Below are 451,651 nucleotides of genomic sequence, written 5' to 3' on the forward strand. Positions count from 1 at the left end.
CGCTCGGCGAGCTCGGCGTGCACACGCACAACCCGCACCAGTGGTTCGTCGACGTCCGCGTCGAGGAGACCAGGGCGCGCAAGGCGGTGACCGACCCGGCGGGCATCCTGAACCCCGGCAAGCTGCCCGAGGCGGATGCCGCGACGAACCCGCTCATGTACGGCAAGGCGTCGGCGTGAGCCGTCGTCTCGACGAGCGCAGCGGCCCGTGGGTCGCCGAGCACCTCACCGCCGATTCCATGGTCGTCGTGCCGACCGGCGCGATCGAGCACCACGGGCCGCACCTGCCGCTCGCGACCGACCGCATCATGGCCGAGGCGGTCGCGGCCGCCGCGGTCGAGCGCGCCGCGGCGGCGGGCGTCGACGCGTGGCTGCTGCCGTCGCTGGCGTACACGAAGTCCGACGAGCACGCCTGGGCCGCGGGCACGATGTGGCTGTCGGCCGAGACGTTCCACGCCACGCTCGTCGACCTCGGCCGCTCGATCGCGGCGACGCCCGCGCGGCGCGTGGTGTTCCTCAACGGCCACGGCGGCAACGTGGCCCCGCTCGGCGTCGCGCTGCGCGAGCTGCGTCGGCGGTTCGGGCTGCAGACGTTCCTCACCGGCATCCGAGTGCCCCCGGCGACGGCGACGAGGGCGGCGACGAGCTCGGCATGGGCATCCACGGCGGGCACGGCGAGACCTCGCTCCTGCTGCACCTGCGGCCCGATCTGGTCGACCTGTCGGCTGCGGAACGCGCCGTGCCCGAGCACCTGCTCGACACCCCGATGATCGGGTTCGCTGGTACCCCGGTCACGTTCGGCTGGTTGAGCGACGACTTCGGCACGGGCGGCGTGATCGGCGACCCGACCCGGGCCAACGCGGCGCACGGCGCGGCGCTGTTCGAGGCATCCCTCGACCAGGCCGCCCGCGCACTCGGCGAGGTGGCGCGCTTCCGCGCCGCCCGGTAGGAGAGGAACCATGCACCACGACGACCCGGCGTTGCCGCCCGTCATCATCACGAGCACCAACCGCTTCGGTCACGACCAGGAGCACCCCGACGAGGTGCTCGCCGACCCGATGGAGCTGCTCGCCGCGTGGCTGCCCGCCAACGACGACGAGCTGCGCCCCCTGATGACGCTCACGACCATCGGTGCCGACGGCTACCCGGACTCGCGCAGCGTGCTGCTCAGCGACCACGACGAGCGCGGCATCACGTTCCACACCGACGCGCGCACCCGCAAGGCGCGCGAGCTCGCGGCCGACGGGCGGGTCTCGATCGTGGTCGCCTGGGTCGAGCACGCCCGACAGCTCACGATCGCGGGCGACGCCGTGCAGGTGCCGGCCGAGGAGGCCGCCGCCGTGTTCCGCGCCCGATCGCGGTACCTCCAGCTGCTCGCGTGGATGAACTCGTCCGAGCTCGCGCAGCTGCCGCGTGCCGAGCGCGTCGCACGCTGGGAGGCGTTCGCGGCCGAGCACCCCGACGGCGAGCTCGACCCGCCGCCGCACTGGGTCGGCTACCGGGTGCGCCCGCACCGCCTCACGTTCTGGCGCGGCGACCTCGAGGGCCCGAGCAATCGGGTCGAGTACACGCGGGACGCCTCCGGTGGGTGGACGGCGGCACGACTGCCGGGCTGAGCGGATGCCGCTGGGCGAGCGCGGCGCTCAGGCCGCGACGCCCGTGATGCCGTCGGCCACCTCGGCGACCGCCTCCGCGAACGCCAGCTCGCCGCCCGGGCCCGAGCCACCCGACAGGTCGATGCCGTCGACCCCGTCGATCTCGAGCAGTTCCTCGGCGAGCGCGATCGCGGCGTCGATGCCCGCTCGACGCGGGTCGGGCGCGCCGGCGATGCCCTGCATGAATCCTGCCGGCAGCACGAGGCCCGGGAAGGCGTCGAGCGCACTCGCGCTCTCGACGTCGAAGACGACCGGCACGCACGCGATGAAGCGCAACTCCGAACCGGCGTCCTGCGCGGCGCGCACGAACCGGCGCACGGGGCGGTGCCGCCGCAGTGGTCGATGAAGCAGACATCCGCGCCCGCCGCCTCCTTGACGCGCAAGCGCGCGACCCGATCGCCGACGGGCGGCGCCGCCGGCGCCTCGGCCACCGACACGAGGTGGCCCGCGCCGCGCGCCACCGCCGCCAGCTCGACCCCGTCGAGGTCGAACACGGGCATGGCGTCGGGGCGGTGCCCGGCGCTCGTGTGATCGCCCGTCACGCAGTGCACCGCGGCGGCGCCCGCGACCGCGAGCCCCGCGACCTCGCCCTCCAGCGCGACCCGGTTGCGATCGCGGCAGTTCACGCCCGACCACACCGCGATGCCCTGCCGGCCGAGCAGCACGGCGCGCAGGCTCGGCGGGTACTGCACGCGCGCGTCCGGCGAGTCGCCCGCGAGCACCGCGTCGACGCGGCCCGACAGGATCGACGCGCACGCGGCGAGTGCGTGCTCGTCGGCCGCCCGCGCGGGCAGGTCGGCCACCACGAGCCGGCCCGCCGCGAGCCGTTGCATCGTCGCCTCCGCGGCCGACGTGCGCGGCCCGGGCGGCACCGGGTGCACGCCGTCGACGCCCTCCCACGGCCGCGTCTCCCGGTCGAGGAAGGCGCACGGGAACGACCCCGCCTCGCAGCTCCCGTCGGCTCCCACCCCGCCGCACGGGCCGTACTCCATCAGCTTCGGACACCCCACGAGTCCGAAGGCTAGCCGGGGGTCGTGTCCATCGTGTTTCGCGCGTCCGCGGCCAGGTCGGGGTGGTCGGCGAAGACCCCGTCGACGCCCGTCTCGAGGACGCGCGTGAACGCGCCGAGCCAGTCGCCCCAGGCCGACTTCGCGCTCCCGCGCCGGAACCCCTGCGGCAGGAACCGGTTCTCGGGTCGCAGGGTCCAGGCGAACACGTCGAGCCCGTGGCCGTGCGCGGCGTCCACGAGCCCGGCCCCGGCGAGCGGTGCGCCGGGCGAGGCATCCGCCCCCTGCCCCCGGCCCACGAGCCGGCCGGTGTCGACGCTCACGCCGTGCACGCGGCCGGCGAGCCCGGCGAGCCCGTCGTGCGTGGCGAACACATCGAAGCGCGGCGCCGCCTGCCCGAGCGCGCGCACGAGGTCGGCGGGGGCTCCGGATGCCTCGAGCAGGAAGACCCGCCGGCCCGCGACGCCCCGGCGGGTCAGCCGGTCGAGCACGTCCAGCTCGAAGGCCTCGCAGACGAGGCCGCCGCGGTCGGCCCAGCCGGCGTCGCCGAGCTCGTCGGCGAACAGCTCGTCGAGCGGGAGCCCGGCCTCGGCGAAGTGGCTCGCGTGCTTGAACTCGGCGACCAGCCCGACCTCGCGGCCGAAGCGCTCGGACTCGTGATCGAGCAGCGCGAGCAGGTCGCGCAGGCGCAGCAGCGGGAACCGGCCGTCGAAGCTCGCGCCCTGCGGACGCGTCTTCGGCATCCGCTCGCGGGCGCGGAGCGTGGCGAGCTCGGCCCAGGTGAAGTCCTCGGTGAACCAGCCCGCGACCCGACGACCGTCGATCTCGCGCGTGGTGCGTCGAGCGGCGAACTCGGGCCGGCTCGCGACATCCGTGGTGCCCGAGATCTCGTTCTCGTGCCGCACGACGAGCACGCCGTCGCGGGTCGCGACCAGGTCGGGCTCGACCGCGTCGGCGCCGAGGGCGACCGCCAGCGCGTACGCGGCTGCCGTGTGCTCGGGTCGGTACCCGCTCGCGCCACGGTGACCGATCACGAGCGGGGCCGAGCCGTGACCTGACGCCATGCGAGCAAGCGTAGGCGCGCGCGGCCGCGACGGGAACGCGCACGGGCTCCGCCCGCGGCGAACATCCCGTGAATCCGCCGGATTCGGGGTGCTCCCCCGCCCGTCGGACACCGCTCTCCGGTAGATTCGATGGTCAGGGACGTCCGCGACGACGGCCCGCCCCCTTCCCCAGCGAACGCAGAGGACACCAGACCTGATGGCGATGAACAACCCGGCCTTCCGCAACGAGGCCTTCACGACCGGGCAGGGCCAGCTCGCGGCGGCGCAGAACGCCTCCGCACAGGACCTGCACGAGATGTACAACCGCCCGTCGGCCCCCGTCGAGGAGCCGATGACCATGGAGGACACGATCGCGAAGTCCTCGGTCGCGTTCGGCGTGCTGCTGGTCGGCGCGGCAGTCGGCTGGCTCACGGTCGACACCATCCCGTTCCTCTGGATCGGCGCCGGCATCGTCGGCTTCGTGCTCGCCCTCGTCAACATCTTCAAGAAGCAGCCCTCGGGCGGCCTCGTGCTCGCCTACTCGGCCGCGCAGGGCGTGTTCGTCGGCGGCATCTCCGCGTTCTACGAGGCGATGTACCCGGGCATCGTCGCGCAGGCCGTCATCGCGACCCTCGCGGTCGTGGGCGTCACGCTCGCGCTGTTCGCATCGGGCAAGATCCGCGCCTCGAAGCGCGCGACCAAGGTCTTCCTCGTCGCGATGATCGGCTACGTGCTCTTCTCGCTGATCAACGTCGGCCTCATGATCTTCGGCGTCTCCGACGACCCCTGGGGCCTGCGCAGCGGCGTGGAGATCTTCGGCATCCCGCTGGGCCTCGTGCTCGCACCGCTCATCGTCATCATGGCGGGCTACTCGCTCGTGCTCGACTTCGACTTCATCCAGCGCGGCGTGCGCAACCGCGCCCCCAAGGCCTTCGCCTGGTCGGGCGCCTTCGGCATCATGGTCACGGTCATCTGGCTATACCTCGAGCTGCTGCGCATCTTCGCCATCGCACGCGACTAGCGAGCGGATGCCGCGAGGCTGATCGATCTCGAACGGGCCGTCCTCCGGGGCGGCCCGTTCGTCGTCTCAGGCGGTGACCGCGTCCGCCGCCTTGCGCTCGAGCACCGCGCGTTCGCGCTCGTTGCCGCAGCGCGCGGCCGCGTCGAGGAACTCGGCCCGCGCCTCGTCGCCCCGACCGAGCCGCGCGAGCAACTCGCCGCGCACGCTCGGCAGCAGGTGCGTGGTGCGCAGGGCACCGGATGCCGCGAGGGCGTCGACCATCCGCAGCGCCGTCGCGGGCCCCTCCGCCATCGACACCGCGACCGCCCGGTTCAGCTCGACGATCGGCGACGGGGCGATGCGGCCGAGCGCCTCGTAGAGCAGCACGATGCGCGCCCAGTCGGTGTCGTCGACCGACGCCGCGACGTCGTGGCACTCGGCGATCGCGGCCTGCAGCCCGTACGCGCCGCGGCCGCGGCCGGTCGCGTCGGCGCGCGCCAGCGCGGCGCGTCCGCGTGCGATCGCGCCGTGGTCCCACCGGCTCCGGTCCTGGTCGGCGAGCAGCACAGGCGTGCCGTCGGCCGCCACGCGCGCCGGGAACCGGGCGGCGGTGAACTCCATCAGCGCGACGAGCCCGTGCGCCTCGGGCTCCGCGGGCACGAGCTCGGCGACCATGCGGGCGAGACGAAGCGCCTCCCGGCCGAGCTCCGGCCGCAGCAGCTCCTCGCCCGAGCTCGCCGAATGCCCCTCGTTGAAGATCAGGTACAGCACGCCGAGCACCGACCCGAGCCGCTCCGCGAACTCGTCGCGCTCGGGCACCGCGAACGGCACGTGCGCGGCACCGAGCGTCTTCTTGGCGCGCACGATGCGCTGCTGCACGGTCGCGACCGGCACCACGAACGCCCGCGCGATCTCCTCGGTCGTGAGGCCGCCGACCACCCGGAGCGTGAGCGCGACGCGCGCCTCGCGCGAGAGCACCGGGTGGCACGCGGTGAACACGAGCCGCAGCACGTCGTCGTCGATGCGGTCGGGGTCGTAGCCCGGGGCATCCGTCGCCTGCTCGAGGTCGCGGGCGAGCGCCCGGTACCGCTCGTCGAGCCGCTCGCGCCGGCGCCAGGTGTCGATCAGGCGCCGCTTCGCGGTCGTCGTGAGCCACGCCCCGCCGTTGCGCGGCACTCCGGTGCGCGGCCACTGCTCGAGCGCCTCGACGAGCGCCTCCTGCGCCATCTCCTCGGCGAGGTCGAAGTCGCCCGACATGCGCGTGAGCGTCGCGACGACATGCGCCGATTCGATGCGCCAGACCGCGGCGACGGCCCGACGCGCCGCCGCCTCGTCGGGCGGGCGGCGCGTCGTCGCATCCGTCATGGCCGTGCTCGCTCGGGCCCGGTCACTTCGTGCCGAGCTCCTCGCGCCAGCCCTCTTCCTTCCGGATCCACTCGTTGTCGGCCGGGAAGTCCTCTGGCCCGGTCACGCGGCGCACCTCGAGCTTCGACCCGGGGCCGAGCGGGCAGCGCTTCGCCCACTCCGCGGCCTCCTCCTTGGAAGACACCTCGAGGATCCAGAACCCGTTGAACAGCTCCTTCACCTCGCCGTACGGGCCGTCGGTCACGAGCGGCTCCTCGCCGTCGAAGTCGACCACGAACCCCTCGTCCGCCTCGGAGAGGCCCTCGCCGCCGACCATCACGCCGGCCTTCATGAGCTGCTCGTTGTAGGCGCCCATGCGCGCGATCACCTCGTCGAACGGCATGTCCTGGTACGCCTCGACCGCACGCTCGTCGGCCCGCATGATCAGCATGTACTTCATCGTTCTACCTCCGTGTCAGGGGTCGCGTTCTCGACCCTCTCACTCCAGACGTCGAACGGGAAGCCGCCGGATCGACATCGCGGCGCGGAAATCTGACGATCTCCCACGCGCACACAGCGATGTGGATGAGCGTTCCTCGCTTCCGAACCGGACGCATAGGATCGATTCTCCTCCCGCCGTCGCTGTCCGGTCGGACCGCCACTGCGCAGGGGGTGACGCCGCTTCGGCTCGGAGTGGCCGACGGTGCAACCGAACGGAATCCCCATGCCGTCGAGAACGACGACCTTCGCCTTGGCAGCAGTGCTCGCCCTCGGGGCCCTCGCCGCCCCACCGGTCGTGGCGGAGGAGGTCGATCCCGTCATGGTCGACATCGTCGGAACGGTCTCGCAGGCCGACGGGGCACCCGTGGCCGACATGATGGTGGTGCGATACGGGGTCCGTTCGTCGACCGGAAGTCTCTACCGATACTCGGAGACGTACACGGACGCATCCGGTCAGTTCCGATTCACCGCCCAGGCCGGGACCTCGGTGACGTTCGAGTTCCGGTGCACCGGCACCTGGTGCGCCGAGCCGTATGTCACCGAGTGGCTCGGTGACGCGCGGACTGCGGATGAAGCGACCATCCTCGAGATCCCCGAGAGTGGAGAGGTCCTGCTCGACGTGGAGGTGTCGACCGGCGCCTCGATCTCGGGAGTCGTCACGAACATCGACGGAGAGGGCATCCCCGGCGTCTTCATCGAAGGGGACGGGTTCGGCTCCTCCAACTACACGGACGACGATGGGCGCTACGAGGTCACCGGGCTGTGGCACGGGGACCACGTCATCGAGTTCATCCCACCGGAGGAGTCCGAGTACCTCGGCGAGTGGTGGAACGACGCATACACGGAGTCGCGCGCGGAGCCGCTCACACTCGCGCCGGATGAGTCGTACGCCGGGGCGGACGTCGTGCTGTCTCGGGGAGCAACGATCAGCGGACTGCTCCTCGATCACACCGGTGAGCCGCTGGAGGGGAGCGCCTCGATCTACTTGGACGAGGAGACCAGGTGGAGCTCGCCCGAGACGAATATCTTCCTCCCCGGGGAGGGCTACATCTTCCGCGATGTGCGTCCCGGCACCTACACCGCGGTCTTCGGGGCATCCTCTGCGGGGCACGTCAGCCAGTGGTTCGGTGGGATGCCAGAGCGTGCCGACGCGGAGCTGTTCGAGGTGTCCGACGGCGAACACGTCCAGTTCGACACGGTACTCTGGCCGGAGCGCGCGTCCATGTCCGAGCCGCGGTTCGTCGAGTGGCCACGAGTCGGCGCGGCCGCTCGGGTGGAGTTCTCCTCACCCACGCCCGGCGTCGAGTTCTCGTATCAGTGGTACGTGTCCAGCCAACCCATTCCGGGCGCCACGGACGCCGAGTTCGTCCCCGGTCCCGAACATGCCGGACGCTTGTTGCGCGTCCGCGTGTTCGCCAGCGCTCCGGGGTACGCCACGTTCGCGGACAACTCCCCGAGCCTCACCGTCGACGATCCCCGAGTCCAGCGCCTCTCCGGTGACGACCGCTACGAGACCTCGGCGACGATCTCATCCACGTTCTTCTCCCCTGGAGTACCGGTCGTGTACGTTGCGAGCGGGACGAAGTTCCCCGACTCGTTGTCGGCGGCCGCACCGGCGCTGCTTGTTGATGCGCCCGTCCTCCTGACCAAGCGGGACTCCCTCCCGTCGGTGACGGCGTCGGAGATCGACCGACTCGCGCCCGAGCGAATCGTCGTGCTCGGCGGCGAGGCCTCCGTCGGAGCATCCGTGGAGTCAGCCCTCGCGGACCTCGCTCCCGGGGGCGTCACCCGGTTGGCGGGCGCCGACCGCTTCGAGACGTCCGCCGCCATCTCCCGCGCCACCTACGAGCCCGGAGTACCCGTCGCGTATGTCGCCAGCGGAACGAGCTTCCCCGACGCACTCTCGGCGGCACCACTCACCGTGAGGTGGACGAAGACCGGACCGATCCTGCTGGTGAAGCGCGACTCCATCCCGACGTCCGTCGCGGACGAACTCCGGCGCCTGCGCCCGGGCTGCATCACGGTCCTCGGCGGACCCGCGGTCGTGGACCTCTGGGACGAACTCCGAGAGTTCGCCTCCCCGCCCTGCATCGGTGTGCTCGCCGGCGAGAACCGCTACGAGACCTCGACGATCATCGCCGACCGGCTGAAGGTATCCACATGCCCTTCGAGCGTCGCGGTCGCATACGTCGCCAGCGGAACGAGCTTCCCGGACGCGCTGTCGATCGCTCCGGTCACGCGTTCCCCGCTCGCGCCGATCCTCCTCACGTCGCGCGGGAGGCTCCCCGCAACGACCGAGGAATGGATCCGACGGTGCGCGCCCGACGAGGTCTTCATCGTCGGAGGGCCGGCGACGGTCAGCGACGACGTCGGTCGCACGCTCACGGACCTGCTCGCCGAGATCCACGGCGACTGATGTCCCGGGCGACTACTCCCACTCGATGGTGCCGGGCGGCTTCGACGTGATGTCGACCGTGACGCGGTTGACGTCGGGCACCTCGTTGGTGATGCGGTTCGAGATCTTCGCGAGCACGTCGTAGGGCACGCGGGTCCAGTCCGCGGTCATGGCGTCCTCGCTCGAGACGGGACGCAGCACGATCGGATGCCCGTAGGTGCGCCCGTCGCCCTGCACGCCGACCGAGCGCACGTCGGCCAGTAGCACGACGGGGCACTGCCAGATCTCGGCGTCGAGGCCGGCGGCCGACAGCTCCGTGCGCACGATCGCGTCGGCCTCGCGCAGGATCGCGAGCCGCTCGGCCGTGACCTCGCCGACGATGCGGATGCCGAGGCCCGGGCCCGGGAACGGCTGACGGCCGACGATGACCTCGGGCAGCCCCAGCTCGCGGCCGATCGCGCGCACCTCGTCCTTGAACAGGGTGCGCAGCGGCTCGACGAGCTCGAACTGCAGGTCCTCCGGCAGTCCGCCCACGTTGTGGTGGCTCTTGATGTTCGCGGTGCCCGAGCCGCCGCCCGACTCGACGACGTCGGGGTAGAGCGTGCCCTGCACGAGGAACCGGATCGGCTCACCGGCATCCGCCGCCTCTGCCACCAGGTCGCGCTCGGCCTGCTCGAACGTGCGGATGAACTCGCGACCGATGATCTTGCGCTTCTGCTCGGGGTCGCTGACCCCGGCGAGCGCGCCGAGGAACCGCTCCGACGCGTCCACCGTGACGATGCGCACGCCGGTCGACTTCGCGTAGTCCTCCTCGACCTGGCGCCGCTCGTCCTTGCGGAGCAGCCCGTGGTCGACGAAGACGCAGGTGAGCTGGTCGCCCACGGCCTCGTGCACGAGCGCGGCCGCGACGGCCGAGTCGACCCCGCCGGAGAGCCCGCAGATCACCTGGGCGGAGCCGACCTGGGCGCGGATGCGCTCGACCTGCTCGGCGATGACGTTGTCGGCGTTCCAGTCGTCCGGAATGCCGGCGGCACGGTGCAGGAAGTTCTCGATGACCTTCTGCCCGTGCTCGGAGTGCTTCACCTCGGGGTGCCACTGCACGCCGTAGAAGCCCAGCTCGTCGCTCGCGAACGCGGCGACCGGCGTCGACTCGGTCGAGGCGAGCACGTCGAAGCCGGCGGGTGCGACGGCGACCGAGTCGCCGTGGCTCATCCACACCGTCTGGTGCTCGGGCTGGCCCGAGAGCAGCGCGTTGCCGTCGTCGGTGCGCGCGGTGACCGGCGTCGAGCCGTACTCGCGGTGGCCCGTGCGCGCGACCTCGCCGCCGAGCTGCTTGGCCATGACCTGGAAGCCGTAGCAGATGCCGAGCGTCGGTACCCCGAGCTGCAGGATGCCCTCGTCGAGCGACGGCGCACCCTCGGCGTACACCGAGCTCGGGCCCCCGAGAGCACGATGCCCACCGGGTTCTTCGCGGCGACCTCCTCGGCCGTGATGGTGTGCGGCACGATCTCCGAGTAGACGGATGCCTCGCGCACGCGCCGTGCGATCAGCTGCGCGTACTGCGCGCCGAAGTCGACGACGAGCACCGGCCGCTGCGCGGTGCCCGCGCCCTCCAGCTCCTCGCTCACGCGTTGGCCCCCGTCGGCTCCGTGGCGGGTGCGGCGTCGCGCGCCTCGCGCCCGGCGAGGTAGGCGGTGACCTCGCGGCCGACTCGGGCCTCGAGGAAGAACGACAGGAACGGCACGATGCCGCCCGAGGCGATGAGCAGGAACTTCCAGAACGGCCAGCGCATAAGGCTCCACAGCCGGAAGTCGCTGAACAGGTAGACCACGTAGAACCAGCCGTGCACCATGAGGATGCCGGTGGAGAGGTTCACCGCGGTCACCGAGTCGCCCGGCACGAACGCCAGGAAGCCCTGCGGGCCGGCGAGCTCGAGCTCGAGTCCGAACCCGTACTTCATGATCATCTCGCCGACGAGCGCGAGCAGCAGCACGCCGGTGATGACCGAGCAGACCTGGTAGAAGCGGAGCGCGCCGCGGATGCGCGGCAGATCAGCGGACTTCGGCTCGAGGGGCATGCGTCGATTCTACGCGGGCGGCGCCTCGGAATCGGCCGTGTCCGCGCCCGGCTCGGCCTCCTCGCGCTCGCGCTCGACCGCGTCGCGCACGAGCCGGTACCAGAGGTAGATCGCGAAGCCCGCGAACACCGCCCACTCGAGCGCGTAGAACACGTTCAGCCAGTTCAGCTCGCGCTCCAGCTCGGGCGCCGGCGCGGCGATCTCGGTGAGGCCGAGAGCGGATGCCGCGTCGGGCACGATCACGTACGCGAAGTACGCCGGGCGATCGTCGTAGTCGGCCCACACGTTCACGAGCTGCGCGACCGCGAGCGTCGACATCGCGAACGGGTCGCCGTCCTCGTCGGGCAGTTCGGGCGCCTCGGTGGGCACGAACCGGCCCTCGATGCGGCCGGGGTCGTAGCCGCCGGCATCCACCTCGGCCGCCACGGCGGACGCGGTCTCCTCGTCGGGCGCCCAGCCCAGCGCGAGCGGGATGCCGCCCGGGGTGCCGTCGGCCGCCACCTCGGCGTGCGCGACGACCCAGTAGCCCGCCTCGCCCTCGTGCAGCCGCCCCTCGAGCAGCACCGTGTCGCCCGCGACGACATCGGCGTCGAACGCGACCATCTGCCCGGTCGACGCTTGGGTGGTCGGCCCGTCGGGCTCGGCCACGTCGGCCAGCGGCTGCACGTCCTCGGTGGGGCGCTCGACGACCGCGCCCTGCTCGACCGCCCGCTCGATCTGCCACTGGCCGAGCAGGGCGAAGGCGGCGGCGATGCCCAGCGCGAGCAGCAGCGCGAGCAGCCACTGGGGGCGCAGCATCATCCGGAGCATCAGCCGGAGAGTCTACCCGCGGCCGGCTGTGAGTCCGCGCTGGTGCGCTGCCGGGTCAGTCGGCGCTGCCGGGTCGGTCGGCGCTGCCGGTTCAGTCGGCGCTGACGATGTCGGGTGCCTCGAGCCGCACCCGGTCGGCCGACGCGTCGTCGGGCTGTTCCTGCGACGCGACCTCGGCGGCGACCCGCTCCAGGTAGCGGTCGACCTCCAGCTGCTCGCGCGCGGCGTCCCAGCCGAGCACGCGGCCCATGAGCTTCGCGGCGACCGGTGCCGCGGAGACGCCCCGGTCCCACGCCTCGATCGAGATGCGCGTCCGCCGGGCCAGCACGTCGTCGAGGTGCAGCGCGCCCTCGTGCGAGGCCGCGTAGACGACCTCGGCGCCGATGTAGTCGTCGGCACCGGGCAGCGGCTCGACGAGCTCGGGGTCGTCGCGGATCAGGTCGAGGAGCTCGTCGGTGAGGGTGCCGTACCGGTTCAGCAGGTGCTCGACGCGCACCTTGTGCACGCCGAACGCCCGGGCGATCTTGCCGCGCTTGTTCCACGCCGCCTGGTAGCCCTCGGCGCCGAGCAGCGGGATGTCCTCGGTCGTCGACGGCGGCACCCGGCCGTCGAGCGCGTCGGCGGCCGCGTCGATCGCGTCCTTGGCCATGACCCGGTACGTGGTCCACTTGCCCCCCGCGATCACGACGAGCCCGGGCACCGTGTGCGCCACGAGGTGCTCGCGCGAGAGCTTCGAGGTCTCGTCGGACTCGCCCGCGAGCAGCGGACGCAGCCCGGCGAACACGCCCTCGACGTCGGCGCGAGTGAGCGGCACCGACAGCACCTGGTTGACGCGCTCGAGCAGGTAGTCGATGTCCGCGGCGGTCGCGGCCGGATGCGCCTTGTCGAGGTTCCAGTCGGTGTCGGTCGTGCCGATGAGCCAGTGCCGGCCCCACGGGATGACGAACAGCACGCTCTTCTCGGTGCGCAGCAGCAGTCCCATGGTCGACTGGAAGCGGTCGCGCGGCACGACCAGGTGGATGCCCTTCGACGCGCGCACCTTGAAGCGCCCGCGCTCGCCGACCATGCGCTGCGTGTCGTCGGTCCAGACGCCCGTCGCGTTCACGACCTGCCGGGCGCGCACCTCGAACTCCTCGGAGGTCTGCAGGTCGCGCGCCCGCACGCCCACCACGCGCTCCCCCACCTTGAGGAACCCGATCACCTTCACCCGGCTCGCGACGTGCGCGCCGTAGAACGAGGCCGTGCGCGCGAGCGAGGCGACGTAGCGGGCGTCGTCGACCTGCGCGTCGTAGTAGGTGATGCCGCCGATGAGCGCGTCGCGCGCGAGCGACGGCATCGACTTCTGCACCTGCCGCTTCGAGAGGTGGCGGTGGTGCGGCACCCCGGGCGCACGACCGCCCGAGTAGCTGAAGAGGTCGTAGAGCAGCATGCCCGCGCCGACGTAGAACCGCTCGAGCACCGGACGCGTGAGCGGGTACAGGAACCGCACGGGCTTGACGAGGTGCGGGGCGAGCCGTTGCAGCAGCAGGCCGCGTTCGATGAGTGCCTCGCGCACGAGCCGGAAGTCGAGCTGCTCGAGGTACCGGATGCCCCCGTGCACGAGCTTCGACGATCGGCTGGACGTGCCCGAGGCCCAATCCCTCGCCTCCAGCAGGCCGACGCTGAGACCACGCGTGACCGCGTCGAGCGCCGCCCCGGTGCCGACGATGCCCCCGCCGATGACGAGGACGTCGACCTCCTTCGCGCGCAGGCGCTCCAGCGCCGCTTCCCGCTCCGCCGGCCCCAGCCGGTTCGACCTCGTGACGGTCCTGCGATCCCCCATGCCCCTACGCTAGTCGGCCCGGAGGACGCCGGGCCCGGACTCGCGGGGTTCGCTCAGCGGCGGGGCGAGTGGCTCACTGCAGGCCGTACGGCGCCGCGACCACCTCGACCCGCTGGAACTCCTTCAGGTCGGAGTAGCCGGTCGTCGCCATCGACTTGCGCAGGGCGCCGATGAGGTTCGCCGTGCCCTCGGCCGCCGTGGCGGGGCCGTAGAGCACCTCCTCGAGCGGCGCGATCTGCCCCACGTGCACGCGCTTGCCGCGCGGCAGCTTCGCGTGGTGCGCCTCGGCGCCCCAGTGGAAGCCTCCGCCCGGGGCATCCGTCGCCCGCGCCAGGGTCGACCCCAGCATCACGGCGTCGGCGCCGCACGCGATCGCCTTCACGATGTCGCCCGAGTGGCCGAGGCCGCCGTCGGCGATGACGTGCACGTACCGGCCGCCCGACTCGTCGAGGTAGTCCCGCCGCGCACCCGCCACGTCGGCGACCGCGGTCGCCATGGGCGCGTGGATGCCGAGCGCGGCACGCGTGGTCGAGGCCGCGCCGCCGCCGAAGCCGACGAGCACGCCCGCGGCGCCCGTGCGCATGAGGTGCAGCGCGGCGGTGTAGGTCGCCGCGCCGCCGACGATGACGGGCACGTCGAGCTCGTAGATGAACTTCTTCAGGTTCAGCGGCTCGTCGCCCTTCGACACGTGCTCGGCCGAGACGGTCGTGCCGCGGATCACGAAGAGGTCGACGCCGGCGGCGACCACGGTCTCGTACAGCTCCTGCGTGCGCTGCGGCGAGAGCGCGCCGGCGACCGTCACGCCCGCGGCGCGGATCTCGGCCAGCCGCGCCGTCACGAGCTCGGGCTTGATGGGCTCGGAGTAGATCTGCTGCATCCGCGCCGTCGCCGTCTCGGGCGGCAGCGAGCGGATCTCGGCCAGGAGCGGCTGCGGGTCCTCGTAGCGGGTCCACAGGCCCTCGAGGTCGAGCACGCCGAGCCCGCCGAGCTGGCCGATCATGATCGCCGTCGTCGGTGAGACGACCGAGTCCATCGGCGCCGCGAGGATGGGGATGTCGAACTGGTACGCGTCGATCGTCCACGAGACGGAGACGTCCTCGGGGTTGCGCGTGCGTCGGCTCGGCACGATCGCGACGTCGTCGAACGCGTACACCCGGCGGCCGCGCTTGGCGCGGCCGATCTCGATCTCCTGAGTCACGGATCAACCCTAGCGAACGGGTGCGACGCGGCCGCCGAGGCGCGGCCGGTCGCCGCCCCGCGCGCTACTTGCGGTAGTTCGGCGCCTCCACGACGATCTGCACGTCGTGGGGGTGCGACTCCTTGAGCCCGGCCGGCGTGATGCGCACGAACTTGCCCTGCGCCTTGAGCTCGGGGATGGTGCGCGCGCCGACGTAGAACATCGACTGCCGGAGCCCGCCGACGAGCTGGTACGCGACGGCCGAGAGCGGGCCGCGGTACGGCACCTGCCCCTCGATGCCCTCGGGGATCAGCTTGTCGTCGTTCGGCACGTCGGCCTGGAAGTAGCGGTCCTTCGAGTACGAGGTCTTCTCGCCCCGGGTCTGCAGGGCACCCAGCGAACCCATGCCGCGGTACTGCTTGAACTGCTTGCCGTTGACGAAGATGAGCTCGCCCGGGCTCTCGGCGGTGCCCGCGAGCAGCGAGCCGAGCATGACGGTGTCGGCGCCGGCGACGAGCGCCTTCGCGATGTCGCCCGAGTACTGCAGGCCGCCGTCGGCGATGAGCGGCACGCCCGCCTGCCGGGCGGCGAGGGATGCCTCGTAGACGGCCGTGACCTGCGGCACGCCCACGCCCGCGACGACGCGCGTGGTGCAGATCGAGCCCGGGCCGACGCCGACCTTCACGGCGTCCGCACCCGCGTCGATGATCGCCTGCGCGCCCGCGCGCGTGGCGACGTTGCCGCCGATCACGTCGATGTCGGCGAAGGCCGGGTCGGCCTTCAGCTTGGCGATGATCTCGAGCACGCCGCGGCTCTGGCCGTTGGCCGTGTCGACGACGAGGACGTCCACGCCGGCGTCGCGCAACGTGCCGGCGCGCTCCCAGGCGTCGCCGAAGAAGCCGATCGCGGCACCGACGCGCAGGCGCCCCTCGGCGTCCTTCGTGGCGTGCGGGTACTTCTCCGACTTGTCGAAGTCCTTGACCGTGATGAGGCCCGTGAGACGCCCGTCCGCGTCGATCAGCGGCAGCTTCTCGATCTTGTGCTGGGCGAAGATCGCGACCGCGTCGTCGGGGTCGATGCCGACCCGGCCGGTCACGAGCGGCGCCTTCGTCATGACGTCGCGCACCTTCGTCGAGGGCTTCTCGAAGTCGGAGACGAAGCGCATGTCGCGGTTGGTGATGATGCCGACGAGGATGCCGTCGTCGTCGATCACAGGCAGGCCCGAGACGCGGTAGCGGCCGCACATCGCGTCGACCTCGGCGACCGTCGCCTCGGGATGCGTGGTGACGGGGTTCGTGATCATGCCTGACTCGGAGCGCTTGACCTGGTCGACCTGCTGCGCCTGATCCTCGATGGACAGGTTGCGGTGCAGGATGCCGATGCCGCCCTCGCGTGCCATGGCGATGGCCATGCGCTGCTCGGTCACGGTGTCCATGGCCGACGAGAGCAGCGGGGTCGCCACCTCGATCCGGCGGGTGAGACGCGAGGTCGTGTCCGCCTCGCTCGGGATGACGTCGGTCTGCCCGGGGAGCAGCAGCACGTCGTCGTAGGTGAGTCCCGTGAAACCGAACGGATCGGCCTGCTCGTCCATGTGGTCCTTCCGCGAGCGCCTGAGATGGGGACCCGCGAGCGTCGTGGGCGCGCGAGTATACCCATGGTAAGCGAGTTTGCGGCCGCCCCATTCCCCGATAACAATCGGGCACCAGTGCCGTCCGATCGAAACACTTAGGACATAATCGGCACGTACTGTCGTCATCGCAGCCGGCAGTCAGGACCGGACCCGACCGGCCACCGGCACGCGGGTCCCCATGGAGGTGCAGTGGAACCGACTCTGTCAGTCACCAGACCCTGGTCCGGTCGAATACTGGCCATACTCGGCATACTCTTCGCCGCCCTCACGCTGGTCGTGATGGCGCCCGCCCCGCTTCCGCGGAGGAGAGCCAGGACGACCTGGTCGAGGAGGTGGAGGAGGACTACACCCTCTTCTTCCGCGGCAACGTCCAGTTCGAGGGCGAGCCGCTCCCCGACGTCGTGATCACGATCGAGGGCCCGGGCGGGTTCAGCTCGACCGTGCAGACCGACGCCGACGGCCGCTGGGAGGTGGGCGTCCCCGAGAAGGTGGTCTACACCGTCACGCTCGACGAGGAGACCCTGCCCGAGGGCGTCGTCGTGGCCGAGGGCGGCGCCACGCGCGAGGCCGAGTTCGGCCAGACCAGCAACGCCTCGGTCAACTTCTTCCTCGGCGAGGGCCAGCGCGTCACGCAGAACATCTGGAGCCAGGTGCTCGACCGGGCGGTGACCGGCCTCAACTTCGGCCTGCTGCTCGCGCTCGCGTCGATCGGCCTCTCCCTCATCTTCGGCACGACCGGACTGTCGAACTTCGCGCACGCGGAGATGGTCACGTTCGGCGCGCTGATGATGCTGACCTTCTCCGTCTACGTGGGCTGGCCGGTCTGGCTCGCGATCATCATGGCAGTGGTGCTGAGCGCCGCACTCGGCTGGGTGCTGGATGCCGGCCTGTGGAAACCCCTCAGGCGCCGCGGCGTCGCGATCGTCCCATTGATGATCGTGTCGATCGGTCTGTCGCTGGCGATGCGGTACACCTTCCAGTTCTTCTACGGCGGCACCACCCAGCAGCTGCCGGGAGCGACGATCCCGCCGACGATCATCCTCGGGCCGATCTCGCTGTCCTGGATCGACGTGCTGAGCATGGGCGTGAGCATCGTCGCGCTGCTCGCATTCGGGTACTTCCTGACGCGAACGCGCATCGGCAAGGCCACCCGCGCGGTGTCGGACAACCCGAGCCTCGCCTCGGCCAGCGGCATCGACGTCGACGGCGTCATCCGGATCGTCTGGGTGCTCGGCGCGCTGCTCGCCGGCATCAGCGGCATCCTCTTCGCCTACTACCGTCCGGGCGTCAGCTGGGACATGGGCTTCCAGCTGCTGCTGCTGATCTTCGCGGCCGTCACGCTCGGCGGCCTCGGCACAGCGTTCGGCGCGCTCGTCGGCTCGCTCATCGTCGGCCTGTTCGTCGAGCTGTCGACGCTCTGGCTGCCGAGCGACCTGAAGTACGTCGGCGCGCTCGTGGTGCTGATCCTCGTGCTGCTGTTCCGGCCACAGGGCATCCTGGGCCGTCGAGAGAGAATCGGATAGGAGGGGCCTGACATGCTCGACTGGGGAGCGATCTTCGGCAATGCCGCAATCGAATTCATCAGCCCGACCACCGCGGCGTACGCGCTCGCGGCACTGGGCCTCGCCATCCACTTCGGCTACACGGGCCTGCTGAACTTCGGACAGGCCGGCTTCATGGCGATCGGCGCGTACGGCTACGCGCTGTCGGCGCTGCGCTTCGGACTCCCGATCTGGGCGTGCGTGCTCATCGGCATCGGAGCATCCGTCGTCTTCGCGCTGATCCTCGGTATCCCGACCCTGCGACTGCGCGCCGACTACCTGGCGATCGTGACCATCGCGGCCGCCGAGATCGTGCGACTGCTGTTCACGACCAACGAGTTCGACGCCTTCACGGGCTCCGCGAGCGGCCTCTCGGCGTTCCAGCGCGACCTCGAGGCGCTGAACCCGCTGCCCGACGGGTCGTACGGATTCGGACCCTGGAACTTCAGCGACCGCACGTGGTTCTTCCTCATGATCGCGTGGGTGGTCGTGGCGCTGTGCGCGCTGCTCACCTGGATGCTCATGCGCAGCCCCTGGGGCCGCGTGATCAAGGGCATCCGCGAGGACGAGGACGCCGTGCGCTCGCTCGGCAAGAACGTCTACTCGTACAAGATGCAGAGCCTCATCCTCGGCGGCGTCTTCGGCACCCTGGCGGGCATGCTCTTCGTGTTCCCGCGCGCCGTCGTGCCGAGCTACTTCCAGCCGACGCTGACGTTCTTCATCTACGCCATCCTGCTGCTGGGCGGCGCGGCCACCATCCTCGGGCCCATCGTCGGCTCGATGGTGTTCTGGGTGCTGCTGTCGTTCTTCTCGGGCTTCGTCGCCCGTGCGGTGGCGGCCGGGTGGTTCCCGTTCATGACCCAGGTGCAGGCCGGGCAGCTCCGGTTCATCCTCGTGGGCGTGGCGATCATCCTGATAGTCGTGTTCATGCCACAGGGCATACTCGGCAACAAGAAGGAGTTGGCCTTTGTCAAGTGACAGCGTTCCCTCGAAGACGCCCGAGAAGACGACCGGGCTGCACGTCGGCGATCCCGCGCCGGGCGTGAAGAAGGTCGATCCGATCCTCGTCGCCGACCACGTCAAGCGCACGTTCGGCGGCCTCACCGCGGTCGACGTCGACCACGTCGAGATCCCGCGCAACGCCATCACCGCGCTCATCGGCCCGAACGGTGCCGGCAAGACGACGTTCTTCAACCTGCTCACGGGCTTCGACCGGCCCGACACGGGCACCTGGGAGTTCGACGGCCGGCCCCTCGCGCACGTCCCGGCCTACCGGGTCGCGCGCATGGGCCTCATCCGCACCTTCCAGCTGACCAAGTCGCTCGGCCTGCTGACCGTCATGGACAACATGAAGCTCGGCGCGAAGGGCCAGTCGGGTGAGAACTTCTTCCGCGCCCTCCTGCCGTTCCTCTGGCGCGGCGAGGAGCAGGCGAACGAGGACAAGGCGATGGACCTGCTCACGCGGTTCAAGCTCGACACGAAGAAGGACGACTACGCGGCCAGCCTCTCCGGCGGCCAGCGGAAGCTGCTCGAGATGGCCCGGGCGCTCATGAGCGACCCCACGCTCGTCATGCTCGACGAGCCGATGGCGGGCGTGAACCCGGCGCTGACGCAGTCGCTGCTCGACCACATCCTCGACCTCAAGGCCGAGGGCATGACCGTGCTCTTCGTCGAGCACGACATGCACATGGTGCGCCACATCGCCGACTGGGTGATCGTCATGGCCGAGGGCCGCGTCGTCGCCGAGGGCGACCCGCACGAGGTCATGCAGAACCCCGCGGTGATCGACGCCTACCTGGGCAGCCACCACGACAGCGATCTCGGCGACACCGAGACCGAGCACGTCACGGCGATGAAGGAGCTCATCGATGACGAACAGTGAACCGAGCACGACGCAGGTCGCAGAGCCGGAGCGCGAGATGGTGGTCGACGTGCGGGGAGTCACCGCCGGTTACCTGCCCGGCGTGAACATCCTCAACGACTGTTCGCTCCAGGCCCGCGACGGCGAGCTCATCGGCATCATCGGCCCGAACGGCGCCGGCAAGTCGACGCTGCTGAAGTCGATCTTCGGGCTCGTGAAGGTCCGCGAGGGCGGCATCTACCTGCGGGGCGACGAGATCACGAACCTGAAGGCGAACAAGCTCGTCGCCAAGGGCGTCGGGTTCGTCCCCCAGACGAACAACGTCTTCCCGACGCTGACCATCCAGGAGAACCTCGAGATGGGCGTCTACCAGCGCCCCAAGGATCTGAAGCACCGCCTCGAGTTCGTGGTCGACATCTTCCCCGAGCTCGGCAAGCGGCTCTCGCAGCGCGCGGGGTCGCTCTCGGGCGGCGAGCGCCAGATGGTCGCCATGTCGCGCGCCCTCATGATGGGCCCGCACGTGCTGCTGCTCGACGAGCCGTCGGCCGGCCTCTCCCCCGTGCGCCAGGACGAGGCGTTCCTGCGCGTCAAGGAGATCAACCGCGCCGGCGTCACCACCATCATGGTCGAGCAGAACGCCCGACGCTGCCTGCAGATCTGCGACCGCGGCTACGTGCTCGACCAGGGCCACGACGCCTACACCGGCACCGGCCGCGAGCTGCTGAACGACCCCAAGGTCATCGGCCTCTACCTCGGCACGCTGGGCCAGGACGAGTAGCGCGACTCCCCAGACACGTCCACGAGAGCGGGGCGGATGCCGGTGGCATCCGCCCCGCTCTTCGTGTGCGTGCGTCCCGCGAACCTCAGTGAGTGCGTCCCGGGCACGATGTGCGCCTCGTGGGGCACGACGAAGGGCCCCGGCCGAAGCCGGGGCCCTTCGCCTACGCGTCGCTCCGAGGAGCGTCAGCGGCGGAGACTATCCGTCGCCGATGCGCTCGTACGTGCCGTCGGCGTTGTACTGGAAGATGCCGATGGTCGCCTCGGTCGGGTCACCGTTCTCGTCGAAGGTGACCGGGCCCGACGGACCGTCGTAGTCGATCTGCTCACCCTCGGCGAGGAGCGCAGCGCCGTCGGCGAAGGTCGTGACCTTCTCGCCCACGTCGGCGATGCCGCCCGAGACCTGCTGGAGGTACTCGGCGATGTCGGCGCCGTCGGTGCTGTTCGCGGCGTAGGCCGCGAGCGCCAGGAGGATGACCGCGTCGTACGACTCGGCCGCGTAGCTGTAGTCGGTCAGCGAGTCGTCGATCTCGAGCAGCTGGTCGGTGAAGTCACCGAGCGTGCTCACGTCGAGACCGGGCAGGGTGCCCTTGGCGCCCTCGACCAGACCCGGCGCGAAGTCCGCGCTGTAGTCGGCCAGGTTGCCGTCGACGAAGTACAGCTTGTCACCGGGGAAGCCCTCGCCGACGAGCGCCGGCGTGACGATCTTCGCCTGGTCGAACGTGATCAGCGCGATCGCGTCCGGGTTGGCTGCGGTGACGCCCGCGATCTGCGAGTCGAAGTTCGAGTCGCCCTCGTTGAAGAGCTCCTCGGCGACGACCTCGCCGCCGGCGGCCTCGAACGCGGTCTTCGTGAACTCCGCGAGACCGGTGCCGTACGGGTCGTTCAGCACGATCATGCCGAGCGTGGCGTTGCCGTCCGACGCGATCAGGTTGCCGAGCACCTCGCCCTGGAGCGTGTCCGACGGAGCGGTGCGCCAGTAGAGGTTGTCGTCGTCGTAGTCGGTGAAGTCCGCCGACGTGTTGGCCGGCGAGAACTGCACGACGCCCGCGGCGACGATCTGGTCGATGACGGTCTTCGAGACGCCCGACGATGCGGCGCCGACGATGCCCGAGACGTCCTGCGAGAGGAGGTCGGTCACCGAGACGGTCGCGGTGTCGGTGGTGGTGTCACCCGAGTCGCGGTAGACGACGTCGACGGTGATGCCGAGGTCGGCGTCGTTGATCTCCTGCGCGGCGAGGGCCACGCCGGCCTCCTCGGGCGGGCCGAGGAATGCGAGCGCACCCGACTGCGGGAGGATCGTACCGATCTTCAGGGTGAGGTCGCGCTCGCCGGGCTCGATCGGGTTGGCGTCGCCGGAGGCGGCAGCCTCGTCAGACTCGGTGGGCTCGGTCGTCTCACCCGAACTGCACGCGGTGAGGAGGAGCGCGGATACACCCGCAAGGGCGATCCCCGTCCAGGCCGCGCGAGCCGAGCGCTTGGCCGAAGCCTTCGCGATTACGCTCATCATGCTCCTAGGGACTGAAGGACACTGGTTGGTGCGGCACCCAGACGGGTGCCGTGGGTTCACAGTAGTCAGGCCCGTGAGACGGGAACAAGTCAGTGCGATCACAACCGTGTAACACCGACTGAATCGTTACGTGGGCGTCACAAACGGGCCCCGAACGGCGCGAATCCACCCTCCGGCGTCGATTCCGCGCAACGATCGTGAGCCGCTCAGACGGGCCCCACGGGGGCTTCCGGGGCGTCCCGGTCCTCGGATGCGGCGAGCGCCTTACGAGCCGCCCTGCCCCGTCCTGCGGCCTGTGCGAGGTCCACCAGCAGCACGGCGATGGCGAGCCACACGAGCGCGAACCCGATCCACCGCTCGAGCGGCATGGGTTCGCCCAGCACGGCCACGCCCACGACGAACTGGATGACCGGCGCGAGGTACTGGATGAACCCCATCGAGACGAGCGGCAGGCGGCGCGAGCCGGCCGCGAACGCGAGCAGCGGCACCGCGGTGACGGCGCCCGCGCAGAGCAGCAGCAGCGCGTGCACGGGCCCCGCGGTGCCCAGCGTGAGCCCCGACGTCATCGCGACGACGACGAGCTGCACGATCGCGAGCGGCGTGAGCCACGCGGTCTCGAGGGTGAGTCCCGCGACCGCGTCGACCCGCCCGCCGACGCGCTTCTTGATCAGCCCGTAGCAGCCGAACGAGAACGCGAGCACGAGGGCGATCCACGGCAGCCCGCCATGGGCGAAGGTGAGCACGAGCACCGCGACGAACGAGATCGCCACCGCGACCCACTGCAGCGGGCGCAGCCGCTCCCGCAGCACGAGCACGCCGAGGAAGACCGTGACGATCGGGTTGATGAAGTAGCCGAGCGACGCCTCGACGACCTGGTCGGACGCGGTGGCGTAGACGTAGGTCTGCCAGTTGACGTAGATGAGGGCGCCCGCCGCGCCCATCACCAACAGCACCCGGCGGTCGCGCGCGAGCGCGACGAGCGGCCGCCAGGCCCGTGTCGCGGTGAGCAGCACCGCGCAGAACACGAGCGAGAGCAGCACCCGCCAGGCGACGATCTCGAACGGCCCGGTGGGCGCGAGCGCCAGGAAGTACAGCGGCAGGACTCCCCAGAGTCCGTATGCGGTGAACGCGAACGCGAATCCCGCCCGGCGGGTCGCGGCGGAGGGGTCCGCGGGGCCCTGGGCCCCGGGCCGGGAGGTGTCGGTCACCGCTCGATGCTACGCCGCATCCGGGCTGCGGCCGCCGCCGCCGAGACGGCGAAGGGCCCGGTCGCGCGATGCGACCGGGCCCTTCGCGAGTTGCGGATGCGACTAGCGCACGACCACCGCGAGCACGTCGCGGGCCGAGAGCACCAGGTAGTCCTGGCCGCCGAACTTGACCTCGGTTCCGCCGTACTTCGAGTAGATCACCTTGTCGCCGACGGCGACGTCGAGCGGGACGCGGTTGCCGTTGTCGTCGATGCGACCCGGGCCGACCGCGACGACCTCGCCCTCCTGGGGCTTCTCCTTCGCGGTGTCCGGGATGACGAGACCCGAAGCGGTGGTCTGCTCCGCCTCGACCTGCTGGATGACGATGCGATCCTCGAGCGGCTTGATGGAGACCGACACGTTTGACCTCTTTCTTGAAGAAACGAAGACTGTTTAGCACTCGCAGACTGAGAGTGCTACGTCGAGTCTAGGGGTCTGTTGGCACTCGTGCAACGTGAGTGCCAACAGCACGACGGATGCCTCGCGGCGGCCGCCTGACGCCGGCTGCGCCGGTGCTAGCGTGGCGGGATGGATCGCGCCGAGCTGCTCGAGCTGCTGAGCCCCGAGGGCCTCCGACTCCTCGACTCGCTCCCCCGCTGGACCGGCCGCGACCAGGTCGTGCAGGCCGTGAGCCGGCTCCGCAAGGAGGGCCACTCGGCGGGGGTCGTGGCGGCCGCCCTCACCCAGTCGCGGCTGCGCGCGCGGGCGGAGGCGAAGTTCGGGCCCTTCGCCGAGCGCATGCTCTTCACCGAGGCGGGCCTCGAGCAGGCGACGCGCCTCCGCGTCGCCGCGCTGCACGCCGGGCGCTTCGACGCCGCGGGCCTGCGCCGCGTCGCAGACCTCGGCTGCGGCATCGGCGGCGACGCGCTCGCGATGGCCGCGATCGACCTGCACGTGACGGCGGTCGAGGCCGACGAGGTCACCGCCGCGATCGCGGCCTACAACCTCACCCCGTTCGCGCACGCGGAGGTGGTGCATGCCGACGCGGCATCCGTGCCCCTCGACGACGTCGACGCGGCCTGGCTCGACCCCGCCCGCCGCCGCACCGAGCAGGGCACCACGACCCGGCTGTCGGACGCCGCGGACTACTCGCCGAGCCTCGACACGGTGTTCGCGATCGCCGAGCGGATGCCCGTGGGCGTGAAGCTCGGCCCCGGAACCGACCGCGACGTCATCCCCCACGACGCGGAGGCGCAGTGGGTGTCGGTCGACGGCGACCTCGTCGAGCTCGTGCTCTGGACCGGCGTGCTCGCCCGCGACGGGGTGGGCCGGGCTGCCCTGGTGCTGCGCGACGACGGCGCGCACGAGATGGTCGCGCCGGCCGACAGCGAGGACGCCCCGACCGGTGAGCTCGGCGCATTCGTGTACGAGCCCGACCCGGCGGTCATCCGGTCCCGGCTCATCGGCGACCTCGCGCGCCGGCTCGACGGGCGCATGGTCGGCGACGGCATCGCCTACGTCTCGGCCGACGACCTGACGCCGACGCCGTTCGCGACCGCGTTCCGCGTGCTCGAGCAGCTGCCGCCCGACGAGCAGGACCTGCGACGGGCGCTGCGCGACCGCGGCATCGGCGTGCTCGAGATCAAGAAGCGCGGGGTCGACGTCGATCCGGCGGCGCTCCGGAAGCGACTGAAGCTGCGCGGCGACGCGAGCGCGACGGTCATCCTGACCCGGGCGCAGGGGCGGCACGTGGCTCTGCTCGCCGAGCGGGTCTGAACCGGCCCGGTTCCCCGCGCTCAGGCGGTGATGCCGAGCACGTTCGCGTAGTAGACGATCCAGATCGCCGAGAACAGCGTGCCGATCCCGCCGGTGACGATGCCGACGACCGAGCGCACGTTGTCGTCGGTGCCACGCCGGACGCCCAGGACGCCGAACACGATCGCCGCGATCGACAGCGGCACGGCCCAGCCGATGAACAGCGACGAGAACAGCCCCAGGATGCCGCTGACGGACGCCACGGTGCCGTAGAGCGACCGCTCGACGACCGCCTCCTCGGCGGCGTGCTCGTCGGGCTCGGGCAGCTCCCAGTCGCGGTGCACGACCAGGAGCTCGCCGGTGGAGAGCTTGGAGATCTGGCCCGTGTCGTACGGCACCTCGAACTCGCGCGCCGGCGCCTCCTCGCGGGGCGGCTCCTCGCGGGGCGGCCCCTCGCGGGGCGGCTGCGGCGGGGCCGGTTCGACGGGCGGACGCGGAGGCGGCGGCGGGGGCGGGCCGCCCGACGACGCAGCGCGCCCGGCCGCAGGATCCTGCGGCCGGGCGCGCCCGTCGTCGAACGTCATCGGTGGCGTCAGTAGTAGTACTCGAACGGGGCGGCCGCGATGAGCGCGATCCATCCGATGATCGAGATCAGGCCGATCGCGATGCCCACGAAGCCGGTGATGATGCCGGCGAGCGCCATGCCCTTGCCCTTGGGTTCCTTCTTGCGGCCCAGGAAGCCGAGCACGACCGCGGCGGCCGGGATGAACAGCTGCAGGATGCCGCCCACGATCGGGATCCACACCACGGCCAGCGAGCCCACGATGCCGATGATGCCCGCGACCAGCGAGATGATCGACAGGACGGGAGCGGACTCGCCGGACGCCGGTGCGGGCGTCGGCGACGCCGCGTACGACACCTGCTCGGTGCCCGCCGGCCCGTAGGCCGACGGTGCGGGAGGCGGAGGCGTCGACGCGGCCGCCTGCGGAGCGGCCGGCGGTGCGGTCGGCTCGGGTGCGGGCGGAGCGGGCGGCGCAGTCGGCGTCTCGGGCTGGGCTGGCACGACCGGCTCGGCCGGGGTCGGCGCGAGCGGCTCCTCCGGTGCCGGGGGCGCCGGCTCCGCGGGCGTCGGCGCCGTCGGCTCGGCGGGTGCGGGCGCGTCGGGCTCGGTCGGTGCCGGGGTCTCCGGCTCCTCGGGCTTCTCGGACGGGGTGTTCGGGTCGGTCATTGCGTGTCCCTCGTGCGTGTGGTTCCCGGTCGCCCGGGCCGGTGGATCAGTAGGTCAGGCTGCCGGTGCTCGCGAGGAACCCGAAGGCCGCGATCCAGATGATGATGCCGATGAGGCCGAGCACCAGGCCGATGTAGCCGATGATCAGGCCGGCGATGGCGAGGCCGCGGCCCTGCTCGCCGGTCTTCTTGATCTGGCTGAGCGCGATGTGCCCGGTGATGACCGCGGCGAGCGAGATGAAGAACGCCGACACGAGCGAGATGATCGCGAGGACATTGGTCTTCTGCGTGTTCGGTGCGGCGGCGTACTGGCCGGACGGGGCGGGTGCGGCGGAGTAGTCGGGCTGCTGCGGGGTGTTGGGGTCGGTCACGATGAACTCTCCTCGGGAGGCGGTGCAGGACGACGGATGCCGCGTCGCGCGCACCCGGGCACCGCTGCTGCGCGGCGCTCGTACCTCACCATAGCGGTGCGCCTCGCCCGCCCGCAGGAGGGTTAACCCGAGGATGTCGCGGCGCGTCTCAGGACTGGATCGTCGTGACCGGCAGCGTCGAGTCGGCGCCGAAGTCGAGGGTCGACGGCGCGTGCCCGGCCATGATGCGCTGGGCGCCGAGCGCGGCGATCATCGCACCGTTGTCGGTGCACAGCGACAGGGGCGGGATGCGCAGGGCGATGCCCGCCGCATCCGCCCGCTCCTCGGCGAGGGCTCGCAGGCGCGCGTTGGCCACCACGCCGCCGCCCAGCAGCAGCCGAGGCACGCCGAGGTCGACGCACGCGGCGATCGCCTTGCCGACCAGCACGTCGGCGACCGCCTCGCGGAAGCTCGCCGCCACGTCGCCGACCGGCACCGGCTCGCCCGCGTCCTCCCGCTGCTCGACCCAGCGCGCGACCGCGGTCTTCAGGCCCGAGAAGCTGAAGTCGTAGCGATGCCGCTCGAGGTCCTTGGGCTTGGTGAGCCCGCGCGGGAAGCGGATGGCGCGCGGGTCGCCGTCGACGGCTGCGGCGTCGATGCGCGGCCCGCCGGGGTAGGCGAGGCCGAGCACGCGGGCGACCTTGTCGAAGGCCTCGCCGGCGGCGTCGTCGATCGTCTCGCCGAGCAGCTCGACGTCGCTCGTGAGGTCCTTCACGAGCAGCAGCGAGGTGTGACCGCCCGAGACGAGCAGCGCCACGGTCGGGTACTCGAACGGCTCGTCGTCGGAGAGGATGTCGGCGCCCACGTGCCCGACCAGGTGATTGACCGCGTAGATCGGCACGTCGAGCGACAACGCGAGCGCCTTCGCCGCGCCGACGCCGACCATGAGCGCGCCGGCGAGGCCGGGGCCGTTCGTCACCGCGATCGCGTCGACCTCGTCGAGCGTCACGCCCGCGCGGTCGACGGCCTCGCGGAGCGTGGGGCCGAGCGCCTCGAGGTGCGCGCGCGCGGCGACCTCGGGGACCACGCCGCCGTAGCGCGCGTGCTCCTCCATCGACGAGGCGATGACGTTCGCGAGCAGGGTCGAGCCGCGCACGATGCCGACGCCGGTCTCGTCGCAGCTCGTCTCGATGCCGAGCACCAGGGGGTCGGCGCGGTTCACTCGGCCACCTCCGAGACGACGGATGCCGCGGGGCGCGTGACGGGCGCCGTCAGGCGCGCGCGCATGACGAGCGCGTCCACGCCGTCGGGCTGGTAGTAGCCGCGGCGACGGCCGAGCTCGGCGAAGCCGAGCGAGCGGTAGAGCGCCTGGGCGACCGGGTTGTCGGCGCGCACCTCGAGGAAGACGTCGTGCGCGCCGCGCCGCCACGCCTCGGCGAGCAGCGCCTGCATGAGGGCGCGGCCGAGGCCGCCCGAGCGCGCGTCGGGCGCGACCGCGATGGTCTGGATGTCGCCCTGGCCGGAGCCGCGCGGTGCGAGCAGCCCGGCGTACGCGACCACGACATCGGGCTCGTCGGCGGGCGTCGCGACGAGGTAGTGGCCGTGCTCGTCGACCAGTTCGCGCGCCATGGAGTCGGCCGACCACGCGTCGGAGGTGAAGACCGACCGCTCGATCGCCATGATCGCGTCGAGGTCGGCGGCCGCGGCCCGCCGCAGCATCCAGCTCATGCGCTCACCCGCTTCGGCCCCGCCGACGGCGTCACGTCGGGCGAGCGGAGGTAGAGCGGCTCGTCGGGTGCGAACGCGAGCCCCGCGCCGAGGGTGCGTGCCGCGAGCGTGCCGAGCGCCGCTGCCGAGACGACGTGCGCGTCGAGCCGTTCCCCGGCCGGCACCGGCAGGTCGTCGGGCTTGGCCAGGCCGGGCCCGTCGGCGCGGATCGGGACGCCGTGCGCGTCGAGGCCGTCGTAGGCGCTCCAGTACCGCTCGCGACGTCGCGCGTCGGTGACGACGAGCAGCGGGCCGTCACCGCCCGCGAGGGACCACTCGAGCGCGATCGCGTCGTGGCTGACGACCGGCAGCAGGCGGCATCCGGCGCCGAACGCGAACGCGTGCGCCGCGGCGATGCCCACCCGGAGGCCCGTGAACGGGCCCGGGCCCATGCCCGCGACCACGCCGGTCACGTCGCGCGCGGCGACGCCGGACTCGTCGAGCGCCTGCGCGACGAGCGTGCCGATCGCCTCGGCGTGGCGCATGGTGTCGTCGGTGGCGCGCTCGGCGCGCACGCGGCCCGACTCGTCGACCACGGCGACACCGGTGCCCGCCGAGGTGTCGATCGCGAGCAGCATGCTCACAGCCTACGTCGGGTCGGCGTAGCGGCCGCCCGCCCAACGCGGGCCGCGCCCGGTGACGCGCAGGGTGCGCGGCTCGTCGTCGTCGAGGTCGCCGGATGCCTCGGGCCCGTCCGCGCCCTCGGCGGCGCCGGTCGGGCGCGCGATCTCCACCTCGAGCCACGAGTCGGCGACCCCGTCGAGCATGCCCGCGCCCCACTCGACCACCACGACCGACCCGGCGAAGTCGATGTCGAGGTCGTCGAGCTCCATGGCGCTGCCGAGCCGGTACGCGTCGACGTGCACGAGCGGCGGGCCGTCGACCAGGCTCGGGTGCGTGCGCGCCAGCACGAAGGTCGGGCTCTGCACCGGGCCGCGCACGCCGAGGCCCGCGCCGATGCCCCGCGTGAGCGTGGTCTTGCCCGCCCCGAGCGGCCCGGTGAGCACGACCAGGTCGCCGCGACGCAGGTCGGCCGCGAGCGCGCGGCCGGCGTCCTCCATGGCGTCGGCGGTGGGGACCTCGCGCACGATCACGGTGCGCCCCGGTACGTGCGCGGCACGCGCGGCCCGATGCGCGTGACGATCTCGTACCCGATCGTGCCCGCGGCATCCGCCCACTCGTCGGCCGTGGGCGCGCCTGTCGACGGGTCGCCGAACAGCACCACCTCGTCGCCGGTCTCGACCGGGACGGTGCCGGCATCGACGAGGAACTGGTCCATCGCGACCCGCCCCACGATCGGCCGCACCTCGCCGCCGAGCAGTACGCTGCCCGCGCCCGAGGCGTGCCGGGGCACGCCGTCGGCGTAGCCGAGCGGCACGAGCGCGAGGGTGGTCGGCGCACTGGCTCGCCAGGTCAGGTCGTAGGAGGCTCCCGCGCCCGCGGGCACCCGGCGCACCGCCGCCACGCGACCCCGCAGGGTCATGGCGGGCACCAGGCCGAGGTCGGCGCCCGTCGTGCCGTCGCCGTAGGGGGTGAGCCCGTACATGCCGATGCCGACTCGCACGAGGTCGAAGCGCGCGTCGGGTCGGCGCAGCGCGGCCGCCGTGGAGGCGAGGTGGCGGTGGGTCGGGCGCAGGCCCGCGGCATCCGCCGCCTCGAGCGCCGCCGTGAAGGCGGCCAGCTGCGCGTCGTCGTCGGCGTCGGAGGCGTTGGCGAGGTGGCTGAACACGCCGTCGACGGTGAGGGTGCCGGATGCCTCGAGCTCGCGCGCGCGCGCGACGACCGCTCCCCACCGGGCCGGCTCGACGCCGTTGCGGCTGAGCCCGGTGTCGATCTTCAGATGCACGGTCGCCGGGGCGGCGCCGCGCGCGACGGCGCCCGCGACCTGCTCGAGCTGCCCCTCCGAGGACACGCCGAGCGCGATGCCGGCGTCGAGCGCGGGCGCGAAGTCGAGGCCGGGGTCGTGCAGCCAGGCGAGGATCGGCGCGTCGATGCCCGCGGCACGGAGGGCGAGCGCCTCGTCGACGTCGGCGACCCCGAGCAGGCGTGCCCCGCCCACGAGCGCGGCGCGGGCGACCGGCAGGGCGCCGTGCCCGTACGCGCCGGCCTTCACGACGGCCATGACCGCGGCGGGCGCGGCGACCTCGGCGATGCGCGCGACGTTCGCGCGGATCGCGCCGAGGTCGACGACCGCCTCGCGGAACGGGCCGGGGGCGGCGGCGCTCACGACGCCCCTTCGAGCACGACGAACGCCGTCGCGACCCCCGCGTCGTGGCTCATCGACACGTGCACGTGCGCGATGCCGCGCTCCCGCACGTGCGCGTCGAGGGCGCCGTGCAGCACGAAGTCGGGGTTGCCCTCCGGGTCGTTGACGAGCTCCATGTCGTGCCAGCGCATCACGTCGGGCCCGCCGAGCGCCTTGATGAGCGCCTCCTTCGCGGCGAACCGCGCCGCGAGCGAACGCGCCGGCCGGTCGCGCTCCCCCGCCGTGAACAGGCGCTCGCGCAGGCCCGGGGTGCGCGTGATGGCGCGCTCGAAGCGCGCGACGTCCACGACGTCCACCCCGATACCGGCGATCACGTGCCCGCTCCCCCGGCTACTCGACCGTGACCGACTTGGCGAGGTTGCGCGGCTGGTCGACGTCGAGGCCCTTCGCCGCGGAGAGCTCCATGGCGAAGATCTGCAGGGGCACGACGGCCAGCAGCGGCTCGAAGAGCGGGCCGGCCAGCGGGATGCGCAGCACCTCGTCGGCGAACGGCAGCACCGCGGCATCCCCCGCCTCGGCGATCGCGATGACGCGCGCGCCGCGCGCACGGATCTCCTGGATGTTCGAGACCACCTTCGGGTGCAGCGAACCCGAGTTGCGGGGGCTCGGCACCACGACGAAGACGGGCTGCCCGGGCTCGATCAGCGCGATCGGCCCGTGCTTCAGCTCACCCGCGGCGAAGCCCTCGGCGTGGATGTACGCGAGTTCCTTCAGCTTCAGCGCGCCCTCGAGCGCGATCGGGTAGCCCACGTGCCGGCCGAGGAAGAGCACCGAGCGGGTGTCGGCCATCCAGTGCGCGAGCTGGGCGATGCGCTCGCCCTGCTCCAGCACCGTTGCGAGCTTGCCCGGCACCTGCTCGAGCTCGTGCGCGGCGGTCTCGAGCTCCTGCGGCGACGTCGTGCCGAGCACGCGCGCCAGGTGCAGGCCGAACAGGTAGAGCGCCGCGATCTGGGCGACGAACGCCTTCGTCGACGCGACCGCGACCTCCGGACCGGCGTGCGTGTAGATCGCCGCGTCCGACTCGCGCGGAATGGTCGCGCCCTGCGTGTTGCAGACCGCGATCGTGCGCGCGCCCGCCTCGCGGGCGTACTTCACGGCCATGAGCGTGTCCATGGTCTCGCCCGACTGGCTCACCGAGATCACGAGCGTGTCCGGCCCGATGACCGGCTCCCGGTAGCGGAACTCGTGGCTGAGCTCCACGTCGACCGGCACGCGCGCCCACTTCTCGATCGCGTACTTGGCGACCATGCCCGCGTAGGCGGCCGTGCCGCACGCGATGACGGTGATGCGGCGGATGCCCCGGAGCACGTCGTCGCCGAGTGCCTCGAGCTCGCCCACCACGACGGTGCCGTCGACCAGGCGGCCGCGGAGGGTGTTCGCGACCGCCTCGGGCTGCTCGCTGACCTCCTTCTGCATGAAGCTCGACCAGCCGCCCTTGTCGGCGGCGTCCGCGTTCCACGCGACCTCGAACGGCTCGACCGTCACGGGGCCGCCGTCGAAGTCGGTCACGACGACCTCGTCGGCGGTGATCGCCACGATCTGGTCCTGGCCGATGGCGAGCGCGTTGCGGGTGTGCTCGACGAAGGCCGCGACATCCGACCCCAGGAAGTTCTCGCCCTCGCCCAGGCCGATCACGAGCGGCGAGTTGCGCCGGGCGCCGACGACGAGCCCGGGGGCGTCCCGGTGCAGCGCGAGCAGGGTGAACGCGCCGTCGAGCCGCACGACCGTGCGACGGAACGCCTCGACGAGATCGCCCGTCGCGCGGTACTCGCGGCCGAGCAGCACGGCGGCGACCTCGGTGTCGGTCTCGCTGGCGAACTCGGCGCCGTCGGCGAGCAGCTCGTCGCGCAGCGCGGCGAAGTTCTCGATGATGCCGTTGTGGATCACGGCGAGGCGCCCCTCGTCGGCCAGGTGCGGGTGCGCGTTGCGGTCGGTGGGGCCGCCGTGGGTCGCCCAGCGGGTGTGGCCGATGCCGGTGCCGCCGCGGGGCACCGGGTGCTCGGCGAGCTCGTCGACGAGCGTCTGGAGCTTGCCCGCCTTCTTGCTCGTGCCGAGGTTGCCCTCGTCATCGATGACGGCGACTCCGGCCGAGTCGTAGCCGCGGTATTCGAGGCGACGCAGGCCTCCGAGAAGGACGTCCAGGCTGTTGGCCGGCCCGACGTACCCGACGATTCCACACATGGGGGCGATTGTATCCGCGCCCGCCGGTGCACCGGCTGCACGCGACATCCCCGCCCGTGCACAGCGGCGGGCGCCGCGCGGGCGCGCGACTAGACTGACCGGGATGTCCGATCCGACGACCGCACCCGTCGCGACGCAGCACATCTCCCCCTTCGTCGAACTCGACCGGGCGGATTGGGCCGCGCTCGCCCCGTCGATGCCGCTCCCGCTCAGCGAGATCGAGCTGGTGCAGCTGCGCGGCCTCGGCGAGCCGCTCGACCACGACGAGGTCGCAGAGGTCTACCTGCCGCTCAGCCGGCTGCTCAACCTCTACGTCGGCGGCATGACCCACCTGCACCGCCTGACCAGCGACTTCCTCGGCGAGCGCGCCGAGCGCACGCCGTTCGTGATCGGCGTCGCCGGCTCGGTCGCGGTCGGCAAGTCGACCATCGCCCGCCTGCTGCGCGAGCTGCTCTCGCGCTGGGAGCACACCCCGCGGGTCGAGCTGGTCACGACCGACGGGTTCCTGCTGCCGAACGCCGAGCTCGAGCGCCGCGGCCTGATGAGCCGCAAGGGGTTCCCCGAGTCGTACGACCGGCGCGCCCTGCTGCGCTTCGTGAGCGACGTGAAGGCGGGGGCGCCCGAGGTGCGCGCACCGTTCTACTCACACCTCAGCTACGACATCGTGCCCGACGCCCAGATCACGGTGCGCCAACCCGACGTGCTCATCGTCGAGGGCCTGAACGTGCTGCAGCCGCCCGCACCGGGCCACCGGCTGGCGGTCAGCGACCTGTTCGACTTCACCATCTACGTCGACGCGCGCACGCAGGACATCGCCCGCTGGTACGAGGAGCGGTTCCTCCGCCTGCAGCGGGGCGCGTTCACCAACCCGAACTCGTACTTCCACCGCTACGCCGAGCTCACCGAGGAGCAGGCGCGCGCCCGGGCGCGCGAGATCTGGAGCTCGATCAACGAGCCGAACCTCGAGCAGAACGTGCGGCCCACGCGCTCGCGCGCGTCGCTCGTGCTGCGGAAGGACTCGGATCACGCCGTGTCGAGCGTGCTGCTGCGGAAGATCTGAGCCCGTCCTCCGCGTGCGTCGAACGGCGCTGGGGCGTCAGACGGCGAGCTCGGCGCGCACGACGTCGGCGAGCGCCTCGGCGTGCTGCTGCGCGACGTCCTGCTCGGCCGCCTCGACCATGACCCGCACCATCGGCTCGGTGCCCGACGGGCGGAGCAGCACGCGTCCCGAGTCGCCGAGCTCGGCCTCGGCCACCTGTTGCGCCGCCGCGATCGCCTCGTTCCCGGCGAGCGCGTCGCGGTCGACGCCGCGCACGTTCAGCAGCACCTGGGGGTAGACGGTCATGACGTCGGCCAGGTCGGCGAGCGACCGGCCGGTGCGCGCGACCTCGGCCGCGAGGTGCAGGCCCGTGAGCACGCCGTCGCCGGTGGTGGCGAACTCGGTCATGATGACGTGCCCGCTCTGCTCGCCCCCGAGGGCGAGGCCCTCGGCGGCGAGCGCCTCGAGCACGTAGCGGTCGCCGACCTTCGTCTGCACGACGCGGATGCCGTGCTCGTCCATGGCGCGGCGCAGGCCGAGGTTGCTCATGACCGTGGTCACGAGGGTGTCGTCCGTGAGCGCCCCGCGCTGCTGCATCGCGATCGCGAGGATCGCCATGATGCGGTCGCCGTCGACCACCTGTCCGCGGTGGTCGACCGCGAGGCAGCGGTCGGCGTCGCCGTCGTGGGCGATGCCCAGGTCGGCGCCGTGCTCGAGGACCGCGGCCTGCAGCACCTCGAGGTGCGTCGAGCCGACGCCGTCGTTGATGTTGAGCCCGTCCGGGTCGGCGCCGATGACGGTCACCTTCGCCCCGGCGAGCGCGAACGCCTCGGGCGAGACGCCGGCCGCGGCGCCGTGCGCGCAGTCGATGACGACGTGCAGGCCGTCGAGCCGGTTCGGCAGGGTGCCCACGAGGTGGAGCACGTACCGGTCCTCGGCGTCGGCGAAGCGTCGGATGCGACCCACGTCGCCCCCGATCGGGGTGAGCTTCTCGCCGCCGAGCCGCGCCTCGATGCGGTCCTCGACCTCGTCGGGCAGCTTCGTGCCGCCGAACGAGAAGAACTTGATGCCGTTGTCGGGCGCCGGGTTGTGCGAGGCGGAGATCATCACGCCGAAGTCGGCGTGCTCGCTCGCGATGAGGTATGCGGTCGCCGGAGTCGGCAGCACGCCGGCGTCGAGCACGTCGATGCCGGAGCTCGCGAGGCCCGCGACGACCGCGGAGGTGAGGAACTCACCGGAGATGCGCGGGTCGCGCGCGACGACGGCCACCGGCTTGCGGCCCGCAGCGCGGATCGAGTCCGCGTGGCGGCCCTGCGTGAGCACGAGGGCAGCCGCCTGGGCGAGTTCGAGGGCCAGCACAGCCGAGAGTTCCCGGTTGGCCAGCCCCCGAACGCCGTCCGTGCCGAAGAGGCGGGGCATGGAGCCGTCGCGCCTCAGCGCTTGGAGAACTGCGGAGCCTTGCGGGCCTTCTTGAGACCGGCCTTCTTGCGCTCGATCACGCGCGCGTCGCGGGTGAGGAAGCCGGCCTTCTTGAGGGTCGGGCGGTTGTGCTCGCGGTCGATCTCGTTCAGCGCACGGGCGATCGCGAGGCGCAGGGCGCCGGCCTGGCCCGAGGGGCCGCCGCCGGTGATGCGTGCGATCACGTCGTAGCTGCCGCGCAGGTCGAGCACGGTGAACGGGTCGGTGATGAGCTGCTGGTGGAGCTTGTTCGGGAAGTAGTCCGCGAACTCACGGCCGTTGACCGTGATGGAGCCGGCGCCGGGCACGACGCGCACGCGGGCGATGGCCTGCTTGCGACGGCCGACGGCTGCGCCGGACACGTTGAGGATGACGCGCTCCGAGGCCGGGGTCTCGGTCGGCGCGCTCTCGGTGGTGTAGCTCTCGGGAGCCTGGTCGATCTGGTCTGCGATCTTCGCCACGATGAATGAATCCTTTGGTCTTGTACGTCGAGAAGGGAGCGCCGTTACTGGGCGATCTGGGTGAGGGTGAACGCCTTCGGCTGCTGCGCGGCGTGCGGGTGCTCCGGGCCTGCGTAGACCTTCAGCTTCTTGATCTGGGCGCGACCCAGCGAGTTCTTCGGGAGCATGCCGCGAACCGCCTTCTCGACGGCGCGGACCGGGTTCTTCTCGAGGAGCTCGGCGTAGCCGACGGCCGAGAGGCCGCCCGGGTAGCCCGAGTGGCGGTAGGCCTTCTTCTGCTCGAGCTTCTGGCCCGTGAGGGCCACCTTCTCGGCGTTGACGATGATCACGAAGTCGCCGGTGTCGACGTGGTTCGCGAAGATCGCCTTGTGCTTGCCGCGCAGCAGGGCTGCGGTGTGGCTGGCGAGGCGGCCGAGCACGATGTCGGTCGCGTCGATGACGACCCAGTCGCGCTGGATCTCATTCGGCTTGGGGGTGTAGGTGCGCGTCACGGAAGTGCTGCTTTCTGATCGAGAGAGGGGTTCGTGAATCCCACTCCGTGGGAGTTCGCCCGCGATGCGGTCGAACGCCCGGTGGAGGGCTCATCTTCGGGTGCCGACGCAGGTGGCGGCACCAAAGAGACAGCTTAGCCCACGACCCCGTCGGCGTGCAATTCGCGCCGTGCCCGCGTCTGGCGGGCGCGGGCCGCCAGTTCCGCATCGTCGGGGTACCCGACCTCGGTCAGCACGAGCCCCTTCGCCGGCATCACCCGGAACGCGCTCGTGCGCTCACCCGCCCGCATGAGCGCGAGCGGCTCGTCGACCCCGAGCTTCCCCTGCCCGACCGCGACGCACGCCCCGACCAGTGCGCGCACCATCGAGTGGCAGAACGCGTCGGCCTGGAGCGCTGCGACGAGCACGCCGTCCGCTTCGCGGCGCCACGTGAACGCCTGCAGCGTGCGGATGGTGGTCGCCCCCTCGCGCGGCCGGCAGAACGCGGCGAAGTCGCCGAGCCCCAGCAGCGAGCCCGCCGACCGGTCCATGGCCTCCGCGTCGAGGGGCGACGGATGCCACACGGTGTGCGCCCGCGCGAGCGGGTCGCGTGTCGCCGAGGCATCCGCCACCCGGTACTCGTAGCGGCGCCACACCGCCGAGAACCGTGCGTCGAACCCGTCGGGAGCGATCGCCGCCGCGTGCACGACGACGTCGGCGTCGTGCGCGCCGAGGATGCCGGTGAGCCGCCGGAGCAGCACCCCGGCCGGATCGGTCGCGCGGCCCGAGGCCGGGTCGCCGCGGCGCGGGCGCGTGACCGACTCGAGCGCGTCGGGCTGCACGTCGAGGTGCGCGACCTGGCCGCGCGCGTGCACGCCCGAGTCGGTGCGCCCGGCGACCGTCAGCCGCGGAGCCGTGCCCGTGCGGCGGAACAGCGTCGCGAGCGCCTGCTCGAGCACGCCCTGCACGGTGCGCTGCCCCGGCTGCGCGCTCCAGCCGTTGAACCCCGAGCCGTCGTAGGCGAGGTCGAGGCGGATGCGGGTGGGCGACGCGCCCGCGGGCGCGGGTTCGCCCGCGGCATCCGTCTGCTCGTCGCTCACGACCCCAGCCTACGGTTCGGCGCGCGACCGCCGGTGCCGCCCACGGTCAGGGCAGGCGCCCGAACGCGGCGGCGAGCGCATCGGCGTAGAGCGCGCCGCCCGGCGCGAGCGGATGCGTTCCGTCGCTCGCGAGCGCCTCGGGGTGCGGTGCGACCGCCGCCCGCCACCCGCTGACGGCGGCCGTCGCGTTGGCGCCCGAGACCCGCGCGAGCCGGTCGTTCACCGTCGCGGTCCAGCTCATCGGGCCCGCCACGTCGACGAACACCACCCGGCGGTCGGGGCCGGCGATGTCGATGATCTGCTGGTAGACCGAGTCGGGCCCGTCGCCGTTGGTGCCGAGGCCGACGACCACGTAGCTGCGGAGCCGGCCCGCAGCGGCGAGCGCGGCCACCACGGCCGGGCCCTCGCGCATCTGGCGCGACACGGACGCGTCGATCGCGATGCCCGGGAACCGGCGCTGGAGCTCCGGGGCCGCGGCGAGCATGACCGAGTCGCCGATCGCGCTGATGCGGTCGCCCGACGGGATCGCGGCCGCGGCGATCGGCTCGGGTTCCGGCTCGGGTGCGGGTGCCGGTTCCGGCTCGGGTTCGGGCTCGGGTTCGGGCTCCGGCGCCGGTTCCGGCTCCGGTTCCGGTTCCGGTTCCGGCGAGGCCGCCGGCTCGGGCCCGCCCGCAGGTTCCGCGTCGGCGGCCGCGGGCGCCTCGGCCTCCGCGGCCGGCCCTCCCGAGGCATCCGCCCCCACCGCAGCCGCACCGCGTTCGATCGCCGCCGCGGCGCTCGAACGCTCCGGCGCCGCCGCCACGCCGACCACTGCCGTGGCCACCAGCGCGGCCGCGGCCGCCGACGCCACCAGCGCCGTCGCCGTCCGCATCGGCGCACCGCGGCGCACGGCGTCGACGACGGCGCCCGCCGCGCCCCGGAAGCCGAGGCGTCGCACGGGCGTCTCGATCCAGCGGAACGACGCCGTCGCGGCGCCGACCGTGAGCAGCACGGCCGCCGACGCGGCGAGCGGGCCCGGTGCGACGACCGTCCCCGAACCGAGCGCCGCCGTCACGAGCACCAGCACCGGCCAGTGCCACAGGTAGAGGCCGTACGAGCGCACGCCGATCCACCGCATCGGCCCGGCGTCGAGCACGCGACCCACCGCCGGCTCGGCGACCACGACGCGGATCAGCCCCGCCGTCGCCAGGCACGCGGCCAGCATGCCGCCGTTGTACGCGAACCCGGCAGCCGGATCGAGCACCAGCGCCAGCGCGACGATCACCCCGAGCAGCAGCGCCGCCATCAGCCCGCGCGTCGCCAGACGGCTCGCGGGCGCTCGCCCACCCGCATCCGATCGCCCGGCCAGGTGCAGGGCGAGGAACGCGCCGATCAGCAGCCCGAACGCGTGCGTGCCCGTGCCGTAGTACGCCGCCGTCGGGTCGCCCGCGGCGACCACGACCATCGCCACCGACGACAGCGCCGCCGCGTAGCCCACCACCCAGAGCCGCACCACCGGCGCGAACGCGCGCAACAGCAGCACCAGCAGCGGCGGCCAGACGAGGTAGAACTGCTCCTCGATCGCCAGCGACCACAGGTTGCGGAACAGTTCGGGCGACGTCGCGCCGAGGTAGTCGGACTGCGCGGCGATGGCGAGCCAGTTGAAGCTGAACGTCGCACCGCCCACGAGCTGCCAGCCGATGCCGAGCAGCACGTCGCCGCCGACCAGCGCGCCCGCCGCCGTGCACACCAGCAGCACGAGCGCCAGCGCGGGCAGCAGCCGACGCGCCCGCCGAGCCAAGAACCCGCGCAAGGAGATGCGGCCGCTCGCCGCACGCTCGCGCAGCAGCAGGGTCGTGATCAGGAAGCCGCTGATGACGAAGAAGACGTCCACGCCGATGAACCCGCCGGGCAGCAGCCCGCCCGTGACGTGGAAGAGGACGACCGCGACGACCGCGATCGCGCGCAGTCCGTCGAGCCCGGCGACGCGGCCGGACGCGGTGGGTGCGGGCGGCACGCGCTCGGTCGTCGCTGGATCCACCGGGCCCCCTCCCGTCGTCCACCGCTCCGGCGCGGCGTGCTCAGCTCAGGCTACGACCTCAGAACTCCAGCGAGTACGCCAGCTCGCGGTGGTGCTCGCGATAGCCCATCGATTCGTAGAGCGCGTTCGCGCCCGTGGGGCTGTCGGCGTCGACCTCGAGCACGCTCGACGCGAAGCCGGCCGCCGCGGCCGCGTGCAGGTGCCCGGCGAGCAGCCGCCGGGCGATGCCGCGCCCGCGGCCCTCGCGGCGGACCCCCACGTACTCGACGTAGATGCCCGCCTCGCCCTCGTGCTCGTCGGTCGCCTCGTACTCGCTCGCCAGCAGGAACCCGACCACCCGGTCGCCGTCGACCGACACCAGCGACAGGTCGCCGCGGAACCCCTCGCCGCCGACCAGGTGCCCCCACTGCTCGGCGCTCATGACGTCGCTGCCCCAGTGGTCGCGGAACGCGTCGTTGCGGGCGTGCCGCACGGCCTCGGCGTCGTCGTCGCGGTACGGCCGCACCGTGGCATCCGCCTCGGGCAGTTCGGGCAGGGGCGCGTGCAGGTCGCGGGAGAACTTCAGGAAGTAGCGCTTGACCGCCATGCCGGCGCGCTCGAACAGCCGGCCGTTCGCCGGCGTGCGCTCCTGGGCGTAGCCGAACACGACGCCGGGCAGCAGCGAGTCGCTGTGCGCGAACTGCTCGACCGCGCGCGCGAGCTCCCAGTCGAGCAGGACCCGACCGATGCCGCGCCCGCGGAAGTCGGGGTGGACGCCGCCGAACAGGAAGCTGCGCACCATGAACTCGGCGCCCTCCGGGCGCAGCACGATGCCGTGCGCCGCCAGGCGTCCGTCGGCCGCGAAGCCGAGCACCGTGTCCTGCCCGAGGTCGAGCTCGCTGCGACCGAGCATGTCCGCGACCTCCTCGCGACCGGAGCGCCACTCGGGATGGTCCGCCGCCGCGAGCGCGTGCTCGAACGCGGTGATCAGGTCCACGTCGTCGCGGGTCGCCGGGCGCCACGAGGTGATCTCGTCGTGCGCCGGGGTCGCGGTGCGCCGTGCCGACGCGACGCGGTCGCGCAGCGGTTCCTGGCGGGGTTCGGGGTGGAGGGACTCGGTCATGGTGCCCATCCTCTCGGGGCTCGGGGTGTGCTGCGGTGACGACGAACGCCCCGGGCACGGGTGCCCGGGGCGTTCAGACGTGGTGGACGCGAGACCTACTTGGCCTCGGCGTCGGCCTCCTCGGCGGCGGCCGGCTCGGCGGTCTCGTCCGCGGCGGCCTCGTCGGCGGCGGGTGCCTCCTCGACCACGGCCTCCTCGGCGGCGGGCTCCTCGGCGACCGGCTCCTCGGCGGCGGGTGCGGCCTTCGCCGGCTTCGCCTTCGGGGTGACGGGCTCGAGCACGAGCTCGATCACGGCCATGGGGGCGTTGTCGCCCTTGCGGTTGCCGATCTTCGTGATGCGGGTGTAGCCGCCCTCGCGGTCGGCCACCTGCGGCGCGATCTCGGTGAACAGCTCGTGCACGACGCTCTTGTCGCCGATGACCGAGAGGACGCGACGACGGGCGTGCAGGTCACCGCGCTTGGCGAAGGTGACCAGGCGCTCGGCGAACGGACGCAGGCGCTTGGCCTTGGTCTCGGTCGTCGTGATGCGCTTGTGCGTGAACAGGCTGCTGGCGAGGTTCGCGAGCATGAGACGCTCGTGCGCGGGTCCGCCTCCGAGGCGGGGGCCCTTGGTGGGCTTGGGCATTGTTCTGTATCTCCAGTGGTGGGGGTGTGCGAGGCGCGCGCGGCGTGCCTAGTTCTCTTCGTCGAACCCGGTGTAGAAGTGCGCGCCGTCGAAGCCGGGGACCGAGTCCTTCAGCGACAGGCCCATCTCGGTGAGCTTGTCCTTGACCTCGTCGACCGACTTCTGGCCGAAGTTGCGGATGTTCATCAGCTGGGTCTCGCTCAGTGCGACGAGCTCCGAGACCGTGTTGATGCCCTCGCGCTTCAGGCAGTTGTACGAACGCACCGACAGGTCGAGGTCCTCGATCGGGATCGAGAGCTCGCTCGAGAGCACGGCGTCGACCGGCGCGGGGCCGATCTCGATGCCCTCGGCGGCGTTGTTCAGCTCGCGGGCGAGGCCGAACAGCTCGGTGAGCGTGCGACCGGCCGACGCGATGGCGTCGCGCGGGCTGATGGCCGCCTTGGTCTCGACGTCGACCACGAGTCGGTCGAAGTCGGTGCGCTCACCGGCACGCGTCGCCTCGACGCGGTAGGTGACCTTCAGCACGGGCGAGTAGATCGAGTCGACCGGGATCTGGCCGGCCTCGGAGAACTCGCTGCGGTTCTGGCTGGCCGAGACGTAGCCGCGGCCGCGCTCGATGGTGAGCTCGAGTTCGAACTTCGCGGTGTCGTTCAGGGTCGCGATGACGAGCTCGGGGTTGTGCACCTCGACGCCCGCCGGAGCCGAGATGTCGGCCGCGGTGACCTCACCCGAACCCTGCTTGCGCAGGTACGCGGTGATGGGCTCGTCGTGCTCGCTGGAGACGACCAGGTTCTTGATGTTGAGGATGATCTCGGTGACATCCTCCTTCACGCCCGGCACGGTGGAGAACTCGTGCAGCACGCCGTCGATGCGGATGCTCGTGACGGCGGCACCGGGGATCGACGACAGGAGGGTGCGGCGAAGCGAGTTGCCGAGGGTGTAACCGAAGCCCGGCTCGAGGGGCTCGATCACGAAACGCGAACGGAACTCCGAGATGTTCTCTTCCGTGAGCGTGGGACGCTGTGCGATCAGCACTATGGATTCCTTTCGGCTCAGTGCCCGCTATATGACACTTTGCGATGGAGACCGGGTGGCTGGCCCGGCCGGATATGGAGTTGTTGAGAGAACGGATGCGCCGGTCGGGCGCGGGGCGTCGGCGCGACGGACCACGGGTCCGGCCGATCCGCCGGCGCCCGACCGGCGGAGCGTCAGACGCGGCGGCGCTTCGGGGGCGGCAGCCGTTGTGCGCCTGCGGCGTCACGTCGTTGATGCTGCCGACCTCGAGGCCGGCGGCCTGGAGCGAGCGGATCGCGGTCTCGCGGCCCGAGCCCGGGCCCTTCACGAAGACGTCGACCTTCTTCATGCCGTGCTCCTGCGCCTGGCGGGCGGCCGACTCGGCGGCCAGCTGCGCGGCGAACGGGGTCGACTTGCGCGAGCCCTTGAAGCCGACGCCACCGGAGGAGGCCCAGCTGATGACCGCGCCGGTCGTGTCGGTGATCGAGACGATCGTGTTGTTGAAGGTCGACTTGATGTGGGCCTGGCCCACGGCGACGTTCTTCTTGTCCTTCTTGCGGGGCTTGCGAGCCGCCGACTTGGGTGCTGCCATGACTTCTCCTGAATCCTCGTCGCTGGCCGGGGGCTAGCGAGCCTTCTTCTTGCCGGCGACGGTGCGCTTCGGGCCCTTGCGGGTGCGCGCGTTGGTCTTGGTGCGCTGGCCGCGGACCGGGAGGCCGCGGCGGTGGCGGATGCCCTCGTAGGAGCCGATCTCGACCTTGCGGCGGATGTCGGCGGCCACCTCGCGGCGGAGGTCGCCCTCGACCTTGTAGGTGCCCTCGATGTGGTCGCGGAGGGCGACGAGCTGGTCGTCGGTGAGGTCCTTCACGCGGATGTCGCCGGAGATCCCGGTCTCCGCGAGGGTGGCGAGCGCGCGGGTGCGGCCCACGCCGTAGATGTACGTCAGTGCGATCTCCACGCGCTTCTCGCGCGGGATGTCGACGCCTGCCAGACGTGCCATGTTGGCTTCTCCTGAATGGTGTTCGAGAGGTGTGGAGCAACGCCGGTGCCCGGGCCTCTCTCCCGAGGTGTCATCCGCGCGAAGCGGAATCCTGGCGTTGCCGTGTCGTATTCAGTTGTGGGATTCGTCGTGCCGCGCGCGGGCGGCGCAGGTCAGCCCTGGCGCTGCTTGTGGCGCGGGTTCGACTTGCAGATGACCATGACGCGACCGTTGCGGCGGATGACCTTGCAGTGGTCGCAGATGGGCTTGACGGAGGGGTTGACCTTCATGTGGGGGTTCCTTGTTGCATCGCTGTCTTCGTACCCGTGGGGTGCCGCGGGCCGTTACTTACAGCAGAGACCTACTTGTAGCGGTAGACGATGCGGCCGCGGGTCAGATCGTAGGGGCTCAGCTCCACGATCACGCGGTCCTCGGGGAGGATGCGGATGTAGTGCTGACGCATCTTGCCCGAGATGTGGGCGAGCACCTTGTGCCCGTTCGTCAGCTCGACCCGGAACATGGCGTTCGGGAGAGCCTCGACGACCGAACCTTCGATCTCGATGACACCGTCTTTCTTGGCCATAGCCTCACTATCGCTAGGGTTGGAATCTGCTGGTCGTGCGATCGTCTCGCGCCCCGCTCGCCCCGCTCGGTGGCATGGCGGTATCGAGGCGCGAAACACCAAGGGTCAACATTACGCCATCCGGCGCGGTTTCGCCAATCGGATGCCCGTGGGCCGACGGTTCCCCGGAGTCGCGGCGTCAGGCCTGCTGACGTTCCCGCACGCGCTCGACGAACGGCGCGAACAGGGCGTGCGTCGGTGTCAGGCCCGTGACCTCGGCGACGAAGGCCTCGGCGTCCTGCTCGCGGAGCATCCGCTGCAGTTCGACGCTCTGCTCGTCGGCGGGCACGTCGAACCGCAGCGCGGCGGCCATCGCGTCGAGCAGGGCCCGCGGCGCGATGCCGCGGTCGGCGAGTTCGGCCGCAGGGCCGACGAAGCGCTCGTGCCGGCTGAGCTTGCGCAGCGGCTGCCGGCCGACCCGCTCGACGGTGTCGGGCAGCGCCTCGTTGCGGAACCGCTCGAGGATGGTCTCGCGGTACCGCGTCTGCGCCTCCTCGGCGAACTCGTGCTTGGCCACGAGCAGCGCGGAGGTCTCCTCCAGCACCCCGGTCACCGCGGCCTCGACGAGCGGGTCGGTCAGGGCGTCGGCGATCGACACGTGCCCGCCGATGAAGCCGAAGTAGGCGATCGAGGCGTGCCCCGTGTTCACGGTGAAGAGCTTGCGCTCGATGTACGGCGCGAGGTCGTCGACGAAGTGCGCACCCGGGATCGCGGGTGCCGCGTCGCCGAACGGTCGGCGCTCGATGGCCCACTCGAAGAAGGTCTCGACGGTCACGTCGAGGCCCGCGTCCGGGTCCTGGCCGGGCACGATGCGGTCGACCGCGGTGTTCGCGAACACCGCACGGCCGGCGATCGACGCCCACTCCTCGGCCGAGCAGAGCGCCGCGGTCTCGTCGCGCAGCAGGTCGGTCGCGTTGATGGCGTTCTCGCAGGCCATCACCTGCAGCGGCGGCGCCTCGTCGGCGCGGGCCCGGAGCCCCGCGAGCACGTGCGGGGCGATGAAGCGCAGGATGGTCGGGCCGACCGCGGTCGTGAGCACGTCGGCCGTGGCGACCTCGTCGGCGACCCGGTCGGCGTCGGTGGCGCTGTTCAGCGCACGGAAGCCGTCGACCCGCGTGGTCGACGACTCGCGCCCGACCGCGTGCACGAGGTAGGCGTCCGCCGCGGCGAGCGCGTCGATGAGCTCCGCGTTCACGTCGGCGAACACCACCTCGTACCCGGCCTCGTGGAGCAGCAGCCCCACGAAGCCGCGGCCGATGTTCCCGGCGCCGAAGTGGACGGCCTTCATCAGCCGTTGACCTCCCCGAGCGCCGCGTAGAGCTCGTCGGCGTCTCCGGCGGCCAGCAGGCGCTCGACCTCGTCCTCGTCGGAGAAGACGAGCGCGATGCGGGAGAGGATCTCGAGGTGCTCGTCGCCGATCCCCGCGATGCCGACGACGAACCGCACCTGCTCGCCGCCCCAGTCGATCGCCTGGTCGTACCGCGTGATCGACAGCGCCGAGCGCAGGATCGCGTCCTTCGACTCGTTCGTGCCGTGCGGGATGGCCAGCAGGTTCCCCATGTACGTCGACACCGACTGCTCGCGCTCGAGCATCGCGTCGACGTACGCCGGGGTGACCGCGCCGGCCTCGACGAGGATGCCGCCCGCTGCGCGGATGGCCTCCTCTCGACCGGCCGGCGCGGCGGCGAGACGGACGTTCCCGGGTGACAGCACCTGATCGCTCATGTCATCCATTCCCTTCATTCCCGCCGCCGCGCCCCGCGGTCAGCGAACCCCTTCGGACTGCAGCATGTGCACGACCTCGTCGTACTTCGGGGAGTTCATGAAGTTCTCCACCGAGACGTGCAGTGCGCTGGGCGACTGCAGCTTCGCGCGGTCGGTCAGGTCCTGGTGCGTGATCACCAGGTCGACGTCGTCCTTCAGGTTGGCGATCGACTGGTTCGTCACGGTGACGCTGTCGATGCCCGCCTTCTTGATCTTGTTGCGGAGCACCGTGGCGCCCATCGCGCTCGAGCCCATGCCGGCGTCGCACGCGAACACGATCGAGTGGATCGGCTTGTGCTCGAACGCCTCGCGCTCGCCCTCCTCGATCAGCGCGCCGCCAGCGGCGACGCCCTCGGCCTGCAGGCCGCCGAGCACCGAGCTCTCCTTGCCCTTGTTCGCCTGCGTCTGCGCGATCGCGTCGCTCAGGTCGCCGGCGTTCTCGCGTTCGAGGTCGCGCCTGCGACTCGCCCGCAGGATGATCGAGGCGATGACGAACGAGACCGCCGCGGAGAGCACCACCGAGAGGATGACGCCGAGGTAACTGTCGTTCGCGGTCTGGATGAGCACCGCGATGATGCTGCCCGGTGCCGCCGGCGCTCGGAGGCCCGAGTCGAACAGCACGTTCGTGGCGACGCCGGTCATGCCGCCGGCGATCACGGCCAGCACCGTGAGCGGCTTCATGAGCACGTACGGGAAGTAGATCTCGTGGATGCCGCCGAAGAACTGGATGATGATCGCGCCGGGAGCGCTCGCCCGCGCCATGCCGACGCCGAAGATCGCGAACGCGAGCAGCAGGCCGAGGCCCGGGCCGGGGTTCGCCTCGATCAGGAACAGGATCGACTTGCCCTCCTCGGCCGCCTGCTGCGTGCCGAGCGGGGTGAACACGCCGTGGTTGATGGCGTTGTTCAGGAAGAGGATCTTGCCCGGCTCGACGAGGATCGACACGAGCGGCAGCAGCGACACCGAGATCAGCCAGTCCACCCCGGTCTCGAGGAGGTTGCTGATCCACTCGACCGCCGGTCCGAACGCGAAGTAGCCGACGATCGCGAGGATGCCGGCGAGGATGCCGGCGGAGAAGTTGTTGACGAGCATCTCGAAGCCCGCCTTGATCTTCCCCTCCCAGATGCGGTCGACCTGCTTCATGAGGTACGCCGCGAGCGGGCCCATGATCATCGCGCCGAGGAACATCGGGATGTCGGTGCCGACGATCACGCCGACCGTCGCGATCGTGCCGACCACGCCGCCTCGGGTGTCGTAGACGAGGCGACCGCCCATGTTCGCCAGCAGCAGCGGGAGCAGGTAGATGATCATCGGCCCGACGAGACCGGTGTACTCGTTGCCCGCCGCATCGGGGAAGCCGCCGAGCTGCGGCACGGGCGTCCACCCGGTCTCGATGAAGAACGCGGTGATGAGTCCCCAGGCGATGAACGCCGCGATGTTCGGCATGACCATGCCGCTGAGGAACGCGCCGAAGCGCTGGATCCCGACGCGAGCGCCGCCCTTGGGCTTCGTGGCGTCGGGGGATGACGTCGTTGTCATGATGGTGCCTCTCCTATGACTGGGGCGCGGACACGTCGTGCCGGGCCGTGACGGAGCCTGCGGCGTCCTTGGCCGCCTGCTGGGCTTCGGCCGCACCCTCGGCGGCCAGTGCTGCGCGGGCGATCGCGATCGCGTCGTCCTTCGTGTACCGCGCCAGGGACGCGCGGACGTCTGCGAGTGCCGACGGGGACATCGACAGGGTGGTGGCGCCGAGGCCGACGAGCACCACGGCGAGCATCGGGTCGGCCGCGGCCTCGCCGCAGATGCCGACCGGGCGCCCGAGCTCGTGGCCCGCCTCCCCCACGGAGGCGACCAGCGAGAGCACCGCCGGGTGCCACGGGTTCTGGAACGCCGCGACCGTGCCGAGCATGCGGTCGGCAGCCATCGTGTACTGCGTGAGGTCGTTGGTGCCGATCGACGCGAAGTCGGTGGCCGTCAGCAGTCGGTCGGCGAGCAGCGCCGCGCTCGGCACCTCGATCATCACGCCGGCCGTGCGGATGCCGAGCTCCTTGGCGAGCGCGGTGAAGTAGCGCGCCTCCTCGACGTTGGCGACCATGGGCGCCATGACCCAGAGGTCGGCGTCGGTCGCCGCATCCGCCGCCGCCAGCGCCGTGAGCTGCTCGCGCAGGATCGCCTCCGACTCGCGGAGGGCGCGGATGCCGCGCAGGCCCAGGGCCGGGTTCTCCTCGTCGGCGTCGTTGAGGAACGACAGCGGCTTGTCGGCGCCCGCGTCGAGCACGCGCACGACCACCTTCTTGCCGGCGAAGGCGTTCAGCAGCCGGGTGTACTGCTCCTGCTGCTCGCGCACGGTCGGCGCCTGCTGCGCGTCGAGGAACAGGAACTCGGTGCGGAACAGCCCCACGCCCTCGGCGCCGAGCTCGACCGCTCCGGCGGCGCCGTCGGCCGAGCCGAGGTTCGCGAGCAGCGGCACCGGGGTGCCGTCGGCGAGCGCGCCCGGCGTCACCGGCGCGGCCGCGCGCGCCTTGCGCTCGGCGATGCGCTCCTGGGCCGCGGCGGCCTGGTCGGGGCTCGGGCCGACGATGACGAGGTCGTTCTCGGCGTCGACGATGACCTGGTCGCCCGAGTCGAGCTGCCCGGCGCCGGTGGCGCCGACGACCGCGACGATCGACTTCTCGCGGGCGAGGATCGCGGTGTGCGAGGTGGGGCCGCCGTCGATGGTGACGAGCCCGAGCACCTGGTCGAGGTCGAGCGTCGCGGTGTCGGCGGGCGCGAGGTCGCGCGCGACGAGCACGAACGGATGCCCCGGATTCGGCACGCCCGGCGCGGGGAGCTTCAGCAGGTTGGCGATCACGCGCTGCGACACGTCGTCGAGGTCGGCGGCGCGCTCCGCCATGTAGCCGCCCATGCCCGCGAGCATCTCGCGGAACGAGGCGAACGCCTCGAACACCGCACGCTCGGCGGTCTTGCCGTCGGCCAGGCGCTTCACGATGTCGTCCATGAGCGTCGGGTCCTCGGCCATCATGGCCTGGGCCTCGAGCACGTCCTGCGCCGAGCCGCCGGCCTTGGCCCCGCGCCCCTGCAGCTCGGCCGCGACGACCGCGAGCGACCCGCGGGCGCGCTCGGCCTCCTTGTCGGGGTCGAGGTGGCTGGGCCGGTCGACCGGCTCGGGCAGCGGCTCGGCCATCCGGACCACCGGTCCGAGTGCGACGCCCAGGCCGATTCCGGTTCCCTGCAGTTCCATCACGCGTCTCCCATCCTGTTCGCGAACGGGAGCGGGCGCCCGCTACGAGTCGTGGTCGGTGCTGAGCAGCTCCACGAGCCGCTCGAGCACCGCGTCCTCGTCTCCCCCGTCGACCGTGAGGGTGACGGTGTCACCGTGGTCGATCCCCTGCGAGATGACGGCCAGGATGCTCGCGGCGTTGACGGGCGAACCGCCATCCTTCGCGATCGTGACCTGGGCTCCCGACTCGGCAGCTGCCTGGGTGAAGAGCTTCGCCGGCCTGGCGTGCAGTCCGTGGCTCGATCCGATCTGGACAGTGCGTTCCACCATGATTCCGGCCTCCGTCGTTGGCGTCCGTTCCCGTTCTCACCATAGACCCGGCTCGCGCGCACGGGAACGGCGACGCGCACTCGCGGGTTCACGATCGCTTCCCTGCCGCGGCGAGGGCGAGATCGAGGGCTTCCTCCCCGTCGCGCGCCGCGAAGACGCGCTCGGGCATGACGGCGACGGCGACGGATGCCTCGGAGGCGCGCTCGCGCACCGCATCGGCCAGCGCACCGACGTGGGCGCCGAGCAGCACGACGTCGACCGCGTCGAGCCCGGCGTCGAGCCGCGTCGACCCCGCCGCCTCGACCGTGCAGTCGAGCCCGCGGTCGCGCGCGCTGCGACGCACGCGCTGCGCGACGAACGTGCTGGACGCCCCCGCGCCGCAGACCACCAGGATCCTCATCGATCCGCTCACCGCTTCCGTGCCGTTGCAAGTCGTGCCGACCCCCGACGAGCCGGCGCCCCCGCCGAGGTTCCGGTGGGGCACGTCACCAGTGTGGCGAGCGACCCCGGTCCGTCACCACCAGACCTGTTTCCGCACCCCGGAAAAGCGGGCGTTCCGGGCCCCGCCGGTCGGCCGGAGGTGGTTGACTCTGGAACGGGACGTGCGACGCCGCAGGGCCGTCGCGCCCGGGAGGAGGCGCCGTGGTCGAGCGACAGGAGCGCATGCTGGCGCTGCTGGAGCGCGGCGGCACGCTCACGGCGGGCGAACTCGCCGACCGGCTCGGCGTCACGCCCCGCACGGTGCGCAACTACGTCGCGGCGACGAACGGCGGTGCGGATGCGCCGGTGATCGTGTCCGGCCCGAACGGCTACCGCGTCGACCCGGCGGCGCTCGCCCGCTACCGCGAGCTCGAGCGCGACCCGGCCGACTCCCCGCGGGCCCGCCGCGGGCGCGTGCTGCGCCGCCTCGTCGACGCGCACGACCCGGTCGGCGTGCACGACCTGGCCGCGGGCCTCTACGTCAGCGAGTCGACGATCGAGGCCGACCTCGGACATGCCCGCGCCCGCCTGCAGGAGTCGGGCCTCCGCCTCGAGCGGCAGGGCGACGCCGTGCGCGTGGCCGGCACCGAGGCGGCGCGCCGACGCATGCTCGGCGCGCTCTTCCGCGAGGAGTCGAGCCGCGGCATGCTCGAGGTCGAGCACCTGCAGGCGGCGTTCGCGACCGATCGCCTGGCCGCGTTCAAGACCGCCCTGCTCGAGCGGCTGACCGAGTCGGGCTACCTCGTCAACGACTACGGCCTGAGCAACGTGCTGCTCCACGTCGCCGTCGCGGTCGACCGCATCACGCGCGACCACGTGCTCTCGGAGCCCGACGTCCCGGAGACCGCGGAGACCGCACCGCTCGCCGGCATCCTCCGGGAGCTCGTGCCCGAGCACTTCGGCATCGACCTCGGCGAGGCGGACGTGCGCTACCTCGCCTCCCTCATCGCCACGCGCGCGGCGACGCCGGTCGCGGGGCCCGCCGCCGACCTCGAGCGCTTCGTCGACCCGGCGCGCCTCGAGTCGGTGCGGCGGATCGTGCTCGAGGCGACCCGGCGCTACCTCGTGGACCTCGACGACGAGGAGTTCCTCGGCAGGCTCGCGATGCACGTGCAGCACCTCGTCGCGCGCGCGGGCGAGCAGTCGTACGCACGCAACCCGATCGCGGGGTCGCTCAAGTCGTCGTACCCGATGATCTACGAGCTCGCCGTCTTCATCGCGGGCGAGCTCCAGCGCGAGGAGGGCATCGACGTCAGCGAGGACGAGATCGCCTACATCGCCATGCACGTGGGCGCCCGGCTCGAGGACGCCACGGCCGGCAGCGACCGCATCGACGTCTCCGTCGTGGTGCCGGCCTACCAGGACCTCCACCTCGTGGCGCTTCGGCGCATCCGCGAGGTGCTCGCCTCGGACGCGCGCATCGTCGACGTGATCACCCGCAGCGACGTCGACTGGTCGGCGCTCGGGGGCGAGGTCGTGGTCACGACCGTGCCCGAGCGCCGGCACGACGACCGCGCGATCGTCGTGACCCCGTTCGTGGGCGACGACGACCTCGGCCGCGTGCGCTCGGGCATCGCGCAGGCGCGGCGGGCCCGGCGACGGGGGCGGCTCGCGGAGGAGCTGCTGGAGTACTTCGACCCGGAGCTGTTCCGCCGCAGCGTGCCCGACGTCGGCGCGGAGGGCGTCATCCAGGAGCTGGGTCGCGAGATGGTCGAGCGGGGCATCATCGACGACGCGTACGTCGAGGGCGCGCTCGAGCGCGAGCGACTGTCGTCCACCGCGTTCACCGAGCACCTCGCGGTGCCGCACGCCATGGCGATGACCGCGCGGCGCACCGCGATCTCCATCGTGGTGAGTCCCAGCCCGCTCCGCTGGGGCGACGAGGCGGTGCAGGTGGTCGCGCTGATCGCCTTCAGCGAGGAGGGCCGTGCGGCCTTCCAGCGCGTGTTCGACCAGTTCGTCGAGGTGTTCTCGGAGCCCGACCACGTGCGCGAGCTCGTCGCGGCGTCGACCGACTTCCCGTCGTTCATCGACGCGCTGTCGCACGTCATGGAGTCCTGAGCCGCCCGCGCCGGGGCATCCGCTCGACTCGTGGCCGCCGTGGCCGCCGGCGGATCAGCGCGGCGGCACCGGCACGATGCCGTGCGACGCGAGCGCATCGGCGCCGCCGTCGGGCGCCGTGAGCACCCACACGCCGTCCGCGTGCACGGCGATCGAGTGCTCCCAGTGCGCCGCATCGGCGCCGTCGGCGGTCGCGACCGTCCAGTCGTCGTCGCGCACGACCGTGTCGATCGACCCCGCGACGATCATCGGCTCGATCGCGACCACGAGGCCCGGTCGCACCTCCGGGCCCTTGGGCCGCACGCGGTAGTTGAACACCGGCGGCTCCTCGTGCATGGTGCGGCCGATGCCGTGGCCGACGTAGTCGGTGAGGATGCCCCACCGCCCGCGCGACTCGACGTGCTCCTGGATCGCCTCGCCCACCTCGTTCAGGTGCCGGGCGCCCGCGAGCGCGGCGACGCCCCGCCAGAGCGCGGACTCCGTGACCTCGGAGAGCTCGCGGCGGGCCGCCACCAGGTCGGACCGCTCCGGGTCGTCGATCACGACCGTGAACGCCGAGTCGCCGTTCCAGCCGCCGACCTGCGCGCCGCCGTCGACCGACACGATGTCGCCGGGCGCGAACGGGCGCTCACCCGGGATGCCGTGCACGACCTCGTCGTTCACCGAGACGCAGAGCGTGTGCCGGTAGCCGGGCACGAGCTTGAAGTTCGACTCGCCGCCGTGCTCGCGGATGACCGCCTCGGCGATGCGGTCCAGCTCGATCGGGGTGACACCCGGGCGGATCGCCGCACGCGCCGCCGCGAGCGCCGCAGCCGTCGCCTCGCCCGGCACGCGCATGGCGCGCAACTGCTCGGGCGTCTTGTAGATCGAGCGCTTGAACACGCGGGTCAGGCGTCGTCGACGGATGCCACCGCGCGCAGCCCGCGCGCAGCCATCGCGTCCAGGATCCGCTCCGTGACCTCCTCGACCGGGCCGAGGCCGTCGATCTCGACGACCAGGCCGCGCTCGCCGTAGACCTCCACGAGCGGAGCGGTCTGCTCGGCGTAGAGCGCCATGCGGTGGCGGATCACGTCCTCCGTGTCATCCGACCGCCCCTGCTCGGCAGCGCGCTTCAGCAGGCGCGCGACGACCTCGTCGGTGTCGGCCACGAGCTGGACGACCGCGTCGAGCGCGGTGCCGTCCTCCTCGAGGATGCGGTCGAGCTCGTGCACCTGCTCGATCGTGCGCGGGTACCCGTCGAGGAGGAAGCCCGTGGTCGCGTCCGCCTCCTGCAGGCGGTCGTGCACGATCGCGTTGGTGAGCGAGTCGGGCACGTACTCGCCGCGGTCCATGTACGCCTTCGCCTCGAGGCCGAGGGTGGTGCCGCCCTGCACGTTGGCGCGGAAGATGTCACCGGTCGACACGGCCGGGACGTCGTACGCCTGCGCGAGGCGCGCGGCCTGCGTGCCCTTGCCCGCGCCGGGCGGGCCGATCAGGAGGAGGCGGGTCATCGGAGGAGCCCTTCGTAGTGGCGCTGCTGCAGCTGCGCGTCGATCTGCTTCACGGTCTCGAGGCCGACGCCGACGATGATGAGGATCGACGCGCCGCCGAACGGGAAGTTCGCGTTCGCGCCGACGAGGCCGAGCGCGACCAGCGGGATGAGCGCGACGATGCCGAGGTAGATCGAGCCCGGCAGGGTCACGCGCGTCAGCACGTAGTCGAGGTACTCGGCGGTCGGGCGCCCGGCGCGGATGCCCGGGATGAAGCCGCCGTACTTCTTCATGTTCTCCGCGACGTCCTCCGGGTTGAAGGTGATCGCCACGTAGAAGTAGGTGAAGCCCACGATCAGCAGGAAGTACAGCAGCATGTACAGCGGGTGGTCGCCGTTGACGAGGTAGTTCTGGATCCAGACGACCCACGGCGAGGGCTCCTCGCCCGGCTGCGGCTGGTTGAACTGCGCGATCAGCGCCGGCAGGTACAGCAGCGACGAGGCGAAGATGACCGGCACGACGCCGGCCATGTTCACCTTGATCGGGATGTAGGTGTTGTTGCCGCCGTACGTGCGACGGCCGACCATGCGCTTGGCGTACTGCACCGGGATCCGGCGCTGCGACTGCTCGACGAACACGACCGCGACGACGATCGCGATGCCCACGACGAGCACGAGCGCGAAGATGTCCCAGCCGCGCGCGACGCCGATGGCCCACAGCGAGCCGGGGAAGGTCGCGGCGATCGAGGTGAAGATGAGCAGCGACATGCCGTTGCCGATGCCGCGCTCGGTGATGAGCTCGCCGAGCCACATGATGAGGCCGGTGCCGGCCGTCATGGTGATGACCATGAGCATGACCGCGTACCAGGCGTCGTTGGTGAGCAGCTGCGAGCACTCGGCGATGGGGTTCGTGTTGAACAGCGCGCCGCTGCGGGCCACGGTGATCAGCGTCGTCGACTGCAGCACCGCGAGGGCGATGGTGAGGTACCGCGTGTACTGGGTCAGGCGGGCCTGGCCGGCCTGGCCCTCCTTGTACAGGGTCTCGAAGTGCGGGATGACCACGCGCAGCAGCTGCGTGATGATCGACGCGGTGATGTACGGCATGATGCCCAGCGCGAAGATCGACAGCTGGAGCAGCGCGCCGCCCGAGAAGACGTTGACCAGCTCGTAGAGGCCGGACGTGCCCTGGTTCGCCGCGAGACACGCCTGGACGTTGCCGAAGTCGACGAACGGCGCCGGGATGAAGGAGCCGAGCCGGAACAGGGCGATGATCCCCAGGGTGAAGCCGATCTTCCTGCGAAGATCCGGCGTGCGGAAGATCCGCCCGATGGCGTTGAACACCTGTCCTCCTGTTGCTCCCTCTGCGGAGCAGGTCGTTGTTGCGGCTCGAGCCTGTCAGGGCCCCCGTAATACTACGCGAGGCCCCGACAGGCTCGACAACCGTGCTGCTGTGCGGGTGTTACTTGACGGATCCGCCGGCCGCCACGATCTTCTGCTCCGCGGAACCGGAGACCTTGTCGACCGCGACGTTGAGCTTGACCGCGATGTCGCCGTCGCCCAGCACCTTGACCTTCTCGTTCTTGCGCACCGCGCCCTTGGCCACGAGGTCGGAGACGGTCACGTCCCCGCCCTTCGGGTAGAGCTCGGCGAGCTTGGCCAGGTTGACCACCTGGTACTCGACGCGGAACGGGTTCTTGAACCCGCGCAGCTTCGGCGCACGCATGTGGTACGGCAGCTGGCCGCCCTCGAAGCCGACGCGCACCGTGTTGCGGGCCTTGGTGCCCTTGGTGCCGCGACCCGCGGTCTTGCCCTTCGAGCCCTCACCGCGACCCACGCGGGTCTTCGCCTTCTTGGCGCCGGGCGCCGGGCGGAGGTGGTGGACCTTCAGGACCTGCTCGCGCTCGGCCGACTCCTCCTGCTTGGCGGCGGCCTTGGCGGCCGGCGCCTTCTTGGCGGGAGCCTTGGCAGCCGGAGCCTTCTCGGCCGGAGCCTTCTCGGCAGCGGCCTTGGCCGGAGCCTTCTTCGCCGGAGTCTTCGCAGCCGGTGCCTTCTCGGCGGCGGGCTTGTCGGCTGCGGCCTTCGCCGGAGCCTTCTTCGCCGGAGCCTTGGCAGCCGGAGCCTTCTCGGCAGCGGCCTTGGCCGGAGCCTTCTTGGCCGGAGCCTTCTTCGGAGCCTCCGCGGCGTCCTTCTTCTCTTCTGCCATTAGTCGATCTCCTCAACCTTGACGAGGTGAGCGACGGTGTTGACGTACCCGCGGTTCTGCGGGGTGTCCTCGCGGACCACGACGTCACCGATGCGCTTGAGTCCGAGACTGCGCAGCGTGTCGCGCTGGTACTGCTTCTCGCTCACCTTGGACTTGATCTGGGTCACCTTGAGCCGTCCGGCCATCAGGCACCTGCCTTCGCTGCAGCGGCAGCCTCGGCTGCCTGGGCCTCGGCACGCAGCAGACGGGCCGGAGCGACCTCGTCGTAGTCGAGGCCGCGGCGAGCTGCGACGGCACGGGGCTCCTCGAGCTGCTGCAGCGCCTCGACGGTCGCGTGCACGATGTTGAGGGTGTTCGACGAGCCGAGCGACTTGCTCAGCACGTCGTGGATGCCGGCGCACTCGAGCACGGCACGCACCGGACCACCGGCGATGACACCGGTACCGGGAGCGGCCGGGCGCAGGAGCACGACGCCGGCTGCGGCCTCGCCCTGCACCGGGTGCGGGATGGTCGCGGCGACGCGCGGGACGCGGAAGAAGTTCTTCTTCGCCTCCTCGACACCCTTCGAGATCGCGGTCGGCACCTCGCGGGCCTTGCCGTAGCCGACCCCGACCATGCCGTTGCCGTCGCCCACGACGACGAGCGCCGTGAAGCTGAAGCGGCGACCGCCCTTGACGACCTTCGAGACGCGGTTGATGGTCACCACGCGCTCGAGGAACTGGCTCTTGTCGCTGTCGCGGTCACGGCCACGACCCTGGTTGCGGTCGCGACCGCCGCCACGACGGCCCTCGCGGGGCGCCTCGTTCTTCGACGACTCGCTCGAGGCGGCCGTCTCGACGGGGGTCTCCGAGACCACGTCTGCTTCCTTGTTGATCTTCTCGCTCACAGGTTCAGCCCTGCCTCTCGCGCTCCATCGGCGATCGCTGCGACACGACCGGCGTACTTGTTGCCACCGCGGTCGAAGATGACTGCCTCGACACCGGCGCTCTTCGCGCGCTCGGCGACGAGCTCGCCGACCTTGCGGGCCTTGGCGGTCTTGTCACCGTCGAACGTGCGGAGGTCGGCCTCCATGGTGGACGCCGAGGCGACCGTGTGGCCCTTGCTGTCGTCGACCACCTGGACGAAGACGTGGCGGGCCGAGCGGGTCACGACGAGGCGCGGACGCTGCTCGGTGCCGACGACCTTCTTGCGCAGGCGGACGTGGCGGCGCGAACGCGCAGCCGACTTGCTCTTGACGGCCATGATTACTTACCAGCCTTTCCGGCCTTGCGGCGAACGACCTCACCGGCGTAGCGGATGCCCTTGCCCTTGTAGGGCTCCGGCTTCTTGATCTTGCGGATGTTCGCTGCGGTCTCGCCGACGGCCTGCTTGTCGATGCCGGCGACGGTCAGCTTGTTGTTTCCCTCGACCGTGAACGTGATACCGGCCGGCGGCTCGACGGTGACCGGGTGCGAGAAGCCGAGGGCGAACTCGACCGAGCTGCCCTTCTGCTGCACGCGGTACCCGGTGCCGACGATCTCGAGGGCCTTCGAGTAGCCCTGCGTGACGCCGAGGATCTGGTTGTTGATGAGCGAACGGGTGAGACCGTGGAGCGAACGCGACTCGCGCTCGTCGTCCGGACGGGTGACGAGCACCTGGCCGTCCTCGACCTTGGCCTCGATGGGAGCCGCGACGACGAGCGAGAGCTCGCCCTTCGGGCCCTTCACGGTGACCTGACGGCCGTCGACCGAGACGGTGACGCCGGCAGGGATGTCGATGGGGAGACGTCCGATTCGTGACATGTCGGGTTACCACACGTAGGCGAGGACTTCCCCACCCACGCCCTTCTTCTCGGCCTGGCGGTCGGTGAGCAGACCGCTGGAGGTGGACAGGATCGCGACGCCGAGGCCGCCGAGAACCTTGGGGAGCTCGGTCGACTTCGCGTACACGCGGAGTCCGGGCTTCGAGACCCGCTTGATGCCAGCGATCGAGCGCTCGCGGTTGGGGCCGAACTTCAGCTGCAGCGTCAGCGTGGTGCCCACGCGTGCGTCGGAGACCTCGAAGTCGGCGATGTAGCCCTCGTTCTTCAGGATCTCGGCGATGTGCGCCTTGAGCTTCGAGTTCGGCATGGACACGCTGTCGTGGTGCGCGGAGTTGGCGTTGCGCAGCCGGGTCAGCATGTCAGCGACCGGATCGGTCATCGTCATGATGTGTTTCCTTCGTTCACCAGGTTTCGAGGCCCGTTACACGGGAACCGACCTGTGGTGGTGATCCGGACGGTTGCCCGGATCGGGTGCGGATGCCGCGCGCGGGGCGCGGCATCCGCGGGGTCCTACTGTGCGTTCGAGCCGGCCTGGTAGGGGAAGCCGAGCGCGGTCAGCAGCGCACGGCCCTCCTCGTCGGTGGTCGCGGTGGTCACCACGGTGATGTCCATGCCGCGGACGCGGTCGATCTTGTCCTGGTCGATCTCGTGGAACACGGACTGCTCCGTGAGACCGAAGGTGTAGTTGCCGTGACCGTCGAACTGGCGGTCGGAGAGGCCGCGGAAGTCCCGGATGCGGGGCAGCGCCAGCGAGAGCAGGCGGTCGAGGAACTCCCACATGCGGTCGCCACGGAGCGTGACGTGCGCGCCGATGGGCTGGCCCTCGCGCAGCTTGAACTGCGCGATCGACTTGCGCGCCTTGGTCACCTGCGGCTTCTGGCCCGTGATCTTGGTGAGGTCGGCGATCGCGCCGTCGATGACCTTGCCATCGCGCGCGGCCTCGCCGACGCCCATGTTCACGACGATCTTCGTGAGGCCGGGCACCTGGTGCACGTTGGTGTAGCCGTGCTCCTCGGTCAGCTTCGCGATGATCTCGGCCCGGTACTTCTGCTTGAGACGGGGCTGGATTTTGCCAGTTCCCACTGCAGTGTCGCTCATTGCTACAGGTCCTTACCTGACTTCTTGGCGTAACGAACGCGGACCGTCTTCTCGACGCCGTCCTTCGTCACGGTCTCGGTGCGGAAGCCGACGCGCGTCGGCTTCTTGGTCTCGGGGTCGACGATCGCGACGTTCGAGACGTGGATGGGCGCCTCGTGGGTCTCGATGCCGCCCGTCTTCGACCCGCGCTGGGTCTGGCCGACCCGCACGTGCTTGGTGACGTAGTTGACGCCCTCGACGACGACGCGGTCGTCGTTCGGGAACACCTCGATGACACGACCCTGCTTGCCGCGGTCTCCGCCGCGGTCCTGGCTCTTGCCCGAGATGACCTCGACGAGGTCGCCCTTCTTGATCTTCGCCATGACTTAGATGACCTCCGGCGCCAGCGAGATGATCTTCATGAACTTCTTGTCGCGCAGCTCGCGGCCGACCGGGCCGAAGATGCGGGTGCCACGGGGGTCACCGTCGTTCTTGAGGATCACTGCGGCGTTCTCGTCGAACTTGATGTACGAGCCGTCGGGACGACGGGTCTGCTTGACCGTGCGGACGATGACCGCCTTGACGACGTCGCCCTTCTTCACGTTGCCACCGGGGATCGCGTCCTTGACGGTCGCGACGATGGTGTCGCCGAGGCCGGCGTAGCGCCGGCTCGACCCGCCGAGCACGCGGATGGTGAGCAGCTCCTTGGCGCCGGTGTTGTCGGCGACCTTGAGCCGGGATTCCTGCTGAATCACTGTGTACTCCTTCTACGAAGCAAGCCCGCGGGGCTTACTTGGCCTTCTCGAGGATCTCGACAAGGCGCCAGCGCTTGGTGGCGCTCAGGGGCCGGGTCTCGCTGATGACGACCAGGTCGCCGATGCCGGCGGTGTTCTGCTCGTCGTGCGCCTTCACCTTGGAGGTGCGGCGGATGACCTTGCCGTAGAGCGGGTGCTTCACGCGGTCCTCGACCTCGACGACGATGGTCTTCTCCATCTTGTCGCTGACGACGTAGCCGCGGCGCACCTTGCGGTACGGGCGGACGAGCTCGGCCTTCTCGGCGACCTCGGCCGCAGCCTTCTTGGTCTCAGCCATGTCAGGCCTCCTTCGTCTCGGCGTCGGCCTCGGCGGCCGCTGCCTTCTTGGTCTTCTTCGCGGGCTTCTCGGCCTTCGCGGGCACCTCGACCGGGGCCGGGGTGGCGCGGATGCCGAGCTCGCGCTCGCGGATCACGGTGTAGATGCGCGCGATGTCGCGCTTGACGGCCTTCAGGCGGCCGTGGCTCTCGAGCTGACCGGTGGCGGCCTGGAAGCGCAGGTTGAAAAGCTCTTCCTTTGCCTTCTTCAGCTCGTCGACGAGTCGCTCGTCTTCGAAGGTGTCGAGCTCGATGGGGGCGAGCTCCTTGGATCCGACGGCCATTATGCGTCGCCCTCCTCGCGCTTGATGATGCGTGCCTTCAGGGGCAGCTTGTGGATTGCACGGGTCAGCGCCTCGCGTGCGAGCTCCTCGGAGACACCCGAGATCTCGAACATGACGCGGCCCGGCTTGACGTTGGCGACCCACCACTCGGGCGAACCCTTACCGGAACCCATGCGGGTCTCGGCCGGCTTCTTCGTGAGCGGACGGTCGGGGTAGATGTTGATCCACACCTTGCCGCCGCGCTTGATGTGACGCGTCACCGCGATACGAGCGGACTCGATCTGGCGGTTGGTCACGTAAGCGGGCGTCAGGGCCTGGATGCCGTACTCGCCGAACGACACCTTGGTGCCGCCGGTGGCCTGGCCACGGCGACCCGGGTGGTGCTGCTTGCGGTACTTGACTCGACGGGGAATCAACATGGTTATGCCTCAACTCCTGCTGCGACCGGCTCCTGCGCCTTGGGCGCACGACGGCGGTCTCCGCGCTCGGGGCGCGACGACTTCTGGTTGGCCTGCTCGCGGGCGAGCTCCTTGTTGGTGATGTCGCCCTTGTAGATCCAGACCTTCACGCCGATGCGGCCGAAGGTGGTCTTCGCCTCGTAGAAGCCGTAGTCGATGTTCGCGCGGAGGGTGTGCAGCGGCACGCGACCCTCGCGGTAGAACTCCGAACGGCTCATCTCGGCGCCGCCGAGGCGGCCGGAGACCTGGATGCGGACGCCCTTGGCGCCGGCGCGCTGCGCGCCCTGCAGGCCCTTGCGCATCGCGCGGCGGAAGGCCACGCGGGCGGAGAGCTGCTCGGCGATGCCCTGCGCGACGAGCTGGGCGTCGGCCTCGGGGTTCTTCACCTCGAGGATGTTGAGCTGGATCTGCTTGCCGGTGAGCTTCTCGAGGTCGGCGCGGATGCGCTCGGCCTCGGCGCCGCGGCGACCGATCACGATGCCCGGGCGGGCGGTGTGGATGTCGACGCGGACGCGGTCACGCGTGCGCTCGATCTCGATGCGCGAGACACCCGCGCGGTCGAGCGAGGTCTGCAGCAGGCGACGGATGCGGACGTCCTCTGCGAGGTAGTCCGAGTAGCGCTGGCCGGGCTTGTTCGAGTCGGAGAACCACCGCGACACGTGGTCGGTGGTCACGCCGAGACGGAAGCCGTACGGGTTTACCTTCTGACCCATTACTTCGTACCCTCCTCGGGAGTGGCGAGCACAACAGTGATGTGGCTGGTGCGCTTGTTGATGCGGAACGCACGACCCTGGGCACGCGGCTGGAATCGCTTGAGGGTGACACCCTCGTCGACGAAAGCGCGCGACACGTAGAGGTCCTGCTCGTCCAGGTAGGTGTTCGAGGCATCGGCCTTGACGCGAGCGTTCGCGATGGCCGAGGCGACGAGCTTGTACACCGGCTCGCTCGCACCCTGGGGGCGAACTTCAGGATGGCCAGGGCCTCCTGAGCCTGCTTGCCGCGGATCATGTTGACGACGCGGCGGGCCTTCATGGGGGTCACGCGGATGTGACGCACGCGTGCGATCGACTCCACCATTTCTCTCCTCCTTCACGCCACCGCGTCAGCGGCGGCGGCCCTTCTTGTCGTCCTTCACGTGTCCACGGAAGGTGCGGGTGGGCGCGAACTCGCCGAGCTTGTGGCCCACCATGGTCTCGGTGACGAACACCGGGATGTGCTTGCGGCCGTCGTGCACGGCGATCGTGTGACCCAGCATTGCGGGGACGATCATCGAGCGACGCGACCACGTCTTGATGACGTTCTTGGAACCGGCCTCGTTCTGCGTGACGACCTTGCGAAGCAGGTGCTCGTCGACGAAGGGGCCCTTCTTGAGACTGCGCGGCATCTTCTCTTACTCCTACTTGCGCTTCTTGCCGACGGTGCGACGACGGACGATGAGCTTGTCGCTCTCCTTGTTGGGGCGACGGGTGCGGCCCTCGGCCTGACCCCAGGGGCTGACCGGGTGGCGACCACCGGAGGTCTTGCCCTCGCCACCACCGTGCGGGTGGTCGATCGGGTTCATGGCGACACCGCGCACGGTCGGGCGGACGCCCTTCCAGCGCTTGCGGCCGGCCTTGCCCCAGTTGATGTTCGACTGCTCGGCGTTGCCGACCTCGCCGACGGTCGCGCGGCAGCGCGCGTCGACGTTGCGGATCTCGCCCGACGGCAGGCGGAGCTGCGCGTAAGGGCCGTCCTTGGCGACGAGGCGCACCGAGGCGCCCGCCGAGCGGGCCATCTTGGCGCCGCCGCCGGGGCGGAGCTCGATGGCGTGCACCACGGTACCGGTCGGGATGTTGCGCAGCGGCAGGTTGTTGCCCGGCTTGATGTCGGCCGAGGGACCCGACTCGACGAGGTCGCCCTGCGAGAGGCGGCTCGGCGCCAGGATGTAGCGCTTGGTGCCGTCCACGAAGTGCAGCAGCGCGATGCGCGCGGTGCGGTTCGGGTCGTACTCGATGTGCGCGACCTTGGCGGGCACGCCGTCCTTGTCGTTGCGACGGAAGTCGATGACGCGGTACTGGCGCTTGTGGCCACCACCGATGTGGCGGGTGGTGATGCGGCCCTGGTTGTTGCGCCCGCCCGACTTGGACAGGGGCTTCAGCAGCGACTTCTCCGGCGTCGACCGGGTGATCTCCGCGAAGTCGGCGACGGACGAACCGCGACGACCCGGGGTCGTGGGCTTGTACTTGCGAATAGCCATTTCTCGGTTGCTCCTTAGCCGACAGCCGTGAAGATGTCGATCGAGCCCGACTTCAGCGTGATGATGGCGCGCTTGGTGTCCTTGCGCTTGCCCATGCCGAAGCGGGTGCGGCGGGTCTTGCCCTGGCGGTTGAGGGTGTTCACCTGCGCGACCTCGACCTTGAAGATCTGCTCGATGGCGAGCTTGATCTCGGTCTTGTTGGCGCGGGGGTCCACGATGAACGTGTACTTGCCCTCGTCGATCAGGTTGTAGCTCTTCTCGGAGACCACCGGCGCGATGATGATCTCGCGGGGGTCCTTGTTCCATGCGGCGCTCATGCGGAGACCTCTTCCTTCGTGGCCTTCGAGGCGATGAAGCCCTCGAGCGCGGCCTTGGTGAAGACGATGTCGTCGGAGACGAGCACGTCGTAGGCGTTCAGCTGGTCGAACGGCAGCACGTGCACGGTCGGGATGTTGCGGACGGCGCGCTCGTTGAGCTCGTCGTCGCGAGTGAGCACCACCAGGACGTGCTTCGACGACGCGACGCCGTCGAGCAGCTCGATCGCGGCCTTCGTCTTCGGCGTCTCGCCGGCGAAGAGGCCCTCGACCGCGTGCACGCGGCTGCCGCGGGCACGGTCGGAGAGCGCGCCGAGCAGGGCTGCGGCGATCATCTTCTTGGGCGTGCGCTGCGAGTAGTCGCGCGGGGTCGGGCCGTGGACGACGCCACCGCCGGTCATGTGCGGCGCGCGGATCGAACCCTGGCGGGCGCGACCCGTGCCCTTCTGCTTGAAGGGCTTGCGGCCGGCACCGGAGACCTCACCGCGGTTCTTGGTCTTGTGCGTGCCCTGGCGCGCGGCGGCGAGCTGGGCGACGACGACCTGGTGGATCAGCGGGACGTTGGTCTGCACGTCGAAGAGCTCGGCGGGCAGCTCGATCGAGCCGGCCTTCTTGCCCTTGACGTCGACGATGTCGAGTGAGGTAGCCATGGACTACGCTCCCTTCACTGCGTTGCGGACGAAAACGAGGCGGCCACGAGCGCCGGGGACGGCGCCCTTGACGAGCAGCAGGCCCTTCTCGGCGTCGACCGAGTGCACCTTGAGGTTCAGCACGGTCACGCGCTCGCCGCCCATGCGGCCGGCCATGCGCATGCCCTTGAAGACGCGGCTCGGGGTCGAGGACGCGCCGATCGAACCGGGCTTGCGGTGGTTGCGGTGGGCACCGTGCGAGGCGGAGACGCCCTTGAAGTTGTGGCGCTTCATGACACCGGCGAAGCCCTTGCCCTTCGAGGTGCCGACGACGTCGACCAGCTGGCCGGCCTCGAAGGTCTCCTCGACGGTGAGCTCCTGGCCCAGCGAGTAGTCGGCGGCGTCAGCGGTGCGGACCTCGGCGAGGTGGCGACGCGGGGTGACGCCCGCGGCCTCGAAGTGGCCGGCGGCCGGCTTGAGGACCTTGCGGGGGTCGATCTGGCCCGCGGCGATCTGGACGGCGCTGTAGCCGTCCTTCTCGGGGTGCGCAGCTGGGTGACGACGTTGGGGGCGATCTCGATGACGGTCACCGGAATGACGCGGTTCTGGTCGTCCCACACCTGGGTCATGCCGAGCTTGGTGCCCAGGAGACCCTTGACGGTCTTGGTAGCAGTCGTGGACATGGGTTACCTCAGAGCTTGATCTCGATGTTGACGTCGGCCGGAAGGTCGAGGCGCATGAGCGAGTCGACCGCCTTGGGGGTCGGGTCGACGATGTCGATCAGGCGCTTGTGGGTGCGCATCTCGAAGTGCTCGCGGCTGTCCTTGTACTTGTGGGGCGAGCGGATGACGCACACCACGTTCTTCTCCGTGGGGAGCGGCACCGGGCCGACCACGGTCGCACCCGCGCGGGTCACCGTGTCGACGATCTTGCGCGCCGAGGTGTCGATGACCTCGTGGTCGTACGACTTCAGTCGAATGCGGATCTTCTGTCCCGCCATGGCTGACTCTCTCTCTGTCAAGGCGTCGTACAGCTCGCGCTGCATTGGACGCCGTCGTAGCACTCCGTGTGGTGCACCACTGTTCTTCTGTCAACGGCTCGTGATCGAGCCTGTCGAGACCACCGCGAATCCTCGCGGATCCGATCGCCTCGACACGCTCGACCGTCGAACCTGTCACCGACTCGTGCGCGCGGGCGCGAACCCGCTCGCGGACATGGCTGCGCCGTGTCCTTGCAGTTGTCGGTTGAGTCGTGTCCTGCTGCCCGCGGCCTAACCTGACCCCCGTGGGCTTCGCCCGAGGTGGTTATGCACTGCCTGGCAGTGATCCGAAACGCGCGCACGTTCGCCACGCGTTCGAAATGTTGAACTCAACGAGTTTGCCACATCGCACGTCGTTCGTGCAACCCGGGCGTGTCGCGATCGGCGTGTCGCCCAGCGGACTCCCAGCGGGGAGCATCCGGCGGCCCCGATCAGCGCGTCAGCGCGCCTCCCAGCCCTGCTCCCGGAGCGCCTGACGCGCCTGCTCGCGAGCCGAGTACGCCGTCTTCACGCCGCGGATCTCGCGGTAGTTCTGGTGCCCCGGGCCCGCCCACAGGATGGAGTCCTCCGCTGTGCAGAGCGAGACCGCGAGCCGGATCGCGCGCGGGGGCGGCGACACCACGTGCAGCTCCGCGTCGGGCCGCGCCGCGAGCGCGCCCTCCGCGAGCGTGCGGCGGATCGACGCGGCATCCTCGAACCGCGGGTGGTGGTCGGTGACGACGAGGATGTCGCTGCGCCGCACCGCCTCGGCCGCCATGTCGTGGCGCTTCGTCGTGTCGCGGTCGCCGTCGGCGCCGAAGACCATGATCACCTTGCCGGTGGTCACCGCGCGCACCGCGTCGAGCGTCTTCGCGAACGCGTCGGCGCTGTGGCCGAAGTCGACGTAGATCGCCGGCGAGCCCGGCGCCGCGACGTTCTCGGTGCGACCGGGGATCGGCGGGATCGCGCCGTCGTGCGCGAGCGCGTCGCGCACGACGTCGAACGAGCGCCCGCCCGCGATCAGCATGACGATGGCGAGGCCCGCGTTCGCCGCGTGGTGCTCGCCGATGGCGGGGATCATGGCCTCGAGTCGCTCGCCGTCGGGGCTCTCGAGTGCGAAGCGGGTGCCCTCGCGCGAGACCGCCGTGGTCCGCACGCGCCAGTCGGCCTCGACGTCGTCGCGCGAGGTGATCGTCTGCACCGGGATGCCGGAGCGCTCCACCACCCGCGCACCCCACGGGGTGTCGAGCGAGACCACGCCGGTCTCGGCCCGGTCGGTCTGGAACAGGGCCACCTTCTGGTCGAAGTACTCCTCCATCGACGCGTAGTCGTCGAGGTGGTCGTGGCTGAGGTTGGTGAACGCGGCGACCTGGAAGCGCACGCCGTCGATGCGGTGCCGCGTGAGGGCCTGCGCCGACACCTCGATCGCCGCGGTGGTGACGCCGCGCTCGCGCATCGTCGCGATGAGTGAGTGCATGTCGCTGGACTCGGGCGTGGTGAGCCCGGCGACGACGACCTCGCCGGCGACGCGCCGCTCCGCGGTGGAGCTGAGCCCCGCGACCTCGCCGAGTGCGCCGATCATGCCCTCGAGCAGGTGCACGGTGCTCGTCTTGCCGTTGGTGCCGGTCACGCCGAGCAGCTGGGGCGTGCCCTCGGTGTAGTCGTAGATGCGCGCAGCGACGGCGCCGAGCACCTCGCGCGGCACGGGCACGACGAGCACGGGCAGGGCGGATGCCTCGGCCAGCGCCGCCCCCTCCGCATCGGTCAGCAGCGCCACGGCGCCCGCCTCGGCGGCCTGGCCCGCGAACTGCGCGCCGTGCGCGTTCGCGCCGCGGATGCCCACGTAGAGGTCGCCCGGGCGCACCTGGCCCGACGCGAACGTCACGCCGGTGACCTGCACGTCCGCCGCGTCGGGCGCCACCTCGGCGCCTGCCGCGGCCGCGACCTCGCCGAGCGCGACCGGGTCGGTGCGTTCGGGGCGCAGGGTGATCGGCGCGGGGGCGATCTCGGTCAACGGGGCTCCTCTCGAGGCCGCAGGCGGCCACGGCGTCAGTCGCGTCGGCCACCGGCTCGTGACCGGCACCGTCGTGCGGGCGGGTCACCCGCGCATGCGTACCCAGCGATTCTAGGCGAGCGGGTGGTGCCTGCGGGAACGACGAAGGGGCCGGGCCCGAAGGCCCGACCCCTGTCGGTCGCGATGCTCCTGACGGAGCGGTTCGCTACTTGATGATCTTCGTGACCGTACCGGCGCCGACGGTGCGACCACCCTCGCGGATGGCGAAGCCGAGGCCCTCCTCCATGGCGATCGGCTGGATCAGGTCGACCGTCATGTCGGTGGTGTCGCCGGGCATGACCATCTCGGTGCCCTCGGGCAGCGTGATGACGCCGGTGACGTCGGTGGTGCGGAAGTAGAACTGCGGACGGTAGTTCGCGTAGAACGGGTTGTGGCGGCCACCCTCGTCCTTGGACAGGATGTACGCGGTGCCCTCGAACTCGGTGTGCGGCGTGACGGAACCCGGAGCGACGACGACCTGGCCGCGCTCGACCTCCTCGCGCTTGAGACCGCGGAGCAGGAGACCGCAGTTCTCGCCGGCCCACGCCTCGTCGAGCTGCTTGTGGAACATCTCGATACCGGTGACCGTGGTCTTCTGCGTCGGGCGGATGCCGACGATCTCGACCTCGGAGTTGATCTTCAGCGTGCCGCGCTCCGCACGGCCGGTGACGACGGTTCCACGACCGGTGATCGTGAAGACGTCCTCGATCGGCATGAGGAACGGCTTGTCCTTGTCGCGCACGGGGTCCGGGATCGAGTCGTCCACGGCCTCCATGAGCTCGAGCACCGAGTTGACCCACTGCTCGTCGCCCTCGAGCGCCTTGAGGCCCGAGACGCGCACGACCGGAGCGTCGTCGCCCGGGAAGCCCTGGCTCGAGAGGAGCTCGCGGACCTCGAGCTCGACGAGCTCCAGGATCTCCTCGTCGTCGACCATGTCGGCCTTGTTCAGCGCGACGAGCAGGTAGGGAACGCCGACCTGCTTGGCGAGCAGCACGTGCTCACGCGTCTGGGCCATGGGGCCGTCGGTCGCCGCGACCACGAGGATCGCGCCGTCCATCTGGGCCGCACCGGTGATCATGTTCTTGATGTAGTCGGCGTGACCCGGGGCGTCGACGTGCGCGTAGTGGCGCTTCGGCGTCTCGTACTCGACGTGCGAGATGTTGATCGTGATGCCGCGCTGGCGCTCCTCGGGAGCGGAGTCGATCGAAGCGAAGTCGCGCAGCACGTTGACGTCCGACGGGTACTTGTCAGCGAGCACCTTCGAGATCGCAGCGGTGAGCGTGGTCTTGCCGTGGTCGACGTGACCGATCGTTCCGATGTTGACGTGCGGCTTGGTCCGCTCGAACTTGGCCTTAGCCACTGTGGGTCCTCCTCAGGACTTACGTGTAGAAGCGCCGGGCGCCGGATTGCGCTCGGTGTCCTACGGGGTGTGTTGGGTATGTTACGCGAACCGGGTGGTTGCGCGCTGTGGAGGGCTACTCGCCCTTGTTCTTCTGGACGATCTCGTCGGCGACCGCCTTCGGGACCTCCGCGTAGCTCTCGAAGGTCATCGAGTACACCGCGCGGCCCGAGGTCTTCGACCGCAGGTCGCCGATGTAACCGAACATCTCCGACAGCGGGACGTTGGCGCGAATCACCTTCACACCACTGGCGTCCTCCATCGACTGGATCTGCCCGCGGCGCGAGTTCAGGTCGCCGATGACGTCGCCCATGTACTCCTCGGGCGTACGCACCTCGACGGCCATCAGCGGCTCGAGCAGAACCGGGTTCGCCTTCCGAGCGGCTTCCTTGAAGCCCATCGAACCGGCGATCTTGAACGCCATCTCCGAGGAGTCGACGTCGTGCGAGGCACCGTCCAGCAGCGTCGCCTTGACACCCACCATGGGGTATCCGGCGAGGATGCCGTACTGCATCGCGTCCTGGAATCCGGCGTCGACCGAGGGGATGTACTCCCGCGGGATGCGACCACCGGTGACCTTGTTCTCGAACTCGTAGGTCGTCTCGGCCGTGACCTCGAGCGGCTCGATCGCGAACTGGATCTTCGCGAACTGGCCCGATCCACCCGTCTGCTTCTTGTGGGTGTAGTCGTGCTTCTCGACCTTGCGCTTCAGGGTCTCGCGGTACGCGACCTGCGGCTTGCCGACGTTCGCCTCGACCTTGAACTCCCGCTTCATGCGGTCGACCAGGATGTCGAGGTGGAGCTCGCCCATGCCCTTGATGACGGTCTGGCCGGTCTCCGCGACCTGCTCGGTGCGGAAGGTCGGGTCCTCCTCGGCGAGCTTCTGGATCGCCGTGCCGAGCTTCTCCTGGTCGGCCTTGGTCTTCGGCTCGATCGCGACCTCGATCACGGGGTCGGGGAACGTCATCGACTCGAGGATGACCTGCTCGTTCGGGTCGGACAGGGTGTCGCCCGTGGTGGTGTCCTTCAGGCCGATGACCGCGTAGATGTGGCCGGCGGTGACGAAGTCGACCGGGTTCTCCTTGTTGGCGTGCATCTGGAAGATCTTCCCGATGCGCTCCTTCTTGCCCTTGGCCGTGTTGATGACCTGGCCGCCCGAGTCGAGACGACCCGAGTAGACGCGGATGTAGGTCAGACGACCGAAGAACGGGTGCGTCATGATCTTGAACGCGAGCGCGGCGAACGGCTCGTCGGCGTCGGCGTGACGCGGGACGATGGTCTCCTCGTCGCGGGCGTCGTGCGCCTCGATGGCCGGCATGTCCAGCGGCGACGGCAGGTAGTCCACGACCGCGTCGAGCATGGGCTGCACGCCGCGGTTCTTGAACGCCGAGCCGCAGAGCACGGGGTAGATCTCGCTGTTGATGGTGAGCTTGCGGATCGCGCCCTTGATCTCGGCGACCGTGAGCTCCTCGCCGCCGAAGTACTTCTCGAGCAGCGCGTCGTCGGTCTCGGCGACGGTCTCGAGCAGCGTCTGGCGGTACTCCTCGGCCTTGTCCTTCAGGTCGGCCGGGATCTCCTGCACCTCGTACTTCGCGCCGAGCGTCACGTCGCCCTTCGCGTCGCCGGGCCACACGAGCGCGCGCATCTCGACGAGGTCGATCACGCCGAGGAAGTCGTTCTCGGCACCGATCGGCAGCTGCAGCACGAGCGGCTTGGCGCCCAGGCGGCTGACGATGGTGTCGACGGTGAAGTAGAAGTCCGCACCGAGCTTGTCCATCTTGTTGACGAAGCAGATGCGCGGCACGTTGTACTTGTCGGCCTGGCGCCAGACGGTCTCGGACTGGGGCTCGACGCCCTCCTTGCCGTCGAAGACGGCGACCGCGCCGTCGAGCACGCGGAGGTTGCGCTCCACCTCCACGGTGAAGTCGACGTGGCCGGGCGTGTCGATGATGTTCAGCTGGATGTTGTTCCAGAAGCACGTCGTCGCGGCCGACGTGATGGTGATGCCGCGCTCCTGCTCCTGCGCCATCCAGTCCATCGTGGCGGCGCCGTCGTGCACCTCGCCGATCTTGTGCGTGATGCCCGTGTAGAACAGGATGCGCTCGGTCGTGGTGGTCTTGCCGGCATCGATGTGGGCCATGATGCCGAAGTTGCGGACCTTGGTCAGGTCGGTGAGCACATCCTGTGCCACGGGTTCCTCCGGGGGATTTCGTTGACGGGGTGGGGGTGAGCGGATGCCGCGGGGCGTCGCCTCGCGGCATCCGCCCGCCTCTTACCAGCGGTAGTGGGCGAAGGCGCGGTTCGACTCGGCCATCTTGTGGGTGTCCTCGCGGCGCTTGACCGCGGCACCCAGGCCGTTCGAGGCGTCGAGGATCTCGTTGGTGAGACGCTCGGTCATGGTCTTCTCGCGGCGGGCCTTGGCGTAGCTGGTGAGCCAGCGCAGCGCCAGGGTGTTCGCACGGTGGGGCTTGACCTCGACGGGGACCTGGTAGGTCGAGCCGCCGACGCGACGCGAGCGGACCTCGAGGGTCGGGCGCACGTTGTCGAGGGCCTTCTTGAGGGTCACGACGGCGTCCTGGCCGGACTTCGAGGCGACGTTCTCGAGCGCGTCGTAGACGATGCGCTGCGCGAGGTCCTTCTTGCCGTCGACGAGGATCTTGTTGACGAGCTGGCTGACGACGGGCGAGCCGTAGACCGGGTCGGCGACGACGGGGCGCTTCGGAGCGGGTCCCTTGCGAGGCATTACTTCTTCTCCATCTTCGCGCCGTAGCGGCTGCGCGACTGCTTGCGGTTCTTGACCGCCTGCGTGTCGAGCGCGCCGCGGATGATCTTGTAGCGGACGCCGGGGAGGTCCTTCACACGACCGCCGCGGACGAGCACCATCGAGTGCTCCTGCAGGTTGTGGCCCTCACCGGGGATGTAGGCGGTGACCTCGGTGCCGTTCGAGAGCTTCACGCGGGCGACCTTGCGCAGCGCCGAGTTCGGCTTCTTCGGGGTGGTGGTGTAGACGCGCGTGCAGACGCCGCGCTGCTGGGGGTTGGCCTTCAGGGCCGGGGCCTTGGTCTTGTCGACCTTCGGCGAGCGGCCCTTGCGGACCAGCTGCTGAATGGTGGGCACTCGTTCTCCTTGTTCATGCTGCACGGTGACAGCGGTGATGGATTGTGTCGCATCATGACCCACCGGCACCGCAGAGCTGCAGCGCCTTCGTATGGTGGGTATGCCGTGGGGGTAACTCGTCCAGAGTTCCCTTGGAGTGTGGATCCGTTCGCTACCCGGCTCGTACCCGGGGGCACGCTTCAGGCGCGCGGCGAAGCGCACACCAGATCAATGTTACCCGGGGTGTTCTGGGTGGTCAAATGGCGGCGCGAGCCCCCAGCGACTGCTCAGGGACCGGCTCAGGGCCCCGGCCACATGGGCGAGTCGAGCTCGCGGTCGAGGTCGGCGAGGAGCTCGGCGACCTGCGGCTCGACGACGCCGGCGATCCCCTCCGCGATGCGCGCGCGGTGGTCGCGCAGCGCGGCGCAGATGCGGCGCCCGATCTGCTTCGCGAACTCGTCCGCCAGCCGGACCTCCTCGCGGATGGCGGCCTTCTCCTCGGCCGAGAGGGGGCGCGGATGCTCCGCCTCCGCGCCCTCCGCCGCGTCGCGCTCGAGCCCGCCGATCGTGAACAGGAACGGCTGGTCGGGCGACGGGTCCGGATCGAGCTCGAGTCCGCGGTACTCGGGGTCGAGCCCCTCGCCCGGACGGTAGGGCCGACGCGCCTTGCGCTCCTCGGCCTGGCGCAGCTCGCGGTGCAGCAGCGGGAGGTTGCGGTCGGTGTAGTCGTCGACGGCCACGTCGATGATGCCCTTCATGCGCATCGACAGGGCGTGCTGCACGCCGTGCGGCACGTCGACCTCGAGGCCCGCCGCGGCGAGGATCGGCGAGCCGAAGCAGCGTCGGCAGAGCCGCACCCGGGCACGTGCGGTGCCGGGGCGCCACCGCGGGAGCCAGCGGAGCCAGTTGTCGACCTCGTGGCTGACCCGAGCCTCGATCGACCCGTCCATCGCGGTTCACGCTAGCGCGTGCACGCCTCCGATGCACCGCGCGGCGGACGCACGGCGCGTCACGTGCGCTCCTCCCAGGGCCAGCGCGGCGGCCCGGCGCTGCGGCCGCGCCGCCGGACGAGCGCGATGTCGGCCCACGTCACGGCCGCCGCGAAGAGCGCCACGATCGACGTGAACGGGCTCAGCACGAGGGTGACGGCGAAGTCGAGCGAGTCGACGGTGCCCCCGTACGCGATCACCCCGGTCAGCACGTACCCGGCCCACGCGGCGACGCCCGTCCAGATGCCGAACCAGGTGGAGGCGGCCTGGTCGCGGAACCGGCGACCGGGCACCGCGAACAGCAGCATCGCCAGCAGCACCAGCACCGCCACCCCGACCATCGCGGGGCCGAGCAGCAGGCCCGCGTCGGGCAACGTGATCGGGTCGCCGCCGAACAGCAGGGCGAGGAAGCCGAACGCGCAGACCAGGGCGGCGAGATACGTCGCGGTCGCGAACGGGGCGAGCGCCCGGGCGTAGTTCCGCTGGTCGGCGTCCATCGTCCGAGCCTACGCCGCAGGCCCCGGCCCGAACGCGCCGAGGGGAGGCTCGCGCCTCCCCTCGTTCCGCGTCCCCCGCCGATCAGCCGCCCGCGAGCTGCTGGTCGAGGTCCTGGATCGCGTGCATCATCGCGCGCAGCGACTCGCCCATCTCGCCGATGCCGTCCACGGCCGACTTCAGGCCCGTCGTCAGCTCCTCGTAGCCCTGCCCGAACCGGCCGGACGCGTGCTGGGTGCGGAAGTCCTCGCCCAGCAGGTTGTCCACCGACGCCTTCAGCTGGTCGAGCTGCGCCTGGATGTCGTCCCGCGCGTCGCCGAGCTTCGCCGCCATGGCCTCCATCTCGCCGTACGACGCTCCGAAGTCCGCCATGAGTTCCACCTTCCCGATCGTCTCCACCGGTCCCTCGCGGACCGAACGACACCTACGCTAACCCGGCCCGCACCGACGGGCGATGGGCAGCGCTCCCCACCCGTGGACAGTGCACGCTCACGCCGAGTGCGGGGCCTGCGGTGGCACGTGCGCCGCCTCGGCCTCGGCGAGCAGCAGGGCCCCCACCGGCTCGGACGAGATCGCGCGCACCCGTCGCGGAGCGAGCAGCCCGCGCCGCGACAGCCGCTCGAGTGCGGCAGCGCGCGCTGCCTCCATCGCCGATCGTTCGTCGTCCGACAGCGCCGCGAGCGCCTCGTCGACTCGTTCGACCGCGCGGAGCCGCGCGTCGGCGACGTCGGCGAGGAACGGGTCGGCGATCGCCCGGTCGTCGGCCGTGTCGGCGTCCAGTGCCGCGCGCATCCGCACCCGGCGCACCGAATCCACGACCGCGAGCGCCAGCATGGGGACGGCGGACACCACGATCACCGGGAGCCAGCCGTCGGCCGAGGCCGCGTTCAGCGGGTCGTCCGCGACCCGCTGGAGTGCGAGGCCGGCGGTCACCACCCCCACCGCGCCGGTGCCGATGGCGATGCGCGGCAGGGGCTGCAGCAGCCGTGGCGCGGCCGGCGCGGCGACGAGCAGCACGAGCGCGGCGACGCCGGAGACGGACGCGAGCACGCCGCCGACGGCGAGGGCGTCGGCCAGCCCGATCGTCCCGCGAGCGACGAGCAGCGCGAAGGCGACCGTGACCGGCAGCAGGAGTGCCCCGGTGAGCAGCAGCGAGGCGCACCCGGCGCGGGGATGGTCGGACTCGGCACGTGCCGCGATGCGCACGACCGCGGCGGCGCCGCCCTGCGCGCGGTCGGCCGCCGCCACCTCGTCGCCGTAGTCCCGCGCTTCGCGCTCGACGGCGCCCAGCACGTCGGGCGCGGAGGCGAGCAGCCGACGGTCGAGGTCGGCGAGCTCGGCGGGGCCGGCGGCGCGCACGGACCGGGCCCACTCGGCGGCGGCGTCGGCACCGGGCATCCGCTCGCCGCCTGCCGGCTCGGAACCCGCCGGTTCAGCCATCGGACGGCAGGATGCGCAGGGTCTGCACGATCTGCTCGAGCTGCTCCTCGAGCAGGCCGAGTACGGTCGGCCTGGTGGGCGAGGTCAGCACGTGCACCGCGAACCCGTCGGCCGCGAAGGCGTAGCTGATGCCGCCGACCGGGTGCCCGGCGGCATCCGGTGCCGCAGCGACGAAGGTCGACCTGCGACCGGCGCCGAGGCCCGCCGCGGTCACGTCCTCGACCACGGGCGGGATCGCGAGCGGCAGGTCGGGCGTGAGCGCGTGGCGCAGCCCCGCCGCGACGTCGTCGCCCTCGGCGATCGCGGCGACGCGCACGTGCACGACCGCGGTGACCGGCACCGCGTACGGGCGGAACAGCAGGGTGAGCGCGTCGTCGGGGGCGACCTGCGCGCGCACCTCGTCGAGCATCACCCGGAGCGCCATGCGCTGCTCGTCGCCGAACGCGCCGCGCCCGGCGGCGTAGCCGGCCTCGAGCTCGGACGCGAACGCGTCCCACCGTTCGGCCGTCGCCTCGCGGGGCACGACGCTCCACGAGGCATCCGGCACCTGCAGGTCGAGGTCCGTGGCGTTCACCGGGCGCCCTCCGTCCGGGGCATCCAGGCGAAGGTGCCCATGATCGCGTCGGCGACCAGGATGAAGCCGGCGAGCGGATGCTCCGAGGGGGCCGTGCCCACGGGGTGCGCGATGACCGCGGCGAAGCGCAGGGCGCTGCGACGACGCGTCCCGGGGATGGGCGTGAGGTACGAGACCGTGTGCGAGCCGATGCGCTCGCCGTTCACCTCGTGCGTGCCCGAGCGCTCCCAGCGGATCATGGCGCGGTCCTCGTTCAGGGCGCGTGCGCCGTGGCTGCGGATGAGCTCGGACACCTGCGCATCGAGCGTGCCGCCGTCGGGCGCGGTCATGCGGGTCGCGGTGATCGACATGGGCATGATGGCGTCGTCGGGCGCGGTGTCCTGTACGAAGTACGCGACCGCGTCGAGGCGGCGGAGGTCGGCGAACGCCTGGCGGGTCAGGGTGCGCAGCTGCGCGTTCAGGTCGGGCCGGTGCTGGCGGCGCAGGCGATCGGATGCCCGTGCGAGCATCGCCTGCTCCCCCACCTGATCGGGTGCGTGCTCGACCCACCCCGGCGGGAGGATGAGCTGGAACGGTGGGACCTCCGGGCGGGCGCCGAGGAGCTCGTCTCTCAGTGACATCCGTCACATCCTCGCGCGTCCGCGGGGCGCACGCGAACCGACGGCCTCGCCGTGCGGGTCACGAGGTCGCGGCCAGCTGCTCGCGCCAGGTGTCGACGGGAGGCTCGGGCGGCGTCGCGGTGCCGAACACGCCCACGATGTTCGAGATCGTGGTCTTGATGTTGACGTCCATGTGGCCCGCCACGAGGTGCGCCGCGTTGACGCCGTTGTCGGTGGCTGCCTGAAGGGCGACGTTGTCGGCGACACCCATGTACCGCGCGAAGATGTCGGCTCCGCCGCCCATCTCGCCGGCGATCTCGGTGAACAGCGAGCGCCCTGCGCCGGCCAGCCCGGGCACCCCGCTTCCCGCCGCGGTGAAGCCGGTCCGCACGGCGGTCCAGCCGCTGCGGACCTGGCCGATCGCGGGGCCGAACTCGTCGGCCGCGACGAACCCCTTGAGGAACGCCTTCGTGCCCGCCTCGCCGCCCTCGGCGAAGGCGCCCAGCTTGCCGATGGGGATCACGCCGACGATCGCCCACGCGACGTCGCCCCACGACGCGCGCCCGTAGAACTTCATGTAGACCGTGAGCGCGAGCGCGAGGATCGCGGCGATGGTGCCGAGCACCGCGATGAGCGGCCCGCCGATGACGATCGCGAGCACCGCGAGCACGATGCCGACCACCTGGAGCACCTTGAGCGCGGTGTCGGCGAAGCCGGCGAGGTCGTCGGTCCACGAGTCCTCGATGCCGCCGTCGGTCGCCGTGCCGATCGCGTCGGTCGCGCGCTCGAACGCCGTCTCCCAGGTGTCGTAGCGGGCGTCGTAGTCGTCGGCGAGCAGCTCCCAGGCGTCGTGCGCCTGCTCCCGCGCGATCCGTGCGTTCTCCCGGGTCGTGTCGTCGGTCGCGCCGGTCTCCGGGTCGGGCATGGGCAGCGGCATGGTCGCGTACTCCATGTGCCGCGACGTGTACGTGTTCCACGCCTGCTCGCAGTCGTCGAGGAGGGTGCGGAGCCCCGTCTGGACCTCCTCGAGCGAACCCGCGTAGACCTTCAGCGCCAGCCCCGTGGGCGAGTAGCGCTCGCCGGCGAGCCGCAGCTCCTCGTGCACGTCGCCGATGACCTCGCGGAGCGCGTCGACGCTCAGGCCCTCCATGCCCTCCGCGCCCTCGGCGATCGCCTTGAGCAGCCCGGCGGACTCGCGCATCTGCATGCCGAGGTCGACGATCTCGTCGCCGCGGCGCGTGATGTCGCCGGGGTGGCCCTCGATCCACTCGATCTCGCGGCCCAGGCGGGTGGGATCCATGCGTGTCGCTCCTCGTCGGTGTGGTCGTCGGGTGGGTCAGCCGCGCGGCAGGTCGCGGGTCTCGCCGGCGTCGACGCTCAGGGACTTCGACGCCTCGACGTCCCAGTCCTCCCACGCGGCGCCGGTCTCCTCGACGTGCTGCTGCACCTTGGCGATGTCCTCGCGGAGGAACCGCCTCCGGTCGTCCCAGCCCGACTCGAAGCTGCTCGCCTTCGAACGCAGCTCGCCGCGCCCGCACGGCGTGCCGATCGCCTCCTCGAGCTGGTCCGACCGGTTCGAGGCCTCGTCGAGCTCGACCAGGATCTGCTTGAGCGAGCCGTTGAGCTCGTTCAGCACCGAGTAGCTGATCAGCACGTCCGACATGTTGCGCCTCCTCGGGTGTCTGCCGGTTCGCTGCCGGCGATGGCGAGCCTATTGCCGGCCCGGGCGTCGGGGACATGGGGAGCGATCCCCATCGGAGGCATCCGTGTCATGACAGCGGCAGCTGCACCGTCTGGATGCGGCCGTTCTGCACGAAGATGCCACGGCCCTCGGGGAAGTCCGCTCGCTTGACCTTGGGGAACGGCACCTTGAACACCGAGTCGCCGTCGTAGGCGTCGGGCCGCAGCGCCACGCCGCGACGCCCGGCCTTGAAGTCGCCGATGAAGCCGAACCCGCTCGAGAGCAGCGACACGTCGGCGTCGCCCACGAGGAAGTGGTCGCTGCGGTTCACGGCCTGGAAGAGCTCCTTGAGCGGGCGCTCGGCCTCGGTGTCGGCGAACTGCGTGACCTGCTCGACCACGACCATGATGCGGTGGCCGAGCGACTCGTCGGGGATGAGGTCGACGAGCTCCTTCGCCAGCGCCTTCGCGTCGGCCACGTTCGTGGCGCTGCGCGTCCACGGCGCGTGCTCGCCGAGCTGCGCGCGACGGCCGGCGAAGTGGAAGAGGCGCACGTCGGGATCGAACCGCCGCATGGCGTCGACGAGGCCGCGCAGCGCCTGCGACTTGCCGCTCTGGGGCGGGCCGGTCACCGCGAAGGTGCCGACGGGCTCGAAGCCGATCGGGCCGAGGGTCTCGTCGGCGAGGCCGAGCACCGGCTCGCCGGCGACCTGCTCGGGCAGGTGCTCCGCGGGGTACGAGACGGGCAGCGCGCCGATGCCCGGTGCCTCGGGCGCGCCCTCCCGGCGGAGGCGCTCGGCGAGCGCCTCGAGCGCCGTGGTCTGCATGGCGACGTTCGTCGAGCCGCCCAGCACCGCGACCTGCGCCTCGGCGCCGTCGACGATCGCCCGGCCCGGAGCGGAGCGCTCGTCGAGCACGTCCTTCGGCACCCCGAGCACCTGGTAGGCCGTCTCCTCGGAGAGCCGCAGCACGATGCGCTTGGTGATGTTCGCCGCGACCGCGGTGGGCACCGCGCCCGCACGATCGGCCGTGGCGACCACGTGCACCCCGAGCGGTCGGCCCTCGCCGAGGATGCGCATGAACGCGTTGTAGAACGGCGCGCGGACCGCGGCGCCGTCCCACTCCGCACGGAACTGCGCGAACCCGTCGACGAGCACGAACACGCGCGGCTCGCTGCGTCCGGTCAGCTCGCGGTACTCGGTCAGGCTCGCCGCGTTGACCGCGCTGAACTCGCGGCCGCGGCGGTCGAGCAGGTCGCCGACGGTGCGCAGCAGCCGCTGGATTCGCTCCGGGTCGTCGCCCGGGATGACCGCGCCCACGTGCGGCAGCGACTCGAGCGACCGCAACGAACCCGACCCGAAGTCGAGCCCGTACACCTGCGCCGCGCCGGTGTCGGGGCGCATGCCGGCCGCGATGGCGACCGTGCGCAGCGCGGTCGACTTCCCCGCGCCGCTCGTGCCGTAGACGAGCATCGACCCGTCGCGGTCGGGCACGAAGTGCACTGGCTCCTGCAGCTGCCGCTCCGGCCGGTCGGCGAGCCCGACGACCACCTGCGCGTCGCCCGCGACCGGCAGGTCGACGAGGTCGACCGCCGGGGCGAGGTCGTCGAGCCAGGGCCGGCGCGGCGTGGGGATCGACGCCAGGGTCGCCGCCTCCACGAAGCTGCGCACCATGCGCTTCTGGTCGTTCGGGCCGGGATCCGAGCCGAGGTCGGCGGCCTCCGGCTCGGCGTCGGCCTCCCAGAGCACCACGCCGCCGAACCGCAGCTCGGCGACGCGCACCTCGGCCTCGGTCTGCTCGTCGACGCTCCAGCCGCCCGCGTACGCCGCCTGGAACGACACCAGCCGGCCCGGCCCCGTCTTCGCGATCGCGCGCCCGGGTAGCGACGGGTCGAAGCCCGCCGCGACGGCGTCGCCGACCACGTCGCGGGAGTCGGACTCGTCGGCCATGCGCAGCGCGACCCGCAGGTTCGTGTTCGCGCGCAGGTTGTCCTTGATCACGCCGGCCGGCCGCTGCGTCGCCATGATCAGGTGGATGCCCAGCGAGCGCCCGCGCTGGGCGATGTCGACGACGCCGTCGACGAACTCGGGCACCTCGTTCGCGAGCGCCGCGAACTCGTCGATCACGAGCACGAGCGCCGGCGGGCACTCGGGGTCGCGCCGCCGCTCGAGCTCCAGCAGGTCCTTCGCCTTCTTGCGGTTGAAGAGCCGCTCGCGGTGGTGCAGCTCCGCCCGGAGGCTCGTGAGCGCGCGGCGCACGAGGTGCGGGCTCAGGTCGGTCACGAGGCCCACGCAGTGCGGCAGGTCGACGCAGTCGGCGAACGCCGACCCGCCCTTGTAGTCGACGAACAGGAACGTCACGCGGTCGGGGCTGTACTCGGCGGCCATGCCGAGCACCCATGCCTGGAGGAACTCCGACTTGCCCGAGCCCGTGGTGCCGCCCACCAGCGCGTGCGGGCCCTGGCTGCGCAGGTCGAGGGTCATCGCGTCGGGGCTCGACTGGCCCACGAACGCCTTGAGCGTGCCGGCGCGCTTCAGCCGGGGCAGCGGCGCACCGGACCGGTCGGCGACCGAGTCGTTCTGCCGCCAGCGCTCGACCACGCTCGATGCCTGGTCGGCGAGGTCGTGGCCGATGAGCCCGAGCATCGACGCCGAGCGCGGCAGGTCGCTCGAATCGGCCACCACGGTGCTCGCGTCGACGACGGGCGCGAGGCGCTTCGCGAACACGTCGGCGTACGCGGCCGAGACGCCCTCGACGCGCACTTGCTCGTAGGTACGGCCGGCGCGGACGAGTCCGACCGTGGCATCCTCGAGCCCCCGGGACGCGTCGATGTACGACCGGCACGCGGCGGGCAGCGACTCGACGCTCGACCCGAGGAAGATCGTGTAGATGCCCGCGTCGGCACCCCGCTCGATGACCTGCGTGAGGCGCGGCCGGTCCACCGGGGCATCCGCCGACACGAACAGCACGAGCGCCATGTCGCCGTCGACCTCGCCGCCCTGGTCGATCGCCTCGCCGATCTGCGACCCGAGCTCCATCGCGGTGTCGGCGTCGCGGAGCGGGCCCCGGCGCGTGGCCGTGCCCGACAGGCGCTGCAGGATCGTCTCCTCGAGCGCGTTCAGCAGCGCGGTGCCCGTGGCCTGGCTGTCGGCCAGCGCGAACTGCGCGAACGGCGAACGCGGGCTCGTGGTGTGCGGCATCCACTTCAGCCACTCGAGCTCGCGCGCCCAGCCGGGATCGACGATCGCGGCCGTGATGATCTCGTTCGGCGCGTGCAGGCCGAACAGCTGCACGCCGAGGCCGCGCACGACGTCGGCGGCGACGCCCCGGGGGCCGGCCACGCCCAGCGCACCGGCGCTCGGCAGGAGCTCCACGACGGGGATGTCGTCGATGGTGGCGAAGCGCTCCCGCAGGTTCTCGACGCGGGCGGCGTACTCCGGGATGCCGCCCCCGCCGGGTGACGGCGCGATCGAATTGCGGCTCGTCGCACGACCCGTGCCGAGCCGGAACGACAGGAAGTTCCAGTGCTCGGGGCGCCGGGTCCAGAGCATCGGGCCGAGGCGCATGGCCTGCTCGTAGACCGTCGCGACCGCGGGCGCCTCGCCCTGCCGGCGGTCGAACTCGACCTCGACCTCCGCGGTCAGGCGCTCCTCGAGCGCCTCGGCCTGGAGCTCGAACGTCTCGATCTCCTGGCGGACCTTCCGGCTCGTGAAGCTCCGTTGGCCGAACCAGTTCGCCAGCAGCATGAGCGGTGCCATCGCGACGATGACCAGCGAGAGCACCCGCTGGGTCAGCGCGTAGATCGAGAGCCCCATGATGACCGGTGCGACGATCATCGGCCACGGGAACATGCGCGGCGTCGCCTCGGTGGGCAGGTCGGGGTGCGGGTACTCGGTGCCCGGGTAGCGCGGCTCCACGCGCGGCGACCGGTTGAACATCAGGGCGCCGCCGCGTTCGAGCACCGGGTCGTGCTCCACCTCGGCCGATGCGACGGGCGTGATCGCGACCTCGGTGTCGCCCAGCACGATGGGCTGGCCGGGGATCACGGTGAGGCGGGGCACGAGCCCGCCGTCGACGAGGATGCCGTTGGCCGAGTTCAGGTCGACGAGCTCGATGCCGTGGCCGACCTCGATGCGCGCGTGGCGCTTCGACACGAGCGGGTCGGCGAGCACGACGTCGGCGTCGCCGCCGCGGCCGATGACGCTGTGCCCCTCGGGCAGGTCGATGCGCCGGCCGGCCTCGGGTCCGCTGCGCACCTCGAGCACCGCGGCCGGTGCCGCGCGCCGCCCGCCCGTGCGCGCGCCCGCGTCGGGCACGACCGCCGCGCGGAAGCCCGACCCGATCGCCGCGTCGGCGAACAGCGCGCTCGACGCGAGCGTGGTGGCCTCGCGGGCGGTCGGGGCTGCGACGGCGAGGGTCAGCGGCACGCCCGCCGTGCCCGTGCCGCGCGGGTCGCTGCCGGCGATCGCACGCGCGACGTCGCCCACCGTCGCGGTCGCGTCGGAGGTGACCACGATGTCGACGTCGTCGCCGCCGGGGCGCCGGTAGGAGAGCTTGACCTTCATGCGCCGACCTCCGCGCGCTCGACCGTGAACGACCTGCCGCCGACCTCGACCCGGGCCCCCCAGGCGAGCGACATGCGCTCCCCGCGGGCAGCGCCACGGGCTCGCCGCCCGGCCCGCGCACCTCGGTGCCGTTGGTCGAGCCGCGGTCGGCGATCCAGAACCCCGACTCGTCGACGCCGAACGCGGCGTGCGTCTTCGAGATCTCCATGCGCGGGTCGTCGAGGGGCACCAACTGCGCCACCCGTTCGCCGGCCCGCGGCTCGGGCGCCCGGCCGAGCAGTCCGTCGCCGGTCACGTCGATGCGGCTGCCGTCGTCGAGCACGAGCACCGCGCCGATGCGGCCGTCTCCGGCCGGCCGGCCGTCTCCCGCAGGCGCGCCACCGAGCGCGGGCGGCACCCACGCCTCGTCGGCGGCGGGAGCGGCGACCACGCCCGATGCGGACCTCGCCGCGGGGATGAACGCGGCCGCGCCCGGGGCATCCGTCGCCAGTGACGGCAGCGACTCGCGTCGCGTGGACGGCGCCGGGACGAGCGCGCGCCGCGCCTGCCGCACGGCCTTCGCGTCCGCCGGATCGAGCGCGTGCCGAGCGTCGACCAGCCAGACCGAGCCCAGCCGGTCGAGCCAGCTCCGTCCGCGACGGGTCGGGTCCCAGAGGCCCGACGCGAACAGCAGCGCCGGTCCGAGCAGCGGCAGCAGCGACCACGACAGCCAGAGCACCGTGGCGCGCCAGGTGAGGCGCCAGAACCCCGGGCGGCCGAACGTGACCACGCTCACGCTGCGCAGCCCCGCGCTCGCCTTGCCCGCGGTCACGCCGCGGCGCCCGTGCAGGATGAGCTGCACCAGCCCGAACACCGCGAGCAGCACCTGGCTGACGAGCACGAGCACGAACGGCAGCAGCAGGTCGGACGGGGCGGCAGCGGATGCCTCGCCCAGCGCGACCGGCAGCAGCACGCGCAACAGCAGCACCGCCCCGACGACTCCCGGGGCGGCGAGCACCGACCAGATCGTCGCGTCGATCGTGAACGCGAGCATGCGACGGCCGGTGGGCGCCGACCGCACGCCGAGCACGTCGGCGTCGTCGAGGTCCGCGATGCCGCCGGCGCTCGTGCCGGGCTCGCGGACGGCTGCGGCCTGTGGGGTGACGCTCACGCCGGTTCCTTCCTCGTCGGCGCGGTCGCGCACCTCGATCCGGGCGGCGCGCACGCACCTGCATCCGAGGAGAACACCTCGCGGGCTCGCCGTCGATGGGGAGCGGTCACCACCGGACTCCCACCCTACGTGCGGCGGAGCCCCTCCGATGCACGACGGCGACGCGCCGTGGACAGACGGATGCCGCGGGCGGCGGCCGCCCGCGGCATCCGGAACCTGCGCTCAGTGACGCGTGAGCTGCGGCCCCGCCGCGAGCTGGCGGTCGTACTCCTCGTACGCCGCGCGGTTGCGCGCGGTCACGGTGCGGCCCCGCGCCGCGACCCACGCACCGAACCAGAGCGTCACCTCGCGCGCGAAGACGCCGGCGAGGATCGCGCGCGGGTCGAGCCAGCGCGCCGCGACGAAGTCGCCGACCTCGGCCGAGGTGAGGTTCCAGGCCTCGCCGAGCAGCGCGCCGCCGACGTACGAGAAGTACACGACGATGCCGACCAGGAGGCCGAAGACCGCGTACGCCCACCAGCCGTTCCGGTTCACGATCGCCGCGAGCAGGATGAACGAGAGGAAGAAGACGAGCACGGGCACCCAGAACGCGGGGTGGCCGAGGAACTGCAGGAACGCGTCGATCGGCTCGGCCGTCGAGCCCTGCACGAAGACCAGCAGGTAGCCGGCGAGCGCGTAGAGGGCCGCGAACGCGACCGTCGCGATGAGGCCGACGAGCACCCCGAAGCCCCGGTTGCCCCTCGGACGCGGCGGGGTGGGCGCCTGCACGTAGATCGCGCGCTGCTCGGGCTCGGCCGGCGGTGCCGGCGCCGCCGGGGCTGCCGGAGCCACGGGTGCGGGCGGCTCGGTCGTGGGCGCCTCGTCGGCAGCCGGGACCTGCTCGGTCGGGGTCTCCGGCTCGGCGGGCGCGGGCGCCGGCTCCGGCTCGGCCGCAGGTGCGGCGGGTTCGGCGACCGGCTCGTCCGCGGCCGCGGCGTCGGGCGCCGGGTGGTCGGCCTGCGCCCGCTGCACGGCGGCGTCGAGCTCCGAGGTGTCGGACTCCTGCGCGGAGTCGGTCGGCGGAGCCGGGGGCGCGGGCGGCTCCGACGTCGGTGCGGCATCGGCCTGCGGGGCATCCGCACCCGTCGTCGTGTCGGTCTCACCGGTGTCGGCCTGCGGCGTGCTCGTGGGCTCGTCCTCGGGTCGAGATCCGGGCGTCGTGTCGCTCATGTGGCACCCCTTCCGGGCGCGCCGAGCGCCCCGTCGCGGTCACTCTAGCAACGCGAGCCGCCCTCAGCCGGGCGCCGCGCACGGGTGTCGCGCGGCCGCGGGCCCGGCCCCGGATACACGACGAGGGCCCCGGATCGCTCCGGGGCCCTCGTCGTGTCGGCGTGACTACTGGTAGTTGCCGGGGGTGAAGTCGTCGCTCGAGAACGAGTCGAAGTCGACGAAGCTCAGGTCGCCCTCGGAGAAGACCGCGTCCTCGGAGAAGATGCGGTTCGGGTAGCGCTCCGCCTTCGCCTCCTCGGTCGCCTCGACCGTCACGTTGCGGTACTTGCCGAGCCCGGTACCGGCCGGGATCAGCTTGCCGATGATGACGTTCTCCTTGAGGCCGACCAGCGGGTCGGACTTGCCCTCCATGGCGGCCTGCGTGAGCACGCGGGTCGTCTCCTGGAAGGACGCGGCCGACAGCCACGACTCGGTCGCGAGCGAGGCCTTGGTGATGCCCATGACCTCCTGGCGGGCCGAGGCGGTCTTCTTGCCCTCGGTCAGCGACGCGCGGTTGATCTCGTTGTACCGGCTGCGGTCGACGAGCTCGCCCGGCAGCAGGTCGGTGTCGCCGTGGTCGACGACCGTGACCTTGCGCAGCATCTGGCGCACGATGACCTCGATGTGCTTGTCGTGGATCGGCACGCCCTGCGAGCGGTACACGTCCTGCACGCCCTCGACGAGGTGCTTCTGCACGGCGCGGACGCCCTTGACGCGGAGCACCTCCTTCGGGTCGACCGTTCCGACGATGATCTGCTCGCCGAGCTCGACGTGCTGGCCGTCCTCGACCAGGAGGGTCGAGCGCTTGAGCACGTTGTACGCGATCGGCTCGTCCCCGTTGTCGGGGGTGAGGATCACCTTGCGCTGCTTCTCGGTCTCGTCGATCGTGATCTTGCCGGGGGCCTCCGCGATCGGCGACGCACCCTTGGGGGTGCGGGCCTCGAAGAGCTCCTGCACGCGGGGCAGACCCTGCGTGATGTCGTCGGCCGAGGCCGAACCACCGGTGTGGAAGGTACGCATGGTCAGCTGCGTGCCGGGCTCGCCGATCGACTGGGCCGCGATGATGCCGACGGCCTCGCCGATGTCGACGAGCTTGCCGGTCGCGAGCGAACGGCCGTAGCACTTCGCGCAGACGCCGACGCTCGACTCGCAGGTGAGCACCGAGCGGACCTTGATCGACTCGACGCCCGCCTTGACCAGGCGGTCGATGAGCACGTCGCCCACGTCGGCGCCGGCCTCGGCCAGCACCTCGCCCGTGGCATCGACGGCGTCGGATGCCAGGTTGCGCGAGTACACCGAGTTGTCGACGTCGGCCGCCTCGCGGAGCACGCCCGCCTCGTCGGCCTCGGCGATCGTGAAGGCCAGGCCGCGAGTCGTGCCGCAGTCCTCCTCGCGGATGATGACGTCCTGCGAGACGTCGACCAGACGACGCGTCAGGTAGCCCGAGTCCGCGGTGCGGAGCGCGGTGTCGGCGAGACCCTTGCGGGCACCGTGCGTGGCGATGAAGTACTCCGCCACGGTCAGGCCCTCGCGGTAGCTCGAGATGATCGGGCGCGGGATGATCTCACCCTTCGGGTTGTTCACCAGACCGCGCATACCGGCGATGTTGCGCACCTGCAGCCAGTTACCGCGAGCACCCGAGGACACCATGCGGTTGATGGTGTTGTCCTCCGGGAAGTTCTCGCGCATGGCCTGGGCGACCTCGTCGGTGGCCTTGGTCCAGATCTGGATGAGCTCCTGACGACGCTCGAGGTCGGTCGTGAGACCCTTCTCGAACTGCGCCTGGACCTTCGCGGCCTCCTTCTCGTGCTTCGCCACGATCTCCGCCTTCTGCGGGGGTGCGACGACGTCGGAGAGGGCGACGGTCACGCCGGAGCGGGTCGCCCAGCGGAAGCCGGCGTCCTTGATCCGGTCGAGGGTCGCTGCGACCTCCACCTTCGGGTAGCGCTCGGCGAGGTCGTTGACGATCGACGAGATCTGGCCCTTGCCGGCCTGCGCGTTGAAGTACGGGTAGTCCGTCGGCAGCGCCTCGTTGAAGAGGGCGCGACCGAGGGTCGTCTCCAGTGCGAACGGCTTGCCGGGCTCGAAGCCCTCGGGCGCCTCGCCCTCGGCGAAGTGCAGCCCGTCGAGACGGATCTTCACCTTCGCGTTGAGGTCGAGCTCGGTGCGCAGCGGCGAGTTCTGGTCGAACGCGAGGATCGCCTCGGCGATCGACGAGAACGCACGGCCCTCACCGGCGACGCCCTCCTTCTCGGTCGTCAGGTGGTGCAGGCCGATGATCATGTCCTGCGAGGGCAGGGTCACCGGACGGCCGTCCGACGGCTTCAGGATGTTGTTCGACGCGAGCATCAGGATGCGGGCCTCGGCCTGCGCCTCGACCGACAGCGGCAGGTGCACGGCCATCTGGTCGCCGTCGAAGTCCGCGTTGAACGCGGCGCAGACGAGCGGGTGCAGCTGGATGGCCTTGCCCTCGACGAGCTGCGGCTCGAACGCCTGGATGCCGAGGCGGTGCAGCGTGGGCGCGCGGTTCAGCAGGACGGGGCGCTCGCGGATGATCTCCTCGAGCACGTCCCACACCTGCGGGCGCGAACGCTCCACCATGCGCTTGGCGGCCTTGATGTTCTGCGCGTGGCTCAGGTCGATCAGGCGCTTGATGACGAACGGCTTGAACAGCTCGAGCGCCATCTGCTTGGGCAGGCCGCACTGGTGCAGCTTCAGCTGCGGGCCGACCACGATGACCGAACGGCCCGAGTAGTCGACGCGCTTGCCGAGCAGGTTCTGGCGGAACCGGCCCTGCTTGCCCTTCAGCATGTCGGACAGCGACTTGAGCGCACGGTTGCCGGTACCGGTGACCGGGCGACCACGACGGCCGTTGTCGAACAGCGCGTCGACGGCCTCCTGGAGCATCCGCTTCTCGTTGTTCACGATGATCTCGGGCGCGCCGAGGTCGAGCAGTCGACGGAGGCGGTTGTTGCGGTTGATCACGCGGCGGTACAGGTCGTTCAGGTCGCTCGTGGCGAAGCGGCCACCGTCGAGCTGCACCATCGGGCGCAGCTCCGGCGGGATGACCGGGACGACGTCGAGCACCATCGCGGCCGGCGAGTTGCCGGTGGCGAGGAACGAGTTGACGACGCGCAGGCGCTTGATGGCGCGGATCTTCTTCTGGCCCTTGCCCTCGGCGATCTGCAGGTGCAGGTCCTCCGCCTCGGCCTTCAGGTCGAAGCTCTCGAGCCGCTGCTTGATCGCCTCGGCGCCCATGTAGGCGTCGAAGTAGATGCCGAAGCGGTCCTGGAGCTCGTGGAACACCGGGTCCTCGGGCTTCAGGTCGCCGACCTTCAGCGTGCGGAACTCGTCCCAGACGCGCTCGAGGTGCGCGACCTGCTCGTCGGCCGACTTGCGGACGCCGGCCATCTCCTTGTCGGCGGCGGCCTCGGCGCGCTTCTTCTGGTCGCTCTTGGCACCGTCGGCCTCGAGCTGCGCGAGCTCCTCCTCCTTGCGGGTCATGAGCTCGGCGATGCGCGCGTCGCGCTGGTCGCCGATCGTCTTGATCTCGAGGCGGAGCTCGTTCTCGAGCCCGGGCAGGTCGGCGTGGCGACCCTCCTCGTCGATGTCGATGATCATGTACGCCGCGAAGTAGATGACCTTCTCGAGGTCCTTCGGAGCCATGTCGAGCAGGTACCCGAGGCGCGAGGGCACGCCCTTGAAGTACCAGATGTGCGTGACGGGCGCGGCCAGCTCGATGTGGCCCATGCGCTCACGGCGCACGGACGACTTCGTGACCTCGACACCGCAGCGCTCGCAGACGATGCCCTTGAAGCGGACGCGCTTGTACTTGCCGCACGAGCACTCCCAGTCGCGGCTCGGTCCGAAGATCTGCTCGCCGAAGAGGCCGTCCTTCTCGGGCTTGAGCGTGCGGTAGTTGATCGTCTCGGGCTTCTTGACCTCGCCGTACGACCAGCGGCGGATGTCCTCGGCGGTGGCCAGGCCGATGCGAAGCTCGTCAAAAGTGGTTGCGTCGAGCAATTTCTCTCCTAGAGATTTCCTGAGGTTCTTCTATCGGCCTGGTTCAGATCTCGTCGATGTTCGACGACTCGAACCGGGTGGAGATGTTGATGCCGAGCTCCTCCGCAGCGCGGAAGGCCTCGTCATCCGTGTCGCGCAGGCTGACCGCCGTGCCGTCTGCCGACAGCACCTCGACGTTCAGGCAGAGCGACTGCATCTCCTTCATGAGCACCTTGAAGGACTCGGGGATGCCGGGCTCCTGGATGTTCTCGCCCTTGACGATCGCCTCGTACACCTTGACGCGGCCGAGGATGTCGTCGGACTTGATCGTGAGCAGCTCCTGCAGTGCGTACGCGGCGCCGTAGGCCTCGAGCGCCCACACCTCCATCTCACCGAAGCGCTGACCGCCGAACTGGGCCTTACCGCCGAGCGGCTGCTGGGTGATCATCGAGTACGGGCCCGTCGAGCGCGCGTGGATCTTGTCGTCCACCAGGTGGTGCAGCTTCAGGATGTACATGTAGCCGACCGAGGTGGGGTACGGGAACGGCTCGCCGGAGCGGCCGTCGAACAGCTGCGTCTTGCCGCTGGAGTCGATCAGGCGCTCGCCGTCGCGGTTCGGGTGCGTCGAGTCGAGGAGACCTGCGATCTCCTCCTCGAGCGCGCCGTCGAACACGGGCGTGGCGACCTTCGAACCGGGCTCCGCCTCGCGGGCGACCTCGGGCAGGCGCCCGGCCCACTCCGGGTTGCCCTCGACCTTCCAGCCCTGCTTGGCGACCCAGCCGAGATGGGTCTCCAGCACCTGGCCGAAGTTCATGCGGCCGGGGATGCCGAGCGGGTTGAGGATCACGTCGACCGGCGTGCCGTCGGCGAGGAACGGCATGTCCTCGACCGGCAGGATCTTCGAGATGACGCCCTTGTTGCCGTGGCGGCCGGCGAGCTTGTCGCCCTCGGTGATCTTGCGCTTCTGCGCGATGTAGACGACCACGCGCTGGTTGACGCCCGAGCCGAGCTCGTCGTCACCGTCCTGCGCGTCGAACACCTTGACGCCGATGATCGTGCCCTGCTCGCCGTGGGGGACCTTGAGCGACGTGTCGCGCACCTCGCGGCTCTTCTCGTTGAAGATCGCGCGGAGCAGGCGCTCCTCGGCGCTCAGCTCGGTCTCGCCCTTCGGCGTGACCTTGCCGACGAGGATGTCGCCGGGGCGGACCTCGGCGCCGATGCGGATGATGCCGCGCTCGTCGAGGTCGGCCAGCAGGTCGGGGCTCACGTTCGGGAGGTCGCGGGTGATCTCCTCCTTGCCGAGCTTGGTGTCGCGGGCGTCGACCTCGTACTCCTCGATGTGGATCGAGGAGAGGACGTCGTCCTTCACCAGGTTCTGGCTGAGGATGATCGCGTCCTCGAAGTTGTGGCCCTCCCACGGCATGAACGCCACGAGGAGGTTCTTGCCGAGCGCGAGCTCGCCGTTGTCGGTCGCGGGGCCGTCGGCGATGACCTCGCCGGCCTCGATGCGCTCACCGGCGTTGACGATCACGCGGTGGTTGTACGAGGTGCCCTGGTTCGAGCGGTCGAACTTGCGCAGCCAGTAGGTCTGCGTGCCGCCCTCGTCGAGGTCGACCGTCACGAAGTCGGCCGAGACCTCGGAGACCACGCCGGACGCGTCGGCGGTGAGCACGTCGCCGGCGTCGATCGCCGCGTAGCCCTCCATGCCGGTGCCGACGTAGGGCGAGTCGCTGCGCAGCAGCGGCACGGCCTGGCGCTGCATGTTCGCACCCATGAGGGCGCGGTTCGCGTCGTCGTGCTCGAGGAACGGGATGAGCGAGGTCGCCACCGACACCATCTGGCGCGGCGAGACGTCCATGTAGCCGATCTCGTCGGCGGGGATGAGGTCGACCTCGCCGCCGGTCTTGCGGGCCAGCACGCGCTCCTCGACGAAGTGCCCGTCCTTCTTGAGGGGGCGTTCGCCTGGGCGACGACGAAGTCCTTCTCGTCCATCGCGGTCAGGTAGTCGATGTGCTCGGTGACCCGGCCGTTCTCGACCCGGCGGTAAGGGGTCTCGATGAAGCCGAACGAGTTGATGCGCGCGAACGACGCGAGCGAGCCGATGAGGCCGATGTTCGGGCCTTCCGGCGTCTCGATCGGGCACATGCGGCCGTAGTGCGAGGGGTGCACGTCGCGGACCTCGACGCCCGCGCGGTCGCGCGAGAGGCCGCCGGGGCCGAGCGCCGACAGGCGGCGCTTGTGCGTGAGCCCGGCCAGCGGGTTGTTCTGGTCCATGAACTGGGACAGCTGCGAGGTGCCGAAGAACTCCTTGATCGCGGCCACGACGGGGCGCACGTTGATCAGGGTCTGCGGCGTGATCGCCTCGATGTCCTGCGTGGTCATGCGCTCGCGGACCACGCGCTCCATGCGCGAGAGGCCGGTGCGGACCTGGTTCTGGATCAGCTCGCCGACGGCGCGGATGCGACGGTTGCCGAAGTTGTCGATGTCGTCGACGTCGAGGCGGAGCTCGACGTCCTTGCCACCGCGGCGACCCGGCAGGGTCTTGCGCTCGTCGTGCAGCGCGACCAAGTACTTGATCGTCGACACGATGTCCTGGACGGTCAGCACCGAGTCGGTCAGCGGGGCCTCGAGGCCGAGCTTGTTGTTGATCTTGTACCGGCCGACCTTGGCGAGGTCGTAGCGCTTCGGGTTGAAGTAGAAGTTGTCCAGCAGCGCGCGGGCGGCCTCGGCGGCGACCTGCTCGCCCGGACGGAGCTTCCGGTAGATGTCCTTGAGCGCCTCCTCCTTCGTGAGGATGTTGTCCTTCTCGAGGGTGAGGGCGATCGACTCGTAGCCGGCGAACTCCTCGAGGATCTCCTCCGAGGTGAGGCCGAGGGCCTTGAGGAAGACGGTGACCGACTGCTTGCGCTTGCGGTCGATGCGCACGCCGACCTGGTCGCGCTTGTCGATCTCGAACTCGAGCCAGGCGCCGCGGCTCGGGATGACGCGGGCGGAGTAGATGTCCTTGTCGGAGGTCTTCTCCTGGGCGCGCTCGAAGTACACGCCGGGCGAACGGACGAGCTGCGAGACGACGACGCGCTCGGTGCCGTTGATGACGAAGGTGCCCTTCGGGGTCATGAGCGGGAAGTCGCCCATGAAGACCGTCTGGGTCTTGATCTCACCGGTGAGGTGGTTCATGAACTCGGCGTTCACGTAGAGCGGTGCCGAGTAGGTCTTGCTCTTCTCCTTGCACTCGTCGATCGAGTACTTGGCGGGCTCGAGCTCCGGGTTCGTGAAGCTCAGCTGCATGGTCTCGCCGAGGTCCTCGATGGGCGAGATCTCCTCGAAGATCTCCTCGAGGCCGCTCGCCTCTGCCAGGTCGGTGCGACCGGACTCGACGCCCTCCTCCACACGCGCCTTCCACGCGTCGTTGCCCACGAGCCAGTCGAACGACTCGGTCTGGAGGGCGAGGAGATCGGGTACGGTGAGGGTGTCGGTGACCTTCGCGAAAGACAGTCGCTTCGCGTTGCGTCCGTTCTTGGGAGTGGGCATGTTCGCGTTACGCGCAGCAGCCAAGGAAATTACCTCCATGGGCCCCGTCGGGCCGGATTACCGTCGATAGTGGTGGAAGTACCCCGCAGACTCACGTGTTGCGTAGGTGCCGGGCACGCCGACGGACGCCGAATCCGCCGATGTCTCCGGACACACGAAGCCGACCGCAATATGAAGGCAGAGATGGTCTGGGAGCGCAAAGGTTAACTATAGGCCGGATGCCACGCCGTGTCCAGTCGGATTCTTGACCTCCTGCGATGGCTGGGGTATAAGCCGGATGCAGCCGAGCCGAAAGGGTGCCCGATGAGCCGTTCCCGCGTGCGCGTCGAGCCGAGCCCGGTCTTCGCCGGGGCGCTCGAACTGGTGGTCGACGATCGCCCGCAGTCGGTCGTCGACCCCGCGAACCCGGCCCGCCTGCACTACGACTACGCGCACCGCGTCGGCGGGGTGCTCTCGCTCGTCGCGGATCCCGGCGCCGCACTCCGGGTGCTGCACGTCGGCGGCGGCGCGATGACGCTCGCACGCCACGTCGCCGCGCTCCGCCCGGGCTCGCGCCAGGTGGTGATCGAGAACGACCCCGACGTCGTGCGGGTCGTGGGCGAGCGGATGCCCCTGGGCCCGGCCGCCGCCCGGTCGATCGACGTGCGCACGGGCGACGCCGCCGCGCTCGTGCCGGGGCTCGACGCCCGGTTCGACGTCGCCGTCGTGGACGCGTACGTCGGGCTCGACGCGCCGGGCTTCGCGGCATCCGCCGACTGGTACCGGACGCTCGCGGGCCTCGTGCCCGACGGCATCGCGATCGCCAACGTGGTGGACGACGGCGACCTGGCGTCGGTGCGCCTGGTCGCACCCGCGCTCGCCGACGCGTTCGGGAGCCTGCTCGCACTCGGGCCGGCCGACCTGTTCGCCGGCGAGCGGGGCGGCAACGTCGTACTGGTCGGCGGTGCCGGCGAGCGCCTCGACGCGTGGGTTGCGCCGCTCCGACGCATCGGCCCGCACCCCGCGACCGTGCTCGGGTCGGCCGAGGCCGCGCGTACGCTGCTCGGGTAGCGTTGGCGCATGCCCGAGCCCGAACGCACCCTCGCCGCGAGCGGGCATCACGCACGGCTCGAGGAGGACCGCGGGCGACCCGGATCGTGGACGCTGTACGTCGACGGCACGCCGCAGTCGCACGTCGACCTCGAGCGGCCCGAGTGGCTCGGGTTCGAGTACGTGCGGCGCATCGGGCACGCGATCGACCTCGTCGCCGAGCCGGGCGAGCCGATCACGGCCGTGCACCTCGGCGGCGGCGCGCTGACGCTGCCGCGGTACGTGGCGGCCACGCGACCGGGCTCCCGCCAGCAGGTCGTCGAACTGGAGTCCGACCTCGTCGAACTCGTGCGCGAGCACCTGCCGCTGCCGCGCGGCGCCCAGATCCGCGTGCGGCACGGCGACGCCCGCGAGGTCGCCGGCCGCTTCCCGCGCGGGCTGCACGGGCGGGCCGACATCGTGGTGGTCGACATCTTCTCGGGCGCGCGCACGCCCGCGCACGTGACGAGCGCCGAGTTCTACGAGCTGCTCACGCCGCTGCTCGCGCCCCGCGGCATCCTCGTCGTGAACATCGCCGACGGCGCCGGCCTCGCCTTCGCGCGCGGGCAGGTGGCGACGCTCTCGCGTGTGCTGCCCGAGGTGGCGATCGCCGCCGACCCGGGCATGCTCAAGGGCCGGCGCTTCGGCAACGTGGTCGCGTACGCGAGCCCGGACGAGCTGCCGTTCGCGCAGTTGCCCCGGCGGCTCGCGAGCGACCCGGCGCCCGCGAAGGTCGTGGCGGGCGCCGAACTGCACCGGTTCGTCGCCGGTGCCCCGTTCGTGACGGATGCGACCGCGGTGCCGTCGCCACCGCCCGCGCGGTCGGTGTTCCTGACCAAGCCGAACGCCTAGCGCCCCGATCGCCGAGGTCCGGCTCAGGCGTGCCGGAACCGCACCGACTGGCCCGGCCGCAGCTGGGCGAACGCGTCGATCGAGGCGTGCGACACGACCGCGATCACGGGGTAGCCGCCCGTGACGGGGTGGTCGGCGAGCAGCACCGTCGGGGTGCCGGTCGGCGGCACCTGCACCGAACCGCGCACGACGCCCTCGCTGGCCAGCTCGCCGGGTACGCGGCGTTCGAGCGCGGGCCCGTCGAGGCGCACGCCGATGCGGTCGGACTGCGGCGAGACCCGCCACTCCGTCTCGAAGAGCGCGAGCCGAGCGGCATCCGTGAACCAGTCGGCGCGCGGGCCGGGCACGAGGCCCGCGACGACCTGGTCGTCGACCGGCGCCCACGCGGTGAGCCGGTCGAGTGCGGGGATGGCGCCGGCGGTCTCGTCGCCGATGGGCACTTCGTCGCCCGCGGCGAGCGGGGCGGGCCCAAGCCCCGCGAGCGTGTCGCGCGAGCGCGAGCCGAGCACGCGCGGCACGGCGATGCCGCCGCGCACGCCCACCACGTAGCGCAGCCCGTGCGCGGCCGTGGGCAGCACGAGCTCGGCGCCGGGCCGCGCCCGCGTCGCGGTCTCGGGGCGCACGGCCTCACCGTCGAGCGTCACGTCGCCCCACGCGCCCGTGACCGCGAACCACGCCGCGTCGTCGAACCGGAGGTGGAGCCCGCCGATCGCGCACTCGAGCGCCGCAGTGTGCGGGGCGTTGCCGACGAGCCGGTTCGCGAGGCCGAGCGCGGCACGGTCGGCGGCGCCGGACTCGCCCACGCCGAGGTGCGCCCAGCCGGGGCGACCGCGGTCCTCCACGAGCGTCAGGGCACCGGGGGCGAGCACCGTGAGACGGCCGGTCACGACTCGGCCTCCCGCCGCACGAAGCGCACGGTCGCGCCGGGCACGAGTCGCGCCGGCGGATCGGCGGCCGGGTTCCACAGCTCGGCATCCGTCGTGCCGATGAGCCGCCAGCCGCCCGGGCTCTCGCGCGGGTAGACGCCCGAGTAGCCGCCGGCGAGGCCGATCGCCCCGGCGGGCACGCGCGTGCGCGGGCTCGCGAGCCGCGGCACGTCGTACGGCCAGTCGTCGCTCACGAGGTAGCCGAATCCCGGGGCGAACCCGGTGAACGCGACCCGCCAGGTCGCGCCGAGGTGGGCCGCCACGAGCTCGTCGACGGTGACGCCGAGGGCGGACGCGGCGGACGCGAGGTCGTCCCCGTCGTAGCGTGCGGCCAGCTCGACGGCCTCGGAGGCGACCGCGTCGATCGGGGCGGGCTCGGTGTGCGCGATCCAGGAGGTCGCCGTCTCGAGCGCGATGCTCGCCGGGTCGACGGTGACGAGCACCGTGCGTGCCGCGGGCACCAGGTCGACGACCCCGTCGGGCCGCGACGCGGTGAGCGCGGCGTGCAGGCCGAGCACCTCGTCGGCGTCCTCGCACTCGACCAGCACCGCGTGCTCCCCGGACGGGAGGATTCGGCGCGCGCCGCCGCCCGCGACGGTGCTCATGCGAACGCCCCCACCGGGACGCCGGCGTCGGCGAGCGCGGCCCGCACCGCGCGCGCGATGTCGACCGCGCCCGGGGTGTCGCCGTGCACGCAGACCGACTCGGCCTCGATGCGCACGACGCCGCCGCCGACGGCCTCCACCTCGCCGTCGGCGAGCATGCGGACCACGCGAACGGCGGCGGCCTCTGGGTCGGTCACGAGCGCGCCGGGCTGGTTGCGCGGCGCGAGGGTGCCGTCGGCCAGGTAGCCCCGGTCGGCGAACGCCTCGGCGACGAAGCGCAGCCCCGCGGCATCCGCCGCCCGCTCGACCGCGGACCCCGGCATGCCGAGCACGGCGAGCCCTGAGTCGAACGCGGCGACCGCACGCGCGAAGGCCTCGGCGAGGTCGGCGTCCGCCGCGACCGCCGCGTACATCGCGCCGTGCGGCTTGACGTAGCGCATGGCGGTCGACGCCGCGGTCGCGACGCCCGCGAGCGCGCCGAGCTGGTAGACGGTGTCGGCGGCGAGCTCGGCGGGCGAGACCTTCAGGTGCCGGCGGCCGAAGCCCACGAGGTCGGGGAAGGACGGGTGCGCCCCGATGACCACGCCCGACGCGGCCGCGATGCGGCAGGTCTCGAGCATCGTGGTCGGGTCGCCGCCGTGGAAGCCGCACGCGACGTTCGCGCTCGAGACCGCGCGGAGCATCTGCTCGTCGTCGCCCATGCGCCACTGCCCGAACGACTCACCCAGGTCGCTGTTGACGTCGATCGTGCCGGACACGACTCCATTGTCTCGCGGTGACGGCGGCCGCGCATATCCTCGTGCCATGGCGGAACTGGATCGGGTGCGCAGGTGGGCGGACGCGCTGATCGTGCTGCACCTCGACCCCGCCGTCTGGACCTTCGCGTTCGACAACGCGAAGAAGCGCGCCGGGCTCTGCGACTTCCAGGCGCACCGCATCTCGGTGTCGCGATACCTCGCGGCGCGGTACGACGACGACGAGATCCACCAGATCCTGCTGCACGAGGTCGCGCACGCCCTCGCCGGGCCGAACGCCGGGCACGGCCCGCGCTGGAAGGCCGAGGCGGCGCGCATCGGGTACGTGGGCCGGCGCACGCACGACGGCGAGATCGCCGACGAGCTCGCGCCGTGGGTGGGCACCTGCCCCGCCGGGCACCGGCACGTGCGCTACCGGAAGCCCACGCGTGCGCTCAGTTGTGGCGAGTGCTCGCGCGGGTTCGACCGGGCGAACCTCATCACGTGGCGGCACCGCGAGATCACGCCCGCCATGCGGCGGCGGGCCGCGGCGAGCGCCGACCCCGGGCGGGCGTAGGCGTCACGCCGCTCCGGCGCGTGGGTCAGGCGCGGAAGACGCCGCCCTGCAGCACCGGCACGACGTCGGTCACGTCCGCCTTGGTGGCGAACGCGACGTCGGCCCGGCGGCCGTCCGCGGCGAGCTCGCGCGCGCTGCCGGTCGCGCTGATGAGGTGGTGCGCCGCGCGGCCGAGGCCGGTGTAGGCGGCCGCGGCGACCGCCGCCTCGGGCGAGGTGTGGTCGATGCCGAGCTCCATGAGCGCGTCGACCACGGCGCCGGCGGTCAGTTGATCCTCGACGGAGACGCGGAGCGAACCGTCGGGCCACTGCTCGCCCGCGGCGATGATGGCGACCGAGGTGCGGGCCTGCCGCTCCTCCTGCACCGTGTGGACGTACCGGGCGACCGCGCTCCGGTTGCGCAGCGACGCGGCGACCACGCGTGCTGGCGAGTGGGAGAGCCCGTGCGCGATGCGCGAGCCGTTGATCGTCGGCAGCACGATGATGCGGTCGCCGTCCCCGGCCGACTGCTCGGCGAGCGCCGCCGTCGACGGGCGATCCGCGAGCTCGGCGCCGAGCTCGGCCGCCCGTGCCTCGGCGCCGTCGCCCCACCACGGCGCGGCGGCGATGCCCCGCTCGGCGGCGACCACGACGGCGGTGGTGAACTGAACGGCGTCGACCAGCACGACGACGTCCGCGTGGGCCGCCACGGCCTCGACCCCGGCATCGCCCCACTCGAGGCGCACCTGGTACGTGGTCTGGTCGAAGGGGTCGGTCTGCGGCGCGTTCACCCGCACAGGCTAGCCGCCCCCTTCCGCGGTTCCTTACCCGCACGTAGCGTGGGGTCATGCGACTGCTGCTGAAGCTGGTGCTCGACTGCACCCCGGACGCCGCGTGGCGTGCGCTGCACAGCCCCGCCGTGTTCCGCGAGGTCGTCGCGCCGTGGCTCGACTTCTCGTCGCTCGAGGAGGGCGGGCTGCCCACGACCTGGTCGACGGATGGTCCGCACCGGGTGATGTCGCTCGCGTTCCGCCGCTTCCCGACGGGCGAGGAGGTCATCGACCTCGACCACCCCGATGGGTTGCCCGCGGGCGTGCGGATGCTGCGCGACACCGGCGGCGGCCGCAGCGGCGTGTTCGCCGCGTTCGACCGCTGGGACCACCGGATGGCGGTCTCGCCGGCACCCGACGGCAGCGGGCGCACGCTCTACCGCGACCAGCTGCTCGCGGGCGGCGGACCGATCGACCTGGTCGCCTGGTACCCGACGTGGGCGTTCTGGCAGTGGCGCGGGGCGCGCCTGAAGCAGCTCGCGCCGACCTGGTCGTACGACCCGCCGGGCACGGCCGACGCCGACGCGGCCGCCGCCGCACGGGCCTGATCCCGCGCACAGCCCGCGCACAGCACCCATCCGCTAGGCTCGACCACGGCCGGTGCGCCGTTGCGCCCGCCACGCGTCGTAGAACGCTTCCTCCGGGCGAACCTGCCCGATGACTCTTCGTACGGCGAATCGGATACGCGGAATCCCGCGTCTTCGCCACCCGCTCCCGCACCGCACGGTGCGCGGGGCACCGATGCCCGAAAGGCACCTCCCCCTTGACTGACACCACCTTCGGCGCGCTCGGCGTGCCCGCCCCGCTCGTCGCCGCACTCACGGCCGACGGCAAGACCACCCCGTTCCCCATCCAGCAGGACACGCTGCCCGACACGCTCGCAGGCCGCGACGTGCTCGGCCGCGGCAAGACCGGCTCGGGCAAGACCCTCGCGTTCTCGCTGCCCATGGTCGCGCGCCTCGGCGGCGAGCTCGCCGGCGGACGCCGCCGTGCCGGCCGCCCGCTCGGCCTGGTGCTCGCACCGACCCGCGAGCTGGCGACGCAGATCGCCGCGACCATGCAGCCGCTCGCCGACGCGTACGGCCTCGTGACCACCACGATCTACGGCGGCATCAACCAGAAGCGCCAGGTCGAGGCGCTGAAGGCCGGCGTCGACATCGTCGTGGCCTGCCCCGGCCGCCTCGAGGACCTCATGCAGCAGGGCTTCGTGACCCTCGACGCCGTCGAGATCACGGTGCTCGACGAGGCCGACCACATGGCCGACCTCGGATTCCTGCCGGTCGTCACGCGCATCATGGACAAGACCCCCTCGGGCGGCCAGCGCATGCTCTTCTCCGCCACCCTGGACAACGGCGTGGACAGGCTCGTGCGCCGTTACCTCCAGAACGAGGTGCTCCATTCGGTCGACGAGGCCAACTCGCCCGTCGCCGCGATGACCCACCACGTGTTCGAGGTCGCCGACGTCGATGCGAAGAACGACCTCGTGCGCGCGCTCGCGTCGGGCTCCGGCCGTCGCATCCTGTTCATGCGCACCAAGCACCACGCGAAGAAGCTCGCGAAGAAGCTGACGGATGCCGGCATCCCGGCCGTCGACCTGCACGGCAACCTGTCGCAGCCGGCGCGCGACCGCAACCTGGCGGCGTTCCACGACGGCTCGGTCAAGGTCATGGTCGCGACCGACGTGGCCGCCCGCGGCGTGCACGTCGACGACGTCGAGCTCGTGATCCATGTCGACCCGCCGATGGAGCACAAGGCGTACCTGCACCGTTCGGGCCGCACCGCCCGCGCGGGCAGCGAGGGCGACGTCGTGACGATCTGCCTGCCGAGCCAGCGCGGCGACCTGAAGTCGCTGCTGCGAAAGGCCGCGATCACCGTCACGCCCGAGCAGGTCACGCCCGATTCGGCATCCGTGGTCGCGCTGATCGGCGAAGTCGCCCCCTACGTGAAGCCCGCGCCGCGCGAACAGCGCCAGCAGCAGGGCGGCGGAGGCCGCTCGCAGGGCGCGAACGCCCAGCGCAAGCGCGCCGCACGCGACGCTCGCGGCACCGGCCAGCAGGGCGGCGGTCAGGGCTCGCGTCGCGGCGGCCGTGGCGGTCGCGACGCGGTGCACCCCGGTACCGCCGACCAGGCACCGGCACGCCCCCGCAGGGACCGCTCGGGCCGACCGACGGACGCGAAGGCGCAGGCACCGCGACGCGGCACCGGCCACAGCCGAGGCGCCCAGACCACCGGCGCGCAGCGCCAGCAGCGCCCGCAGCCGGCCGCCCAGGGCGGCCAGCGCCAGCGCACGAATCGCCGCGCGCAGGGCTGATCGCGCGAGCGCGATGCGGGTGCCGGCGGGGAACCGTCGGCACCCGCATCCGCTCGATTTCTCTTCCGACGCGGGCTGGCCTACCCTCTGAGCCATGGGCACCGAGGTCGTTGCAGAAGTCGTCATCCGTCCGATTCGCGATGTGGACGCCGAAGCGCTCGGCAGAGTCCACGCGCAGTGCTGGCACGAGGACTACGACCAGCTGGTCGACGCCGCGACGCTGGCGAACCTGTCGCCCCGCCGCATGGCCGAACTCTGGACCCACTGGGTGAACCAGGGCGACGACTACACGCACGTCGCCGCACTGGTCGACGGTGAGATCGTCGGCTTCGCCGGCGCCGGTCCCGCCCGTGACGACGACGCCCCGCGCGAGCGCGAGCTCTTCTTCATCCACCTGCTCGACGCGTTCCACGGCCGCGGCATCGGCCAGCAGCTGTTCGACGCGGCCGTCGGCGAGGCATCCGTCTACTGCTGGGTGCCCGACACCAACGAGTACGCGCTGCACTTCTACGACCGCAACGGCTTCACGCGCGACGGCGTCGAGCACGACGAGCCGTTCCTCGGCGAGACGATCCACGAGGTGCGCCTGGTCCGCTGACCGGGCCCGACTTCGACGACCCCGTATCAGGATTCCGTATCTACGCCTCGCATCCGGATTTCGTAATAGACTGCCGCCATCCGGATTTCGTAATAGGGGTGGATGATGGCACGGTTCGAGGCGAAGCTGCGCTCTCCCGCCGACCTCGGTCTTGCGATTCAGCAGGCACGCCTGGCGAACGGGCTCACGCAGACCGAGCTCGCTGATCGACTGGGCATCTCCCAGCGGTCGGTGAGCGAGGTGGAGTCCGGGAGGCCGACGATCTGGGCTCGTCGAGTCTTCGATCTGTTGAGCGCGACGGGCGTCGAGCTGTCGGCGACCTGGGAAGGCGACGAGCTCCCGTGAGACTCGCCGTCGAGCTGTACGACACCCTTCTGGGCCATCTCGAAGGCCCGGACGCGCGGTCCTTCGACTTCCGATTCGCTGCAGAAGCGCAGGAACGCTTCGGAGCGAACAGCCGCGTCCTGTCGGTGGCGATGCCGCTGATCGGATCGCTGCCGAGACAGCACGCCGGGCGCCGCCGGAACTGGTTCGGCGAACTGCTGCCCGAGGGCGACCAACTCGACTACATGCTGGCGCAGGGGGCTGCGGCGCGGGGACGTTCCCGGGTTCCTCGCACGGTACGGCCGAGACGTCGCCGGCGCCCTGCAGGTCTGGGATGTGGACGATCCGACGGAACCTCGGACCCCGGAGACACGGCCAGTCGATGCGCGCGGTATCCGACGACTCCTGGAGGATCCGATCGGCGCTCCGCTCGGCAATGCCTCCGAGCTGGGGCGCACGTCGCTCGGAGGCGTGCAGCCGAAGATCGTGCTCGCGCGGGAAGGCGTCGGGTGGCACCAGGCGCTCGGCGGCTACCCGTCGACGCACATCCTGAAGCCACGGCTCGCTGCACGACCGACCGTCATCTTCGACGAGGAGTACGGGGCGCGATTGGCGCGGCGACTCGGCCTCGCCGCCTTCGACACCCGGATCGACGAGTTCGACGGATTGCCGACGCTGGTCATCGAGCGCTTCGACCGAGTGGGCGGAGCACGCGTGCACCAGGAGGACTTCAATCAGGCGCTGGGGGCGAGCGGCAACCAGAAGTACCAGGAGCTCGGCGGCGTCGTCAGCCTGGCACGGGTCGCGGACGCGGTGTCGCGATACGCGGCATCCGCCGACCTCGTTCGACTCGCCCGCCTCACCGTGCTCGCCGTCGGCATCGGCAACCTCGACATGCACACCAAGAACATCGGCATGCTCCACCCAGCGGACGACGCGCCGTCCCTCGCCCCGGCGTACGACCAGGTGCCGCTCGCTCATCTCCCCGGTCTCAACGGGCGGCTTGCTCTGGCGGTGAATCGGAAGTACCGGCTCGCCGAGGTCACCCGCGACGACCTCGTCGCCGAGTTCGAGTCGTGGCGACTCCGACGGGCGGGTGCCGTCGTGGCCGAGACGCTCGACCAACTGTCGGCAGCGGTCGACGACGAGACCCCGCACGATCTCGCGCACCCGGACCTGCATCGCGTCATCCGGGGACTCGTCGACAACCTGCTCGGCGGACGAGGGGCCGGCGCGTAGCAGGGCGGATGCCGCTAGGGCAGGCGCCCGACCGACGCGAGCGCCTGGCGGATGAGCGTGCCGCGGCCGCCCTCCATCTCGGCGGCGACCTCGGCCGCGCACGCCTCCTCGGGGGTCATCCAGGTGACCTCGAGCGCGTCCTGCCGCGGCTCGCACGTGCCGGTGACCGGCACCACGTACGCGAGCGAGACGGCGTGCTGGCGGTCGTCGGTGAACGGCGAGATGCCCGGCATCGGGAAGTACTCGGCGACCGCGAACGGCACCGGGCTCGCGGGCAGGAGCGGGAACGCCATGGGCCCGAGATCCTTCTCGAGGTGGCGGAAGAGCGCGTCGCGCAGCGTCTCGCCGTACATCACGCGGCCCGAGACCAGCGTGCGGGTGATCTCGCCGGTCGGGGTGCCGCGCAGCAGCACGCCCACCTCGACCACCACGCCGAGCCCGTCGACGCGCACGGGCACGGCCTCGACGTAGATGAGGGGCAGCCGCTGGCGCACTTCCTCGAGCTCGATGTCGCTCAGCCAGCCGGGGTTCGCCGGCGGCACGGGCGCCGGCGCCTCGCCCTGGGACTGGGACTCCCAGTCGGGATCGGGGTCGGGGGTGCGCACGCTCATGGCTCCATTGTGTCCCAGCGGGCTGCCGTGTCCAGCACACTCCGCACGGTCGCTGCAGGCCGCCGGATGCGAGGATGGAGCCCTCGCCCGACGGGCGCGACGGGAGGGGACCGACATCGACGCACGCGAACCCGTGACCATCGACGACGGCGCGGTGCTGTGGTCGGCCTCCGGTGCCGACCGCGAGGGCCGACCGCTGCTCGTGCTGCTGCACGGCTACAACTCGCACGAGGGAGACCTGTTCGGGCTCGCCCCGTATCTGCCGCTGCAGCCGGTCGTGGCCTCGCTGCGGGCGCCGCTGCACACGGGCTACGGGTTCGCCTGGTTCCCGCTGCAGGTCGCGGCGGACGGCGGCGTCGGCCTCGGGGAGGCGGAGGCGCGACGTGCCGAGGCGGCCGCGGACGCGGTCATCGCGTGGGCCGAGGCGCTCGACCCGGCGCCTCCGACGATCGGGCTGCTCGGGTTCTCGCAGGGCGGCGCACTCTCGATCGAGCTGCTGCGCCGGCGCAGCGACCTGTTCGGCTTCGCGGTGTCGCTGGCGGGCTTCGTGCTGCCCGGCGAGCGCGACGGCGACGCGGCGCTGGCCGACCGGCAGCCCGCCGTGTTCTGGGGCCGCGGCACGGAGGACACCGTGATTCCGGCCGACGCGATCGCGCGCACGCAGGAGTGGCTGCCCGAACGGGTCGACCTCGATGCGCGCATCTACGAGGGGCTCGGCCACGCGGTGTCGGAGCTCGAGCTCGCCGACGTCACCGCGTTCCTGCGCGGCCGCTACGCCTGAGCGTCGTCGGCGTTCCGCGCGGCGCGCTCGGCGTCGCGCTCCTTGACCCGGCGGTTCTCGGCGCGCACCTGCGCCTGCGTCGCCCGCTCGGCCGACAGCCACTCGGGCATCTCGGCGAGCAGCTCCTGGATCTGCGCGGTCGTGAGCGGCTCGTCGATGCCGGCACGGGCGAGGCCCGAGTTCGAGACGCCGAGCTTGCGAGCCACGACCGGCCGCGGGTGCGGGCCCTCGCGGCGCAGCACCTGCAGCCACTCGGGCGGGTCGGCCTGCAGCGCGTCGAGCGCGTCGCGCGTGACCGGCGCGGAGCGGAACTCCTCGGGCGCGGCCGCCAGGAGGATGCCGAGCTTCTTCGCCGCGGTCTCCGGCTTCATGGTCTGCTGCCCGCCTGCACTCATCCCGCCAGCGTATAGCCTTGGCATGGCCGCGGCACGGGGTGCGGCCGGGAAGGCGATCGGGCTCGTGGCGCTCAGGCTGACCTACGTCGAGGGCGTGAGCCCGGCGAAGTGGTTGCGTGCGTGGGCCGACCGTCGCCCCGACCTCCCGCTCGAGGCGACACGGGTGCCGGATGCCTCGCAGCTCACCGCGCTCGAGTCCGGCGACGCCGACCTCGCCTTCGTGCGCCTGCCCGTACCCACCGACGGCCTGCACGCGATTCCCCTCTGGGAGGAGGTCGCGGTCGTGGTCGCCCCGAAGGACCACGCCATCGCCGCGGTCAACGCGGTGACGCTCGCCGACCTCGACGACGAGCCGCGCGCACCCGTGCAGCCGTCGCGCGAGGGCACGATCGAGCTGGTCGCGGCGGGCACCGGGGTCGCGATCGTGCCGCACTCGATCGCCCGCCTGCACCATCGCCGCGACGTCGTGGCGGTGCCGGTGACGGATGCCCCGACGACCCGCATCGCGCTGGTCTGGCGCGTCGAGCGCGACGACGCCGACATCCAGGAGTTCGTGGGCGTCGTGCGCGGACGCACGGCGCGGTCGTCGCGCGGGGCCGCCGACGAGGCATCCGATCAGCCCGAACGCGCACGCGACAACCGCACCGCGAAGAGCGCCAAGACCGGTCGCGCGAGCCGCGATCGCCGCGCCCGGCGCGCACCCGGCTCGGGCCGCGACAGCCGCAGCCGACGGGGGCGTCGCCGGTGAAGCCGTTCCTGTTCCTCTCCGCCCGGCCCGAGGTCGAGGCCGTCGGCCCCGAGTACGAGTCGGTGCGCTCGGCGATGAATCTCGATGCGGGCCGCCTCGAGCACCATCGGCTCGACGTCTCCGCGCTCGAGCGGCAGCGCCTCGACGCGTTCGCGGGCGTCGTCGTCGGCGGCAGCCCGTTCAACGTGACGACTCCGCACGAGCACGTCTCCGACGTGCAGCGTCGCGTCGAGGACGACCTCGCGTGGGTCGCCGAGCGCGGGCTCGCGGGCGACGTGCCGGTGCTCTTCACCTGCTACGGCATCGGCGTGCTCACGCGGGTGCTGGGCGGCGAGGTCGGGCTCGACCACGGCGAGGAGGCGCAGGCCGTGCGCGTCGAGCTGACCGACGACGGCCGGCTCGACCCGCTCACCGGCGTGTTGCCGCCCGAGTTCGACGCGCTCGTCGGCCACAAGGAGGCCACGGTGCGGCTGCCGGAGCGCGCAACGCTGCTCGCCGGGTCGGCCAGCTGCCCGGTGCAGGTCTACCGGGTCGGCACCCGCGTCTACGCCACCCAGTTCCACCCCGAGGTGACCCCGGCCGACTTCGTGGCTCGTGCCCGCGTCTACCGCCACCACGGCTACTTCCCCGCGCGCGAACTCGCGGCGGTCGAGGCGCGCATCCACGGGGCATCCGTCACCTGGCCCCGCACGATGCTCGCGCGCTTCGCCGAGCTGTTCGGCTGAGCCTCACGACTCCTCGGTGACGTCGGCGGGGTCGACGTCGGGGCGCAGGCCCCGCCAGGTGGGGTGGCGGGCGTGGCCGGCGGGCGTCCACTCGCCGAACGCGATCTCGCCGACGAGGCGGGGCTCGACCCACACGGCATCGGATGCCTCGGCGGGCGGCACCTCGATGAACGGACTGTCCGCCCGGTGCAGCGGTTCCAACAGCCCCGCGATGCGGGCGAGCTGCGCGTCAGTGAACCCGGTGCCGACCCGCCCCGCGTAGCGGAGGCCCCCGGCGCCGGGGATGCCGATGAGCAGCGAGCCGAAGGTGTCGTCGCGCATGCCTTTGCCCGGCCGCCAGCCGCCGATCACCACCGACTGCACGCGCTCGTGTTTGACCTTCAGCCAGTCGGTCGAGCGGGCGCCGGGCCGGTAGCGCGAGTCGGCGTCCTTCGCCACGACCCCCTCGAGGCCGAGCGCGCGGCTCTGCTCGATCGCGGCGGCGACGTCGCCCTCGAACGCGGGCGGCACCTGCACGGGCGAGGCGGCCTCGGGCGGCACGAGGCGTTCGAGCAGGTCGCGACGTTCGCGGTACGGCCGGTCGACCACCGACTCGCCGTCGACCGCGAGCACGTCGAACAGCAGCAGCCGCACGGGCACCTCCTCGGCCGCGCGGCGGATCTCGCGGGGCGCCGTCAGGTGCATCCGCTGCTGCATGCGCCCGAAGTCGGGCCGCCCGGTCGCGTCGAGCGCGACCACCTCGCCGTCGAGCACGGCCGAGCCCGCGTCGACCCGAACGGGCAGCCCTTCGAGCTCTGGGTAGCGCGCCGACACCTCGATGCCGTTGCGCGTGAACATGCGCAGCCGCCCGCCGTCGACCTCGACGAGGGCGCGCATGCCGTCCCACTTCATCTCGGCGACCCACTCGCCATGGGCGAGGTCGTGCGGGCGAGCGGTGGCGGCGAGCATCGGCTGCCAGCTGAACGGCCGCTCGGGCTCGGCGGGAGCGGGCTCGGGCCGCGGCGGCCGCCTCGTGCGCACCGCCGGCCGCTTCATGCGGTGCAGCAACCAGGTCGACTTCTCGCCCGATCCGTCGGTACGGATGAGCGCGAACCGCCCGTCGCCCGCCGGCCCGCCGCGGTCGGTGTGCAGCGTCACGATCACCTCGTCGTCGCGCCACTTCTCGAGGTCGTAGACGCCGGTGTCCCACAGGTCGACCCGGCCGGCGCCGTATTCCCCTTCGGAATGGTGCCCTCGAAGGTGGCGTACTCGAGCGGGTGGTCCTCGGTCATGACCGCGAGGTGGTTGCGCCCCGACTCCTCGGGCAGCCCCTTCGGCACGGCCCAGCTCACCAGCACGCCGTCGTGCTCGAGACGGAAGTCGTAGTGCTCGCGGCTGGCGAAGTGGTGCTGGATCACGAACCGCGGCAGGTCGCCCGGCGCAGGAGGCGCGGCGCCGGCGGCCGGCACCGGCTCGGGCGTGCGGTCGGCCGAGCGCTTCTCGCGGTAACGGCCGAGGCGATCGGATGCCCCCTGGGCGGCAGCGTCCGCCACGGTCGCCATGAACTCCCCGGCGACGCGCCCACGTGCCCCTGGCGGAGCGGCTCCATGGGATCGCCCCGCTCGGCGACGAGCGCGAGCACCTCGCCGTACTCGAGGTGGCGCAGGTCGGGCTCGGCGAGCTCCTCCCAGGTGCGGGGCGCCGCGACCGTCGGGCGGAACCGGCCGCGCAGCGAGTACGGCGCGATGGTCGTCTTCTTGCCGTTGTTCTGGCTCCAGTCGAGGAAGACCCGGCCCGGGCGCACCGACTTGCTCATCGAGCTCACGACGAGCTTCGGGTGGTCGGCCTCGAGGCTGCGGGCGAGCTCGCGGGCCAGCGCGCTGGTCTGGTCGCTCGAGAGCGTCCCGTCGAGCGGGGCGTAGAGGTGGATTCCCTTGGACCCGCTCGTCACGGGCACGGAGCCCAGGCCCATCCCGTCGAGGATCTCGCGGACGAGGAACGCCACCTCGGCGCATCCGCCGAGCCCCACCCCCTCGCCCGGGTCGAGGTCGAGGACCAGCCGATCGGGGTGCTGCGGGGTGCCGGCCGCGTCGAACCGCCACTGCGGCACATGCAGTTCGAGCGCGGCGAGCTGGGCGAGCCAGACGAGCGTCGGCAGGTCGTCGACCACGGGGTAGGTGTTGTCGTGGTCGGAGTGCGGGATGCGCGCGCGCCGCACCCAGTCGGGCGTGCCCTGGCCGAGGTCCTTCGCGAAGAACGTGCCGCCCGGGGCATCCGCCGTGCCCACCCCGTCGACCCAGCGCTTGCGGGTGCAGGGGCGCCCGGCCACGTAGGGCAGCATCACGGGCGCGATCTCGGCGTAGTAGCCGATCACGTCGCCCTTGGTCGTGCCCGCGTCGGGGTACATGACCTTGTCGAGGCTCGTGATGCGCAGGCGGCGTCCGCCGACCTGCACGACCTGCTCCCCGACCCCGGCATGCCCCCATCCTGCCGCGCGAGGGCTGGCCGTGGCATCCGTTCGGGTGTTGACTGAGGGGTATGCGTTCCATCTGGAAGGGCGCGCTGACCTTCGGGCTCGTCAACGTGCCGGTGAAGTTGTACAGCGCCACCGAGGACCACGACGTGTCGCTGCACCAGGTGCACGAGGCCGACGGCGGGCGGATCCGCTACGAGCGGCGCTGCGAGGTGTGCGGCAAGGTCGTGAAGTACCAGGACATCGACAAGGCGTACGACGACGGCGAGCACACGGTGATCCTCACCAAGGACGACTTCGACGCGCTGCCCGCCGAGCGCAGCCGCGAGATCGAGGTCGTCGAGTTCGTGCCGAACGACCAGATCGACCCGCTCATGTTCGAGCGCAGCTACTACCTCGAGCCCGACTCGAAGTCGCCGAAGGCGTACGTGCTGCTGCGCCGCACCCTCGAGTCGACCGACCGCACCGCGATCGTGCGGTTCGCGCTGCGGCAGAAGACGCGGCTCGCCGCCCTTCGGGTGCGCGACGACGTGCTCGTGCTGCAGACGTTGCTCTGGGCCGACGAGGTGCGCGAGGCGAAGTTCCCGTCGATCGACGAGGAGGTGAAGATCTCGCAGAAGGAGCTCGACCTCTCGAACAGCCTCGTCGAGAGCTTCGCCGACGACTTCCATCCCGAGAACTTCGAGGACGAGTACCAGGTCGAGCTGCGCAAGCTCATCGACGCGAAGATCGAGCAGGGCGAGGCGATCGACACCGCCGCGACCTTCGGCGAGCGCGAGGAGGGCGAGACTGGCGGCGAGGTCATCGACCTCATGGAGGCGCTGCGCCGCAGCGTCGACTCGGCGCGGGCGCGCAAGAGCGGGTGAGGGCGCGCCGAACGGATGCCACCCCGGCAGTCTCGGCCCTCACCCGCTACCGCTCAGCGAACTCGTCGACGCCAGTTGCCGTTGCACCGTGCGCCTGCTCGATGGCGCCCACCCAGGTGTTGAGAGCAGCAATCACATCGCCCAACGACAGGGCCACGCCGGCTTCACCGGCAGGCTTGCGCCACTCAGATTCCCACAGCTCATTGCTGACGATGGCCGGCGGCCACGTCCGCGAGGGGCCGCCGGCCGCCTTGGCCTCCTCGGCACGGGCGCTGAAGACGTCAACCGCGGCCGACCGAACCTCCGTGAGGTCAGCACCGTCCGGGTAGAACGTCTGCTTGATGAGGTGCAGGTCGACCAGGTCGCGCACCCTCAGGTTGGACTCGTCCGGCGGGTTGTGAGGGTCGGTGCACGCGTGGAGCTTCTGGGCGACTTGGTACGCCATCGTGATGGTCGCGAGGTCCGACGGCTGCTCGATGCCGAAGAACGTCGTGGACGGAGCAGGGATGGTACCGACGTGCTGGTCGATCGCTCCTTCGCCGAACGAGACCTCAACCTTGATGTTCGCCCACCGCTTGCCCTTGATGTCGAGCAATACGTTGAAACGGCGAGGCTTGCGACGTGTCTTCGCGCCCTCGATGACCGCGAACGCGGTGCGAGTGAGGTCGAACACGCCCCAAGGCTCCTCAAGGGCGGTGTCCACCGCCTGCTCGAACTCCTCCACGGCGCCACGGAACAGCGTGTCGAGGTCCTTCGTCGCGCGCGACCGCAGATTCAGGGCCCTCTCGATGAACACGCCACCCTTCACCACGAACAGGGGTGTGTCATCCGCCATCAACGCACGTTGCAGCGCTGCTGCGACGATGGTCGAGGCGACTACCCAGCGTGTTCGGTCCCCGCCTGCACCGACGATCCGCTCGGCGTGGCTCACCCATTGGTTCAGGATCGAAGCACTGGCCGGGGTGCGGTCTTTCGCGGGCAACGCCGAGAATGGATCGCTCACCGTTCTCCTTCGAGCCTGCTGCGGAGCGTGACTTGCTCGGCGTCCGTGATGCTGCCTCGAGCCCGGGCTTCCCCGATCGCCTGGTTGACGAGCTGGAACGGCACGTGCGTGTCGATAGCCTGCCGGATCGCCGTGTACGGCTTCACGCAGCGAATACCCTCCCACCAACCGAGGTCCTTGGACGCAAGGTCCTCGTTGTGGACGACGATCCCCACGCCTCCCGCTCGTCGAATGCGCTCTCCCACCCCCACAGTGACGTGCGTCTTGGGCGGGTTGATGTCCGAGAGCTCGAGGAGACTCAGCGCGGTGTCGTGCGAGAGCGCCGCCTCAGGCCTGCCGGTCCAGAGCACGGCAAACCGGTAGCTGGCGGCTCGAGTCACAGGGAACTCCTCGAACCGATAGACGCCGGTGGCTTCACGCATGATCTTGCCGCGATACGCGAGCTGTTGCAGGTCACGCGCAGCGATCCCGAGGGCGCGTGCGTCGTCGAGGGTGACGTAGCCGTCTTGCTCGGCTGCGATGGCCATCAGTTCTGTGCGAGCGGTCATGTCCCCAATACCTCGGTGTCAAAAACATAGCAAAAATGAGATGATCTTGACAGGGAGACGATCGAGCGGATGCTCGGCCTGGATGGCGAACCCCGCCCGAATCGCACGGGAAATCGGGCCAGACTCTCGTCTGTTACTAGTCGACCACGGGACAGGTATCGCGATTCGCCGGAGACTCGCGCGGCCCATCCCCGAAATCTCCGCATACATGACCAAGATCCCACCGACTCTGGCCGTCACACGTCGTGAAACGGATCTCTGTCCAATCTGCACCGCCAAAATACAGAGTCTCGCTGAAGAGAACGAGAGCCGCATCGTGGTAGCGGACCTCGAATGTGTACTCCGATGTGGGCTCCCAAGTTGCGTTGCCCGAATATGAAGCCCCTTGGAAACCGGTCACGCAGTAGTTGCCGTTCCCATCGACGATGGATGTTCCCAACGGCACGCCGCTGACAGTGGCGTCGGCGTTCTCGAAGAGCACGATCTCGATGTCGTCCTGCACCCGACTGCCCTCAATGTAGGAGGAGTTTGCAGCCCAAGCGATCGGCGGATCGAATACCGGGGTTCCTCCGGCACAACCTGAAAGACCTCCAACCGTCGCGATGCAACAGATCATCAACAGCGGCCATGGCCAACTTCGAATCGGCACCATGCTGCTGCCCGCCAAAGATCGAGTCGTCGTTCGAGTACTCCAGTATGAGCGAAAGGTAACGCTCGCTGGTGAGCCCGCACAGCTGGCGGGCGTCATCGCCCGGAGACGACGGATGCCGCGGCGGAACGTTCCGCCGCGGCATCCGTGTTCGTGCTCAGCGCTTGCGCGTGAACAGGCCGAAGATGAGGAGGACGACGATCGAGCCGAGAATGGCGACGATCCACGTCTGCCAACTCCAGAACTCCTCGAGACCGATGCCGAAGAGGACGCTGCCCAGCCAGCCGCCGAGGAGCGCGCCGACCACGCCGAGCAGCAGCGTGATGAACCAGCCCCCGCCCTGCTTGCCGGGGAGGATCAGCTTGGCGATCGCTCCGGCGATGAGGCCGAGGATGAGAAATGCGAAGAATCCCATGGGGGTGCCCTTCTTTCATTCAGGTAGTGCTCAGCAAACCACCACCGGGCGTCCGGGGAAGCCCTTGCCCGCGGCGTGTTCCGACTGGTCACCCCGCGGCCATGATCGGCGGCGCCGCTGACTGTGCACAGGGGCGACGGAGTCCGTTTCCGGAGGCGATCGGTCACTATGGTGGCCGGATGAGCGACGGAGCGGACGAGGAGCCCCGCAACGATGTCACCGCCCCCGTCGGCGAGCAGCCCCGCACCGGCGGTGGGCCGTCGCGACGCACGATCGGGCTCATCGCGGGCGGTGCGGGTGCGCTCGTGCTGCTGATCGCCGGATCGGTCGCCTTGGGCGTGGTCGTGGGTGCCGCCCTGGTCGGGTCGCCCGCGGCACCGGCTGCCGAGGCGGTGAGCGCGACGGATGCGGCGGGGCCGACGGATGCCGCGCCGGCCGCACCGCCACCCGAGGAGACGTCGGAGCCCTCGAACGGGCAATCGCAACCGGCTCCGGCACCGGCACCGCAGGAGCCGGGACTCGAACCGCGCTCACTCGTCATCCAGCCGACGTTGCTGTGCCAGGCCGCGAACGGGTACTGCCCGGAGCCTTCCTACGACACCGTGGCGATCGCGGAGGTCTGGTCGCTCGCCGGCATCGAGGTGACATTCCGCCCGATCGCCCGCATCTACGACGACGTGCACTTCCTGCAGCCGAACTGCTACGCGGGCTACCTCGACTACATGGGCGCGCCGGCGGATGCGGCGGCACCGATCACGATGTCGATCCACGACCCGTGCCCGCCGTCGAGCCAACCGCTCGCGCGGCACAGCGGCAACGGGTTCGTCGTGCCGGGCGAGCTGCAACCCGACTCGCTGGCGATCGCGCGCATGATCGGGCTGAACCTCGGGCTCGCCGAGCGCGACGAGCCGGGCGCGCTGATGAGCACGACGGAACCGGGAACGGCGCTCTCCGCCGACGACATCGCGCGAGCCCGGACGAGTGCGCTCACCACCTCCGGCTGACCCTCCGCCGATGTGCGGCCGGGCGCTCAGTCGACGCGCGTGCAGCGCACGGCCATGAACGGCCGGCCCGGCAGCTCCACGCGCACGGTGGAGCGATGGCTCCCGGGCATCCGCTCGACCGTCATGTTCCAGGTGTCGATCACGTCGATCGTCCACTCCCCCTCGGCGAGCATGACGTTGCGGAAGCGCGGACGGTTGAAGCCGAAGTACCCGATGTGCTCCCGGCCGGCGACGCCGCCCCACGGCACGTCCCAGTCCGAGGGCAGCGGGTCCCACACGCCACCGGGCGTCTCGGCGAGCAGCAGCTCGAGGAACGCGATGCGCGCGGGCGAGTCGCCGTGCAGCTCGCCGCCCTTCGACCACCAGAGCACCTCGTCCTCGCGCAGGTACGTCTCGCCGTGGCCGACGTACCCGCCGCGGACGGCACCCTCCCAGAAGCGGCGCACCATCTCCTCGCCGGTGATGTTGCCCCAGCCCTGGTCGATGTCGCCCTCGTACGCGCACTCGTCGATCACGACGGGCTTGCCCCAGCGCTCGCGCCACTCGTCCGTGTTCTCCGCCGTGCGGTAGACGTCCACGCGCTGCACGCTGACGTGCGTGATCCACGGCTTGGCGTAGTCGTAGAACGGGCGGCAGTTGTGGATGGAGTTGAGGTGGCCGAACGGGTCCTCCTCGCCCACGATGGCCGCGAGGCGCTCCCAGTCGGACTCGTCCTTCGACCAGAGCAGGTCGTACTCGTTCGCCATCGACCACCACACGTTCGCGAAGCCGGCGAGCCGGCGCACGACGTAGCGCAGGTAGCGGTCGTCGACCGCGGGCCCCAGGTCGGCGAAGCCCCACCGGTCGTAGGCGTGGAAGAGGATGAGGTCGGCCTGGATGCCGAGCGCGCCGAGTTCGGCGATGCGCTGCTCGAGCCGGCGGAAGTGCGTGGGGTCGAACCGGGTCGGGTCGAACCCGTCGGCGAGCGAGCCGACGAACGGGAAGTCGTCGGGCTCGTTGGCGTTGTAGAGGTACGACTTCGGGAACACGCACATGCGCAGCTTCGTGAATGACGCGTCCGCCAGCGTGCGCAGCGTCTGCTGCTGCAGGTTCTCGGGCTGGTGGGTCCAGGCGTAGGCGGTGGTGCCGATCGGCCGGTGGCGCGTGCCGTCGGCGTGACGGAAGTGGAAGCCGTCCACCACGACCGGCCCGTGCGCGTCCTCGGGAGCGGGCCCGACCTGCGCCTCGCCTTCCACGCCGTCGAGCGACCGTGCGGTCGAGCGCGTGCGGAACCGCCACGTGCCCGGCTGGTCGGCGAGCGCGCGCACGACCCAGGCGCCGTCGCCGTCGTAGAAGCCGCCGACCCGCACCTCGGTGCCGTCGGGGCGCGTGAACACCGCATCCAGCTCGACGTCGACGAACGGGTTGCCGTGCGAGGGACCCGACAGGCGCATCTCGAGCGCAGCCCACTGCCCGACCGGTGCGGGCGGATGCAGCGTGGCCGAGCCGCGCGGCACGTCATCGCCCTCGTAGTCGGCGTCGGGGGCGATCGCCGGCGCGTACGGGGGTCGCGGCGCGCCCTCGCCGACCTCGGCGAGCGCGGCCCAGAGCCGCTCGCGCTCGGCCGGGTCCTCGAGCGCCGGGACGAGTGCGACCAGTTGGCCGAGCCGGCCGTCGCGGAACTGCGTCGCCATGGGCGAGGCGGCGATGCCGGGCAGGTACCGCTCCAGCACGGCCCTCGCGGCCGGGTCGTCGAGCGCCTCGCCGAACGTGGTCGCGCGGTCGAACATGTGGATCCCTTCGTCGTCGGTGGAACGTGCCGCAGGCGGCATCCGTCAGTCGTCGTGGCCCTCTGCGACCCAGCGGTCGACGACGATCTCGCCGTCGAGCGCGTAGACGCCGATCACGCGCCCCGTGAACGACTCCGTCACCTCCGACGAGAGGAATCGGCCGTCGATGCGGGCGAGCTCGACGCGCTCGCCTGCGATGGTCGCGGCGAGGTGGAAGACGTCGCTGGTGGAGAGCAGGCCCGTACCGGGCTCCGGCCGCCGCGACGCGAGGTGCAGGTCGAGGGGGCCGCCGTCGAACGGGTGCGTCCACTCCTGGAGCAGCCCGCCGATCACCGCGCGCGCCGTGACCAGGCCCGCGCCGACCTCGAGATCGACGTGGTACTGCTCGTCGTAGCGCACGGTGAGGCCGCCGACGCCCGCGGAGGCGTCGAGGCGCACGGTGACCTCGTTGGTCAGGTGCTCCTGGCGGCGGCCGAGGAACACCGGCATCGCGTCGGCGAGCGTGCTGCCGTCGGCACGGAGCTTCAGCCGGCCCGGGTGCGCGTCGAGGTCGGCCACCTCTCCGGGGAGTCGCCGCACGGCGATCCACTCGTCGTCGAGGGGGCGGTCGAACGCCACCTCGACGCGGGTGCCGGAGCGCGGGTCGAGCTGCACGGGGGCGATGGCGGGCCAGCCGTCCGTCCAGGCGACGGGGCTGACGAACGTCTCGCGGCCGAGCGCCGAGAACGCGCGGGTACCGCTGCGGGGGCGAACGCCCAGCAGGACGCACAGCCAGTCGCCACCGGGCCCCTCGACGAGGTCGCCGTGGCCGGTGTTCTGGATCGGGCGCGGGGTCGACCGCGCCGACACGAGCGGGTTGCCGGGCGCACCGGTGAACGGCCCCTCGGGGGCGTCGCCCCGGGCGATCGAGATCGCGTGGCCGCGCTCGGTGCCGCCCTCGGCGATCATCAGGTACCAGCGGCCGCCGATCTCGTAGAGGTGCGGCGCCTCGGGGAACATGAGGCCTGTGCCCGACCAGAGCGAACGCGGCTCCTCCAGCGCGCGGTGCGCGTCGAGGTCGACGCGCACCTGCTGGATGCCGAGGTGCGTCGGCGCATTCGGGTCCATGGCCCCGTCGAACTGAAGGCCCGAGAAGGTGACGTAGCAGGTGCCGTCGGCGTCCCAGGCGATGTCGGGGTCGATGCCCGAGACCCCGCCGGCGCCGTCCTCGGTGCGGATCAGGTCGCCGTCGCTCCACGGGCCGGCCGCGTCGTCGGCGGTGAAGTGCAGCATGCCGCGCCCCATCGCGTCGGTGATCACGAGGTGGAAGCGGCCGTCGTGGTGCCGGATGGTCGGCGCCCATGCGCCGCCGCCGGTGGGCACCGTCTCGACGCCGAGCTGGCCCGGACGCGTCGCGACGTGGCCGACGAGCTCCCAGGTCTCGAAGTCGGTGGAGCGGTGGATCGGGATGCCGGGCAGGTACTCGAACGAGGAGGTCGCGAGGAACCACTCGTCGCCGACCCGGACCACGCTCGGGTCGGGGTGGAACCCGTTCAGCAGCGGGTTGTGCAGGGTGGTCATGCGTCGATGCTCCAGTCGAGGTCGATGCGCGGATCGACGGCCGAGGCCGAGATCCGCAGTGCGAAGGTACCGGGTTCGACCGCCCACTCGCCCGCCCAGTGGGCGAACCGGCGTGCGGGCAGCGGGATCCGCACGGTCACGGACTCGCCGGCGGCGGCACGTGCCACGGCGTACCCCACGAGCCAGCGTGCGGGGCGCTCGATGCGGGAGTCGGCGCGCTCGGCGTACACCTGCACGACCTGCTTGCCCGCACGGTCGCCGGTGTTGGCGAGGACGACCTCGAGCTCGTCGCCCTCCCGACGTGCGGACTCCCACGACCAGGTCGTGTAGCCGAGGCCGTGGCCGAACCAGAACGCGGGCTCGGCGCCGGAGCGCAGCCACGCGCGGTAGCCGATGTGGATCCCCTCGGTGTACTCGAGCACACCGTCGACGGGGGTGACGTCGCGCACCGGCACGTCCGCGAGCGCGGCCGGCCAGGTCGTGGGGAGTCGGCCGCCGGGTTCGGCGACCCCGGTGAGCACGTCCGCGAGCGCCGTGCCGAACTCCTGCCCGCCGAAGTAGCCCTGCACGATCGCGGCGACGTCGTCGGCCCAGGGCAGCACCACCGGCGAGCCCGCGTTCACGACCACGACCGTCGGGGTGCCGGTCGCGGCGACCGCGCGCACGAGGTCGTCCTGTCGTCCCGGCAGGTCGAGGTCGGAACGGTCGTAGCCCTCCGACTCGACCTTCGAGTTGGTGCCGACCACGACCACCGCCACGTCGGCGGACGCCGCGGCCTCGACGGCCGCCGCGATGAGCGCGTCGGCGTCGGCGTCGTCGGGAGCGATGCCGAGGGTGGCGGACAGTGCGCCCGAGAGGCCGCCCTCGGTCGGCTCGGTGGTGAGTTCCAGGCGGATGCGACGGGCCACGCCGGCCTCGAACGCGACCGGAGCCGTCGACGACGGCGGGTTGAGGAACGCGGCACCGAGGTCGTCGCCGTCGACCACCGGAGCCTCGTCGAGGACCAGCACGTCGTCGACGAACAGCCGGCCGGGGTGCGCGCCGCCGAAACCGAGCAGCACCTCACCGGTCTCGTCGGCGGCGTAGTCGGTCTCGAAGACGACGCTGCGGCTCGCCGAGATGGGCGCGTCCCCTCCGAACCAGACGAGCGCCGTGGCGCGTCGGTCCTCGGCGAAGAGCTCGGCCCCTGCGGCGTCGCGGAAGGTCACCCGCATGCCCGGGCCGCCGGTCACGGGGTTGGTCAGGCGCGCGAGCGGAATCTCGGCGACGCCCTCCTGGACGACGGCGCCGAGCGAGTACGTGACGCGCGCGTCGGGAAGCGCCGCGCGCAGGCCGTCGAGCGGGGAGACGATCCGCTCGGGGATGACCGTCGCGCTGCCGCCGCCCTGGGTGCGAGCCTCTCGGGCGTTGTGACCGACGACCGCGACCCGCGCGAGCGCGGCCCGGTCGAGCGGGAGCACCCCGGAGTTGCGCAGCAGCACGGTGCCCTCGATCGACGCCTCACGGGCGATCGCGGTGGCATCCACCGCTGCGGGCACGACGGGCGTCGCGTCGCCGAGCGCGCCCACCCGTTCGGCGAGCAGCAGGATGCGCAGCACCTTGCGGTCGAGGTCGGCCTCCGCGACGCGTCCGTCGCGCACGGCGTCGGCGAGGTCCGCCCACGCCGGTGCGGGCCCGGGCATCGCGAGGTCCTGCGCGGCGGGCACCGCGTCGAGCGAGCGCACGGCGGTCCAGTCGCTCACGACGACGCCGTCGAACCCCCACTCGGAGTTCAGCGGTGTCTCGAGCAGGTCGTTCTCGGTCATCGTGACGCCGTCGACCGAGTTGTACGCGCTCATGACGCTCCACGCGCCGGCCTCCACCGCACGCTCGAACGGCGCGAGGTAGAGCTCGCGCAACGCGCGCGCGTCGACGCGCACGTCGACGGTGAACCGGTCGGTCTCGCTGTCGTTGGCCACGTAGTGCTTCGGGGTCGCGGCGACGCCGTTGTCCTGGAGCCCGCGCACGTAGTCGGCGCCGAGGCCGGCCGAGAGCTCGGGATCCTCGCTGAGGCACTCGAAGTGGCGCCCGCCGAGCGGGGAGCGGTGGAGGTTGATCGTCGGCCCGAGGACCACGTCGACGTCCTTGCGGCGGGCCTCGGATGCCGCGGCGGCACCGTACCGGTAGGCGAGGTCGTCGTCCCAGGACGCGGCGAGCGCCGAGCCGGACGGCAGGTTCAGCGACGGCTCCCGCTCGTCCCAGCGCGGCCCGCGCACGCCGGCGGGCCCGTCGGAGAGGGTCATCGCGCGCAACCCGATCTCGGGGACGGGCACGGTGGCCCAGAAGTCCGCGCCCTGCACGAGGGCGGCCTTCTGCTCGAGCGTCAGCCGGTCGAGCAGGGGTTCGAGGTGGGCCGTGGAGGTGGCCTCCGGGCCTTCGGTCGCGGTCATGCTGCGGCTCCTTCGCTGCGCTCGGCATCCAGCATCGCGCGTCGCTCGGTGCGGCGCTGCTCCTGCTTGTCGGGGTCGGGGACGGGCGCCGCCATGAAGAGGCGCTGGGTGTACGGATGCTGCGGGTGCGATGTGACCTGGTCGCCCTCGCCGGACTCGACGATCTCCCCGCGGTACATGACCGCGACCCGGTGGCTGATGTGGCGCACCACCGCCAGGTCGTGCGTGATGAAGAGGTAGGCGACGCCGGTGCACTCCTGGATGTCGATGAACAGGTCCAGCACGCGGGCCTGGGTCGACAGGTCGAGCGCCGACACGGGCTCGTCGCACACGATGAGCTTCGGGTCGAGCGCGAGCGCGCGGGCGATGGCGATGCGCTGCCGCTGGCCGCCGGAGAACTCGCGTGGCAGCCGGCTCCGGGCGTCGGCCGGCAGGCCGACCTGGTCGAGCAGGTCGCGCACGCGGCTCTTCGCCGTCTTCGTGGCGGTCCCGCGTGCCGTCAGCGGCTCGATCAGGATCTGCTCGATCGTGAGGTTCGGGTTGAGCGACGAGTACGGGTCCTGGAAGACCACCTGGATCTCGCTCGACAGCGCGCGGCGGTCGCGACGGTGCAGGTGCGAGATGTCCTGCCCGGCGTAGGTGATCGTGCCGCCGGAGACCGGGGCGAGTCCGAGCACGGCACGGCCGAGCGTGGTCTTGCCCGACCCCGACTCGCCGACCAGCCCCACGGTCTCGCCCGGACGGATGTCCAGGGAGACGCCCTTCAGAGCGCGGAACGGCTGGGCGCGGAACCCCTTCCCGGGGTACTCGACGACGAGTTCGTCGACCGTGAGCAGCGATTCGGTCATGACCGTCCTCCTTCGGCGGCGTACGCCGTGCGCGCGGGACCCTCGTCGAGGATCGCCTCCAGCAGCGACGACGTGTACGGGTGGCTGGGGTGTCCCAGGATCGTGCGGACCGGGCCCTGCTCCACGAACCGGCCCTGCTGCATCACCGACACCCGGTCGCAGAGGTCGGCGACCACCCCGAAGTTGTGGGTGACGAGGAGCATCGCCATGTGGCGTTCGGCCTGCAGGTCGCGCAGCAGGTCGAGCACCTCGGCCTGCACGGTCACGTCGAGCGCGGTCGTCGGCTCGTCGGCGATGATGAGGTCGGGGTCGGTCGAGACCGCTCCGGCGATGAGCACGCGCTGCGCCATGCCGCCCGAGACCTCGAACGGGTACGCCTTGAACGTGCGGGTCGGCTGCGGGATGCCCACGCGCTCGAGCAGTGCGAGCGAGCGCTCGGTGGCATCCTTCCTCGACAGTCCGAGGTTCTTGCGCAGCGGCTCGACGAGCTGGTGGCCGATGGTGAACGACGGGTCGAGGTTCGACATCGGCTCCTGCGGGATGTACCCGATGCGCTTGCCGCGGATGCCCGCGTAGGCGCGCTCCCCGGCGTCGGCGAGCTGCGTGCCCTCGTAGTCGATGCTGCCGGCGGTCACGTGACCGCCGCGCGGCAGCAGGCCGAGCACCGCGAACGCGGTCTGGGTCTTGCCCGACCCCGACTCGCCGATGAGGCCGTGCACCTCGCCCTTGCGGATGTCGAGCGAGACCCCGTGCACCACCTCGACGTCGGCGCCGCGCGGCTGCTGGTAGGCCACGTGCAGGTCGCGGATCCGCAGCACGACCTCGGTCGCATCCCGGCCCGACTGCGCGTCATCGCCGTGCACGATGGTCGCATCGCCGGCGGCGAGTTCCTCGTCGTCGTCGAGGTCGGCGCCGCTGGTGGCGATCGACGTGGTGACCGCGGCGATCGAACCCGTCGCCCCGGTGACCGCGCGACGACGTCGCCGTCGCACCGCGACGGTGCGCTCCAGCACGTCGCGCATGGCGTTCGCGAGCAGGGTGAGCGCGATGCAGGTCAGGGCGATCGCGAGCGACGGCCAGATCATGAGCGACGGCGCCCGGTAGATGTTCGCGAACCCGTCGTTGAGCATCGAACCCCAGGTCGGCACGCTCATGTCGCCGAGCCCGAGGAACTCCAGGCCCGACTGGATGGCGATCGCGATGCCGGCGATGATCGCCGACTGGATGATGATCGGCGCGCGGACGACCGAGAGCACGTGCCGCCCGATGATGCGGACGTCGCTGAGGCCCGAGACGCGCGCGGCGTCGACGTAGAGCTCGCTGCGCACGGCCGTGACCGACGCGTAGACCAGCCGGTAGTACGCCGGCGACAGGAGCACGCCGAAGACCAGCATCGCGAGCCAGACCGACGGGCCGAGCACGGCGCGGGCCGCGAGCAGCACCACGATGCCGGGCAGCGCCATGATGAGCGAGGTCACCCAGGAGGAGACGGAGTCGAACCAGCCGCGGTAGTACCCGGCGATGAGGCCCGAGATGACGCCGATGAGCAGCGCCGTGACGACGGCGACGAGGGCCGCCGCGAGCGTGACCTGGGTCGCGACCAGCAGGCGGGAGAGCACGTCGCGGCCCGATCCGTCGTTGCCGAGCGGGTGCTCGGCGCTCGGCGGGGCGAGCACGAGCTGGAGCGACGCGAGGTTGGGGTCGTAGGGCGCGATCCAGGGCGCGATGAACGCGACGACCAGCAGCAGGCCGAGGAACACGAGGGAGGCGAGCCCGAGCGGCCGGCGCACCAGGCGCCGCAGCAGCGACACCTGCGCCGGGCCCGTCGGGACGGTGTTCGGGACTTCGACGGCGGTGGTCATGACAGTCGCACCTTCGGGTTGAGCGCAGCCTGCGCGAGGTCGATGAGGAGGTTCACGATGATGACGATCACCGCGAAGACGAGCACGAGGCCCATCACGACGGGGATGTCGCCCGCGGCCGTCGCGGTCACGGTGAGCTGGCCCATGCCGGGGAGCGCGAACACCTGCTCCACGATCACGGCGCCGCCGAGCATCCCGACGAACTGGAGGGCCAGCACGGCGAGCGCCGGCCCGCCGGCGTTGCGCAGCACGTGCTTGTACACGACGCTGCCGCTGGAGAGCCCGCGGCTGCGGAGCGTGCGCACGTAGTCGCGCGACATCGCATCGAGCACCGAGCCGCGCACCTGCTGCGAGACGGCCGCGATGGCGGCCAGTGACAGGGCGATGATCGGCAGCGTCACCGACGACACCCAGCCGGAGAACGAGGTGGTGATCGGCACGTAGCCGGTGGCCTTGAACCAGCCGAGGTTGATCGCGAAGATCAGCACGAGGTACAGCGCGATCAGGAAGCCCGGGATGGCGAACCCGATGATCGCGACGAACTGCACGACGGCGTCGACCCAGCCGCCGCGGCGGGCGGCGAGGACACCCAGCACCACCGCGATGACGGCGGAGAGGATGGTCGCGCCGATCACGAGCGACAGGCTGACCGAGAGCCGTCCGGACAGGCTCACCGACACCAGCTGGCCGTTGAACCACGACCGGCCGAGGTCTCCGGCGAGCGCGGAGGTCAGCCAGTCCCAGTACTGGGCGGCGAGCGGGCGGTCGAGGCCGAGCTCGGCGGTCTTGCGCTCGACGAGCTCCTGGGTGGCGCTCTGGCCGAGGATGCGGCGGGCGATGTTGGCGCTGTCGAGGTAGAGCAGCGTGAAGGCGACGACGGTGATCACGCCGAGCATGATCACGCCCGAGACCAGGCGTCGCACGATGAACATGAGCATGAGTGGCTCCCGTGGGTGTGGTGCCGGCCCGCCCGCGGTCGCGGGCGGGCCGGCTGCGGTCTACTGCTTCGGCTGGAAGTCGTAGATCGCGGGGTAGGCGTTGGTCGGGAGCATCTCGACGGTCGTCTGGGCGTCCGTCGCGACGCTGCCCTGCACGCGGTAGAAGGGCGCGAACCAGGCCTGCTCGACGATGTAGCGGTTGAGCTCCTTGGCCACTGCGGCCTGCGTCTCCTCGTCGCCGAACTGGATCTGCTCGATGTACTCCTGGACCTGCGGGTCCTCGTACCCGGTCGGGTTGAACACGGCGGTCGGGGCGATCATGAACTGGATGAGCTGCCAGTCGGGGTTCTGCTCGAGCGCCATGAACACCAGCGGGTACTTCGGGGCCAGCATGTCGGCGATCGCGTTGCCGATGGCCACGTCCTCGAAGGTGATCGTGACGCCCACGTCGGCGAGCTGCTGCTGGACGAGGGTGTAGGTGTTCGCACCCAGCACGGAGATCGACATGCTGTCGATCGCGAGGCCGTCGGCGTAGCCGGCCTCGGCGAGGAGCTCCTTCGCCTTCTCGGGGTCGTACGTGTAGTACTCGTCCAGCTCGGGGTCGTACGCGTCCGAGGTCGCCGGGAAGACCTGGGTCGTCACGGTGCCGTTGTCGTTCTGGAGCGCGGTGAGCAGCGATGCGCGGTCGAAGGCGTAGTTGAGCGCCTGCCGGACGCGGACGTCGCCGAGCGCCTCGTTCATCTCGCCGGCACGATCGAACAGCAGCAGGCCCTGGAAGTCGAGCTCGTTCGCGTTGACCGTCCAGCCGGACGCCTCAACCTCGACGAGGTTGTCGTTGTTGGCGAGCTTCACGCCGTTGGCCTCGCCCGCCTTGATGGCGTTCAGCGCGGCGGTCGGGTCGCTCAGCACGTTGATGACGAGGTCGTCGTAGTGCTGGACGTCGGGGTTCCAGTAGTCCGGGTTCTTCGTGTACACGTACGAGGTGCCCGTGACGGTGGCCGCGGTGTCGAGCATGTACGGGCCGGAGCCGACCGGCGTCGTGGCGAGGTCGGGGCTGTCGAGGGATGCCTCGGCGCCGATCAGTCCCGGGTCGCGGGTGAGGTAGTTCAACATTGCCGGGTCGGGCGCGCTGAGCGTGATCACGACGGTGGAGTCGTCTGCGGCCTCGAACGAGTCGATTCCGGCGAAGTAGCCGGCGTCGGGGGAGGTGCCGTCCTTGAACCGCTGGAGGTTCGTGACCACCACATCAGCGGTGAGCGCGCTGCCGTCGGTGAAGGTGACGTCGTCGCGCAGGGTCAGGGTGAGGACGGTGTTGTCCTCGTTGTACGACCAGTCGGTCGCGAGCCACGGCTCGATCGTGCCCTCGGGGGTGGCGACGAGGAGCGTGTCGTACACGGCCTGGTAGTACGGCGCCCGGTTGCCCCACTCGGAGCCTGCGGGGTCGAACGTGGTGGGCTCGGCGATCGCGCCGAGGGTGAGCGTGCCGCCGCTCGCGCTGCCGTCACCGTTGCCGGAGTCGGCTGCACCGGCGCAGCCGGTGAGGGCGAGTGCGGCGATCGCGAGGGTGGCTGCTGTGGCCTTCCAACGGAACATCCTTGGTCCCTTCCTTGCGGCGATTCCCCTGTGGATCGCCTCTGACGAGGACGGTAGCAGGGATTCCAAGTGTGCACTAGGTTTTTAGGATAAAAATCTAGCGAGCGTGTGGGATTTGTTATAGAACTGTCGGGAAGGGCTCCTCGCGAGACGCCGACGATGGCGTCGCCCGGGGATACGGTGAGACGATGACCGACACCACGACCACTCCGAAGCGGAAGCCCCGCGGCGAGTACGCCAAGAGCGCCGCGACGCGCAGTGCGATCCTCGACGCCGCGCTCGAGGTGTTCGCGGAGTCCGGGTTCCGAGCCGGCTCGCTCCGCGAGATCGCCGCCCGAGTCGGCATGAGCGAGGCCGGGCTCCTGCACCACTTCCGCAACAAGGGTGCGCTGCTGCGTGCCGTGCTCGATCACCGCGACGAGCAGTCGCGCGCACTCGTGGACTTCGACGACCCCGATGGCGTCGAGACCCTGCGCGGCCTCGTGGCGCTGGCTCGGCACAACGCCTCGACCCCGGGCGTGGTCGAGCTGTACTGCACGCTCTCGGCCGAGGCGACCTCCGTCGGCCACCCCGCGCACGAGTACTTCCTGCGCCGCTACGAGAGCGTACGCGCCGCGGTGTCGGACGCATTCCGGCGGATCGCCGACGCGGGCCGGCTGCTGCCCGGCGTCGACCCGTTCCGCGCCGCCGTCGCGACTATCGCGCTCATGGACGGCCTCCAGGTGCAGTGGCTGCTCGACCCGTCCTCCACCGACATGGAGGCCGCGCTCTCGGAGTTCTTCCGCGGGTTCGTGAGCGGGTTCGACCTCGAGTCGCTCGAGCAGGCGCTCGACGCACGCACGCCGGACGAACCGGGCGGCAGCCCCGCAGCATCCGTCGACGTCCTCGGGAGCGCGTCGTGATCCGCCGCGCGCTCCACGACGGGTGGACCGTCGCCCCCAAGCTCGGCGCGTTCGAGCAGCCGGCCGACGGGGCCGGGCCCGTGCCGGTCGTGCTGCCGCACGACGCGATCCGCGACCTGCCGCGCTCGGCCGACAGCGACCAGGGCGTGAACACCGGCTACCACCCGGGCGGGGTGTTCGAGTACGCCACCACGCTCGACGTGCCCGCGGCCTGGCGCGACCGCACGGTGCAGCTCGAGTTCGAGGGCGTCTACCGCGATGCGATCGTGCTCGTCGACGGCGACGTCGTGGCGCACGAGCCCAACGGGTACAACGGCTTCGTCGTCGACCTCGATTCGCACCTGCGACCCGGCGCGACGCAGCGCATCAGCGTCGAGGCACGTGCGCACCGCGACAGTCGCTGGTACTCGGGCGCCGGGATCTACCGGCCGGTGCACCTCGTCGTCGCCGACCCGGTCCACATCCCGCTCGGCGGCACCACCGTGACCACCCCCGACATCGACGGCGAGCGCGCGATCGTCGAGATCGCGACGGCCGTCGTCGACTCGACCCGTCACGCGCGCACGCTCCGACTCGCCTGGCAGGTGACCGATCCCGGCGGAGCCGTCGTCGCCACCGCGGATGCCCCGGTGACGGTGCTCCCCGGCGAGCCCGCCGTCGCCCGCGCGCGCATCGCCGTCGACGGCCCCGCGCTCTGGCACCCCGACTCGCCGTCCCTCTACCGGGTGCGGGCGAGCCTCGCCGACGCGGGCGCGGAGATCGACTCGGATGCCGTCGAATTCGGCATCCGCCGGGTACAGGTCGATCCCGCCAGGGGCCTGCGCATCAACGGCGAACCCGTGCTGCTGCGCGGCGCGTGCGTGCACCACGACAACGGCCCGCTCGGCGCCGCCACGTTCGACGACGCCGAGGATCGACGGGTGCGGCTGCTCAAGGCCGCCGGCTTCAACGCGCTCCGCAGCGCCCACAACCCCATGAGCCGGGCCATGCTGGAGGCCTGCGACCGGCACGGGGTGCTCGTCATGGACGAGCTGACCGACGTCTGGACCCGTTCGAAGACCGCGTTCGACGGCGCCCCGACCTTCCCCGACCGCTGGCGGCGCGACGTCGCCGCGATGGTCGCGAAGGACCGCAACCACCCGAGCGTGGTCATGTACTCGATCGGCAACGAGATCCTCGAGCTGGGCACGCCGCACGGCGCCGCCTGGAGCCGCCGCATCGCCGAGGAGGTCCGCGCGCTCGACCCGACGCGCATCGTGACCAACGGCATCAACGGCGTCATTGCGAACCTGTCGCTCATCGCCGAGGAGATGGGCGGGCCCGAGGCATCCGACCCCAACACCATGATGGCCGAGATGGGCGAGCGGATGGCGCGCATGAACGCCTCGTCACAGGTGAGCGACTCCATCGAGGAGTCCGCGTCGGTGCTCGACGTCGTCGGCTTCAACTACGCCGACTCGCGGTACCGGCAGGACGCCGAGCAGTACCCGCACCGCGTGATCGTCGGCTCCGAGACGTTCCCGGCGCACATCCCCGCGATGTGGGCCCTCGTCGAGGAGCTGCCGCACGTCATCGGCGACTTCACGTGGACCGGATGGGACTACCTCGGCGAGTCGGGCATCGGCCGCGTCGACCGCACCGACGTCGACGGCTACGTGCCCACGGGCACGGCGGGACCGTTCCCGTACCTCACCGCAGAGTGCGGCGACCTCGACATCACCGGGCATCGCCGCACCATCTCGTACTACCGCGAGATCGTTTTCGGCCTGCGCACCGCCCCGTACCTGGCCGTGCACCGTCCGCAGCACCACGGCCGGCCGACGGCGACCACCCCCTGGTCGTGGGACGACTCCGTGGCGTCGTGGTCGTGGGACGTCTCGCCCGGCTCACCGGTCGTGGTCGACGCGTACGCCGACGCCGACGAGGTCGAACTGCTGCTCGACGGGGTCGCCGTGGGCACCGCGCCGGTCGGCGAGGCGGCGCCGTTCCTGGCGCGGTTCGAGACGACCTGGCATCCCGGCGAGCTGACGGCGGTCGCGCGGCGCGACGGAGTCGAGGTCGGCCGGCACGTGCTGCGGAGCGCCGGCGGGCCGCTGCGGCTGGTGGTGCGTCCCGAGACGGAGGGCGTGGCGCCCGACGGGCTGGCGTACGTGGCGATCACGATCGAGGACGCGGCCGGAATCGTGCCGTGCGACGCCGACCGGCAGGTCGCGGTACGCGTCGACGGGGGCGAGCTCGCCGGCCTCGGCACCGGCCGCGCCCGCACCGAGGAGTCGTTCGGGGGCCGTCGGTCACGTCGTACGACGGACGCGTGCTCGCGATCGTGCGACCGACCGGCACCGGCGACATCCGCATCTCGGCGTCCGCCGAGGGCCTGCCCGCCGCGTCGGCCGACGTCCGCGTCGACTGAGCAACGGAGTCGCCGCCCTCAGCGGAGGGCGGACGTGTCGCCCCGCCCGGGGCTGACGGATCGGCACGCAACGCGTGCACGATCGACCCCCAGCGCGACTTGCCCGCGCGCGTGCGAACGGCGATGCTGAATCGATGGGACTCGTCATGCGCCGCGCCGGTTCGCCGGCATGACCTCGCGCGTCGCGGTACCCGACTCGTCCCTCGACCCCGGGACCCGGCGCATGCTCGCGCGCTTCGCGCCGATGATCTACGGGCCGACCCTCCTCTTCGGGCTGGGCGAAGGCGCGCTGCTGCCGCTGCTGCCCGTGATCGCGTCCTCGCTCGGCGCCGACGTCGCCCAGGCCGCCCTCATCGCGGCGGTGATCGTGTTCGCGCGACTGATCGGCAACCTGCCCGCGGGGTGGCTCGTGGCGCGCATCGGCGAGCGGCGCACCATGGCGATCGCCGGATGCCTCGCGCTGGCCGGCGGCGTCGGCGTGCTGCTCGCCCCCACGCTCGCGCTGCTCGCCGTCGCCGTGTTCTTCATCGGGCTCTGCGCGGCGGCGTTCGGCCTCGCCCGGCACGCGTTCATGACTACGCGGGTGCCGCTGCACTACCGCGCGCGGGCGCTCTCCGTGCTCGGCGGCTCGTTCCGCCTCGGCATGTTCGTCGGCCCGTTCGTCGCCGCCGCACTGCTCGCGCTCACCGGCACCGAGTCGTCGGCCGTCTGGTGCTTCATCGCCTGCCTGGTCGGCCTCGTCGCGCTCGTACTGCTCGGCCGCGACCCCGAGGAGCAGCTCCGCTCCGAGCAACTGCTGCCCACCGCGAACCGGTCGGCCTCCGGCGAGCGCACGCGTGCCGACGGGGTCTGGGTGACGATGTGGCGGAACCGCGGGGTGCTCGCGCGGCTCGGGCTGCCCGCGGCATCCCTCTCGGGGCTCCGGCAGGCGCGGGTCTACCTGCTGCCGCTCTGGGGCGTCTCCCTCGGACTCGCGCCCGAGGTCATCGCGCTCGTCGTCGGCATCACGGGCGCCCTCGAGTTCGCGCTGTTCTACACCAGCGGACAGATCATGGACCGCTGGGGTCGCCTGTGGGCGGCGCTGCCGTCGATGGTGCTCATGGGCGGCGCCTTCGTCGGACTCGCGTTCACGCACGACCTGGCCGCGGCGGAGAGCTGGTTCGTCGCCGGCGCGGTCGTCGTCGGGGTCGGCAACGGGCTCTCCAGCGGCATCCTCATGACCCTCGGTGCGGATGTCGCGCCGCCGGCCGAGCCCGCCCCGTTCCTCGGCTCGTGGCGCATGCTCACCGACGTGGGCGCGGCCGCCGCGCCGCTCGTGATCGCCGGCGTCGCCGCCGCGGTCAGCCTGCCGGTCGCCACGGCGGTGATCGGCGTCGCCGGGCTGTTCGGCGCCGCGGGCTTCAGCGTGTGGGTGCCGCGGTACGTGCCGCACCGGCGCTGACCCGGCGCCCCTCGGAACACCCCGGGCAAATGCCCGATGCCGTCGGGCGCGTGACGGGCTTCACTGTCGTGCATGGATGCCACCAGTGGGCCTGCGGCCGCCCGGCCCCGCACCCTCGCCCACCCGCGATCGCTGCTCGCGCACGCGCGGGAACGGCTGCGCACTGCGGCGGGCCGGCGCATCGCCGTCGCGGCCGGCGCCGCGCTGCTCCTGGTCGGCGCGGTCGCCCTCGCCGGCACGTCGCGCATCGCGCTCGCCGACCTGATCGAGCTGCCACCGCCCGCGACGACCGCGGGCACCGACGACTTCAGCTGCACGCTCACGGTGACCGGTGCGGCCGAGTGCGCCGGTGACGACTTCGGCGGGCGGGCGCAGGGTGAGCGCGGTCCGTTCACCGCCCTCACGGCGGGCGAACGACACGCGTGCGGGCTCACCCCCGACGGCGCCGCGGACTGCTGGGGCTGGAACCACTACGGGCAGGCGCTCGATCGGCCCGGGCCTTTCACGCAGCTCGCGGCGGGCAGCGACCACACCTGCGGGCTGACGCACTCGGGCGCCGTCATCTGCTGGGGCATGAACTTCGCCGGGCAGGCGCTCGACCACGACGGCCCGTTCCTCCGCCTCGAGGCGGCGGACCGGACGACGTGCGGCATCGCGCCGGACGGCTCGCGCGAGTGCTGGGGCGACGTGCACGCGGCATCCGCCCTGCCCTGATCGAGCGGACGGGAGCACCCGGCCGAGCGACTACCGTGGAGGCATGGCGACGGCGACTCGGGACATGGTGCTCCTCCCCGGCGGCACGTTCCGGATGGGCTCGGACGAGTTCTACCCCGACGAGCGGCCGGTGCACGAACGCACCGTGGCGGCGTTCGCGCTCGACCGTTACGAGGTCACCAACGCGCAGTACGCCGAGTTCGTCGACGCCACCGGCTACGTGACCGTCGCCGAGCGTCCGCTCGACCCCGCCGAGTTCCCCGGCGTCGACCCCGCCGAGCTCGTGCCGGGCGCGATGGTCTTCACGCCCACCGCCGGCCCCGTCGACCTGCGCCAGTGGCGGAACTGGTGGCGGTGGCAGCCGGGCGCCAGCTGGCGGCATCCGTTCGGCCCCGACTCGGGCATCGACGATCGTCTCCAGCACCCGGTCGTGCACGTCGCGTTCGAGGACGCGACGGCGTACGCCGAGTGGGCGGGCCTCCGGCTGCCGACCGAGGCCGAGCACGAGTACGCGGCACGCGGGGGTCTGGTCGGCGCGCGGTTCGCATGGGGCGACGAGCCGTACCCCGGCGGCGAGGCGCTCGCCAACTCGTGGCTCGGGCGGTTCCCGTACGACAACCAGGGGGTCGGCGGCACGGCGCCGGTCGGCTCCTACCCGGCGAACGGCTACGGCCTGTACGACATGACCGGCAACGTCTGGGAGTGGACGAGCGACTACTACACGCCCCGGCACGTGCAGCTGTCGGATGCCCCGGTCGACCCGGGCCGCCGTACCAACCTGCTCGCCGCGGCGAGCGCCCAGGAGGGCTTCCCGAACATCCCCCGCCGGGTGCTGAAGGGCGGGTCGCACCTGTGCTCGCCCGACTACTGCCTGCGCTTCCGACCGGCCGCCCGCTCACCCCAGGCCGAGGACACCGGGCAGTCGCACATCGGCTTCCGGTGCGCGCGCGACGCCTGAGGCATCCGCTCGCTGTTCACCTGCACCCCCTGTCGCCCCGGCGCAGGGGGTGATTGTATGGCCGTGTTCCCCACTCGACGGTTCCCCCATCGACGCAGGAAGGACACGTCATGGCAGACACGCCCAACATCCTCATCATCTGGGGCGACGACATCGGCATCTCGAATGTCAGCGCCTACTCCGACGGCCTGATGGGGTACCGCACCCCGAACATCGACCGCGTGGGCGACGAGGGCGTGCGCTTCACGGACTACTACGGTGAGCAGAGTTGCACCGCCGGCCGCGCGGCCTTCATCACGGGGCAGAACCCGTACCGCACCGGCCTCACGAAGGTCGGCATGCCGGGCGCCGACATCGGGCTGCGCGCCGAGGACCCGACCATCGCGACCGCGCTCAAGGAGCACGGCTACGCCACCGGGCAGTTCGGCAAGAACCACCTCGGCGACCGCGACGAGTTCCTGCCCACCATGCACGGGTTCGACGAGTTCTTCGGCAACCTGTACCACCTGAACGCCGAGGAGGAACCCGAGCACCCCGACTACCCCACCGACGACGAGATCCCGAACTTCAGCGAGCGCTTCCGCCCGCGCGGGGTCATCCACTCGTGGGCCAACGGCGACGGCACCCAGCGCGTCGAGGACACCGGGCCGCTGACCCGGAAGCGCATGGAGACCTGCGACGAGGAGTTCCGCGACGCGGCCGCCGACTTCATCCGCAGGCGGGCCGACGACGACACCCCGTTCTTCGTCTGGTTCAACTCGACGCACATGCACTTCCGCACGCACACGAAGGAGTCGAGCCGCGGGCAGGCCGGCCGGTGGCAGTCGGAGTACCACGACACGATGATCGACCACGACAACCTGGTCGGCGACCTGCTCGACCTGCTCGACGAGCTGGGCCTCGCCGAGAACACGATCGTCATGTACTCGACCGACAACGGGCCGCACATGAACAGCTGGCCGGATGCGGGTATGACCCCGTTCCGCAACGAGAAGAACTCGAACTGGGAGGGCGCCTACCGCGTGCCGGCGATGGTGCGCTGGCCCGGGCACATCCCGGAGGGCACGGTGCTGAACGGCATCGCGAGCCACGACGACTGGTTCGTCACGCTGCTCGCCGCGGTGGGCGACCACGACGTGGCCGATCGCCTCGCGGCGGGCACCGAGCTCGCAGGCTCCCATTTCAAGGTGCACCTCGACGGGCACGACCTGCTCCCCTACCTCACGGGCGAGGTCGACGAGAGCCCGCGCAAGCACTTCTTCTACGTCTCCGACGAGGGCGACCTCACCGCGATCCGCTACGACAACTGGAAGATCGTGTTCCTCGAGCAGCGCACCCAGGGCACGCTCGCGGTCTGGCTCGACCCGTGGGTCGAGTTGCGCGCGCCGAAGCTGTTCAACCTGCGCACCGACCCGTACGAACGCGCCGACCAGACGTCGAACACCTACTACGACTGGCTGCTCGACCGGGTGTTCCTGTTCGTGCCGGCGCAGGCGTACGTGGCGAAGATGCTGTCGACGCTCGAGGAGTTCCCGGTGCGCCAGCGGCCGGCGTCGTTCACGATCGACCAGGTGCTGGAGAAGCTGCAGGACGTGGCCGGGAACTCCTGAGGCGAGCGCGCCTGGGTGGGCCGGACTGGCTCGTCCCTGCGGGTTGGGCGAGCGCGACCGGGTCATAGGCTGACTGGCGGAGGGAGGGCGCGGTGAGCTCAGCGGCATCCGATTCGGTCGGGGCAGCGCTCGCCATCGTGCAGGCGTCGCTCGAGTACGCCGGCACCGTGGCGTTCGCGATCTCCGGCGCGGTCGCGGCGGGCCGCAAGCAGATGGACCTCGTCGGGGTCGTGGTGCTGGCCTGCATCGTGAGCGTCGGCGGCGGCACCGTACGCGACCTGCTGCTCGGCAACACGCCCGTGTTCTGGGTGCAGAACCCTACGTTCCTGCTCGTCGGCGCGGTCACCGCACTCATCGTCGTGCCGCTCACGCGCACCCGCGCGCTCGACCTGCTGCGGCGCTACCGCATCGTGCAGGTATCGGATGCCGCGGGCATGGCGCTGTTCGTCGTCGTGGGCACGAACGTGGCGATCCAGGCCGGGGCCGACCCGATCGCTGCGGCCATCATCGGCGTGATCGCAGGCGTCGGCGGCGGCATCATCCGCGACATGCTCGCCAACGAGATTCCCGACGTGCTGCGGGGCGGGCAGTTCTACATCACGGCGGCGCTCATCGGCGCGCTCGTGTACGTGCTGCTGCTCGAGCTCGACGTGCCCGAGCTGGTCGTGTTCTGGGTGCCGATCGTGATCATCCTCGCGATCCGCATCGTGTCGGTGCTCACGCGCTGGGGCGTGCCGACGTTCACGTACGACGCCCCGCCGACCGGGCAGCTGCCGACGATCGATCCCGACGACCTGCGGCGGTGAGGCACCCCCGCCCGCTTGAGGGCCGTTTCTTGGCCTGAGGGCCGAAGCTTCAGCCCTCGGACGAAGAAGTGGCCCTCGGGCGCACTCTGCGAACGGATGCCCCGTACGGTCACCACGCGTCCCAGTGCAGGACGTCGGCGAGCGGACGGCGACGTGCTGGCCGGAAGTCGGTGCCGATCGTGTAGGCGATCGGGAACAGTCCGGCCTGCGTGACCCGTTCGAAGGGGATGCCGAGCAGTTCCGCGACGCGCCGCTCGCCGTCGTTCGGGAGGTGCAGCGTCGTCCACGCCGAGCCGAGGCCCCGCTCCCTGAGGGCGAGCATGAAGCTCCACACGGCGGGGAGGATCGACCCCCACGCGCCGGCCTGCTCGCTGACGTCGGCGTCGTCGAGCCGCCCCCGGATGCAGGGGATCAGCATCATCGGCACCCGCTCGAAGTTGTCGGCGAGGGAGTCCGCCGAGTCGGCCACCCGTCGCGCCTGTTGGGCTCGCGCATCCCCTGGGGTGAACGTCGGGCCGGGCGCGTCACGGTACTCCCAAAAGTTCGACCGGTAGATCTCTGCGATCGCCGCCTTCGTCTCGGCGTCCTCGACGACGACCCAGTGCCAACCCTGTCGGTTCGACCCGGTCGGTGCCTGCAGGGCGATCTCGAGGCACTCCTCGACGACCGACCGCTCGACGGGACGATCGAGGTCGAGCCGCTTGCGGACGGAGCGGGTCGTGGTGAGCAGCTGGTCCGCGGAGAGGTGCAGGGTCATGCTGCCAGTCTGACATACCGGTCGGTCGGTTCTGCCTGCGCGAAGTGACGTTCCGGTCCCTGGCGCAACGGCAGCAGCGGATGCCCGGAGACGACGAAACCCCCTCCGGAGAGGGGGTTTCAGCGAGCGGTACCGGTGGGATTTGAACCCACGGTGGGCTTTCACCCACACAACTTTTCGAGAGTTGCACCTTAGGCCGCTCGGACACGGTACCGCCGAATATCCTAACCGCGACGGGGCTGTGCGCCAAAACGGGGGCGGATGCCCCTGAGCGCGCGCGGCACGCGCGGAGCATCCGTTCCCGTGTCGGCGGGCGCACCTACACTCGCAGCATGGCCCGCCCCTCCACGTCGTTCCGCTGCTCCGAGTGCGGCTGGACGACCGTCAAGTGGGTGGGCCGCTGCGGCGAGTGCCAGCAGTGGGGCACGGTCGTCGAGCATGGCGCTGCGGCGGCCGAGGCGAAGGCCGTGCGGCCGGCGGCGGTGGCGGATGCCTCGCGGGCCAGGCCCATCACCGAGGCGGTGGCCGAGGATTCGCGGCATCGCCCGACGGGCGTCGGCGAGTTCGACCGCGTGCTGGGCGGCGGCATCGTGCCGGGCGCGGCCATCCTGCTGAGCGGCGAGCCGGGCGTCGGCAAGTCGACGCTGCTGCTCGAGGTCGCGGCCCGCGCCGCGGCATCCGGCCGCCGAGTGCTCTACGTGAGCGCCGAGGAGTCGGTCGCGCAGGTGCGGCTGCGCGCCGAGCGCACCGGGGCGCTGCACGACACCCTCTTCCTCGCGTCGGAGACCGATCTCGCGACCGTGCTCGGCCAGGCCGACGCGGTCGCGCCCGACCTGCTCATCGTCGACTCGGTGCAGACCGTGTCGAGCGCCGAGTCCGACGGCGTCGCCGGGCAACCGAGCCAGGTGCGCGAGGTCGCGTCCACGCTGATCAGGCTCGCGAAGCAGCGGCACCTGCCCGTGCTGCTCGTCGGCCACGTCACGAAGGACGGCACCATCGCGGGCCCCCGCCTGCTCGAGCACCTGGTCGACGTGGTCTGCCAGTTCGAGGGCGACCGGCACACCGCGCTGCGGTTCGTACGGGCGCTCAAGAACCGGTTCGGCCCCACCGACGAGGTCGGCTGCTTCGAGATGACCGGCGAGGGCATCTCGGAGGTGCCCGACCCCAGCGGCCTCTTCTTGTCTCGGTCGCGGGTCGCGGTGAGCGGCACCTGCGTGACCGTCGCACTCGAGGGCCGACGCGCACTGCCGGTCGAGGTGCAGGCGCTCGTCGTGTCGACCAGCGCGCCCCAGCCGCGGCGCGTGGTGAGCGGCGTCGACTCGTCGCGCGTGGCGATGATCATCGCGGTGCTCGAGCGGCGGGCGGGGTACTCGCGGCTCGGCGCGCACGACGTGTACGTCTCGACGGTCGGCGGGGTGCGACTCGCCGAGCCGGGTGCCGACCTCGCCATCGCCGTGGCCATCGCGAGCGCGATGAGCGACCGCGCGGTGCCGGCCGAGATCGCCGCGGTCGGCGAGATCAGCCTCGCCGGTGAGGTGCGACCCGTCGCGGCGGCCCGCCAACGCGCCGCCGAGGCGCGGCGGCTCGGCTACCGTCGCCTGATCGACGACGAGGTCGGCAGCGTGAAGGCCGCCGTCGAGCACGCGCTCATGACGAAGCGCTCCACCCGGGAGCAGGAACTCGACGCGGTGTTCTGAGGCCTGTTCGGGTTCGCGCGGCGGGCCGGCTCAGGGGCATCCGCTCGGCTTCGAACCCCGCGACTACGCCTCGAGGGCGGCCAGCAGGTCGGCGGGCGACGCCTGCATCGGGTGGGGGCCGGCGATGTCGAGGAAGACCGTCGTGATCTCCGAGCGGTGCGTGGTGAGGAACGAACGCAGCCAGGCCGGGCTGTGCAGGCCGACCGCGGGCGGCAGGTTCGCGGGCTTGTTCGCGGCGTCGCTGAAGAGCAGCAGCGCCACCTCGGCGGTGTTCGGGTCGCGGTAGGTCCAGACCTCGCCGCCGTCGAGCGGCTTGTCGCGCGGCCCCGGCTTGATGAGCGGCACGACCGTGTTGCCGTGGCGCAGCGCGAGGGCGACCGCGGCCATGTCCTGCCGTTCGAGGGCCTCGGCGAGCGCCTGCGACCGGAACTCCTGCGGGCGCGCGGGCGTGCGCTTCTTCTTGGAGGCCATGCCCCCAAGCCTACGTTCAGTAGAGGAGCAGCTGCTTCGTGGCCGACGACTCGAACCCGTCGACCGAGACCGCGAGGTGGTACGACGCGCCGCCAGCCGGCACCGGCTCGCGCGAGTCGTCGTCGCAGGTGTCGGGGTCGGAGCGGGTGCGGTTCCACACGATCGGCGCGGCCGAGCTGAGCGGTTCGCCGGGCGTCAGGCTCACCTCGGCGTCGATCGGGTCGACCTGACAGTCGGTCGAGGTCCAGTACACCTCGTTGCCGCTCGTGATCGTGAACACCTGCGCCGCGGTGCCGGCGTTCAGCACGCAGACGTTCGGGCCCGTGTTCGTGAGCGTGACGGTGAGCTCGGGCAGCTCGCCCGCGGCATACGTGGTGGCGTCGGTGACGGGCTCGACGACGATGTGCTCGGGCGCGCACGGGTCGCCATCGACGGCGACCGCCTCGGTGGGCAGCGCCGTGGCGGTGGCATCCGTCGCCGTCGTCGCGACCGGCGTGTCGGTCTCGTCGGGCTGCGCCCCTGGCTCGCACCCGGCCGCACAATGATCAGCACGACCACCGCGATGACCGCCACGAGACCCAGCAGCACGATGATGCGACGACGCCAGTACACCGCGGCCGGCTGCGGCCCGACGGGCTTGCGGATCGTCGACATGGCCTCAGGGTACGGCGACGGATGCGACGGGGCGCGCCATGTCCCCGGCGCGCCGCTCCCCCGGCCCGCGAACCGGTCGTGCTAGTGGGACGCCGCGCCCCCGAGCAGCTTCAGCATGCGCGTGTTGCCGAGCGTGTTCTGCTTCACGCGTGCGAGGTCGAGGAACTCGGCGACGCCCTCGTCGTGCGAGCGCACGAGCTCGGCGTACACTGCCGGATCGACGGTCTCGTGCCCCATGTCGACGAACCCGTGGCGGCCGAAGAAGTCGACCTCGAAGGTGAGGCAGAACAGCCGCGAGAGGCCGAGCTCCGCGGCATCCGCCTCGAGCTCGTCGAGCAGCGCGTGGCCGATGCCGCGCCCCAGCCACGCGTCGGCGACCGCCAGCGTGCGCACCTCGCCGAGGTCCTCCCACATCACGTGCAGCGCGCCGCAGCCGATGAGCGAGCCGTCGGATGCCTCGGCCACGCGGAACTCCTGCAGCGCGCCGTACAGGTCGACGCGCTCCTTGCCGAGCAGGATGCGTCGGTCGACGAGCGGCTCGGTCAGCGTCACGATTCCGGACACGTCGGCGGCGCGCGCACGGCGCACTCGAAAGTCGGCGGTCATCACGTCAGACTAGCGTTCGTGGATGCTCCCGAAGCCGAGGTCCCGATCGACGAGTCGCTCATCGAACGGCTCGTCGCCGAACAGCACCCCGACCTCGCCGGCCCGGTGCGCATCGTCGACAACGGCTGGGACAACACCATCGCCCGGCTGGGCGACGATCGGTGCGTGCGGATGCCCCGGCGGGCCGTCGCCGCTCCCCTGATCGAACACGAGATCCGCTGGCTGCCGCGCCTCGCGTCGCGCCTGAACGTGCCGGTGCCCGCAGCCCAGCGCGTCGGCGAGCCCGGGCTCGGGTACCCGTGGCGATGGGTGATCTGCCCGTGGCTCGAGGGCCGCGCGCTCACGGAGGTGCCCGTCGCCGAGCGCGTCGACACCGCGCGCGACCTCGGGAGGTTCCTCGGGCCGCTGCACTCCGTCGCCCCTGCGGACGCGCCCCGGAATCCCGTGCGCGGCACGCCGCTCGGTGCGACCGCGCCCCGGCTGGAGCAGCGACTCGCGCACCCCGGCGTACCCGACCGCGGGCACCTCCGCCGCCTCTGGGAGGTCGGCTTCACGGTGCCGCCGCACACCGGTCGCGGACGCTGGCTGCACGGCGACGTGCACCCCGGAAACCTGCTCGTCGGCGAGACCGATGCGCGCCTCTCGGCGGTCATCGACTTCGGCGACCTCACCGCCGGCGACCCCGCGAGCGACCTCGCCGTGGCGTGGCTCGCGTTCGACGCCGAGGGGCGCGCGGCCTTCCGGGAGTCGGCGGCCCCGTGGCATCCGCCCCGCGCCCGTGGGTGGGTGCGCGCCCGCGCCTGGGCCGTCGTGCTCGGGCTGGCGTTCCTCACGCGCAACGACGACGACTCGCGCATGCACGCGATCGGCGTCCACGCGATGGAGCAGCTGCTCGCCGAGACGCCCTGACGAGGCATCCGCCCGCCCTGCCGTGCCCGCGGACACGACGACGCCCCCGGCGGCCGGAGCCGGGGGCGTCGTCTTCGTGCGAGTTACTCGCCGGATGCCGCGAGGTCGGGCGTCTGCGGACCCGTGCCGATCGCGGCGTTGGTGTTGACCCCCACGCCCACCGGCAGCTCGCGCTTGGTGGTCGTGAAGACGAACTCGCCGTCCTGGTAGTCGACGTGCACGTGGTCGCCCGAGTTGAGCTCGCCGTGCAGGATCTTCTCGCTCAGGCGATCCTCGACCTCGTGCTGCACCGCGCGGCGGAGCGGCCGGGCACCGAGCGCCGGGTCGAACCCGACCTCGATGAGGCGCTCCTTGGCCGGCAGCGTCAGCTCGACGGTCATGTCGCGGTCGAGCATGCGGTCGGCGAGGCGCTTCACGAACAGGTCGACGATCTGCAGCAGCTCCTCCTTCGAGAGCTGCGGGAACACGATGATCTCGTCGACGCGGTTCAGGAACTCGGGCTTGAAGTTCTTCTTCAGCTCCTCGTTCACCTTGCCGCGCATGAGCTCGTACGCGTTCTGCGAGTTGCCCTCGACCTGGAAGCCGACGGGGCCGCCGGCGATGTCCTTCGTGCCGAGGTTCGTCGTCATGATGATGACGGTGTTCTTGAAGTCGACCACGCGACCCTGGCCGTCGGTGAGACGACCCTCCTCGAGGATCTGCAGGAGCGAGTTGAAGATGTCGGGGTGCGCCTTCTCGATCTCGTCGAAGAGCACGACGCTGAACGGCTTGCGGCGCACCTTCTCGGTGAGCTGGCCGCCCTCCTCGAAGCCGACGAACCCGGGAGGGGCGCCGAACAGGCGGGAGACCGTGTGCTTCTCGCCGTACTCCGACATGTCGAGCGAGATCATCGCCGACTCGTCGTCGAAGAGGAACTCGGCGAGCGCCTTGGCGAGCTCGGTCTTGCCGACGCCCGTGGGGCCGGCGAAGATGAACGAGCCCGAGGGGCGCTTCGGGTCCTTCAGGCCCGCACGCGTGCGGCGGATGGTCTTCGACAGCGCGGCGATCGCCTCGTCCTGGCCGATGACGCGCTCGTGCAGCGCCTTCTCCATGAAGACGAGCCGGCTCGACTCCTCCTCGGTGAGCTTGAAGACGGGGATGCCGGTGGCCTGCGCGAGCACCTCGGCGATCAGGCCCTCGTCGACCGTCGCGGTCGTGGTGACCTCGCCGGCCTTCCACTGCTTCTCGAGGCGCAGGCGCTCACCGAGCAGCTGCTTCTCCTCGTCGCGGAGCGATGCGGCCTTCTCGAAGTCCTGGTCCTCGATCGCCTTCTCCTTCATGCCGCGCACGACGCCGATCTTCTGGTCGAACTCGCGCAGCTCGGGCGGGCTCGACAGGATCGACAGGCGCAGGCGCGCGCCCGCCTCGTCGATCAGGTCGATCGCCTTGTCGGGCAGGAAGCGGTCGGAGATGTAGCGGTCGGCGAGGTTCGCCGCGGCGACGATCGCGCCGTCGGTGATCGATACCTTGTGGTGCGCCTCGTAGCGGTCGCGCAGCCCCTTCAGGATGTTGATCGCGTGGGGCAGCGACGGCTCGGCGACCTGGATCGGCTGGAAGCGACGCTCGAGCGCGGCATCCTTCTCGAAGTGCTTGCGGTACTCGTCGAGCGTCGTGGCGCCGATGGTCTGGAGCTCGCCGCGGGCCAGCAGCGGCTTCAGGATGCTCGCCGCATCGATCGCGCCCTCGGCGGCGCCCGCACCGACCAGCGTGTGGATCTCGTCGATGAAGACGATGATGTCGCCGCGGGTGCGGATCTCCTTGGTGACCTTCTTGAGGCGCTCCTCGAAGTCGCCGCGGTACCGGCTGCCCGCGATGAGCGAGCCGAGGTCGAGCGAGTACAGCTGCTTGTCCTTCAGCGTCTCGGGCACCTCGTTCTTCACGATCGCCTGCGCGAGGCCCTCGACGACGGCGGTCTTTCCGACGCCGGGCTCGCCGATCAGCACGGGGTTGTTCTTCGAGCGGCGCGAGAGGATCTGCATGACCCGCTCGATCTCCTTCTCGCGGCCGATGACCGGGTCGAGCTTGGAGTCGCGCGCCGCCTGGGTGAGGTTGCGGCCGAACTGGTCGAGGATCTGCGAGCCGCCCTGCGCGGCCTGCTTCTCGTCGGCGCCGACCTGCACCTGCTCCTTGCCCTGGTAGCCCGAGAGCAGCTGGATGACCTGCTGGCGCACGCGGTTGAGGTCGGCGCCCAGCTTCACGAGCACCTGGGCGGCGACGCCCTCGCCCTCGCGGATGAGGCCGAGCAGGATGTGCTCGGTCCCGATGTAGTTGTGGCCGAGCTGGAGCGCCTCGCGCAGGCTCAGCTCGAGCACCTTCTTCGCGCGCGGCGTGAAGGGGATGTGGCCGGTGGGCTGCTGCTGCCCCTGGCCGATGATGTCCTGGACCTGCTCGCGCACGGCGTCGAGCGAGATGCCGAGCGACTCGAGCGCCTTCGCTGCGACGCCCTCACCCTCGTGGATGAGGCCGAGCAGGATGTGCTCCGTGCCGATGTAGTTGTGGTTGAGCATCTTGGCCTCTTCCTGGGCCAGGACGACGACACGGCGGGCTCGGTCGGTGAATCTCTCGAACATTCGTCACACTCCTCACGGGGCCGGGCAGGGTTGCGGCTTCCGATACATCGAGGGTAGCCACGGCCCTGTGCACAGGGGCGCGTGTTCGCCGTGGGCGCATCACGGTTTGTCCCTACGATGTGCGCATGCCCGACGCCGCCCGCCGCCGCGTGCCGTCGGCGCTCGTAGTCGCCTCCGTGGCGGTGCCGATGGTCGTCGCCGCCGTCGTCGCTGGACTGCGCTCGGCGACCCGGCCGCTCTGGCGCGACGAGTACGCCACGGCCCTGCACGCGTCGCTCGACTTCGGCAGCCTGGTGCGTGCCGTCTCGCACGTCGACGGGGTGTTCGGGCCGTACTACGCGCTGATGCATCCGCTGCACTGGCTCGGCGACGCCGACGAGGCCTGGTACCGGCTGCCCTCGATCGCGGCGTTCATCGTCGCCGCGGGCGGCGTCGCGCTGCTCGCCCTGCGCTGGTGGGGACCGGTGGCCGCAGTGGTCGGCGGTGTCGTGTTCGCGCTGAACCCGGTCGTGCTCGCGCAGGCGACGAACGCCCGGCCGTACGCGATCTCGGTCGCGCTGTTCGTCGCCGCGCTCGTGGCGCTCGACGTCGCGCTGCGTCAAACGCCGCGACGATGGCCGGCCTGGGTCGGCTACGCGCTGCTCGCGGCGCTCGCCGCCCTGCTGCATCCGTTCGCCGCCGTGGCCGTCGCGACGAGCGCGGTGCTGGTGGCCGGCCGCCCCGGGCGCACCGTGGTCGCCTGGCTGGCGGCGAGCGCGCCCGCTGGCATCGTCGCCCTCGCGATGCTCGTGGCGACCTCCGGCCAGAGCGGCCAGCTCACGTGGCTGCGCCCGGCCGACCTGCGCGAGACCATCGCCCTCCTGGCCGACGTGGCGGGCGTCTCGCCCGGCTACGCCGTGGCGTTCGACCTCGCGGCGCTGGGCGTCGTCGCCGCGATGGCCGTCACGACCCTGCTGGCGTTCGGCCGTGCGCCCGGAGCCGGCCCCGACCGGGTGCGCACGGTGCTCTTCGCCGGCGCACTGCTCGCACTGCCGGCGGTCGTGCTGTTCGCCGGCACGTGGCTCGTCTCGCCGATGCTGACGGACCGCTACCTCATCTGGTCGACCGTCGGTTGCGCGCTGCTGGTCGGAGCGGCGGCCGGCGCGGCCGTGGAGCGCGCCGGCGTGCGGAGCCTCGTCGCGGGGGCGCTCGCCCTGGTCGTCGTCGCGGGCATGGTCGCGCTCACGGTGCAGCGCGGCCTCGCCCGTCAGCCCGGCCCGAGCGACCTCGCGCAGGCCGTCGACCTGATCGAGGCATCCGCACGACCCGGCGACCGGATCGTCATCGCGCAGCGGTACTGGGAGGGCGGCGTCGCGTACGAGTTCGCGCGCGCCGCCGGCGACGACGCGTACGGGGAGGCACTGCGCGCACTCGTGCCCGACGGCCCGCAGCCGTTCGCCGACCTCCGCGTCGTGACCGGCGTCGACCCGCTCACCACCGAGCCCGCCGACACGCTCGACGGCGAGGACCTCTGGCTGGTCGCGCTCACCCCCGTCACCGACGACGATCGCGACGCGCTCGGGAGGAGCTCGCCGACTGCATCGCACGCATCGACGTGGACGATGCCGCGCGGTTCGGCGTCTTCCACGTCGGGCACGCGGACTGCGGCGGCCCGGGCTGATCCGCGCACGATGCGCATCGCTCGTGACCGGCCCGAAGGTCGATGCGCGGGCATAGACTCTGCGGCATGAGCAACCTCGAGCGGAATCCCCGCGAACTGCTCTGCGACCCGGATGCCCCGGGGGCGCGCAGCGCGATCGAGATCCTCACCGCGCGCGAGGTGCCGCTCGGCGGCCCGCGTGCCATGACCGTGCGCCGCACGCTGCCGCAGCGCGGGCGCACGACCATCGGGGCGTGGTGCTTCATCGACCACTACGGACCGGACGACGTGACCGCCACCGGGGGCATGGTCGTGCCGCCGCATCCGCACACCGGGCTGCAGACCGTGAGCTGGCTGTTCGAGGGCGAGATCGAGCACCGCGACTCGGCCGGCAGCCACGCGATGGTGCGTCCGGGCGAGCTGAACCTGATGACCGCAGGCACTGGCATCCAGCACTCCGAAGTGTCTACTCCGGCGGCCACCACCCTCCACGGTGTACAGCTCTGGACGGTGCTGCCGGATGCCTCGCGGCACGCGAGCCCGTTCTTCGAACGCCACGAGGCGATCCGGGTCTCGGTCGACGCCGCCGACGTGCGCGTCTTCGTCGGCGCGCTCGCGGGCGTCGACACCGGGGTCACCGTGTTCTCGCCACTCGTCGGCGCGCAGGTCGACCTGCCGCCGTTCGGTGCGGTGACGTTCGAGGTCGAGCCCGGGTTCGAGCACGGGGTACTGGTCGACGACGGACCGGTGCGGGTCGAGTCGGCCATCGGCGCCGAACCGGTCGGCGCCGAGGACGCCGCCCCGAGCGAGCTCGCCTACGTGCCGCCGGGAGCCCGCAGCATCCGACTGTCTGCCGGCGAGGCCCCCGTGCGCGTGCTGCTGCTCGGCGGCGAGCCGTTCGGCGAGCAGATCGTCATGTGGTGGAACTTCATCGGGCGCACGCACGACGAGGTGGTCGCCTACCGGGAGCAGTGGCAGCGCGAGGTCATCGCGGCCGACGACGCGCAGGGCCGGTTCGGGCACGTCGACGGGTACGACGGCGACCCGCTGCCCGCACCGGACCTGCCGACCGTGAGGCTGAAGCCGCGCGGCTGAGGCGGGCTCAGCCGTCCGTCGGCGGCGCGCCGAGGCGGACGTTGCCGAGGACGCCCAGGTGAGCGACTTCGAGCGGCTCTTCGGGGTCGAGTTCCGGCGGGACCGGGATCACGGTGGTGTGGGGACTCAGGTCCAGCGTGCAGCCCGCCCCCACCGGCCGGCGGTCCTCGATCACGATCATGCCGCGCCCGTCGTGATCGACGCGCAGTTCGGTCGCGACCGGCGGGCAGCTGCCGCTGCCCGAGGCGACCACCGCAAGCTGGTCTCCACCGTCGAGCCAGCCGACGCGGACGGTCGAGTCGGCGATCTCGGAGCCCCACTCGGGGTCGTCCGTCGGCAGTCCCGTGTAGTCGTCGCTCGGCACGGCGTACACCAACCACCCCTCGGGGTGCTCAGCGGGAGCGGCGGTCGCGGCTGCCGAGGAGGGCGACGGGTCGGCCGAAGCGGGCGACGGGTCGCCGGGCACCTCGGAGCCGGCGGCGGTGCAGCCGGTCATCACCGCCGCGGTGCCGAGCACCACGCCGAGCAGCGCAGGGACTCGCAGGGGAGGAACGGGCATGCTCCCGAGGCTAGGTGCTGCGAACAGCGACCGCCAGACAACGTTCTGGACCGCCCGTACGTCCGCAGGGCCGGGTCGGCGCGGGCTCGGTCGGGAGCCGGGTGCGGCTCCCAGGGGCATCCGCCCCGCTACTGCAGCGCCGAGGTGAGCCGCGCGAGGTTGTCGAGCACCGTCGAGCGCAGCGGCTGCTGCAGCCACTCCTCCAAGGTGAGCTCGCGGCTGTCCTCCCGGTACTTCGCCTCGACCGCGCGCATGTCGGTGACGAACTGCTCGCCGCGCACCAGCAGCGAGATCTCCATGTTCAGCAGGAACGAGCGGATGTCCATGTTGCTCGTGCCGATGACCGCCACATCGTCGTCGATCGACAGGTGCTTCGCGTGCAGGATGTACGGCGCCTTGTACATGTAGATGCGCACGCCGGCCCGCAGCAGCGCCTCGTAGTAGGAGCGCTGCGCGTGGTAGACGAGCGCCTGGTCGCCGATCTCCGAGACGAACAGCTCGACGTGCACGCCGCGCTGCGTCGCGGACGAGATGGCCGACAGCATCGCGTCGTCGGGCACGAAGTACGGCGACGTGATGATGATCTTCTCGCGCGCCGCGAAGAACAGCGACAGGAAGAGCTTGAGGTTGTTCTCGTTCTGGTAGCCGGGGCCCGACGGCACGACCTGGCAGTCGAGGTTCTCCTGCTCGGCCTCCTGGGAGAACGGCACGATGTCGCGCTCGAGCAGCACGTCGGTCTCGAGGTACCAGTCGGCCAGGAAGATCGTGTTCAGGCCCGACACGATCGGCCCCTCGAGGCGCGCCATGAGCTCCTGCCACTGCAGCCCGCGCTTGATGTTGCCGGGCTTGTTGTAGCTGCGGTCGATCACGTTCTGCGAGCCCGTGAACGCGACCTCGCTGTCCACGACCAGCAGCTTGCGGTGGTTGCGCAGGTCGGGCCGCTGGTACTTGCCCTTGAGCGGCTGCACGGGCAGCATCAGCTGCCAGTCGATGCCCGCATCGGTGAGGAACTTCACCGTGTCCTTGTAGTTCTTCACCCGCACGGATGCCACGTGGTCGAGCAGCACCCGCACCGTGACGCCGCGCGCCTGCGCCGCCGCGAGGCTCTCGAAGAAGCGGCGCGTGGTCGGGTCGAGCGCGAAGATGTAGAACTCGACGTGCACGAACCGCTTCGCCTGGTCGATCGCGTCGGCCATCGCACCGAGGCTCGCCTCGTAATCGTCGATGAGCCGGGCGGAGTTGCCGCCGACCAGCGGCATGGAGCCGAGGTTGCGGTTCATCCGCACGATGCCCTCGAACCAGGCCGGCCAGCCGTCGGTGCTCGTCACCCGCTCCATGCCGTGCGTGGTCTCGCGCACGAACCGGTCGATCTCCGACTGCTTCTCACGCCGGTGCTTCGGCAGCTTCGGGTTGCCGATCAGCAGGAAGAACAGCACGCCGATGATCGGGATGAAGAAGATCGCGAGCAGCCACGCCATGCCGGCGGTGGGCTTGCGGTTGCGCGGGACGACGATGATCGCGACGATGCGCACGACCAGGTCGACGAGCAGCACGGCGCCCGCGACGATCAGCGTGATGAGCGCGTCTTCCCCGGCGTCCGTCATGCGTCAGGCGGCCGAGCCGTCTCGCGGGGCGTCCAGGCCGAGCTTCGCGCGCTCCTCCGCCTCGATGCGGGCGTAGGCGCGGCGCTCGTTGCGGTCGGCGCGGATCACCGATCGCATCACGAACCAGAACACCAGCCCGATGAGTACGGTCGGCGCCAGCGACCAGATCGCGTTCGCCCAGAAGTCGTCCATAGCCCCTACAGGATACGGGGTCGCGCGCCGCGGGCGCGACTCGCCCGATCGGGGGCCATGCGGGCGGGTTGTCGGCGCGTGGGCGGGCGCGAGGGCACAAGGCAGGAACGACGGATGCCCCTGGCGCGCGTGGCGCTCAGGGGCATCCGCTCGGGTGTCAGGCCGCGGCAGGCACCGCAGCCGCCGGGACGGCGTCGGCCACGGGCGAGCGGCGCGTCCACTTCTTGAGGGCGATCACCGCGAGCGCCGAGACGACCATGCCCGCGAGGATCGCGATGACGAACCAGAGCAGGTTGCCGATCGCGAAGAACACGAAGATGCCGCCGTGCGGGGCCTGGGAGGTGACGCCCATCGCCATGCAGATCGCGCCCGTCGTGATGCCGCCGAGGATGCCCGCGGGCAGCACGCGCAGCGGGTCGGCCGCCGCGAACGGGATGGCGCCCTCCGAGATGAACGCCGCGCCGAGCAGCCACGCCGCCGCGCCGTTCTCGCGTTCGAGTTCGTTGAACTGCTTCGGCGCGAGCACCGTCGCCAGCGCCAGCGCGAGCGGCGGCACCATGCCGGCGGCCATCACCGCGGCCATGATCATCCACGGCGTCTGGTTCTCGATCGACCCGGCAGACAACCCGGCGACCGCGAACGAGTAGGCCACCTTGTTGATCGGCCCGCCGAGGTCGAATGCCATCATGAAGCCGAGGAGCGCGCCCAGGGCGATCATGCCGACGCCCGTGAGCGAGTTCAGCCAGTCGGTGAGCGCCGTCATCAGCGTCGCGATCGGGCCGCCGAGCAGCATCAGCATGATGCCGGATGCCACGATCGACGCGAGCAGCGGGATGATGACCACCGGCATGAGGCCCTGCAGCCAGCGCGGACCCTGGATCTTGCCGATCCAGTAGGCCGCCGCACCGGCGAGCAGGCCGCCGACGAGGCCGCCGATGAAGCCCGCGTTCATGATGAGCGCGACCGCGCCCACCGTGAAGCCCGGGGCGATGCCCGGCCGGTCGGCGATCGCGTAGGCGATGTAGCCCGCGAGCGCCGGCACCAGGAAGCCCATCGACGCGGCACCGATCGTGAACGCGACCGCACCGAGGTACTCGCCGAGCCCGCCGGGCGGCAGGTTCCAGAGCGCACTGCCGAGCACGATCTCGGTCGCGCTGTCGGTGATGTCGTACCCGCCGAGCAGGAAGCCCAGCGCGATGAGCAGACCGCCGCCGGCGACGAAAGGGATCATGTAGCTCACGCCGGTGAGCAGCCAGCGCTTGAGCTTGCCGCCGACCGACTCGTTGGCCGCAGCGGATGTCGCGGCCTGGCCGCCGCCCCCGCCGCCCGCCGCGACGCGGGTGGCGTTCGGGTCGTCCGCCGCGGCGAGCGCCCGCGCGACCAGCTCGTCGGCCTCGTCGATGCCGCGCTTCACGGGCACCTGGACGACCGGCTTGCCGGCGAACCGGGCCTTGTCGCGCACGTCGACGTCGACCGCGAAGATGACCGCGTCGGCGGCGGCGATGACGTCAGGCGGCACCGGGGTGGCGCCTGCCGAGCCCTGCGTCTCGACGTGGTACTCGACGCCCGCGCGCTCGGCCGCGGCCTTCAGCGCGTCGGCCGCCATGTAGGTGTGCGCGATGCCCGTGGGGCACGCGGTGACGGCGACGATGGAGCGGCGGCCGCCGGCCGACGCATCCGCGGTCGTGGTCGTGGCGGATGCCGCTGCGGCGCCCGCTGCACCCGCGGCCGCAGCGCCCGTGGCAGCGGCCGCCGCCGGGGCCGCCTCCTCGTCCTCGCGCAGCGCACCCTGCACGATCTCGACGACCTCCTCCGGCGTCGCGGCCGAACGCAGCGACGCGACGAAGTCGTCCTTCATGAGCGACCGGGCGAGCAGGGCGAGCAGCGCGAGGTGGTCCTGCGCGGCGCCCTCCGGCGCGGCGATCATGAAGACCAGGTCGGCCGCCTCGCCCTCGTCGAACTCGACGCCCGGCTTCAGGCGCGCGACCGCGAGGCTCGCCTGCGTGACCGCGGGCGACTTGCAGTGCGGGATGGCCATGCCGCCGGGCAGGCCGGTCGACGACTGCTGCTCGCGCTTCCACGCGTCGGCCGCGAGGGCCTCTGCGCTGGTCGCACGACCGGCGGTCGCGACGCGTCCCGCGAGCGCGCGGATGACGTCGGACTTGTCGGGGCCGAGGTCGGCGTCGAGGACGACGAGCCCGGGCTCGATGAGCTCACTCATGAGGTGCTCCTTGTGGGTTCGGAGCCGGCGACGGTGCCGGCCTCGGTGACGACGACCCGGTCGGGATCGACCTGCGATCGGGTGGGAACGACGCTGCCGGGCAACGAGGCCGCGGCGGCGCCGTACGCGACGGCGCTCGCGAGCGCCGCCGACGGATGCGCACCCTCGACGGATGCGATGAGGTAGCCCGCGAGCGAGCAGTCGCCGGCGCCGACGGTGCTCCTCGCGGTGATCTTCGGGGCGGCGGCGAACCACGCGCCCTCGGGCGCCACGACCGCGGCGCCGACCGCGCCGAGCGTGACGAGGCTCGTGCGCACGCGCGTCGCGGGGATGGTGCGGGCGAGTGCGACCGCGGCATCCGGACCGGCCTCGAGCTCCTCCTCGCTCGAGCGGCCCAGCAACTCGGCGAGCTCCTCGGCGTTCGGCTTGATGACGTCGACCGCGAGCTCGGCCTCGACGAGTGCTGCGAGCGCGGGCCCCGAGGTGTCGACCGCGATGCGCGGCGCCGGGTGCGTCTCGGCGCGCACCGCGCGCACGACCTGCGCGTAGAAGTCGTCGGGCGCGCCGGGCGGCAGCGAGCCGGCGATCACGAGCCAGTCGGCGCCGTCGCACGCCTCGACCACGGCGGCGATGAGCGCGCGCTGCGCGTCGGCGTCGAGCTCGGGGCCCGGCTCGTTGATCTTGGTGGTCTGCCCGTCGGTCTCGGCGATCGTGAGGTTCGAGCGGATGCGACCGGAGATCGGCACCGCGCGATACGGCACCGACTCCGCGTCGAGCGCGGCCAGCATCGGGTCGCCGGGTGCGGCCGGCAGCACGGCGATCGAGGTCACGCGCGCGGCGCGGAGCGCGCGGGTGACGTTGACCCCCTTGCCGCCCGGGTCCTCGCGGGTGGCGACCGCGCGCTGCACGGCGCCGCGCTCGAGCGGCTCGTCGAGCTCGACCGTGCGGTCGATCGAGGGGTTGGCGGTGAGCGTGACGATCATGCGAGCACCACTTCCACGTCGGCCGCGGCGAGCGCCGCGGCGAGGTCGGCCGGCGGGGGCGTGTCGGTGATGAGCGCGTCCACGTCGGCCAGGTCGGCGAAGCGCACGAGCGCCTCGGACGCCAGCTTCGTCGAGTCGGCGAGCACGATGACCCGCCGGGCCGCGCGCACCATGGCGGCCTTCGCCGCGGCCTCGGCCTCGTCGGGCGTCGACAGCCCGAACTCGACGCTCACGCCGTTCGTGCCGACGAACGCGATGTCGGGCCGCAGCTCGGAGAGCTGGCGCACGGTGGCCGGGCCGACGGCCGCGCCGGTGATGCCGCGGACCGCGCCGCCGAGCATGCGCAGGCGCAGATGCGGGCTGCCGTGCAGCGTCGAGGCGATGGGCAGCGAGTTCGTGGAGACGTCGATGGTCGCGTCGCTCGCCGCGGGCTGCCAGGTGGCGAGCAGGTCGGCGAGGCGCGAGGTCGTGCTGCCCGCGTCGAGGAGCAGCGAGCCGCGGAAGGTGCCGGGCACGAAGCGGACGGCGGCCTGGGCGATGCGGTCCTTCTCGTCGGAGCGCTGCGGCAGGCGCTCGCGCAGCGACGTCTCGGCGAGCGTCGTGCTGCCCGCGCCCACGGCGCCGCCGTGCACGCGACGGAGTCGCCCCTGCTGCTCGAGCTGGTCGAGGTCGCGGCGGATGGTCTCGGCGGTGACGCCGAACTCCCGCGAGAGCTCCGCGACCGACACCCGGCCGACCTGCGCGATGGCGCGGGCGATGCGTTCGTGTCGCTCCGTCGCGTACATGCGGCCCCCGCTGGTCGTTCCGTCGCGGCGGGTCGCCGGCGACGTACGCACAGACTCCCACACATTCCCACATTTGGCAACACATACGCAGAATGAGCCACAGAATCGGATGCCGCCACCAGCCCCGCACACGACCGACGGCGCCGGCCGGGACGAACCCGACCGGCGCCGCCGTGTGTCGCCCTGCGATCAGGGAGCGGGAACCTCCGCTCCCGCACCGCCGGCCCAGAAGAGCCCGCGACCGATCTCGCTGAACATGCCCACCGGGTGGGTGCGGAACGTGACCGACGTGCCGAACATCAGCACGCGGTTGCCCGCCTCGGTCTCGGCCGAGACGACCGACGCCTGGCCGGCCGCGTCGTACGTCGAGCGCCCGGTCTGGTCGCGCCAGTGCCCCGAGATGAACGGGTCGGCCGCATACGACTGCTCGACCACGGCGTTCTCGCCGAGCTCCGAGTACCACACGGCCGGGTACACGAACGCGGTGTCCTGCGGGTAGGCCGACAGCAGCCCGCCCGCGGTCGGCTCGACCGAGACGATGCCGTTCGAGCCGCTGCGACCCGAGGTCGCGGTGGACTCGACCAGGCCGAACGAGCTGGCGAACGACGCGATCGCCGTCCCCTCGCCGACCACGCCGCCGCCGGCCGCAAGGAACTCGTCGACCTCGGCCCGACCGTCGCTGCCGGTCGCGAGGTTCAGGTTCCCGCCGAGCCAGAGCACCTCGACATCGTCGAGCTGCAGCCCATCGTTCAGTGCACCCGACGAGATCGCGACGATGTCGTCGAACCCGAGCTTCTGCAGCGTGAGCAGGTCGTCGCCACCACCTGTGTACGCGACGGTCAGCTCACCGAGACCGGTGCTCTCCTCGGTCCCGAGCCGCGACCCGTCCGACGCGGTGAACGCCACGCCGTACAGGCCGGCGACCTCGACCGCCGCCGCGTGGCTCGCGGCATCCGGCCCCAGGATCACCGAGCCGTCGGCGAACGCGGAGACGGGGATGCCCGACTCGAGCAGCGACGTGAGCGCCTGGTACTCGGCGACGCCGCTCGTGGCGAGCTCGAGGTAACTGCCGGCCGCCGGCACGAAGCCGGTGGAGGCCGCCTCGGTCACCGCCGTGAGCTTGGCGGGGAGCGCCGGGTCGCCGGTCGTGCCGACCGCGTGGACGTCCGCACCCCAGAGGAGCGCGAGGCTCCAGGCCGAGATGTCGTACATCGACGGCACGCGGTCGGAGATGTCGGACCCGTCGGCGAGCAGCACGTTCGCCATGCCGCGCAGCGGCTGGTGCATGTCGACGACGTACGAGCCGGCCGGGTAGTCGGTGCCGCCGGCCGCGAACGCCTTGGTCGCGCGCTGCACCTCGACGCCGTTCGCGATGAGCTGGTCGACCAGGGCGGCCGCGTCGGTGTCGGAACGCTGCCCGTCACCCATGGGGATGACGTACGCACGGGGGAACTCCGCCGTGTACACGTCGGTCTCGTCCCAGATCTCCGCCCACTCGTTCGGCGCCGGCACATCCGCCGGGTCGACGTCGGCCGGGATCTCGACGAGCGGCTCGCCCGCGATGCCGCGGCGGAAGATCTCGATCTGGTTCGAGAGCAGCGCCTCCGAGTGCTCCAGCACGTAGTCGACGGAGCTGTCGATCACGACGCCCGCGACCTCGATGTTGATCGCCGAACGCTCCGCGCTCAGCTCGGGGTCGCCCGTGCGGCCGAGCGGCAGCTCGACGGTGTTCGTGATCGCACCCTGGTAGGCCACGTACTGCGGGGTGAAGATCGGGGGCCAGTCGTCCCAGCCCGAGCGGATGTCGCGGTACGGGATGCGGATGTGACCGGTGTTCTCGGTCGTCACGCGGTTCGTCTCGAGGTCGAGGTACGTGTTGCCGGGGATGTCGGCCTCGGTCACGGCCTCCTCGATCTCGAGCGCCGCGGCGTACGCGTGCGGCAGGAACAGGTCGTACTCGTAGTTCTCGCCGTGGGGCGGGCCGCACGGTTCGATCTGCAGCACGTTCGTGTAGCCGTGCAGGTCGATGTAGAAGGTCGGCTGGAGCACGCCGGAGAGGTCGCGGATGAGGCGCGCCTCGCTCGTGGCACCGGTCACCATGTCACGGTTCGCGTCGAAGCCGTCCGCCGTCGCTCGCTGTCCGAGCGCGCGGCCGTCCGGGTTGTTGGTGATGGTGAAGTAGAGGCGGTTGTGCTCGAGGAGGTCCGCCACCTCGGCGTACGGTGCCGTGGCGAGGTGCTCGATGTACTCGAGCACCGCGTCGGTGCCCTCCCACTCGTTGCCGTGGATGTTCGAGTTGAACCAGATCGGCACCTTGTAGTTCTTCATGAGCGACTGGTTCTTCGCCGCGGCCTTCGGGTTCTGCTTGATCATCTCGCGGAACTTCGCCTGCCGCGTCGTCTCGCCGCGCGTCTCGGGCGCGGTCAGCGTCACGAGGTGGATGTCCTTGCCGAGTGCGCTCTGGCCGACGACCTGCACCGAGATGCGGTCGCTGACGGCGGTGAGGCCGTTGAGCATCGGTGCGATCTCGTCGTAGGGGATGACGCCGCGATGGATGGACGCGTCGGTGGGGTCGTCGGGCACCGTCTCCAGCACCGGCTGGAACGGGTAGCTGGTCGGCGGTACGACGAGGGAGGACACCGGGGAGACGACGGGGACGGCCGGTGTGCCGTCGAGGGCCGCGGCGGGCGCGGCTCCGGCGACGAGCGTCGCGGCGAGGACCGCCGAGACGCCGACGCCGGCGGTGGCGCGATGGAACGACATGTTGCTCCGATCTGGAAGGTAGGGTTCGTTTCGACCTTCCGAGACCGGCGGATGCCCGGAGCCCGACCCGGTCGCTCACACTCTCCGGGTACGGAATCGTGCGTATTGCAGGGGGTGAATCCACCCTGTCATGCGTGCAGACCGGTCAACCAGACCAGTTCATTGCGTTCTGTGCGTACGCGTGCACGATTCATGCGTTTGCATTTCGTGCACGTTTCGTACGGCTCGAATCGCTTCGATCAGTTGCCGGTGAGCAGCTGCCAGAGGCCGAGGCCGATCAGCCAGAGGCCCATCGCAGAGGCGATGATCCAGCCGCGCACGCGGTTGCGGTCGGCGCGGGCGCGCGCCTCGGCGGCCTCGCGCTCGGCCTGTTCGGCGTCGGCCCCGCCCGCGCGGGCGTCGTCGGGGCCGGGCTCGGAGCCCGGCGCGGGGCGGTCGGCGCTCATCAGGGGCATCCGCTCACTTGACCAGCGGGAAGAGGATCGTCTCGCGGATGCCGAGGCCCGTGACCGCCATGAGCAGGCGGTCGATGCCCATGCCCATGCCGCCCGACGGCGGCATGCCGAACTCGAGCGCGCGGAGGAACTCCTCGTCCAGCTGCATCGCCTCGGGGTCGCCGCCGGCGGCCAGGCGCGCCTGCTCGACGAAGCGCTCGCGCTGCACGACGGGGTCGACGAGCTCCGAGTAGCCGGTCGCGAGTTCGAACCCGCGCACGTAGAGGTCCCACTTCTCGACCACGCCCGCGATCGACCGGTGCGCGCGCACCAGCGGCGACGTGTCGACCGGGAAGTCCATGACGAACGTCGGCCGCTCGAGGCCGCCCTTCACGTGGTGCTCCCAGAGCTCCTCGACGTACTTGCCGTGCAGCGGGTGGTCGATCTCGATGTCCTCGGCGTCGGCGAGCTCGCGCAGGCGCTCGATCGGCGTCTCGGGCGAAATGGTCTCCCCCACCGCGGCCGACAGCGAGTCGTACATCGAGATGCGGTCCCACTCGCCGCCGAGGTCGAACTCGGTGCCGTCGGCCCAGGTCACGACATGCGAGCCCGAGACGGCCAGCGCGGCGTCCTGGATGAGGCGCTGCGTGAGGTCGGCGATCGAGTGGTAGTCGCCGTACGCCTGGTACGCCTCGAGCATCGCGAATTCGGGGCTGTGCGTCGAGTCGGCGCCCTCGTTGCGGAAGTTGCGGTTGATCTCGTACACCCGCTCGATGCCGCCGACGACGGCGCGCTTGAGGTACAGCTCGGGCGCGATGCGCAGGTACAGCTCGGTGTCGAAGGCGTTCGAGTGGGTCACGAAGGGGCGAGCGGATGCTCCGCCGTGCATGACCTGCAGCATGGGCGTCTCGACCTCGACGAAGCCGAGTTCGGTGAACGTGCGACGGAGGCTCGCGTTGACCGCCGCACGGTCGAGCACGGTGCGGCGCGCCTGCTCGCGCGCGATGAGGTCGAGGTAGCGGCTGCGCACGCGCGTCTCCTCGGAGAGCTCGTTGTGCAGGTTCGGCAGCGGCTGGATGGCCTTGGCCGCCATGCGCCACTCGGTCGCCATGATCGACAGCTCGCCGCGGCGGCTCGTGATGACCTCGCCGGCGACGAACACGTGGTCGCCCAGGTCGACGAGCTCCTTCCACGCGGCGAGCTGCTCCTCGCCCACCTCGGCGAGCGAGACCATGGCCTGGATGCGCGCGCCGTCGCCCGACTGCAGCGCCGCGAAGCACAGCTTGCCGGTGTTGCGCAGGTGCACGATGCGGCCGGCCACGCCGACCCGCTCGCCGGACGCCTCGTCGACGCCGAGCCCCACGAACCTCGCCCGCACGTCGGCGATGGCGTCGGTGATCGGCAGCGACACCGGGTACGCACCGCCGCCGAGGTCGTCGGCCTGCTCGATGAGCCGCTCGCGCTTGGCGAGCCGAACCGCCTGCTGCTCGGAGATCTCCTCCGGGGTGGGCTCGGTCGCGTCGGCGGGGCTCTGCTGCTCGGCCATGCTCTCTCTCACGGTTGTCGAGGGGTGTCGGATGCCGCGGGACGGCGCCCGATCGAAGGCGGGCGCGCGCGGCGCGCGAAGCGCGGTGACCAGCCTATCGTCGCGGGCCCGAATCGCCGTGGTCGGCAGGGCGCGCAGTCAGCCGAGGACGATCTCGGCGTTGTCGATGAGGCGGGTGCCGGCGACGTCGGCCGCGACGAGCACCCGGGCGGGGCCGCGATGGTCGTCGTCGACGGGCAGGAACGTGGCCGGGTCGACCACGACGAGGTAGTCGAGCACGGCCGCCTCGTGGTCGCCGAACGCGCCGGCCGCCTCGGCGAGCACCTCCGCGAGGCCGGAGCCTGCGACCTCGCGGGCGGCCTCGAGCGCGTCGGGCAGCGCCCTGGCCGCCGCGCGGGCGTCGCCGTCGAGGTAGCGGTTGCGACTCGAGAGCGCGAGCCCGTCGGCCTCGCGCACGGTCTCCACCGGCACGACCTCGACGGGCAGGTCGAGGTCGGCGACCATGCGCATGACGAGGAAGCACTGCTGCGCGTCCTTGCGGCCGAACATCACGAGGTCGGGCCCGGCGATGTGCAGCAGCTTCGCGACCACCGTCAGCACGCCGTCGAAGTGGCCGGGGCGCGCGGCGCCCTCGTAGCGGTCGCCGATCGGGCCCGCGACCACGCGGGTCTCGCTCGGGCCGTGCGGGTACATGTCGTCGACGCCCGGCGCGAAGACCAGGTCGACGCCCTCGGGCGCGAGCGCCGCGAGGTCGGCGTCCATGGTGCGCGGGTAGCGGTCGAGGTCCTCGCTCGGGGCGAACTGCAACGGGTTCACGAAGATCGACACGACCACCACGTCGGCGAGCTCGCGGGCGCGGCGCACCAGCGCGAGATGGCCGTCGTGCAGGGCACCCATGGTCGGCACGAGCGCGACGCGCGTGCGGTCGCCCGAGGCATCCGCCCCGCGCTCCCGGAGGGTGGCGATCGCGCCGCGCAGGGCGGCGATCTCGCGGACGACCCGCGGTGCGTCTGGCGTGCTCACTCGTCCTCCTCCGCGAACGGTTCGGCGAGCGCGGACAGGTCGATGGTACTCGGGGCCCAGCGGGCGAGCGCGTTCTCGACGGCCGAGCGCACGAGTGGTGCGATGACGCGGCCCGGCTCGTCGACGCCGATGCCGGCCAGCAGCCCGGTCGCCTGCTCGACGATCGCCGTCGAGAACGAGGCGGCCGTCTCGATCGCCTCCGCGTAGGCCGGCCGGTCGCCCTCGCCGATGACGAGCGGCTCGCCGCCCATCTCGACCACGAGGGCCTGGGCGATGGGCAGCACCGGGGCCGGCGCGGTGACGCCGAACCAGGCGCCCGCGAGGCGGGTGCGGTCGACGCTCGTGCCGGTGAAGGTCAGCGCCGGGTGGATCGCCAGCGGGATCGCGCCGCGCCGGAGGGCAGGCTCCAGCACCGTCGTGCCGAAGCGCGCCGAGGTGTGCGCGACGAGCTGGCCGGGCTGCCAGGCGCCCGTCTCGGCGAGACCCGCGACGAGCGACTCGAGCTGGTCGTCGGGCACCGCGAGCAGCACCAGCTCGCTGCGCTCGACCACCTCGGGCACCGTCAGCACCGGCACGCCGGGGAGCATGGCGTCCGCGCGCTCGCGGCTCTCGGCCGACACCGCCGAGATGCCGGTCAGCGCGTGCCCGGCGCCCGCGAGGGCCGACGCGAGCACGGGCCCCACGCGGCCGGCGCCGATCGTGCCGACGCCGAGGCGCCCCGTGCGCTCAGTCGGCACGCGCGCCGCCCCAGTGATCGCTCGCGTCGAGGCGCGCCCACTCGATCGCGCCGGCCGCGACCTGCTCCACGCACGCCTCGGCGTCTCCCCGCGCGACGACCGGGAGCGTCGGGGTGATCGGGCCCATGACGGTGTGCACCCGCACGAGCGCGAGGCCCAGCATCCGCCGCAGCGGCCCGAGGTGCAGCGCGACCGACTGGGTGCGCGCGAGCGGCACGAGCACGAGCGAGCGCCAGACCACGCCGCCGCGGAAGAGCACCACGCCGTCGGCGATCGCGTACCCGGTGCGGCGCCACGAGAACGGTCGCAGCCAGGCGGCCGCCTTCGGTGCGCCGATGAAGGCGTCGTCGCCACCGGCACCCACCATGCCGGTCGTCGTGAGCCGGTCGAGCACGTCGTCGGACGCGTCGGGCAGCAGCAGCCCGAGCACGCGGCGCACGTCGGCGATCGTGCCGACGGGCAGCACGAGGCTGCGCCGCTGCGCGTCGCCCGACGCGCTCACGGTCTGGCCGGCAACGTTGATGCGCACGGTCCACCACCCGAACGGCCGCCAGAGCAGCGGCTGGCCGACCTGGATCGCGTGGATGCGCCCGGGCGGCAGCGTGTCGTTCTGGGTCGAGAGCAGGCCGTAGCCGACGCGCACGCCGTCGGGCGTGCCCGCGATGGAGTACCGCAGCGACTTCGTGATGCGCGACCACATGTACGTGACGACACCGATCACGGCGGGTACGAACGAGAACAGCACCCACGCCGAGCCGGAGGTCAGCCCCCAGGCGATGACGCCCGCGAAGATCAGGAGCGCGAGCGTGGAGCCGCCGAGCACCGAGGAGCCGATGACGCGACCGAGCGGGATGTGCACGACCGACTCCGGGGGTGCGAGGTCGGGGTCGAGCTCCGGCGCGAGGAACTCGTCGACGCGGCGCTGCACGAGCCCGTCGCCGTGCCCGTTCCCGGCGGTCGTGCCTGCGGGGGTCGCGGCCGGGTCGCCCGGTGCGGCCGCCGCAGCGGCGAGCGGGGCCGGCTCAGGGGCATCCGTCACCGCACCCTCGGGCGCCGCCGCGCGCGCCTTCGCCGCCTTCACGCCCGACGCGAGGCGCAGGATGTCGGCGCGCAGCGCGTCGGCCAGGCGACCCTGCAGGTACGACAGCTGCACGCTCGCCGACTGCCCGGCGACCGACACCTCGAGCTTCGCGGCGCCCACCAGACGCGGGATGAGCGACTTGGTGATGCTGATGCCCTGGATGCGATCGAGCCGGGCGCTGCGGTGCGAGCGGAACACGATGCCCGAGCGCACCTCGACGGCCTCGGACGTGATGCGGAACGTGTGCAGGCGCCAGCTCAGGAAGAACCCGCCGAGCAGGAGCAGCAGCAGCACGAGGATGGCGAGCAGGCCCCAGCCCACGTTGCCCGAGCGCACCAGCAGCGAGACCGGGTCGCCGTCGAAGTCGTCGGCGTCGATCGGGGTGCCCGGCGAGACGGCGATGAGGAACAGGTCGACCACGCGCTCGCGCAGGTTCGCGATCACGAAGCCGATGATCGCGATCAGGAAGATGCCGCCCCGCAGCAGCGGGGTGAGCGGGTGCAGCCGATGCCACTCGCCGTCGGCGAGGTCGGTCGACAGGGCGGCGCGTGCACCCTCGGAGGGTGCGCTCACAGCCCCGCCCGGCGCGTCTCGGCGAGGGCGACCAGCCGGTCGCGCAGTTCCTCGGCCTCGGCCAAGGGCAGGCCGGGCACGGCCACGCCGCTCGCCGCGGCCGCGGTCACCAGCTTCAGGTCGGCGAGGCCCAGCCAGCGCGCGACCGGGCCGCGGGTGATGTCGACGAGCTGCATGCGGCCGTACGGCACGGCGACGCGGCGCTGGTAGAGGATGCCGCGTCGGAACAGCAGGTCGTCCTCGCGCAGCCGGTATGCGATGGAGCGCACCCGCCGCGGCTCGAACGCGATCGAGATCAGCGAGACGAGGATGATGCCGCCCGCGATCGCGGCGATCCACCACAGCTGGAAGATGCTCCACAGCACGCCGCCGACCACGCCCACGATCACGACGCCGACGACCGAGCCGACGACCTCGACCACGACGTACTTCGGCGAGACCCGGCGCCAGCCGTCGTCGATGACGTGCGTGGCGGCGGGGGCGTCCTCGGGCTCAGACATGTGCTTCCTCGGTCTGTTCGTCATCGTCGTCGGGGGAAGGGTGCAGAAGAACTCTGCCACGAGGCCGGCCGCCAGCAGCGCGCCGGCGGCGAGCATCGAGGCGAGCGCGAGCCAGGTCGCCCCGCCCGCCGGCAGCACCGTGCGGGTGACCAGGTAGAGCAGCACCCCGGCCCCGAACCCGAGCAGCAGCGCGCCGCTCAGGCTGCTCGCCTTCGCGAGCACCGCGATGCGCATCGCTCGGAACGGGTCGACGTGCCGCGGCCCGGTGCCCTTCACGGCGCGCCGGATGGGCCAGGCGAGTGCGACGACCACGGCGCCGACACCCGCGAGGGTGATGGCGAGCGACAGGGGCGGCACGATCGCCGCGCTGCCCGTGTTCACGACGAGCAGCTCGAGCAGGAACGCCACGGCCGCCCCGCCGACGGCGAGCAGCAGCAGCGTCGGGGCGCCGGTGCGCCTCACGATGCGCCCTGGTCGGGCTCGTACGGCGCGACCTCGTCGAACGCGACCGCGCGCAGCTCGTCGATGCGACCGTAGCCGGGGATGACGGCCTTCGGCTCGATGTCGAGCCACGGCTGGAGCACGAACGCGCGCTGCCAGGCACGCGGATGCGGAATGGTCAGCGTCTCGTCGTCGAGCTCGAGGCCGCCGAAGGTGATGATGTCGATGTCGAGCGTGCGCGGCCCCCAATGCTCGTCGCGCACCCGGCCGTGCCCGCGCTCGATGGTGTGGATCGCGTCGAGCAGGGCGTGCGGGCTGAGGTCGGTGCGGATCGCGATGACGCAGTTCAGGTAGGCGGGCGCGTCGGGATCGGCGCCCTCGTCGGTGATCGCGATCGTCTCATAGGTGGGCGAGATGGCCTCGACGCGGGTCTCGCGCAGCATGTCGACGTCGGCGATCGCCTGCCCGATCGTGCCCTCGCGGTCGCCCAGGCTGCTGCCGAACGCGAGCACGACGTGGGTGCCGCGGTCGCCCCTGCGCTGGCGGAACAGGGCCATCACGCCCGGCCCCGCACGATCGTCACGGCCACGTCGTCGAACGGCACCGCGATGGGCGCCTGCGGCTTGTGCACCGTCACCGTGGTCTCCTCGACGGCGTCGTGCGCGAGCACGACCGCCGCGACCCGCTCGGCGACGGTCTCGATGAGGTCGACCGGGTCGGTGCGCACGGCGGCGGCGACCTCCTCGGCCAGCTCGCCGTAGTGCACGGTCGCCGCGAGCGCGTCGCCCGAGGCGGCGGGGGCGAGGTCGAGGCGCGCGTCGACGTCGATGACGAACTCCTGCCCCTGCTCCCGCTCGAAGTCGAAGACGCCGTGGTGGGCTCTCACGCGGATGCCGCGCAGCGAGATGCGGTCTCGGGCACTACTCACGGCCACCACTCTGCCACGCCTCGCCGACCGCGAGCGCGAGGCGTGTGGACGCCACGTCGTGCACGCGCACCGCCCACGCGCCGGCGCGTGCGCTCAGCACGCTCACCACGGCCGTCGGCAGGTCGCGCGCCGACACCGGGGCGTCCGCGTCGAGCAGCGCGCCGAGGAACCGCTTGCGCGAGGCGCCGACCAGCACGGGCAGCCCGAGCGCGCCGAGCTCGTCGAGCCGGGCCAGCAGTTGCCAGTTGTGCTCGGCGCGCTTGGCGAACCCGAGGCCCGGGTCGATCACGATGCGGTCGCGCGCCACGCCGGCGCCCTCGAGCGCGTCGACCCGCGCGGCGAGCTCGTCGCGCACCTCGGTGACGACGTCGCCGTACTCGGCGAGCGCGTCCATGCGGTCGGAGTGGCCGCGCCAGTGCATGGCGACGTAGGTGGCATCCGACCCCGCGACGACCCGCGCCATCTCGGCGTCGGCGAGTCCGGCCGATACGTCGTTGACGATGGTCGCCCCGGCCTCGACGGCGGCCGCGGCGGTGGCGGCGCGCATGGTGTCGACGCTGACCCGCAGGCCGAGCGCCGCGAGCTCGCGCACGACCGGCACCACGCGCCGGAGCTCCTCCTCGGGGTCGACCCGCGCCGCCCCGGGCCGCGTGGACTCGCCGCCCACGTCGACGATGTCGGCGCCGTCGCGCACGAGGTCGAGCGCGTGCACGACCGCGGCGTCGGTGCCGAACCACCGGCCGCCGTCGCTGAACGAGTCGGGCGTGACGTTCACGACGCCCATGACGAGCGGATGCCCCGGGCGGGCCTCCGCACCGGTCGGCACGCCGGCCTCAGGCATCCGCCCGCCCGCCGATGAGGGTGATCGCCTCCGCCCGCCTGGCGGGGTCGGCGAGCAGCCCGCGGGCGACGACGGTGACGGTCGAGCTCTGCGACTGACGCGCCCCCGGCTCGTGACGCACCCGTGCACCGCCTCGAGCACGACGAGCACGCCGCGCGGGGCGAGCGCGGCCTCGAGGGCGTCGGCGATCTCGTCGGCGAGGCGCTCCTGGAGTTGCGGCCGAGCGGCGAGCACGTCGATCGCGGCAGGCACGCGGCCGAGGCCGACCACCCGCCCGTCGGGCACGTACGCGACGTGCGCGGTGCCGAGGAACGGCAGCAGGTGGTGCTCGCAGACCGAGCGGAACCCGAGGTCGCGCACGATCACGGTGTCGGACGTCGTCGCTTCGCCCGCGTCGGTCGTGCCGAGCGGCACGGGCTCGCCGAGCGCCGCCACCGGGTCCGCGTCGAGCCCCGCGAACAGTTCGCCGAACGACTCGGCGACCCGCGCTGGCGTGCGCTCGAGGCCCGGCCGGTCGGGGTCCTCGCCGATCGCGAGCAGCAGTTCGCGCACGGCGGCCTCGATGCGCGGCCCGTCGATCGCGTCGCCCATGGGCGGGGTCAGGCGGTTGCGGGGCGCGGGTTGGAGCGCGCCGGGCGGCTGGACTCCTGCGAGGCGGCGACCTCCGGGTCGGAGTCGATGCCGCCGTCGACCGCGCCGGCGTCGATCGGCGCCTTCGCGACCGGGATCTCGATCGGCGGGCGGTCGGAGACCGGACGCTGGTCGCTCGAGAGCCAGAGCGGGCGCTCGGGCAGCTTCGTGACGTCCTTGAAGATCTCGGCGATCTGGTTGTGGTCGAGCGTCTCGTGCTCGAGCAGCTCCGCGGCGAGCCTGTCGAGCACGTCGCGGTTCTCGTTCAGCACCGTCCACGCCTCGTCGTGCGCCTGCTCGATGAGCCCGCGCACCTCGGCGTCGACCTCCTCGGCGATGCGCTCGGAGTAGTCGCGCTGGTGGCCCATATCGCGTCCGAGGAACACCTCGCCCTGCGCCTGGCCGAGCTTCACGGCGCCGACGTTCGCGCTCATGCCGTACTCGGTGACCATCTTGCGGGCCGTCGAGGTGGCCTTCTCGATGTCGTTCGAGGCGCCCGTCGAGGGGTCGTGGAACACGATCTCCTCGGCGACGCGGCCGCCCATGGCGTAGGTGAGCTGGTCGAGCAGCTCGTTGCGGGTGACCGAGTACTTGTCCTCCAGCGGCAGCACCATCGTGTAGCCGAGGGCGCGACCGCGCGGCAGGATCGTGATCTTGGTGACCGGGTCGGTGTAGTTCATCGCGGCCGCGGCGAGGGCGTGCCCGCCCTCGTGGTACGCGGTGATGAGCTTCTCCTTGTCCTTCATCACGCGGGTGCGGCGCTGCGGACCGGCGATGACGCGGTCGATCGCCTCGTCGAGCGCGCGGTTGTCGATGAGCTGCGCGTTCGAGCGCGCGGTGAGCAGCGCGGCCTCGTTCAGCACGTTCGCCAGGTCGGCGCCCGTGAAACCGGGGGTCTTGCGTGCGACGACCTCGAGGTCGACGCCCTTGGCGAGCGGCTTGCCCTTGCCGTGCACCTCGAGGATGCGGCGGCGGCCGTTCAGGTCAGGCGCGTCGACGCCGATCTGGCGGTCGAACCGGCCCGGCGCAGCAGCGCCGGGTCGAGGATGTCGGGGCGGTTGGTCGCGGCGATGAGGATGACATTGGTCTTCGGGTCGAAGCCGTCCATCTCGACGAGCAGCTGGTTGAGCGTCTGCTCGCGCTCGTCGTGGCCGCCGCCCATGCCGGCGCCGCGGTGGCGGCCGACGGCGTCGATCTCGTCGACGAAGATGATGGCCGGCGCGTTCTGCTTGGCCTGCTCGAACAGGTCGCGCACGCGGGAGGCGCCGACGCCGACGAACATCTCGACGAAGTCGGAACCCGAGATGGAGTAGAAGGGCACGCCAGCCTCGCCCGCGACGGCGCGCGCGAGCAGCGTCTTGCCCGTGCCGGGCGGGCCGTACAGCAGCACGCCCTTGGGGATGCGCGCGCCGACGGCCTGGAACTTCGCCGGCTCCTTCAGGAACTCCTTGATCTCGTGGAGCTCCTCGATGGCCTCCTCGGCGCCGGCCACGTCGTCGAACGTGACCTTCGGGCTCTCCTTCGAGACGAGCTTCGCCTTCGACTTGCCGAACTGCATCACGCGGCTGCCGCCGCCCTGCATGCTCGACAGCATGATCCAGAAGAACACGCCGATCAGCAGCAGCGGCAGGAGGATGCCGAGCATCGACAGGAACCAGTTCGACTGCGGCACCTCGTCGGTGAACCCGTCGGCCGGCGCTGCGGCGTTGACCGCGTTGATGACGTCCTCGCCGCGCGGGGTCACGTAGTAGAAGCGCACCTCGGAGCCGTACTCCTCGTCGGCCGTCGCGAGCGTGAGGTCGACGCGGTTCTCACCGTCGACGATCTTGACGGCCGCGACGTCGCCGTCGGCGAGGAACTCCAGGCCCTGCTGCGTCGACACCTCACGGAAACCGGAGGCGGTGATCAGCGTGGATCCGATCCACACGGCCACGACCGCGAGCAGGATGTAGAGCAGCGGCCCGCGCAGGATCTTCTTGAAGTTCATGGTGCTGCAAGGCTACCTCGCGGGTGCTCGGCGTCCGCCGAGTGTTCGCTGTGGGCTGCGTGGCAGCGATTGCGGCCCGGAGCGGCCGGTCGAGCGGATGCTACGAGTAGACGTGCGGCGCCAGCACGCCGACGTCGCGCAGGTTGCGGTACTTCTCCGCGTAGTCGAGGCCGTAGCCCACGACGAACTTGTTCGGGATGTCGAAGCCGACGTACTTCACGTCGACGTGCACCTTGAGCGCCTCGGGCTTGCGGAACAGCGCGCAGATCTCGACCGACGAGGCGCCGCGCGTGCGCAGGTTCGAGGTCAGCCAGGAGAGCGTGAGCCCCGAGTCGATGATGTCCTCGACGATGAGCACGTCCCGGCCGGAGAGGTCGGTGTCGAGGTCCTTCAGGATGCGCACGACGCCGCTCGAGACCGTGCCCGCACCGTACGACGACACGGCCATCCAGTCGGTCTGCACGTGCCGGTCGAGTTCGCGGGCGAGGTCGGCCATTACCATGATGGCGCCCTTCAGCACGCCCACGAGCAGCAGGTCGCGCCCCTCGTAGTCGGCCTCGATGCGCCGGGCGAGCTCGGCGAGCTTCGCGTGGATCTCGTCCTCGGTGCAGAGCACCTCGGTCAGGTCTGCTTCGATGTCGCTCGCGCGCATTGTGGCTCTGCTCCTCGTGGTTCGCCCGCCGTTCGGTACGAGCCTACGAGGCCGCGGGCGTGCGCGCGATGCGGGCGATGCGGGCAGGGGCGACGGATGCCTCGCTCAGCCCGCCGCGGTGAACACGAGGCGCGCGCCCACGCGCGCCGCCCGGCACCCCGGCAGGTCGAGCGGCCCCTGCCCGTGCCAGTCGGTCACGAGCCGGGCCACGTCGAGCGTCTGCACGCGCGAGAGCGCCGTGCCGAACTCGCTCGCGACCACATGCCGGATGATGCGCTGCCGCAGCGCGGCGGGGTTCGCGGCGAGCGCCGCGACCGACACCGCGATGCCCGCCTCGGCCGGCTCGCAGAGCTCCTCGATGAACTCGTCGATCTGGTCGGCGAACGCGGCCTCGTCCTCGCGCAGCTGCTCGGCGGTGCGCGCGAGCGCCTCGGCGACGCCCGGTCCGAGCGCGCGCTCGAGCACGGGCAGCACCTCGTCGCGCACCCGGACCCGGGCGAACGCGGGGTCGGCGTTCTGCGGGTCGTCCCACGGGTCGAGCCCCGCATCGAGGCAGGCCTGCCGGGTGGTCTCGCGTCGAATGCCGAGCAGCGGCCGGGCGTATCGGCCGCTCGACGCAGCCATGCCCTGCAGGCTGCCCGCGCCCGAACCGCGGGCGAGCCCGAGCAGCACGGTCTCGGCCTGGTCGTCGAGCGTGTGGCCGAGCAGCACGGCCACGGCGCCGGTCTCGCGCGCGACCGCATCGAGCGCCGCGTAGCGGGCGGTGCGGGCGGATGCCTCGGGGCCGTCGCCCGTCGCCGACACCTCGACCGTGCGCACGACGACCGGGTCGAGCCCGAGCGCGCGCGCCTGCGCGGACGCCCGCCCGGCGGCATCCGCCGACCCATCCTGCAGCCCGTGGTCGACGATGACCGCGCCCGTGCGCAGGCCCGCACGGGGCGCCTCGAACGCGGCGCCCGCGGCGAGGGCGAGCGAATCGGGGCCGCCGGAGAGGGCGACGAGCACGAGCGGCGCGTCGGCTGCGGGCGCGGTGCGCCCAGGGGCATCCGCTTCGCCCTGCACCCCGCCGCCGAGACCCTCGAGTGCGCCGCGCACCGCCCGTCGCACGTCGGCGATCGGCGGGGTGAGCCGGGGGCGGCCGGCCCGCTGGGCATCGGAGGGCATCAAGTAACCTTATTCCCGTCTTCCCGCGCGGCAGCGAGCCCCGGGGCATCCCCAGAACAAGGAGAACCATGGGCGAGTACGCCGCGATCATCGAGATCCCGAAGGGCAGCCGCAACAAGTACGAGGTCGACCACGAGACCGGCCGCGTCTTCCTCGACCGCGTGCTGTACACGAACTTCATGTACCCGACCGACTACGGGTTCTTCGAGAACACCCTCGGCGACGACGGCGACCCGCTCGACGTGCTCGTGCTCACCCAGTACCCGCTGTTCCCCGGCGTCGGCGTGACCGTGCGCCCGGTCGGCGTGTTCCTCATGGAGGATGACGGCGGCGGCGACGCGAAGGTCATCGCGGTGCCCGCCGGCGACCCGCGCTGGGACTGGATCCAGGACGTCGCCGACGTGCCGGAGTACACGAAGAAGGAGATCCAGCACTTCTTCGAGCACTACAAGGACCTCGAGCCGGGCAAGTGGGTCAAGACCCAGGGCTGGGCGGATGCCGCCGAGGCCGAGTCGCTCATCGCCAAGGCGTTCGAGGCGTTCCCCGGGCACTGATGCCCGAGAACTCCGCGTCGGGTCGGCACCCGATCATCCGTGCCGGCCTGGCGACCGAGCAGGCCGTCTACGGCGTGCTGCTCGTCGCCGGCATGATCGTGATCGGCGGGTCGCACGCGACCACGTCGTGGCAGGTGCTGGTCACGGTCGTGGCGACGGTGCTCGTGTTCTGGGCCGCGCACGTCTACGCGGGCACGATCGCGCGGCACGGGTTCGAGGACGACGCTGCGCTGAGCCTCGCCGAGTCCTTCCGGCTGGCGGCGCGCGCCTCGTGGGGCCTGCTGGTCTCGGCGCTCATCCCCTGCGCGATCCTGCTGCTCGGCACCTTGCGCATCGTGCCCGACGCCCCGGCGACGTGGCTCGCGCTGTGGTCGTGCATCGTGCTGCTCGGCGTGCTCGGGTACCTGGCGCACCAGCGGCGGGGCGCGCCGATGCACCTGCGCATCCTCGGCGCGCTCGTGACCGCGAGCTTCGGCGGGCTGCTGGCGCTGCTGAAGGTGCTCGTGCACTGATCCGTTCGCGGCGGGACCGGTGATTCTCTCGCGGCCGACAGGTATCGCCCGACCCGCGCTCAGCGCGTCGGCGGGGCGAACCCCTTCGCGTCGACGCCGATCGCCGGGCTGACCAGCCGGCCCATGCCGGGGAGGTCGACGACCCGCATCGCCAGGTTGCGCATCCCGATCGCGAAGCGGCTCGACGGCACGAACCACCTCGCGGTCTTGCGCCCGGCCGCCTGCTTCTCGGTGACCGACGGTCGCACGCGCACCTCGAAGGCCTGCAGCGCGGCCTCGATCGCGTCCGCGCCCCCGCCGAGCGCGCCGACGTCGAGCGCCTCGCCGAGCGCGACGCCGCCGGAGAGCGCGAGCGACGCCCCCTGTCCGGCGACGAGCGAGACCGCGTAGGCACCGTCGCCGATCAGCACGACCCGGCGGTCGTGCCAGGCCGGCGCCTCGACCTGGGCGACCAGGTCGTAGTACACGTCGCCGACCGGTTCGGCCGCGAGCATCGCCGGCACGAACCCGCCGAGGTCGCCGAAGCGTTCCCGCAGCGCGGCGAGCGGATCGGACGGCATCTCGGCCGACTCCTCCTCGAACACGAAGAACGTGGCGAACAGGCCCGGCTCCACCTCGTAGACGCCGGCCATGCGCCCCGGCACGCTCATCATCACGAAGCGGTCGGCGATCGCGTCGTGCACCGCGTCGCTGCGGAAGAACCACGCCGCCGTGTGCAGGCCGAGCGGGCGCAGGAACCGCCCCTCGGGGCCGAAGACGTGCGCGCGCACGCCGGAGTGGATGCCGTCGGCGCCCACCAGCAGGTCGGCCTCGACGCGCTCGTCGCCGAGCTCGACCGTGACGCCGCCGTCATGCTGCACGACGCCCGTCACGGTGGTGCCGAAGCGCAGCTCGACCGCGGCAGGCAGGGCCTCGCGCAGCGCACGCTCGACGTCGCCGCGCAGCAGCGAGAACAGGCGCCCGTCGAGCGCGTCGCGCATGCGGTCGTACCGCAGCCGGGCGTGCGCGCGACCGTGCTCGTCGACCCACTCCACGCGATCGACCTCGTGCGCGCGCTCGCGCAGGTCGTCGAGGATGCCGATGCGCTCGGCCGCGTCGTACCCCGGCCCGAAGAAGTCGATCATGTACCCGCCGTCGCGCAGCTCGTGCGCGTGCTCGACGAGCGTGACCCGCCAACCGTGGCGCTCGAGCGAGATGGCGGCGGCGAGCCCGGCGATCCCGGCTCCGCAGATGACGGCGTGCATGCGCGGCTCCTCGGGTCGGGTACGGCGAGCGGATGCCTCGGGGCGAGGCTAGCCCAGCGGCACCCCGCGCGCAGCCATGAACGGCTGCGGGTTGATGCGGTACCCGTTCTGGAAGACCTCGAAGTGCAGGTGGCATCCGGTCGATGCGCCCGTGCTGCCCGCGCTCGCGATGTTCTGCCCGACGCTCACGGTCTGCCCGTAGCCGACGAACACCCCGCCCGAGCGGATGTGCGCGTAGCCGGTCGAGAAGCCGTTGCCGTGGTCGATCCTGATGAAGTTGCCGTAGGTGCCCGACCACCCCGCGTAGACGACCCTGCCGGACGCCGCGGCGTAGATCGGCGCCGAGCAGCCGGTCGCGAGGTCGGTGCCGTAGTGGTAGCTGCCCGAGCAGCCGCCGGGCGTGCAGATGCTCGTACGCGGGCCGTAGTAGCCGCTGATGTACCCGTACGCGGGGACCGCCCAGCCCTGGCTGCTGGTCGTGCCGCCGGGGAGCCCGCCGCCACCGCCACCGCCACCACCCGCGGCAGCAGCCGCCGCCGCAGCCGCCGCCGCAGCGGCCCGTGCGGCCGCGGCGCGCGCCGCGGCCTCGGCGGCCTTGCGCCGACGCTCCTCCTCTTCCTTCCGCTTGCGCTCGCCCTCCTGGTAGGCGGCGATCGTGGTCGCCTCCTTGTCCTTCAGGTAGGCGAGCTGCTGCTCGAGCTCGATCTTCTTGTCCTCGGACTCGGCGAGCGCGGCCTCCGCCGCAGCCTGCGCCTCCTGCGCGGCGACGAGGGCCTCCTCGGCCGCGATGCGCAGCACCTCGCGCTCGTCTCGTGCGACCGCGGCCTGCTCACCGAGCGCCTGCGCGGTGTTCGCGGCCTGCAGGGCCTCCTCGTAGACGCCGGCGGCGCGCTCGACCATCTTGCTCATGTTGCCGAGCTTGGCGAGCAGCTCGTCGGTCTCCTCGGCCGTGCCGGCCTCGAACATGAGGTTGATGCCGAGGTCGGTGCCGCCCGCGCGATAGAGCTGCGCGGCGAGCTGGCCGGCGTTCTCCTCGGCCTCGGCGGCCTCCGCCGCACTCTCGTCGGCCTGCTGCTGGATCTCCTCGGCGCGCCGGTTCGCGTCGTCGAACGCCTGCTGCGCCGCGAGCAGTTCGTCGGTGCGCCGTTCGGCTTCGGCGCGGGTCTCTGCCACGCGGGTCTCGAGTTGCGCGATGAGGTCGGTGATCTCGGTGACCGCGGCGGCGCCCGCTGCGGTGTTGGCCTTGGCCTTCTTCACCTCGTCCCACGTGGGGTACTCGGCGGCGGTCGCGGGCGCGGGCGTGGCGATCGACATGGTCGCGACGAGGAGGAGCGCTCCCAGCACGCCCACGACGCGGCGGACGGCGGGCGCGATCGTGCGCGCGCGGCTCGTTCGCCGCGGTGCGACCCCCGTCGCATCCCCCGCCGTGTGGTGCATTGCTCCCCGCTCCCGCCGTCTGGCCGGTTGGTCACGTTCGTCACATCTGTCACATACGCAACATCAGCCACAGTAACAACGGACCGTGCGATCCTCGGTATTGACGGCCGACCTGATGCTCGGCCCCCGGACGAGGGACGTGTCGAGCGTGACGCTACCGACGCGCCCGCCGGCAGCCGGGAGCGTCTTCGGCACGTCGTGGGATCGGTTCCGACCTCGTTTTGGAATCTGGCGGAACTGCACGTATGCTTGGCTGTCGGCGGTCGTGCCCAGCACGACACCCGGCCCCATCGTTTAGCGGCCTAGGACACCGCCCTTTCACGGCGGCAGCACGGGTTCGAATCCCGTTGGGGTCACGCTGAACGAAGGATACAATTTCATACGCAAGGCCCTGTGGCGCAGTTGGTTAGCGTGCCGCCCTGTCACGGCGGAGGTCGCGGGTTCAAGTCCCGTCAGGGTCGCTTCGGTCATGGGCTCTCCTCGAGAGCCCATATCCGTATCGGGAGCATCTTCGGATGCCCCGGCCGACCGCATCCTCGGATGCACCAGGCTCTGTAGCTCAGTTGGTAGAGCGCACGACTGAAAATCGTGAGGTCACGGGATCGACGCCCGTCGGAGCCACCGAAGAGAAGCCCGGGTTCGCCCGGGCTTCTTCGCGTTTCCGGCTGCGTGTGCCCGGAGCATCCGCTCGCTGCGAGCCCCTCAGCACTCGATGACGTTCACGGCGAGGCCGCCGAGCGAGGTCTCCTTGTACTTGCGCTTCATGTCGGCACCGGTCTCGCGCATGGTCGCGATCGCCTGGTCGAGCGAGACGTGATGCGAGCCGTCGCCGTGCATCGCGATGCGGGCGGCGTTGATGGCCTTGCTGCTCGCGATGGCGTTGCGCTCGATGCAGGGGATCTGCACGAGCCCGCCGACCGGGTCGCAGGTGAGGCCCAGGTGGTGCTCGATGCCGATCTCGGCCGCGTTCTCGACCTGCTCGGGCGTGCCGCCGAGGAGCGCGCACAGGCCGGCCGCGGCCATCGAGCACGCCGAGCCGACCTCGCCCTGGCAGCCGACCTCGGCGCCCGAGATGGAGGCGTTGCGCTTGCACAGGATGCCGATCGCCGCCGCGGTCAGCAGGAACCGCACGACCGCGTCGTCGTCGAGCTCGCGCACGAACCGGTCGGCGTAGTGCAGCACGGCCGGCACGATGCCCGCCGCGCCGTTCGTGGGGGCGGTGACGACGCGGCCGCCGGCGGCGTTCTCCTCGTTCACCGCGAGCGCGTAGAGGTTCACCCAGTCCATGGCGCGCATGGCGTCGCCGTCGTCCGCCGTGGCGTCGAGCTTCCGGAACAGGCCCGGGGCGCGGCGACGCACGCGCAGCGATCCCGGCAGCAGCTCGTCGTCGCTCGTGCAGCCGTTCTCGACGCACTCGCGCATGACCCGCCAGATGCGCAGCAATTCGGTGCGCGTCTCCGTCTCGGGCCGCCACGCGGCCTCGTTCGCGAGCATGACGCCGGCGATGTCGATCCGTTCGCGGCGGCAGTGGTCGAGCAGCTCGGCCGCACTCGCGAACGGGAAGGGCAGGACCGGGACCTGCTCGAAGACGGCCGGATGCCCGTTCAGGTCGTCCGCCACGAATCCGCCGCCGACCGAGTAGTACGTCGCCGTGCGCACGCTCGCGCCGCGCGCGTCGAACGCCTCGAACGTCATGCCGTTCGGGTGGCCTGGCAGGCGCTTTCGCAGGTGGAGCACGACGTCCTCGGCCGGGTGGAACGGGATCTCGCGGATGTCGCCGAGGCGGAGCGCGCCCTCCTCGGCGACGCGGGCCACGCGTGCACCGACGTCCGAGGTGTCGACCGTCTCCGGGTGCTCGCCGAGCAGGCCAAGGACGACCGCGGCATCCGACCCGTGCCCCTTGCCCGTCGCGCCGAGCGACCCGTACAGCTCGACCCGCACCCGGCCCACGTCGCCGAGGCGCCCGTCGGCAGCGAGCGCGTCGACGAACCGGCGCGCTGCGCGCATGGGCCCGACCGTGTGCGACGACGACGGGCCGATGCCGATCGAGAACATGTCGAGGGCGCTCAGCACGGTGCGCACCCGGCGATGAGGGGTGCGGATGCCCGTGGCATCCGCTCGGGTGCTGTGCACGTGGTGCAGGTCATCGGAACTCCCAGGTCGTGGTCGGCGCGTGCCGACGTCGGGTGGTTCCTCCCCGCTCTGTCGACGACCTGAGAGATTCGTGCGGCTCGCGCCGCCTTGCCCCGTCGGTGAGCCGGCCGCGGCCTGCTGCTTTCCAGAGTTCCCTGTCGTGACGGTGCGGGTGCCTGAGAGATTCCCGGGGAGGGACTTGCTCCTACGGCGCCGCCCGGCGGACCCGGGCGAGCTCTCCCGCCACGATGCGGGTGTTCAGTTGCTGGTCGTCACGCTAACACGGCGTGCCGCCGGTGCCCGGGCCGCTGCTCATGCGAGCACGACATCGTCGAACGACTCGAGGCGGATGCGGCGGGGCCGGAGTGCCTGCGCGCCGAGCACGTCGGCCGCCACGAGGTCGCCGAGGTCGACCCCCGCCACCGCGGCCACGTCGGCGACCGGCACCTGGAACGTGCGGAACGGGCCGAGCGGCGGCACCACGTCGCCGACGAGGCCCATCCGCCGCGCGAGCTCGTCGGCGTTCAGCTGCGGCGTCTGGTCGAGCAGGAAGGCCGCCGAGACGAGCGCCTCGCCCGAGACCCAGGCGACGACCTTCCAGAACGACAGCGGCACGCGGATGCCCCGGTACTCCGGGTCGGTCCGGCGCAGCACCGGCGCGGTGAACACGCTGATGCGGGCATCCGTCGCCTCGGCGAAGGCGAGCACGTGGTCCTCGAGGCCGAGCCAGAGCTCGCGCGACTGGTTGAAGCCGCTCGCCTGCGGGGCCGCGTTCGGGTAGGTGAACGTGTCGGCGTTCGCCTGCGCGGCGACCTCGGGCGCGCCCCAGACCGGGTCGCGCCGGCGCACGAGGTGACCACGGTCCAAGTCGTTGCGCAGGTACACCTCGGGGCCGGCCTGCGCCGACGCGGGCACGCGGTCGTCGAGCCGCCAGTCGTCGTCGCGGGGCAGGTCCAGCAGCAACGAGCCGTCGACGTTCACGCCCGTCACGGCGGCGAACCGGCGCACGGTGTCGAGCAGCACGCTGAAGTGCGTCGAGTCGAGCACGACGTGCCGCCCCGGCGGGGCATCCGTCACGTGCGGCAGCGGCACGGCGGTACCGAGGAAGCCCTCGTCGTAGCCCGCGCCGATCTCCCCCATCGCCCGCGCCCGCCTCAGACCCGTCGGGTGCGCAGCCGGTAGTCGTGCAGCGCGCGCACCGCGTGGTCGCCCGGCTGCACGTCGGCGAGCGCCTGGCCCGCGGCATCCGGCACCGGCTCCTCGGGCACGACCTGGGCGACCGCGCCCGTCGCACCCGAGCCGTGCACCTCGTGGTGCAGCCGCTCCATGTCGGCGTCGAGCTGCGCGGCCGTCACCGCGGCCTGCTTGAGCCCGTCGAGCAGCTCGGCGGGCACCTGCGCGTCGTACTTGTAGTAGATCTTGTGCTCGAGGCTGGCCCAGAAATCCATCGCGATGGTGCGGAACTGCACCTCGACCAGCACCGGCACGATGCCGTCGGAGAGGAAGATGGGCACCTCGATGATGGCGTGCAGGCTCTGGTAGCCGTTGTCCTTGGGCTCGGCGATGTAGTCCTTCACGCGCACGACCCGCACGTCGGACTGGCTGGTCAGCACGTCGAAGACGCGGTACACGTCGGAGACGAAGCTGCACGTCACGCGCACGCCGGCGATGTCGGTGATCTGCTCGCGGATGGCCTCGAAGCTCGGCTCGACGCCCTTGCGCTGTATCTTCTCGACGATCGAGTCGGCCGACTTCAGCCGGCTCGAGATGTGCTCGATCGGGTTGCCGCGGTCGGAGGCGGCGAAGTCCTCGCGCAGGATCGACAGCTTCGTGACGATCTCGTCGATGCCGAACTTGTAGCGCTGGAGGAAGCGCACGAACTCGTCCTGCAGCGCGCGCAGGGCCTGGAGCCCCTGGTCGTCGACGCCGTCGAACGCGGCTGCGGCACTGTCGAGGTCGGGTCCCGGGGTCGTTGGGGTCACGCGACGAACCTACGGGGGCTGTCTCTGGATCCGCTGTGCACACGCGATGAACCGTCGTGATAGGGCGACGGATGCCCCTGGGCCGGCCCGCGACCACGAGCCCGTCACACGCGCAGGCGCCCGCCCCGCGCGTGCGAGACTGAGCGCCATGCGTGCAGTCCTCGCCGTGCTCGCGGCGGCCGTGTGCTTCGGCACCACCGGCACGGCGCAGGCCCTCGGGCCGGAGGCCGATCCGCTCTCGCTGGGCGCGGCCCGCATCCTCATCGGCGGCGGCGCACTCGCGCTGATCGCCCTCGTGCTGGCCCGCCGCCGGCCGCGCGACCACGACGCGCTCGTGCCCGAGATGCCCGTACTCGACGGCGCGCCCACCGGTTCCGCGCCGACGACCGACGCGCGCCGCGCGCGCCTCGTCTCGGCGGCCATCGTCGTCGCCGGCGCCATCGGCGTGCTCGCCTACCAGCCCGCGTTCTTCGCGGGCACCGAGCGCAACGGCGTCGCGGTCGGCACGGTCGTGGCCCTCGGCTCGGCCCCCGTGCTCACGGGGCTGCTCGAGTGGGCGTTCCGCGGACACCGGCCGTCGGGCCACTGGGCGCTCTCGACCGTCGTGGCGACCGCGGGCATCGCGACCCTCGGACTCGCGAGCGGCGACGCCGAGCACGCGATCGACCCGCTCGGCCTCGCCGCCTCGCTCGGCGCGGGGCTGTCGTATGCGGTCTACGCGCTCGCGAGCAAGGGCCTGCTCGAGCGGAACTGGTCGGGGTCGGGAGCGATGGGCGCGATCTTCGGGTCGGCCGCGGTGGTGAGCCTGCCGCTGCTGCTCGCGACGGATGCCTCGTGGCTCGCCACTCCCGACGGGCTCGTGATGGGCCTCTGGCTGGGCCTCGTCACCACGACCCTCGCGTACCTGCTCTTCGCGGCCGGCCTCCGGCACCTCACCGCCGCGACCGTCTCGACGCTCACGCTCGCCGAGCCGCTGACGGCGACCCTGCTCGGGTTGTTCGTGCTCGGCGAGCGACTGCCCGTGGGCGCCGCGATCGGGCTCGCGGTGCTCGCCGCGGGGCTCACGATCCTGGCGCTGCCGGTCAGGCGCCGAGCAGTGCGGCCTCCAGCGCCGCGGTGATCGCTTCGAGCGACTCGTCGCGCGGCATCGTCGACTCGCCGTCGCCCGGCTGCACACCGTAGTCGCCGAAGTCGGCGTGGTTGGCGCCCTCGAGCTCGACGAACACCGCGTCGTCGGGCAGGAGGTGGGCATTGCCGGTGACGTCGTCGGGCGTGGTCAGCCCGTCGTTCGAGCCACTGATGCTGAGCACCTCGAGGCCCGAGTCGGCCAGGTCGTTCGCGCAGTAGCTGCCGAAGAGCACGAGCCCCGAGGCATCCGATTCGGGGTCGCCTGCGAGCATGCAGGCGCGCACGCCGCCGAGCGAGTGCCCGCCGACCCACCACTCGTCGACGTCCGGCGCCGCCGCCGTGAACGCGTCGAGGCTGCGGAAGTCGAAGAAGGCGAGGTTCAGGGTCGGCTTCGTGATGACGACCGTGGCGCCGGCGTCCACGACGCCGGAGAGCACGCGCAGGTAGGCGTACGGGTCGACCTTCGCGCCGGGGATGAACACCAGCCCGGTGCCCGATCCGCCGTCGACCGGCTGCATGACGACCGAGTCGGGCGTCGAGGTGATCTCGATCGCGGGGTCGCGCCACGCCTCGAGCGCAGCCTCGCGCTCGCCCTGGAAGACGGTCTGTGTCCACATCACGAACCCCAGCACGAGCAGCAGGAGCACCGCGACCGCCGCGGCGATCCAGCCGAGCGCACGCCTCATCCGCGGTGCTCGCCGGGTGCGCGCGCGAAACGGTCGGTGGCCTCGATCATCGCGTCCAGGATGCCCGGCTCGTCGAACGCGTGGCCGGCGTCGGGGATGATGCGGAGGTCGGCCTCGGGCCACGCGAGGTGGAGGTCCCACGCCGTCATCACCGGGGTGCAGATGTCGTAGCGTCCCTGCACGATGACGGCGGGAATGCTGCGCAGGCGCTCGGCGTCGCGGATGAGCTGCCCCTCCTCCCACCAGCCGCCGTGGCGGAAGTAGTGGTTCTCGATGCGCGCGAACGCCGTGGCGTACTCGGGCTCGGTGAACTTCGCGATGGTCTCCTGCTGCGGCAGCAGCGTGATGGTCGACGACTCCCACCGCGACCAGGCGATCGCCGCGGGCTGGTGCACCGACGGGTTCGGGTCGTCGAGGAGGCGCCCGTAGGCGGCGATCATGCGGTGCCGCTCGCGCTCGGGCACCTGCTCGACGAAGTCCTCCCAGAGATCGGGGAAGATCGCCGACGCCCCGCCCTCGTAGAACCACTCGAGCTCGGATCTCCGCAGCGTGAACACGCCCCGCAGCACGATCTCGGTCACGCGGTCGGGGTGCGTCTCGCAGTACGCGAGGGCGAGCGCGCTGCCCCACGACCCGCCGAGCACCTGCCAGCGGTCGATGCCGAGATGCTCGCGCAGCTTCTCGATGTCGGCGACCAGGTGCCAGGTCGTGTTGACGCTGAGGTCGGCTTCGGGCTCGCTCGCGTGCGGGATGCTGAGGCCGCAGCCGCGCTGGTCGAACAGCACGATGCGGTAGCGCTCGGGGTCGAACAGGCGCCGGTGCGCCGGGCTCGTGCCCCCGCCGGGCCCGCCGTGCAGGAACACCACGGGCTTGCCGTCGCGGTTGCCGGACACCTCCCAGTAGATGTGCTGTCCGTCCCCCACGTCGAGCATGCCGGTCTCGAGCGGCTCGATCTCCGGATACATCTCGCGCATGCTTCACGATATCCGCCGATCGGATGCGGCATGCGGCCGCCGTCCAGCGAGTCGTCGTACGTTCGGGCCATGCGACCCACCCGCGACACCCCCGAACCCGGCCAGGAGTCCGTCTGGGACTACCCACGACCGCCCGCGATCGACGCCTCCGGCGAGCGCGTCGAGATCGTGCTCGGCGGCGTGACCGTGGTCTCGACGCGCGACACGATTCGCGTGCTCGAGACGAGCCATCCGCCGACCTACTACCTGCCGATCGCGGCCTTCGCAGCGGGGGCGCTGCGACCCGCGGCGGGCAGCTCCTACTGCGAGTTCAAGGGCGGCGCACGCTACTTCGACGTGCTCGGCGGCGACGCGGTGGCCGAGCGGGCCGCGTGGAACTACCCGACGCCGACACCGGGATTCGAGGTGCTCGCCGACCGGGTCGCGGTGTACCCCGGCCGCATGGACGCGTGCACCGTCGACGGCGAGCTCGTGCGCCCGCAGCCCGGCGGCTTCTACGGCGGCTGGATCACCGATCGGGTCGCCGGCCCGTTCAAGGGCGCGCCCGGCACCATGGGCTGGTGAGGGCACCGGGCGTTCACCGGGCGGATGTAGGCTCGCGCACATGAGCGGCACACCGGTCACGATCACGATCACCGGCGCCGGGGGGCAGATCGGCTACGCACTGCTCTTCCGCATCGCCTCGGGCGCGATGCTCGGCCCCGACACGCGCGTGCGGCTGCGGCTGCTCGAGATCCCGCAGGGGCTCGGCGCGGCCGAGGGCGCGGCGCTCGAACTGCAGGACGGCGCCTTCCCGCTCCTCGACTCGGTCGACGTGACGGATGACGCGGGCCGCGCGTTCGACGGCGCGAATCTGGGGCTGCTGGTCGGCGCCCGCCCGCGCGGGCCCGGCATGGAGCGCGCCGACCTGCTCGAGGCGAACGGCGGCATCTTCGGCCCGCAGGGCGCGGCCATCAACGCCGGCGCCGCCGACGACGTGCGCATCGTCGTCGTCGGAAACCCGGCGAACACCAACGCGCTCATCGCCGCCGCGCACGCGCCCGACGTGCCCCGCGACCGCTTCACCGCGCTCACCCGGCTCGACCACAACCGCGCGCTCGGGCAGCTCTCCGAGGCGCTCGACGCACCGGTCGCCGACATCTCGCGCGTGGCGATCTGGGGCAACCACTCGGCGTCGCAGTTCCCCGACGTGTCCCACGCGACCGTGCGCGGGCGCCCGGTGCCCGAGGTGCTCGACGAGCAGATGGGCGCGGATGCCGCGCGCACCTGGCTCTCGGACGTGTTCATCCCGCGCGTTGCCCAGCGCGGCGCCGAGATCATCCGGGTGCGCGGGTCGAGCTCGGTGGCATCCGCCGCCTCGGCCACCATCGACCACGTGCGCGACTGGGTGCACGGCACCGACGGTGCGTGGACGAGCGCGGCCGTCGTCTCGACGGGCGAGTACGGCGTGCCCGAGGGGCTCGTCTGCTCGTACCCCGTGACCGCCGCCGACGGCACCTGGCACGTCGTGCCAGGGCTCGAGCCCGACCCGTTCGCCGCCCAACGCATCGCCGCGTCGGTCGAGGAGCTCGTGGCCGAGCGCGATGCGGTGCGGGCCCTCGGCCTGCTCTGAACGACCGCTCGTCTAGGCTCGTCGCGTGGCCACGCAACCCTCCCCCGCAGCACGACGCAAGCAGATGATCGCCGGCATCGTCGTCGGGTTGATCGTCGGCGTCGTGATCAGCCTCGTGAGCGGGTTCTGGCTGTGGCTCGCCGCCGGCGCGGCCGTGGGGCTCGCGAGCGGTGCGCTGCTGAAGCCCCCGGCCCAGTAGTCCGCGAACGGCGAGGGCCGACCCGCTCGGCGGCTCGGCCCTGCGTACGTGCCAGACGGCGCTACTTCTTCGACTTCTCCGGCACCGGCGCGGTGCCAGACGCGCGCTGCGCCTCGAAGTAGGCGCGCGCCTCGTCCTGCCGCTTCGCCTCGGCACCGGTCGCGATGCTCGCGCGCAGGTGCTCGGGCTCGAAGCCGAACGCGTCGACCAGGTCGAGCGCGTGCGGGCGCAGGCGCGCGATCAGGCGGTCGACGTAGGCCGTGACGGCCTGGGCGCGCTGCGGCGAGAGGCGGCCGTGGATGAGGTACCACGACATGTGCTTCTCGAGCAGCCCGAGGCCGAACAGGTCGCGCAGCCAGGTCAGCACCTGCTTCGTGCCCTCGTGCTCGGTCTGCTCGAGGCCGCGCGTGAACGCCTCCCACTGCAGCAGCTCGGCGTGCGCGCGCGCCGCCTCGATGAGCTCGTTCTGGTTCGCGTTGAACAGCGCCGCCGACTCGACCTTCGAGAGCTTGCGCGCGTCGCGCAGGCGACCGGCGATCTCCTCGACCATGGTCTCGACGCGGTCGGTGAGCAGGCCGCGCTGCGTGTCGGGGTCGCGCAGGTCCTTGACCGAGCGGGCGGTCGAGCCGAAGTCGCTCACGGTCTGGGCGATGCGGCGCAGGCCGCTGCCGTGGAGCGCGCGGTCGGCCGCCTGCGACACCACGTAGCGTGCCAGCGCCCCGGCGTCGGCACCCGCGAACTTCTTCGAGTAGTCGGTGAGCAGGCGCTTGGCGACCAGCTGCAGCAGCACGTTGTTGTCGCCCTCGAACGTGACGTAGATGTCGAGGTCCTGGCGCAGGCCGACGAGGCGGTTCTCGGCGAGGAAGCCGGCGCCGCCGCAGGCCTCGCGCGCCTCCTGCAGGGTGTCGAGCGCGTGCCAGGTCGACAGCGGCTTGAGCGCCGCGGCGAGGGTCTCGAGGTCCTGGCGGTCCTCGTCGGTGTCGGCCTTGCCGCTGAACACCGCGTCGAACTTCACGAGGAACTCGTCGTGCGCGAAGACCTGCGCGTACGTGGTCGCGAGACGCGGCAGCAGGCGGCGCTGGTGCCGCCCGTAATCGAGGAGCACCTCCTCCTCGGTGTCGCTCGCCGCGTTGAACTGGCGACGCTCGCTGCCGTAGCGGATCGCGATCGCGAGGGCCATGGCCGACGCGGTCGTGGCGGCGCCGTCGAGCGAGACGCGTCCCTGCACGAGCGTGCCGAGCATGGTGAAGAAGCGGCGGCCCGGGCTCTCGATCGGGCTGGAGTACGTGCCGTCGGCCGCCACGTCGCCGTAGCGGTTCAGCAGGTTCACGCGCGGCACGCGCACGCCCGAGAAGTGCAGGCGCCCGTTGTCGATGCCGTTGAGGCCGCCCTTCAGGCCGTCGTCCTCGCCGCCGATGCCGTCGAGGAACGCGCCCTCGTCGTCGCGCAGGTGCACGTAGAACGCGTGCACGCCGTGGTTCACGCCCTTCGTGACGAGCTGCGCGAACACGACCGCGTCCTTGCCGTGCAGCGCCGCGTTGCCGAGGTAGTCCTTCCACGCGCCGCGGAACGGCGTGTCGATGACGAACTCCTCGGTGTCGGGGTCGTAGGTCGCGGTCGTGGCGATGGAGGCGACGTCGGAGCCGTGCCCGGTCTCGGTCATCGCGAACGCGCCCGGCACGTCGAGGGTCATGATGCCCGGCAGGAACGTCTCGTGGTGGTACTCCGTGCCGAGGTGCAGCACCGCCGCACCGAACAGGCCCCACTGCACGCCCGACTTGATCTGCAGGCTCGGGTCGGCGAGCACGAGCTCCTCGAACGCGGCGATGTTGCCGCCCGCGTCCTCCTGGCCGCCGAGCGACTTCGGGAACGCCCGATTCACGTGCCCGTTCGCGACGAGGTAGTGCAGCTGTCCGAGCACCCGCTCGCGGTGCTCCGCCATCGACTGCCCGTCGATGCGCTGCACCTCGGGGCGCTTCGCGACCTCGCGCGACGAGAGGCGGATGTCGGCCCAGGTGCCGAGGAGCTGCCGGCCGAGCGCGGCGATGTCGATGCTCGGCTCGGGCTGGGTCGCATCCTCACGCTGCTCGATCGTGGGCTGCGCGTCGGTGTCGGGGCGAACGGCGGTGTCTGCCATGCGATGTCCTCTCTGCACGGATATTCGAGCATCACGGTAGGTCTCTCACAATCAACCGCCAACCGACCTGTGCAGATGCCACAATCGGGCGACGCGTCGGGCGCCGCGTCGATTGTGCGCTCCCCACATGCGCCACCGGCAGGCGGGTGGCCGCGGGCCTCAGCGCCGGAAGTACGCGTTCGCCTTCGGCGAGAACAGCAGCGCGAGGATCAGCACGCCGAACGCGATGCTGAAGTACTCGGCGATGGCGGTCGGCGTCGCCACGATGACCCACACCGACCCCGCGATGGAGAGCACCTCGACGATCGTGACCACGATGCGGGCGACCCGGCTGCCGCTCAACAGGCCCGCCGCGACCGCGATCGCCACGACGCCGATGATGATCGACACGATCGCGACGGTCGTGAGCGCCGCTCCCCGCCGGCGGCCTCGGCCAGGTCGGGGTCGGTGCCGAAGAGCAGCACGAGCGCGCCCGCGAGCACGTCGAAGAAGCCGCCGATCCAGGTGAGGATGGCGACGAACGTGACGCCGCCGGGTCGCCTGGCCACGGTGCCCACGCTCAGTCGACGGTCGGCTCGGCGGGCGCGAGGCCGCGGAAGTAGCGGTTCGAGTCGGGCATCCAGAGCAGGGTGATCGCCGCGATCGCCACGAGCGCGCTGAGGATCTCGCCGGCGACGCCCGCGGGGTTCATGACGCCGATCACGATCGACGCCATGGCGCTCAGCACCTCGAGCACGGTCACCGCGATGCGCGAGACGGGGTTGCCGCGCAGCAGCCCGATCGCGGCGACGATCACGATGACGCCGAGGAGCAGCGAGACGGTGGATGCCGCGATCAGCGCCCCGGTGCCGCCGAACTGGTCCGCGAACTCGGGGTCGGAGGCGGCGGTGAACAGCAGGATCGCCGCGAGGATGTCGATCGCGGCGCCGATCCAGACGAGGAACGCCACGATGGTGACGCCCAGCGGTCGCTTCGGTCCGAACTGCTCTGCCATGTGCGCTCCCCCGTCGCGTGCTCTCGGGGCGATCCTAGCGACCCGCTCAGGCGGCGGCCACGACCTTCAACAGGGCTTCGCCGTACGACTCCCGCTTCTTGGCCCCGATGCCGGTGATGCCGTCGAGCTCGGCGATGGTGCCGGGGCGCGCCTGCGCGACCGCGCGCAGCGTCGCGTCGCCGAACACGATGTAGGCCGGCACGCCCTGGGTGCGGGCCTCCTCGGCGCGCCAGGCGCGCAGCGCCTCGAAGAGCTCGACCTGTGCCGGCTCGAGGTCGGCTGCCGCGGGCGCGGCGGCGCGCGAGCGCCGGGCGGGACGGTCGGGCTCGGTGCGCAGCGAGACCGTGCGCGCGCCCGAGAGCACGTCGGCCGAGGCATCCGTCAGCCCCAGCGTGCCGTACTCGCCCTGGGCCGCGACGAGGCCCTGCGCGAGCAGCTGGCGCACGACACCGCGCCACTGCTGGTCGCCGAGGTCGTCGCCGATGCCGTAGGTGGCGAGCTTTTCGTGGCCGTACTGGCGCACGCGCGCGGTGTCGTTGCCGCGGAGGATGTCGATGAGGTGCCCCGCGCCGAAGCGCTGGCGCCGCTCGCGCTCGAGGCGCACGATCGTCGAGAGCAGCTTCTGCGCGGGCACCGTGCCGTCCCACGACTCCGGCGGGTTCAGGCACGTGTCGCAGTTGCCGCACGGAGTGCTCTGCTCGCCGAAGTAGCCGAGCAGGTTCTGGCGGCGGCACGAGACGGTCTCGCAGAGCGCGAGCATCGCGTCGAGGTGCTGCTGCATGCGTCGGCGGTGGGCGAGGTCGCCCGGGCTCTCGTCGATCATGCGCCGCTGCTGCACGACGTCCTGCAGGCCGTACGCGAGCCACGCCGTCGCGGGCTCGCCGTCGCGGCCGGCACGGCCGGTCTCCTGGTAGTACCCCTCGACCGACTTCGGCAGGTCGACGTGGGCGACGAAGCGCACGTCGGGCTTGTCGATGCCCATGCCGAACGCGATGGTCGCGACGACCACGACGCCGTCCTCCTGCTGGAACCGCCGCTGCGTCTCGGCGCGCTGCTCGGGCGGCAGCCCCGCGTGGTACGGCAGTGCGCGCACGCCGTGCTGCTCGAGGTACGCGGCGAGCTTCTCGGTGCTGGCGCGCGAGAGCGCGTAGACGATGCCCGAGACCGGGGCGCCCGTGGCATCGACGCCCTCGCGGCGGATGAAGTCGAGCAGCTGCTGCCGCACCTGCTGCTTCGACTCGATGCGGTACTGGATGTTCGGCCGGTCGAAGCTCGACACGAAGTGCCGCGCCTCGCCGAGCGAGAGCCGCTCGGTGAGCTCGCGGTGCGTGGCCTCGGTGGCCGTCGCGGTGAGCGCGATGCGCGGCACGTCGGGCCAGTGCTCGGCGAGCTCGGCGAGGGCCAGGTAGTCGGGGCGGAAGTCGTGGCCCCACTGCGACACGCAGTGCGCCTCGTCGATGGCGAACAGCGCGATGGTGCCCTGCTCGAGCAGGCGCTTCGCGGCTTCCGTGTTCAGCCGCTCGGGCGCGATGTAGAGCAGGTCGAGCTCGCCCGCGCGGTACGCGCGCTCGACCTCGCGCCGCTCGTCGGGCGACTGCGAGGAGTTGAGGTACGCGGCGCGCACGCCGTTGCGCACGAGCGCGTCGACCTGATCGTGCATGAGCGCGATGAGGGGCGACACCACGACGCCCGTGCCGGGCCGGAGGAGCGCGGGCACCTGGTAGCAGAGGCTCTTGCCCGCACCCGTCGGCATGAGCACGACGGCGTCGCCGCCGCCCGCCACGTGGGCGATGACCTCGGCCTGGTGGCCGCGGAACTCGTCGTACCCGAAGACGGCGTGCAGCGCCTCGATCGCGTCGTCGAAGCGTGCGGGCGCGGTGGCCGAGACCGGGGCGGGGGCGGGCACGGATGCCGCGGGCCCGGCGGGCTGCGCGAACCCGCCGCCGCCCGGCACGGCCGTCTCCCACGCGAGCTCGGGCGGGGGCGACTCGCCGTCCTCGGGCGGAGGGACGGCGTCGGGGTCCCACCAGTCGTCGTCGGGTTCCGGCGCGGAGTTCCAGGTCACCCGACGAGCCTAACGAGGCCCGGCGACGGGCGGGCGATCGCGTCGAACGATCACCCGCACCGTCGCTGGGCAACGTGTGGAGGAGTCGGCGTCAGTCGGGCTTCCGGCGGGTCAGCAGCAGCGTCACGCCGACGGCTGCGCCGATCGCGAGCACGGCACCGCCGATCCAGAGCGCCTCCTCGGGCACGAGCGGTGCGCCCTCGTCGGAGGCCGACTCGGAGGCATCCGTCTCCTCATCGGCGTTCGACGTGCCGCACACGAAGTCGGCGTCGCTGCCCGTGCCGAGCTCGACGCCCGCGGCGGGCGCCCAGGTGAACCCGAACTCGCCCGAGATGGGGTGCCCGTCGGTCGAGACGGCCTGCCAGGCCACCTCGTAGGCGCCCGGCTCGCCGAGGAGCGCCTCGAGCTCGACACTCGCGCCGACGACGGTGCCGCAGCCGTCGCCGTAGTGCAGCCCATCCGGTCCGACCACCTGCACGATGCCCCCGTTGCCGAGGTCGAGCAGGTCGTCGTTCGTGGTGATCGAGATCGTGCCCGGCTGCTCGGTCACGGTCGAGTCGGGCTCGGGGTTCCACGCGACCGGGAAGTTGTGTGCGGCCGCGGGCATCGCCGGAAGCAGGGCCAGGGCGAGCGCCGCGGCCGCGCCGAGCAGGCCGCCGACGGTGCGGCGGCCGGCTCGACGCGGCGAGGCGGAGGTCACTGCTTCGCGGCTCCGCGACGGGCGGTCACCGCGAGCACGATGCCCACGGCGCCGACGACCAGGCCGCCGATGCCGAGCACCCGGGCGAGGACGTCGGTCTCGGAGGCATCCGATGCCTCGCTCGCCTCGGTGCTCTCGGCGTGCGCCTCGTCGGAGTGCTCCTCGTCGGCGCTGTCATCGGTCGTACCGTGCCCGTGCGCGTCCCCGGTCGACTCGGTCACGGTGATGAACGGAGCGGGGCTGGCGGGCTCCTCCTCGCCCTCGGCGGCGACCTCGACCCACGCGGTCTCGCCCTCCTCGCACGCCTGCACGACCGGGAAGACCAGGTCGGTGCCGGCCGCGTCCTCGGCGATGCGCACCTGCAGTTCGACGGTGTCGCGGAACCCGTCGGGGAGCGGCTCGACGGCCGTGTAGACGACCTGCGAGACACGGTCGTCGTCGGTCACGGTCTCGACGTCCCACGTGGCGCTCACGGTCGGTGCGACCGACGCGACCCCCTCGGGGATGTCGATGGCGAGCGACGTGGTGGGCGAGCCCTCGCAGCCGTGTGCGACCGAGAAGGTCATCACGGCGTACGAGCCGGCGGCGGTGCCGCTGGGCGTGACGGTCACGTGGGCGTTCGCGGCGAGCGGGGCCGCCAGCGCGAGGAGGGCGCCGCCGCCGAGGGCGGCAGCGGCGAGTGAGGTGGTGCGGATGGTGGTGCGGATGGTCATGTGCGTCCTGTTCGAAAGCGCGCGCCGATTCGCCGACCCGGCGTCGGCGCGGAATGTGGTGTGGGTGGCGTGGTCGCGACTAGGCGACGGATGCCACGGGCGGACCACGGTGCCGCAGGGCGGAGAGGACGACCAGGCGCGGCCTGGCGACGGGGCGGTGCCAGGTGCGGATCGAGACGCGCGGAGCGTCGATCGGCAGCGTGGCCGGGATGCGCAGGAGGGGCCGGAGCACCGTACGGGCGGCGCGTGCGAGGGCGGCGAACGCGAGGTCGCCGCGCTGGAGCGCCACGACGGTCAGCACCGCGGCGAACGCGTGCGAGGCGAGCATCACCGGGGAGGCGTCGAGCGAGCTGACGCCGAGTCCGCCGAGCGCGGCATCGAACACCGCCGCGTCGACGGGCGCGTGGCCCGCGTGCGCGCGGGTGGGCTGCGGGGCCGCTCCGGCCGGCGCGGTCACCGTGAAGAGGCCATGCAGCACGAGCTGGCTGAGCACGGCACCCGCGGCGGTGCGCGGCAGGCTGGCGGCGGCGCCGACGAGCACCATGCACACGAGTCCCGAGAACGTGAGCGCGAGCACGATCGCGAGCGGGCCGGGCGGATGCCCCCGCCGACCACGTGCGAGAGCGACGCGACGAGCGTGGCGGACGCGGCGACGAACCACCCGCGCGCCACCCGCTGCCATCTCGCACTCACCCGAACAGCGTACGTGAACGCGCCGCGGCCCGCGCACCGGAGTGCGCGGGGCCGCGGCGGTCAGCGCCCGGATCAGAGCGGTGCGACGTCCAGCGTGAACGAGCTCGTGGTGCCGGTGCTCGGCACGTAGATCTCGAAGGTGGTCGGGCCGCTCGCGTCGGACGGCACGAGCACGTCGACGCTCGCCTGGCCGACCTCGTCGGTCGTGGGCGTGTACGACGTGTCGATCGCCGCGCTGCCGACGACCACGCCGCCGACGAGCACCTCCGCGACGTTGGCGTCGATCTCATCACGCGTGAAGTCGAGCGACGACAGGTTCACGGTGAAGCTGCCGCCCGCGTTCACCGACGTGCCGCCGGGCAGGTGCACGCCGACGGCGCGCTGCGCGAGGTCGGTCGTCGCCGATCCGAAGGCGTCGAAGTAGTCGACCATCGACTGCAGGTCGATCTTGCCGCTGTCGGAGACGTTCGTGCCGCTCGCGAAGGTGCTGAAGTTGTCACCGCCCGAAGCGAGGAACGAGTTGACGCCCACCGAGTAGGTGTCGCCCGGCACGACCGGCGAGCCGGCGAGCCACATCTCGGTGATCTTGTCACCGGCGGGGCCCTGCGGGTCGTAGGTGTACGTGAAGTCCTCGCTCACGCCGAGCTTCAGGAACGGACGCGACGCGCCCGCGGGCTGCCACTGCTCCTCGAGCACCTGCTTGAGCTGCGCACCGGTGAGGTCCATCGACACCAGCGTGTTGGCGAAGGGCTGCACGCCAGCCGCCTCGGCATAGGTGACGTCGCCGGCCTCCAGGTCGGCGCGCAGGCCGCCCGGGTTCATGAACGTCACGTCGACCGAGCGCGTGCCGTCGACGTTGAGCGCCCACAGCTGCACGTCGGCGACGAAGTTGCCGAGCGTGGACTCGCCACCGCGGTTCTCCGGGAACGACGTCGAGGTCGCCGGGTCTGCGGCGACGGCACGACCGAAGTTCTCATCCGCCGTGCCGAGCACGACGCTGCCGAGCTCCTCGGCGACCTCGACCGCGTCGTCCACGATGCGCTGGGTCTTGTTGTCCTGCTTGTACGCGTAGCCGACCACATTGCCACCGGCGTCGCGCACCGCGACGTCGTAGATGGTGTTGGACATCGAGACGATCTCGTCGCCGCGCGTGTCGTACTCGATGACCATGTTCGAGAACTTCTGGCCGTACTGGCCGCTCGAGATGACCGGCCGGCCGTCGATCACGTGGTTGTACGCCAGGTGCGTGTGGCCCGAGACGATCGCGTCGATGTTGTCGTTCGCGTTGTTGACGATGTCGCCGAAGCGGGAGTTCGGGTCGATCGCCGACTCGATGGCGGTGGTCGCCGCGCCCTCGTGGACGAGCATGATCACGATGTCGGCCTCGCCGTTGGCGGCGTCGCCGTCGCTCAGCTGGTCGGCGACGCGGTTGGCGGCCACGACCGGCGAACCGACGTCGATCGAGGCGATGCCCGCGGGGCTCACGAGCGCCGGGAGCTCGTCGGTGACGGCGCCGACGAAGCCGATGCTGACGCCCTTGAACTCCTCGATCCAGTACTCGGGCAGTGCCGGGTCCTCGGTGCCGGTGTGGTAGATGTTCGCGCCGAGGTACTCCCAGTCGGCGAGCGGCATCACGCGGTCGGTGAGGTCGTCGAACCCGAGGTCGAACTCGTGGTTGCCCACCGAGCTCACGTCGAGGCCGATCTGGTTGAGCGCCTCGATCGTCGGCTCGTCCTGCTGGATGAACGAGGTGAACGTCGAGGCGCCGATCATGTCGCCGGCGGCGGCGACCACGGTGTTCGTGTTGCCGCGCGAGAACTCCTTGACCGCGCCGGCGAGCGCCGCGGCGCCGCCGGTGGTGCCCGACTGCTCGAGCCGGCCGTGGAAGTCGTTGAAGGTGAGCAGGTTGATCTCGGCGATCTTCTGCTTGCCGGCCGGGGGCGCGGCCTGTGCGGCGAGGGACCCGCCGAGCGTGAGTGCGGCGGCTGCGGCCACGGCGATCGTGCCGGCGACGAGGCGTCCGCCCCGTCGTCGCGTACTGGCCGGGTGTCCGGCCTGGGTCTCCAGCATGTTCCGGGTGCTCCTTCGTTGCGGATGCGATCTCGTCGCGCTTCGGTCCGCCCGCAAGGACACCGCCCGGTGCTCCCGCACCGGTGCGCGCCGTCCCCTCGGGCGCACGACCCCGGACCACGGGAGTGGCAGGGGGTGTCCCCCAGAGTAGGGATGGGCGCCCGCCGTGAACACCCCTCCCGCATGCAATGAACGTGCAATTCACGACGATTTCATGCACGAGTCCGCCGCACGTGCGCAGATGTGCAGACGTGTCCCCGCTGCCTGCTCGGACGAGCACGCGACGCCCGGACTACGCTGAGCGGATGCTCACGGTCGTGGTCGGTCTCGCCGGCGCCCTCGTCTACGGCGCCGCCGACTTCCTCGGCGGCCTCGCCGCGCGTCGGGTGAGCGCGCTGCTCGCCACGGCGGTGGCCGCCGGGTCGGGGCTCGTCGCCCTGCTCGTGGCTTACCCGTTCGTGGGCGGCGCGTGGGGCCGCGACGACGTGCTGCTCGGTGCGCTCTCGGGCATCACGGGCGCGCTCGCCCTGACGCTCCTCTACGCGTGCCTCGCGATCGGCCCGATGAGCATCCTGTCCCCGTTGACCGCGGTGGTCTCGGCGATCGTGCCGATGGCCTGGGGGCTCGCCGCGGGCGAGACGCTCTCGCCGATCGGCACCTGGGCGCTCGGCATCGCACTCGTCGCGGTCGTGCTCGTCGGGTTCGTGCCCGAGCAGGGCGCGGTGCGCCCGAGCCTGCGCGGCATCCTGATGGCGATCGGCGCCGGCGCCTCGATCGGCGCGTTCCTCATCATCATCGACGGCACGAGCGACGAGAGCGGCCTCGTGCCGCTGGTCATGAACCGCATCGTGAGCGTGCTGGTCATGACCACGGTCGTGGTCTCGCTCGTGCTCGTGGCGCGCGGGCGCTCGCGCCGCTGGTCGAGACGGGCGGCGGATGCGGCGAGCGCACGCGCCCCGGAGGACGAGCCCATCGCGTCGGAGGCGCTGCACGCGACCGGTGCCGCGGGCGTGGCCGTGCACGCGGAGCGCCCCGACCGCGAGCCCGGCGACGACGACGCCCCGCGCGGCTTCGTGCTGCGCACGCCCGCCATGGCCGCCGGCATCCGCTTCGCCATCGCCTGCGGCGTGGTCGACGTCGCCGCCAACGTGCTGCTGCTGATCGGGCTGCGCATCGGCGACCTCACGGTGGTGAGCGTGCTCACCGCGATGTACCCGGCCGGCACGATCCTGCTCGCGGCGCTCGTGCTGCGCGAGCGCATCGCGCCGGTGCAGTGGGTCGGGCTCGTGCTCGCGCTGGCGGCCGCGGGGATGCTGGCTGCGGCGTAGCATCCGCCCGCCCGAGCCCTGCCCCTGGTCGGTACACCTAGAGGCGACCGGCCCAGGTCACGCGCACGACCGCGGACCCCTCCTCGGCACTGGCGGCCAGGTCGACCTCGCCGCGGATGCGCCAGTCGTGGTCGCCGGCCGGGTCGACGATGACCTGCTCGACCCGCCAGACGCCCGCGCCGGGGTCCTCGTCGATGGCGAGCAGCCGGGGCGCGCGCGCCGCGCCGTCGGTGCCGATCGCATCATGCTCGGCGTAGTACGCGTCGAGCACCTCGGGCCAGCCGACCTCCGGGTCGAGCTCCGCGAGCTCGTCGTCGCGTTCGAGCGCGGCGAGCTGCACGCGCCGGAACAGCTCGTTGCGCACGAGCACCGTGAACGCGCGCCGGTTGTCGACCACGCTCGGCGGCGCGGGCGGCACGACCTCCGCGGGCTCGGGGCCGTCCTCCAGCGGGTGCGCGAGGCGCTCCCACTCGTCGACCAGGCTCGAGTCGACCTGCCGCACGAGCTCGCCGAGCCACTCGATCAGGTCGAGCAGCTCCTCGGTCTTCGCCTCCTCGGGCACCGTCTGGCGCACCGCCCGGTAGGCGTCGCTCAGGTAGCGGAGCACGAGCCCCTCGCTGCGCTGCAGCTGGTAGAACGACACGTATTCCCCGAACGACATGCTGCGCTCGAACATGTCGCGCACGACCGACTTGGGGCTCAGCTCGAAGTCGCGCACCCACGGCTGGCTCGACGCGAACGTCTCGTACGCCTGCGCGAGCAGCTCGTCGAGCGGCTTCGGCCAGGTGACCTGCTCGAGCGCCTCCATGCGGTCGTCGTACTCGACGCCGTCGGCCTTCATGGCAGCGACCGCCTCGCCGCGCGCCCGGAACTGCTGCTGCGACAGGATCGGGCGCGGGTCGTCGAGCGTCGACTCGATAACGCTCACCACGTCGAGCGCGTAGTGGCCGGTGCCGGCGGATGCGGCGCCCGACGTGTCGTCTGGATCGAGCAGCTCGATCGCGGCGAGCGCGAACGGCGAGAGCGGCTGGTTCAACGCGAAGTTCGGCTGCAGGTCGACGGTCAGCTGGATGGCCGGCTCAGCGGCATCCGACCGCACCACCTCGACGACGCCCGCGGCGACCAGCGTGCGGAAGATGCCGAGCGCACGACGGGCGAGCTCGCGCTTGCGCGACATCGGCTCGTGGTTGTCGAACACGAGGGCGCGGGCGTTCGCGAACACGTCGCCGCCGCGCGCGATGACATTGATGAGCATCGCCGCGGTGAGCTGCAGGTGCGAGGTGAGCGGCTCGGGCTCGGCCTCGATGAGGCGCTCGAACGAGCGCTCGGTCCAGTTGACGAAGCCCTGCGGCGGCTTCTTGCGCACGACCTTGCGCAGCTTCTTCGCGTCGTCGCCGGCCTTGCGCACCGCTACGGCGTTCTCGATCTCGTGCTCGGGGGCGAGCGCGACGACCGTGCCGGCGGTGTCGTAGCCGGCGCGGCCGGCGCGCCCCGCGATCTGGTGGAACTCGCGGGCGGTGAGCTGCCGCATCCGCTGCCCGTCGTACTTGGTGAGCGCCGTGAGCAGCACGGTGCGGATCGGCACGTTGATGCCGACGCCGAGCGTGTCGGTGCCGCAGATGACCCGCAGCAGCCCGCGCTGGGCGAGCTGCTCGACGAGCCGTCTGTAGCGCGGCAGCATGCCGGCATGGTGCACGCCGATGCCCGCGCGCACGAGTCGCGAGAGCGTCTTGCCGAACCCGGTCGTGAAGCGGAACTCGCCGATCTCGCGCGCGATCTCGTCGCGCTGCTCGCGGGTCACGACCCGGATCGACGACAGCGCCTGCGCCCGCTCCATCGCGGCGGCCTGCGAGAAGTGCACGATGTACACCGGCGCCTGCCGCGTCTCGAGCAGCTCCTCGACCGTCTCGTGCGCCGGCGTGACGGCGTACGAGAACGACAGCGGCACGGGGCGCTCGACACCCGTGACCCGCGCGGTGTCGCGTCCGGTGCGACGCGAGAGGTCGTCGGCGAGCGCGGTGACGTCGCCGAGCGTCGCCGACATCAGCACGTATTGCACGTCGGTCAGGGTGATGAGCGGCACCTGCCAGGCCCAGCCGCGGTCGGGGTCGCCGTAGAAGTGGAACTCGTCCATGACGACCTGGTCCAGGTCGGCCTCGGGCCCGCGGCGGAGCGCGAGGTTCGCCAGGATCTCCGCGGTGCAGCAGATGATCGGGGCATCCGGGTTCACCGACGAGTCGCCCGTGACCATGCCCACGTTCGCCGCGCCGAAGATGTCGACGAGCTGGAAGAACTTCTCGCTCACGAGCGCCTTGATCGGCGCCGTGTAGTAGCTGCGGCCGCCTCGGGCGACGGATGCCGCGTGCGCGGCGACGGCCACGAGCGACTTGCCCGTGCCGGTGGGCGTGGAGAGGATGACATTCGCGCCCGAGACGATCTCGATGACCGCCTCGTCCTGCGCCGGGTACAGCTCGATGCCCCGATCGGCGGCCCAGTCGACGAACCCGTCGTAGGCCGCGTCGGCGTCGAACGGCGTCGGCATGCGGTCGAGCAGCGAGGCGGTCACCCGAACGAGTCTGCCGCATGCGTGCCGGCACCCGGACATGAGAGCGGCCGGTGCGCCCCGAGCTCGGGTCGTTGCGCACCGGCCAATAGGTCTCGATCGACAGTCAGTTCCCCCTGCATACGCCGTGTCTCGACCCACTCATACGGTACGAAGCCCAGGGGGTCGCGGCATCGGGGGAAACCCTGATTGTGCGCGGCGTCCGCCGAGGCCTGCGCGCGGGCCGTCAGACCCCGAGCAGCAGCGAGACGAGGAACAGCACGGGCACGGCGCCGACCGTCGTGATGAGCACGGTGTCGCGCGCGATGATCTCGGCGGTGTCGTAGCGCTGGGCGATCGTGAACACGTTCTGCGCGCTCGGCAGGGCCGCGAGCACGGTCACCGCGTAGAGCGTGTGCCCGTCGAGCCCGAACGCGAACCGGCCGACCGCCCACGCGACCAACGGCATCGCCACGAGCTTCAGCACCGACGCGAGCACGACGTCGCGCCGGCCGGAGCCCGGGGCGAGCGGCCGCTGGCCGTGCAGCGAGATGCCGTACGCGATGAGCATGATCGGCACCGCCGCCTGCCCGACGAGGGCGATCGGCTCGGTCACGATCGCCGGCAGCTGCACGCCGGTCACCGACACCAGCACGCCGAGCAGCGACCCGATGATGATGGGGTTGGCGAGCGCCTTCAGCACGGTGCGCCAGACGGATGCCCCGCCGCGGACGACCACGTCGAGCACCGACAGCGCCGCGGGCATGAACAGCAGCAGCTGCAGCAGCACGACCGGCGCCGAGAACGCCGCGTCGCCCAGCATGTACACCGCGATCGGGATGCCGATGTTGTTGCCGTTGACGTAGCCGGCGCCCATGCCGCCGATCACGGTCTGCGCGAGCGGGCGTCGCCAGACCAGCATCGCGATGAGCGCGAAGACGACGAACATGGCGACCGCGGCGATGAACGACACCGGCAGCAGCACCGAGAACAGCGCGCCGACGTCGGCGCTCGAGAGCACGCTGAACAGCAGGAACGGGCCGAGCACGCTGAACGCGAGGCGGCTCAGCACGTACCGGGCGTGCGGACCGAGCACGCCGCTGCGCCCCGCGACCCAGCCGACGAAGATCGCGACCGCGATGACCGCGAAGCCGGTCAGGACGTCCAGCACGTGGGCCTCCTCCTGCGCCCGGTGCGCGATCGTCGTAGGGTCGGACTCGATCCTCCCACCTCCGGCGCCGGGGACCGCGCCCGGGTGGGCGACGCGCGACGAGGGAGACCCGCACCATGACCATGCACACCGCACTGCCCACCGTTCCGCTCGGCACCACCGGGATGGACGTGACCCGCGTCGGGTTCGGCGCCTGGGCGATCGGCGGCGGCGACTGGGCGTTCGCCTGGGGCGCGCAGGACGACGACGCGTCGATCGCGGCGATCCTGCACGCGGTCGAGCGCGGCGTGAACTGGATCGACACGGCGTCGGTCTACGGGCTCGGGCACTCCGAGGAGGTGGTCGGGCGGGCCCTTGCCGCGCTGCCCGCCGATGAACGTCCGTACGTGTTCACGAAGGGCGGCATGCAGTTCGACCTCGCCGATCGGCGGCGGAGGGCGCAGCGCGTGGGTGCACCCGCCGCGATCAAGCGGCACGCCGAGGAGTCGCTCGCGCGACTCGGGGTCGAGCGAATCGACCTCTTCCAGATGCACTGGCCGGCCGACGACGGCACCCCGATCGAGGAGTACTGGAACGCGTTCGTCGAACTCCGCGACGAGGGCAAGGTGCGTGCGATCGGGCTGTCGAACCACTCGGTCGCGCAGATCGACTCGGCTGAGGCGGTCGGGCACGTCGACACGCTCCAGCCCCCGTTCTCGGCGATCGCGCCCGCCACCGCCGACGAGCTGCTGCCGTGGTGCATCGCCCACGACACCGGCGTGATCGTGTACAGCCCCATGGGCTCGGGACTGCTGACCGGCGCGTTCGACGCCGAGCGTGTCGCATCGCTGCCCGAGGACGACTGGCGCCGCAGCGCCCCGGCGTTCACGACCGACCTCGAGCAGAACCTCCGCATCGCCGACGCGCTCGCGCGGGTCGCCGAGCGCCACGGCGTCCCTCAGCCGGCCGCGGCGGCCGCTTGGACGCTCGGGTTCGACGGCGTCACCGCGGCGATCGTGGGGGCGCGTTCCGAGGCGCAGATCGAGGGCTGGCTGCCCGCGAGCTCCCTCGTGCTCACGGACGAGGACTACGCGGAGGTCGCCGCGGCGAGCGCCTGACGCTGGGCCCGTCCCGGCGCGGTCAGCCGCGGAACGTCGGGCGCACCACGTCGGCGGGCCGCCCGCCCGACAGGAGCTCGACGACCGCCTCGACGAGCCGGAACGGCACGAGCGCGACGAGGTGCAGCAGCACGAGCGGGCCGAACGCGGCGACCGAGTACGGCAGCCACACCATGAGCTGGCGCTCGGCGCCCCACGGCAGCGCGAGCACGGCGGGCACGAGCGCGAGCAGCAGCCACCACGGGGAGGTGAACGCCAGCACCGCCGCGGCGATCACGAGCCCGGCGCCCACGATCGTCTGGAGCACGAGCAGCAGGCCGATGCCGGGCGCCGAGTAGCGGATCGTGCGATCGGCCGACACCCACGACCACATCAGCCACGCGCGAAGCAGCGGCACGCCCTGCTCGCGGAGTGCGGTGCGGAACACGCGGTCGTCGACCCGGCGCTGCGCGAGCGTCGCCTCGCGGTCGCCCAGCTCGTGGGCCGCGCGGCTCTGCGCATCGTGCAGCACCGCGGGCGCCGACTGCCGCCCGTAGCTCGCGATGAAGCTCCAGAGGAACTGCGGCACCGACGCCAGGTCGGTCGCCTGCGGCTGCGCGCGGTAGGAGATGCCCTCGACCGGGTCGTCGTACCGGATCGCCTCGAGCACGTCGAACTCGTACCCGTCGGCGGGCCGCTGCGCGAGCGAGATGCGCTCGAGCGGGGCTCCCTCGTCGTCGCTGAACGGCATGCGCACCCTCCGGATCGGCTCGTCACCATCCTGCCCGTCCGGAGCGACACCTGCGCACAGGCCTGTCGGAACATGCGCCCCGAGCCGTAGTGTCGTTCTCGACGCCCCTGCCGGGGTACGCCGCACCGCCGACGACCGCGAGGGAGACGGCCATGGCCGCACCGAAGGCTCCGGAAGCCACGCTCGAGACGGTGGACCTCTGGTGGCGCGCGGCCAACTACCTCAGCGTGGGGCAGATCTACCTCATGCGGAACCCCCTGCTGCGGCATCCGCTCGCCTCGACCGACATCAAGCCCCGCCTGCTCGGCCACTGGGGCACCTCGCCCGGCCTCAACTTCGTGTACGCGCACCTGAACCGCATGATCGTGCGGCGCGGCACACCGACGCTGTTCGTCTGCGGGCCGGGCCACGGCGGCCCCGCGATGGTCGCGAACGCCTGGCTCGACGGCACCTACTCGGAGCTGTTCCCGAAGGTCGGGCAGGACCTCGAGGGGCTGCACGAGCTCATGCGGCAGTTCTCGTTCCCCGGCGGCATCCCCTCGCACGCGGCGCCCGAGACGCCCGGTTCGATCAACGAGGGCGGCGAGCTCGGGTACTCGCTCATGCACGCCTACGGCGCGGCGCTCGACAACCCGGGCCTCGTGGTCGCGTGCGTGGTCGGCGACGGCGAGGCGGAGACGGGTCCGCTGGCCGCGAGCTGGCGCGCGCACGCCTTCCTCTCCCCCGCGACCGACGGGGCGGTGCTGCCGATCCTGCACCTGAACGGCTACAAGATCGCCAACCCGACGCTGCTCGCGCGCATCCCCGAGGAGGAGCTCGTGCAGTTCTTCCGCGGGCAGGGGTACGAGCCGCTGCTCGTGACCGGCGGCTTCGACGACGAGGACCCGATGCGCGTGCACGAGCGCATGGCGGCGGCGCTCGACGAGGCGTACGGGCGCATCCACGACATCTGGGCCGAGGCGCGGGGCACGAACGGCGACGACGACACGGATGCCCCTGAGCCGGACGCCGCCCCCGCTGCCGGCGAGGACGCGACCAGCGTCTCCGACGCCCGCCCGCGCTGGCCCCTGATCGTGCTGCGCACCCCGAAGGGGTGGACCGGGCCGAAGGTCGTCGACGGCGTGCAGGTCGAGGGCACGTTCCACGCCCACCAGGTGCCGCTCGCGGGCGTGCGCGACGACGCCGGGCACCGGGCGATGCTCGAGGAGTGGATGCGCTCCTACTGGCCCGAGGAGCTGTTCGACCTCGAGGGGCGGCCCGCGGCCGGGCTCGCGCCGCTGCGCCCGGTCGGCGGCATGCGCATGAGCGCATCGCCGCACGCGAACAGCGGTGTGGCCGAGGCGCTCGACCTGCCCGACACGGCGCCGTTCGCGGTCGACACGGGCGGCACGCGCACGACCCGCGCCGGCGCGACGACCGTGTTCTCGCACTGGCTGGCCGAGCTGATGCGCCGCAACCCCTCGTCGTTCCGCCTGTTCGGGCCCGACGAGGTGGCGTCGAACCGGCTCCAGGCGGTGTTCGACGTGACCCCGCGGGTGTGGATGGAGGCGCTGCATCCGGCCGACGAGCACCTCGGACGCGAGGGCCGCGTGATCGAGGCACTCAGCGAACACCTCATGCAGGGCATGCTCGAGGGCTACCTGCTGACCGGCCGGCACGGGCTGCTCACCTCGTACGAGGCGTTCATCCACATCGTCGACTCGATGTTCAACCAGCACGCGAAGTGGGTCGAGTCGGCCCACGAGGTGCCGTGGCGGCAGGACATCGCGTCGCTCACCTACCTGCTGTCGAGCCACGTCTGGCGGCAGGACCACAACGGCTTCTCGCACCAGGACCCGGGGTTCCTGAACGTGGTCGTGAACAAGCAGGCCCACGTCGTGCGGGTCTACCTGCCGCCGGACGCGAACACGCTGCTCGCGACCATGGCGCACTGCTTCGGCACGACGAACCGGGTGAACGCGGTCGTCGCGGGCAAGCAGCCGCAGGGCGCGTGGCTGTCGATGGACGAGGCGCAGGCGCACGTCGACGCGGGACTCGGAGTCTGGGAGTGGGCGGGCAGCGAGCGCGGGTACGTGCCCGGCGACCCCGGGGCATCCGTGCCCGACGCCGTCATCGCCTGTGCGGGCGACGTGCCCACCACCGAGGCGATCGCGGCCGCCCAGCTGCTGCGGGAGCGGATGCCGCGCCTGCGCGTACGGCTGGTGAACGTCGTCGACCTGATGCGCCTGCAGGACGCGCGGGAGCACCCGCACGGCCTCTCGCACGCCGAGTTCGACGCGATCTTCACGACCGACAAGCCGGTGATCTTCGCGTTCCACGGGTACCCGGCGCTCATCCACCAGCTCACCTATCGGCGCACGAACCACGCGAACATCCACGTGCGCGGATTCAAGGAGCGCGGCACGACCACGACGCCGTTCGACATGGTGCACCTGAACGACCTCGACCGGTACCGCCTCGCGCTCGACGTGCTCGAGCGCGTGCCCGGGCTCGCCGAGCAGGACGGCGTCGCCGGGCTCGTCGAGGACTGGCACTCGCAGCGACTCGAGGCGCGCGCGTATGCGTACGAGCACGGCGAGGACCCGCCGTTCGTCACCGAATGGGAGTTCTCCGGGCGCTGAGCGCACCGCCTCCGGGCAAGGTCAGGCGGATGCCGCGGGGCCGGTCGAGCCGCGCACCACGAGCGTGGTCGCGAGGAGGTCGTCGGGCAGGTCGTGCCCGTTCGCGCCGACCATCGCGAGCAGCTGGCCCACCGCCCGTTCGCCCGCGAGCACGAGCTGCGCGCGCACGGTCGTGAGCGCCGGCACGATCAGCTCGCTGCCGAAGATGTCGTCGAAGCCCGCGACCGACAGCTCGCTCGGCACGTCGACGCCGTGCGTCGCGGCCTCCTGCATGACGCCGATCGCCATGAGGTCGTTGTACGCGATCGCCGCGGTCGCGTGCGAGGCGCGCAGGCGCCGGTACGCCGCCCGGCCGCCCTCGATCGTGGGCGGATTCGGGCCGATCTCGACGATCGCGATGCCCCGCGCCTCGGCGGCGTCGAGCAGGGCCGCCCAGCGCCGCTCGCTCATCCACGAGGCGGCCGGGCCGGCGAGGAATGCGACCGTGCGATGGCCGTGGTCGTCGAGGTGCGCGACCAGGTCGCCGACACCCGTGTCGACATCGGGCAGCACGCTCGGCACGCCCTCGACCGCACGGTTGATGAGCACGACCGGCTTGTGCGCGGCGAGGCGCGCGATGCGGTCGGAGGCGAGTCGGGTGGTCGCGAGCACCATGCCGTCGACGCCCGGCAGGATGCGCTCGATCGCCGTGGCCTCGGCCTCGCCCGACTCCTGCGACTCGGCGATGACCAGCGTGAAGCCCGCCTGGCTCGCGGCCTGCTCGGCACCGCGGACCACGCCGAACACCATCGGGTTCGTGATGTCGGCGACCACGAGGCCGAGCGTGTTCGTGCGGCCGGTCGGCAGCGCACGCGCCATGGGGTTCATGCGGAAGTCGAGCTCGGCCGCGGCGGCACGGATGCGCGCCTCGGTCTTCGCGCTGACGCGCCCCGGCTTGCCGAGCGCGCGCGACACGGTCGACGGGTTCACGCCCGCGAGATCGGCCACGTCGTAGATCGTGGCCGGGCCGCCTGAGCGGGTGCGGCGGGGGCGGGCGCGCCCTGGGGGCATCCGCTCGGCCCTGCTCCCCGGTGCGGCTCATCGGGCCTCCCGGAGTGCCGCGAGCGCGTCGGCGACGAGCGCGTCGACCGGGTCGGCGACGTCGAGCGCGACCCCCGGTTCGTCGTCGTCGAGCGGCTCGAGCGTCGCCAGCTGCGAGGCCAGCAGCGCCGGCGGCATGAAGTGCCCGGTGCGCGCCCCCGCGCGCTCGGCGAGGAGCTCGGGCGTGCCGTGCAGGAAGACGAAGCGCGTCGCCGGGGCCGCACGGCGGATGCGGTCGCGGTAGGCGCGCTTCAGCGCCGAGCACGCGACCACGATGCCTGCGTCGGCGTGCCGGGCGAGGGTCGCGCCGACCTCGTCGAGCCACGGGGCGCGGTCGTCGTCGTCGAGCGGTTCGCCGGCCGCCATCTTCGCGACGTTCGCCGCCGGGTGCAGGTCGTCGCCGTCGATGAAGGCGGCGCCTGCGCGCTCGGCGATCGCGCGCCCGACCGACGACTTCCCCACCGCCGAGACGCCCATCACGACGGTCGGCGGCAGGGTGGTGTCGGCGCGCGTGCTCATCTCACCAATCATGCACCGTGCCGTCGGCGAGGCGGTTGTACGGCAGGTAGGCCTGCTCGTACGGGTACTTGCCCGCCTCGTCGACGTCGAGGGTGACGCCGAGGCCCGGCTCGTCCCCCGGGTGCAGCATGCCGTCCTGCCAGGTGAACGACTGGCGGAACACCTGGTCGGTCTTGGCCCCGTGCTGCATGTACTCCTGGATGCCGAAGTTGTGGATCGCGAGGCCCAGGTGCATCGCCGCGGCCATGCCGACCGGCGAGATGTCGGTCGGGCCGTGCATGCCCGACTTGATCTGGAACATCGCCGCGTAGTCGAGCGTCTTCTTCAGCGGCGAGATGCCGCCCATGTGCGTGACCGCGCCGCGCACGTAGTCGATGAGCTGCTCGCGGATGAGGTCCTTGAAGTCCCATGCCGTGTTGAAGATCTCGCCGATCGCGAGCGGCGTCGTGGTGTGCTGGCGCACCAGGCGCAGCGCCTCCTGGTTCTCGGCGGGCGTGCAGTCCTCGAGCCAGAACAGGTCGTAGGGCTCGAGCGCCTTGCCGAGCTTCGCCGCCTGGATCGGCGTCATGCGGTGATGCCCGTCGTGCAGCAGCGGCAGCTCGGGGCCGAACTCGTTGCGCACGGCCTCGAAGACGCCGGGCAGGTGGCGGAGGTAGGCCCGGGTGTCCCAGTCCTCCTCGACCGGCTTCGCGCCGCGGCGCGCGGGCTCGTGGTCGTAGCGCGCCTCGCCGCCGCCGGTGTCGGCGGCCTGCGACGCGATGCCGTAGATCGCCTTGAGGCCCGGCACGCCGGTCTGCACGCGGATCGCCCGGTAGCCCTGCTCCTGGTGCGAGCGGATCGAGTCGAACAGCTCGGGCAGCGACTTGCCGGAGGCGTGGCCGTACGCCATCAGCCCGGAGCGGCTCGCGCCGCCGAGCAGCTGGTACACGGGCATCCCGGCCGCCTTGCCCTTGATGTCCCACAGGGCCATGTCGACCGCGGCGATGGCCGCCATGGTGACCGGGCCGCGCCGCCAGTAGGCGCTGCGGTACAGGAACTGCCAGGTGTCCTCGATGCGCTGCGGGTCGCGGCCGATCAGCAGCGGCACCACGTGCTCGGTGAGGTACGCGACCACGGCCAGCTCGCGACCGTTGAGGGTCGCGTCGCCGAGCCCGACGAGCCCGTCGTCGGTCGTGAGCCGCAGGGTGACGAAGTTACGGTCGGGGCTGGTGACGACGACCTCGGCCTTGTCGATGATCATGCTGGTGTTCCTCCGTGGGGGCGGGCGGGGCGCGCGGCCCCGCCCGCGGGGTGGGTGGCTACTTGCGGCGGCGGCCGAAGCGGGTCGGGCGGGCCCGGCCGGTGCGGAGCGCCGCAGTGCTGAGCGACACGTCGCTCGCGGGCTTCGTGAGGCCGTCGGGGTGCTCCTCCGCCGAGATGTCGACGATGCCGCCGTGGCCGGCGACCTCCGCCTCATCGTCGCGGTGGGCCGTGATCTCCTCGACGATCTGCGCGTGGAACTTGTCGGTGAGCGGGTAGAACACCATGATCGCGCCGGCGAGGAAGACGAGCACGGCGGGGATGAGGGCGGCACCGGTGCGGATGCCCCACTCGGCCGCCGTGCCCACGACCTGCTCGCCGACCGCGTAGCCGCCGAAGCCGATCGCGTACGCGGCGAGCGCGCCGCCGACGGCCTGGCCGGCCTTGCGGGTGAACGAGAACACCGCGTAGGTGATGCCCTCGGTACGCACGCCGGTCTTCCACTCGCCGTACTCGACGGTGTCGGCCTCGAGCGCCCAGATGAGCATGGAGACGAACATGATTCCGGGCAGGCCGATCATGCTGCCGCCGAGGGCGACCCACTCGTTCGGGGCGAAGAACGTGATCAGCTGGCCGAGCGAGCCGACCACGGCGCCGGCGATGTACGCGGTGCGCTTGCCGAAGCGGCGCACGACCATCGGCACGAACGGCGCGATCACGAAGATCAGGGCGAGCTGCGCGAGCGAGAGCACGGGCACCAGGTAGAGCGCGTCGAACACGTCGCGCATGAGGTAGATCTGCGCGGTGGTCGACGAGATCATGCCCGACAGCAGCAGCAGCGAGCTGATGCACAGCATGAGCAGCGGGCGGTTGCCCTTGAGGGTGGCGAACGACTGCTTCATCGTGACCTTCGGCACCGCGCGGTAGACGCGCTCCTTGGTGGTGAAGAAGGTGAAGAGGTAGAGCGCCATGCCGACGAACAGGGCCGTCACGGTCACGATCGTGAAGATGCGCTGCAGGTCGTTCTCGGGCGAGAGCAGCGGCGAGACCACGATGCCGAGCAGCGCGCCGACGACGGCGGCGCCCATGGTGCGGAACGTGGCCAGGCGCGCACGCTCGGCGGGCACCTGGGTCATCGCCGCGGCGAGCGAGCCGTAGGGGATGTTGACCAGCGTGTACGCGATGCCGAGCAGGCCGTAGGTGATGTAGGCGTACAGCAGCATGCCGGTCTCGCCGATCTGCGGCACGTGGAACGTCGCGATCGACAGCAGCAGCAGCGGCACCGAGCCGAACAGGATGTACGGGCGGAACTTGCCCCAGCGCTTGGTGTACGTCTTGTCGACGATGCGCCCCGCGATGATGTCGGTGAAGGCGTCGAAGATGCGCAGCACCAGGAAGAGCGTGCCGACCGCGGCGGCCGAGAGCCCCGCGACATCCGTGTAGTAGACGAGCAGGAACATCGACGCGAGCGTGAACGACAGGTTGTTCGCCATGTCGCCCGCGCCGTAGCCGACGTAGGAGATCTTGGGGAGCTTCGGGAGGCCCGTCGTCTTCGGCGACGCGTCCCGGTCGGTGGTGGTCATGCGGTCGGCTCCTTTGCCGTCGGTGGATCCTACGGGGTGGTGGTGGGAATGGTGCGGTCGTGGGGTGGTCGGGGTGGGGCGGATGCCCCGGGGCGGCGTGCGCCCCGGGGCATCCGGGTGTCAGGCCGTTCGGCCGTCGCGCAGTGCGGTCCAGCGCTTGCGGAGGGCGTGCGCCGCGGCCTTCGGCTTGCGGTCGCGGGTGAACGCGCCCTTCTTGTTGCCGTCGACGCGGAAGATGCCGACCGAGGTCTGGAAGTCGGCGAAGTTCCAGACCTGCTCGCCGACCATGGCGTCGACGCGGTCGAACACGCGGTGGTACATGTCGAGCAGGTTCGCCTGGAACTCCTCGGTCCACGGCTGGTCCCACACCGAGTGGAAGCCGGGGATGGTGTCGGCGCCGTACTCGGTCATGATCATGGGCTTGCCGTACATCTGCTCCCAGCCGCGCAGCTCGGCCTCGAGGTGCACCTCGGCCGTGGCGAGGTCGCCCGTGTCGACGTACCAGCCGTAGTAGCGGTTGATGCAGATGACGTCGGCGAACTTCGAGACGCGGCACACGTTCGGGGGCGCCATCATGACGTTCACGAACGTGACCGGGCGGGTCGGGTCGAGCTCGCGGGTCAGCGCGAACAGCGGCTCGAAGTAGTCGTCGGTGCCCTCGGCCATGGTGTCGGGCTCGTTCGCGATCGACCACATGACCACCGAGGGGTGGTTCTTGTCGCGCGCGATGAGCTCGCGGATCTCGCGGCGGTGCGCCTCGGCCATCTTCGGGCCGAAGCCCTCCTCGCCGCCGCCTCCGCCCATGGCGGACATGAGGTCGGCGATGCCGCCCGAGATGCGGCTGTTGAGGCCGACGGCCGACGTCTCGTCGATCACGACGATGCCGTGGCGGTCGGCGTAGTCCATGACCTCCTCGGCGTAGGGGTAGTGCGAGGTGCGGAACGAGTTCGCGCCGATCCAGTCGATCAGCTCGAAGTCGTGCACGAGGAACGCGTTGTCGTGGCCCTTGCCCTTGACCGCGATGTCCTCGTGCTTGCCGAAGCCGGTGAAGTAGAACGGCTCGCCGTTGATGAGGAACTGGTTGCCCTTCACCTCGACGGTGCGCACGCCGACGTGCAGGTCGTAGGCGTCGACGACGGTCTCGCCGTCGACGAGCTCGACCGTCAGGTCGTAGAGGTACGCGGCGCCCGGCTGCCAGAGCTGCACGTCGGCGACCTCGAGGGTCGCCTCGGCGCCCGTGCCAGTGGCGACGACCGCACCCTGCTCGTCGCGCAGGGTGAGCCGCACCTCGGCCTCGCCGGAGGTCTCGACGCTGGTGCGCACCAGGCCGGTCGCGCCCTCGACGTCGGTCACGACGGTGACGTCGGTCACGCGCGTCGCGGGGGCGCTGTACAGCCACACCGAGCGGTGCAGCCCGGAGTAGTTGTAGAAGTCGTGCATGTAGCCCTGCTGCTTGCGGCCGTCGGGCAGGTCCTTCACGAGCCCCGGCGGGACGGTGTCGGGGGTGAGCACGTTGTTCACGCCCACGGTGAGGCGGAACTCTGCACCCGCGGTGACGTGGTCGGTGATGTCGGCCTCGAACGGCAGGTAGCCGCCCTCGTGGCGCACGACCTCGACGTCGTCGACGTACACGACGCCCTCGTGGGTGGCGGCGTCGAGGCGCACGACGATGCGCTCGCCGGCCCAGCCGCGCGGCACGCGCACGGTGCGCTGGTACCAGACCCAGCCGACGTGGTCGCGGATCTTCGCGTCGGTGAACAGGTCGTTGTAGCTCGACGGCACGGGCGCCTCGAGCTTCGTGTCGAGTGTCGACGCCCACGGGTCGGTGAGGTCGCCGGTGTCGACGGCGAACCGCCAGAGGCCGTCGAGGTTGACGAGCTCGCGGGTGGCGGTGGTCTTCGGCTTGAGCATGGTGCCCTCTCTGCGCTGCGGTGCGCGGTATTCGGTTCGGTGGTCGGTGGGTTCTGTGGTCCGGGTTCGGGTCCGGTGGTTCAGGTGACGGATGCCACGGGGACTGCCGGTCGCAGGGCGGCGGCGTGCGCGCGCACGACGTCGGCGGCGTCCGGGTCGGCGGCGAGTCGCGGCGAGACCAGGTCGAGCAGGCGCCCGACGGGGTCGGCGGCGGCCAACGCGCGGTCGATCGCGTCGTCCTGGGCATCTGGCGCGCGGTGGCCGCCCTGCACCGCGGCGATCCAGGAGGCGACCGCCTCGAGGCTCGCGGCGGGCGTGCGGCCCGCATCGAGCGTGCGCTCGGCGACCGTGACCGCGCGGTAGCGGGTCTTGGTCGCGGCGTCCTGCGCGATCTGCTCGAGGCGGTGCACGATGCGCGGGTTGGCGAAGCGCTCGATCAGCGCACCGCGGTAGTCGGCGTGCTCGATGCCCTCGGGCAGCAGCGCGACGGCCTCGCCCCAGTAGCGCTCGACGAGGTCGCGGCAGGCCGGGTCGGCGATCGCTTCGGCGACCGTCTCGTGGCCGCGCAGCGGGCCGGCCGCGGCGAGGATCGAGTGCGCGCCGTTCAGCAGCCAGAGCTTGCGCTGCTCCCACGGCTCGATGTCGTCGACGAACCGCGCGCCCGCGGACTCCCAGTCGGGGCGCCCGGCGGGGAACTCGCCCTGCAGGGTCCAGTCGGCGAAGGGCTCGGCAACGACCGGGCAGGCGTCGCCGCGGAGCTCGAGGGCGTCGGCGGCATCCGTCTCGGAGAGCCTCGGCGTGATGCGGTCGACCGACGTGCTGACGACCGACGCCTCGGCCGCGATCCAGGCGGCGAGCGCGTCGTCGACCATGCCGGCCGCGGCGATGAGGCCGGTGCGCAGCCACCGCCCGTTGTCGGGCACGTTGTCGCACGGCACGATCGCGATGGGTCCGGCGGCGGCGCGGCGGCGGGTCTCCAGCCCGAGGAGGAGGCGGCCGAGGGCGGAGTTCGCCGCCACCTCCCCGAGCGGGTCGTGGTGCGCGAGCGCGTCGCGCAGGTGCTCGATGTCGGCGGCGAGCACGGCGTCGGCCACGTCGGGCCGCCCGTCGGGCAGCAGCCGGTAGCCGGCCTCGGTGATCGTGAGGGTCACGATCGCGACGCGCGGGTCGGCGACGAGGTCGGTGAAGCGCGCGAGGTCGTCGCCGCGGTGCGCCTCGACGATGCTGCCGACGACCTCGGTCTCGTCGCCGTCGGCGCCGCGGCGCGTCAGCGTGTAGAGGTGGTCCTGCGCGGCGAGCGCGACGGCGGCCTCCGGCGAGCGGCCGGTGAAGGCGGCGATGCCCCACTCCGAGGCATCCGTCGCCCGGGCCGTGAACCACGCCTGGTGCGCGCGGTGGAAGGCCCCGAGGCCGAGGTGCACGATGCGCACCGGCGGGGTGGGCACGCCGGCCGTGGCGCGGGAGAGCGAGGCGGTCACAGCTTGAACACCTCCCGCGGGATGGCGTCGACCAGGTCGTGCGCGATGCGCGTCGCGGTCGGCAGGCTCACGCGGCCCTCGCGCACGAGGCGGGCGAGGAACGCGGCGTCGAGGCGGCGCGCGGTGTCGTGGCGGGCGGGGATGGACAGGAACGCGCGGGTGTCGTCGATGAAGCCGCTCGAGCGGTAGAAGCCGGCGGTCTCGGTCACGGCCGAGCGGAAGCGCAGGATCGCGTCGGGCGCGTCGAGGAACCACCACGGGGCGCCGATGTACAGGCTCGGGTAGAAGCCCGCGAGCGGGGCGACCTCGCGCGAGTACACCGTCTCGTCGACGGCGAAGAGCACGAGGTGCAGGCCCGGCTCCATGCCGTAGCGCTCGAGCAGCGGGCGCAGGTTCTCGGTGTACTCGGTGCGCACCGGGATGTCGTGGCCGCGGTCGGCGCCGAACCGGCGGAACGTCTCGGTGTGGTGGTTGCGGCGCACGCCCGGGTGGATCGTCATCACGAGCCCGTCGTCGACGCTCATGCGTGCCATCTGCAGCAGCATGTGGCCGCGGAACGTGCGCGCCTCGTCGGCGGAGAGCGTTCCGGCGACGGCGCCGGCGTAGAGGCGGTCTGCGACGTCGGAGGCGATGTCGGCCGTGAACGGCTCGAGCACGCCGTGGTCGGCGGAGACCGCGCCGTGCGCGACGAAGTGGGCGCGGCGGGCCTCGAGCGCGGCCAGGTAGCCCGCGAAGTCCGTCGCGGTGCCGGTCGCGGCGTGCAGGCGCGCGATGCGGTCGGCGAAGCCCGGCGCCTCGGGGTCGAGGTACGCGTCGGGGCGGAAGGTCGGGAGCACGCGACCGGTGAACGTCGGGTCGGCGGCGAGTGCCGCGTGGGCGGCGAGGTCGTCGAGCGGGTCGTCGGTCGTCGCGAGCACCTCGATGCGGAAGCGGTCGAACAGCGCGCGGGGCCGGAAGTCGGGGTCGGCGAGCGTCGAGGCGATGCGGTCGTAGAGGCGGTCGGCGTTCTCGGGCGCGAGTTCCTCGGTGATGCCGAACAGGGTCTGGAACTCGTGCGCGAGCCAGTAGCCAGACGCGGTGCCGGCGAAGCGGTGCCAGTGCGCGGCGAGCAGGCGCCAGACGTCGCGGGGGTCGGCGGCGCTGTTCGGGTCGAGGCCGAGCTCGGCGAACGAGGCGCCGGATGCGACGAGGAGGCGCGTCACGTAGTGGTCGTGCGTGACGAAGAGCTCGGTCGGGTCGGCGAACGGCTGGTCGTCGGCGAGCATGCGCGGGTCGACGTGGCCGTGCGGCGAGAGGATCGGCGCGTCCGCGACCGCGGCGTAGAGCTCGCGGGCGATCTCGCGGGTGCGCGGATCGGCCGGCAGCAGGCGGTCGCCATCGAGGCCTGTCGTCATCGTCATGTCCACGAGTGTGACATGGATCTCGAGTCTCTGCAACCGGTTGCCAACAGACCAGTGCGCTATTCGATGCGGCACTCTGGGCTGATGCCGGTGTCCGCGCGCAATCGGCTGCCAGAACAGGCGCAAAGCCGGGCGGGCTGGCCGGTGCGACGGATGCCGCGGGGCGGCGACCTACCAGCGGGCGTGGACGGCCTCGCGGAACGCGCGGTCGTAGAGCTCGCGCACGGCGTCGTCGAGGCCCGCGTCGAGCGTGATCGACCCGGCGGCGGCGTTGGCGCGGGCCTGCTCCGGGTTGCGCGCGCCGGGGATGACGGTGCTCACCCCGGGCTGCGCGGCGGCCCAGGCCAGCGCGAGCTGCGCGGTCGAGGGCACGGCCCCGCCCGGGGCATCCGTCACGAACTGCGGCGCGAACTGCGCGAACTGCTGCGCGGCGCGCACGCCGGTCGCGAAGTCGACGCCGGCGAAGGTCTCCCCACGTCGAACGCCGACCCGTCGCGGTTGTACGTGCGGTGGTCGTTCGCGGCGAAGGTCGTGTCGGTCGTGTACTTGCCCGACAGCAGTCCGCTCGCGAGCGGCACGCGCACGATGATGCCCACGCCCTCGGCTTCGGCGGCGGGCAGCAGCACGTCGACCGGCTTCAGCCGGAACGGGTTCACGATGACCTGCACGGATGCCACGCGCGGACGCGCGATCGCCGTGAGCGCCTGCGAGACCTCCTCGACGCTCACGCCGTACGCGGCGATGGCGCCCTCGTCGACGAGCGTGTCGAGCGCGTCGAACACCTCGTCGTCGGCGAACACCGCGGTCGGCGGGCAGTGCAGCTGCACGAGGTCGAGCGTGTCCGTGCCGAGGTTGCGGCGCGACCGATCGGTCCACGCGCGGAAGTTCGCGAGCGAGTAGTTCGCCGGCTCCTGGGGCATCCGCCGGCCCATCTTCGTCGCGACCGTGACGCCCGAGCCCGGGTGGTCGGCCAGCCAGCCGCCGATGATCGTCTCGCTGCGGCCGTCGCCGTAGACGTCGGCCGTGTCGAAGAACGTGACGCCCGACTCGGCGGAGGCGTCGAGCACCGCGCGCGCGTCGGCCTCGTCGACGTCGCCCCAGTCGGCGCCGAGCTGCCAGGTGCCGAGTCCGATCGCCGAGACGGTGCGTCCGGTGCGTCCGAGGGTGCGGGTCTGCATGGCGGTCCTCCGTGGCTCCTGCGCGGCCCGGGAGCGGGCACGCGCCCTTCGAGCCTACGCGCGCACGACGCCCCGGGCGCTCCCCTGACACGGTCGTGCGCCCTCGCTATCGTGGAGACGGACGACTGGGGGTCACCCATGACGACCGGAACACCCGAGACGAACGGCACGCCGGCACCGGAGCCGCCGCCGAGCACCGCGGCGACGCGAGCGCAATTCCTGCCGAAGACCACGATCGAGCGCTGGGTGTTCTGGCCCGCGGCCGGCGTGGTGCTCCTGTTCAGCGGGTTTGCCCTGCTGGCGCCGAACGCGGCCGAAGCGGCGTTCGGCGCGGTGCAGACGTCGATCGTCAACGCGTTCAACTGGTACTACGTGCTGATCGCCGCGTTCTTCGTCGTCTTCGCGCTGTTCGTGGGCTTCAGCCGCTTCGGCAGCATCCGCCTCGGCAAGGACACCGACAAGCCCGAGTTCTCGCTCGGCGCCTGGTTCTCGCTGCTGTTCGCGGCCGGCATGGGCATCGGCCTCGTGTTCTACGGGGCGAGCGAGCCGCTCAGCCACTTCGTGTCGCCGCGCCCGGGCGTGAGCGGCACCCCCGAGCAGCTGGCGCAGCAGGCCCTCAGCCAGACGTACCTGCACTGGGGCGTGCACGCGTGGGCCATCTACGTGGTGGTCGGCCTCGGCCTCGCCTACGCGATCCACCGCCGCGGGCGTCCGATCTCGATCCGCTGGACGCTCGAGCCGCTGCTCGGCAAGCGCGTGCGCGGCGCGTGGGGCAACGTCATCGACGTGGTCGCCCTCGCCGGCACGCTCTTCGGCGTCGCCACCTCGCTCGGCCTCGGCGTGCTGCAGATCAGCGCGGGCCTCGACTTCATCGGGCTGGTCGAGCCGACCGAGACCTCGCAGGTCGTCATCATCATGGTGATCACGGTGTTCGTGCTCGCATCCGTGCTCTCGGGCGTCACCAAGGGCATGAAGTGGCTCTCGTCGACCAACCTGATGCTCGCGGGGCTCCTCGTGCTCTACATGCTCACGTTCGGGCAGACCGAGTTCCTGCTGCGCGAGTTCGTGCAGTCGATCGGCGCGTACATCCAGAACTTCGTCGGCCTCTCGTTCAACGTGAGCGCCTTCCAGGGCGAAGCGGGCGAGGCCTGGCAGGCGAGCTGGACGTCGTTCTACTGGGGCTGGTGGATCTCGTGGGCGCCGTTCGTCGGCATCTTCATCGCGCGCATCTCGCGCGGGCGCACCGTGCGCGAGTTCGTCGCCGGCGTCATCATCGTGCCGACGCTCATCGGCATGCTGTGGTTCAGCGTGCTGGGCGGCTCGGCGCTGTACATCGAGCTGACCGACCCGGGCGCGCTGATCGGCCCGGAGGGCACGGTGAACGTCGAGGCGACGCTCTTCCACCTGCTCGACTTCTTCCCGGGCACGGCCTTCCTCACCGTCGGCGTGATCCTGCTGATCTCCATCTTCTTCATCACGTCGTCCGACTCCGGTGCGCTCGTCATGGGCATGATCGCGACCGGCGGCCAGATCAACCCGCGCAAGTGGGTGCGCACGTTCTTCACGCTCATCACCGCGCTCCTGGCGATCTCGCTGCTGCTGGCCGGCGGCCTGGTCGCCCTGCAGACCGCGGCGATCATCATCGCGCTGCCGTTCAGCGTGGTGATGCTGCTCATGTGCTGGTCGACGATCATCGCGTTCAGCCGCGAGCGGCGCGCGTACGAGCTGGCCAGGCGCGCCCAGTTCGTCGACCACATCGGCGAGTACTACGGACTCGAGGTGGAGGAACCGTTGGAGGCGGGAGCGATCGGCAGGGGCCCGAGATGGATGCGGCAGATCGGCCGCAGGCTCAAGCTGCGCACCGACCTGCCCACCGGGCAGATCCCCACCGGCGACCAGCCGCTGAAGCCGGTGTTCACGCACGTGGACGACGAGATCCCGCTGCGCCACGCGAGCAAGCGCGCGCTCGAGGCCGAGGAGACCGACTCGATCGGCGTGCCGACCGACGACGTCGACGAGGTGGTCGAGCACGACCCGCGGGCGCGCGGCGACGTCGAGGACGTGCCCGACCGCAGCGCCGACGACGACGGGCGCGACCCGCTGCGCGGGCGCGAGTAGCGAGGCATCCGCACCCCCACCCGCGTGTTCGGGCGCATGCGCCCGCATGCGTTCACGCAGGCTTCATTCCGCGTTCCCCGGCCCCACCGGTCCGCGCCATCCGGCGCCGCGATCGTGGCGTCGACTGCCCGTTGGCCGGGCACCGACGCGATGGGAGCGATCCATGACGATGACCGATGACCCGACCGACCAGGCCGGCGCCGAGGTGCCCGGCCCGGGCCGTCGCAGCCTGCTGACCCTGCTGCCCATGCAGGGCCACACGCGCGGCAAGCGCAGCGCGGTCACCTGCCACCTGAAGTGCGCCGACGCGTGCTCGCACCCCGCCCCGAACCTCTCGACGAACGGGTACTTCCGCGACGTCGTGAACTCGGCCTTCTCGCGCCGCGCCCTCCTCGCGGGCGCCGGTGCCGGCGCCGCGGCCGTCGTCATCGGCGGCGCTGCGGGCGGCGCGGCCGCTCCCGCCGCGGCCGCCCCCAGCGGGCCGGGCAAGCTTCCGTTCGTGCCGATCGCGCCGGTGCCGAACACCGTCGACGACGTGGTCGTGCCGAACGGCTACTCGTGGAAGACGATCATCCGCTGGGGCGACCCGCTGTTCTCGACGGCCGACACCTTCGACCCGAGCAACCAGACCGCCGAGCTCCAGGCCCGCCAGTTCGGCTACAACTGCGACTACCTCGACGTCATCGCCGAGCCGAACGGCACGCGCGGCGTGCTCGTGGCCAACCACGAGTACACCAACGAGAACATCATGTTCCCGCCGGCCGCCGACGAGGACGAGGCGAATACGCAGCGCCGGGTCGCGCTCGCCTCGCACGGCATGACCGTCGCCGACGTGACCCGCTCGGGCAAGGGCACGCCGTGGACGTACGTCGTCGGGGGCCCTCGCAACCGCCGCGTCACCCCCGAGACGGTCTTCGCCTTCACCGGGCCCGCCGCGGGCGACGTGCTGCTCCAGACCGTCGAGGACCCGACCGGCACCCGCGTGCGCGGCACGTTCAACAACTGCGCCGGCGGCACCACGCCGTGGGGCACCGTGCTCTCGGGCGAGGAGAACTTCAACCAGTACTTCAAGGCGGCCGGCACGCCCGAGCAGCAGCGGTACGGCATCGGCGGCTCGGGCGACTTCCGCGGCTGGGCGAACGTCGACCCGCGCTACGACGGCGTCGCGAACCCGGGCTACGCCAACGAGCCGAACCGCTTCGGCTGGATCGTCGAGATCGACCCCGAGGACCCGACGTCGATGCCCGTCAAGCACACCGCGCTCGGCCGCTTCAAGCACGAGGGCGCGAACGTGCACGTCGGGCGCGACGGCCACGTCGTGGCGTACATGGGCGACGACGAGCGCTTCGACTACCTCTACAAGTTCGTGTCGAAGCACACCATGCGCCCCGGCAACAGCGCCAAGGCCCGCGCGTTCAACAAGACGCTGCTCTCCGAGGGCGACCTGTTCGTCGCGCGCTTCGACGGCGACTCGTCGGCCGCCGAGATCACCGGCGACGGCACCCTGCCCTCGGACGGCGAGTTCGACGGTTCGGGCGTGTGGATCCCGCTCGTCGTCGACGGCGAGAGCACGGTCCCCGGCATGACCACCGCCGAGGTGCTCGTGCACACCCGCCTCGCGGGCGACGCGGTCGGCGCGACCAAGATGGACCGCCCCGAGGACGTCGAGCCGAACCCGGTCACGGGCCGCGTGTACATCGCCTGCACGAACAACACCAACCGCGGCATCGGCGACTACCCGAAGGCCGACGAGGCGAACCCGCGCACGCGCAACCGCTACGGGCACGTCATCGAGCTGACCGAGGCGGGCGGAGATGTCACGGCCACCACGTTCGGCTGGAGCATCCTGATCGTCGCGGGCGACCCGGCGACCGACCCGACGACCTACTTCGCGGGCTTCCCGCCGGCCAAGGTCTCGCCGATCTCCTGCCCCGACAACGTCGCGTTCGATGCCGACGGCACGCTGTGGATCTCGACCGACGGCCAGCCCGGCACGATCGGCCTGTGCGACGGGCTGTTCAAGGTGCCGCTGACCGGCGCCGAGCGCGGTCACGTGCAGCAGTTCCTCTCGGTGCCGCGCGAGGCCGAGACCTGCGGCCCGGTCATCCACGACCGCGACGGGTCGGTCTTCGTGGCCGTGCAGCACCCGGGCGAGGACGGCGACTGGTCGGACCAGCACTCGTTCTTCCCCGACTACGTCGCTCCCGGCACCCTGTCGGGCGGCAAGTGGGGCGGTCCGCGCCCCAGCGTGATCCAGGTCGTGCGCGACTAGGCACGACCCGGAGTACGCAGAAGGCGGCGGCGCGTGAAGCGCCGCCGCCTTCCGGCGTTCGTGGTGCGGGGTCCTAGAGGACCTGGATGTCCGCGGCCTGCGGGCCCTTCGGGCCCTGCGTCACCTCGAACTGCACCTTCTGGTTCTCCTCCAGGGTGCGGAAGCCCCCGAGTTGATGGCGCTGAAGTGCGCGAAGACGTCGGCGCTCCCGTCGTCGGGAGCGATGAAGCCGTAGCCCTTGTCGGCGTTGAACCACTTGACGGTTCCGGTAGCCATACTGTGTTTTCCTTCGTTGTACTCATTCGGCCCGCCGGTGCGGGCGCGAAGCGGGCGGCACGGGTGCCGTCCGCGTGCTCCCTGCGCCTCGTCTGGCGCCGGGAAGTTGCGGTGGATGGGGCGAGGCGACGGCGGGAGCGGTCGGACGCGGCATCCGGTCGTGGGTGGAGGTCGGGCGGACCCTCCTGGGTCAGACCCGTCGGAATCGATCGACCATGGGGCAATCGAAGGGATCGCGGGCGGCGAGGCCGACCCGGTTGAGGTAACGGACGACGATCCCGTACGAACGTACGAGCGTCGTCTCAGTGTAGGGCACGTCGGTGGTGCGGCAATGCTCCATGACGATCTCGCGCGCTCGAGCGAGGTGCGGGCGCGGCATGCTCGGGAACAGGTGGTGCTCGACCTGGTAGTTGAGGCCGCCCATCAGCGCGCTCGCCCACCAGCCGCCGGAGATGTTGCGCGAGGTGCGCACCTGCTTGCTGAAGAAGTCGAGCTTGGCGTCGCGCGGCACGATCGGCATGCCCTTGTGGTTGGGGGCGAACGACGCGCCCATGTAGATGCCGAACACCGCGAGCTGGACGCCGAGGAAGGCGAACGCCATGCCGAGCGGCAGGAACCAGAACACGACGCCGAGGTAGAGGGCGAAGCGGACGGCGATGAGGGTGAGCTCGAGCGCACGGCCCTCGACGCGCCGGCGGGCGAAGAGCGCGCGCAGTGAGATCGCGTGCAGGTTCAGGCCCTCGAGCGTGAGGAGCGGGAAGAACAGGTAGCCCTGGCGACGCGTGATCCAGGCGATGAGCCCGCGCTGCTTCGCCGCCGACTCCTCGGTGAACGAGATCGTGTCGAACTCGATGTCCGGGTCCTTGCCGACCCGGTTGGGGTTCGCGTGGTGGCGGCTGTGCTTGCTCATCCACCACTGGTAGCTCATGCCGACCACGAGCGTGGCCAGGAGCCGGCCGACCCGGTCGTTCGCGGGGCCGGACGTCATCACCTGGCGGTGGGCGGCCTCGTGGGCCAGGAACGCGAACTGCGTGAAGATGATGCCCAGCGCGCCGGCGATGAGCAGCTGGAACCAGCTGTCGCCGAGCAGCCAGAAGCCGAAGCCCGCGGCGACCAGGGCGACGACGAGACCGCCGAAGAGTGCGCCGTAGAACCACGGGGTGCGGGTCAGCAGGCCCGATTCCCGGATGACCTGGGACAGGGCGGAGTAGCTCTGAGTGATGTTCGGGGTGTTCGTCCGAGGAACCGTCCGGCGGATGCCGCCGACGGTGGGGGTGTCAACGATGATGTGATCCCAGCTGGTAGACCGACTTCCCAGCCGCGTGACACGGGCGACCACCCGCTTGTCGATGTTGGCGACGCTATGGTCGGGCGCTGGGAAGCCCCTGTGAGACACGCCGACCGGTGCGAGACTGTGACCATGAGAGTCGCAGTCACCGGAGGATCGGGCAAGCTCGGCCGCACCGTCGTGCGTGAGCTGACCGCAGCCGGACACCAGGTCGTCAACTTCGATCGCGTCGGCGAACGCGGGCCGGGCTTCGTGCAGCTCGACACCACCGACTACGGGCAGGTGGTCGACGCGCTCGGCGGGGTCGACCGCACCGAGCCGTTCGAGGCGCTCGTGCACCTCGCGGCGATCCCCGCGCCGGGCATGCTCACCGACGCCGCCACCTTCCGCAACAACATGCTGACCACGTTCAACCTGTTCTGGGCGGCGACGCGGCTCGGCATCCGCCGCATCGTCTACGCCTCGAGCGAGACCGTGCTGGGCCTGCCGTTCGACGTGCCGCCGCCGTACATCCCGGTCGACGAGGACTACCCGGCCCGCCCCGAGTCGGTCTACTCGATCGTGAAGGTGCTCGAGGAGCAGCTCGCGATCGAGCTCGTGCGCTGGCACCCCGACCTGTCGGTCACCGCGCTGCGGTTCTCGAACGTGATGGAGCCCGCCGACTACGCCGAGTTCCCGTCGTACGACGCCGACGCGATGACCCGCAAGTGGAACCTGTGGGGCTACATCGACGCGCGGGACGGCGCTCAGGCGATCGACCTCGCGCTGCGCAAGGCGCCGGTCGGCTTCGACCGCTACATCATCGCGGCCGCCGACACCGTGATGTCGCGGCCCAACGCCGAGCTCGTGGCCGAGGTGTTCCCCGACGTGCCCGTGCGGGGAGACCTGGGCGAGCACGACACGATGCTCTCGATCGACAAGGCGAGGCGGATGCTGGGCTACGCGCCCCGCCACTCCTGGCGCGACTGACGCAGGCCGACGTCGTCGGCCCGCGCTCAGGCGGTCGGGATCGCGATGATCGGGTCGGTCGTCGGCTGGTCGGAGCCTCCGGCCGGCTCGACGGTCACGCCGATCGTCGCGCCCGCGGGCGTGCCGTCGATGAGGTGCACCGTCACGCCGTCCGCCCCCGCGTCGAACAGGCCCGCCGCCTGGATGCCCGCTTCGGTGATGACCCACGCCTCGTAGGTCTCGTCGTCCCCGAGTGCGGGGAGCTCGTCGACGAGCAGCGCCGAGCGGTCCTGCTCGTCCGACCAGACGAGGGTCGCGGTGGCGCCGTCGTCGAGGCGCACCGACTGACGCTGCGCGTCGGGGGCCGCGCTGATCTCCGCGACGACCTGCTCGGGCGTCTCCTGCGTGCCCGCGAACCCGCCGCCGAGCGCGATGCCGCCGACGAGCAGCGCGGCCGCGGCGGCGGCGGATGCGGCGACGGCCGCCGCGCGCACGCCCCAGCGCCGGCGGGCGCGCTCGGTCGCGGGGCCGTCGGCAGGTGCCGGAGGGGCCTGCTCAGTGGTGTCCGTCTGCCGAGGGGCGTCCGTCGACTCAGGGGCATCCGCCTGCTGAGGGGCTACTGCCGGCTCGGGACCCGCTGCGACCGCGTCGGGCGCGACCTGCGGCGTCTGCGCGATGCGCGCGAGCAGCGCGTCCCGCATGGCGGGCGGCGGGGCGACGGGCTCCGCGGCCGCACCCAGCACCGCCGCGGCCTCGCCGTAGGCGGTCGCGCTGCGGTCCAGCCCGCGGTCGGCGGCGCGCGCGGCCTCGAGCGCGGCGCGCTCCTCGTCGTCGAGCGCGTCGAGCGCGCCCGCGGCGGCGAGCGCCTCGAGCTCTTCGCGATCGCGTTCGGTCATGTCGTCACCCCCAGGGCGTCCCTCAGTCGTCCCATCCCGTCGCGGATGCGGGTCTTCACGGTACCGAGCGGCACGTCGAGCCGCTCGGCGATCTCGCGTTGCGTCAACCCGCCGTAGTACGCGAGCTCGATCGACTCGCGCTGCGCGTCGGCCAGCCCGCCGAGTGCTCGGGCGACCCGTTCGTGCTCGAGTCGGATCTCCACGGATTCCGACGGGTCGGGCACGTCGGCGGCGAGCTCGCGGTGGCCGGCCGCGACGTCGCGGTCGCGCGCCGACTGCGCCGAGCGGATGCGGTCGACGGCCCGGCGGTGCGCGAGCGTGAGCATCCACGCCGCCGCCGCGCCCTTCGCGGGATCGAACCGCGGCGCCTGCTGCCACACCTCGAGGAACACCTCCTGCGCGACCTCCTCCGACTGCGCCGGGTCGACGAGCAGTCGCCGCACGAGCCCGAGCACGCGCGGCGCCATCGCGTCGTACAACGCGGCGAACGCCTCCTGGTCGCCCGAGCCCGCGCGGACCAGCAGCGCATCGGGCGTGATCGCCTGCGCGGGGGTCTCGGTCTCGGGTGCCACGAGCACCAGCATTGCAGGTGTCACGCCGCCTCCCCGGTTCATCGGTGGTTCGGAGCCGCGCGGCACGCGGATTGCCGGGGTCGACGGCCGCGCAGCACCGGCGCGGCGGCCGATAGCCTGTTCCGATGACGACTCCCCCGGCGACGCCCAGCGACGACCAGGCCCGCGGCGGCCGCTACTGGTTCTGGCTCGCGACGGTCGGCGTGATCGGCGGCGTGCTCTCCGGTGCGTTCGGCGTGGGCGGCGGCATCATCATGGTGCCACTGCTGATCTTCCTGACGGGCATGGACCAGCGACGGGCATCCGCCACCTCGCTCGCGGCGATCGTGCCGACCGCGGTCGCGGGTGCGGCGACGTACTTCGCCAACGGCCAGGTCGACGTGCTCGCCGCGCTGTTCGTCGCGGTGGGCGGCGTGGTCGGCTCGTACCTCGGCGCGATGCTGCTGCGGCGCATCAGCCTGACCTGGCTGCGCTGGATGTTCATCGCGGTCATGCTCATCGCGGCCGTGCGCCTGTTCCTCGTCGTGCCGATGCGCGGCGACGGCGTGCTGGAGATCGACGTCTGGACGGCGATCGCGCTGAGCGGGCTCGGCCTCGCGATGGGCATCGCCTCGGGCCTGTTCGGCGTCGGCGGGGGCATCATCGCGGTGCCCGGCCTCATGGCGCTGTTCGGCATGGGCGACCTCATCGCCAAGGGCACGAGCCTGCTCGTCATGATCCCGACGGCCATCAGCGGCACGGTCGCGAACTCGCGCGGCGGGCTCGTGAAGCTCTCCGAGGCAGCCGTCGTCGGCGTGGCCGCGACCGCGGCGTCGTTCGCGGGGGTGGCGCTGGCATTCTGGATGCCCCCTGCGCTCGCGTCGTACCTGTTCGCGGCGCTCATCGTGTTCGCCGCGGTGCAGCTCGCGATCCGCGCGGTGCGGGCGCAGCGGAAGGGCTGATCCGGGGCCGGCGGACGGGCCTGGCATCACCCTCGTGAACTCCGTCGAAACTCTTCTGCGCACACGGGAATGAATCAGAAGTCCATGCGATTGCATATGACCATGGACACGCAGATCGCAACCCACCCCCAGTTCCTCGCCGGCATGTGGAAGCTCGACCCCACGCACGCCGAGCTCTCGTTCTCGGTGCGTCACCTCGCCATCAGCAAGGTGCGCGGCTCGTTCGAGACCTTCGACGTCACGGTCGTGACCAGTGACGACCCGGCGGAGACCACCGTCGAGGCGACCATCGACATCGCCTCGGTCACCACCAACCAGAAGGACCGCGACGCGCACCTGCGCACCGGCGACTTCTTCATGGCCGACGAGTTCCCCACCGCCACCTTCCGCTCGACCCGCGTCGCGATCGACGGCGACGACTTCGTCATCGACGGCGACCTCACGCTGCGCGGCGTGACCAAGCCGATCACGCTGACCGGCGAGTTCGGCGGCGTCGCGAAGGACCCCTACGGCCAGACCAAGGCCGGCGCGACCGCCACCACCAAGATCAACCGCCACGACTTCGGCGTGAGCTGGAACGCCGCCCTCGAGACCGGCGGCGTCATGCTCGGCGACGAGGTCACCCTGACCGCCGAGCTGCAGGTCACGCTGCAGGCGTAGCCCGTTCCTCCTCGAGCGCTCGGCCCACCCGAGCGCTCACCCCGCTCGAGCGCTCAGTACCGCTCGAGTGCGGCGCTCGCCCCGGCGATCAGCACCCAGGCGAGCGCCGTGAGCACGATGACCGCGAGGGTCACGATGCCGAGCACGAGCCCGGCCGTGGCCCGGCCCCGCCCCGTGCCGCCCAGCTGGGCGGCACGGTGGCGGCCGACCGCACCGAGGATCACGGCGAGCAGCGCCGGCAGGAACGCGGCGAGCGCGGTGACGATCCCGATGACCGGGATCACCGTCCAGACGCCCGTGGCGAGCGCGACGACCCCGAGCACGAGCGCCGCGACGGCGATGCCGTTCGTGGACGGGCCGGGCGGCGCCGCCGCGCCGGACGTCGCCGGGTGCACGGTGGCGGCGGGTGCCGCGGCGTCGGGGATCGCCGTGGCGGGTGGTGCGGGCTCGTCGGGATGCGGGGGTTCGCGCTCACCCACCCGAGTATGCCCCTCGAACCCGGCGGCCGCATGTGCGGCCGCGTCGCCTGTGGGCGAATCGTCCCGGCGGGACGGCCGCGCGCGGTGGCACCATGGGGTCATGCCGCACGCCCCGGAGGACCTGACCCTCGACACCGGCGCCGCGGAGGTGCCCGCGATCTTCGCGACGCCCGACGACCCGTGGGCCACGCTCGTGATCGCGCACGGTGCGGGCGCCGGCATGGGGCATCCGTGGCTCGCCGGCTTCTCCGACGCCATGGTCGACGCGGGGCTCGCGACCCTGCGGTTCGACTTCCCGTACCGCGCGGCGGGGCGGAGGTTCCCCGACCGGCCGCCCGCCGCGATCGCGACCTGGCGCGCGGCGCTCGATGCGGCGCGCGCCCGCGCCGAGGGCACCCCGGTGTGGGCGTCGGGCAAGTCGTACGGCGGCCGCATGGCGTCGATGGCGGTGGCCGAGGGGGCGGATGCGGCCGGGCTGGTGTTCCTCGGCTATCCGCTGCATCCGCCCGGAAAGCCGGAGCAGCTGCGCGACGCGCACCTCTACGACCTCACGGTGCCCATGCTGTTCCTGCAGGGCACGAACGATCCGTTCGCCAAGCCCGTGGAGCAGCTCGAGGACGTCGTGCGCCGGATCGGACCGAACGCGGTGCTCGAGTGGATCGACGGCGGCGGCCACTCGTTCGAGGTCGCGGGCCGGAAGCGCACGCAGGCCGAGCTCGGGGCATCCGCTGCCCCCTCCGTCGCGGAGTTCCTGCGGCAGCACTGAGTTCGCGCGCGCCGATGCCGCCCTCGTGCTTGACTCCCGTCATGGGGGAGACCAGCGCGGGCATCCTGCTCTACCGCCGGCGGGCGGCCGGCATCGAGGTGTACATCGGCCACATGGGCGGCCCGTTCTGGCGCGGGAAGGATGCGGCGGCCTGGACGATCCCGAAGGGCACGTACACCGACGAGGCGCCGCTCGAGGCCGCGCTGCGGGAGTTCGCGGAGGAGATCGGCACGCCGGCCCCCGACGTGGCCTACCGTGAGCTCGGCCGCTTCCGCTACCCCTCCGGCAAGGTCGTGACGGTGTTCGCGGGCGAGGCGGAGTTCGATCCGGGCCCGGTGCGCAGCAACACATTCGAACTCGAGTGGCCACCGCGATCGGGGCGGATGCAGGCGGTGCCCGAGCTCGACGACGCGCGCTGGTTCGCGGTCGACGACGCCCGGGAGCGGCTCGTGCGCGGGCAGCGACCCGCGCTGGACGCACTCCTCGACCTCGCCGGGCCGTGATGCCCGCGAGGGGGTTGCCGGTGTCGGAGGCGAGGAGCAGGATCGCATCGGGAGCCGCGATCGCGGCGCCGCGATAGGAGGCACTGCGCCATGTCCATCCTCAACCCCTACCTGACCTTCGCCGGCAACGCCCGCGAGGCGATGGAGTACTACCACTCGGTCTTCGGCGGCGACCTCGCGATGAACACCTTCCGCGAGTTCCAGATGGAGGACCTCCCCGAGGACGAGCTCGACGGCATCATGCACGCCCAGCTGACCACGCCCACCGGCTTCACGCTCATGGGCTCGGACGCACCCACGGCGATGGGCGGCGCCACGCCGAACGGCAAGATCTCGCTGTCGGGCGGCGCCGACGAGGAGGAGCAGCTGCGCGGCTACTGGGCCGGGCTGGCCGAGGGCGGCACGATCGACATGCCGCTCGAGACGGCACCTTGGGGCGACGCGTTCGGGCAGGTCACCGACCGGTACGGCGTGGTCTGGTACGTGAACCTGGAGGGACCGGGCAACCTGGCCGGCTGAGCCCGGGCGTCTCGGCCGCCCGGCCGACCCTCGCGCGCTGCCGGCTCAGACCAGCGGGATGCCCTTCCGCACGCGCCGGTCGAGGTCGAGCAGCAGCAGGTTGAACGGGAACTCGCGCAGCGGCCGGGGCGAGAGCGCGACGATCGCGCTGCACACCGCGAGCACGCGGTCGAAGCGCCGCTGCCGGTCGTCGTTCCAGCTCCAGCGCATCTCGTCGCGGAACCGCTGTGGAAGGAACCCGGTCGCGAGCAGCAGCGCGAAGTCGTTGATCGGGTCGCGCACGAGCTTCGGCAGGTCGACCTTCACCACGAGGTCGTTCAGGTAGGTGCGCACCGCGTCGTCGATGTGCACGCGGTCGAGCGACTCGTTCCAGTACCGCTCGAACGCAGCCAGGTCCTCCGGCCACTGGTCGGGATGCACCTGCAGGGTCGTGCCGAGTACCGCGCCTGCGCGGTAGTGCGCCTCGGCGGTGACCTCGTCCATCGGCCCGATGAACTGGTGCCACACGTCGACGCCGCCCTTGTAGAGGCAGGCGGCGACCCAGAGCTGGAGGTCGCGGTCGAACGCGTTGTACTTCACCGGGCTCTCGAGGGTCGAGCGCACCTGGCGGTGCGACCCGTCGACCGCGCGCCGATACACGGCCTTCTGTGCGTCGGTGCCCCGGTAGGCCACGGCGAGGTACGTGAACGTGGTGCGGGCGCGCTTGACCGGATGCAGGTCGGCCCGGCCGCTCTCGACGCGGCTCTCGGCGACGCCGTGACCGACGCCCGGCCGCGCGAGCTGCATGATGACGTTCGCACGGCCCGCGAGCAGGCTGACCCACATGAGGGCGTCGGAGAAGTCGGGGTCGCGGCGCGCCCAGACGCGGCGCTGCCACGCGGGCCGGGAAGGCACCGGCATGAAGATGCTCGCGTCGCGCGCGGCGCCGACCACGGTCGCCGCCACCCGGCCGATCGCGGCCCCGGCCGTCTGCGCCACCCGCTGACGCTCCTGCTCCACCGTCATGCCGGCTCCCCTCGAGGCTCCCTCACCACGACTCCATGTTAACCGCGGTTCGCAGGTGACGGGAACCCCCTGCCCTCGTTCCGCCCTCGCCGCGAACGCGGAGGCGATGCATTCGCGCGACACAGACGGGGCATAGGAACCGCATAGGGCTCCGGGGCTGAATGGGACGCATCCCGCCCCACGAACCTCGGAGGCCCCCGTGCAACAGCTCCTCGCCATCGCGATCGACCTCGTCGCGATCACCGTCCTCGCCCTCGGCATCTACTTCCCACGCCACCGCCGGCGCGACCTCGTCGTCGCGTACATCGGCGTGAACGTCGGGGTGGTCGCGGTGTCGATGGTGCTCGGCTCGGCGGCGATCGGCGCCGGCCTCGGGCTCGGGCTGTTCGGCGTGCTCTCGATCATCCGGCTCCGCTCGCGCGAGATCGAGCAGCACGAGGTCGCGTACTACTTCGCCTCGCTCGCCCTCGGCCTCATCGCCGGCCTCGGCAGCTCGCTCGGGTGGGTCGCGGCCGCGCTGATGGGCCTCGTCATCGCCGCGATGTTCCTCGGCGACCACTCGCGCCTGCTGTCGCGGTACCGCCAGCAGACGGTCGTGCTCGATCGGGCGGTATCGGATGCCTCCGAGCTGCGCGCCGCCCTCGAGGACCTGCTCGGCGGGCGGGTGCACGGCGCCGACGTGAAGCGCCTCGACCTGGTCAACGACACCACCGTGGTCGACGTGCGGTACGAGGTCGGTCGTGCCGGGCGCGCGCCGGGGCGCGACGAGCGCGACCGCCGCACCGGCGGCACCGCGGACGCCGCCGGCGCCACCGATGCCGCATTCGACGGCGACCGGGCCGCGTTCGCCGAGGTGCGGTCATGACCGCCGCCGACGTGCGGACCCGCCCGGTTGCGACGGCCCTCCGCCCCATCTCGCTCGACGAGCTCAACGCCGCCGCCGCGCTGCAGACCCGCGTCGACCGCAAGTACGCCCTGCGTCGCGACGCGCTCGCCCCGGTGCTGGCCGGGCTCGACCGCGACGCGCGCGTGCTCGAGATCGACGGCGAGCGCCGCAGCCGCTACGAGTCGGTGTACTTCGACACCCCCGACCTGACGAGCTACATGCTCGCGGCGCGCGGGCGGCGACGCCGGTTCAAGGTGCGCACCCGCAGCTACGTCGACGTCGGCACGAGCTTCCTCGAGGTGAAGACGCGCGGCGGGCGCAGCGTCACCGTCAAGGACCGCATCGCCTACGACGATGCCGACACCACGGAGCTGACCGAGGAGGGCGCCGCCTACACCGCATCCGTCTTCGCCGAGGTCGGCATCGACGCACCGGGCCGCCCGCTCGAGCCCGTGCTCACCACCACGTACCGACGCACCACGCTGCTGCTCGCCGACGGCGCCTCCCGCGCGACCGTCGACGTCGATCTCGCCTGGATCGACCACGGCGACCACCAGCACTTCGCGCGTCGCCTCGAGCTGCCCGACCTGGTGATCGTCGAGACGAAGTCCGTCGGTGGCGCAGGTGAGCTCGACCGCCTGCTCTGGGCGAACGGGCACCGACCGACACCCGTCTCGAAGTTCGGCACCGGACTCGCCGCCCTGCGGCCCGCGCTCCCCCGCAACAAGTGGTCGCGCGTGCTGCGCCGCCACTTCGACCACGTTCCCGCCCGACCGACCCACGCACCCTCGAGGAGGACCCGTCGCCCGGCCTTCAGGATCGCCCGGTAGCGTCGTGCCGGGCGCAGCGTCGCTCCCGTCGCATCCGTATCGAAGGAAGAGGACCCGCCCGCATGACCCGCATCGTCTTCGTGCGCCACGGCGAGACCGAGTGGAACCGCGCCCGCCTGCTGCAGGGCCGCACCGACATCCCGCTGAACGACCACGGGCGCCGCCAGGCCGCGGCCGCCGCACAGCTGCTCGCCGACCGACCCGCCGAGGCCATCGTGACCTCGCCGCTCGGGCGCGCCGTCGAGACCGGACGCATCGTCGCCGAGCACGCGGGCCTCGAGCTGCTCGGCACCCACGACGACCTGGTCGAGCGCGACTTCGGCGAGGCCGAGGGCTGGCTGGTGCCCGAGGCACGCGAGCGCTGGGGCCACGAGTACCCGGGCGCCGAGCCGGATGCCGCGCTGGCGGCGCGCGGTCGTGCCGCGGTCGAGCACCTCGCAGCCCACCACGACGCGGTCATCGCGGTCGCGCACGGCACGTTCATCCGCGCCGCGGTCGATTCGGTGACGGATGGCGCCCTCGACCGCCTCGGCAACGGCGACGTCGTGCTGATCGAGCGCGTCGACGACGCGTGGCGGGTCGAGGTGCGCGCCAACCCGATCCCCGCGTCGCCCGAGGCCGACCCCGCCGAGGTCGCGGCGGTTCGAGCGGACGCATCGGCCCGCGTCGCCTGAGTGGACAACGTTCGGCCCCGACCAATAGCGTCGGCGGCATGGACGTGGGGGCGGGGGTTCCGGGGGCGCCGAACGACGCGCTCTCGGAGGAGACCCTGCGGCGGCTCGCCGCGTGGATCGCGAGCCGGCGCTGGTACGGCGGCACCGCGAGCGTGCCCCGGCTCCGCCCGATCGGATCGTACGAGCTGCCGACCGAGGCGCCGGGCGTCGCGGCGCACGCGCTGCTCGTCATGGACGACGCGCCGAGCCCGCCGGTGCTGTACCAGATTCCGGTCACGCTGCGCCGGACGCCCGCCGACATCGACCCCGAGCACCTCATCGGCGCGCTCGACGACGGCACGCTCGTCTACGACGGACCGTACGATCCCGTGTTCGCCCGCGCGCTGCTCGACCTCCTGCTCGGCCGCTCGGCGGCGCACGCCGACGGCGTCGAGGCGGTCGGCCGACCCGCGGTGACGGATGCCGCGGGGCGGGTCGACCCCGGGGCGCTCGCCACTCGCGTGCTCACGGGCGAGCAGTCGAACACGTCGATCATCTACGAGCCCGCCGAACCCGGCAGCGCGCGGCCGGTGATCTGCAAGGTCTACCGCCGGCTGCACCACGGCGAGAACCCGGATGTCACGCTGCCGACGGCACTCGCCGAGGCGGGCTCGCCGCACGTTCCCGCGAGCGTCGGGGCGCTCGTCGGCACGTGGGACGACGTGGGGCGTGACTCGGGGCGGGCCACGGGCCACATCGCGTTCGCGCAGGAGTTCCTGCCCGGAGTCGAGGATGCCTGGCGGGTCGCGCTGCTCGCGGCTGCGGCGGGCGAGTCGTTCGCGGCGCCGGCACGCGAGCTCGGCGTCGCGACCGCCGACGTGCACGCGAGCCTCGCGCTCGCGTTCGGCACGCGCCGGGCGAGCCGGGAGCACGACCTCGGCAGCGTCCACGCGTGGCACCGGCGGCTCACCACTGCACTGCGCGAGGTGCCCGCGATCACGCCCCACCGCGCGGCGATCGAGGCGGTCTACGCACGTGCCGAGGACGCGGCCTGGCCGCCCATGCAGCGCATCCACGGCGACCTGCACCTTGGCCAGGTGGTGGCCGCGCCCGGCCGGGCGTGGATGCTGCTCGACTTCGAGGGCGAGCCGCTGCGGCCGATGCACGAGCGCACGGGCGACGACCTCGCGCTGCGCGACGTGGCCGGCATGCTGCGCTCGTTCGACTACGTCACGGGATCGATCGCGCAGTCGCGAGGCGGCGCCCCCGACGACGACCTGCGCGAGTGGACGAGCGTGGCCCGGCGCGCGTTCCTCGACGGCTACGCGGAGGTCGCGGGCGCCGACCCCGCGGAGCAGCGCGACCTGCTGGCCGCACTCGAGCTCGACAAGGCCGTGTACGAGGCGATCTACGAGACCCGCACGCGCCCCGACTGGGTCGGCATCCCCCTCGCGGCGATCGCGCGACTGCTGGCCGGCGAGGCCGCAGGCTGAGGCGTTCTCGCCGTTTTGGAGGATCACTCCAAACGCGCGTGCCGTACGCGCCCTGATCGCGGCAGAATCTCACGAACACGTGCGATGGGTTGTGTGAATGGTTGTATGGTCAGACCACAGAGACACACCACACCAGAACAAGGGGACGAGCACATGACCACCACCCTCAGCCCGGTCCGCCGCACGACGGCCCGAGTCCTCAGCATCATCGCCATCGCGATCGGCGCCGTCTTCGTCACCGCGGGCGCGGTCGCCTGGTCGGCCGTCAGCACCCAGCTGGCCGACGAGCAGATCGTCGTCGCCGAGGACGCCGCCTTCCTCGGCGGGGAGCCGGTCGCCGGCCCGCTCACGGCGTACGCGCAGGCCGACATCATCAACCACCACGCCCTCGAGGCGAGCGGCGGCCTCACCTACGCCGAGCTCGACCGCGACGACCCGGTGCGCGCCACCATGATGAACGCCTCGTTCCTGCGGGCGTCGCTGTTCACCTCGGTCGTCTCGTTCGGCGTCGCGCTCTTCGCCGTCGGCACCGGCGTCGTGACCATCCTGCTCGGCAGCGCAGGCCTCCTGGTCACCCCGGCCCCCGCGAAGGTCGAGGAGGCGGAGGGCCGCGAGGCCGTCACCGCCTGACCCGCTCGGGACCCGCACCCGCGCACCCCGCCACGGCGCCCGCACCCACCCGGTGCGGGCGCCGTTTCTCGTGCCCGGGGAAGGGTCGCGGCCCTCCAGCGGTTGGGGTGGGAGACCCCCACGGAAGGATCCCCCGCATGACCATCCTCGTCACCGGTGCGAGCGGCAAGCTCGGCCCGCTCGTCATCGACGCCCTCCTCGCCCGCGGCGCCTCGCCCGACGACCTCGTCGCCGGCGCACGCACGCCCTCCGACGCGGACGCACTCGCGCAGCGGGGCATCCGCGTCGTGCGGTTCGACTACGCCGACCCCGACTCGCTTCGGCCCGCGCTCGAGGGGGTCGACGCGCTGCTGCTCGTCTCGGGCACGGAGTTCGGCGCCCGGGTCGCCCAGCACGGCAACGTCATCGCGGCGGCCGCGGAGGCCGGCGTCGGCAAGCTCGTGTACACGAGCGCGCCGCACGCCGACACGACGCCGCTCGTGCTCGCGGCCGACCACCGCGCGACCGAGGAGGCGATCGCCGCGTCGGACGTGCCCGCGGTGATCCTCCGCAACAACTGGTACTCGGAGAACTACCTGGGCGACCTCGCGATCGCCGCCGACACGGGCAGGGTGTTCGCGGCGGTCGGCGACGGCCGGGTCGCGAGCGCGCCGCGCGCCGACTACGCCGAGGCGGCCGCCGTCGTGCTGCTCGAGGACGGGCACGTGGGCGAGACCTACGAGCTCGCCGGCGACCACCCGTGGACGTTCGACGAGCTCGCGGCCGCGATCGCGGAGGTGCTCGGCCGGGACGTCGAGTACGCGCGCCTCACCGTCGACGAGCGCATCGCCGCGTTGCAGGAGGCAGGGCTGGACGAGGGCACGGCCGGGTTCGTCGCCGCGCTCGACGCCGGCATCCGCGACGGGGCGCTCGCCGACGCCGACGGCACGCTCGCGCGCCTGATCGGGCGCCCGACCACCCCGCTCGTGGAGACCCTGCGGCAGGCGGCCTGAGCCGCGGGCCGCGTCGGCGCGACCGGCGCGGCCGGCCGACGCCGGACGCACCCGGCCCGCGCATACTGGAACGGTGACCGCGAAGACCCCGCTGCCCGACGACGCCCGCTGCCCATGCCTCAGCGGCCTCACCTACGGCGAGTGCTGCGGCCCGCTGCACCGCGGCGAGCGCGTCGCCCCCACGGCGCTCGCCCTCATGCGATCGCGGTACTCCGCGTTCGCGGTGCACGACGGCGAGTACCTGTCGGCCACGTGGCATCCGCGCTCCCGACCCGACGTCATCGGCCTCGACCCGCGCGAGCGCTGGTACCGGCTCGACATCGACGAGACCGTCGGCGGCGGCCCGCTCGACTCGTAGGGCGTGGTCGAGTTCACCGCCTACCACCGCAGCGCGGACGAGCGGGGCAGCCTGCACGAGCGCAGCGGGTTCGTGCGCGAGCAGGGCCGCTGGTGGTACGTCGGGCGGGTGCAGCGCGGCTGAGTCAGGGGCATCCGCTCGCCTGCCGGCCCCGTGCCACCCGACCGCCCCGGCAACTCGCAGCCGGCTCCCAGCTTCGGCGGAACAGCCCCGCGCTCCCATCCGTTCTCCCTGATGTCGCCGAATCACCGGCGGGCACACGGCGTCGCAGCCGGCGGCGCCTGGAGAAGGAGGAACGAGATGTCCCCCGAGTACCGCAGCACCCCCGAGGCGCTCGCGCGCCTCACCCCGCTCCAGCGGAAGGTCACGCAGGAGGAGGGCACCGAGCCCGCCTTCCGCAACGAGTTCTGGAACCACCACGAGGACGGCATCTACGTCGACGTCGTGTCGGGCGAGCCGCTGTTCGCCTCCACCCACAAGTACGACAGCCGGTCGGGCTGGCCGAGCTTCACCCGGCCGATCCACGACGCGTCGGTGACCGAGAAGGTCGACCGGTCGTTCTTCATGAAGCGCGTCGAGGTGCGCTCGGCGGGCGCCGACAGCCACCTGGGGCACGTCTTCGACGACGGGCCGACGGATGCCGGCGGCCTGCGCTACTGCATCAACTCGGCCGCGCTCCGGTTCGTCCCGGTCGCCGGGCTCGAGGCCGAGGGCTACGGCGAGTACCGCACCCTGTTCGGGTCGCCCGATGACGACCGGTCGGCGCCCGCCGGGCACGCGGATGCGACCATTGAGATGTCCGAGAAGGAGGACGCATCATGACCACCACCCCCGCTCCCGGTGAGCTGACCACGATCCCCGGCGCCGAGACCGCAGTGCTCGCGGGCGGATGCTTCTGGGGCATGCAGGACCTGATCCGCCGGCGCCCGGGCGTGCTGTCGACCCGCGTCGGCTACTCCGGCGGCGAGGTCGACCACGCGACCTACCGCAACCACGGCGACCACGCCGAGGCGATCGAGATCGTGTTCGACCCCACCCGCACCTCGTATCGCGAGCTGCTGGAGTTCTTCTTCCAGATCCACGACCCGACGACGAAGAACCGCCAGGGCAACGACCTCGGGCGCAGCTACCGGTCGGCGATCTACCCGACGTCGGCCGCGCAGCACGACACCGCGATCGACACGATCGAGGACGTCGACGCATCGGGCCTCTGGCCCGGGAAGGTCGTCACCGAGGTCGCCGACGCCGGCCCGTTCTGGGAGGCCGAGCCCGAGCACCAGGACTACCTGGAGCGGTACCCGAACGGGTACACCTGCCACTTCGCGCGGCCCGGATGGGTGCTGCCGAAGCGGGACGCGGCCGCCGCGTCGTAACGCCGGCAGGCAAGCCCGTGGCCGCCGTCCGGAGGTCTTCCTCGGGCGGCGGCCACGGGAGCCCCATCGCGAACCGACGGTGAAGCCTTCACTGCTCAGGCCGTTGGGGGGAACGGCCGATGGCGCAAGGGGCTCGTCGGGGGGAACGACCACCGGTTCGGCACAGGGCTTGCAGACAGGTTCGCACGCCCCGGCCCGGTAGGGTGTGGCGGAGACGCGCCATGGCCATGACCCGCCATGGCGTGACACGTCATCGACCGAGTGCGAGGAGGCCACCGGATGCTGGACGTCATCGGGCTGGACGCGTCGCACACGGCCGTCTACCGGGCGATCCTCGCCCAGCCGTCCGTGCGATTCGCGGACCTGTCGTCACAGCCCGACCTGGTGGGAATCGACCTGGCGCAGGTGGTCGACGCGCTCGAGCAGGGCGGACTGGTCGCGCGGCGCGCGACCGACCGTGACCTGCTCGTCGCCTCGCCGCCCTCCATCGCGCTGCGCCCCTGCTCCTCGAGCACGAGCGCGGGCTGTCCGCCGCGCACGAGACGCTCGTGCAGCTGAGCGAGATGTACCGTGCGAACACGGCGCGCACGAGCGATGCCGACGTGGTCGAGCGCGTGGTCGGCCGCACGGCGATCCGCCAGCGCGTGTCGCAGCTGCAGGCCGCCGCCGCGTCGTCGATCGACCTGTTCGTGCGCGACGACAGCATGCTCCGCGGGCCCGGCGAGAACGTCGAGGAGGCGCGGGCGCTGGCCCGCGGCGTGCGCTACCGCGTGCTCGTCGAGACGGCGGTGCTCGAACGCCTCGGCATCGTCGGCACCGCGCGCACGTCTGCGCGCATCGGCGAGGAGATCCGCGCGGCCGCCCACCTGCCCGCACGCCTCGTCGTGAGCGATCGCGCGAGCGCGCTGCTCTGGACCCCGCCGGACGACCCGGGCGAGGAGCCGACCGCGCTGGTGCTGCACGCGGGTGCCCTGCTCGACCTCGTCGTCGCGGCCTTCGAGCAGCACTGGCGGCTCGCGACCACCGTGACCAGCGAGGGCGAGCTGCGCTCGGGCGACGAGGCGTGCACCGACACCGACCTGCTGCGCCTGCTGCTGCTGGGGCTGACGGATGCCGCGGCGGCCACCGAGCTCGGCATCTCCCTGCGCACGGTGCAGCGTCGCATCGCCGCGCTCATGGACGTCGCGGGCGTCGGCACCCGCATCCAGCTCGGCGCCGAGGCCGTGCGTCGCGGCTGGGTCTGAGGCGCGCGCCCCTACCTGGCCCGCTGCAGCGCCGACAGCAGGCCCGCGGCCGTCGCCGCGTCGTCCACGGTCACCGTGAACACGCGCCCTCCCTCCCGATGCACCTGCAGCGCGGTGCCGCTGTGCAGCACGATGCCGAAGCGCCCGTCCGGCGCGAAGCGCAGGCCGATGCCGCCGAACTCGGCCATGGCGCGCACCTGCACGACCTCGGCGCGACGCACCTGCTCGATCGGCACGCGGAACCGGATGACCCCGAGCAGTGAGCGCGCGGTGAGGCCGGTGGCGTCGACTCGCACCCGGAACGCGAGCGTGACGGCGGCGAGCGCGAGCGCGCCGGCGGCGACCCAGAGGGCCCAGGTGGCCGAACTGCTCGTGACCCCGAGCACGACCGCGGCACCCGCGACGAGCACGACCGCGGCGATGATCGCGACCAGCGCGGGCGTCGCGACCGCGGTCGTACGCACCCAGACGGCGCGCTCGCCCGGCACGAGCTCGATGGGCTGCCCCGGCTCGACCTCCGCGGCGGGCGGCTCCGTCTTCGGCTGCACGAACCAGCCGACGACGCCGGCGACCGCGCCGGCCACGGCAGCGACCAGCATCGGCACGCCGATGCCCGAGGCATCCGCCCCGTCGTCGAGGCCCCGCTGCATGCCGACCGCCCAGGTCAGCGACACCGCGATGAGCGTAGAGAGGCCCAGCATGACCGCGCCGAGCAGCCGCGTGGTGGTGCCGAACCCGTCGGGAACGGCCTGCGGCACCGTGACTGCGGCGAGCAGCGCGGGCACGCCCAGGCCGATCGCGACGGTGAGCGCCGGGTAGGTCCACGCGGGGCCGAACCCGTCGGGCTCGCTGCCACTCCAGTGGGTCGCGACGGTCGCCGGCAGTTCGGGCAGCCAGGCGAACTGCAGCACGAGCGCGATGGCGACGAGCACTGCGGGGAGCACGATCGTCACGACGAGGAACCGGGTGCGGGCGCGGCGCATCGACTCCGTCGTCTCGGAGCGGGCCTGGCGGGGCGTGGTCATCGGAGGGACTCCTTCACGAGGGACGCGAGCGCGTCGGGGCTGAGGCCGAGCGCTCGGGCGCGCTCGGCGAGGCGGGCGATGTCGTCACGCAGCTCGGCGAGCCCGGCGACGGCGGGAGTGAGCACGGCACCGCGACCGCGACGCAGGTCGACGAGGCCCTCGTCGCGCAGGTCCTGGTAGGCGCGCAGCACGGTGTGCAGGTTGATGTCGAGGGAGTCGGCGACCTCGCGCGCGGCGGGGAGGCGGTCGCCCGCATGAGCGCGGCCGGCCGCGACCTCGGCGCGCACCGATGCGGCGACCTGCGCGAACAGGGGCACGTCGCTGCCGGGATCGATGCGGATGAGCATGCGTCCACGATACCAGATTGTTTGGGTATCACTAGAACAATGCACGACACCTCGGGAGGTCTACGCTGGAACCCGCGGCGCACCGCGGCGACGCGATCCCGCCCGCTGCGCACCCTGAAGGCACCGTGACCACTGCACCGCCCCCGACCCCGGCCGTCCGTCGCTGGTGGCTGTGGGTCGTCTGGGCCGTCGGCGTCGGCGCGTACGTGCTCGCGGTCGCGAACCGCACCTCGCTCGCGGCGGTCGGCGTCGACACCGCGGTGCGATTCGATGCGGATGCCTCGACGCTGTCGCTGTTCGCCGTCATCCAGCTCGCCGTGTACTCGGGCATGCAGGTGCCGGTCGGCCTGCTGCTCGACCGCTTCGGCAGCAAGCCCGTGATGGTGCTCGGGATGCTGGTGATGGCCTCCGGGCAGGTCATCATGGCGTTCGCGACCGACGTGGGCGTGGCGATCCTCGCGCGCGTGCTGATCGGCGCCGGCGACGCCGCGATCTTCCCCGGCGTGCTGCGCGTGGTCGCGGCGTGGTTCTCCGAACGCCAGGCCCCGCTCGTCGTGCAGCTCACCGGCATCATCGGGCAGCTCGGCCAGCTCGTCTCGGTCATCCCGCTCGCCGTGCTGCTGCGCGCCACCACCTGGACGGTCGCCTTCAGCGCCCTCGCCGGCACGTGCCTGCTGTTCGCCGTGCTGATGCTCGCGATCCTGAACGACCGGCCGCCCGGCGTCGAGGTGCAGCGGAAGGTCGTCTCGAGCGCCGACCTGCGGCAGGGCTTCGCCGAGTCGTGGCGGCACCCGGGCACACGGCTCGGCTTCTGGTCGCACTTCACGCCGCCGCTGTCGGTCAACGCGTTCATCCTGCTCTGGGGCTACCCGTTCCTCACCGTCGGCGAGGGGCTCTCGCCGGCCGCGGCGTCGACCGTGATGTCGGTCATCGTGATCGCCGGCCTCGCGGCGGGCCCGGTGGTCGGGGCGCTCTCCCACCGGCATCCGCTGCGCCGTTCGCGCATGCTCGTGCTGCCGATCATCGGTGCGCAGGTCGTCGTCTGGCTCGCCGTGATCGCCTGGCCCGTCGCCGCACCGCTCTGGCTGCTCCTCCTGCTCGCCGTCGCGATCGGGCTCGGGGGCCGGCGTCGCTCGTGTCGTTCGACCATGCCCGCGCGTTCACGCCCAGCCACCGGCTGAGCACCGCGACCGGCATCATCAACTCCGGCGGATTCATCGCGGGCCTCGCCGCGATCCTCGCCATCGGCGTCGCGATGGACCTGCAGGGCGCGGGCACCCCAGACACGTACAGCCTCGAGGCGTTCCGCGTCGCGTTCCTCACCCAGCTGCCGCTCTGGGCGATCGGCACCGTCGGCATCGTCGTCGAGCGCCGCCGCACGCGCCTGCTGCTCGGCATCGACCCGCCGCGCGCGCCGCGCCGGCCCCGCCCATAGCGCCGGCCCGAGGCATCCGCTCACCGACCCTCTCGGCACGTGCCCGCGGGTTCGGCACGTCGAAGTCGGTTCGGCACGTCGAAGTCGGTTCGGCACGTCGAGTTCAGCGTGCCGGAACGATTTCGACGTGCCAGCACTCGGGGAGCGTCAGCGGGCGATGCGGATGGGCAGCACCGCGAGCGCGCCGAGCGTCGCGATCACGCCCGACGCGATGAACAGCGCCCAGAAGCCGCCCGCCGCGGTCACGATCAGCGCGCCGATCATCGGCCCGATCGCCTGCGGCACCACCGATGCGATGTTCATGATGCCGAGGTCCTTGCCGCGCGAGTGCTCGTCGGGCAGCACCTGCGTCGCGAGGGCCTGATCGACGGCGAGGAAGCATCCGTAGCCCGTGCCGAGCACCGCGCCGGCGACCATGATCACCGCGAAATCGGTCGAGACGAGCAGCAGCAGCGCGCCCCTGCCTGCAGTGCGGATGCCGCGAAGACGAACGGCTTCCGCCGCTCGAGCCGGTCGGAGAGCCGCCCGCCGACGAGCGCCGCCGCGATCGAGCAGGCCGTGTAGACGAGCGTGAGCAGCAGCAGGTCGTCCTCCGCCTGCTCCGCGGTGTCGCCGTACGAGTAGATGAGGAAGTACAGCAGCAGGCCCGTGATGATCGCGTTGCCGATGTTGACGAGCACGCGGCTGAGCAGCGTCCAGCCGAAGTCGGGGAAGCGGCGCGGGCTGATCCAGAAGCCCTGCAGCATGCCGGCGAACGTGAACGGCTGGCGCTCGTCGCGGGGCAGCACTGCGTCGGGCGCGGTCAGCAGCAGCGGCACGACGAGCACGACGAGCAGCACGGCGAGGGCGGCGTAGCCCGCGACCGCCCCCGTGAAGAGGGTCGTCACGAGGAGGATGCCACCGATGATGCCCACGCCCTGCGGCGCCGAGATCACGCCGGAGACGAAGCCGCGCTGGTACACCGGCACCTGGTCGGAGATCATCGCGGTCATCGCGGCCGACAGCGCGCAGAAGCCGGTGATCGCGAGCGACCACCAGATCGCGACGCCGACGAGCGTCGTCTGCACGCCGAGCGCGAGGAGCGAGCCGGCGAAGAGCAGCGCGCCGCCCGCGATCCACGGGCGACGGCGGCCGAAGCGCGAGGTCGTGCGGTCGGAGAGCGCGCCCGTGACCGGGTACGCGATGATCGCGGCGACCGACGAGATGCCCGACACGATGCCGAACGCGAGCACGCTGTCCTGCCAGGTGTCGGTCGCGACGAGCGCGTCGACCTGGGTCGGCAGCAGCAGCTGCACGAGCGTGAGTTGCGCCATCCAGAGGCCGAGCCAGGCGGTGGCGAACGCGGCGATCCAGCCGCCGCCGACGCGCTCGCGCGGGGTGCCGAACAGCGTGGTATCGGTGCCGGGGGTGGACGTCATGGGGCGGATGCTCCTCGCGATCGTGGCGCCGACGGCCGCCGTCGCCCGTCGTCATGAGTGGGTCAACTGTCCCAGAGCCGGTCGCGCCCGACAAGGGTCGCGTGCGGCCTGTGGAAAGCGGTTCGGCCGCCGCATCCGTTCGTTCGGTTCTCGGCACGTGCCCGCGCGGTCGGTTCTCGGCACGTGCCCGCGCGTTCGGCACGTCGAAGTCGGTTCGGCACGTCGAGTTCTGCGTGCCGAGACGAGTTGGGCGTGCCGGGTCACGCGGCACGTGCCGGAACCGGCGGCGAGGTCCACGCCTAGGCTGGTCACGTGCACACTCCCCCGCAGCCACCGGCGGGCTGGTACGACGATCCGGCGGATGTCTCGCGGCGACGCTTCTGGGACGGCGACGCCTGGACCGAGCAGACGCAGCCGCGCGCGTCCGGCGGCGACGGGCCGGCAGCGGATGACGCGGGGGCGACGGCGGACGACGAGCAGCCGACCGAGGTGCTCGGCGCGGGCCCGGCCGAGGTCCCGGGCGAGGGCGCGACCGCGGATCTGGGCGAGCAACCGACCGCGGTGTTCACCGAGCAGCCCACTGAGGTGCTCGGTGATGCCCCGGCCCAGGTGGCGGCGCCCTCCGGCGGCTCGATGCCGGCCGAGGGCGGGTCGCCGTCGGACGACGGAGCGCGCGACTCGCGCACGCGATGGTGGCTCGTCGCGGCGGCGATCGCGGCGGCCGTGCTGCTGGTCGGCGGCATCACCACCGCCGCGCTGCTCACGGCCGGGAGCGGCGACGGGGTGACGGTCGAGGACGGGTCCGGCGGCGACGCGGAGGGCGGATCGGATGCGGCCGCGGGCTCCGCGAACGACGAGGGGTCGGATGCCGCAGGCGACGATGCGGTGACCGAGCCGGACGCGGACGAACCCGCACCCGAGGAACCGGCGGATCCGGTCGACCCCGTCGCGTTCGCCCGCGAGGCGGAGCGGCGGCTCGACCGCATGGAACGCGACATCGATGCGCTCGAGCGCGACGTCGAGGATGCGCGCTTCGAGCGGCTCGCGACCGAGACCGTGCGGCTCGCGGAGCAGCTGGACGAGCTCCGGGCGATCGGCACGCCCGAGGAGCTCGCCGGCACCTGGGAGGCCGACCTCGACGCGATCGACGACGGCATCGACCGGCTCGCGGAGGCCGTGGTGGCGGACGACTCCGACGCCGCCGAGGACGCGGCCGACGAGATCGACGACGCGATCGGCGACGCCCGGTCGCGCGTCGAGTCGCTCGGCTGAGGCGCGGCGCCATCCGCGCGCTCGGCAGCCCGCGAGTTCCACGCCGGCCCGTCGAAGTCGCACTGGCCCGTGCTGCAGCGCGGGCCCGTGTGATTTGGACGGGCCGAACGCGTGGAACGGAGGGCGGGCGGGCGGCGCGGCGCGGGCGGGCGGGCGGCGCGGCGCGGGCGGCGTCAGCGGACGCCGCGGCCCCAGAGGATGAGCGGGGTGCGGTCGGCGTAGCGGCGGTAGTCGTCGCCGAACGCGGCGACGAGAGCGCGCTGTTCGACGTGCGCCTTCACGACCAGCACGACGACGAGCAGCGACCAGACCACGACGAGCTCGACGCGGGCACGCCAGAGCACCCAGCCGGCGGTGGCGAGGATGAGCCCGAGGTAGATCGGGTTCCGCGTGAACCGGAACACCCCGCCCGTGCGCAGCGGCGCACCCTCGCGCGGCGCGACCCACGGCACGAGGTCGCGCCCGAGCACGGCAGCGCCGGCCACGGCGAGCGCAACCCCGACGACGCCGACGGCGGCCGCGACGACGCCGACCACCGGCCCACCCCAGAGCGACGGGCCCGGCAGCAGCAGGAGCGCGAGCAGCACGAACTGGGCCCCCACCAGCAGGTTCGCGCGATCCTTCACGGGCACCATCCTTCCGTCCGCGCGCCCGCACGGGAACCCGCGACCCGCCGCCGGGGCGTTGCCACAAGCGGACGACGCTGGCAACATGGCGCACGGAACCGAGGGGGAACCGCCATGACGAGCCCGGACGACGACGCCACCCGCCCGTACCCGCCCGCGCAGGGCCCCGGCTCGCCGGGCGCACCGGGTTCCGACCCAGGCGCCCCCGGCTCCGGCCCGCAGGGCCCCGGCGGCCCCGGGGACCCCGGCGCCCCGGGCGACGGCACGGGCACCCCACCCGACGAGCCCACGAAGGCGAGCGGCCTCGGCATCGCCGCCCTCGTGGTCGGCATCGTCGCGGTGGCCCTCGCGTTCTGGCCGATCGCGTGGATCGCCGCGATCGTGCTGGGCGTCATCGGCCTCGTGCTCGGCATCATCGCGCTCACGAAGAAGGACCGGAAGAAGGGCGTCTCGACCGCCGGCACGGTCGTCTCGTCCGCCGCGCTGGTCATCGCGATGATCTTCGGCGTGCTGTACACGACGGGCGTGATCGGCACCGGCGACACCCCCGAGCCGACGGCCACACCGACCGAGAGCGCCTCGCCGACGCCCACCGAGACCACGACCCCGACGCCGACCCCCACCCCGACGCAGACCGTGCAGGAGTGGGCCGACGCGACCTGGGGCACCTTCGACGACGTCAGCCAGAGCGGCACGGGCGACGGCACGGTCACCCTGCCCGCCGACGCGACGGGCGCCCTCGTGCAGGCCGAGCACGACGGCGACGACGCCTTCCAGGTCACGGTGCTCGACTCGTCGGGCTCGGCCACGGGCGACCCGCTCGTCGACGTCGACGGGGACTACGAGGGCACGACGGCCTACGGCGTCTCCGATGCATCCGCCGCCGTCACCCTGCAGATCACGGCGACCGGCGACTGGCAGGTCACCGTGTCGCAGCTGTCGAGCGCATCCGAGCTGCCCTCCGCCGTCTCGGGCGAGGACGACGCGGTGTACCTGTACGGCGGCGACGCCGCGACGCTCGCGGCGACGCACTCGGGCGACGACGCGGAGGATCCGTTCGTGGTGCGCCAGCAGTCCGAGCAGGCGTTCTCGAGCTCGGCGCTCATCGACGTGACCGGCAACTTCGACGGCAGTGCGCCACTCGCCGCGGGCCCGTCGGTGGTGACGGTGCAGGCCGACGAGGACTGGACGATCACGCTCGGCTGACCGAAGCGCATACCGCTCGGCGGTTCACTCGTCGAGCAGCCCGCGCAGGTCGTCGACGGTGAGCGCACCGGCGGCGTCGACCCCCTCGTCGTCGGCGAGGATCGACGCGACCAGCTCGCCCTTGCGCGCCTTCAGCGCCATGACCTTCTCCTCGATCGTGTCCTCGGCGACGAGCCGGTAGACCATGACCTGCCGCTCCTGCCCGATGCGGTGCGTGCGGTCGATCGCCTGCGCCTCGCTCGCCGGGTTCCACCACGGGTCGAGCAGGAACACGTAGTCGGCCTCGGTGAGGTTCAGCCCGAACCCGCCGGCCTTCAGCGAGATGCAGAAGACGGATGCCTCGCCTGCGCGGAACCGCTCGACCGCCGCGTCGCGCGCACGTGTCGACGACGATCCGTCGAGTCGTGCGAACGGCACGCCCACGGCGTCGAGCCGCGCGGTGACGCGGTCGAGGAACGACGTGAACTGGCTGAACACGAGCGCGCGATGCCCCTCCGCGAGCACGTCCTCGAGCTGCTCGAAGAGGGCGTCGAGCTTGGCCGAGCGCAGCCCCGCGTGCCGCTCGGCGTCGACGAGGGTGGCGTCGAGCGCGAGCAGGCGCAGCAGAGTGAGCGACCGGTAGACGATGAAGCGCTGCCGGTCGAGGTCGTCGAGCAGTCCGAGCAGCTTCTGCCGCTCGCGCTGCAGGGTCTGGTCGTAGAGCCGACGGTGGGCGGGCTCGAGCGCGACCTGCAGCACCTGCTCCTGCTTGGGCGGCAGCTCGGGTGCGACCTGCTCCTTGGTGCGGCGCAGCACGAGCGGTCGGATGCGGCGGCGCAGCGTCGCCCGGCGCTCGGCGTTGCCGTCCTGCTCGATGGGTCGCCGGTAGCGCTCGTCGAACGCGCGGCGCGAGGGGAACAGCCCCGGGGCGACGAGGCGGAGGATCGCCCAGAGTTCGCCGAGGTCGTTCTCGATCGGCGTGCCGGTGACGGCGAGCACGAACGGGGCCGCGAGGGCCTCGACCGCGCCGTGCGCCTTGGTCGCCGCGTTCTTCACGAACTGCGCCTCGTCGAGCACGACGCCCGCCCAGTCGAGCGCTGCGAACGCGGCGTCGTCGCGGCGCAGCACGGCGTAGGTGGTGACCACCAGGTCCACGCCCGCGACGGCGTCGGCGAGCGGTCTCCCCGGCGGCGTTCGGTCTCGGTGACGCGGGCGACCCGCAGACCCGGCGTGAAGCGCGCCGCTTCGGCGACCCAATTCGACGCGACCGAGGTGGGCGTGACCACGAGCCACGGTCCGGTCGATCCCGGCCCACCCGGGGCATCCGTCGCCGGCGCACCCCCGACACCCGTCGCATGCGCGACCAGCGCGAGCGACTGCGCGGTCTTGCCGAGCCCCATGTCGTCGGCGAGCACGCCGCCGATGCCGTGCGACCAGAGGAACGCGAGCCGCCGGAACCCGTCGAGCTGGTACGGCCGCAGCGGCAGCACGACCCCCTCGGGCTGCGGGAGCGGTTCGACCTCGCCGTCGTCGAGCCCGCGTACGAGTTCGCGCCAGGCGACCGCCGGGGCCGCCTCGTGCGCGAGGTCCTCGAAGTCGGCGACGAGGCTCGCACGGCTCGCGGGCACGCGCAGGCCGGTCTCCCACTCGGCGAGCGTGCCGGCCTCGTCGATGAGCTCGCGCAGGTCGTCGAGCACGGGCTGGTCGAGCCGCAGGTACGTGCGGTCGGGCAGGCGCAGGCGCTTGCGCCCGAGCGACAGCGCCCGGAACAGCGGCATGAGCGGCACCTTCCGCCCGCCGACTGTGACGATGACGCCGAGGTCGAACCAGTCGGCCTTGTGCGACTCGACGAGCGTCACCGCGAGGTGCGGCGGCTCGGTCACCTCGCGTACCGCCGCCGGGTCGCCGCGGCGCTCGATGCGCAGCCCGCGGATCGACGCGAGGTCGGGCAGCACCTCGAGGTCGAACGCGGCGGCGTCGTCGCCACGCAGGATGATCGCGGGCTCCAGCCCGCCCCGGTCGGTCGCGTCGGCGATGCCGGACGACCCCGTCGCGAGCGCCATGCGGCCGGCCGCCGAGCCGCTCAGGACCACGTCGACGGCGCCGAGCACCTCGCCCTCGCGCTCCCGCGTCGGGTCGGCGAAGTCGTCGTCGGGGGCGTCGAGCCCGCTCGCGCGCCCGTCGGCATGCTCCCACCGCCAGGCGAGCTTCAGCCCGCCGTCGTCGGCGTAGCGCACGTCGAGCACGAGGGTCGCGGGCGGGATCTCGGGCGGCACGAAGCTCTCGTCGCCGCTCGTGATCGCGACGCGCCGCGCGAGCCCCGGATAGTGGCCGCGCAGGAACTCGGGCACGTCGTCGACGGGCACCGCGACCACCGACGGCCGCTCGAGAAGGTCGTGCTCCGCCGGGCCGAGCGGCGCGACGAGCGGCGCGAGGTCGAGCACGCCCGCGTCGAGGTCGACCCGCACGACGCCGTGGTCGCGGACGAGCCGTGTGCCGTCGATCGGGCCCGGCACCCCGTCGAGCTCGAGCGCGGGAGCGAGCGTCAGCGCGTCGTCGTCGAGCCGGGCGTCGAGCACGACGCGCGCCGACCGGTGCAGCCGCACCAGCGACGCGGCATCCGTGCCCGCCAGCGTGATGCCGAGCCGCTCGGCTTCGGCGAGCAGCGCCCAGAGCAGCGGGCTCTCGTAGGCGTCGAGCGTGATCCACGCCGACCCGTACGGGTTGTACGTGCCCGGGTTGCCGCCCTTCAGCAGGGCGAACTGCGCGAACCAGCGCGCCTGCGCCGGATCGACGCCCGCGCCCTCGCCCTTGTAGGCGATGTTCTGCCAGGTCAGGTCGCCCTTCGCCCACGCGCCGCGCGCGCCCCGCACGACCGGGCGCACCGCGATGCGGTCCACGGATGCCGCGTCGGACGCCGGCTCGTCGCGCGGCCCCTGCCACTGGTCGCTGGAGCGCCGCAGCAGGTGTCGCGGCGCGAACTGCAGGCCGAGCTCGCGGAAGGCCGAGCGTTCGGCACGGGCATCCGCTCGGCGCTCACCCTGCATCGCGCCGCCCGGGTCGCGCAGCGCATCGAGCGAGGCCCGCCAGTCGCCGCCGGGCCGGGCGGAGGCGGGCGGCGTGGGCATGCGACCATGCTCGCACGCACCGGCGACGCGCCCGTCAGACGGTGTCGAGGTACTTGTGCACGAGGCTCACGGCGACCGCGCCCTGCCCCACCGCCGACGCCACGCGGCGCACGACGTCGTGCCGCACGTCGCCCGCGGCGAAGATGCCGGGCACGCTCGTCTCGAGCACCATGGGGTCGCGCTGCAGCGTCCAGCCGCGCGGGCGGCGGCCGTCGACGACGAGGTCGGGGCCGGTCACGACGAACCCTTGTTCGTTCACCTCGACGATGTCGCGCACGAGCTCGGAACCCGGCACCGCGCCGATGAACGCGAACATCGCGTCGGCGGGCAGTTCGGCCGAGGCATCCGTCGACGCATCGTGCACCGTGACCGACTCGAGTCGCTCCTCGCCGGCCAGCCCGCGCACCTCGCTGTGCGGGCGCACCGTGATGTTCGGGGTCGCCTCGATCTGGTCGATGAGGTACTGCGACATGCTCGACGCGAGGGACTCGCCGCGCACCAGCACGACGACCTCCTCCGCGAACCGCGACAGGTACATGGCCCCCTGCCCGGCCGAGTTGGCGCCGCCCACGACGACCACGCGGCATCCGGTGTAGCTGACGGCCTCGGATGCCGCTGCGCCGTAGTAGACCGACCCGCCGAGCAGTCGCTCCTCGCCGGGCACGCCCAGCCGGCGGACCTCGACGCCGGTCGCGACGATGAGCGCCTGGCAGCGCAGTTCGCTGCCGTCGTCGAGCGTGACGATCTTGTACGAGCCCTCGACGCGCACCGCCGTGACCTCCTGCGCGCTCAGGATCTCGGCGCCGAGGCGCTTCGCCTGCGTCGCCGCGCGCCGGGCGAGGTCGGCGCCCGAGATGCCGTTCGGGAACCCGAGGTAGTTCTCGATGCGCGAGCTCGTGCCCGCCTGCCCGCCCGGCACCTCGCGCTCGACCACGGCGGTGCGCAGGCCCTCGGATGCCCCGTAGACCGCCGCGGCGAGGCCGGCCGGACCCGCGCCGATGACGATCAGGTCGTAGAACGGCTGCAGCGCCGGTGCGCGGATGCCGAGTCGCTCGGCGAGCTCGTGCAGCTCGGGTGCGACCATGACGAGTCCGTCGGGCAGCAGCACGACCGGCAGCTTCGCGTGGCCGTCGCCGAGCGCCTCGACCATGGCCCGTGCACCCTCGTTGCGCTCGATGTCGAGCCACTCGTACGGCGTCTGGCTGCGCGCGAGCAGGTCCTTCACGGCGTGCGACGCGGGCGACCAGCGGGTGCCGGCCACGCGGATGCCGTCGTACGGCAGGGCGGCGCTCGCCTTCCAGTCGCCCAGGATGTCGTCGAGCACCGGGTACAGCCGCTCCTCGGGCGGATCCCACGGCTTCAGCAGGTAGTAGTCGAGGTTGATCGCGTTGATGCTCGTGATCGCGGCGTCGGTGTCGGCGTACGCGGTCAGCAGCACCCGCCGGGCCTGGGGCGCGTGCACGAGCGCCTTCGCGAGGAACTCGACGCCGCTCATGCCGGGCATCCGCTGGTCGACCACGAACAGCGCGATCGGCGTGCCGCGGCGCTGGTACTCCTGCACCGCCTCGAGCGCCTCCTGCCCCGACGACGCCTGGGCGACGCGGAAGTCGGTGCGGTACCTCGCCTGCAGGTCGCGGGCGATGGCGTTCAGCACCTGCGGCTCGTCGTCGACGGCGAGGATGACGGGCTTGGCCATGCTCACGCCTCCGTCGGGTGGTCGGGGCGGGCGGATGCCTCGGGGGCACCGGTCGGCTCAGGGGCAACCGTCGCCTGCCCTGCCGTCGGGTCGAGGTCGAGCGGCAGCCGCACCGTGAAGCACGTGCGCCCCGGGCGCGAGGCGACCGTGAACTGCCCGCCGTGCTTCTTCACGATGATGTTGCGCGAGATGTTCAGCCCGAGCCCGGTGCCCTCGCCGGGCGGCTTCGTGGTGAAGAACGGGTCGAACACCTTCGACTGCACCTCCTCGGGGATGCCGGGCCCGTCGTCCTCGAACTGCACCTCGACGCTGTCGCCCGAGCGTCGGGCCCGCACGGTGAGCGTGCCCTGCCCGCCCATCGCGTCGATCGCGTTGTCGATGAGGTTCGTCCAGACCTGGTTGAGCTCGCTCGCGTACGCCTGGATCGCCGGCAGCTCGTCGTCGTAGTCCTTGACGACCTGCACGCCCGCCTTGAGCTTGTTGTGCAGGATGATCAGCGTGTTGTCGAGGCCGCGGCGCACGTCGACGTCCTGCACCGGCGCCTGGTCCATGTAGGTGTACGTCTTCATCGCCTTCACCAGTTCGACGATGCGGTGGGTGCCGATCGCGATCTCCGACAGCAGGTTGTAGATGAGGTACTTGAGCCCGAGCCACTCGACGACGACCGCGAGCTCGTCGCGCGCGAACGCCGCGCAGAGCTCGTCGAGCTGCTCCGTCGTGAGGCCGACGGCGACGAGCGCCGGGGCGAGGTCGCCCACCGAGCCCGCCCCGAGGTCCTCGAGCCAGTCCTCGAACTCGTCCTCGCGGTCGCCGCGCTCCACGGCCGACAGCTGGGCCGGGTCGCGCGCGCCCTGCTCGGCGAGGTGGTCGAGCTCGCTCAGCTTGTCGATCTGGCTGTCGTAGAGTCCGAGTCGGCCGAGCTGCAGCTGCGCCTGCTGCAGCTTCGCGAACACGGCCATCGCCTGAGACGCGCCACGCTGCGCCGACGACGCCGGGTTGTTCAGCTCGTGCGCCATGCCGGCGCTCAGCTTGCCGAGCGACGCCATCTTCTCCTGCAGGATGAGCTGGTTCTGCATCTGGCTGATCTGGTCGAGCGTCTCCTGCAGCGCGTCGTTCTTGCCGCGCAGCTCCTCGCCCTTCTCGCGCAGCTCCTGCTCGCTCTGCTTCAGCGCCTCCTCGGCCGCCTTGCGCTCGGCGATGTCGCGGATGATGCCGGTGTAGTACCGGTCCTCCCGAACGGTCCAGGTCGACAGCGACAGCTCGATCGGGATCTGCTCGCCCGCCTTGGTGACGGCCGCCAGCTCGACGGTGGTGCCGATGACATGCGCCTCGCCGGTCTCGGTGTAGCGGGCGATGCCGGTGCGGTGCAGCTCGTGGTATTCGGTCGGGATGATGAGCTCGAGCCGCTCGCCGACCGCCTCCTCCTCGGTGTAGCCGAGGATGCGGGTGGCCGCCGAGTTCCACGACACGATGTTGCCCAGGTGGTCGGCGGAGATGATCGCGTCGATCGCCGATTCGGTCACGGAGCGGAACTTCTGCTCGGCCTGCTTGCGCTCGCTGATGTCGCGGATGATGCCGGTGTAGTACCGGTCGTCGTCGAGGAACCAGGTGGCCAGCGACAGCTCGACCGGGAACTCGCTGCCGTCGGCGCGGATCGCCGCGAGCTCGACGGTCTGCCCGATGACGTGCGTCTCACCCCCGCCCGACACGCGCGCGATGCCCGTGCGGTGCCCCTCGTGGAACCGCTCGGGGATGATCATCTCGAGCCGCTGCCCGATCGCCTCGTCCTCGGTGTGCCCGAAGAGCGCGCGCGCGGCGCTGTTCCAGCTGCGGATGACACCCCGCGCGTCGGCCGAGATGATCGCGTCGATCGCCGACTCCATGACCGAGCGGAACTTCGCCTCCGACTCGCGCAGCGCCATGCGCACCTTCGACACGGTGACCTGGCGTTCGATGCGGGCGAGCACCTCGAGCGCGTCGAACGGGGTCGTGATGAGGTCGTCGCCCACCTCGAGGCCGCGCACCCGCGACTCGACGTCGGCGTCGCCGGCGACGAAGATCACGGGGATGTCGCGGACCTCCTCGGAGCGCCGGTGCTCGGTCACGAGCGTGAACGGGTCGGTCTCCTCGAGTGCCGCGTCGACGACGATGAGGTCGGGTGCGCGTGCGAGCTCGCGGCGCAGGTGCTCGGTCTCTCCGTCGCTCGCGACGACGCGGTAGTCGTCCTCGCCGAGCACGACGGAGAGCTGCCCGATGACCCCGGCGTCGTCGGACACGATCAGGATCAGGCCGCGATCCGGCATCTGGACCCTCCTCGTGCTGCCTCGCATGACGGGTGCTCCCGCGGTCAGCGTATCGATCGCGCGTCCGGGTCGGCCAGCACCCGAGTGGGGGTCGTGACGTGCGGTCGTCGGCGAGCGGATGCCCCGTGCCGGCGCATCGCGGGCACGCGTACGGCCGGGGCGACGTATCCGTCGCCCCGGCCGTACGGGTCGTGCCGCCCGCTCAGGTGCGGGCGACCGCCACCGCAGCGGGGCCACCGTGGACCGCGGCGACCCGCACGACGAGGTCGTCCCCGTCGACCTCGGTCGAGGCCTCGCCCGACAGGACGCGCACCCGTCCCAGGTCGAGGCCGGCGCCGTCGACGCGGAACTCCCCCGGCGCGTCGACGAACGTGATCAGCTCGGTCGGCGTGCGCCACTCGCGGCGCCAGCCCGAGGCATCCGATTCGGGCTGCTCGGACCGCTCGCTCACCGCGGCGGCCGCCTCGACCAGCGGCCGCTTCCAGTCGCCGAAGCCCTCGAGGGTGGCGCGCTGCAGGTCGGGGATGCGCCCGTCGGCGGTCGGCCCGACGTTCACCAGGAGCCGGCCGCCCTTGGCGACCACGGTCACCCAGTGCTTCGCGAGGCGCATCGTGTCGAGGATCTCGTCGGTCGACTCCACCTGGTTGAAGCCGAACGAGTAGCCCAGGCCGCGGTTGTTCTCCCAGACGTCCTTGGTCTCGTTCTCGCCGAACGCCGAGTACTCGGTGGTGGCGTAGTCGGAGAACGTGTCGCCCCAGCGATCGTTGACGACGCCCTCGGGGTTCGCCGCGAAGTACTCGGCGAACAGCTCGTGCAGGCCGCCCGGGGCGCGGTGCTTGCCCGCGTCGGGCCACTCGATGTCGTTCCAGAGCACGTCGGGGCGGTATCGGTCGACGAGGTCGCGCACGTGGGCGGCCGCGTAGTAGTGGTACGCGGCGTCGTTCGGGCGCAGGCTGTGCACCTCGGTGCTCGACGTGTGCGGCGGGAAGTCGGAGACCGACCAGTCGAGCCCGCCCGAGTAGTACACGCCGAAGCGGATGCCCTCGGCACGCACGGCCTCCGCGATGTCGCCGACGAGGTCGCGGCGCGGGCCGCGGCGCACCGTGTTGCGGTCGCCCGTGCCCGGCGCGTCCCACAGCGTGATGCCGTCGTGGTGCTTCGTGGTCGGCACCACGTACTCGGCACCGGCCCGGGCGAACAGCTTCGCCCAGTCGGCCGGGTCGAACCGTTCGGCGCCCCACTGGTCGAGGAAGTCGTCGTAGGGGGCATCCGAGTAGGCCTCGCGGTGGTGCTGCTGGGCCGGGCTGCCCTCGATGCGGATCGTGTTGAGGTACCACTCGGCGTACGGGTTGTGGGCGAACCAGGTGTCGTCGGGGATCTCGCCGAGCGCGCCGATGGGCTCGGCCCAGGCGGGCACCGAGTAGGCGCCCCAGTGGATGAAGATGCCGAACTTCGCGCGCGCGAACCACTCGGGCAGCGGACGCTCGAGGTCGGTCCAGGTCGTGTCGGTCATGGGGGTCCTTTCGAATATTGCGATGGTTCAGCGGCCGCCGAGGCCGGAGAGGGCGATGCCCTTGACCAGGTGCCGTTGGAGCAGGATGACGATCAGCGCCGTCGGCAGCATCGAGATCGTCGACGCGGCCATGAGCAGCTGCCACTGGTTGCCCTGCTGGCCGAGGAAGCTGTTCAGCCCGATCGGCACGGTCGCCATGTCCTGGGTGGAGATGATGATCAGCGGCCAGAGGAAGCTGTTCCAGTAGTTGATGAAGGTGAAGACCGCCAGCACGCCGATCGCGGGCTTCGCGATAGGCACGATGATGGTCAGCAGGATGCGCAGCCGGCTCGCGCCGTCGACCGTGGCCGCCTCCTCGAGCTCCCGCGGCACCGTCAGGAAGAACTGGCGCAGCAGGAAGGTGCCGAACGCGGTGAACGCCCACGGCAGGATGAGCGCCTGGTAGCTGTTCTGCCAGCCGAGCTCCTGCATGAAGATGAACATCGGGATGACGACGACCTCCTGCGGCACGAGCAGCGTGACGAGGTAGAGCGCGAAGAGCCCGCTCCGGCCGCGGAACCGCATGCGTGCGAATGCATACGCGGCGAAGACGCTCGTGATGCAGACGAGCAGCGTGCCGAGCACCGACACCACGAGGCCGTTCCACATGAACCGGCCGAACGGCACGAAGGTCCACGCGTCGACGAAGTTCGACCAGCGGATCTCGCTGCCGAACAGCGACGGCGGCGAGGCGAACACCTCGTTGCCGGGCTTCAGGGCCGTCGCGAGCATCCAGATGAACGGCATCAGGAACAGCAGCAGCACGAGCGTGAGCAGCACCTGGGAGGTGATCTCGCGGGCGAGGCGGGCACGCTTGCGAGCGGATGCCGGTCGGGGCACGTACTCGTCGTGCAGGTCCCGCGGCTGGACGATCGCCCGGGTCGTGTCCGGGCGTTGCGCGGTCGCGCTACTCATAGTGCACCCACTTCCGCTGGCCCAGGAACTGGACCGCCGTGATCAGAGCGATGATGGCGAACAGGACCGTGGCCACCGCCGACGCGGTGCCGAGGTCGAAGAGCTGGAAGCCGCGCTGGTAGAGGTACATGACCATGGTCGTCGTGGCCACGCCCGGTCCACCGCCGGTCAGCACGTACGGCTGCGCGAAGACCTGGAAGCTCGTGATGAGCGTCATGACCGCCGCGAAGAACAGCGACGGCGACAGCATCGGCAGCGTCACGTGCCAGAACCGGCGCGGAGCGCTGGCCCCGTCGAGCGAGGCCGCCTCGTAGAGGTGGTCGGGGATCGAGTCGAGCCCGGCCGAGAAGACCAGCATGTTGTAGCCGAACCCCTGCCAGAGCGACATCACGACGACCGCGGCCATGGCGCCCGTCTCGGTGCCGAGCGGGTTGAACTGCTCGACGCCGAACCACGAGGCGATGTCGGCGAAGACGCCGTTCGGCTGCACGAGCAGCCGCCAGACCAGCGCGTTCGCGACGATCGGCGTGACGGCGGGCAGGAAGAACAGCAGCCGGTAGAGCCCGCGGCCGCGGATGCGGGGCGAGATCCAGAGGGCGAGGCCGAGCGCGAGCACGAAGTTCAGCGGCACGTACAGCACCACGAACAGCAGGGTGTTGCCGACCGTGCGCCAGAACATCGGGTCGCTCGTGAAGATCGTGACGAAGTTCTGGAACCCGACGAAGGTGCGCTCGCCGAACACCGGCCAGGCGAAGAAGGCGATGACGACGGATGCGACGATCGGCCCGAGCGTGAAGGCGAAGAAGCCGATGCCGCTCGGGGCGAGGAACGCGTACGCGGTACGCGCCTCCCGCCGCTTGAGCGAGGGGCCCGCCGGGGCGCCGACGAAGTCGTCGACGCCCCCGCGGTGGTGGACGAGGTCACTGCCCTGCGCCCGCCTCGGTCTGCGACTGCACCGTGCCGAGGAAGTCCTCGGCGGTCATGTCACCGTTCAGCGCGCTCACCGCGTACTGGTTGAAGAGGGTGTTGACCTGGGTGAAGTTCGCCGTCGAGCGCAACGCCTCGCCGGTGGCGCCGGCCGCCGAGAGGGTGTCCTCGGCGATCGCGAACGCGCCCTGGTAGTACGCGGGCTGCTCGGCGGTGCGCGACGGGAAGGCGCGACCCTGCTCGGCGAGCGCGGTCTGCGCCTCGGGGCCGGTGAGCACCGAGATCGCCTGCAGCGCCTCCTCGGGGTACTCGCACGATGCGCTCACGCCGTAGCCCGAGCCGGCGACGGGCGTCGCCGAGCCGTTCGGGCCCGCGGGGATGAGGGCGACGCCGTACTCGAACGCGACCTGCTCGGCGACGTAGGCGAGCTGCCACGGGCCGTCGATCGCCATCGCCGCGTCGCCCGCGACGAACGAGTTGAGCGCGTTGTAGGAGTCGCTCGTGGCGGGCAGCTGCGGCGCGCTGCCGTCGGCGACGAGGCCCTGCAGGTACGCGACCGCCTCGACCATGGCCGGGTCGGTCAGCTGCAGCGAGCCGTCGGCGGCCACGCCCTGCTCGCCGCCCAGCGTCAGCGACCACGCGGTCGTGGTGTCGACGGTCGGGTTGATGGCGTAGCCGTATTTGCCGTCGCCCGAGAGCGCAGCGGCGGCCTCGGAGAAGTCGTCCACCGTCCAGTCCTCGGCGGGCGCGTCGAGGCCGGCCTCGGCGAACGCGTCGGCGTTGTAGAAGACGATGAGGGGCCCGAGGTCGTAGGGCACGGCGACCTGCTCGCCGTCGACCTGGGTGCCCTCGACGATGGCGCTGTCGAACTCTGCCAGGTCGATGCCCGCGTCGGCGAGCATCCTGTCGTCGAGCGGCAGCAGCAGCTCGCGGATGCTCGTCGCACGCGGCGACTGCACGCCGAGGATGCACGCCTCGGTGCCGCCGCTGGCCTGTGCGGCCAGCCGAGTCCAGTAGTCGTTGAACGGTGCCGTCTCGAGCTCGAGCTGGATGTTCGGGTACTCCGCCTCGACCAGGCCGACGAGGGTCTCGAGGGCCTCGGTCTCGGGGGTGGAGCCGGCCCACATCGAGAAGGTGAGCGTCGTGACGCCGTCCTCCTGCGTGCTGCCTCCGCCGCCGCCCGAACAACCCGCGAGCAGGGCCAGGGCCCCGACCGCCGCCAATGGTGCTCCGACGAATCGCTTCATGACTGTCTTCCTCTCCGTTGAAGAAATGGTGCTGTGCTCCGGCAGGACGTCCAGAGATCAGATCTATTCCGGTGATCAGTGTTGCTGCGCTAACCGTTTCAGTCAAGCGCGAAATCGTGATCTGGCCGCCATTGGCCTGTGATTACGCGAGTTCTGATGACAGTTTCGCGCTGATTCGTGATGAATCTCACCGATATCGCGGAACGTTTCGCTCGTTTCGGCTACGCTACCACCACAGACTCATCCGACCAACAGGGGAATGCGGGGCAGCGTGGCCACCTACCATGACCTCCGGCGCGAGACCGGGCTGTCGCTCGCGACGATCTCGAAGTACTTCAACGGCGGCAACGTGCTCGAGGAGAACGCGCGCAGCATCGAGGAGGCCGCGAAGCGGCTCGAGTTCCGGCCGAACACCTTCGCCCGCAACCTCCGCACACGGCGCACGCGCACGGTCGGCGTGCTGCTGCCCGACCTCACGAGCGACTTCTACCTGTCGATCCTCTCGGGCATCGAGCGGCGGCTCCGCGACAACGGCGTGAGCATGCTCATCTGCGTCGACCACCACGAGGACGAGGGCGTCGACGACGCGGTCGAGTTCCTCGCCTCGCGCATGGTCGACGGCGTCATCACCGTGCCGAGCACGCGCGCGCTGCCCGGCCTGCGCACGCTCGCGGCACAGGGCACGCCCGTGGTCGCGATCGACTGGCCCGCAGACGGCGTCGAGGCCGACGCCGTCGTGATCGACAACGAGGAGGCGGCGGCGATGGCGATCCAGCGCCTCGCCGACCGCGGGCACCGTCGCATCGCGTTCATCGGCAACGACCGCGTGCCGACCATCCGCGCCCGCGAGCGCGGCGTGCGCAACCAGCTCGCCGCCCGCCGCATCCCGGTGCGGGAGGAGTACATCGCCCGCTCCCCCATGTCGGTCGAGGGCGGCCGGCTCGCCATGCAGCGGCTGCTGCTGCTCGAGGAGCGCCCCACCGCCGTGTTCTGCTCCATGAACCTGGTCGGCGTCGGCGCGCTCACCGCGCTCGCCGAGTCGGGGCTGCGCGTGCCCGACGACATGTCGTTCGTCGGGTTCGACATGCCCCTGCTCGCGCGCATGACCGATCCGCCGCTCGACATGGTCAATCAACGGGTGGGCGACCTGGCACGGGCATCCGCCGACCTCATGCTGCGCCGCCTCGACCCCGAGGCCCCGGCGGTGCCGCCGCAGACCGTCGTGCTGCACGCCGAGTTCCTGCACGGCGGGTCGGTGGCCGACATCCGCCGCCAGTCGTGATCATCGGCTGAATGCAGGGCGATCGGATGCCTCTGAGGCGAAACCGGCCTCCTGAACGTGAGAAGATCGGATCTATGACGTCAACGACGATGCGAATCGCCCTCCACTCGACGGTGCGCGAGGGCTACATCGAGCAGCATGCCAGCATTCCCGAGGACCTCGTCGACACGTTCGCCCGCGTCGGCATCCACAACTGGACGATCTGGCGCTCGGGCGAGCACATGTTCCACCTCGTCGAGTGCGACGACTGGGACGCGGCGATGGCCGCGATCGAGGAGGACCCGGCCAACCTGCGCTGGCAGGCGACGATCGGACCGTACGTCGAGCTGTACCGCGACTCCGACGGCGAGCCCGGATTCGTGCCGCTGGCCGAGGTCTACGACCTGCGCCGGCAGCGTGCCGCCCGAGCGGCGGATCCGGCATGACCGCCCCGGGGCTGATCGACGCGCACGTGCACGTGTGGGACCCGTCGCTGCACCGGTACGACTGGCTCGACGGCCTCGCGATCCACCGGCCGATGCTGCCGGCCGACGTCGACCGCGCCGGCGGGGCGACGACCGGCATGGTGTTCGTGCAGGCGGGGGCCGCGCGCGAGGACGCGCTCGCCGAGGCGCGGTGGGTGGGCTCGGTCGACTGGCCCGAGCTCGTCGCGATCGTCGCCGATGCGGACCTGCTGTCGGATGCGGACGACCTGGCCGAGCACCTCGACGCGCTCGCCGCGCTGCCGAAGGTGGTCGGCGTGCGCGACAACCTGCAGAACGAGCCGGTCGAGACGTTCACCGCCCGTGCCGATGGGCTGGCCGAGCTCGGGCGCCGCGGGCTCACGTTCGACGCCTGCATCCGCCACACCCAGCTGCCCGCGCTCATCGACCTGCTCGCCGCGGCGCCGGGCGTCGCGGTCGTGCTCGACCACCTCGGCAAGCCGCCGATCGACGCAGGTGTCGACTCGCTCGAGGGACGCGCCTGGTCGGCCGGCATCGGCGAGCTCGCGTCTCGGCCCGGCACGTTCGCCAAGCTCTCCGGCCTCACCGCCGAGTCGGCCGATGCAGACGCGTTCGCCCGCAACGCCGGCGCGTTCATCGCCCGCGTGCTCGAGGCGTTCGGCCCCGAGCGCACCATGCTCGGCAGCGACTGGCCCGTGAGCGCCACCTTCGGCGTCGGCGGCTCGTTCGCCGACTGGGTCGCACGCGTGCGCGCCCTCGTCGGCGAGCCCGACTGGCCCGAGGTCGCCTCCGTCAGCGCGCGTCGCGCCTACCTCGGGACTCCGTAGATCGCAGCTCAGCCGGCGGTGAACGCGCCGGCCCGCTTCGCCGCGATCGCCCGGTGCGTCGTCGGCAGCATGGCGACCCGAGTCGCGAGGGCTATCGGATCGATCAGCGCCGCGTCGACGAGCGCCCCCACGAAGTCCATGTCTTTCGGCTCGCCTCGGACGAGCTTCGCTGCACACAGGTCGATGGGATCCAGGCACAGCCCGGCGGCACCGCCTGGCCCGTCTGGTTCGACGCGCACGATCCGCTCCTCCCACCCGGCAGGGAGCACCGCGGTCGCCAAGCTGACGCCCTGCCCATAGAACCCATGGGCGCGATCGAACTCGGACCACTCGCCGATCGCCACGTCGATCATCTGCGCGACCAGTCCTCGCGCGTCGTCTCGCACGGGCACCACATCGGCCTCTCGCGACAGTGTTGCCCGCTCCGGCAGCTCATCCGCATCCCACGTACCCAGAATCGCCTGGCTGCCGATGATGATGACCTCTCCCTGACTGCTCACCTCGGTCGCTCGCCGGATGATCTCCTCCAGGTCTGCGCGCTTCATGCCGCGGTCGCCCGCTGAATCGCCGCCACTCGCGCGGCGTCGGTGAGCGCGCCTGCGAACGGAGAGTTCTGGCGCAGCTCTCGGCCCTCGGTCGTGTCGGCGAGCATCGCGTCGATCAGTTCATCGACCGGACCGGCCGCGAGCTCCTCCCAGCGGTCGAGCCAGTGAACCGCCTCGCCACGCGCGTGAGGGCGGATGCGGTCGAGGTTGCGTGGCACGACCGCGAGCGCCGCTTCCGGTCGCTGTAGCAGTTCCGCCGCGAGCGTGCGGTGCAACTCGATGAGCACACGCTCCTCTCGCCGCACCGGTACGACCTCCAGGCGAGGCTCCCGGTCCATCGCGGCGAGCGCTCGACGCAGCGTGTCGAGCCGGATCGTTCCCCGTCGCTCCGACTCCTCCATGCGCGAGACGGTCGAGACATTGACGCCGAGTCGGCTCGCGAGCTCACGCTGCGACCACCCGACGGCATCCCGTGCTGCTTCGATCGTCGCCGACATGCATCCACCTCCGTGTTGCATTCTAATGCAACAAAGCGGCGCCCGCCCGGGAGTCGGGTCGACCGAACGGGCGCCTGCTCGGATGCTACGCCTCGGCGGGCAGCACCAGCACGCCGTCGATGCGCCGCGGGATGCCCGCGTAGTCCTCGCGGAGCTCCTCAGGCAGCGCCGACGCGGGCGCACCCTGGTAGGCGATCGGCCGCAGGAAGCGCCGGATGGCGCTCACGCCCACCGAGGTGTGCTGCGAGTTGGTCGAGGGCCAGGTGCCGCCGTGGTGCTGGCCCCACGAGACGCGCACGCCGGTCGGGTACCCGTTGAACACGATGCGGCCGGTGCGCGGGGCGAGGTCGGCGAGCAGCTCGTCGACCAGCGACGCGTCGGCGTCCTCGCTGTGGATGGTCGCGGTGAGCGAGTCGGGCACGGCGTCGAGCGCGGCGCCGATCTCGGCCGCGTCGTCGTAGCGGGCGACCACGATGAGGGGGCCGAAGGCCTCCTCGGCGTGCTCGGGCGAGAGGTCGGAAGCGTCGACCTGGAGCACGACCGGAGTTGCGGCGAACCCGTCGCCCGAGGCATCCGCCCCCTCGGCCACCGTGGACGCGCCAGCGGCCAGGATGCGGTCGCGGATCTCGCCGAACGACCCCGAGATGCGGCCGTTGAGCAGGGTCTGGGCGGATGCCTCGCCGGCACGCTCCGCGAGCCCTGCGACGAGTGCGTCACCGGCGTCGCCGCGCGGCACGAAGGCGATGCCGGGCTTGGTGCAGAACTGTCCGGCGCCAAGCGTGAACGAGCCGAACAGGCCCTCGGCGATGGCGCCCGCGCGCGCTGCAGCGGCGGCGGGGGTGATGACGAGCGGGTTGAGGCTCGACAGCTCGCCGTAGAACGGGATCGGCTCGGGGCGCGCGTTGATGATGTCGAGCAGGGCCTTGCCGCCGGAGAGCGACCCGGTGAAGCCGACGGCGCGGATGCGCGGGTCGGCGACGAGCGTGCGGCCCGCCTCGGTGCCGTAGACGATGCCGACCGTGCCCTCGGGGGCGCCGTACGCGGCGACGGCGCGAGCGATCGCGGCGTGCGAGCGCTTCGCGGTCTCGAGGTGCGACGAGTGCGCCTTCACGACGACCGGGTTGCCGCCGGCGAGCGCCGAGGCGGTGTCGCCGCCCGCGACCGAGAACGCGAACGGGAAGTTGCTCGAGCCGAACACGCCGACCGGGCCGATCGGCACGAGCATGCGGCGGATCTCGGGCTGCGGCCCGAGCGGGGTGTCGCCCGCGTGGTCGATCGTCGCCTCGAGGTAGGAGCCCTCGCGGAGCGCCTCGGCGAAGAGGCGGAACTGGAAGGCGGCGCGGCCGACCTCGCCGGGCAGGCGCGGGCTGCCGAGGCCGGTCTCGCGGTCGGCGGCCTCGACGAGCGCGTCGCGGTCGGCCTCGAGGGCGTCGGCGATGGCGTCGAGGAGGCCGGCGCGCCAGGCGCGGCTCGAACGGCCGAGCACCGCGAAGGCGTCGGCGGCGCGGCCGATGACGGCGGCGGTCTCGTCGGCGGTGCAGGGGGCGATGCCGGTGTCGGTCGTCTCGCCGGTGCGCGGGTTGGTCGACTGCAGGGTGGTCATGCGTTGCTCCTCGGAGTTCAGGTCAGCAGGCCGCGGCGGGCGAGGCCGCGGTAGAGGTCGTCGATGCCGAAAGTCCACGGCTCTGCCGCATCCGTCGGGCGCACCCGGTTCACGAGCCCGCCGAGGCGCGGCTCGGCGATGCGCACGATGTCGCCGTCGCGGTGGGTGAACCCGCGGCCGGGCTCGTCGCGGTCGTCGACCGGCGCGAACATGGTGCCGAGGAACAGCACGAAGCCGTCGGGGTAGCGGTGGTGCGCGCCGATGGTCTGCGCGACCAGGTCGGCCGGGTCGCGGCTGATCTGCGCGAGCGGGCTCGTGCCGTCGAGGCGGTACCCCTCCTCGCCGTCGATGCCGAGCGACACCACGCTCGCGCGCAGGTCGTCGAGCCCGTAGCCGGCGTCGAAGAAGCGGATGAACGGGCCGACCGACGCCGACGCGTTGTTGTCCTTCGCCTTGCCGAGCAGCAGCGCGCTGCGGCCCTCGATGTCACGCAGGTTCACGTCGTTGCCGAGGCTGGCGCCCACGATGCGGCCGTCGGATGCCACGACGAGCACGACCTCCGGCTCCGGGTTGTTCCACTGCGAGGCCGGGTGCACGCCGACGTCCACCGCGGGGCCGACCGTCGCGAGCACGGGCGCCTTGGTGAACACCTCGGCGTCGGGGCCGATGCCGACCTCGAGGTACTGGCTCCACCAGCCGCGCTCGAGCAGCAGGGCCTTGAGCGCCGCCGCCTCGTCGGAGCCGGGCTTCAGCTCGTCGAGCGAGCCGCCGATCGTGCCGAGGATCTCGGCGCGGATCGTCGCGGCCGCGTCCTGGTCGCCGCGCGCCCGCTCCTCGATCACGCGCTCGAGCATCGAGACCGGGAAGGTCACGCCCGCGGCCTTCACGACCTGGAGGTCGATCGGCGAGAGCAGCCACGGCCGCTCGTCGTCGCGCGTCTCGGGCGGGGTGTTCGCGACGAGCTCGTCGAGCGTGCCGAGCACGGGGCCGGATGCCGCGGCCAGCGCAGCGGCCGGGTCGGGCGTCTCGCACAGCGCGCGCATGGTCGGGAACGCGGCGCTCACGTCGACGACGCCCTCGGCGCGGATCGCGACGACGCTCGGGCCGCCCGCGGCCGGGTCCCAGACGCGTGCGGCGAGCGTGCCGGCGGTGCCGTCGTCGGGCAGCAGGTCGGCCGCGGCGGGCGGCCAGGCGGCGGTGGACGCTGCGGGTGCCGGATCGGTGGTCGTGGTGCTCATGGTGCTCCTGGGGTCGTCGGGTCGAACCTAGCGGCGGTGGAAGACGCCCGCGCGCTTCTCCGCGAACGCGGCACGCCCCTCGTCGGCGTCGGCCGTGGCGAACGTGATGGTCTGGAGGTCGCGCTCGTACCGCAGCGCCTCCTCCTGCGTCATGTTGACCGCGGCGCGCAGGTTCGCCTTGGCGGTCTCCGCGGCGATCGGCGGGCGACTCGAGATGGTCGCGGCGAGCTCCTGCGCGCGGGCGACGAGGCCTGCGGGCTCGACGAGCTCGGTCACGAGCCCCCAGCGCTGGGCGGTCTCGGCATCGATCGGGTCGCCGGTCATGAGCATGACCGCGGCGTTCGACGGGCCGATCGAGGTGGTGAGGAACGTCGCCATGCCCCCGCCGCCGATCCAGCCGAGCTTGATCTCGGGCGCCGCGAAGCTCGCGGTGGTCGAGGCCAGGCGGATGTCGCAGGACAGCGCCGTCTCGAGCCCGCCGCCGAACGCGTAGCCGTTGACCGCGGCGATCACGGGCTTCCGCGCCGCGCGGATCGCGTCGCAGTAGTCGGTGCGGTTGCGGAACTCCCATGGGGTGGCGTACTTGTCCAAGGAACGGATGTCGCTGCCCGCGCAGAACGCGCGCTCCCCCGCCCCGGTCAGCACGATGGCGCGGATCTCGTCGGCGGCATCCGCCCACTCGACGACCTCGACGAGCGCGTCCGACATCTCCTGCGTGACCGAGTTGAGCTTCTCGGGTCGCGCGAGCGTGATGGTGGCGACGTGGCCGTCGACCTCGAGCAGCACGTGCTCGCTCGTGACCTCGATCATCGGTGGGTTCCTCCTGAAAGCGCGGGCGCGGCGGCCAGCGCGTCGTACATGGTGTTGATGCGGGCGACGGATGCCACGGGGTCGGCCCCGCCCGTGAGTGCCTCGCGGAGCACGGCCGACGCCGCCGACTGGAACGGGATGTACCCCGGCACGCGCGGGCGCACCCACGAGTCGTCGATCGTGGCCAGCGTGTTGCGGTAGAAGTCGCCGGATGCCGCGTTGACGGCGTCGTCGGTCCACGCCGAGCGCAGGCTCGGCTGGCCGTCGTTGGCGGGGATGAACCCGGCCTGCAGGTCGGGGTCGAGGAGCCCGGCGAGGTGGTCGACGAGCGCCTCGTCGGGGTGGCAGCGGGCGGAGAGCGCGATGCCCGTGCCGCCGATGGTCGAGCCGCGGCGGCCGCCCGGGGTCGCCGCCGGCGCGTCCTCGAACGCGAGTGCGCCGGGGCCGGTCGCGTTGGTCACGTAGCCGTAGACGAGCGGGATGTAGGCGATGTCGCGCGCCTGCTGCATGCGGTCGAGCAGGCCGATCGGGTTCTGCGCATCTGCGCCCGCGGGCTGGTGCGCGGCGAGCCGGGCGAGGATGCCGAACGCCTCGGCGCCTACGGACTCGGAGACGAGGCCCTCGCCCGGCACGACCCGCGGCTCCTCGCCGAGGGCGACGCAGAGCGACGCGAAGCTGAGGAACGCGTGCGGGCCGGCGAGGCTCAGCGCCACGGGCACGTCGAGCGCCTCGACCTCGACCCAGGTCTCGGGCGCGGTCTCGAGCAGCTCGGGCACGCGCACCGCGACCTGGGTCGCGGCGTCGAGCGGCAGCGCCCAGAGGTGACCGTCGAGCCGGTACGAGGTGAAGCTCGGGCCGACGCAGCCGGCCGCGAGGCGGTCGACCAGTGCTCGACCGAACAGGTCGTCGAGCGGCTGGAGGGACCCGTGCGCGAGCGCGTCGCCGAGGTGCGGGTGGTCGAGCACGATCACGTCGTAGCGCTCGGCGAGCTCCTCGATCGGCGTCGACTCGAAGCCCTCGAGCGGGTGCACGTCCCACGAGATGAGCGGGCGGTCGTCGCCGCCGAAGGCGTCCTCCGCGGCACGCTCGAGCGCGTGCCGGCCGCGCGGGTGGTCCCAGGTGAGTCCGCGGTACATCACGCCTCGACGGGCTCGGGCTCGGCGCGGGGCACGGCGTGCGCGGGCGCGGCCGGGTCGGGGGCGGAGGCCGAGGCGGGGGCATCCGTCGTCTCCTTCGCGGCGCCCGACGCGAGCAGCGCGTCGATCGCGGCGTCGTCGAACCCGGCCTGCGCGAGGATCTCGCGCGTGTGCTCGCCGACGCGCGGGGCGCCGCGGACGAGCTTGGGCGGGGTCTTGGAGAACCGGTACGGGAACCCGGGGGTCTTCACGTGCCCCTCGGTCGGGTGGTCGTACTCGATGAAGGTGCCGTTGTGCACGACCTGCGGGTCGTCGACGAGCTCCTGGTAGCCGTGCACGGGTCCGATCCACATGCCGGCCGCGCCGAGCGTCTCGATCCAGTAGCCCGACGGCTTCTCGGCGAGCTTCGCGGCGGTCTTGGCGTGGATCTCGTCGCGACGCGTCCAGCCCTCCACCTCGGAGTTCCAGCCCTCGAACGCGGGCTCGCCGATGAGGCGGCCGAGCTCGTGCAGGTCGGCGAACGCGAGCGCGACGAAGCCGTCGCTGGTCGCGAACACGCCGTAGGGGGCGCGGATGTAGACGTGCGCGTGCGGCTCGGCCGACCGCTCCTGGGTCTTCTTGCCGACGGTGAACACCGACAGCTCCTGCATCTGCAGGGTCGTCAGCGCGTCGAGCATGTTCACCGTGACGAGCTGGCCCTCGCCCGTGCGCTCGCGGTGCAGCAGCGCGGCGAGCACGCCCTCGAACGCGGTCGACGCGGTCACGGCGTCGGCGAGGTACTGGCCCGCGGGCGTCGGCTCGTCGCCGTGGCGGCCGGCCGAGAGCATCGCGCCCGACATGGCCTGCAGCAGCAGGTCCTGCCCGGGGCGGTCGCGGTACGGGCCGTCCTCGCCGTAGCCCGAGATCGACACGTAGACGATCGACGGGTTGATCGCGCGCAGCGACTCGTAGTCGACGCCGAGGCGCGCGGCGACGCCGGGGCGGTAGTTCTGCAGGAACACGTCGGCGTCGGCGACGAGGGCGCGCAGCGCCTCCTTGCCGGCATCCGACTTCAGGTCGAGGGCGACCGAGCGCTTGTTGCGGTTGAGCGACAGGAACGAGACGTTGATCTCGTTGCCCTGCGCGCCGCCCGCGGCGGCGTGACGCTGCCACTCGCCCGTGGTCGGCTCGACCTTGACGACGTCGGCGCCGAGGTCGCCCAGGCGCTGGGCGGCGAACGGCCCGGCCATGGCGATGGAGCAGTCGAGCACGCGGTAGCCCGCGAGCACTCCGGTGGACTCGGTCATCGTGTTCCCTTCGCGGCATCCGCCGTCTCGTGCTCGTGGACGCGCACCTCGGCGCCGCCCGCAGCGGACGACCGCAGCATGGCGTCGATCAGCTCGATCGAGCGCGCCGCCACCGTGGCATCCGAGTTGTTCTCCGTGCTCGCCCCCGTGATGAGGTCGATGAACCGGTTCGGCGGCACGATGCATTCGTACGCACCGGCGCCCGGCTCGATGTCGAGGTCCCACTTCTGACCGTCGTGGCGGTGCAGGCTGACCCGCTCGCGCTCGGTGTCGACGAGCAGTATGCCCTCGGTGCCGAAGATGCGGAGGTCCACCTGGTACGGGTCGCCGTCGGGCACGGTCGCGGCGCCCGAGAGCGAGCCGAGCGCGTGGTTGTCGAACGTGATCACGGCGGCGTCGTAGAGGTCGACGGCAGCGCCGGCAGTCGACACCTTGGACATGACGGATGCCGCCCGCAGCTCGGTCAGCCAGAACAGCAGCGCGCTCGAGTGGGTGACCTGGCCGTGCGCGTACCCGCCGCCGCGCGACGGCGACTGCCAGGTCGACGGGTCGGGCCCGCTGGTCTGCGAGTCCCAGAGCGCGCGGATGTGGTTCGTGTCGCCGGCGAACAGTCCGGTGGTGGGCGATGCCATGTTGCAGACGACGTGCTGGATCTCGCCCAGGTGGCCCGCCTCGACGAGCTTCCGCGCCTCGACCGTGAACGGCTTGTAGTTCCAGCCGTACGGGGCGAGGAAGTGCACGCCGGCCTCCTCGACGCGGCGCGCGAGCTCCCAGCCCTCGTCGGCGTGCAGGGTGACGGGCTTCTCGACGAGCACGTGCAGGCCGCGGTCGACCGCCTGCACCGCCTGCGCGAAGTGCAGGTCGTGCGGGGTCGTGACGACGACCGCGTCGAGCCCCTGGTCGAGCAGCTCGTCGTAGTCGCGCGTGGCCATGCCGAAGCCGAACTGGTCGCGCACGGCCGCGAGTTCAGGGCCGATGCCGCAGACGCCGACGAGCTCGACGTCGTCGCGCCCGGCGAAGATCGGGAAGTGGTTGCTGGTCGCCCACCAGCCGGCGCCGACCGCGCCGAGGCGCACCTTCCGGCTCATGCCGCGTCCCCCGTCCAGGTCCAGCGTCGTCGTCCGTCTTCAGCGGTGGCGGATGCCGCGAGCCCGCGCGCCTCCATGCGCTCGAGGTTCCCGGTGACCGGGAAGATCGAGTAGTCGAGGGCTTCCGGGGGCCACGGGCCGAGTGCCGGGCCGGCCGCGCGGATCAGTTCGAGCGCCGTGCTCGGGGCATCCTGACCCTTGAGCAGCCCGGCGAGGATCTCGTCGACCTGCTCGGTGTACGCCTCGCTCTCGTCGAGGAAGGCGGCGACGCCCTCGCCCTCGTAGACCGGGTAGTGCGCGGTGAGCAGCAGGTCGGCGTCGAGCGCTCGGAACGCGTGGATCGAGTCGACGTAGTCGGCGGTGTCGCGGTAGGTCGGCGGGAAGGCAGGACGGCCGTCGGCGAACGGCACGGTCGCGCCGAGGGTCGCGTCGCCGATCATGAGCGCGCGGTTCTCGGGGTCGTACACGGCGACGTGGCCCGGGCTGTGGCCGGGCACGTGCAGCACGGTGACGCTGCGGCCGCCGAGGTCGAAGGTCTCGCCGCCCTCGAGCGCGCGGTCGACGGGCACGAGCTGCGCCCACTCGCGGATCGACGCCGTCAGCTCGGGCGGGTCGACGAAGCCGTCGGTGTCGATGAACTCGCCGTAACGGGAGTCGATGAGCGCCTCGACGTCTTCGACCAGCGGCACGTCGGCGGCGCCCGCCATGACCTGCACGTGCGGCAGCGCCTCCGTCAGGGCGCGGTTGCCGCCCGTGTGGTCCCAGTCGCAGTGCGTGTTGACGGCCCACTTCACCTTCGCGCGCGGAATGCCCACCTCGTCGAGGTACGGCAGCAGCGTCTCGGTGATCGACGCCGGCACGCCCGTGTCGACGAGCAGCGCGGCATCCGTGCCGACCAGCAGGTAGAGGGCGACGAAGCGCTCTTCGAGGGGTGCCTGCACGCGGTGCAGGCCGGGGCGGATCTCCATCGGTCCTGGTCTCTCTCGTGTCGGTGTGTCAGCTCGCGTCGGGGAGGCTCAGCGCTCGACGCCGTCGAGCAGCATGCGGAGGCCGGCGCGGGTCGGACGCATGTGCGGCCCCGCGGGGTTGGCCCAGCCGGCGCCCTCGCGGGCGGCGGCGATCGCGGCCTCGTCGATGCGGATGCCCGCACCGGGCTCGTCGCCCAGCACGATGCCGCCGTCGACGACCTCCTGGTCGACGTGCACGCCGGGCGCGTAGTCGAGCGCCTGCACCTCGGTGGTGAGGTGGTTCGGCACGGCGGTCGCCACGTGCACGACCGCGGGGTTCGCGTTGTGGCCGACGATGCTCACCGGCAGGTCGCGCACGGCCGCCGCGAACGACAGGCGCTGGAAGTGGGTGACGCCCCAGATCGAGCCCGCCTGCACGATGTCGGGCGCGCCCGCCTCGAACAGCGGACGGAACTGCTCGACGCCGGTGAGGTTCTCGCCGGTCGCGACCGCGGCACGGATCGCGTCGCTCAGGCGCGCGTGGCCCACCGCGTCCCACCGGCGCAGCGGCTCCTCGACCCACACCAGGTCGAAGTGCTGCTCGATCGCCGAGACGTAGCGCACGGCCTGCTTCACCTGCCACGACTCGTTCGAGTCGATCATCAGCCCGGGGGCATCCGTGTGTGCCGACAGCGCGTCGCGCATGATGCCGAGTCGCCGCAGGTCGGTGTCGAGGTCGAGCCCGCCCTTGAGCTTGCCGGCGACGTAGCCGCGCTCGGCGTACTGGCCGTAGAAGGCGTGCAGGTCGTCGTCGGGCAGGGCGATGTCGAGGCCCGACGCGTAGCCGGGCACGAACCGGTCGCGGCCGCCGAGCATGCGCCAGAGCGGTTCGCCGGCGGCCTTGGCCTTGAGGTCCCAGATGGCGGAGTCGAGGGTGGCGATGCCCCCGTAGGTCGCACCGGCGTGGCTCGACTTGAAGACCTGGGCGAGCATGCGGTCGAACAGCGCCGAGACGCTGCGCGGGTCCTCCCCTCGATCGCCGGGAAGAGGCGGGCGAGGTCGGCGTGCGAGCCGATGCCGGCGCCCTCGAGGCCGGTGTCGGTCTCGAGGATGACGATGGGGACGTCGGTGACGGCATCGGGGATGTGGCCGTTGGCGTCGCCGATGGCTCGCCGCCATTCGTGCTGCGCGGTGAGGGTGCGATACCCGGTGATCTTCATATCGTCCTTGATGTCGTCACGCGGTAGGATTCAACATACATCATACAACTTTACGGAGCGGATGTCACGGGGCAGCGTCGCCCGGCCCGGTCGCCACCGGGCGGGGCGCCGATGCCTCGCGACCGCCGGGGGCGACCTCCCGCCGCAGGGAGCGTCCTCCCCGACCGCGGGAGTGTCCTCCCCCGCAGCGGGAGCGTCCTCCCGACCGCGCCGGACCCGACCGTTAGGATGCAAGCCATGTCCAACCCCGCCGGCCTTCCGAGCACGGGTGTGCCGAGCACCGGTTCCGGCGCCTCCGGCTCGCCCGCCATCCTCGGCGCGGGCAGCCGCCGCACGCCGAATGCCCGACTCGGTGTCGTCGTCGTGCACGACCTGGTCAGCGCGATCGTGACCGGCGAGGTGCAGCCCGGCGACCTCCTCCCGACCGAGTCGGTGCTCACCGAGCACTTCGGCGTGAGCCGCACCGTGATCCGCGAGTCGGTGAAGCGGCTCGAGGAGAAGGGGCTCGTGCGCGTCACCCAGGGGCGCGGTACCGAGATCACCGACCCGTCCGAGTGGAACATCCTCGACCGGGTCGTGCTGGGCGCATTCGTCGAGCACGACGCGACGCTCGGCATCCTCGACGAGATCGCGGTGATCCGCGCGCAGCTCGAGTCGGTCATGGCGGCCGGCTGCGCCTCGCGGCGGAGCGATGCCGACCTCGACGCCCTGCGCGCCGCCATGGAGGAGATGCACCGCACGGTCGACGACACCGAGGGCTTCGCGCAGTCCGACATCGACTTCCACGTGCTCGTGATGGACATCTCGGGCAACCGGCTGGCCGAGGGCATCGCGCGCACGCTCGTCGCGCGCGCACGCGACAACTCGCGCTTCTACGGCGCGCCCGGCCCCGAGGCGCCGACCGAGACGCTGGCCGAGCACGAGGCGATCCTCGACGCGATCGCCGCGGGCGATGCGGAGGCGGCCGCGCGCCTCATGTCCGACCACATCACCACCGCCTGGGAGCGTCGCCGCATCCCCCGCGAGGCCTGACGCGCAAGCGGCGCCCCACACGGCACCCCGCCCCTCGATTCGGCACGCTGAACTCGTTTCGGCAGGTCGAGTTCGACGTGCCCAACCGCGTTCGACGTGCTGGAGCGACGCGCACGTGCCCGGTCTTCCCGCACCGGCACGTGCCGATCACACCGGCCCGCGTTGTTCACGCGGGCACGCGCTGCAGCACGGGCCGGTGCGACTTCGACGGGCCGGCGTGACTGGCACGTGCCCGGTCGGCGCCGCACCAGCGTGGAGCGGGCACCCGGCACGTGCCGGGATGCGGCCTTCGAGTGGGCGCGTCAGCCCTGGGCGCGGGCGAACTGGTCGCGGCGCGTGCGCGCGGCGAGCGGGTGCAGGCGGTCGGCCACGGGGCGCGGGCCGGCGCCGGAGACGTCGGGCACGCGGATGCCGAGGTCGTGCACCGGGGAGTCGTCGGCCACGGCGAACTCGCGGCGGGTGCCGGGCTCGCCGGAGGCATCCGCTCGCCCCTCGGCGGACTCGCCCGAGAGCTCGCCCGACGGGGAATCGACGAACCGCGGGTCAGCGACGACCGAGTGCCGGTCGTGCCCGAGCTCGCGCCACGCGTCGTCCATCGGCTCGACGATCGACCACTCGAGCCGACCATCGGGCCCCGCCGCCTTCTCGCCGTTCGCCGCGAGCACGGCACCGGCGACCGGCGCCTCGTCCCAGAACAGGTTGAGGTCGCTCACGATCGTGTACTCGCGCAGGTCGCGCGGGCCGGGCGTGCCGGTGAAGCCGGGCGACGACGAGCCCAGCAGCAGGTTGCGCTCCATCGTGAAGGACACGAGCTGCTCGGGCCGCGTGATCGACACCTGCCCGTTGCCGCCGTAGGCGAACACGTTGTGGCGGATGATCGACTCGCGCCCGTAGTGGTGGTGGTAGCACTGGCTCGACACGTGGTGCACCACGTTGTCCTCGATCACGACGTGGCTCGAGCCCTCGTCGAGGTAGATGCCCCAGCCACCGTAGTTCGCGCACTCCACGTCGTGGATGTGGTTGCCGCGCACGACCGTCCCGGGCGCGATGCCGAGCAGGTAGACCCCGCCCATGTCGTTGAGCAGCCCCTGGCCGAGGTCGTGGATGTGGTTGCCGACCACGAGGTTGCCCTGCGAGGGGCTGTCCTCGTAGTCCCACATCCAGCCGACCGAGATGCCGGTGTAGAAGAAGTCGCGGATGCGGTTGTGCGCGATCACGTTGTGCGCGCCGTGCTGGAAGAGCACCGCGACGCAGCTCGGGTAGACGCGCCCGCCGCGCTCGATGTCGTTGTCGCTGACCTCGTTCGAGCGATTGAAGTCGGCGGATGTCGCGTCGACCGAGCCCCCGAGCGCACCGCGCCCGCACCCAGGTCGACGAACCGCGACCCGCTCACGAGGTTGCCGCGGCTGCCCGGGCCGAGGCTCAGGCCGTAGCCGCCGACGTGCGAGATCGCACCGTCGACGAACGCGCACGAGCGCGCCCCGTCGAACTGCACGGCCGCCGGCACGGTGCTCGCCGCCTGCACGTCGGCCGCGAACGGCACGTCGGTCGGCAGCACCGGGTCCTCGCGCACGCCGAACGGCGGCACCGCGGGCGGCACCTCGGCGAAGTCGGCGTAGGCGAACGAGACGCCCTCGAAGCGCACCTCGCGCACCGGGGCGGCCCCGGTGCCGGTCAGGCGCACGAACACGTCGAGCACCGGCATCCGCACGTCGAGGTCGTCGGCGGTCTCGCCGGGCCGCGGCAGGTAGAGCACCTGCGGCCCGTCGGCGCCGGCGAGCAGGCCGGTCGCGTCGAGGTACCACTCGCCGGGCACGTGCCCGAACGACTCGGCCACGTTCTCGAGGCGGTAGCGCGCGAACGTCTGCGCCGCGTCGTCGCGCAACGCGAAGATGCTGCGCAGCGAGCTCGCGATCTCGCGCCGGTCGCGGTCGATCGACGTGATCGGCATGCGCTCCTGCACCCAGTAGTGGGGCACGACGACCTCGACCCGCTCGGGTTCGGCCAGTTCCGGCACATCCCCGGACGCGTACGTGAACCGATCGGCGCCGTCGAACAGCGTCTCGACGAAGCCGGCGGTCGGGTCGAGCCCCGCGACCGACTCCATGCGCAGGAACCCGCCGCCGACCGGGAACGACGGGCGCGGCGCCCGCTCCCCGCCGACGTACAGCGCACGCCCGCGCGCGGCCGGCGCGGGGGCGGCCAGCGCCGACACCCCGTTCACGTCCACGGACCGCCACCCGGTCACCGGCACCGCACCCTCGAACACCGGCGGCGCCGCATCGTCGAGTGCCGAGAACGTCGTGAACGAGTCATCCGGCCCGAGCTCGAGGGTCTCCGACTGCCGGTACACCCCGCCCATCAGCCAGACGACCGCCCGCTGCCCGGGTGCCCGGCGCTGCCGCACCAGGCGCATCGCCGAGTGCAGGTCGCGCACGGGATACCCGCGCGAGCCGTCGCCGTAGACCGAGCCCTCCGGACCCGCGTACACCTCGATCCGGTCGGTCGTCATGGCCTAGCCCTTCGTCGCGCCCGCGGTGACACCCGCCGTGATCTGCCGCTGGAAGATCAGGTAGACCACCACGAGGGGCAGCACCACGAGCAGCACGCCGGCGAGGTAGGTCGGCACGTTGTCGGGGTACTGGCCGCGCAGCGCGCTCACCCCCACCATCACCGTACGTTGGTCGGGCGACTGCATCACGAGCAGTGCGATGAGGATGTCGTTCCAGCAGAACAGCGCGTTCAGGATGCCCATCGACAGCAGCGCGGGCTTGCCGAGCGGCAGCATGATGCGGCCCCACACGCCCCACAGGTTGTTGCCGTCGACACGCGCCGCCTCGGTGATCTCCTTCGGTATGCCCGAGTAGAACGAGGCCATGAAGAACACCGTGAACGGCAGGAACTGGGAGACATAGGCGATGATCAACCCCGCGTAGGTGTTGATCGTGCCCATGTCGCTCATCAGCTTGATGAACGGCACCATGATCACCTGGAACGGGATCATCATCGTGCCGAGGATCACGAGGAACATGACCCGGTTGCCGCGGAACGTCAGGTGGCTGATCGCGTACCCCGCCATCGAAGCGAGGATCAGGATGATCACGACGGATGCCACCGTGACGATGATCGAGTTCAGGTAGTAGCGCCCCATGTTCGCCTGGTTCCAGGCGTCCACGAAGTTCTGGATGTTGAACGTCGTCGTCACGCCCAGCCGGTCGAGCACGTACTCGCGGCGGTCCTTCAGGGCGATGTTGACGGCGTACACCATCGGGTAGATGGTCGCGACGGCCAGCAGCGCCATCGGGATGGCGATGACCCATCGCGAGATGCGTTCGGCGCGCATCACGACTCCTTCGTGGCGCGACGGAGCACGCGGATCTGGATGAGCCCGATCACGAGCACGATCAGCAGCAGGAACACGGATGCCGCGGAGGCCAGCGCCGGGCGCGCCTCGCCGTTGAGCTTCCAGATGAGGAACTCGGGCAGGTACGACGCCGCGCCGGGGCCGCCGGCCGTCATCGTGTACAGCAGGCCGAAGAGGCCGGTGAGCATGCCGATGGTGGTCGTGACGAACACGAACTGGATGGTCTGGCTGAGACCGGGGATGATCACGTGCCAGATGGTCTGCGGGAAGTTCGCCCCGTCGATCTTGGCCGCGTCGAGCAGCTGCTGGTCGAGGGTCGAGAAGCCGGCCAGGAAGATGACCAGCGCCATGCCGAAGGTCGCCCAGATGTGCACCGTGAGCACGCTCGGCAGCGCGGTCATGGTCTGGCCGAGGTAGTCGACCGTGGGCAGCCCCACGCTCTCGGCCATGGCGTTCAGCGGGCCGTTCGCGCCGAGCACGATGTTGAAGATCGCGCCGATGATGATCGGCGAGAGCACCACCGGCAGGAAGTAGACGCTGCGGTAGAACTTGTGCCCCGGCACCTTGATGAAGATGAACGTCGCGAGCAGCCCGGCTACCAGCACCTCGAGCGGCACGAACAACAGCACCACGAGCACATTGCGGGCGGATGCCTGGAAGCGCTCGTCCTGCAGGAGGAAGAGGTAGTTGTCGAAGCCGACGAAGACGCCGTTGAGCTCCTGGTCTCCGGTGAAGGAGAAGTTGATGCCGAGCAGCAACGGGTAGATCCGGAACACCAGGAGGATCAGCAGGACCGGCAGTACCAGCAGGTACGGGGTCACCGTCTCCGAGGTGATCTTGCGCTTGCGCCGCGGCACCTTGGGGGTGCGCCGCGGCCAGCCCGGGCTGGGGTCCGAGAGGACCACAGCCCGGGTGGACGTGGGGGCGGTCATGATCAGCCTTCCGAAGCCGCCAGCTGGCTCGCCGCGTCGTCGACGGTCACCTCGCCGACCAGCATCTGCTGGCCGAGGCGGTGGAGCAGGTCGAGCGTGTCGCCGCCGAGCGCCGTGTGCAGGAGCGGCTTGCTGCCGGGCAGCTCGGCCACGATGTCCTGCGCGGACTGGATGTCGGTGTCGAGCTCGATGGTCGTGTCGGAGACGATCTGGCCGCCGGCGATCGAGTAGTTCGCCAGCGCGTCGCGGTCGACGGTCGCCTTGATCCAGTCGACGCCGAGGTCGAGCTTGTCCTCGTTGAGCACGCCGTAGCCGATGCCGCCCTCGATGGGCAGCGCGAGCGTGGTGCCGTCGTTGACCGTGACCGGCATCATGAAGCCGAGGTCGTCGCCGAGGAAGTCGTCGAACTGCTTCCAGTGGGCGATGCCCGACGAGAGGCCGATGACCATCGCGGCGCTGCCGCCGGAGAACAGGTCGAACGAGTCGTTGAACATGGCGGTCGAGTTCGCGCCGTCGTTGTACCAGCCGTCGGCCGCGGTGTCGGCCCAGAGCTGCAGCACCTGCTTGGAGTGCTCCGACTCCCAGTCGCGCTCGCCGTCGATCCAGGCGTCGTACTCCTCGGGCGTGAAGATGCCCGAGCCGAAGCCCGACATGAAGAACTCGATGCCGAGGCCCTCCTTGTTGCCGAGCGCGAAGCACGACACGTCGGTGCTGCTCGCGATGGTGTCGCACGCGTCGGCCAGCTCGTCCCACGTGGTCGGCGGGTTCTCGGGGTCGAGGCCGGCCTCGGCGAAGATCGCCTTGTTGTAGTAGATCGGGAAGCCCTGGAGGAACATCGGGGCGGAGTAGATCTCCCCGCCGTCCTCGAAGGCGGGCCAGCCGGCGAGCTGGTCGTAGATGTCGGCGAGCTCGTCGGTGACCGGCGTGAGCTGGTTGGTGCGCGACTTCAGCTGCGTGCCGCCGTTGAACAGGGCCAGGTCGGGACCGGTGCCGGCCTCGATCGCCGAGCCGAGCAGCGTGTAGTACTGGTCGAACGGCTGCGAGACGATCTCGACCTCGACGTCGGGGTGCTGCTCGGCGAAGACCGCGAGCACCTCGTCCTGGTACGCGGATGCCGCGTCGTCGGAGTTGCCCCAGTTCCAGACGACGAGCGTGCCGTCTTCGGCCGACTCTCCGGTGGGGGTGGATGCTGCGCCGCCACAGGCGGAGAGGGCGAGAACCGCCCCGACTCCGATGGCGACCGGTGCTACGAACCGCTTCATTGCGATGCCTCTCATCTCTGGGAATGCGTGCCGGCACCGCGGGTCGACGGTGACAGGCGACAGGAACTTCTGCTGGGAGCAAACATACTACGTATCATCACTACGGTCAAACACTCATCCGATGACCGCCCCTCCGGTGCGCGCGCAGGCGCCCGGACACGACGGCGGGCCGGGGAGTCTCCCCGGCCCGCCGTCGATTCTCTCCCGCGATCAGCCCTTCTGGCGAACCCGCAGGTGCGTCACCCCCGCATCGACGTCGAGCGAGATGCCCGCGATCGACACCGAGCGCGGGTTCGCGAGGTACAGCACGGCCGCCGCGACCTCCTCGGGCGTCACCATGCGACCCGTCGCCTGGCGGGCGTCGAGCGCGGCACGCTCGGCGACCGGGTCGTCGAAGCCCTGCAGCATCCGCTCGACGAACGGGGTGTACACGGTCGCCGGGCTCACGCAGTTGACCCGCACGCCCTCGGCGATGTGGTCGGTCGCCATCGCGTAGGTGAGTGCCATCACCGCACCCTTCGACGCGCCGTAGACCGCGCGCTGGGGCAGGCCGTTGAGCGCCGCGATCGAGCACATGTTGACGATCGCCGCGTGCTCCGACTTCCGCAGCCAGGGCAGCGCGGCCGCGCTCACCCGGGCCATGCCCACCACGTTCACGTCGAGCACGCGGGCCCACTCGTCGTCGGATGCCTCCTCGACGGTGCCCACCGAGCTCACGCCGGTGTTGTTCACGAGCACGTCGATGCCGCCGTGGTCGGCCGCGACCCGCGCGATCGCCGCCTCCACCGAGGAACGATCACGCACGTCGGCCGTGTACCCGGCGATCCCGTCGGGCAGTCCGCCGGCATTCAGGTCGAGCACCGCGACGGTCGCACCCTCCGCGGCGAGCGCGGTGGCGGTTGCGAGCCCGATGCCGGATGCCCCGCCGGTGACGACCGCGACGAGGCCGGTGAAGTCGCCGGCGCTCATGCCTGCACCATCCGCTGCTCCTGGCGGCCGAGCCCGTCGATCTCGAGGGACACGACATCGCCCTCGCGCAGGTAGGGGTTGCCCTCGATGCCGAGCGCGACGCCGGCCGGGGTTCCCGTGTTCAGCACGTCGCCCGGGTGCAGCACCATGAACTGGCTGAGGTACCAGATGACGTGCGCGACGTCGAAGATCATGGTCGCGGTCGTGCCGTCCTGGTGCATGGTGCCGTTCACCGAGAGGCGCAGCCCGAGCGCCTGCGGGTCGGGCACCTCGGATGCGGGCACCAGCGCCGGCCCGAAGGGGTTGAACGTCTCGCAGCTCTTGCCCTTGTCCCACTGGCCGCCGCGCTCGAGCTGGAACTCGCGCTCCGAGACGTCGTGCGAGGTGGCGTATCCGGCGACGTGCGCGAGCGCGTCGGCGGGCGACTCCAGGTAGCGGGCCGTCGTGCCGATCACGACGCCGAGCTCGACCTCCCAGTCGGTCTTGGTCGAGTTCCGCGGGATGAGCACGTCGTCGTAGGGGCCGACCATGGTCGACGGGTCCTTCATGAAGACGACCGGCTCGTCCGGCACCGCGAGGCCCGACTCCTCCGCGTGGTCGCGGTAGTTGAGGCCGATGCAGACGATCTTGCCGGGGCGGGCGATCGGGGCGCCGACGCGCAGGCCCGCGGCATCCGGCAGCACCGGCAGTTCACCGGCGTCGAGCGCGGCGCGGGCGCGGGCGATGCCGTCGGCGGCGAGGAAGGCGCCGTCGATGTCGGCGGTCAGGCCGCGCAGGTCGTAGCTGGTGCCCTCGTGCTGGAGGACGGGGATCTCCTCGCCGGGGGCGCCGAGGCGGGCGATGTTCACGGGGTGGTTCCTTTCGGTCGAACTCGGGGTCGTGGTGCAAGAATGGTCAGATGACTGAGACGTCGACGGTGGATGAGCAGCCCGATGTTCCGGCCCGATCGCAGACCGACGTGGTCATCGCGGGCATCAAGGGCATGATCACCGACGGGCGGCTCGGCCCCGGATCGCGGCTGCCGATCGAGCGCGACCTCGCGACCGAGCTCGGCGTCTCGCGCGGGTCGCTCCGCGAGGGTGCGTGCGCTCGCCATCCTGGGCGTGCTCGAGACCCGCCAGGGCGACGGCACGTACGTCACGTCGCTCGATCCGGAGCGGCTGCTGAGCCCGCTCGGCATCCTCGCCGAGCTGCACACCCCGGCGCACGCGGGGCACCTGCTGGCCGTGCGACGCGTGCTCGAAGCGGAGAGCGCCGCCCTCGCGGCATCCGCCCTCACCGACGACGACCTCGCCGCGCTCGACGCGATCCTCGACGAGGTCGACGGCATCCTCGCCAGCGACCCCGACATGGACCTCGAACGTTTCATCGACACCGACACGGCGTTCCACCGGCGCATCGCGCAGGCGAGCGGCAACCCGGCGCTCGCGGGCATGATCGACAGCCTCGTGGGGCGCACCCACCGCGCCCGCCTCTGGCGCGCGATCACCGAGCGCGGCACCGTGCGCGAGACGCAGGGCGAGCACCGGGCGATCCTCGCCGAACTGCGGGCGCACGACCCGGAGCGGGCGCGCATCCGCATGGCCGTGCACATCCTCGGGGTCGAGGAGTTCGCGACCGCGCACGCCGGCGACGAGGCATCCGACCCCGCCCCGTGACGCACGCGACCGCTCACGCAACGGCGCGCACCCCGGCCCAGTAGCCGCCGTCGGGGTAGGCGTACTCGGCGACGGATGCCTCGAGCATCTCGGCGCTGTACCCCGGCTGCGACGGCAGCACGTAGTTGCCGTGCTCGACCACGCACGGGTCGACGAAGTGCTCGTGCAGGTGGTCGACGAACTCGGTGACGCGGTCGTCGAGCGAGCCCGACACGGCCACGTAGTCGAAGATCGACAGGTGCTGCACGAGCTCGCAGAGCCCGACGCCGCCGGCGTGCGGGCAGACCGGCACGTCGAACTTCTTCGCCATGAGGTACACCGCGAGGATCTCGTTGATGCTCGCGAGCCGCGCGGAGTCGAGCTGGCAGTAGTCGATCGCGCCGGCCTGGAACATCTGCTTGAACAGCACGCGGTTCATGCCGTGCTCGCCGGTCGCGACGCCGATCGGCGAGACGGCCTTGCGCACGGCGGCGTGGCCGAGCACGTCGTCGGGGCTCGTCGGCTCCTCGATCCAGTGCGGCTGGAACTCGGCGAGCGCGCCGACCCACTCGATGGCCTGCGGCACGTCCCACACCTGGTTCGCGTCGATCATGAGCTTCGCGTCCCACCCGATCACCTCGCGCGCGATGCGCAGGCGCCGGATGTCGTCGTCGAGGTTCGCACCGACCTTCAGCTTCACGTGGCCGTAGCCCTCGTCGACGGCCTCCTGCAGCAGGCGGCGGAGCTTGTCGTCGCTGTAGCCGAGCCAGCCGGCGCTCGTCGTGTAGCAGGGGTAGCCGCCGCGTGCCTCGAGGTCGACGATGCGGTCGGCGCGGGTCGGGGCCATCTCCTCGAGCAGGGCGATCGCCTCGTCGCGCGTGAGGGCGTCGGAGAGGTAGCGCAGGTCGGCCACGTCGACGAGCTGCTCGGGGGTCATCTCGGCGAGCAGGCGCCAGAGCGGCACGCCGGCGCGGCGCGCGGCCATGTCCCAGAGCGCGTTCATCACGGCGGCCATGCCGAGGTGCACGACGCCCTTCTCGGGCCCGAGCCAGCGCAGCTGCGAGTCGGAGGCGAGCTCGCGGTAGACGGCGCCGAGGTCGTCGAGCAGGGCGTCGACGTCGCGGCCGACGAGCGGGGCGGCGTGCTGGCGTGCGGCCTCGGCGCAGAGGTCGTTGCCGCGGCCGATCGTGAAGGTGAAGCCGTAGCCGGCGAGGTCGCCGTCGGTCTCGAGCACGACGTAGGCAGCGGAGTAGTCGCCGTCCTTGTTCATGGCGTCGGAGCCGTCCATGCTGAGCGAGGTCGGGAAGCGCACGTCGTGGACGGTGACGGCGGTGATGGTGGTCATGCGGTGGGTGCTCCGTTCGGGGCGTGGGTGACGGCGGATGCCTCCGAGGCATCCGCTCGCGAATGCAGTGCGTCGGCGCGCAGCAGGCCGCGCTCGGCGAGCGCGTGCCAGAGTTCGTCGGGGATGTCGGTGGAGTAGCGCTCGAGGGTGCTCGCCACGTGCGCCTCGGTGCGGGTGCCGACGACGACCGAGACGACGGCCGGATGCCGCAGGGGGAACGCGATCGCGGCCTCCGGCAGGGTGACGCCGAACTCGGCGCACGTCGAGGCGATGGCGCGGGCCCGCGCGATCACCTCGGCGGGCGCGGGACCGTAGTCGTAGTGCGCGTCGTCGGGCACGGTGGGCGCGGCCATGAGGCCCGAGTTGTAGACGGCCGCGGCGACGATGCCGACGCCGCGTTCGGCGGCGACGGGCAGCAGGTCGTCGAGCGAGTTCTGCTCGAACAGCGTGTAGCGGCCCGCGAGCATCACGACGTCGAGGTCGCTCTCGCGCACGAAGCGCGCGGGCAGCGCCGACTGGTTCATGCCGGTGCCGATCGCGCCGACGACGCCCTGGTCGCGCAGCTCGACGAGGGCGGGGAAGGCGCCGGCGAGCGCCTCGTCGCCGTGGTGGTCGGGGTCGTGCACGTAGACGACGTCGATGCGGTCCGTGCCGAGGCGCTTGAGGCTCTGCTCGATCGAGCGGAGCACGCCGTCGCGCGAGAAGTCCCAGACGCGCTTCGTGTCGGCGGGCACGACGAAGCCCTGGTCGTCCTGCCGGTCGGCGGTCTCGGGGCTCGGCACGAGCAGGCGCCCGACCTTGGTCGAGAGCACGTACTCGTCGCGCGGGCGTCCGGCGAGCGCGGCGCCGAGCCGGCGCTCGGAGAGCCCGAGCCCGTAGTGCGGCGCGGCGTCGAAGTAGCGGATGCCGGCATCCCAGGCCGCGTCGACGGCGGCGGCGGATGCCTCGTCGCTCGTCTCGCGGTTCAGGTTGCCGAACTGGGCGACGCCCATGCCGATCTCGGTGAGCGGCAGGCCGGTGCGGAGCGCACGGCTCTCCATCGAGGTGCTCCTTCGTGTTTCCCTGCACCGCGCGTGGTCTCCGCGGGTGCGCACCGCAGCGTGGGTGCGTCTAAAGATTAGATCAATTTTGCGAGCGACGCATCCCGTAGGCTCAGTTTGGCGGATTCTTGGCGCACGGCCTACAATTCACTCGCCCATTCATCGGACATTCTGGAGCACCTGATGCGCACAGTCGCGTACGTCGGCGAACACACCCTCGAGACCCGTGAAGCGGAGCCGGCTCCCCCGGTGCGGGCCAGGTCCGCATCCGCGTGGCCTACGTCGGCCTCTGCGGCACCGACCTGCACATCGTCCACGGCAACATGGACGCCCGCGTGGAGATGCCGCTGGTGTTCGGCCACGAGATGAGCGGCACCGTCGAGTCGGTCGGCGAGGGCGTCTCCGACTGGGCCGTGGGCGACCTCGTCACGGTCATGCCGCTCGACTGGGACGGCACCTGCCCGGCCTGCCTCGCGGGCAACACCCATATCTGCCAGCACCTCGACTTCATCGGCATCGACTCCCCCGGTGCGCTGCAGGAACTCTGGAACGTGCCCGCCCACACGCTCGTGCGCATGCCCGAGGGCATCGCCCTCGACGCCGCCGCGCTCGTCGAGCCGGTCGCCGTCGCCGTGCACGACGTGCGGCGCTCGGAGCTCGCGCCCGGCGACCGCGCGGTCGTCATCGGCGGCGGTCCGATCGGCGTGCTCATCGCCACGGTCGCGCGCCACTTCGGCGCCGAGGTCGCGGTGATCGAGCTCGACCCCGCGCGACGCGCGCAGATCGAGGGCCTCGGCTTCGTCACGATCGACCCGCGCGAGACCGACCAGGTCGCGTGGGTCGAGGAGTGGACCGGCGGCGCAGGTGCCGACGTCGTCTTCGAGGTCTCGGGAGCTGCGGCCGCCGTGCTCGGCGCGACCTCGCTCGCCAAGGTGCGCGGCACGCTCGTCGTCGTCGCGATCCACCCGACCCCGCGCGAGATCGACCTGCAGCGCGTGTTCTGGCGTGAGCTGCGCATCCTCGGCGCGCGCGTCTACCAGCGCCCCGACTTCGAGACCGCGGTCGAGCTCATCGCCGACGGCGTCATCCCGACCGACCTCATGATCACGCGCGTCGTGCCCATGGAGGAGACTCAGGCGGCGTTCGCCGACCTCGAGGCCGGCAAGGCCATGAAGATCCTCGTCGGGGTCTCGGGCTCGGGCGATGCCGACGAGGCATCCGCCACCACCGAGGAGGCACTCGCATGAGCGCGTTCGACCTCACCGGGAAGCTCGCCGTCGTCACGGGCGCGAAGCGCGGCATCGGCCACGGCATGGCCGTCGCCCTCGCCGAGGCGGGCGCGGATGTCATCGGCGTGAGCGCCACCATCGAGGCATCCGGCAGCGCAATCGGCGAGGCCGTCACGAGCCTCGGCCGCAACTTCGAGGCGCGCGCCGTCGACTTCGCCGACCGGGCCGCGGTGCTCGCGTTCGGCGACGAGCTCGCGGAGCGCGCCCCCGACATCCTCGTGAACAACGCCGGCACCATCGAGCGCGCGCCGGCGGCGGAGCATCCGCTCGAACTCTGGGACCGCGTGATCGAGGTCGACCTCTCGAGCCAGTTCGCGCTGACCCAGAAGGTCGCCGCGCCGATGCTCGCGCGCGGCTCGGGCAAGGTCATCTTCACCGCGAGCCTGCTGAGCTTCCAGGGCGGCATCAACGTGCCGGGCTACGCGTCGGCCAAGTCGGGCATCGCGGGGCTCACGAAGGCGCTCGCGAACGAGTGGGCGTCGCAGGGCGTGAACGTGAACGCGATCGCGCCGGGCTACATCGCGACCGACAACACGCAGGCGCTGCAGGACGACCCCGACCGGTCGCGGTCGATCCTCGAGCGCATCCCCGCCGGGCGCTGGGGCCGCGCGTCGGATCTCGGCGGTGCGACGGTGTTCCTGGCGTCGCCGGCGTCGGATTACGTCTCGGGTATCGTGCTGCCCGTGGACGGCGGATGGCTCGGGCGATGATGCTCGACGGCGTCGGCATCGTGCCGGTCGTCGTGATCGACGACGCGGCGCAGGCGCCCGGGCTCGTGGCCGCGCTGGCCGCAGGCGGCATCCGCTGCGCCGAGATCACGATGCGCACGGATGCAGGGATCGACGCGATCCGCGAGGCCACCGCCGCGCTGCCCGACGGCTTCCTGGTGGGTGCCGGCACGGTGCTGACGGGGGCAGACGTCGACCGCGCCGTCGACGCGGGCGCGCGGTTCATCGTGTCGCCCGGGCTCGACGACGAGGTGCTCGCGCGGTGCGCCGCGCTCGACGTGCCGGTCGTGCCGGGCGTCGCGACCGCGACCGAGGTGCAGCGGGCGCTGCGCGCCGGACTCGACCACCTGAAGCTCTTCCCCGCCGGGGTGCTCGGCGGGCTGGCGATGATCTCGGCGCTGGCCGGGCCGTTCCCCCAGGTGCGCTTCCTGCCGAGCGGTGGCGTGAGTCCGTCGAACGCGGCGGAGTACGCAGCGTCGCCGCACGTGTTCGCGGTGAGCGGCAGCTGGATGGCGCCGCGCGACCTCATCGCCGCGGGCGACTGGGACGAGATCACTCGCCGGTCGCGTGCGGCGATGGAGTTGGTGGGGGCCTGATGGCTGCCGGCGGTCTCGCAGGCGAGGGGCGGGCGGATGCCGCTGGGCCCGCGTCGCCCGTGGCATCCGGCCGTGTGCTGACCGTCGGCGAGGGCCTCGCGGTGCTGCGCGCGCGCGACATCGGGTCGCTCGTGACCGTCGGCGACCTCGTCGTCGGCACCGGCGGCGCCGAGGGCAACGTGGCGATCGGGCTCGCGCGGCTCGGCACGCCCGTGACCTGGCTCGGCCGGGTCGGCGACGACGGCTTCGGTCGTCGCGTCGTGCGCGAGCTGCGCGCCGAGGGGGTCGACGTGGTCGCCCCGGTCGACGCGGGTGCGCCGACCGGTCTGCTGGTCAAGTCGACGCCCGCCGCCGGTCGCACCGATGTCGCGTACTACCGCGCGGGCAGTGCGGGCAGTCGCCTCGAGGCATCCGACCTCGACGCCGTCGACGTGGCCGAGTTCGCGCTCGTGCACGTCACGGGCATCACGCCGGCGCTGTCTGCGAGCGCCTCCGGTGCCGTCGATGCGCTCGTGGCCCGGGCGGTCGCCGCGGGCGTCCCGGTGTCGTTCGACGTGAACCACCGGTCGAGCCTGTGGGCCGATGCGGATGCGGCCGCCGAGCGGTACCGCGCGCTCGCCGCGCAGGCCTCCGTCGTGTTCGCCGGGGACGACGAGGCGGCGTTGCTGGTGGGGCCGGGTTCGCCCGAGGAGTTGGCTGAGCGGCTGGCGGGGCTCGGGCCGGCCGAGGTCGTGATCAAGCTCGGCGCCGAGGGGGCGCTCGTGCGCACGGGCGCCGGTGCCGTCGATGGTGGCACCCGCCACGACGGTCGCGCGGCCGACAGCGACGGAACGCCGCAGGTGCTCCGGCGCGCGGCCGTGCCGGTCGAGGTCGTCGACACCGTCGGCGCAGGCGACGCGTTCGTCGCCGGATACCTGGCCGAGCGCGTCGCCGGACTACCGGTCGCCGCGCGACTCGCGACCGCCGTGCGCACCGGTGCCGCCGCCTGTACCCATCCCGGCGACTGGGAGGGCGCGGCAACCCGTGCCGACCTCGCTCAGGACGTCGGCGGCGACCCCGTGCGGCGCTGATCCGCAGCATCCGCCCCTGCCGGCCGCACCTCGGAGCGCACCGGCACGTGCCGATCACTTCGGCCCGTCGAAGTCACACGGGCCCGCGCTCCAGCACGTGCCGATGTGATTTCGACGTGCCGAATCGGCGAGCGGATGCCTCCCGCGGACCTGACGGTCGCGTCGGACGTGCGTCCACCCTGACGTTGCGGTCCACGGCGTCGGGAGTATTGTGAGCTTCGCTCAGTTCTCCCCCGAACCCGAGAGCACCCGATGTACACGTCCGAGATCCCCTTGATGGACAGCGCCATCACCGCGCACGAGCGTCGCCTGCACGAGCGGGCCTGGGCGGTGCGTCGACGCGAGCTGGAGGCCGCCCGAGGCGTCGGCCTCGCCGCGGAGCCGGAGCCCGAACCGCTGCACCACGGCCTGCGCGCCCTCTGGGACCGCTGGTTCGGCGGCCACGGCCACGGGCACGGCCACCACGGCGCCCGCATCGCGCACTGACCCCCGCGCGACCCCCTCGAGGCACCTTCCGGCACGTGCCGGTCGTTCCGGCACGTCGAACTCGGCGTGCCGAACCGAATTCGACGTGCCGAAGCGGCGAGCGGATGCCCCGGGGCCGCCCCGCGCTCAGCCGATCGACGCCCAGTCGGGCGTCGCCGCCGACCCGCGGGCACCCTCGAACCAACGCGCCACGCGCAGCAGCACGACGTCGTCGAACCGCTGCCCGGCGAGCTGCACGCCGACCGGCCGCCCGTCGGCCGTGAACCCCGCGTTGAGCGAGACCGCGGGCTGGTCGGAGACGTTGTACGGCGCCGTGAACCCGATGTGGTGCAGCGACGTCGCCGGGTCGTTCGACGGCATCGGCCACTCGGCCGGGAACGCGGCACCCGGCGACACCGGCGAGACGACCACGTCGTAGGGCAGGGTCGCGGCCACGGTGCGCGCTCGCAGCGCCTGCACCTGCTGGAACGCGTCGAGCACCGCCAGCCCCTCGGCCCCGCGAGCTCCCTCGGTCCAGTCGAGGATGAACGGCAGCACGCGCTCGCGTCGCTCCGGGGGCATCCGCTCGAGGTCGAGCAACGAGCGTGCGCGCAGGAACAGGTCGAGCCCGTCGAGCATCTCGGGCGTCGCGAACGGCGCGATCTCGGTCACATCGGCCCCCGCGTCGGCGAACCGGTCGACGGCGCCCCGCACGACCGCGGCCACCTCCGGGTCGACCGTCGCACCCCACCCCGCATCGAGGTGCCAGGCGATCCGCAGGCCCCGCATGTCCTCCCGTGGACTGTTGCGCACCAGATCCCAATCGAGCGACACCGGCACCTGCGTGTGGTCGCGCGCATCCGCCCCGGTCGCGACCTCCAGGAACAGCGACGCGTCGTCGACCGTGCGCGCGAGCGGCCCGATGCAGCGCCAGGGGTACGGCGGGTCGACCGGCACCAGCCCGTGCGTCGGCTTGTGCCCGACCAGCCCGAGCCAGCTCGCCGGCAGGCGCACCGACCCGCCGATGTCGCTGCCCGAGTGCAGGGGGCCGAGGGATGCCGCCGCCGCGGCGCCCGCACCGCCGCTCGAGCCGCCGACCGTCCAGGCCGGGTTCCACGGGCTGCGGGTGATGCCGTGCAGGCCCGAGACGCCCGACGAGAGCATGCCGAAGTCGGGCATGACGGTCGTTCCGAAGCGCACGGCACCGCTCTCGGCGAGCAGTCGTGCGATCGGCCCGTCGGCGGTCGCCGGCGGCGCGTCGGCCCACGCCGCGGTGCCCGACGGCTGCGGTGTGCCTGCCGTGGCGACGTTCTCCTTGATCGTGATCGGCACGCCGTCGAGCGGTCCGGCAGGGGCATCCGCCGCCCACCGCCTCGCACTCGCCGCTGCCGCCGCGCGCGCCTGCTCGGGCACGAGCCGGTAGAACGCGTTGAGGCGCGGCTCGAGCCGGTCGACCCGAGCGAGCACCGCGTCGAGCACGTCGACCGGGTTGAACTCGTGAGCCGCGTAGCCGGCGACGAGCTCGGTCGCGGTGCGCAGGGCCAGGTCGTCGGATGCCCCGATCGGGCGCTCGTCGGAGACCGTCATGCTCGCTCGACCTCCCGACCCGCGTCCCGGTGCGATCAGCCTAGGCCGCGACGCCGGTCGATCACCGGCAGGTCACCACACCAGCTGCGCCGCTCCCCGGCCGCATCGACAGCCTCGCCGCCCGCGACGCGCAGGCGCCACCCGTCGGCCACGTCGCCGGTGGCCGTCGCGCGCCCGTCGCCCCACTCGACCACGAACGTGCCGACCCGCCCCTCGGGCGTCGTCACCGTCACCTCGCGCCGACCGGGCCCGTCGCCCGGGTAGAGCTCGAGCACGAGCCCGTCGAGGTAGTCGTGGTCGGGCCGGTCGTCGCGACCGCCGCGGGCGAGCACCGCCCCGTCGCGCACGTAGAGCGGCAGCGAGAGCATGTCGTGCACCTCGCGCCGCCAGCCACCGCCGGTCACCCGCTCGCCGGTCAGCAGGTGGGTCCAGCCGCCCGTGGGCAGGTAGAGGTCGACCTCGCCGCCGGCCGAGAACACCGGGGCGACGAGCAGGTCGTCGCCGAGTAGATACTGCCGGTCGAGGTGGGTCATCGCGGGGTCGCCGGGGAACGCCAGCTGCATCGGGCGCATGACCGGGATGCCCCGCTCGTGCGCCGCGAGCCCGGCCTGGTACAGCATCGGCATGAGCTCGAGCTTCAGTCGGGTGAAGCGTCGCGTGACCTCGACGGCCTCGTCGTCGAACGCCCACGGCACGCGGTACGACTCGCTGCCGTGCAGGCGCGAGTGGCTCGAGAGCAGGCCGAACGCCGTCCAGCGCTTGAACACGCCGGGGTCGGGCGTGCCCTCGAACCCGCCGATGTCGTGGCTCCAGAACCCGAAGCCCGACATCGCGAGCGACAGGCCGCCCCGCAGCGTCTCGGCCATCGACTCGTACGTCGAGGTGCAGTCGCCGCCCCAGTGCACGGGCATCCGCTGGCCGCCCGCCGTGGCGGCGCGCGCGAACACGACCGCGTCGCCGGCGCCGCGCTCCTCCTCGAGCACCGCGAACACGGCCTCGTTGTAGCGCTGCGCGTAGAGGTTGTGCATGGCCTCCGCGTCGCGTCCGTCGGCGTACACGACGTCGATCGGGATGCGCTCGCCGAAGTCGGTCTTGAAGCAGTCGACGCCCTGGTCGAGCAGCACGCGCAGCTTCGACTGGAACCAGGCCGAGGCATCCGGGTTCGTGAAGTCGACGAGCGCCATGCCGGCCTGCCACATGTCCCACTGCCAGACGCTGCCGTCGGGGCGGCGCACGAGGTAGCCGAGCTCCTGCGCCTCGGCGAACAGCGGCGAGCGCTGGCCGAGGTACGGGTTGATCCAGACGCAGACGCGCAGGTCCTTCTCGTGCAGCCGCGCGAGCATGCCCTCGGGGTCGGGGAAGACGCGGGCATCCCACTCGAAGTCCGACCAGTTGAACTCGCGCATCCAGAAGCAGTCGAAGTGGAACACCGACAGCGGGATGTCGCGCTCGGCCATGCCGTCGATGAAGCTCGTGACCGTGGCCTCGTCGTAGTCGGTCGTGAAGCTGGTCGACAGCCACAGGCCGTACGACCAGGCCGGCACCTGCGCCGGGCGGCCGGTGAGCCGCGTGTACCGGTCGAGCACGGTCGCGGGGTCGCCGGCGATCACGTAGTACTGCAGCGCCTCGCCCGAGACGGAGAACTGCACCCGCTCGACGTTCTCGGTGCCGACCTCGAACGACACGTGGCCGGGGTCGTCGACGAGCACGCCGTACCCGCGGTCGGAGACGTAGAACGGCACGTTCTTGTACGCCTGCTCGCTCGAGGTGCCGCCGTCGGCATTCCAGATGTCGATCGACTGGCCGTTCTTCACGAGCGGCCCGAAGCGCTCGCCGAACCCATAGACGTGCTCGCCCACGCCGAGTGCGAGCTGCTCGTGCAGGTACGTCGGCGCGTGGTGCCGCTGGCCGTTGCGACCGGTCTCGTTGATCGGCGCGGGCTCGACGTGCGCGTCGGACGCGAGGCGCAGGTACCCGAGCGACTTGTGCCCGCTCGAGGTGAGCGTGCGCCCCTCCGACTCGAACGCGAGCGACCAGGGGGCGCCCGCCGTGACGCGCGCGGTGAGGTCGCCGCTGGTGAGCGCACCGCCGGTCTCGTCGACGACGACCGTGCCGTGGCCGGGCTCGGCGCCGGGCAGGTCGAACCCGCCGCGCACGTGCGCGCCGCGGTGGTGCTCGACGCGCACGCCGATGATGCCGGGCAGCGGCGAGGTGAGCCTGACCGTGAGGGTCGGCCGGTTGAGGGTGTCGCCGCGGCGGTCGATGACCTTGGTCGGGGCGGTGACCTCGAGCGCGTGCTCGCGGGCCGCGATGTCGTACGCCTCCTGCGCGTAGAGCGCGTCGACGCCGGGGCGCAGCGCCCAGAACCCGTCGGTGAACTTCATCGGGGGTCCTCCTCGATCACGCGCACGGCGCCGGCGGGCACGCCGAGTCGCCCCTCGGTCGCGGTGCCGTCGGTCAGGTCGCGGCCGGTCGCGGCGACGGTGCGGTCGGATGCCGCGTGGTTGATGGCGAACAGGAAGGAGCGTCCGTCGTCGTGGACGCGCCGCACCACCTCCATGCCGGGGCCGTCGACGGCTGCGACCGCGGTCACCCCGGCGTGCGCGGCGAACGCGCGAACGAGCGCCACGAGCCCATCGTGGTCGAGTCGCGTCGCGAGGTAGGTCGCGCTGCCGGCGCCGGCCGAACGCCGGGTGACGGCCGGAGTGCCCGCGAGGTCGCCGTCGGCGAGACGCGCAAGCACCTCGGTACCGTCGGCGATCTCGACGCGCTCGGTCCACTGCGACCCGGTCGTGCCGTCGTCGAGCGCGACCGTATCGCCCGCGAACAGCGGGAAGAACTCGTCGACGCGCACCCCGAGGAGGTCGCGGAAGGCGCCCGGGTACCCGCCGGGGCGCACGCGGTTCGTCTCGTCGACGATGCCCGACAGGTACGTGACGAGCACGTGGCCGCCCGACTCGGCGAAGTCGCGCACGGCGTCGGCCGTGGCATCCGTCGCCAGGAACAGGGTCGGCACGACGAGCGCCCGGTACCCGTCGAGCGCATCGCCCGGCCGGAGCACGTCGACGGCGATGCCGAGCTCGGTCAGCGCGCGGTGCACGGCCCGCGGCAGGTCGACCGCGGTGACCAGCGAGCTGGGCTTCGGGCCGCTCGCCCATGCGGCAGCGGCCTCGTGATCGAACAGCATCGCCACCTGCGCGCGCTCGACGCGCGAGCCGACCACGGGCGCGAGGGACTGCAGCGTGGCGCCGAGCGCCACGACGTCGCGGTACACCTGCGAGTCGGCGCCGGCGTGCGGCACCATCGCCGAGTGGAACTGCTCCGACCCGGCGGTCGACTGCCGCCACTGGAAGAACATCGCCCCGTCGGCGCCGCGCGCGATGTGGGCGAGCGTGTTGCGGGCCATCTCGCCGGGGGCCTTCGCGCGGTTCACGGGCTGCCAGTTGACCGCCGCCGTCGAGTGCTCGATGAGCAGCCACGGCCGGCCGCCCGCCATGCCGCGCGACCGGTCGGCGCAGAACGCCAGGTCGGCCTCGCGGTGCGGGTCGGCGCCGATCGTGTAGTGGTCGTTGGCGACGAGGTCGACCTCCTCCGCCCAGCGCCCGTAGTCGGCCACGCCGGGGTTCGCCTGCACCATGAAGTTCGTCGTCACCGGGATCGCGGGCGTCACCTCGCGCAGCACCGCGCGCTCGGCGAGGTAGTGGCCGAGCAGCGCGTCGGAGGTGAACCGCTCGAAGTCGAGCAGCAGCCCCGGGTTGTGCTGGGTGCGGTTGTGCCGCGGCGGCTCGACCTGCGCGAACGACGTGTACCGGTGCCCCCAGAACGCACTCCCCCAGGCATCGTTCATCGCGGCGACCTCGCCGTACCTCGACGTGAGCCACTCGCGCCAGGCCGCCGCGGTCTCCTCGCCGTAGCAGCGCGCGTTCTCGTTGCCGAGCTCGTTGCTCACGTGCCACATGCGCAGCGCCGGGTGGTCGCCGTAGCGCTCGGCCATCGCGCGCACCAGCCGCAGCGCGTACCGCCGGAACGTCGCCGAGCTCGGCGACCACGCCAGCCGCCCGCCCTGCGCGGTGCGGCGGCCGTCGGCGTCGACGGTCGCGATCTCCGGATGCGCCTGCAGCAGCCAGGTCGGCGGTGCAGCGGTCGGCGTGGCGAGGTTGACCCCGATGCCGCCGTCGTGCAGCAGGTCCATGATGCGGTCGAGCCAACCCCAGTCGAACTCGCCGTCGGCCACCTCGAGCAGCCCCCAGCTGAACACGCCGAGGTTCACGAGGTTCACTCCCGCCCGCTGCATGAGCGCGACGTCGTCGGCCCACACCTCCTCGGGCCACTGCTCGGGGCTGTAGTCGCCGCCATAGGCGAGCCCGTCGGCCAGCCACGGGAACGCCGTGGGGCCGGCCAGGTCGGCGGAGTGGGAGGTGAAGCTGGTCATCGGGGTCTTTCTCGTGGGGTGCGGGTGCCGGGTGCGGCTGCCGGGGTGCGGCGTCGGCGAGCGGCGGGGAGAGTCGCTGCGGCGGGGTCAGGGCGGGGCGGATGCCGCTGAGCCCACGTGCGTCCGCTCGGGCGCGAACGGAGCGCCGCCGAACGCAGTGGCCTCGAGGCGCACGGCCTCGCCGTCGCGCAGTCGCACGCTGCGCGCGATGCCCCGGTGACGGATGATGCACACGCCCGCCGCCCCGCGGTGGGCCCGGACGGTCGCGCGCACCAGCTCGCCGTGCGCCCAGTCGACGTCGACCTCGATGCCGGGCCGCGCGACCACGCCGCGGACGCTGCCGTGGGCGAGCGCGGGCGGCAGGGCGGGCAGCAGCTCGATGCATCCGTCGTGGCTCTGCACCAGCGCCTCGAGCACGCCGGCGACCGCGCCGAGGTTGCCGTCGATCTGGAACGGCGGATGCGCAGCCAGGAGGTTCGGGTAGAGCCCGCCCGCCCACTCGCCGGTCACGTCGTCGGCGGGGCGCAGCAGCAGCTCGAGCAGGTCTCCGACCTTGTCGCCGCGGCCGAGTCGCGCCCAGAGCGCGAGCTTCCAGGCGAGCGACCACCCGGTCGACTCGTCGCCGCGGCGTTCCAGCGTGACCGCCGCGGCGGCGCGGTGGGCGTCGTCCCAGGCGCCCGCGCCCGGGTACAGGCCGTACAGGTGGCTCACGTGCCGGTGGTGCGGATCCTCCTCGGTGCGCGCCTCCGACCACTCGCGCAGGCGGCCCTCGTCGTCGATCGCGGGGGCGTCGGGCAGCACGGCGAGCCGGTCGTGCGCGTCGACGGCGACCGGGTCGTCGACGAGGCCGAGCCGGTCGGCCGCGGCCACCACGATCTCGAAGAGGTCGCGCAGCAGCGCGAGGTCCATGGCCGACGCGCGGTCGAGCGCCGCGGGCGCACCGTCGGCGGCGAGGTACGCGTTCTCGGGCGAGGTCGAGGGTGCCGTCGACCAGTCGCCGCGTGCGTCGCGGTGGTGCCAGTGCAGCGCGAACTCGGCGGCGCCCCGGATCGCGGGCCACGACTCCGCGAGCTCGGCATCGGATGCCGCGCCGAAGGCCACCGGCTCCCAGAGGTGCCGTGCGAGCCAGGCGCCGCCCATCGGCCAGGCGGCCCAGCGCGGGTCCGCGCCGCCGCGACCGGCCGGGGCCGCGAAGCCCCACGCGTCGGTGTTGTGGTGCACGGTCCAGCCCGGTGCGTCGTAGAGCCGGCGCGTTGCGTCGACGGCTCGCTCCGCGAGGGCGCGCACGAAGTCGCGCAGCGGGGCGGCGGTCTCGGGGAGGGCCGCCGTGAAGGAGGCCCAGTGGTTCATCTCGGTGTTGATGTTGACCGTGTAGTTCGAGCTCCACGGCGGGCGCAGCTCGGCGTTCCAGATGCCCTGCAGGTTCGGTGGCAGGCCGCCGGGCCGGGCGCTCGACCAGAGCAGGTACCGCCCGTACTCGACGACGAGGGCGGCGAGGGCGGGGTCGTGGGCGAGGGCGCCCTCGGGAGCGGATGCGGCGGCGCGCAGCCGTGCGTCGGTGGCGAGTTCGCCCGCGGGCTCGTCGCCGAGGTCGATGCGCACGCGGTCCATCGCGGCACGGTGCTCGGCCTCGTGCCGATCGCGCAGGGCGTCGAGGCCGTGGGCTGCGGCAAGGGCGATGCGCGCGCGGGCGCGGTCGGCGGCGGATGCCGCGTCGCCGACGGGCGCACGGCCGGGCGCCGTGTACGTGGTCTCGGTCGCGACGAGCCAGGCGACCCGGTGGCCGGCGTCGATGCGGCGGGTGACGAGGGCGCCCTCGAGCGCGGCGCCGGGGGCGTCATCCCACTCGGCGGCGGGCAGGTCGGGCTCGTGGCCGGGCGCCACGTCCGACGGCATGCGAAGCAGCAGCACCTGTTCGTCGCCCTGCTCCGTCCGTGCGAGCACGCGCAGCTGCGAGTCGAGTGCGACCGAGGTGGCGGCGAGCAGAGCAGGATCGGCCCCGTCGACCACGATGACGAGCACTCCGTCGACACCGGAGGCGAACGACGACACGGTGAGCGCGCCCGCGCGCACCTCGTGCACCCCGGCACGCAGGTCGAGCAGGCGCCGGTACGCCGCACGGCCGGCGGGTGCGGGCGATGCGCCGGAGGCATCCGCCCCCGACACCCCCGCACCCGCCGCGCCTGTCCCCCGGCCCCCGGCCCCGTCGCATCCGCCCCGCCGATCTCGAGCACCAGATCGGCGAACGGCAGGAACGCCTGCGAGTAGCGCGACTGCAGTCCGCGCACCGCGTCCTCGGCGGCGCGCACGTCACCGGCAGCGAGCGCCGCCCGCGACCGGGCGAGCGCGTCGGCCGCCGCGGCCGCGTCGGGTGCGTCGCGCAGTTCGCTGGCGGGCGACCCCGACCAGGCGGTGCCGTCGTTCAGGTGGAACGTCATGGCCGGCAGCGCGCCGTCGACCATCGCGCCGAGGCGCCCGTTGCCGAGCGGCAGGCATTCCACCCACCGCTCGGCCGGTGCGTCGTAGCGCAGCTCACCCATCGCGTTCCCCCGTCTCAGCCGCGCACGCCGCCGGCCGTGAGGCCCGACTTCCAGTAGCGCTGGAGCGACAGGAACACGATCGCGATCGGGATGACCGAGACCAGCGAGCCGACGACGGTCAGGACCTGCAGGCCCGGGATGGTGATCGACGCCTGGCTCCAGCCGGTGAGGCCGACCGTGAGCGGCATGAGCTCCTGGTCGGTGAGCACCAGCAGCGGCAGGAGGTAGCTGTTCCAGCTGCCGAGGAACGCGAACAGCAGCACCGTCACCAGGCCGGTCGACATGAGGCGCAGGCCCATGCCGGCGAAGATGCGGAACTCGCCCGCACCGTCGAGCCGGGCCGCCTCGATGAGCTCGATCGGCACCGACGACTGCGCGTAGATGAACGACAGCAGCACGCCGAACGGGAACACCAGCGCCGGCAGCAGGATGCCCCAGTAGGTGTTGTTCAAGCCGAGGTTCACGAGCAGCACGTAGGTCGGCTGCGCGATGACGGTGCCCGGGATGAGCATGCTGCCGAGCACGATGCCGATGAGCACGTTGCGGCCGCGGAACCGGTACACGGCGAGCGCGTACCCGGTCAGCGCGCAGACGAACGCGGTGAGGGCCGAGCCGATGACCGAGTAGATCACCGAGTTGAACGCCCAGCGCCAGTAGATGCCGTCGTCGTACGTGCTGAGCTCGACCAGGTTGTCCCAGAGGTGGAAGTCGGCGAACGCGAACCCGGGCGTCGAGAACAGGTCACCGGTCGACTTGGTCGACGCGACGACGAGCCAGAGCACGGGCACGAGGAAGTACGCGGTCGGGATGAGCAGGGCGGCGGTCGTGATGACCATGCCGACGCGGCTCACGCGGTCGCCGTTCACGAACGTGGTGGCGCCGCGCGGGCGCTTGGGCGGCTTCGGTGCGCGAGGTGCGGCGCCCGGCTCGGGGGCATCCGGCATCGTCGTCGCCGCGGTCACGGAGAGGGTGTCAGAGGCCATCGCTCGCTCGCTTCGTGGTGCGGTTGTTCAGGCGCAGGACGATGACCGAGACGATCAGCGTCGCGACGCCCAGGATGACGGCCATCGCCGACGCGAGGTTCGGGTCCTTGCCGAGGGTGGATGCCGCGTAGATCGCCATGTTCGGCGTGTAGTCGCTGGAGATGTTCGCGGTGACGTTCTTCAGCACCTGCGGCTCGTTGAACAGCTGGAGCGTGCCGATGATCGACGAGAGCGTCGTGAGCAGCACGGCGGGCGCGATCATCGGCAGCTTGATGCCGACCGCGATGCGCAGGTCGCTCGCGCCGTCGATGCGGGCGGCCTCGTAGATCTCGCGCGGGATCGCCTGGAGCGCGGCGAACATGATGATCATGTTGATGCCGGTGTACGACCAGATGCTGACGTTGGCGATCGACCAGAGCACGGTGCCGGGTGCGAGGAGGTTCGCGTCGACGCCGATGCTCGACAGGGCCTGGATGAGCGGGCTCACCGACGGCTGGTAGAGGAACCCCCAGAGGAGCGCGGCGATCACGCCGGGCACCGCGTACGGCAGGAACGCCGCGAACTGGAAGAACCGTCGGCCGCGCACGAGCGCGCTGTCGAAGAGGAGCGCGAGGGTCGCGGCGATGAACATCATCACCGGCACCTGCACGAGGCCGTAGAGGGCGACCCGGCCGAAGCTCACCAGGAAGTCCTGGTCGGACAGCGCGCGGGCGAAGTTGTCGAGGCCGACGAATGCGGTGGTCGTGCCGCCGAAGCCGAGGCCGCTCGACTGCTGCGAGAACAGGCTGTTCCAGACCGCCACGATGATCGGCGAGACGAGGAACACCAGGAACAGCAGCACGAACGGTGCGACGAAGAGATAGGGCACCCAGGGCTTCCCGGCGCCGTTGAAGCGGCGCCGGGAAGCCGTGGGACGAGCAGTGACTGCGGTCATGGAGCCGCTCGTCACTCGCTCACGTTGAGGCCGCGGTCCTCGAGGTCCGCGACCGTGATCGCCTGGGCGTTGTCGAGCGCCTCGAGGAACGTCAGGTCGCCGTTGACGACCTTGGCGAACTCGTCGGTGATCGCGGTCTGCGCGGTGCCGTAGTTCGGTCCGTCGACCCAGGTCGCGGGCGTCTGCTCGGCCGACTCGATGAACACCTCGTTGATGACCTGGCCGCCGTAGAACTCCGACTCGGTGAGCAGGGCCTCGGATGCCAGTCCGTTGACGGTCGACGGGAAGAGGCCGCCGACCGTGATGAGCGCCTCCTGCGTGTCATCCGACCCGTTCAGCCAGCTGGCGAACTCGGCCGCCGCACCGGGGTTCTCGGCGCCCGCGAGCACGACGACCGCCGCGCCGCCGGAGTCGCCGGAGTTGTCGGAGCCGGCGTTCTTCGGCATCGGAGCGATCGCCCACTGACCGGAGGTGTCGGCCGCGTTCTCGGCGAGCAGGCTCGGGAACCAGGCCGCGTAGGTGACCGTGGCGATGGTGCCGTTGTTCACGAGCGCCCAGTACTCGGGGGTCCAGACCTGCTCGGTCGTCACCAGGCCCTCGTCGAGGAGGGTCTGCCAGCGCTCGGCGACGAGCTGACTGCCGGCGTCGTTCACGCCCACGGTCCAGCTGTCGCCGTCGATGCCGTACCAGCTCGACTCGGCCTGCTGGATCTCCTGCGACCACTGGCCGATCTCGCTCGGCGACATGTTCGCGATGTACACGTCGGGGTTCGCCTCGTGCAGCTCGCGCGCGGCGTCGACGTACTCGTCCCAGGTGGTCGGCATCTCGATGCCGTACTCGTCGAGGATGTCGGTGCGGTACATGGTGGCGGCCGGGCCGATGCCCTGCGGCACGCCGTAGATCTGGCCGTCGAAGCTGACGGAGGCCCACGAGCTCGCGGTGTAGTTCGACTCGTCGTCGGCGACGTACTCGGTAATGTCCTGCACGCGGCCGGCGATCACGTAGTCGGGCAGGTTGTGGGTGCTGAGCTGCACGAGGTCGGGGCCGGCGCCGGCGTCGACCGCCGCCTCGACCTTCTGGCCGTCGTCACCGGTCATGCGGTGGAACGAGACCTGGATGTCGGGGTTCTCGTCGTTCCACTGGGCGACCAGGTCCTCGAGGCCGGGCACCCAGCCCCAGAAGTCGATCTCGACCGGCTCGCCGTCGGCGGCGGCGCTTCCGCCGTCGTCGCTCGTCGAGCAGGCCGCGAGGCCGGTGACGGCGAAGGCACCGGCCAGTGCCATGGCCGCGACGCGTGCTGTGCGCGTGGTGAGTCTCATCTCGTGTGTCCTTTCCAGACGACGTTGTCGGAAAGATCGCGGCGCGACCTGTTCCCCGTGGTGCGATGCCAGACTGCGTCTCGGGCGAGTAGTCTGACGTTCGTCGCTATTTTGTCGCTCTTCGAAACAAAAAGTCAACCCCTGATTCGCAAGACATTGGATGATTCCCCGCCATGGCACTCACCGACCTCCCTCTCGACCAGCTCCGCGAGTACCGGGCGAACGTCCCGGATCCAGCCGACTTCGACGCATTCTGGGAAGGGACGCTCGCCGGGGCGCGGGCCCTCGGTGACGACTCCGTGCAGGCCTCGACCGTCGAGGTCGACTCCCCGTTCCAGGCCGTGCGCATCGAAGATCTGACCTTTCCCGGGTTCGGTGGTGATCCGATCCGGGCATGGATCGTACGCCCCACCGGCGCGACCGGCGAACTCCCGGCCATCGTCGAGTACGTCGGCTACAACGGCGGGCGCGGCATGATCGGCGAGAAGCTGTTCTGGGCTGCCGCCGGGTACGTGCACGTCATCATGGACACCCGCGGCCAGGGCAGTGGCTGGGGCTCGGGCGGGCACACGCCCGACCCGCACGGCTCGGGCCCGGCGGTCGCAGGCTTCATGACGCGCGGCATCCTCGACCGCGACGACTACTACTACCGCCGCGTCTACACCGACGCGGTGCGCCTGCTGGATGTGGTCGCCGGCCTGCCCGGTGTCGACCGCGACCGCATCGCCGTGACCGGCGGCAGCCAGGGCGGCGGCATCGCGGTCGCTGCGGCGGCCCTGTCGGACGTGCCACGCGCCGTCATGCCCGACGTGCCGTTCCTCGCCGACTTCCGCCGGTCGACCGAGCTCACGCCGCGCGAGCCGTTCACCGAGCTCGTGCGCTTCCTCGCCGTGCACCGCGGCACCGACGAGCAGGTGTTCGAGACGCTCTCGTACTTCGACGGCGTGAACTTCGCACGGCGCATCAGCATGCCGGCGCTCTACTCGGTGGCGCTCATGGACGACATCGTGCTGCCGTCGACGGTGTTCGCCTCGTACAACGCGCTGCGCAGCGACGACCGCGAGCTCGTCGTCTACGCGTTCAACGGGCACGAGGGCGGCCAGACCGCGCAGTGGCTGAAGCAGGCCGAGTGGGTGCCGTCGCGGCTGTGAACGCTCAGGCCACCCGGCGGATCGCGCTGATCGCCGCGCCCCACGCGTAGTCGGCGAAGCGGAAGTCGTGCACGTCGAGCTCGAACGGCTCCATCGCGGGGTCGAGGTACTCGGCGACCACGGCGTCGAGGTGCGCGCGGTCGACGTTCGCCACCTCGCGGCCCTCACCGCTCACGATCACCTTCTGCGGATCGATCAGGTTCGCGATCTGGGCGATCACGATGCCGAGCGCCCGGGCGGCGCCCGCGACCGCCTCGGCCGCCCGCGGTTCGCCCGCCTGTGCCGCGTCGATGGTCTCCCAGAACCCCTCGATGCCCGAGTTGCGGATCAGCGCGGGGATCGTCACGTACGCGCTCGCGCAGCCGACGTGCCCGCGGTCGCACGACGGACCGGACTCGGTCACCCGGAGGTGGCCGACCTTGCCGGGGTGGCCGCGCGAGCCGCGCACGAGTTCGTCGTTGACGACCAGGCCCGCTCCGATGCCGGCACCGAGGCCGATGACGGCCAGCGTGCCGAGTCCGATGCCGGCGCCGAACCAGTGGTGCGCGAGCGTGAGCGCCTGCACGTCGTTGGAGATGGTGGCGGGCAGCCCGGTCGCCTGCTGCACGAGGGCCTCGAGCGGCACCTGGTCCCAGCCGAGGAAGTGCGACCCGACGACGACCGCGGCGCCGTGCTCGAGGTGCACGTCGCCCGCGAGGCACACGCCGACCGCCGAGAGGCGCGGGTGGGCGGTGCGGGCGCGGGTCACGACGTCGGCGATCAACGCGACGACGTCGTCGACCTCCTTCGAGGCGAGCGGATGCTCCTCGGTGACGATCACCTCGGCGTGCAGGTTCGTGATCGCGGCGTAGAGTGCCTCGCCCGTGAGCTTGACGCCCACGAAGTGCGCCGATTCGGGTCGGATGCGGAGCATCTCCGACGGTCGACCGCGACCGTTCGGCGGTGTGGCGGGTGCGACCTCCTCGACGAAGCCGAACTCGACGAGTTCACGGGTGAGTCGGGCGAGGCTGGCGCGGGACAGCGCGTTGCGGCGGGCGAGCTCGGCGCGGGAGCGTTCGCCGTGGATCAGCACGTCGAGCAGGATCGCGCGCTGGCCGTCGTGCAGGCGGGGGAAGCTCCAGTCGTCGGGTGCCGCGCTCGCCATGCATGCGAGCCTATCCGTGCGGCTCGGTGTTCCCGGGCGCGGTGTTCCCCGGCGCGGTGGGGCCGGGGTCAGTGTCCCCGGGCGCGGTGCGGCCGGGCGCATCCCCCGCGGCCGCGAGCCGGCGCTGCGCCAGGCGGCGCTCGCGCATGGCGAGGAAGAGCGGGAACGTGAAGGCGAACGCCGTGAGCGCGGAGCCGACGACGTAGAGCCAGGCGAACCGCATGCCGAGGCGGCGGGCCTCGACGATGATGAGCACGCTGCCGGCAACGGCGACGACGAGCAGGTCGACCGTCAGGGACGAGACGGCAGGGCCCGAACCGAACCAGTCGCCGAAGAAGTCGCGCAGCTGCACGATCGCGAGCGCGTTGAACGTCCACGTGCCGATGAGGCCGGCGATGGAGAGCGCGAGGTAGACGAGGGCGAGCGGGGTCCAGTTCCTGGCCATGCGCCAGTCTTGCATCCGGGCGCGCCGGAGCGTCGGGACCCCGCCTCCCCGAGGACGCACACGCGCCCGCAGGCCACACGCCTCACGGAGGTCGGAAGAGCACCCACGCACCGCGCACTCCTACACGAGCATCGGCTGCCTCCGCCGCTGCTCCACCCGGTCGGCCAGCCGGGTCGGCGACCGGGTCGCCGCACGCCACCCGCCGCCGGGGTCGAGCCACCTCGGCGGGCGGATCTGCGGCGATCCGCGCTGCATGCGGATGCCCCACCCCGACGTCTCGATCGTGCGGTGGTGGAACCAGCACAGCAGCACGCCGTTGTCGGGGTGCGTGGGCCCGCCGGCGACATCGGGCACGACGTGGTGCACCTCGCACCACGAGGCCGGCACCGAGCAGCCGGGAATGAGGCAGCCGCCGTCGCGCAGCGTGATGGCGCGACGCTGGTGCGGGGTGAAGCACCGCTCGGGCGAGCCGAGCTGCATCACGCGGCCGTCGTCGTCGAGCACGACGGTCTGGATGCCGCCGGTGCAGATCATGCGCCGCGCCGCCCGCAGCGACACCGGCACGTCGATGCCGTCGGCGTTCGCGTGACCGGTCGAAGATTCGAGGTCGGATGCCCGGACGCTCACCACCACCGTCGGCGGCGCACCGCCGATGCTCGGACCGTCGGCCGAGCGCGCCGCGACGTCGACGATCGTGGCGAGCACGTCGTGCCGCTGCTGGTCGGGCGTGCGCACCTCGGCCTGGTGCTCCCAGTCGGCGCGCTCCTCGGCGGTGAGGAACCCGCCGCCCGAGCGCGGTGCGAGGTGCGCGTCGAACAGGCGACCGAGCCCGGCAGCGACCTCGGGCAGCAGGTCGCCGCTCAGCGTGACCAGCCCGTCGCGCGCCCGGCCGAGCCGAACGCCGCGGCGGCGCACGGCCCGGTCGTCGGCCGGCTCGTCGCCGTCCTGGTCGAGGAACGCGGCCCACGCCTGCGCCTGCGTGCGCAGCTCGTCGGCGGTCGCGCGGATCGGCGCGCCGTCGCCCACGCCAGTCGCCTCGTCGACCAGCGACCGCTCGGCGGCCTCCCCGTGCTCGGCGGCCGCGACGCGACGGGGTCGCGCAAGCTCGCGCACGACGACGTGCGCGGCATCCGCCCCGATCTCCCCCGCCCGCACCGCCTCCGCGAGCACCGGGAACTCCGCAGCGTCCGGATGCCCCGCGAGGCCCTCGCGCTCGCGGATCGCCGAGCCCACGAGCACGCGCCGCCGAGCCTCTGCGCCCGACACCTGCGTCACGCGCTCGAGCAGCTCGGCCACCGTGCGGCAGCCCTTGCGCGCCGACAGGCGACCCGAGCCGAGCTCGATACGCGACCGCTCCGCGACCTCGCCGGCGACCACGGTCGCGAACCCGTCGACCACGCGTCGAAGCACCTCGACCTCGCCGGCGAGCGCAAGCAGGTCGTCATCGCGGAGTCGCGCGGGCGCGTCGAAGTCGAGCCCCGCGGCCAGCACGGCCCGGGCCTCGTCGAGCACCTCGCGGACTTCCTCCATACCTGCATCATGACAGTGCCCACCGACACTCCTTCGCGCATCGAATCGCAGGTCAGCGTTGGTTTCTACACCATCTGGCGGGATCGTGAACACCCCACGAGCGCCCGGTCCCGATCGCCCCGATCCGGCGACCTGTGGAGGACTCAGTGCTGTCCCCCACCTCGCTCCCGCGCTGCTCCCGACGCGCCTCCCCCGCCATCGGCGAAGACTGGGGTCGAGGCCCCGGCGAACCGAGCGGAACCGCAGCAGCAACACCGCACGAGCGCGCCGGCCCGGCACCAACGCAGTCGCACCATCGCAGTCGCACCGACCCAGGGGGAAGCACCATGTCCGCAGCATCCGTTCGCCAGCTCGCCCGCACCGCACCCGCGAGCCGCACCACGAGCCGCACCGCTGACAGCACCGCCACAGCGACACCCCGCCGTCCCCTCACCACCGACCTGCCGACCGAGCACCGGCCCGAGACCGCACCGGTCTCCGCGCGCGACCACCTCGCCGCCACCCGCGGCGGTCGCACCTACACCGAGCGCGGCCGCCACCGTGCGACGCCCGAGCGCCCGGCCCGCACCCCCGTGCTCCCCGCGGGCACGACCGCCCGCCGCACCGTCGAGCGCTGGCTCGGCATCCCGGGCATCCGCCGCTCGCCCGGCTACGCCGTCTAGCGAATCGCCGGGCGCGCCTCTGATCCCGAGTTCGGCCCACGCAGCCCACACACCTCGCGCCCCTCGCGCACCTCGCGAATACATGCAATCGTTCGCCGACCCCGGCGTGTCTGCATGTATTCGCCGCCAACGTGCAGATCCGCATGCTTTCGCGACAGCGAAGCGACCCGAGCAGTCCACGCCGGCGACGCATTCGACGCGCTGCACCGCGCGAGCGCCCCAGCCCGCCTACTCCGCCCCGAGCGCCTCCCGCGCGTGCCGGTACTTGCGCGCCATGCGCGTCTGCATGTCGAAGTCGAGACGCCGGGTGCGCCAGGCGGCGGTGTTGTCGTCGATGTCGGCGAGCTTCACGCGCCGCGCCACCGGATGCTCCCGGATCTTCGCGTAGTACTCGTCGGGCGTCACGTCGGGCGTGCGCGTCAGCAGCACCACGACCTCGATGATCTCGGGCAGCACGCCCGCCTCGAACAGCTCACGCTCCGAGATCGGCGTGTCCTCGAGCACGTCGTGCAGCCACGCCGCGGCCGACTCGATCGGCTCGAGCAGCGGATCGAACCGCTCGGCCACCCGCCCCGGATGATCGATGAACGGCGTCCCGCTCCGATCGAGCCGCTCGCGATGCGCGACGAACGCGATGCCCTTCGCGAGCTGCACCTGCGCCGTCGCCTCGATCGGCGACATCGACGTGGTCGGCGCCGCGTGGTGGTGGTGCTCCGCGGGCACCGGCGCCTCCACCTCAGATGAGAGCGGGGCGGATGCCTCCGGCTGCACCTCGCCCGCATCCGGCGCAGGTCGGGTCGCCGTGGTCGTGTCCGTCGCGACGGCCTGCTCGTCGGCATCGGTCTCAACGGTCTCGTCGGCAGCATCCGGCTCCGCCGCGCCCGGCTCCTCAACCGCAGGCTCGGCGACGTTCGCGGCCGGCGCAGCTGCGCCCGGCGCAACCGGCGGCGGTGGCGGCGGCACGGGCGCCGGAGGCGCGGCGTCGGCCCGCGCGTGCGAGCGCGACACCGTCGCGATGGGCACGGTCGGGACGTCGGCGGGCGACGGCTCGGAGGCATCCGCTCGCCCTTCGGCACCCCCGACTCGGCCACCGGATCGCGCCCGCGCACCGGCCGCCCGAACCGCAGCTCGGTCTCGACCGCGGCGAGTTCGCGCTCGTCGATCTCGAGCATCGACGTCGATTCGCCGTCGCTCAGCCACGCGAAAGCGGCCTCGTCGATCTCGGTCATGCGCACGCCGTCGCGCGTCGTGAAGAAGCGGCGCCGCTCCCCCGACCCCGTCGCGACGACGATCGACTCGAACGCCCCGTCGGGCTCGCTCGAGCAGAGGTAGTAGGCGGGTCCGTCGTCAGGCGAGGGTGCCGGCTCGACGCGCCGCCCGTGCAGCCCCACGACGCGCGCATCGCCCTGCCCGTTGCGGCCGGCGTGCCCGCCCTGCCCGTTGCGCGGCACCTGCGCACCCGACCCGTCGGGCGTGCGGAAGAGCGCGATGGGCTCCTCTTCGGCGGGCATGGTCAACCGGGCTCCAGGGTGCGCTGCGTGCGTCGGGCGACGTTCGGTCGGGTCTCTCGGTGGTGGGGGCGGATGCTGCCGCGGGCGGGAACCCGCGTACGTCGATGCTAGGGCGTCCGCCGCATCGATGCAGGACTTCTCCCCGGCGTGCCCACCGTCGCCCCGCGAGGGCCCGCGAGTCAGCCGGCCGTCGCCCCCGCCTCCACGCCCGCCGGCCGCGGCTGGCTCGGGTGCGGCGCATCCCCGAGCCGCTCCTGCTCCCGCCACATCGCCGCCGCGAGCTCCTCGCGCACGGCCGCGTACGACGGGTCGTGCGCCACGTTCCGCAGTTCGGCCGGGTCGGCCTCGAGGTCGTACAGCTCCCACTCCGGCGGATACGTGAACGGCCCAGTGCCGGGCAGCCCGAGCCCGTCGTTGTAGTAGTAGACGAGCTTGTACCGCTCGGTGCGATATCCGTAGTGGGCGGGCGCGTGGTGGAACCCGTCGTCGTGCTCCCAGTAGCGGTAGTACATGCCCGAGGCGGGCGGCGACGAGGGCTCGCCCACGAGGTCGCCCCAGAAGCTGCGCCCCTGCATGCGCGAGTGGTGCGACACCCCCGCGGCGTCGAGCACCGTCTGCGCGAAGTCGACGTTCGTCACGATGCCGTCGTGCACGCGCCCGGCGGGCAGCCGCCGCGGGTAGCTCACGACGAGCGGCATCCGCAGCGACTCCTCGTACATGAACCGCTTGTCGAACCAGCCGTGTTCGCCGAGGAAGAACCCCTGGTCGCTCGCGTACATGAGCAACGTGTCGTCGAACTCGCCGCGCTCGCGCAGCCAGTCGATCACCCGGCCGACGTTGTCGTCGACGGATGCCACGCAGGCGAGGTAGTCCTCCATGAAGCGCTGGTACTTCCAGAGCGCGGTCTCCTCGTACGTCAGCCCCTCGGGCGGCGCGACCTTGAGGTCCTCCTCGTTGAGGTTGTCCGCCAGGCGCATGAGCGCACGCCGGGTCGACGATGAACGCGTGGCGTAGTCGTCCCAGAACGTCTCGGGCACGGGCAGGGTGTCGCGGAACCGCTCGGCGTGCTCGGGCTTCGGCTCCCACGGCCGATGCGGGGCCTTGTGGTAGATCAGCACGCACCACGGGTCGTCGCCGGGCAGGCGCTCGACCCAGTCGAGGGCCAGGTCGGTGATGACATCCGTCGCATACCCCTCGGCGATGCGCTCGCCGTCGGCCGACAGGAACAGCGGGTCCCAGTACTCGCCCTGCCCGTCGTGCCCGATCAGGATGTCCCAGTAGTCGAAGCCCTCGGGCGTCGATCCCTCGCCCTCGCCCATGTGCCACTTGCCGACCATCGCGGTACGGTACCCCGCGGCCTTGAGCTGCGACACGAACGTCGGCTGGCTCGCATCGATCGGCGTGACGAGGGTCGAGACGCCGTTCACGTGGCTGTAGGTGCCGGTGAGGATCGACGCCCGGCTCGGCGAGCACAGCGCGTTGGTTGCGAAGCACTGGTCGAAGCGCCAGCCCTCGCGCGCGATCTCGTCGATGCGCGGCGTGGCATTCAGCCGCGACCCGTACGCCCCGATCGCCTGAGACCCGTGGTCGTCGGTCAGGATCATGACGATGTTCGGGCGGCGGGCGTCGCTCATGCGGTGCGCCGTTCCGGTTCGGGGTCGGATGCCACGAGCTCGGCCGGGACCTCGACGGCGTCCGGCTCCGGGGCATCCGTCGCCTCGACCCCCGCCGGCGCGAGCCCCGCCGCCGCGCGCTCGTCGGCCTGGTACGTGGTCTCGTCCAGCCCGCTCTGCGTCGGGTCGTAGTCGACCTCGCCGACGTCGTACATCGTGGTCATCCAGTGGTAGAACTTGTCGCCGCGGTCGCGCAGCACGCGGTACAGCCGCTGCATCATGCGTCCGCGCACCGCGTCCATCTCGGGGTGCGCGTAGACGTTCTGCAGCTCGTCGGGGTCGCGCTCGAGGTCGTAGAGCTCGTTCACCGAGTCGGGGTTCACGACGAGCTTGTAGCGGTCCTCGCGGAGCATCCGCTGCGGGTACGGGAAGTGGTGCCCGTGGAACTCGCACACGATGTCGGCGTCCCACTCGACCTGTTCCCCCGCCACGAGCGGCACGAGGCTGCGCGAATCGACCGCGGGCGAGGAGTCGAGGCCGGCGATGTCGAGGATGGTGGCGGTGCAGTCGAGCAGGCTCACGAACTCGGTTCGCACCTGCCCGGCCGGCCCACCCGGGATCCGCAGGATGCCCGGTGTGCGGTAGATGTCCTCGTACATCGCCGGCCCCTTGTCGTGCAGCCGGTGGGCGCCGGTGAACTCGCCGTGGTCGCACGTGAAGAAGACCGCGGTGTCGTCCACCAGGCCGAGGCGCTCGAGCGCCTCCATGACCCGGCCGATCTCCATGTCGATCAGGGCGACGTAGCCCCAGTAGATCGCGATGAGCTTGCGCGTCACCTCGATCGGCATGGTGTCGAAGGTCCAGTGCGCGCTGTAGTTGCGCTGCACCGGCGGCTTGCCCTCGAACGTCTCCGAGATCGACTTCGGCAGCTCGATGTCCTCGGGATCGAACATGTCGAAGTACTCGTCGGGCACGATGTACGGCAGGTGGGGCCCGAAGAAGTTCAGCTCGAGGAAGAAGGGCGTGCCGTCGCGCTCGCCGTCGGCGGCGTAGCGCTCCAGCAGCTCGATGGTGCGCGTGGCGAGGTAGTGCTCGAACGTGGCCTCCACCGGCTGGTGGAGCCGGGCAGCCAACAGGTTGCCCGGCCCACCGTTCGGCAAGGTGCCGCGGATGCGATCGCTGATCGCGTACGGCGGGAGGTCCCGCTCGCGCAGGTAGCCGAGGTAATCCTCGTTCTCCACGGGGTTGTGCCATCCGGGAAGGTCGGGGCCGTCGAAGCCGAAGTCGGCGGCCTGCTTCTCGGTGCCGGCGTGCCACTTGCCGACGAGTCCCGTGTTGTAGCCCTCGGCCCGCAGGGCCTCGACGAAGGTGAAGGTGCCCTCGTCGAGATCCTCCAGGTACCCGACGTTGCGCTCGTGGTTGGCGAGCACGCGGTGCCGGAAGGGGGCCTGGCCGGTCAGCAGGCTCGCGCGAGCCGGCGTGCAGATCGCGGTGGGCGTGTACCAGCGGTCGAAGCGCGTGCCCGTGCGGGCCAGCTCATCGAGCACCGGGGTCGCGGCCAGCGCGTTCCCGTACGCCCCGAGCGTGTCCGCCCGGTGCTGGTCGGTCATGAGGAAGAGGATGTTGCTCGGCATTCGGATTACTCGCCCGCCTGCAGGAAGAGGTCGCCGGTGTAGAACGAGGTGTCGACCGCGGACTCGAGCTTGCCCGAGCCGACGAAGTAGTCGACCATGCCGGTCAGCCACGAGTCGACGGTGCCGTCCTCGGTCAGGGTGTCGAGTTCCTCGAGCGAGAGCACCTTGTTGTTCGAGGCGTCCGCGGCGACGTCGGCCTCGTCGAGGGCGTTGTACGCGGCGGTCAGGGCGACGGCCTCGTCCGGGTTCTCGTAGCGGAACGTGATGGCGTCGCGCAGCGCCTTGAGCACGCGCTCGACCTTCTCGGGCTCGTTCTCGACGACGTCGTTGCCGGCCACGAACGCGGTCGGGAAGGCGACGGTGTCCTCGAAGTCGGAGTTCTGCGCGATCTCGACGAGGTCGGGCACCTGCTCCTTCACGGTCGCCAGGGCGGGGTACCAGAAGCCGGCGCCCTCGACCTGGCCGGAGGCCAGTGCCGACACGATCGCCGACGGCTCCATGGGCACGAGCTCCACGTCGTCCTTGGTCATGCCCGCCTGCTCGAGCGCGAGGGTGAGGATCATGTCGCCCGACGTGCCCTCGGGCACGGCCACGGTCTTGCCGCGGAGGTCCTCGATGGTGTCGTTGCCCGGCTGGCCGACGACGCGGTCCGACTGGCCGAGCGTGTTCATCGCGACGATCTTCGCCTCGCCCGAGGCGGGCAGCCAGAAGGCGCCCGGCCCGATGTAGCCGAAGTCGAGGTCGCCCGTGCCGAGCGCCTGGATCTGCAGCGGGCCGTTGGTGAACGACGGGGTCTCGACCTCGAGGCCGTACTTCTCCCAGTAGCCCTGGTCCTCGGCGATGGCCAGGAGGCTCGTGCCGTTGAAGTCGGGGATGTAGCCGAAGTTGACCGTGATGGTCTCCATCTCGTCGCCGGATGCCGTGTCGTCGCCGCTCGACGCGTTCGACGCGCATCCGGTGAGCGCGAGTGCGACTGCGGCGCCCGCGGCGACGATGCCGGCGAGCTTGCTGTGGGTCCTCATGTGGTGGTGTGCTCCTCTTCGGGTGTCAGGCCGTCCGCGGTGCGGACGACGCGGTTCCGGCATCGCTGCCGGGGTTCTGGTGGTAGACGGAGTGCCAGACGCGGTTGCGCAGTTCGGCGAACTCGGGGCTGAGGCGCATGTCCTCGGTGCGCGGGTACGGCAGGTCGACGTCGATCACGTCGAAGATGCGACCCGGGCGGGCGGCCATCACGATCACGCGGTTGGCGAGGAAGACGGCCTCGTCGACGTCGTGCGTGATGAACATGACGGTGCGCTTCTCCTGGCTCCACGTCTCGAGCAGCTGCTCCTGCAGGCGCACGCGGGTGAGCGCGTCGAGCGCACCGAACGGCTCGTCCATGAGCAGGATCGACGGGTTCACGGCGTAGGCGCGGGCGATCGCGCAGCGCTGCTTCATGCCGCCGGAGAGCATCTTCGGCAGGGCATCCGCGAACTGCTGGAGCCCGACCATCTCGATGAAGTGCTCCGCGCGCTCGCGCCGCTGCGCCTTGGGCACTCCCGCGACCTTGAGGCCGAACTCGACGTTCTTGCGCACGGTCAGCCACGGGAACAGCGCGTACTGCTGGAAGATGACGCCGCGCTCGGGACCGGGGCCGGAGACCGACTTCCCGTCGACGAGCGCCTCGCCCCCGCTCGGGGTCTCGAGCCCGGCGAGCACGTTCATGAGCGTCGACTTGCCGCAGCCGGAGGGACCGACGACGGTGACGAACTCGTTGTCGGCGATGTCGATCGACACCCGATCGAGGGCGACGAACTCCTCGCCCTTCAGCGGGAAGGTCTTCGTGACCTCGCGGACGGAGATCTTCGCGGTGGTGGTGGGGGTCGTGGTGGTCATCGGCGTTCCTGCCATCCGGTCAGCTTGGTCTCGGCGAACAGCAGCAGGCGGTCCATCACGAGTCCGAGGATCCCGATGAGGACGATGCCCACGAAGATGGTCGCGAGGTCGTAGTAGATCTGCGCCTCCTGCATCCGGCGCCCGAGTCCCGCCTGGGCGGCGAGCAGTTCGGCGGCGACGAGCGTGGCCCACGCGGAGCCGAGGCCGACGCGCATGCCGACGAGGATGAAGGGCGTCGAGGCGGGCACGACGACGCGGACGAAGATCGTGCCGTCCTTCGCGCCGAGCACGCGGGCCGCGTTGATGAGGGTCTTGTCGACGCTCACCACGCCCTGGTACGTCGAGATCACGCAGGCGAGGAACGCGGCCAGGAAGATGACGACGATCTTCGGGATCTCGCCGATGCCGAGCAGCACGAGCACGAGCGGCAGCAGCGCGAGCGGCGGAATGGTGCGGAAGAACTGGATCCACGGCTCGAACAGGCCCCGGGCGGTCGTGTACCAGCCCATCAGGAAGCCGACCGGGATCGCCGCGGCCGAGCCGAGCAGGAAGCCGGCGAGCACGCGGCCGAGGCTCGCGAGGATGTCCTCCTGCAGGATGCCGGCGTTCCAGAGCTGGATCGCCTTCTCGATGACCTCGGGCGGGGTCGGCAGCTGGAAGCCGTTGAGGGCGAGCATCCACCAGATGCCGATGCCGCCGACGATCGAGACGGCGTTCAGGAGCAGCAGCTTCGCGCGCTTCGAGAGCCCGCCGCGCCGCGGGGCGCGCTCGCGGCCGCCCTGCGCGTCGTCGCCGGCCGAGGTGATCGCGCTCGTGCGGAGCCCGTCGACGACGACGGCCGCATCCTCGGTGCCGGTCGCGGTGTGCGTCGGCTCGGCGGCATCCGCCACGGTCTTCTGCGTCTCGTCCATCGTGCTCACCCGCGCCACGGCGCGACCTCGCTCGTGCTGGTCGGTGTTGCGGTCACTGTGCGCTCCTTCGCTGCGGTGCGGTCTCGGCGGATGCCGCGGGGTCGGGGTATCCGGCGAGCAGGGGGACTGGTGGAAGATGGCCGCGATGGCGCCCAGGGCACCGTCGCTGTCGGTGAGCTGCGCGGCGCGGACGATGTGGGGCTGGTCCGACGGGATCGAGTAGAGCTCGTAGCGGAGGGTCGCGGCGGCCTGCTCGACGAGCACGGGCGCGATGCGCACGATCTCGCCGCCGATCACCACCTCGCGGGGGTTCAGCGTCATCGCCGCGGCACCGAGCACGCGGCCGACGGCAGAGCCTACCTCGCGCAGCACCGTGTCGACGGCCGGGTCGCCCTTGGCGACGGCCTCGGCGAGGTCGGCGAGGGTCTCTACGTGCGCGCCGGTGTTCGCGCACGCGCGGAGGATGGCCGGGACGGAGGCGATGGTCTCGAGGCATCCGCGCTTGCCGCATCGGCACGGTGCGCCCGACGGGTTCGCGGTCACGTGGCCGAGCTCGCCGGCGAACCCGCGCGAGCCGGTGACCAGGCGACCCGCGACGACGAGGCCGCCGCCGACACCGTCGGAGAGGCGCAGGTAGATGAGGTTGTCGACCGCGTCGGGCCGGTTGATCGCCTCGGCGAGCGCCGCGAGCCGCGTGTTGTTGTCGACGATGACCGGGGCGTCGAACCGCTCGGTGAAGGCGGCGTCCACGCCCTCGGGGGCGAGGCGCGCCTTCCAGCTGACGACCGGGCTGCCGGCGCCGGCGCCCGTGTAGGGGCCGGGCACGCCGATGCCGATCGACTGGAGCGCGCCGAAGTGCACGCCGGTCTCGCTGCTGATGCGGTCGATCACGTCGAACGCGGCCGCGAGGCGGTCGGGCCACGGGGTGTCGTCGGCGTAGCGCTCGACGCCCTGGGCGATGACCTCGTGCGAGGCGTCGGCCACGGCGACGTGCACGCGTCGGTGCCCGAAGTCGACGCCGAGGAACTGGCCCGACTCGGGGTCGAGCGCGAGGCGCTCGGCGGGGCGGCCGCTGCCGGCGCGGGTGGCGGCGTCGGTGTCCGCCACGATGATCGCGCCGCGCTGCAGCAGCTGTGCGGTGATCTCGGAGAGGGTCGTACGGCTGAGCCCGACCCGTCGGGCGAGCTCGCCCCGGCTGAGGGCACCGTGGGTGCGGAGGGCTGCGAGCACCCGCTCCTCGTGGGTCCGCCTCACGAGGGCGTGGACTCCGGTCGTCGTCGACATGACAGCAAGGTTCGCAACGCCGAATTTTTCCGTCAACACCCCGACAGAAAAACTTCTCAGATCGGTCGACCCTCCTTGCAGAACCGGATGCCCGGCTCCGCGCCGGGCACCCTCGCGGAACGACGACAGGGCGCCCACCCGCAGGTGGACGCCCCGTCGCGCGAGCGGCGTGCGCGCGCTCAGCTCCCCGGCCGGGCGACCGTCAGCATCGCCCCGGTCGGCCCGGACTGCTCCAGCCGCACCACGCCGGGCACCGCGGATTCGTCCAGCCGCGAGGCATCCGCCCAGTACCCGGAAGCCGGGTTCCGGAAGAACGTGGCCCACGCGGTGCCGTCCTCGTCGATGAACATGTTGTTGTGCCCCGCACCGACGCCGAGCGTGTAGCGCGCGGTGTACGGGCCCTCGAACGAGTCGGACACGGCGACGATCGCGTCGTACTGGTGCTTGCTCCCCGAGCCGCCGAGGTACGACCAGCTCGCGTTCTCACCCGACCCCGACTGCAGCGCCCAGACGGCGTGCATCAGGTAGTACCGCCCGTCGACCTTCGTGACGGTCGCGCCCTCGAGGTACGGCTCCGGCGAGTACGCGGTCTGGGTGAACGTCGGCAGGTCCGTCGGCGTGACGAGCGTCTCCATGTCGTCCGACATCTCGGAGTAGAGGTCGTTGTGCAGCACGAGGTACGTCGTGTCGCCGTCATCGAACAGCCCGCCGTCGATGTGGTACTTCTGCGGGTTGTTCGCGCGCACCGGCTCACCCAGCGGGTGGTCGATGTTCGCCTCGATGTTGCGGTACGGCCCCTCGGGCCCGCCCTCGCTCTTCAGGATGAACGAGCCGGTGAGCGTGCTCTGGTCGCCCATGCACGCCACGAGGTACCAGTCGCCGTCGATGTAGTGCAGCTCCGGCGCCCAGGCGTTGCCCGCGCGCGCGGCCGGGTCGTCCGGGTTCTTCCACGCCTGCCAGTCGGCCACCACCGTGCGATCGGCCGTGTTCTCGTCGACGAACTCCGGCGACCAGACCTTGCCCTTCTGGTGGTCCGAGCGGATGCCGGTGGTGTCGGCGAGCGTCCACGGGCCCTCGAGCGCCGGCGCGGTCCAGACGTAGATGCCGTCGTTCCACGGGGCCGCCTTCTCCAGGCCTTCGGGACGTGTCGTGCCGGTGGCGACGTAGAGCGTCTCGCCGTCGACCTCGAAGCGGTTCACGTACGTGTCCCGCATCCAGACCCGCCCGAGCTCCTCGTCCTGCGGGCGCAGCTCCAGGTCGAGCACCATCGAGTTGTCGTCGCGCAGCTGCAGCTCGTCGCGCGCGTCCGCCGTGGCGTACGGCATCGGGATCGGCCAGCTCACCGGGGTGGTGCGCGGGTCGCCGCCCATGTCGTAGGTGCGCACGTAGTCGAACTCTGCCGTGGCGCCCGTGCGGTTCATCGAGACGAGCCCGATGCGCAGGTCGCCCTGTGCGGCCATCGTCCACACGCCGCCCCACTGCCAGTCCTCGCCGTCCACGCTCGACGCCATGCGGATCTCCCACTCGTCGGCGGCCTCGTCGACCTGCGCGTACAGCCGCAGCCACGTGGTCTCCGCCGCCTCCGCGCCGAACATCGGACCGTTCGCCACGATCGTCGGCGTCGGCGTCGTCGGCCGCTCCGCCTCCTTGCCGAACTCGAGCTGGTGCAGGACCTGCCCGCCCACGCGGTTCAGCGGGAGGACCGTGTGCGTGAGCTTCACGTAGCGGTCGTCGGTCTCGTAGAGCACGAGTCCGGCCTGCTGGGCCGCCTGTGCGGCGTCGAAGGTCAGCTTCGTCTCCACCACGAAGTCGCCCTCCGGCGCATCCCGCAGCAGCACCGACGCGGAGTTGTTCGTGCGGAACAGCTCCGCGTCCTGCGTCGGCCAGACCAGCTCGCCGTCGCTCGTGGTCGGCGCCGACGCGGGCTCGCGCACCCAGGTCCAGCCGTCGTCGCCCGTCGCGGGCGCGCCGTCGGCGTCGAACTCGTCGGAGTGCTCGGGCAGCAGCGCGCCGAGCTGCGGGTCGGGCACGCGCTCGGTGACCGGCTCGTAGAGCGGTGCGGCTGCCAGGTTGTCGCCGTCGACGGATGCCCCGCCGGCCGCGATGCCGATCGCGCCGTTCGACGTGGCGTCCTCGGGCGCCGTCACGGCGACCTCGGCGAGCGGGTCGCGCAGGCCGTCCGCGGAGACCTCCGCGGAGACCGCGTCACCGCGCCACTCGATCGCCACCTGATGCCACGAGCCGTAATCGAACGACTCGGGCAGCGGCGCCGCTTCGGTCGCGACCACGTCACCGTGCCGCACCTCGAGGCGGAACTCGCCCGCCGCGCGGTCGATCCAGGCCGTCGCCCCGTTCTGGCCACGGGCGCCCGCGACCAGTCCGGCCGCGCCGTCGGCGCCGTCCGCCGTGAGACGCAGGTCGGCCTGCACGCGCACGTCGCCGGTCACCTTTGCGGGAGTGATCAGGGCACCGGCGTCCGTCGCCGTCACCCGGGCGAAGCCGCCCGCGTCGGCCTCGTCGGCCGCCATCGCGGTCGCGCCGCCGCGCGTCTTCCAGTCACCCGGCACGCCGCCCTCGAAGGCGCTGCCGAGCATCGCGTCGGTCACCGGAGCGACCTGCTCGCCGCTCGACGGGCCGGCCCCGGCGTTCACGACGGGCCAGCCGTCGATCCAGTCGAGCCGGTCGATCATGAGCGGCCGCTTCGACAGGTTGAGGTTGCCCGCGCGCGTCGCGACCGTCGGGAAGTCGGGGTCACCGGTCGGGATCGCGTGGTAGACCAGCCAGTCCTGGCCGGCGAGGTCGGTCTGGATGGCGTTGTGCCCCGGCCCGGCGAAGCCGTTGCCGTTCGAGGCGAGCACGTAGCCGCCCGTGCTGCCCGCCGTCATCAGGTCGACGCCGTGGTCGTCGAGGAACGGCCCGCGCGGGTTGTCGGCGCGCCCGACCTTGACGGTGTAGCCGCTGAATGATCCGTCGCAGCATCCGGCGTCGGAGTACATGAGGTAGTACCAGCCGTCGCGTTGCACGACGAAGCCACCCTCCATGCGCCGCGCCTGGCCGATCTGCGTCACCTCGCCGACGAGCTCCGTGGCGTCGGCGTTCAGCTCGGACACGCAGATGTTGTCGTAGCTGCCCCAGTACAGGTAGTGCGTGCCGTCGGTGTCGGTGAACAGCGCCTGGTCGATGTTGCCCGTCGGGCACCCGGCCACCTGCGCGCCGCCGAAGTAGCGGCCCTCGTCGGTCCACGGACCGGTCGGCGTCTCCGCGGTCAGCAGCGCGACCCCGCCGTTCGAGAGCGAGTACGTGAGGTGGTACCGCCCGTCGATGTAGCGGATGTCGGGGGCCCACGGGCGCGTGCCGCCCGCCCAGTACGACGGCAGCTCGGCACCCTCGGGGTACACGTCGCCGACGTACTCCCAGTCGACCATGTCGGTCGAGCGGAGGATCGGCAGGATGTGCTCGCCCTCCTCGCCGCTGCTGTTGAAGATGGGGTTGGTGGTGCCGTAGGCGTAGTACGCGCCGTCCTTGGCACGGATCATCGCGGGGTCGGGGAACGTGTCGACCACGCCCGCGCTCACCGGGTTGGTGTACGTGCCTGGCGTCTCGGCGGCGGCCGCCTCGGGCGGCCCCGCGATCGCGGGGAGGCCCCCACCGATCAGGAGGGCCGCCGCGAGCGCGGCCACCGCCCCGGCGTGCGCTGTTCTGCTTCGCAAGATGTGCTCCTTCTCCATCGAAGTCGCCGCGCGGGCGCGCGACCGCACGCGCGCCGCGGTGGCGCACGTGACCATGGGCGAGCGGCGCCCGGCCCGATCGTCATCGCGTCGGATACCCGGGGGCGCTCGCCCGGAGTTGCTTCGACAGTCATTGCACAAGGGCCCGATTTTTCCGTCAAGACGCCGACGGAAAGGTCGTCGGATTCGGTTCGCGGCGCGGCGGTGAGATGAGCGGCCTGGTGCGCCGGGCGCACGTTCTCGCCACCCGACGCATGATTCTGCATGCGCCTGCCGGCTGCACGACGCAAACCGTGCGCGACCGGCGGAACCCTTGACCTCGGCGTCGCCGCAAGAGGAACATGGCGACCGTTCATGCCCGAACCAAGGGGGTTCCATGTTCCGCCGCATCGCCGTCGTGATCGCATCCGCACTGGTCATCACGGGGGTGAGCGCGGCGCCGAGCGTGGCAGCACCACCCGACGACGACCTGCCGGCCGTCTACACCGGCACGGTCGACCAGAAGGGGCTGGCGGCGATCGTCGCGCTCGGGGTCGACCGCCACGACGTGGTCGCGTCGCCCGGCGACGAGGAGGGCGAGGTCGACGTCGAGGTGATCCTCGGCACGAGCCAGGCCGACGAACTCGCGGCGAAGGGCATCGACCTCGCCGCGAAGGAGACGACGCCACCGCAGCAGCGGCTGCGGCTCTTCTCCGAGCCGACGGGCGTGTTCCGCACCTATGGCGGTGCTGGCGGTATCCAGGAGGAGCTGCAGCAGCAGGCATCCGAGAACCCCACCATCGCCGAGTACGTCGTGTTCGGGCAGACGGTGAACGGCACCGACATCGCCGCCGTGCGGGTCACGAAGAACCCGGCGAAGGCGAAGCCGGGCGACCGGCCGACCACCGTGTTCGCCGCCGCGCAGCACGCACGCGAGTGGATCACGCCCGAGATGGTGCGGCGCCTGCTCGACGATGTCGTGAACGGCTACGGCACGGATGCCCGCATCACCGAACTGGTGAACACGACCGAGATGTGGTTCATCCCGGTCGCGAACCCCGACGGCTACGACTTCACCCACGAGGACCCGGCGAACCGGCTCTGGCGCAAGAACCTGCGCGAGATCAACGGCCAGCCGGGCATCACCACCGGTGACGGCGTCGACCTCAACCGCAACTACCCGACGCGCTGGGGCTACGACAACGAGGGCTCGTCGCCGAACCCGACCAGCGAGACGTACCGCGGGCCGGAGCCGGCGTCCGAGCCCGAGACGCAGGCGCTGATCGGCCTGTTCGAGGACATCACGCCCGAGTTCTTCGTCAACTACCACTCGGCCGCCGAGCTGCTGCTCTACGGCATCGGCTGGCAGGTCTCGACGCCGTCGCCCGACGACGTGATCTACGAGGCGATGGTCGGCGACGACGACAACCCGGCGGTGCCGGGCTACGACCCCGACATCTCGGCCGAGCTGTACACGACCAACGGCGACACCGACACGCACCTGCAGGCCGCGTTCGGAACGCTGGGCTTCACGCCCGAGATGTCGACCTGCGAGGTGGCGTCGGCCAAGTACGACGACGACGAGTGGGAGCCGGGCGCCTGCCAGAGCGGCTTCAACTTCCCCGACGACGAGCGCCTCATCCAGGAGGAGTACGAGGCGAACATCCCGTTTGCGCTCGCGGTCGCCGAGTCGGCACTCGACCCTGACGACCCGGTGTCGGTCGTCGGCCTCGACGCGGCCGACTTCGTGGTCGACTCGTTCGACGTGTCGTACGGTGACCCGCAGACCGTCGCGGTGACCGCGAAGCGCGCGATCAAGGCGAAGAAGATGTGGTTCTCGATCAACGGCGGCGACGCGGTCGACCAGAAGGTGACCGAGTGGACCGGTGGCGAGCGCTACGGCTTCGAGAACGCCGACTACTACGCCGAGTACCGCGCGGAGGTGTCGGGCGCGAGCCCGGGCGACGAGGTCGAGGTGTGGTTCACCGGCACCGCGACCGCGAAGGACGTCGGGCCCGGCAACGCCGGACCGGTCGAGTCGGAGCACTTCACCTACGTGCTGGAGGAGGACTCGGATGCCCCGGTGCTGGTGCTCGCCAACGAGGACTACACCGGCGTGAACCCGACGTACAGCGGCGTCTCGGCGCCGAAGTACGCCGATGCGCACGTGGACGCGCTCGCCGCCAACGGCGTGGCATCCGCCGTCTGGGATGTCGACGCGCAGGGCGTGCCGCATCCGCTCGGCGTGCTGTCGCACTTCGACGGGGCCATCTGGTACCAGGGCGACAACCGGCTCACCCAGGACCCGGAGGACGAGATCACCCTCACGCCGTTCGGCCCGCTGCCCGACTCCTCGGTCGCCGAGCGCCAGCAGTACCTGACGCTCGCCATGCGCGACTTCATGAACGAGGGCGGCAAGCTCGCCACGGCCGGTGAGACCGCGCAGTGGTACGGCTTCATCAACGACATCGGGCTGGGCGGCATCTACTACGGCCTGAACGGCGACCCGACGGCCGACTGCGTGGTGCAGACCGACTTCTTCGGCGACTGCCTCATCCTGGCCGATGACTTCGCGCAGTACTGGCTGGGCGGGTACTCGCGGTTCGACGCCGGCGGGCAGACCGGCGCGACGGGCATCGCGTCGCCGTTCGAGGGCCTCGCGGTCGAGTTCGGCGGGCCCGCGACCGCGGACAACCCGGTCGACGAGGTGGGGCAGTTCGTCGCGACGAGCGACGTGCTGCCGGTGAGCGACTTCCCCGACTTCGCCAGCGAGGCGGTGGCGACCTACGCCGACCCGTACTCGCCGGTCGAGGGCGAGTACCTGGCGCTCGCGGCGCACGTCGACGACGGCTACCAGCGGCTGGCCCGCACGTTCGACCTGACGTCGGTCGCCCCGGGCGACGTGCCTCGCTTCGAGGCGCAGATCGGGTTCAACACCGAGGCGGGCTACGACAACGTCATCGTCGAGGTGCACACCGTCGGCGCCGACGACTGGACGACGCTGCCCGACAGCAACGGCAACACGTCGACCACGGTGCCGACCGAGTGCGAAGAGGACTTCCTCCTCGACGAGCACCCGTTCCTGGAGAACTACCTCACCCGCGGCGACCCCTGCCTCCCGACCGGCGACACCGGCGAGTGGAATGCGATGACCGGATCCTCCGACGGGTTCGTGCCGGTCTCGTTCGACCTGTCGGCCTACGCGGGCTCAGAGATCGAGCTCGTCGTGAGCTACGTGACCGACCCGCTCACGGGCGGCCTCGGAGTCGTGCTCGACGACACCAAGCTCGTCACCGGGGTCGATACGGTCACCGAGGCGGAGGGCTTCGAGACCGACCTCGGTGCGTGGTCGGTGCTCGGCGCCCCGGCCGGCAGCCCGACCAACTTCGGCGACTGGGAGCGCAGCATGGGCTTCGCTCCTGTCGGCGCGGTGGTCGCGACCGACCACTCGCTGCTCTTCGGCTTCGGCCTCGAGCAGCTCGCGACCGACGAGGAGCGCAACGAGGTGGTGGCGGGCATCCTGTCGCACTTCGGGCTCTGAGTCCGACGGCGCCGACCCGTCGCGCGCCTGCGGTAGAGGGCGGCGGATGCCTCGGGGCATCCGCCGCCCTCACCATGTGCCGGGTCCCTCGCACACCCGCCTCCCGAAAGCATGCAATCGCGCCGAGAACGCGGCGTGTCTGCATGCTTTCGCGGCGGATCGGTCAGGTCTGCATGTTTTCGGGAGGGCGGCCGCGAGTGAGGGCAGACGATCGGGCTGGCCGCGCCCGCCGCACGCGCCTACGCTGGAGGTGGAACACACACGGAAAGGTGGTGAGTTCCATGCACGCGACGAAGCTCTGGGACGTCACCGTCGAGATCGACGAAGAAGAGGACTCCACGACCGCGCTCGCCAGCATCCTGACGCCGGCGGGGCGCGAGGTCACCGGCCGCGGCAAGGCCGCACGAAATCCGCTCGACCCGGACGTGCCCGCGATCGGCGACGAGCTCGCGGTCGCCCGCGCGCTGCGCGACCTCGCCGAGCGCCTCCTGCACACGACCGAGCGCGACATCACGAACCTCACGGGCGAGCCGGCGCACGTGCACCGGTAGCATCCGCTGCCCTCGGTTCTCTGCGGGCCCAACTTCTCTGCGGGCCCCAACGCCGACGGGGCGCCCCACCCGCAGGTGGAACGCCCCGTCGCAGACGTGCGCCGCCTATGCGTCGTCGAGCGAGACGCGGTGCGGGTTCGCCGTATTGCCGACGCCGGACTCGGTGATCGTCACGTACTCCCACGTGCCCCAGACCGCGAGTTCGGGGTCACCGGTGTAGCGCGGGTCGGACTCGTGCACGATCAGGTACGTGTAGACGCCGTCGTCGCACGTGACCTTGTTGAAGATCCACCCGTCGTTCAGGTACGGGTCACCGCCGAAGTCGCCGCGGTAGTTCACCACGTACTCGCAGCCGTACTGCTCGAGCGTGTAGTGCCCGACGACCTTGCCCCCTTCCCGCTTCTGGTGGCCCGGAACCGCGGTGTCCGGCACGTACGCCTGGGCGGGCACAGCTGCGCCGAGCGTGAGCGCTGCGGCGCCGGCGAGCACGGCCAGCGACTTCGCGAGTGTCTTCACATGAACTCCTTCGTTGCGTGACGCGGGCCGGATCCCCCGGCCCGCCCTTCCACCGTGCGAGACCCGCCGCGCGATCTACAGCCCCAGAGCAGGTGCCCCCAGAGCTGGGGATGTGGACAACTGGATGCGCCGCCGGCCACGGTGTAGCCATGCGTGCCTACGCGAGACCGGCGTGCCCCGCTCGACCGCGCGGCGTCGACCAGTCCGCTTCAGGCCGTGAGCCAATCCGTGCCGTCACGCCCGCGGATGAACCCGCCCGGCCACGAGCGTCGGTCGCCGTCGATCACGAGGTCGGCGGCGCGCAGCGGCGTGAGCCCGGCGGCGACGAACTCGAGCCAGTCGGCCCAGTCCGCGGCGATGAGCGTGAGCGACGGGTAGCCGACCACCATCGTGTCGATCACGAACCGTCCGTCGTCGCGGGCCCGCAGTTCGTCGACGCGCTTGGCGATCGCGAGGCGCAGCAGCATGAACTCGGCCGGGCCGAATCCCACCGCCTCCAGCGCCATCGCCTGCGCGGTCCAGTCGATGATGTGCACCGATCCCCCACTCCTGATGCGGGCGGCCGCGAACGTCATGATGGTCGGCCCCGGGAACGTGGGCGGGAAGTCGAGCAGCGCGCGGCACCACTCGAGGCGACGCGGTTCGGGCATGCCGCCCCACGGGTCGTCGGCGGTCGGGACCCAGTGCCCCGAGGCATCCGTTTCGTGCTCGCGGTGGTGCTCGAAGTACTCGTCTGCGGGCATGGTCGTTCCTCTGTGCTCTGGAGGCGCACGGCCCCCATCGACTTGCCCGCGACGGATGCCGCGGGCCGGTTCTTCCCCTGGGGCACCCCGCTCGATGGGAGGAGGGTTGCCGGGCAGCCGGCCAGGTACCGACAGCTGCCACTCGAGCGCATCACCTGGTTCCTCGACCGCAACTACCCGTGCCGCTGCACCGACCCCGAGTGCCCGGGCAACGAGTACGAGGCGATCACGCTGCTCGAGATGATCCGCGACGACATCGCACCGGATGCCGCGCGCGAGATCTTCCGCCTGCGCGTCCGCCTCGGCGAGATCGTCGTCGTCGACCGCCCGGGCGACGGGCTCGACGAGAACTAGGGCAGCGGATGCCTCGTGCCGGCACCGGCATCCCTTCTGCGCGCCTCGGGCCGTCGCTTCCTACCGTGCCCCTGTGTCGCTCAGCTTGCTCGGGTATCGTCCCTCGGGTGTTCTCGTACACCCACCTCACCGACCGTTCCGCCGTCGACCGCGCGCTCGAGGAGTTCGATCGCCTCGGCCGGGATGCCTTTCTGCACACGTACGGCTTCGGCGAGGCCCGCGACTACTTCCTGGTGACCGAGTCTGGCCGCTACGACTCGAAGGCGATCTTCGGAGTCGCCTTCGGCAACCAGTTCGGCGTGACCCCGGGCCCCGACGTCTTCAGCGGCGGCCGCACCGGCGCCGCCGGCCGCCTCGCCGAACTCGGCTACACGATCGAGGGCATCGACGACCGCAAGGCCCGCCAGACCTTCCTCACCTTCGACGAGGCGCTCGAGGCGCGGCCTCTCCCGCTGGGCAACGTCGACGCCGCCCGCCGCTTCCTCGCCCGCCGCGACGACGCCGAGTTCTACGTGCCCTCGTCTGGCGCCTACATCGCCGCGGTCCCCCGCAAGGGAAACGCGACCGCCTTCATCCACAGCGACTACATCTCCTGGCGCACCTCGAAGGGCGAGGCGGAGCTGACCCCGCTCACCGCCGCTCGTGCTCGTGCCGCCGGCTCGTCGCGCGCTTCGGGCGCGACCCGAGCGCCTCGCACTCCTCGCGTCGTCGTCCCCGAGCGCGTCGAGTCGATCTGCCCGACGTGCACCATGGTGCTCCCGGTCAGCGGCGAGTGCGAGTTCTGCTGACGGTAAGGCAGACGTCGACCGGCGCGCTTAGGCAGTTGACGAGGGTACGAAGCGTCGGAGGTACTCCCGCAACGCCGGATCACACGCGTAGACGAACGTGCCTCGCATTCCTCGCGAAAGCAACACACCGTAGATGTTGGTGATGAAGCGCAGCAGATCCTCGTCCGAGTACTCGATACCGAGCTTCGGGTTGTTCTCCTTGCCTTTCTTGTCGTAGTAGGAGTCCCGATCGATGTACATCCGCCCGGCGTACGCGTCGTAACGCAGTTCGGGCCCGATGATCACGCCCGCGTAGTTGAGGTCGTATCCCTGAACTGTGTGAATCGAACCCACCTCGTCAAGGGATCCGGGCGTATTGATCCAGTCGACCTGCGTACTGTTCCAGCGCAACCGACGACCGTCGAGTTCAATGTCGATTGCGTTGGGGTCCGACTTCGATCGGTATGGCCAGGCGTAGCCTGCCGCCAAGCGCGCGAGACCGAACTCCTTGTCACGATCCCGGATTGCGTCATGCATCTCACCGACATCGTCGAAGAGACGCAACTCGTAGCCTTCGAATACTCGAGCCTGCACCGGCGATGCCTGCAGGATCTTCCTGATGAAGTCGAGGTAGTCGGCCCCTGCGAGGACACGCATCTGGGATGCAAGCGGATAGAACCGGTGACTGCCACGCGTCTCGTCAATGAGGGCGTCGAGCACGGGCGCGGGCAGGTCTGCTGGCCGAACGCTCTGCGCCGCATCCAGCAGAAACACCTGGTGGGTGCTCTTCGCGCGGATCCAGTCTAGTTGCGTCTTGGCCAGATCGTCCTTGCCGAACAGCTTCACGTTGTTCTCGGCGAACTGCTTGTTCAAGGGCCCCGAGGGTTGATTTGCGCGCTGATTCAGCCGGTGAGCTTCATCGACAATGAGGAGATCGAAGTGCTCGTCGCTTCCGCCGATCTCGAACGGCGTCAACACGAGGTCGGCGCCCAATGCCGGGGTCTTCTTGAAGACGTTCTGGATGGACTTTCGGAGCGACTGCTGCGGCACAACAAGACCGATCTTGAAGCCGCGGAGAAGGTCGGGGTATCCCTCGGCGAAGAAGTCCGAGAAGAGCGAGTCGGCGTCCGGCTTGTCGTGCGGGTTCGCGACTTGAATGTCGCGAAGCAGCTTCATCAAGAAGATCCCGACGATGGTCTTCCCTGTGCCCGGATCCCCCTGCACAACGATCGTGCTCTGTCGGTCGTGCTCAAGGTCCTCGAAAAGCCCCTCGAGAATGTCCTCGACGGCGATCGCCTGGTCATCGTTCAGAGCTTTGAACGGCGACAGCTTAAAGAAGTCGCTATTCTCGATGTGCACGCGATCTCGCGTGAACATCCCCTGCTCGCGCAGTTCCTCGAAGATCTGGTCGAACGACTCGCGGTAGCGACGACGGTCGTAGTAGTCCGAGTCAGTGATGCCCTCGTTCCGGTTCAACACCTTGAACTGCCCGTCGGCTGCGAAGAGTCGAATGAGGTAGGACTCCAAGTCGAGGCATGCCGACTTGTTGAACCGCTCGTCGATGACGATCCTCATCGCCTGAAGACGGTGTCGCTGCTTGTCGGGTGAGTCGAGGTGCTGACGCATGCGAACAACCGCGTTGAGCGTCTCTCCGATGTAGATCTCACGTTGATTACTCAACGTGTAGACCACGGGCCAGTTGGCGTGTCGTCCTTCGGGATCGACCCAACTCTTCAGGGCTCCCGGATCAAACGGAAGATGCTCAATCCTGAAGTCGGTCATACTTCGTGCTTCGGTCGCGGGCGAGGTCCGCCGGGTACTTCTCGCGGGTGACCTCAAGCTTGTCCAGCACGATCTGTTCGGGGTCGACCCCGAGCTTGTCGGCAAGCAAGATGCAGTAGGTCAGCACATCCGCAAGTTCCTCGGCAACCCGCGCCGAGTCTGCGTCAGCGCCCCACTGGAAGCACTCAAGAAGCTCTGCGGACTCAATTGAGATGCTCTTGGCAAGATTCTCGGGAGAGTGAAACTGCTCCCAGTTACGCTCTGCCATGAAGCGCCGAAGCGCCTCTCGAACCTCTGCACTCGCCACGCATCGCAGCGTAGCAGCGGTGTCGTGCACAGGATCGGCGACCTGAGTGGGTGGCGGCGTGCTGGCGGTGCTCAGCTATGTCACCAGGCTGTCGCAGGATGTGAGTCACGTGCGTGTGAATCAGAGGCCCATGTGCTCGTGTTCCCTCGCGGGCTGGACCCGGCCAGTCGACCAGTGAGTCTGTGCGACCGCTGGTAGCCGAAGGACTGCGGCGCTACGGGAGCGCCTTCTTCGCGGAGATGATCGCGGCACGGATGATCAGGAAGAGCGCTCCAAGGTTGAACGCGACCGCGCCGGCGGAAAGGCAAAGCACGCCGAGCACCAGCAGGGGCGGAGGTACAGAGTACGAGTCCAGCGCCACGCCGTAGAACACGCCGCCGAGGAGCATCAGCCCTATCCCCAGCACGACTGCGGTCCACGCGCTCTGCGGTCCCTTGTCCGTGTCACTAGTGTTCGTCATTCGTCTTTCCTTCGAGTCTGCGTGGACGAGTCCAGGGTGGAAGAGCTGCGTGGCTTTCGCGACCCCCAGTACTGGTGGCGCCGCGGCACTTCTCTCCAACCACCGGGAAACGTGTTGATCAGGCCACCGGACACTAGCTCGGAATTCGGACGAGGGGATGCATGCCGCGATCCGGACCGTCCCGCGCCCGCCGCCCCGTACCGCGCTGCCGCTGCGCCCGCCGCTCATCCAGCAACGCGATCCGCCGCCGCATCACCGTGAGCAGCGCCGCGACCCGACGCCGCTGGTGCGGGTCGAGCGCGCCGGCCGCGTCGAGCGTGCTCGCCTGTGCGGCGAGCGTCTGCACGCACAGCACGGTGTCGTGGCGGAACGTCTGGAACGCCTGCTCCGGGCGCGCGGCGAGACGGTCGAGCCGATCGTCGAGCACCAGCAGCCACAGCTCGTGTTCCTGCACGTCGGCGAAGAACTGATCGCGGATGCCGCGGGGCAGCGGAGCACCCGGAACGCGGCGCCGGTCCGCGTCGGCGGCGAGGTCGTGGTGCGAGTCCGAGCTCATCTGAGGCTCCTCGGGGACTCCAGCCGCAGCCGAAGATCACAACGCTAGAGGGAGCCTCCGACATCGGAAGAGGCATGCCCGCCTTGGGACCACTCGCCCGCAATCGGGCTCGCTACGGTTGTGTCATGCCAGCAGCGCTTGAAGTCGTCGCCGCCGCGATCCACAGCGACGGCAGAGTTCTCGCGTGCCGCCGCCGACAGGGCAAGGCGGCCGCCGGCATGTGGGAGTTCCCGGGCGGCAAGGTCGAGAGTGGGGAGCGACCAGAGTCTGCACTCCAGCGCGAACTGCTCGAGGAGCTTGGCGTGGAGGTTCAGGTTGGAGATCTCATCGATCGAAGCAGCACAACGGTAGGCGCTCTGACAATCGACCTCGCGACCTATTGGGTGTCGCTCGTCGACGACCACCCAACGGAGAGCACCGACCACGATCAACTCGAATGGCTCAGTCCGGAACAGCTCCCAACTCTTGAGTGGGCAGAGCCGGACCTGCCAGCGGTCCTGGCGATCACTCGCCAGTCTTCGCGCTGAGCGAGCGAGAGGACTACGTCACACGAACTGGGGGCAGTTTGCCCCGCCGGATTCATGGGACCTGTCACCGGCTCATGACAGTCTGAGTTGCAACCGACGAAGGGGATCACGTGCTCGACGGCCTGTACGAGAGCCCGCTCACCGTGCGGCTGCGCCAGGCTCTGAACGAGCTGTCAGATCAACGCCACGATCTCAGCCATGTCGATGAAGCGGACCAACCAGCGTTTCTCGCGCAGCACATCCTCCAGGCAGCCGAACACGCGCTGAGCGGTGCGCGCTCGACAGAGGATCGCGTGCGAATCACCAACGCTGTGCTCAACGCACTCGGCCGCGACGAAGAGATGATCGACTCGGGGATGCAGCGGCTGGATTTCATCACACACAGTGCCGCCCCCGGTGTTATCGAGTACTCGGCACGGCGGCCATCCATCCCGCTTGCCGAGACGGCCCTTCTGACGAACGCACGCGACGAGCCGCAACTGGGGCACGAATTGCGCGCCGAGTTGGAGAGCGCAGACCACGTCGATCTCCTGTGCGCTTTCGTGAAGTGGCCCGGACTGCGCATTCTCGAGGACCCGCTGGAACGCCTGAAAGACCGCGGCGCACCGCTTCGAGTCGTGACGACCACATACATCGGCGCGACCGATCCATTCGCACTTCGCGCGCTCGTGGAGCGCTACGACGCCCAGATCAAAGTGCAGTACGACATTCGACGCACCCGGTTGCACGCCAAGGCGTGGCTGTTCCGCCGGGACTCGACATTCGACACCGCGTACGTGGGGTCGTCAAACCTCTCACGCGCAGCCCTGCTCGATGGGCTGGAGTGGAACGTGCGACTCTCGCGAATCGCGACACCGAGTCTCATCACGAAGTTCCGGGCAACATTCGATACCTACTGGTCGGATGCCACGTTTGAGGAGTACGTTCCCGACCGAGACGAAGAACGTCTCCGAGACGCGCTTGCCGAGGCATCCGGCACCAAGTCCACCGACCGGGTAACGATCTCGCTCTCCGGTCTCGATGTGCGGCCGTATCCGCATCAATCCGAGATGCTGGAGTCGCTCGCCGCGGAGCGTCAGACACACGATCGGCACAGAAACCTCATCATCGCCGCGACAGGAACCGGCAAGACGGTGGTGGCCGCCCTCGACTACAAGCGACTCGTCGCCGAGGCCGGCGCAGATCTCCGGCTGCTCTTCGTCGCGCATCGTGGAGAGATCCTTCGGCAGTCGCTTCGCACTTACCGCGAAGTGCTCGCGGATGCGAGCTTCGGTGAAGAGTTCCACGGCGGTGCCCGGCCAACGCAGTGGAAACATGTCTTCGCTTCAGTGCAGTCGCTTTCGCACTATGCAATTGAGCAGGTGCCCGCAGACGCCTTCGATGTCGTCGTCATCGACGAGTTTCACCACGCCGAGGCACCGACCTATCGACGCCTCATCGACCACCTGCGCCCCACCGAACTGCTTGGACTGACCGCGACGCCGGAGCGCTCAGACGGCATCGACGTACGTTCGTTCTTCGAGGGACGAAGCGCCTCGGAGCTCCGGCTCTGGGATGCGCTCAAGGCCGATCTTCTCGTGCCGTTTCACTACTTCGGCATTGCGGATGACACGGACCTCTCGCGTCTCGAATGGAAGCGAGGGTCATACGACACGAGCGCCTTGAGCGCCCTGTACACCGGCAACGATGCCCGCGCACGGATCGTGCTCCGCCAGGTACGCGACAAGATCGGCGACGTAGGTGAGATGCGCGCGCTCGGCTTCTGCGTCAGCGTTGAGCACGCGCGTTATATGACACAGGTCTTCAATGAAGCCGGCATACCGTCCGTGACTGTGACCGGAGACACTCCAAGGGGCGAGCGCCGTGCCGCAGTCCGCGACCTCGAGCAGGGAGACGTGAACGCGATATTCACGGTCGACGTGTTCAATGAGGGCGTCGACATTCCACAGGTCGACACCGTGCTGTTTCTTCGCCCGACCGAGAGCGCGACGATCTTCATCCAGCAGCTCGGACGTGGACTCCGGCACCACCCGTCGAAAGCGGTCCTGACCGCACTTGACTTCGTCGGCCACCAGCGCACCGAGTTCCGATTCGACCGACGATTCCGGGCGTTGACCGGCGTGTCTCGCGGGGCACTCAAACGAGAGGTCGAGCAGCAGTTCCCCTTCCTCCCTGCAGGATCGCAGATCATGCTGGATCGGGTCAGCCGCCGCATCGTGCTCGACAGTATTCGCCGCCAGCTGTCGCTCAACGCACGCGAACTTGCATCCGACGCCCGCTTGACCGGCGTGACGAGCCTTAGGGAGTTCCTTGCGGCTCAAGACCTGGAACTCAGCGATCTCCTGCGATCGAGTGGGAAGCCCCGCACCTGGACCACCATCAAGCGTGATGCCGGCCTCGAAGTTCCGAACCCAGGCCCAAACGAAACTCCTCTGCTCAAACGCGTCCGCGCCCTCGCGCATGTGGACGACCCTGAGCGCGCGGAGGCATACCTTCGAATACTCCGCGACCCCGCCAACGTTCCCAGCGACCCGCTTCAGCGACGATTCGCCGAGATGCTCTTCTACTCGCTCTGGCCAACCGGGGGCGGCTGGAACTCGATCGACGAAGGCCTCGCTTCTCTGAACCAGGAACCCGCCGTGGCTGCCGAGCTCGCAGAGGTCATCGAGCTCGCGCAGGACGCATCACGACACGTGGTCAACATCCCTTCCGAGATGGAGGGCACCCCACTTCGAACGCACGCGCAGTACCAGCGAGAGGAAGTGCTCTCAGCGCTCAGCTGGGCGTCCCTGGCGAAGCCACCCTCGCAGTTTCGAGAAGGCGTGCTCTGGTCAGAGCGCTGGAAGAGCGACGCGTTCTTTGTCACGCTCAAGAAGTCCGAGGCCGACTACTCCCCCTCCACCCTGTATCGGGACTACGCAATCAGCCCATCGCTGTTCCACTGGGAGTCGCAGTCCACGACGTCCGAGTCTTCACCCACGGGCCAGCGCTACATCAGTCACGCCGCGCGAGGCAGCACGGTGCTGCTGTTCGTGCGCGAGGCAGGCAAGAACGATCTGGGAACCTCGCCGTACACGTTCCTCGGTCCGGCGAAGTACGTCTCCCACGAAGGCGAACGTCCGATCTCGTTCACGTGGCGCCTGGATTCACCGATGCCGACCGACCTCTACCTGGCAGCAAGTGCTGTCGCCGCCTAGCGACATGGGACGAGCGGCACGCCTGGCAGCGGAGGTTCTCGACTGATGCCCTCACAGGTCGCTTGGCTCGATGCCTCGAGCGAAGAGCAACGCCGGATGCGCGACATCATCCGCTTGTTCGCCGACCGCGAGAGTCGCGATGAACTCGGGCTGGGTCAGATTCGCGACGCCATCGCGGACTCGCTCTTCAAGTCGCTGTCGCTCGAGACGATGCAGAACGCCTGGAAGCGGCCCATGGAGAGCAGGTCCATCGCGTCGATGATGAGGGCGCTGTCGGTCGCGTTCTTGCCGACGGTGTTCGCGAACTGCTGCATCGGCTGGATCACGTGCTCGCTCGCCGCCGCCTTCCAGCTGCCGAGCTGCGGTTTCGTCCAGTCGCCGTAGACGCGTTTGACCGACGCCGTGCAGAATTGCGTGATCTCGGTGAGCACGGCGCCGATGCGCGAAGGCGAGACGTTGTCGGCGTCGATGAGGACCGCGATGAGGTCGTTGGGCTGGGCCATTGGGCAAGTGTGGCAGGGGTGGGCGTGCCGGTCGGTTCGGTTTTCCACCCCTGCCGCAGTGGGCTACCCGAGGCCTACCACTCGCAGGCCCAACCGTCGCCGTCGCGGTCGAGGTCGTAGACGTCCGGCCCGATGACCTGCACTGGCCCGCGGACGTATGCAGGTCCATTGCCGGAGCCCCCTGCACAGTCGACATCAGATGCGATGGGCACACATGCCCCCGTGTAATTGGGATGGCAGTCGTTCGACGGTGCTGGGGCGGGCGCCGGCGCGGGCGGCGGAGGGGGCGGCGGCACGTACGTGCCCTTCGCCACGACCTTCTGGGTCGGCTCGATCGTCACCTCGTCGGAGATCTGCTCCCGGCTGATCTCGACACCGTCCTCATACGTCACCTCGTACGTGATCGTCCGCTCGCCGTTCTTGCCGTCGATCCGGATCTCGTACTTCCCCTTCTCGAGGCTCGAGTCGTCGACGAGCTTCTTGTCGAACGGGACGGCTTCACGCTCTTCAACCGTCTCGGTGGTGATCACCGGTTCGGGCGTTGGCGTCGGGGTTGGCGTCGGCGTGGACGTCTCGTCGACCCCCGCAGCCACCTGGGCCGAAGCGTCAGATGTCTCGGTCGTCTGAGCGCGTCCATCTGCCGCCGAGACGGATGCGCCCGCGCTGAAGAACACCAGCGCGCCGACGAGCACGAGAATCGCGGTGGAGCGCGACCGAATCCTCAGGGCACGGACCGACCCGCGGACCAGGGCGTAGAGGCCCACGAGGCCGACGACGATGCCGAGCAGGATCAGCAACCCGCCGAGGCCACCGATCGCGACGAACAACACCGCGACGACGAACGCCAGCACCGCGGCGACGATCCAGAAGCCCCGAGCGTTTCGTTGCTTGTTCACGTCGGCGGCGTGACTGTCCAGGTACGCGTCGGTCCAGGCGAGACCGTTCCACCACCGCTGTCTTCCAGATCCGTCGTCGTACCAGCCGGGTTTCGCATTCGCCATCGTTAGTGAGGATCCCTTCAAGAACAGCTTCCCCGAGGCTATGTGGAGGAGGGATGCACCCAAACCCCCCAACTCAGGGGGTGAGAGCACTTCCCAGCTGACTGAGGGGCGAAGCGGATGCACCGATGAACGCCCAGCTTCGCGACATGCGCACGAAACAACGAGCGGTTCTCAGCGCCCGGCGCACGGCAAGAGAGTGATTTCAACGGTTCACAGTCAAGAACAGCGATTCTTTACGTGGCATCCGTCACCGAAACCGCCCCGAGATGAGCCAATCTCGACTGACCGGACACCCCCGGTGCCTGCCACCTCATGAAGGGACACCCACCGTGGCCAACATCCTCTGGCTCTCCGAACTCGGAATGGACGACATCGGACGGGTGGGCGGCAAGAACGCCTCGCTCGGCGAGCTCATCCACAATCTCGGCGCCGCGGGCGTCAACGTGCCCGGCGGGTTCGCCACCACGGCCGACGCCTTCCGCGCCTTCCTCGGCCAGACCGGCCTCGAGGACCGCATCGCCGCCACGCTGCTCGAGCTCGACAGCTCCGACACGCTGGCGCTGGCGCGCGCCGGCCGCAGCATCCGCACCGACATCATCGAGACGCCGCTGCCCGCCGAACTCGAGCAGGAGATCCGCGACGCCTACGCCACGCTCACCGACGGCGAGGACCCCGACGACCCGGTCTCCTGGGCCGTGCGCTCGAGCGCGACGGCCGAGGACCTCCCCGACGCCTCCTTCGCCGGCCAGCAGGAGACGTTCCTGAACATCCGCGGCATCGACCAGATCCTCCGCGCCGTGCACGAGGTGTACGCCTCCCTCTACAACGACCGCGCCATCTCGTACCGCGTGCACCACGGCTTCGCGCACCTCGACGTCGCCCTGTCGGTCGGCATCCAGCGGATGGTGCGCAGCGACCTCGCCTCGTCGGGCGTCATGTTCACCATCGACACCGAGTCGGGCTTCCAGAACGCGGTGCTCATCACGTCGGCCTACGGACTCGGCGAGGGCGTCGTGCAGGGCGCCGTGAACCCCGACGAGTTCGTCGTCTACAAGCCCGCGCTGAACGCCGGCCGCCCCGCCATCTTGAAGCGCACCGTCGGCGAGAAGGCCACCAAGATGGTCTACACGAAGTCGCAGCACGTCGGGCGCACCGTCGACTTCGTGCCGGTGACGAAGCCCGAGGCGCGCCGCTTCAGCCTGAACGACGCCGAGATCGAGCAGCTCGCCCGCTACGCCGTGTCGATCGAGCAGCACTACGGCCGCCCGATGGACATCGAGTGGGCGAAGGACGGCGTCGACGGGAAGCTCTACATCGTGCAGGCGCGCCCCGAGACCGTGGTCGCCCGCCGCACCGGCCGCACCGAGCGGTTCAGCCTGACCGAGCGCGGCCCGGTCGTCGCCGAGGGGCGCGCGATCGGCCACAAGATCGGCACCGGCGCCGCCCGCGTGCTCACCTCGGTCGAGCAGATGCACGAGTTCCAGCCGGGCGATGTACTGGTCGCCGACATGACCGACCCCGACTGGGAGCCGGTGATGAAGACGGCATCCGCCATCGTCACCAACCGCGGCGGGCGCACCTGCCACGCGGCGATCATCGCGCGCGAGCTCGGCGTGCCGGCGGTCGTCGGCACCGGCACGGCCACTCAGGCGCTCGTCGACGGCCAGCAGGTCACCGTCTCCTGCGGCGAGGGCGAGACCGGGTTCGTGTACGACGGCGTGCTCGACTTCCAGGTGGAGTACAGCGACATGGGCGACCTGCCGGAGCTGCCGACCGCGGTGATGATGAACGTCGGCACCCCGGAGCAGGCGTTCAACTTCGCGCAGACCCCGAACGACGGCATCGGGCTCGCCCGCCTCGAGTTCATCATCAACCGGCAGATCGGCATCCACCCGCGGGCGCTGCTCGACGTCGACGACCAGGCGCCGGAGGTCGCGAAGGAGATCCGCCACCGCATCGCCCCCTACTCCGGCGCACGCGACTTCTTCGTCAAGCGCGTCGCCGAAGGTGTCTCGACGCTCGCGGCCGCCTTCACCCCGAACCCGGTGATCGTGCGCATGTCGGACTTCAAGTCGAACGAGTACGCCAACCTGCTCGGCGGCGAGCGCTACGAGCCCGACGAGGAGAACCCGATGATCGGCTTCCGCGGCGCCTCGCGCTACGTCGCGCCGTCGTTCCGCGAGTGCTTCGACCTCGAGTGCGAGGCCCTGAAGTTCGCCCGCGACGAGATGGGGCTCACGAACATCAAGCTGATGATCCCGTTCGTGCGCACCATCGCCGAGGCCGAGGGGGTCATCGCGGCCCTCGCCGAGAACGGGCTCGTCCGCGGCGAGAACGGCCTCCAGGTCGTGATGATGTGCGAGGTGCCGAGCAACGCGGTGCTCGCCCACGAGTTCCTCAACCACTTCGACGGCTTCTCGATCGGATCGAACGACCTCACCCAGCTCACCCTCGGCGTCGACCGCGACTCGGCCGAGATGGCCCGCGTCTTCGACGAGCGCGACCCCGCGGTGCTGAAGCTGCTCAGCATGGCGATCGAGGCGTGCGTCTCGCGCGGCAAGTACGTCGGCATCTGCGGCCAGGGCCCGAGCGACCACCCCGATTTCGCCGAGTGGCTCATGGCCCAGGGCATCTCGTCGATCTCGCTCAACCCCGACACGGTCGTCGACACCTGGCAGCGGCTCGGCCGGCTCGAGGCGGCGAAGCGCGAGCTGTCCATGGTGTGAGGGGCGGGCGGATGCCGCTGAGCCGCGTCGCTCAGGGGCATCCGCCCGTTCGCACCGCCCCTTCCTCCACAGCCGGGTGCCCGCCCCGTGCTGGGCGTCGGGTCGACCGCGCAGCTCCGCCCGGCGCCGCACCCGCGACGCTGGTCGCATGCCCGCATCCGACACCCTCCCCCGCCCCCGCATCACCGTGCGCGTCGAGCTGCTCGACGCCGACGAACCGACCTGGCGCGAGATCGCCGTCGACGCCTCGCGCGGCCTCGCGACCCTCGCCGACGCGATACTGCTCGCCTTCGGCTGGACCGGCACGGGCAGCTGGCGCTTCGGCACGCGGCACACCCCATGGTGGGGTCGCGAGGCAGATGCCTGGGGCCGGCGCATGCTCACCCCCGCGCGCCCGCACCACCCCGAGGCCGTCGACGACTACGGCGGGTACGGCGAGGGCTGCCAGTGCTCGAGCTGCCGGTACGGCACTGCCTACGACCCCGACCCGGGGCCCGCGCGCGTCGAGCCGGAGTGGACCATCGACCACGTGATCGATCGCTTCGGCGGCACGCTCGAGTTCGAGTACCGGTCGCGCGACGCGCGGCTCGCATCGACGGCCGACGCCCGGCACCACCGCATCACCGCCGGCGTACGCGATGGGGCGACGACGGATGCCTCGGAGCCGGCGGCCGTCCTCGTCGACGGCGCGGGCACGGTGCCGCGCAGCGGGTCCGAGGCGGAGTTCGGCGAACTCGGCGACCCGACGCGACGCGCCGCGCTGCAGCACGAGTTCGCGGTGCGGTTCGGGCCGGATCCGCGGCATGCGCGACCGGCCTCCGCGCCGGGCTGGGAGCCGCTCGACCAGGCGATCCACGGCGCGAGCGCGGCCGCGCGACGCGCGCTGCGCATGGACCTCGTCGAGCTCGGCGCGCTCGACCCGCCCGTGCTCGACGTCGAGGAGGTCGAGCGCGGCACCGCGCAGATCCGGGCGTTCCTCCGCGCCGCCGAAGGGCCCGACGGCATCGATGCCGAGGCCGCGGGCGAACTCGGCGACGACCTCAAGGCCATGCACCTCGTGCGGACGCAGCGCGGCCGACTGCTCACCCTCGTCGCGGCGCGCGATCGGTTCGTGGCCGACCCGGTGGCGCTCTGGTACGAGGTCGCGCAGCAGTTGATGGGCAGCGCGGCCTATCGGGGCGGCGCCGCCATCGACGTGGCGGAGCGCGCGGTCGACCTCGCGTGCGGCGACCACCCGGTGCGCCGGTTCGCGTTCGATCAGGCGCGGGCCTCGGGCCGCATGGGCTACGCGTCGAGCGAGTTCGGGCGCACCCGGGTCGATCGCATGCTCGCGCGCCTCGGCCTGGTCGACGCCGACGGCGGGCCGGACCATCCGAACGCGCGCGCGTTCGGGTTCGCGATGCTGCGCGGCGGGGTCGGTTCGTATATACCGGCAGCCATTGCACGGTAGAATGGTGGAATGGCGTTGAGCATCAAGAGTTCCGAGGCGGAGCAGCTCGCGCGCCGGCTCGCGGCCGCGACCGGCGAGAGCATCACCGGGGCGATCACGACCGCGCTGCGCGAGCGACTCGAACGTGCTGAGGCGACCGACGAGTCCCGCAGCGCGGAACGGGCCGAGCGCCTCGCCGCCATCGGGGCGGATGCCGCCGGCCGGTGGCGCGACGACCTGCGCGCCGCCGACCACGGCGACCTGCTCTACGACGACCGCGGACTCCCCGGTGATCGTCGACACCTCGGCGATCATCGCGATCCTCCGGGACGAGCCCGCCGCCCCGGCCTGCGTCGCCGCACTCGCGTCATCGACAAGTACCTCGATGTCGGCCGGCACGTTCATCGAGGCATCCGTCGTGATCGACTCGAACCGCGACCCGGTGCTGAGTGCGCGCTTCGACGAGCTCGTCGCCGAAGCCGGAATCGAGGTCGTGCCAATCGATGCCGAGCTCGCACGCATCGCACGAGCGGCGTACCGCGACTACGGGAAGGGCAGCGGGCACCCCGCCCGTCTCAACCTGGGGGACTGCTTCGCCTACGCCCTCGCGCGCTCGACCGGGGAGCCGCTTCTCTGCATCGGCGACGACTTCCGACAGACCGACCTGCGATTGGCGGTCGACCCAACGGCCTGACGGCTACTTGGTGAGGCAGACCGCGGGGAGGTCGAACCAGCGGAGGTGCTCGAAGTCGGCGGAGAGCGTCGCCGGTGAGGCGTCCGCCCGATCGGCGTCGGCGGGCGGGTGCGGCAACTCAGCGGCATCCGTCACCTGCACCTCTTCGAACGGATGCGTCGTCGCAGCGGCATCCGTCATCTCGGCCGCCCCCGGGGCGGCCACCCCGCCGCCCGCGGCCGCGAAGCGCTGCCGCGCCTCGGCGAGGTACCCGGCGAGCGCCGACTCCGGCGCGCGGTCGTCGTGGTGCGGGTACGCCATGCGGCCGTCGGCGTCGTACGACACCTCGCGCAGGCGCAGCGGCGGCTCGGCGGGTCCGCGCCGGTGGCGCCAGAGGCCGGTGTCGGGGTCGAAGGCGTAGTCGGGGAGCATCCGCCAGCCGTCTCTGGCGACGAGCCGCACGGCCTCGACGAGGTAGTCGAACACGGCCTCGGAGATGAAGTAGTTGAAGTTGATGCGCACCCAGCCGGGCTTGATGCCCTCGCAGCCGCGGGCGATCTCGCGCTCGAACTCGTGCGAGCGCTCGATGTCGATGCCGAGCAGCTCGTGGCCGTACGGGCCGGCGCACGAGCAGCCGCCACGCGACTGGATGCCGAACAGGTCGTTCAGCAGCGCGACGACGAAGTTGTGGTGCAGGTAGCGGCCGCTCGGGGCGCGCACCACGAACGAGACGATCGACAGGCGCTCGGCGTCGAGGTTGCCGAGCACCTCGATCGCGGGCTCGTCGTGCCAGGCGGCGATCGCGCGGCGCAGGAAGTCGTCCTCGAGGGCGCGGATCGCAGGCACGCCGACCGCGTCCTTCAGCCCGAACACGAGCCCGGCGCGGATCGACTCGACGATCGCCGGCGTGCCGCCCTCCTCGCGGTGGGCGACGTCGGCGAGGTACTCGTGCTCGGTCGGGTTGACGAACGCGACCGTGCCGCCGCCCGGCACGTCGGGCACCCGGTTGGTCGCGAGCTCGCGACGCACGACCAGCACGCCCGGCGTCGACGGCCCGCCGATGAACTTGTGCGGGCTGAGGAAGATCGCGTCCTTGTAGGCGCCTTCCGAGAGGGCCCGCGCGGGCGGGCCGTGGTACATCTCGACGTCGATGTACGGGGCCGCGGCGGCGAAGTCCCAGAACGACAGGGCGCCGTGCCGGTGCAGCAGCGTCGAGATGCCGGCCGTGTCGCTCACGATGCCGGTCACGTTGCTCGCCGCGGAGAACGATCCGATCTTGAGCGGGCGGCCTTCGTAGCGGCGCAGTTCGGCCTCGAGGGCTTCCTGGTCGATGTGGCCGTCGGCATCCTGCGGGATGGTCACGACGTCGGCGATCGACTCGCGCCACGGCAGCTCGTTCGAGTGGTGCTCGAACGGGCCGATGAACACGACCGGGCGGTCGGCGGCCGGGATGGCGTCGGTGAGGTGGTAGCGGTCGTCGAGGGCGGATGCCACGCGCAGGCCGAGCATCCCCACCAGCTTGTCGATCGCGCCGGTCGACCCGGCGCCGGTGAAGATCACGACCGTGTCGTCGTCGCCGCCCACGGCGTCGTGGATCGTCGCGCGCGCGTCCTCGCGCAACCGAGTCGTCTGCAGGCCCGTGCCGCTCGACTCGGTGTGCGTGTTCGCGTAGCGCGGCAGCACCTCGTCGCGCACGAAGTCCTCGATGAACGTGAGCGCCCGACCCGACGCCGTGTAGTCAGCGTACGTCACACGCCGCGGCCCGTACGGCCCGGGCACGACCTGGTCGTCGCCGATGACCGACTCGCGGATGCGGCGCACCAGCGCCGACCGCCGGATCGCATCGATGTGCGCCCGGTCGTCGTGGCTGGGGTGCGCGGTGCCCGCCTCGGCGGTTGCATCCGCTCGGTGGAGGTCCACACGCCCGAGGGTACCGCCGCCCGCCGTCGGCGGCCAGAGCGAGCGGATGCCCACTACTGGTACATCAATCTGTACAGATTCTCTATTCTCGTGCCATGGCTACGACTGACTCACGCGCACTCGAGGTGATGCCGGTCGCGGAGACACGCGCGAACTTGTCCGCCGTGCTTCGCGACTTCCGCGCGAACGGAGCCGATGCCGAACCGGTCGTCATCGGCTCCCACCGAAAGCCCGAGGCGGTGCTCATCCCCTATCGGCGGTACGTCGCGACCGCACGTACGGAGACCTCGGACACCCTGGTGGACGTACGCACACTCCTGCATCGTCGACGTTCGCTCATCGAGCGGCTCGCCCAGACCAACCGCATCAGCTCCGTCGAACTGTTCGGATCCGTCGCCCGCGGCGAGGACGGCCCCGAGAGCGACATCGACCTGCTGGTCGTTCCAGACGACGGCGCTTCCCTGTTCGACCTTGCACGATTCGAGTCCGACATGGAGGAGCTCTTCGGCCGCAAGGTCGATGTCGTCTCGCGACGAGGCCTGGACCCGGAACGCCACCGCGGAATCCTCAACGACGCACAGCCCCTGTGACACACGAGCGCCGGCCCCGCGACACGCGTCGCGGAGCCGGCGCCCAGAGCAGCGAGCGGGCGTCAGCCCCCGATCGTGAACACGTCGATCACCTTCGGCGCCTCGCCCGCGGTCACGTTCGCCGAGTAGCTCGTCACCTCACCGGTCGCGGTGTCGAACACCGTGAACACGGCCAGGTCGTTCGACTGCACGAACGGCTGCGGGGTGCCGTCGGCCGCGAGGTACGGGTCGACGGTCGGCACGATCGGGTCGAGGCCACCGGGGTTGCCCTGCGCCCAGTAGTTCGACGCGTCCCACGGCGCCGGCGGCACCGGACGCGACCGACCCGAGAGCGGGTGGTAGGCGCCGTAGCTGTTGCCGGTGTTCGAGGTCTCGATCCAGTTCGTCGTGTCGTTGTCGCTGACGAAGCGGTTCCAGAGGTGCGAGTGACCGTTCTGCACGAGGTCGACGCCGGCATCCTCGAGCAGGGGCTGCAGGTCGTAGAGCAGTTCGTTCTCGGTCGCCGGGTACTCGTAGCGCACGCCGACGACGTCGCCCGAGGCATCCGTCTCCTCGATCCGCTGCGGATCGGCGAACTGCGGCATGACGTTGTCACCGAGCCCCTGCGGGCCCTCGTGCAGGATCACCACGCGGTACTTCGCGTCCTGGAACGCATCGCTCGCGAGCTCGTCGGCCAGCCACGCGTACTGGTCGCTCGACGCGTCGATCGCCTCGAAGATGTGCTCGCCGTAGCCCTGCGCGAACGGGTCGTCGAGGTTCTGCGCGCCCTCCTGGTAGCGGGAGTTCGCGGTGCGCACGGCCGGGTCGGCCTGCGCCGTCGTGCCGCGCCAGATGCGGGTCGAGTACAGCGAGACGAGGCGCACGTCGCCGAACGTCGTGGCGTAGTAGGTCTCGCCGCCGGACGCGCTCTCGGGCAGGGTGAAGATCTCCTCGTAGGTGCGGGTCGAGAAGGAGTTGTCCTCGATCCACGCGGCCTTCACCTCGGGGTCGCCGGTCGGGTTGACCTCGTCGGCCACCTCGGCGTACGCGGCCTCGGCGACCGCGACGGGCACCGGATTGTTGAATGACGCATTGAGGCTCGTGGCGCCGTCGCGGCGACCCTGCACCTCGTGGTTGCCGATCGCGGGGAACAGCGGCGCGTTCTGGATGATCGCCGCACCGCCGTACTCGACGCCACCGGTCGACACGCGCCCACCCGTGCCCTGCAGCACCGGGAAGAACGCGCTGCCGCGGGTGTCGTCGAACCACTCCGACGCCCGGTCGGGAATGTTCACCAGGTCGCCGGCGACGAACACGCCGTCGATGTCGCCGATCGTCTCGGCGGCGAGCTGCAGGTTCGCGGGGGTGTTGACCATGGCCTGGTGGTCGCTGGTCAGCAGGATCTTCGTGCCCTGCCCCTCGGCGGGCGCCGGCTGCAGGGTGAAGGCAGCGGATGCCACGAGCTGCTGCCCGTGCAGACTCACGACGCGGTACGGCACCTCGTCGCCCGGCTCGAGCCCTTCGACGACGGCCTCGTGCCGCCAGATCGCGCGGTCGACGATGCCGTCCTCGGGCAGCGGCTTCACCTCGTCGGGGATGCGCGACCCCGAGTCCTCGGCCGTGCGGCTGAGCTGCATGGTCGTCGCGCGCACCGAGCGAACGTCGGCGCCCTTCTTCGCGTGCACGGCCTTGGCGAGCGCCTTGCCCTCGAGGTCGGCGACGCCGTCGCCCAGCAGCACGGCGTGCTGCGACCCGGCGAACTCGGTGAACCAGACCACGGTCACGCCGGTCTCGGTGGGCGCCTGCAGGAACGGGTCCGTGAGCAGCTCGGTCGCGGCGGCGGGCGTCGAGCCCGGCGCGGGTGCCGCGGTCGCGGCGGGCACGGCGACCGCGAAGGTCGCCGCGGTAAGCGCCGCCGCGGCAGCGGCCACGGCGACGTTGGAACGGGTGGTGCGAGGCATCGTGTGTCTCCAGTCGGTTTCGTAGGCACCTGTCGAAGACACGCTCACGGGCGTCCGTGACGGCCGGGTGTCGCGTTCCGGGCCGCGAGGCGAATTCGATGAGTCCGCTGTGAACCGCGCGTCGACACGGCCCGCGCCACCAGTGCGAAACCCGTGCGCTCCGCGGCATCCGCCCCCTAGGCTTTCGGGCACGAGGAAGGCAGGGCCATGACCAAGCGGATGCCGAAGGCGCTGTACAAGCGCGAGCTCAAGAACCTGCAGGCGCAGCTCGTCGAGATGCAGAAGTGGGTGCAGCAGTCGGGGGCGCGCGTCGTCGTGATCTTCGAGGGGCGCGATGCGGCCGGCAAGGGGTCCGCGATCAAGCGTGTCTCGGAGTACCTGAACCCGCGGCAGGCGCGCATCGTCGCCCTGCCCGCGCCGAGCGAGCGCGACAAGACGCGCTGGTACTTCCAGCGGTACGTACCGCACCTGCCGTCGGCCGGCGAGATCGTGCTGATGGACCGCTCCTGGTACAACCGCGCCGGCGTCGAGCGCGTCATGGGCTACTGCACGAACGAGGAGTACCAGCGGTTCCTGCAGCAGGCCCCGATCTTCGAGCGGATGCTCGTGGACGACGGCATCATCCTGCTGAAGTACTGGTTCAGCGTCTCCGACGTCGTGCAGGAGGAGCGCTTCCGCTCGCGCCTCGACGACCCGATGCGGCGGTGGAAGCTGAGCGTCACCGACCTCGCGTCGATCACGAAGTGGGAGGACTACTCGCGCGCGAAGGACCGCATGTTCGTGCACACCGACATCGCCGAGGCGCCCTGGTACGAGATCGAGAGCGACGACAAGCGCCGGTCGCGCATCAACGTGATGGCGCACATCCTGCAGAAGGTGCCGTGGGAGCCCGTGCCGCAGCGGCAGATCGAGATTCCGGAGCGACCGCCGTCGGAGGGCTACGAGCGCCCGCCGCGCCAGTGGACGAACTCGGTGCCCGACTACGCGCGCGAGGTCGAGCAGCGCGAGGCCGGCAAGATATAGCCGAGCGGATGCCTCGGGGCGGCGTCGCGACAGCCGGGCGAGCCCTGACCCCGGCGCGCCCGAAACGCGAGAGAATGGAGGGTACCCGCTCAGAGGGGAACCGCGTCGAGGAGGACGTCATGAGCGCAGAGACCAGCCTGTTCGAGCCCACGCACCGCGGCACCTCGCCGTGGACCAACGGCGCCTGGGGCGGCGCGATCGCCACCACCGGTCCGGTGCACCAGCCGACCGGAGCAGTCGACACCGCGCCCGACACGCGCCTGCGCATCTGGCACGCGATCGCGAACCTCTTCCACCGCAGCTGAGCCCGACTCGCGCACTTCCCTCGGCACAGACGAGGAGCGGATGCCCCTGAGCCGACGCGCGCACGCGGGCGCACATGCCGCCCGAGGCATCCGGAACTGACAGCCTGCTCTCAGGATCGTTCGGTATGGTCAGACCACAGGCAGTCGGGAACTCTCCCCCAGTCCCACTGCCTGGTCAGAGAGGGAAGTGATCACGTGGCACTCCACACCCGCAGCGCGTCGCACGTCGACGCTCTGGGTGCGCTGCTGCGCCACTTCCGAGATCGGGTCTTCGCGGCGTAGCGCCCCGCCTGCATCCCCCTTGGCAGGCGGCGAGGCGCTCCCTTCCGCCGCGTCCGACGCCGGTCGCGCACCGGCGCGTCGTCGAGGCGATCGGCCCTGCTTCCCCCAAGCGAGGCCTGTCGCGCCCGGCCGCCGGTGCGCTTCCTCTGACTCCCCCACCCCTGCATACGCCGCCCTGCATACGCCGGCCCGGCGAGGCGTTCCCAGCGCCCGCCACCCCCTGCATACGCCGTGTCGAGACGTGCGCCGTTCCCCCGCGCACGTCTCGCTCCCGCCGGTTCTCCCCCTGCCCGGCGGGACTCGACCCCGAACCCCCGAGCCCGCGCCCGACCCGCCCACACCCCACGAAAGGACCGCACCATGACGAACGACCTCATCTCCCCCGTCGCCGACCCCGAGCTGGTCGTCACCGACGACGGCGCGATCCTGCGCCGCCCGGTCGCCAGCACGGCCGACGCCGCCGAGCACGGCGAGCTGGTCGGCGCGTAGCGCGACGGCCCGGTTGCGCGAAGCGCGACACGACAGATACAGAGCGAGCGGATGCCCCGGGGCATCCGCTCGCACTCGCATGTACCGGTCAGTCGGTGACGAGGTCGCGCCTGCGGAACCCGGCCACGCCCACCGCCGCGACCACCACCGCGATGCCGGTGAGCACGAGCATCGCGACTCCAGACAGCTCGGCGCCGGGGTACTCGCCGACGTGCTCGAACGGCGAGACGTCGTACGCGAGGTCGGGCAGGTCGAGGATCGGCCCGAACATCGCGACGATGAACGAGTAGCCGAAGAGCGCCCAGACGGCGAGCAGCCAGCGCGGCAGCCAGCCGTAGAGCAGGCCCGCGACCGCGAGCACGACCCACACGGCGGGCACGTGGGCGACGTGGCCGAGCACGACGTCCCCGAACAGCGACCAGTCGCCGATCGAGGCCAAGGCGCCGATCGCCTGGCCCACCCCCGACAGGAATTGCAGCCACGCCACGGCGAGCGCCGACACGACGAGCCACGACGTCATCCAGCCGACTCGACCGACGGCGGCCGCGAGCACGCCCTCGCCGCGCCCGTCGAATTCCTCGGAGCGCAGCGACTGCACCGAGCCGATCGCGTAGATCGTGGCGAAGAACGCCATCATCACGCCCATGAGGCCGAGGTAGCCGGTGAGCAGGTCGTCCTCGGCGCCCATGATCGCGATCAGCTCGGGCGGTGCGTCGACGAACCCCTCGACGAGCGGCTGCGCGAAGCTGCCGTACGCGATCGCCGAGACGAACAGCGCGAGCGACCAGCCGACGATTCCCGCGCGCTGCAGGCGGAACGCGAGGGCGAACGGGCTCGCGAGCCACGCCGCCGCGACCGGGCTGCCGCGACGCGCGGCGACGAGCCCCGACCCGAGGTCGCGACGCGCGGTCAGCACGTACCCGACGACGGTGAACGCCGCGGCGAACGCGAGCGACAGGGCGAGCAGCCACCACCGGTCGAGCACGAACGGCGCGGTCTGCTGCGACCAGCCGATCGGCGACAGCCACGACAGCCAACCGAGGTCGCCGCCCTGCGCGCTCGACATGTCGCCGAGGCCGCGCACCAGGAACGCGACGCCGAGCACCGCGCCCGCGATGCCCGTGCCGCCACGGGAGAATGCGGTGAGCTGCGCGGTCGTCGCGGCGAGGCCGGCGAACGCGATGCCGGCGGCGGCGACGGATGCCCCGAAGAGGAACGATCCACCCGCATCCGCCCCCTGCGCCGTGAGCACGACGCCGTACAGCACCGCGACGAACAGGTTCATCAGCACCGCGACCAGCAGCGCCGCGGTGAGCGGCGCGAACCGGCCGACCGCGCTCGCCCGCACGAGCTCGGCGCGACCGGCCTGCTCCTCGTGCCGCGTGTGCCGCATGACCGTGACGATGCTCATGAAGCCCGCCGCGGTGATGAGGTACAGGCCGTACTGGCTCACGAGGAACCGGTCGAGCGTGAGGTCGTCGTATCCGAACCCGGGCCCGCCGAGCAGCGCGCCGACCGGGCTCGCGGTGAACCCGACGATCGCCTGCAGGTCCTCCGGCGTCGGGAACACCGCCCGCAGCACGCCCGAGAAGTAGACGAGCATCACCGTCAGCGTGAGCGTCCAGCCGAAGAAGTGGATGCGGTCGCGCCGCAGCATGAACCGCAGCAGCGAACCGGTGCGGGCGAGCGGTCGCGGTGGGTCGAGCGGGGCGGATGCCTCGGAGGCGCGCCGCGCGGGGGCGGTGACGGTGCTCATCGCGAGGTCTCCGCGTTCGTCGGGGCGGGGGTGCCGTCGGAGTCGACCGACTCAGGGGCATCCGTCGCCTGATCGCCGTAGTGGCGCAGCAGCAGCTGCTCGAGCGTCGGCGGGGTCGCGGTGAGGCCGGTCACCCCGAGGCCGCCGAGGCGCGCGATGACGCCGGGCATCGCCTCGCCGTCGACGTCGAAGCGCACGAGTCCGTCGTCGACGCGGAAGTGGTGGATGCCCGGGAGCGCGGCGAGCGCGCTCGCGTCGGCGGTCGTCTCGAGGGCGACGCTCGTGCGGGTGAGGTGGCGGAGCTCTGCGAGGGATCCGGTCTCGACGTTGCGCCCCTCGCGGATGATCGAGATGCGGTCGGCGAGCACCTCGACCTGCGCGAGGATGTGGCTCGACAGCAGCACGGTGCGCCCGGCGGCGGTCACGTCGCGGATGCACGCCTGGAACTCCGCCTCCATGAGCGGGTCGAGGCTCGCGGTCGGCTCGTCGAGCAACAGCAGCTCGACGTCGCTGGCGAGCGCCGCGATGAGCGCGACCTTCTGCCGGTTGCCCTTCGAGTAGGTGCGGCCCTTCTTGCCCGGGTCGAGGTCGAAGCGGTCGCAGAGCTCGTCGCGCCGGCCGCGGTGGATGCCGCCGCGCAGGCGCCCGAGCACGTCGATCGCCTCGCCGCCGGTGAGGTTCGGCCAGAGCTCGACGTCGCCCGGCACGTAGGCGATCCGTCGGTGCAGCGCGACCGCGTCGCGCCAGGGGTCGCCACCGAGCAGGCGCACGTCGCCGCCGTCGGAGCGCAGCAGCCCGAGCAGGATGCGGATGGTCGTGGACTTGCCCGCGCCGTTGGGGCCGAGCAGGCCCAGCACCTCGCCGCGTTCGACCGTGAGGTCGAGGCCGTCGAGCGCCGTGGTGCGGCCGAAGCGCTTGCGCAGGCCGGTGATCTCGATCGCGGGGTCGGTTGTGGTGTCGGTGCGGGGCGGTGTCGTGGTGGTGCCGGTGGTCGTCGTCATGGGATCGCCTTCGATCGGGTCGTGGGGTCTACGGGGGTGGGGAGGGTCAGGCGGTGTCGCCGCCGCCCTCCGGCGGATCGGGCATGTACTCGAGGTACGTGTCGAGCAGGGCGCGGTCGGTGAGGAACCCCTCGGTCATGAGCTCGAGCGCCGGCAGCGCGGTGTGCTCGATGGCGCGGAGCATGCCGTCGCCGGGGTTCGCCGCTGCGCCCGGTCGCAGCCCATCGAGCATGATCGCGCCGAACACCGCGCCCATCAGGTAGCGGGCTCGCGCCTCCTCGTCGCGGCTCGGCACGATCGTGCCCGCGGCGACGCCCTCGGCGATGTACTCGAGCGCGTCGGCGACCATGTGGTCGACGAACTCGGCGGCGTGCGGCCCGCCGTCCTGGATGCTGCGCAGCACGTACCCCACGAGCGGCCGGTACTCGTCGATGCGCGCGAGCTGCCCGAGGAACGCGCCCGGTGCGCCGGGCTCGGCGAGCACGTCGCGCTTCGCCTCCCGCACGGTGCGGAACACGTACGCGTCGCACGCGGCGCGCAGGGCTTCCTTCGACCCGAAGGTCTTGATGACGGATGCCGCGCTGACGCCCGCGTCGTCCGCGATCGCCCGCACCCCGACCCCGAAGCCGTCGCGCGCGAACCGGTCGATCGCGGCCGCTCGGATGCGGGCCCGCGTGGACAGTTCGTGCGGCTCCGGCGCCATCGGTGAACGCATGTTCACCATGGTAAACGGGCGTTCACCGGGCGCGCAAGAGCTACCAGGCGTAGGCCTCCGGCGCAGGTCCCGGACCGGGCCAGATCTCGTCGAGCCGCGCGAGCACCGCGGGTCCGAGGTCGACGTCGGCAGCCTCGGCGAGCGCCTCCAGCTGCGAGCGGCTGCGCGGTCCGACGATGGTAGACGTCACCCCCGGCTGCGCGAGCAGCCAGGCGAGTGCGAGCACCGCGACCGACAGGCTCGCCTCGCGCGCGAGGTCTCGCGTCGCCTCGAGCTGCTCGCGATGCGCGGCGGCTCGCTGCGCGAACTCGGCGCTCCTGCGACGGCCGCTGCCCGAGGCGTCCGACTCGGCGAGGAGTCCTCCGGCGAGCGGGCTCCACGGCACCACGCCGATGCCCAGCTCACGCGCGGCCGGCAGCACCTCCAGCTCCACCGTGCGCTGGGCGAGGTTGTAGACCGACTGCTCCGAGACGATGCCGAGCGCACCGCGTGCCGCGGCCGACGCCTGCGCCGTCGCGAGGTGCCAGCCGGCGAAGTTCGACGAGCCGATGTACGTGATCTTGCCCTGCGCCCGCAGCAGGTCGAACGCCTCCCACACCTCCGGCCAGGGCGCCGCGCGGTCCACATGGTGCATCTGGTAGACGTCGATGTGGTCGGTGCGCAGGCGCCGCAGCGACGCCTCGCAGGCCTCCCGGATGTGTCGTGCGGAGAGACCGCCGCCGTTGGGACCCGGGTGGGTGCGCTCGAAGACCTTCGTGGCGAGCACGATCCGGTCGCGCCGCGACGGATCCGCCGCGAGCCACTCGCCGATGATCTCCTCGGACGCGTGCGGGCGCTCGGGAGGCCCGTAGCGGTTCGCGGTGTCGACGTAGGTGATGCCGACGTCGAGGGCCGCGTCGAGCACGTCGTGGGCGGCACGCGCGTCGGCGTGCGACCCGAAGTTCATGGTGCCGAGGCACAGGCGCGACACCTCGAGGCGGCTCCGCCCCAGATTCGCGTACCTCACCCGGCGCGTACCTCCGCCTCGGCGGCCTCGCGCACCCGGGCGAGCTCCGTCGCGTCGACCTCAGCGGGCCGCCACCGCGACGACGTGCGCATGCCGATGCCCGCCCGGAGTTCGACCAGGTGCTTGGCCGACCCGGGGTACGTCGGGCCCATCCGCTCCTCCACTTCCACCAGAGAGGCCTGCAGCGACTCGGCGCGCGCAGCGTCACCACGGTGCGCGGCATCGAACACGTCGCGCGCGGCGTCGGGGTAGACGTTCGCCACCCACCCGGAAAGACCCGAGACCCCCACGGCGATCGACTCGGCGAACGACTCGATCCCCGCGTTGAAGATGCGCATCGGCGTGCCGGTAGCCCCGGCCACGCGCGCACGCATCCGCTCGACGTCGTGGCTCGTCTCCTTGAAGAACGCGAAGCGGCCCGTGTGCGCCAGCCACGCAACAGTCTCGTCGCCGAGCACCCGGTGGTACGGCAGCGGGCACTCGTAGATGCCGAGCACCACGTCGGGGTGCGCTCGCAGCACCGCGTCGACCACGGTCCGGAGTGCCGACTCGTCGTCCTGCTCGGCCAGCACGACCGACGCGACGAGCACGACGATGTCGACACCGACGGCCGCGAGTTCTGCGACCCGATCCGCGGTCTCGTCCGGCGAGCCGGGCTCCGCAACCGCGGCGCAGACCGGAACCCGTCCGGCGGCGCGTGCGACCACCCGCGCGGCGACCTCGAGTCGCTCGGCGTGCGACAGCTCGTACATCTCGCCCGAGAGCGCGACGGGGAACAGGCCGGCGGCGCCGCGCTCGATGAGCCAGTCCGTGTAGCGGTCGAGCACGTCGAGGTCGACGCGATCGCCATCGTCGTAGGGGGTCAGCATGACCGGCCAGATGCCGGCGGGTGGGGACTGCACGTGGGTGTTCTCCAAGGTCGGCGCCCTCAGCGGGCGGGGTGCACGGCGACGCGCTCGAGGTCGAGCGCGGCGAGGTAGTCGGCGAGCTGCCGCAGCGGCTCGCGCTCGTGGTCGCCGATGCGCTCGGGCTTCCAGCGGCTGTGTTGGCGGAACGTCAGGCGCGACGACACGTCGAGCAGCACCTTCGCCGACGCGGGGTAGCGCAGGTTGACGGCGTGCTCCGCGACGGTCAGCAGCCGCTGCACGGCCGCGACATCGGTGCTGTCCTCGAGCGCGTGCCGGCAGAGCCACTCGACGAGCTCCGGGTAGATGTTCGCCGCGTAGCCCGAGAGACCCGCGGCGCCGAGCCGCAGCGACGGCACCAGCGACGCGATCGCCGCGTTGTACACCCGCAGCCGGGTGCCCGCGGAGGCCTCGATGCGGGCGCCCATGACGTCGAGGTCGTGGCTCGTGTCCTTGTAGAAGGTGCAGCGCCCGGTCGAGGCCAGCCACCCCACGGTGTCCAGGTCGAGCAGGCGCTTGGCCGGCAGCGGGCACTCGTAGATGCCCACGTCGACGCCGGGGTTGCGCTCGAGCACGGTCGTCGCCGCACCGATCCACTGCACGGCGGATGCCTCGGGCGGCACGACCAGCGACGAGATCAGCACGACCGCGTCGACGCCCGTCGCCGCGACCTCGGCGACCCGGTCGGCCTGGCGCTCGGGCGCGCCCGAGGCCACCGCCGACGCCACGACCGGCACGCGACCGTCTGCACGGGCGACGACCCGGCGTGCCAGCGCCAGCTGCTCGTCGTCGCTCAGGTCGTACATCTCGCTCGAGAGCGCGACGGCGAACAGCCCCGACGCGCCGAGCTCGATGAGCCAGTCGACGTAGGCGTCCACGCCGTCCCAGTCGATGGACCGGTCGTCGTGGAACGGCGTCAGCATGACGGGCCACGCGCCGCCCGGCAGCATCCGCTCGCTCACCCCTTCACCGCCCCGCTCACGAGGTCGAGGCGCCAGTAGCGCTGGAGGAAGAGGAACAGCAGGATCAGCGGGATGATCGCGATGAGGCATCCGATGATCACCAGGTTGTAGACGTTCAGCTGGTCGGTGCCCTGGTTCATCATCGAGTAGAAGCCGACCGTGAGCGGGAAGGTCTCCTCGCGGCTCAGCATGATGAACGGCAGCAGGAAGTTGTTCCAGATGGCGACGAACTGCAGCAGGAAGATCGTGATGAGCCCCGGCACCATCGGCACGATCGCGACCGAGCGGAACAGGCGCCACTCGCTCGCGCCGTCGAGACGGCCTGCCTCGAGCAGCTCGTCGGGCACGACCGCAGCCGCGTAGATGCGCGCGAGGTAGATCGAGAACGGGCTGATCATGCACGGCAGCAGCACCGACCAGTAGCTGCCCGCGATGCCGATCTTCGCCAGCAGCAGGTACTGCGGGATGGCGAGGATCACGCCCGGGATCAGCACGCCGATCAGCAGGAACGTGAACACGAACTGCTTGCCGGGGAAGTCGTACTTCGCGAGGCCGTAGCCGGCGGCGGCCGACACGATCGTCGCCGCGACCGCTCCGCCCACCGAGTAGAGCACGCTGTTGCCGCTCCAGACGAGGAACGCCCCATCGTTGAAGGCCAGCAGCGCGGTCAGGTTCTCGACGAACCCGCCCGTGAAGCTCGGCACGAGGGTCGAGGTGGTGAAGAGCTCGCCCGCGCCCTTGGTCGAGGCGGCGACGAGCCAGTACACGGGCACCAGCGCGTACGCCGTGCCGACCAGCAGCACGATGGTGGGCAGGATGCCGCCGCGGCGGGTGCCGCGGTCGGTGGGGCGACCGTCGCGACCAACGCCCGCACGGCCGGCCGTGCGCCCTGTGACCGCGGGCGCGCTCACGACTCGCCCCCGAACGCGCGTCGCTGGAGCACCTTGAGCAGCCCGAGGCTCGCCACGAGGGTGACCAACGTGATGATCATCGCCGTCGCTGCGCCGCCGTAGAGGTCGTTCGTGACGAACGCGTCGCGGTAGACGAGCATCATCGGCACCCAGTCGGAGGTGATCGAATTGGTCAGGGTCATCATCATGTTGGGTTCGCTGAACACCTGGAGCGCTCCGATGATCGCGAAGAGGCCGGTGAGGATGACGCCCGGCACGATGAGCGGCACCTTGATGCGGAGCGCGAGCTGGAGCTCGCTGCAGCCGTCGAGCCGGGCCGACTCGTACAGCTCCTGCGGAAGGCCGCGGAGCGACGTGTAGAGGATCACCATGTTGAAGCCGACCGACCCCCAGATGGTCACGTTCGCCACGGCGAAGAAGACCGAGACGGGCCCCATGAGGTCGGGCTCGGGCAGGCCGACCGCAGCGAACGCGTCGCGGATGGGGCTGACGCCCGGCAGGTACATGAACCCCCACATGAGGGCGGCGATGACGCCGGGCACCGCGTAGGGGACGAAGATCGACACCCGTGAGAAGCGACGGAACCGGGTCGCGAGGTGGTCGAGGAGCAGCGCGAACAGCAGCGCGAGGCCCATCGTCACGGGCACCGCGATGAGTGCGTAGACGAGCATGCGGCCGAACGACGCGTAGAGCGCCGGGTCGGTGAGCGAACGCACGTAGTTGTCGAGGCCGACCCACACCTCGGTCGCGAGGCCCAGGCCGCCGCCGGCGACCTGGCGGCCGCGGAAGCTCAGGACCAGCGTGTAGACGAGCGGCGCGAGCAGGAGGCCCGCGGCGAGCACGAGCGCGGGGCCGACGAACAGCCACGGCGCGAGGCGCGGGCGGAGCGGGCGACGGCGCACGGGTGGAAGGGCGGGGCGGGCGGATGCCTCGGCGGCGACGTTCGCCGCCGAGGCATCCCCGGGCGCGGGGCCGGACGCCACGCGCCCGGTCCCGCGCACCGACTGGGTCTGCGAGGTCATTCGACCGTGAACCCGAGCGAGGTCATGTCGTCGACGACCGCATCCTGCACGGTGGTCAGCGCATCCTGGAAGCTGCCGCCACCCGTGATCGCCGTGCTGAACGCGTCGTTGAACGCGCTGTAGGCGAGTGCGACGTCGGGGCCCCAGGTGACCGTGACGGTCTCCTCGTCGATCTGCGCGGCGAGGTCGTAGAACGACGGGTCGGATTCGCGCAGCGCCGCCGGCGTGGTCTCCCGCAGCGCGGGCAGCTCGCGCCCGGCGAGGTTCGCCGGCCAGATGCTCGCGTTCTCGATGTAGGCCTGCAGCGCCTCCTCGGAGTTGTTCAGCCAGATGGCGAACTCGCGTGCCTCCTCCGGGTACTTGGTGCCGGTCGTCACGATCGTGCCGGAGCCGCCGAGCACGCCCGAGACGGCGTCGCCCTCGTTCCACTGCGGCAGTCGCACTGCGCCCCACTGGCCCTCGGTGTCGGGCGCGTTCTGCAGGATGAGCGGCGGCGCCCAGACCGCGCTGATCCAGCTCGCGAGCGTGCCGTCGGCGAGCGCCGCCTGCCACTCGGGCGTCCATGTCTTGAACGTGGCGATCGTGCCCTCGTCGACGAGGCCCTGCCAGTAGTCGGCCACCTGGTTCGAGGCGTCGCCGTCGATGTCGACCGACCACGACTCGCCGTCGAGCGACCACCACTCGGCGCCGGCCTGCTGGCTGAGCGCGGCGAACAGCTGCGCGTCGTTCGCGGGGAAGGTGGCGAGGTACTTCGACTCGTCGGCGTCGTGGATCGTGCGGGCCGCCTCGGCGTACTCGTCCCACGTGGTCGGCGCGTCGATGCCGAGCTCCTCGAAGATGTCGGCCCGGTAGAAGAGGAACATCGGGCTCGTGCCCTGCGGGACCGCGTAGTTGACGCCGTCGAAGGTCGTGAGGTCCCAGGCTGCGGTCGCGACCTGGTCCTCGTACCCGCCGAACGCGTCGGTGATGTCGTCGGCCACGCCGTTCACGACCAGGTTGGGGAGGTTCTCGTACGTGGTGTTCGAGACGTCTGGAAGCGTGCCCGCCTCCTTCGCGGCCGAGAGCTTCGCGACGATGTCCGCCGCGCCGGTGGACGTGTTGACCTCGACCTGGATGTCGGGGTTGGCCTCGTTCCACACGTCCACGATCGCGGCGACGTTCGGCGCCCACGACCAGTAGCGGAGGACGATGGGTCCGTCGTCATCCGACGACGACTCCCCACCGGATGCGGGCGCGCAACCCGCCACGAGTGATGCTGCGAGCGCGATGGCGGCGATGCCGCCGAGCTTGGTGAAGCGACTGTTCATGGTGCAACTTCCTTGTCGGTCGAACAGGTACAGGACAGGACGGGTGTGCGTCCGGCCCGTGGATTACCGGTAACTCTGAGCGAGAGGATTACCGGTAACTCAGATCGGGTTACCGGTAACCTAGCGGGCGCTCGCGACGAGCGCAACCCCACCCGCTCAACGAACGGCGAGGAGGCGGACGGCGCGGGTCAGGAGAGCGTCATGGTCGACGCGCGCGCCACGAGTCGGCGCTCGGGATACGCCGGCAGCGGCGCATCCGGCCGCTCGATGAGCCCGATCAGGCTGCGGGCAGCCACGTGTCCGGCCTCCGTGAAGTCGATGTGCACGGTCGTCAGCGGCGGCAGGAAGTACGCCGCCTCGGGGATGTCGTCGATGCCCGCGACGCTCACGTCCTCCGGCACCCGGATGCCCTGCTCCGCCAGCGCCCGCAGCACGCCCAGCGCCATGCGGTCGTTCGCGACGAAGATCGCGGTCACCCCGCTTCCGGGGTCGAGCGCACGGGCCGCGTCGAAGCCGCTCGCCGCCGACCAGTCACCGCGTCCGAGCACGATCGGCTCGCGACCTGCGGCAGCCATGCGCTCGCGGTACACCGCCTCGCGGTTCGTCGCCGAGTCCCAGCCCTCGGGGCCCGCGATGAAGCCGATCCGCTCGTGGCCGAGCGCAGCCAGGTGGTCCATCACGAGTCCGGCCGCGATGCTGCGCGTCGGCCGGCCGTGCTCGGCGGCGACCTGGTCGCCGTTCACGTCGAGGAACACCGGCTTGCGGAACTGCACGCGCTCGAGCGCCTCGCGCACGTTCATGGTGGGAGACGTCGCGAGCACCCCCGCGACGTCGGATGCGTTCAGGCTCTCGAGCGCCGCACTCACCGCCTCGACCTCGCCGACCGGGTCGACGTTGACGATCTCGAGCCGGTAGCCGGCGGCCTCGGCGACCTCGTTCACGCCGCGCAGCACCTTGCTCGTGCTCGACTCGTACGTCTCGTACCCCACGACGCCGATGCGCTTCTGGCGAGACCGCGCCAGGTCGCGCGCCCCCATGTTCGGCCGGTACCCGAGCGTCTCCACGGCCTCGAAGATGCGCTGCCGCGTTTCGGGGCGGTACGTGCCGATGTTCCGCAGCACCCGGGACACGGTCTGGTGGGAGACGCCGGACGCCACGGCCACGTCGTAGATGGTCGCGGGGCGATCGGGATCCGGGCGGGTCATGCTGACATCATGGCGCATCCCGCGCCGATCGCGTTACCGGTAACCGAGGTGGCCGTGGCATCGGCGCCCCCGACCCGCTCAGTACCGCCAGCGCACGATCTCGGCGACGGCAGCCGTGTCGAGCCCGCCGTACGCCTCCCACTCGTGCCGCCGCGAGGCGACGTACGCGTCGAGCAGCGTCGTGCCGAACACGTCGTGGAAGAACGTGCTGCCCTTGAGCAGGTCGAGCGCCGCGCCGAGGTCGGCGGGCAGGCGAGCGATGCCGCGCTCGTCGCGCTCCTCGTCGCTCAGGCTGCTCGGGTCGACGAGCACGGGCTCGGGCGGCTCGGCCCGGCGCGCGATGCCGTCGAGCGCCGACGCGAGCAGCGCCGCGACCGAGAGGTACGGGTTGGCGGCGGCATCCGTGCACTTGAACTCGAGGTTCGCCTGCGCGGGCTCGCGCCCCGCCTGCCCCTCGACCACGCGGATCGCCGCCTCGCGGTTCGCCGGCCCCCAGCACCGGTACGCGCCCGCCCAATGGTTCGGCTGCAGCCGGTCGAACGAGAGCACGCTGCCGCCGTGCAACGCGAGGCCCTCCTCGAGCCGGTCGAGGATGCCGGCGATCATCATGCCCGCCTCCGGCGTGAATCCGTGCGGCGCGGCGGCGTCGAAGCAGAGCGCGCGGCCCTCGTGCGCGGCGGACAGGTGCACGTGGCATCCGCTCGACGGCCCGCCCGCGATCGGCACCGGCGCGAACGAGACGAGCAGCCCGTGCTGGGCGGCCGTGCGCAGGATCACGATGCGCGCGAGCACGAGCTCGTCGACGGCGCGCAGCGGTTCGCGCGGAGCGAGGGCGATCTCGACCTGCCCGTCGCCGAACTCCGGGTGCACCTGCTCGACCGGCACCCCGGCGGCGTCGAGCGCGGCCATGGTCGCGAGCAGCCACGGCTCGAGGTCGAGGAACGCGCGGGTGGAGTAGGCGGGGCCGTCGTTCGCGTACTCGGGCACGTCGAGGGCCGCGTCGCCGGCCTCGCCCGGGTCGCGGAACACCGTGAACTCCAGCTCGAAGCCGATGCGGAACGCGAGCCCGTCGTCCTCGGCGGCGGAGACCACGCGCTTCAGGGCCGAGCGCTGGCAGGTCGGATGCTCCGAGCCGTCGAGCGCCCGCAGGTCGGCCGGCGCCCAGGCGAGGCCGGTCTCCGCGTCGAGCATGGCGAGCGCGGACACGTCGGGGATGCCGCGCAGGTCGCCGACGATCGCGTCGATCTCGGGCGTGGAGTTCAGGTGGTCGTCGACCGAGAAGAGCATGCCCACGCTGTTCGAGATGCTGACGCCCGACTCGCCCGCCGTGTCGATGCGACGCCCCGGCAGCACCTTCACGCGCGAGACGCCCGCGTTGTCGACGTGCGTGACGAGCAGCGCGTGCACGCCCTCGGTGCCGATCGGTGCAGACATCCGGTCCCCTTCGTTCCGGCGGTGCTCCCCTGTCGGGCGGTCGGGCCCGATGCGCTGCGCGGCCGGCCGTCGCCCGGCCCGGCGCGCGCTCCCAGTATTCACCCATGGCCCGCGCGAGCGCACGGCCCTAGGCTGACGCCATGGCCGACGATGGGCGCAGCGACGCCGGGTACGACGCAGACGACCACCACGATCCGAGGCTGACCGACCCCGTGCATCGCACGCTCGCGGGCGTGCTCGACGCCGCCCGCCCGAACACCGACGGTGCCGTCGCCGACTACATCCCCGAGCTCGCCGACGTGGATCCCGAGCCGATCGCGATCGCGCTCGCGAGCGCGCGCGGCTCGGTGCACGAGGCGGGCGACAGCCGTGTCGAGTTCACCATCCAGTCGGCGTCGAAGCCGTTCGTCTTCGCGCTCGCGCTCGACGCGCTCGGACTCGAGACCATGACACGTCACGTGGGCCTCGAACCGAGCGGCGAGCCGTTCAACGCCATCAGCCTCGAGGCATCCGGCCGCCCCGACAACCCCATGATCAACGCCGGCGCCATCGTCGCGACCTCACTCGTCGACGGCGAGACGACCGAGCAGAAGTTCCGCGAGATCCGGAAGGGCCTCAGCCGGTTCGCCGGGCGCGGGCTCGAACTCGACGAGTCCGTGTACGCCTCCGAGGCGGCCACCGGCGACCGCAACCGCGCGCTGGCCTACCTCACGCACGCCGCCGGCACGCTCGCCGCACCCGTCGACGTCGCCACCGACACCTACTTCCGCCAGTGCGCGCTCGTCGTCACCGCGCGCGACCTCGCCGTGATGGCCGCGACCCTCGCCACCGGCGGCATCAACCCGCTGACGCGCGAGCGCGTGATCAGCAACGACGCCGCCCGCTGGACGACCTCGATGATGACCAGCTGCGGCATGTACGACGCGTCCGGCGAGTGGCTGCTGCGCGTCGGCCTTCCCGCGAAGAGCGGCGTCGGCGGCGGCATCGTGGCGCTGCAGCCCGAGCAGTTCGGCGTCGGCACCTTCAGCCCGCGACTCGACGAGCGCGGCAACAGCGTGCGCGGCGTCGAGATGCTCACCACGCTCAGCGAGCGCTACGGCCTCCACATGCTCGACCCGCGCGGAGAGCCGCTCTCGCCGATCGCGTCGCTCGACCCCGACGACGGCACGACGATCGCACTGCTGCGCGGCGACATCCGCTTCGCCGGCATGGAGGAGGTGCTGACCCGCCTGCTCCCGCTGGTCAACGACGACGGATGCCTCGTGCTCGACTTCACCGGCGTGACGCGCGTCGGCGGCGGCGCCTCACGCGTCTTCCGCGGTGTCGTCGACCTCGCGGGCACGAACCCCGACGGCCGCGCGCGCGTGGAGATCCGCGACCCCGACGGCGTGCTCCGCGACTGACTGCGCGGCGGCTCACCGGCACGTGTTCGTCGCGCCGGCCCGTGTTCGAACGCGGGCCCGCGTGACTTGGACGGGCCGGCGGGATGATTCCGAAGCGTCCGCGCTACCAGATCGTGCCGGCGCCGAAGAAGATCGACACGAACGCGAGCGCGCCGAGCACGAGGCCGGCGATCGCGACCCCGAGACCGGCGCCGCCGATGCGGTGCGCGCGCACGATGCCGAGGATGCCGAAGATGATCGCCAGCAGGTCGGGCACTGCGCCGAGGATCAGCCCGATGAACAGCGGGATCCACGTCGTGAGGAACCCCCAGATGCCGAGCACGAGCGCGGCGATCGCGAACCCGTTGCCGGGCACGGTCTCGCGCGGCGGCTTCCAGTCCGACGGCACCGCCTGGTACGAGCCCCACACGCTGCCGTTCCACCAGCGCTGCCGGCCCGTGCCGGGTTCGGTGTACCACCCCGCCGCGGGTCCGTCACCCGTCTCGTCCGCCATCGTCGCGCTCCGTTCCGTCCTGCTTCGATTGTGGCGGATGCCCCGCTCGCGCGCTCGCCCGTCCACACGCCCACCGCCCCGGGAGAACCCCGATGCCCCGGGCGGACGACCTGACAGACTCGAGGCATGCAGCTTCGAGGCATCCGCTCACTTCCTCGTGCCGTCACCCACCTCGCACCCGCGATCGCCATCGTCGCCGCGATCGCCGTGGTGCTGGGCGGCGCGTCGATGGCCGCATCCGCCGCCGCCGACGGCCACGACACGCAGGCCGCCGCGCCGGCCCCGCAGGCACCCACCGGCGTCGAGGACTTCACGTTCGACTCGTTCACGGCCGACTACGCGCTGAGCCGCGACGCCGACGGGCACGCGGTGCTCGACGTGACCGAGACGATCGTGGCGCGGTTCCCCGACTTCGACCAGAACCGGGGCATCATCCGCAGCATCGTCGACACCTACGACGGCGTCGACCTGCGCACCGAGCAGATCGTCGTGACCGACGAGGCCGGCGCTCCGGTCGCGGCCGAGGCGACCCGCGAGGGCGAGTACATCGACCTCGCACTCGGCACCGACGAGTTCGTGCAGGGCGTGCAGACCTACGTGATCAGCTACCGCCAGCACGACGTGGTCGGCACGTTCGGCGACACGGGCGTCGACGAGTTCTACTGGGACGTCAACGGCACCGGCTGGCCGCAGCCGTTCGGCACGGTCGCGATGCACCTGGTCGTCGACCCGGCGCTGACCCCGGCGCTCACGGGCGCGGCCGCCTGCTACCGCGGCGTGCAGGGCAGCGACGTGCAGTGCGAGATCGAGTCGGATGCCGCTGCCGGCACGTTCGACGTCAGCGAGACCGACCTCGGGCCGTACTCCGGCGTGACCGTGGCGATCGCGTTCGAGCAGGGCACCTTCGTGGTGCCCGAGCGCGCACGTGACAACGTGTTCTTCACCTGGGTGCCGGGCATCCTCGCCGCGCTCGTGATCGTGCTGCTCATCGTCATGATCGTGGTGCGCGCCGCCCGGTGGCGCGACCACCCGGGTCGCGGCATCATCGTGCCGGAGTACAGCCCGCCCGCGGGCGTCGACCCGATCCTCGGGGCGAACATCATCGGCCGGCAGAAGCAGGGGCTGCAGGCGCAGATCCTGCGGCTCGCACTGGCCGGCCGCATCCAGTTCGTCGAGACGTCCGGCGACACCGACTGGCGCGGGCGCGAGACGAAGGACCTGCACGCCGAGCTCGTCGAGGTGCCGGGCGACCTCGAGCCGCGCGACCTGAAGCTGCTGCTCGCGATGTTCCCGACCATGCAGCCCGGTGCCCGCCGCGAGATCGACAAGAAGATGGACCTGAGCGAGGCGCGAGCGCTCGTCGCGGTCGACGACGACGCGCCCGCCGAGGCGCTGCGGCGCGACCTGCGGGCGCTGCCGCCGCGCGGCGCGATGCGCTGGTTCGCGCTGACGGCTGTGCTCGCGTCGGTGGCGCTCTGGGCCGTGTTCGTGATCGGGATGTTCTCGGAGGTCGCGACCATCTGGGTCATCGGCGGGTTCGTCGTCGGCGTGCTCGGGTTCATCTTCGCGCTCATGATCGGCTCGCGCCCCGCGCTGCTGACCGAGCGCGGGGCGGCGCTGCGCGATCACCTCCGCGGCCTGCGCGACTACATGGAGCTCGCCGAGAAGGACCGCATGCGCGTGCTGCAGGGCGTCGAGACCGCCGAGCGGCGGCCGATCGCCTCGGCGGCCGATCGAGGGCGGGCTGCGGCGACGGATGCCGCGGAGCGCGTGCACCTCTACGAGGACCTGCTGCCGTGGGCGCAGTTGTGGGGCATCGAGGACTCGTGGGCGCGCGAGCTCGACTCGCTCGTGCGCGAGGTGGAAGACGACCGCCTCGGCTACCGGCGTCACCACCACGTGCCGTACGCGGCGCTCATCGCGATGAACATGGCCGGGTCGCACGCGCTGCAAGGCGCGGCCGCGGCGCGCGTCGCCGCGGCGTCGTCGAGTTCGAGCGGCGGCTCGGGCGGCGGCGGGTTCTCCGGTGGCGGCGGAGGCGGAGGCGGCGGCGGGGGTCGCTGATCGCGGGTGTTGGGCCGAGACCCGTCAATGGACTGCGTTCTCAGCGCGCAGAGCGCAGCAATTCGACGGGTCTCGGAGTGAACGAACGTCAGGCGGTCGGGTGCGGCCACCACGAGGGCAGCAGCGCCGTGAAGCGCGCGGTCGCGGCCGCGATGTCGTGGTCGTCGCCGAGCGCCCACGTCTCCATGGCCCCGACGAGCCCGCCCGCGATGTACGCGGCGGCCTCCTCCTGGGCACCCGGATCGGTCGGCGCGCCCGCGACGCCGCGCTCCGCCCAGACCTGCACTGCGAGCAGCGCCCGGTGCCGGATCCGCACGTCGAGCACCGAGTGGAACAGCCACCGCGAGCGCGAGCGCAGCAGCCCGCGGTACCCGGCGCGCTCCGACACGACGTGCTCGAGCAGCGCGCTGAGCGACTCCTCGTAGCGCTCGGCCACCTGCTGCGGGTCGCCCTCCGACGGGTCGACGTCGACGATCGAGATCGCGTCGAACTCGTACCCGTACTGCTCGATCGCGAAGTCCTGCACGCTCTCGTTGTGCCCGTAGAACGTCGTGCGATGCACGCCCGCCTCGCGGCACAGCGCGGTGACGCTGATCTCGTCGAGCGCGGTGGTCTCGAGCAGCCGGCTCAGCGCATCGACCAGCGCGCGTCGCGTGCGCTCGGCACGTGGATCGAGGCCCGGCCCGCCCGGCGTGCTCGTCGTCACCCGCTCAGCCTAGCCGGAGGGGTCCCGCCGGATGGGCAGTGGTCGCACTGAGACGCCCGATGACGAGCAGTGCAGCGGATGCCCCCGAGCTGCGCGCGGCCCCGGGGCATCCGCCCGCCCTCAGTCGGCGTAGTGCGCGAGGCCCGCGGTCTCGCCGCCGTCGGCGACGAACTCGGCGCCCGTCGAGAAGCTCGACTCGTCGCTCGCGAGGAAGAGGATGAGGTTCGACAGCTCGATCGGCTCGCCCACGCGGTGCAGCGCGACGTGGCTCTGCGGGGTCTCGAGCTCCTCGGTCATCGGGGTGCGGATGACGCCCGGGTGCACCGAGTTCACGCGGATATTGTAGCGCCCGAGATCGAGGGCCGCGTTCTTGGTGAGGCCGCGCACGCCGTACTTCGCGGCGTTGTAGCCGGGCAGCGCCTCGTAGCCCTGGAGGCCCGCGGTGGAGGAGACGTTGATGATCGAGCCGGCGCCCGACTCCTTGAGTGCTGGGACGGCCGACTTGATGCCGTAGAAGACGCCGGTGAGGTTGATCTTCACGATGAGGTCCCACGCCTCGAGCGTGTAGTCCTCGATGGAGCCGAAGTTGGCGATGCCGGCGTTGTTCACGACGATGTCGAGTCGCCCGAACGCCTCGACCGCCGCGGCGACGGCCGCCTCCCACTGCGCGTAGTCGGTGACGTCGAGGTGCACGTAGCGCACCGCGTCGCCGAGCTCGGCCGCGAGTGCCTCGCCCTCCTCGTCGAGGATGTCGCCGATCACCACCTTCGCGCCCTCGTCCACGAGCAGGCGGGCGTGCGACGCCCCCATGCCCCGGGCTCCACCGCTGATGAGTGCGACCTTTCCACTGACGCGTGCCATGACTACCTTCCTGGTTTCGGATCCCAGGGGTCGGTCGACCCCTGGCTGGCGGGGGTCGGCATCGCGAAGGGTGTCGACCTCGTCGTCGCCATCTACACTACACCTGTTGATTAGAGGTCGGATGCCCCGGGGCATCCGCCCGCCCCAACCCACCGTTGACACCGCCCACCAGCCTGCGAGGATGGCCCCATGGATGATGCGACCACGCTGATGACGAGCCTCTCCGAGCAGGAGTGCTGGGTGCGACTGCGGAACAACGAGATGGGCCGGCTCGCCGTGGCGGTCGACGGCCGCCCCGACATCTTCCCCGTGAACTACCACGCGACCGATCGGTCGATCCTGTTCCGCACCGCGGGCGGCACGAAGTTCGACGACGTGACCGCGAACCACGCGGTCGCGTTCGAGGTCGACCACTTCGACCAGGACGGCGGGTGGAGCATCGTCGTGCGCGGCACCGCGAAGCCGCTCACCACGCCCGGCGAGATCGCCGATGCGGAGTCCGCGCCGTTGAAGCCGTGGATCCCGACCGACAAGCCCAACTTCGTGCGCATCGAGGTCGAGGTCATCACCGGCCGCGCGGTCGTCTTCACGCTCGACCCGCGCCACGAGGGCACGCTCTAGTCGTGGCGGACCTGACCGCGTCCGACGGGGTCCGCCTGCACTACGACGAGTCCGGCGACCCGTCGGGCCGCCCGATCGTGCTGATCGCGGGCTTCAAGGCCGCAGCGCGCAGCTGGCGGTTCCAGGTGCGCGCCTTCGCTCGCGCGGGGTACCGCGTCATCGCATTCGACCGGCGCGGCCACGGAGCATCCCAGGTCGCAACGACCGGGCACGACATGCCGCGCCACGGCGCCGACATCCACGACCTGCTCGAGGCGCTCGACCTCCGCGACGCGACGCTCGTCGGGCAGTCCATGGGCGGCAACGCGATCTGGGCCATGGTCGAGCGGTTCGGCACCGGGCGCGTGCGCGACATCGTGATCGTCGACCAGACGCCCAAGATGCTGAACGACGACGACTGGCCGCACGGCTTCTACGACTACGAGGCCTCCAACGCCGACACGCTCTTCGCCGAGGGCATTCCCGACCCCGGCCGCCACTCGGCGGGATCGAAGGGCCTCGCGCGCATCGCCCGCCTCGTCATCGCGATGGACCTCCTGCGCGGCGGCCGCGGCGAGCCGACGTTCACCGACGCCGAGCTCGCATTGCTGCACGACCACGCGACGCGCGACTGGCGCGCGGTGATCGCCGACGTCGACGTGCCCGTGCTGTTCGTCGCCGGACGCGAGAGCGAGTTCTGGCCGAGCGAGCACGCCGCGGCATCCGCCGCCCTGAACCCGCGCGCCACCTCCGCGGTCATCGAGCGGGACGGCCACGCGACCAACATCGAGCAGCCGGCGGCGTTCAACCGCGGCGTGCTGGAGTGGCTCGAGCGGTAGGCGCCGCGGTCAGCCCGGGAACGCCTTGCCCGGGTTCAGGATGCCGGCGGGATCGAGCGCGTCCTTGACGGCGCGGTGCATCGCGACGACCCGCGCACCGAGCTCGACCGATGCTCCGGGCAGCTTGAGCAGCCCGACCCCGTGCTCGCCGGTGGTGGTGCCGCCGAGGGCGAGGCAGTCGTCGACGATGCGGTCGAACGCCGCCTTGGCGCGGGCCTTCGCGGCATCGTCGGCCTCGGGCGCGATGATGAGCGGATGCAGGTTGCCGTCGCCCGCGTGGGCGATATTCGCGATCGTCACGTCGTGGTCGGCCGCCGCACGCTGGATGCGCGCCAGCATCTCGGGCACCGCGCCCCTGGGCACGCAGATGTCCTCCGTGAGCACCGGGCCGAGGCGTTCGAGCGACGGGTAGGCGAGCCGCCTGGCGAGGAAGAGGCGGTCGACCTCGGCGGCATCCGCTGCGGTGTCGACGCGCAGCGCGCCCGCGCCCTCCATGGCGGCGCGGATCCCGTCGGCGAGCGCCTCGCCCGTCGCGCCGGGCTCGTCGACCTGTGCGAGCAGGAGGGTGTCGGCGTCGTGCGGCAGCCCCAGGTCCTGCCAGGCGTCGACGGCGCGCAGGCAGACCGAGTCGACGAGCTCGAGCGCTGAGGGGATGATGCCCGCCCGGCTGACCGCCGCGACCGCCTCGCCCGCAGCGGTGAGCGACGCGAACGACCCGACCACGGCACGTCGCTCGCGGTGCGCGAGCGGCAGCAGGCGCACGGTCACGTCGACGATCACCCCGAGCGTCCCCTCCGACCCGACCATCAGTCCGGTGAGGTCGTAGCCCGCGACGCCCTTCGCGGTGCGCCGGCCGAGCTTCACGACCGACCCGTCGGCCAGCACGACCGTCATGCCCAGGATGTAGTCGCGCGTCACGCCGTACTTCACGCAGCAGATGCCGCCCGCGTTCGTCGCGGCGTTGCCGCCGATCGTCGAGATCGCCGAGCTCGCCGGATCGGGCGGATACCAGAGCCCGTGCTTCGCCACCGTCGCCCGCAGCACGTCGTTCAGCACCCCCGCCTCGGCGACGGCGTAGCGTTCGTCGGCGTGCACCTCGAGCACCGCGGTCATGCGCTCGAGCGACAGCACGATGCATCCGACGACCGCGTTCGCCCCGCCCGACAGCCCGGTGCCCGACCCCCTCGGCACCACGCGGATGCCGCGAGCCGACGCCTCCCGCACCACGGCCGCGACCTCGGCCTCGGTGCCCGGCAGCACCACGGCGAGCGGCGTCGCGTACGGCGCCCATTCGGCGTCGTCGTGCGCGTAGCGCTCGAGGTCGCGCGGGTCGGCGAGCACCGCGTCCTCGCCGAGCAACTCGCGGAACAGGCCGACGACCTCGGGGGAAGCGGGTGCGTGCACGCTCACGGTGCGGTCCTCTCGTCGCGGATGCCGCACCCACCCTATGCCGCACCTGTACGGCCGAGGCGGCAGGTGGCGCCGCGCTGCGCTCCGTCCGCCGCCCCGGCCGGCCTGGCGGGCAGGGGAGTTCCGCTCAGGCGCCCTCGGCCATCTCGGCGAGGTCTCCGACGGTCGGATGCGACCAGCGCAGCAGTCCCACCGGCACGCCGGCGCGCTTCGAGACGGCCTCGTGCGTGAGGCATCCGTCGCGCATCGCCTGGCGGGCCGCCTCGGCGATCGCGTCGCGTCGACGCTCCTGCCGTGCGGCGATCGCGGCGCCGGTGTCGCGCGGCCGGCGCTCGGACGCGCCCCACTCGCCGCGACGCGGCCGCACCGGCTCGCCGATCCGCTCGGCCTTCGCCCAGCGCGCCGTGGCATCCACGTCGCGCTCCAGCTGGCGCACGAGGTCCTCCGACGAGCGGAACCGCCGCTGCGGGCGCAGGTGCTTCCGCAGGGTCACGATGATCTGCGTGCCGTAGAGCGACTCGGCGAAGTCGAGCAGGAACGCCTCGAGCAGACGCACCCCGCTGCGTCCGTAGTAGGTCGGGCGGTGCCCGATCGACACCGCCGCGACGAAGCGGCGCCCGCCCTCGACGACCACGTCGGCCGCCCAGACGCCGTCGCGGATGCGCAGGCCCGCGGGCAGCACGAGGTTCGCGGTGGGGAACCCCAGGGTGCGACCGCGCTGGTCGCCCGGCACCACGGTGCCCGCGACGACCGGCTCGTCGCGGTCGAGGTCGATGGCGGCGTACTGCTCGGCCACGGGCCGGACGCGCGGCGGCGCGATCTGCGTGTCGGTCATTGCTCCATGCCCCTCAGGTGTCGGTAGGTGCCCTTGTAGAACAGCAGCGGCTCGCGCGTGTGCCACTCGGCGGGACTCATCGCGTTCACCCGCCCGATGACGATGTAGTGGTCGCCGGCCTCGTGCTCGGCCCAGAGGTCGCAGTCGAGCCACATCAGCGACCCGGCGATGAGCGGGTTGCCCGCACCGCTCGGCGTCCAGTCGATGCCGGCCCACTTGTCGGTGCCCCTGCGTGCGAACTGGCTCGACACCGCGTCCTGGTCGTGGGCGAGCACGTTCACCGCGAAGCGGCCCGCGTCGCGGATCGCGGGGTACGTGGTCGAGGTGGTCATGACGCTGAACGACACCAGTGGCGGCTCCATCGAGACGCTGTAGAACGACTGGCAGGTGAAGCCGGTCGGCGCGCCGTCGGTCATGCCGCTGATCACGGTGATGCCCGACGCGTAGTGCCCGAGCGTGTCGCGGAACGCCCGCGGATCGAAGGTCGTCCCGGGTGCGATGTCCATGCTCATGTCCGTCTCCTCGTGGGTGCGGTCGTGGGTCAAGCGCCGGCGGCGACGGGTCGGATGGCGCCGGCGACGGCGGTGACGGATGCCCCCCAGCGCGCGAGCCACGCGTCGAGCGCGCCCTCGTCGGCGTAGTGCTTGTCCGAGAGGTACAGCCCCTGCGTCGGCGTGGTCGCGCCGAGTTCGACGAGCACGGGCTTCAGGAGCAGCTCGGGCGCCATGAAGTGGGCGGGGCCCGCGCCGAGCATCAGCGGGATGGCGGTCACCCCGGCCATGCCGTCGCCGGTCTCGAACTGGTCGAGGAACAGCTTCAGGATGCCGCTGTAGGTCGCCTTGAACGTCGGCGACGCGATCACCACCAGGTCGCTCGATTTGACGGTGGCGACCGCGTCGCCGACGGCCTGATCACCCCAGCCCATGAGGCCGGGGCCGAGCGTGACGAGGTCGATCTCGTTCCAGCGCTCGGCGAATGCACGGGCGACCACGCGCCCGGCATCGAGGGTCTTCGAGTCCGGCTTCGGGTTGCCGGCCACGACGGTCACGTTCAGGGTCATGCGGGTCTCCTTGCTGGTCGTGCCGCGTCAGGCGGCGAAGTCGTCGGTTGCGGCGAGCAGCGAGCGGAACGCGCGACCGTGGTAGATGAGCGGCTCGACGTCGTCGCTGACGGAGAGGTCGTGCACGTCGAGCACCACGAGGTCGTGGTCGCCCGACGGCACCTCGGCGCGCACCGAGCACTCGAGCGTCAGGACCGAGCCGTCGATCGTCACGGCCCCCTCGGTGCCGTGCGTGAGCGCCAGGCCCGCGAACCGGTCGCGCGAGCGCGACGCCAGCTGCATGCACGCCGCCTCGTGCCCGGTGGCGAGCACCGAGACGCCGAGGCGCTGCGCGCGCCGCAGCACCGGCCAGGTGCGCGAGCCGCGCTGCGCGGAGAACAGCACCTGCGGCGGCTCGAACGAGATCCCGACGGTGAACGACGTCGACACGAAGCCGACGGGCACGTCGTCGACGATCGCCGTGATGGCGGCGACCCCCGACGGGAACGCGGCGAAGGCCGACTCGACCATGGGGCGTTCTGCCAGCGAGACGGTGCGCATGTCGGTTCCTTTCGTGGTGCGGTCAGACTTCGGCGACGAGTGTTGCGTTGATTCGATTGAACCCGTGCGCAGTTTCTGCTGGGTGACTCCTGCATTGCGCCTGCTTTGCGCCGTCGACGAAACATGCGAGACGCACGCCGGCCCGCGCTGAATCGCCGTTGACCGGCACTTTCACGGTGCGAGTATCGGTTGCGGCGTCGCGGCGGAGAGCCAATCCGCCGCTGCGGGCCGCCATTCGCCGGGCGATCGCACGCGGCATCCGCTCGGTCATGCGCCGTGCTCGCAGTGCGCCTCGACCGTGTCCTCCACGTGCGACCGCAGGTGGATGGCGGGCATCGCCAGGACGGCGACGAACGCCGGCACGACCGCCACGGCGGAGACCGCGAACAGCACGGGCATGCCGTGGAGGTACGCCTCCGCCTCGCTCGCGCCGTCGCCCATGAGCCCGGTCACGACGGCGGTGAGCACCGCCCCGAGCGCCACGAGGCCGACCGTGCCGCCCAGCACGAAGAGCATGAGCACGGTGGCGCCCATCGAACCGGCCTGGTCCTGTCGCCCCGACACCTGCGAGGCGAGGATGAGGTTCTGGGTCATCGCCCCGAGGCCGCACGCCAGCAGCACGGTGCCCGCGATCGTGAGCGGCACGGGGGCGAGGTTCACGGTCGCGAGCACGGCGTTGCCGAGCACCAGCGTGATGCTTCCGAACAGCAGCACCGGCCGGAGCTTCGCCGTCCGGCTCATGAAGCGGCCGACCGCGAACCCCGTGACGACCGTCGCGATCGCCATCGGCACGAGCAGCGTGCCCGACACGGCCGGTTGCAGGCCGAGCCCGAACTGCAGGTACTGGCTGATGAACACCGAGCCGCTGAACATCACGCTCCCGGCGGCGAACGCGGCGATGAAGATCGTCGACGTACGGCGGTGGGCGAAGAGCCGGATGGGGAGCACCGGGTCGGACGCGCGCAGCTCGACCACGATGAGCGCCGCGAGGGCGGCCAGCCCGAGGCATCCGCTCACCCAGACCAGCCAGGGGTGGTCGCCGGCATCGGGCGCGGCGGAGATCGCGATGAGCAGCGCCGTGATGGCCGTCGGCAGCAGGATCATGCCCGCGAAGTCGGCCGGCCGCGGCTCCACCGGGCGCCGGGTCACCTTGAGCGTCGCCGCGATCACGATCATCGAGGTCACCGCGAACGGCACACTGAGCAGGAAGCACCAGCGCCACCCGAGCCACGAGGTCTGCACGATGATGCCGCCCACGACCGGCCCGGCGAGGGTCGCGGTGGTCTGCGCCGTCGCCATGAACGCGTTGACACGCCCTCGCTGCCGAGGGGCGACCAGGCCCGCGAGGGTCGCGGCGGTCGAGGTGAGGATGCCGCCCAGGCCGATGCCCTGCAGGGCGCGCGCCGCGATGAGGATCGGGATGTTCGGCGCGATGCCCGCGAGCACCGAGCCGACGAGGAAGAACGCGAGGCCCGCCTGCACGACGTGCTTGGCCTCGATGCGGTCGGCCAGGCGGCCCCAGATCGAGGCGGTCGCGGTGTTGCCGAGGATCGTCGCTGCGACGATCCAGGTCGACTCGCCGGGCGTGCCGTCGAGGCTCGTCAGGATCGACGGGAGCGCGGTCGCGACGATCGTGCCGCTCAGGCCCGCGACGAACTGTGCGACGACGAGACCCGCGATCGGGGCGATGACCGGCCGGAGCGAGTCCTCGCGGGGCCTCGCCTCGCCGACCGGACGGCGCCCGCGCGCGCGCAGGCGTCTCAGCCTGCCGGAGGCGACGTCGCGGCTCATGCGTCGCCGCGCTGGATGGGCCGGTACAGCCCGTCGTGCCGGAAGTAGGTGCGAGCCGCCGCGTAGTAGACGTACTGGAGCTCGCGCGGCGTGCCGGTGTCGTCGATCAGCTGCTTCTCGCTGAGGAGGAGAGCCGCGCCCGGCGGCAGGTCGAGCATGCGGGTCGTCGCCTCGTCTCCCTGGATGGCCTCGATGGCGGTCGTCGATCGGGACAGCGGCCGCCCGAAATGCGCGAGGAACGACGACGGGAGGTCGGCGCCGTCCTCCAGCACGAACGGTCGCCGTGGCTCGACGTCGGGCGCCCAGTAGCAGGTCTCCACGCAGTACGGCCGTCCGTTCTGGACGAGGAAGTACTCGGCCACCCGCACGGGCGACTCGGGGTCGAGGTGCAGCTGCTGGCAGACGACCGGCGAGCCGGGCACCAGCCCCTCGAACAGCACGTGGACCTCGAACCCGAGCGTCGAACCCTGCGGAGTGCCGATCTCGACCCCCTCGAACAGCTCGAGGGCGGTCGTGCCGACCCGCGGCGACCGCGTCACCAGGCCGTCCTGCGCGAGCTGCACCAGCGCGCCGCGCACGGCCGCGCGCGTGGCGTTGAGCTGGGTGCCGAGGTCCGACTCGACGAGCGGATCGCCGCGGCGCACGAGCTTCGTGCGTATCGCCGTGCGCAGCAGGGCGTACACCCGGCGCGCCTGGTTCTGCTTCGCCCCGCCCGAACGCGATGCGACGGCCCGTCGGTACGCCGAGCGCGCGATGAGCGATTCGTCTTCCATCAGCATGCCTTCCTCGATTCCATTGGGTGCGGCCGGCCTCGTTCGGTCAGAACTCCGCGAGGTGCTCCGACAGCGTCGAGCCGGTGTACTCCCTGCGCGCGAGGCCCGCTCGCTGCAGCTCCGGCACGAGGCCGTCGATGACCTCGTCGACGTAGCGCATCGTGAGCTGCCCGCTGCCCGAGTAGAAGAGGTAGCCGTCGCCCGTCGTGGACTCGAGCACCTCCCCCATCCGCTCCGCGACCGTCGCCGGGGCGCCGACGAGCTCGACCGACTCGGTCGTGTCGTCGGCGAGCGCCGTGCGGAACGTCTTGCCCGCGTTCATGCGCACGAACGTGTCGGTCACGCTCTGGCCGCGCGCATCGAGCTCCGGCAGGGGCTCGTCCAGCGGGTACTCCGAGTAGTCGGTCTCGCCGCCCGACATCAACGACAGCCGCTGGCGGACCCGCTCGTCGACGCGCGCGCGATCGGCCTCGCGGCGGCGCTGGGCGTCGGCATCCGTGTCGCCGAGCGTCGGCGAGACCAGGAAGAGGATCTTGCACTCCTCCGGGTCGCGGCCGGCGGCCTCCATCTCGCGGCGCACGTCGTCGCAGTACTTGCGCATGTACTCCTCGCCCTTGGGCAGGGCGACGATGGTCGACGCGTACTTCGCGGCGAAGCGGATGCCACGGGGCGACCCGCCCGCCTGGCAGATGACCGGCCGGTACTGCGGGCTCGGGATCGTGTTCAGCGGCCCGCGGCTGCGGTGGTACTGCCCGTCGTAGTCGACCGTGTGCACCTTGCTCGACTCGATGTAACGATCCGCCTCACGGTCCTGGATCACCGCGTCGCGCTCCCACGACTCCCAGAGCTTCACGACGAGCTCGACGAACTCGTCGGCCATGTCGTAGCGCAGGTCGTGCGCCGACGTCGAGTCCTTGAGCGCGTCGTCGGAGATGCCGAAGTTCGCGAGCGCCTGGTTGGGCGCGCCGGTCACGACGTTCAGTCCGATGCGACCCCGGCTGATGTGGTCGAGCGTCGAGATCAGCCGGGCGAGCAGGTACGGCGGGTAGAAGGTGGTGTTCGCGGTCGCGATGACCCCGAGGTTGCGCGTCTCCCGGGTGATGGCCGCGGCGAGCGGCATCGGGTCGTGCTTCGGGGCGCGCGACATCTGGGCCAGCTCGAGCTCGAAGTCCCCGCCGTACGTGTTCGAGACGTAGCTCGAATCCTCGAGCAGCAGGTAGTCGAGCCGGCCCTCCTCGAGGCGTCGGGCGACGTTGATGTGGAAGTCGCCCGACGCCCACGTGTCCGCGGCCCGCCCCGACCAGGTGCGGTTCCACGACGGCGGGAGGAAGTTGGTGAACCAGCCGAGGTGCATGCGTGGTGCGGATGCGGTCACGTGTCAGAACTCCATGAGGTTGTCGCGCAGGTGCGCGTGGTTGTACGAGGTGCGGGTGCGGCCGAGCTGCTGGAGCGCGCCCACGAGCCCGTCGGTGATCTCCGTGATGCCGCGGCGCGACCCGCCTGCGGCGATCAGGAAGCCGTCGCCGCCGACCTCGTCGAAGACGCGGCTCATCTCGGCGGCGACCTTCTCGGGCGTGCCGACGAACGTGGGGTCGGTGTAGCGGATCGCCCACTTGCCGGCCGCCTCGCGCGGGGTCTTGCCGAGCTTGAGGAACTTCTCCAGCGTCGTGCGGTGCCCGTTCGTGGTGAGCTCGGGGAACGGCTTGTCGGCGTCGATCTGGGTGAAGTCGATCTCGGTGAGCGCACCCATGTGACCCAGCGCCACGTCGACGCCCGCCTGCGTGGGGTGGAGCATCGCCTCCCAGCGCTCCTTCGCCTCCGCCTCGCTGTTGCCGAGCACCGGCGTGGTGATGAACATGACCTTGCACGAGTCGGGGTCGCGACCGAGGTCGACCATGCGGCGGCGGATGTCATCGCGGAACTCGCGCATGTCCTCGATGCCCTGGGCCGCGCTGATGATCGTGTCGGCGTGGGCGGCCGCGAACTGGCGGCCGCGGGGCGACCCGCCCGCCTGGCAGTAGACCGGGCGGCCCTGCGGGGGCGCGGAACGTTGAGCGGACCGCGCACCTTGAAGTACTCGCCGACGTGGTCGATCGGGCGGACCTTGGTGTGGTCGACGTAGGTGCCGGTCGCGCGGTCCATGACCACCGCGTCCGCGTCCCACGACGACCACAGCTTCTCGGCGACCTCGACGAACTCGTCCGCCATCTCGTAGCGGGTGTCGTGCTCGTAGAGCTTTTCGAGGTTGAAGTTCTGCGCGGCGCGATCCTCGCTCGAGGTCACGATGTTCCAGCCGGCGCGTCCCTCGCTGATGTGGTCGATCGTCGCGATGGCGCGCGCGAGCAGGAACGGCGGGTAGAACGACGTCGATGCCGTCGAGATGATGCCGATGTGCTCGGTGGCCTTGGCCAGCACCGGGGCGATGCTGAGCGGGTCGCCCTTCGGCGCGTAGAGCGAGTGCTTGAGGTCGACCTCCATCGACCCGCCGTAGCCGTCGGCGACCATCGAGGAGTCCTCGAGCATCGCGTAGTCGAAGCCCGCACGCTCCATGGAGCGCACCCAGTCGATGTGGTAGTCGCCGTTCATCCACTCGCGGGCCTCGGACTCGAGGACCCACGGGCTGGTCCAGGCCGTGGAGCGGCTGAAATTCATGAACCAGCCGAGGTGCATCTTCTTTACCATTGGTGCTACTTCCTGTCTTCTCAGTGCGTGATGGATCGGGAGCGGACGGGTGGGCGACGTGGCAGCGTCGCCCACCCGTCGTCATCACTCCCCTGGGGTGACGGCGGACCAGTCGATCGTGCTGTCGGTTCGGTACTGCGCGCCCGCCAGCTCCGCGGCGACGGCCCAGTTGGCCATCGGACGTGCGATGAACACGTAGGGCGCCTCGGTGAGGAGGATCGACTCCGCCTCTGCCCAGGCCTGCCCGGCCTCGTCGGTGGTCGGCTCGCCGGCCTCGATGGCCGCGTCGACCGCTGCGTAGAAGTCGGGGTTCTCCCACCGGGCGTAGTTGGTCGTCGCACCCTCGCCCGTGAACAGGCTGATCTCGTACGACGGCGCCTGGACGATGGCACCGTCGCGCTGCAGCACGGCCTGGTACTCCGACTCCGCACGACCCGACGAGAACGCCGCGATCGGCAGCTCCTCGAGGGTGATCTCGAAGCCGGCGTCGGCGGCCGCGCTCTGGATCTGGATGGCGGCGTCGGCCACGTCGGGCGTGCCCGACGCGTAGGTCAGCGTGAACGCGACCTCCTCGAGCCCCGCCTCGTCGAGCAGCGCGAGCGCCTGGTCGGGGTCGTACGAGTACTCGGGCAGGCCCTCGTCGGTGTAGCCGGGGAGGGTCTTGTCGAGGATGCCGTGGTCGACGGTCGCCCGGCCGACGTAGACCGTGTCGACGATCTGCTCGTAGGGCACCGCGTAGGCGAACGCCTGGCGGACGAGCTCGTCGTCGAAGGGAGCCTTGTCGGTCATGAGCGGCGCCATCAGCAGGCCGTTCGACCACGAGCCGCTCGGGACGGCGACGTCGGGGTTGTCCGCCAGGTCGACCGACTCCGAGGCGCGGAGGGCCATGGCGGCCTGCACCTCGCCCGTCGCCAGGGCGCTGGCACGCGTGGCAGGGTCGGCGATGGCGCGGAAGGTGATGCGCTCGATCGCCGGGGTGCCTCCCCACCAGTTCGGGTTGGCGACCATGACGAACTCGGTGTCGCCCGACACGCTCTCGACCATGTACGGGCCGAACCCGTAGTTCGAGTCCCAGTTCGTGTCCGACCAGGTGACCGCGTAGGGGTCGTCGTCGGTCGCGTGCTCCTGCAGCAGCACCGAGTCGAAGATGCCGCCGGTGCTGTTCGCGAGCAGGGAGAGCAGCGTGAAGCCGTAGCCCGCCTCGTCGATCGTGAACGTGACCGTGTGGTCGTCGACCTTCTGGATCTGGGTCGCCGGGTCGGTGAGGATCGGCCGGTTCACGAACTGCACGGAGCTGGTCGGGGTGGCGAACTTGCGCTCGTACGTCCAGAGCACGTCATCCGCCGTCAGCGGGTTGCCGGCGGCGCTCACGGCGTCCTCGCGCAGGTGGAACGTGTAGACGAGTCCGTCCTCGCTCACCTCGTACGACTCGGCGAGGTCGCCCTCGAACGAGGAGACGTCCTGGAGCATGGTCACGCCGTCGTCGCTCGGGATGTACGGGTTCTTCACGAGGAACCCCTGGGAGAGCGTCAGGTAGTCGTACTTCGAGGTCGCGAAGGCGCCGGAGTCGTGCGCCCAGGTCGTCGGGATCCCGGCGGCGGCGACGACGATCGAGGACATCTCCTCGGCGTCGTCGCTGCTCTCGGAGCTGCCCGCGGCACAGCCGCTCAGGACGAGCGCGCTGGTGGCGGCGATGGCGGCGATCGCGGTGCGGATGCCGCGACGGTTGGTGCTGTGGAGTCGTTTCACGGTGCTGCCTTTCTGGGTGTGCGTGATGGGTTTTCGGGCAGGGTGGTGCGTTCGGAGGTGGTGCAGGGGAGGTGCGCCGATCGGCGCGGGTCGGTGGAACGGGGGTCAGGTCAGCTGCGGAGGCGCCTCACGGCGGCTCCGCCGGCGACGGCGACGGCGACGATCGCCGCGCCCAGGAAGACGGCGGGGAACACCGCCGACCACCATCGGCCGGAGATGAGGTCGGACGTCCCTCGGGAGACCATCGACCCCCACTCGGGCGTCGGCGGGGCGATCCCCACCCCGAGGAACCCGAGCGCCGCGGCGATCGCGACGGCGACGCCGAACACGACGGACACGTTCTCGACCGCGGGGATCGCCGCGTTCGGCAGCACGTGCCGAAGGCTCAGCCGCGATTCCCGCATGCCGCCGATCCGGGCCGCATCGAGGTAGGCCTCGCCTCTCACCCGCAGGGTCTCCGCCCGGGTGAGGCGTGCGGGCCCGGGGATCAGCACGATCGTCAGCACGATGCTGAGGGAGAGCTCCGTGGCGCCGAACATGGCGACGATCACCATGGCGATCACGATGAGGGGCACCGCGTCCGCCAGGTCGAGCACGCGCGAGGTGCCGCGAGCGATCAGCCCGCGCAGTCCCCCATGGGACTCCCCCATCCCGGCGAACATCCCGATCAGGATGCCGCCGAGGGTCGCGCCGAGCGTCACCACGGTGGCGATCAGCACATCGACCCGGGCAGCGGCGATGGTGCGGGAGAAGACGTCCATGCCGGCGGAGTCCGTTCCGAACCAGTAGGTGGCGTTCGGTGCGATGGCGGCTCCGCCGACCACACGGGTCGGGTCGTACGGAGTGACGTACGGACCGACGATCGCGAGCACGGCGAGCAGGGCGGCGGGCAGGAAGATCAGGTAGGTCGACCAGCGCGGCCTGGGTCGCGCGACGGGTGCGGCGACGGCCGCATCGCCCGCGGGTCCAGCGAGTCGGAGGGTCATCAGGCCACCACCATTCCGGGTCGGCGTCGGGGGTCGAGGGTCATGTTCACGACGTCCACCAGGAGATAGACGACGAGGGAGACGGCCGCGGTGAGCACGAGGAATCCCTGCAGCACCGGGAAGTCGTTGGCGTTGATCGACGCGACGGCGAACTGGCCCACGCCGCCGAGACTGAACAGCTGGTCGAGCACGATCGAGCCGCCCAGCAGCCCGCCGAAGAGCATTCCGCAGATGACGACGGCCGGCGGGGCCGCCCGCCGCATGATGCTGGCGATGACCGTCCCCCTCGAGGCGCCGGTCGAGATGCGGAAGCGCGTGGAGGGCGCATCGACCGCCTCGTCGAGCGAGATGATGAGGATCTTCATGATGAGCGGCGAGTAGCCCAACACCAGCACCAGCACGGGGAGTGCGAGGTGCGCGAGGATCGACCCGGTGATGTGCCAGTCGCCCACGAGGGCGGCGTCGATGAGCGAGAACCCGGTCACCGGCTCGGGGAGCGTCTCCACCGCCCCGACCAGGCCGACCGGCGGCGGCGCGATGCGCAGCAGCACGTAGAACAGGAAGATCGAGACCACGCCGAGCACGAAGTCGGGGATCGCCCCGGCGGTGCGGGCGTAGACGCGGATGCCCCGGCCGATGATGCTCGTCGGGGCGACCGCCGCGACGTAGCTGCCCGCGAACGCGGCGGCGATCGTCACGACCAGTCCCACGACGGTGAGCTGGAGGGTGATCGGGAATCGCAGCATCAGCTCGTCGACGACCGGCCTGCCCGAGGTGATCGAGTTCCCCATGTCGAACTGGGCGAGTCCGACGAGGTAGCGGCCGAACTGCTCGAGGAGGGTGCCGTCGAGGCCGAGGGCGGCCTCGACCCGTGCGTAGTCCTCCGGCGATGCGGCGCCGTCGCTGAGGAAGTTGAGCACGGGGTCGCCCGGCATGAGCCGGACGAGGAAGAACGCAAGCAGTGCGAAGACGAGGATGTGGACGGGCAGGGCCAGGGTCCGCATGATCCACCACCGCTGGCGACCGAGCGCGCTCATGCAGGCACCCCCTGGTGCAGGTCGTCCAGCCGGTGGGCGTCGATCAGCGAGCGCGTGTAGTCGTCGGCCGGGTCGTGCACGACCTGCTCGGTCGGCCCGCTCTCGACGACGCGGCCGTGGTGCATGACGCTCATCCGCGAGCAGATGAACGCGGTCGCGGGGAGGCCGTGCGAGACGAAGACGATCGCCGCGTCGTGCTCGGCGATGTACTGCTTGAGGAGGTTCAGGATGGCGCCCTGCACGCTGACGTCGAGCGCGGAGACGACCTCGTCGCAGACGATCACGCGGGGACGCACGATGAGTGCGCGGGCGATGGCGAAGCGCTGGCGCTGGCCGCCCGACACCCGGTGCGGCTTGCGATCGGCCAGGGCCGGATCGAGCTGGAGCGACTCGAGCACGTCGTCGAACGCGTCGTCGAGCTCGCGGCCGGTCAGCCCGTAGAGCGTGCGCAGCGGTGACTGCACCGAGTCGCGCAGCGTCCGGCGCGGGTCGAAGGACGAACTCGTGTCCTGCGGCACGTACTGCACGGTGCGTCGGAACTCGAGCTCCCGGTCGCGACGCGCGAGCCAGTCGTGCACGGGGACGTCGTTCAGGTAGACGGTGCCCGCGGTCGGCTCGTCCAGCCCGACCAGCATCCGCGAGAGCGTGCTCTTGCCCGAACCCGACTCGCCGACGATCCCCAGCGAGGTGGACGGACCGATCGTGAGGTCGACGCCGTCGACGGCGACGTGGCGCGTGCGACGCGACCCGAAGACGCGGCGCGCGTCGTCCACGCGGATCTCGGTGAAGGGCCGACGGCCGATGACGGTCTCAGGCAACCCGGGCCTCCTCCGCCTCGCGCGCCGCGACGTTCGACGCCAGCGCCATGCCGTCGATGGTCGGCAGCAGCTCCGCGTCGTGGTTCTCGAGGCTGGGGACGCACTCGACGAGTGCGCGCGTGTACGGGTGCGCCGCATCCTCGAGCCGGCTCGCCGGGAGGTCCTCGACCACGCACCCCTGGTACATGACGACCACCCGATCGGCGAACGACTGGCAGAGCCGGATGTCGTGCGTGACGATCAGCACCGCGGCGCCGGTCGTCGCCGCGAGCTCGATCATGAGCTGCATCATCTCGACCGAGCGGGAGGCGTCGAGTGCCGAGGTCGGCTCGTCGGCGATGAGCAGTCGCGGCCGGCCGCAGAGCGCGATCGCGAGCATCACGCGCTGGCGCATGCCGCCCGAGAGCTCGTACGGTCGACTGCGCATGACCCGGTCCACGTCGTGGAGGCCGACCCGGCGCAGCCACGACTCCGCCTCGGCCCGCCGTGCCTTCCCGCGCAGCTTGAGCTGGTTGCCGAGCACCGCCTCGAGTTGGCTCCCGACCGTCCAGACCGCGTCGAGCGAGGTCATCGCGTCCTGGAACATCATCGAGATGCCGGGGGTCTGGCGCGGGATGCGAGACGGCTTCCGCGTCCGCAGGTCCCGGCCGTCGAACTGGAGGGCGGATGCCTCGACGAGCGAGCCGGGCTCGGTCACGAATCCACCGACGGCCGCACACGTCGTGCTCTTGCCGGATCCGGACTCGCCCACGATGGCGACGCGCTCCCCCGGGCGGACCTCGAAGCCGGCCGAGCGCACCGCGTGCACCGCGCCCGACTCGAACGTGACGCTCAGGTCGCGGACTTCCAGCAGGGGGCGGGATTCAGTTGCGGATGGGACGTCGAGCACGTTGCATCCTTTCGGTCGTCAGCGTCGCTCCCGCCGGCGACGGACGAGGACACTGCTTCGGCGTTGAGGGAGGTGTGATCGAGTGTCCGGGCGGTTTGTTTCTGTCACCGACGGCCGGAGTTAACTCGGAGTTACGCGGAATTCGGCGGTTTCTCGCCGGGAACGCGCCGCGTCGCATCGCGGCTTCGAGGCCTGTTCTTCAACGGATGTCGTCGAAATCCGCATGTCTCCGCGGACATTGCGCCGAGATCGCGCCGTGTTACGCCACCCGAAACATGCCGGATTCCAGCCGAATCCACCGACTGAACTCCCACTGCAACCTGTTCAGCCGTGAGCGAACACGAGCGGCGTCGACGCACCCCGCACGTCCCCCCGACCGTTGACGGGCCGCGCGCACCCCTCCTAGGGTCGGAGCACACGGGAGGGGGACCCGATGCTCGAGACCGCACCCTGGCTGACCCTGGTACCGCCGGTGATCGCGATCCTGCTGGCGATCATCACGAAGAAGGTGATGCTGAGCCTCGGGGCCGGCGTCGTCGCGGCGGCGCTGCTCATCGCGGCGTTCAATCCGCTCGAGACGCTGCGGCTCGTGTGGGAGTCGTTCGCCGAGATCTTCTGGGTCGACGGCGGCGTGAACACCTGGTACGTCTACATCCTCGTCTTCACGCTCGCGCTCGGCGTGATCGCCGCGTTCATCATGATGTCGGGCGGTACCAAGGCGTTCGCCGACTGGGCGGTGGAGCGCATCAAGACCCGACGCGGCGGCATGTTCCTGCCGGCCATCCTCGGCATCGTCATCTTCATCGACGACTACTTCAACGCCCTCGCGGTCGGCCAGATCAGCCGGCCGGTCACCGACCAGCACCGCATCTCGCGCGCCAAGCTCGCGTACATCGTCGACTCGACGTCGGCCCCGGTCGCGGTGCTCGCCCCGTTCTCGAGCTGGGGCGCGTACATCATGGGCATCCTCGCGCCCATCGTCGCGGCCTCGGCTCTGACGCTCAGCAGCGTGCAGGCGTTCCTCGGCGCGGCCGCCGCGAACTACTACGCGATCGCCGCCGCGGTGCTCGTGTGGCTCGTCATCATCTTCAAGGCCGACCTCGGGCCGATGCGCCGCGAGGAGCGGCGGGCGATCGTCGAGGGCCGACCCTATGCCGAGGGCGAGGTCGTGCCCGGCGCGCTCAGCGAGGACCTGCCGGTGCACGAGCCCGGCGCGAAGCGCGCCCTCGTCGTGCCGTTCGTCGCACTGGTCGTCGGCGTGTTCACGGGCATCGTCTGGACCGGTGTGAGCGCAGGTGGCTCGTGGAACGTCGTCGACATCCTCGCCTCGACCGACACGAGCGCCGCGCTCATCTTCGGCGGCGCGCTCGGCCTCGTCGCCGCGCTGTACTACTACTTCCGCTACACCACGGCGAACCCGAAGTTCGCGTGGAACACGTTCGGCCGCGGCTGGTGGGAGGGCGTCAAGTCGATGATGCCCGCGGTCGGCATCCTGATCCTGGCGTGGATGCTCGGCGGACTGATCGACGCGCTCGGCACGGGCGTCTTCCTCGGCGAGCTCGTCGAGTCGTCGAACCTCTCGCCGGCGTGGTTGATCCCGATCGTGTTCGTGCTCGCCGCGGCGATGGCGTTCTCGACGGGCACGTCGTGGGGCTCGTTCGGCCTGCTGCTGCCGATCGCGGGCGGCATCGTGAACGCGGTGGATGCCCCGGAGCTGCTGCTCCCGATGCTCGGCGCCGTGCTGGCGGGCGCCGTCGCGGGCGACCACAGCTCGCCGATCTCCGACACGACGATCCTCTCCGCGACCGGCGCGGGCGCGAACGTGATCACGCACGTGGTGACGCAGCTGCCGTTCGTCGGCATCGCGGGCGGCTCGGCGATCGTCGGCTACGTCGTGCTCGCGGCGACCGACCTCATCTGGCTCGGACTGGTCGTGACCCTCGTCGTGCTCGCGGGCTGCGTGTTCCTGGTGCGGCTCATCCGGCAGCCCGTCGAACGCGAGGCGGCGGAGGTCGCCGAAACCGCGGCGACCGAGTAGCCGCGCGCCGTCACCAGGGGCTGGTGCAGGCCGCCGCGTCGAGGCACTCGCGCACGGTCGCGGCGTCGAGCGCGTGCTCGAGCTCGCGTGCGGTCGGCAGGTCGGCGCCCACGCGCCCGACCGTGATCGATGCCGCCGTCACGGCGCGCTTGCCGAGCCGGGCGAGGGCGTCGTGGTCGAGCGTCGCGGGCGGGGCATCCGTCGCCAGCAGCCCCGCGATGAGCGCCGCCATGAAGGTGTCGCCGGCCCCGACGGTGTCGCGCACGTCGACCGGCACGGCGGGCACCGCGGCGGATGCCTCGGTGTTCGCGACCACCGCACCGTCGCCGCCGAGCGTGACGGCCACGACTCCGGCCCCTGCGCCGAGCAGCTCGGCCACCACGACGTCGATCGCGCGACCGGGGTAGAGCCACGCGGCGTCCTCGTCGCTCAGCTTGACCACGTCGCACGACGCCGCGAGCGACTCGACCTCGACGCGGGCGGTGTCTGCGTCGCCGATGAGCGCGGGCCGGATGTTCGGGTCGAACGTGACGAGCGCGCGCCCCGACGCGGCGGCCACCGCCTCGCGCACGAGCGCCGCGCCGGGCGCGAGGAACGCGGCGATCGATCCGGTGTGCAGCATCCGCTCGCCGGCGAGCGCGGGCGCGGCGGGAAGCTGCCAGGCGATGTCGAAGTCGTACGTGGCCGAGCCGTCGGCGGCGATGGTCGCCCGGGCGCTCGCGGTGCGGTCGAGGCTCCACGAGCCCGCGTCGATCATGACACCGGATGCCTCGAGATGCGCGGCGATCGCCTCGCCGTACGCGTCGCGGGCGAGCGCCGTCACGAGCCTCGCGCCGACGCCCAGCCGGGCCAGCCCGAGCGCCACGTTCGCGGGCGATCCGCCCGGGGCATCCGTCTCGCCACCATCGGCGTCGATGACGACGTCCATGAGCGATTCGCCGACCACCAGCACCTGTGCTTCCGGGCTCATGTCGTGAGCCTACCCGCGCCGCACCCGATTGCGGCGAGCGCGAAACGCGCGAGCGCTAGCGTGGAGCCATGCGCTTCGCCGGCGAGTTCCGAGCGTCGCGGCGACTGCCGCTGCTGCAGGTCGCCAAGTCGATCGTGGCCACGCTCACGGCGTGGCTCCTCGGCGGCCTCCTGTTCCCCACCACGCTGCCGATCTTCGCGGCCATCGCGGCCCTGCTCGTGGTGCAGCCGAGCGTGAACCAGTCGCTCGGCAAGGGCATCGAGCGCAGCGTGGGCGTGATCGTCGGGGTCATCCTCGCGTCGGTGCTGGGCCTGTTGCTCGGGCCCGCGTCGTGGGTCGTGCTGCTCGCGATCATCGTGGCGAGCCTCACCTCGTGGGGCCTGAAGCTCACGTCGGGCACGTCGAACCAGGTCGCGATCAGCGCCATGCTGGTGCTCGCCCTCGGGCAGGCGACCCCGCAGTACGCGCTCGACCGCGTGCTCGAGACCGTGCTCGGCGCGTTCATCGGCATCGTCGTGAACGCGCTGATCGTGCCGCCCGTGCTGGTCGAGCCGGCCCGTCGCGCGGTGGTCGACCTGGGCCTCGAGGTCGCCGCGTCGATGGATCGCCTCGCGCACGGCCTGGCCGACCCGCAGCGGCCGGCCGACGTGTCGGGCATCATCATCGAGGCCCGGCTGCTGCGACCGATGACGGATGCCGCGGAGCAGGCGCTCGACGACGCGCGCGAGTCGCTCGCGCTGAACCCGCGCCGCCAGTCGCATCGGCGCGAGCTCGAACAGCTCGAGGCGCTGCTCGAGCGACTGCGCCCGATCACGACGCAGCTCATCGGCATGACCCGCGCGTTCCACGACCACTACGACGAGTCGCTGCACGACGAGCCGTCGGTGCGCTCGATCCGCGACGAGCTCGAGCGCGCCGCGCACGACGTGCGCCTGCTCGTGCGCCCCGCCGAGCGAGAGCCCGAGCCGATGACCACCGAGATCCCGGTGCTCACCGCGCCGCTCGCCCTCGCCCCGCCGCGGTCGACGCACTGGGTGGTGATCGGCTCGCTCATGGAGGACCTGCGGCGCATCCACGAGGGGATCGTCGGCGAGGACGACGCGGGCTGACGGGCATCCGCCCGCTCGCTCCTCCACAAGCGGACCGGACGCCGGTGCACCGCGTCGTACCCTCGACCGACAGTCACCGAGAGGACGCCGTGAGCGAGCAGACCGACGACCAGACCACCCCGGCCCAGCCCGCGCCCGAGGCGACCGCGGCCGCACCCGAGGCACCGGCTGCCGCGCCGGCCCCCGCAGCTGAGGCGGGGTGGAGCGCGCCCGGCGCGTCCGCGACCGCCACCGCGACCCTGCCCGAGATGTCGCAGCAGGCGGCGCCGCCCGCACCCGAGCCCACCGCCGAGGAGGCGGCCGCCGCGCCCCGCGGCGTGGGGGCCCTCGCGATCATCGCGGCAGTCGTCGCCGCGATCGCACTCGTCGGCGCCTTCGTGCTGCCGCTCGTCGGCATCCTCGCATCGGTGCCGGCGATCGTGCTCGGCATCGTGGCGCTCGTGCTCGCGGTCGTGCGCCGCCGCCGCGCGCTCGCGAAGGTGCTCGGCATCGTCAGCATCGTCGCCGGCGCGCTCGCGCTCATCGTCGCGGTGATCGTGTCGCTCGTCACGGCGCTCTCCGACCCGATCGTGCAGGCCGAGATCGACGCCGCGCTCGCCGAGCTCGACGAGACCTCGCAGGAGGCGCCCGCCCCGGTCGACGAGCCGGCCGATGGCGACGCCGCGGGTGCGGTCGACGACGGGTCGGATGCCGCGGGCGACGCAGCGGGCGACGACGCTGACGCCGACGACGCCGTCGACAAGACGCAGCGGTGGGAGCTCGACCCGGCCGAGGTCGAGTACTACGTCACGCTCGACTGGAACGACCAGGCCGAGGCCGAGGGTGCGCCGTGGCGCGCGACCGGCACCGACTGCGGCGACGCACCCAATCGGGTCGCGACCGGCGACTCGTACACCTGCGTCACCAGCTTCGACGACGGCGACCGCGTGCAGGTGCTGATCGACATCAGCGAAGAGGGCTGGACCTGGCTGACCCCGTAGCAGCCCCGCCGAGTCGTCATGAACTGTCGCTTTCCGCGCACGGATAGCGACAATTCATGACGACTCGCGGAAGGCGGGCGAGGGTCGGCCGAGCCAGTCGAGCGACTGGCCGTGCGGACCGGCGAACGCGACGAGGGTGCCGTCGAGGGCGAGCGCGAACCGCGACGACGCCTGCGTACCGTCGGGCTGCACGCCCGGCGTGACGCCCTGGCCCTCGAGCGAGATCCAGTGCGTGCGGCCGCGATCGGCCGCGAGCGCACGCACCTCGTCGGCGAACGCAGCACGGTCGTCGCGGCCGAGGTACACGATCGTGCCGGCATGGAACACCACCAGCGTGGCATCCGTCGGAGCCCCGGCCGCGACCTCGCGCAGCCGCTCGCGTCCGTCGCCCGCGACCAGTCGCGCGGGCTCCCGTCGCGCCACCTCGATCGCCCGGCGGATGCGCTCGCGCCGCTCGACCTGCTCGGGCCAGATCAGCGTCTCGAGCCAGCGCATGTCGTCGGCGTCGTCGACGTCGAGCGGCGCCAAGTCGATACCGGCGCGCCACACGATCTCGGGCATGCGCGCGGGCAGCGGCACCGGCCCGGTCGTCGCGCACTCCAGCAGCACGTCGGACTCGCCGAGCACGGTGTCGGCGAGCACGGGACCATCGTCGTAGCGGTAGGCGTAGCGATCCGGATACAGGCACAGACCCGCCGACGCACCCACCTCGAGCAGCGCGATCGGCCCGTCGATGCCGGCGAGCAGCGGCAGCATGGTGGCGCAGCGGCGCGGCTCGTTGGTCTGGGTCGCGCGGTGCAGCGCGGCATCCGCCACCGCCGGCCAGTGCGCGAGCAGCCACTCGCGCCACTCGCCGTACGCCCCCTCGGGCGCGCCGAGCAGGCGCGAGCACGCGAACACGAGGTTCGGCTGCCGCTTCGGCCGGGGCAGTTCGCGAATGCGGTCGAGCACCTCGTCGTCGCCGGCCACACCGGTCGCCCACGCCTCGTAGATCGCCGACTGCCCGCGCGCCTCGTTCGCGGCGAACCGCGTGTACCAGTCGCGCGTGACGTCACCGGTCTGCTGCACCTGCACGCGCCGAGTCTACGGATGCCGCGCGCGTCCACCCTGCCGCGCTCACCCGGCCCCGCCGGTCGCGATTACATGCAGATCGGACACATGGCGGCGAATACATGCAGACACGCCGCGTGTTCCACGCCGTTGCATGTTTTCGCGGCACGACGGTGCATCCGAACGGGCGGGTCCGCCTGAACCCTGTACGAGCGGCGCCGAACGCGCCGCGCGCCCTCCCGCCGACACCGGCGGCGAGGCCTACCGTGAGCACAGGAGGCAGCGACATGTCCGCATCCCACGAGACCACGGCGCGATCGACGACGAACGCCAACGCGAACGACGCGACCACGCCTGACCGCCCGACGGCAGCGCAGGCGACGGATGCCCCCGAGGCATCCGCCCGCCCCACCGCAACGAACGACCTGGCCCGCCAGCTCACCGTCGCCGTGAGCGCCGTGCTCGCGGTGGTGGGCTCGTTCATCGGGTCCGGCGCGGCCGGCGGCACGCCGATCCAGGACGCCGCGGGCGGCGCGCTGGCCGCCGACGCCACGCCCATCGCTCCGGGCACGGGCGCGTTCTCGATCTGGTCGGTGATCTACTTCGGGCTCCTCGCCTACGCGGTGTGGCAGTTCCTGCCCGCGCAGCGCACGGCCGAGCGCCACCGCCGCGTCGGCTACCCGGTCGCCGCCTCGCTGCTGCTGAACGCCGCGTGGATCCTGTCGATCCAGTTCGACGTGCTCTGGCTCAGCATCCCGATCATCGCCGTGCTGCTCGGCGTGCTCGTCGTCGCGTTCCTCACGCTGCTGCGCTGGCGGCCCGCGAACGCGCTCGACGCGCTGGTCACCGACGGCACGGTCGGCCTCTACCTCGGCTGGGTGTCGATCGCGACCGCCGCGAACGTCACGGCCGGGCTCGTCGCCGCCGGGTTCGACGGGTGGGGCATGGGGGCGGATGCCTGGGCCGTCGTGGTGCTCGCGGTCGCCGGCCTCGTGGGCGTCGCGATCGCCGTGCGCGGCGGCGGGCGCATCGCGCCGACGCTGTCGCTCTGCTGGGGACTCACCTGGGTCGCGATCGCACGTCTCGACGGCGACCTGCTGTCGACGCCGGCCGCCGTCGCGGCGATCGTCGCGGTGGTCGTCGTGGTGATCGCGACGATCCTCGCCCGGGCGCGCCTCATGCTGCGCGGCGAGCAGCCGAAGTAGGGCGCCGCCCCGCGGCATCCGCTCGCCCGCCCTCCCGCATCGTCACTAGGCTGGCGACGACGACGCGGGGAGGCGGAGCGGCATGACGGACGCAGCTGCAACGAGCACCACGGATGCACCCGAGGAGACGCCCGGCCCGGCCTGGTGGAGTCTCACGACCGATGAGGTGACGACGCGGCTCGGCGTCGATCCGGCGGCGGGCCTCGTCGAGGGCGAGGTGAACGGGCGGCTCGCGGAGTACGGCGAGAACGCACTCGCGTCCGCCCCGCAGCCGAGCTGGGTGCGCATCGCGCTGAAGCAGCTGTTCGAGCTCATGACGCTCATGCTCGTGATCGTCGCGATCGTGTCGCTCGTGATCGGCCAGGTCTCGACCGCGATCATCGTGGGCATCCTGGTGCTGTACAACGTGTGGCGCGGCACGAGCCAGGAGCTCAAGGCGAAGCGCAGCGTCGACGCCCTGTCGAAGCTGCAGGTGCCGCAGGCCCGAGTGGTGCGCGGCGGCGCAGTGCGACTGGTCGACGCGACGAACATCGTGCCGGGCGACGTGGTCGACCTCGAGGCGGGCGACCTCGTGCCCGCCGACGGACGCATCCTGCGGGCGGCGAACCTCGAGACGCAGGAGGCGGCGCTCACCGGCGAGTCGCTGCCGATCCCGAAGGGGCCCACCGCGACCGGCGCCGACACGGCCCTCGCCGACCGCACCTCGATGGTCTACCAGAACACGTCGATCACGCGCGGCACCGCCCGCATCGTCGTCGTCGAGACCGGCATGCGCACCGAGGTCGGCCGCATCGCGAGCCTGCTCACCACGGTCGAGTCGGGCAAGTCGCCGCTCGGGCGCGAGCTCGACTCGCTCACGAAGGTGCTCGGCATCATCGCCTGGTCGGCGGTCGCGATCATCATCGCGATCGGCCTGCTGCGCGGGCAGGAGCTCGACGAGCTGCTCTTCCTCGGCACGGCGGTCGCGATCTCGGCGATCCCGACCGGCCTGCCGGCGTTCGTGCAGAGCCTGCTCGGCTGGGGCGCGAACCGGCTCGCCGCGCAGAAGGCGATCGTCACGAGCCTGAACGACGTCGAGACGCTCGGCGCGACGAGCGCGATCTGCTCCGACAAGACCGGCACGCTCACGATGAACGAGATGACAGTGCGCACGGTCTGGTTCGGCGGCGCGCACCTGTCGGTCACGGGCGGCGGGTACTCGTTCGACGGGCGCGTGCTGACGCCCGCGGGCGACGAGGCGGAGGTGCATCCGGGCAAGCTCGCGCAGGCGCTCGTGCTGCCGAACGATGCATCCGTCTCCCCCGACGGCGACGTGGTCGGCGACCCGACCGAGGCCGCGCTGGTCGTGCTCGCCGCGAAGCTCGGCGTCGACGCCGACGAGTCGCGCCGCACCCACCCACGGCTCGCCGAGGTGCCGTTCGACTCCGACTACAAGTACATGGCCACCTTCCACCGCATGGAGGTGCGCGGGGAGCGCCACCTGGTCGAGTTCGTGAAGGGCGCGCCCGACATCGTGCTCGGCCGGTGCGTCAGCATGGTCGACGCGTCGGGCGAGATCGTGCCGGTCGATGCGGATGCCGCGACGGCGGCGCTCGAGGAGATGTCGGCATCGGGCCTGCGCACCCTCGCCCTCGCGACCCGCACGCTCGACGCGTCCGACGAGGCGGACATGCTGCGCGACCCGCAGGGCATGGTGCACGACCTGGTGCTCGCGGGCATCGTCGGCATCGTCGACCCGCTCCGCGCCGAGGCGAAGGACGCGGTCGCGCTCGCGCAGCGCGCGGGCATCGAGGTGCGCATGATCACGGGCGACCACGCGGTGACGGCGGGCGCCATCGGCGCCGAGCTCGGCCTCGGCCCGGGCGCGATCTCGGGCGCCGACCTGCGCACGCTCGACGACGCGAAGCTGAACTCCCGACTCGGCCACCTGCACGTGTTCGGCCGCGTCACCCCGCAGGACAAGCTGCGCCTGGTCGGCATGCTCCAGTCGCAGGGCGAGGTGGTCGCCATGACCGGCGACGCCGTGAACGACGCGGCCGCGATCAAGCAGGCCGACATCGGCGTGGCGATGGGCTCGGGCTCGGAGGTCACGAAGCAGGCGGCGAAGCTCGTGCTCACCGACGACAACTTCTCGACGCTCGTGCACGCGGTCGAGCTCGGCCGCGTCGTCTACGACAAGATCGTCTCCTACCTGCGCTTCCAGATGTCGCAGCTGTTCTCGATGATCTTCCTGTTCCTGGCCGCGAGCGCGTTCGCGATCAACGACGGCGTCGCGATGTTCCCGGGCATGGTGCTGTTCCTCAACTTCTTCATCACGCTGTTCGCGGTGCTCGCGATCGCGGGCGACCCGACGCCGCCGGGCATCATGGACCGCCCGCCGCGCGACCCGAAGCAGGGCATCACGAACCCGGCGTCGCTCGCCGAGTGGCTGCTCTACGGCGTGACGATCTTCATCGTCTCGCTCGTGCCGCTGGTGTGGGGGCCGGATGCCCCGAGCCCGACCGATCCCAGCGCCTCGATGACCATGGTCTACATCGTCGTCGGATTCGCCACCGTGTTGAGCGCGCTGCTCATGCGCCGCGCACCCGAGTCGGGCCTCCTGCCGCCGATCTCGTCGGCCGCGAAGATGCTCGTCTGGCCGGTGCTGCTGCTCGTCGCCACGACCGAGTTCGGGTTCCTCCAGGCCGCGCTCGGCACGGTCTCCCTCACCGGGTGGCAGTGGCTCGAGTGCATCGCCCTGCTGCTGCCCGTGCTCGCGGTCGTCGAGGCGCACAAGTGGTGGCTGCGCCGCCGGGCGCGGGCCGCGAAGGCGCCGAAGCCGGCCCGGGAGCCGGTGGTCACCGACTGAGCGATTTCCCTGCGGGCGGCACCGAGCGGATGCCCCTGAGCCGGCGCTCCCGTCAGCCTGCGAGCGACCCGAGGTACTCGTCGGTCTCGACCCACTGGGCGTGGCACGCCTTGCAGTGCCGGGTGGGCGCGAAGTCGGTGGGGAACCAGCCGCCGTGCACGACGTCGCCGTCGGCGATGGCCTGGTCGAGCACCTCGTCGGTGAGCCCGTAGACGACCTGCACGGTGCTGCCCGACCCGCAGTCGGGGCAGGCGTCGCTGCCGGTCAGCGGCAGGTCGATCGACTCGGTCACGGGGCTCGTCTCCATGTGCCGCACGCTACGCCCGGCCGCCGACATCGCCCGGTCGCGACGCGCGGCGGGGGCGAACCCGGGCCGCCGGGCCGCCTCCCCCGACCGCTCAGTCGCCGAAGTCGAGCCAGTGCTCGCGCCCCGGCCGCAGCGCGTCGAGCTCGTCGAACAGCGCGTCGGGCAGGTCGGCCGCGGCCGCACGGAGCAGGCCGTCGAGCCGCTCGGGCTTCGTCGCGCCGACGACCGTGGTGGCGACGACGGGGTCGCGCAGCGACGCCTGCAGCGCGGCGGTGGCGAGGTCGGTGCCGTACCGCGTGCACGCCTCCGCCATCGCACGCACCGCGGCCAGCGTGGCATCCGATGCCGGCCGGTAGCCGTAGTGCGTCGCACCCTCGGGTCGCGCGAGGATGCCGCCGCCGTAGACCGCCGCGTTGATCACCGGCACGCCACGCTCGACCGCACGCTCGACGAGCGCCTCGGCGCTGCGGTCGACGAGGGTCCAGCGGTTGTGCACGAGCAGGGCGTCGAACACGTCGAGCGCGAAGTAGCGCTCGATCTCCTGCACGCGGCCGCCCGCGAGCCCGATGCGCCCGATCTCGCCGGCCTCGCGCATGGCGACGAGCGTGTCGACGGCGCCGCCGGGCGCGGTCATGGCGGCGAAGTCCCAGCCCTCGGGGTCGTGCAGGTGCACGAGCGGCAGCTCGTCCAGGCCGAGTCGCTCGCGACTCTCGCGCACCGACTCGCGCACGCGCGCACCCGAGTAGTCGCCGTCGCGCGGGTCGACCTTGGTGATCACCGCGCGGCCCTCGCCGAGCCCGCCGGCACGCGCGATCGCCGCGCCGATGCGCCGCTCGCTCTCGCCGTCGCTGTAGCCGTTCGACGTGTCGATGGTGCGGAACGGCGACTCGAGCACCGCCTGCACGAAGTCGACCGCGGCGTCTGCGGCGACCGCCGATCCGTAGAGGTGCGGCATCGAGCCGAGCGGGCTGCCGCCGATGGTGATGGCGCACACGTCGATGCCGGTCGCGCCGAGCGGCCGCATCCAGTCGGGGCTGTCGGGGGTGAGCATGCGCCCAGTCTGGCGCATCCGCGAAATGTGACGAAGCGCTGACGATTCCGGCATCCGCGCCTCCGCTCGCCCGCGCGCGACCTAGCGTGGGAGCATGGCCGACTCGCCCCGACGACCCCTGCCCGGATGGCTGCTGCCGGGCGGCGCCGGCGTGGCCGCGGCACTGTTCGGCGCCGGCCTCGGCGAGCTGTCGGCCGCGCTCTTCGCGCAGGGCGGCAGCCCGTTCACCGTCATCGGCTCGTGGCTCGTCGACCTCGCGCCGCCGTGGGCGAAGGACACCGCGATCGCGCTGTTCGGCACGAACGACAAGACCGCGCTGCTGGTCGGCATCGGCATCGTGCTCATCGCGGTCGCGTTCGGCGCGGGCGTGCTCGAGTGGCGGCGCCCGCCGTTCGGCCGCGTCGTGCTCGTCGGGCTCGGCGTGGTCGGCTTCATCGCCGCGACGTCGCGCGCGAACGCCACCCCGCTCGACTGGGTGCCGTCGGCGATCGCGGCCGGCGCAGCGGCATCCGCCCTGGCCGTCGTGCTGAGGCGCCTGCCCGCCCCGGCGCCAGAGCGAGCGGATGCCCCCGAGGACGCCGCCCGCGCGACCGGCATCGACCGGCGCCGCTTCCTCGGCTGGGCCGGCGGCGCGGCTGCGATCGGTGCCGTCGCCGCGCTCGGCGGCTACGCCCTGCAGGCGGGCTCCCGGGCCGTGAGCGCGGTGCGCGAGGCGATCTCGCTGCCGACGCCCGCGACGCCCGCCCCGCCGATTCCGGCCGGCGCCGAACTCGGCATCAACGGGCTCGCACCCGTCGTCACGCCGAACGACCGCTTCTACCGCATCGACACGGCGCTGCGCGTGCCCGACCTCGAGCCGGCCGACTGGAGCCTGCGCATCCACGGCATGGTCGACCGCGAGATCACGCTGACCTGGGACGAGCTGCTCGCCCTGCCGCTGGTCGAGCACGCCGTGACGCTCGCGTGCGTGTCGAACGAGGTGGGCGGCTCGCTCATCGGCAACGCCGTGTGGCTCGGCGCGCCGATCCGCGAGCTGCTCGCCGAGGCGGGTCCGGCCGCCGACGCCGACATGGTGCTCTCGCGCTCGGTCGACGGGTGGACGGCGAGCACGCCCATCGAGGCGCTCACCGACGACCGGCAGTCGCTGCTCGCGGTCGGCATGAACGGCGAGCCGCTGCCCGCCGAGCACGGCTTCCCGGTGCGCATGGTGGTGCCCGGCCTCTACGGCTACGTGTCGGCGACCAAGTGGGTGACCGAACTCGAGGTCACCCGGTTCGACCGCGCCGAGGCGTACTGGACCCCGCGCGGCTGGTCGGAGCGCGGGCCGATCAAGCTGCACTCGCGCATCGACGTGCCGCGCCCCGGGTCGACGGTCTCGCCCGGCGCGCAGGTCGCGGCCGGGGTCGCGTGGCACCAGCACACGGGTGTCGCGGGCGTCGAGGTGTCGGTCGACGACGGGCCGTGGGAGCCGGCCGAGCTCGCGACCGCGATCTCGGACGACACGTGGGTGCAGTGGCGGCACGAGTGGCAGGCCGAGCCGGGCACGCGACAGCTGCGGGTGCGGGCCATCAGCGCCGACGGCGAGGTGCAGACCGAGGAGCGCGTGCCGGTCGCCCCCGACGGCGCCACCGGCCACCACGGCATCTCGGTGAACGTCGCCTGAGTCCTCCCACGCGGTCCGGGCGGTCCGGGCGGGCCGGTACCGTTGCGCCATGGCGGTGCATGGTTCGGGCAGTCGGATGCCCTGGGGCGACGTGCCCGCGAGTCTGCGCGCTGCGGTGGACGACCTGCTCGGCTCGCCCGTGGTCGACGCCGTCAGCCAGCCGGCCGGGTTCTCCCCGGCTCCGCCGACCGGGTCACGACGGCCGACGGTGCGCGCGCGTTCGTGAAGACCGCGGCGGCCTCGGTGAACGCGCGCTCGGTCGAGCTCCACCGGTTGGAGGGGGCCATCGCGAGTGCGCTGCCCGACGACCTGCCGGCTCCCGGCGTGCGCGGCGTGGTCGACCAGGGGGACTGGATCGCGGTCGTGTTCGACGACGTCGAGGGGCGGCATCCGCACACCCCCTGGCAGCCCGACGAGCTGACGGCCGTGCTCGACGCGCTCGCCGCACTCACGGCCGAACCCGCGCCGCCCGCGCTTCGCGGGATGCTCGGGTCGGCGACCGACGCGCTCGACGACAACCTGCGCAGTTGGGAGCGACTCGCCGCCGACCCGTCGCGCCTGCCCGCGCTGGCACCCGACGACCGCGAGTGGGTGGCGGGGCGGATCGACGAGTTCGCCGTGGCGGCGACCACCGCGATCGGCGAAGTGGGCGGCGACCGCCTGGTGCACCTCGACGTGCGGGCCGACAATGTGCTCGTGCGGCCGGACGGATCCGTCGTGCTCGTCGACTGGCCGTGGGCGGCGCTCGGCGCGGGCTGGCTCGACGCGCTCGTGCTGCTCGTCAACGTGCGCCTGTACGACCCGACCGCCGACGTGGAGTCGCTGCTCCACGGGCATCCGGTCTTCGCGGGGCTCGACGACGACGTGGCGAACCGTCTGCTCATCGGCCTCACCGGGTTCTTCCTCGAGGCGTCCGCCGGCCCCGAGGTGCCGTCGATCCCGACGCTCCGACGCTTCCAGCTCGACCAAGGCCTCGTGAGCCTCGCGCTGCTGCGCGAGCGCCTCCCTGACCCGGCGCCTTCCCAGACCCGTCGAAAGGGTGCGGAATGCGGGCGCGGAACGCGGCTTCGTGACGGGTCTCAGCACCACCCCTCGTACACTCGGTCGTAGCCGCCGAACGCCCGGGAGGAGGCACGCGATGGCCGATCGGTTCCTGTCGCCGGGCGTGTTCGTGCGCGAGGTGCCGCAACCCGGACCGCCGCCGATCACGCCGGTCCAGACCGCGCTCACGGGGTTCGTGGGCGGCGCGACGGCGGGCCCGCACGACGAGCCGGTGTCGGTCGCGAGCTGGGGCGAGTTCGCCCGCACGTTCGGCGGGGTCACGGCGCGCAGCCACCTCGGCTACTCGGTGCGCGACTTCTTCCGCAACGGCGGGCGACGCGCGATCGTGGTGCGGGTCGGGGCCGGCGACGGGACGGTCGCAGACGACGACGTGCTCGGCGCCGACGTGCCCGCACCCCGCGGCCTCCACGCCCTCGCGGTCTCAGAGCACCTCGGACTCCTGGTCGTGCCGCCGTACGCCTCAGCCGGGGTCGCGCGACGCGGCGACCCGCTCGCGGCGTTCGGCGTCGGCGAGTCCGTGATCGCCGCCGCCGTCGACTTCGCCACGCGCCGCCGCGCGACCGCGGTGCTCGACGCACCCGCCGCCCTCGCCCCGCGAACCGCCACCGCTGCCGACTTCGCCGCCTTCCCCGACAGCCCGGACGCCGCGGTGTACGCGCCGCGCGTGACCGGCGCCGATCCGCTCCGACCGGCCGACACCGTGCGCGCGCCGTCGGGCGCGATCGCGGGCCTCATCGCGCGCACCGATGCGACGCGCGGCGTGTGGAAGGCGCCGGCGGGCACGGATGCCGCCCTGGCGGGCATCGGCGGCCTCGAGGCATCCGTGCACCAACACGAGATCGAGGCGCTCACGCAGCTGCGGGTGAACGCGCTGCGCGCCGCGGGCGACGGCTCGGTGCTCGTGTGGGGCGCGCGCACCCGCTCGACCGATCCCGAGTGGCGGTACCTGCCCGTGCGCCGCACGGTGCGCTTCCTCGAGGAGAGCATCGAGCGCGGCCTCGCCTGGACGGTGTTCGAGCCGAACGACGCGAACCTGCAGGCGCGCGTGCGCGCGATGGTCGAGCGCTTCCTCGACGACCTGTTCCGGGCCGGCGCCTTCCGCGGCCAGAGCGCCCGAGAGGCCTACACGGTGCGGGCGGATGCCTCGACGACGACGCCCGCCGACGTCGCCGCGGGCCGCCTCAACGTGCTGATCGGCGTCGCGCTCACCGCGCCGGCGGAATTCACGGTGACGCGCCTCACGGCCCGCACCGCCGTCACCCCCTGACCGCGCGGCGCGTCAGGCGTGCTGGGCGCCGTCGGCGGCCTCGCGCGACTGCTTCACCTCGAACGCGACCTCGCGCATGAGCAGGCGCATGCGCCGGTCGCGGCCCTGCTCGTAGTCGGGGTCGTCCTCGTAGCGGTGCCAGGTCTCGGCGGAGCGGCGCGCGATCTCCCCGCCGATCTCCCCACGCGTCGTCGCGCGCGAGCTTCACGAGCACCCGCACCGACTGCGCGTCGTCGCGGATCACCCGCAGCCGCGCCGCGACCGCCGTGTTGACCTCCTCGCGGTGCTCGAGGTTGTGCAGGTCGCGCGATCGGTAGTCGTGCTCGTGCTTCGCGCGCCCGGGCAGGCTGAACGCCTTGCGCCGCACCTCGTGCACGCGCTCGGCCGACCGGTCGAGCTCGGCGATGTGCTCGTCGAGGATCTCCTCGCGACCCCCTCGTACCGCGCAGTGTCGAACGCGTCCTCGCCGCGCAGCGCGCCGACGATGATGCGGTTCTTCAGCGTGAGCCGGGCGCTGTACCGCGCGACCATCACGCCGTCGTCGATCACGTGCTCGCGCAGCGGCTGGTCGGGATTGATCTCGGGCGCGCGGTAGGGCTCCATCTTGAACCGCTTGGGGCCGCGACGGAACAGGTCTCTCCAGCCCATCGCCGACCCCCTTTCCGACACGCGGCGCTCCACGCTCAGCGTAGCGCCGTGGGCCGAGCGGATGCCCGGGTCAGCGTCCCGTGAGCGGTGGCGTCCGCGGCGGCGACGTGCGGCGCGACCCGGTCGCCTCGAACGCGGCGGCGAGCGCCAGCAGCGCCGTGTCGTCGTAGGCGCGGCCGGCGAACGTGAGGCCCACGGGCATCCCGATGTCGGCCAGCGTGCCCATGGGCACGGTCACCGTCGGGATGCCGAGGTGCCGCGGCACGAGGTTGCCGTTGGCGACCCAGGTGCCGTTGCGCCAGGCCAGGTCGGCGGATGCCTCGTCGGCATCGGCGTCCGCCGGCCCCACGTCGGCCACGGCGGGGAAGACGACGGCGTCGAGGCCGAGGCCGTCCATCCACTGCTCGAGGTCGATGCGCCGGGTCTCCTCGAGCCCGCGCAGCCCCTCCTCGAGGTTCGGGATGTCGGTGAGTTGCCGTCCCGGGTGGGCGCGCACGTGCGCGGGGTAGTCGGCGATGTCGTCGTCGAACCCGGCGTAGCGGTCGGGCAGCGCGCCCTCGGGCTGCGGGAAGATGCGCGCGCCGTCGACGTCGGCGAGACTCGGCAGCGCGGGGTCGCCGTTCGCACGCAGGAAGTCGTCCCACGCCCACGCCGACAGGTCGACGATCTCGCTCCGAAGGAACTCCGGGCTCACGAGCCCGCGCGTGAACACGGTCGGCGCACCGGGCCGGTCGCCCTCGTAGTTCGTGACGGCGGGGAAGTCGACCTCGACGACCTCGGCGCCGGCGGCCTCGAGGTCGCGGCGCGCGGCCGCCCACAGCTCGATCACCGAGGCGCGGGTCTCGATGCGCCGCCCGGTCGGCCCACCGATGCCGGGGGCATCCGCGGTGCCGGCGTCGGGATCGGCGTTCACGTACATGCGCGGCACGCCGAAGCGCCGGCCCGCGAGCGCGGCACGGGCCGCCGCGGCGTCGCCCGGCGAGGCATCCGCGCCGTCGTCGCCCGGCCCCGGGGCATCCGACCCACCCGGCGCCAGCGCCGCATACGACTCCGGGCGCACCGACGATGCCGCGGGCAGCGCGACCCACGGCTGCGCGCGCCAGAAGTCGCCGCGCGTCTCTGGGTCGTCGGCGACGATCACGTCGAGCACGGCGAGCAGGTCGGCCATGGTGCGCGTCTGCGGCACGACGACGTCCATGGTCGGCACGAGCGGCCAGTTGCCGCGCACCGAGATGACGCCGCGCGAGGGCGTGTAGGCGCAGAGCGCGTTGTTCGAGGCGGGCGCGCGGCCCGACGACCAGGTCTCCTCGCCGAGCCCGAACGCGGCGAATGACGCTGCGGTCGCGGTGCCCGACCCGTTCGACGAGCCCGACGCGAACGCGGCCGTCAGGTAGTCGGCGTTGTACGGGCTCTCGGCGCGGCCGTAGACCCCGCGCTGCATGCCGCCGTTCGCCATGGGCGGCATGTTCGTCAGGCCCAGGCAGATCGCCCCGCCCGCACGCAGCCGCGCGATCGCGAACGCGTCGTCGCCGGCCACGAGGTCGGCGAACGCCGGGCTGCCGGCCGCGACCGTGAGCCCGCGCACCGCGTACGAGTCCTTCGCGGTGTACGGAATGCCGTCGAGCGGCCCGAGCACTTCGCCGCGCGACCGCCGCGCGTCCGACTCCCGCGCCTCGGCGAGCGCGTCGGGGTTCGGCACGACCACGGCGTTCAGGCGGATGCCGCCGCGATCGAAGTACGCGATGCGCGCGAGGTACGCGAGCACGAGCTGCTCGCTCGTCGCGCGGCCCTCCTCGAGCGCGGCGCGCAGGTCGGCGATGGACGCCTCGTGCACCTCGATCATCGCTCGGCCCCCTCGGCCCCCGCAGCGACCTCGGCCCCGGCAGCGACCCCGGCATCCGCGCCCACCGCCGGCTGCTGCTGCGTGATGCAGTGGATGCCACCGCCGCGCGCCAGGATCTCCCGCGCATCGACGGTCACGACCTTCCGCCCGGGATACGCCTCGGCGAGGATCTCGGCGGCCGCCGCATCCGCCCGCTCCTCCCCGTAGCCGCAGGCGATGACGCCGCCGTTCACGACGAGGTGGTTCACGTAGCTGTAGTCGACGAAGCCGTGCTCGTCGCGCAGCGTCGCGGGTGCGGGCAGGTCGATGATGTCGAAGCGGCGGCCCGCGGCATCCGTCTGCATCTCGAGGAAGGCTCGCAGCTCGCGGGTGACCTCGTAGTCGGGGTGCTCGACGTCGTTCTGGGCGTGCAGCAGCAGGCGACCGGGCGAGGGGATCGTCGCGACCATGTCGACGTGCCCGCGCGTGCCGAAGTCGTCGTAGTCGCGGGTGAGGCCGCGGGGCAGCCAGATCACCTTGGTCGCCCCGATGGTGCGGGCGAGCTCGTCCTCGACGCGTGCGCGGTCGGCGTAGGGGTTGCGGCCCGGGTCGAGCTGCACGGTCTCGGTGACGAGCACCGTGCCCTCGCCGTCGACGTGGATGCCGCCGCCCTCGTTCACGAGCAGCGACGAGACGACCGGCACGTCGACCTGCCCCGCGACGAAGCGCGCGATCTCGCGGTCGTGCTCCCAGCTCGCCCACGCGGGCGCACCCCAGCCGTTGAAGACCCAGTCGACCGCGCCGAGCGATCCGTCGTCGCCGAGCACGAACGTGGGCCCCATGTCGCGCATCCAGTAGTCGTCGAGCGGGGCCTCGACCTGCGCGATATGGCCGCCGAGCATGCTGCGGGCATGAGCGGATGCCACGGGGTCAACGACCATCGTCACCGGCTCGAACTCCGCGACGGCGTGGGCCACCGCGGTCCACGCCTCGCGCGCGCGGTCGCCGTCGGCCTCGGATTCGCCGAGCGTGAGGTTCGGGCGCGGGAACGCCATCCACGTGCGCTCGTGCGGGGCGGTCTCGGACGGCATGCGCCAGGTCATGGTTCCTCCTCGTGGCGGGCGGCGGCCGCTCGGGCGACCGACGCGTTATTGATCATATGGTCAACAATCGGCGCGGCGCACCCCCTCAGCGGCATCCGACTGCCTAGACTCGACGCGATGACTCGAACGCTTCGCCGGCGCGCCGGCCGGAAGTCGCCCGAGGCTCGGGGGGAACAGATCCAGGCCGCGGCGCGCTCGCTCGCCCTCGACCAGGGCCTGTCGGCGCTCACGCTGCGCAGCATCGCGGCCCGCATCGACGTCACCCCCGCCCTCGTCTCGCACTACCAGCCGAACATGGACGCGCTCATCGCCGCCACCTTCACGTCGATCGTCTCCGAGGAGATCGAGGAGGTCGCCGCCCTGCTCGCCGAGCAGCCCACCCCGACGGCGGGCCTCGCGGCGCTGCTCGACACGCTCCTCGACGCCGAGCGCGACGACGTCACGATCGTCTGGGTCGAGGCGTGGGCCATGGGCCGGCGCAGCGACGCGCTCGCGGGCGCGATCCGCGGCGAGATGGACGCCTGGCACGACGTGCTGCGTGGCTTCGTCGAGCAGGGCGTCGCCGCGGGCGAGTTCGAGACGGATGCCCCCGATGCGGTCGCCTGGCAGCTGCTCGGCATGATCGACGGGCTGAACGCCCAGGCGCTCGTGCGCTGGGGCGACCCGGGCGAGCGCGGCTCGATGCTCGGCCGCGCCGTCGAGGGCATGCTCGGGTTGACGCGCGGCGCGCTGGCGGCGGAGTCACGCGCCAGTGCGGCAACCGCCACCTGACGCGACCCGCGCGAAACGGACCCGATCGGCCAAAACGCTGGCGGCAGCCGCATCCGCTCCCCTACTCTGGGCGGAGCGCCGCGGCACGGTCGCCGTCGGTGCATCCAGTCGACGGGTACCAGACGTCCCGAGCGCAGGAGCCGTGCATGCACGACGCAGCAGACGCACCACGCCACACGCACCACCGACGAATCGACGAACCGACGGGCCTCACCCGCCGCGCACTGACGAGGTCTGCCGCCTGGTCGGTCCCCGCGATCGCCGTCGCCGCGACCGTTCCGGCGGTCGCCGCGTCGGCCGAGGTGCCCGCGGTCGCGGTCCGAATCCCGTTCTTCAACTGCTCCACCATCCCCGAATTCCACGTGGAGATCTCGACGAACCCGATACCGGTCGGTGCGCAGTTCCTGGTCTCCGTGACCACGGACGAGGATCTCGGACTGGTCAGTGCCGGCATCCCCGCGCTCGGCATCGACCTGACGTCCGGTCCCGCCACCGTGACCGGCACCGGCGTCGCATTCGCCCAGACGATCGATATCTCAGTCGCCATGGGTCTCGAGGGCAGAGGGACCCTCCTGGTTTCGGTCAGCGCTGTGTCCGGAATGACGTTCACGGGCACCACGACGCGCGGCGCGTACCTGCTGAGGCCCGCCAGCACGGGGTGGGAGTGCTGCTGCTGACCGGCTCGGTGTTGCGCCGCTCCGCCTGACGTCCCGGCCGCACTCCCGGTCGGCACGTCGACCGAACCGCGGTGTCGCCCGTCGCCGCTACCGTGAGGGTGTCGGGCCGCCCGAGCCCGGCGGGCGAGGAGCGGCATGTTCGTACGAGACGGCCGGGTCGTCACGAGCGCCAGCGACCTCAAGAAGGCGTCGGAGTGCGAGTTCGCGTTCCTGCGCGCGCTCGACGCGAAGCTCGGTCGCTGCGAACCCGTGCCCGACCCCGAGGACGCCATGCTCGAGCGTTCGGCGCGCCTCGGCGACCTGCACGAGGAGGAGCGGCTCGCCGCGTACGTCGCGGAGTTCGGCGACGGCGTCGCGCAGATCGCCCGACCCGACACGCGGAACGCCGACGAGGTGCAGGCGGCGGTCGATGCCACGAACGCCGCGTTCGCCCGCGGCGCCGACGTGGTCTTCCAGGCGACCTTCGCGACCGACGAGTTCATCGGATTCGCCGACTTCATCGTGCGCGACGCCGACGGCCGCTACCTCGTGCAGGACACCAAGCTCGCCCGCCGCGCCAAGGTGACCGCACTGCTGCAGCTCGCCGCGTACGCCGAGCAGCTCGACCGCATCGGCGTGCCGCGTGCCGACACCGCCGAGCTGCTGCTCGGCGACGGCACCGTCTCGAGCCACCGCATCGACGACCTCATGCCCGCCTACCGGCTGCGTCTCGCGCGCCTGCGCCAGGTGATCGACGAGCGCCTCGCCGACACCGAGCCGGTCGCGTGGGGCGACGAGCGCTACGCGATCGACGGACGCTGCCCCACCTGCGACCTCGAGGTGCAGGCGCACCGCGACGTGCTGCTCGTCGCGGGCATGCGCGTCGGCCAGCGGGCGCGGCTCGCGGCGGCGGGCATCCGCACCATCGACGAGCTGGCGGCGTCGCACGGCGACGTCGAGGGCATCGGCCCCTCGGTGCTCGAGGGGCTGCGCGCGCAGGCGCGGCTGCAGCTCGAGGCCGAGGCGGATGCCGGTGAGCCGGCGCCCAGCAGCACGGACGCGGGCTCCGAGGCATCCGTGCCCGACGCCGGCCCAGAGGCATCCGCCGCCCCGCCCCCGCCCCCGCCGTTCCACGTGCGCGACGCCGCCGCGCTCGCGGCCATTCCCGAGCCCGACCGGGGCGACCTCTTCTTCGACTTCGAGGGCGACCCGCTCTACTCCGAGGGCGGCGGGCCGTGGTGGGGCATCGACTACCTGTTCGGCATGGTTGACACGGGCGAGCAGTTCACGCCCATCTGGGCGCACACGTTCGCCGAGGAGCGCCGGGCGCTCGAGCAGTTCCTCGCGTTCGTCGCCGAGCGCCGGCGCCGCCACCCGGGCCTGCACATCTACCACTACGCGAGCTACGAGCGCACGCACCTGCTCGGCATGGCCGCGCGCCACGGCGTCGGCGAGGCGGCGGTCGACCAGCTGCTGCGCGAGGGCGTGTTCGTCGACCTGTACCCCGTCGTGAAGCGCGGGGTGCGCGTCGGCAGCCGCTCGTACTCGATCAAGAAACTCGAGCCGCTGTACATGGGCGACGAGCTGCGCGAGGCCGAGGTGAAGTCGGGCGGCGACTCGATCCTCGAGTACGTGCGGGCGCGCGACCTGCTCGCCGCGGGCGAGGCCGAGGCCGCGCAGGTCGTGCTCGACGACCTCGCCGACTACAACCGCTACGACTGCGTCTCGACACTGCGACTGCGCGACTGGCTGCTCGAGCGCGCACGCGAGGAGGGCGTCGCGCCGGCTCCCCTGCCCGACGCGACCGAGGCCACCGTCGAGTCGTCGCCGCTCGCGGCCGAGCTGCTGGCCCGCGCCGGCGACCCGCTCGCGCCAGGCCGCGACCCCGAGCGCACCGCCCTCGCGCTGGCCGCTGCGGCGATCGACTACCACGAGCGCGAGCAGAAGAGCTTCTGGTGGGCGCACTTCTTCCGCCTCGAGCAGCCGATCGAGGAGTGGGAGGACACGCGCGACGTGCTCGTGGTCGAGCCGGCCGGCTCGGTGGTGCTGCGCGACTGGTTCATGGAGGACGACTCGCGCCAGCGCAAGCCCCGCCGCCACGTGCTGCTGCGCGGGCGCATCGCGCCGGGCAGCCGGTTCTCCACCGGCGCGAAGCCGTTCGCGCTCTACGAGCCGCCGGGTCCGTTCGGCCTGCCCGGCCCCCGGCCCACCACGCGCGTGCCGCTCGCGGTGGGCGTGCTGGAGGTGCGCGACGACGGCGTCGTCATCGAGGAGATCCTCCGCGACGACACCGAGCCGTGGCGCGAGCTGCCGACCGCACTCGCGCCGAGCCCGCCGCCGAACGCGGGCGCGCAGAAGGGCGCCATCGCCGAGTGGGCCCGCGACCTCGTGCGCACCCTGCCCGACTGGCCACGCAACCCGGCTGCGGACGTGCTGCGCCGAGTGCCGCCGCGCACGCGGAGCGGCGCGCTGCCCGCGAGCGCCGACCCGGTGGCATCCGTCACCGACGCCCTGCTCGACCTCGACGACTCGTACCTCGCCGTGCAGGGCCCGCCCGGCACGGGCAAGACCTACGTCGGCTCGCACGTCATCGCCCGCCTCGTCGCCGAGCACCGCTGGCGCATCGGCGTCGTCGCGCAGTCCCACGCGGTCGTCGAGCACCTGCTCGCGCGCATCGTCGACGCCGGGCTCGACGCCGACCTGGTCGCCAAGGCGCCGAAGGACCCGGATGCCCCGCCACCGCCCTTCACCGTGATCGCGAAGAACGGCGTGGGCGAGTACACGCGCGCACACGCGGCATCCGGCTACGTCGTCGGCGGCACCGCCTGGGACTTCGCCAACCTCGGCCGGTTCGATCGCCGCAGCCTCGACCTGCTCGTCATCGACGAGGCCGGCCAGTTCTCGCTCGCGTCGACCATCGCGGTCGGCGTGGCCGCGCGCAACCTGCTGCTGCTCGGCGACCCGCAGCAGCTGCCGCAGGTGAGCCAGGGCATCCACCCCGAGCCCGTCGACGGGTCGGCGCTCGGCTGGGTGGCCGACGGGCACGACGTGCTGCCGCCCGAGTTCGGCGTCTTCCTCGCCGAGAGCCGGCGGATGCACCCCGCCGTCGCCGCGCCCGTGTCGGTGCTGTCGTACGAGGGGGCGCTGCGCTCGCACGCCTCGGCCGGGTCGCGTGCGATCGAGGGCATCGAGCCCGGGCTGCATCCGGTGCCCCTCGAGCACCACGGCAACGCCACCGAGTCGCCGGAGGAGGCCGCCGAGGTCGTGCGTCTCGTCGCCTCCCTGCTGGAGCGCGGCTTCACCGACGGCGCCGCCGGCGGCACCGCCGCCCGCCCGCTCGCGCAGTCCGACCTGATCGTCGTCACGCCGTACAACGCGCAGCTCGCGCTCGTGCGCGGTGCGCTCGACGCGGCCGGGTACCCCGACGTGCCGGTCGGCACGGTCGACAAGTTCCAGGGCCAGGAGGCGGCCGTGGCGATCGTGTCGCTCGCTGCCTCGAGCGCCGCCGAGGTGCCGCGCGGCATCGACTTCCTGCTGCTGAAGAACCGCCTGAACGTCGCCGTCTCGCGGGCGAAGGTCGCCGCGTACCTCGTCTACTCGCCGGGGCTGCTCGACTACCTGCCGTACACCCCCGACGGGCTCACGCAGCTCAGCGGCTTCATCCGCCTCGTCGGGCGCGAGCCCGCTGCTGTGGAAGCTGGGAATACCTCGCAGCTTGCCGACGTAGTCTCCTGATGTGACTTCCCCTGCACCACAGCTCACCCCTGCCCGCGTGACCATGTACGGCGCCGAATGGTGCGGCGACTGCCGCCGCTCGAAGGCGCTGCTCGACCGCCTCGACGTCGACTACGACTACGTCGACCTCGAGGAGGAGTTCGACGGCGCCGAGCGCGCCAAGGCGATCAGCGGCCGCACCAGCATCCCCGTCATCGTGTTCCCCGACGGCACGCACGTCGTCGAGCCGACCGACGCGGAGCTCGAGGCCAAGCTCGCGCTCGACGAGGCGCCCGCTGCGTAGCCGGCCCGACCCCGACCGGGGTCAGGCGAGCGCGGGGATGACCTCGCGCTCGAACAGCTCCAGCCCCGAGCGGTCGTACGCCGCCTCGGGGAAGTAGTGGATCGAGTACCCCAGGCCGCGATCGCGCATGTCCTGCAGGCGCTCGATCATCTGCTCGACCGTGCCGGTGCCGAACGCACCGTCGCCGCGGTACGCGGCCATGTATCGCTCGACCGCGTCGGCGGGCATCGCCGACGCCGCCCGCGCCTCGATCGCGGCGAGCCGCTCGGCGACCTCCGCTTCGGTCTCGCCGATGACCGTGTTGTAGTTCGTGCTGCGCACGATCTGGTCGAAGTCGGTGCCGACCGCCTCGGCGTGCCCGCGCAGCAGGTCGCTGCGCCGGCTGAAGTCGTCGGGCACGCCGTTGCCGAAGTTCGTGTACTGCGCGTAGCGCGCCGCGATGCGCAGCGTCACCTTCTCGCCGCCGCCCGCGATCCACAGCGGGATGCCGCCGTCCTGCAAGGGCTGCGGATGCACCAGGGCACCCGACACCCGGTAGTACTCGCCGTCGAGGCTGGCCTCGCCCGTCGCCCACGCCTGCCGCATGAGCTCGACGCCCTCGCGGAGCATCCGCAGCCGGTCGCGCACCGGCGGGAACCCGTACCCGTAGGCCTCCCACTCGTGCTCGTACCAGCCGGCGCCGATGCCCATCTCGACGCGGCCGCCCGACACGATGTCGACCGTCGCGGCGACCTTCGCGAGGTACATCGGGTTGCGGTAGCCCATGCAGGTGCACATCTGGCCCAGCCGCACCCGCTCGGTGACCGCGGCGAACGCCGACATGAGCGACCACGCCTCGTGCGTGGCCTCGGCGCTCGGCACGGGCACGGTGTGGAAGTGGTCGTAGACCCAGATCGACTCCCACGCGCCGCCGTCGGCGTAGGCGGCGAGGTCGCGCATCACCCGCCACTGCTCGGCCGGCTCGATGCCGACCAGGTCGTGCCGCCAGCCCTGAGGTACGAACATCCCGAATCGCATGGGTCGAGCCTACGCACGCCCGAGCCGCTCGGGCCCCGCCCCGGCAAGGTCGGGGGATGCACTGATGCGTTTCACCCGGAGCGGGCCATAGCGTCCCCTGCATGGTCGTCTTCCGGAAGCGCTGTACCTACGACGCAGCCGACTTCGCCGCGTCCGCCGTGTACACCGGGGAGCGCCGCCTCGTGCACGTGACAGGGTCGGGCGTGTGCCCGACCGACGGCTGGACGCTGGAACTCGTCGCCGAGCCGGGGCGATCGGAGGCGACCGGCTCCCTCGCGGTCGCACTCCGCGAGGTTCCCGCCGACCGCTCGCAGGTGCGCGTGCTCACCCGCGTGGGCGTCGACGACTGGTTCGAGTCGCCCCGCGCCTCCGAGGTGCTCGTGCACACGCCGGCCGGCGACCTGCGCATCCCGATCGCCGAGCCGCACCCCGACCGCCTCCGCCCCGCCGAGCTCGACCAGGAGCCCGTCTTCCAGCTCCTCTCCGAGCCCACCGCCTGAGCGACGTCCGCATCCAGGTCGCGACGCGCGACCGCCGCGCCACCCCGGAATACCCGCCTCCACCGCCGCGTTGGCCCGTGCGATGACCGCACCGCTGCACCTCTCCGCACTCGACCTCGTTCCGGTGCGCTCCGGCCAGACCTCCGCGCAGGCCGTCGCCGCCTCGATGCGGCTGGCGACGCTCGCCGACGGGCTCGGGTTCACCCGCTACTGGTTCGCCGAGCACCACAACATGCCGGCCGTCGCGTCGACGACGCCGCCGGTGCTCATCGCCGCCGCTGCGGCTCGTACCGAGCGCATCCGCGTCGGGTCGGGCGGGGTCATGCTGCCGAACCACTCGCCGCTCGTCGTCGCCGAGCAGTTCGCCGCGCTCGAGGCGCTCGCGCCCGGCCGCATCGACCTGGGCCTCGGCCGCGCGCCGGGCAGCGACGGCGTCATCACGCAGCTGCTGCGCATGTCGGGCACGACGAGCGACGTCGACCGGTTCGGCGACCACGTCGCCGACATCGCGGCGCTCGTGCAGCCGGACGGCGCGACGCTGCGCCTCACGAGCGGACGCGAGTACGCGGTGCACGCGACCCCCGGGCATCCGGCACCCCGACGATCTGGCTGCTGGGGTCGAGCGACTTCTCGGCGCGCCTCGCGGCCGAGCTCGGACTGCCCTACGTCTTCGCGTACCACTTCTCGGGCGAGGGCATCGAGCGCGCGCTCGAGCTCTACCGCACGGGCTACCGGCCGAGCGAGGCGCACCCCGAGCCGCGCACGTTCCTCACGCTGAACGCCTCGGTCGCCGAGACGCACGACGAGGCCCACGCCCGGGCGCTGCCGCAGCTGCGGGGCATGGCGCGCATCCAGACCGGCCGACCGCTGCAGGCGCTCGAGACGGTCGACGAGGCCACAGCCGCGACGCCCGACCAGGCGACGGCGCAGGTCGTCGCCGCGATGGAGCGCCGCTGGGTGATCGGCGCGGCAGCCGACGCCGCGGCCGAGGTGCGCCTGCTCGCCGAGCGGTACGGGGTCGACGAGGTGATGGTCTCGCCGGTCTCGGGCGCGTACGCGCACGAGGGGGCGGATGGCTCGCCGGGACGCGAGCGCACCCTCGAGCTGCTCGCCCGCGAGCTCCTCACGTCCGTGTGAGGCACTTTTCAGGAAACGCCTCCGGCCCGGTGGCGTGGCGTTGCGCCGGCCGGTCGGCCACGCAGCATCCGTGCGCCTCGGGCGCGGCCGACGCAGCATCGGGCCATCGGCGCCGCCCGGGTTCCTGAAAAGCGCCCGTAACCCGGGACGAAGGCTGGGCAAGTACGATCGAAGCCAGGCGAGCGAGGCAGGGGATCGCGGATGCGACGAGCACGAGGGAGCCGCCACCGGGTCGGCAGCCCGGTCACGGCCGTGCTGGGAGCGCTCGCGCTCGCCGCGGTGCTGACCGCGTGCGACCCGCACTCGGTCGCCGTTCGCACCTACGAGGGTCCGGTCGAGGACGGCATCGCGACGGCCGCGCCGTCGGACGCGCCGGCCGGCCAGTTCGAGCCGGGCGTCGCCTGGGTCGACGACGGCGACCGCATCGCGCTCACGATCCCCGGCAGCTCGTCGTGCCCGTACGTGCCCACCGACATCAGCGCACCCGACCCGTCGCACATCGAGATCGACGTCGTGCGCACCGGCGGCGAGACGTGCACCGCCGACCTCGGGCTCCGCACCCACGAGATCCCGACGCCGCGCGGCATCGCCAAGGGCGCGCCCGTGCAGGTGGAGGTCCCGGGCATCGGCGAGTTCGTGCTGCCGCCGATCGGGCCGAGCACGACCGACTGACCCCGGAACGACGACGAGGGCCCGGCGACCGCTCGGGTCTCCGGGCCCTCGATCAGGCTCGAGTCGCGACGCTCAGGCAGCCAGCCCGTGCGTGCGCGCCCACGACGTCGTGTCGATGTGCGTGCCGTCGGGCACCACCACGTCACGATCGACGCGGGCGCCGTTGGCGATCTTCACGTCGGCACCGACCTTCGCGTGCGCCCCGACGTCGACCCCGTGGCCGACGACGGTGCGCTTGCCGATGTGCACGTTCGTGCCGATGTTGACGCGTTCGCCCACGACCGCGTCGTAGTCGATCCAGCTTCCCGGACCGATCGACGCGTTCTTGAGCACCTTCGCGCCCGGGTCGACGTATGCAGTGGGATGCACGTACGCCGACGCATCCACCTTGGCACCGGCCGCCACGTAGCCGCGGCCATTGACGTGCTTGCGGTACCGCAGGGTGACGCCGTGGTCGTCTTCGAACTCGACATACGACTTGCCCATGGTGCCCTCCCTTCACCACGCGCGGGACAGGGGGTTCGCGCGTAGCACTGTTACAACACTGCGCGCGCAACGTGCATTCCCGCTGGGCGGAATCCGAATGACACCTGTGTACTTCGCTCTCCGCGGCGCGACCTCGCCATTGGGATCCGCGCCGCGTGAGGTTAGGCTGGCCTAAGCTGCATCCGCCCTCACCGCACCGCGAGCACATGACCCAGACGCCACTGCTGCACCTCGACCGCGTGTCCATCCGACACGACGGCGCGGCCCGTGCGACCCCCGACGGCGTCTCGTTCGACGTCGCCCCCGGCGAGGTCGTGCTCATCCTGGGGCCGAGCGGATGCGGCAAGTCGACGCTCGCCCTCGCGCTCGACGGGCTCATTCCGCACGCGGTGCCGGCGACGCTCGACGGCACGGTGCGCGTCGCCGGGCTCGACACCGCCGAGCATCCCGTGGGAGCGCTGAGCGCGCACGTCGCGATGGTGTTCCAGGATCCGGACGCGCAGGTCGTGACCGGCACCCTCCTCGACGAGGTGTGCTTCGGCCCCGAGAACCAGCTGCTGCCCCCGACGAGGTGCTCGCCCGCGGCGAGCGGGCGCTCCGTCGCGTCGGCCTCTGGGAGCGTCGCAGCGAGAACCCCGACCGGCTCTCGGGCGGCGGCCGCCAGCGCCTCGCCATCGCCTGCGCGCTGGCCATGGCGAGCCCCGCGCTCGTGCTCGACGAGCCGACCGCGAACCTCGACCCCGCAGGCATCGACGAGGTGTACGCGGTGCTGCGCGAGCTGGCGCGCGACGACCAGCACGCCATCGTGCTCGTCGAGCACAACCTCGACCAAGCCGTCGACCTCATCGACCGGGTCGTCGTGCTCGACGGCGACGGACACGTCGTCGTCGACGGCCCCGCGCGCGATGTGCTCGCCGGCAGGGCGCGCGAGCTGCTCGACCACGGCGTCTGGCTGCCCGTCTCGACGCTCGCCGCGATCCGCCTCGCCGACGCCGGCGTGCCGATCGACCCGCTCCCCCTCACGCCGACCGAGCTGGCCGCCGCCCTCGATGCGGTGCCGTCGTTGCCCGCTCCACTGACGGATGCCGCGCCGGTGCGCGCCTCGACGCGGAACCCGCGCCCGCAGGTGGCCGCCCGCGCCGCGGCATCCGACGGCCCCGCCATCCGCGCCCGCGGGCTCGACGTGCGGCGCGGCGGCAAGCGCGGCCCGGTCGTGGTGCACGACGTCACGCTCGACGTCGAGCGGGGCGAGTTCCTCGCGATCGTCGGCACCAACGGCGCGGGCAAGACCACGCTGCTGCAGGCGCTCGCGGGCGTGGTCGTGCCGCCGCCGGGCACGGTCGACGTGCTCGGCCTCGACCCGGCACGCACCGACGCGCGCACGCTCGCGCGCGTCATCGGCTTCGTCTTCCAGAACCCCGAGCACCAGTTCCTCGCCCACAGCGTCGCCGACGAGCTCGACCACGGCCTGCGCGTGCAGGGCGTGGCGGAGGAGGAGCGCGTCCCGCGGGTCGACGAGATGCTCGAGCGCTTCGGGCTGTCGGGGCATCGCGAGCAGCATCCGTTCCTGCTGTCGGGCGGGCAGAAGCGCCGGCTCTCGGTCGGCACCGCGCTCATCGCCGGGGCACCCGTGCTCGCGCTCGACGAGCCGACGTTCGGGCAGGACCGCGAGCGCGCCGCCGAGCTGCTCGGCATGCTCGCCGACCTGAACGCCGCCGGCACCACGGTCATCGTCGTCACGCACGACCTGCAGCTCGTCGCCGACTACGCCACCCGCGTCGCGGTCATGCGCGACGGGCGCATCCTCGGGCACGGGCCGACCGGCGCCGTGCTCGCTGGGCCGCTCATCGACGAGGCGGGGCTCCGCCACCCGCCGCTGGCGCGCGCGACGCGCGCCCTCGTGCGCCACCCCGAGTGGCACGGCGTGAGCCGCATCGCGCAGCTGCCCGTGGCCGCTCCCGGGCGGGCGAGCGGCGGGCGACCCGCCGGCCCCGAGGCATCCGATCGCATCGGAGCGACCCGATGAGCGCGACCTCGGCGAACCCGGCGGGCACCACCGCACCCGCCCCCGCCGCCGGCCACGACGACGGGCTCGGCACCGCGTCGGCCGGCCGCCGCGGCCGCGGCGAGGGCGTGCGCATCGACCCGTTCGCGCCGAAGCCCCCGCGCCGGCCTGGCGGTTCCTCCACCATCTCAACCCGCTCGCGAAGGTCGCCGCGCCGCTGCCCGTCATGCTGCTGCTCATCTTCACGCGCGGCATCGCGATTCCGCTCGCGTTCATCGTGCTCGTCGTGGCGCTGCTGCTCGTGGGCGCGCGTCTGAGCGGGCGGGTCACCGCCGCGATCGTGGTCGGGCTGCCGGTCGTGATCGCACTGATGGGCGTGAGCTTCGGCCTCTGGGTCGACGCGTCGCGCATCGACCAGGGCTCGCCCGCGGCATCCGTCGTGCTGCTCGAGATCGGCGACTGGCGCTTCACGCTGGCCGCCTACCTGGTCGGCCTCGCGACGTCGCTCCGCATCGCCGCGCTGCTCGCGCTCGCGCTGCTGTCGGGCCTCACCACGTCGGGCCCCGACCTCGTGCGCTCGATGGTGCAGCAGCTGCGCGTGCCCTACCGCATCGGCTACACGGCGCTGGCCGCGTTCCGGTTCGTGCCGCGGTTCGGCCATGAGCTCGAGGTGATCCGCCAGGCGCATCGGGTGCGGGGCACGGATGCCGGGCGCGGACCGGTCGCGGCCGTGCGACGCTCGATCGGCTACGCCGTGCCGCTGCTGGCGAGCGCCATCCGCCACGCCGAACGCGTCGCCCTCGCCATGGACGCCCGCGCCTTCGGTGCCCACACCACCCGCACCGAGCGCTACCTCGTGCCGTGGCGCGCCCGCGACACCGTGTTCGTGCTCGCGTTCTGGGCCGTCGCGATCGCCCTCTACTGGTGGGGCGTCTCGTCGGGCCTCGGCGCCCTCACGACCAGCCGCACCGAGATCACCGCCTGACCGCGGCCCGCCGCCGAAGTTCCCCGGAAGGACCACATGGCCGACACCCACAGCAAGCAGGTCAAGCCCGAGCGCACCGTGCCGCTGCGACTCGAGGTGCTGCGCCGCGCGCAGGTCAGCCCGCACATCGCGCGCGTCACGCTCGGCGGCGGCGAGATCGACCGGTTCACGCACCGCGGCCGCGACCAGTGGTTCCGGCTCTTCCTGCCGCCCGTCGACGGCGTCGGCATGAAGCTGCCCGACCGCGACGGCTGGGGCGGGTACTTCCAGCTGCGCACGACCGCGCGGTCGCTGCGGCCGACCATGCGCAACTACACCGTGCGCGGCTACCGGGCCGCGACCGCCGAGCGCGGCGCCGAGCTCGACGTCGACTTCGTGCTGCACGCCTCGCCCGAGACCGGCGAGGTCGAGGGCCTCGCCGCGACCTGGGCGACCCGGTGCACGCCCGGCGACGCGGTCGGCCTGCTCGACGAGGGCTATGGGTTCGATCCGGCGCCGGATGCCGCGTGGTTCCTGCTCGTCGCCGACGAGACCGGACTCCCCGCCGTTGCAGGCGCGTGCGCCGCGCTGCCGGCCGACGCCCGCGGGCTCGTGTTCGTCGAGCTGCCCGCGGCCGACGATGCGCAGGACTTCCCCGTGCCCGAGGGCGTCGAGGTGCACTGGCTGCCCCGCACCGACGGCGAGCGCATCGGCTCGCTCGCGTACGCCGCGGTCGTCGCGGCACGGATGCCCGGCGACACCGCCGACCCCGGCCACCCCGCACCCGTGCGGCACGCCTTCGCCGTGGGCGAGCAGGCGCTGGCCACCGGCATCCGCCGTCACCTCGTCGGCGAGCGCGGCTGGCCGAAGGAGTCGATCGACTTCTGCGGCTACTGGCGCCTGCCCAAGGACGCGCCGGCCATCGACGGACTCGAGGCGCCCGCGCGCCGGGCGGCGTAGCCCAGCGGCATCCGCTCGCATTCCCACCCCCACCCCAGGAGACCCCCATGCGATTCACGACCCGACTGCTCATGACCTGCGCCGCGATCGGCGCAGCCGGCGGGCTGCTGCTCATCCCGGTGAACAACGCCGCCGCGGCGCTCGCGAAGGTCGTGCCGCTCGCCTACGCCGCGGGCATCGGGCTGTACCTGCTGCCGTTCGTCATCGCCCTCGCGCTGCTGCGCCGCCCGGGCGTCGGCGTGCTCACCGCGCTCATCGCCGGGCTCGTGAACGTGCCCTTCACGCCGTACGGGTTCTCGGCGGTCGTCACGTGCCTCATGATCGGCGTCGCGCTCGAGATCCCGTTCCTGCTCAGCCTCTACCGCTACTGGAAGCCGTGGGTGTTCTACGTGGGCGCCGGGGCGTTCGCCGCGCTGTACTCGACCGTGTCGATGCGCAGCCTCGGCGTGATCGACTTCACGCCCGCCGCCCAGGTCGCGTTCGTCGCGCTGCTCGTGCTGAGCGCCGTCGCGGGCACCTGGCTCGGCCGGTTCCTCGCCGCGCGCCTCGAGCGCACGGGCGTGGTGCGCGGGCTCGCGCGGCCCGAGTCGGTGCGACAGGCCGCTGAGGCGCCCGAGTCGGCCTCCGCCGACGCGACCGCCTGAGCGCTGCCCTGGCGCAATCACGACGCCGAGGCGCACCCAGACGAACGGAGCCGCCCACCCCGACTCGGGGTGGGCGGCTCATCTGTCGTGTCGGGCGGGTCAGCCGGCCGCGGGCGCGGTGTCCTCGATGTCGATGAGGAAGACGAGGGTCTGGCCCGAGAGCTGCTGGCCGGCACCTTCCTCGCCGTAGGCGTAGCGGGGCGGGATCGTGACGATCAGCTGCGTGCCGACCTTCTGGCCGACGAGCGCGGCGCCGAAGCCCTCGATCACGCCGGCGGTGCTGAAGCTGATCGGCTCGCCGCCGTAGCTCTGGTCGAAGACCTCGCCGGTGTCCCAGCTGATGCCCTGGTACTGCACGGTGACCGTGTCGCCCTCGCCGACCTCGGCGCCGTCGCCCTCCTCGAGCACGGCGATGAGCAGGTCGTCCGACGGCTCGGTGTCGGGCAGCGTCACGGTGGGCACGCCGGCGTCGTCGAACGACACGTCGGGCACGTCCTCGGTCCACTCCTGCGGCACGGCCGGCTCGATGCGGTCGACCAGGTCGGTCACGATGACGACGGTGTCGCCGCCCGCGATGCCGATGTCGGGGTTGCCCTCGTCGCCGAAGAGCTCGTCGCTCGGCGCGATGGTGACGGTGCGGGTACCGACCGGCAGGCAGTCGATGCCCGAGAGGAATGCCGGGAAGATCGACCCGTCGGCGACCGTCAGCGTCGCCTCCTGCGAGAACGCGAGCTCGCCGGTGCTGCCCGAGAAGACGGTGATCTGCGCGGTCACGGCGTCGCCGATCTCCGTGGCGTCGCCGTCGCCCTCCTCGACGATGGTGCGCTGGAGCGCATCGGCGTCGAGCGGCACGTCGAACTCGGCGGTCGGCTGCACGCCGAAGTCGCCCGAGACCTCGACCGAGTCGCTCTCGGCACCCGCGGCGACCTCGAGGCAGGCGCCCGCCTCGGTCGTGGCGTCGGGCTCGTCGGGCGTGGACGCGCAGCCGGCGAGCAGCAGTGCGGAGGCGGAGAGCAGTGCGATGGGCGCGGCACGGCGCAGGGTGCGATGCATGGAGGTGCGTCTCGATTCGTCGTGGGTGTGCGTCCAGTCTGGCGGCTCCCGCTTTCAATTGCCTGAATCGGATGCCACTGGTTCACAATGGGGCACATGGGGGAAGCGGCGACGACGCCCGCGTACGCCGAGTCATTCGCCGAGGCGGCGGCCGACTTCGGGGTGCTCGGGCCGCAATTGTGGGAACCGGTCTCGACGGCGACGATCATGCGCACGAGGCCGATGCCGGGCGAGCGCGTGCTCGACGCGTGCTGCGGCGACGGCGCATCGGCGCTGCCTGCGGCCGAGCTCGTCGGCGAGGAGGGGCACGTCGACGCGGTGGATGCCGCCCAGGCGATGATCGACCGACTCGTCACGCGGGCCGGGAGCGACCTGCCCCAGTTGCATCCGCACACCGCCGACGTGCTCGAGTGGGACGCGGACGGCTACGACCTCGTGCAGTGCGTGCTCGGCGTGTTCTTCTTCGACGACCCGCGCGCCGGGGCGGAGCACCTGGTCTCGCTCGCACGCCCCGGAGGCCGCGTCGGGTTCACGATCTGGGCGCCGGGCGCGATCGAGCCGCTCGCGGAGGCGCTGTTCGAGGCGCTCCTGCCGTTCCGGCCCGAGCTGGAGGACCTCGACCTCGCCGACATGTCGCCCGTCATGCGGTCGGCGTCGACGCCGGGCGCGCTCGCGGTGTGGATGGGTGGGCTCGGGCTCACGCAGGTGCGCGCCGACGCGGTGCCTCGCACGCTCGAGCTCTCGCCCGAGCTCGCGTGGGGTTTCGCACGCGGCACCGGCATGCGCGCGCTGTTCGGCGACCTCGGCGCGCGCAAGGTCGAGGAGGTGCGCACGGCGTTCCTCGCGACGATCGCCGAGCGCGAGATCGAGCGCATCGACGCGAGCACGCTGGTCGGGGTGGGCCGCCGCCCCGAGTAGTCAGTGGTACTCCTCGGGTACCGATACCACACGGATGCCTGGAGTGGTACGTTTCTTCCATGGCGACCACGCACTCCTCCACGCTCGGCGACCGCGGGCGCTTCGTGATCCCCGCCGAGCTGCGCGCGCACCAGGGCTGGGAGCAGGGCACGCCGCTGCTGCTCATCGAGACGGAGCGGGGCGTGGTGCTCGCGACGCGCGAGCAGGTGAAGCGGCTGCTGCGGGAACAGCTCTCGGGCCCGAGCCTCGTCGAAGCGCTGCTCGCCGAACGCCGGGCCGCCGCGCTCGCGGAGGACTCGGAGTGACCGTCCTCGATGCCTCGGCGGTGCTCGCGTTCCTCAACGGCGAGGCGGGGGCGGACGTGGTCGAGGCCGATCTCGAGTCCGGCGGATCGATCGGCGCCGCGAACTGGTCCGAGGTCGCACAGAAGGTGACCGATCGCGGCGGCGACTGGGCGCTCGCCCGGGCGCTGCTCGAGAGCTACGACGTGCGGGTCGAGCCGGTCACACAACAGGACGCCGAACACGCGGCGACGCTGTGGCGGCCGGGCTCGGGCCTCTCGCTCGCCGATCGCCTGTGCCTCGCGCTCGGTCGGCGCCTCGGCGCGGAGGTGCTCACCGTCGACACCGCGTGGGGCGCCGACCCGGGCATCCGCCAGCTCCGCTGACTACGCGCCGCCGGTCTCGACCGGGCGGCCGGGAGTGTTCGACCACTGGCTCCACGAGCCGGGGTAGAGGGCCGCGTCGAAGCCGGCGATCGCGAGGGCGGCGACGGCGTGCGCCGCGGTCACGCCCGACCCGCAGTACGCGGCGACGGGTCGCCCGTGCTCGACTCCCAGCGCGGCGTAGCGGTCGCGCAGCACGTCGGCGGGGAGGAACCGGCCGTCGGCGTCGAGGTTGCCGGCGGTGGGGGCGGATGCCGCGCCGGGGATGTGTCCCGCGACCGGATCGACCGGCTCGACCTCGCCGCGATAGCGGGCGGCGGCGCGCGCATCGAGGAGCACGCCGCTCCGCGGCATCCGCTCGGCCCCGTCGATGTCGACCACGGGCAGGTGCCCGTAGCGGGCGGTCGCGTCGCCGGGCGCAGGCTGCGCGTCGCCCGTCTCGAGCGGAAGCCCCGCCGACCGCCACGCCGCGAGCCCGCCGTCGAGCAGTCGCACGTCGGCGACGCCCGCGTGGCGCAGCAGCCACCAGGCGCGCGCGGCAGACTGGTTGCCGAGGTCGTCGTAGGCCACGACGGCGTCACCCGAGCGGATGCCCCAGCGACGCATCGACGCGGTGAACGCGGCCTCGTCGGGCAGCGGATGCCGGCCGTCGGCCGGCTCGTGGTCGGCGCGCGCGAGCTCGGTCTCGAGGTCGACGAACACCGCACCCGGCACGTGCCCGTTGCGGTACGCGGGCCGCCCGTCGGGCTCGGCGAGGCTCCAGCGCACGTCGAGCAGCACCGGCGGCGTCGGCCCGCCCAGCGCCTCGGCGAGCGCGTCCGCCGTGATCGTCACGTCCATCCCCCCATGCTCGCACCCGCCCGTCCCGTGCACCCGGGCACGTGCCAGGCCGACCCCGGCACGTGCCGATCACACCGGCCCGTCGAAATCACGCCGGCACGTGCTGCAACGCGTGCCGGCGCGATTTCGACGGGCCGAACGCGAGGCGAGCGCCGGGTAGGCTGGTCATCCGCGAACGGTGGGGGAGGCCAGATGCTCGTCAGCCTCGGGCTGTTCGCGCTCGTGGCGCTGTTGACCCCCTTCGCCACCCGGCTCCTCGGCCGCCGCGTCTTCCTGGTCATCGCCGTGCTCCCGGCAGCCGTCTTCGCCTGGCTGTGCGCGCAGCTGCCGCTGATCGTCGGCGGCAGCGAGGCGACCGGAACGTCCGGCGAGCTCGTCGAGCAGTTCCGCTGGATCCCCCGACTCGGCATCGAGCTCGGCTTCCGCCTCGACGCGCTCTCACTGCTGCTCGCGCTCGTCGTCACGGGCGTCGGCGCCCTCGTGCTGCTCTACTGCGCCTGGTACTTCCGCGACGACGAGCCGTCGCTCGGGCGCTTCGCATCGCTGCTGCTGCTCTTCGCAGGCGTGATGTTCGGCCTCGTCACCGCCGACGACGTGTTCGCGCTCTTCATCTTCTGGGAGGCGACGAGCGTGCTCTCGTACCTCCTCATCGGCCACTACACGGGCCGCCGCGAGAGTCGCGGTGCGGCGCTCCAGGCGCTCACGGTCACGACCTTCGGCGGGCTCGTCATGCTCGTCGGGCTCGTGCTGCTCGCCGTCGCGGGCGAGACGACGTCGCTCGCGACGCTGCTCGCCACGCCGGTCACGGGCGCCGCCGCCGAGTGGGGCATCGCACTCGTGCTGGTCGGCGCGATCTCGAAGAGCGCACTGGTGCCGTTCCACTTCTGGCTGCCGGCCGCGATGGCCGCCCCGACCCCGGTGAGCGCCTACCTGCACGCGGCCGCCATGGTGAAGGCGGGCGTCTACCTCGTGGCGCGCCTCGCGCCGGGGTACGCAGACCTCTCGGTGTGGCATCCGATCGTCATCGGACTCGGCGTGCTCACCATGCTGGTCGGCGGCTGGCGTGCGCTGCGGCAGTACGACCTGAAGCTGCTGCTCGCGTACGGCACGGTCAGCCAGCTCGGCTTCATGATCGTGGTCGTCGGGTTCGGCACACGGGATGCGGCGCTGGCCGGCGTCGCGCTGCTGCTCGCGCACGCGCTGTTCAAGTCGACGCTGTTCCTCGTGGTGGGCATCGTCGACCACGCCGCCGGCACCCGCGACTGGCGCGAGCTGTCGGGGGTCGGCAGGCGGATGCCCGTGCTCGCGACGTTCGCCGGCCTCGCGGCCGCATCGATGGCCGGGCTCCCCCGCTCGTCGGGTTCGTGGCGAAGGAGGCCGTGTTCGAGGCGTTCCTCGAGGGCGTCTCGCACGGCGAGGCGTGGGCGTGGCTCGCGCTCGTCGGGGTGGTCGTCGGCTCGATCCTCACCGTCGCGTACACGGTGCGATTCTTCTGGGGCGCGTTCTGGCGCCGCGCCGAGACCGCTGACACGCCCCTGCACGACGAGGGCGCGGGCATCCTCGTCTCCCCCGTCGTGCTGTCGACGGCCGGCGTGGTCGCGGCGTTCACGATCGCCGCGATCGAGCCGCTGCTCACCGCGTACGCCGACGAGTTGCCCGGCCCGCAGGAGTACCACCTCGCGCTCTGGCACGGGTTCGGTCCGCCGCTGGCGATCTCCGCACTGGTGTTCGGCGTCGGCGCGCTGCTCGTGTGGCTGCGCCGTCCGGTCGCCCGGTTCCAGGCCTCGACCCCGGAGTGGTTCGACGCGGCGCGCGAGTACCTCTCGATCGTGCGCAGCATCGACCGGTTCGCCGCGTCGCTCACCATGTTCATCCAGCGCCGCGGCCTGCCCGGGTACGTCGCGGTCATCGTGCTCGTGCTCATCGCCGGCCTCGGCACCGGTCTGCTGCTGAACGGCGCCTGGCCCGACGAGGTGCGCGCGTGGGACTTCCCCGCGCAGCCGTTCATCGCGGCCGTCATGGCCGTCGCCGCGATCGCCGCGGCCGTCGCGAGTCACCGGGTCACCGCGATCCTCCTCGTCGGGGTCACCGGGTACGGCCTCGTGATGCTGTTCGGCATGTCGGGCGCGCCCGACCTCGCGCTCACCCAGGCGCTCGTGGAGTCGCTCACGCTCGTGGCGTTCGTGCTCGTGCTGCGCCGCCTGCCGAAGCAGATCGCGCAGCACAACCCGCCGGTGCGACGTCGCTTCCGCGCGATCATCGGCGTGCTCGCAGGCTTGGCGATGGGCGTCGTCGGCCTCGTCGCGCTCGGCGCGCGCATCCAGCCGTCGATCTCGGGCGGGCTGCCCGAGCTCGCGCTCGAGGCGCACGGCAAGAACATCGTGAACGTCATGCTCGTCGACATCCGCGCGTGGGACACGCTCGGCGAGATCTCCGTGCTCGTCGCCGTCGCGACCGGCGTCGCGAGCCTCATCTTCGTCAGCGGCCGCACGGGCGCCGCCCCTCGCCTCGACTCGTCGGCCGGGCGCCGCGAGCGCGTGCAGCCGATCGTCGAGCAGTCGAACGTGCGCGACGACCGCGCGACGAGCCGCCAGGCGTGGTTGCTCGCGGGCCGCACGCTCGGGCCGCGCAACCGCTCGATCCTGATCGAGGTGCTGGTGCGACTGCTCTTCCACCCCGCGATCATCGTGTCGATCTACCTGCTGTTCGCCGGCCACAACGCCCCCGGCGGCGGATTCGCGGGCGGGCTCCTCGCAGGCCTCGCGCTCGTCGCGCGCTACCTCGCGGCCGGCCGCTACGAGCTCGGCGAGGCGGTGCCGGTCGACGCGGGCAAGCTGCTCGGCTTCGGCCTGCTGCTCGCCGCGGGCACGGCCACCGCTCCGCTGCTGTTCGGCTCGACCGTGTTCGCCTCGAGCTGGTTCGAGTGGCACGTGCCCGTGCTCGGCGAGATCTCGTTCGGCACCTCGACGTTCTTCGACATCGGCGTCTACCTCGTCGTGGTCGCGCTGGTGCTCGACATCCTGCGCTCGCTGGGCGCCGAGGTCGACCGCCACCGCGAGGAGGGCATCGACACCGCCGACGGGAACGACCCGGATGACGGGACCGACGGCGACGAGGCATCCGACGCCGCCGACGACACCGCCGCCACCGCACCCGTGGACGCCACGACGACCCCCGGGGAGGCCCGCCCGTGACCGGCTCGCTCACCCTCGTCGCGCTCGTCGCCGTCATGTTCGGCGCCGGCATCTACGTGATGCTCGAACGCAGCCTCACCCGCGTGCTCATCGGGTTCCTGCTCGTCGGCAACGCCGTGAACCTGCTCATCTACGTCATGTCGGGCGCGCCCGGCCTCGCCCCCGTGCTGTACGACGGCGTCGACCCCGACGAGATCAGCGACCCGCTGCCGCAGGTGTTCATGCTCACCGCGATCGTGATCAACCTCGGCATCACCGCGTTCATGCTCGCGCTCATCTACCGGTCGTGGTGGCTCGCCCGGCTGGGCGACCGCGGCGACCTGGTCGACGACGACCGCGACGAGCGCGAGTCGGGCGAGGGCGCGGCAGACGTGGCGCGCAGCTCGCGGCTCGACGACACGGCCATCCTCGAGATCCTCGACCAGAGCGACGAGGAGTACGAGGAGCGCGCCTCCGGGGCATCCGCTCGCTCCGACCGAACCGACCGGACCGACCGCACCGACCGGGGAGGTGGCCGCCGATGACCGCCCTCGTGCCCCTCGTCGTGCTGCTCCCTCTGCTGGGCGCGGCCGCCACGCTCGTGCTCGGCCGCAACCGACGCGTGCAGCTGTGGCTCAGCGTCGCCGTGCTCGCGGCGGTCGCGGTCATCGCGAGCGTGCTGCTGTTCGCGGTCGACGCGACCCGCGGCCTCGTCGTCTACATCGGCGACTGGGATGCCCCCTTCGGCATCACCCTCGTCGTCGATCGCCTCTCGGCCATCCTGCTCGTGATCTCGGCGATCATGCTGCTCGGCGTGCTCGTGTACTCGGTGGGGCAGGGCGTCGCCGACCGCCACCGCGAGACGCCGGTGTCGATCTTCTACCCCACCTACCTGATCCTCGCGGCGGGCATCTGCAACGCGTTCATCGCGGGCGACCTGTTCAACCTGTACGTCGGGTTCGAGATCCTGCTGTCGGCCAGCTACGTGCTGCTGACGCTCGGCGGCACGGGCGAGCGCATCCGCGCGGGCGTCACGTACATCGTGGTGAGCCTCGTCTCGTCGCTGTTCTTCCTCGGCGCGATCGCGCTCATCTACGGCGCGACCGGCACGGCGAACATCGCCCAGCTCTCGGTGCGCATCGCCGAGCTGCCGCAGGACGTCCAGCTGCTGCTGCACCTCGCGCTGATCACGGCGTTCGGCATCAAGGCGGCGGTGTTCCCGCTGTCGTTCTGGCTGCCCGACTCGTACCCGACCGCGCCCGCGCCGGTCACCGCGGTGTTCGCGGGCCTGCTCACCAAGGTCGGCGTCTACGCGCTCATCCGGTCGGAGATGACGATCTTCGCCGAGAACGACCTGACCACCATGTATCTCGTGCTGGGCGGACTCACGATGCTCGTCGGCATCCTGGGCGCACTCGCGCAGGCCGACATCAAGCGTCTGCTGTCGTTCACGCTCGTCTCGCACATCGGGTACATGCTGTTCGGCATCGGCCTGGCCTCGGAGCTCGGCATCGCCGCGACGGTCTACTACGTCGTGCACCACATCACGGTGCAGACCGCGCTGTTCCTCACCACGGGGCTCATCGAGCGCGTCGGAGGCGCGACCTCGGTCAACCAGCTGTCGGGCCTGCTCGCCGCATCGCCGTTCGTCGCGATCCTGTTCTTCATCCCCGCGCTGAACCTCGGCGGCATCCCGCCGTTCTCGGGCTTCATCGGCAAGGTGGGCCTGTTCCTCGGCGGGGCCGAGGTCGCGGGCTCGGGCGAGGGGCCGGCGCCGTGGGTGATCTGGGCGGTCATCGGCGCCGGGGCGGCGACCTCGCTGCTCACGCTCTACGCCCTCACCCGATTCTGGAACCTCGCGTTCTGGCGCGGCCGCGACGAGCTCGAGGGCTACGAGTCGTTCCTCGTCGAGTCGATGCAGGAGGCGCCCGAGGGCGCGACCGTCACCGAGACCCGCACCGCGCCCGTGCTGATGCTCGCGGCCACGGTCGGCCTGGTCGCGTTCAGCCTGCTGCTCACGGTGCTCGCGGGGCCGCTGTTCGACCTCAGCAGCCGGGCGGCGACGAACCTGCTCGACCCGGCCGTCTACGTGAACCTGGTCTTCCCCGGGGGCATCCGATGAGCCCGGCTCGCGACATCTCGCCCTGGCGCTCGCTCTGGCGGCAGCTGCCGCTGCTGGTGCTGCTCGTCGCACTCTGGCTGTTCCTCTGGGACGAGGTCACTGTGATGTCGGTCGTCACCGGCGTGCTGCTCGCGATCCTCGTCACCCGCGTGTTCTACCTGCCCCCGGTGCTGCTGTCGGGCCGGTTCAACCCGTGGCGGGGCCTGCTGCTCGGCCTGCGCATGATCGTCGACGTCGCGACCGCGTCGATCGAGGTGGCGTTCCGGGCCGTGAACCCGCGGTACACGCCGACGAACGCGATCATCGCCGTGCAACTGCACACCCACTCCGACCTCGTCATGACGCTCACCGCCGAGGCGATCACGGTCGTGCCGGGCACCGTCGTGGTCGACGTCGACCGCGAACGCGCCGTGCTGTACCTGCACGCGCTCGGCACGGTCACCGACGAGGACGTCGAGCGCACCAGGCGCCACGTGCTCGGCACCGAGGAGCGCATCGTGCTCGCCGTCGGCACCCACGAGGAGGCCGAGTCGGTGCGCGCAGAGCGACGGGCCAGGCGGATGCAGCGGGGCGGCGGCGTGCACGGCGGCGCGCCCGACGGGCTGACCGGGCTGAGCTCCGACGAGGTGTCGGCCGGCGACATCCAGCGCCGCGACGGCGCGCACCGCGACGATCCGCGCGGCGACGGTGGGGAGGGCACCCGATGAGCCTCCTCACCCTGGTGGTCGTGGTCATCGCCGGCACCATGTTCGGCATCGGCGCGATCTGCGCGGTGTGGCGCATCATCCGCGGGCCGTCCATTCTCGACCGCGCGCTCGCGGCCGACGTGCTGCTCGCGATCTCGATGTGCGCCCTCGGCGCCGAGATGGCCGTGAACCAGCACACCGACACGCTCGTGGTGCTGCTCGTCCTGGCGATGTTCGCGGTGCTCGGTTCGATCGCCATCGCGCGGTTCATGGCCAAGGAGGACGACTCGTGAGCGCCGCATCCGTCTCCCTGCTCGCCGCCGCGCCCGGCCTCGTGCCCGCGGAGGCCATGCCACTGCTGCCCGAGGACCTCTCGGTGCGCGACGTGCTCGCCGGCGTGCTGATCGTGCTCGGCGCGTTCCTGTCGATGGCCGCCGGCGTCGGCATCGTCCGCTTCCCCGACGTGCTCTCGCGCCTGCACGCGGGCACGAAGCCCCAGGTGCTGGGCCTCGTCGCGGTGCTCGCGGCGATCCTGCTCGAGGTGCCGAGCTGGGGCGTGCTCACCACCATCGTGCTCATCCTCACGTTCCAGCTGCTCACGCAGCCGATGACCGCGCACATGCTCGGCCGGGCCGCGTACCGCACCGACCACGTGCGCCGCGACCTGCTCATCGACGATGAGCTGGCCGACGACATCGCGCGGCGCGAGCGGGCGGCGTCGCGGCGGGGCCCGGAGCGCAGCGGTGCGTCCGACGCCGACGGGGAGTGACCTCCCTCGATTACCGCATGTGCATGTAGAAGGTGGTCCAGTCGGTGTCGAGGAGCTCGCGGAATCGGGACCACGCGGCCGGATCTCCCGAGACGACCGTCGGTCCGTCCGGCTCGGCGAGCTGTGCGGACGTGGCCTCGATGACGACGTCGTTGCCGTCGCCGATGCCGTCCTGCACATGGAGGACTCGGTTGCGGACGCGCACCGTCACCTCCGCGCCGGAGTCCGCATCGCGGATGCCGATCGCGAGGTCCACACCCTTCGCCCGGTCGGCGTCGAGCTGGTAGCGCCAGCCGCGCACCGTGTCGACGACGGACTTGTCGACCGACATCATCGCGCCGTAGGCGGCGAGCACCTGACCCGGATCCATGGCGCCCTCGAGCTCGAGCGCGCCGGTGAGGTACCACGAGCGTGCGATCGGGTTGAGCTCCTGGTAGCCCCTCGCGCGCAGGGCCGCCGCCTTGACGAGCCGCGCGTCCTCGTTGTCGGGGTCGGCGCGCAACGCGATCTGCGCGAGCTCGGCGGCCAGCTGGTGGTCGCCCGCAGCGTGGTCGGCCTTCGCGGCATCCAGCACCGCGTCGACGCCGCCCATGAGCTCTGCGAGGCGCTTGGCCTTGTGCGCGGGGGGCGACGGCAGCATGTCGGTCGAATCGCCGGTGAACCAGCTCACCCACCCGGTGAAGAACTCCGGCACGGAGGTGAACGGGGTGCCGTACATCGGCACCGTGTAGGGGGCGTCCCACAGCTCCTCGGGCAGGTCCTTCAGCGCGTGCTGCAGCTCGACCGGCGTGTAGCCCTTGTTGATGAGGCGCACGGACTGGTCCCACAGGTACTTGGTGGCGTCGACGTACTTGCCCACGTGCTCGGCGATATCGTCCTTGCCCTGGATCGGGCGGATGTGGGAGCCGACCAGCCACTCCGGACGGATCTCGAGCACCGTGTTGAGCGCGCCGATGTAGTTGTCGGGGACGCGCGGCTTCGAGCCGCGGATGGTGTGCATGTTCGGGATGCCGGTGAAGAACTCGTCGGCGATCGCGATCATGTCGAACTCGGGCAGGTAGAGGCCGAACTCGCTGATCGCCTCGCCGCCGGTGTAGAACACGCGGACCTCGAGCCCGGCGATCTGCAGGGTGGCGTCGCCGGAGAGCATCTTCGTCGGCGGGATGAAGCCGGGCGCACCGCCGATCGGGAGCGTACCGATGCCGTGGTGGTGCCGGTCGTCGGGGCTGAGGAACGCGCCGCCGTAGTAGCCGGCGCCCATCGCCTGCCGCTGGAGGATCTCACCGAACTCGTCGGCCATCTCGGCGCGGAAGTTCTGCCAGGCGTACACGTCGACCTCGCCGGCCGCGACGGCGGCGGGGTCGACGATCGCAGACGCACCGTTGTAGTGGTCAGTGTGGTGGTGGGAGTAGAAGATCGCCTTCACCGGCTTGTCGGAGACCTTCGCGATCTCGGCGGCGATCACCTCACCCGCGTCGAGGTTCACTCCGGTGTCGTAGACGATGAGCCCGTCGGGCCCTTCGATGATCGTGCTGTTTCCCAGCAGGCCCGCGGGGCAGTACACCGTCCAGACCGGCAGCTCACCGCACCGGTACGTGCCCTGCTGCTCGACGGTCAGTCGGCGATGCTCCAGGAAGTAGTCCGGGAATGATCGTTCGACATCGTACGGATTCACCATGCGTCCCCCTCGGACCGACTGCGACATCACGAACCTAGCCGTCGGCGGCGGCGCGACTCAATGGCTCGCCGGTGGCGTCGAGGTGAACGCGGACGAGTGCGGCACGGCGTCGCGGGCGGGCGGGCCGCCGCCCCAGGCTCCGACGGGCCCTGACACGCCACCCGAACGGCGGTACGGTGAACGTGTTCCACGCACCGGATGGGGGATCCGAGATGGGCACGCACGTCAACGTCGACAACTTCGCGGTCGCGGAGACCGCCAGGATGTTCCACGACCTGCAGCGCGACGCCGGGGGAGTCAACCGGCTGCTGCACCACCGCGCGCCGGCGCCGATCGACCAGCAGACCGTGATCCGCATGAACCGCGACACGCTCTACAGCTTCGTCGTCGTCGACGTCTCGGGTGGGGCGACACTGACACTGCCGGATGCCGGTGGGCGGTACCTGTCTGCGATGGTGGTGACGACCGAGCACTACATCCCGAGGATCTTCCACGACCCCGGCGAGTACCGGCTCGACGCGGAACTCGCCCGCGCGTCGCACTGCTTCGTGGCCGTGCGCACGCTCGTCGACCCGAACGATCCCGACGACATCGCCGCGGTCGGCGCCTTGCAGGACGCGATCGGGCTGGACGCGGCATCCGCCGAGCCCTTCACCTCGGAGGAGTACGACACTGCGAGCCTCGACGCGACGCGCAACGCGCTGCTGCAGCTCGCGGCGGGCATCAGCGGGTTCGAGCGCACGTTCGGCTCGCGCAAGAAGGTCGACCCGGTGCGGCACCTCATCGGCACGGCGGCCGGGTGGGGCGGGCTGCCGTCGCACGAGGCGTCGTACATCGGCGTCGCGCCCGCAGAGGCGACGGGCACCTTCTCGCTGCGCATGGCCGACGTGCCGGTCGACGCGTTCTGGTCGATCTCGGTGTACGACGCGAAGGGGTTCTTCGTGCCGAACGAGAGCGGCCGCTACACCGTGAACAGCGTCACCGGCGTGCCCGACGACGACGGCGCGATCACCGTGCACTTCGTGCACGACGACGCGGTGCGCGACCTGCCGAACGCCATCCCCATTCCCGAGGGCTGGAACTTCATCGTGCGGCTCTACCGCCCGCGGCCGGAGTACTTCGACGGGGCGTGGACGCTGCCCGACCTGACGCCGGTGCTGCGCTGAGTACCTGTCCTCGTTCGCCTGATTCCGCGAGTCGTCATGAAGTGCCGCAATGCCGGCGGCGGTTTCAGGGGTGAGTGCAACGCCTCGTTGCCTGGGAGGCTGGGATGGGGTCGCATTCGTCGTTGCAGGTTCGTGCGGTGGCGTTGGGGTTGTTGCTGGATGGTCTGAGTTCGCCTGCTGTTGCGGGAAGGCTCGGGATCGGGTCGCGGCAGGTTCCGCGGTGGGCGATGCTGGCCGGCGTGGAGTTGGCGAAAGGGCGCCATGGTGGCGCGGTTGCGGCGCGTGGCCTTACCGGGGCCGGTGTCGGGCATGGGCGCCGGTTGTCGGCGACGGATCGGGCGGTGATCCAGGTCGGGTTGTCGCGTGGGCTGTCGCGGCGTGCGATCGCGGCGATGATCGGGGTCGCACCGTCGACAGTGTCGCGTGAGGTCGCCCGGTCGGCGCTGCGGTACCGGAGCGAGGTGTTGTACGACGCGCGGGTCGCGGACCATCGCGCGCGAGCGCAGCGCGCCCGCCCGAAGGCCCGGAAGCTGGACCTGCACCCGGCGCTGCGGTCCGCGGTCGTGGACGGGCTGAACGCGAAGTTCTCACCGCAGCAGGTCGCGGGAAGGATGCCGGTGCTGTTCCCGACGCGGGAGGATATGCGGGTGTCGCACGAGACGATCTACCAAGCCCTGTACGTCCAGGGTCGTGGCGGGTTGCGGCACGAACTGACCGTGCAGAAAGCGCTGCGCACCGGCCGGACCGGTCGCAAGCCGCAGTCCAAACTCCCCGCCCGTTCGAACCGGCCCTGGCTGGACGGGGCTCGGATCACGGACCGGCCCGCGGAAGCCGCCGACCGGGCGGTCCCGGGGCACTGGGAAGGCGACCTCGTGGTCGGCCCCGGGAACTCCGGCATCGTCACCCTCGTCGAACGACAGACCCGGTTCGTGCTGCTCGGCAGGCTGCCCGGGACCCGCGACAGCCGTACCGTGACCGACGTGCTCGCCGGCATGATCAGCCACCTGCCCACCGACCTGGCCCGCACGATCACCTGGGACCAAGGCAGCGAGATGGCCGAGCACGCCCGGCTCACGATCCGCACCGGAGTCCACGTGTTCTTCTGCGACCCGCACGCACCCTGGCAACGCGGCAGCAACGAGAACACCAACGGCCTCATCCGCGACTTCTACCCCAAGGGCACGAACTTCAACACCATCACCGACACCGACCTCACCGAAACGCAACGCCTCCTGAACATCCGCCCACGACAGACCCTCGGCTTCCACACCCCAGCTGAGAAACTGGACCAACTACTCACGGTGTTGCACTGACACCCTGAAACCACCGGCAACCATTCCGACACTTCATGACGACTCGGGAGGAGGGCCGGCGGGTGTCGGCCGGGTGCGAGAGGGTGGAGGGGTGACGACCGCCACCACCACCCGCGACGACGCCCGTGAGATCCTGCGTACGCTCGTCGGCCGCGACGACGCCGACTTCCACGAGGGCCAGTTCGAGGCGATCGCGACCCTGGTCGACGACCGGCGCCGGGCGCTCGTCGTGCAGCGCACGGGGTGGGGCAAGTCCGCGGTGTACTTCGTCGCGACGCTGCTGCGGCGTCGGCAGGGCGCCGGGCCGACCGTGCTCGTCTCGCCGCTGCTGGCGCTCATGCGCGACCAGATCGCGGCCGCCGAGCGGGCCGGCGTGCGCGCCGTGGCGATCAACTCGACCAACGCGCACGAGTGGGGCGACGTGCTCGCCGCCCTCGACCGCGACGAGGTCGACGTGCTGCTCGTCTCCCCCGAGCGCCTCAACAACCCGTCGTTCCGCGACGAGCGCCTGCCCGTGCTCGTGCGCCGCATGGGCATGCTCGTCGTCGACGAGGCGCACTGCATCAGCGACTGGGGCCACGACTTCCGGCCCGACTACCGGCGGCTGGCCGAGCTCATCGCGCAACTGCCCGACGACGTGCCGGTGCTCGCGACCACGGCGACCGCGAACAGCCGGGTGGTGACGGATGTCGCGGAGCAGCTCGAGCACGCCGCCGACGGGCGTTCGGTGGAGGTCGTGACGATCCGGGGCCGCTGGCGCGGGCATCCCTGCGCCTCGGGGTCCTGCGGCTGCCCGAGGCGCGCGGCCGGCTGGGCTGGCTGCTCAGCCACCTCGACGACCTGCCCGGCTCGGGCATCATCTACGCCCTCACGGTGAGCGCCGCGAACGACACGGCACGGATGCTGCGGGACGCCGGGCACGAGGTGCGCGCCTACACGGGGCAGACCGATCCGGCCGAGCGCGAGGAGTCGGAGCGCCTGCTGAAGGAGAACCGGGTCAAGGCGCTCGTGGCGACCTCCGCACTCGGCATGGGGTTCGACAAGCCCGACCTCGGCTTCGTCGTGCACCTGGGTGCGCCGTCGTCGCCGGTGGCGTACTACCAGCAGGTGGGGCGCGCCGGCCGTGCGACCGAGAACGCCGACGTGCTGCTCATGCCCGGCCGCGAGGACCCCGACATCTGGCACCACTTCGCGACCGCCGCGATGCCGACCGAGGAACGCGCGTCGCGTGTGATCGCGGCCCTGTCGCCCGACGACCCGCTGTCGACGCCCGCGCTCGAGTCGATCGTCGACATCCGCCGCTCGCCGCTCGAGCTGCTGCTGAAGGTGCTCGACGTCGACGGTGCCGTGCGACGCGTGCGCGGCGGCTGGGTGTCGACCGGCCAGCAGTGGGTGTACGACGCCGACCGGTACGACCGCATCGCCGCCGAGCGGCGGGCCGAGCAGCAGCACATGATCGACTACGAGCGCACCGACGGCTGCCGCATGGAGTTCCTGCAGCGCTCGCTCGACGACGCGACGGCCGCACCGTGCGGGCGGTGCGACAACTGCACCGAGCCGTGGTTCCCGACGGCCATCGACGACTCGGCGGCCGAGACCGCGGCGGCCTCGCTCGACCGGGTCGGCGTGCCGATCGAGCCGCGCGCCCAGTGGCCCACCGGCGCCGACCGGCTCGGCGTACCCGTGAAGGGGCGCATCGCGCCCGACGAGCGCGCCGCGGAGGGCCGGGCGCTCGCCCGCCTCACCGACCTCGGCTGGGGCGGGGCGCTGCGCGAGGTGTTCGCCGAGTCGGCACCGGATGCCCCGGTCAGCGGCGCCCTCCGCGACGCGGTCGTGCGGGTGCTCGCCGACTGGCCGTGGGAGGCCCGACCGGTTGCGGTGGTCTCGATGCCCGCGCGGCGCCGGCCGCTGCTCGTCGAGTCGCTCGCGCGCGGCCTCGCCGAGGTCGGCCGGCTCCCCTACCTCGGCGCGCTCGGCCTGGTCGACGGCGGCCCGACCGGGGATGCCGGCGGCAACAGCGCCTACCGGCTGGCGGGGGTGTGGGGGCGCTTCGAGGCATCCGCCCTCGACCTGCCCGACGGGCCCGTGCTGCTCGTCGACGACCTCGCCGACAGCCGGTGGACCCTCACGGTCGCCGCGCGCGAGTTGCGACGGGCCGGGGCGAGCGCGGTGCTGCCGTTCGCGCTGGCGCTCCGGGGGTAGGCCCGGGCGGGGGCTACGCGGCCCCGCGCACGCGGTCGGTGCGGGCGAGGAAGCTCGCGGTCACGATGTTCACGATGCAGAGCACCGCGGCGCCGACCATGACGAGCGTGTTGCCCTGCACGGCGCCGATGAACGTGTCGATGCCCTGCACGATGACCATGACGACCGCGATCGCGAGCAGCGCCGCATCGGCCGGGAAGAGCGGCACGATGAGCGCCACGACCACGATGGCGACGCTGCGCGAGGCCGCGTAGAGCGCGTCGGCGTCCTCGAGGCCGCCCGCGATCACGGCCGTGACCGAGTACCAGACGCTGACGGATGCGCTGAGGAGCACGACCGCGAAGCAGATCCAGTACGCGGCGCGGCGGCGCGGTGGCTGGCGGGTGCTGGCGGTGCCGGGGGCGGTCATGCCTCACACACTGGCCGGGTCGAGCGGGGCGGTCAAGGGCGCGCGCGGGAATTCGGGGCATCCGCTCTGCGCTTGTGTTGTGTGTGAAGCACATCGGATTCCTCTCGTTCGGACACTGGCAGCCGTCGCCCCAGTCGGGCACGCGCTCCGCAGGCGACGCCCTGCTGCAGTCGATCGACCTCGCGGTCGCAGCGGAGGAGCTCGGCGCCGACGGCGCGTACTTCCGCGTGCACCACTTCGCCCGGCAGCTCGCGAGCCCGTTCCCCCTGCTCGCGGCGATCGGCGCGCGCACGAGCCGCATCGAGATCGGCACGGGCGTGATCGACATGCGGTACGAGAACCCGCTCTACATGGCGGAGGACGCCGGCGCCGCCGACCTCATCTCGGGCGGGCGGCTGCAGCTCGGCGTGAGCCGCGGGTCACCCGAGCAGGTCATCGACGGGTACCGGTACTTCGGCTACGAGGCGCCCGAGGGCAAGACGATGTCCGACGTGGCGCGCGAGCAGACCGAGGTGTTCCTCAAGGTCATCGAGGGTGCGCGCTTCGCCGAGCCCAACCCGCGGCCGATGTTCGCCAACCCGTACCCCGGCCCGCTGCCGATCGAGCCGCAGTCGCCGGGCCTGCGCGAGCGGATCTGGTGGGGTGCCGGGTCGGATGCCACGGCGGTCTGGGCCGCCGAGCGCGGCATGCACCTCATGAGCTCGACGCTCAAGGAGGACGAGTCGGGCGAGCCGCTGCACGTGCAGCAGCGGAAGCAGATCGAGCGCTACCGGGCCGCCTGGGCGGAGGCGGGCCACCTGCGCGAGCCGCGCGTCTCGGTGAGCCGGTCGATCTTCCCGATCGTCGACGACCGCGATCGCGCGTACTTCGTGGGCGGCGGCGAGACGAGCGACCAGTTCGGCGCGATCGACGGCTACCGCGCGGTGTTCGGGCGCAGCTACTCCGACGAGCCCGACCGCTTGGTCGAGCAGCTCCGCGCCGACGAGGCGATCGAGGCGGCCGACACGCTGCTGCTCACCGTGCCCACGCAGCTCGGCGTCGACTACAACGCGCACGTGCTCGAGTCGGTGCTGACGCACGTGGCGCCGGCGCTCGGCTGGCGCTGATCGTCTCCGCGGAGGCCGCCCGCGCGGAGACCCGCCAGACGATCACCCCGCGAACCGGACGAATGCGCGCAACTGCCGCGGTGCAACGTCGTGCGCCTCGGCGAACCCGAGCGACTCGTAGAACGCCCGCTGGCCCGGCTCGTCGTCGGTGAGGAGCACGTGCTGCCGCACGTCACCGAACGGCGCGAACGCGGCCGCGACCAGGCGCGACCCGAGCCCGGTGCGCCGGTGGTCGGGGTGCACGAGCACGTCCTGCAGGTACGCGATGGTCGCTCCGTCGCCGATGATGCGGGCGAGCCCGACGAGCCGAACGCCGTCCCATGCCGTGACGACGCGACGCGATCCTGCGAGGGCGGCGAGCAGCGTCTCCGGCGTGCGAGTGTACGCCGACCAGCCCACCGCGTCGTAGAGCGCGACGAGCGCCTCGATCCGGGGCATCCGGTCGTCGCGCACCTCGGGCGACACCGGCATCTCGGGTGGTGATCCGGGCTCGCCCATGCAGCCGACAGTACCGCGAGGCGTCGCGCGGCGGATGCCCCGTTGAACAGCGCTTTTCAGGAGCCGCCCGGCGCCCGGCTGCGGAATCCAGCGCGAAGCGCGCCCCGCACGGCCGATCCGGCCGGATTCCGGCCCGGCGCGCACCATCCGTGCGCGGCCGCCGGGCCGGCTCCTGAAAAGCGACGCCCTACTGGGCGAACGCGGAGTAGGGCCAGGTGATCGCGGCGAGCGTCGCCTGACCGGCGATGCTCGGGTGGAAGTAGTCGAACGTCGAGATGTGCGACGAGGTGAACTGGTAGTCCGCGACCGTGTAGTCGTCGAAGGTGCACCGGTCCAGCGCCGCGCAGATCGCGGCGAGCTCGTCGTTGTACTCGTCGACGCGCGCCTGCACGGCATCGCGTCGCTCCTCGCTCGCGGTGGTCGTCGAGGTCGGGTTCTGCAGCATCGACTGGCACACGCTGCCGATCGACCAGATGAACCTCGCCCAGCCGTTGTCCTTGCTGAGCGCCCACATGCGCTTCAGGTTCGGCACCGTCGTCAGCAGGATCTCGGCGTCGGGCCGCGCATCGGCGAACGCGGCGAGCGCACCGGAGACGCTCGCGGCGTACGCACCCGTCGACGTCATCGCGCCCACCGTGTCGGTGCATGCGTCGTTCGCGCCGATCTGCACGGTCAGGTAGTCGGCCTCGGCCGCGATCGCCTGGTTCACCTGCGCGGCGAGGCCCGATGCCTGCGCGCCGACCACGGCCGCGTTGACGGCCACGAGATCGGATGCCCCGGCTGCGCGCAACCGGGTCGCATGCGACTGCACGGTCGACGAGGTGCCCGTCGACCAGCTGTGCTGCGGGTACGCGCCGCTGCCGTCGGCGTCGTACGCGACCGTGATCGAGTCGCCGACGCCGACGATGACCGACGGGAGGTTCGCCGGGTCGGTGCCCGGGGTGGTGGGCGGCGGGCTCGTCTCGGTCGGGGGAGGCGTGGTCTCCGTCGGAGGCGGCGTCGTCTCCGTGGGCGGGGGCGTCGTCTCCGTGGGCGGCGGCGACGACGGCGGCGGGCTGGTGGTCGTGGGGGGCGGAGTCGTCGTGCTCGGCGGCGGCGTGCTGGTCGCCGTCGGGGTCGGCTTGTTCTTGCCCTTGCCTCCTCCGCCGCCCTTGCCCTCGGGCGGTGCGCCGAGCGCGGGGCTCGCGATGAGGCCGACCGCGATCACGGCCGAGATGACGACGGCGACGGCTGCGGGAGCGCCGGCCGGACGATGACGGGACATCGGTCCTCCGTTGGACGAATGCGAACGTTCGATCCGGGACGACCCGGCACGTGGTGCGTCGGCTGTGCGCGTCCGACAGCGGGCGGCGAGCGCGTCAGCGGGCCGCGACACGCGCGCCCACGCGGCACGCTAGTCCTGCCGCAGGACGGCGACAACACCCCAGTTCGCGGGGCGAGCCTCCCTCAGCTCTCCCGGCGCGCCCGCAGGTCGGGCAGCAGGGCACGCAGCGAGCGCCCTCGCATCGCGCTCGTCCACACGCCCCAGCCGTAGGCGAGGTCGTCGAGCCGGCGCGCGATGCCGAACCGCACGGGGTCGAGCCGCGGGCGGGTGCGCGCGTACTCCCACGCGGCGTCGGCGATCGCCGCGACCACGACCGCCCGGCGGAGGCGGCGCGACACCAGGCATCCGATCGCCGTGAGCGGCCACCAGTGCCGCAGCAGCAGCGCGAAGCCCTGCGCCAGTGCGCCGACGAGACCGTAGCCGGTGAGCCGCACCCCGAGCCGGTACGGATGCCGCACGCCCGACGCCCGACGCGCGATGCGCACGGCCGTGACCGCGCCGATGCCGGCCACCACCGGCACCGACCACCGTCGCTGCGCGAGCAGCACGCCGAGCGATGCCGCGGCCCACGGCGCGAGCACGGCGGGCGCGATGTCGTCGGGGTGACGAGTACCGAGCGGGTGCGCGCCGGTGCCGTAGAACGCCTTGCGCCCGAGCCAGGCGCGCAGCGTCGTGCGGTGCTCGTGGCGCACCACCGCGGCGGGCTCGAACCGCACGCGCCGGCCCTGCTCGACGAGGCGCCAGACGAGGTCCACGTCCTCCCCCACGCGCATCGACTCGTCGAACCCGCTCCCGAGCGCGTCGACTCGCGCGACCAGGCACGTGCTCGACACCCAGGAAACCGGCGAGCGCGGCCGCACGCTCGCAGCGTCGTCGCCGAGGTCGAGCGACGAGCGGGCGTCCTCGTAGCGGGTGATCCAGTTCGGGCGATCGGTCTCGAGGCCGAGCACCCGCGGCGCGGCCATCGCGAGGGCCGGGTCGGCGAAGTGCCGCAGCAGCAGTTCGAGAGCGGATGCCTCCGCCACGACGTCGGAGTCGATGAACGCGACGAACGGGGTGTCGACCCGCGCGAGGCCGGCGTTGCGCGCACCCGCGGGGCCGACGTTCGCGCCGAGCGCCACCACTTCGGCACCGTGCCGCGCGCCGACCGCTGCGGTGGCGACCGGGTCGTCGGAGGCGTCGTCGACGACGAGCGCGCGCACTTCGCCCGCGAGCCCGCCCAGCAGCCGGTCGAGCTGGCGCGGGCGGTCGCGCACCGGGATCACCACCGTGAGGGCGTCGAGCGACGCCGCGGGGAGTGCCGCGACGACGGGGTCGGCGAGCCCGGTGGCGAGCAGGTGCTCGGCGAGCGCACGGCTCGTCGCGTCCTCGACCACGAGGTCGCGGCCGCGCAGGCGACCGCGTGCCGCCGGTTTCAGGCGCGCGATGCGCGTCGGCGCGCCGCCCACGAGCACCGCGCCGTCTTCGAGCACGCGGGTGTGGCGGTTGAGGCGCACGGTGAATCCGTCGGGCAGCCGGGTCGTCGGCATCAGGTGTCCGCCGGCCCGTCGTGCGGGGTCGCGTCGGCCCCGGCGGCGACGCCCCGGCGCCCCGTCGGCACGAGGCATCCGCGCCCGTCGACCTGCCCGCCGGCGATGCGCGCCCACGCCTCGTCGACCATGCCGGCCAGCAGCCGCTCCCCTCGGCGGCGTTGGCCCCCGCGGGGTCGCCGAGCACCCCGTTCGGCGCGACCTGCCGCACGCCGCCCGAGCGCAATGCGGGCATGAGGTCGGCGAGTGATGCGGTACTGCCCGGCTCGGCTCGCGCCGCGCGCACGAGGTCGGGCGCGATCGCGAGCACGAGCGACGTCTCGACCCGGCCCGCGTGCGCGTCGCCCGCGCCCGGCGGGTCGAGCATCTCGGTCGCCGGCGTGCACGGCAGCCACGACACCGGCCGCTCCTCGTCGATCAGCACCGGCACCGCGGTCGCGAGCGCCTCGACGTTGCCGCCGTGGCCGTTCACGAGCACGATGCGCCCGGCCCATCCGCTCATCGACCGCCCCAGTTCGAGCAGCGCGAACGTCAGCGCCTGCGTGCCGATCGACGACGTGCCGGGGAAGTCCTGGTGCTCGCCGCTCGCCCCGTACGCGAGCGCGGGTGCGACCAGCGCCTCGACGCCGTCGGCACGCGCCCGGGCGACCACGCCGTCGACCACAGCGGATGCCACGAGGGTGTCGGTGCCGAACGGCAGGTGCGGTCCGTGCTGCTCGGTCGAGCCGACCGGCACGACGACGAGCGGCCGGTCGATCGCCGTCCACACGGCGTCGCCGAGCGCGCCCGACCGCGCCCGGCCGCCCCTCACCATGCCGACCCCCGGGTGGCACCAGGCGCCCGGGCCGCGTCGGGCCCGGGGCCGGCGTCAGCCCTCCGGATCGCGTCAGGCGCCCGCAGCGGTCGACTTCCGTGCACCCGATGCGGCCGGCCGCTTCGCGGCGGAACGGGACCGGGCGCCGCTCCCCGCGGCGCCCGCCCCGAGATCGCGCCGGAACCCCTCCGGCATGAACAGGTCGGCGGGCGACAGCTCGGAGATCGACGAGTGCCCGAGCCCGAGCACGGCCGAGTCGAGCCCGCCGCGCAGGATGTCGAGCACGTTCTCGACGCCGGCCTGTCCATTCGCCGCCAATCCCCAGAGGTACGCACGCCCGATCATGACCGCCCGCGCGCCGAGCGCGAGCGCCTTCGCCACGTCGCCGCCGCGGCGGACGCCGCCGTCGAGCAGCACCTCGACTTGGTCGCCCACGGCCTCGGCGATGCCCGGCAGCATCCGGATCGACGCCGGCGTCGTGTCAAGGTTATTGCCGCCGTGGTTCGACACCGAGATCGCGGTGACGCCCGCGTCGATCGCGCGCTTCGCGTCGTCGATGCGCCCCACCCCCTTCAGCATGAACGGGCCGCCCCAGGTTTCGCGGAGCCACGCGACGTCCTCCCACGACGGCGGCGGCGTCGACATCCACTCGCCGTAGGCCCCGAAGAAGGTGGGCGGGTCGCCGTCGGGCGGTGCGAGGTTCGGCGCGGTGAGGTCGGGCACGCGCCCGGTCTTCAGGAAGTCGAGCAGCCACGACGGCTTCGTCACCGCCTGCGGTGCGAATCGCATCGCGGCCTGCAGGGTGAGCTTCTCCGGGATCCACGGGCTGCCCCAGTCGCGCCCGTTCGAGAACGACCAGTCGAGCGTCGCGATGAGGCCCTTCGCCCCCGCCGCACGCGCACGCTCCATGCGCTGCACCATGGCCTCGCGCGACCCGCTCCAGTACAGCTGGAAGAACGTGTTGCCGTTCGCCGCGGCGACCTCCTCGACCGGCTTCGACGCGAAGGAGCTCAGCCCCATGATCGTGCCGCGGTTCGCCGCGGCGCGCGCGACCGCGACCTCGCCCTCGGGGTGCACGGCCTGCACGCCCGTCGGCGAGATGAGCACGGGCAGCGAGATCGGGATGCCCATCACCGTCGTGTCGAGCGACCGCTCCGCCTGGTGCCCCGCCACGTGCGGGGCGAACTGCAGTTCGGCGAACGCCCGCATGTTGTCGTCGATCGTCGCGCCGCGCTCCGACCCGGCGACGAGCGCGCCGTACACCGAGCCCGGCAGGCGCCTCTTCGCGCGTCGCTGCGCCTCGGCCACCGTCTCGAACCATGCCCCGGCCATCAGCGGGCTCCCCTCGTGTCGTCGGTCATGTCCACTCCTTCCTCGGGCGGCGTCGCCGCCGAACTCCCGGCGGCCTCAGCCACCGAACATCTCGCTGATCGCGGGCGCCACCGCCCGCACGTCGCGCACCACGTGCAGCGTGCCCCGGCCGAGCCGGGCGAGGTCCCGCCCGAGCTCCACGTCGCGTTCCCCCGTCGAGTCGAGCAGCACGTCGAGCCGGGGCAGCCGGGCCGCGATCGGCCGCGGGTCGGGGCCCGCATTGTGCACGCAGTCCGACAGCAGCACCACGCGCGAGTCGCGCAGCGGCGCCCCGGCGAGCTCCTTCGCCGCGAGCTCGAGCGGGAACGCCACGTTGGTGAGCCCCTGCGCGGGCAGCCGCATGATCGTGTCGACGAGTTCCATGGGCTGCACCGGCGCTCCGAGGTGCTGGAGCACCGCGGCATCCGACCAGAACGCGATGACCGCCAGGTCGTCGTGCTGCAGCTCGCCGGCGATCGCCCCCACCGTCGCGGCGGCGGTCAGGATGCGTTCGCCCTTCATCGACCCCGACACGTCGACGACGAGCACGACCGAGCGCGTGGTGCGGATGCGCTCGCGCACCACGATGTCCTCGTCGTCGGGCACCGGCCGCTCGGCCAGCACCTCGATGGTCGCGTCGAGGTCGATCTCGTCCGACCCGCCGCGGTACGGCATGCTGCCGAGCTCGCCCATGCCCCTGCGCGAGGTCGCGTCCCGGCGCGGCCGCGGCACGGCCAGGCGGGCGGCGATCTGCCGGGCGCGCTTCCGGGCGATCGGGTCGACGGATGCCTCGAGCTCGGGCGCGACCACGGCGCCCTGCTCCTCCGTGAAGTCGCCCGCCACCGATCCCGAGCGAGCGGTCGCGCGCGTTCGGGTGCGCCCGCCGGCGCGCAGCAGCATGCCGCCGGCGCCGGGGGTCGCATCGAACACGGTGGGGTCCTCCTCGAGCTGCTTGGGCTTCCGGCGCAGGGGCGTGCCCTGCTCCGTGCGGCGCTCGCGGCCCGACTCCCGCTGGATCGGAGAGTCGGCCGGCACGGCCCTTCATCCCGGCGCGGCAGTCGCCGGCTCGAGCACGAAGCGGTCCTCCCAGATCTCGCGCAGCACCCGCTCGGGCGTGGTCTCGGCGGCCTCGTCGAGGTGGATGCGGCCCGACAGCGACACGATCATCGCGTCGAGCACCATGGCGGGGTACTGCTCCTGCTCGGGCGAGCGGATGCCTCGCATCTCGGCCAGCTCGGTGCCGACCAGCACGCAGTCGATCGCGCCGCGCACGCTCGACCCCTGCCGCACGTCGGGGTGGGTGCGCGTCGCGCGGGTCACGGCGACCGCGTCGCGCACGAGCCGCTCGCCCACCGCACCGCGGGCACCGCTGCGGAGCGCGGCGATGCGCTCCTCGGCGTCGGCGTCCTGGTAGTCGACCGCGAGCCGGTTCAGCCGGTCGTGCACGCTGGTCGACAGCCGCGTGGTGCCGATGTTGTCGTACGGGTTCATCGACGCGATGACCCGGAAGGTCGCCTTGGCGCGGATGCGACCGACCCGCGGCACCGCGATCGACCGGTCGGCCATCGCCGTCAGCAGCGTGTTGATCGTGTCCTCCGGCGCCCGGTTGAACTCCTCGATGTAGAGGAACCCGCCCTGCTGCATGGCCTCCACGAGGGGCCCGGCGACGAAGTTGTCGGCGCTGTAGTCCTCGCGCAGCACGCGCGCCGGGTTGTGGTGACCCACGAGCTTCGCCGGCGTGAGGTCGGCGTTGCCCTCGACGAAGAGCAGGGGGATGCCCCAGTCGGCCGTGATCGCGGTGAGCATCGTGGTCTTGCTCGTGCCGGGCGGCCCCTCGAGCAGGATGTCCCGCCCGGCGGCGACCGCCGCGAGCGTCAGCTCGAGTTCCCGTTCCCGGCCCACGATGTTCGCCGCGATGCGCCGGCGCCGTTCGGCGAGATCGCCGCCCGTCGCCGCGCGATCGACGTCCGTCGGGGCATCCGTCACCTGTTCCTCGCCCATGCGCTCCCCTCCTACTTCACAGCCGCGCCGGCGTCGACCGGCAGCGGGACGCCCGTGATGTACCGGGCCTCGTCGGACGCCAGGAACAGCACCGCGTTCGAGATGTCGACGGCCTCGACCCACGGGATGGGCAGCGCGTTGATCGCGCTCGCGCCCGCCGCGAAGTCGTCCTTCGTCGGATTCTCGAGGTCGGGCCGGAACAGCCGGTAGATGGCGTCGTTCTGCACCATCGGCGTGTCCACCACCGTGGGGTGCACGCTGTTCACGCGGATCATGTCGGGCGCCAGCTCGAGCGCCAGCGTCTTCATGAGCCCGACCACCCCGTGCTTGGCCGACACGTAGTGCGAGATGTTCTCGAACGCGAACAGCCCGGCGTCGGAGCTCGTCAGGATCATCGACCCGCCGTTGCCGCCGGCGCGGATGTGCGGAATCGCCGCCTTGCAGCTGCGCCACACCCCGTTGAGGTTGATGTCGGTCATGTTGACCCACTCGTCCTCGGGGATGTCCTCGGCCCGGTTGAACCGGCCCGCGATGCCCGCGTTGGCGCACACGATGTCGAGCCGGCCGAGCTGGGCGACGCCCTCGTCGACGGCCCGCTGCACCTGGTCGTAGTCGCGCACGTCGGCCTTCGACGCGACGATGCGCCGGTCGAGCGCCTCGACCTGGCGCACGGTCTCGGCGAGGTCCTCCTCGGTCGCCGGGTCGTACGGGTTCTCGTCGAAGCGCTCGCACGCGTCGATCGCGATGATGTCGGCGCCCTCCTGGGCCAGTCGCACCGCGTGGCTGCGACCCTGTCCTCGTGCGGCGCCCGTGATGAACGCCACCTTCCCCTCCACACGCCCCATCGCGTGCTCCTTCCCTCGTGGCGGGGGTCGCCCGCCGGTTCCGGATGCCCCGGGGCGAGGTCCGCCCCGGGGCATCCGCGGTTCAGTACTGCGTGTTGCCCGCGTCGACCGTCATCGCCATCGCGGTGACGTAGCGCGACTCGTCGGAGGCGAGGAACAGCACCGCGTTCGACTGGTCGCGCGGCTCGGTCACTTCGACCGGCAGCGAGTTGGTGAGCATGCCCGCGAGCCGCGGGTTGGCCTCGAGCATGCGCGGGTACTCGGCGCCCATCTGCCCCATGTCGGTGGCGACACCGGTCGGATGCAGCGAGTTGACGCGGATGTTGTGCATCGCCAGCTCGTGCGCGAACGCCTTCGTCAGCCCGGTCACGCCGAACTTCGACGCGACGTAGGGCGTGATGAACGGCAGGCCCTTGAGGCCGGCTGCCGAGCTCGTGAGGATGATCGACCCACCGCCCGCCGCGATCAGGTGCGGCGCGGTCAGGCGCACGGTGTTCCACACGCCCTTGAGGTTGGTGTCGATCGTGTCGTCCCAGACCTCCTCGGTCACCTCGTCCCACGGGGCGACGATGCAGATGCCCGCGTTGCCGACGACGATGTCGAGGTGGCCGAGCTCGGCGACGCCCTCGTCGACGGCGGCCTTCATGGCCGCGGCGTCGCGCACGTCGGCCTGCCGGGCGACGATGCGGCGGTCGAGCGCCTCGACCTGGCGCACGGTCTCCTCGAGGTCCTCCGGTGTGGCGTGCGGGTACTGGAGGTTCGGGATCGGCCCGCAGACGTCGACCGCGATGATGTCGGCGCCCTCCTCGGCGAGCCGCAGCGCGTGGCTGCGGCCCTGCCCGCGAGCGGCTCCGGTGACGAAGGCGACCTTGCCTTCCACTCGTCCTGCCATGTTCGTTCGTTCCTTCCTGTCGGTTCGGGTGGGTCAGCGCTTGTTGAGGAAGCCGGCGTCGACCGGCAGCGTCACGCCGGTCACGTAGCGCGCGGCGTCGGAGGCGAGCCACACGATGGCGTTCGAGATGTCGACGGCCTCGATCATCGGCACCGGCAGCGCGTTGGCCATCGCGTTGGAGAGGCTCGGGTCGGACTCGAGGAACTCCTGCATGACCTCGTTCACGACCATGGGCGTGTTCACGCCCGTGGGGTGCACGGTGTTCACGCGGATCGAGTGCTCGGCGAGCTGGTTCGCGTAGCTGCGCATGAGGCCGACGACCCCGTGCTTGGCGGCGGTGTAGCCGAGCCCGCCCGGGGTGTTGCCGCCGATGCCGGCGATGCCGGCGGTCGAGCTGGTCAGCACGATCGCGCCGCCCCTGCCGTGGGCGACCATGGACGGCTTCGCGACCTCGACCGTGTGGTAGACGCCGGTGAGGTTCACGTCGATGACGTCCTGCCACTCCTCCGGCACGGGGTTCATCGACAGCGGTGCGATGCCGGCGTTGGCCGACACGATCTGCACGTCGCCGAGTTCAGCCACGCCCGCGTCGAACGCGGACTGCACGGCCTCGCGGTCGCGCACGTCGGCCTCGACGGCATGGATGCGGCGGTCGAGCGCCTCGACCATCGCGACCGTCTCGGCGAGGTCCTCGGGCGTCGACATGGGGTAGCCGACGGTCTCGATCTGCTTGCACAGGTCGATCGCGATGATGTCGGCGCCCTCCTCGGCGAGGCGCACCGCGTGCGACCTGCCCTGGCCGCGCGCCGCGCCGGTGATGAAGGCGACCTTGCCCTCGAGTTGTCCTGCCATGATGAGCTCCCTTGCTCGTCGGTGATTCGGGTGGGTGGGGGTGCTACTTGACCGGGGCCATGTTGATGCCGGGCAGCAGCAGGTGGCCGGCGTCGACCGGAAGGGTCACGCCGGTGACGGACGATGCGAGGTCGGAGTTCAGGAAGAGCGCGGCATCGGCGATGCGCTGCGGCGAGAGGAACCCGTTGCCCTTCAGCGCGTGGAAGCCGTAGCCCGCGTCGAGCATGTCCTCCTCGGTGCCCTCGCCGGCCGGCTTGCCGCTCATCATGTCCCACGCGCCCTGCCAGCTGGTCATGGGGGTGAGGATGGCGCCCGGATGCACCGAGTTGACGCGGATCCCCCGGCCGGCGTACTCCAGCGCGAGCGTCTTCATGAGCCCGACCACGCCGAACTTCGCCGAGCAGTAGTGCGCGTAGTTCGCGCCCGGCTCGAGCCCGTTGATCGAGCTGGTCATGACGATCGACCCGCCGCCCTGCTCGACCATGTGCGGCAGCACGGCCTTGGCCGACTTCCAGACGCCGGTGAGGTTCACGGCGATCATGTCGTCCCACGCCTCCTCGCTCAGCTCGTGCGCCGGCGCCAGCGAGAAGATGCCCGCGTTGGCGATGAGGATGTCGACCCTGCCGAGCTCCGCGACGCCGCGCGCGACCGCCCGGTCGAGGTCGGCCTGCTTCCGCACGTCGCCGACCTCGGCGACGATGCGCCGGTCGAGCGCCTCGACCTGGCTGACCGTCTCGTCGATGTCGGCCTGCGTCGCCATCGGGTACTGCACGGTCGAGATCTGCTCGACCGTGTCGATGATGACGACGTCGGCGCCCTCCCTCGCGCAGGTGACGGCGTGCGCGCGGCCCTGGCCCCGCGATCCGCCGGTGATGAAGGCGACCTTCCCGTCGAGCATGCCCATTGCGTTCTCCTTCCGGGCGCGCCGGACGGCCCGTGGACACGCACGACCGCATCACGACCGCATCGTCGCGGCCGTGCCGTGGTCGGGTCTCACGCGAGTCGGGGCGGAGCGCCTCCCTCGTGGCGCCGGTCGGCGCCGCTCTGCTTCGTGTCGAAGTCGTCGCCGCCCTGCGCGGCGAGGGTCGCGGCGAAGCCCGCGAGCGGGCTCTCGGCGCACGCGCTGACCGGCGGCGCCTGGAGGTCCTCCCGGCGCGAGAGCGTCAGGCGCACGGGGCCCATGCCGTTCGGGCCCGTGCGCGGGCGCGGCGGCGAGGTGCGGTGCGAGTGGTCGCCGGAGTGCTTGGGCAGGTCGGCGGCGGCCGCGCGCTGCTCGAGCGCCTGCTCGCCGTAGCCCTGCACGCACTCGGGGTCGGGCCCGTCGAGCGGCAGGCCGGTGAAGAACTTCGCCGCCATGCATCCGCCCTTGCAGGTGTCGTAGAACTGGCACGACGAGCACGCGCCGCCGGACTGCGGCGAGCGCAGGCGGCCGAACAGCTGCGACTCGCGCCAGACGTGCTGGAAGCCGCCGTCGTCGCGCACGTTGCCGGCGAGGAACTCGTCGTGGATCGCGAACGGGCACGCGTAGACGTCGCCGATCGGGTCGATCAGGCAGACCACGCGGCCCGCGCCGCAGAGGTTCAGGCCGGGCAGCGCCTGGCCGTACGCGGAGAGGTGGAAGAACGAGTCGCCGGTCAGCACGTCCTCGCCGTGCGCGACGAGCCAGTCGTAGAGCTCGCGCTGCTGGTCGGCGGTCGGGTGCAGTTCGTCCCACACGTCGGCGCCGCGGCCCGAGGGGCGCAGCCGGGTGAGCCGCAGCTGCGCGCCGTACTCGTCGGCGATCGCCTTGAAGTCGTCGAGCTGCGAGATGTTCTGCCGGGTGCAGACCACGGAGAGCTTGAAGTTGCGCATGCCCGCGTCGCGGAGGTTCCGCATCGCGCGCACGGCCGTGTCGTACGAGCCCGGCCCGCGCACGTGGTCGTTCACCTCGGGCGTCGCGCCGTCGAGCGAGACCTGCACGTCGACGTAGTCGTTCTCGGCGAGGCGCTCGGCGACCTCGGGCGTGATCTTCACCCCGTTGGTGGAGAACTTCACGCCGACGTGGTGGGAGGTCGCGTAGTCGACCAGCTCCCAGAAATCGCTGCGCACGGTCGGCTCGCCGCCGCCGATGTTCACGTAGAACACCTGCATCCGCTCGAGCTCGTCGATGACCGCCTTGCACTCCTCGGTCGAGAGTTCGCGCGGGTCGCGTCGGCCCGAGCTCGACAGGCAGTGCACGCAGGAGAGGTTGCACGCGTAGGTGAGCTCCCAGGTGAGGCAGATCGGGGCGTCGAGCCCGAGCTCGAAGTGGTCGACCAGGCGCTTGGGCGCGGGCGGCGGCGCGGTGGCGACCGGTGCGACCGGGGCATCCGTCAGCGTCATGCCGCTCGCTCCTCGGCCTCGCGCGGCGTGATCATGCGCGACTCGGCCAGCGTGCCGAGCGCACGCAGGTACGTCGGCAGGTGCGCCTCGGCCACTCCGGCGTCGGCGCAGGCGGCGCGTGGGCTCGGGGCATCCGCCAGTCGTTCGACCACGTCGAGCAGCGTGCGGTCCTTCAGGAACGACAGCCGGCGCGTGCCGAAGTGGTAGAGCAGCGCGCCGAACGGTTCGGGGCGTACGGAGACCTGCGGGTGCAGCGTCCAGGGGGAGTCGGGGTCGATCGAGGCCATGGCGGATGCGTCAGTAGACGCCGCACATGCCGTCGATGGAGACCTCCTCGACGAGCGAATCGGCTTCGATGACGTCGTCGGCAGCCTGCTGGGAGTCGCCGACCGGATCAGTTCGAGTCATGGGATGCTCCTCATGTGCGGGTCGCCCTCGTTGGCGTCCCCTCGCGATGTGCACGATACTAATGGCACTCAGTGCCGAAGGGAAGGGGTCGGACGATGACGTTGTCCGAAGACGCCGCCCGTCCCCGCATGGGCCGTGCCCCCTCGACCACGCACGCCGAGCTCAGCCACACCGCCCTGCGCCTGTTCATGGAGCACGGCTTCGACGAGACGACCGTCGACGACATCGCGCGCGAGGCCGGCATCGGCCGCCGCACCTTCTTCCGCTACTTCCCCTCGAAGAACGACCTGCCCTGGGGCGAGTTCGACGAGATGCTCGACGGCATGCGAGCGCGCCTCGCCGACATGCCCGACGAGATGCCGCTCATGGAGCAGCTGCGCATCGCGATCCTCGACTTCAACCGGGTGCCCGACGCCGAGGCCGAGTACCACCGCCGCCGCATGGAGCTGCTGCTGCACGTGCCGACGCTGCTCGCGCACTCGACCCTGCGGTACACCGCTTGGCGCGAGGTGGTCGCCGAGCACGTCGCCGGCCGCCTCGACCTGCCGGCCGAGGACCTCGTGCCGCAGACCATGGCGTGGACCTGCCTCGGCGTCTGCCTCGCCGCCTACGAGCAGTGGCTGCGCGAGCCGGAGTCCGACCTCATCGACCAGCTCGACCAGGCGTTCGGCATGATCGACGAGCGCATCGACCCGCGCCTCGTGCAGGCGCACCGGCGGCCGCGGCGGGCATGACGCGGCGCGTCGTCGTGGTCGGCGCGGGCGCGGCCGGCGCTCCGCTGGCCGCGCGGCTGAGCGAGGACCCCGACATCGACGTGACCGTGCTCGAGGCCGGGGCGGTGCCCGCCCGGCGCGCCGACTTCCCTCCGGAACTGCTCGACGCGTCGACCGTGCAGGGCGCGATGCCCGGCCACCCCGCCAACTGGTCGTACCTCGGGCACCTCACCGACGACCTGCCCTACACGATCGCGCGCGGCCGCATCATCGGCGGCTCGTCGACCATCAACGGCGCCTACTTCGTGCGTGCGACGCCGGCCGACTTCGCGCGCTGGGCCGCGGTCGGCGGCGACGACTGGGGCTACGCGCGGATGCTCCCCGCATGCGCGCGCTCGAGCGCGACCTCGACCTCGGGGCGGGGCCGCTGCACGGCGACGCGGGGCCGATGCCGGTGCGGCGCGCCGCCCAGGGGCATCCGGCCGCCGAGGCCTTCACCGCTGCCGCGTCGGAGCTGGGATTCGCGCGCGAGCCCGACAAGAACGCGAGCGGGCCGGCGGGGGTCGGTCCCGTGCCGCTGAACGTGGTCGACGGCGTGCGGGTGAACACGGGCGAGGCGTACCTGAACCCGGCCCGCGGGCGTCCGAACCTGCGGGTGGTGGGCGGATGCCGCGTGCTGCGCGTCGTGCTCGACGGCACCCGCGCGACCGGGGTCGAGGTGCTCCGCGACGGTGCGCTCGAAACGGTGCACGCCGACGAGGTCGTGCTCTGCGCCGGCGGCATCGGCACGCCGCACCTGCTGCTCGTCTCGGGCATCGGCCCGGCCGGCCAGCTGCGGGCGGCGGGCGTGCCCGTCGTCGTCGACGCGCCCGGCGTGGGGGCCGCGTTCAGCGACCACCCCGACCTGTCGATCGGATGGCGCGCCCGGCGCGACCTCATGGACCCGCGCACGCCCGAGACCTTCACGACGGCGCTCAACCTGTCATCGGGTGAGCCGGTGCCGGATGCCTCGGGGGCACCCGGCGCACCGGGCGACGACCTCGAGGTCATGGTGTCCGTGAAGTCGATGAGCTGGCTGCTCACCGGACGGCGCAGCATGTTCGCGGGCGGCGCGCGGGCCGCCCTGCGGCACCCGATCGACACCCTGCGGGCGCTGCGCGGCACGTCGCTCGCCCGAGTGCGCGAACAGGCGGCGCACGGCCGCGACCTGTCGCTGCTCGTCGGCCTGCAGCGCGAACAGGCGCGCGGGTCGATCACGCTCGCCTCGGCCGACCCGACCGAGCAGCCGCGCATCGACTACCGCTACCTGTCGACGGCATCCGACCGCGCGCGCCTGCGGGTCGGCGTGCGCACCGCGGTGGCGCTGTTGCGCTCGCCCTCCTTCGCCGGCCTCGTGGAGCGGCTGACCGAGCTCGACGACGCCACCGTCGCCGACGACGCCGCGCTCGACGCGTGGATGCGCGCGCACCTCGGCACCGCGATCCACCTCTGCGGGAGCGCCCCGATGGGCCCGGCGGATGCCCCGGGCTCGGTCGTCGACGCGCACGGCCTGGTGCACGGGGTGACCGGGCTGCGCGTCGCCGACACGTCGATGCTGCCCGACACCCCGTCGCGCGGTCCGGCCGCGACCGCCGTGCTCATCGGCGAGTCGGCGGCCGCGTGGATGCGGGCGGAGCGAGCCCGCTGAGCGTCGTGCACGACGCCCGCGAGCTCCGTGCGCTACCCCGCGTGCACCGCGGCGACGAGCGGCTCGAGCTCGGCGATGCGCTCCGCCGTCGAGCGCGGCGGGATGTAGCAGCGCACCTCGGTGATGCCCAGTTCGCCGAGTCTCAGGATGCGCTCGGCGATGTCCTGGGTGGATCCGTCGAAGCCGAGTCCGACGGACGCGCCGTGGCCGACCACCACATCGACCGTGCGTCGCAGATCGAGCGGGTCGCGTCCCACCCGATCGCACGCGGCGTCGAGGCCGGCCACGAGCGGTCGGAACGCCGCGAGCCCGTCGCTGGAGCCGGAATGGTCGTACCCGTTCCACTCGTCGGCGAGACGTGCGGCGAGCTCGAGCATGCGTGGCCCGTTCGCGGCCAGCACGACGGGCGGCCCGGTCGGACGCGGCGAGCGCTGCGCCAGCGTGGCGCCCGCCGACGGATACATCGGCCCCGGAGCATCCGATCGGCCGGTGCGCAGCATCTCGGTCACGATCGTGACCGCCTCCACCGCCCGTGAGTAGCGACGGGACGCATCGATGCCGAGCGCCTCGTACTCCGCATCGGGGGTGTTGCCCGCGCCGAGGCCGAGCACGTAGCGCCCGCCCGAGATCTCGTCGAGCGTGTTCGCGATCGCCGCGACGATCGTCGGTGCACGGTACGGGATGTTCACGACGGAGTGGCCGATGCGGATCCTCGAGGTGGACGCCGCGATCGCCCCGGCAAGCGAGACCGACTCCCACGCCGTGACCGGGTCGTCGGCCGGGTAGTAGAGGTGATCGGGCAGCACGAGCAGGTCGAAGCCGGCCTCCTCGGCCGCACGCGCCTGTGCGCGCAGCGACTCCCACCGCACGGGGCGATCGGCGGTGCCGTGCGTATCGAGCGCGATGCCGATCTGCATGCCGGTCTCCCGTCGTCGTTCCGACGACGCTAGCGGAGGACCGGGCGCGCGGCTACGCCTCGTCGTCGGCTGCCGGCTCGTCCGACCGCTCGGGCTCCGGCGCCGCGAGCGTGAACTCGTCGCCGCGCGCGAACTCGTCGAACTCTGCCGCGATCTCGGCGCGCTCGAGCAGTTCGGTCATGCGGCGATGGCGTCCGCGGGGGATGAGCGTCACCACGACGCCGCGCTTGCCGGCCCGGCCGGTGCGGCCCGAACGGTGCAGGTAGGTCTTGTACTCGTCCGGGGCATCCGCCTGGATCACCAGGTCGATGTCGTCGACGTGGATGCCTCGTGCCGCCACGTCGGTCGCGACGAGCACGTCGACCTTGCCGCTCGTGAGCTGCTGCAGGTTGCGCGTGCGACGGGCCTGGTTGAGGTCGCCGTGCAGTGCGACGGCGAAGACGCCGCGGTCCTCGAGGTGCTCGACGAGGTCCTCGGCGAACGCGCGGGTGCGCGAGAACACGAGGGTCTTGCCCGGCCGCGCGGCGAGCTGGGCGACGATGTCGCGCTTCTGGTCGTTGCGGATCACGAGCACGCGGTGGTCGATCGTGCCCGACGCCTGGTCCTCGCCCGCGACCTCGTGCACCGCTGGGTCGACGAGGAACTCGTCGACGAGCGCGGCGACGCCCGTGTCGAGGGTCGCCGAGAACAGCAGCTTCTGCCCGCCCGCACGGGTGCGGCGGAGGATGCGCTGCACGGGCTCGAGGAACCCGAGGTCGCACATGTGGTCGGCCTCGTCGAGCACGGTGATCTCGACCTCGCTGAGGTCGAGGCGGCGCTGCTCGATGAGGTCCTCGATACGGCCGGGCGTGCCGATCACGATGTCGACGCCGCGCTGCAGCGCGCCGACCTGGCGGCCCTGCGGCACGCCGCCGTAGATCTGGGTGGTGAACAGGCCGACGCTCTGCGCGATCGGCTGCACCGTGCGGTCGATCTGCAGCGCGAGCTCGCGGGTTGGCGCGAGGATCAGCGCACGGGGCGCGCGGCCGAGCTTGCGCTTCTCGCCGCTCTTGCCCGTGGACGCCCACATCTGCATGAGGCGCTCGACGGTGGGGGCGCCGAACGCGATGGTCTTGCCCGAACCGGTGCGACCGCGGCCCAGCACGTCGCGCCCCTCGAGCACGACCGGGATGGTCGCCGCCTGGATGGGGAACGGATGCTCCGCGCCGAGGTCGCGCAGGGCGCGCACGATGTTGCCGCCGAGACCCAGGTCGGCGAACGTCACGCCCTCGACGGCGTCCGCCGTGATGGCCTCGGCCTGGAGACGCTCGAGCACGACGTCGTCCTCGGGGGCGTACGGCGCACGGTCGTCCTTCGCGGGGAAGTACGTCGACGGCCGACGCTCGGACTCGCGGAAGCCCGGGCGGTCGGTGCGGTCGTAGCGGTCGTTGCGACGGCCTGCCCCGTCGTTGCGGTCGTACCGCTCGTTGCGGTCGTAGCCGCGGCCGGCGACCCGGCGGTCGTCGTGGTCGCGGCGGGGGCGCTCGCCCCGGTCGCGGTCGCGCCTGCGGGCGTCGTCGTGGTCGTAGCCGCGGCCGGCGACGCGCTGCGAGCGGTCGCGGTCGTCACGGCGGGGCGCGCGGTCGTCACGGTCGTACCGGCGACCGGAGTCACGGCGGTCGCGGTCGTCGCGGCGCGGGCGGTCGTCGCGATCGTAGCCGCGCGAACCTCCGCGCTGGTCGCGGTCGTCGCGACGGGATCGGTCGTCGCGGTCGTAGCCGCGCGAACCACCACGCTGGTCGCGGTCGTCACGACGAGGACGGTCGTCGCGGTCGTACCGGCGCCCACCATCGCGGCGGTCCCGGTCGTCACGACGCGGGGCACGGTCGTCGCGGTCGTAGCCGCGCGAACCTCCGCGCTGGTCGCGCTCGCCCTTCCGGGGTCCGCGATCCTCGCGGTCGTACCTGCCGCCGTCGTGGTCGTCGCGGCGCGACGAACTCGAGCGGCGCGGCGAACGGCCCGCCGCCTCGCGCTCCTCGCGGCTCCAGCGCTGCTTGGGCTCGGCCTCCTCGGGCCGGTAGCCGCGGTGACCGGGGCTGCGCGAGCCGGGCTTGCGCGTGCTGCCGGAGGCATCCGATCGCTTGGGCTTCTTCGACTTCTTCGCGTACGACGGGTCGAAGTTCTTGGCCAGGCGGCCGCCGGCGGGCTTCTTGTTCTTGGGCATGGCGATGCTTCCTGGGTTGTCCTCGAGTACATGGGAAGCCGCCCGGCGAGCGCACGTCGGCTTCAGAACCCGGGCTGTCCTCGACCGGGGCCGTCACATACGGTGATGCTCCCCGCCACCGCGGCGGAGATCCGGCCCACGGGACTCACAAACCCATCCGCGCGATGCGCGCGGTGTCCCAGACCGACGTGTCGATGCTAGCGGGCCTTGCTGTGAGGATGCCCGGGTGGGCGCGCGACTCGGGCGAACCATAGGAGAATCGCGGCCCCGGGCCGGCCCGCGTCGGCGTGTCGCCGATCGAGTCCTACGTTTCGCACGGGGCCCGCAGAGGCCGCTGTGCGAAACGTAGGAGATTCGCGGCCCGCGGCTCGGCCGGGTCGGCGTGTCGCCCATCGAGTCCTACGTTTCGCACGGGGCCGCCGAGGGTGGGGACGGCAGGAGGCCTGCCGCCGCATTCGGCGGCTGAGCCCGGCTCGGGTAGCATCGCCCCACCCGATTCCCTCCGGAGCGCCCCCGTGCAGACCACCCGAGCGACCGACGGCGGCGCGGGCCGCGGCGCCGCACCCGACGGGCGCCGGGCGCCACGCCGTCGCCGCTGGCGTGCGCTCCTCATCACCGCCGCGGCGGGCGCAGCGGTCGCCACCGCCGCCGCCCTCAGCGGCTTCCACCTCGGCCTGCGCGCCATCGACCCGGTCGGCCCGAACGACGTGAGCGAGCTGGCGGGCGATGCGATCACGGGCATCCGCACCTTCACCGCCCCGGCCACCGGCGTCCTCATCGACGAGGACGTCGAGTACGGTGCACGCGCCGACGGCACGCTGCTGACCCTCGACGTCTGCAGCCCTGCGGGCCCCGCGGCGAGCCGACCGGCGGTGCTGTCGATCCACGGCGGAAGCTGGGCGCGCGGCGACAAGGCGAGCGACGACTGGCGGCTCGTGTGCGAGTGGCTCGCGTCGCAGGGGTTCGTGGCGGTGTCGGTGAACTACCGGCTGGTTCCCGACGTGACGTTCCCCGCGGCGATCGACGACGTGTCGCTCGCGGTGCAGTGGCTGCGCGAGCCCGAGCAGGTCGAGGCGTACGGCATCGACCCGGCGCGCATCGGCGCGTTCGGCGGTTCGGCGGGCGGCAACCTCGCCGCGCTGCTCGGCACGGCCGGCGCCGGCGCGCTCGACGCAGGGTCGCGGGTCGCGGCGGTCGTCGAGCTCAGCGCGCCGATCACCCTCGACGCCGTCACGCTCGGCGCCGACCAGGCCACGACGTGGCTGCACGGCATCGTGACCGACTACCTCGGCTGCGAGCGCGCCTCCGACTGCCCCGAAGCGGATGCCGCGTCGCCGACGTCGCACGTCGACGCATCCGATCCCCCCGTGTTCATCGCCCACGCCGCCGACGAGATCATCCCGCTCGCGCAGGCCGAACGCTTCGCCCGAACGCTCGACGAGGCGGGCGTTCCCGTCGAGCTCGCCGTGGTCTCGGGTGAGGGGCACTCGATCGGCATCCTGGACGCCGCACTGCGCGAGCGCGTCGCCGCGTTCCTGCACGCGCACCTCGGCTGGGCGGAGGAGCTCCCGGCGGAGCAGCTCGCCGACGCGGCGCCCGAGGGGTAGCGACCGCTCAGTCGCGCGCGCCCGCGAACGGCGCGAGCGCATCGCGCAGCGACGCCAACTGGTCGACGTCGAGTCCGGTGATCGCCATGATCTGCTCGGGCACCCGCTCGGCACGTGCCCGCAGCGCCGTGCCCTCGGCGGTCAGCGAGATGTCGAGCACGCGCTCGTCGCTCGCGCGCCGACGTCGCTCGACGAGCCCCTGCGCCTCGAGCCGCTTGACGAGCGGGGAGAGCGTCGCGGGTTCCATCGCGAGCTCGGCGGCGAGTTCGGTCAGCGAGCGCGGCGACTGCTCCCACAGCGCGAGCATCACCAGGTACTGCGGGTGGGTGAGCCCGAGCGGCGCGAGCACCGGCCGGTAGATCGAGACGACGTTGCGCGCCGCCGTCACGATCGCGAAGCACACCTGGTTGTCGAGCTTCAGCAGGTCGTCGGTCACGGGATTGATGCTACCGCTGGTGGTTCGTACACTAAGCATCGTGACACGAAGCGAATCCGAGCGGATGCCCCTCCGCGAACGCGCCCGCGCCGCCGGCGGCTGGTACTGGCTCGTCAACCGCTGGCTCGTGCGCATCGCCGGGCCCGCGACCGTCGGCCCCTACGAGACCGAGCCCCCGCCCGCGAGCGCCGCTCGCCCCTGCCCGCTCTGCGGCGCCGCGATGGACGCCCACACGTTCGACCGCTCGGGCCCGAAGCCGCTCATGCACTGCCCGCGCTAACCGCGCTGACCGCGCCGTCACGCCGCCCCGCGGCATCCGACCGCCCGCCCCACCCGAAAACATGCAGATCTGCGCGATCCGCCGCGAACGCATGCAGACACGCCGCGTTACGCGCGGAGTTGCATGTTTCCGGGAGTGCGCCAGCAACGCACGGTCCGTGAACGACGCGCACGACCGGCCGGGCGACGACGGATGCACGCGCACGCTGGCGCGTTCGTGTCGGGTCGCGTGCATCCGCCGCCGTGTTCCGCGAGCACCCCTGATCGCGGAACGCCCGCCGGCTCAGACCACCAGCTCGGGCAGGTCCGAGTACGGCAGGTCCTTCGCGGCGAGCCCGCGCAGGTACGCGTCGGCGCCGAGCGTGCGGGTCATCGTGCGCATCGCCCCGTCGGAGACCGCGCCCACCGCCACGAGGGGCCGCATCGGCAGGGTGTTCAGCACGACCTCGGCGCGGTCGCGGCGCAGCGCGCGCACCGCCTGCCGGGCGACGGTGGCCGACACGTTCGTGCCGAGGTACCAGGGCACGGGCGTCTCGTACGCCCGGTACATGCCCTCGTCGCCGATGAACCCCGGCGACACGACCGTGCTCGACACTCCCGTGCCGGCGAGCTCGGCGCGCAGCGCCCGGGAGAACGCGACGAGGCCGGCCTTCGCCGCCGAGTAGTCGACGAGGTACGGCAGGCCCGCGAGGCCGGCGAGGGATGCCACGTTGAGCACGCGTCCGAACCCGCGCTCGCGCATGCCGGCCAGCACCAGGCGGGTGAGCTCCATCGGCGCGACGAGGTTCGTCGCGAGCACGCGAGACGGGTCGGCGTCGACGTACTCGGAGGCGCGCGCGACGCCGGCGTTGTTCACGAGTACGTCCACCGGCCCGAGCGCCGTCGTCACGCGATCGACGATACCCGCGCGGTCCGCCGCGTCGGTCAGGTCGCCCGGCACGGCGATCGCGCGCCGGCCCGTGGCCGCGATCTCCTCCGCCAGCGCATCGAGCGGCGCGGTCGTGCGGGCGGTGACCGCCACGCTGCATCCGGCCGCGGCCAGCTCTCGCGCGAGGTGCCGCCCGAGCCCCCGTGATGCCCCGGTGACGAGCGCCACCCGTCCGTCGAAGTCGTCCATGATCCGTGTCCTCTCGTCGGTGCCCGACCGCGGTCGATCCGCGTGAGCAGCACGATGCCCGAACGAGTGCACATCGAGGTCACACCTCGGTCGCAGCCGGCGCCGCCGCGGTACAGTCGCCCCGTGCTGGTGCGCCTGTTCGGGTCGGTCGCCGTCGGTGACGGGGACGGCACCGCGCTGGGGAACGGGCGCTCAGCGGCGATCCTGGCGCTGCTCGCCCTCCGGCCGGGCGCGGTCGTGTCGGTCGAGCGCCTCGTCGACGAGCTGTGGGGCGCGGATGCCTCGGGCGACTCGCCGCACGCACTGCGCGTCGCGGTGTCCCGCCTCCGCTCGCACCTCTCCACAGCGGGCCTGCCCGACGTCGTCGCGACCCGGCCCGGCGGGTACGCCCTCGACCTCCCCCGCGACGAGGTCGACCTCGCCCGCTTCGAGGACCTCGCCGCGCGGGGCCTCGGCACGAACCAGCCGGACGCCTCGCGGGCCACCCTCGAAGAGGCCCTCGAACTCTGGACCGACGACCCGCTCGCCGCCTTCCCGTATGCCGACTTCGCGGTCGCCGCGCGCGATCGGCTGCGGGCGCTGCGCGGCGACGCGTTGCGGCGGTGGGCCGACTTGGCCACCGATGCCGGACGCGCCGCCGACGTGGCGGCCGCGCTGCCCGCGGTGCTGCGCGACGACCCGTCGCAGGAGGCGCTCTGGGTCGCGCTCGCGACGGCGGTGCGGCAGGAGCAGGACCCGGCCGAGGCGCTGCGCCAGGTCGGTCGCGCACGTTCCGCGCTCGCGGAGACGGGGCTCCCGGCCGGCGCCGAACTGCTCGCCCTCGAGCGCGGACTTCGCGACGAGCTCGCCCCGGATGCCCCGCACGATCCGCCGCACACCCTGCCCGCTCCCATCGACGCGTTCATCGGGCGGGAGCGCGTGGTCGACGCGATCGGGCATCTGCTCGGCTCGCGTCGGCTGCTGACCCTCGTCGGGCCGGGCGGATGCGGCAAGACACGACTCGCCACCGAGGTCGGTGCCCGCGCGCTCGAGCGCTTCGACCAGCGGGTGTGGTTCGTCGACCTGGTGCGGGCGGATGCGCCCGCCGACGTGCCGGGCCTGATCGTGCGCGCGATCGGCCTGGGCCCGTGGGCGCACGACGACCCGGCCGCAGCGCTGCGCGCGTTGCTCGCAGATCGCTCCGCCCTGCTGCTGCTCGACAACTGCGAGCACGTGATCGACGCCGCGGCGGCAGCAGCACAAGACCTGCTGCGCGCCTGCCCCGGGCTGCGCGTGCTCGCCACGAGCCGCGAGGCGCTGCGCGTGCCCGGCGAACACGTGCTCACGGTGCCGTCGCTCGCCGTGCCCGATGGGCCCGTGGCATCCGAGCAGGCCGACGGGGTTCCCACCCGAATCAGCAGGTCTCCGGCGGTCGCGCTCTTCGTCGAGCGCACCCGCAGCGCGGACCCGGGCTTCGCGCTCACCGCCGAGAACGCGGCCGACGTCGCGCGCATCACCCGCGCGCTCGACGGCATCCCGCTGGCCATCGAGCTCGCCGCCGTGCGCACCCGCACGCGCTCGGTCGCGGAGCTGGCCGATCGCCTCGACGATGTCTTCGACGCGCTCGGCCGCGGCTCGCGCACCGCGCTGCCGCGGCACCGCACGCTGCAAGCGGCGCTCGACTGGAGCCACGAGCTGCTCGACTCCGAGGAGCAGCGTCTCTTCGCCGCGATGGGCGTGCTGCGCAGTCCGTTCGGCATCGACGCCGCCGCAGCCGTGCGCGGCATGACGCCGACCGCGATCGAGCCCGCGCTGGCGGGCCTGGTCGAGAAGTCGATGGTGCTCGTCGCGCGCGGCCGGTCGACCCGCTACCGACTGCTCGAGCCGGTGCGCCAGTTCGCGGCGGCGAAGCTGCGCGATTCCGGCGCACTCGATGCGGCGACCGCGCGACGCGATCGCTGGTTCGCCGCGCTCGCGGTGGAGGCCGGCGACGGGCACCGCCGGTTCGAGCAGGTCGGCTGGCGCACCCGCATCCGTGCCGACCGCCCCAACCTGCTGGCCTCCGTCGAGAGCCTCGTGCGCGGCGGGCAGCGCGACCTCGCCGCCGACTCGGCACTCGCGCTCGGGCGGTACTGGCAGGAGTTCGGGCTCTACGACGAGGGCAGGCGGATGCTGCGTGCCGCACGCGCGCCCATCGACCTCGACGACCGGCGCCGCAGCGCCCTCCTGCTGCAGGAGGGGTGGCTCGCCGCGCATCAGGGGGACTATTCGTCCGCCCGCACGCTCGCCTCGGAGTCACTGGCGTGTGTCGACCCGAGCCACGCCCCCGGCCGCGCCGCCGCGGAGAACCTGCTCGGCTCGGTCGAGGCGCAGCGCGGCGACGACCGTGCCGCGCGCCGCTGGCTCGACGCGGCGATCGGTTCGTTCGCCGCCGGCGACTCGTCCGCCCGCGGCATGGCGATGGTGAACCTGGCCGTCGTGCACGCGTACGCCGGGCGCTGCGACGACGCGCTCGCGACGGTCGCGGCGGTCCGCGCGCTGCCGGCCGCGCCCGACGCGCACTGGACGAGGTTCGTCGAGGGGCTCGTCGCGCGCATGCGCGGCGACCGCGGCGCCGCGGGCGATCCGCTCGACGACTCGATCGACGCGTTCGAGCGGGTCGGCTCCGCGTTCCATGCGTCACTCGCCCGGCTCGAGCGGGCGCTCGTCGCCCACGAATCCGGCGACGATGCGTTCGCGGGCGAGCTGGCCGCGCGGGTGCTCGCGGACGCCGACCGCGGCACCGCACCGCTCGTGCCGCACATCCGGGCGCGCGTGCTGACGGCTCGCCTGCTCGCAGCCCGCGGCGACGTCGATCGCGCGGCCGACGAGGCCCGTCGCGCGGCCGACGAGGCGTCCCGCACCGGATCCGTCGGCGCCGCCGCCGAGTCGGCCGAGGCGGTCGCGCTGCTCGTCGAGCACCACGACTCCGCCGGCGCCGAGCGCCTCGTCGCGGCCGCCGGCGCGCTCCGCGCCCGCCTCGAGCTCGCGCGCGACGACTGGGAGCTCGCCCGCTTCGGCCCGCTCGGCCCAGCGCCCGTGGCCGCCGACGCCGCGGACCTCGCCGCGCAGGCGCACGAGCTCGTGCTCGCGGCGCTCGCGGCCTCGCCGGCACGGCCCTTGAACGCCAGCCGACCCATGCGCTAGACACGAGACACCGCCCGAGACACGCGACGGCGCCGAGACGGATGCTCCACGCCGCACGGCTCCGGGAGGGGACGCACATGTCGGAGACGTCGTACGGAGTGCACTCCGAGGTCGGCCGCCTGCACAAGGTGCTCGTCTGCCGGCCCGGCCTCGGGCACGAACGCCTGACGCCGAGCAACAGCGACGCGCTGCTGTTCGACGACGTGCTGTGGGTGCAGAACGCGCAGCGCGACCATGCCGACTTCGTCGCCAAGCTGCGGGCCCGCGACGTCGACGTCGTCGAGCTGCACGACCTGCTGACCGAGACGCTCGCCGTGCCGGGTGCCCGCGACTGGCTGCTCGACCGCAAGATCACCGCGGCCGAGGTCGGCGGCGGGCTGGTCGCCGACACGCGCGCGTTCCTCGACTCACTCGCCGACGAGGTGCTGACCGAGTACCTCATCGGCGGGCTCTCGACGCGCGACCTGCCCGACGAGTTCCGCTCCCCGAGCTCGCCCTGGTGCGCGAGTCGGCCGGCCTCACCGAGTACCTGATGGCGCCGCTGCCGAACACGATCTACACGCGCGACACCACCTGCTGGATCTACGGCGGCCTCACCCTCAACCCGCTCTACTGGCCGGCCCGCCACGGCGAGACGCTGCTCATGCAGGCGATCTACGCGTTCCACCCCGACTACACGGGCAACACGATCTGGTGGGGCGACGCCGAGACCGACTGGGGTCGCGCGACCCTCGAGGGCGGCGACGTCATGCCCGTCGGCAACGGCGTCGTGCTCATCGGCATGAGCGAGCGCACCTCGCGGCAGGCGATCACGTCGGTCGCCGAGCGCCTCTTCGCGGCCGGCGCGGCCGAGCGGGTCGTCGTCGCGGGCATGCCGAAGCTGCGCGCGGCGATGCACCTCGACACCGTCTTCACGTTCGCCGACCGCGACCTCGTCACCTACTACCCCGACATCGTCGACGGCATCCACACCTTCTCGCTCAGGCCCGCGGATGCCGGCGGGCTCGACATCACCGAGGAGCAGGCGCCGTTCATCGACGTCGTCGCCTCGTCGCTCGGGCTGCCGAAGCTGCGCGCGGTCGAGCCCGGCGGCGGCTGGTACGCCGGCGAGCGCCAGCAGTGGGACAGCGGCAACAACGCCGTCGCGGTCGAGCCGGGCGTCGTGTTCACGTACGACCGCAACACGTACACGAACGAGCTGCTGCGCAACCAGGGCGTCGAGGTGATCGAGATCGTCGGCGGCGAGCTCGGCCGCGGGCGCGGCGGAGGGCACTGCATGACCTGCCCGATCGTGCGCGACCCGGTCGACTACTGAGGCGCGCGCCCGCAACCCCCTGCAGCGGCACGCGGCCCTCGCCTACGCTCGAAGACGACGTGGTTCGCGGGCGCCGGGCGCCCGGGAGGGGAGCGGGCATGTTCGGTCGGGGCAGGGCGAAGCGAGCGGATGCCGCCGAGGAGGCATCCGCCGAGGCCACCACCCAGGACGTGGTCGACGCACTCGCGCAGGGTCGCGACCGCGGCCAGGCGGACGCGGCCGCCGCGACGCTCGGCGCGCGCGGCGGGCCCAGGCGACTGACCTGGCCGGCGTGGAAGCTCGCGCTGTCTCGCACGATCCGCGAGTTCTCGCGCGACAAGGCGACCGACCTGGCCGCGGGCCTCACCTACTACTCGGTGCTCGCGCTGTTCCCCGGACTGCTCGCGATCGTGTCGCTGCTCGGGCTCGTGGGCCAGGCGGACGAGACGACCGACGCCGCGTTCGACCTCATCGGCGAGCTCGGCGGCGAAGACGTGATCGAGTCGGTGCGCGGGCCGATCGAGGGGCTGACCGCGTCCAGCGCATCCGCGTGGACCTTCACGGTGGGTCTCGTCGGCGCGCTCTGGTCGGCGTCGGGGTACGTCGGCGCATTCTCGCGCAGCATGAATCGCATCCTCGGGGTCGAGGAGGGTCGCGCGATCTGGAAGCTGCGCCCGTGGCTGCTGCTCGTCACGGTCGTGATCGTGCTGCTCGCGACCAGCGCGGGCCTGCTGCTCGTCATCTCGGGCCCGATCGCCTCGACGATCGGCTCGTTCGTGGGGCTCTCGGAGACCGCAGTCGCGATCTGGAACGCCGTGCAGCTGCCGGCGCTCGCGCTCATCACGGTGATCGCCATCGCGATCCTCTACTACGCGACGCCGAACGTGCGCCAGCGGTTCCGCATCCTGAGCGTCGGCGCGTTCCTCGCGATCGTCGTCTGGGGCCTGGCCTCGTTCGGCTTCGGCATCTACGTGTCGAACTTCGCGAACTACGACGCGACCTACGGCGTGCTCGGCGGCGTCATCGTGTTCCTGCTGTGGATGTGGATCTCGAACCTCGCGGTGCTCGTCGGCGCCGAGCTCGACACGGAACTCGAGCGGGCGCGCGAGCTGCAGATGGGCGTCGAGGCCGAGGTCGCCGTGCAGCTGCCGCTGCGCGACCGCTCGGGCATCGAGAAGCAGGCGCAGAAGGTGCGCGACGACGTGGCCCGGGCGATCGAGTTCCGGCTCGAGTCGGCGCAGAGCGCCAAGGTCGCCCGGCGGCGCGCCGAGCTCGCCGAGCAGGAGCGGGAGCAGCAGCAGAAGGAGCAGGCGAAGCGCTGACCCGCGCTTGTGGAGCGATACGCGCCCGGCGCCGACGCGCGCACTACCCTTGCGCAGGCGCCGCTCCCGACCGCGGCCGGAGAGGCGAGCGTGGACGACACGACCCAGCACGACACGACCGAACCCGAGACGACCGCCGCCGACCCGGCATCGCGGCCCGGAGCCGGCCACGTCGTCGCCACCCTCCTGCTGCTCGCCCTGTTCCTCGTCGTCACCGCGACCGTGAGCCTCGGCGGCGTGTTCCTGCCGTCGTTCACCGAGGACTGCATCACGGATGCCGCGTGCGACCGCGCGCGCATCGGCTGGGGCTCGCTCCTGGCGATCTTCGGCCCGTGGCTCGTCGCGCTCGTCGTCGTCATCTGGACGACGGTGCGGATGCTGCAGCGCCGCGCCGCCCGCCGCGTGCCCATCCTCGGCACCTTCGCGAACCTCGCCCTGTTCGCGCTCGGGCTCTGGCTCGCCGCATCCGGCGTGGGCTGACCGCACGGCCCGACCGCGCGCATCGGGCGCGCACTCAGCCGGCATGCGGTGCAATGGAAGGCATGCCCGCCCAGCCGATCACCGTCTCCATCCGCCGCGAGGTCGACCCCGACCGCATCCCCGAGGTGACGGCGTGGGTGCAGGCGGGCGTGAACCTCGCGAACCGCTACCCGGGCTTCCTCGGTTCGGGGTGGATCCGCGCGGGCGCCGACTCGCAGGTGTGGCACATGCTCTACCGGTTCGCGAGCGAGCAGACGCTCGCCGCGTGGGAGGACTCGTCGGAGCGCCGGTGGTGGCTCTCGACGGGCGAGGGACTCATCCGCTCCGAGCGCAGCACGCGCCGCACGGGCATCGAGGGCTGGTTCGACGAGCCGACGGGAGCGATCCCGACGGTGGGCGACGAACCCGCCGTGCCCCCGGCACCCCCGCGCTGGAAGCAGGCCGTCGCCATCTGGCTCGGGTTCTTCCCGGTGAACGTCGTGTTCTCGTACCTGGTCGGCGGCATCCCGGGCTGGGAGGCGCTGCCGATCTGGCTGCAGTCGCTCGCCCTCACGCTCGTGCTGACGCCGCTCATGACGTACTTCGTGCTGCCCTGGGTGACGCGCCTGCTGCAGCCGTGGCTGCATCGCGCGCGCTGAGCCGAGGGCGGGGCAGGGCGAGCGGATGCCCCTGAGCCGCGCGCTGCTCAGGCCGGCGCACCACCCGACGGCGGCGCGCCCGACCGCTCTGCGCGGTGCCCGATGCCGCGGATGCGCCGCGACAGTTCCGTCGCCGCACGATCGACCTCGGCGACGAGCGCGTCGCGGCGCGCCTCGTCGACCCGCTCGACCGGGAACGTGACGGCGATCGCCGCCGCCGGCCACCCCGTGTGGTCGAGCACGGCCACTCCGACCGACCCGAGCCCGGCGGTCACCTCGCCGTCCTCGGCCGCGTAGCCGTGCTCGCGCACCGCGGCGAGCACGGTGCGCAGGCGGCGCAGGCTCCATGCACCCGATGCCTCGGCGGCGGCGCCCGGCGCGTACGCCGACGCGTCGGGGTAGAGCGCGCGCACCTGCGCCGCGGGCAGTTCCGCGAGCATCGCGCGCCCGGTCGCCGTGAGGTGCGCGGGCAGGCGCACCCCGACGTCGGAGACGAGCGACGGCCGCCGCGGCGCACGCTCCTCGACGAGATACAGCACGTCGCGCCCGTGCAGCACCGCGAGGTGGCCGCTCTCGCCGGCGGCGTCGACGAGGCCCGCGACGAGCGGCGCGCCGAGCCGCGCGAGCGGCTGCTGCCGGCTGAAGCCCGAGCTCAGCTCGAACGCGGCGACGCCGAGCCCGTACCTGCGCTCCTCGGGCAGGTGCACCACGTAGCCGTGCTCGCCCAGGGTCGCGAGCAGGTGGTAGGCGGTCGAGCGCGGCAGGTCGAGCGCCGTCGCGATCGACGCGGCGGGCGCCGGCCCGCGCAGCGTCGCGAGGTGCGACAGGATGCGCAGCGCGGCATCCGCCGCCGGCACCTTCGGGGCGTGCGAGCCGTCCGGGATCACAGACTGAGGCTACTCCCGGTGCGGCTCCGGATGCCGCGCGGCGAGGTTGGATCGGAGCATGCGCACCACCCCCGCCCCGCGCCTCGCCGGCCCCGAGGCATCCGACCGCCCCGCGGTGACCATCGGCGCCGGCCCGCTCACGGTCGACGACGTCGTCGTCGTCGCCCGCCACGACGCCCCCGTCGAGCTGGACCCCGCCGCGCTGGCCGCGGTCGACGCCAGCCGCGCGATCGTCGACGGGCTCGCCGCCGACCCCGTGCCGCACTACGGCATCTCGACGGGCTTCGGCGCGCTCGCGACCACGTTCATCCCGGGCGACCGCCGCGCCCAGCTGCAGGCGAGCCTCGTGCGCTCGCACGCCGCGGGCTCGGGTGCCGAGGTCGAGCGCGAGGTCGTGCGCGCGCTCGTGCTGCTGCGCCTGTCGACGCTCATGACCGGCCGCACCGGCGTGCGCCCCGTCGTCTGCGAGACGTACGCCGCGATGCTGAACGCCGGCGTCACGCCGGTCGTGCACGAGTTCGGCTCGCTCGGCTGCTCGGGCGACCTCGCGCCGCTCGCGCACGTCGCCCTGGCCGCGATGGGCGAGGGCGAGGTGACGGATGCCACGGGCGAGCGCCTCCCCGCGGCATCCGCCCTCGAGGCCGCCGGCATCGCCCCGCTCGTGCTGCGCGAGAAGGAGGGCCTCGCCCTCATCAACGGCACCGACGGGATGCTCGGCATGCTCGCGCTCGCGCTGCACGACCTCGGTGCGCTGCTCACGACGGCCGACGTGGCCGCAGCCATGAGCGTCGAGGGGCTGCTCGGCACCGACGCCGTGTTCGCCGACGACCTGCAGGCGCTGCGCCCGCACCCCGGGCAGGCCGCGTCGGCGGCGAACCTGCGAGCGATGCTCGCGGGCTCGCCGATCATGGAGAGCCACCGCGGTCCGGAGTGCACGCGCGTGCAGGACGCGTACTCGCTGCGCTGCGCGCCCCAGGTGCACGGCGCGGCGCGCGACACGCTCGCCCACGCGGCATCCGTCGCCCGTGCCGAGCTCGCGAGCGCCGTCGACAATCCCGTGCTCACGCCCGACGGGCGGGTCGAGTCGAACGGCAACTTCCACGGGGCGCCCGTGGCGTACGTGCTCGACTTCCTCGCGATCGCGGTGGCCGACGTCGCCTCGATGAGCGAGCGGCGCACCGACCGCTTCCTCGACAAGGCGCGCAACCACGGGCTCCCGCCGTTCCTCGCGCACGAGGTGGGCGTCGACTCCGGGCTCATGATCGCGCAGTACACGGCGGCGGGCATCGTGTCGGAGCTGAAGCGCCTTGCGGCGCCCGCATCGGTCGACTCCATTCCGTCGTCGGCCATGCAGGAGGACCACGTGTCGATGGGGTGGGCTGCCGCGCGCAAGCTCCGGCGCGCGCTCGACGGGCTCACGCGCGTGCTCGCGATCGAGGTCATGACGGCGACGCGCGGGCTCGCGCTGCGGGCACCGCTGCGCCCGGCGGCCGGCACCGGCGCGGTCGCGACGCTCGTGGGCGGCGTGGTGCCGGGCCCGGGTGCGGACCGCTTCCTCGCGCCCGAGATCGACGCCGTGGTCGGGCTCGTGGCGGGCGGCGAGGTCGTGGCGGCCGCGGGCTCTGCGGTCGGAACCCTGCGCTGAGGGCGGCGGCGCCTGCCCCACCGCCGGGCGGATCCGCACGTCGGGCCGCGACTCGGCAGCGGCGCGCGCGGCGTCCGCACGCCTGACCGATCCGCGCCATTCACCGAAACGACCATTGTGCCGCTCTCACGGGGCTGTCAGACTGAGCCCGACGGTTCCCCGAACCCGACGATAGGCAGATGTGCACAGTGGCACCCAGTGAAGGCGACGCACACCGCCGGCTGAGGTACGGCCGGCGGTCGCTCCCTGTCACGGCGAGCCTCGCGGCCGCCGCGCTCGTGCTGATCGGCGCCCCGCTCGCTGCCGCCGAGGAGACCGGCACCTCCGAGACGCAGACCGAGTCGACCGCGACGCCGACGCCTGCGCCCACCGAGACGTCGAGTCCGGCGCCGACCGAGACCTCGACGCCCTCGCCGGACCCGTCGCCGACGCCCACCGAGACGTCCACGCCCACGCCGACCGAGACGTCCACGCCGACGCCGACCACCGAGCCCACCCCGAGCCCGACCGGCACCCCGCCGGCGCCGCCCGAGGAGACGAGCACGCCGACGCCGTCGCCCACCGGCACGCCCACTCCGACGCCCACCGGAACGCCGACGCCGTCGCCCACCGGCACCCCGTCGCCCACCGGCACGCCGTCACCCACGGGCACGCCGTCGCCGAGCGGCACGCCGTCGCCCACCCCGACCCCGAGCCCCGTCGCACCGCCGTCGCCGTTCTCGTACTCCTACTCGCTGTACCAGCCGCTGCTGTTCACCGGCACCGGCACGATCCGCACGACGGTCGACGCCGGCCCCTCGCCCCGACTGGTCGCCGCGCAGCAGCGCCTCGTCGACGCCCGCTCGGCGCTCCAGGACGCGCGTGACGCGCTCGCCGCCGGGCTCGCCGAGGTCGAGCGCGCGCAGGCCGTCGCCGATCGGCTCCAGCTCGCGGCCGACGCGGCCGCCGCAGAGGCCGACGAGGTCGCCGGGCTCTACCTGCACGCGGTGCGCGGCAGCCTCGACACCTCGACGAGCGCGCTCGACGTGCTCTTCGACACCGAATCCGACCTGCTCGGCGGCCTCTCCTCGGTCGATCGCGTGTCGGGCCTCACCGCCGACGTGTCCGCCCTCGCCGAGCTCGCCGAAGCCGCGCGCGACGCGGCCGACCGCGCCCAGGCTCGCGCCGACGCCGCCTACGAGGCCGTCGACGCAGTCGGCATCCCCGCCCTTCGCCAGGCCGTCGCCGACGCGGAGGACGCGGTCGACGACGCCCGTGACGCCGTGGACGACGCCCGCGACGAGATGGAGGCCGAGGCGAACGAGGTCGTGCTCGCCAACACGACCACGGCCTTCCAGTTCGAGAACCTCCCCACCGACTCCGGCCAGCTGAGCGAGCAGGGCTGGTCGGCACCCGCCAGCGGCTACCTCACCGACGGGTTCGGCCACCGCCCCGTGAAGCCGCTGCCGAGCGTGCAGGACTTCCACCGCGGCACCGACATCGCGAGCGCCTGCGCGAGCCCCGTCTTCGCGGCGACCGACGGCATCGTCGTGCAGGTCGGCCCGAACGGCACCTACGGCAACTGGATCCTGATCCAGCACGGCGACGGCGTCTCGACCGGCTACGCCCACCTCGCCACCGGCTCCTCGCTCGTCGCGCCCGGTGACGAGGTCGTCGCGGGCCAGACCATCGCCGCGGTCGGCAGCACGGGCGCATCGACCGGATGCCACCTGCACTACGAGGTGCGCCTCGACAACACGGCCATCGACGCGGTGCCGTTCATGCAGGCGCGCGGCGTGGTCCTCGGGTCGGCCTTCCTCGGGAACTTCGGGGGCTGACCCGATGCGTCCGGGATCCCGGACGACCTCCGAGGCATCCGCTCACCGCAGGCCCACCCGCCGGTGTGTGATCGGAACATGACCGATCACTCGCCCCGCACCGTGCGCGCCGCGCGCGGCACCGATCGCACCGCGCGCAGCTGGCAGACCGAGGCGCCGCTGCGCATGCTCATGAACAACCTCGACCCCGAGGTCGCCGAGCGCCCCGACGACCTCGTCGTCTACGGCGGCACCGGTCGGGCCGCGCGCAGTTGGGAGGCGTTCGACGCGATCGTCGACACCCTGCGCGACCTGGCCGACGACGAGACGCTGCTCGTGCAGTCGGGCAAGCCGGTCGGCGTGTTCCGCACGCACGAGTGGGCGCCGCGCGTGCTCATCGCGAACTCGAACCTCGTGGGCGACTGGGCGACGTGGCCCGAGTTCCGCCGCCTCGAGCAGCTCGGGCTCACGATGTACGGGCAGATGACCGCCGGATCGTGGATCTACATCGGCACCCAGGGCATCCTGCAGGGCACCTACGAGACGTTCGGCGCGGTCGCGCGGTCGATCGCCGCCCGCCGGGCACTCGCCGAGGGCCTCGACGCGTCGGTGCACGTGACGGATGCCTCGCTGGCGCACACCCTCACCCTCACCGCCGGGTGCGGCGGCATGGGCGGCGCACAGCCGCTCGCGGTGACCATGAACGGCGGCGCCGTGCTCATCGTCGACGTCGACGAGACGCGGCTGCGCCGCCGGGTCGAGCACGGCTACCTGCACGAGGTCGCCCTGTCGCTCGACGCCGCGGTGTCGCGCGTGCTCGCCGCGAAGGCGGCGGGCGAGGCGCTGTCGGTCGGCGTCGTGGGCAACGCAGCGACCGTGTTCGACGAGCTGCTCGCAGGCGGCGTGCCGATCGACATCGTGACCGACCAGACCAGTGCGCACGACCCGCTCTCATACCTGCCGGAGGGCGTCTCGGTCGAGGAGTGGCGCGAGCTCGCGGCATCCGACCCCGAGGGCTTCACCGAGCGCTCGCGCGCGTCGATGGCGAAGCACGTCGCCGCGATGGTCGGCTTCCAGGACGCGGGCGCCGAGGTGTTCGACTACGGCAACTCGATCCGCCGCGAGGCGGAGCTCGGCGGGTACGACCGGGCGTTCGCGTTCCCGGGCTTCGTGCCCGCGTACATCCGCCCGCTGTTCGCCGAGGGCAAGGGCCCGTTCCGCTGGGCCGCGCTCTCGGGCGACCCGGCCGACATCGCGGCGACCGACCGGGCGATCCTCGAGCTGTTCCCCGACGACGCGCACCTGCGCCGCTGGATCACGCAGGCGGGCGAGCAGGTGCACTTCGAGGGGCTGCCCGCGCGCATCTGCTGGCTCGGCTACCAGGAGCGGCACCTCGCGGGGCTGAGGTTCAACGAGATGGTCGCGTCGGGCGAGCTGTCGGCGCCGGTCGTGATCGGCCGCGACCACCTCGACTCGGGGTCGGTCGCCTCGCCCTACCGCGAGACCGAGGCGATGGCAGACGGATCGGACGCGATCGCCGACTGGCCGCTGCTCAACGCGCTGCTGAACACGGCGTCGGGCGCGACCTGGGTGTCGCTGCACCACGGCGGCGGCGTCGGCATCGGCCGCTCGATCCACGCCGGGCAGGTCGTCGTCGCCGACGGCACCGAGCTCGCCGCCGAGAAGATCGCGCGCGTGCTCGTCAACGACCCGGGCACCGGCGTGATGCGCCACGTCGACGCCGGCTACGACCGCGCGGTCGAGGTCGCCCGCGAGCGCGGCCTCCGCGTCCCCATGCTGGACGGCTGACGCGATGCGGCGCGATCGCATGCTGCTCGTCGGCATCGGGGAGCTGGTCACCAACGATCCCGCGCCGGGGCGCGAGGGCGGGCCGCTCGGCATCGTGCGCGACGCCGCCGTGCTGGTCGACGGCGACCGCATCGCCTGGGTCGGCGCCGACACGCACGCGCGCGAGCGCGTCGCCCGGCACCCGGGCCGCGACGACCGCGAGGAGGGCGAGGAGCATCGCGAGCTCTGGGACGATCCGGTCGACGTGGTCGACCTGGCGGGCGGATGCCTCGTGCCGGGGTTCGTCGACTCGCACACGCACCTCGTGTTCGGCGGGGACCGAGCCGACGAGTTCGCGGCCCGCATGGCCGGGCGGGCGTACGAGGCCGGTGGCATCCGCTCGACCGTGGCGGCGACCCGCGCCGCGAGCGACGACGACCTGCGGGCCCGGCTCGCCGGGTTCGTCGCCGAGCTTCGCGCGCAGGGCACCACGACGTTCGAGGTGAAGACCGGGTACGGGCTCACCGTGGCCGACGAGGAGCGGCTCGCGCGCCTCGCAGCCGAGGTCACGCCCGAGGTCACCTTCCTCGGCGCGCACGTGGTGCCGGCCGAGTACGCCGACCGCCCCGACGAGTACATCGACCTGGTCGTCGGGCCGATGCTCGACGCCTGCGCCCCGTACGCGCGCTGGATCGACGCGTTCTGCGAGCGCGGCGCCTTCACCGCCGAGCAGTCGCGCCGCGTGCTCGAGGCGGGCGCGGCCCGCGGTCTCGGCGTGCGCGCGCACGGCAACCAGCTCGGCCCGGGCGAGGGGGTAGGGCTCGCGGTCGCGCTGGGCGCGGCATCCGTCGACCACTGCACGTACCTGTCCGATGCGGACGTGGTCGCCCTCGCGGCATCCGACACCGTGGCGACCCTGCTGCCCGGCGTCGAGTTCTCGACCCGGCAGCCGTATCCCGATGCACGCCGCCTCATCGACGCGGGCGTGCGCGTGGCACTCGCGAGCGACTGCAACCCGGGGTCGAGCTTCACGAGCTCGATGCCCTTCTGCATCGCGGTCGCGGTGCGCGAGATGGGCATGACCCCGGGCGAGGCGCTGCACGCGGCGACCGCCGGCGGGGCGGCTGCGCTGCGGCGCGACGACGTGGGCGCGATCCGGCCCGGCGCGCGGGCCGACCTCGTCGAGCTCGCCGCACCGAGCCACGTGCACCTGGCCTACCGGCCGGGCGTGCCGCTCGTGCGCCGCGTCTGGAAGGACGGCGCGCCGGCGTAGGGCAGCACCCGCCCCAGCACGTCAGCCGACGGGCGCCGGCTTCGGCGCGGTCTCACCGCCGTACTGCGCGACCTTCTGCCCCTTGTGCTTGCTCAGGTAGATGATCACGAAGAGGAGCGCGAGCCCGCCCGCGAGGATCTTGCCGAAGAGGATGAGCGACGCGAGGAGCGGGTCATCGGTGCCGCCGACGGTGGCGAAGTCCCACAGCGCGTGCACGAGCATCGCCCAGACGATCGAGCCGGAGGAGCGACGGACGAGGTAGTAGACCGTGCCCGCGCCGAAGGTGAAGAAGAACTGGAGGACCACCCCGAGGCCGGCGCCGGTGAAGAAGTTGGCGAGGTGCATGCCCGCGAACAGCAGCGTACTGAACAGCCACACCTTCGTCTCGGTCAGCTCGCTGCCGCGGAAGCCGACGATCGGGACGCCTCGGGTCGCGAGCTCCTCGCAGAACCCGACGAGCAGCGTGCCGAGGGCCAGGTAGAGCACCATCGTCGGGGTGAACCCCTCGAAGCCCCTCAGGATGATGATCGCGACCGACGCGACTACCAGGAGCGCGCCGGGGATGATCAGCCACCGCGGCGCGCGCTGCTTCTCCACGAGCACGGGCCGCCACCAGCCGAGGAAGGTCGTGGCCACGACGAGGAACACCGCTCCGATGGCCAGCGGGATGACGATCCAGTTGAGGATCGACGACTCGGACTCGCCGAGACGGAGGTAGTCGATCCCCAGCAGGAGCTGGACGCCGATGATGAGGATCAGGTAGGCGAGGAAGACGACGAGGCCGATCCACGACTTGGGCTTGACGCGCACTGGTGCTCCTTGGGTGGGTGTTGGTTGCGACCATAGCGGCGATCGCAGTCGGGCGGTTCGCGCGCGCGCCCCTGTGGAGAACCGAGGGCCGCTCGAGA

General features: G+C 72.0%; 412 protein-coding genes, 4 tRNA genes, 23 pseudogenes and 3 riboswitches (1 of these 442 running past the window's edge). Of the genes and pseudogenes, 153 read left to right on the top strand and 286 right to left on the bottom strand.

Going from position 1 to position 451,651, the window contains the following annotated elements:
* The 4 genes in view from QUE38_RS03750 to QUE38_RS03765 are tightly spaced (at most 10 nt apart) and all read left to right on the top strand, a layout consistent with a single transcriptional unit that may run on beyond the window.
* Positions 1-179: the 3' end of an FAD-binding oxidoreductase gene (locus QUE38_RS03750; RefSeq protein ID WP_286310281.1), read on the top strand. The gene continues 1,165 nt to the left of window position 1, outside the view; only the last 179 of its 1,344 coding nucleotides appear in the window; the start codon falls outside the window, past its left edge; it ends in the stop codon at positions 177-179.
* Positions 176-769, top strand: coding sequence for a creatininase family protein (locus QUE38_RS17825; RefSeq protein ID WP_286310282.1), 594 nt, complete (start codon positions 176-178; stop codon positions 767-769). The genes QUE38_RS03750 and QUE38_RS17825 overlap by 4 nt, the downstream gene beginning before the upstream one ends.
* Positions 652-948, top strand: a complete 297-nt coding sequence (locus QUE38_RS17830; RefSeq protein ID WP_286310283.1) for a creatininase family protein — start codon at positions 652-654, stop codon at positions 946-948. Before QUE38_RS17825 ends, QUE38_RS17830 begins: the two co-directional genes overlap by 118 nt.
* Before the next feature lie 10 nt (positions 949-958).
* A complete protein-coding gene (locus tag QUE38_RS03765; RefSeq protein WP_286310284.1) occupies positions 959-1,615 on the top strand; it encodes a pyridoxine/pyridoxamine 5'-phosphate oxidase in 657 nt (218 codons plus the stop codon).
* 27 nt (positions 1,616-1,642) lie between these two features.
* On the opposite strand, the gene QUE38_RS03770 is transcribed toward QUE38_RS03765, so the two are convergent.
* Positions 1,643-1,972 (bottom strand): hypothetical protein, encoded by a 330-nt coding sequence (locus QUE38_RS03770; protein ID WP_286310285.1) that lies wholly within the window; start codon positions 1,970-1,972, stop codon positions 1,643-1,645.
* A 703-nt stretch (positions 1,973-2,675) separates the two neighbouring features.
* Positions 2,676-3,725 carry a glycerophosphodiester phosphodiesterase family protein gene (locus QUE38_RS03775; protein WP_286310286.1) on the bottom strand — a complete coding sequence of 350 codons (1,050 nt, stop codon included), beginning with the start codon at positions 3,723-3,725 and terminating at the stop codon, positions 2,676-2,678.
* 196 nt (positions 3,726-3,921) lie between these two features.
* Here QUE38_RS03775 and QUE38_RS03780 point away from each other — a divergent pair, with 196 nt between their 5' ends.
* Entirely contained in the window at positions 3,922-4,725 is an 804-nt protein-coding gene (locus QUE38_RS03780; RefSeq protein ID WP_286310287.1) for a Bax inhibitor-1/YccA family protein, read from the top strand.
* A gap of 66 nt (positions 4,726-4,791) precedes the next feature.
* On the opposite strand, the gene QUE38_RS03785 is transcribed toward QUE38_RS03780, so the two are convergent.
* Positions 4,792-6,069, bottom strand: a complete 1,278-nt coding sequence (locus QUE38_RS03785) for an RNA polymerase sigma factor (protein WP_286310288.1) — start codon at positions 6,067-6,069, stop codon at positions 4,792-4,794.
* Positions 6,070-6,091: 22 nt separating this feature from the next.
* Positions 6,092-6,508, bottom strand: a complete 417-nt coding sequence (locus QUE38_RS03790; protein ID WP_286310289.1) for a YciI family protein — start codon at positions 6,506-6,508, stop codon at positions 6,092-6,094.
* A gap of 360 nt (positions 6,509-6,868) precedes the next feature.
* On the opposite strand from QUE38_RS03790, the gene QUE38_RS03795 reads away from it, so the two are divergent.
* Entirely contained in the window at positions 6,869-8,965 is a 2,097-nt protein-coding gene (locus QUE38_RS03795; RefSeq protein ID WP_286310290.1) for a cell wall-binding repeat-containing protein, read from the top strand.
* Positions 8,966-8,977: 12 nt separating this feature from the next.
* Here the strand turns inward: QUE38_RS03795 and guaA are convergent.
* The 6 genes and pseudogenes from guaA to guaB all read right to left on the bottom strand — a co-directional run bounded on the left by guaA (position 8,978) and on the right by guaB (position 16,421).
* Positions 8,978-10,560, bottom strand: a pseudogene (guaA, locus tag QUE38_RS03800) (glutamine-hydrolyzing GMP synthase).
* Positions 10,561-10,568: 8 nt separating this feature from the next.
* Positions 10,569-11,021 (bottom strand): DUF3817 domain-containing protein, encoded by a 453-nt coding sequence (locus tag QUE38_RS03805; RefSeq protein WP_286310291.1) that lies wholly within the window; start codon positions 11,019-11,021, stop codon positions 10,569-10,571.
* 9 nt (positions 11,022-11,030) lie between these two features.
* Positions 11,031-11,831 (bottom strand): SURF1 family cytochrome oxidase biogenesis protein, encoded by an 801-nt coding sequence (locus QUE38_RS03810; RefSeq protein ID WP_286310292.1) that lies wholly within the window; start codon positions 11,829-11,831, stop codon positions 11,031-11,033.
* Between the two features lie 91 nt (positions 11,832-11,922).
* Positions 11,923-13,653, bottom strand: coding sequence for a glycerol-3-phosphate dehydrogenase/oxidase (locus QUE38_RS03815; RefSeq protein WP_286310293.1), 1,731 nt, complete (start codon positions 13,651-13,653; stop codon positions 11,923-11,925).
* A 73-nt stretch (positions 13,654-13,726) separates the two neighbouring features.
* On the bottom strand, positions 13,727-14,851 hold the full coding sequence (locus QUE38_RS03820) for a GuaB3 family IMP dehydrogenase-related protein (protein WP_286310294.1): 1,125 nt from the start codon (positions 14,849-14,851) through the stop codon (positions 13,727-13,729).
* A 64-nt stretch (positions 14,852-14,915) separates the two neighbouring features.
* On the bottom strand, positions 14,916-16,421 hold the full coding sequence (guaB, locus tag QUE38_RS03825; RefSeq protein ID WP_286310295.1) for an IMP dehydrogenase: 1,506 nt from the start codon (positions 16,419-16,421) through the stop codon (positions 14,916-14,918).
* 371 nt (positions 16,422-16,792) lie between these two features.
* On the opposite strand from guaB, the gene QUE38_RS03830 reads away from it, so the two are divergent.
* From QUE38_RS03830 to QUE38_RS03845, 4 genes are read left to right on the top strand one after another with little or no spacing between them, the layout of a single operon-like run.
* Positions 16,793-17,983 carry an ABC transporter permease subunit gene (locus QUE38_RS03830; protein ID WP_350227543.1) on the top strand — a complete coding sequence of 397 codons (1,191 nt, stop codon included), beginning with the start codon at positions 16,793-16,795 and terminating at the stop codon, positions 17,981-17,983.
* 12 nt (positions 17,984-17,995) lie between these two features.
* Positions 17,996-18,979, top strand: coding sequence for a branched-chain amino acid ABC transporter permease (locus QUE38_RS03835; protein WP_286310296.1), 984 nt, complete (start codon positions 17,996-17,998; stop codon positions 18,977-18,979).
* The gene (locus QUE38_RS03840) at positions 18,969-19,883 is read left to right on the top strand and encodes an ABC transporter ATP-binding protein (RefSeq protein WP_286310298.1); all 915 of its coding nucleotides are present in this window, start codon (positions 18,969-18,971) and stop codon (positions 19,881-19,883) included. Before QUE38_RS03835 ends, QUE38_RS03840 begins: the two co-directional genes overlap by 11 nt.
* Positions 19,870-20,640: an ABC transporter ATP-binding protein gene (locus tag QUE38_RS03845; RefSeq protein WP_433996942.1), complete on the top strand. Its 771-nt coding sequence runs from the start codon at positions 19,870-19,872 to the stop codon at positions 20,638-20,640. The genes QUE38_RS03840 and QUE38_RS03845 overlap by 14 nt, the downstream gene beginning before the upstream one ends.
* Before the next feature lie 198 nt (positions 20,641-20,838).
* Here the strand turns inward: QUE38_RS03845 and QUE38_RS03850 are convergent, their stop codons facing one another.
* The 3 genes from QUE38_RS03850 to groES form a co-directional block, all read right to left on the bottom strand.
* Positions 20,839-22,146, bottom strand: a complete 1,308-nt coding sequence (locus QUE38_RS03850) for an ABC transporter substrate-binding protein (protein WP_286310299.1) — start codon at positions 22,144-22,146, stop codon at positions 20,839-20,841.
* A gap of 209 nt (positions 22,147-22,355) precedes the next feature.
* Entirely contained in the window at positions 22,356-23,357 is a 1,002-nt protein-coding gene (rarD, locus tag QUE38_RS03855) for an EamA family transporter RarD (RefSeq protein WP_286310301.1), read from the bottom strand.
* A gap of 102 nt (positions 23,358-23,459) precedes the next feature.
* Positions 23,460-23,756, bottom strand: a complete 297-nt coding sequence (gene groES / locus QUE38_RS03860) for a co-chaperone GroES (RefSeq protein ID WP_281884999.1) — start codon at positions 23,754-23,756, stop codon at positions 23,460-23,462.
* Positions 23,757-23,924: 168 nt separating this feature from the next.
* Here groES and QUE38_RS03865 point away from each other — a divergent pair, with 168 nt between their 5' ends.
* Entirely contained in the window at positions 23,925-25,112 is a 1,188-nt protein-coding gene (locus tag QUE38_RS03865; protein ID WP_286310305.1) for a class I SAM-dependent methyltransferase, read from the top strand.
* A 20-nt stretch (positions 25,113-25,132) separates the two neighbouring features.
* Here the strand turns inward: QUE38_RS03865 and QUE38_RS03870 are convergent, their stop codons facing one another.
* The 10 genes from QUE38_RS03870 to glmS all read right to left on the bottom strand — a co-directional run bounded on the left by QUE38_RS03870 (position 25,133) and on the right by glmS (position 32,882).
* On the bottom strand, positions 25,133-25,675 hold the full coding sequence (locus QUE38_RS03870) for a hypothetical protein (protein WP_286310307.1): 543 nt from the start codon (positions 25,673-25,675) through the stop codon (positions 25,133-25,135).
* 8 nt (positions 25,676-25,683) lie between these two features.
* Positions 25,684-26,319 carry a DUF4190 domain-containing protein gene (locus QUE38_RS03875; protein ID WP_286310309.1) on the bottom strand — a complete coding sequence of 212 codons (636 nt, stop codon included), beginning with the start codon at positions 26,317-26,319 and terminating at the stop codon, positions 25,684-25,686.
* Between the two features lie 46 nt (positions 26,320-26,365).
* Positions 26,366-26,689 (bottom strand): DUF4190 domain-containing protein, encoded by a 324-nt coding sequence (locus QUE38_RS03880; RefSeq protein WP_286310310.1) that lies wholly within the window; start codon positions 26,687-26,689, stop codon positions 26,366-26,368.
* A 148-nt stretch (positions 26,690-26,837) separates the two neighbouring features.
* Positions 26,838-27,890: a tRNA (adenosine(37)-N6)-threonylcarbamoyltransferase complex transferase subunit TsaD gene (tsaD, locus tag QUE38_RS03885; protein WP_286310312.1), complete on the bottom strand. Its 1,053-nt coding sequence runs from the start codon at positions 27,888-27,890 to the stop codon at positions 26,838-26,840.
* The gene (gene rimI, locus QUE38_RS03890) at positions 27,887-28,396 is read right to left on the bottom strand and encodes a ribosomal protein S18-alanine N-acetyltransferase (protein ID WP_286310313.1); all 510 of its coding nucleotides are present in this window, start codon (positions 28,394-28,396) and stop codon (positions 27,887-27,889) included. Before rimI ends, tsaD begins: the two co-directional genes overlap by 4 nt.
* Positions 28,393-29,013, bottom strand: a complete 621-nt coding sequence (tsaB, locus tag QUE38_RS03895; protein ID WP_286310314.1) for a tRNA (adenosine(37)-N6)-threonylcarbamoyltransferase complex dimerization subunit type 1 TsaB — start codon at positions 29,011-29,013, stop codon at positions 28,393-28,395. The genes rimI and tsaB overlap by 4 nt, the downstream gene beginning before the upstream one ends.
* A 9-nt stretch (positions 29,014-29,022) precedes the next feature.
* Positions 29,023-29,496 (bottom strand): tRNA (adenosine(37)-N6)-threonylcarbamoyltransferase complex ATPase subunit type 1 TsaE, encoded by a 474-nt coding sequence (gene tsaE / locus QUE38_RS03900; protein ID WP_286311647.1) that lies wholly within the window; start codon positions 29,494-29,496, stop codon positions 29,023-29,025.
* Positions 29,497-29,525: 29 nt separating this feature from the next.
* Positions 29,526-30,662, bottom strand: a complete 1,137-nt coding sequence (gene alr / locus QUE38_RS03905; protein ID WP_286310315.1) for an alanine racemase — start codon at positions 30,660-30,662, stop codon at positions 29,526-29,528.
* Positions 30,659-31,015, bottom strand: a complete 357-nt coding sequence (locus QUE38_RS03910) for a holo-ACP synthase (protein ID WP_286310316.1) — start codon at positions 31,013-31,015, stop codon at positions 30,659-30,661. Before QUE38_RS03910 ends, alr begins: the two co-directional genes overlap by 4 nt.
* A gap of 16 nt (positions 31,016-31,031) precedes the next feature.
* Positions 31,032-32,882 carry a glutamine--fructose-6-phosphate transaminase (isomerizing) gene (gene glmS / locus QUE38_RS03915; RefSeq protein ID WP_286310318.1) on the bottom strand — a complete coding sequence of 617 codons (1,851 nt, stop codon included), beginning with the start codon at positions 32,880-32,882 and terminating at the stop codon, positions 31,032-31,034.
* A 103-nt stretch (positions 32,883-32,985) separates the two neighbouring features.
* Between glmS and coaA the strand changes: the two genes are divergently transcribed.
* Positions 32,986-33,942, top strand: coding sequence for a type I pantothenate kinase (coaA, locus tag QUE38_RS03920; protein ID WP_286310320.1), 957 nt, complete (start codon positions 32,986-32,988; stop codon positions 33,940-33,942).
* Positions 33,943-33,978: 36 nt separating this feature from the next.
* On the opposite strand, the gene glmM is transcribed toward coaA, so the two are convergent.
* From glmM to QUE38_RS04010, 18 genes and pseudogenes are all read right to left on the bottom strand, one after another.
* On the bottom strand, positions 33,979-35,340 hold the full coding sequence (gene glmM / locus QUE38_RS03925; protein WP_286310322.1) for a phosphoglucosamine mutase: 1,362 nt from the start codon (positions 35,338-35,340) through the stop codon (positions 33,979-33,981).
* Positions 35,341-35,354: 14 nt separating this feature from the next.
* Positions 35,355-35,840 (bottom strand): 30S ribosomal protein S9, encoded by a 486-nt coding sequence (gene rpsI, locus QUE38_RS03930; protein WP_286310324.1) that lies wholly within the window; start codon positions 35,838-35,840, stop codon positions 35,355-35,357.
* 44 nt (positions 35,841-35,884) lie between these two features.
* The gene (gene rplM / locus QUE38_RS03935) at positions 35,885-36,331 is read right to left on the bottom strand and encodes a 50S ribosomal protein L13 (RefSeq protein WP_286310326.1); all 447 of its coding nucleotides are present in this window, start codon (positions 36,329-36,331) and stop codon (positions 35,885-35,887) included.
* Positions 36,332-36,465: 134 nt separating this feature from the next.
* Positions 36,466-37,410, bottom strand: coding sequence for a tRNA pseudouridine(38-40) synthase TruA (gene truA / locus QUE38_RS03940; RefSeq protein WP_286310328.1), 945 nt, complete (start codon positions 37,408-37,410; stop codon positions 36,466-36,468).
* A 46-nt stretch (positions 37,411-37,456) separates the two neighbouring features.
* Entirely contained in the window at positions 37,457-39,430 is a 1,974-nt protein-coding gene (locus QUE38_RS03945; protein ID WP_286310330.1) for an acyltransferase family protein, read from the bottom strand.
* Positions 39,431-39,488: 58 nt separating this feature from the next.
* Positions 39,489-40,532, bottom strand: a complete 1,044-nt coding sequence (locus tag QUE38_RS03950) for a GNAT family N-acetyltransferase (RefSeq protein WP_286310332.1) — start codon at positions 40,530-40,532, stop codon at positions 39,489-39,491.
* Positions 40,533-40,627: 95 nt separating this feature from the next.
* Complete coding sequence (gene rplQ / locus QUE38_RS03955) at positions 40,628-41,158, bottom strand: 50S ribosomal protein L17 (protein ID WP_286310334.1); 531 nt, start codon at positions 41,156-41,158, stop codon at positions 40,628-40,630.
* A gap of 48 nt (positions 41,159-41,206) precedes the next feature.
* A complete protein-coding gene (locus QUE38_RS03960) occupies positions 41,207-42,193 on the bottom strand; it encodes a DNA-directed RNA polymerase subunit alpha (protein ID WP_281884965.1) in 987 nt (328 codons plus the stop codon).
* A gap of 173 nt (positions 42,194-42,366) precedes the next feature.
* Positions 42,367-42,764, bottom strand: a pseudogene (rpsK, locus tag QUE38_RS03965) (30S ribosomal protein S11).
* 33 nt (positions 42,765-42,797) lie between these two features.
* Positions 42,798-43,172 (bottom strand): 30S ribosomal protein S13, encoded by a 375-nt coding sequence (rpsM, locus tag QUE38_RS03970; RefSeq protein WP_281884961.1) that lies wholly within the window; start codon positions 43,170-43,172, stop codon positions 42,798-42,800.
* Between the two features lie 152 nt (positions 43,173-43,324).
* Positions 43,325-43,441, bottom strand: a complete 117-nt coding sequence (gene rpmJ / locus QUE38_RS03975) for a 50S ribosomal protein L36 (protein WP_055821300.1) — start codon at positions 43,439-43,441, stop codon at positions 43,325-43,327.
* A gap of 71 nt (positions 43,442-43,512) precedes the next feature.
* Positions 43,513-43,734: a translation initiation factor IF-1 gene (gene infA, locus QUE38_RS03980; RefSeq protein WP_021759551.1), complete on the bottom strand. Its 222-nt coding sequence runs from the start codon at positions 43,732-43,734 to the stop codon at positions 43,513-43,515.
* 178 nt (positions 43,735-43,912) lie between these two features.
* Positions 43,913-45,061 carry a mannitol-1-phosphate 5-dehydrogenase gene (locus QUE38_RS03985; protein ID WP_286310336.1) on the bottom strand — a complete coding sequence of 383 codons (1,149 nt, stop codon included), beginning with the start codon at positions 45,059-45,061 and terminating at the stop codon, positions 43,913-43,915.
* A complete protein-coding gene (locus QUE38_RS03990) occupies positions 45,061-45,498 on the bottom strand; it encodes a PTS sugar transporter subunit IIA (RefSeq protein WP_286310337.1) in 438 nt (145 codons plus the stop codon). Before QUE38_RS03990 ends, QUE38_RS03985 begins: the two co-directional genes overlap by 1 nt.
* A 39-nt stretch (positions 45,499-45,537) precedes the next feature.
* Positions 45,538-47,076 carry a PTS mannitol transporter subunit IICB gene (locus QUE38_RS03995; RefSeq protein ID WP_286310338.1) on the bottom strand — a complete coding sequence of 513 codons (1,539 nt, stop codon included), beginning with the start codon at positions 47,074-47,076 and terminating at the stop codon, positions 45,538-45,540.
* A 13-nt stretch (positions 47,077-47,089) separates the two neighbouring features.
* Complete coding sequence (gene ptsP / locus QUE38_RS04000; RefSeq protein WP_286310339.1) at positions 47,090-48,778, bottom strand: phosphoenolpyruvate--protein phosphotransferase; 1,689 nt, start codon at positions 48,776-48,778, stop codon at positions 47,090-47,092.
* 42 nt (positions 48,779-48,820) lie between these two features.
* The gene (locus QUE38_RS04005; protein ID WP_286310340.1) at positions 48,821-49,087 is read right to left on the bottom strand and encodes an HPr family phosphocarrier protein; all 267 of its coding nucleotides are present in this window, start codon (positions 49,085-49,087) and stop codon (positions 48,821-48,823) included.
* 88 nt (positions 49,088-49,175) lie between these two features.
* The gene (locus tag QUE38_RS04010) at positions 49,176-49,487 is read right to left on the bottom strand and encodes a PTS sugar transporter subunit IIB (protein WP_286310341.1); all 312 of its coding nucleotides are present in this window, start codon (positions 49,485-49,487) and stop codon (positions 49,176-49,178) included.
* 242 nt (positions 49,488-49,729) lie between these two features.
* Between QUE38_RS04010 and QUE38_RS04015 the strand changes: the two genes are divergently transcribed.
* Positions 49,730-51,628 (top strand): BglG family transcription antiterminator, encoded by a 1,899-nt coding sequence (locus QUE38_RS04015; RefSeq protein WP_286310342.1) that lies wholly within the window; start codon positions 49,730-49,732, stop codon positions 51,626-51,628.
* A 54-nt stretch (positions 51,629-51,682) separates the two neighbouring features.
* On the opposite strand, the gene map is transcribed toward QUE38_RS04015, so the two are convergent.
* The 42 genes and pseudogenes from map to QUE38_RS17420 form a co-directional block, all read right to left on the bottom strand.
* Positions 51,683-52,510: a type I methionyl aminopeptidase gene (map, locus tag QUE38_RS04020; protein ID WP_286310343.1), complete on the bottom strand. Its 828-nt coding sequence runs from the start codon at positions 52,508-52,510 to the stop codon at positions 51,683-51,685.
* Between the two features lie 5 nt (positions 52,511-52,515).
* Positions 52,516-53,118, bottom strand: a complete 603-nt coding sequence (locus QUE38_RS04025; protein WP_286310344.1) for an adenylate kinase — start codon at positions 53,116-53,118, stop codon at positions 52,516-52,518.
* Positions 53,115-54,437: a preprotein translocase subunit SecY gene (secY, locus tag QUE38_RS04030; RefSeq protein ID WP_286310345.1), complete on the bottom strand. Its 1,323-nt coding sequence runs from the start codon at positions 54,435-54,437 to the stop codon at positions 53,115-53,117. Before secY ends, QUE38_RS04025 begins: the two co-directional genes overlap by 4 nt.
* 118 nt (positions 54,438-54,555) lie before the next feature.
* Positions 54,556-55,299: a 50S ribosomal protein L15 gene (rplO, locus tag QUE38_RS04035; RefSeq protein WP_286310346.1), complete on the bottom strand. Its 744-nt coding sequence runs from the start codon at positions 55,297-55,299 to the stop codon at positions 54,556-54,558.
* Positions 55,299-55,484, bottom strand: coding sequence for a 50S ribosomal protein L30 (gene rpmD, locus QUE38_RS04040; protein ID WP_281884931.1), 186 nt, complete (start codon positions 55,482-55,484; stop codon positions 55,299-55,301). The genes rplO and rpmD overlap by 1 nt, the downstream gene beginning before the upstream one ends.
* A complete protein-coding gene (gene rpsE, locus QUE38_RS04045; RefSeq protein WP_281884929.1) occupies positions 55,484-56,185 on the bottom strand; it encodes a 30S ribosomal protein S5 in 702 nt (233 codons plus the stop codon). Before rpsE ends, rpmD begins: the two co-directional genes overlap by 1 nt.
* Positions 56,182-56,541, bottom strand: a complete 360-nt coding sequence (gene rplR, locus QUE38_RS04050) for a 50S ribosomal protein L18 (protein ID WP_286310347.1) — start codon at positions 56,539-56,541, stop codon at positions 56,182-56,184. The genes rpsE and rplR overlap by 4 nt, the downstream gene beginning before the upstream one ends.
* Positions 56,542-56,543: 2 nt before the next feature.
* The gene (gene rplF, locus QUE38_RS04055) at positions 56,544-57,080 is read right to left on the bottom strand and encodes a 50S ribosomal protein L6 (protein ID WP_286310348.1); all 537 of its coding nucleotides are present in this window, start codon (positions 57,078-57,080) and stop codon (positions 56,544-56,546) included.
* Positions 57,081-57,086: 6 nt separating this feature from the next.
* Positions 57,087-57,485 carry a 30S ribosomal protein S8 gene (gene rpsH / locus QUE38_RS04060; protein WP_281884924.1) on the bottom strand — a complete coding sequence of 133 codons (399 nt, stop codon included), beginning with the start codon at positions 57,483-57,485 and terminating at the stop codon, positions 57,087-57,089.
* Between the two features lie 125 nt (positions 57,486-57,610).
* Positions 57,611-58,198 (bottom strand): 50S ribosomal protein L5, encoded by a 588-nt coding sequence (gene rplE / locus QUE38_RS04065; RefSeq protein WP_286310349.1) that lies wholly within the window; start codon positions 58,196-58,198, stop codon positions 57,611-57,613.
* Between the two features lie 2 nt (positions 58,199-58,200).
* On the bottom strand, positions 58,201-58,560 hold the full coding sequence (gene rplX / locus QUE38_RS04070) for a 50S ribosomal protein L24 (RefSeq protein ID WP_286310350.1): 360 nt from the start codon (positions 58,558-58,560) through the stop codon (positions 58,201-58,203).
* Positions 58,561-58,563: 3 nt separating this feature from the next.
* The gene (gene rplN, locus QUE38_RS04075) at positions 58,564-58,932 is read right to left on the bottom strand and encodes a 50S ribosomal protein L14 (RefSeq protein ID WP_281884919.1); all 369 of its coding nucleotides are present in this window, start codon (positions 58,930-58,932) and stop codon (positions 58,564-58,566) included.
* Between the two features lie 34 nt (positions 58,933-58,966).
* Positions 58,967-59,269, bottom strand: a complete 303-nt coding sequence (rpsQ, locus tag QUE38_RS04080) for a 30S ribosomal protein S17 (protein ID WP_281884917.1) — start codon at positions 59,267-59,269, stop codon at positions 58,967-58,969.
* A 1-nt stretch (position 59,270) separates the two neighbouring features.
* Complete coding sequence (gene rpmC / locus QUE38_RS04085; protein WP_286310351.1) at positions 59,271-59,591, bottom strand: 50S ribosomal protein L29; 321 nt, start codon at positions 59,589-59,591, stop codon at positions 59,271-59,273.
* Positions 59,591-60,010, bottom strand: a complete 420-nt coding sequence (rplP, locus tag QUE38_RS04090) for a 50S ribosomal protein L16 (RefSeq protein ID WP_286310352.1) — start codon at positions 60,008-60,010, stop codon at positions 59,591-59,593. The genes rpmC and rplP overlap by 1 nt, the downstream gene beginning before the upstream one ends.
* 2 nt (positions 60,011-60,012) lie before the next feature.
* Entirely contained in the window at positions 60,013-60,762 is a 750-nt protein-coding gene (gene rpsC / locus QUE38_RS04095; RefSeq protein WP_281884911.1) for a 30S ribosomal protein S3, read from the bottom strand.
* Positions 60,762-61,126, bottom strand: a pseudogene (gene rplV, locus QUE38_RS04100) (50S ribosomal protein L22). Before rplV ends, rpsC begins: the two are co-directional and overlap by 1 nt.
* Positions 61,127-61,151: 25 nt before the next feature.
* Positions 61,152-61,433 carry a 30S ribosomal protein S19 gene (gene rpsS, locus QUE38_RS04105; RefSeq protein ID WP_281884907.1) on the bottom strand — a complete coding sequence of 94 codons (282 nt, stop codon included), beginning with the start codon at positions 61,431-61,433 and terminating at the stop codon, positions 61,152-61,154.
* Between the two features lie 12 nt (positions 61,434-61,445).
* Positions 61,446-62,285, bottom strand: coding sequence for a 50S ribosomal protein L2 (gene rplB, locus QUE38_RS04110; protein ID WP_286310353.1), 840 nt, complete (start codon positions 62,283-62,285; stop codon positions 61,446-61,448).
* Between the two features lie 14 nt (positions 62,286-62,299).
* Positions 62,300-62,602: a 50S ribosomal protein L23 gene (gene rplW / locus QUE38_RS04115; RefSeq protein ID WP_281884903.1), complete on the bottom strand. Its 303-nt coding sequence runs from the start codon at positions 62,600-62,602 to the stop codon at positions 62,300-62,302.
* Positions 62,599-63,249: a 50S ribosomal protein L4 gene (gene rplD / locus QUE38_RS04120; RefSeq protein ID WP_286310354.1), complete on the bottom strand. Its 651-nt coding sequence runs from the start codon at positions 63,247-63,249 to the stop codon at positions 62,599-62,601. The genes rplW and rplD overlap by 4 nt, the downstream gene beginning before the upstream one ends.
* A 3-nt stretch (positions 63,250-63,252) precedes the next feature.
* A pseudogene (gene rplC, locus QUE38_RS04125) lies at positions 63,253-63,911 on the bottom strand (50S ribosomal protein L3).
* Between the two features lie 8 nt (positions 63,912-63,919).
* Entirely contained in the window at positions 63,920-64,228 is a 309-nt protein-coding gene (rpsJ, locus tag QUE38_RS04130; protein ID WP_017201594.1) for a 30S ribosomal protein S10, read from the bottom strand.
* 478 nt (positions 64,229-64,706) lie between these two features.
* Entirely contained in the window at positions 64,707-66,260 is a 1,554-nt protein-coding gene (locus QUE38_RS04135; protein WP_286310355.1) for a Mur ligase family protein, read from the bottom strand.
* A gap of 205 nt (positions 66,261-66,465) precedes the next feature.
* Entirely contained in the window at positions 66,466-67,659 is a 1,194-nt protein-coding gene (tuf, locus tag QUE38_RS04140; RefSeq protein ID WP_286310356.1) for an elongation factor Tu, read from the bottom strand.
* Positions 67,660-67,774: 115 nt separating this feature from the next.
* On the bottom strand, positions 67,775-69,889 hold the full coding sequence (fusA, locus tag QUE38_RS04145; RefSeq protein ID WP_286310357.1) for an elongation factor G: 2,115 nt from the start codon (positions 69,887-69,889) through the stop codon (positions 67,775-67,777).
* Between the two features lie 81 nt (positions 69,890-69,970).
* A complete protein-coding gene (rpsG, locus tag QUE38_RS04150; RefSeq protein WP_286310358.1) occupies positions 69,971-70,441 on the bottom strand; it encodes a 30S ribosomal protein S7 in 471 nt (156 codons plus the stop codon).
* Positions 70,441-70,815 (bottom strand): 30S ribosomal protein S12, encoded by a 375-nt coding sequence (rpsL, locus tag QUE38_RS04155; RefSeq protein WP_281884886.1) that lies wholly within the window; start codon positions 70,813-70,815, stop codon positions 70,441-70,443. Before rpsL ends, rpsG begins: the two co-directional genes overlap by 1 nt.
* Before the next feature lie 278 nt (positions 70,816-71,093).
* On the bottom strand, positions 71,094-71,744 hold the full coding sequence (locus tag QUE38_RS04160) for a spermidine/putrescine ABC transporter substrate-binding protein (protein ID WP_286310359.1): 651 nt from the start codon (positions 71,742-71,744) through the stop codon (positions 71,094-71,096).
* 59 nt (positions 71,745-71,803) lie between these two features.
* The gene (locus QUE38_RS04165) at positions 71,804-72,280 is read right to left on the bottom strand and encodes a DUF6121 family protein (protein ID WP_286310360.1); all 477 of its coding nucleotides are present in this window, start codon (positions 72,278-72,280) and stop codon (positions 71,804-71,806) included.
* Positions 72,281-72,362: 82 nt separating this feature from the next.
* The gene (locus QUE38_RS04170; RefSeq protein ID WP_281884881.1) at positions 72,363-72,650 is read right to left on the bottom strand and encodes a WXG100 family type VII secretion target; all 288 of its coding nucleotides are present in this window, start codon (positions 72,648-72,650) and stop codon (positions 72,363-72,365) included.
* A 117-nt stretch (positions 72,651-72,767) separates the two neighbouring features.
* Positions 72,768-73,718 carry a hypothetical protein gene (locus QUE38_RS04175; protein ID WP_286310361.1) on the bottom strand — a complete coding sequence of 317 codons (951 nt, stop codon included), beginning with the start codon at positions 73,716-73,718 and terminating at the stop codon, positions 72,768-72,770.
* Positions 73,711-74,292 carry a hypothetical protein gene (locus QUE38_RS04180; RefSeq protein ID WP_286310362.1) on the bottom strand — a complete coding sequence of 194 codons (582 nt, stop codon included), beginning with the start codon at positions 74,290-74,292 and terminating at the stop codon, positions 73,711-73,713. The genes QUE38_RS04175 and QUE38_RS04180 overlap by 8 nt, the downstream gene beginning before the upstream one ends.
* On the bottom strand, positions 74,289-74,912 hold the full coding sequence (locus QUE38_RS04185) for a hypothetical protein (protein ID WP_286310363.1): 624 nt from the start codon (positions 74,910-74,912) through the stop codon (positions 74,289-74,291). The genes QUE38_RS04180 and QUE38_RS04185 overlap by 4 nt, the downstream gene beginning before the upstream one ends.
* 58 nt (positions 74,913-74,970) lie before the next feature.
* A complete protein-coding gene (locus QUE38_RS04190; protein ID WP_286310364.1) occupies positions 74,971-76,191 on the bottom strand; it encodes a UbiA family prenyltransferase in 1,221 nt (406 codons plus the stop codon).
* Positions 76,192-76,227: 36 nt separating this feature from the next.
* Positions 76,228-76,554 carry a hypothetical protein gene (locus QUE38_RS04195; RefSeq protein WP_286310365.1) on the bottom strand — a complete coding sequence of 109 codons (327 nt, stop codon included), beginning with the start codon at positions 76,552-76,554 and terminating at the stop codon, positions 76,228-76,230.
* Positions 76,555-76,660: 106 nt separating this feature from the next.
* Positions 76,661-81,136, bottom strand: coding sequence for an FtsK/SpoIIIE domain-containing protein (locus QUE38_RS04200; RefSeq protein WP_286310366.1), 4,476 nt, complete (start codon positions 81,134-81,136; stop codon positions 76,661-76,663).
* A 166-nt stretch (positions 81,137-81,302) separates the two neighbouring features.
* Positions 81,303-82,169: pseudogene (locus QUE38_RS17410) on the bottom strand (RDD family protein); the annotation flags it as partial.
* Between the two features lie 339 nt (positions 82,170-82,508).
* On the bottom strand, positions 82,509-83,495 hold the full coding sequence (locus QUE38_RS04205) for an ABC transporter (RefSeq protein ID WP_286310367.1): 987 nt from the start codon (positions 83,493-83,495) through the stop codon (positions 82,509-82,511).
* A 165-nt stretch (positions 83,496-83,660) separates the two neighbouring features.
* Complete coding sequence (locus tag QUE38_RS04210; RefSeq protein ID WP_286310368.1) at positions 83,661-87,557, bottom strand: DNA-directed RNA polymerase subunit beta'; 3,897 nt, start codon at positions 87,555-87,557, stop codon at positions 83,661-83,663.
* A gap of 43 nt (positions 87,558-87,600) precedes the next feature.
* On the bottom strand, positions 87,601-89,454 hold the full coding sequence (rpoB, locus tag QUE38_RS17415) for a DNA-directed RNA polymerase subunit beta (RefSeq protein ID WP_350227624.1): 1,854 nt from the start codon (positions 89,452-89,454) through the stop codon (positions 87,601-87,603).
* Positions 89,443-91,106 (bottom strand): annotated as a pseudogene (locus tag QUE38_RS17420) (DNA-directed RNA polymerase subunit beta); the annotation flags it as partial. The pseudogene QUE38_RS17420 and the gene rpoB, both read right to left, overlap by 12 nt.
* A gap of 264 nt (positions 91,107-91,370) precedes the next feature.
* Here QUE38_RS17420 and QUE38_RS04220 point away from each other — a divergent pair.
* Complete coding sequence (locus QUE38_RS04220; RefSeq protein WP_286310369.1) at positions 91,371-92,117, top strand: spermidine synthase; 747 nt, start codon at positions 91,371-91,373, stop codon at positions 92,115-92,117.
* A gap of 9 nt (positions 92,118-92,126) precedes the next feature.
* Positions 92,127-92,987, top strand: a complete 861-nt coding sequence (locus tag QUE38_RS04225; RefSeq protein WP_286310370.1) for a spermidine synthase — start codon at positions 92,127-92,129, stop codon at positions 92,985-92,987.
* Positions 92,988-93,010: 23 nt separating this feature from the next.
* Here QUE38_RS04225 and QUE38_RS04230 read toward each other — a convergent pair whose 3' ends face one another.
* Genes QUE38_RS04230 through QUE38_RS04240 form a run of 3 tightly spaced genes read right to left on the bottom strand, consistent with a single transcriptional unit; the run spans position 93,011 to position 95,276 of the window.
* Complete coding sequence (locus QUE38_RS04230) at positions 93,011-93,874, bottom strand: 5-oxoprolinase subunit C family protein (RefSeq protein ID WP_286310371.1); 864 nt, start codon at positions 93,872-93,874, stop codon at positions 93,011-93,013.
* Positions 93,871-94,518 carry a 5-oxoprolinase subunit B family protein gene (locus QUE38_RS04235; RefSeq protein WP_286310372.1) on the bottom strand — a complete coding sequence of 216 codons (648 nt, stop codon included), beginning with the start codon at positions 94,516-94,518 and terminating at the stop codon, positions 93,871-93,873. The genes QUE38_RS04230 and QUE38_RS04235 overlap by 4 nt, the downstream gene beginning before the upstream one ends.
* Positions 94,515-95,276: a LamB/YcsF family protein gene (locus tag QUE38_RS04240; protein WP_286310373.1), complete on the bottom strand. Its 762-nt coding sequence runs from the start codon at positions 95,274-95,276 to the stop codon at positions 94,515-94,517. Before QUE38_RS04240 ends, QUE38_RS04235 begins: the two co-directional genes overlap by 4 nt.
* A gap of 46 nt (positions 95,277-95,322) precedes the next feature.
* On the opposite strand from QUE38_RS04240, the gene QUE38_RS04245 reads away from it, so the two are divergent.
* The gene (locus QUE38_RS04245) at positions 95,323-95,829 is read left to right on the top strand and encodes a SprT-like domain-containing protein (RefSeq protein WP_286310374.1); all 507 of its coding nucleotides are present in this window, start codon (positions 95,323-95,325) and stop codon (positions 95,827-95,829) included.
* Positions 95,830-95,854: 25 nt separating this feature from the next.
* Here QUE38_RS04245 and QUE38_RS04250 read toward each other — a convergent pair whose 3' ends face one another.
* Positions 95,855-96,598, bottom strand: coding sequence for a 2-phosphosulfolactate phosphatase (locus QUE38_RS04250; protein ID WP_286310375.1), 744 nt, complete (start codon positions 96,596-96,598; stop codon positions 95,855-95,857).
* Positions 96,599-96,654: 56 nt separating this feature from the next.
* Here QUE38_RS04250 and QUE38_RS04255 point away from each other — a divergent pair, with 56 nt between their 5' ends.
* The 6 genes and pseudogenes from QUE38_RS04255 to QUE38_RS04280 all read left to right on the top strand — a co-directional run bounded on the left by QUE38_RS04255 (position 96,655) and on the right by QUE38_RS04280 (position 101,109).
* Positions 96,655-97,185 carry a hypothetical protein gene (locus tag QUE38_RS04255; protein ID WP_286310376.1) on the top strand — a complete coding sequence of 177 codons (531 nt, stop codon included), beginning with the start codon at positions 96,655-96,657 and terminating at the stop codon, positions 97,183-97,185.
* Positions 97,186-97,400: 215 nt separating this feature from the next.
* Positions 97,401-98,948, top strand: a complete 1,548-nt coding sequence (locus QUE38_RS04260; protein ID WP_286310377.1) for a DEAD/DEAH box helicase — start codon at positions 97,401-97,403, stop codon at positions 98,946-98,948.
* A gap of 94 nt (positions 98,949-99,042) precedes the next feature.
* The gene (locus QUE38_RS04265; protein WP_286310378.1) at positions 99,043-99,546 is read left to right on the top strand and encodes a GNAT family N-acetyltransferase; all 504 of its coding nucleotides are present in this window, start codon (positions 99,043-99,045) and stop codon (positions 99,544-99,546) included.
* 105 nt (positions 99,547-99,651) lie between these two features.
* Positions 99,652-99,891, top strand: coding sequence for a helix-turn-helix domain-containing protein (locus QUE38_RS04270; protein WP_286310379.1), 240 nt, complete (start codon positions 99,652-99,654; stop codon positions 99,889-99,891).
* Positions 99,888-100,073: pseudogene (locus QUE38_RS04275) on the top strand (type II toxin-antitoxin system HipA family toxin); the annotation flags it as partial. The gene QUE38_RS04270 and the pseudogene QUE38_RS04275, both read left to right, overlap by 4 nt.
* Before the next feature lie 268 nt (positions 100,074-100,341).
* Positions 100,342-101,109 carry a type II toxin-antitoxin system HipA family toxin gene (locus QUE38_RS04280; protein WP_286310380.1) on the top strand — a complete coding sequence of 256 codons (768 nt, stop codon included), beginning with the start codon at positions 100,342-100,344 and terminating at the stop codon, positions 101,107-101,109.
* A gap of 14 nt (positions 101,110-101,123) precedes the next feature.
* On the opposite strand, the gene QUE38_RS04285 is transcribed toward QUE38_RS04280, so the two are convergent.
* The gene (locus QUE38_RS04285; RefSeq protein WP_286310381.1) at positions 101,124-101,720 is read right to left on the bottom strand and encodes a DUF4916 domain-containing protein; all 597 of its coding nucleotides are present in this window, start codon (positions 101,718-101,720) and stop codon (positions 101,124-101,126) included.
* A 133-nt stretch (positions 101,721-101,853) separates the two neighbouring features.
* Between QUE38_RS04285 and QUE38_RS04290 the strand changes: the two genes are divergently transcribed.
* A complete protein-coding gene (locus tag QUE38_RS04290; RefSeq protein WP_286310382.1) occupies positions 101,854-102,501 on the top strand; it encodes an alpha/beta hydrolase in 648 nt (215 codons plus the stop codon).
* Here QUE38_RS04290 and QUE38_RS04295 read toward each other — a convergent pair.
* On the bottom strand, positions 102,492-102,896 hold the full coding sequence (locus tag QUE38_RS04295) for a DUF5997 family protein (protein ID WP_286310383.1): 405 nt from the start codon (positions 102,894-102,896) through the stop codon (positions 102,492-102,494). The genes QUE38_RS04290 and QUE38_RS04295 overlap by 10 nt on opposite strands.
* A 22-nt stretch (positions 102,897-102,918) precedes the next feature.
* Here QUE38_RS04295 and QUE38_RS04300 point away from each other — a divergent pair, with 22 nt between their 5' ends.
* Together QUE38_RS04300 and QUE38_RS04305 are read left to right on the top strand one after the other, a co-directional pair.
* A complete protein-coding gene (locus tag QUE38_RS04300) occupies positions 102,919-103,644 on the top strand; it encodes a LysR family transcriptional regulator substrate-binding protein (RefSeq protein WP_286310384.1) in 726 nt (241 codons plus the stop codon).
* Entirely contained in the window at positions 103,641-104,369 is a 729-nt protein-coding gene (locus QUE38_RS04305; protein ID WP_286310385.1) for a glutamine amidotransferase, read from the top strand. The genes QUE38_RS04300 and QUE38_RS04305 overlap by 4 nt, the downstream gene beginning before the upstream one ends.
* 3 nt (positions 104,370-104,372) lie before the next feature.
* Here the strand turns inward: QUE38_RS04305 and ligD (QUE38_RS17425) are convergent, their stop codons facing one another.
* From ligD (QUE38_RS17425) to ligD (QUE38_RS17435), 3 genes are read right to left on the bottom strand one after another with little or no spacing between them, the layout of a single operon-like run.
* On the bottom strand, positions 104,373-105,506 hold the full coding sequence (ligD, locus tag QUE38_RS17425; protein ID WP_350227552.1) for a non-homologous end-joining DNA ligase: 1,134 nt from the start codon (positions 105,504-105,506) through the stop codon (positions 104,373-104,375).
* 2 nt (positions 105,507-105,508) lie between these two features.
* Positions 105,509-105,766 carry a DNA polymerase ligase N-terminal domain-containing protein gene (locus QUE38_RS17430; RefSeq protein ID WP_350227553.1) on the bottom strand — a complete coding sequence of 86 codons (258 nt, stop codon included), beginning with the start codon at positions 105,764-105,766 and terminating at the stop codon, positions 105,509-105,511.
* The gene (ligD, locus tag QUE38_RS17435; RefSeq protein ID WP_350227554.1) at positions 105,763-106,803 is read right to left on the bottom strand and encodes a non-homologous end-joining DNA ligase; all 1,041 of its coding nucleotides are present in this window, start codon (positions 106,801-106,803) and stop codon (positions 105,763-105,765) included. The genes QUE38_RS17430 and ligD (QUE38_RS17435) overlap by 4 nt, the downstream gene beginning before the upstream one ends.
* Positions 106,804-106,886: 83 nt before the next feature.
* On the opposite strand from ligD (QUE38_RS17435), the gene ku reads away from it, so the two are divergent.
* Entirely contained in the window at positions 106,887-107,687 is an 801-nt protein-coding gene (gene ku / locus QUE38_RS04315; RefSeq protein WP_286310386.1) for a non-homologous end joining protein Ku, read from the top strand.
* A 46-nt stretch (positions 107,688-107,733) separates the two neighbouring features.
* On the opposite strand, the gene QUE38_RS04320 is transcribed toward ku, so the two are convergent.
* The 4 genes from QUE38_RS04320 to QUE38_RS04335 all read right to left on the bottom strand — a co-directional run bounded on the left by QUE38_RS04320 (position 107,734) and on the right by QUE38_RS04335 (position 110,302).
* A complete protein-coding gene (locus QUE38_RS04320; protein WP_286310387.1) occupies positions 107,734-108,690 on the bottom strand; it encodes a nucleotidyl transferase AbiEii/AbiGii toxin family protein in 957 nt (318 codons plus the stop codon).
* Positions 108,687-109,238, bottom strand: coding sequence for a type IV toxin-antitoxin system AbiEi family antitoxin domain-containing protein (locus QUE38_RS04325; RefSeq protein WP_286310388.1), 552 nt, complete (start codon positions 109,236-109,238; stop codon positions 108,687-108,689). The genes QUE38_RS04320 and QUE38_RS04325 overlap by 4 nt, the downstream gene beginning before the upstream one ends.
* 136 nt (positions 109,239-109,374) lie before the next feature.
* Complete coding sequence (locus QUE38_RS04330; RefSeq protein ID WP_286310389.1) at positions 109,375-109,740, bottom strand: hypothetical protein; 366 nt, start codon at positions 109,738-109,740, stop codon at positions 109,375-109,377.
* Positions 109,741-110,044: 304 nt separating this feature from the next.
* Positions 110,045-110,302 carry a GlsB/YeaQ/YmgE family stress response membrane protein gene (locus QUE38_RS04335; RefSeq protein ID WP_286310390.1) on the bottom strand — a complete coding sequence of 86 codons (258 nt, stop codon included), beginning with the start codon at positions 110,300-110,302 and terminating at the stop codon, positions 110,045-110,047.
* Between the two features lie 179 nt (positions 110,303-110,481).
* Here QUE38_RS04335 and QUE38_RS04340 point away from each other — a divergent pair, with 179 nt between their 5' ends.
* Positions 110,482-111,306 carry a hypothetical protein gene (locus QUE38_RS04340; protein WP_286310391.1) on the top strand — a complete coding sequence of 275 codons (825 nt, stop codon included), beginning with the start codon at positions 110,482-110,484 and terminating at the stop codon, positions 111,304-111,306.
* Between the two features lie 26 nt (positions 111,307-111,332).
* On the opposite strand, the gene QUE38_RS04345 is transcribed toward QUE38_RS04340, so the two are convergent.
* Genes QUE38_RS04345 through QUE38_RS04375 form a run of 7 tightly spaced genes read right to left on the bottom strand, consistent with a single transcriptional unit; the run spans position 111,333 to position 122,305 of the window.
* Positions 111,333-113,075, bottom strand: a complete 1,743-nt coding sequence (locus tag QUE38_RS04345; RefSeq protein WP_286310392.1) for a DUF5605 domain-containing protein — start codon at positions 113,073-113,075, stop codon at positions 111,333-111,335.
* Positions 113,076-113,120: 45 nt separating this feature from the next.
* Positions 113,121-114,635, bottom strand: coding sequence for a glycoside hydrolase family 43 protein (locus tag QUE38_RS04350; RefSeq protein ID WP_286310393.1), 1,515 nt, complete (start codon positions 114,633-114,635; stop codon positions 113,121-113,123).
* Entirely contained in the window at positions 114,632-117,064 is a 2,433-nt protein-coding gene (locus tag QUE38_RS04355; protein WP_286310394.1) for a beta-glucosidase family protein, read from the bottom strand. The genes QUE38_RS04350 and QUE38_RS04355 overlap by 4 nt, the downstream gene beginning before the upstream one ends.
* Complete coding sequence (locus QUE38_RS04360; RefSeq protein ID WP_286310395.1) at positions 117,061-117,912, bottom strand: ATP-binding cassette domain-containing protein; 852 nt, start codon at positions 117,910-117,912, stop codon at positions 117,061-117,063. The genes QUE38_RS04355 and QUE38_RS04360 overlap by 4 nt, the downstream gene beginning before the upstream one ends.
* A complete protein-coding gene (locus QUE38_RS04365; RefSeq protein ID WP_286310396.1) occupies positions 117,909-119,774 on the bottom strand; it encodes a dipeptide/oligopeptide/nickel ABC transporter permease/ATP-binding protein in 1,866 nt (621 codons plus the stop codon). Before QUE38_RS04365 ends, QUE38_RS04360 begins: the two co-directional genes overlap by 4 nt.
* Entirely contained in the window at positions 119,771-120,712 is a 942-nt protein-coding gene (locus QUE38_RS04370; protein ID WP_286310397.1) for an ABC transporter permease, read from the bottom strand. The genes QUE38_RS04365 and QUE38_RS04370 overlap by 4 nt, the downstream gene beginning before the upstream one ends.
* Positions 120,713-120,772: 60 nt before the next feature.
* Complete coding sequence (locus QUE38_RS04375) at positions 120,773-122,305, bottom strand: ABC transporter substrate-binding protein (RefSeq protein ID WP_286310398.1); 1,533 nt, start codon at positions 122,303-122,305, stop codon at positions 120,773-120,775.
* Positions 122,306-122,493: 188 nt separating this feature from the next.
* On the opposite strand from QUE38_RS04375, the gene QUE38_RS04380 reads away from it, so the two are divergent.
* From QUE38_RS04380 to QUE38_RS04410, 7 genes are all read left to right on the top strand, one after another.
* Positions 122,494-123,207 carry a TetR/AcrR family transcriptional regulator gene (locus tag QUE38_RS04380; protein WP_286310399.1) on the top strand — a complete coding sequence of 238 codons (714 nt, stop codon included), beginning with the start codon at positions 122,494-122,496 and terminating at the stop codon, positions 123,205-123,207.
* Positions 123,204-125,747, top strand: coding sequence for a glycoside hydrolase family 2 TIM barrel-domain containing protein (locus QUE38_RS04385; RefSeq protein ID WP_286310400.1), 2,544 nt, complete (start codon positions 123,204-123,206; stop codon positions 125,745-125,747). The genes QUE38_RS04380 and QUE38_RS04385 overlap by 4 nt, the downstream gene beginning before the upstream one ends.
* Positions 125,748-125,786: 39 nt before the next feature.
* Positions 125,787-127,058, top strand: coding sequence for an MFS transporter (locus QUE38_RS04390; protein WP_286310401.1), 1,272 nt, complete (start codon positions 125,787-125,789; stop codon positions 127,056-127,058).
* A gap of 72 nt (positions 127,059-127,130) precedes the next feature.
* Positions 127,131-127,772 (top strand): RCC1 domain-containing protein, encoded by a 642-nt coding sequence (locus tag QUE38_RS04395; protein WP_286310402.1) that lies wholly within the window; start codon positions 127,131-127,133, stop codon positions 127,770-127,772.
* A 64-nt stretch (positions 127,773-127,836) separates the two neighbouring features.
* A complete protein-coding gene (locus QUE38_RS04400) occupies positions 127,837-128,730 on the top strand; it encodes a formylglycine-generating enzyme family protein (protein ID WP_286310403.1) in 894 nt (297 codons plus the stop codon).
* A 110-nt stretch (positions 128,731-128,840) separates the two neighbouring features.
* Positions 128,841-130,340, top strand: a complete 1,500-nt coding sequence (locus QUE38_RS04405; protein WP_286310404.1) for an arylsulfatase — start codon at positions 128,841-128,843, stop codon at positions 130,338-130,340.
* Between the two features lie 92 nt (positions 130,341-130,432).
* Entirely contained in the window at positions 130,433-131,146 is a 714-nt protein-coding gene (locus tag QUE38_RS04410; RefSeq protein ID WP_286310405.1) for a trimeric intracellular cation channel family protein, read from the top strand.
* A gap of 109 nt (positions 131,147-131,255) precedes the next feature.
* Here the strand turns inward: QUE38_RS04410 and QUE38_RS04415 are convergent, their stop codons facing one another.
* On the bottom strand, positions 131,256-131,903 hold the full coding sequence (locus QUE38_RS04415) for a nitroreductase family protein (RefSeq protein ID WP_286310406.1): 648 nt from the start codon (positions 131,901-131,903) through the stop codon (positions 131,256-131,258).
* A 127-nt stretch (positions 131,904-132,030) separates the two neighbouring features.
* Positions 132,031-132,117 (bottom strand) — tRNA-Ser (locus QUE38_RS04420).
* A gap of 118 nt (positions 132,118-132,235) precedes the next feature.
* On the opposite strand from QUE38_RS04420, the gene radA reads away from it, so the two are divergent.
* Positions 132,236-133,600 carry a DNA repair protein RadA gene (gene radA / locus QUE38_RS04425; protein ID WP_286310407.1) on the top strand — a complete coding sequence of 455 codons (1,365 nt, stop codon included), beginning with the start codon at positions 132,236-132,238 and terminating at the stop codon, positions 133,598-133,600.
* A 63-nt stretch (positions 133,601-133,663) separates the two neighbouring features.
* On the opposite strand, the gene QUE38_RS04430 is transcribed toward radA, so the two are convergent.
* Both QUE38_RS04430 and QUE38_RS04435 read right to left on the bottom strand, forming a co-directional pair.
* Positions 133,664-134,071 (bottom strand): dehydrogenase, encoded by a 408-nt coding sequence (locus tag QUE38_RS04430; protein WP_286310408.1) that lies wholly within the window; start codon positions 134,069-134,071, stop codon positions 133,664-133,666.
* A 16-nt stretch (positions 134,072-134,087) separates the two neighbouring features.
* Entirely contained in the window at positions 134,088-134,378 is a 291-nt protein-coding gene (locus QUE38_RS04435; RefSeq protein ID WP_286310409.1) for a hypothetical protein, read from the bottom strand.
* A gap of 16 nt (positions 134,379-134,394) precedes the next feature.
* Here QUE38_RS04435 and QUE38_RS04440 point away from each other — a divergent pair, with 16 nt between their 5' ends.
* Positions 134,395-134,616, top strand: a complete 222-nt coding sequence (locus QUE38_RS04440; RefSeq protein ID WP_286310410.1) for a hypothetical protein — start codon at positions 134,395-134,397, stop codon at positions 134,614-134,616.
* Positions 134,617-134,806: 190 nt separating this feature from the next.
* Here QUE38_RS04440 and QUE38_RS04445 read toward each other — a convergent pair whose 3' ends face one another.
* Complete coding sequence (locus tag QUE38_RS04445; RefSeq protein ID WP_286310411.1) at positions 134,807-135,331, bottom strand: amino-acid N-acetyltransferase; 525 nt, start codon at positions 135,329-135,331, stop codon at positions 134,807-134,809.
* Between the two features lie 18 nt (positions 135,332-135,349).
* Here QUE38_RS04445 and QUE38_RS04450 point away from each other — a divergent pair, with 18 nt between their 5' ends.
* Complete coding sequence (locus QUE38_RS04450; protein ID WP_286310412.1) at positions 135,350-136,240, top strand: aminoglycoside phosphotransferase family protein; 891 nt, start codon at positions 135,350-135,352, stop codon at positions 136,238-136,240.
* Positions 136,241-136,323: 83 nt separating this feature from the next.
* On the opposite strand, the gene QUE38_RS04455 is transcribed toward QUE38_RS04450, so the two are convergent.
* Positions 136,324-138,849 (bottom strand): ATP-dependent Clp protease ATP-binding subunit, encoded by a 2,526-nt coding sequence (locus tag QUE38_RS04455; RefSeq protein WP_286310413.1) that lies wholly within the window; start codon positions 138,847-138,849, stop codon positions 136,324-136,326.
* 125 nt (positions 138,850-138,974) lie between these two features.
* Between QUE38_RS04455 and QUE38_RS04460 the strand changes: the two genes are divergently transcribed.
* Positions 138,975-140,579, top strand: a complete 1,605-nt coding sequence (locus QUE38_RS04460) for a hypothetical protein (RefSeq protein ID WP_286310414.1) — start codon at positions 138,975-138,977, stop codon at positions 140,577-140,579.
* Entirely contained in the window at positions 140,576-141,583 is a 1,008-nt protein-coding gene (locus QUE38_RS04465; protein ID WP_286310415.1) for a pirin family protein, read from the top strand. Before QUE38_RS04460 ends, QUE38_RS04465 begins: the two co-directional genes overlap by 4 nt.
* A 7-nt stretch (positions 141,584-141,590) precedes the next feature.
* Here QUE38_RS04465 and QUE38_RS04470 read toward each other — a convergent pair whose 3' ends face one another.
* From QUE38_RS04470 to tilS, 20 genes and pseudogenes are all read right to left on the bottom strand, one after another.
* Entirely contained in the window at positions 141,591-142,142 is a 552-nt protein-coding gene (locus QUE38_RS04470) for a hypothetical protein (RefSeq protein WP_286310416.1), read from the bottom strand.
* A gap of 128 nt (positions 142,143-142,270) precedes the next feature.
* Positions 142,271-143,746 (bottom strand): cardiolipin synthase, encoded by a 1,476-nt coding sequence (cls, locus tag QUE38_RS04475; RefSeq protein ID WP_286310417.1) that lies wholly within the window; start codon positions 143,744-143,746, stop codon positions 142,271-142,273.
* A 3-nt stretch (positions 143,747-143,749) separates the two neighbouring features.
* Positions 143,750-143,938: a hypothetical protein gene (locus tag QUE38_RS04480; RefSeq protein WP_281884770.1), complete on the bottom strand. Its 189-nt coding sequence runs from the start codon at positions 143,936-143,938 to the stop codon at positions 143,750-143,752.
* A gap of 157 nt (positions 143,939-144,095) precedes the next feature.
* On the bottom strand, positions 144,096-146,159 hold the full coding sequence (locus QUE38_RS04485) for a PTS fructose transporter subunit IIABC (RefSeq protein WP_286310418.1): 2,064 nt from the start codon (positions 146,157-146,159) through the stop codon (positions 144,096-144,098).
* Positions 146,156-147,142: a 1-phosphofructokinase family hexose kinase gene (locus QUE38_RS04490; protein ID WP_286310419.1), complete on the bottom strand. Its 987-nt coding sequence runs from the start codon at positions 147,140-147,142 to the stop codon at positions 146,156-146,158. The genes QUE38_RS04485 and QUE38_RS04490 overlap by 4 nt, the downstream gene beginning before the upstream one ends.
* Positions 147,139-147,927, bottom strand: coding sequence for a DeoR/GlpR family DNA-binding transcription regulator (locus QUE38_RS04495; RefSeq protein WP_286310420.1), 789 nt, complete (start codon positions 147,925-147,927; stop codon positions 147,139-147,141). Before QUE38_RS04495 ends, QUE38_RS04490 begins: the two co-directional genes overlap by 4 nt.
* Before the next feature lie 189 nt (positions 147,928-148,116).
* On the bottom strand, positions 148,117-150,690 hold the full coding sequence (locus QUE38_RS04500; protein WP_286310421.1) for a M14 family zinc carboxypeptidase: 2,574 nt from the start codon (positions 150,688-150,690) through the stop codon (positions 148,117-148,119).
* A gap of 239 nt (positions 150,691-150,929) precedes the next feature.
* Positions 150,930-151,136 carry a hypothetical protein gene (locus tag QUE38_RS04505; protein ID WP_286310422.1) on the bottom strand — a complete coding sequence of 69 codons (207 nt, stop codon included), beginning with the start codon at positions 151,134-151,136 and terminating at the stop codon, positions 150,930-150,932.
* 13 nt (positions 151,137-151,149) lie between these two features.
* Positions 151,150-152,670: a lysine--tRNA ligase gene (gene lysS / locus QUE38_RS04510; protein ID WP_286310423.1), complete on the bottom strand. Its 1,521-nt coding sequence runs from the start codon at positions 152,668-152,670 to the stop codon at positions 151,150-151,152.
* A 138-nt stretch (positions 152,671-152,808) separates the two neighbouring features.
* On the bottom strand, positions 152,809-153,693 hold the full coding sequence (gene panC, locus QUE38_RS04515; RefSeq protein ID WP_286310424.1) for a pantoate--beta-alanine ligase: 885 nt from the start codon (positions 153,691-153,693) through the stop codon (positions 152,809-152,811).
* Complete coding sequence (locus QUE38_RS04520; protein ID WP_286310425.1) at positions 153,690-154,430, bottom strand: Rossmann-like and DUF2520 domain-containing protein; 741 nt, start codon at positions 154,428-154,430, stop codon at positions 153,690-153,692. Before QUE38_RS04520 ends, panC begins: the two co-directional genes overlap by 4 nt.
* Entirely contained in the window at positions 154,420-156,084 is a 1,665-nt protein-coding gene (locus tag QUE38_RS04525) for a PH domain-containing protein (protein WP_286310426.1), read from the bottom strand. The genes QUE38_RS04520 and QUE38_RS04525 overlap by 11 nt, the downstream gene beginning before the upstream one ends.
* Positions 156,081-157,046 (bottom strand): DUF3180 family protein, encoded by a 966-nt coding sequence (locus QUE38_RS04530; protein ID WP_286310427.1) that lies wholly within the window; start codon positions 157,044-157,046, stop codon positions 156,081-156,083. Before QUE38_RS04530 ends, QUE38_RS04525 begins: the two co-directional genes overlap by 4 nt.
* Entirely contained in the window at positions 157,043-157,582 is a 540-nt protein-coding gene (gene folK, locus QUE38_RS04535) for a 2-amino-4-hydroxy-6-hydroxymethyldihydropteridine diphosphokinase (protein WP_286311649.1), read from the bottom strand. Before folK ends, QUE38_RS04530 begins: the two co-directional genes overlap by 4 nt.
* Positions 157,582-157,953 carry a dihydroneopterin aldolase gene (gene folB / locus QUE38_RS04540; RefSeq protein WP_286310428.1) on the bottom strand — a complete coding sequence of 124 codons (372 nt, stop codon included), beginning with the start codon at positions 157,951-157,953 and terminating at the stop codon, positions 157,582-157,584. Before folB ends, folK begins: the two co-directional genes overlap by 1 nt.
* The gene (gene folP / locus QUE38_RS04545) at positions 157,946-158,794 is read right to left on the bottom strand and encodes a dihydropteroate synthase (protein WP_286311651.1); all 849 of its coding nucleotides are present in this window, start codon (positions 158,792-158,794) and stop codon (positions 157,946-157,948) included. The genes folB and folP overlap by 8 nt, the downstream gene beginning before the upstream one ends.
* Before the next feature lie 150 nt (positions 158,795-158,944).
* Positions 158,945-159,385: pseudogene (gene folE / locus QUE38_RS04550) on the bottom strand (GTP cyclohydrolase I); the annotation flags it as partial.
* 8 nt (positions 159,386-159,393) lie between these two features.
* Positions 159,394-161,411, bottom strand: a pseudogene (gene ftsH, locus QUE38_RS04555) (ATP-dependent zinc metalloprotease FtsH).
* A 100-nt stretch (positions 161,412-161,511) separates the two neighbouring features.
* Positions 161,512-162,063 (bottom strand): hypoxanthine phosphoribosyltransferase, encoded by a 552-nt coding sequence (hpt, locus tag QUE38_RS04560; RefSeq protein ID WP_286310429.1) that lies wholly within the window; start codon positions 162,061-162,063, stop codon positions 161,512-161,514.
* A 105-nt stretch (positions 162,064-162,168) separates the two neighbouring features.
* Positions 162,169-163,227 carry a tRNA lysidine(34) synthetase TilS gene (gene tilS / locus QUE38_RS04565; RefSeq protein ID WP_286310430.1) on the bottom strand — a complete coding sequence of 353 codons (1,059 nt, stop codon included), beginning with the start codon at positions 163,225-163,227 and terminating at the stop codon, positions 162,169-162,171.
* A 68-nt stretch (positions 163,228-163,295) separates the two neighbouring features.
* Here tilS and ppa point away from each other — a divergent pair, with 68 nt between their 5' ends.
* Together ppa and QUE38_RS04575 are read left to right on the top strand one after the other, a co-directional pair.
* Complete coding sequence (gene ppa, locus QUE38_RS04570; RefSeq protein ID WP_286310431.1) at positions 163,296-163,781, top strand: inorganic diphosphatase; 486 nt, start codon at positions 163,296-163,298, stop codon at positions 163,779-163,781.
* On the top strand, positions 163,781-164,293 hold the full coding sequence (locus QUE38_RS04575) for a hypothetical protein (RefSeq protein ID WP_286310432.1): 513 nt from the start codon (positions 163,781-163,783) through the stop codon (positions 164,291-164,293). Before ppa ends, QUE38_RS04575 begins: the two co-directional genes overlap by 1 nt.
* A 59-nt stretch (positions 164,294-164,352) precedes the next feature.
* On the opposite strand, the gene QUE38_RS04580 is transcribed toward QUE38_RS04575, so the two are convergent.
* Together QUE38_RS04580 and QUE38_RS04585 are read right to left on the bottom strand one after the other, a co-directional pair.
* A complete protein-coding gene (locus tag QUE38_RS04580; protein WP_286310433.1) occupies positions 164,353-165,537 on the bottom strand; it encodes an FAD-dependent monooxygenase in 1,185 nt (394 codons plus the stop codon).
* Between the two features lie 48 nt (positions 165,538-165,585).
* Entirely contained in the window at positions 165,586-166,881 is a 1,296-nt protein-coding gene (locus tag QUE38_RS04585; RefSeq protein WP_286310434.1) for a M23 family metallopeptidase, read from the bottom strand.
* A gap of 376 nt (positions 166,882-167,257) precedes the next feature.
* On the opposite strand from QUE38_RS04585, the gene QUE38_RS04590 reads away from it, so the two are divergent.
* The 3 genes from QUE38_RS04590 to QUE38_RS04600 all read left to right on the top strand — a co-directional run bounded on the left by QUE38_RS04590 (position 167,258) and on the right by QUE38_RS04600 (position 167,595).
* Positions 167,258-167,330, top strand: a tRNA-Glu gene (locus QUE38_RS04590).
* Between the two features lie 31 nt (positions 167,331-167,361).
* Positions 167,362-167,435, top strand: a tRNA-Asp gene (locus QUE38_RS04595).
* 87 nt (positions 167,436-167,522) lie between these two features.
* A tRNA-Phe gene (locus QUE38_RS04600) sits at positions 167,523-167,595 on the top strand.
* Positions 167,596-167,676: 81 nt separating this feature from the next.
* On the opposite strand, the gene QUE38_RS04605 is transcribed toward QUE38_RS04600, so the two are convergent.
* From QUE38_RS04605 to QUE38_RS04615, 3 genes are all read right to left on the bottom strand, one after another.
* Complete coding sequence (locus QUE38_RS04605) at positions 167,677-169,029, bottom strand: L-serine ammonia-lyase (RefSeq protein ID WP_286311653.1); 1,353 nt, start codon at positions 169,027-169,029, stop codon at positions 167,677-167,679.
* Positions 169,030-169,174: 145 nt separating this feature from the next.
* A riboswitch (glycine riboswitch) is annotated at positions 169,175-169,258 on the bottom strand.
* A 3-nt stretch (positions 169,259-169,261) separates the two neighbouring features.
* Positions 169,262-169,360, bottom strand: a riboswitch (glycine riboswitch).
* Positions 169,361-169,419: 59 nt separating this feature from the next.
* The gene (locus QUE38_RS04610; protein ID WP_286310435.1) at positions 169,420-170,247 is read right to left on the bottom strand and encodes a DNA/RNA non-specific endonuclease; all 828 of its coding nucleotides are present in this window, start codon (positions 170,245-170,247) and stop codon (positions 169,420-169,422) included.
* A gap of 14 nt (positions 170,248-170,261) precedes the next feature.
* Complete coding sequence (locus QUE38_RS04615) at positions 170,262-171,089, bottom strand: GTP pyrophosphokinase (protein ID WP_433996943.1); 828 nt, start codon at positions 171,087-171,089, stop codon at positions 170,262-170,264.
* Positions 171,090-171,237: 148 nt separating this feature from the next.
* Between QUE38_RS04615 and QUE38_RS04620 the strand changes: the two genes are divergently transcribed.
* On the top strand, positions 171,238-172,209 hold the full coding sequence (locus QUE38_RS04620; protein ID WP_286310436.1) for a DMT family transporter: 972 nt from the start codon (positions 171,238-171,240) through the stop codon (positions 172,207-172,209).
* Here the strand turns inward: QUE38_RS04620 and QUE38_RS04625 are convergent.
* Complete coding sequence (locus QUE38_RS04625; RefSeq protein ID WP_286310437.1) at positions 172,172-172,903, bottom strand: alpha/beta hydrolase; 732 nt, start codon at positions 172,901-172,903, stop codon at positions 172,172-172,174. The two genes, QUE38_RS04620 and QUE38_RS04625, sit on opposite strands and share 38 nt — an antisense overlap.
* Complete coding sequence (gene pip / locus QUE38_RS04630) at positions 172,900-173,877, bottom strand: prolyl aminopeptidase (protein WP_286310438.1); 978 nt, start codon at positions 173,875-173,877, stop codon at positions 172,900-172,902. The genes QUE38_RS04625 and pip overlap by 4 nt, the downstream gene beginning before the upstream one ends.
* A gap of 69 nt (positions 173,878-173,946) precedes the next feature.
* Between pip and QUE38_RS04635 the strand changes: the two genes are divergently transcribed.
* The 3 genes from QUE38_RS04635 to QUE38_RS04645 are packed head-to-tail and all read left to right on the top strand — an operon-like array spanning position 173,947 to position 175,688.
* On the top strand, positions 173,947-174,441 hold the full coding sequence (locus tag QUE38_RS04635) for a DUF427 domain-containing protein (RefSeq protein WP_286310439.1): 495 nt from the start codon (positions 173,947-173,949) through the stop codon (positions 174,439-174,441).
* Between the two features lie 40 nt (positions 174,442-174,481).
* Positions 174,482-175,489: a malate dehydrogenase gene (locus QUE38_RS04640; protein ID WP_286310440.1), complete on the top strand. Its 1,008-nt coding sequence runs from the start codon at positions 174,482-174,484 to the stop codon at positions 175,487-175,489.
* Between the two features lie 25 nt (positions 175,490-175,514).
* The gene (locus QUE38_RS04645) at positions 175,515-175,688 is read left to right on the top strand and encodes an HPP family protein (protein WP_286310441.1); all 174 of its coding nucleotides are present in this window, start codon (positions 175,515-175,517) and stop codon (positions 175,686-175,688) included.
* Positions 175,689-175,749: 61 nt separating this feature from the next.
* Here QUE38_RS04645 and QUE38_RS04650 read toward each other — a convergent pair whose 3' ends face one another.
* The 9 genes from QUE38_RS04650 to QUE38_RS04690 form a co-directional block, all read right to left on the bottom strand.
* A complete protein-coding gene (locus QUE38_RS04650; protein ID WP_286310442.1) occupies positions 175,750-177,825 on the bottom strand; it encodes an acyl-CoA dehydrogenase family protein in 2,076 nt (691 codons plus the stop codon).
* A gap of 159 nt (positions 177,826-177,984) precedes the next feature.
* The gene (locus QUE38_RS04655) at positions 177,985-178,215 is read right to left on the bottom strand and encodes a hypothetical protein (protein ID WP_286310443.1); all 231 of its coding nucleotides are present in this window, start codon (positions 178,213-178,215) and stop codon (positions 177,985-177,987) included.
* Complete coding sequence (locus tag QUE38_RS04660; protein ID WP_286310444.1) at positions 178,164-178,373, bottom strand: hypothetical protein; 210 nt, start codon at positions 178,371-178,373, stop codon at positions 178,164-178,166. The genes QUE38_RS04655 and QUE38_RS04660 overlap by 52 nt, the downstream gene beginning before the upstream one ends.
* Positions 178,374-178,384: 11 nt before the next feature.
* On the bottom strand, positions 178,385-178,819 hold the full coding sequence (locus tag QUE38_RS04665) for a hypothetical protein (protein ID WP_286310445.1): 435 nt from the start codon (positions 178,817-178,819) through the stop codon (positions 178,385-178,387).
* Between the two features lie 46 nt (positions 178,820-178,865).
* The gene (gene recQ, locus QUE38_RS04670) at positions 178,866-180,884 is read right to left on the bottom strand and encodes a DNA helicase RecQ (protein WP_286310446.1); all 2,019 of its coding nucleotides are present in this window, start codon (positions 180,882-180,884) and stop codon (positions 178,866-178,868) included.
* Between the two features lie 91 nt (positions 180,885-180,975).
* Positions 180,976-181,584, bottom strand: a complete 609-nt coding sequence (locus QUE38_RS04675) for a copper resistance CopC family protein (protein WP_286310447.1) — start codon at positions 181,582-181,584, stop codon at positions 180,976-180,978.
* Entirely contained in the window at positions 181,581-182,297 is a 717-nt protein-coding gene (locus QUE38_RS04680; protein WP_286310448.1) for a YcnI family copper-binding membrane protein, read from the bottom strand. Before QUE38_RS04680 ends, QUE38_RS04675 begins: the two co-directional genes overlap by 4 nt.
* A 79-nt stretch (positions 182,298-182,376) precedes the next feature.
* Positions 182,377-182,874, bottom strand: a complete 498-nt coding sequence (locus tag QUE38_RS04685) for a hypothetical protein (RefSeq protein WP_286310449.1) — start codon at positions 182,872-182,874, stop codon at positions 182,377-182,379.
* A gap of 188 nt (positions 182,875-183,062) precedes the next feature.
* On the bottom strand, positions 183,063-185,060 hold the full coding sequence (locus tag QUE38_RS04690; RefSeq protein ID WP_286310450.1) for a bifunctional metallophosphatase/5'-nucleotidase: 1,998 nt from the start codon (positions 185,058-185,060) through the stop codon (positions 183,063-183,065).
* A gap of 305 nt (positions 185,061-185,365) precedes the next feature.
* Between QUE38_RS04690 and QUE38_RS04695 the strand changes: the two genes are divergently transcribed.
* A complete protein-coding gene (locus tag QUE38_RS04695) occupies positions 185,366-186,388 on the top strand; it encodes an EamA family transporter (protein ID WP_286310451.1) in 1,023 nt (340 codons plus the stop codon).
* 37 nt (positions 186,389-186,425) lie between these two features.
* On the opposite strand, the gene QUE38_RS04700 is transcribed toward QUE38_RS04695, so the two are convergent.
* Together QUE38_RS04700 and QUE38_RS04705 are read right to left on the bottom strand one after the other, a co-directional pair.
* The gene (locus QUE38_RS04700) at positions 186,426-188,930 is read right to left on the bottom strand and encodes a DEAD/DEAH box helicase (RefSeq protein WP_286311656.1); all 2,505 of its coding nucleotides are present in this window, start codon (positions 188,928-188,930) and stop codon (positions 186,426-186,428) included.
* Between the two features lie 247 nt (positions 188,931-189,177).
* Complete coding sequence (locus QUE38_RS04705) at positions 189,178-190,101, bottom strand: AEC family transporter (protein ID WP_286310452.1); 924 nt, start codon at positions 190,099-190,101, stop codon at positions 189,178-189,180.
* Between the two features lie 116 nt (positions 190,102-190,217).
* On the opposite strand from QUE38_RS04705, the gene QUE38_RS04710 reads away from it, so the two are divergent.
* Positions 190,218-191,198, top strand: coding sequence for an aldo/keto reductase (locus tag QUE38_RS04710; protein ID WP_286310453.1), 981 nt, complete (start codon positions 190,218-190,220; stop codon positions 191,196-191,198).
* A gap of 22 nt (positions 191,199-191,220) precedes the next feature.
* On the opposite strand, the gene QUE38_RS04715 is transcribed toward QUE38_RS04710, so the two are convergent.
* Positions 191,221-191,928 (bottom strand): DUF1353 domain-containing protein, encoded by a 708-nt coding sequence (locus QUE38_RS04715; RefSeq protein WP_286310454.1) that lies wholly within the window; start codon positions 191,926-191,928, stop codon positions 191,221-191,223.
* A 152-nt stretch (positions 191,929-192,080) separates the two neighbouring features.
* Here QUE38_RS04715 and QUE38_RS04720 point away from each other — a divergent pair, with 152 nt between their 5' ends.
* On the top strand, positions 192,081-194,549 hold the full coding sequence (locus QUE38_RS04720; RefSeq protein ID WP_286310455.1) for a phosphoketolase family protein: 2,469 nt from the start codon (positions 192,081-192,083) through the stop codon (positions 194,547-194,549).
* A 21-nt stretch (positions 194,550-194,570) separates the two neighbouring features.
* Here QUE38_RS04720 and QUE38_RS04725 read toward each other — a convergent pair whose 3' ends face one another.
* From QUE38_RS04725 to QUE38_RS04760, 8 genes and pseudogenes are all read right to left on the bottom strand, one after another.
* Complete coding sequence (locus tag QUE38_RS04725) at positions 194,571-195,536, bottom strand: LacI family DNA-binding transcriptional regulator (RefSeq protein ID WP_286310456.1); 966 nt, start codon at positions 195,534-195,536, stop codon at positions 194,571-194,573.
* Between the two features lie 90 nt (positions 195,537-195,626).
* The gene (locus QUE38_RS04730; RefSeq protein ID WP_286310457.1) at positions 195,627-196,148 is read right to left on the bottom strand and encodes a gluconokinase; all 522 of its coding nucleotides are present in this window, start codon (positions 196,146-196,148) and stop codon (positions 195,627-195,629) included.
* A 1-nt stretch (position 196,149) separates the two neighbouring features.
* Positions 196,150-197,388, bottom strand: a complete 1,239-nt coding sequence (manD, locus tag QUE38_RS04735) for a D-mannonate dehydratase ManD (RefSeq protein ID WP_286310458.1) — start codon at positions 197,386-197,388, stop codon at positions 196,150-196,152.
* Positions 197,389-197,446: 58 nt separating this feature from the next.
* Positions 197,447-198,970, bottom strand: a complete 1,524-nt coding sequence (uidB, locus tag QUE38_RS04740; RefSeq protein WP_286310459.1) for a glucuronide transporter — start codon at positions 198,968-198,970, stop codon at positions 197,447-197,449.
* Positions 198,971-199,090: 120 nt separating this feature from the next.
* Positions 199,091-200,881: a beta-glucuronidase gene (gene uidA / locus QUE38_RS04745; RefSeq protein ID WP_286310460.1), complete on the bottom strand. Its 1,791-nt coding sequence runs from the start codon at positions 200,879-200,881 to the stop codon at positions 199,091-199,093.
* Between the two features lie 80 nt (positions 200,882-200,961).
* Positions 200,962-202,359, bottom strand: coding sequence for a mannitol dehydrogenase family protein (locus QUE38_RS04750; protein WP_286310461.1), 1,398 nt, complete (start codon positions 202,357-202,359; stop codon positions 200,962-200,964).
* Positions 202,356-203,759 (bottom strand): glucuronate isomerase, encoded by a 1,404-nt coding sequence (gene uxaC, locus QUE38_RS04755; protein ID WP_286310462.1) that lies wholly within the window; start codon positions 203,757-203,759, stop codon positions 202,356-202,358. Before uxaC ends, QUE38_RS04750 begins: the two co-directional genes overlap by 4 nt.
* 171 nt (positions 203,760-203,930) lie before the next feature.
* A pseudogene (locus QUE38_RS04760) lies at positions 203,931-204,937 on the bottom strand (aldo/keto reductase).
* Between the two features lie 138 nt (positions 204,938-205,075).
* Between QUE38_RS04760 and QUE38_RS04765 the strand changes: the two are divergent.
* Both QUE38_RS04765 and QUE38_RS04770 read left to right on the top strand, forming a co-directional pair.
* Positions 205,076-207,055, top strand: coding sequence for a BCCT family transporter (locus QUE38_RS04765; RefSeq protein WP_286310463.1), 1,980 nt, complete (start codon positions 205,076-205,078; stop codon positions 207,053-207,055).
* Positions 207,056-207,218: 163 nt separating this feature from the next.
* Positions 207,219-209,327 (top strand): PhoX family protein, encoded by a 2,109-nt coding sequence (locus tag QUE38_RS04770; RefSeq protein ID WP_286310464.1) that lies wholly within the window; start codon positions 207,219-207,221, stop codon positions 209,325-209,327.
* Positions 209,328-209,400: 73 nt separating this feature from the next.
* Here the strand turns inward: QUE38_RS04770 and cspE are convergent.
* Both cspE and QUE38_RS04780 read right to left on the bottom strand, forming a co-directional pair.
* Positions 209,401-209,603 (bottom strand): annotated as a pseudogene (gene cspE / locus QUE38_RS04775) (transcription antiterminator/RNA stability regulator CspE).
* Between the two features lie 190 nt (positions 209,604-209,793).
* Positions 209,794-210,921, bottom strand: a complete 1,128-nt coding sequence (locus QUE38_RS04780; protein WP_433996966.1) for a fatty acid desaturase family protein — start codon at positions 210,919-210,921, stop codon at positions 209,794-209,796.
* A 102-nt stretch (positions 210,922-211,023) separates the two neighbouring features.
* On the opposite strand from QUE38_RS04780, the gene QUE38_RS04785 reads away from it, so the two are divergent.
* A complete protein-coding gene (locus QUE38_RS04785; RefSeq protein WP_286310465.1) occupies positions 211,024-211,860 on the top strand; it encodes an NAD-dependent epimerase/dehydratase family protein in 837 nt (278 codons plus the stop codon).
* 26 nt (positions 211,861-211,886) lie between these two features.
* Here QUE38_RS04785 and QUE38_RS04790 read toward each other — a convergent pair whose 3' ends face one another.
* Positions 211,887-212,735, bottom strand: a complete 849-nt coding sequence (locus tag QUE38_RS04790) for an anti-sigma factor (RefSeq protein WP_286310466.1) — start codon at positions 212,733-212,735, stop codon at positions 211,887-211,889.
* Positions 212,732-213,319, bottom strand: a complete 588-nt coding sequence (gene sigK / locus QUE38_RS04795; protein ID WP_286311660.1) for an ECF RNA polymerase sigma factor SigK — start codon at positions 213,317-213,319, stop codon at positions 212,732-212,734. The genes QUE38_RS04790 and sigK overlap by 4 nt, the downstream gene beginning before the upstream one ends.
* 113 nt (positions 213,320-213,432) lie before the next feature.
* On the opposite strand from sigK, the gene QUE38_RS04800 reads away from it, so the two are divergent.
* Both QUE38_RS04800 and QUE38_RS04805 read left to right on the top strand, forming a co-directional pair.
* A complete protein-coding gene (locus QUE38_RS04800) occupies positions 213,433-214,248 on the top strand; it encodes a sulfite exporter TauE/SafE family protein (RefSeq protein ID WP_286310467.1) in 816 nt (271 codons plus the stop codon).
* A 102-nt stretch (positions 214,249-214,350) separates the two neighbouring features.
* On the top strand, positions 214,351-214,908 hold the full coding sequence (locus tag QUE38_RS04805; protein WP_433996944.1) for a YceI family protein: 558 nt from the start codon (positions 214,351-214,353) through the stop codon (positions 214,906-214,908).
* A 53-nt stretch (positions 214,909-214,961) separates the two neighbouring features.
* Here QUE38_RS04805 and QUE38_RS04810 read toward each other — a convergent pair whose 3' ends face one another.
* A complete protein-coding gene (locus QUE38_RS04810) occupies positions 214,962-215,387 on the bottom strand; it encodes a hypothetical protein (RefSeq protein WP_286310469.1) in 426 nt (141 codons plus the stop codon).
* A gap of 100 nt (positions 215,388-215,487) precedes the next feature.
* Between QUE38_RS04810 and QUE38_RS04815 the strand changes: the two genes are divergently transcribed.
* The 3 genes from QUE38_RS04815 (at position 215,488) to QUE38_RS04825 (ending at position 217,175) form a co-directional block, all read left to right on the top strand.
* A complete protein-coding gene (locus QUE38_RS04815; RefSeq protein ID WP_286310470.1) occupies positions 215,488-216,153 on the top strand; it encodes an alpha/beta hydrolase family protein in 666 nt (221 codons plus the stop codon).
* A 41-nt stretch (positions 216,154-216,194) separates the two neighbouring features.
* Positions 216,195-216,656 carry an NUDIX domain-containing protein gene (locus QUE38_RS04820; protein WP_286310471.1) on the top strand — a complete coding sequence of 154 codons (462 nt, stop codon included), beginning with the start codon at positions 216,195-216,197 and terminating at the stop codon, positions 216,654-216,656.
* 90 nt (positions 216,657-216,746) lie between these two features.
* The gene (locus QUE38_RS04825) at positions 216,747-217,175 is read left to right on the top strand and encodes a VOC family protein (RefSeq protein ID WP_286310472.1); all 429 of its coding nucleotides are present in this window, start codon (positions 216,747-216,749) and stop codon (positions 217,173-217,175) included.
* A 45-nt stretch (positions 217,176-217,220) separates the two neighbouring features.
* Here QUE38_RS04825 and QUE38_RS04830 read toward each other — a convergent pair whose 3' ends face one another.
* Positions 217,221-218,180, bottom strand: coding sequence for an oxygenase MpaB family protein (locus tag QUE38_RS04830; RefSeq protein WP_286310473.1), 960 nt, complete (start codon positions 218,178-218,180; stop codon positions 217,221-217,223).
* Between the two features lie 199 nt (positions 218,181-218,379).
* On the opposite strand from QUE38_RS04830, the gene QUE38_RS04835 reads away from it, so the two are divergent.
* From QUE38_RS04835 to QUE38_RS04885, 11 genes and pseudogenes are all read left to right on the top strand, one after another.
* The gene (locus QUE38_RS04835; protein ID WP_286310474.1) at positions 218,380-219,045 is read left to right on the top strand and encodes a DUF4956 domain-containing protein; all 666 of its coding nucleotides are present in this window, start codon (positions 218,380-218,382) and stop codon (positions 219,043-219,045) included.
* A complete protein-coding gene (locus tag QUE38_RS04840; RefSeq protein WP_286310475.1) occupies positions 219,042-219,896 on the top strand; it encodes a VTC domain-containing protein in 855 nt (284 codons plus the stop codon). The genes QUE38_RS04835 and QUE38_RS04840 overlap by 4 nt, the downstream gene beginning before the upstream one ends.
* Positions 219,897-219,958: 62 nt before the next feature.
* A complete protein-coding gene (locus tag QUE38_RS04845) occupies positions 219,959-220,570 on the top strand; it encodes a histidine phosphatase family protein (RefSeq protein WP_286310476.1) in 612 nt (203 codons plus the stop codon).
* A gap of 38 nt (positions 220,571-220,608) precedes the next feature.
* Positions 220,609-222,042, top strand: coding sequence for a maltokinase N-terminal cap-like domain-containing protein (locus tag QUE38_RS04850; RefSeq protein WP_286310477.1), 1,434 nt, complete (start codon positions 220,609-220,611; stop codon positions 222,040-222,042).
* A gap of 153 nt (positions 222,043-222,195) precedes the next feature.
* A complete protein-coding gene (locus QUE38_RS04855) occupies positions 222,196-222,672 on the top strand; it encodes an aromatic ring-opening dioxygenase LigA (RefSeq protein WP_286310478.1) in 477 nt (158 codons plus the stop codon).
* Positions 222,673-222,809: 137 nt separating this feature from the next.
* Positions 222,810-223,664, top strand: a complete 855-nt coding sequence (locus QUE38_RS04860; RefSeq protein WP_286310479.1) for an SDR family oxidoreductase — start codon at positions 222,810-222,812, stop codon at positions 223,662-223,664.
* A 91-nt stretch (positions 223,665-223,755) separates the two neighbouring features.
* Positions 223,756-224,145: pseudogene (locus QUE38_RS04865) on the top strand (YchJ family protein).
* A 177-nt stretch (positions 224,146-224,322) separates the two neighbouring features.
* A complete protein-coding gene (gene msrB / locus QUE38_RS04870; RefSeq protein WP_286310480.1) occupies positions 224,323-224,844 on the top strand; it encodes a peptide-methionine (R)-S-oxide reductase MsrB in 522 nt (173 codons plus the stop codon).
* A complete protein-coding gene (msrA, locus tag QUE38_RS04875) occupies positions 224,841-225,395 on the top strand; it encodes a peptide-methionine (S)-S-oxide reductase MsrA (RefSeq protein ID WP_286310481.1) in 555 nt (184 codons plus the stop codon). Before msrB ends, msrA begins: the two co-directional genes overlap by 4 nt.
* A gap of 279 nt (positions 225,396-225,674) precedes the next feature.
* On the top strand, positions 225,675-225,953 hold the full coding sequence (locus tag QUE38_RS04880) for a hypothetical protein (protein ID WP_286310482.1): 279 nt from the start codon (positions 225,675-225,677) through the stop codon (positions 225,951-225,953).
* Entirely contained in the window at positions 225,944-226,639 is a 696-nt protein-coding gene (locus tag QUE38_RS04885; protein ID WP_286310483.1) for a transcriptional regulator TrmB, read from the top strand. The genes QUE38_RS04880 and QUE38_RS04885 overlap by 10 nt, the downstream gene beginning before the upstream one ends.
* Before the next feature lie 11 nt (positions 226,640-226,650).
* On the opposite strand, the gene QUE38_RS04890 is transcribed toward QUE38_RS04885, so the two are convergent.
* On the bottom strand, positions 226,651-227,664 hold the full coding sequence (locus QUE38_RS04890) for a DUF1648 domain-containing protein (RefSeq protein WP_286310484.1): 1,014 nt from the start codon (positions 227,662-227,664) through the stop codon (positions 226,651-226,653).
* The gene (locus tag QUE38_RS04895) at positions 227,661-228,011 is read right to left on the bottom strand and encodes a GntR family transcriptional regulator (protein ID WP_286310485.1); all 351 of its coding nucleotides are present in this window, start codon (positions 228,009-228,011) and stop codon (positions 227,661-227,663) included. Before QUE38_RS04895 ends, QUE38_RS04890 begins: the two co-directional genes overlap by 4 nt.
* Positions 228,012-228,136: 125 nt before the next feature.
* Here QUE38_RS04895 and QUE38_RS04900 point away from each other — a divergent pair, with 125 nt between their 5' ends.
* Together QUE38_RS04900 and QUE38_RS17440 are read left to right on the top strand one after the other, a co-directional pair.
* Complete coding sequence (locus QUE38_RS04900; protein WP_350227558.1) at positions 228,137-229,192, top strand: MFS transporter; 1,056 nt, start codon at positions 228,137-228,139, stop codon at positions 229,190-229,192.
* Entirely contained in the window at positions 229,147-229,446 is a 300-nt protein-coding gene (locus QUE38_RS17440) for a hypothetical protein (protein WP_350227559.1), read from the top strand. Before QUE38_RS04900 ends, QUE38_RS17440 begins: the two co-directional genes overlap by 46 nt.
* Positions 229,447-229,593: 147 nt before the next feature.
* On the opposite strand, the gene QUE38_RS04905 is transcribed toward QUE38_RS17440, so the two are convergent.
* Positions 229,594-229,863: an MFS transporter gene (locus tag QUE38_RS04905; RefSeq protein WP_350227626.1), complete on the bottom strand. Its 270-nt coding sequence runs from the start codon at positions 229,861-229,863 to the stop codon at positions 229,594-229,596.
* Positions 229,864-229,865: 2 nt separating this feature from the next.
* Positions 229,866-230,864 (bottom strand): MFS transporter, encoded by a 999-nt coding sequence (locus tag QUE38_RS04910; RefSeq protein WP_286310487.1) that lies wholly within the window; start codon positions 230,862-230,864, stop codon positions 229,866-229,868.
* 312 nt (positions 230,865-231,176) lie between these two features.
* Here QUE38_RS04910 and QUE38_RS04915 point away from each other — a divergent pair, with 312 nt between their 5' ends.
* Positions 231,177-232,136, top strand: coding sequence for a DUF2510 domain-containing protein (locus QUE38_RS04915; protein WP_286310488.1), 960 nt, complete (start codon positions 231,177-231,179; stop codon positions 232,134-232,136).
* A gap of 173 nt (positions 232,137-232,309) precedes the next feature.
* On the opposite strand, the gene QUE38_RS04920 is transcribed toward QUE38_RS04915, so the two are convergent.
* Positions 232,310-232,762, bottom strand: a complete 453-nt coding sequence (locus QUE38_RS04920) for a methyltransferase family protein (protein WP_286310489.1) — start codon at positions 232,760-232,762, stop codon at positions 232,310-232,312.
* A gap of 114 nt (positions 232,763-232,876) precedes the next feature.
* Here QUE38_RS04920 and QUE38_RS04925 point away from each other — a divergent pair, with 114 nt between their 5' ends.
* Positions 232,877-233,968, top strand: coding sequence for a DUF4190 domain-containing protein (locus QUE38_RS04925; RefSeq protein ID WP_286310490.1), 1,092 nt, complete (start codon positions 232,877-232,879; stop codon positions 233,966-233,968).
* Positions 233,969-233,992: 24 nt separating this feature from the next.
* Here QUE38_RS04925 and QUE38_RS04930 read toward each other — a convergent pair whose 3' ends face one another.
* From QUE38_RS04930 to QUE38_RS04965, 8 genes are all read right to left on the bottom strand, one after another.
* Positions 233,993-235,093, bottom strand: coding sequence for a DEAD/DEAH box helicase (locus QUE38_RS04930; RefSeq protein ID WP_286310491.1), 1,101 nt, complete (start codon positions 235,091-235,093; stop codon positions 233,993-233,995).
* Positions 235,000-237,075 carry an SNF2-related protein gene (locus QUE38_RS04935; protein WP_286310492.1) on the bottom strand — a complete coding sequence of 692 codons (2,076 nt, stop codon included), beginning with the start codon at positions 237,073-237,075 and terminating at the stop codon, positions 235,000-235,002. The genes QUE38_RS04930 and QUE38_RS04935 overlap by 94 nt, the downstream gene beginning before the upstream one ends.
* A gap of 34 nt (positions 237,076-237,109) precedes the next feature.
* Complete coding sequence (locus QUE38_RS04940) at positions 237,110-238,771, bottom strand: FAD-dependent oxidoreductase (RefSeq protein WP_286310493.1); 1,662 nt, start codon at positions 238,769-238,771, stop codon at positions 237,110-237,112.
* A 2-nt stretch (positions 238,772-238,773) separates the two neighbouring features.
* The gene (locus tag QUE38_RS04945) at positions 238,774-241,074 is read right to left on the bottom strand and encodes a PAS domain S-box protein (RefSeq protein ID WP_286310494.1); all 2,301 of its coding nucleotides are present in this window, start codon (positions 241,072-241,074) and stop codon (positions 238,774-238,776) included.
* A gap of 202 nt (positions 241,075-241,276) precedes the next feature.
* Positions 241,277-242,587, bottom strand: coding sequence for an alpha-L-fucosidase (locus tag QUE38_RS04950; RefSeq protein WP_286310495.1), 1,311 nt, complete (start codon positions 242,585-242,587; stop codon positions 241,277-241,279).
* Between the two features lie 27 nt (positions 242,588-242,614).
* Positions 242,615-243,541, bottom strand: a complete 927-nt coding sequence (locus tag QUE38_RS04955) for a carbohydrate ABC transporter permease (protein ID WP_286310496.1) — start codon at positions 243,539-243,541, stop codon at positions 242,615-242,617.
* Complete coding sequence (locus tag QUE38_RS04960; RefSeq protein WP_286310497.1) at positions 243,534-244,283, bottom strand: carbohydrate ABC transporter permease; 750 nt, start codon at positions 244,281-244,283, stop codon at positions 243,534-243,536. Before QUE38_RS04960 ends, QUE38_RS04955 begins: the two co-directional genes overlap by 8 nt.
* A gap of 178 nt (positions 244,284-244,461) precedes the next feature.
* Positions 244,462-245,715, bottom strand: a complete 1,254-nt coding sequence (locus tag QUE38_RS04965; RefSeq protein ID WP_286310498.1) for an ABC transporter substrate-binding protein — start codon at positions 245,713-245,715, stop codon at positions 244,462-244,464.
* Positions 245,716-245,986: 271 nt separating this feature from the next.
* Here QUE38_RS04965 and QUE38_RS04970 point away from each other — a divergent pair, with 271 nt between their 5' ends.
* The 3 genes from QUE38_RS04970 (at position 245,987) to QUE38_RS04980 (ending at position 248,267) form a co-directional block, all read left to right on the top strand.
* On the top strand, positions 245,987-246,997 hold the full coding sequence (locus tag QUE38_RS04970; protein ID WP_286310499.1) for a LacI family DNA-binding transcriptional regulator: 1,011 nt from the start codon (positions 245,987-245,989) through the stop codon (positions 246,995-246,997).
* Between the two features lie 89 nt (positions 246,998-247,086).
* Positions 247,087-247,422: an L-rhamnose mutarotase gene (locus QUE38_RS04975; RefSeq protein WP_286310500.1), complete on the top strand. Its 336-nt coding sequence runs from the start codon at positions 247,087-247,089 to the stop codon at positions 247,420-247,422.
* Positions 247,419-248,267 carry an amidohydrolase family protein gene (locus QUE38_RS04980; protein ID WP_286310501.1) on the top strand — a complete coding sequence of 283 codons (849 nt, stop codon included), beginning with the start codon at positions 247,419-247,421 and terminating at the stop codon, positions 248,265-248,267. The genes QUE38_RS04975 and QUE38_RS04980 overlap by 4 nt, the downstream gene beginning before the upstream one ends.
* Positions 248,268-248,275: 8 nt before the next feature.
* Here QUE38_RS04980 and QUE38_RS04985 read toward each other — a convergent pair whose 3' ends face one another.
* The 10 genes from QUE38_RS04985 to QUE38_RS05030 all read right to left on the bottom strand — a co-directional run bounded on the left by QUE38_RS04985 (position 248,276) and on the right by QUE38_RS05030 (position 258,410).
* Positions 248,276-248,812, bottom strand: coding sequence for a DUF6036 family nucleotidyltransferase (locus tag QUE38_RS04985; protein ID WP_286310502.1), 537 nt, complete (start codon positions 248,810-248,812; stop codon positions 248,276-248,278).
* Complete coding sequence (locus QUE38_RS04990) at positions 248,809-249,309, bottom strand: helix-turn-helix domain-containing protein (RefSeq protein WP_286310503.1); 501 nt, start codon at positions 249,307-249,309, stop codon at positions 248,809-248,811. Before QUE38_RS04990 ends, QUE38_RS04985 begins: the two co-directional genes overlap by 4 nt.
* A gap of 85 nt (positions 249,310-249,394) precedes the next feature.
* Positions 249,395-250,912: an aldehyde dehydrogenase (NADP(+)) gene (locus tag QUE38_RS04995; protein ID WP_286310504.1), complete on the bottom strand. Its 1,518-nt coding sequence runs from the start codon at positions 250,910-250,912 to the stop codon at positions 249,395-249,397.
* 17 nt (positions 250,913-250,929) lie between these two features.
* Positions 250,930-252,150: a fumarylacetoacetate hydrolase family protein gene (locus tag QUE38_RS05000; RefSeq protein WP_286310505.1), complete on the bottom strand. Its 1,221-nt coding sequence runs from the start codon at positions 252,148-252,150 to the stop codon at positions 250,930-250,932.
* Between the two features lie 27 nt (positions 252,151-252,177).
* Entirely contained in the window at positions 252,178-252,960 is a 783-nt protein-coding gene (locus tag QUE38_RS05005; RefSeq protein ID WP_281884572.1) for an enoyl-CoA hydratase/isomerase family protein, read from the bottom strand.
* Positions 252,957-254,096 carry a type 2 periplasmic-binding domain-containing protein gene (locus tag QUE38_RS05010; RefSeq protein ID WP_286310506.1) on the bottom strand — a complete coding sequence of 380 codons (1,140 nt, stop codon included), beginning with the start codon at positions 254,094-254,096 and terminating at the stop codon, positions 252,957-252,959. The genes QUE38_RS05005 and QUE38_RS05010 overlap by 4 nt, the downstream gene beginning before the upstream one ends.
* Positions 254,096-255,382, bottom strand: a complete 1,287-nt coding sequence (locus QUE38_RS05015) for a CaiB/BaiF CoA transferase family protein (protein ID WP_286310507.1) — start codon at positions 255,380-255,382, stop codon at positions 254,096-254,098. The genes QUE38_RS05010 and QUE38_RS05015 overlap by 1 nt, the downstream gene beginning before the upstream one ends.
* Positions 255,379-256,470: a Gfo/Idh/MocA family protein gene (locus QUE38_RS05020; protein ID WP_286310508.1), complete on the bottom strand. Its 1,092-nt coding sequence runs from the start codon at positions 256,468-256,470 to the stop codon at positions 255,379-255,381. Before QUE38_RS05020 ends, QUE38_RS05015 begins: the two co-directional genes overlap by 4 nt.
* On the bottom strand, positions 256,467-257,438 hold the full coding sequence (locus QUE38_RS05025) for an MBL fold metallo-hydrolase (RefSeq protein ID WP_286310509.1): 972 nt from the start codon (positions 257,436-257,438) through the stop codon (positions 256,467-256,469). The genes QUE38_RS05020 and QUE38_RS05025 overlap by 4 nt, the downstream gene beginning before the upstream one ends.
* A gap of 48 nt (positions 257,439-257,486) precedes the next feature.
* Entirely contained in the window at positions 257,487-258,410 is a 924-nt protein-coding gene (locus QUE38_RS05030) for an enolase C-terminal domain-like protein (RefSeq protein ID WP_286310510.1), read from the bottom strand.
* Between the two features lie 464 nt (positions 258,411-258,874).
* On the opposite strand from QUE38_RS05030, the gene QUE38_RS05035 reads away from it, so the two are divergent.
* The gene (locus tag QUE38_RS05035; RefSeq protein WP_286310511.1) at positions 258,875-259,669 is read left to right on the top strand and encodes a FadR/GntR family transcriptional regulator; all 795 of its coding nucleotides are present in this window, start codon (positions 258,875-258,877) and stop codon (positions 259,667-259,669) included.
* A gap of 302 nt (positions 259,670-259,971) precedes the next feature.
* Here QUE38_RS05035 and QUE38_RS05040 read toward each other — a convergent pair whose 3' ends face one another.
* The 7 genes from QUE38_RS05040 to QUE38_RS05070 all read right to left on the bottom strand — a co-directional run bounded on the left by QUE38_RS05040 (position 259,972) and on the right by QUE38_RS05070 (position 267,044).
* Entirely contained in the window at positions 259,972-260,952 is a 981-nt protein-coding gene (locus tag QUE38_RS05040) for a right-handed parallel beta-helix repeat-containing protein (RefSeq protein WP_350227628.1), read from the bottom strand.
* Positions 260,883-262,181, bottom strand: a complete 1,299-nt coding sequence (locus tag QUE38_RS05045) for a hypothetical protein (RefSeq protein ID WP_286310513.1) — start codon at positions 262,179-262,181, stop codon at positions 260,883-260,885. Before QUE38_RS05045 ends, QUE38_RS05040 begins: the two co-directional genes overlap by 70 nt.
* Before the next feature lie 3 nt (positions 262,182-262,184).
* Entirely contained in the window at positions 262,185-263,012 is an 828-nt protein-coding gene (locus QUE38_RS05050) for a carbohydrate ABC transporter permease (protein WP_286310514.1), read from the bottom strand.
* Complete coding sequence (locus tag QUE38_RS05055; protein WP_286310515.1) at positions 263,012-263,965, bottom strand: carbohydrate ABC transporter permease; 954 nt, start codon at positions 263,963-263,965, stop codon at positions 263,012-263,014. Before QUE38_RS05055 ends, QUE38_RS05050 begins: the two co-directional genes overlap by 1 nt.
* A 2-nt stretch (positions 263,966-263,967) precedes the next feature.
* The gene (locus QUE38_RS05060) at positions 263,968-265,227 is read right to left on the bottom strand and encodes an ABC transporter substrate-binding protein (RefSeq protein ID WP_286310516.1); all 1,260 of its coding nucleotides are present in this window, start codon (positions 265,225-265,227) and stop codon (positions 263,968-263,970) included.
* Between the two features lie 210 nt (positions 265,228-265,437).
* Positions 265,438-266,196, bottom strand: coding sequence for an SDR family NAD(P)-dependent oxidoreductase (locus QUE38_RS05065; RefSeq protein WP_286310517.1), 759 nt, complete (start codon positions 266,194-266,196; stop codon positions 265,438-265,440).
* Complete coding sequence (locus QUE38_RS05070; protein ID WP_286310518.1) at positions 266,193-267,044, bottom strand: fumarylacetoacetate hydrolase family protein; 852 nt, start codon at positions 267,042-267,044, stop codon at positions 266,193-266,195. Before QUE38_RS05070 ends, QUE38_RS05065 begins: the two co-directional genes overlap by 4 nt.
* A 231-nt stretch (positions 267,045-267,275) precedes the next feature.
* Between QUE38_RS05070 and QUE38_RS05075 the strand changes: the two genes are divergently transcribed.
* Positions 267,276-267,854, top strand: a complete 579-nt coding sequence (locus QUE38_RS05075; protein WP_286310519.1) for a FadR/GntR family transcriptional regulator — start codon at positions 267,276-267,278, stop codon at positions 267,852-267,854.
* A 13-nt stretch (positions 267,855-267,867) separates the two neighbouring features.
* Here QUE38_RS05075 and QUE38_RS05080 read toward each other — a convergent pair whose 3' ends face one another.
* Together QUE38_RS05080 and QUE38_RS05085 are read right to left on the bottom strand one after the other, a co-directional pair.
* A complete protein-coding gene (locus tag QUE38_RS05080) occupies positions 267,868-269,178 on the bottom strand; it encodes an L-fuconate dehydratase (RefSeq protein ID WP_286310520.1) in 1,311 nt (436 codons plus the stop codon).
* Positions 269,175-270,218, bottom strand: coding sequence for an aldo/keto reductase (locus tag QUE38_RS05085; protein ID WP_286310521.1), 1,044 nt, complete (start codon positions 270,216-270,218; stop codon positions 269,175-269,177). Before QUE38_RS05085 ends, QUE38_RS05080 begins: the two co-directional genes overlap by 4 nt.
* Before the next feature lie 272 nt (positions 270,219-270,490).
* Between QUE38_RS05085 and QUE38_RS05090 the strand changes: the two genes are divergently transcribed.
* The 5 genes from QUE38_RS05090 (at position 270,491) to QUE38_RS05110 (ending at position 274,387) form a co-directional block, all read left to right on the top strand.
* Positions 270,491-271,465: a zinc-dependent alcohol dehydrogenase gene (locus QUE38_RS05090; protein WP_286310522.1), complete on the top strand. Its 975-nt coding sequence runs from the start codon at positions 270,491-270,493 to the stop codon at positions 271,463-271,465.
* Positions 271,462-272,217: an SDR family oxidoreductase gene (locus QUE38_RS05095; RefSeq protein WP_286310523.1), complete on the top strand. Its 756-nt coding sequence runs from the start codon at positions 271,462-271,464 to the stop codon at positions 272,215-272,217. Before QUE38_RS05090 ends, QUE38_RS05095 begins: the two co-directional genes overlap by 4 nt.
* A complete protein-coding gene (locus QUE38_RS05100; RefSeq protein ID WP_286310524.1) occupies positions 272,214-272,831 on the top strand; it encodes a bifunctional 4-hydroxy-2-oxoglutarate aldolase/2-dehydro-3-deoxy-phosphogluconate aldolase in 618 nt (205 codons plus the stop codon). The genes QUE38_RS05095 and QUE38_RS05100 overlap by 4 nt, the downstream gene beginning before the upstream one ends.
* Positions 272,831-273,901 (top strand): sugar kinase, encoded by a 1,071-nt coding sequence (locus QUE38_RS05105; protein ID WP_286310525.1) that lies wholly within the window; start codon positions 272,831-272,833, stop codon positions 273,899-273,901. Before QUE38_RS05100 ends, QUE38_RS05105 begins: the two co-directional genes overlap by 1 nt.
* Before the next feature lie 276 nt (positions 273,902-274,177).
* Entirely contained in the window at positions 274,178-274,387 is a 210-nt protein-coding gene (locus tag QUE38_RS05110; RefSeq protein ID WP_286310526.1) for a hypothetical protein, read from the top strand.
* A gap of 126 nt (positions 274,388-274,513) precedes the next feature.
* Here the strand turns inward: QUE38_RS05110 and QUE38_RS05115 are convergent, their stop codons facing one another.
* From QUE38_RS05115 to QUE38_RS05145, 8 genes and pseudogenes are all read right to left on the bottom strand, one after another.
* Complete coding sequence (locus QUE38_RS05115) at positions 274,514-275,953, bottom strand: amidase (protein WP_286310527.1); 1,440 nt, start codon at positions 275,951-275,953, stop codon at positions 274,514-274,516.
* A gap of 35 nt (positions 275,954-275,988) precedes the next feature.
* Positions 275,989-278,337 carry an alpha-xylosidase gene (yicI, locus tag QUE38_RS05120; protein WP_286310528.1) on the bottom strand — a complete coding sequence of 783 codons (2,349 nt, stop codon included), beginning with the start codon at positions 278,335-278,337 and terminating at the stop codon, positions 275,989-275,991.
* Complete coding sequence (locus tag QUE38_RS05125; RefSeq protein ID WP_286310529.1) at positions 278,334-280,385, bottom strand: beta-galactosidase; 2,052 nt, start codon at positions 280,383-280,385, stop codon at positions 278,334-278,336. The genes yicI and QUE38_RS05125 overlap by 4 nt, the downstream gene beginning before the upstream one ends.
* 87 nt (positions 280,386-280,472) lie before the next feature.
* Positions 280,473-282,551, bottom strand: coding sequence for a glycosyl hydrolase family 95 catalytic domain-containing protein (locus QUE38_RS05130; protein ID WP_286310530.1), 2,079 nt, complete (start codon positions 282,549-282,551; stop codon positions 280,473-280,475).
* A 62-nt stretch (positions 282,552-282,613) separates the two neighbouring features.
* Positions 282,614-282,925: pseudogene (locus QUE38_RS17445) on the bottom strand (glycoside hydrolase N-terminal domain-containing protein); the annotation flags it as partial.
* A 14-nt stretch (positions 282,926-282,939) separates the two neighbouring features.
* On the bottom strand, positions 282,940-283,908 hold the full coding sequence (locus QUE38_RS05135) for a carbohydrate ABC transporter permease (protein ID WP_286310531.1): 969 nt from the start codon (positions 283,906-283,908) through the stop codon (positions 282,940-282,942).
* The gene (locus tag QUE38_RS05140; protein ID WP_286310532.1) at positions 283,898-284,842 is read right to left on the bottom strand and encodes a carbohydrate ABC transporter permease; all 945 of its coding nucleotides are present in this window, start codon (positions 284,840-284,842) and stop codon (positions 283,898-283,900) included. Before QUE38_RS05140 ends, QUE38_RS05135 begins: the two co-directional genes overlap by 11 nt.
* 11 nt (positions 284,843-284,853) lie before the next feature.
* Positions 284,854-286,161 (bottom strand): ABC transporter substrate-binding protein, encoded by a 1,308-nt coding sequence (locus QUE38_RS05145; RefSeq protein WP_286310533.1) that lies wholly within the window; start codon positions 286,159-286,161, stop codon positions 284,854-284,856.
* A 173-nt stretch (positions 286,162-286,334) separates the two neighbouring features.
* Here QUE38_RS05145 and QUE38_RS05150 point away from each other — a divergent pair, with 173 nt between their 5' ends.
* Positions 286,335-287,312, top strand: a complete 978-nt coding sequence (locus QUE38_RS05150; protein ID WP_286310534.1) for an acetylxylan esterase — start codon at positions 286,335-286,337, stop codon at positions 287,310-287,312.
* Between the two features lie 4 nt (positions 287,313-287,316).
* On the opposite strand, the gene QUE38_RS05155 is transcribed toward QUE38_RS05150, so the two are convergent.
* From QUE38_RS05155 to QUE38_RS05165, 3 genes are all read right to left on the bottom strand, one after another.
* Entirely contained in the window at positions 287,317-288,456 is a 1,140-nt protein-coding gene (locus QUE38_RS05155) for an ROK family transcriptional regulator (protein WP_286310535.1), read from the bottom strand.
* A gap of 10 nt (positions 288,457-288,466) precedes the next feature.
* A complete protein-coding gene (locus QUE38_RS05160; RefSeq protein ID WP_350227564.1) occupies positions 288,467-288,901 on the bottom strand; it encodes a DUF2834 domain-containing protein in 435 nt (144 codons plus the stop codon).
* A 120-nt stretch (positions 288,902-289,021) separates the two neighbouring features.
* Entirely contained in the window at positions 289,022-290,431 is a 1,410-nt protein-coding gene (locus tag QUE38_RS05165) for an HNH endonuclease signature motif containing protein (RefSeq protein ID WP_286310536.1), read from the bottom strand.
* 326 nt (positions 290,432-290,757) lie between these two features.
* Between QUE38_RS05165 and QUE38_RS05170 the strand changes: the two genes are divergently transcribed.
* Positions 290,758-291,093, top strand: coding sequence for a hypothetical protein (locus tag QUE38_RS05170; protein ID WP_286310537.1), 336 nt, complete (start codon positions 290,758-290,760; stop codon positions 291,091-291,093).
* Between the two features lie 228 nt (positions 291,094-291,321).
* Here QUE38_RS05170 and QUE38_RS05175 read toward each other — a convergent pair whose 3' ends face one another.
* A complete protein-coding gene (locus QUE38_RS05175) occupies positions 291,322-292,101 on the bottom strand; it encodes a hypothetical protein (protein ID WP_286310538.1) in 780 nt (259 codons plus the stop codon).
* Between QUE38_RS05175 and QUE38_RS05180 the strand changes: the two genes are divergently transcribed.
* A complete protein-coding gene (locus QUE38_RS05180; RefSeq protein WP_286310539.1) occupies positions 292,087-292,425 on the top strand; it encodes a hypothetical protein in 339 nt (112 codons plus the stop codon). The two genes, QUE38_RS05175 and QUE38_RS05180, sit on opposite strands and share 15 nt — an antisense overlap.
* Before the next feature lie 358 nt (positions 292,426-292,783).
* On the opposite strand, the gene QUE38_RS05185 is transcribed toward QUE38_RS05180, so the two are convergent.
* The 6 genes from QUE38_RS05185 to QUE38_RS05210 all read right to left on the bottom strand — a co-directional run bounded on the left by QUE38_RS05185 (position 292,784) and on the right by QUE38_RS05210 (position 303,631).
* Positions 292,784-294,238 carry a sulfatase family protein gene (locus tag QUE38_RS05185; protein WP_286310540.1) on the bottom strand — a complete coding sequence of 485 codons (1,455 nt, stop codon included), beginning with the start codon at positions 294,236-294,238 and terminating at the stop codon, positions 292,784-292,786.
* A complete protein-coding gene (locus QUE38_RS05190; RefSeq protein WP_286310541.1) occupies positions 294,235-295,851 on the bottom strand; it encodes a sulfatase-like hydrolase/transferase in 1,617 nt (538 codons plus the stop codon). The genes QUE38_RS05185 and QUE38_RS05190 overlap by 4 nt, the downstream gene beginning before the upstream one ends.
* Before the next feature lie 5 nt (positions 295,852-295,856).
* Positions 295,857-296,873 (bottom strand): aliphatic sulfonate ABC transporter substrate-binding protein, encoded by a 1,017-nt coding sequence (locus QUE38_RS05195; RefSeq protein ID WP_286310542.1) that lies wholly within the window; start codon positions 296,871-296,873, stop codon positions 295,857-295,859.
* A 25-nt stretch (positions 296,874-296,898) separates the two neighbouring features.
* Positions 296,899-297,726 (bottom strand): ABC transporter ATP-binding protein, encoded by an 828-nt coding sequence (locus tag QUE38_RS05200; protein ID WP_286310543.1) that lies wholly within the window; start codon positions 297,724-297,726, stop codon positions 296,899-296,901.
* Positions 297,723-299,867: an ROK family protein gene (locus QUE38_RS05205; protein ID WP_286310544.1), complete on the bottom strand. Its 2,145-nt coding sequence runs from the start codon at positions 299,865-299,867 to the stop codon at positions 297,723-297,725. Before QUE38_RS05205 ends, QUE38_RS05200 begins: the two co-directional genes overlap by 4 nt.
* Before the next feature lie 233 nt (positions 299,868-300,100).
* Complete coding sequence (locus tag QUE38_RS05210; RefSeq protein WP_286310545.1) at positions 300,101-303,631, bottom strand: family 43 glycosylhydrolase; 3,531 nt, start codon at positions 303,629-303,631, stop codon at positions 300,101-300,103.
* Positions 303,632-304,025: 394 nt separating this feature from the next.
* On the opposite strand from QUE38_RS05210, the gene QUE38_RS05215 reads away from it, so the two are divergent.
* Together QUE38_RS05215 and QUE38_RS05220 are read left to right on the top strand one after the other, a co-directional pair.
* Positions 304,026-307,169, top strand: a complete 3,144-nt coding sequence (locus QUE38_RS05215) for a M14 family metallopeptidase (protein WP_286310546.1) — start codon at positions 304,026-304,028, stop codon at positions 307,167-307,169.
* A 281-nt stretch (positions 307,170-307,450) separates the two neighbouring features.
* A complete protein-coding gene (locus tag QUE38_RS05220; protein ID WP_286310547.1) occupies positions 307,451-307,720 on the top strand; it encodes a DUF1876 domain-containing protein in 270 nt (89 codons plus the stop codon).
* A gap of 105 nt (positions 307,721-307,825) precedes the next feature.
* Here the strand turns inward: QUE38_RS05220 and QUE38_RS05225 are convergent, their stop codons facing one another.
* Complete coding sequence (locus tag QUE38_RS05225) at positions 307,826-308,236, bottom strand: hypothetical protein (RefSeq protein WP_286310548.1); 411 nt, start codon at positions 308,234-308,236, stop codon at positions 307,826-307,828.
* A 209-nt stretch (positions 308,237-308,445) separates the two neighbouring features.
* On the bottom strand, positions 308,446-308,979 hold the full coding sequence (locus tag QUE38_RS05230) for a hypothetical protein (protein WP_286310549.1): 534 nt from the start codon (positions 308,977-308,979) through the stop codon (positions 308,446-308,448).
* 33 nt (positions 308,980-309,012) lie between these two features.
* A riboswitch (SAM riboswitch) is annotated at positions 309,013-309,127 on the bottom strand.
* 313 nt (positions 309,128-309,440) lie between these two features.
* On the opposite strand from QUE38_RS05230, the gene QUE38_RS05235 reads away from it, so the two are divergent.
* Positions 309,441-310,121, top strand: a complete 681-nt coding sequence (locus tag QUE38_RS05235; RefSeq protein ID WP_286310550.1) for a hypothetical protein — start codon at positions 309,441-309,443, stop codon at positions 310,119-310,121.
* 27 nt (positions 310,122-310,148) lie between these two features.
* Here the strand turns inward: QUE38_RS05235 and QUE38_RS05240 are convergent, their stop codons facing one another.
* The 4 genes from QUE38_RS05240 to QUE38_RS05255 all read right to left on the bottom strand — a co-directional run bounded on the left by QUE38_RS05240 (position 310,149) and on the right by QUE38_RS05255 (position 313,205).
* Complete coding sequence (locus QUE38_RS05240; RefSeq protein WP_286310551.1) at positions 310,149-311,882, bottom strand: DNA/RNA helicase domain-containing protein; 1,734 nt, start codon at positions 311,880-311,882, stop codon at positions 310,149-310,151.
* Complete coding sequence (locus QUE38_RS05245; protein WP_433996967.1) at positions 311,863-312,150, bottom strand: nucleotide pyrophosphohydrolase; 288 nt, start codon at positions 312,148-312,150, stop codon at positions 311,863-311,865. The genes QUE38_RS05240 and QUE38_RS05245 overlap by 20 nt, the downstream gene beginning before the upstream one ends.
* 253 nt (positions 312,151-312,403) lie before the next feature.
* Positions 312,404-312,649 carry a hypothetical protein gene (locus QUE38_RS05250; RefSeq protein ID WP_286310553.1) on the bottom strand — a complete coding sequence of 82 codons (246 nt, stop codon included), beginning with the start codon at positions 312,647-312,649 and terminating at the stop codon, positions 312,404-312,406.
* Between the two features lie 133 nt (positions 312,650-312,782).
* Positions 312,783-313,205: a hypothetical protein gene (locus QUE38_RS05255; RefSeq protein ID WP_286310554.1), complete on the bottom strand. Its 423-nt coding sequence runs from the start codon at positions 313,203-313,205 to the stop codon at positions 312,783-312,785.
* A 125-nt stretch (positions 313,206-313,330) separates the two neighbouring features.
* Between QUE38_RS05255 and QUE38_RS05260 the strand changes: the two genes are divergently transcribed.
* The 3 genes and pseudogenes from QUE38_RS05260 to QUE38_RS17450 form a co-directional block, all read left to right on the top strand.
* The gene (locus QUE38_RS05260) at positions 313,331-313,732 is read left to right on the top strand and encodes a (deoxy)nucleoside triphosphate pyrophosphohydrolase (protein ID WP_286310555.1); all 402 of its coding nucleotides are present in this window, start codon (positions 313,331-313,333) and stop codon (positions 313,730-313,732) included.
* Between the two features lie 110 nt (positions 313,733-313,842).
* Entirely contained in the window at positions 313,843-316,929 is a 3,087-nt protein-coding gene (locus tag QUE38_RS05265; RefSeq protein WP_286310556.1) for a DUF3427 domain-containing protein, read from the top strand.
* 96 nt (positions 316,930-317,025) lie between these two features.
* Positions 317,026-317,070: pseudogene (locus QUE38_RS17450) on the top strand (hypothetical protein); the annotation flags it as partial.
* 14 nt (positions 317,071-317,084) lie between these two features.
* On the opposite strand, the gene QUE38_RS05270 reads toward QUE38_RS17450, so the two are convergent.
* Together QUE38_RS05270 and QUE38_RS05275 are read right to left on the bottom strand one after the other, a co-directional pair.
* Positions 317,085-317,432, bottom strand: coding sequence for an NYN domain-containing protein (locus QUE38_RS05270; RefSeq protein WP_286310557.1), 348 nt, complete (start codon positions 317,430-317,432; stop codon positions 317,085-317,087).
* A 74-nt stretch (positions 317,433-317,506) separates the two neighbouring features.
* The gene (locus QUE38_RS05275) at positions 317,507-318,433 is read right to left on the bottom strand and encodes a G5 domain-containing protein (RefSeq protein WP_286310558.1); all 927 of its coding nucleotides are present in this window, start codon (positions 318,431-318,433) and stop codon (positions 317,507-317,509) included.
* 362 nt (positions 318,434-318,795) lie between these two features.
* On the opposite strand from QUE38_RS05275, the gene ppsA reads away from it, so the two are divergent.
* The 4 genes and pseudogenes from ppsA (at position 318,796) to QUE38_RS05295 (ending at position 323,282) form a co-directional block, all read left to right on the top strand.
* The gene (ppsA, locus tag QUE38_RS05280) at positions 318,796-321,159 is read left to right on the top strand and encodes a phosphoenolpyruvate synthase (protein WP_286311662.1); all 2,364 of its coding nucleotides are present in this window, start codon (positions 318,796-318,798) and stop codon (positions 321,157-321,159) included.
* Positions 321,160-321,307: 148 nt separating this feature from the next.
* Positions 321,308-322,609, top strand: a complete 1,302-nt coding sequence (locus QUE38_RS05285) for an IS1096 element passenger TnpR family protein (protein WP_286310559.1) — start codon at positions 321,308-321,310, stop codon at positions 322,607-322,609.
* A 9-nt stretch (positions 322,610-322,618) separates the two neighbouring features.
* Positions 322,619-322,816 (top strand): annotated as a pseudogene (locus QUE38_RS05290) (type II toxin-antitoxin system VapB family antitoxin); the annotation flags it as partial.
* Between the two features lie 61 nt (positions 322,817-322,877).
* The gene (locus QUE38_RS05295; RefSeq protein ID WP_286310560.1) at positions 322,878-323,282 is read left to right on the top strand and encodes a type II toxin-antitoxin system VapC family toxin; all 405 of its coding nucleotides are present in this window, start codon (positions 322,878-322,880) and stop codon (positions 323,280-323,282) included.
* 3 nt (positions 323,283-323,285) lie between these two features.
* Here QUE38_RS05295 and QUE38_RS05300 read toward each other — a convergent pair whose 3' ends face one another.
* Positions 323,286-325,181, bottom strand: coding sequence for an aminotransferase class V-fold PLP-dependent enzyme (locus QUE38_RS05300; RefSeq protein WP_286310561.1), 1,896 nt, complete (start codon positions 325,179-325,181; stop codon positions 323,286-323,288).
* A 128-nt stretch (positions 325,182-325,309) separates the two neighbouring features.
* Between QUE38_RS05300 and QUE38_RS05305 the strand changes: the two genes are divergently transcribed.
* Complete coding sequence (locus tag QUE38_RS05305) at positions 325,310-325,771, top strand: nucleotidyltransferase domain-containing protein (protein WP_286310562.1); 462 nt, start codon at positions 325,310-325,312, stop codon at positions 325,769-325,771.
* Between the two features lie 62 nt (positions 325,772-325,833).
* Here the strand turns inward: QUE38_RS05305 and QUE38_RS05310 are convergent, their stop codons facing one another.
* Positions 325,834-327,711 carry a metallophosphoesterase gene (locus tag QUE38_RS05310; RefSeq protein WP_286310563.1) on the bottom strand — a complete coding sequence of 626 codons (1,878 nt, stop codon included), beginning with the start codon at positions 327,709-327,711 and terminating at the stop codon, positions 325,834-325,836.
* A gap of 207 nt (positions 327,712-327,918) precedes the next feature.
* Between QUE38_RS05310 and ppk2 the strand changes: the two genes are divergently transcribed.
* The 3 genes from ppk2 (at position 327,919) to QUE38_RS05325 (ending at position 329,810) form a co-directional block, all read left to right on the top strand.
* Positions 327,919-328,734 (top strand): polyphosphate kinase 2, encoded by an 816-nt coding sequence (ppk2, locus tag QUE38_RS05315; RefSeq protein WP_286310564.1) that lies wholly within the window; start codon positions 327,919-327,921, stop codon positions 328,732-328,734.
* A 119-nt stretch (positions 328,735-328,853) separates the two neighbouring features.
* Positions 328,854-329,039 carry a hypothetical protein gene (locus tag QUE38_RS05320; RefSeq protein ID WP_281884454.1) on the top strand — a complete coding sequence of 62 codons (186 nt, stop codon included), beginning with the start codon at positions 328,854-328,856 and terminating at the stop codon, positions 329,037-329,039.
* Positions 329,040-329,681: 642 nt separating this feature from the next.
* On the top strand, positions 329,682-329,810 hold the full coding sequence (locus tag QUE38_RS05325; RefSeq protein ID WP_286310565.1) for a hypothetical protein: 129 nt from the start codon (positions 329,682-329,684) through the stop codon (positions 329,808-329,810).
* An 88-nt stretch (positions 329,811-329,898) separates the two neighbouring features.
* Here the strand turns inward: QUE38_RS05325 and QUE38_RS05330 are convergent, their stop codons facing one another.
* The 11 genes from QUE38_RS05330 to QUE38_RS05380 form a co-directional block, all read right to left on the bottom strand.
* The gene (locus tag QUE38_RS05330; RefSeq protein WP_286310566.1) at positions 329,899-331,566 is read right to left on the bottom strand and encodes an ABC transporter permease; all 1,668 of its coding nucleotides are present in this window, start codon (positions 331,564-331,566) and stop codon (positions 329,899-329,901) included.
* A complete protein-coding gene (locus tag QUE38_RS05335; RefSeq protein WP_286310567.1) occupies positions 331,563-332,567 on the bottom strand; it encodes an ABC transporter ATP-binding protein in 1,005 nt (334 codons plus the stop codon). The genes QUE38_RS05330 and QUE38_RS05335 overlap by 4 nt, the downstream gene beginning before the upstream one ends.
* Positions 332,568-332,613: 46 nt before the next feature.
* Positions 332,614-333,282 carry a TetR/AcrR family transcriptional regulator gene (locus QUE38_RS05340; protein ID WP_286310568.1) on the bottom strand — a complete coding sequence of 223 codons (669 nt, stop codon included), beginning with the start codon at positions 333,280-333,282 and terminating at the stop codon, positions 332,614-332,616.
* A gap of 40 nt (positions 333,283-333,322) precedes the next feature.
* Positions 333,323-334,288, bottom strand: a complete 966-nt coding sequence (locus QUE38_RS05345; RefSeq protein ID WP_286310569.1) for an aldo/keto reductase — start codon at positions 334,286-334,288, stop codon at positions 333,323-333,325.
* Entirely contained in the window at positions 334,285-335,190 is a 906-nt protein-coding gene (locus QUE38_RS05350; protein WP_286310570.1) for a dihydrodipicolinate synthase family protein, read from the bottom strand. The genes QUE38_RS05345 and QUE38_RS05350 overlap by 4 nt, the downstream gene beginning before the upstream one ends.
* Positions 335,191-335,216: 26 nt before the next feature.
* Complete coding sequence (locus QUE38_RS05355; protein WP_286310571.1) at positions 335,217-336,155, bottom strand: dihydrodipicolinate synthase family protein; 939 nt, start codon at positions 336,153-336,155, stop codon at positions 335,217-335,219.
* Positions 336,152-337,066: a carbohydrate ABC transporter permease gene (locus tag QUE38_RS05360; protein WP_286310572.1), complete on the bottom strand. Its 915-nt coding sequence runs from the start codon at positions 337,064-337,066 to the stop codon at positions 336,152-336,154. Before QUE38_RS05360 ends, QUE38_RS05355 begins: the two co-directional genes overlap by 4 nt.
* Positions 337,063-338,088 (bottom strand): carbohydrate ABC transporter permease, encoded by a 1,026-nt coding sequence (locus QUE38_RS05365; protein WP_286310573.1) that lies wholly within the window; start codon positions 338,086-338,088, stop codon positions 337,063-337,065. Before QUE38_RS05365 ends, QUE38_RS05360 begins: the two co-directional genes overlap by 4 nt.
* Entirely contained in the window at positions 338,085-339,395 is a 1,311-nt protein-coding gene (locus QUE38_RS05370; protein WP_286310574.1) for an ABC transporter substrate-binding protein, read from the bottom strand. Before QUE38_RS05370 ends, QUE38_RS05365 begins: the two co-directional genes overlap by 4 nt.
* 188 nt (positions 339,396-339,583) lie before the next feature.
* Entirely contained in the window at positions 339,584-340,600 is a 1,017-nt protein-coding gene (locus QUE38_RS05375) for a LacI family DNA-binding transcriptional regulator (RefSeq protein WP_286310575.1), read from the bottom strand.
* Positions 340,601-340,678: 78 nt separating this feature from the next.
* Positions 340,679-342,034 (bottom strand): glutamine synthetase family protein, encoded by a 1,356-nt coding sequence (locus QUE38_RS05380; RefSeq protein ID WP_286310576.1) that lies wholly within the window; start codon positions 342,032-342,034, stop codon positions 340,679-340,681.
* A gap of 140 nt (positions 342,035-342,174) precedes the next feature.
* Here QUE38_RS05380 and glsA point away from each other — a divergent pair, with 140 nt between their 5' ends.
* Positions 342,175-343,437 carry a glutaminase A gene (gene glsA / locus QUE38_RS05385; RefSeq protein ID WP_286310577.1) on the top strand — a complete coding sequence of 421 codons (1,263 nt, stop codon included), beginning with the start codon at positions 342,175-342,177 and terminating at the stop codon, positions 343,435-343,437.
* Positions 343,438-343,540: 103 nt separating this feature from the next.
* Here glsA and QUE38_RS05390 read toward each other — a convergent pair whose 3' ends face one another.
* The gene (locus tag QUE38_RS05390) at positions 343,541-343,930 is read right to left on the bottom strand and encodes a DUF4190 domain-containing protein (protein WP_286310578.1); all 390 of its coding nucleotides are present in this window, start codon (positions 343,928-343,930) and stop codon (positions 343,541-343,543) included.
* 126 nt (positions 343,931-344,056) lie between these two features.
* On the opposite strand from QUE38_RS05390, the gene QUE38_RS05395 reads away from it, so the two are divergent.
* Complete coding sequence (locus QUE38_RS05395; protein ID WP_286310579.1) at positions 344,057-345,994, top strand: DUF2207 domain-containing protein; 1,938 nt, start codon at positions 344,057-344,059, stop codon at positions 345,992-345,994.
* Between the two features lie 88 nt (positions 345,995-346,082).
* Here the strand turns inward: QUE38_RS05395 and QUE38_RS05400 are convergent, their stop codons facing one another.
* Positions 346,083-346,700 carry a TetR/AcrR family transcriptional regulator gene (locus tag QUE38_RS05400; protein ID WP_286310580.1) on the bottom strand — a complete coding sequence of 206 codons (618 nt, stop codon included), beginning with the start codon at positions 346,698-346,700 and terminating at the stop codon, positions 346,083-346,085.
* A gap of 120 nt (positions 346,701-346,820) precedes the next feature.
* Positions 346,821-347,561, bottom strand: coding sequence for a glucose 1-dehydrogenase (locus tag QUE38_RS05405; protein ID WP_286310581.1), 741 nt, complete (start codon positions 347,559-347,561; stop codon positions 346,821-346,823).
* Between the two features lie 189 nt (positions 347,562-347,750).
* Between QUE38_RS05405 and QUE38_RS05410 the strand changes: the two genes are divergently transcribed.
* Together QUE38_RS05410 and QUE38_RS05415 are read left to right on the top strand one after the other, a co-directional pair.
* On the top strand, positions 347,751-348,182 hold the full coding sequence (locus tag QUE38_RS05410; RefSeq protein ID WP_286310582.1) for a pyridoxamine 5'-phosphate oxidase family protein: 432 nt from the start codon (positions 347,751-347,753) through the stop codon (positions 348,180-348,182).
* 2 nt (positions 348,183-348,184) lie between these two features.
* Positions 348,185-349,000 (top strand): alpha/beta fold hydrolase, encoded by an 816-nt coding sequence (locus tag QUE38_RS05415; protein ID WP_286310583.1) that lies wholly within the window; start codon positions 348,185-348,187, stop codon positions 348,998-349,000.
* 9 nt (positions 349,001-349,009) lie between these two features.
* Here QUE38_RS05415 and QUE38_RS05420 read toward each other — a convergent pair whose 3' ends face one another.
* The 16 genes and pseudogenes from QUE38_RS05420 to QUE38_RS05490 all read right to left on the bottom strand — a co-directional run bounded on the left by QUE38_RS05420 (position 349,010) and on the right by QUE38_RS05490 (position 363,570).
* Positions 349,010-350,410, bottom strand: a complete 1,401-nt coding sequence (locus tag QUE38_RS05420) for an FAD-binding oxidoreductase (protein WP_286310584.1) — start codon at positions 350,408-350,410, stop codon at positions 349,010-349,012.
* Positions 350,411-350,537: 127 nt separating this feature from the next.
* Positions 350,538-351,245 carry a riboflavin kinase gene (locus QUE38_RS05425; protein WP_286310585.1) on the bottom strand — a complete coding sequence of 236 codons (708 nt, stop codon included), beginning with the start codon at positions 351,243-351,245 and terminating at the stop codon, positions 350,538-350,540.
* Positions 351,242-351,757: a flavin reductase family protein gene (locus QUE38_RS05430; RefSeq protein ID WP_286310586.1), complete on the bottom strand. Its 516-nt coding sequence runs from the start codon at positions 351,755-351,757 to the stop codon at positions 351,242-351,244. Before QUE38_RS05430 ends, QUE38_RS05425 begins: the two co-directional genes overlap by 4 nt.
* 29 nt (positions 351,758-351,786) lie before the next feature.
* A complete protein-coding gene (locus QUE38_RS05435) occupies positions 351,787-352,305 on the bottom strand; it encodes an NADPH-dependent FMN reductase (RefSeq protein ID WP_286310587.1) in 519 nt (172 codons plus the stop codon).
* A gap of 27 nt (positions 352,306-352,332) precedes the next feature.
* A complete protein-coding gene (locus QUE38_RS05440; RefSeq protein WP_286310588.1) occupies positions 352,333-352,845 on the bottom strand; it encodes a flavin reductase family protein in 513 nt (170 codons plus the stop codon).
* A 22-nt stretch (positions 352,846-352,867) separates the two neighbouring features.
* Complete coding sequence (locus QUE38_RS05445) at positions 352,868-353,116, bottom strand: hypothetical protein (RefSeq protein WP_286310589.1); 249 nt, start codon at positions 353,114-353,116, stop codon at positions 352,868-352,870.
* On the bottom strand, positions 353,113-354,636 hold the full coding sequence (locus QUE38_RS05450; RefSeq protein WP_286310590.1) for an MFS transporter: 1,524 nt from the start codon (positions 354,634-354,636) through the stop codon (positions 353,113-353,115). Before QUE38_RS05450 ends, QUE38_RS05445 begins: the two co-directional genes overlap by 4 nt.
* Positions 354,633-355,415 (bottom strand): GntR family transcriptional regulator, encoded by a 783-nt coding sequence (locus tag QUE38_RS05455; RefSeq protein WP_286310591.1) that lies wholly within the window; start codon positions 355,413-355,415, stop codon positions 354,633-354,635. Before QUE38_RS05455 ends, QUE38_RS05450 begins: the two co-directional genes overlap by 4 nt.
* Before the next feature lie 40 nt (positions 355,416-355,455).
* Complete coding sequence (locus tag QUE38_RS05460; RefSeq protein WP_286310592.1) at positions 355,456-356,784, bottom strand: NtaA/DmoA family FMN-dependent monooxygenase; 1,329 nt, start codon at positions 356,782-356,784, stop codon at positions 355,456-355,458.
* Between the two features lie 3 nt (positions 356,785-356,787).
* A complete protein-coding gene (locus QUE38_RS17835; RefSeq protein ID WP_433996982.1) occupies positions 356,788-357,339 on the bottom strand; it encodes an LLM class oxidoreductase in 552 nt (183 codons plus the stop codon).
* Between the two features lie 161 nt (positions 357,340-357,500).
* Positions 357,501-358,091, bottom strand: a pseudogene (locus QUE38_RS17840) (LLM class flavin-dependent oxidoreductase); the annotation flags it as partial.
* 84 nt (positions 358,092-358,175) lie between these two features.
* Complete coding sequence (locus QUE38_RS05470; protein WP_286310594.1) at positions 358,176-359,840, bottom strand: ABC transporter substrate-binding protein; 1,665 nt, start codon at positions 359,838-359,840, stop codon at positions 358,176-358,178.
* Between the two features lie 110 nt (positions 359,841-359,950).
* Complete coding sequence (locus QUE38_RS05475; protein WP_286310595.1) at positions 359,951-360,826, bottom strand: ABC transporter permease; 876 nt, start codon at positions 360,824-360,826, stop codon at positions 359,951-359,953.
* Positions 360,826-361,863 (bottom strand): ABC transporter permease, encoded by a 1,038-nt coding sequence (locus QUE38_RS05480; protein ID WP_286310596.1) that lies wholly within the window; start codon positions 361,861-361,863, stop codon positions 360,826-360,828. The genes QUE38_RS05475 and QUE38_RS05480 overlap by 1 nt, the downstream gene beginning before the upstream one ends.
* Positions 361,860-362,681 carry an ABC transporter ATP-binding protein gene (locus QUE38_RS05485; RefSeq protein ID WP_286310597.1) on the bottom strand — a complete coding sequence of 274 codons (822 nt, stop codon included), beginning with the start codon at positions 362,679-362,681 and terminating at the stop codon, positions 361,860-361,862. Before QUE38_RS05485 ends, QUE38_RS05480 begins: the two co-directional genes overlap by 4 nt.
* The gene (locus tag QUE38_RS05490) at positions 362,674-363,570 is read right to left on the bottom strand and encodes an ABC transporter ATP-binding protein (RefSeq protein ID WP_286310598.1); all 897 of its coding nucleotides are present in this window, start codon (positions 363,568-363,570) and stop codon (positions 362,674-362,676) included. Before QUE38_RS05490 ends, QUE38_RS05485 begins: the two co-directional genes overlap by 8 nt.
* Before the next feature lie 433 nt (positions 363,571-364,003).
* Between QUE38_RS05490 and QUE38_RS05495 the strand changes: the two genes are divergently transcribed.
* Positions 364,004-365,608, top strand: coding sequence for a Na+/H+ antiporter NhaC family protein (locus QUE38_RS05495; RefSeq protein WP_286310599.1), 1,605 nt, complete (start codon positions 364,004-364,006; stop codon positions 365,606-365,608).
* A 10-nt stretch (positions 365,609-365,618) separates the two neighbouring features.
* Here the strand turns inward: QUE38_RS05495 and QUE38_RS05500 are convergent, their stop codons facing one another.
* Positions 365,619-366,578, bottom strand: a complete 960-nt coding sequence (locus tag QUE38_RS05500) for a carbohydrate kinase family protein (protein ID WP_286310600.1) — start codon at positions 366,576-366,578, stop codon at positions 365,619-365,621.
* A gap of 68 nt (positions 366,579-366,646) precedes the next feature.
* On the opposite strand from QUE38_RS05500, the gene QUE38_RS05505 reads away from it, so the two are divergent.
* Entirely contained in the window at positions 366,647-367,687 is a 1,041-nt protein-coding gene (locus QUE38_RS05505) for an FUSC family protein (protein ID WP_286310601.1), read from the top strand.
* Between the two features lie 89 nt (positions 367,688-367,776).
* Positions 367,777-368,667 (top strand): hypothetical protein, encoded by an 891-nt coding sequence (locus tag QUE38_RS05510; RefSeq protein ID WP_286310602.1) that lies wholly within the window; start codon positions 367,777-367,779, stop codon positions 368,665-368,667.
* A 54-nt stretch (positions 368,668-368,721) separates the two neighbouring features.
* Here QUE38_RS05510 and QUE38_RS05515 read toward each other — a convergent pair whose 3' ends face one another.
* Entirely contained in the window at positions 368,722-369,741 is a 1,020-nt protein-coding gene (locus QUE38_RS05515) for a DUF2332 domain-containing protein (protein ID WP_286310603.1), read from the bottom strand.
* A 263-nt stretch (positions 369,742-370,004) separates the two neighbouring features.
* Here QUE38_RS05515 and QUE38_RS05520 point away from each other — a divergent pair, with 263 nt between their 5' ends.
* Together QUE38_RS05520 and QUE38_RS05525 are read left to right on the top strand one after the other, a co-directional pair.
* Entirely contained in the window at positions 370,005-370,922 is a 918-nt protein-coding gene (locus QUE38_RS05520) for a TspO/MBR family protein (protein ID WP_286310604.1), read from the top strand.
* Between the two features lie 82 nt (positions 370,923-371,004).
* Entirely contained in the window at positions 371,005-373,770 is a 2,766-nt protein-coding gene (locus QUE38_RS05525; RefSeq protein ID WP_286310605.1) for a cation-translocating P-type ATPase, read from the top strand.
* Positions 373,771-373,822: 52 nt separating this feature from the next.
* Here the strand turns inward: QUE38_RS05525 and QUE38_RS05530 are convergent, their stop codons facing one another.
* Positions 373,823-374,077, bottom strand: a complete 255-nt coding sequence (locus QUE38_RS05530; RefSeq protein ID WP_286310606.1) for a hypothetical protein — start codon at positions 374,075-374,077, stop codon at positions 373,823-373,825.
* Positions 374,078-374,168: 91 nt separating this feature from the next.
* Positions 374,169-375,128 carry an aldo/keto reductase gene (locus QUE38_RS05535; RefSeq protein ID WP_286310607.1) on the bottom strand — a complete coding sequence of 320 codons (960 nt, stop codon included), beginning with the start codon at positions 375,126-375,128 and terminating at the stop codon, positions 374,169-374,171.
* A gap of 94 nt (positions 375,129-375,222) precedes the next feature.
* Here QUE38_RS05535 and QUE38_RS05540 point away from each other — a divergent pair, with 94 nt between their 5' ends.
* The 4 genes from QUE38_RS05540 to QUE38_RS05555 are packed head-to-tail and all read left to right on the top strand — an operon-like array spanning position 375,223 to position 379,120.
* Positions 375,223-376,791 carry a molybdopterin-dependent oxidoreductase gene (locus tag QUE38_RS05540; RefSeq protein WP_286310608.1) on the top strand — a complete coding sequence of 523 codons (1,569 nt, stop codon included), beginning with the start codon at positions 375,223-375,225 and terminating at the stop codon, positions 376,789-376,791.
* Between the two features lie 49 nt (positions 376,792-376,840).
* Positions 376,841-377,017: a hypothetical protein gene (locus tag QUE38_RS05545; RefSeq protein ID WP_286310609.1), complete on the top strand. Its 177-nt coding sequence runs from the start codon at positions 376,841-376,843 to the stop codon at positions 377,015-377,017.
* On the top strand, positions 377,014-377,901 hold the full coding sequence (locus QUE38_RS05550) for a protein kinase family protein (protein ID WP_286310610.1): 888 nt from the start codon (positions 377,014-377,016) through the stop codon (positions 377,899-377,901). Before QUE38_RS05545 ends, QUE38_RS05550 begins: the two co-directional genes overlap by 4 nt.
* Positions 377,902-377,929: 28 nt before the next feature.
* On the top strand, positions 377,930-379,120 hold the full coding sequence (locus QUE38_RS05555) for a phage tail sheath family protein (RefSeq protein ID WP_286310611.1): 1,191 nt from the start codon (positions 377,930-377,932) through the stop codon (positions 379,118-379,120).
* Between the two features lie 240 nt (positions 379,121-379,360).
* Here the strand turns inward: QUE38_RS05555 and QUE38_RS05560 are convergent, their stop codons facing one another.
* From QUE38_RS05560 to QUE38_RS05570, 3 genes are all read right to left on the bottom strand, one after another.
* Positions 379,361-379,768, bottom strand: coding sequence for a hypothetical protein (locus QUE38_RS05560; RefSeq protein WP_286310612.1), 408 nt, complete (start codon positions 379,766-379,768; stop codon positions 379,361-379,363).
* Between the two features lie 70 nt (positions 379,769-379,838).
* Positions 379,839-381,611, bottom strand: coding sequence for an amidase (locus QUE38_RS05565; protein WP_286310613.1), 1,773 nt, complete (start codon positions 381,609-381,611; stop codon positions 379,839-379,841).
* Positions 381,608-382,693, bottom strand: coding sequence for an agmatine deiminase family protein (locus QUE38_RS05570; RefSeq protein ID WP_286310614.1), 1,086 nt, complete (start codon positions 382,691-382,693; stop codon positions 381,608-381,610). The genes QUE38_RS05565 and QUE38_RS05570 overlap by 4 nt, the downstream gene beginning before the upstream one ends.
* Before the next feature lie 117 nt (positions 382,694-382,810).
* Between QUE38_RS05570 and QUE38_RS05575 the strand changes: the two genes are divergently transcribed.
* The 4 genes from QUE38_RS05575 (at position 382,811) to QUE38_RS05590 (ending at position 388,138) form a co-directional block, all read left to right on the top strand.
* Positions 382,811-383,464, top strand: a complete 654-nt coding sequence (locus QUE38_RS05575; RefSeq protein ID WP_286310615.1) for a TetR/AcrR family transcriptional regulator — start codon at positions 382,811-382,813, stop codon at positions 383,462-383,464.
* 302 nt (positions 383,465-383,766) lie between these two features.
* Positions 383,767-384,141 (top strand): hypothetical protein, encoded by a 375-nt coding sequence (locus QUE38_RS05580; RefSeq protein WP_286310616.1) that lies wholly within the window; start codon positions 383,767-383,769, stop codon positions 384,139-384,141.
* A gap of 135 nt (positions 384,142-384,276) precedes the next feature.
* The gene (locus tag QUE38_RS05585) at positions 384,277-387,855 is read left to right on the top strand and encodes a TM0106 family RecB-like putative nuclease (RefSeq protein WP_286310617.1); all 3,579 of its coding nucleotides are present in this window, start codon (positions 384,277-384,279) and stop codon (positions 387,853-387,855) included.
* A gap of 43 nt (positions 387,856-387,898) precedes the next feature.
* The gene (locus tag QUE38_RS05590) at positions 387,899-388,138 is read left to right on the top strand and encodes a glutaredoxin family protein (RefSeq protein WP_286311664.1); all 240 of its coding nucleotides are present in this window, start codon (positions 387,899-387,901) and stop codon (positions 388,136-388,138) included.
* A 21-nt stretch (positions 388,139-388,159) separates the two neighbouring features.
* On the opposite strand, the gene QUE38_RS05595 is transcribed toward QUE38_RS05590, so the two are convergent.
* Entirely contained in the window at positions 388,160-389,155 is a 996-nt protein-coding gene (locus QUE38_RS05595; protein ID WP_286310618.1) for an LLM class F420-dependent oxidoreductase, read from the bottom strand.
* 101 nt (positions 389,156-389,256) lie between these two features.
* Between QUE38_RS05595 and QUE38_RS05600 the strand changes: the two genes are divergently transcribed.
* The 3 genes and pseudogenes from QUE38_RS05600 (at position 389,257) to QUE38_RS05610 (ending at position 391,464) form a co-directional block, all read left to right on the top strand.
* Positions 389,257-389,655, top strand: coding sequence for a hypothetical protein (locus QUE38_RS05600; protein ID WP_286310619.1), 399 nt, complete (start codon positions 389,257-389,259; stop codon positions 389,653-389,655).
* Between the two features lie 82 nt (positions 389,656-389,737).
* Positions 389,738-390,792: pseudogene (locus QUE38_RS05605) on the top strand (LLM class flavin-dependent oxidoreductase).
* A gap of 201 nt (positions 390,793-390,993) precedes the next feature.
* Positions 390,994-391,464: a hypothetical protein gene (locus tag QUE38_RS05610; protein WP_286310620.1), complete on the top strand. Its 471-nt coding sequence runs from the start codon at positions 390,994-390,996 to the stop codon at positions 391,462-391,464.
* A gap of 72 nt (positions 391,465-391,536) precedes the next feature.
* On the opposite strand, the gene QUE38_RS05615 is transcribed toward QUE38_RS05610, so the two are convergent.
* Positions 391,537-391,950 carry a transferase gene (locus tag QUE38_RS05615; protein ID WP_286310621.1) on the bottom strand — a complete coding sequence of 138 codons (414 nt, stop codon included), beginning with the start codon at positions 391,948-391,950 and terminating at the stop codon, positions 391,537-391,539.
* Positions 391,951-392,156: 206 nt separating this feature from the next.
* Here QUE38_RS05615 and QUE38_RS17455 point away from each other — a divergent pair.
* From QUE38_RS17455 to QUE38_RS05635, 5 genes and pseudogenes are all read left to right on the top strand, one after another.
* Positions 392,157-392,387 (top strand): annotated as a pseudogene (locus QUE38_RS17455) (ATP-binding cassette domain-containing protein); the annotation flags it as partial.
* 95 nt (positions 392,388-392,482) lie between these two features.
* Positions 392,483-393,976 (top strand): ABC transporter ATP-binding protein, encoded by a 1,494-nt coding sequence (locus QUE38_RS05620; RefSeq protein ID WP_350227573.1) that lies wholly within the window; start codon positions 392,483-392,485, stop codon positions 393,974-393,976.
* A gap of 205 nt (positions 393,977-394,181) precedes the next feature.
* The gene (locus QUE38_RS05625; RefSeq protein ID WP_286310622.1) at positions 394,182-394,940 is read left to right on the top strand and encodes an energy-coupling factor transporter transmembrane component T family protein; all 759 of its coding nucleotides are present in this window, start codon (positions 394,182-394,184) and stop codon (positions 394,938-394,940) included.
* Positions 394,941-394,976: 36 nt separating this feature from the next.
* Complete coding sequence (locus tag QUE38_RS05630) at positions 394,977-395,879, top strand: siderophore-interacting protein (RefSeq protein ID WP_286310623.1); 903 nt, start codon at positions 394,977-394,979, stop codon at positions 395,877-395,879.
* Between the two features lie 47 nt (positions 395,880-395,926).
* Positions 395,927-396,523 (top strand): ECF transporter S component, encoded by a 597-nt coding sequence (locus tag QUE38_RS05635; protein WP_286310624.1) that lies wholly within the window; start codon positions 395,927-395,929, stop codon positions 396,521-396,523.
* A 99-nt stretch (positions 396,524-396,622) separates the two neighbouring features.
* Here the strand turns inward: QUE38_RS05635 and QUE38_RS05640 are convergent, their stop codons facing one another.
* The gene (locus tag QUE38_RS05640; protein WP_286310625.1) at positions 396,623-397,576 is read right to left on the bottom strand and encodes an FKBP-type peptidyl-prolyl cis-trans isomerase; all 954 of its coding nucleotides are present in this window, start codon (positions 397,574-397,576) and stop codon (positions 396,623-396,625) included.
* Between the two features lie 96 nt (positions 397,577-397,672).
* Here QUE38_RS05640 and QUE38_RS05645 point away from each other — a divergent pair, with 96 nt between their 5' ends.
* The 3 genes from QUE38_RS05645 to QUE38_RS05655 are packed head-to-tail and all read left to right on the top strand — an operon-like array spanning position 397,673 to position 399,161.
* Positions 397,673-398,494 (top strand): class I SAM-dependent methyltransferase, encoded by an 822-nt coding sequence (locus QUE38_RS05645; RefSeq protein ID WP_286310626.1) that lies wholly within the window; start codon positions 397,673-397,675, stop codon positions 398,492-398,494.
* Positions 398,495-398,553: 59 nt separating this feature from the next.
* Complete coding sequence (locus QUE38_RS05650; RefSeq protein WP_286310627.1) at positions 398,554-398,799, top strand: AbrB/MazE/SpoVT family DNA-binding domain-containing protein; 246 nt, start codon at positions 398,554-398,556, stop codon at positions 398,797-398,799.
* On the top strand, positions 398,796-399,161 hold the full coding sequence (locus QUE38_RS05655) for a type II toxin-antitoxin system VapC family toxin (RefSeq protein WP_286310628.1): 366 nt from the start codon (positions 398,796-398,798) through the stop codon (positions 399,159-399,161). The genes QUE38_RS05650 and QUE38_RS05655 overlap by 4 nt, the downstream gene beginning before the upstream one ends.
* Here the strand turns inward: QUE38_RS05655 and QUE38_RS05660 are convergent, their stop codons facing one another.
* A complete protein-coding gene (locus tag QUE38_RS05660) occupies positions 399,162-399,998 on the bottom strand; it encodes a sulfurtransferase (protein WP_286310629.1) in 837 nt (278 codons plus the stop codon). It abuts the gene before it with no gap.
* A gap of 192 nt (positions 399,999-400,190) precedes the next feature.
* Here QUE38_RS05660 and QUE38_RS17845 point away from each other — a divergent pair.
* The 6 genes and pseudogenes from QUE38_RS17845 (at position 400,191) to mnhG (ending at position 406,748) form a co-directional block, all read left to right on the top strand.
* Positions 400,191-403,192 (top strand): annotated as a pseudogene (locus tag QUE38_RS17845) (Na+/H+ antiporter subunit A).
* On the top strand, positions 403,189-403,716 hold the full coding sequence (locus QUE38_RS05670; RefSeq protein ID WP_286310630.1) for a sodium:proton antiporter: 528 nt from the start codon (positions 403,189-403,191) through the stop codon (positions 403,714-403,716). Before QUE38_RS17845 ends, QUE38_RS05670 begins: the two are co-directional and overlap by 4 nt.
* The gene (locus QUE38_RS05675; RefSeq protein WP_286310631.1) at positions 403,713-405,293 is read left to right on the top strand and encodes a Na+/H+ antiporter subunit D; all 1,581 of its coding nucleotides are present in this window, start codon (positions 403,713-403,715) and stop codon (positions 405,291-405,293) included. The genes QUE38_RS05670 and QUE38_RS05675 overlap by 4 nt, the downstream gene beginning before the upstream one ends.
* Positions 405,290-406,000: a Na+/H+ antiporter subunit E gene (locus QUE38_RS05680; protein WP_286310632.1), complete on the top strand. Its 711-nt coding sequence runs from the start codon at positions 405,290-405,292 to the stop codon at positions 405,998-406,000. Before QUE38_RS05675 ends, QUE38_RS05680 begins: the two co-directional genes overlap by 4 nt.
* Positions 405,997-406,272, top strand: a complete 276-nt coding sequence (locus QUE38_RS05685; RefSeq protein WP_286310633.1) for a monovalent cation/H+ antiporter complex subunit F — start codon at positions 405,997-405,999, stop codon at positions 406,270-406,272. The genes QUE38_RS05680 and QUE38_RS05685 overlap by 4 nt, the downstream gene beginning before the upstream one ends.
* A complete protein-coding gene (gene mnhG / locus QUE38_RS05690; protein ID WP_286310634.1) occupies positions 406,269-406,748 on the top strand; it encodes a monovalent cation/H(+) antiporter subunit G in 480 nt (159 codons plus the stop codon). The genes QUE38_RS05685 and mnhG overlap by 4 nt, the downstream gene beginning before the upstream one ends.
* A 10-nt stretch (positions 406,749-406,758) precedes the next feature.
* Here mnhG and QUE38_RS05695 read toward each other — a convergent pair whose 3' ends face one another.
* Entirely contained in the window at positions 406,759-408,426 is a 1,668-nt protein-coding gene (locus QUE38_RS05695) for an alkyl sulfatase dimerization domain-containing protein (protein ID WP_286310635.1), read from the bottom strand.
* Positions 408,427-408,638: 212 nt separating this feature from the next.
* Here QUE38_RS05695 and QUE38_RS05700 point away from each other — a divergent pair, with 212 nt between their 5' ends.
* The 3 genes and pseudogenes from QUE38_RS05700 (at position 408,639) to QUE38_RS05710 (ending at position 413,107) form a co-directional block, all read left to right on the top strand.
* Positions 408,639-409,592 carry a DUF1214 domain-containing protein gene (locus QUE38_RS05700; protein WP_286310636.1) on the top strand — a complete coding sequence of 318 codons (954 nt, stop codon included), beginning with the start codon at positions 408,639-408,641 and terminating at the stop codon, positions 409,590-409,592.
* A gap of 104 nt (positions 409,593-409,696) precedes the next feature.
* The gene (locus QUE38_RS05705; RefSeq protein WP_286309038.1) at positions 409,697-410,905 is read left to right on the top strand and encodes an IS30 family transposase; all 1,209 of its coding nucleotides are present in this window, start codon (positions 409,697-409,699) and stop codon (positions 410,903-410,905) included.
* A 91-nt stretch (positions 410,906-410,996) separates the two neighbouring features.
* Positions 410,997-413,107, top strand: a pseudogene (locus QUE38_RS05710) (DEAD/DEAH box helicase).
* Positions 413,108-413,120: 13 nt separating this feature from the next.
* On the opposite strand, the gene QUE38_RS05715 reads toward QUE38_RS05710, so the two are convergent.
* Positions 413,121-413,516, bottom strand: coding sequence for a hypothetical protein (locus tag QUE38_RS05715; RefSeq protein ID WP_286310637.1), 396 nt, complete (start codon positions 413,514-413,516; stop codon positions 413,121-413,123).
* Between the two features lie 83 nt (positions 413,517-413,599).
* On the opposite strand from QUE38_RS05715, the gene QUE38_RS05720 reads away from it, so the two are divergent.
* Positions 413,600-414,622 carry an LLM class flavin-dependent oxidoreductase gene (locus tag QUE38_RS05720; protein WP_286310638.1) on the top strand — a complete coding sequence of 341 codons (1,023 nt, stop codon included), beginning with the start codon at positions 413,600-413,602 and terminating at the stop codon, positions 414,620-414,622.
* Between the two features lie 42 nt (positions 414,623-414,664).
* On the opposite strand, the gene QUE38_RS05725 is transcribed toward QUE38_RS05720, so the two are convergent.
* From QUE38_RS05725 to mftA, 15 genes and pseudogenes are all read right to left on the bottom strand, one after another.
* Positions 414,665-415,120, bottom strand: a complete 456-nt coding sequence (locus QUE38_RS05725; RefSeq protein WP_433996945.1) for a GNAT family N-acetyltransferase — start codon at positions 415,118-415,120, stop codon at positions 414,665-414,667.
* A 187-nt stretch (positions 415,121-415,307) separates the two neighbouring features.
* The gene (locus tag QUE38_RS05730; protein WP_286310639.1) at positions 415,308-416,384 is read right to left on the bottom strand and encodes a GDSL-type esterase/lipase family protein; all 1,077 of its coding nucleotides are present in this window, start codon (positions 416,382-416,384) and stop codon (positions 415,308-415,310) included.
* Positions 416,385-416,566: 182 nt separating this feature from the next.
* Positions 416,567-417,973, bottom strand: a complete 1,407-nt coding sequence (gene mftF / locus QUE38_RS05735; RefSeq protein WP_286310640.1) for a mycofactocin biosynthesis glycosyltransferase MftF — start codon at positions 417,971-417,973, stop codon at positions 416,567-416,569.
* Positions 417,973-418,104: a hypothetical protein gene (locus QUE38_RS05740; protein WP_286310641.1), complete on the bottom strand. Its 132-nt coding sequence runs from the start codon at positions 418,102-418,104 to the stop codon at positions 417,973-417,975. Before QUE38_RS05740 ends, mftF begins: the two co-directional genes overlap by 1 nt.
* Before the next feature lie 65 nt (positions 418,105-418,169).
* Positions 418,170-418,787 (bottom strand): annotated as a pseudogene (gene mftE / locus QUE38_RS17470) (mycofactocin biosynthesis peptidyl-dipeptidase MftE); the annotation flags it as partial.
* Positions 418,788-418,859: 72 nt separating this feature from the next.
* Positions 418,860-420,119, bottom strand: coding sequence for a pre-mycofactocin synthase MftD (mftD, locus tag QUE38_RS05745; protein ID WP_286310642.1), 1,260 nt, complete (start codon positions 420,117-420,119; stop codon positions 418,860-418,862).
* Positions 420,120-420,194: 75 nt separating this feature from the next.
* Complete coding sequence (locus QUE38_RS05750; RefSeq protein WP_286310643.1) at positions 420,195-421,172, bottom strand: vWA domain-containing protein; 978 nt, start codon at positions 421,170-421,172, stop codon at positions 420,195-420,197.
* Positions 421,173-421,178: 6 nt separating this feature from the next.
* On the bottom strand, positions 421,179-422,138 hold the full coding sequence (locus tag QUE38_RS05755; RefSeq protein ID WP_286310644.1) for an AAA family ATPase: 960 nt from the start codon (positions 422,136-422,138) through the stop codon (positions 421,179-421,181).
* Positions 422,139-422,149: 11 nt separating this feature from the next.
* Positions 422,150-422,983 carry a mycofactocin-coupled SDR family oxidoreductase gene (locus tag QUE38_RS05760; RefSeq protein ID WP_286310645.1) on the bottom strand — a complete coding sequence of 278 codons (834 nt, stop codon included), beginning with the start codon at positions 422,981-422,983 and terminating at the stop codon, positions 422,150-422,152.
* An 82-nt stretch (positions 422,984-423,065) separates the two neighbouring features.
* Positions 423,066-423,875, bottom strand: coding sequence for a mycofactocin-coupled SDR family oxidoreductase (locus QUE38_RS05765; protein WP_286310646.1), 810 nt, complete (start codon positions 423,873-423,875; stop codon positions 423,066-423,068).
* 33 nt (positions 423,876-423,908) lie between these two features.
* Complete coding sequence (locus tag QUE38_RS05770) at positions 423,909-424,727, bottom strand: mycofactocin-coupled SDR family oxidoreductase (protein WP_286310647.1); 819 nt, start codon at positions 424,725-424,727, stop codon at positions 423,909-423,911.
* A gap of 43 nt (positions 424,728-424,770) precedes the next feature.
* A complete protein-coding gene (locus QUE38_RS05775) occupies positions 424,771-425,631 on the bottom strand; it encodes a mycofactocin-coupled SDR family oxidoreductase (RefSeq protein ID WP_286310648.1) in 861 nt (286 codons plus the stop codon).
* Positions 425,632-425,720: 89 nt separating this feature from the next.
* Positions 425,721-427,088 (bottom strand): mycofactocin radical SAM maturase, encoded by a 1,368-nt coding sequence (mftC, locus tag QUE38_RS05780; protein WP_286310649.1) that lies wholly within the window; start codon positions 427,086-427,088, stop codon positions 425,721-425,723.
* The gene (gene mftB / locus QUE38_RS05785) at positions 427,085-427,375 is read right to left on the bottom strand and encodes a mycofactocin biosynthesis chaperone MftB (protein ID WP_286310650.1); all 291 of its coding nucleotides are present in this window, start codon (positions 427,373-427,375) and stop codon (positions 427,085-427,087) included. The genes mftC and mftB overlap by 4 nt, the downstream gene beginning before the upstream one ends.
* A gap of 10 nt (positions 427,376-427,385) precedes the next feature.
* Positions 427,386-427,496, bottom strand: coding sequence for a mycofactocin precursor MftA (gene mftA, locus QUE38_RS05790; protein WP_286310651.1), 111 nt, complete (start codon positions 427,494-427,496; stop codon positions 427,386-427,388).
* Positions 427,497-427,591: 95 nt separating this feature from the next.
* On the opposite strand from mftA, the gene mftR reads away from it, so the two are divergent.
* The 3 genes and pseudogenes from mftR to QUE38_RS05805 all read left to right on the top strand — a co-directional run bounded on the left by mftR (position 427,592) and on the right by QUE38_RS05805 (position 429,896).
* Entirely contained in the window at positions 427,592-428,230 is a 639-nt protein-coding gene (gene mftR, locus QUE38_RS05795; protein WP_286310652.1) for a mycofactocin system transcriptional regulator, read from the top strand.
* Positions 428,231-428,397: 167 nt separating this feature from the next.
* Positions 428,398-429,050 (top strand): annotated as a pseudogene (locus QUE38_RS05800) (GMC family oxidoreductase N-terminal domain-containing protein); the annotation flags it as partial.
* A gap of 255 nt (positions 429,051-429,305) precedes the next feature.
* Positions 429,306-429,896, top strand: a complete 591-nt coding sequence (locus QUE38_RS05805) for a GMC oxidoreductase (RefSeq protein ID WP_286311668.1) — start codon at positions 429,306-429,308, stop codon at positions 429,894-429,896.
* Positions 429,897-429,928: 32 nt separating this feature from the next.
* Here QUE38_RS05805 and QUE38_RS05810 read toward each other — a convergent pair whose 3' ends face one another.
* Positions 429,929-430,813 carry an LLM class flavin-dependent oxidoreductase gene (locus tag QUE38_RS05810; protein ID WP_286310653.1) on the bottom strand — a complete coding sequence of 295 codons (885 nt, stop codon included), beginning with the start codon at positions 430,811-430,813 and terminating at the stop codon, positions 429,929-429,931.
* 52 nt (positions 430,814-430,865) lie between these two features.
* The gene (locus tag QUE38_RS05815) at positions 430,866-433,016 is read right to left on the bottom strand and encodes a DEAD/DEAH box helicase (RefSeq protein WP_286310654.1); all 2,151 of its coding nucleotides are present in this window, start codon (positions 433,014-433,016) and stop codon (positions 430,866-430,868) included.
* A gap of 515 nt (positions 433,017-433,531) precedes the next feature.
* Here QUE38_RS05815 and QUE38_RS05820 point away from each other — a divergent pair.
* Complete coding sequence (locus QUE38_RS05820) at positions 433,532-434,623, top strand: alpha/beta hydrolase (protein WP_286310655.1); 1,092 nt, start codon at positions 433,532-433,534, stop codon at positions 434,621-434,623.
* 7 nt (positions 434,624-434,630) lie between these two features.
* Here QUE38_RS05820 and QUE38_RS05825 read toward each other — a convergent pair whose 3' ends face one another.
* Complete coding sequence (locus tag QUE38_RS05825; RefSeq protein ID WP_433996946.1) at positions 434,631-435,098, bottom strand: MarR family winged helix-turn-helix transcriptional regulator; 468 nt, start codon at positions 435,096-435,098, stop codon at positions 434,631-434,633.
* A gap of 25 nt (positions 435,099-435,123) precedes the next feature.
* Here QUE38_RS05825 and QUE38_RS05830 point away from each other — a divergent pair, with 25 nt between their 5' ends.
* Positions 435,124-435,339 (top strand): hypothetical protein, encoded by a 216-nt coding sequence (locus QUE38_RS05830; protein WP_286311670.1) that lies wholly within the window; start codon positions 435,124-435,126, stop codon positions 435,337-435,339.
* Positions 435,340-435,621: 282 nt separating this feature from the next.
* Here QUE38_RS05830 and QUE38_RS05835 read toward each other — a convergent pair whose 3' ends face one another.
* Positions 435,622-436,455: an SDR family NAD(P)-dependent oxidoreductase gene (locus QUE38_RS05835; RefSeq protein ID WP_286310657.1), complete on the bottom strand. Its 834-nt coding sequence runs from the start codon at positions 436,453-436,455 to the stop codon at positions 435,622-435,624.
* A gap of 123 nt (positions 436,456-436,578) precedes the next feature.
* Here QUE38_RS05835 and QUE38_RS05840 point away from each other — a divergent pair, with 123 nt between their 5' ends.
* From QUE38_RS05840 to QUE38_RS05860, 5 genes and pseudogenes are all read left to right on the top strand, one after another.
* Positions 436,579-439,620 (top strand): BTAD domain-containing putative transcriptional regulator, encoded by a 3,042-nt coding sequence (locus QUE38_RS05840; protein WP_286310658.1) that lies wholly within the window; start codon positions 436,579-436,581, stop codon positions 439,618-439,620.
* A gap of 77 nt (positions 439,621-439,697) precedes the next feature.
* Positions 439,698-440,935 (top strand): annotated as a pseudogene (locus QUE38_RS05845) (arginine deiminase).
* Positions 440,936-441,033: 98 nt separating this feature from the next.
* Positions 441,034-442,236 (top strand): YihY/virulence factor BrkB family protein, encoded by a 1,203-nt coding sequence (locus QUE38_RS05850; protein WP_286310659.1) that lies wholly within the window; start codon positions 441,034-441,036, stop codon positions 442,234-442,236.
* Between the two features lie 90 nt (positions 442,237-442,326).
* Positions 442,327-442,716, top strand: a complete 390-nt coding sequence (locus QUE38_RS05855; RefSeq protein ID WP_286310660.1) for a hypothetical protein — start codon at positions 442,327-442,329, stop codon at positions 442,714-442,716.
* 62 nt (positions 442,717-442,778) lie between these two features.
* Positions 442,779-443,354 carry an antibiotic biosynthesis monooxygenase gene (locus QUE38_RS05860; RefSeq protein ID WP_286310661.1) on the top strand — a complete coding sequence of 192 codons (576 nt, stop codon included), beginning with the start codon at positions 442,779-442,781 and terminating at the stop codon, positions 443,352-443,354.
* 47 nt (positions 443,355-443,401) lie between these two features.
* On the opposite strand, the gene QUE38_RS05865 is transcribed toward QUE38_RS05860, so the two are convergent.
* The gene (locus tag QUE38_RS05865) at positions 443,402-444,241 is read right to left on the bottom strand and encodes an IclR family transcriptional regulator (protein ID WP_286310662.1); all 840 of its coding nucleotides are present in this window, start codon (positions 444,239-444,241) and stop codon (positions 443,402-443,404) included.
* 58 nt (positions 444,242-444,299) lie between these two features.
* Between QUE38_RS05865 and hutH the strand changes: the two genes are divergently transcribed.
* The 4 genes from hutH to hutI all read left to right on the top strand — a co-directional run bounded on the left by hutH (position 444,300) and on the right by hutI (position 450,743).
* Positions 444,300-445,886, top strand: coding sequence for a histidine ammonia-lyase (gene hutH / locus QUE38_RS05870; RefSeq protein WP_286310663.1), 1,587 nt, complete (start codon positions 444,300-444,302; stop codon positions 445,884-445,886).
* 188 nt (positions 445,887-446,074) lie between these two features.
* Entirely contained in the window at positions 446,075-447,703 is a 1,629-nt protein-coding gene (locus QUE38_RS05875) for a M23 family metallopeptidase (protein ID WP_286310664.1), read from the top strand.
* 78 nt (positions 447,704-447,781) lie between these two features.
* On the top strand, positions 447,782-449,491 hold the full coding sequence (gene hutU, locus QUE38_RS05880; protein ID WP_286310665.1) for a urocanate hydratase: 1,710 nt from the start codon (positions 447,782-447,784) through the stop codon (positions 449,489-449,491).
* Between the two features lie 4 nt (positions 449,492-449,495).
* Positions 449,496-450,743 (top strand): imidazolonepropionase, encoded by a 1,248-nt coding sequence (gene hutI, locus QUE38_RS05885; protein WP_286310666.1) that lies wholly within the window; start codon positions 449,496-449,498, stop codon positions 450,741-450,743.
* A gap of 21 nt (positions 450,744-450,764) precedes the next feature.
* Here hutI and QUE38_RS05890 read toward each other — a convergent pair whose 3' ends face one another.
* Positions 450,765-451,553 carry a CPBP family intramembrane glutamic endopeptidase gene (locus QUE38_RS05890; protein WP_286310668.1) on the bottom strand — a complete coding sequence of 263 codons (789 nt, stop codon included), beginning with the start codon at positions 451,551-451,553 and terminating at the stop codon, positions 450,765-450,767.
* Between the last annotated feature and the right edge of the window lie 98 nt (positions 451,554-451,651).

This window comes from Agromyces mangrovi, assembly GCF_030296695.1.
GTDB classification, from domain to species: Bacteria; Actinomycetota; Actinomycetes; order Actinomycetales; family Microbacteriaceae; genus Agromyces; species Agromyces mangrovi.

Bases quoted from the DNA above. Each gene is read 5' to 3' on its own strand.
- QUE38_RS17830 (WP_286310283.1), top strand. From the start codon at position 652: ATGGGCATCCACGGCGGGCACGGCGAGACCTCGCTCCTGCTGCACCTG.
- QUE38_RS03765 (WP_286310284.1), top strand. From the start codon at position 959: ATGCACCACGACGACCCGGCGTTGCCGCCCGTCATCATCACGAGCACC.
- QUE38_RS03775 (WP_286310286.1), bottom strand. From the start codon at position 3,725: ATGGCGTCAGGTCACGGCTCGGCCCCGCTCGTGATCGGTCACCGTGGC.
- QUE38_RS03780 (WP_286310287.1), top strand. From the start codon at position 3,922: ATGGCGATGAACAACCCGGCCTTCCGCAACGAGGCCTTCACGACCGGG.
- QUE38_RS03785 (WP_286310288.1), bottom strand. From the start codon at position 6,069: ATGACGGATGCGACGACGCGCCGCCCGCCCGACGAGGCGGCGGCGCGT.
- QUE38_RS03790 (WP_286310289.1), bottom strand. From the start codon at position 6,508: ATGAAGTACATGCTGATCATGCGGGCCGACGAGCGTGCGGTCGAGGCG.
- QUE38_RS03795 (WP_286310290.1), top strand. From the start codon at position 6,869: ATGGTCGACATCGTCGGAACGGTCTCGCAGGCCGACGGGGCACCCGTG.
- QUE38_RS03805 (WP_286310291.1), bottom strand. From the start codon at position 11,021: ATGCCCCTCGAGCCGAAGTCCGCTGATCTGCCGCGCATCCGCGGCGCG.
- QUE38_RS03810 (WP_286310292.1), bottom strand. From the start codon at position 11,831: ATGCTCCGGATGATGCTGCGCCCCCAGTGGCTGCTCGCGCTGCTGCTC.
- QUE38_RS03815 (WP_286310293.1), bottom strand. From the start codon at position 13,653: ATGGGGGATCGCAGGACCGTCACGAGGTCGAACCGGCTGGGGCCGGCG.
- guaB (WP_286310295.1), bottom strand. From the start codon at position 16,421: ATGGACGAGCAGGCCGATCCGTTCGGTTTCACGGGACTCACCTACGAC.
- QUE38_RS03835 (WP_286310296.1), top strand. From the start codon at position 17,996: ATGCTCGACTGGGGAGCGATCTTCGGCAATGCCGCAATCGAATTCATC.
- QUE38_RS03845 (WP_433996942.1), top strand. From the start codon at position 19,870: ATGACGAACAGTGAACCGAGCACGACGCAGGTCGCAGAGCCGGAGCGC.
- QUE38_RS03850 (WP_286310299.1), bottom strand. From the start codon at position 22,146: ATGAGCGTAATCGCGAAGGCTTCGGCCAAGCGCTCGGCTCGCGCGGCC.
- QUE38_RS03865 (WP_286310305.1), top strand. From the start codon at position 23,925: ATGGATCGCGCCGAGCTGCTCGAGCTGCTGAGCCCCGAGGGCCTCCGA.
- QUE38_RS03870 (WP_286310307.1), bottom strand. From the start codon at position 25,675: ATGACGTTCGACGACGGGCGCGCCCGGCCGCAGGATCCTGCGGCCGGG.
- QUE38_RS03875 (WP_286310309.1), bottom strand. From the start codon at position 26,319: ATGACCGACCCGAACACCCCGTCCGAGAAGCCCGAGGAGCCGGAGACC.
- rimI (WP_286310313.1), bottom strand. From the start codon at position 28,396: ATGAGCTGGATGCTGCGGCGGGCCGCGGCCGCCGACCTCGACGCGATC.
- tsaB (WP_286310314.1), bottom strand. From the start codon at position 29,013: ATGCTGCTCGCGATCGACACCTCGGCGGGCACCGGTGTCGCCGTGGTC.
- tsaE (WP_286311647.1), bottom strand. From the start codon at position 29,496: ATGGAGGACGCCGGCCGCGCGCTCGCGGCCGACCTGCGTCGCGGCGAC.
- glmS (WP_286310318.1), bottom strand. From the start codon at position 32,882: ATGTGTGGAATCGTCGGGTACGTCGGGCCGGCCAACAGCCTGGACGTC.
- coaA (WP_286310320.1), top strand. From the start codon at position 32,986: ATGTCCGATCCGACGACCGCACCCGTCGCGACGCAGCACATCTCCCCC.
- glmM (WP_286310322.1), bottom strand. From the start codon at position 35,340: ATGCCCCGCCTCTTCGGCACGGACGGCGTTCGGGGGCTGGCCAACCGG.
- QUE38_RS03950 (WP_286310332.1), bottom strand. From the start codon at position 40,532: ATGACCGAGTCCCTCCACCCCGAACCCCGCCAGGAACCGCTGCGCGAC.
- rplQ (WP_286310334.1), bottom strand. From the start codon at position 41,158: ATGCCCAAGCCCACCAAGGGCCCCCGCCTCGGAGGCGGACCCGCGCAC.
- rpsM (WP_281884961.1), bottom strand. From the start codon at position 43,172: ATGGCACGTCTGGCAGGCGTCGACATCCCGCGCGAGAAGCGCGTGGAG.
- rpmJ (WP_055821300.1), bottom strand. From the start codon at position 43,441: ATGAAGGTCAACCCCTCCGTCAAGCCCATCTGCGACCACTGCAAGGTC.
- infA (WP_021759551.1), bottom strand. From the start codon at position 43,734: ATGGCCAAGAAAGACGGTGTCATCGAGATCGAAGGTTCGGTCGTCGAG.
- QUE38_RS03985 (WP_286310336.1), bottom strand. From the start codon at position 45,061: ATGAAGGCCGTCCACTTCGGCGCCGGGAACATCGGCCGCGGCTTCGTG.
- QUE38_RS03990 (WP_286310337.1), bottom strand. From the start codon at position 45,498: ATGAGCGATCAGGTGCTGTCACCCGGGAACGTCCGTCTCGCCGCCGCG.
- QUE38_RS03995 (WP_286310338.1), bottom strand. From the start codon at position 47,076: ATGACAACGACGTCATCCCCCGACGCCACGAAGCCCAAGGGCGGCGCT.
- ptsP (WP_286310339.1), bottom strand. From the start codon at position 48,778: ATGGAACTGCAGGGAACCGGAATCGGCCTGGGCGTCGCACTCGGACCG.
- QUE38_RS04005 (WP_286310340.1), bottom strand. From the start codon at position 49,087: ATGGTGGAACGCACTGTCCAGATCGGATCGAGCCACGGACTGCACGCC.
- QUE38_RS04010 (WP_286310341.1), bottom strand. From the start codon at position 49,487: ATGAGGATCCTGGTGGTCTGCGGCGCGGGGGCGTCCAGCACGTTCGTC.
- QUE38_RS04025 (WP_286310344.1), bottom strand. From the start codon at position 53,118: ATGACCCGCCTCCTCCTGATCGGCCCGCCCGGCGCGGGCAAGGGCACG.
- rplO (WP_286310346.1), bottom strand. From the start codon at position 55,299: ATGGCAGAAGAGAAGAAGGACGCCGCGGAGGCTCCGAAGAAGGCTCCG.
- rpmD (WP_281884931.1), bottom strand. From the start codon at position 55,484: ATGGCCGGACGGCTCAAGGTGACCCAGATCAAGTCCAAGGTGAGCGAG.
- rplR (WP_286310347.1), bottom strand. From the start codon at position 56,541: ATGGCCGTCAAGAGCAAGTCGGCTGCGCGTTCGCGCCGCCACGTCCGC.
- rplF (WP_286310348.1), bottom strand. From the start codon at position 57,080: ATGTCACGAATCGGACGTCTCCCCATCGACATCCCTGCCGGCGTCACC.
- rpsH (WP_281884924.1), bottom strand. From the start codon at position 57,485: ATGACGATGACCGATCCGGTCGCTGACATGCTGACCCGGCTGCGCAAC.
- rplE (WP_286310349.1), bottom strand. From the start codon at position 58,198: ATGAGCGACACTGCAGTGGGAACTGGCAAAATCCAGCCCCGTCTCAAG.
- rplX (WP_286310350.1), bottom strand. From the start codon at position 58,560: ATGGCGAAGATCAAGAAGGGCGACCTCGTCGAGGTCATCTCGGGCAAG.
- rpsQ (WP_281884917.1), bottom strand. From the start codon at position 59,269: ATGGCTGAGACCAAGAAGGCTGCGGCCGAGGTCGCCGAGAAGGCCGAG.
- rpmC (WP_286310351.1), bottom strand. From the start codon at position 59,591: ATGGCCGTCGGATCCAAGGAGCTCGCCCCCATCGAGCTCGACACCTTC.
- rplP (WP_286310352.1), bottom strand. From the start codon at position 60,010: ATGTTGATTCCCCGTCGAGTCAAGTACCGCAAGCAGCACCACCCGGGT.
- rpsC (WP_281884911.1), bottom strand. From the start codon at position 60,762: ATGGGTCAGAAGGTAAACCCGTACGGCTTCCGTCTCGGCGTGACCACC.
- rpsS (WP_281884907.1), bottom strand. From the start codon at position 61,433: ATGCCGCGCAGTCTCAAGAAGGGCCCCTTCGTCGACGAGCACCTGCTT.
- rplB (WP_286310353.1), bottom strand. From the start codon at position 62,285: ATGGCTATTCGCAAGTACAAGCCCACGACCCCGGGTCGTCGCGGTTCG.
- rplW (WP_281884903.1), bottom strand. From the start codon at position 62,602: ATGAGCGCCGCATGGAACAAGGACCCCCGCGAGATCATCATCGCGCCG.
- rplD (WP_286310354.1), bottom strand. From the start codon at position 63,249: ATGGCTACCTCACTCGACATCGTCGACGTCAAGGGCAAGAAGGCCGGC.
- rpsJ (WP_017201594.1), bottom strand. From the start codon at position 64,228: ATGGCGGGACAGAAGATCCGCATTCGACTGAAGTCGTACGACCACGAG.
- rpsG (WP_286310358.1), bottom strand. From the start codon at position 70,441: ATGCCTCGCAAGGGACCCGCTCCGAAGCGCCCCGTCGTCGCCGACCCG.
- QUE38_RS04160 (WP_286310359.1), bottom strand. From the start codon at position 71,744: ATGGACGGGTCGATCGAGGCTCGGGTCAGCCACGAGGTCGACAACTGG.
- QUE38_RS04165 (WP_286310360.1), bottom strand. From the start codon at position 72,280: ATGGACGCCGACCAGCGGAACTACGCCCGGGCGCTCGCCCCGTTCGCG.
- QUE38_RS04170 (WP_281884881.1), bottom strand. From the start codon at position 72,650: ATGGCGGACTTCGGAGCGTCGTACGGCGAGATGGAGGCCATGGCGGCG.
- QUE38_RS04175 (WP_286310361.1), bottom strand. From the start codon at position 73,718: ATGGCTGAACCGGCGGGTTCCGAGCCGGCAGGCGGCGAGCGGATGCCC.
- QUE38_RS04185 (WP_286310363.1), bottom strand. From the start codon at position 74,912: ATGTCACTGAGAGACGAGCTCCTCGGCGCCCGCCCGGAGGTCCCACCG.
- QUE38_RS04190 (WP_286310364.1), bottom strand. From the start codon at position 76,191: ATGGATCCCACCCGCCTGGGCCGCGAGATCGAGTGGATCGAGGGCCAC.
- QUE38_RS04195 (WP_286310365.1), bottom strand. From the start codon at position 76,554: ATGTCGGACGTGCTGATCAGCTACTCGGTGCTGAACGAGCTCAACGGC.
- QUE38_RS04200 (WP_286310366.1), bottom strand. From the start codon at position 81,136: ATGAAGGTCAAGCTCTCCTACCGGCGCCCCGGCGGCGACGACGTCGAC.
- QUE38_RS04205 (WP_286310367.1), bottom strand. From the start codon at position 83,495: ATGAGCGACACGACGCCCGGATCTCGACCCGAGGACGAGCCCACGAGC.
- QUE38_RS04220 (WP_286310369.1), top strand. From the start codon at position 91,371: ATGAGCCGTTCCCGCGTGCGCGTCGAGCCGAGCCCGGTCTTCGCCGGG.
- QUE38_RS04225 (WP_286310370.1), top strand. From the start codon at position 92,127: ATGCCCGAGCCCGAACGCACCCTCGCCGCGAGCGGGCATCACGCACGG.
- QUE38_RS04235 (WP_286310372.1), bottom strand. From the start codon at position 94,518: ATGAGCACCGTCGCGGGCGGCGGCGCGCGCCGAATCCTCCCGTCCGGG.
- QUE38_RS04245 (WP_286310374.1), top strand. From the start codon at position 95,323: ATGGCGGAACTGGATCGGGTGCGCAGGTGGGCGGACGCGCTGATCGTG.
- QUE38_RS04255 (WP_286310376.1), top strand. From the start codon at position 96,655: ATGCGACTGCTGCTGAAGCTGGTGCTCGACTGCACCCCGGACGCCGCG.
- QUE38_RS04265 (WP_286310378.1), top strand. From the start codon at position 99,043: ATGGGCACCGAGGTCGTTGCAGAAGTCGTCATCCGTCCGATTCGCGAT.
- QUE38_RS04270 (WP_286310379.1), top strand. From the start codon at position 99,652: ATGGCACGGTTCGAGGCGAAGCTGCGCTCTCCCGCCGACCTCGGTCTT.
- QUE38_RS04285 (WP_286310381.1), bottom strand. From the start codon at position 101,720: ATGAGCGTGCGCACCCCCGACCCCGATCCCGACTGGGAGTCCCAGTCC.
- QUE38_RS04295 (WP_286310383.1), bottom strand. From the start codon at position 102,896: ATGAGTGCAGGCGGGCAGCAGACCATGAAGCCGGAGACCGCGGCGAAG.
- QUE38_RS04300 (WP_286310384.1), top strand. From the start codon at position 102,919: ATGGCCGCGGCACGGGGTGCGGCCGGGAAGGCGATCGGGCTCGTGGCG.
- ku (WP_286310386.1), top strand. From the start codon at position 106,887: ATGCGTTCCATCTGGAAGGGCGCGCTGACCTTCGGGCTCGTCAACGTG.
- QUE38_RS04325 (WP_286310388.1), bottom strand. From the start codon at position 109,238: ATGACCGCTCGCACAGAACTGATGGCCATCGCAGCCGAGCAAGACGGC.
- QUE38_RS04335 (WP_286310390.1), bottom strand. From the start codon at position 110,302: ATGGGATTCTTCGCATTTCTCATCCTCGGCCTCATCGCCGGAGCGATC.
- QUE38_RS04340 (WP_286310391.1), top strand. From the start codon at position 110,482: ATGAGCGACGGAGCGGACGAGGAGCCCCGCAACGATGTCACCGCCCCC.
- QUE38_RS04345 (WP_286310392.1), bottom strand. From the start codon at position 113,075: ATGTTCGACCGCGCGACCACGTTCGGCGAGGCGCTCGACGACCCGGCC.
- QUE38_RS04350 (WP_286310393.1), bottom strand. From the start codon at position 114,635: ATGACCACCCTGCACAACCCGCTGCTGAACGGGTTCCACCCCGACCCG.
- QUE38_RS04355 (WP_286310394.1), bottom strand. From the start codon at position 117,064: ATGACCGCGACCGAAGGCCCGGAGGCCACCTCCACGGCCCACCTCGAA.
- QUE38_RS04360 (WP_286310395.1), bottom strand. From the start codon at position 117,912: ATGACCGAATCGCTGCTCACGGTCGACGAACTCGTCGTCGAGTACCCC.
- QUE38_RS04365 (WP_286310396.1), bottom strand. From the start codon at position 119,774: ATGACCACCGCCGTCGAAGTCCCGAACACCGTCCCGACGGGCCCGGCG.
- QUE38_RS04370 (WP_286310397.1), bottom strand. From the start codon at position 120,712: ATGCTCATGTTCATCGTGCGACGCCTGGTCTCGGGCGTGATCATGCTC.
- QUE38_RS04375 (WP_286310398.1), bottom strand. From the start codon at position 122,305: ATGTTCCGTTGGAAGGCCACAGCAGCCACCCTCGCGATCGCCGCACTC.
- QUE38_RS04380 (WP_286310399.1), top strand. From the start codon at position 122,494: ATGACCGACACCACGACCACTCCGAAGCGGAAGCCCCGCGGCGAGTAC.
- QUE38_RS04390 (WP_286310401.1), top strand. From the start codon at position 125,787: ATGACCTCGCGCGTCGCGGTACCCGACTCGTCCCTCGACCCCGGGACC.
- QUE38_RS04395 (WP_286310402.1), top strand. From the start codon at position 127,131: ATGGATGCCACCAGTGGGCCTGCGGCCGCCCGGCCCCGCACCCTCGCC.
- QUE38_RS04400 (WP_286310403.1), top strand. From the start codon at position 127,837: ATGGTGCTCCTCCCCGGCGGCACGTTCCGGATGGGCTCGGACGAGTTC.
- QUE38_RS04405 (WP_286310404.1), top strand. From the start codon at position 128,841: ATGGCAGACACGCCCAACATCCTCATCATCTGGGGCGACGACATCGGC.
- QUE38_RS04415 (WP_286310406.1), bottom strand. From the start codon at position 131,903: ATGACCCTGCACCTCTCCGCGGACCAGCTGCTCACCACGACCCGCTCC.
- radA (WP_286310407.1), top strand. From the start codon at position 132,236: ATGGCCCGCCCCTCCACGTCGTTCCGCTGCTCCGAGTGCGGCTGGACG.
- QUE38_RS04430 (WP_286310408.1), bottom strand. From the start codon at position 134,071: ATGGCCTCCAAGAAGAAGCGCACGCCCGCGCGCCCGCAGGAGTTCCGG.
- QUE38_RS04445 (WP_286310411.1), bottom strand. From the start codon at position 135,331: ATGACCGCCGACTTTCGAGTGCGCCGTGCGCGCGCCGCCGACGTGTCC.
- QUE38_RS04455 (WP_286310413.1), bottom strand. From the start codon at position 138,849: ATGTTCGAGAGATTCACCGACCGAGCCCGCCGTGTCGTCGTCCTGGCC.
- QUE38_RS04460 (WP_286310414.1), top strand. From the start codon at position 138,975: ATGCCCGACGCCGCCCGCCGCCGCGTGCCGTCGGCGCTCGTAGTCGCC.
- QUE38_RS04465 (WP_286310415.1), top strand. From the start codon at position 140,576: ATGAGCAACCTCGAGCGGAATCCCCGCGAACTGCTCTGCGACCCGGAT.
- QUE38_RS04470 (WP_286310416.1), bottom strand. From the start codon at position 142,142: ATGCCCGTTCCTCCCCTGCGAGTCCCTGCGCTGCTCGGCGTGGTGCTC.
- cls (WP_286310417.1), bottom strand. From the start codon at position 143,746: ATGACGGACGCCGGGGAAGACGCGCTCATCACGCTGATCGTCGCGGGC.
- QUE38_RS04480 (WP_281884770.1), bottom strand. From the start codon at position 143,938: ATGGACGACTTCTGGGCGAACGCGATCTGGTCGCTGGCGCCGACCGTA.
- QUE38_RS04485 (WP_286310418.1), bottom strand. From the start codon at position 146,159: ATGAGTGAGCTCATCGAGCCCGGGCTCGTCGTCCTCGACGCCGACCTC.
- QUE38_RS04490 (WP_286310419.1), bottom strand. From the start codon at position 147,142: ATGATCGTCACGCTCACCGCCAACCCCTCGATCGACCGCACGGTCGAG.
- QUE38_RS04495 (WP_286310420.1), bottom strand. From the start codon at position 147,927: ATGTACGCGACGGAGCGACACGAACGCATCGCCCGCGCCATCGCGCAG.
- QUE38_RS04500 (WP_286310421.1), bottom strand. From the start codon at position 150,690: ATGTCGTTCCATCGCGCCACCGCCGGCGTCGGCGTCTCGGCGGTCCTC.
- QUE38_RS04505 (WP_286310422.1), bottom strand. From the start codon at position 151,136: ATGAGCGCCGACCGCCCCGCGCCGGGCTCCGAGCCCGGCCCCGACGAC.
- lysS (WP_286310423.1), bottom strand. From the start codon at position 152,670: ATGGCCGAGCAGCAGAGCCCCGCCGACGCGACCGAGCCCACCCCGGAG.
- folK (WP_286311649.1), bottom strand. From the start codon at position 157,582: ATGGCCCTGTTCCGCCAGCGCAGGGGCGACCGCGGCACCCACGTCGTG.
- folP (WP_286311651.1), bottom strand. From the start codon at position 158,794: ATGCCTGAGGCCGGCGTGCCGACCGGTGCGGAGGCCCGCCCGGGGCAT.
- hpt (WP_286310429.1), bottom strand. From the start codon at position 162,063: ATGCGCGCGAGCGACATCGAAGCAGACCTGACCGAGGTGCTCTGCACC.
- tilS (WP_286310430.1), bottom strand. From the start codon at position 163,227: ATGCCCTCCGATGCCCAGCGGGCCGGCCGCCCCCGGCTCACCCCGCCG.
- ppa (WP_286310431.1), top strand. From the start codon at position 163,296: ATGGGCGAGTACGCCGCGATCATCGAGATCCCGAAGGGCAGCCGCAAC.
- QUE38_RS04575 (WP_286310432.1), top strand. From the start codon at position 163,781: ATGCCCGAGAACTCCGCGTCGGGTCGGCACCCGATCATCCGTGCCGGC.
- QUE38_RS04580 (WP_286310433.1), bottom strand. From the start codon at position 165,537: ATGCACGCCGTCATCTGCGGAGCCGGGATCGCCGGGCTCGCCGCCGCC.
- QUE38_RS04605 (WP_286311653.1), bottom strand. From the start codon at position 169,029: ATGTTCTCGATCGGCATCGGCCCGTCGTCGTCGCACACGGTCGGGCCC.
- QUE38_RS04610 (WP_286310435.1), bottom strand. From the start codon at position 170,247: ATGGGGGAGATCGGCGCGGGCTACGACGAGGGCTTCCTCGGTACCGCC.
- QUE38_RS04620 (WP_286310436.1), top strand. From the start codon at position 171,238: ATGCGTGCAGTCCTCGCCGTGCTCGCGGCGGCCGTGTGCTTCGGCACC.
- QUE38_RS04625 (WP_286310437.1), bottom strand. From the start codon at position 172,903: ATGAGGCGTGCGCTCGGCTGGATCGCCGCGGCGGTCGCGGTGCTCCTG.
- pip (WP_286310438.1), bottom strand. From the start codon at position 173,877: ATGCGCGAGATGTATCCGGAGATCGAGCCGCTCGAGACCGGCATGCTC.
- QUE38_RS04635 (WP_286310439.1), top strand. From the start codon at position 173,947: ATGCGACCCACCCGCGACACCCCCGAACCCGGCCAGGAGTCCGTCTGG.
- QUE38_RS04640 (WP_286310440.1), top strand. From the start codon at position 174,482: ATGAGCGGCACACCGGTCACGATCACGATCACCGGCGCCGGGGGGCAG.
- QUE38_RS04650 (WP_286310442.1), bottom strand. From the start codon at position 177,825: ATGGCAGACACCGCCGTTCGCCCCGACACCGACGCGCAGCCCACGATC.
- QUE38_RS04665 (WP_286310445.1), bottom strand. From the start codon at position 178,819: ATGGCAGAGCAGTTCGGACCGAAGCGACCGCTGGGCGTCACCATCGTG.
- QUE38_RS04680 (WP_286310448.1), bottom strand. From the start codon at position 182,297: ATGACCATCCGCACCACCATCCGCACCACCTCACTCGCCGCTGCCGCC.
- QUE38_RS04690 (WP_286310450.1), bottom strand. From the start codon at position 185,060: ATGCTGGAGACCCAGGCCGGACACCCGGCCAGTACGCGACGACGGGGC.
- QUE38_RS04695 (WP_286310451.1), top strand. From the start codon at position 185,366: ATGCTCACGGTCGTGGTCGGTCTCGCCGGCGCCCTCGTCTACGGCGCC.
- QUE38_RS04700 (WP_286311656.1), bottom strand. From the start codon at position 188,930: ATGCCGACGCCGTTCGACGCCGACGCGGCCTACGACGGGTTCGTCGAC.
- QUE38_RS04710 (WP_286310453.1), top strand. From the start codon at position 190,218: ATGACCATGCACACCGCACTGCCCACCGTTCCGCTCGGCACCACCGGG.
- QUE38_RS04715 (WP_286310454.1), bottom strand. From the start codon at position 191,928: ATGCCGTTCAGCGACGACGAGGGAGCCCCGCTCGAGCGCATCTCGCTC.
- QUE38_RS04720 (WP_286310455.1), top strand. From the start codon at position 192,081: ATGGCCGCACCGAAGGCTCCGGAAGCCACGCTCGAGACGGTGGACCTC.
- QUE38_RS04730 (WP_286310457.1), bottom strand. From the start codon at position 196,148: ATGAGCACGCGCGCCGACACCACCCTGCCGCCGACCGTCGTGATGGGC.
- manD (WP_286310458.1), bottom strand. From the start codon at position 197,388: ATGATCATCGACAAGGCCGAGGTCGTCGTCACCAGCCCCGACCGTAAC.
- uidB (WP_286310459.1), bottom strand. From the start codon at position 198,970: ATGACCACCACCGACCGGGACGCGTCGCCGAAGACGACGGGCCTCCCG.
- uidA (WP_286310460.1), bottom strand. From the start codon at position 200,881: ATGCTCAAGCCGAAGACCACCGCCACCCGCGAGCTCGTCAACCTCGAC.
- uxaC (WP_286310462.1), bottom strand. From the start codon at position 203,759: ATGACGATGACGACAGGCCTCGATGGCGACCGCCTGCTGCCGGCCGAT.
- QUE38_RS04765 (WP_286310463.1), top strand. From the start codon at position 205,076: ATGACGACCGGAACACCCGAGACGAACGGCACGCCGGCACCGGAGCCG.
- QUE38_RS04770 (WP_286310464.1), top strand. From the start codon at position 207,219: ATGACGATGACCGATGACCCGACCGACCAGGCCGGCGCCGAGGTGCCC.
- QUE38_RS04785 (WP_286310465.1), top strand. From the start codon at position 211,024: ATGAGAGTCGCAGTCACCGGAGGATCGGGCAAGCTCGGCCGCACCGTC.
- QUE38_RS04790 (WP_286310466.1), bottom strand. From the start codon at position 212,735: ATGACCGAACGCGATCGCGAAGAGCTCGAGGCGCTCGCCGCCGCGGGC.
- sigK (WP_286311660.1), bottom strand. From the start codon at position 213,319: ATGCTGGTGCTCGTGGCACCCGAGACCGAGACCCCCGCGCAGGCGATC.
- QUE38_RS04800 (WP_286310467.1), top strand. From the start codon at position 213,433: ATGACGACTCCCCCGGCGACGCCCAGCGACGACCAGGCCCGCGGCGGC.
- QUE38_RS04805 (WP_433996944.1), top strand. From the start codon at position 214,351: ATGGACACGCAGATCGCAACCCACCCCCAGTTCCTCGCCGGCATGTGG.
- QUE38_RS04815 (WP_286310470.1), top strand. From the start codon at position 215,488: ATGCCGCACGCCCCGGAGGACCTGACCCTCGACACCGGCGCCGCGGAG.
- QUE38_RS04820 (WP_286310471.1), top strand. From the start codon at position 216,195: ATGGGGGAGACCAGCGCGGGCATCCTGCTCTACCGCCGGCGGGCGGCC.
- QUE38_RS04825 (WP_286310472.1), top strand. From the start codon at position 216,747: ATGTCCATCCTCAACCCCTACCTGACCTTCGCCGGCAACGCCCGCGAG.
- QUE38_RS04830 (WP_286310473.1), bottom strand. From the start codon at position 218,180: ATGACGGTGGAGCAGGAGCGTCAGCGGGTGGCGCAGACGGCCGGGGCC.
- QUE38_RS04840 (WP_286310475.1), top strand. From the start codon at position 219,042: ATGACCGCCGCCGACGTGCGGACCCGCCCGGTTGCGACGGCCCTCCGC.
- QUE38_RS04845 (WP_286310476.1), top strand. From the start codon at position 219,959: ATGACCCGCATCGTCTTCGTGCGCCACGGCGAGACCGAGTGGAACCGC.
- QUE38_RS04850 (WP_286310477.1), top strand. From the start codon at position 220,609: ATGGACGTGGGGGCGGGGGTTCCGGGGGCGCCGAACGACGCGCTCTCG.
- QUE38_RS04855 (WP_286310478.1), top strand. From the start codon at position 222,196: ATGACCACCACCCTCAGCCCGGTCCGCCGCACGACGGCCCGAGTCCTC.
- QUE38_RS04860 (WP_286310479.1), top strand. From the start codon at position 222,810: ATGACCATCCTCGTCACCGGTGCGAGCGGCAAGCTCGGCCCGCTCGTC.
- msrB (WP_286310480.1), top strand. From the start codon at position 224,323: ATGTCCCCCGAGTACCGCAGCACCCCCGAGGCGCTCGCGCGCCTCACC.
- msrA (WP_286310481.1), top strand. From the start codon at position 224,841: ATGACCACCACCCCCGCTCCCGGTGAGCTGACCACGATCCCCGGCGCC.
- QUE38_RS04880 (WP_286310482.1), top strand. From the start codon at position 225,675: ATGCTGGACGTCATCGGGCTGGACGCGTCGCACACGGCCGTCTACCGG.
- QUE38_RS04890 (WP_286310484.1), bottom strand. From the start codon at position 227,664: ATGACCACGCCCCGCCAGGCCCGCTCCGAGACGACGGAGTCGATGCGC.
- QUE38_RS04895 (WP_286310485.1), bottom strand. From the start codon at position 228,011: ATGCTCATCCGCATCGATCCCGGCAGCGACGTGCCCCTGTTCGCGCAG.
- QUE38_RS04905 (WP_350227626.1), bottom strand. From the start codon at position 229,863: ATGGTCGCCGGCGCGGTGCTCGGCACGGGCTACGGATGCTTCCTCGCC.
- QUE38_RS04910 (WP_286310487.1), bottom strand. From the start codon at position 230,864: ATGACGTCCACCCCCGGCACCGATACCACGCTGTTCGGCACCCCGCGC.
- QUE38_RS04925 (WP_286310490.1), top strand. From the start codon at position 232,877: ATGACGAGCCCGGACGACGACGCCACCCGCCCGTACCCGCCCGCGCAG.
- QUE38_RS04935 (WP_286310492.1), bottom strand. From the start codon at position 237,075: ATGCCCACGCCGCCCGCCTCCGCCCGGCCCGGCGGCGACTGGCGGGCC.
- QUE38_RS04940 (WP_286310493.1), bottom strand. From the start codon at position 238,771: ATGGCCAAGCCCGTCATCCTCGCCGTCGACGACGAGCCGCAGGTGCTG.
- QUE38_RS04945 (WP_286310494.1), bottom strand. From the start codon at position 241,074: ATGCCGGATCGCGGCCTGATCCTGATCGTGTCCGACGACGCCGGGGTC.
- QUE38_RS04950 (WP_286310495.1), bottom strand. From the start codon at position 242,587: ATGACCGACACGACCTGGACCGACCTCGAGCGTCCGCTGCCCGAGTGG.
- QUE38_RS04955 (WP_286310496.1), bottom strand. From the start codon at position 243,541: ATGAGTAGCGCGACCGCGCAACGCCCGGACACGACCCGGGCGATCGTC.
- QUE38_RS04965 (WP_286310498.1), bottom strand. From the start codon at position 245,715: ATGAAGCGATTCGTCGGAGCACCATTGGCGGCGGTCGGGGCCCTGGCC.
- QUE38_RS04975 (WP_286310500.1), top strand. From the start codon at position 247,087: ATGCGAATCGCCCTCCACTCGACGGTGCGCGAGGGCTACATCGAGCAG.
- QUE38_RS04980 (WP_286310501.1), top strand. From the start codon at position 247,419: ATGACCGCCCCGGGGCTGATCGACGCGCACGTGCACGTGTGGGACCCG.
- QUE38_RS04985 (WP_286310502.1), bottom strand. From the start codon at position 248,812: ATGAAGCGCGCAGACCTGGAGGAGATCATCCGGCGAGCGACCGAGGTG.
- QUE38_RS04990 (WP_286310503.1), bottom strand. From the start codon at position 249,309: ATGTCGGCGACGATCGAAGCAGCACGGGATGCCGTCGGGTGGTCGCAG.
- QUE38_RS04995 (WP_286310504.1), bottom strand. From the start codon at position 250,912: ATGACCACCCTGCAGTCGACCAACCCGCGCACCGGCGAGACGACCGAC.
- QUE38_RS05000 (WP_286310505.1), bottom strand. From the start codon at position 252,150: ATGAGCACCACGACCACCGATCCGGCACCCGCAGCGTCCACCGCCGCC.
- QUE38_RS05005 (WP_281884572.1), bottom strand. From the start codon at position 252,960: ATGATCGAGGTCACGAGCGAGCACGTGCTGCTCGAGGTCGACGGCCAC.
- QUE38_RS05010 (WP_286310506.1), bottom strand. From the start codon at position 254,096: ATGTACCGCGGACTCACCTGGGACCACCCGCGCGGCCGGCACGCGCTC.
- QUE38_RS05015 (WP_286310507.1), bottom strand. From the start codon at position 255,382: ATGACCGAGTCCACCGGAGTGCTCGCGGGCTACCGCGTGCTCGACTGC.
- QUE38_RS05020 (WP_286310508.1), bottom strand. From the start codon at position 256,470: ATGAGCCGGAAGGTGCGCCTCGGCGCGGTCGGCGCCGGCTGGTGGGCG.
- QUE38_RS05025 (WP_286310509.1), bottom strand. From the start codon at position 257,438: ATGGAGATCCGCCCCGGCCTGCACCGCGTGCAGGCACCCCTCGAAGAG.
- QUE38_RS05030 (WP_286310510.1), bottom strand. From the start codon at position 258,410: ATGCTCGCCCAGGTCTTCAAGTCGAGCCACGCCGGTGCGACCTACGGG.
- QUE38_RS05035 (WP_286310511.1), top strand. From the start codon at position 258,875: ATGTCCAACCCCGCCGGCCTTCCGAGCACGGGTGTGCCGAGCACCGGT.
- QUE38_RS05045 (WP_286310513.1), bottom strand. From the start codon at position 262,181: ATGACGACCGACCGGATCGAGGTGTACGCGGGTCCGGAGGGCTCGGTC.
- QUE38_RS05050 (WP_286310514.1), bottom strand. From the start codon at position 263,012: ATGCGCGCCGAACGCATCTCGCGATGGGTCATCGCCATCCCGATGGCG.
- QUE38_RS05055 (WP_286310515.1), bottom strand. From the start codon at position 263,965: ATGACCGCCCCCACGTCCACCCGGGCTGTGGTCCTCTCGGACCCCAGC.
- QUE38_RS05060 (WP_286310516.1), bottom strand. From the start codon at position 265,227: ATGAAGCGGTTCGTAGCACCGGTCGCCATCGGAGTCGGGGCGGTTCTC.
- QUE38_RS05065 (WP_286310517.1), bottom strand. From the start codon at position 266,196: ATGAGCGCCGGCGACTTCACCGGCCTCGTCGCGGTCGTCACCGGCGGG.
- QUE38_RS05080 (WP_286310520.1), bottom strand. From the start codon at position 269,178: ATGACCACCATCACCGCCGTCACCGTCCACGACGTGCGCTTCCCGACC.
- QUE38_RS05085 (WP_286310521.1), bottom strand. From the start codon at position 270,218: ATGGAGAGCCGTGCGCTCCGCACCGGCCTGCCGCTCACCGAGATCGGC.
- QUE38_RS05095 (WP_286310523.1), top strand. From the start codon at position 271,462: ATGAGCGCGTTCGACCTCACCGGGAAGCTCGCCGTCGTCACGGGCGCG.
- QUE38_RS05100 (WP_286310524.1), top strand. From the start codon at position 272,214: ATGATGCTCGACGGCGTCGGCATCGTGCCGGTCGTCGTGATCGACGAC.
- QUE38_RS05105 (WP_286310525.1), top strand. From the start codon at position 272,831: ATGGCTGCCGGCGGTCTCGCAGGCGAGGGGCGGGCGGATGCCGCTGGG.
- QUE38_RS05110 (WP_286310526.1), top strand. From the start codon at position 274,178: ATGGACAGCGCCATCACCGCGCACGAGCGTCGCCTGCACGAGCGGGCC.
- QUE38_RS05115 (WP_286310527.1), bottom strand. From the start codon at position 275,953: ATGACGGTCTCCGACGAGCGCCCGATCGGGGCATCCGACGACCTGGCC.
- yicI (WP_286310528.1), bottom strand. From the start codon at position 278,337: ATGAAGTTCACCGACGGGTTCTGGGCGCTGCGCCCCGGCGTCGACGCG.
- QUE38_RS05125 (WP_286310529.1), bottom strand. From the start codon at position 280,385: ATGACCAGCTTCACCTCCCACTCCGCCGACCTGGCCGGCCCCACGGCG.
- QUE38_RS05135 (WP_286310531.1), bottom strand. From the start codon at position 283,908: ATGGCCTCTGACACCCTCTCCGTGACCGCGGCGACGACGATGCCGGAT.
- QUE38_RS05140 (WP_286310532.1), bottom strand. From the start codon at position 284,842: ATGACCGCAGTCACTGCTCGTCCCACGGCTTCCCGGCGCCGCTTCAAC.
- QUE38_RS05145 (WP_286310533.1), bottom strand. From the start codon at position 286,161: ATGAGACTCACCACGCGCACAGCACGCGTCGCGGCCATGGCACTGGCC.
- QUE38_RS05150 (WP_286310534.1), top strand. From the start codon at position 286,335: ATGGCACTCACCGACCTCCCTCTCGACCAGCTCCGCGAGTACCGGGCG.
- QUE38_RS05155 (WP_286310535.1), bottom strand. From the start codon at position 288,456: ATGGCGAGCGCGGCACCCGACGACTGGAGCTTCCCCCGCCTGCACGAC.
- QUE38_RS05160 (WP_350227564.1), bottom strand. From the start codon at position 288,901: ATGGCCAGGAACTGGACCCCGCTCGCCCTCGTCTACCTCGCGCTCTCC.
- QUE38_RS05165 (WP_286310536.1), bottom strand. From the start codon at position 290,431: ATGGAGGAAGTCCGCGAGGTGCTCGACGAGGCCCGGGCCGTGCTGGCC.
- QUE38_RS05170 (WP_286310537.1), top strand. From the start codon at position 290,758: ATGTCCGCAGCATCCGTTCGCCAGCTCGCCCGCACCGCACCCGCGAGC.
- QUE38_RS05185 (WP_286310540.1), bottom strand. From the start codon at position 294,238: ATGAGCGACGCCCGCCGCCCGAACATCGTCATGATCCTGACCGACGAC.
- QUE38_RS05190 (WP_286310541.1), bottom strand. From the start codon at position 295,851: ATGCCGAGCAACATCCTCTTCCTCATGACCGACCAGCACCGGGCGGAC.
- QUE38_RS05195 (WP_286310542.1), bottom strand. From the start codon at position 296,873: ATGAGGACCCACAGCAAGCTCGCCGGCATCGTCGCCGCGGGCGCCGCA.
- QUE38_RS05200 (WP_286310543.1), bottom strand. From the start codon at position 297,726: ATGACCACCACGACCCCCACCACCACCGCGAAGATCTCCGTCCGCGAG.
- QUE38_RS05215 (WP_286310546.1), top strand. From the start codon at position 304,026: ATGTTCCGCCGCATCGCCGTCGTGATCGCATCCGCACTGGTCATCACG.
- QUE38_RS05220 (WP_286310547.1), top strand. From the start codon at position 307,451: ATGCACGCGACGAAGCTCTGGGACGTCACCGTCGAGATCGACGAAGAA.
- QUE38_RS05230 (WP_286310549.1), bottom strand. From the start codon at position 308,979: ATGCCCGCAGACGAGTACTTCGAGCACCACCGCGAGCACGAAACGGAT.
- QUE38_RS05240 (WP_286310551.1), bottom strand. From the start codon at position 311,882: ATGACCGACTTCAGGATTGAGCATCTTCCGTTTGATCCGGGAGCCCTG.
- QUE38_RS05245 (WP_433996967.1), bottom strand. From the start codon at position 312,150: ATGGCAGAGCGTAACTGGGAGCAGTTTCACTCTCCCGAGAATCTTGCC.
- QUE38_RS05250 (WP_286310553.1), bottom strand. From the start codon at position 312,649: ATGACGAACACTAGTGACACGGACAAGGGACCGCAGAGCGCGTGGACC.
- QUE38_RS05255 (WP_286310554.1), bottom strand. From the start codon at position 313,205: ATGAGCTCGGACTCGCACCACGACCTCGCCGCCGACGCGGACCGGCGC.
- QUE38_RS05260 (WP_286310555.1), top strand. From the start codon at position 313,331: ATGCCAGCAGCGCTTGAAGTCGTCGCCGCCGCGATCCACAGCGACGGC.
- QUE38_RS05270 (WP_286310557.1), bottom strand. From the start codon at position 317,432: ATGGCCCAGCCCAACGACCTCATCGCGGTCCTCATCGACGCCGACAAC.
- QUE38_RS05275 (WP_286310558.1), bottom strand. From the start codon at position 318,433: ATGGCGAATGCGAAACCCGGCTGGTACGACGACGGATCTGGAAGACAG.
- ppsA (WP_286311662.1), top strand. From the start codon at position 318,796: ATGGACGACATCGGACGGGTGGGCGGCAAGAACGCCTCGCTCGGCGAG.
- QUE38_RS05285 (WP_286310559.1), top strand. From the start codon at position 321,308: ATGCCCGCATCCGACACCCTCCCCCGCCCCCGCATCACCGTGCGCGTC.
- QUE38_RS05305 (WP_286310562.1), top strand. From the start codon at position 325,310: ATGCCGGTCGCGGAGACACGCGCGAACTTGTCCGCCGTGCTTCGCGAC.
- QUE38_RS05310 (WP_286310563.1), bottom strand. From the start codon at position 327,711: ATGCCTCGCACCACCCGTTCCAACGTCGCCGTGGCCGCTGCCGCGGCG.
- ppk2 (WP_286310564.1), top strand. From the start codon at position 327,919: ATGACCAAGCGGATGCCGAAGGCGCTGTACAAGCGCGAGCTCAAGAAC.
- QUE38_RS05320 (WP_281884454.1), top strand. From the start codon at position 328,854: ATGAGCGCAGAGACCAGCCTGTTCGAGCCCACGCACCGCGGCACCTCG.
- QUE38_RS05325 (WP_286310565.1), top strand. From the start codon at position 329,682: ATGACGAACGACCTCATCTCCCCCGTCGCCGACCCCGAGCTGGTCGTC.
- QUE38_RS05330 (WP_286310566.1), bottom strand. From the start codon at position 331,566: ATGAGCACCGTCACCGCCCCCGCGCGGCGCGCCTCCGAGGCATCCGCC.
- QUE38_RS05335 (WP_286310567.1), bottom strand. From the start codon at position 332,567: ATGACGACGACCACCGGCACCACCACGACACCGCCCCGCACCGACACC.
- QUE38_RS05340 (WP_286310568.1), bottom strand. From the start codon at position 333,282: ATGCGTTCACCGATGGCGCCGGAGCCGCACGAACTGTCCACGCGGGCC.
- QUE38_RS05365 (WP_286310573.1), bottom strand. From the start codon at position 338,088: ATGACCTCGCAGACCCAGTCGGTGCGCGGGACCGGGCGCGTGGCGTCC.
- QUE38_RS05370 (WP_286310574.1), bottom strand. From the start codon at position 339,395: ATGAACAGTCGCTTCACCAAGCTCGGCGGCATCGCCGCCATCGCGCTC.
- QUE38_RS05375 (WP_286310575.1), bottom strand. From the start codon at position 340,600: ATGACCCGCCCGGATCCCGATCGCCCCGCGACCATCTACGACGTGGCC.
- QUE38_RS05380 (WP_286310576.1), bottom strand. From the start codon at position 342,034: ATGTCTGCACCGATCGGCACCGAGGGCGTGCACGCGCTGCTCGTCACG.
- glsA (WP_286310577.1), top strand. From the start codon at position 342,175: ATGGCCGACGATGGGCGCAGCGACGCCGGGTACGACGCAGACGACCAC.
- QUE38_RS05390 (WP_286310578.1), bottom strand. From the start codon at position 343,930: ATGGCGGACGAGACGGGTGACGGACCCGCGGCGGGGTGGTACACCGAA.
- QUE38_RS05395 (WP_286310579.1), top strand. From the start codon at position 344,057: ATGCAGCTTCGAGGCATCCGCTCACTTCCTCGTGCCGTCACCCACCTC.
- QUE38_RS05405 (WP_286310581.1), bottom strand. From the start codon at position 347,561: ATGGCACGCGTCAGTGGAAAGGTCGCACTCATCAGCGGTGGAGCCCGG.
- QUE38_RS05410 (WP_286310582.1), top strand. From the start codon at position 347,751: ATGGATGATGCGACCACGCTGATGACGAGCCTCTCCGAGCAGGAGTGC.
- QUE38_RS05425 (WP_286310585.1), bottom strand. From the start codon at position 351,245: ATGACCGACACGCAGATCGCGCCGCCGCGCGTCCGGCCCGTGGCCGAG.
- QUE38_RS05430 (WP_286310586.1), bottom strand. From the start codon at position 351,757: ATGAGCATGGACATCGCACCCGGGACGACCTTCGATCCGCGGGCGTTC.
- QUE38_RS05435 (WP_286310587.1), bottom strand. From the start codon at position 352,305: ATGACCCTGAACGTGACCGTCGTGGCCGGCAACCCGAAGCCGGACTCG.
- QUE38_RS05440 (WP_286310588.1), bottom strand. From the start codon at position 352,845: ATGCGCACCGTCTCGCTGGCAGAACGCCCCATGGTCGAGTCGGCCTTC.
- QUE38_RS05445 (WP_286310589.1), bottom strand. From the start codon at position 353,116: ATGACCGAGCGGATGCCGCGTGCGATCGCCCGGCGAATGGCGGCCCGC.
- QUE38_RS05450 (WP_286310590.1), bottom strand. From the start codon at position 354,636: ATGAGCCGCGACGTCGCCTCCGGCAGGCTGAGACGCCTGCGCGCGCGC.
- QUE38_RS05455 (WP_286310591.1), bottom strand. From the start codon at position 355,415: ATGCTGATGGAAGACGAATCGCTCATCGCGCGCTCGGCGTACCGACGG.
- QUE38_RS17835 (WP_433996982.1), bottom strand. From the start codon at position 357,339: ATGCGCGAGTTCCGCGATGACATCCGCCGCCGCATGGTCGACCTCGGT.
- QUE38_RS05475 (WP_286310595.1), bottom strand. From the start codon at position 360,826: ATGACCCTCCGACTCGCTGGACCCGCGGGCGATGCGGCCGTCGCCGCA.
- QUE38_RS05480 (WP_286310596.1), bottom strand. From the start codon at position 361,863: ATGAGCGCGCTCGGTCGCCAGCGGTGGTGGATCATGCGGACCCTGGCC.
- QUE38_RS05495 (WP_286310599.1), top strand. From the start codon at position 364,004: ATGCTCGAGACCGCACCCTGGCTGACCCTGGTACCGCCGGTGATCGCG.
- QUE38_RS05500 (WP_286310600.1), bottom strand. From the start codon at position 366,578: ATGAGCCCGGAAGCACAGGTGCTGGTGGTCGGCGAATCGCTCATGGAC.
- QUE38_RS05505 (WP_286310601.1), top strand. From the start codon at position 366,647: ATGCGCTTCGCCGGCGAGTTCCGAGCGTCGCGGCGACTGCCGCTGCTG.
- QUE38_RS05520 (WP_286310604.1), top strand. From the start codon at position 370,005: ATGTCCGCATCCCACGAGACCACGGCGCGATCGACGACGAACGCCAAC.
- QUE38_RS05525 (WP_286310605.1), top strand. From the start codon at position 371,005: ATGACGGACGCAGCTGCAACGAGCACCACGGATGCACCCGAGGAGACG.
- QUE38_RS05530 (WP_286310606.1), bottom strand. From the start codon at position 374,077: ATGGAGACGAGCCCCGTGACCGAGTCGATCGACCTGCCGCTGACCGGC.
- QUE38_RS05535 (WP_286310607.1), bottom strand. From the start codon at position 375,128: ATGCTCACCCCCGACAGCCCCGACTGGATGCGGCCGCTCGGCGCGACC.
- QUE38_RS05540 (WP_286310608.1), top strand. From the start codon at position 375,223: ATGGCCGACTCGCCCCGACGACCCCTGCCCGGATGGCTGCTGCCGGGC.
- QUE38_RS05545 (WP_286310609.1), top strand. From the start codon at position 376,841: ATGGCGGTGCATGGTTCGGGCAGTCGGATGCCCTGGGGCGACGTGCCC.
- QUE38_RS05555 (WP_286310611.1), top strand. From the start codon at position 377,930: ATGGCCGATCGGTTCCTGTCGCCGGGCGTGTTCGTGCGCGAGGTGCCG.
- QUE38_RS05560 (WP_286310612.1), bottom strand. From the start codon at position 379,768: ATGGGCTGGAGAGACCTGTTCCGTCGCGGCCCCAAGCGGTTCAAGATG.
- QUE38_RS05565 (WP_286310613.1), bottom strand. From the start codon at position 381,611: ATGATCGAGGTGCACGAGGCGTCCATCGCCGACCTGCGCGCCGCGCTC.
- QUE38_RS05570 (WP_286310614.1), bottom strand. From the start codon at position 382,693: ATGACCTGGCGCATGCCGTCCGAGACCGCCCCGCACGAGCGCACGTGG.
- QUE38_RS05575 (WP_286310615.1), top strand. From the start codon at position 382,811: ATGACTCGAACGCTTCGCCGGCGCGCCGGCCGGAAGTCGCCCGAGGCT.
- QUE38_RS05585 (WP_286310617.1), top strand. From the start codon at position 384,277: ATGTTCGTACGAGACGGCCGGGTCGTCACGAGCGCCAGCGACCTCAAG.
- QUE38_RS05590 (WP_286311664.1), top strand. From the start codon at position 387,899: ATGTACGGCGCCGAATGGTGCGGCGACTGCCGCCGCTCGAAGGCGCTG.
- QUE38_RS05595 (WP_286310618.1), bottom strand. From the start codon at position 389,155: ATGCGATTCGGGATGTTCGTACCTCAGGGCTGGCGGCACGACCTGGTC.
- QUE38_RS05600 (WP_286310619.1), top strand. From the start codon at position 389,257: ATGGTCGTCTTCCGGAAGCGCTGTACCTACGACGCAGCCGACTTCGCC.
- QUE38_RS05610 (WP_286310620.1), top strand. From the start codon at position 390,994: ATGCGACGAGCACGAGGGAGCCGCCACCGGGTCGGCAGCCCGGTCACG.
- QUE38_RS05615 (WP_286310621.1), bottom strand. From the start codon at position 391,950: ATGGGCAAGTCGTATGTCGAGTTCGAAGACGACCACGGCGTCACCCTG.
- QUE38_RS05625 (WP_286310622.1), top strand. From the start codon at position 394,182: ATGCTGCTGCTCATCTTCACGCGCGGCATCGCGATTCCGCTCGCGTTC.
- QUE38_RS05630 (WP_286310623.1), top strand. From the start codon at position 394,977: ATGGCCGACACCCACAGCAAGCAGGTCAAGCCCGAGCGCACCGTGCCG.
- QUE38_RS05635 (WP_286310624.1), top strand. From the start codon at position 395,927: ATGCGATTCACGACCCGACTGCTCATGACCTGCGCCGCGATCGGCGCA.
- QUE38_RS05640 (WP_286310625.1), bottom strand. From the start codon at position 397,576: ATGCATCGCACCCTGCGCCGTGCCGCGCCCATCGCACTGCTCTCCGCC.
- QUE38_RS05645 (WP_286310626.1), top strand. From the start codon at position 397,673: ATGGGGGAAGCGGCGACGACGCCCGCGTACGCCGAGTCATTCGCCGAG.
- QUE38_RS05650 (WP_286310627.1), top strand. From the start codon at position 398,554: ATGGCGACCACGCACTCCTCCACGCTCGGCGACCGCGGGCGCTTCGTG.
- QUE38_RS05660 (WP_286310629.1), bottom strand. From the start codon at position 399,998: ATGGACGTGACGATCACGGCGGACGCGCTCGCCGAGGCGCTGGGCGGG.
- QUE38_RS05675 (WP_286310631.1), top strand. From the start codon at position 403,713: ATGACCGCCCTCGTGCCCCTCGTCGTGCTGCTCCCTCTGCTGGGCGCG.
- QUE38_RS05680 (WP_286310632.1), top strand. From the start codon at position 405,290: ATGAGCCCGGCTCGCGACATCTCGCCCTGGCGCTCGCTCTGGCGGCAG.
- QUE38_RS05685 (WP_286310633.1), top strand. From the start codon at position 405,997: ATGAGCCTCCTCACCCTGGTGGTCGTGGTCATCGCCGGCACCATGTTC.
- QUE38_RS05695 (WP_286310635.1), bottom strand. From the start codon at position 408,426: ATGGTGAATCCGTACGATGTCGAACGATCATTCCCGGACTACTTCCTG.
- QUE38_RS05700 (WP_286310636.1), top strand. From the start codon at position 408,639: ATGGGCACGCACGTCAACGTCGACAACTTCGCGGTCGCGGAGACCGCC.
- QUE38_RS05705 (WP_286309038.1), top strand. From the start codon at position 409,697: ATGGGGTCGCATTCGTCGTTGCAGGTTCGTGCGGTGGCGTTGGGGTTG.
- QUE38_RS05715 (WP_286310637.1), bottom strand. From the start codon at position 413,516: ATGACCGCCCCCGGCACCGCCAGCACCCGCCAGCCACCGCGCCGCCGC.
- QUE38_RS05725 (WP_433996945.1), bottom strand. From the start codon at position 415,120: ATGGGCGAGCCCGGATCACCACCCGAGATGCCGGTGTCGCCCGAGGTG.
- QUE38_RS05730 (WP_286310639.1), bottom strand. From the start codon at position 416,384: ATGTCCCGTCATCGTCCGGCCGGCGCTCCCGCAGCCGTCGCCGTCGTC.
- mftF (WP_286310640.1), bottom strand. From the start codon at position 417,973: ATGCCGACGACCCGGCTGCCCGACGGATTCACCGTGCGCCTCAACCGC.
- QUE38_RS05740 (WP_286310641.1), bottom strand. From the start codon at position 418,104: ATGGTCGACGAGGCGTGGGCGCGCATCGCCGGCGGGCAGGTCGACGGG.
- mftD (WP_286310642.1), bottom strand. From the start codon at position 420,119: ATGGCCGGGGCATGGTTCGAGACGGTGGCCGAGGCGCAGCGACGCGCG.
- QUE38_RS05755 (WP_286310644.1), bottom strand. From the start codon at position 422,138: ATGGGCGAGGAACAGGTGACGGATGCCCCGACGGACGTCGATCGCGCG.
- QUE38_RS05760 (WP_286310645.1), bottom strand. From the start codon at position 422,983: ATGGGGCGTGTGGAGGGGAAGGTGGCGTTCATCACGGGCGCCGCACGA.
- QUE38_RS05765 (WP_286310646.1), bottom strand. From the start codon at position 423,875: ATGGCAGGACGAGTGGAAGGCAAGGTCGCCTTCGTCACCGGAGCCGCT.
- QUE38_RS05770 (WP_286310647.1), bottom strand. From the start codon at position 424,727: ATGGCAGGACAACTCGAGGGCAAGGTCGCCTTCATCACCGGCGCGGCG.
- QUE38_RS05775 (WP_286310648.1), bottom strand. From the start codon at position 425,631: ATGGGCATGCTCGACGGGAAGGTCGCCTTCATCACCGGCGGATCGCGG.
- mftC (WP_286310649.1), bottom strand. From the start codon at position 427,088: ATGACGCTGACGGATGCCCCGGTCGCACCGGTCGCCACCGCGCCGCCG.
- mftB (WP_286310650.1), bottom strand. From the start codon at position 427,375: ATGGCCTCGATCGACCCCGACTCCCCCTGGACGCTGCACCCGCAGGTC.
- mftA (WP_286310651.1), bottom strand. From the start codon at position 427,496: ATGACTCGAACTGATCCGGTCGGCGACTCCCAGCAGGCTGCCGACGAC.
- mftR (WP_286310652.1), top strand. From the start codon at position 427,592: ATGACGTTGTCCGAAGACGCCGCCCGTCCCCGCATGGGCCGTGCCCCC.
- QUE38_RS05805 (WP_286311668.1), top strand. From the start codon at position 429,306: ATGTTCGCGGGCGGCGCGCGGGCCGCCCTGCGGCACCCGATCGACACC.
- QUE38_RS05810 (WP_286310653.1), bottom strand. From the start codon at position 430,813: ATGCAGATCGGCATCGCGCTCGATACGCACGGCACCGCCGATCGCCCC.
- QUE38_RS05815 (WP_286310654.1), bottom strand. From the start codon at position 433,016: ATGCCCAAGAACAAGAAGCCCGCCGGCGGCCGCCTGGCCAAGAACTTC.
- QUE38_RS05825 (WP_433996946.1), bottom strand. From the start codon at position 435,098: ATGCTTAGTGTACGAACCACCAGCGGTAGCATCAATCCCGTGACCGAC.
- QUE38_RS05830 (WP_286311670.1), top strand. From the start codon at position 435,124: ATGCCCCTCCGCGAACGCGCCCGCGCCGCCGGCGGCTGGTACTGGCTC.
- QUE38_RS05835 (WP_286310657.1), bottom strand. From the start codon at position 436,455: ATGGACGACTTCGACGGACGGGTGGCGCTCGTCACCGGGGCATCACGG.
- QUE38_RS05850 (WP_286310659.1), top strand. From the start codon at position 441,034: ATGTTCGGTCGGGGCAGGGCGAAGCGAGCGGATGCCGCCGAGGAGGCA.
- QUE38_RS05860 (WP_286310661.1), top strand. From the start codon at position 442,779: ATGCCCGCCCAGCCGATCACCGTCTCCATCCGCCGCGAGGTCGACCCC.
- hutH (WP_286310663.1), top strand. From the start codon at position 444,300: ATGCGCACCACCCCCGCCCCGCGCCTCGCCGGCCCCGAGGCATCCGAC.
- hutU (WP_286310665.1), top strand. From the start codon at position 447,782: ATGACCGATCACTCGCCCCGCACCGTGCGCGCCGCGCGCGGCACCGAT.
- hutI (WP_286310666.1), top strand. From the start codon at position 449,496: ATGCGGCGCGATCGCATGCTGCTCGTCGGCATCGGGGAGCTGGTCACC.